Annotated in this window: 396 protein-coding genes, 1 tRNA gene, 1 pseudogene and 4 riboswitches; of the genes and pseudogenes, 107 read left to right on the top strand and 291 right to left on the bottom strand. The window is 44.3% G+C overall.

Annotated elements, in window-relative coordinates; genetic code table 11:
* Positions 1-18 precede the first annotated feature (18 nt).
* The 31 genes from spoIIID to fni form a co-directional block, all read right to left on the bottom strand.
* On the bottom strand, positions 19-306 hold the full coding sequence (gene spoIIID / locus ACQKMP_RS17280; protein ID WP_019915029.1) for a sporulation transcriptional regulator SpoIIID: 288 nt from the start codon (positions 304-306) through the stop codon (positions 19-21).
* A gap of 271 nt (positions 307-577) precedes the next feature.
* The gene (locus ACQKMP_RS17275; RefSeq protein ID WP_042192459.1) at positions 578-1,312 is read right to left on the bottom strand and encodes a M23 family metallopeptidase; all 735 of its coding nucleotides are present in this window, start codon (positions 1,310-1,312) and stop codon (positions 578-580) included.
* A 61-nt stretch (positions 1,313-1,373) separates the two neighbouring features.
* On the bottom strand, positions 1,374-2,507 hold the full coding sequence (gene spoIID / locus ACQKMP_RS17270; RefSeq protein ID WP_427470125.1) for a stage II sporulation protein D: 1,134 nt from the start codon (positions 2,505-2,507) through the stop codon (positions 1,374-1,376).
* A gap of 350 nt (positions 2,508-2,857) precedes the next feature.
* Positions 2,858-4,234: a UDP-N-acetylglucosamine 1-carboxyvinyltransferase gene (murA, locus tag ACQKMP_RS17265; protein ID WP_042192464.1), complete on the bottom strand. Its 1,377-nt coding sequence runs from the start codon at positions 4,232-4,234 to the stop codon at positions 2,858-2,860.
* 201 nt (positions 4,235-4,435) lie between these two features.
* Positions 4,436-4,693 carry a DUF1146 family protein gene (locus ACQKMP_RS17260; protein ID WP_042131364.1) on the bottom strand — a complete coding sequence of 86 codons (258 nt, stop codon included), beginning with the start codon at positions 4,691-4,693 and terminating at the stop codon, positions 4,436-4,438.
* 196 nt (positions 4,694-4,889) lie between these two features.
* Positions 4,890-5,306: a F0F1 ATP synthase subunit epsilon gene (locus ACQKMP_RS17255; protein WP_042131365.1), complete on the bottom strand. Its 417-nt coding sequence runs from the start codon at positions 5,304-5,306 to the stop codon at positions 4,890-4,892.
* Between the two features lie 103 nt (positions 5,307-5,409).
* The gene (gene atpD, locus ACQKMP_RS17250; protein ID WP_042192466.1) at positions 5,410-6,810 is read right to left on the bottom strand and encodes a F0F1 ATP synthase subunit beta; all 1,401 of its coding nucleotides are present in this window, start codon (positions 6,808-6,810) and stop codon (positions 5,410-5,412) included.
* Between the two features lie 261 nt (positions 6,811-7,071).
* The gene (gene atpG, locus ACQKMP_RS17245) at positions 7,072-7,941 is read right to left on the bottom strand and encodes an ATP synthase F1 subunit gamma (protein WP_042131368.1); all 870 of its coding nucleotides are present in this window, start codon (positions 7,939-7,941) and stop codon (positions 7,072-7,074) included.
* Positions 7,942-8,088: 147 nt separating this feature from the next.
* Positions 8,089-9,600, bottom strand: coding sequence for a F0F1 ATP synthase subunit alpha (gene atpA, locus ACQKMP_RS17240; RefSeq protein ID WP_427470121.1), 1,512 nt, complete (start codon positions 9,598-9,600; stop codon positions 8,089-8,091).
* Between the two features lie 11 nt (positions 9,601-9,611).
* A complete protein-coding gene (locus ACQKMP_RS17235) occupies positions 9,612-10,163 on the bottom strand; it encodes a F0F1 ATP synthase subunit delta (protein WP_042192468.1) in 552 nt (183 codons plus the stop codon).
* Entirely contained in the window at positions 10,160-10,648 is a 489-nt protein-coding gene (gene atpF, locus ACQKMP_RS17230; RefSeq protein ID WP_042131371.1) for a F0F1 ATP synthase subunit B, read from the bottom strand. The genes ACQKMP_RS17235 and atpF overlap by 4 nt, the downstream gene beginning before the upstream one ends.
* 97 nt (positions 10,649-10,745) lie before the next feature.
* A complete protein-coding gene (gene atpE, locus ACQKMP_RS17225; RefSeq protein WP_039877624.1) occupies positions 10,746-10,958 on the bottom strand; it encodes a F0F1 ATP synthase subunit C in 213 nt (70 codons plus the stop codon).
* Positions 10,959-11,062: 104 nt separating this feature from the next.
* The gene (atpB, locus tag ACQKMP_RS17220; protein ID WP_042192471.1) at positions 11,063-11,830 is read right to left on the bottom strand and encodes a F0F1 ATP synthase subunit A; all 768 of its coding nucleotides are present in this window, start codon (positions 11,828-11,830) and stop codon (positions 11,063-11,065) included.
* Between the two features lie 29 nt (positions 11,831-11,859).
* Positions 11,860-12,237 (bottom strand): ATP synthase subunit I, encoded by a 378-nt coding sequence (locus ACQKMP_RS17215; protein ID WP_042192473.1) that lies wholly within the window; start codon positions 12,235-12,237, stop codon positions 11,860-11,862.
* Positions 12,230-12,463 carry an AtpZ/AtpI family protein gene (locus ACQKMP_RS17210; RefSeq protein ID WP_042192476.1) on the bottom strand — a complete coding sequence of 78 codons (234 nt, stop codon included), beginning with the start codon at positions 12,461-12,463 and terminating at the stop codon, positions 12,230-12,232. Before ACQKMP_RS17210 ends, ACQKMP_RS17215 begins: the two co-directional genes overlap by 8 nt.
* Positions 12,464-12,640: 177 nt before the next feature.
* On the bottom strand, positions 12,641-13,801 hold the full coding sequence (gene wecB, locus ACQKMP_RS17205; RefSeq protein ID WP_042192480.1) for a non-hydrolyzing UDP-N-acetylglucosamine 2-epimerase: 1,161 nt from the start codon (positions 13,799-13,801) through the stop codon (positions 12,641-12,643).
* A gap of 60 nt (positions 13,802-13,861) precedes the next feature.
* Positions 13,862-14,491 (bottom strand): uracil phosphoribosyltransferase, encoded by a 630-nt coding sequence (upp, locus tag ACQKMP_RS17200; protein ID WP_042131376.1) that lies wholly within the window; start codon positions 14,489-14,491, stop codon positions 13,862-13,864.
* A 421-nt stretch (positions 14,492-14,912) separates the two neighbouring features.
* Positions 14,913-16,160 carry a serine hydroxymethyltransferase gene (gene glyA, locus ACQKMP_RS17195; RefSeq protein WP_042192482.1) on the bottom strand — a complete coding sequence of 416 codons (1,248 nt, stop codon included), beginning with the start codon at positions 16,158-16,160 and terminating at the stop codon, positions 14,913-14,915.
* 113 nt (positions 16,161-16,273) lie between these two features.
* Complete coding sequence (locus tag ACQKMP_RS17190; RefSeq protein ID WP_042192484.1) at positions 16,274-16,858, bottom strand: TIGR01440 family protein; 585 nt, start codon at positions 16,856-16,858, stop codon at positions 16,274-16,276.
* 74 nt (positions 16,859-16,932) lie between these two features.
* Positions 16,933-17,015, bottom strand: a riboswitch (ZMP/ZTP riboswitch).
* A 48-nt stretch (positions 17,016-17,063) separates the two neighbouring features.
* Entirely contained in the window at positions 17,064-17,651 is a 588-nt protein-coding gene (locus tag ACQKMP_RS17185; RefSeq protein WP_042192486.1) for a low molecular weight protein arginine phosphatase, read from the bottom strand.
* 47 nt (positions 17,652-17,698) lie between these two features.
* Positions 17,699-18,271, bottom strand: coding sequence for a manganese efflux pump MntP family protein (locus ACQKMP_RS17180; RefSeq protein ID WP_042192488.1), 573 nt, complete (start codon positions 18,269-18,271; stop codon positions 17,699-17,701).
* Between the two features lie 127 nt (positions 18,272-18,398).
* On the bottom strand, positions 18,399-19,640 hold the full coding sequence (locus ACQKMP_RS17175; protein WP_042194638.1) for an L-threonylcarbamoyladenylate synthase: 1,242 nt from the start codon (positions 19,638-19,640) through the stop codon (positions 18,399-18,401).
* A 207-nt stretch (positions 19,641-19,847) separates the two neighbouring features.
* A complete protein-coding gene (spoIIR, locus tag ACQKMP_RS17170) occupies positions 19,848-20,603 on the bottom strand; it encodes a stage II sporulation protein R (protein ID WP_339243793.1) in 756 nt (251 codons plus the stop codon).
* Positions 20,604-20,686: 83 nt separating this feature from the next.
* Positions 20,687-21,871, bottom strand: a complete 1,185-nt coding sequence (locus ACQKMP_RS17165; RefSeq protein ID WP_042192490.1) for an FtsW/RodA/SpoVE family cell cycle protein — start codon at positions 21,869-21,871, stop codon at positions 20,687-20,689.
* Between the two features lie 199 nt (positions 21,872-22,070).
* Positions 22,071-23,255 carry an FtsW/RodA/SpoVE family cell cycle protein gene (locus ACQKMP_RS17160; RefSeq protein WP_042192492.1) on the bottom strand — a complete coding sequence of 395 codons (1,185 nt, stop codon included), beginning with the start codon at positions 23,253-23,255 and terminating at the stop codon, positions 22,071-22,073.
* Positions 23,256-23,395: 140 nt separating this feature from the next.
* Positions 23,396-24,394: a peptide chain release factor N(5)-glutamine methyltransferase gene (gene prmC / locus ACQKMP_RS17155; protein WP_339243796.1), complete on the bottom strand. Its 999-nt coding sequence runs from the start codon at positions 24,392-24,394 to the stop codon at positions 23,396-23,398.
* Positions 24,387-25,460: a peptide chain release factor 1 gene (prfA, locus tag ACQKMP_RS17150; RefSeq protein ID WP_042192496.1), complete on the bottom strand. Its 1,074-nt coding sequence runs from the start codon at positions 25,458-25,460 to the stop codon at positions 24,387-24,389. The genes prmC and prfA overlap by 8 nt, the downstream gene beginning before the upstream one ends.
* A 234-nt stretch (positions 25,461-25,694) precedes the next feature.
* Complete coding sequence (gene ychF / locus ACQKMP_RS17145; protein WP_042192499.1) at positions 25,695-26,795, bottom strand: redox-regulated ATPase YchF; 1,101 nt, start codon at positions 26,793-26,795, stop codon at positions 25,695-25,697.
* Between the two features lie 143 nt (positions 26,796-26,938).
* Positions 26,939-28,291 carry a S41 family peptidase gene (locus ACQKMP_RS17140; RefSeq protein WP_427470112.1) on the bottom strand — a complete coding sequence of 451 codons (1,353 nt, stop codon included), beginning with the start codon at positions 28,289-28,291 and terminating at the stop codon, positions 26,939-26,941.
* Between the two features lie 168 nt (positions 28,292-28,459).
* Entirely contained in the window at positions 28,460-28,933 is a 474-nt protein-coding gene (locus tag ACQKMP_RS17135) for a GNAT family N-acetyltransferase (protein WP_231573354.1), read from the bottom strand.
* A 39-nt stretch (positions 28,934-28,972) separates the two neighbouring features.
* Positions 28,973-30,112 carry a type 2 isopentenyl-diphosphate Delta-isomerase gene (gene fni, locus ACQKMP_RS17130; protein ID WP_081951229.1) on the bottom strand — a complete coding sequence of 380 codons (1,140 nt, stop codon included), beginning with the start codon at positions 30,110-30,112 and terminating at the stop codon, positions 28,973-28,975.
* 187 nt (positions 30,113-30,299) lie between these two features.
* Between fni and ACQKMP_RS17125 the strand changes: the two genes are divergently transcribed.
* Positions 30,300-31,829 carry a phospholipase D family protein gene (locus tag ACQKMP_RS17125; RefSeq protein ID WP_427470109.1) on the top strand — a complete coding sequence of 510 codons (1,530 nt, stop codon included), beginning with the start codon at positions 30,300-30,302 and terminating at the stop codon, positions 31,827-31,829.
* A gap of 57 nt (positions 31,830-31,886) precedes the next feature.
* Here ACQKMP_RS17125 and cls read toward each other — a convergent pair whose 3' ends face one another.
* Positions 31,887-33,395, bottom strand: coding sequence for a cardiolipin synthase (gene cls / locus ACQKMP_RS17120; protein ID WP_042192502.1), 1,509 nt, complete (start codon positions 33,393-33,395; stop codon positions 31,887-31,889).
* Between the two features lie 227 nt (positions 33,396-33,622).
* On the opposite strand from cls, the gene ACQKMP_RS17115 reads away from it, so the two are divergent.
* Both ACQKMP_RS17115 and ACQKMP_RS17110 read left to right on the top strand, forming a co-directional pair.
* Positions 33,623-34,540 (top strand): TetR/AcrR family transcriptional regulator, encoded by a 918-nt coding sequence (locus ACQKMP_RS17115; RefSeq protein ID WP_341126646.1) that lies wholly within the window; start codon positions 33,623-33,625, stop codon positions 34,538-34,540.
* A gap of 114 nt (positions 34,541-34,654) precedes the next feature.
* Positions 34,655-37,816: an efflux RND transporter permease subunit gene (locus ACQKMP_RS17110; RefSeq protein WP_427470106.1), complete on the top strand. Its 3,162-nt coding sequence runs from the start codon at positions 34,655-34,657 to the stop codon at positions 37,814-37,816.
* 582 nt (positions 37,817-38,398) lie between these two features.
* On the opposite strand, the gene ACQKMP_RS17105 is transcribed toward ACQKMP_RS17110, so the two are convergent.
* Positions 38,399-39,091 (bottom strand): TorD/DmsD family molecular chaperone, encoded by a 693-nt coding sequence (locus ACQKMP_RS17105; protein ID WP_042192508.1) that lies wholly within the window; start codon positions 39,089-39,091, stop codon positions 38,399-38,401.
* A gap of 415 nt (positions 39,092-39,506) precedes the next feature.
* Between ACQKMP_RS17105 and moaA the strand changes: the two genes are divergently transcribed.
* A complete protein-coding gene (moaA, locus tag ACQKMP_RS17100; RefSeq protein ID WP_427470105.1) occupies positions 39,507-40,508 on the top strand; it encodes a GTP 3',8-cyclase MoaA in 1,002 nt (333 codons plus the stop codon).
* A gap of 91 nt (positions 40,509-40,599) precedes the next feature.
* Here moaA and ACQKMP_RS17095 read toward each other — a convergent pair whose 3' ends face one another.
* The 4 genes from ACQKMP_RS17095 to ACQKMP_RS17080 all read right to left on the bottom strand — a co-directional run bounded on the left by ACQKMP_RS17095 (position 40,600) and on the right by ACQKMP_RS17080 (position 47,665).
* Positions 40,600-44,022, bottom strand: a complete 3,423-nt coding sequence (locus ACQKMP_RS17095) for an S-layer homology domain-containing protein (protein ID WP_427470103.1) — start codon at positions 44,020-44,022, stop codon at positions 40,600-40,602.
* Between the two features lie 130 nt (positions 44,023-44,152).
* On the bottom strand, positions 44,153-45,205 hold the full coding sequence (locus ACQKMP_RS17090; protein ID WP_339799212.1) for a HAMP domain-containing sensor histidine kinase: 1,053 nt from the start codon (positions 45,203-45,205) through the stop codon (positions 44,153-44,155).
* Positions 45,202-45,879 carry a response regulator transcription factor gene (locus ACQKMP_RS17085; protein ID WP_042192517.1) on the bottom strand — a complete coding sequence of 226 codons (678 nt, stop codon included), beginning with the start codon at positions 45,877-45,879 and terminating at the stop codon, positions 45,202-45,204. The genes ACQKMP_RS17090 and ACQKMP_RS17085 overlap by 4 nt, the downstream gene beginning before the upstream one ends.
* Positions 45,809-47,665 carry an ABC transporter ATP-binding protein gene (locus ACQKMP_RS17080; protein ID WP_379424739.1) on the bottom strand — a complete coding sequence of 619 codons (1,857 nt, stop codon included), beginning with the start codon at positions 47,663-47,665 and terminating at the stop codon, positions 45,809-45,811. Before ACQKMP_RS17080 ends, ACQKMP_RS17085 begins: the two co-directional genes overlap by 71 nt.
* Positions 47,666-48,034: 369 nt before the next feature.
* Here ACQKMP_RS17080 and ACQKMP_RS17075 point away from each other — a divergent pair, with 369 nt between their 5' ends.
* Positions 48,035-49,267 carry an MFS transporter gene (locus tag ACQKMP_RS17075; RefSeq protein WP_427470100.1) on the top strand — a complete coding sequence of 411 codons (1,233 nt, stop codon included), beginning with the start codon at positions 48,035-48,037 and terminating at the stop codon, positions 49,265-49,267.
* 81 nt (positions 49,268-49,348) lie between these two features.
* Here ACQKMP_RS17075 and ACQKMP_RS17070 read toward each other — a convergent pair whose 3' ends face one another.
* Positions 49,349-51,055 (bottom strand): glutamine--tRNA ligase/YqeY domain fusion protein, encoded by a 1,707-nt coding sequence (locus tag ACQKMP_RS17070; protein WP_427470098.1) that lies wholly within the window; start codon positions 51,053-51,055, stop codon positions 49,349-49,351.
* A 230-nt stretch (positions 51,056-51,285) separates the two neighbouring features.
* On the opposite strand from ACQKMP_RS17070, the gene ACQKMP_RS17065 reads away from it, so the two are divergent.
* Complete coding sequence (locus tag ACQKMP_RS17065; protein ID WP_042192525.1) at positions 51,286-51,834, top strand: GNAT family N-acetyltransferase; 549 nt, start codon at positions 51,286-51,288, stop codon at positions 51,832-51,834.
* A 93-nt stretch (positions 51,835-51,927) separates the two neighbouring features.
* Here the strand turns inward: ACQKMP_RS17065 and ACQKMP_RS17060 are convergent, their stop codons facing one another.
* The 18 genes from ACQKMP_RS17060 to ACQKMP_RS16975 all read right to left on the bottom strand — a co-directional run bounded on the left by ACQKMP_RS17060 (position 51,928) and on the right by ACQKMP_RS16975 (position 73,541).
* Entirely contained in the window at positions 51,928-52,572 is a 645-nt protein-coding gene (locus ACQKMP_RS17060; RefSeq protein ID WP_427470096.1) for an MOSC domain-containing protein, read from the bottom strand.
* Positions 52,553-53,083 carry a GNAT family N-acetyltransferase gene (locus tag ACQKMP_RS17055; protein ID WP_341126640.1) on the bottom strand — a complete coding sequence of 177 codons (531 nt, stop codon included), beginning with the start codon at positions 53,081-53,083 and terminating at the stop codon, positions 52,553-52,555. Before ACQKMP_RS17055 ends, ACQKMP_RS17060 begins: the two co-directional genes overlap by 20 nt.
* Before the next feature lie 77 nt (positions 53,084-53,160).
* A complete protein-coding gene (locus ACQKMP_RS17050) occupies positions 53,161-54,381 on the bottom strand; it encodes an MFS transporter (RefSeq protein WP_427470093.1) in 1,221 nt (406 codons plus the stop codon).
* Between the two features lie 433 nt (positions 54,382-54,814).
* Positions 54,815-55,642 (bottom strand): formate/nitrite transporter family protein, encoded by an 828-nt coding sequence (locus tag ACQKMP_RS17045; RefSeq protein ID WP_042131410.1) that lies wholly within the window; start codon positions 55,640-55,642, stop codon positions 54,815-54,817.
* A 275-nt stretch (positions 55,643-55,917) separates the two neighbouring features.
* Positions 55,918-57,282 (bottom strand): FAD-dependent oxidoreductase, encoded by a 1,365-nt coding sequence (locus ACQKMP_RS17040; protein WP_076297929.1) that lies wholly within the window; start codon positions 57,280-57,282, stop codon positions 55,918-55,920.
* 337 nt (positions 57,283-57,619) lie between these two features.
* The gene (locus tag ACQKMP_RS17035; protein WP_427470091.1) at positions 57,620-59,254 is read right to left on the bottom strand and encodes a formate--tetrahydrofolate ligase; all 1,635 of its coding nucleotides are present in this window, start codon (positions 59,252-59,254) and stop codon (positions 57,620-57,622) included.
* Between the two features lie 251 nt (positions 59,255-59,505).
* Positions 59,506-59,982: a glutathione peroxidase gene (locus tag ACQKMP_RS17030; protein WP_339243824.1), complete on the bottom strand. Its 477-nt coding sequence runs from the start codon at positions 59,980-59,982 to the stop codon at positions 59,506-59,508.
* Positions 59,983-60,130: 148 nt separating this feature from the next.
* Entirely contained in the window at positions 60,131-60,994 is an 864-nt protein-coding gene (locus ACQKMP_RS17025) for a M15 family metallopeptidase (RefSeq protein ID WP_042192542.1), read from the bottom strand.
* Between the two features lie 201 nt (positions 60,995-61,195).
* The gene (locus ACQKMP_RS17020) at positions 61,196-63,001 is read right to left on the bottom strand and encodes a DEAD/DEAH box helicase (RefSeq protein ID WP_076297932.1); all 1,806 of its coding nucleotides are present in this window, start codon (positions 62,999-63,001) and stop codon (positions 61,196-61,198) included.
* 388 nt (positions 63,002-63,389) lie between these two features.
* Positions 63,390-65,057, bottom strand: coding sequence for an ABC1 kinase family protein (locus tag ACQKMP_RS17015; RefSeq protein WP_042192546.1), 1,668 nt, complete (start codon positions 65,055-65,057; stop codon positions 63,390-63,392).
* Positions 65,058-65,405 (bottom strand): phasin family protein, encoded by a 348-nt coding sequence (locus ACQKMP_RS17010; RefSeq protein ID WP_042131416.1) that lies wholly within the window; start codon positions 65,403-65,405, stop codon positions 65,058-65,060.
* Positions 65,406-65,500: 95 nt separating this feature from the next.
* Positions 65,501-66,139 (bottom strand): ThuA domain-containing protein, encoded by a 639-nt coding sequence (locus ACQKMP_RS17005; RefSeq protein ID WP_042192549.1) that lies wholly within the window; start codon positions 66,137-66,139, stop codon positions 65,501-65,503.
* A gap of 206 nt (positions 66,140-66,345) precedes the next feature.
* Positions 66,346-67,158 (bottom strand): uroporphyrinogen-III synthase, encoded by an 813-nt coding sequence (locus tag ACQKMP_RS17000; RefSeq protein ID WP_042192551.1) that lies wholly within the window; start codon positions 67,156-67,158, stop codon positions 66,346-66,348.
* 121 nt (positions 67,159-67,279) lie between these two features.
* A complete protein-coding gene (locus ACQKMP_RS16995; RefSeq protein WP_042192554.1) occupies positions 67,280-69,274 on the bottom strand; it encodes a methyl-accepting chemotaxis protein in 1,995 nt (664 codons plus the stop codon).
* Positions 69,275-69,501: 227 nt separating this feature from the next.
* Positions 69,502-69,897, bottom strand: a complete 396-nt coding sequence (locus ACQKMP_RS16990) for a Fur family transcriptional regulator (protein ID WP_042131422.1) — start codon at positions 69,895-69,897, stop codon at positions 69,502-69,504.
* Positions 69,898-69,988: 91 nt separating this feature from the next.
* Entirely contained in the window at positions 69,989-71,086 is a 1,098-nt protein-coding gene (locus tag ACQKMP_RS16985) for a Ger(x)C family spore germination protein (protein ID WP_427470086.1), read from the bottom strand.
* Entirely contained in the window at positions 71,083-72,183 is a 1,101-nt protein-coding gene (locus ACQKMP_RS16980) for a GerAB/ArcD/ProY family transporter (RefSeq protein ID WP_042194655.1), read from the bottom strand. The genes ACQKMP_RS16985 and ACQKMP_RS16980 overlap by 4 nt, the downstream gene beginning before the upstream one ends.
* The gene (locus tag ACQKMP_RS16975; protein WP_427470084.1) at positions 72,183-73,541 is read right to left on the bottom strand and encodes a spore germination protein; all 1,359 of its coding nucleotides are present in this window, start codon (positions 73,539-73,541) and stop codon (positions 72,183-72,185) included. The genes ACQKMP_RS16980 and ACQKMP_RS16975 overlap by 1 nt, the downstream gene beginning before the upstream one ends.
* 157 nt (positions 73,542-73,698) lie before the next feature.
* On the opposite strand from ACQKMP_RS16975, the gene ACQKMP_RS16970 reads away from it, so the two are divergent.
* From ACQKMP_RS16970 to ACQKMP_RS16960, 3 genes are all read left to right on the top strand, one after another.
* Entirely contained in the window at positions 73,699-75,246 is a 1,548-nt protein-coding gene (locus tag ACQKMP_RS16970; RefSeq protein ID WP_427470082.1) for an FAD-dependent oxidoreductase, read from the top strand.
* Between the two features lie 172 nt (positions 75,247-75,418).
* Positions 75,419-76,138, top strand: coding sequence for a 3-ketoacyl-ACP reductase (locus tag ACQKMP_RS16965; RefSeq protein WP_341059256.1), 720 nt, complete (start codon positions 75,419-75,421; stop codon positions 76,136-76,138).
* A 754-nt stretch (positions 76,139-76,892) separates the two neighbouring features.
* Positions 76,893-77,210, top strand: a complete 318-nt coding sequence (locus tag ACQKMP_RS16960) for an antibiotic biosynthesis monooxygenase (protein ID WP_042192566.1) — start codon at positions 76,893-76,895, stop codon at positions 77,208-77,210.
* A gap of 90 nt (positions 77,211-77,300) precedes the next feature.
* Here ACQKMP_RS16960 and ACQKMP_RS16955 read toward each other — a convergent pair whose 3' ends face one another.
* The 8 genes from ACQKMP_RS16955 to cidR all read right to left on the bottom strand — a co-directional run bounded on the left by ACQKMP_RS16955 (position 77,301) and on the right by cidR (position 87,058).
* A complete protein-coding gene (locus ACQKMP_RS16955) occupies positions 77,301-79,529 on the bottom strand; it encodes an MMPL family transporter (protein ID WP_427470079.1) in 2,229 nt (742 codons plus the stop codon).
* A gap of 211 nt (positions 79,530-79,740) precedes the next feature.
* Positions 79,741-81,630 (bottom strand): ABC transporter ATP-binding protein, encoded by a 1,890-nt coding sequence (locus ACQKMP_RS16950; RefSeq protein ID WP_042192571.1) that lies wholly within the window; start codon positions 81,628-81,630, stop codon positions 79,741-79,743.
* Positions 81,627-83,387: an ABC transporter ATP-binding protein gene (locus tag ACQKMP_RS16945; RefSeq protein ID WP_427470077.1), complete on the bottom strand. Its 1,761-nt coding sequence runs from the start codon at positions 83,385-83,387 to the stop codon at positions 81,627-81,629. The genes ACQKMP_RS16950 and ACQKMP_RS16945 overlap by 4 nt, the downstream gene beginning before the upstream one ends.
* Positions 83,380-83,826 carry a MarR family winged helix-turn-helix transcriptional regulator gene (locus ACQKMP_RS16940; RefSeq protein ID WP_076298122.1) on the bottom strand — a complete coding sequence of 149 codons (447 nt, stop codon included), beginning with the start codon at positions 83,824-83,826 and terminating at the stop codon, positions 83,380-83,382. The genes ACQKMP_RS16945 and ACQKMP_RS16940 overlap by 8 nt, the downstream gene beginning before the upstream one ends.
* A 279-nt stretch (positions 83,827-84,105) precedes the next feature.
* Positions 84,106-84,228 carry a hypothetical protein gene (locus ACQKMP_RS16935; RefSeq protein WP_262495583.1) on the bottom strand — a complete coding sequence of 41 codons (123 nt, stop codon included), beginning with the start codon at positions 84,226-84,228 and terminating at the stop codon, positions 84,106-84,108.
* Positions 84,182-85,582 carry a hypothetical protein gene (locus tag ACQKMP_RS16930; RefSeq protein WP_042192578.1) on the bottom strand — a complete coding sequence of 467 codons (1,401 nt, stop codon included), beginning with the start codon at positions 85,580-85,582 and terminating at the stop codon, positions 84,182-84,184. The genes ACQKMP_RS16935 and ACQKMP_RS16930 overlap by 47 nt, the downstream gene beginning before the upstream one ends.
* Positions 85,583-85,777: 195 nt before the next feature.
* Positions 85,778-86,017, bottom strand: a complete 240-nt coding sequence (locus ACQKMP_RS16925; RefSeq protein WP_042192581.1) for an aspartyl-phosphate phosphatase Spo0E family protein — start codon at positions 86,015-86,017, stop codon at positions 85,778-85,780.
* A 147-nt stretch (positions 86,018-86,164) separates the two neighbouring features.
* Entirely contained in the window at positions 86,165-87,058 is an 894-nt protein-coding gene (cidR, locus tag ACQKMP_RS16920; protein WP_042192583.1) for a cidABC operon transcriptional activator CidR, read from the bottom strand.
* A gap of 112 nt (positions 87,059-87,170) precedes the next feature.
* Between cidR and ACQKMP_RS16915 the strand changes: the two genes are divergently transcribed.
* The gene (locus ACQKMP_RS16915) at positions 87,171-87,545 is read left to right on the top strand and encodes a CidA/LrgA family protein (protein ID WP_042192585.1); all 375 of its coding nucleotides are present in this window, start codon (positions 87,171-87,173) and stop codon (positions 87,543-87,545) included.
* On the top strand, positions 87,539-88,222 hold the full coding sequence (locus tag ACQKMP_RS16910) for a CidB/LrgB family autolysis modulator (protein ID WP_042192587.1): 684 nt from the start codon (positions 87,539-87,541) through the stop codon (positions 88,220-88,222). Before ACQKMP_RS16915 ends, ACQKMP_RS16910 begins: the two co-directional genes overlap by 7 nt.
* 76 nt (positions 88,223-88,298) lie before the next feature.
* Here the strand turns inward: ACQKMP_RS16910 and ACQKMP_RS16905 are convergent, their stop codons facing one another.
* Both ACQKMP_RS16905 and ACQKMP_RS16900 read right to left on the bottom strand, forming a co-directional pair.
* Positions 88,299-89,267 carry a Gfo/Idh/MocA family protein gene (locus tag ACQKMP_RS16905; RefSeq protein WP_427470073.1) on the bottom strand — a complete coding sequence of 323 codons (969 nt, stop codon included), beginning with the start codon at positions 89,265-89,267 and terminating at the stop codon, positions 88,299-88,301.
* 53 nt (positions 89,268-89,320) lie between these two features.
* Entirely contained in the window at positions 89,321-91,627 is a 2,307-nt protein-coding gene (locus ACQKMP_RS16900) for a helicase C-terminal domain-containing protein (protein ID WP_427470071.1), read from the bottom strand.
* 283 nt (positions 91,628-91,910) lie between these two features.
* Here ACQKMP_RS16900 and ACQKMP_RS16895 point away from each other — a divergent pair, with 283 nt between their 5' ends.
* Entirely contained in the window at positions 91,911-93,770 is a 1,860-nt protein-coding gene (locus ACQKMP_RS16895; protein WP_427470069.1) for an LTA synthase family protein, read from the top strand.
* Between the two features lie 88 nt (positions 93,771-93,858).
* Here the strand turns inward: ACQKMP_RS16895 and ACQKMP_RS16890 are convergent, their stop codons facing one another.
* The gene (locus ACQKMP_RS16890) at positions 93,859-94,290 is read right to left on the bottom strand and encodes a MarR family winged helix-turn-helix transcriptional regulator (RefSeq protein WP_052404451.1); all 432 of its coding nucleotides are present in this window, start codon (positions 94,288-94,290) and stop codon (positions 93,859-93,861) included.
* A gap of 248 nt (positions 94,291-94,538) precedes the next feature.
* Here ACQKMP_RS16890 and ACQKMP_RS16885 point away from each other — a divergent pair, with 248 nt between their 5' ends.
* Positions 94,539-96,233, top strand: coding sequence for a methyl-accepting chemotaxis protein (locus ACQKMP_RS16885; protein ID WP_427470067.1), 1,695 nt, complete (start codon positions 94,539-94,541; stop codon positions 96,231-96,233).
* Between the two features lie 95 nt (positions 96,234-96,328).
* Here the strand turns inward: ACQKMP_RS16885 and ACQKMP_RS16880 are convergent, their stop codons facing one another.
* The 4 genes from ACQKMP_RS16880 to ACQKMP_RS16865 form a co-directional block, all read right to left on the bottom strand.
* Positions 96,329-98,344, bottom strand: a complete 2,016-nt coding sequence (locus tag ACQKMP_RS16880) for a bifunctional diguanylate cyclase/phosphodiesterase (RefSeq protein WP_427470065.1) — start codon at positions 98,342-98,344, stop codon at positions 96,329-96,331.
* Positions 98,345-98,572: 228 nt separating this feature from the next.
* Positions 98,573-100,231, bottom strand: a complete 1,659-nt coding sequence (locus ACQKMP_RS16875; RefSeq protein ID WP_427470063.1) for a hypothetical protein — start codon at positions 100,229-100,231, stop codon at positions 98,573-98,575.
* Entirely contained in the window at positions 100,224-101,024 is an 801-nt protein-coding gene (locus ACQKMP_RS16870; RefSeq protein ID WP_076285605.1) for an ABC transporter ATP-binding protein, read from the bottom strand. Before ACQKMP_RS16870 ends, ACQKMP_RS16875 begins: the two co-directional genes overlap by 8 nt.
* A 201-nt stretch (positions 101,025-101,225) precedes the next feature.
* A complete protein-coding gene (locus tag ACQKMP_RS16865) occupies positions 101,226-101,618 on the bottom strand; it encodes a winged helix-turn-helix transcriptional regulator (RefSeq protein ID WP_379424725.1) in 393 nt (130 codons plus the stop codon).
* 114 nt (positions 101,619-101,732) lie between these two features.
* Between ACQKMP_RS16865 and ACQKMP_RS16860 the strand changes: the two genes are divergently transcribed.
* Positions 101,733-102,746 (top strand): zinc-dependent alcohol dehydrogenase family protein, encoded by a 1,014-nt coding sequence (locus tag ACQKMP_RS16860; protein ID WP_379424724.1) that lies wholly within the window; start codon positions 101,733-101,735, stop codon positions 102,744-102,746.
* Positions 102,747-102,806: 60 nt separating this feature from the next.
* Here ACQKMP_RS16860 and ACQKMP_RS16855 read toward each other — a convergent pair whose 3' ends face one another.
* Both ACQKMP_RS16855 and ACQKMP_RS16850 read right to left on the bottom strand, forming a co-directional pair.
* Positions 102,807-106,535, bottom strand: coding sequence for an S-layer homology domain-containing protein (locus tag ACQKMP_RS16855; protein WP_427470060.1), 3,729 nt, complete (start codon positions 106,533-106,535; stop codon positions 102,807-102,809).
* Positions 106,536-106,608: 73 nt separating this feature from the next.
* Positions 106,609-107,391 (bottom strand): hypothetical protein, encoded by a 783-nt coding sequence (locus tag ACQKMP_RS16850; RefSeq protein ID WP_339243867.1) that lies wholly within the window; start codon positions 107,389-107,391, stop codon positions 106,609-106,611.
* A gap of 412 nt (positions 107,392-107,803) precedes the next feature.
* Here ACQKMP_RS16850 and ACQKMP_RS16845 point away from each other — a divergent pair, with 412 nt between their 5' ends.
* Positions 107,804-109,162: a dicarboxylate/amino acid:cation symporter gene (locus tag ACQKMP_RS16845; protein ID WP_042194660.1), complete on the top strand. Its 1,359-nt coding sequence runs from the start codon at positions 107,804-107,806 to the stop codon at positions 109,160-109,162.
* Between the two features lie 90 nt (positions 109,163-109,252).
* Here the strand turns inward: ACQKMP_RS16845 and ACQKMP_RS16840 are convergent, their stop codons facing one another.
* The 4 genes from ACQKMP_RS16840 to ACQKMP_RS16825 form a co-directional block, all read right to left on the bottom strand.
* Entirely contained in the window at positions 109,253-110,248 is a 996-nt protein-coding gene (locus ACQKMP_RS16840) for a Gfo/Idh/MocA family protein (RefSeq protein ID WP_427470058.1), read from the bottom strand.
* A 161-nt stretch (positions 110,249-110,409) separates the two neighbouring features.
* Entirely contained in the window at positions 110,410-111,363 is a 954-nt protein-coding gene (gene menA / locus ACQKMP_RS16835) for a 1,4-dihydroxy-2-naphthoate polyprenyltransferase (protein WP_149645390.1), read from the bottom strand.
* Positions 111,364-111,401: 38 nt separating this feature from the next.
* On the bottom strand, positions 111,402-112,178 hold the full coding sequence (locus ACQKMP_RS16830; protein WP_339267698.1) for a DUF6081 family protein: 777 nt from the start codon (positions 112,176-112,178) through the stop codon (positions 111,402-111,404).
* Between the two features lie 133 nt (positions 112,179-112,311).
* Complete coding sequence (locus ACQKMP_RS16825; RefSeq protein WP_427470055.1) at positions 112,312-113,229, bottom strand: prenyltransferase; 918 nt, start codon at positions 113,227-113,229, stop codon at positions 112,312-112,314.
* 335 nt (positions 113,230-113,564) lie between these two features.
* Here ACQKMP_RS16825 and ACQKMP_RS16820 point away from each other — a divergent pair, with 335 nt between their 5' ends.
* The 3 genes from ACQKMP_RS16820 to ACQKMP_RS16810 all read left to right on the top strand — a co-directional run bounded on the left by ACQKMP_RS16820 (position 113,565) and on the right by ACQKMP_RS16810 (position 115,280).
* Positions 113,565-114,188 (top strand): acetate uptake transporter, encoded by a 624-nt coding sequence (locus ACQKMP_RS16820; protein ID WP_042192624.1) that lies wholly within the window; start codon positions 113,565-113,567, stop codon positions 114,186-114,188.
* Between the two features lie 54 nt (positions 114,189-114,242).
* Entirely contained in the window at positions 114,243-114,560 is a 318-nt protein-coding gene (locus ACQKMP_RS16815; RefSeq protein WP_042192626.1) for a hypothetical protein, read from the top strand.
* A 243-nt stretch (positions 114,561-114,803) separates the two neighbouring features.
* Positions 114,804-115,280: a DsrE/DsrF/DrsH-like family protein gene (locus ACQKMP_RS16810; protein ID WP_042131456.1), complete on the top strand. Its 477-nt coding sequence runs from the start codon at positions 114,804-114,806 to the stop codon at positions 115,278-115,280.
* Between the two features lie 86 nt (positions 115,281-115,366).
* On the opposite strand, the gene ACQKMP_RS16805 is transcribed toward ACQKMP_RS16810, so the two are convergent.
* From ACQKMP_RS16805 to ACQKMP_RS16790, 4 genes are all read right to left on the bottom strand, one after another.
* Positions 115,367-117,643 (bottom strand): glycoside hydrolase family 65 protein, encoded by a 2,277-nt coding sequence (locus ACQKMP_RS16805; RefSeq protein WP_427470053.1) that lies wholly within the window; start codon positions 117,641-117,643, stop codon positions 115,367-115,369.
* Between the two features lie 22 nt (positions 117,644-117,665).
* Entirely contained in the window at positions 117,666-118,514 is an 849-nt protein-coding gene (locus ACQKMP_RS16800; RefSeq protein WP_076284877.1) for a carbohydrate ABC transporter permease, read from the bottom strand.
* Positions 118,514-119,392, bottom strand: a complete 879-nt coding sequence (locus tag ACQKMP_RS16795; RefSeq protein WP_341126622.1) for a carbohydrate ABC transporter permease — start codon at positions 119,390-119,392, stop codon at positions 118,514-118,516. Before ACQKMP_RS16795 ends, ACQKMP_RS16800 begins: the two co-directional genes overlap by 1 nt.
* Positions 119,393-119,475: 83 nt before the next feature.
* Positions 119,476-120,771, bottom strand: coding sequence for an ABC transporter substrate-binding protein (locus tag ACQKMP_RS16790; protein WP_076297952.1), 1,296 nt, complete (start codon positions 120,769-120,771; stop codon positions 119,476-119,478).
* Positions 120,772-120,959: 188 nt separating this feature from the next.
* Here ACQKMP_RS16790 and ACQKMP_RS16785 point away from each other — a divergent pair, with 188 nt between their 5' ends.
* A complete protein-coding gene (locus ACQKMP_RS16785; protein ID WP_042192637.1) occupies positions 120,960-121,682 on the top strand; it encodes a helix-turn-helix transcriptional regulator in 723 nt (240 codons plus the stop codon).
* Between the two features lie 77 nt (positions 121,683-121,759).
* Here the strand turns inward: ACQKMP_RS16785 and ACQKMP_RS16780 are convergent, their stop codons facing one another.
* Positions 121,760-123,997 (bottom strand): stalk domain-containing protein, encoded by a 2,238-nt coding sequence (locus tag ACQKMP_RS16780; protein ID WP_427470049.1) that lies wholly within the window; start codon positions 123,995-123,997, stop codon positions 121,760-121,762.
* A 343-nt stretch (positions 123,998-124,340) separates the two neighbouring features.
* Here ACQKMP_RS16780 and ACQKMP_RS16775 point away from each other — a divergent pair, with 343 nt between their 5' ends.
* On the top strand, positions 124,341-125,852 hold the full coding sequence (locus tag ACQKMP_RS16775) for an aminotransferase class V-fold PLP-dependent enzyme (protein ID WP_339243879.1): 1,512 nt from the start codon (positions 124,341-124,343) through the stop codon (positions 125,850-125,852).
* Between the two features lie 8 nt (positions 125,853-125,860).
* On the opposite strand, the gene ACQKMP_RS16770 is transcribed toward ACQKMP_RS16775, so the two are convergent.
* Together ACQKMP_RS16770 and ACQKMP_RS16765 are read right to left on the bottom strand one after the other, a co-directional pair.
* Complete coding sequence (locus ACQKMP_RS16770) at positions 125,861-126,775, bottom strand: aldo/keto reductase (RefSeq protein WP_427470047.1); 915 nt, start codon at positions 126,773-126,775, stop codon at positions 125,861-125,863.
* A gap of 44 nt (positions 126,776-126,819) precedes the next feature.
* Complete coding sequence (locus ACQKMP_RS16765) at positions 126,820-127,437, bottom strand: TVP38/TMEM64 family protein (protein WP_042192646.1); 618 nt, start codon at positions 127,435-127,437, stop codon at positions 126,820-126,822.
* A 182-nt stretch (positions 127,438-127,619) separates the two neighbouring features.
* Here ACQKMP_RS16765 and ACQKMP_RS16760 point away from each other — a divergent pair, with 182 nt between their 5' ends.
* Positions 127,620-128,132 carry a GNAT family N-acetyltransferase gene (locus tag ACQKMP_RS16760; RefSeq protein ID WP_427470044.1) on the top strand — a complete coding sequence of 171 codons (513 nt, stop codon included), beginning with the start codon at positions 127,620-127,622 and terminating at the stop codon, positions 128,130-128,132.
* A gap of 334 nt (positions 128,133-128,466) precedes the next feature.
* Here ACQKMP_RS16760 and ACQKMP_RS16755 read toward each other — a convergent pair whose 3' ends face one another.
* From ACQKMP_RS16755 to ACQKMP_RS16740, 4 genes are read right to left on the bottom strand one after another with little or no spacing between them, the layout of a single operon-like run.
* Positions 128,467-128,718 carry a hypothetical protein gene (locus tag ACQKMP_RS16755; RefSeq protein ID WP_042192649.1) on the bottom strand — a complete coding sequence of 84 codons (252 nt, stop codon included), beginning with the start codon at positions 128,716-128,718 and terminating at the stop codon, positions 128,467-128,469.
* A complete protein-coding gene (hydA, locus tag ACQKMP_RS16750) occupies positions 128,718-130,145 on the bottom strand; it encodes a dihydropyrimidinase (protein ID WP_427470042.1) in 1,428 nt (475 codons plus the stop codon). Before hydA ends, ACQKMP_RS16755 begins: the two co-directional genes overlap by 1 nt.
* A gap of 2 nt (positions 130,146-130,147) precedes the next feature.
* Positions 130,148-131,437 carry an NAD-dependent dihydropyrimidine dehydrogenase subunit PreA gene (gene preA, locus ACQKMP_RS16745; RefSeq protein WP_427470040.1) on the bottom strand — a complete coding sequence of 430 codons (1,290 nt, stop codon included), beginning with the start codon at positions 131,435-131,437 and terminating at the stop codon, positions 130,148-130,150.
* A gap of 45 nt (positions 131,438-131,482) precedes the next feature.
* Positions 131,483-132,874 carry an NAD(P)-dependent oxidoreductase gene (locus tag ACQKMP_RS16740; protein ID WP_427470038.1) on the bottom strand — a complete coding sequence of 464 codons (1,392 nt, stop codon included), beginning with the start codon at positions 132,872-132,874 and terminating at the stop codon, positions 131,483-131,485.
* A gap of 318 nt (positions 132,875-133,192) precedes the next feature.
* Here ACQKMP_RS16740 and ACQKMP_RS16735 point away from each other — a divergent pair, with 318 nt between their 5' ends.
* Entirely contained in the window at positions 133,193-134,881 is a 1,689-nt protein-coding gene (locus ACQKMP_RS16735; protein WP_427470036.1) for a PucR family transcriptional regulator, read from the top strand.
* Here the strand turns inward: ACQKMP_RS16735 and ACQKMP_RS16730 are convergent.
* The 6 genes from ACQKMP_RS16730 to ACQKMP_RS16705 all read right to left on the bottom strand — a co-directional run bounded on the left by ACQKMP_RS16730 (position 134,856) and on the right by ACQKMP_RS16705 (position 141,571).
* Entirely contained in the window at positions 134,856-136,214 is a 1,359-nt protein-coding gene (locus ACQKMP_RS16730) for an aspartate aminotransferase family protein (protein ID WP_427470034.1), read from the bottom strand. The genes ACQKMP_RS16735 and ACQKMP_RS16730 overlap by 26 nt on opposite strands.
* A gap of 31 nt (positions 136,215-136,245) precedes the next feature.
* The gene (locus ACQKMP_RS16725; RefSeq protein ID WP_379424711.1) at positions 136,246-137,709 is read right to left on the bottom strand and encodes a CoA-acylating methylmalonate-semialdehyde dehydrogenase; all 1,464 of its coding nucleotides are present in this window, start codon (positions 137,707-137,709) and stop codon (positions 136,246-136,248) included.
* A gap of 104 nt (positions 137,710-137,813) precedes the next feature.
* Positions 137,814-138,914: an ABC transporter substrate-binding protein gene (locus ACQKMP_RS16720; protein WP_427470032.1), complete on the bottom strand. Its 1,101-nt coding sequence runs from the start codon at positions 138,912-138,914 to the stop codon at positions 137,814-137,816.
* A gap of 142 nt (positions 138,915-139,056) precedes the next feature.
* Positions 139,057-139,974 carry an ABC transporter permease gene (locus ACQKMP_RS16715; RefSeq protein WP_427470030.1) on the bottom strand — a complete coding sequence of 306 codons (918 nt, stop codon included), beginning with the start codon at positions 139,972-139,974 and terminating at the stop codon, positions 139,057-139,059.
* Positions 139,974-140,786 carry an ABC transporter permease gene (locus ACQKMP_RS16710; protein ID WP_427470028.1) on the bottom strand — a complete coding sequence of 271 codons (813 nt, stop codon included), beginning with the start codon at positions 140,784-140,786 and terminating at the stop codon, positions 139,974-139,976. The genes ACQKMP_RS16715 and ACQKMP_RS16710 overlap by 1 nt, the downstream gene beginning before the upstream one ends.
* Before the next feature lie 2 nt (positions 140,787-140,788).
* A complete protein-coding gene (locus tag ACQKMP_RS16705; protein WP_427470026.1) occupies positions 140,789-141,571 on the bottom strand; it encodes an ABC transporter ATP-binding protein in 783 nt (260 codons plus the stop codon).
* 282 nt (positions 141,572-141,853) lie between these two features.
* Between ACQKMP_RS16705 and ACQKMP_RS16700 the strand changes: the two genes are divergently transcribed.
* Together ACQKMP_RS16700 and ACQKMP_RS16695 are read left to right on the top strand one after the other, a co-directional pair.
* Positions 141,854-143,446, top strand: a complete 1,593-nt coding sequence (locus ACQKMP_RS16700) for a histidine kinase N-terminal 7TM domain-containing diguanylate cyclase (RefSeq protein WP_076297963.1) — start codon at positions 141,854-141,856, stop codon at positions 143,444-143,446.
* Positions 143,447-143,584: 138 nt separating this feature from the next.
* A complete protein-coding gene (locus tag ACQKMP_RS16695; RefSeq protein ID WP_339248695.1) occupies positions 143,585-145,057 on the top strand; it encodes an alpha-amylase in 1,473 nt (490 codons plus the stop codon).
* Between the two features lie 482 nt (positions 145,058-145,539).
* Here ACQKMP_RS16695 and mprF read toward each other — a convergent pair whose 3' ends face one another.
* From mprF to ACQKMP_RS16660, 7 genes are all read right to left on the bottom strand, one after another.
* Entirely contained in the window at positions 145,540-148,191 is a 2,652-nt protein-coding gene (gene mprF / locus ACQKMP_RS16690; RefSeq protein WP_427470024.1) for a bifunctional lysylphosphatidylglycerol flippase/synthetase MprF, read from the bottom strand.
* Positions 148,192-148,473: 282 nt separating this feature from the next.
* Positions 148,474-148,824: a FlxA-like family protein gene (locus ACQKMP_RS16685; protein ID WP_042192675.1), complete on the bottom strand. Its 351-nt coding sequence runs from the start codon at positions 148,822-148,824 to the stop codon at positions 148,474-148,476.
* Between the two features lie 111 nt (positions 148,825-148,935).
* A complete protein-coding gene (locus ACQKMP_RS16680) occupies positions 148,936-150,168 on the bottom strand; it encodes a multidrug effflux MFS transporter (protein ID WP_076284895.1) in 1,233 nt (410 codons plus the stop codon).
* A gap of 154 nt (positions 150,169-150,322) precedes the next feature.
* A complete protein-coding gene (locus ACQKMP_RS16675; protein ID WP_427470021.1) occupies positions 150,323-150,943 on the bottom strand; it encodes an alpha/beta hydrolase in 621 nt (206 codons plus the stop codon).
* Positions 150,940-151,890: a ring-cleaving dioxygenase gene (locus ACQKMP_RS16670; protein ID WP_339243904.1), complete on the bottom strand. Its 951-nt coding sequence runs from the start codon at positions 151,888-151,890 to the stop codon at positions 150,940-150,942. Before ACQKMP_RS16670 ends, ACQKMP_RS16675 begins: the two co-directional genes overlap by 4 nt.
* 17 nt (positions 151,891-151,907) lie before the next feature.
* Positions 151,908-152,309 carry a DoxX family protein gene (locus ACQKMP_RS16665; RefSeq protein ID WP_042192683.1) on the bottom strand — a complete coding sequence of 134 codons (402 nt, stop codon included), beginning with the start codon at positions 152,307-152,309 and terminating at the stop codon, positions 151,908-151,910.
* A 139-nt stretch (positions 152,310-152,448) separates the two neighbouring features.
* Positions 152,449-152,919, bottom strand: a complete 471-nt coding sequence (locus ACQKMP_RS16660) for a MarR family winged helix-turn-helix transcriptional regulator (protein WP_081393105.1) — start codon at positions 152,917-152,919, stop codon at positions 152,449-152,451.
* 290 nt (positions 152,920-153,209) lie between these two features.
* Here ACQKMP_RS16660 and ACQKMP_RS16655 point away from each other — a divergent pair, with 290 nt between their 5' ends.
* From ACQKMP_RS16655 to ACQKMP_RS16645, 3 genes are all read left to right on the top strand, one after another.
* Positions 153,210-153,872, top strand: a complete 663-nt coding sequence (locus ACQKMP_RS16655; protein WP_427470019.1) for a futalosine hydrolase — start codon at positions 153,210-153,212, stop codon at positions 153,870-153,872.
* Positions 153,872-154,723 carry a 1,4-dihydroxy-6-naphthoate synthase gene (locus tag ACQKMP_RS16650; protein WP_042192692.1) on the top strand — a complete coding sequence of 284 codons (852 nt, stop codon included), beginning with the start codon at positions 153,872-153,874 and terminating at the stop codon, positions 154,721-154,723. The genes ACQKMP_RS16655 and ACQKMP_RS16650 overlap by 1 nt, the downstream gene beginning before the upstream one ends.
* A gap of 293 nt (positions 154,724-155,016) precedes the next feature.
* Entirely contained in the window at positions 155,017-155,838 is an 822-nt protein-coding gene (locus ACQKMP_RS16645; protein ID WP_339243907.1) for a class I SAM-dependent methyltransferase, read from the top strand.
* Between the two features lie 69 nt (positions 155,839-155,907).
* Here ACQKMP_RS16645 and ACQKMP_RS16640 read toward each other — a convergent pair whose 3' ends face one another.
* From ACQKMP_RS16640 to ACQKMP_RS16610, 7 genes are all read right to left on the bottom strand, one after another.
* Complete coding sequence (locus ACQKMP_RS16640) at positions 155,908-156,888, bottom strand: alpha/beta hydrolase (protein WP_042192697.1); 981 nt, start codon at positions 156,886-156,888, stop codon at positions 155,908-155,910.
* A gap of 223 nt (positions 156,889-157,111) precedes the next feature.
* Positions 157,112-158,479 carry a sensor histidine kinase gene (locus ACQKMP_RS16635; RefSeq protein ID WP_339243909.1) on the bottom strand — a complete coding sequence of 456 codons (1,368 nt, stop codon included), beginning with the start codon at positions 158,477-158,479 and terminating at the stop codon, positions 157,112-157,114.
* Positions 158,476-159,150, bottom strand: coding sequence for a response regulator transcription factor (locus tag ACQKMP_RS16630; protein ID WP_042192701.1), 675 nt, complete (start codon positions 159,148-159,150; stop codon positions 158,476-158,478). The genes ACQKMP_RS16635 and ACQKMP_RS16630 overlap by 4 nt, the downstream gene beginning before the upstream one ends.
* A gap of 209 nt (positions 159,151-159,359) precedes the next feature.
* Positions 159,360-160,433: an ABC transporter substrate-binding protein gene (locus ACQKMP_RS16625; RefSeq protein ID WP_076284904.1), complete on the bottom strand. Its 1,074-nt coding sequence runs from the start codon at positions 160,431-160,433 to the stop codon at positions 159,360-159,362.
* Positions 160,430-161,263: an ABC transporter permease gene (locus tag ACQKMP_RS16620; RefSeq protein WP_042131492.1), complete on the bottom strand. Its 834-nt coding sequence runs from the start codon at positions 161,261-161,263 to the stop codon at positions 160,430-160,432. Before ACQKMP_RS16620 ends, ACQKMP_RS16625 begins: the two co-directional genes overlap by 4 nt.
* On the bottom strand, positions 161,253-162,065 hold the full coding sequence (locus ACQKMP_RS16615) for an ABC transporter permease (RefSeq protein ID WP_042192705.1): 813 nt from the start codon (positions 162,063-162,065) through the stop codon (positions 161,253-161,255). The genes ACQKMP_RS16620 and ACQKMP_RS16615 overlap by 11 nt, the downstream gene beginning before the upstream one ends.
* Complete coding sequence (locus ACQKMP_RS16610) at positions 162,055-163,164, bottom strand: ABC transporter ATP-binding protein (protein WP_042194671.1); 1,110 nt, start codon at positions 163,162-163,164, stop codon at positions 162,055-162,057. Before ACQKMP_RS16610 ends, ACQKMP_RS16615 begins: the two co-directional genes overlap by 11 nt.
* 308 nt (positions 163,165-163,472) lie before the next feature.
* On the opposite strand from ACQKMP_RS16610, the gene ACQKMP_RS16605 reads away from it, so the two are divergent.
* Positions 163,473-164,570 carry an FUSC family protein gene (locus tag ACQKMP_RS16605; RefSeq protein ID WP_427470015.1) on the top strand — a complete coding sequence of 366 codons (1,098 nt, stop codon included), beginning with the start codon at positions 163,473-163,475 and terminating at the stop codon, positions 164,568-164,570.
* A 114-nt stretch (positions 164,571-164,684) separates the two neighbouring features.
* Here ACQKMP_RS16605 and ACQKMP_RS16600 read toward each other — a convergent pair whose 3' ends face one another.
* Positions 164,685-165,572, bottom strand: coding sequence for a DMT family transporter (locus ACQKMP_RS16600; RefSeq protein WP_427470013.1), 888 nt, complete (start codon positions 165,570-165,572; stop codon positions 164,685-164,687).
* Positions 165,573-165,668: 96 nt separating this feature from the next.
* Between ACQKMP_RS16600 and ACQKMP_RS16595 the strand changes: the two genes are divergently transcribed.
* From ACQKMP_RS16595 to ACQKMP_RS16585, 3 genes are read left to right on the top strand one after another with little or no spacing between them, the layout of a single operon-like run.
* Positions 165,669-166,565, top strand: coding sequence for a LysR family transcriptional regulator (locus ACQKMP_RS16595; RefSeq protein ID WP_427470011.1), 897 nt, complete (start codon positions 165,669-165,671; stop codon positions 166,563-166,565).
* Positions 166,566-166,567: 2 nt separating this feature from the next.
* Complete coding sequence (locus ACQKMP_RS16590) at positions 166,568-167,542, top strand: aldo/keto reductase (protein ID WP_427470009.1); 975 nt, start codon at positions 166,568-166,570, stop codon at positions 167,540-167,542.
* A 31-nt stretch (positions 167,543-167,573) separates the two neighbouring features.
* The gene (locus ACQKMP_RS16585) at positions 167,574-168,965 is read left to right on the top strand and encodes an aldehyde dehydrogenase (protein WP_427470007.1); all 1,392 of its coding nucleotides are present in this window, start codon (positions 167,574-167,576) and stop codon (positions 168,963-168,965) included.
* Positions 168,966-169,026: 61 nt separating this feature from the next.
* Here ACQKMP_RS16585 and pgmB read toward each other — a convergent pair whose 3' ends face one another.
* The 5 genes from pgmB to ACQKMP_RS16560 form a co-directional block, all read right to left on the bottom strand.
* Entirely contained in the window at positions 169,027-172,032 is a 3,006-nt protein-coding gene (gene pgmB, locus ACQKMP_RS16580) for a beta-phosphoglucomutase (RefSeq protein WP_427470005.1), read from the bottom strand.
* Between the two features lie 74 nt (positions 172,033-172,106).
* Positions 172,107-173,198 carry a carbohydrate ABC transporter permease gene (locus tag ACQKMP_RS16575; protein ID WP_094868352.1) on the bottom strand — a complete coding sequence of 364 codons (1,092 nt, stop codon included), beginning with the start codon at positions 173,196-173,198 and terminating at the stop codon, positions 172,107-172,109.
* Positions 173,198-174,286 carry a carbohydrate ABC transporter permease gene (locus ACQKMP_RS16570; RefSeq protein WP_042194677.1) on the bottom strand — a complete coding sequence of 363 codons (1,089 nt, stop codon included), beginning with the start codon at positions 174,284-174,286 and terminating at the stop codon, positions 173,198-173,200. The genes ACQKMP_RS16575 and ACQKMP_RS16570 overlap by 1 nt, the downstream gene beginning before the upstream one ends.
* A gap of 142 nt (positions 174,287-174,428) precedes the next feature.
* Positions 174,429-175,853: an ABC transporter substrate-binding protein gene (locus ACQKMP_RS16565; RefSeq protein ID WP_076285069.1), complete on the bottom strand. Its 1,425-nt coding sequence runs from the start codon at positions 175,851-175,853 to the stop codon at positions 174,429-174,431.
* A 333-nt stretch (positions 175,854-176,186) separates the two neighbouring features.
* Positions 176,187-177,191 carry a LacI family DNA-binding transcriptional regulator gene (locus tag ACQKMP_RS16560; protein ID WP_427470002.1) on the bottom strand — a complete coding sequence of 335 codons (1,005 nt, stop codon included), beginning with the start codon at positions 177,189-177,191 and terminating at the stop codon, positions 176,187-176,189.
* Between the two features lie 256 nt (positions 177,192-177,447).
* Here ACQKMP_RS16560 and ACQKMP_RS16555 point away from each other — a divergent pair, with 256 nt between their 5' ends.
* From ACQKMP_RS16555 to pepT, 4 genes are all read left to right on the top strand, one after another.
* Positions 177,448-178,461, top strand: coding sequence for an LLM class flavin-dependent oxidoreductase (locus tag ACQKMP_RS16555; RefSeq protein WP_339267762.1), 1,014 nt, complete (start codon positions 177,448-177,450; stop codon positions 178,459-178,461).
* Positions 178,462-178,936: 475 nt separating this feature from the next.
* Positions 178,937-179,974 carry a hypothetical protein gene (locus ACQKMP_RS16550; RefSeq protein WP_427470000.1) on the top strand — a complete coding sequence of 346 codons (1,038 nt, stop codon included), beginning with the start codon at positions 178,937-178,939 and terminating at the stop codon, positions 179,972-179,974.
* Positions 179,975-180,005: 31 nt separating this feature from the next.
* Positions 180,006-180,659, top strand: a complete 654-nt coding sequence (locus ACQKMP_RS16545; RefSeq protein WP_427469998.1) for a sortase — start codon at positions 180,006-180,008, stop codon at positions 180,657-180,659.
* Positions 180,660-180,755: 96 nt separating this feature from the next.
* Complete coding sequence (gene pepT / locus ACQKMP_RS16540) at positions 180,756-181,988, top strand: peptidase T (RefSeq protein WP_427469996.1); 1,233 nt, start codon at positions 180,756-180,758, stop codon at positions 181,986-181,988.
* 96 nt (positions 181,989-182,084) lie between these two features.
* Here pepT and ACQKMP_RS16535 read toward each other — a convergent pair whose 3' ends face one another.
* From ACQKMP_RS16535 to hxlA, 3 genes are all read right to left on the bottom strand, one after another.
* Positions 182,085-182,462 carry a winged helix-turn-helix transcriptional regulator gene (locus ACQKMP_RS16535; protein ID WP_036682121.1) on the bottom strand — a complete coding sequence of 126 codons (378 nt, stop codon included), beginning with the start codon at positions 182,460-182,462 and terminating at the stop codon, positions 182,085-182,087.
* A gap of 85 nt (positions 182,463-182,547) precedes the next feature.
* On the bottom strand, positions 182,548-183,105 hold the full coding sequence (gene hxlB / locus ACQKMP_RS16530; protein WP_379424700.1) for a 6-phospho-3-hexuloisomerase: 558 nt from the start codon (positions 183,103-183,105) through the stop codon (positions 182,548-182,550).
* A gap of 7 nt (positions 183,106-183,112) precedes the next feature.
* The gene (hxlA, locus tag ACQKMP_RS16525) at positions 183,113-183,745 is read right to left on the bottom strand and encodes a 3-hexulose-6-phosphate synthase (protein ID WP_339799330.1); all 633 of its coding nucleotides are present in this window, start codon (positions 183,743-183,745) and stop codon (positions 183,113-183,115) included.
* Between the two features lie 263 nt (positions 183,746-184,008).
* Here hxlA and ACQKMP_RS16520 point away from each other — a divergent pair, with 263 nt between their 5' ends.
* The 6 genes from ACQKMP_RS16520 (at position 184,009) to ACQKMP_RS16495 (ending at position 189,618) form a co-directional block, all read left to right on the top strand.
* Positions 184,009-185,400: an MATE family efflux transporter gene (locus ACQKMP_RS16520; protein WP_427469989.1), complete on the top strand. Its 1,392-nt coding sequence runs from the start codon at positions 184,009-184,011 to the stop codon at positions 185,398-185,400.
* 147 nt (positions 185,401-185,547) lie between these two features.
* Positions 185,548-187,224 (top strand): GAF domain-containing sensor histidine kinase, encoded by a 1,677-nt coding sequence (locus tag ACQKMP_RS16515; protein ID WP_427469983.1) that lies wholly within the window; start codon positions 185,548-185,550, stop codon positions 187,222-187,224.
* A gap of 16 nt (positions 187,225-187,240) precedes the next feature.
* Positions 187,241-187,933: a response regulator gene (locus tag ACQKMP_RS16510; protein WP_042192733.1), complete on the top strand. Its 693-nt coding sequence runs from the start codon at positions 187,241-187,243 to the stop codon at positions 187,931-187,933.
* 151 nt (positions 187,934-188,084) lie between these two features.
* Positions 188,085-188,648, top strand: coding sequence for an NADPH-dependent FMN reductase (locus tag ACQKMP_RS16505; RefSeq protein ID WP_042192735.1), 564 nt, complete (start codon positions 188,085-188,087; stop codon positions 188,646-188,648).
* Positions 188,645-189,112, top strand: a complete 468-nt coding sequence (locus ACQKMP_RS16500; RefSeq protein WP_339243924.1) for a VOC family protein — start codon at positions 188,645-188,647, stop codon at positions 189,110-189,112. The genes ACQKMP_RS16505 and ACQKMP_RS16500 overlap by 4 nt, the downstream gene beginning before the upstream one ends.
* A 44-nt stretch (positions 189,113-189,156) precedes the next feature.
* Positions 189,157-189,618 carry a VOC family protein gene (locus ACQKMP_RS16495; protein WP_339243925.1) on the top strand — a complete coding sequence of 154 codons (462 nt, stop codon included), beginning with the start codon at positions 189,157-189,159 and terminating at the stop codon, positions 189,616-189,618.
* Between the two features lie 104 nt (positions 189,619-189,722).
* Here ACQKMP_RS16495 and ACQKMP_RS16490 read toward each other — a convergent pair whose 3' ends face one another.
* The 3 genes from ACQKMP_RS16490 to ACQKMP_RS16480 form a co-directional block, all read right to left on the bottom strand.
* Positions 189,723-189,953, bottom strand: a complete 231-nt coding sequence (locus tag ACQKMP_RS16490) for a cold-shock protein (protein WP_042131520.1) — start codon at positions 189,951-189,953, stop codon at positions 189,723-189,725.
* 118 nt (positions 189,954-190,071) lie between these two features.
* Positions 190,072-190,272, bottom strand: a complete 201-nt coding sequence (locus ACQKMP_RS16485; RefSeq protein WP_019914790.1) for a cold-shock protein — start codon at positions 190,270-190,272, stop codon at positions 190,072-190,074.
* A gap of 257 nt (positions 190,273-190,529) precedes the next feature.
* Complete coding sequence (locus ACQKMP_RS16480; RefSeq protein WP_042192741.1) at positions 190,530-190,808, bottom strand: hypothetical protein; 279 nt, start codon at positions 190,806-190,808, stop codon at positions 190,530-190,532.
* A 239-nt stretch (positions 190,809-191,047) separates the two neighbouring features.
* Between ACQKMP_RS16480 and gdhA the strand changes: the two genes are divergently transcribed.
* Positions 191,048-192,433 (top strand): NADP-specific glutamate dehydrogenase, encoded by a 1,386-nt coding sequence (gene gdhA / locus ACQKMP_RS16475; RefSeq protein WP_042192743.1) that lies wholly within the window; start codon positions 191,048-191,050, stop codon positions 192,431-192,433.
* 86 nt (positions 192,434-192,519) lie between these two features.
* Here gdhA and ACQKMP_RS16470 read toward each other — a convergent pair whose 3' ends face one another.
* Both ACQKMP_RS16470 and ACQKMP_RS16465 read right to left on the bottom strand, forming a co-directional pair.
* Positions 192,520-193,233 (bottom strand): HAD family hydrolase, encoded by a 714-nt coding sequence (locus ACQKMP_RS16470; RefSeq protein WP_427469979.1) that lies wholly within the window; start codon positions 193,231-193,233, stop codon positions 192,520-192,522.
* 33 nt (positions 193,234-193,266) lie between these two features.
* Positions 193,267-195,834: a DUF2339 domain-containing protein gene (locus tag ACQKMP_RS16465; RefSeq protein ID WP_427469977.1), complete on the bottom strand. Its 2,568-nt coding sequence runs from the start codon at positions 195,832-195,834 to the stop codon at positions 193,267-193,269.
* A gap of 158 nt (positions 195,835-195,992) precedes the next feature.
* On the opposite strand from ACQKMP_RS16465, the gene ACQKMP_RS16460 reads away from it, so the two are divergent.
* A complete protein-coding gene (locus tag ACQKMP_RS16460; protein ID WP_427469975.1) occupies positions 195,993-197,033 on the top strand; it encodes a copper amine oxidase N-terminal domain-containing protein in 1,041 nt (346 codons plus the stop codon).
* A 108-nt stretch (positions 197,034-197,141) separates the two neighbouring features.
* Here the strand turns inward: ACQKMP_RS16460 and ACQKMP_RS16455 are convergent, their stop codons facing one another.
* The 19 genes from ACQKMP_RS16455 to ACQKMP_RS16365 all read right to left on the bottom strand — a co-directional run bounded on the left by ACQKMP_RS16455 (position 197,142) and on the right by ACQKMP_RS16365 (position 220,246).
* Complete coding sequence (locus ACQKMP_RS16455; protein WP_427469973.1) at positions 197,142-199,859, bottom strand: CHASE3 domain-containing protein; 2,718 nt, start codon at positions 199,857-199,859, stop codon at positions 197,142-197,144.
* Between the two features lie 252 nt (positions 199,860-200,111).
* Positions 200,112-200,819 carry a DNA alkylation repair protein gene (locus tag ACQKMP_RS16450; protein ID WP_427470279.1) on the bottom strand — a complete coding sequence of 236 codons (708 nt, stop codon included), beginning with the start codon at positions 200,817-200,819 and terminating at the stop codon, positions 200,112-200,114.
* A 17-nt stretch (positions 200,820-200,836) separates the two neighbouring features.
* Entirely contained in the window at positions 200,837-202,411 is a 1,575-nt protein-coding gene (locus tag ACQKMP_RS16445) for a sensor domain-containing diguanylate cyclase (RefSeq protein ID WP_042192755.1), read from the bottom strand.
* A 92-nt stretch (positions 202,412-202,503) separates the two neighbouring features.
* On the bottom strand, positions 202,504-203,025 hold the full coding sequence (locus tag ACQKMP_RS16440) for a YcxB family protein (RefSeq protein WP_042192757.1): 522 nt from the start codon (positions 203,023-203,025) through the stop codon (positions 202,504-202,506).
* A gap of 132 nt (positions 203,026-203,157) precedes the next feature.
* Positions 203,158-203,406, bottom strand: coding sequence for a type B 50S ribosomal protein L31 (locus ACQKMP_RS16435; protein WP_042131530.1), 249 nt, complete (start codon positions 203,404-203,406; stop codon positions 203,158-203,160).
* Positions 203,407-203,613: 207 nt separating this feature from the next.
* Positions 203,614-204,468 carry a diguanylate cyclase domain-containing protein gene (locus tag ACQKMP_RS16430; protein ID WP_042192759.1) on the bottom strand — a complete coding sequence of 285 codons (855 nt, stop codon included), beginning with the start codon at positions 204,466-204,468 and terminating at the stop codon, positions 203,614-203,616.
* Positions 204,458-206,554, bottom strand: a complete 2,097-nt coding sequence (locus ACQKMP_RS16425) for a cellulose biosynthesis cyclic di-GMP-binding regulatory protein BcsB (protein ID WP_339243937.1) — start codon at positions 206,552-206,554, stop codon at positions 204,458-204,460. Before ACQKMP_RS16425 ends, ACQKMP_RS16430 begins: the two co-directional genes overlap by 11 nt.
* A 52-nt stretch (positions 206,555-206,606) precedes the next feature.
* On the bottom strand, positions 206,607-207,857 hold the full coding sequence (locus ACQKMP_RS16420; RefSeq protein ID WP_042192761.1) for a glycosyltransferase family 2 protein: 1,251 nt from the start codon (positions 207,855-207,857) through the stop codon (positions 206,607-206,609).
* A gap of 28 nt (positions 207,858-207,885) precedes the next feature.
* Complete coding sequence (locus tag ACQKMP_RS16415) at positions 207,886-209,442, bottom strand: hypothetical protein (RefSeq protein ID WP_427469969.1); 1,557 nt, start codon at positions 209,440-209,442, stop codon at positions 207,886-207,888.
* Entirely contained in the window at positions 209,439-210,989 is a 1,551-nt protein-coding gene (locus tag ACQKMP_RS16410; RefSeq protein WP_427469967.1) for a hypothetical protein, read from the bottom strand. Before ACQKMP_RS16410 ends, ACQKMP_RS16415 begins: the two co-directional genes overlap by 4 nt.
* Before the next feature lie 31 nt (positions 210,990-211,020).
* The gene (locus ACQKMP_RS16405; protein ID WP_042192765.1) at positions 211,021-212,160 is read right to left on the bottom strand and encodes a glycosyl hydrolase family 8; all 1,140 of its coding nucleotides are present in this window, start codon (positions 212,158-212,160) and stop codon (positions 211,021-211,023) included.
* 173 nt (positions 212,161-212,333) lie between these two features.
* Complete coding sequence (locus tag ACQKMP_RS16400) at positions 212,334-214,382, bottom strand: catalase (protein ID WP_427469965.1); 2,049 nt, start codon at positions 214,380-214,382, stop codon at positions 212,334-212,336.
* A gap of 138 nt (positions 214,383-214,520) precedes the next feature.
* Positions 214,521-215,534, bottom strand: coding sequence for a potassium channel family protein (locus tag ACQKMP_RS16395; protein WP_427469963.1), 1,014 nt, complete (start codon positions 215,532-215,534; stop codon positions 214,521-214,523).
* 138 nt (positions 215,535-215,672) lie between these two features.
* Complete coding sequence (locus ACQKMP_RS16390; protein WP_042192771.1) at positions 215,673-216,065, bottom strand: DUF350 domain-containing protein; 393 nt, start codon at positions 216,063-216,065, stop codon at positions 215,673-215,675.
* The gene (locus tag ACQKMP_RS16385; RefSeq protein WP_179085796.1) at positions 216,062-216,655 is read right to left on the bottom strand and encodes a hypothetical protein; all 594 of its coding nucleotides are present in this window, start codon (positions 216,653-216,655) and stop codon (positions 216,062-216,064) included. The genes ACQKMP_RS16390 and ACQKMP_RS16385 overlap by 4 nt, the downstream gene beginning before the upstream one ends.
* A gap of 39 nt (positions 216,656-216,694) precedes the next feature.
* Positions 216,695-217,897, bottom strand: a complete 1,203-nt coding sequence (locus ACQKMP_RS16380) for a glutathionylspermidine synthase family protein (RefSeq protein WP_427469961.1) — start codon at positions 217,895-217,897, stop codon at positions 216,695-216,697.
* Entirely contained in the window at positions 217,894-218,580 is a 687-nt protein-coding gene (locus ACQKMP_RS16375; RefSeq protein WP_149645450.1) for a hypothetical protein, read from the bottom strand. Before ACQKMP_RS16375 ends, ACQKMP_RS16380 begins: the two co-directional genes overlap by 4 nt.
* Before the next feature lie 27 nt (positions 218,581-218,607).
* On the bottom strand, positions 218,608-218,823 hold the full coding sequence (locus ACQKMP_RS16370; protein ID WP_042192779.1) for a hypothetical protein: 216 nt from the start codon (positions 218,821-218,823) through the stop codon (positions 218,608-218,610).
* Positions 218,824-218,890: 67 nt separating this feature from the next.
* Positions 218,891-220,246, bottom strand: coding sequence for an MFS transporter (locus ACQKMP_RS16365; protein ID WP_427469958.1), 1,356 nt, complete (start codon positions 220,244-220,246; stop codon positions 218,891-218,893).
* A 281-nt stretch (positions 220,247-220,527) separates the two neighbouring features.
* On the opposite strand from ACQKMP_RS16365, the gene ACQKMP_RS16360 reads away from it, so the two are divergent.
* The 3 genes from ACQKMP_RS16360 (at position 220,528) to ACQKMP_RS16350 (ending at position 224,302) form a co-directional block, all read left to right on the top strand.
* The gene (locus ACQKMP_RS16360; protein WP_427469956.1) at positions 220,528-221,694 is read left to right on the top strand and encodes a sugar diacid recognition domain-containing protein; all 1,167 of its coding nucleotides are present in this window, start codon (positions 220,528-220,530) and stop codon (positions 221,692-221,694) included.
* A 161-nt stretch (positions 221,695-221,855) separates the two neighbouring features.
* Complete coding sequence (locus ACQKMP_RS16355) at positions 221,856-223,124, top strand: GntP family permease (RefSeq protein WP_341051195.1); 1,269 nt, start codon at positions 221,856-221,858, stop codon at positions 223,122-223,124.
* A gap of 41 nt (positions 223,125-223,165) precedes the next feature.
* Complete coding sequence (locus ACQKMP_RS16350) at positions 223,166-224,302, top strand: glycerate kinase (protein WP_427469954.1); 1,137 nt, start codon at positions 223,166-223,168, stop codon at positions 224,300-224,302.
* A 213-nt stretch (positions 224,303-224,515) separates the two neighbouring features.
* Here ACQKMP_RS16350 and ACQKMP_RS16345 read toward each other — a convergent pair whose 3' ends face one another.
* The 3 genes from ACQKMP_RS16345 to ACQKMP_RS16335 form a co-directional block, all read right to left on the bottom strand.
* Positions 224,516-225,835 (bottom strand): nucleobase:cation symporter-2 family protein, encoded by a 1,320-nt coding sequence (locus ACQKMP_RS16345; protein ID WP_042192787.1) that lies wholly within the window; start codon positions 225,833-225,835, stop codon positions 224,516-224,518.
* Positions 225,829-226,443, bottom strand: coding sequence for a xanthine phosphoribosyltransferase (locus ACQKMP_RS16340; RefSeq protein ID WP_339799366.1), 615 nt, complete (start codon positions 226,441-226,443; stop codon positions 225,829-225,831). Before ACQKMP_RS16340 ends, ACQKMP_RS16345 begins: the two co-directional genes overlap by 7 nt.
* A gap of 171 nt (positions 226,444-226,614) precedes the next feature.
* Positions 226,615-226,718: riboswitch (purine riboswitch) on the bottom strand.
* Between the two features lie 116 nt (positions 226,719-226,834).
* Positions 226,835-227,782, bottom strand: coding sequence for a sugar-binding transcriptional regulator (locus ACQKMP_RS16335; RefSeq protein ID WP_427469951.1), 948 nt, complete (start codon positions 227,780-227,782; stop codon positions 226,835-226,837).
* Positions 227,783-227,924: 142 nt separating this feature from the next.
* Here ACQKMP_RS16335 and ACQKMP_RS16330 point away from each other — a divergent pair, with 142 nt between their 5' ends.
* The 4 genes from ACQKMP_RS16330 (at position 227,925) to ACQKMP_RS16315 (ending at position 231,748) form a co-directional block, all read left to right on the top strand.
* On the top strand, positions 227,925-228,278 hold the full coding sequence (locus ACQKMP_RS16330; RefSeq protein WP_427470277.1) for a ribose-5-phosphate isomerase A: 354 nt from the start codon (positions 227,925-227,927) through the stop codon (positions 228,276-228,278).
* Positions 228,279-228,432: 154 nt separating this feature from the next.
* Entirely contained in the window at positions 228,433-229,401 is a 969-nt protein-coding gene (locus ACQKMP_RS16325; RefSeq protein ID WP_427469950.1) for a Gfo/Idh/MocA family protein, read from the top strand.
* 238 nt (positions 229,402-229,639) lie between these two features.
* The gene (locus ACQKMP_RS16320) at positions 229,640-230,848 is read left to right on the top strand and encodes an MFS transporter (RefSeq protein WP_427469948.1); all 1,209 of its coding nucleotides are present in this window, start codon (positions 229,640-229,642) and stop codon (positions 230,846-230,848) included.
* A gap of 57 nt (positions 230,849-230,905) precedes the next feature.
* Positions 230,906-231,748: an aldo/keto reductase gene (locus ACQKMP_RS16315; protein WP_339243952.1), complete on the top strand. Its 843-nt coding sequence runs from the start codon at positions 230,906-230,908 to the stop codon at positions 231,746-231,748.
* Positions 231,749-231,824: 76 nt separating this feature from the next.
* On the opposite strand, the gene ACQKMP_RS16310 is transcribed toward ACQKMP_RS16315, so the two are convergent.
* The 4 genes from ACQKMP_RS16310 to rlmN form a co-directional block, all read right to left on the bottom strand.
* A complete protein-coding gene (locus tag ACQKMP_RS16310) occupies positions 231,825-232,754 on the bottom strand; it encodes an AEC family transporter (protein WP_427469946.1) in 930 nt (309 codons plus the stop codon).
* Between the two features lie 151 nt (positions 232,755-232,905).
* A complete protein-coding gene (gene greA / locus ACQKMP_RS16305) occupies positions 232,906-233,385 on the bottom strand; it encodes a transcription elongation factor GreA (protein WP_042131553.1) in 480 nt (159 codons plus the stop codon).
* Between the two features lie 217 nt (positions 233,386-233,602).
* The gene (locus ACQKMP_RS16300) at positions 233,603-233,890 is read right to left on the bottom strand and encodes a DUF6509 family protein (RefSeq protein ID WP_042192802.1); all 288 of its coding nucleotides are present in this window, start codon (positions 233,888-233,890) and stop codon (positions 233,603-233,605) included.
* 77 nt (positions 233,891-233,967) lie between these two features.
* Entirely contained in the window at positions 233,968-235,038 is a 1,071-nt protein-coding gene (gene rlmN / locus ACQKMP_RS16295) for a 23S rRNA (adenine(2503)-C(2))-methyltransferase RlmN (RefSeq protein WP_042192804.1), read from the bottom strand.
* 156 nt (positions 235,039-235,194) lie between these two features.
* On the opposite strand from rlmN, the gene ACQKMP_RS16290 reads away from it, so the two are divergent.
* The gene (locus tag ACQKMP_RS16290) at positions 235,195-236,256 is read left to right on the top strand and encodes an endonuclease/exonuclease/phosphatase family protein (protein WP_427469943.1); all 1,062 of its coding nucleotides are present in this window, start codon (positions 235,195-235,197) and stop codon (positions 236,254-236,256) included.
* Positions 236,257-236,279: 23 nt separating this feature from the next.
* Here ACQKMP_RS16290 and ACQKMP_RS16285 read toward each other — a convergent pair whose 3' ends face one another.
* The 6 genes from ACQKMP_RS16285 to ACQKMP_RS16260 form a co-directional block, all read right to left on the bottom strand.
* Positions 236,280-237,575, bottom strand: a complete 1,296-nt coding sequence (locus ACQKMP_RS16285; RefSeq protein ID WP_427469941.1) for a polysaccharide deacetylase family protein — start codon at positions 237,573-237,575, stop codon at positions 236,280-236,282.
* 5 nt (positions 237,576-237,580) lie between these two features.
* Positions 237,581-238,303, bottom strand: coding sequence for a hypothetical protein (locus tag ACQKMP_RS16280; protein WP_042192810.1), 723 nt, complete (start codon positions 238,301-238,303; stop codon positions 237,581-237,583).
* A gap of 177 nt (positions 238,304-238,480) precedes the next feature.
* A complete protein-coding gene (locus ACQKMP_RS16275; protein WP_427469939.1) occupies positions 238,481-239,143 on the bottom strand; it encodes a glycosyltransferase in 663 nt (220 codons plus the stop codon).
* A 127-nt stretch (positions 239,144-239,270) separates the two neighbouring features.
* Positions 239,271-239,627: a nucleotide excision repair endonuclease gene (locus tag ACQKMP_RS16270; protein WP_042192814.1), complete on the bottom strand. Its 357-nt coding sequence runs from the start codon at positions 239,625-239,627 to the stop codon at positions 239,271-239,273.
* Positions 239,628-239,711: 84 nt separating this feature from the next.
* On the bottom strand, positions 239,712-240,686 hold the full coding sequence (locus ACQKMP_RS16265) for an NAD-dependent epimerase/dehydratase family protein (RefSeq protein WP_427469937.1): 975 nt from the start codon (positions 240,684-240,686) through the stop codon (positions 239,712-239,714).
* Positions 240,687-240,784: 98 nt separating this feature from the next.
* Positions 240,785-241,342: a TetR/AcrR family transcriptional regulator gene (locus ACQKMP_RS16260; RefSeq protein ID WP_339243966.1), complete on the bottom strand. Its 558-nt coding sequence runs from the start codon at positions 241,340-241,342 to the stop codon at positions 240,785-240,787.
* A 310-nt stretch (positions 241,343-241,652) separates the two neighbouring features.
* On the opposite strand from ACQKMP_RS16260, the gene ACQKMP_RS16255 reads away from it, so the two are divergent.
* Positions 241,653-243,143, top strand: a complete 1,491-nt coding sequence (locus ACQKMP_RS16255) for a peptide MFS transporter (RefSeq protein ID WP_427469935.1) — start codon at positions 241,653-241,655, stop codon at positions 243,141-243,143.
* Positions 243,144-243,201: 58 nt separating this feature from the next.
* Here the strand turns inward: ACQKMP_RS16255 and ACQKMP_RS16250 are convergent, their stop codons facing one another.
* The 3 genes from ACQKMP_RS16250 to ACQKMP_RS16240 form a co-directional block, all read right to left on the bottom strand.
* A complete protein-coding gene (locus ACQKMP_RS16250; protein ID WP_427469933.1) occupies positions 243,202-244,617 on the bottom strand; it encodes a hypothetical protein in 1,416 nt (471 codons plus the stop codon).
* A 96-nt stretch (positions 244,618-244,713) separates the two neighbouring features.
* A complete protein-coding gene (locus ACQKMP_RS16245; RefSeq protein ID WP_427470275.1) occupies positions 244,714-245,484 on the bottom strand; it encodes a helix-turn-helix domain-containing protein in 771 nt (256 codons plus the stop codon).
* A gap of 181 nt (positions 245,485-245,665) precedes the next feature.
* A complete protein-coding gene (locus ACQKMP_RS16240) occupies positions 245,666-246,418 on the bottom strand; it encodes an SDR family NAD(P)-dependent oxidoreductase (RefSeq protein WP_042192824.1) in 753 nt (250 codons plus the stop codon).
* 188 nt (positions 246,419-246,606) lie between these two features.
* Between ACQKMP_RS16240 and ACQKMP_RS16235 the strand changes: the two genes are divergently transcribed.
* Entirely contained in the window at positions 246,607-247,248 is a 642-nt protein-coding gene (locus ACQKMP_RS16235) for a TetR/AcrR family transcriptional regulator (protein ID WP_081382675.1), read from the top strand.
* A gap of 58 nt (positions 247,249-247,306) precedes the next feature.
* Here the strand turns inward: ACQKMP_RS16235 and ACQKMP_RS16230 are convergent, their stop codons facing one another.
* The 3 genes from ACQKMP_RS16230 to ACQKMP_RS16220 form a co-directional block, all read right to left on the bottom strand.
* Positions 247,307-248,419 (bottom strand): nitric oxide synthase oxygenase, encoded by a 1,113-nt coding sequence (locus tag ACQKMP_RS16230; RefSeq protein WP_339248702.1) that lies wholly within the window; start codon positions 248,417-248,419, stop codon positions 247,307-247,309.
* A 148-nt stretch (positions 248,420-248,567) separates the two neighbouring features.
* A complete protein-coding gene (locus tag ACQKMP_RS16225; protein WP_076121620.1) occupies positions 248,568-248,846 on the bottom strand; it encodes a hypothetical protein in 279 nt (92 codons plus the stop codon).
* Between the two features lie 77 nt (positions 248,847-248,923).
* A complete protein-coding gene (locus ACQKMP_RS16220) occupies positions 248,924-249,745 on the bottom strand; it encodes a methyl-accepting chemotaxis protein (RefSeq protein ID WP_076284952.1) in 822 nt (273 codons plus the stop codon).
* A gap of 106 nt (positions 249,746-249,851) precedes the next feature.
* Between ACQKMP_RS16220 and ACQKMP_RS16215 the strand changes: the two genes are divergently transcribed.
* The gene (locus ACQKMP_RS16215; RefSeq protein WP_042192831.1) at positions 249,852-250,709 is read left to right on the top strand and encodes a metallophosphoesterase; all 858 of its coding nucleotides are present in this window, start codon (positions 249,852-249,854) and stop codon (positions 250,707-250,709) included.
* Positions 250,710-250,891: 182 nt separating this feature from the next.
* Positions 250,892-251,998, top strand: coding sequence for a PdaC/SigV domain-containing protein (locus ACQKMP_RS16210; protein ID WP_042192833.1), 1,107 nt, complete (start codon positions 250,892-250,894; stop codon positions 251,996-251,998).
* A 61-nt stretch (positions 251,999-252,059) separates the two neighbouring features.
* On the opposite strand, the gene hmpA is transcribed toward ACQKMP_RS16210, so the two are convergent.
* From hmpA to ACQKMP_RS16165, 9 genes are all read right to left on the bottom strand, one after another.
* Positions 252,060-253,265: an NO-inducible flavohemoprotein gene (hmpA, locus tag ACQKMP_RS16205; RefSeq protein ID WP_427469929.1), complete on the bottom strand. Its 1,206-nt coding sequence runs from the start codon at positions 253,263-253,265 to the stop codon at positions 252,060-252,062.
* Between the two features lie 207 nt (positions 253,266-253,472).
* Positions 253,473-254,309: a YitT family protein gene (locus ACQKMP_RS16200; protein ID WP_042192837.1), complete on the bottom strand. Its 837-nt coding sequence runs from the start codon at positions 254,307-254,309 to the stop codon at positions 253,473-253,475.
* Between the two features lie 45 nt (positions 254,310-254,354).
* Positions 254,355-254,846, bottom strand: a complete 492-nt coding sequence (locus ACQKMP_RS16195) for a VanZ family protein (protein WP_052404457.1) — start codon at positions 254,844-254,846, stop codon at positions 254,355-254,357.
* Positions 254,847-254,875: 29 nt separating this feature from the next.
* Complete coding sequence (locus ACQKMP_RS16190; protein WP_427469927.1) at positions 254,876-255,730, bottom strand: M15 family metallopeptidase; 855 nt, start codon at positions 255,728-255,730, stop codon at positions 254,876-254,878.
* 123 nt (positions 255,731-255,853) lie between these two features.
* Positions 255,854-256,549: a response regulator transcription factor gene (locus ACQKMP_RS16185; protein WP_042192843.1), complete on the bottom strand. Its 696-nt coding sequence runs from the start codon at positions 256,547-256,549 to the stop codon at positions 255,854-255,856.
* A 180-nt stretch (positions 256,550-256,729) separates the two neighbouring features.
* Complete coding sequence (locus ACQKMP_RS16180) at positions 256,730-257,410, bottom strand: YdeI/OmpD-associated family protein (RefSeq protein ID WP_427470273.1); 681 nt, start codon at positions 257,408-257,410, stop codon at positions 256,730-256,732.
* A 67-nt stretch (positions 257,411-257,477) separates the two neighbouring features.
* The gene (locus tag ACQKMP_RS16175) at positions 257,478-258,512 is read right to left on the bottom strand and encodes a stalk domain-containing protein (RefSeq protein ID WP_076298025.1); all 1,035 of its coding nucleotides are present in this window, start codon (positions 258,510-258,512) and stop codon (positions 257,478-257,480) included.
* 153 nt (positions 258,513-258,665) lie between these two features.
* Positions 258,666-259,121: a RidA family protein gene (locus ACQKMP_RS16170; RefSeq protein WP_427469924.1), complete on the bottom strand. Its 456-nt coding sequence runs from the start codon at positions 259,119-259,121 to the stop codon at positions 258,666-258,668.
* A 76-nt stretch (positions 259,122-259,197) separates the two neighbouring features.
* On the bottom strand, positions 259,198-260,256 hold the full coding sequence (locus tag ACQKMP_RS16165; protein ID WP_427469922.1) for an LLM class flavin-dependent oxidoreductase: 1,059 nt from the start codon (positions 260,254-260,256) through the stop codon (positions 259,198-259,200).
* Between the two features lie 228 nt (positions 260,257-260,484).
* Here ACQKMP_RS16165 and ACQKMP_RS16160 point away from each other — a divergent pair, with 228 nt between their 5' ends.
* Together ACQKMP_RS16160 and ACQKMP_RS16155 are read left to right on the top strand one after the other, a co-directional pair.
* Entirely contained in the window at positions 260,485-262,206 is a 1,722-nt protein-coding gene (locus ACQKMP_RS16160) for a putative bifunctional diguanylate cyclase/phosphodiesterase (RefSeq protein WP_379424674.1), read from the top strand.
* Between the two features lie 48 nt (positions 262,207-262,254).
* On the top strand, positions 262,255-263,910 hold the full coding sequence (locus ACQKMP_RS16155) for a histidine kinase N-terminal 7TM domain-containing diguanylate cyclase (protein ID WP_339248705.1): 1,656 nt from the start codon (positions 262,255-262,257) through the stop codon (positions 263,908-263,910).
* Between the two features lie 73 nt (positions 263,911-263,983).
* On the opposite strand, the gene ACQKMP_RS16150 is transcribed toward ACQKMP_RS16155, so the two are convergent.
* The gene (locus tag ACQKMP_RS16150) at positions 263,984-264,325 is read right to left on the bottom strand and encodes a zinc ribbon domain-containing protein YjdM (RefSeq protein ID WP_042131582.1); all 342 of its coding nucleotides are present in this window, start codon (positions 264,323-264,325) and stop codon (positions 263,984-263,986) included.
* Between the two features lie 218 nt (positions 264,326-264,543).
* On the opposite strand from ACQKMP_RS16150, the gene ACQKMP_RS16145 reads away from it, so the two are divergent.
* Together ACQKMP_RS16145 and ACQKMP_RS16140 are read left to right on the top strand one after the other, a co-directional pair.
* A complete protein-coding gene (locus tag ACQKMP_RS16145; protein ID WP_052404459.1) occupies positions 264,544-264,882 on the top strand; it encodes a DUF4234 domain-containing protein in 339 nt (112 codons plus the stop codon).
* Positions 264,845-265,273 carry a DUF2752 domain-containing protein gene (locus tag ACQKMP_RS16140; protein WP_427469919.1) on the top strand — a complete coding sequence of 143 codons (429 nt, stop codon included), beginning with the start codon at positions 264,845-264,847 and terminating at the stop codon, positions 265,271-265,273. Before ACQKMP_RS16145 ends, ACQKMP_RS16140 begins: the two co-directional genes overlap by 38 nt.
* Before the next feature lie 12 nt (positions 265,274-265,285).
* On the opposite strand, the gene ACQKMP_RS16135 is transcribed toward ACQKMP_RS16140, so the two are convergent.
* Positions 265,286-265,939, bottom strand: coding sequence for a response regulator (locus ACQKMP_RS16135; RefSeq protein WP_042192856.1), 654 nt, complete (start codon positions 265,937-265,939; stop codon positions 265,286-265,288).
* The gene (locus ACQKMP_RS16130; protein ID WP_427469917.1) at positions 265,936-271,014 is read right to left on the bottom strand and encodes an AAA family ATPase; all 5,079 of its coding nucleotides are present in this window, start codon (positions 271,012-271,014) and stop codon (positions 265,936-265,938) included. The genes ACQKMP_RS16135 and ACQKMP_RS16130 overlap by 4 nt, the downstream gene beginning before the upstream one ends.
* A gap of 203 nt (positions 271,015-271,217) precedes the next feature.
* Here ACQKMP_RS16130 and ACQKMP_RS16125 point away from each other — a divergent pair, with 203 nt between their 5' ends.
* Positions 271,218-273,077 (top strand): patatin-like phospholipase family protein, encoded by a 1,860-nt coding sequence (locus ACQKMP_RS16125; RefSeq protein ID WP_427469915.1) that lies wholly within the window; start codon positions 271,218-271,220, stop codon positions 273,075-273,077.
* Positions 273,078-273,174: 97 nt separating this feature from the next.
* Here ACQKMP_RS16125 and ACQKMP_RS16120 read toward each other — a convergent pair whose 3' ends face one another.
* Positions 273,175-273,810 (bottom strand): response regulator, encoded by a 636-nt coding sequence (locus ACQKMP_RS16120; protein WP_427469913.1) that lies wholly within the window; start codon positions 273,808-273,810, stop codon positions 273,175-273,177.
* Between the two features lie 55 nt (positions 273,811-273,865).
* A complete protein-coding gene (locus ACQKMP_RS16115) occupies positions 273,866-274,414 on the bottom strand; it encodes a LemA family protein (RefSeq protein ID WP_427469911.1) in 549 nt (182 codons plus the stop codon).
* 236 nt (positions 274,415-274,650) lie between these two features.
* Between ACQKMP_RS16115 and ACQKMP_RS16110 the strand changes: the two genes are divergently transcribed.
* Positions 274,651-276,402, top strand: a complete 1,752-nt coding sequence (locus ACQKMP_RS16110; RefSeq protein ID WP_427469909.1) for a sulfatase-like hydrolase/transferase — start codon at positions 274,651-274,653, stop codon at positions 276,400-276,402.
* 60 nt (positions 276,403-276,462) lie between these two features.
* On the opposite strand, the gene ACQKMP_RS16105 is transcribed toward ACQKMP_RS16110, so the two are convergent.
* The 4 genes from ACQKMP_RS16105 to ACQKMP_RS16090 all read right to left on the bottom strand — a co-directional run bounded on the left by ACQKMP_RS16105 (position 276,463) and on the right by ACQKMP_RS16090 (position 285,079).
* On the bottom strand, positions 276,463-282,276 hold the full coding sequence (locus ACQKMP_RS16105) for an NPCBM/NEW2 domain-containing protein (protein ID WP_427469907.1): 5,814 nt from the start codon (positions 282,274-282,276) through the stop codon (positions 276,463-276,465).
* Between the two features lie 154 nt (positions 282,277-282,430).
* A riboswitch (cyclic di-GMP riboswitch) is annotated at positions 282,431-282,517 on the bottom strand.
* Positions 282,518-282,674: 157 nt separating this feature from the next.
* Positions 282,675-283,241 carry a hypothetical protein gene (locus ACQKMP_RS16100; RefSeq protein WP_042194709.1) on the bottom strand — a complete coding sequence of 189 codons (567 nt, stop codon included), beginning with the start codon at positions 283,239-283,241 and terminating at the stop codon, positions 282,675-282,677.
* A gap of 115 nt (positions 283,242-283,356) precedes the next feature.
* Complete coding sequence (locus ACQKMP_RS16095; protein ID WP_042192864.1) at positions 283,357-284,340, bottom strand: EAL domain-containing protein; 984 nt, start codon at positions 284,338-284,340, stop codon at positions 283,357-283,359.
* A gap of 55 nt (positions 284,341-284,395) precedes the next feature.
* On the bottom strand, positions 284,396-285,079 hold the full coding sequence (locus ACQKMP_RS16090; protein WP_042192866.1) for a Crp/Fnr family transcriptional regulator: 684 nt from the start codon (positions 285,077-285,079) through the stop codon (positions 284,396-284,398).
* A gap of 119 nt (positions 285,080-285,198) precedes the next feature.
* Between ACQKMP_RS16090 and ACQKMP_RS16085 the strand changes: the two genes are divergently transcribed.
* A complete protein-coding gene (locus ACQKMP_RS16085) occupies positions 285,199-286,050 on the top strand; it encodes a leucine-rich repeat domain-containing protein (RefSeq protein WP_042192868.1) in 852 nt (283 codons plus the stop codon).
* 15 nt (positions 286,051-286,065) lie between these two features.
* Here the strand turns inward: ACQKMP_RS16085 and ACQKMP_RS16080 are convergent, their stop codons facing one another.
* The 3 genes from ACQKMP_RS16080 to ACQKMP_RS16070 all read right to left on the bottom strand — a co-directional run bounded on the left by ACQKMP_RS16080 (position 286,066) and on the right by ACQKMP_RS16070 (position 288,772).
* A complete protein-coding gene (locus ACQKMP_RS16080; RefSeq protein ID WP_042192870.1) occupies positions 286,066-287,055 on the bottom strand; it encodes a sensor domain-containing diguanylate cyclase in 990 nt (329 codons plus the stop codon).
* 40 nt (positions 287,056-287,095) lie between these two features.
* Positions 287,096-287,890, bottom strand: a complete 795-nt coding sequence (locus ACQKMP_RS16075; RefSeq protein ID WP_042192872.1) for an alpha/beta fold hydrolase — start codon at positions 287,888-287,890, stop codon at positions 287,096-287,098.
* A 120-nt stretch (positions 287,891-288,010) separates the two neighbouring features.
* A complete protein-coding gene (locus tag ACQKMP_RS16070) occupies positions 288,011-288,772 on the bottom strand; it encodes an SDR family oxidoreductase (protein ID WP_042131593.1) in 762 nt (253 codons plus the stop codon).
* 302 nt (positions 288,773-289,074) lie between these two features.
* Here ACQKMP_RS16070 and ACQKMP_RS16065 point away from each other — a divergent pair, with 302 nt between their 5' ends.
* A complete protein-coding gene (locus ACQKMP_RS16065; protein WP_231573363.1) occupies positions 289,075-289,704 on the top strand; it encodes a TetR/AcrR family transcriptional regulator in 630 nt (209 codons plus the stop codon).
* A gap of 64 nt (positions 289,705-289,768) precedes the next feature.
* Here ACQKMP_RS16065 and ACQKMP_RS16060 read toward each other — a convergent pair whose 3' ends face one another.
* From ACQKMP_RS16060 to ACQKMP_RS16050, 3 genes are read right to left on the bottom strand one after another with little or no spacing between them, the layout of a single operon-like run.
* Positions 289,769-291,817: a carbohydrate-binding domain-containing protein gene (locus ACQKMP_RS16060; protein WP_427469902.1), complete on the bottom strand. Its 2,049-nt coding sequence runs from the start codon at positions 291,815-291,817 to the stop codon at positions 289,769-289,771.
* A gap of 24 nt (positions 291,818-291,841) precedes the next feature.
* Entirely contained in the window at positions 291,842-292,522 is a 681-nt protein-coding gene (locus ACQKMP_RS16055; RefSeq protein ID WP_042192877.1) for a DUF4956 domain-containing protein, read from the bottom strand.
* Entirely contained in the window at positions 292,515-293,258 is a 744-nt protein-coding gene (locus ACQKMP_RS16050; RefSeq protein ID WP_042192879.1) for a polyphosphate polymerase domain-containing protein, read from the bottom strand. Before ACQKMP_RS16050 ends, ACQKMP_RS16055 begins: the two co-directional genes overlap by 8 nt.
* Before the next feature lie 372 nt (positions 293,259-293,630).
* Between ACQKMP_RS16050 and ACQKMP_RS16045 the strand changes: the two genes are divergently transcribed.
* A complete protein-coding gene (locus ACQKMP_RS16045; RefSeq protein ID WP_339244023.1) occupies positions 293,631-294,308 on the top strand; it encodes a response regulator transcription factor in 678 nt (225 codons plus the stop codon).
* Positions 294,308-295,582 carry a sensor histidine kinase gene (locus ACQKMP_RS16040; protein ID WP_427469899.1) on the top strand — a complete coding sequence of 425 codons (1,275 nt, stop codon included), beginning with the start codon at positions 294,308-294,310 and terminating at the stop codon, positions 295,580-295,582. Before ACQKMP_RS16045 ends, ACQKMP_RS16040 begins: the two co-directional genes overlap by 1 nt.
* A gap of 72 nt (positions 295,583-295,654) precedes the next feature.
* On the opposite strand, the gene ACQKMP_RS16035 is transcribed toward ACQKMP_RS16040, so the two are convergent.
* Both ACQKMP_RS16035 and ACQKMP_RS16030 read right to left on the bottom strand, forming a co-directional pair.
* A complete protein-coding gene (locus tag ACQKMP_RS16035; protein ID WP_427469897.1) occupies positions 295,655-296,410 on the bottom strand; it encodes a class I SAM-dependent methyltransferase in 756 nt (251 codons plus the stop codon).
* 14 nt (positions 296,411-296,424) lie between these two features.
* A complete protein-coding gene (locus tag ACQKMP_RS16030) occupies positions 296,425-296,967 on the bottom strand; it encodes a hypothetical protein (RefSeq protein WP_042192886.1) in 543 nt (180 codons plus the stop codon).
* A gap of 95 nt (positions 296,968-297,062) precedes the next feature.
* On the opposite strand from ACQKMP_RS16030, the gene ACQKMP_RS16025 reads away from it, so the two are divergent.
* Positions 297,063-297,977: a phosphatidate cytidylyltransferase gene (locus ACQKMP_RS16025; RefSeq protein ID WP_042192888.1), complete on the top strand. Its 915-nt coding sequence runs from the start codon at positions 297,063-297,065 to the stop codon at positions 297,975-297,977.
* A 1-nt stretch (position 297,978) separates the two neighbouring features.
* Here the strand turns inward: ACQKMP_RS16025 and ACQKMP_RS16020 are convergent, their stop codons facing one another.
* The 9 genes from ACQKMP_RS16020 to ACQKMP_RS15980 form a co-directional block, all read right to left on the bottom strand.
* Positions 297,979-299,037, bottom strand: coding sequence for a copper amine oxidase N-terminal domain-containing protein (locus tag ACQKMP_RS16020; protein ID WP_427469895.1), 1,059 nt, complete (start codon positions 299,035-299,037; stop codon positions 297,979-297,981).
* 92 nt (positions 299,038-299,129) lie between these two features.
* Positions 299,130-299,876, bottom strand: a complete 747-nt coding sequence (locus tag ACQKMP_RS16015) for a uracil-DNA glycosylase family protein (RefSeq protein WP_427469893.1) — start codon at positions 299,874-299,876, stop codon at positions 299,130-299,132.
* 20 nt (positions 299,877-299,896) lie between these two features.
* Entirely contained in the window at positions 299,897-301,120 is a 1,224-nt protein-coding gene (locus tag ACQKMP_RS16010; protein ID WP_427469891.1) for an amidohydrolase, read from the bottom strand.
* A 110-nt stretch (positions 301,121-301,230) separates the two neighbouring features.
* On the bottom strand, positions 301,231-302,868 hold the full coding sequence (locus tag ACQKMP_RS16005) for a methyl-accepting chemotaxis protein (RefSeq protein ID WP_427469889.1): 1,638 nt from the start codon (positions 302,866-302,868) through the stop codon (positions 301,231-301,233).
* Between the two features lie 44 nt (positions 302,869-302,912).
* The gene (locus ACQKMP_RS16000) at positions 302,913-303,677 is read right to left on the bottom strand and encodes a polysaccharide deacetylase family protein (RefSeq protein ID WP_427469887.1); all 765 of its coding nucleotides are present in this window, start codon (positions 303,675-303,677) and stop codon (positions 302,913-302,915) included.
* The gene (locus tag ACQKMP_RS15995; protein ID WP_427469885.1) at positions 303,677-304,279 is read right to left on the bottom strand and encodes a YkoP family protein; all 603 of its coding nucleotides are present in this window, start codon (positions 304,277-304,279) and stop codon (positions 303,677-303,679) included. Before ACQKMP_RS15995 ends, ACQKMP_RS16000 begins: the two co-directional genes overlap by 1 nt.
* 26 nt (positions 304,280-304,305) lie before the next feature.
* Positions 304,306-304,902 carry a sensor domain-containing protein gene (locus ACQKMP_RS15990; RefSeq protein WP_427469884.1) on the bottom strand — a complete coding sequence of 199 codons (597 nt, stop codon included), beginning with the start codon at positions 304,900-304,902 and terminating at the stop codon, positions 304,306-304,308.
* 199 nt (positions 304,903-305,101) lie between these two features.
* Positions 305,102-306,889 carry a response regulator gene (locus ACQKMP_RS15985; RefSeq protein ID WP_427469882.1) on the bottom strand — a complete coding sequence of 596 codons (1,788 nt, stop codon included), beginning with the start codon at positions 306,887-306,889 and terminating at the stop codon, positions 305,102-305,104.
* A gap of 187 nt (positions 306,890-307,076) precedes the next feature.
* Positions 307,077-308,255: a PQQ-binding-like beta-propeller repeat protein gene (locus ACQKMP_RS15980; RefSeq protein WP_427469880.1), complete on the bottom strand. Its 1,179-nt coding sequence runs from the start codon at positions 308,253-308,255 to the stop codon at positions 307,077-307,079.
* Between the two features lie 164 nt (positions 308,256-308,419).
* On the opposite strand from ACQKMP_RS15980, the gene ACQKMP_RS15975 reads away from it, so the two are divergent.
* The 4 genes from ACQKMP_RS15975 to ACQKMP_RS15960 all read left to right on the top strand — a co-directional run bounded on the left by ACQKMP_RS15975 (position 308,420) and on the right by ACQKMP_RS15960 (position 311,598).
* Entirely contained in the window at positions 308,420-308,650 is a 231-nt protein-coding gene (locus ACQKMP_RS15975) for a hypothetical protein (protein ID WP_427469878.1), read from the top strand.
* Between the two features lie 82 nt (positions 308,651-308,732).
* Positions 308,733-309,347, top strand: coding sequence for a LysE/ArgO family amino acid transporter (locus ACQKMP_RS15970; RefSeq protein ID WP_339244041.1), 615 nt, complete (start codon positions 308,733-308,735; stop codon positions 309,345-309,347).
* Positions 309,348-309,588: 241 nt separating this feature from the next.
* The gene (guaC, locus tag ACQKMP_RS15965) at positions 309,589-310,572 is read left to right on the top strand and encodes a GMP reductase (protein ID WP_042192907.1); all 984 of its coding nucleotides are present in this window, start codon (positions 309,589-309,591) and stop codon (positions 310,570-310,572) included.
* Positions 310,573-310,707: 135 nt separating this feature from the next.
* Complete coding sequence (locus tag ACQKMP_RS15960; RefSeq protein ID WP_427469876.1) at positions 310,708-311,598, top strand: diacylglycerol/lipid kinase family protein; 891 nt, start codon at positions 310,708-310,710, stop codon at positions 311,596-311,598.
* A gap of 102 nt (positions 311,599-311,700) precedes the next feature.
* On the opposite strand, the gene ACQKMP_RS15955 is transcribed toward ACQKMP_RS15960, so the two are convergent.
* From ACQKMP_RS15955 to ACQKMP_RS15945, 3 genes are all read right to left on the bottom strand, one after another.
* Complete coding sequence (locus ACQKMP_RS15955; RefSeq protein ID WP_427469874.1) at positions 311,701-312,882, bottom strand: multidrug effflux MFS transporter; 1,182 nt, start codon at positions 312,880-312,882, stop codon at positions 311,701-311,703.
* A 239-nt stretch (positions 312,883-313,121) separates the two neighbouring features.
* Positions 313,122-313,658, bottom strand: a complete 537-nt coding sequence (locus tag ACQKMP_RS15950) for a DUF2798 domain-containing protein (RefSeq protein WP_076284984.1) — start codon at positions 313,656-313,658, stop codon at positions 313,122-313,124.
* Positions 313,655-314,221 (bottom strand): TetR/AcrR family transcriptional regulator, encoded by a 567-nt coding sequence (locus tag ACQKMP_RS15945; RefSeq protein WP_076284985.1) that lies wholly within the window; start codon positions 314,219-314,221, stop codon positions 313,655-313,657. Before ACQKMP_RS15945 ends, ACQKMP_RS15950 begins: the two co-directional genes overlap by 4 nt.
* A 413-nt stretch (positions 314,222-314,634) precedes the next feature.
* Between ACQKMP_RS15945 and ACQKMP_RS15940 the strand changes: the two genes are divergently transcribed.
* Complete coding sequence (locus tag ACQKMP_RS15940; RefSeq protein WP_076284986.1) at positions 314,635-315,036, top strand: RidA family protein; 402 nt, start codon at positions 314,635-314,637, stop codon at positions 315,034-315,036.
* A gap of 126 nt (positions 315,037-315,162) precedes the next feature.
* Here ACQKMP_RS15940 and ACQKMP_RS15935 read toward each other — a convergent pair whose 3' ends face one another.
* The gene (locus tag ACQKMP_RS15935; RefSeq protein WP_076284987.1) at positions 315,163-316,575 is read right to left on the bottom strand and encodes an alanine/glycine:cation symporter family protein; all 1,413 of its coding nucleotides are present in this window, start codon (positions 316,573-316,575) and stop codon (positions 315,163-315,165) included.
* A gap of 199 nt (positions 316,576-316,774) precedes the next feature.
* Between ACQKMP_RS15935 and ACQKMP_RS15930 the strand changes: the two genes are divergently transcribed.
* From ACQKMP_RS15930 to ACQKMP_RS15915, 4 genes are all read left to right on the top strand, one after another.
* On the top strand, positions 316,775-318,340 hold the full coding sequence (locus ACQKMP_RS15930) for a catalase (protein WP_427469871.1): 1,566 nt from the start codon (positions 316,775-316,777) through the stop codon (positions 318,338-318,340).
* Between the two features lie 140 nt (positions 318,341-318,480).
* Positions 318,481-319,467, top strand: coding sequence for an SDR family NAD(P)-dependent oxidoreductase (locus tag ACQKMP_RS15925; RefSeq protein ID WP_042192925.1), 987 nt, complete (start codon positions 318,481-318,483; stop codon positions 319,465-319,467).
* The gene (locus ACQKMP_RS15920) at positions 319,464-320,570 is read left to right on the top strand and encodes an undecaprenyldiphospho-muramoylpentapeptide beta-N-acetylglucosaminyltransferase (protein WP_427469869.1); all 1,107 of its coding nucleotides are present in this window, start codon (positions 319,464-319,466) and stop codon (positions 320,568-320,570) included. The genes ACQKMP_RS15925 and ACQKMP_RS15920 overlap by 4 nt, the downstream gene beginning before the upstream one ends.
* A gap of 164 nt (positions 320,571-320,734) precedes the next feature.
* On the top strand, positions 320,735-321,247 hold the full coding sequence (locus ACQKMP_RS15915) for a DinB family protein (protein ID WP_427469868.1): 513 nt from the start codon (positions 320,735-320,737) through the stop codon (positions 321,245-321,247).
* Positions 321,248-321,271: 24 nt separating this feature from the next.
* On the opposite strand, the gene ACQKMP_RS15910 is transcribed toward ACQKMP_RS15915, so the two are convergent.
* Positions 321,272-321,859 carry an NAD(P)H-dependent oxidoreductase gene (locus ACQKMP_RS15910; RefSeq protein WP_042192931.1) on the bottom strand — a complete coding sequence of 196 codons (588 nt, stop codon included), beginning with the start codon at positions 321,857-321,859 and terminating at the stop codon, positions 321,272-321,274.
* A gap of 121 nt (positions 321,860-321,980) precedes the next feature.
* Between ACQKMP_RS15910 and ACQKMP_RS15905 the strand changes: the two genes are divergently transcribed.
* Positions 321,981-322,418, top strand: a complete 438-nt coding sequence (locus ACQKMP_RS15905) for a MarR family winged helix-turn-helix transcriptional regulator (RefSeq protein WP_042192933.1) — start codon at positions 321,981-321,983, stop codon at positions 322,416-322,418.
* Between the two features lie 115 nt (positions 322,419-322,533).
* On the opposite strand, the gene ACQKMP_RS15900 is transcribed toward ACQKMP_RS15905, so the two are convergent.
* The 6 genes from ACQKMP_RS15900 to ACQKMP_RS15875 form a co-directional block, all read right to left on the bottom strand.
* A complete protein-coding gene (locus ACQKMP_RS15900) occupies positions 322,534-323,415 on the bottom strand; it encodes an SMI1/KNR4 family protein (RefSeq protein ID WP_042192935.1) in 882 nt (293 codons plus the stop codon).
* 164 nt (positions 323,416-323,579) lie between these two features.
* Complete coding sequence (hprK, locus tag ACQKMP_RS15895) at positions 323,580-324,491, bottom strand: HPr(Ser) kinase/phosphatase (protein WP_042192937.1); 912 nt, start codon at positions 324,489-324,491, stop codon at positions 323,580-323,582.
* A 149-nt stretch (positions 324,492-324,640) separates the two neighbouring features.
* Positions 324,641-326,005, bottom strand: a complete 1,365-nt coding sequence (locus ACQKMP_RS15890) for an ABC transporter substrate-binding protein (protein ID WP_427469866.1) — start codon at positions 326,003-326,005, stop codon at positions 324,641-324,643.
* A gap of 9 nt (positions 326,006-326,014) precedes the next feature.
* Positions 326,015-327,124 (bottom strand): efflux RND transporter periplasmic adaptor subunit, encoded by a 1,110-nt coding sequence (locus ACQKMP_RS15885; RefSeq protein WP_427469864.1) that lies wholly within the window; start codon positions 327,122-327,124, stop codon positions 326,015-326,017.
* Positions 327,125-327,134: 10 nt separating this feature from the next.
* Positions 327,135-327,992, bottom strand: coding sequence for a carbohydrate ABC transporter permease (locus ACQKMP_RS15880; RefSeq protein WP_042192943.1), 858 nt, complete (start codon positions 327,990-327,992; stop codon positions 327,135-327,137).
* 14 nt (positions 327,993-328,006) lie between these two features.
* Complete coding sequence (locus tag ACQKMP_RS15875; RefSeq protein WP_076284997.1) at positions 328,007-328,903, bottom strand: carbohydrate ABC transporter permease; 897 nt, start codon at positions 328,901-328,903, stop codon at positions 328,007-328,009.
* A gap of 146 nt (positions 328,904-329,049) precedes the next feature.
* On the opposite strand from ACQKMP_RS15875, the gene ACQKMP_RS15870 reads away from it, so the two are divergent.
* The 5 genes from ACQKMP_RS15870 (at position 329,050) to ACQKMP_RS15850 (ending at position 333,489) form a co-directional block, all read left to right on the top strand.
* Positions 329,050-329,760, top strand: a complete 711-nt coding sequence (locus ACQKMP_RS15870) for a response regulator transcription factor (protein ID WP_339244069.1) — start codon at positions 329,050-329,052, stop codon at positions 329,758-329,760.
* A gap of 1 nt (position 329,761) precedes the next feature.
* Positions 329,762-331,150, top strand: coding sequence for a sensor histidine kinase (locus ACQKMP_RS15865; protein WP_427469862.1), 1,389 nt, complete (start codon positions 329,762-329,764; stop codon positions 331,148-331,150).
* 149 nt (positions 331,151-331,299) lie between these two features.
* On the top strand, positions 331,300-331,890 hold the full coding sequence (locus tag ACQKMP_RS15860; protein WP_339244073.1) for an urea carboxylase-associated family protein: 591 nt from the start codon (positions 331,300-331,302) through the stop codon (positions 331,888-331,890).
* 106 nt (positions 331,891-331,996) lie between these two features.
* Positions 331,997-332,623, top strand: a complete 627-nt coding sequence (locus ACQKMP_RS15855; protein ID WP_339244075.1) for a LysE family transporter — start codon at positions 331,997-331,999, stop codon at positions 332,621-332,623.
* A 92-nt stretch (positions 332,624-332,715) separates the two neighbouring features.
* Positions 332,716-333,489, top strand: a complete 774-nt coding sequence (locus tag ACQKMP_RS15850; RefSeq protein WP_427469859.1) for a YqcI/YcgG family protein — start codon at positions 332,716-332,718, stop codon at positions 333,487-333,489.
* A 4-nt stretch (positions 333,490-333,493) separates the two neighbouring features.
* Here the strand turns inward: ACQKMP_RS15850 and ACQKMP_RS15845 are convergent, their stop codons facing one another.
* From ACQKMP_RS15845 to ACQKMP_RS15835, 3 genes are all read right to left on the bottom strand, one after another.
* Positions 333,494-334,804, bottom strand: coding sequence for an amino acid permease (locus ACQKMP_RS15845; protein WP_427469857.1), 1,311 nt, complete (start codon positions 334,802-334,804; stop codon positions 333,494-333,496).
* A gap of 142 nt (positions 334,805-334,946) precedes the next feature.
* Positions 334,947-335,537 carry a spore coat protein gene (locus ACQKMP_RS15840; RefSeq protein WP_339271834.1) on the bottom strand — a complete coding sequence of 197 codons (591 nt, stop codon included), beginning with the start codon at positions 335,535-335,537 and terminating at the stop codon, positions 334,947-334,949.
* 127 nt (positions 335,538-335,664) lie between these two features.
* On the bottom strand, positions 335,665-336,927 hold the full coding sequence (locus ACQKMP_RS15835; RefSeq protein ID WP_339244079.1) for an MFS transporter: 1,263 nt from the start codon (positions 336,925-336,927) through the stop codon (positions 335,665-335,667).
* 136 nt (positions 336,928-337,063) lie between these two features.
* Between ACQKMP_RS15835 and ACQKMP_RS15830 the strand changes: the two genes are divergently transcribed.
* Entirely contained in the window at positions 337,064-337,666 is a 603-nt protein-coding gene (locus ACQKMP_RS15830) for a TetR/AcrR family transcriptional regulator (RefSeq protein WP_427469855.1), read from the top strand.
* A 98-nt stretch (positions 337,667-337,764) separates the two neighbouring features.
* On the opposite strand, the gene ACQKMP_RS15825 is transcribed toward ACQKMP_RS15830, so the two are convergent.
* The 4 genes and pseudogenes from ACQKMP_RS15825 to ACQKMP_RS15810 form a co-directional block, all read right to left on the bottom strand.
* Positions 337,765-338,352, bottom strand: a complete 588-nt coding sequence (locus ACQKMP_RS15825) for a DUF1349 domain-containing protein (RefSeq protein WP_427469854.1) — start codon at positions 338,350-338,352, stop codon at positions 337,765-337,767.
* A gap of 27 nt (positions 338,353-338,379) precedes the next feature.
* Entirely contained in the window at positions 338,380-338,616 is a 237-nt protein-coding gene (locus ACQKMP_RS15820) for a YiaA/YiaB family inner membrane protein (RefSeq protein WP_306035596.1), read from the bottom strand.
* 57 nt (positions 338,617-338,673) lie between these two features.
* Positions 338,674-338,856, bottom strand: a pseudogene (locus tag ACQKMP_RS15815) (YiaA/YiaB family inner membrane protein); the annotation flags it as partial.
* A 191-nt stretch (positions 338,857-339,047) separates the two neighbouring features.
* Positions 339,048-339,332, bottom strand: a complete 285-nt coding sequence (locus ACQKMP_RS15810) for an alpha/beta-type small acid-soluble spore protein (RefSeq protein WP_339267953.1) — start codon at positions 339,330-339,332, stop codon at positions 339,048-339,050.
* 146 nt (positions 339,333-339,478) lie between these two features.
* Here ACQKMP_RS15810 and ACQKMP_RS15805 point away from each other — a divergent pair, with 146 nt between their 5' ends.
* From ACQKMP_RS15805 to ACQKMP_RS15795, 3 genes are all read left to right on the top strand, one after another.
* Positions 339,479-340,744, top strand: a complete 1,266-nt coding sequence (locus ACQKMP_RS15805; protein ID WP_427469851.1) for a MerR family transcriptional regulator — start codon at positions 339,479-339,481, stop codon at positions 340,742-340,744.
* Between the two features lies 1 nt (position 340,745).
* Positions 340,746-341,708, top strand: coding sequence for a GDP-mannose pyrophosphatase NudK (nudK, locus tag ACQKMP_RS15800; protein ID WP_427469849.1), 963 nt, complete (start codon positions 340,746-340,748; stop codon positions 341,706-341,708).
* A gap of 106 nt (positions 341,709-341,814) precedes the next feature.
* A complete protein-coding gene (locus tag ACQKMP_RS15795) occupies positions 341,815-342,534 on the top strand; it encodes a DUF4386 domain-containing protein (protein WP_427469848.1) in 720 nt (239 codons plus the stop codon).
* Between the two features lie 8 nt (positions 342,535-342,542).
* On the opposite strand, the gene ACQKMP_RS15790 is transcribed toward ACQKMP_RS15795, so the two are convergent.
* From ACQKMP_RS15790 to ACQKMP_RS15760, 7 genes are all read right to left on the bottom strand, one after another.
* On the bottom strand, positions 342,543-343,127 hold the full coding sequence (locus tag ACQKMP_RS15790) for a Crp/Fnr family transcriptional regulator (protein WP_339244089.1): 585 nt from the start codon (positions 343,125-343,127) through the stop codon (positions 342,543-342,545).
* Positions 343,128-343,365: 238 nt separating this feature from the next.
* Entirely contained in the window at positions 343,366-344,961 is a 1,596-nt protein-coding gene (locus ACQKMP_RS15785; protein WP_427469845.1) for an ABC transporter substrate-binding protein, read from the bottom strand.
* 53 nt (positions 344,962-345,014) lie between these two features.
* Positions 345,015-345,896 (bottom strand): carbohydrate ABC transporter permease, encoded by an 882-nt coding sequence (locus ACQKMP_RS15780; RefSeq protein ID WP_076285013.1) that lies wholly within the window; start codon positions 345,894-345,896, stop codon positions 345,015-345,017.
* Positions 345,897-345,935: 39 nt separating this feature from the next.
* The gene (locus ACQKMP_RS15775; RefSeq protein ID WP_042192982.1) at positions 345,936-346,856 is read right to left on the bottom strand and encodes an ABC transporter permease; all 921 of its coding nucleotides are present in this window, start codon (positions 346,854-346,856) and stop codon (positions 345,936-345,938) included.
* Between the two features lie 168 nt (positions 346,857-347,024).
* Positions 347,025-348,605 (bottom strand): response regulator, encoded by a 1,581-nt coding sequence (locus ACQKMP_RS15770; protein ID WP_305953466.1) that lies wholly within the window; start codon positions 348,603-348,605, stop codon positions 347,025-347,027.
* Between the two features lie 5 nt (positions 348,606-348,610).
* Positions 348,611-350,347, bottom strand: a complete 1,737-nt coding sequence (locus ACQKMP_RS15765; RefSeq protein WP_427469842.1) for a sensor histidine kinase — start codon at positions 350,345-350,347, stop codon at positions 348,611-348,613.
* A gap of 100 nt (positions 350,348-350,447) precedes the next feature.
* The gene (locus tag ACQKMP_RS15760) at positions 350,448-350,882 is read right to left on the bottom strand and encodes an Lrp/AsnC family transcriptional regulator (RefSeq protein WP_076285015.1); all 435 of its coding nucleotides are present in this window, start codon (positions 350,880-350,882) and stop codon (positions 350,448-350,450) included.
* A 158-nt stretch (positions 350,883-351,040) separates the two neighbouring features.
* Between ACQKMP_RS15760 and ACQKMP_RS15755 the strand changes: the two genes are divergently transcribed.
* Positions 351,041-351,523: a VOC family protein gene (locus tag ACQKMP_RS15755; RefSeq protein WP_339799509.1), complete on the top strand. Its 483-nt coding sequence runs from the start codon at positions 351,041-351,043 to the stop codon at positions 351,521-351,523.
* Here the strand turns inward: ACQKMP_RS15755 and helD are convergent.
* Together helD and ACQKMP_RS15745 are read right to left on the bottom strand one after the other, a co-directional pair.
* Positions 351,487-353,910 (bottom strand): RNA polymerase recycling motor HelD, encoded by a 2,424-nt coding sequence (gene helD, locus ACQKMP_RS15750; protein ID WP_427470270.1) that lies wholly within the window; start codon positions 353,908-353,910, stop codon positions 351,487-351,489. The genes ACQKMP_RS15755 and helD overlap by 37 nt on opposite strands.
* 318 nt (positions 353,911-354,228) lie before the next feature.
* A complete protein-coding gene (locus ACQKMP_RS15745; RefSeq protein ID WP_427470268.1) occupies positions 354,229-358,278 on the bottom strand; it encodes a glycosyl hydrolase 53 family protein in 4,050 nt (1,349 codons plus the stop codon).
* Positions 358,279-358,630: 352 nt separating this feature from the next.
* On the opposite strand from ACQKMP_RS15745, the gene ACQKMP_RS15740 reads away from it, so the two are divergent.
* From ACQKMP_RS15740 to ACQKMP_RS15730, 3 genes are read left to right on the top strand one after another with little or no spacing between them, the layout of a single operon-like run.
* Positions 358,631-359,173, top strand: a complete 543-nt coding sequence (locus tag ACQKMP_RS15740; protein ID WP_231573368.1) for a sigma-70 family RNA polymerase sigma factor — start codon at positions 358,631-358,633, stop codon at positions 359,171-359,173.
* The gene (locus tag ACQKMP_RS15735) at positions 359,166-360,323 is read left to right on the top strand and encodes a DUF4179 domain-containing protein (protein WP_339244093.1); all 1,158 of its coding nucleotides are present in this window, start codon (positions 359,166-359,168) and stop codon (positions 360,321-360,323) included. Before ACQKMP_RS15740 ends, ACQKMP_RS15735 begins: the two co-directional genes overlap by 8 nt.
* Before the next feature lie 20 nt (positions 360,324-360,343).
* Entirely contained in the window at positions 360,344-361,249 is a 906-nt protein-coding gene (locus ACQKMP_RS15730; protein WP_339244095.1) for a DUF5643 domain-containing protein, read from the top strand.
* A gap of 103 nt (positions 361,250-361,352) precedes the next feature.
* Here the strand turns inward: ACQKMP_RS15730 and ACQKMP_RS15725 are convergent, their stop codons facing one another.
* Positions 361,353-361,739, bottom strand: coding sequence for a MerR family transcriptional regulator (locus ACQKMP_RS15725; RefSeq protein WP_042192999.1), 387 nt, complete (start codon positions 361,737-361,739; stop codon positions 361,353-361,355).
* A gap of 137 nt (positions 361,740-361,876) precedes the next feature.
* Between ACQKMP_RS15725 and ACQKMP_RS15720 the strand changes: the two genes are divergently transcribed.
* A complete protein-coding gene (locus tag ACQKMP_RS15720) occupies positions 361,877-362,635 on the top strand; it encodes an SDR family NAD(P)-dependent oxidoreductase (protein ID WP_042193000.1) in 759 nt (252 codons plus the stop codon).
* A 55-nt stretch (positions 362,636-362,690) separates the two neighbouring features.
* Here ACQKMP_RS15720 and ACQKMP_RS15715 read toward each other — a convergent pair whose 3' ends face one another.
* From ACQKMP_RS15715 to ACQKMP_RS15655, 13 genes are all read right to left on the bottom strand, one after another.
* Entirely contained in the window at positions 362,691-363,893 is a 1,203-nt protein-coding gene (locus ACQKMP_RS15715) for a macrolide family glycosyltransferase (RefSeq protein ID WP_339244097.1), read from the bottom strand.
* 165 nt (positions 363,894-364,058) lie between these two features.
* Positions 364,059-366,041 carry a fructose-specific PTS transporter subunit EIIC gene (locus ACQKMP_RS15710; protein ID WP_427469837.1) on the bottom strand — a complete coding sequence of 661 codons (1,983 nt, stop codon included), beginning with the start codon at positions 366,039-366,041 and terminating at the stop codon, positions 364,059-364,061.
* 176 nt (positions 366,042-366,217) lie between these two features.
* Positions 366,218-368,164, bottom strand: a complete 1,947-nt coding sequence (locus ACQKMP_RS15705) for a BglG family transcription antiterminator (protein WP_427469835.1) — start codon at positions 368,162-368,164, stop codon at positions 366,218-366,220.
* A 327-nt stretch (positions 368,165-368,491) separates the two neighbouring features.
* On the bottom strand, positions 368,492-369,115 hold the full coding sequence (locus tag ACQKMP_RS15700; protein WP_379424634.1) for a hypothetical protein: 624 nt from the start codon (positions 369,113-369,115) through the stop codon (positions 368,492-368,494).
* 122 nt (positions 369,116-369,237) lie between these two features.
* Entirely contained in the window at positions 369,238-370,602 is a 1,365-nt protein-coding gene (locus ACQKMP_RS15695; RefSeq protein WP_427469833.1) for an MATE family efflux transporter, read from the bottom strand.
* A gap of 74 nt (positions 370,603-370,676) precedes the next feature.
* Positions 370,677-371,336 (bottom strand): dihydrofolate reductase family protein, encoded by a 660-nt coding sequence (locus tag ACQKMP_RS15690; protein ID WP_042193005.1) that lies wholly within the window; start codon positions 371,334-371,336, stop codon positions 370,677-370,679.
* Positions 371,337-371,357: 21 nt separating this feature from the next.
* Positions 371,358-372,494 carry a sugar ABC transporter substrate-binding protein gene (locus ACQKMP_RS15685; protein WP_427469831.1) on the bottom strand — a complete coding sequence of 379 codons (1,137 nt, stop codon included), beginning with the start codon at positions 372,492-372,494 and terminating at the stop codon, positions 371,358-371,360.
* Between the two features lie 15 nt (positions 372,495-372,509).
* Complete coding sequence (locus ACQKMP_RS15680; RefSeq protein WP_427469829.1) at positions 372,510-374,450, bottom strand: alpha-amylase; 1,941 nt, start codon at positions 374,448-374,450, stop codon at positions 372,510-372,512.
* Between the two features lie 36 nt (positions 374,451-374,486).
* The gene (locus tag ACQKMP_RS15675) at positions 374,487-375,527 is read right to left on the bottom strand and encodes a zinc-dependent alcohol dehydrogenase (RefSeq protein ID WP_405175317.1); all 1,041 of its coding nucleotides are present in this window, start codon (positions 375,525-375,527) and stop codon (positions 374,487-374,489) included.
* Positions 375,528-375,719: 192 nt separating this feature from the next.
* Positions 375,720-376,337 carry a hypothetical protein gene (locus ACQKMP_RS15670; protein ID WP_427469827.1) on the bottom strand — a complete coding sequence of 206 codons (618 nt, stop codon included), beginning with the start codon at positions 376,335-376,337 and terminating at the stop codon, positions 375,720-375,722.
* Positions 376,338-376,411: 74 nt separating this feature from the next.
* Complete coding sequence (locus ACQKMP_RS15665; RefSeq protein ID WP_427469825.1) at positions 376,412-378,751, bottom strand: beta-glucosidase family protein; 2,340 nt, start codon at positions 378,749-378,751, stop codon at positions 376,412-376,414.
* A gap of 24 nt (positions 378,752-378,775) precedes the next feature.
* Positions 378,776-381,538 (bottom strand): glycoside hydrolase family 3 N-terminal domain-containing protein, encoded by a 2,763-nt coding sequence (locus ACQKMP_RS15660; RefSeq protein WP_427469824.1) that lies wholly within the window; start codon positions 381,536-381,538, stop codon positions 378,776-378,778.
* 144 nt (positions 381,539-381,682) lie between these two features.
* Positions 381,683-383,953 carry a helix-turn-helix transcriptional regulator gene (locus ACQKMP_RS15655; protein WP_427469822.1) on the bottom strand — a complete coding sequence of 757 codons (2,271 nt, stop codon included), beginning with the start codon at positions 383,951-383,953 and terminating at the stop codon, positions 381,683-381,685.
* 127 nt (positions 383,954-384,080) lie between these two features.
* On the opposite strand from ACQKMP_RS15655, the gene ACQKMP_RS15650 reads away from it, so the two are divergent.
* Complete coding sequence (locus ACQKMP_RS15650) at positions 384,081-385,232, top strand: metallophosphoesterase (RefSeq protein WP_427469820.1); 1,152 nt, start codon at positions 384,081-384,083, stop codon at positions 385,230-385,232.
* 172 nt (positions 385,233-385,404) lie between these two features.
* Here the strand turns inward: ACQKMP_RS15650 and ACQKMP_RS15645 are convergent, their stop codons facing one another.
* Positions 385,405-385,959 carry a TetR-like C-terminal domain-containing protein gene (locus ACQKMP_RS15645; RefSeq protein WP_339267989.1) on the bottom strand — a complete coding sequence of 185 codons (555 nt, stop codon included), beginning with the start codon at positions 385,957-385,959 and terminating at the stop codon, positions 385,405-385,407.
* Positions 385,960-386,125: 166 nt separating this feature from the next.
* Between ACQKMP_RS15645 and ACQKMP_RS15640 the strand changes: the two genes are divergently transcribed.
* Positions 386,126-387,589 (top strand): DHA2 family efflux MFS transporter permease subunit, encoded by a 1,464-nt coding sequence (locus ACQKMP_RS15640; protein WP_042193013.1) that lies wholly within the window; start codon positions 386,126-386,128, stop codon positions 387,587-387,589.
* Positions 387,590-387,667: 78 nt separating this feature from the next.
* On the opposite strand, the gene ACQKMP_RS15635 is transcribed toward ACQKMP_RS15640, so the two are convergent.
* Both ACQKMP_RS15635 and ACQKMP_RS15630 read right to left on the bottom strand, forming a co-directional pair.
* The gene (locus tag ACQKMP_RS15635) at positions 387,668-388,120 is read right to left on the bottom strand and encodes a helix-turn-helix domain-containing protein (protein ID WP_042193014.1); all 453 of its coding nucleotides are present in this window, start codon (positions 388,118-388,120) and stop codon (positions 387,668-387,670) included.
* 138 nt (positions 388,121-388,258) lie between these two features.
* Positions 388,259-389,617, bottom strand: a complete 1,359-nt coding sequence (locus ACQKMP_RS15630) for an amino acid permease (RefSeq protein ID WP_427469817.1) — start codon at positions 389,615-389,617, stop codon at positions 388,259-388,261.
* A 135-nt stretch (positions 389,618-389,752) separates the two neighbouring features.
* Positions 389,753-389,833, bottom strand: a riboswitch (glycine riboswitch).
* A gap of 197 nt (positions 389,834-390,030) precedes the next feature.
* Here ACQKMP_RS15630 and adhP point away from each other — a divergent pair.
* Entirely contained in the window at positions 390,031-391,047 is a 1,017-nt protein-coding gene (gene adhP / locus ACQKMP_RS15625; RefSeq protein WP_042193016.1) for an alcohol dehydrogenase AdhP, read from the top strand.
* A 229-nt stretch (positions 391,048-391,276) separates the two neighbouring features.
* Here the strand turns inward: adhP and ACQKMP_RS15620 are convergent, their stop codons facing one another.
* Positions 391,277-391,999, bottom strand: coding sequence for a DUF4386 domain-containing protein (locus tag ACQKMP_RS15620; protein ID WP_427469814.1), 723 nt, complete (start codon positions 391,997-391,999; stop codon positions 391,277-391,279).
* Between the two features lie 83 nt (positions 392,000-392,082).
* Between ACQKMP_RS15620 and ACQKMP_RS15615 the strand changes: the two genes are divergently transcribed.
* A complete protein-coding gene (locus ACQKMP_RS15615) occupies positions 392,083-392,952 on the top strand; it encodes a helix-turn-helix transcriptional regulator (protein WP_427469812.1) in 870 nt (289 codons plus the stop codon).
* A 488-nt stretch (positions 392,953-393,440) separates the two neighbouring features.
* On the opposite strand, the gene ACQKMP_RS15610 is transcribed toward ACQKMP_RS15615, so the two are convergent.
* Positions 393,441-394,412, bottom strand: a complete 972-nt coding sequence (locus tag ACQKMP_RS15610) for an aldo/keto reductase (protein ID WP_427469810.1) — start codon at positions 394,410-394,412, stop codon at positions 393,441-393,443.
* A gap of 386 nt (positions 394,413-394,798) precedes the next feature.
* On the opposite strand from ACQKMP_RS15610, the gene ACQKMP_RS15605 reads away from it, so the two are divergent.
* Complete coding sequence (locus ACQKMP_RS15605; RefSeq protein WP_042193018.1) at positions 394,799-395,239, top strand: MarR family winged helix-turn-helix transcriptional regulator; 441 nt, start codon at positions 394,799-394,801, stop codon at positions 395,237-395,239.
* A gap of 578 nt (positions 395,240-395,817) precedes the next feature.
* Here ACQKMP_RS15605 and ACQKMP_RS15600 read toward each other — a convergent pair.
* The 4 genes from ACQKMP_RS15600 to ACQKMP_RS15585 all read right to left on the bottom strand — a co-directional run bounded on the left by ACQKMP_RS15600 (position 395,818) and on the right by ACQKMP_RS15585 (position 399,624).
* Positions 395,818-396,222, bottom strand: a complete 405-nt coding sequence (locus ACQKMP_RS15600; RefSeq protein WP_339244119.1) for a VOC family protein — start codon at positions 396,220-396,222, stop codon at positions 395,818-395,820.
* A gap of 637 nt (positions 396,223-396,859) precedes the next feature.
* Positions 396,860-398,305 carry a stalk domain-containing protein gene (locus ACQKMP_RS15595; RefSeq protein ID WP_427469808.1) on the bottom strand — a complete coding sequence of 482 codons (1,446 nt, stop codon included), beginning with the start codon at positions 398,303-398,305 and terminating at the stop codon, positions 396,860-396,862.
* A 343-nt stretch (positions 398,306-398,648) separates the two neighbouring features.
* Positions 398,649-399,128 (bottom strand): 23S rRNA (pseudouridine(1915)-N(3))-methyltransferase RlmH, encoded by a 480-nt coding sequence (gene rlmH / locus ACQKMP_RS15590; RefSeq protein ID WP_379424620.1) that lies wholly within the window; start codon positions 399,126-399,128, stop codon positions 398,649-398,651.
* A gap of 145 nt (positions 399,129-399,273) precedes the next feature.
* Positions 399,274-399,624: an ArsR/SmtB family transcription factor gene (locus tag ACQKMP_RS15585; RefSeq protein ID WP_427469806.1), complete on the bottom strand. Its 351-nt coding sequence runs from the start codon at positions 399,622-399,624 to the stop codon at positions 399,274-399,276.
* A gap of 139 nt (positions 399,625-399,763) precedes the next feature.
* Here ACQKMP_RS15585 and ACQKMP_RS15580 point away from each other — a divergent pair, with 139 nt between their 5' ends.
* A complete protein-coding gene (locus ACQKMP_RS15580) occupies positions 399,764-401,176 on the top strand; it encodes an MFS transporter (protein WP_042193021.1) in 1,413 nt (470 codons plus the stop codon).
* Between the two features lie 99 nt (positions 401,177-401,275).
* On the opposite strand, the gene ACQKMP_RS15575 is transcribed toward ACQKMP_RS15580, so the two are convergent.
* The 8 genes from ACQKMP_RS15575 to ACQKMP_RS15540 form a co-directional block, all read right to left on the bottom strand.
* Positions 401,276-401,443, bottom strand: a complete 168-nt coding sequence (locus ACQKMP_RS15575; protein ID WP_076120603.1) for a CxxH/CxxC protein — start codon at positions 401,441-401,443, stop codon at positions 401,276-401,278.
* Between the two features lie 231 nt (positions 401,444-401,674).
* Positions 401,675-403,426 carry a thiol reductant ABC exporter subunit CydC gene (gene cydC / locus ACQKMP_RS15570; protein ID WP_379424617.1) on the bottom strand — a complete coding sequence of 584 codons (1,752 nt, stop codon included), beginning with the start codon at positions 403,424-403,426 and terminating at the stop codon, positions 401,675-401,677.
* Entirely contained in the window at positions 403,423-405,189 is a 1,767-nt protein-coding gene (gene cydD, locus ACQKMP_RS15565) for a thiol reductant ABC exporter subunit CydD (RefSeq protein WP_339244132.1), read from the bottom strand. Before cydD ends, cydC begins: the two co-directional genes overlap by 4 nt.
* Positions 405,189-406,205, bottom strand: coding sequence for a cytochrome d ubiquinol oxidase subunit II (gene cydB / locus ACQKMP_RS15560; protein WP_076285053.1), 1,017 nt, complete (start codon positions 406,203-406,205; stop codon positions 405,189-405,191). Before cydB ends, cydD begins: the two co-directional genes overlap by 1 nt.
* The gene (locus tag ACQKMP_RS15555) at positions 406,202-407,596 is read right to left on the bottom strand and encodes a cytochrome ubiquinol oxidase subunit I (RefSeq protein ID WP_339244133.1); all 1,395 of its coding nucleotides are present in this window, start codon (positions 407,594-407,596) and stop codon (positions 406,202-406,204) included. Before ACQKMP_RS15555 ends, cydB begins: the two co-directional genes overlap by 4 nt.
* A 223-nt stretch (positions 407,597-407,819) precedes the next feature.
* Positions 407,820-408,050 carry a cold-shock protein gene (locus ACQKMP_RS15550; RefSeq protein WP_042131698.1) on the bottom strand — a complete coding sequence of 77 codons (231 nt, stop codon included), beginning with the start codon at positions 408,048-408,050 and terminating at the stop codon, positions 407,820-407,822.
* A 92-nt stretch (positions 408,051-408,142) separates the two neighbouring features.
* Positions 408,143-408,343, bottom strand: a complete 201-nt coding sequence (locus ACQKMP_RS15545) for a cold-shock protein (protein ID WP_019914582.1) — start codon at positions 408,341-408,343, stop codon at positions 408,143-408,145.
* 419 nt (positions 408,344-408,762) lie between these two features.
* Entirely contained in the window at positions 408,763-410,007 is a 1,245-nt protein-coding gene (locus ACQKMP_RS15540; protein ID WP_427469801.1) for a S1C family serine protease, read from the bottom strand.
* Positions 410,008-410,381: 374 nt separating this feature from the next.
* On the opposite strand from ACQKMP_RS15540, the gene ACQKMP_RS15535 reads away from it, so the two are divergent.
* Positions 410,382-410,591, top strand: coding sequence for a hypothetical protein (locus tag ACQKMP_RS15535; RefSeq protein ID WP_042193027.1), 210 nt, complete (start codon positions 410,382-410,384; stop codon positions 410,589-410,591).
* On the opposite strand, the gene ACQKMP_RS15530 is transcribed toward ACQKMP_RS15535, so the two are convergent.
* From ACQKMP_RS15530 to rpsF, 21 genes are all read right to left on the bottom strand, one after another.
* A complete protein-coding gene (locus ACQKMP_RS15530; RefSeq protein WP_042193028.1) occupies positions 410,557-411,366 on the bottom strand; it encodes an MBL fold metallo-hydrolase in 810 nt (269 codons plus the stop codon). The genes ACQKMP_RS15535 and ACQKMP_RS15530 overlap by 35 nt on opposite strands.
* Positions 411,367-411,380: 14 nt before the next feature.
* Positions 411,381-412,121, bottom strand: coding sequence for a two-component system regulatory protein YycI (gene yycI / locus ACQKMP_RS15525; protein WP_042193029.1), 741 nt, complete (start codon positions 412,119-412,121; stop codon positions 411,381-411,383).
* A 38-nt stretch (positions 412,122-412,159) separates the two neighbouring features.
* Positions 412,160-413,452 (bottom strand): YycH family regulatory protein, encoded by a 1,293-nt coding sequence (locus ACQKMP_RS15520; RefSeq protein WP_427469798.1) that lies wholly within the window; start codon positions 413,450-413,452, stop codon positions 412,160-412,162.
* Positions 413,449-415,278 carry a cell wall metabolism sensor histidine kinase WalK gene (walK, locus tag ACQKMP_RS15515; RefSeq protein WP_042193031.1) on the bottom strand — a complete coding sequence of 610 codons (1,830 nt, stop codon included), beginning with the start codon at positions 415,276-415,278 and terminating at the stop codon, positions 413,449-413,451. Before walK ends, ACQKMP_RS15520 begins: the two co-directional genes overlap by 4 nt.
* Entirely contained in the window at positions 415,278-416,009 is a 732-nt protein-coding gene (yycF, locus tag ACQKMP_RS15510; RefSeq protein ID WP_042193032.1) for a response regulator YycF, read from the bottom strand. The genes walK and yycF overlap by 1 nt, the downstream gene beginning before the upstream one ends.
* 189 nt (positions 416,010-416,198) lie before the next feature.
* Positions 416,199-417,743: a M23 family metallopeptidase gene (locus tag ACQKMP_RS15505; protein ID WP_339244140.1), complete on the bottom strand. Its 1,545-nt coding sequence runs from the start codon at positions 417,741-417,743 to the stop codon at positions 416,199-416,201.
* A gap of 309 nt (positions 417,744-418,052) precedes the next feature.
* Positions 418,053-418,703, bottom strand: coding sequence for a hypothetical protein (locus tag ACQKMP_RS15500; protein ID WP_339244141.1), 651 nt, complete (start codon positions 418,701-418,703; stop codon positions 418,053-418,055).
* Between the two features lie 162 nt (positions 418,704-418,865).
* Positions 418,866-420,152: an adenylosuccinate synthase gene (locus tag ACQKMP_RS15495; RefSeq protein ID WP_042193035.1), complete on the bottom strand. Its 1,287-nt coding sequence runs from the start codon at positions 420,150-420,152 to the stop codon at positions 418,866-418,868.
* A gap of 210 nt (positions 420,153-420,362) precedes the next feature.
* Positions 420,363-421,730, bottom strand: coding sequence for a replicative DNA helicase (gene dnaB / locus ACQKMP_RS15490; RefSeq protein ID WP_042131710.1), 1,368 nt, complete (start codon positions 421,728-421,730; stop codon positions 420,363-420,365).
* A gap of 1 nt (position 421,731) precedes the next feature.
* Positions 421,732-422,178, bottom strand: a complete 447-nt coding sequence (rplI, locus tag ACQKMP_RS15485; protein WP_042193036.1) for a 50S ribosomal protein L9 — start codon at positions 422,176-422,178, stop codon at positions 421,732-421,734.
* Positions 422,175-424,181, bottom strand: coding sequence for a DHH family phosphoesterase (locus ACQKMP_RS15480; protein WP_427469794.1), 2,007 nt, complete (start codon positions 424,179-424,181; stop codon positions 422,175-422,177). The genes rplI and ACQKMP_RS15480 overlap by 4 nt, the downstream gene beginning before the upstream one ends.
* Positions 424,182-424,192: 11 nt before the next feature.
* A complete protein-coding gene (locus ACQKMP_RS15475; RefSeq protein ID WP_042193038.1) occupies positions 424,193-425,110 on the bottom strand; it encodes a DUF2232 domain-containing protein in 918 nt (305 codons plus the stop codon).
* A 6-nt stretch (positions 425,111-425,116) separates the two neighbouring features.
* A complete protein-coding gene (locus ACQKMP_RS15470) occupies positions 425,117-425,419 on the bottom strand; it encodes a MazG-like family protein (protein WP_170880353.1) in 303 nt (100 codons plus the stop codon).
* A 213-nt stretch (positions 425,420-425,632) separates the two neighbouring features.
* Entirely contained in the window at positions 425,633-426,058 is a 426-nt protein-coding gene (locus tag ACQKMP_RS15465) for a CBS domain-containing protein (protein WP_042193039.1), read from the bottom strand.
* A 193-nt stretch (positions 426,059-426,251) separates the two neighbouring features.
* Positions 426,252-427,292: an LCP family protein gene (locus ACQKMP_RS15460; protein ID WP_179085792.1), complete on the bottom strand. Its 1,041-nt coding sequence runs from the start codon at positions 427,290-427,292 to the stop codon at positions 426,252-426,254.
* A 317-nt stretch (positions 427,293-427,609) separates the two neighbouring features.
* Positions 427,610-428,554, bottom strand: coding sequence for a D-alanyl-D-alanine carboxypeptidase family protein (locus ACQKMP_RS15455; protein WP_427469791.1), 945 nt, complete (start codon positions 428,552-428,554; stop codon positions 427,610-427,612).
* A 74-nt stretch (positions 428,555-428,628) separates the two neighbouring features.
* Positions 428,629-430,359, bottom strand: coding sequence for an oligopeptide ABC transporter substrate-binding protein (opp4A, locus tag ACQKMP_RS15450; protein ID WP_427469789.1), 1,731 nt, complete (start codon positions 430,357-430,359; stop codon positions 428,629-428,631).
* A gap of 191 nt (positions 430,360-430,550) precedes the next feature.
* On the bottom strand, positions 430,551-432,503 hold the full coding sequence (locus ACQKMP_RS15445) for an endonuclease MutS2 (RefSeq protein ID WP_427469787.1): 1,953 nt from the start codon (positions 432,501-432,503) through the stop codon (positions 430,551-430,553).
* A gap of 550 nt (positions 432,504-433,053) precedes the next feature.
* Positions 433,054-433,326 carry a 30S ribosomal protein S18 gene (gene rpsR / locus ACQKMP_RS15440; RefSeq protein ID WP_036651767.1) on the bottom strand — a complete coding sequence of 91 codons (273 nt, stop codon included), beginning with the start codon at positions 433,324-433,326 and terminating at the stop codon, positions 433,054-433,056.
* A gap of 21 nt (positions 433,327-433,347) precedes the next feature.
* The gene (ssb, locus tag ACQKMP_RS15435; RefSeq protein ID WP_036677780.1) at positions 433,348-433,854 is read right to left on the bottom strand and encodes a single-stranded DNA-binding protein; all 507 of its coding nucleotides are present in this window, start codon (positions 433,852-433,854) and stop codon (positions 433,348-433,350) included.
* Between the two features lie 48 nt (positions 433,855-433,902).
* Positions 433,903-434,187 carry a 30S ribosomal protein S6 gene (gene rpsF / locus ACQKMP_RS15430; RefSeq protein WP_036677776.1) on the bottom strand — a complete coding sequence of 95 codons (285 nt, stop codon included), beginning with the start codon at positions 434,185-434,187 and terminating at the stop codon, positions 433,903-433,905.
* 215 nt (positions 434,188-434,402) lie between these two features.
* Between rpsF and ACQKMP_RS15425 the strand changes: the two genes are divergently transcribed.
* Positions 434,403-434,600 (top strand): YjzC family protein, encoded by a 198-nt coding sequence (locus ACQKMP_RS15425; protein ID WP_042131720.1) that lies wholly within the window; start codon positions 434,403-434,405, stop codon positions 434,598-434,600.
* A gap of 382 nt (positions 434,601-434,982) precedes the next feature.
* Here ACQKMP_RS15425 and ACQKMP_RS15420 read toward each other — a convergent pair.
* The 4 genes from ACQKMP_RS15420 to ACQKMP_RS15405 all read right to left on the bottom strand — a co-directional run bounded on the left by ACQKMP_RS15420 (position 434,983) and on the right by ACQKMP_RS15405 (position 436,624).
* Positions 434,983-435,073, bottom strand: a tRNA-Ser gene (locus ACQKMP_RS15420).
* 43 nt (positions 435,074-435,116) lie between these two features.
* Positions 435,117-435,329, bottom strand: a complete 213-nt coding sequence (locus ACQKMP_RS15415; protein ID WP_036677772.1) for a DUF951 domain-containing protein — start codon at positions 435,327-435,329, stop codon at positions 435,117-435,119.
* Positions 435,329-436,357 carry a mechanosensitive ion channel family protein gene (locus tag ACQKMP_RS15410; RefSeq protein ID WP_427469785.1) on the bottom strand — a complete coding sequence of 343 codons (1,029 nt, stop codon included), beginning with the start codon at positions 436,355-436,357 and terminating at the stop codon, positions 435,329-435,331. The genes ACQKMP_RS15415 and ACQKMP_RS15410 overlap by 1 nt, the downstream gene beginning before the upstream one ends.
* A gap of 15 nt (positions 436,358-436,372) precedes the next feature.
* A complete protein-coding gene (locus tag ACQKMP_RS15405) occupies positions 436,373-436,624 on the bottom strand; it encodes a DUF3343 domain-containing protein (RefSeq protein ID WP_042193047.1) in 252 nt (83 codons plus the stop codon).
* A 118-nt stretch (positions 436,625-436,742) separates the two neighbouring features.
* Here ACQKMP_RS15405 and yyaC point away from each other — a divergent pair, with 118 nt between their 5' ends.
* Positions 436,743-437,348 (top strand): spore protease YyaC, encoded by a 606-nt coding sequence (gene yyaC / locus ACQKMP_RS15400; RefSeq protein ID WP_042131724.1) that lies wholly within the window; start codon positions 436,743-436,745, stop codon positions 437,346-437,348.
* On the opposite strand, the gene ACQKMP_RS15395 is transcribed toward yyaC, so the two are convergent.
* From ACQKMP_RS15395 to rpmH, 12 genes are all read right to left on the bottom strand, one after another.
* The gene (locus ACQKMP_RS15395) at positions 437,323-437,823 is read right to left on the bottom strand and encodes a DUF4446 family protein (RefSeq protein WP_042193049.1); all 501 of its coding nucleotides are present in this window, start codon (positions 437,821-437,823) and stop codon (positions 437,323-437,325) included. The two genes, yyaC and ACQKMP_RS15395, sit on opposite strands and share 26 nt — an antisense overlap.
* Before the next feature lie 20 nt (positions 437,824-437,843).
* Positions 437,844-439,004 (bottom strand): aminotransferase class V-fold PLP-dependent enzyme, encoded by a 1,161-nt coding sequence (locus tag ACQKMP_RS15390; protein WP_427469782.1) that lies wholly within the window; start codon positions 439,002-439,004, stop codon positions 437,844-437,846.
* 110 nt (positions 439,005-439,114) lie between these two features.
* Positions 439,115-439,957 carry a ParB/RepB/Spo0J family partition protein gene (locus tag ACQKMP_RS15385; protein ID WP_042193054.1) on the bottom strand — a complete coding sequence of 281 codons (843 nt, stop codon included), beginning with the start codon at positions 439,955-439,957 and terminating at the stop codon, positions 439,115-439,117.
* Complete coding sequence (locus tag ACQKMP_RS15380) at positions 439,950-440,711, bottom strand: ParA family protein (protein ID WP_042131728.1); 762 nt, start codon at positions 440,709-440,711, stop codon at positions 439,950-439,952. Before ACQKMP_RS15380 ends, ACQKMP_RS15385 begins: the two co-directional genes overlap by 8 nt.
* Before the next feature lie 209 nt (positions 440,712-440,920).
* Positions 440,921-441,736 (bottom strand): nucleoid occlusion protein, encoded by an 816-nt coding sequence (noc, locus tag ACQKMP_RS15375; protein WP_076285062.1) that lies wholly within the window; start codon positions 441,734-441,736, stop codon positions 440,921-440,923.
* A gap of 410 nt (positions 441,737-442,146) precedes the next feature.
* The gene (gene rsmG, locus ACQKMP_RS15370; protein WP_339244160.1) at positions 442,147-442,872 is read right to left on the bottom strand and encodes a 16S rRNA (guanine(527)-N(7))-methyltransferase RsmG; all 726 of its coding nucleotides are present in this window, start codon (positions 442,870-442,872) and stop codon (positions 442,147-442,149) included.
* Between the two features lie 3 nt (positions 442,873-442,875).
* The gene (gene mnmG / locus ACQKMP_RS15365) at positions 442,876-444,762 is read right to left on the bottom strand and encodes a tRNA uridine-5-carboxymethylaminomethyl(34) synthesis enzyme MnmG (protein ID WP_339268040.1); all 1,887 of its coding nucleotides are present in this window, start codon (positions 444,760-444,762) and stop codon (positions 442,876-442,878) included.
* A gap of 39 nt (positions 444,763-444,801) precedes the next feature.
* Entirely contained in the window at positions 444,802-446,178 is a 1,377-nt protein-coding gene (gene mnmE, locus ACQKMP_RS15360; RefSeq protein ID WP_042193063.1) for a tRNA uridine-5-carboxymethylaminomethyl(34) synthesis GTPase MnmE, read from the bottom strand.
* A 109-nt stretch (positions 446,179-446,287) separates the two neighbouring features.
* The gene (gene jag, locus ACQKMP_RS15355; protein WP_042193066.1) at positions 446,288-447,022 is read right to left on the bottom strand and encodes an RNA-binding cell elongation regulator Jag/EloR; all 735 of its coding nucleotides are present in this window, start codon (positions 447,020-447,022) and stop codon (positions 446,288-446,290) included.
* On the bottom strand, positions 447,019-447,885 hold the full coding sequence (locus ACQKMP_RS15350; protein ID WP_042193068.1) for a YidC/Oxa1 family membrane protein insertase: 867 nt from the start codon (positions 447,883-447,885) through the stop codon (positions 447,019-447,021). Before ACQKMP_RS15350 ends, jag begins: the two co-directional genes overlap by 4 nt.
* An 86-nt stretch (positions 447,886-447,971) precedes the next feature.
* Complete coding sequence (gene rnpA / locus ACQKMP_RS15345; RefSeq protein ID WP_042193070.1) at positions 447,972-448,322, bottom strand: ribonuclease P protein component; 351 nt, start codon at positions 448,320-448,322, stop codon at positions 447,972-447,974.
* Positions 448,323-448,613: 291 nt separating this feature from the next.
* On the bottom strand, positions 448,614-448,748 hold the full coding sequence (gene rpmH, locus ACQKMP_RS15340; RefSeq protein ID WP_039295761.1) for a 50S ribosomal protein L34: 135 nt from the start codon (positions 448,746-448,748) through the stop codon (positions 448,614-448,616).
* Positions 448,749-449,421: 673 nt separating this feature from the next.
* Here rpmH and dnaA point away from each other — a divergent pair.
* The 6 genes from dnaA (at position 449,422) to gyrB (ending at position 455,749) form a co-directional block, all read left to right on the top strand.
* Entirely contained in the window at positions 449,422-450,768 is a 1,347-nt protein-coding gene (gene dnaA, locus ACQKMP_RS15335; protein WP_042183777.1) for a chromosomal replication initiator protein DnaA, read from the top strand.
* A gap of 197 nt (positions 450,769-450,965) precedes the next feature.
* Positions 450,966-452,108, top strand: a complete 1,143-nt coding sequence (gene dnaN / locus ACQKMP_RS15330) for a DNA polymerase III subunit beta (protein WP_042123045.1) — start codon at positions 450,966-450,968, stop codon at positions 452,106-452,108.
* 48 nt (positions 452,109-452,156) lie between these two features.
* Complete coding sequence (gene yaaA / locus ACQKMP_RS15325; protein WP_042123047.1) at positions 452,157-452,387, top strand: S4 domain-containing protein YaaA; 231 nt, start codon at positions 452,157-452,159, stop codon at positions 452,385-452,387.
* A gap of 20 nt (positions 452,388-452,407) precedes the next feature.
* Positions 452,408-453,526, top strand: coding sequence for a DNA replication/repair protein RecF (recF, locus tag ACQKMP_RS15320; protein WP_042123050.1), 1,119 nt, complete (start codon positions 452,408-452,410; stop codon positions 453,524-453,526).
* 16 nt (positions 453,527-453,542) lie between these two features.
* Positions 453,543-453,791, top strand: coding sequence for an extracellular matrix regulator RemB (gene remB / locus ACQKMP_RS15315; RefSeq protein ID WP_036677731.1), 249 nt, complete (start codon positions 453,543-453,545; stop codon positions 453,789-453,791).
* Between the two features lie 47 nt (positions 453,792-453,838).
* Positions 453,839-455,749 carry a DNA topoisomerase (ATP-hydrolyzing) subunit B gene (gene gyrB / locus ACQKMP_RS15310; protein ID WP_042183779.1) on the top strand — a complete coding sequence of 637 codons (1,911 nt, stop codon included), beginning with the start codon at positions 453,839-453,841 and terminating at the stop codon, positions 455,747-455,749.
* An 87-nt stretch (positions 455,750-455,836) separates the two neighbouring features.
* Here the strand turns inward: gyrB and ACQKMP_RS15305 are convergent, their stop codons facing one another.
* Positions 455,837-456,712, bottom strand: coding sequence for a YheC/YheD family protein (locus ACQKMP_RS15305; protein ID WP_042183781.1), 876 nt, complete (start codon positions 456,710-456,712; stop codon positions 455,837-455,839).
* A gap of 355 nt (positions 456,713-457,067) precedes the next feature.
* Between ACQKMP_RS15305 and gyrA the strand changes: the two genes are divergently transcribed.
* Complete coding sequence (gyrA, locus tag ACQKMP_RS15300; protein WP_427469774.1) at positions 457,068-459,608, top strand: DNA gyrase subunit A; 2,541 nt, start codon at positions 457,068-457,070, stop codon at positions 459,606-459,608.
* Positions 459,609-459,876: 268 nt separating this feature from the next.
* Positions 459,877-460,974, top strand: a complete 1,098-nt coding sequence (locus ACQKMP_RS15295) for an HD-GYP domain-containing protein (RefSeq protein ID WP_042183786.1) — start codon at positions 459,877-459,879, stop codon at positions 460,972-460,974.
* Positions 460,975-461,373: the final 399 nt, after the last annotated feature.

Genomic DNA, 461,373 nt, shown 5'->3' with positions numbered 1-461,373 from the left:
CTTAAATTTCCGAAAATCTTATGGCTTTGATGCTACAGCAACCTCACGTTTTTTCCCCGTCGTTTTTTTATATTTAATTTTTGTGGCTTCTCCCCCCCGAAGATGTCGGATGGATTTGTGATATTCAAGAATGTGCTTCACCTGATCGGCCAGATCAGGGTTGATCTCTGGCAGACGCTCCGTCAAGTCTTTGTGCACCGTGCTTTTTGAAACGCCAAATTCCTTGGCTATGGTCCGGACCGTATGCCTGGTTTCCACGATGCAGCGTCCGATTTTGATCGTACGTTCCTTGATGTAATCGTGCACGCTCCCGCCTCCCAACTGTGGATAGTTTGGTACATTATATGAGGGGCGGGCTTATATATTCGCGCTTTCAAGACATGACAAGCCTGGGAGGGCTCATTTTATTTAATGGACAACCCAAGAAGCCTTGTTATTAGCAAGACGGAACGTCGTTGGTTCATCAAAGACAATAACCGTTTCTCATAGAAAAATAAGGCTCTTTATAAGCATGCTGCTTACGAAAAGCCTTTTTCACATAAAAACAGGGGGCATTAGCCCCCTGCAGTAAATATTCTTATCGCCCTGGCAGTAACTCTGATGGATTAACTACTTTGCCGTCCTTATACACTTCAAAGTGTACATGATTGCCAAGGTCCTTCTCGATTTCACTGCGACCTGCGGTTGCAAGCGTATCTCCTTGCTTCACAACATCGCCTTGTTTCACTTTCGTTTCGCCAAGACTTTGGTAGACGGTCTTCATATTACCTTGATGGGTAATCTCAATGACCTTACCTAACACTGCAACATCGTCCACTCTAGTAACTTCACCGCTAAGCGCTGCTTTGACGTCGAACGTATTGTTGTCTTCACGGGCAAGATCGATACCGACATTAGGAATAAATTTGTCGTTATACTGCACCATTGCGGCAACGTGATTGTCTTCTGTACCATTCTCATCATAATACGGTTTGACCACTTCTACTTCACCTGGATTGGCTACTGGCCAAACCAAGCTTTCCGCTGAAGCAAGAACTTCAAGGGCATCTGGATTACTGTTTGCAGTACCAGCTTCGTTAGTCGAAGCTCCTACTTGCTGTGATGTGGCGGCGGTGTCCAGCGGTTTTTGGCCGGCATCCTGATAGACCCACACCAAAGTTAGTATAATTGCCGCTGCCGCCGTGTAGACTGCTGGGAACACCCAACGTTTAGATAACATCTTGCTCCATGAAGAAGGTTTAGCACCTGAATCTCCCTGCGATTTTTTGAGAGATTCATCATGGTTTGTTTTGTTTTTGTCTTGTTCATTCATATGGTTATCACCTCAGTAACCAGTGTTACCGGGCTTCTATCTTTTATACGTATCTTTCAAGTTATTTTTTCAGAAGAGTTGAGATTTGCGTAAAAGAGATACCACTGTAATAGTGTTTGAGAATTTGAGTAGCCGTTCCGCCTTCCTTCGCCATCCCATTAGCTCCCCACTGACTCATTCCCACACCATGCCCATTTCCGAAGGTAGTTATATAGATTTTATTCCCCTTTCGCCCCCAACTGAATTGGCTGGAACGTAACCCTAGCTTTTCTCGCACTTCTCTTCCAGTAAAAACAGTACCTCCAATAGAGATTTCCTTAACCCGATGTCCGGTGGTGAGAGACAACACTTCTACCGGCAATTCAGAGGAAGTAGAGATATTTTTTGTCATGCCTGATTGGGTAGTATTTTTTGAAGCAGGGATTACTCTGTCGTTTAGCCCAAGTCTAGTAAGTATTTCCGAGATGGTGAATGTAGATGTCACCGCATAGTTTGGGGTGATCTCTTTCTCCCAAGGACTAGTTACACTGCGCAGATAGGGAATCGCTGCATTCCAGTATTCTTCCGAGTTCTCGGTATATCCTCCACTGGAGGCGAAAAAGGAGGCCGTAATCGGCTGTCCTTTATAGGTCATAATGATACCGCGCGTCTCAAGGACCGCGCGCTGAAGCTTTGCGAGGTCGGCGCTTCTTCCGCCGAGCTTCCACTTCCGTTCCAGCGTGTCCTTAGATACGTAAGCCTGATGGCTTACCGTATCTGTTACATCCGCCCCCGGAACGGGCACGCCGCTTCTGTCGCCAGCCAGCAGGCGGCGAAGGATAAAGGTGCGGGCCGCTACGGCCTGCGCTTTGAGCGCTTCAAGCTCAAAGCTGGCCGGCATCTCGGCCGCAAGCACGCCGCTGACGTATTCCTCCAGCGGCAACGTCTCTATTTGTCCGCTACGCGACAAATAGACGGAGACCTTCGGCTGCGGCGCTTCCTGCGCAGCCGCCTCCGGCCCCGCTGGTGCGGCTGGTGAGGCCGTTACCGTCGGCAAGGCCGGAGGCGCCGGTTGTCCCCGGTGCAGCGGTACAACCGCCAGTGGAATCAGCAGCGCCGCCAGGATAGGCGCTGCGAGCCAGGCGGCGGGACCGAGGCGCCTGAGCCGGGGAGCAAGGGAACGCGTGTGCCAGCGCGTTGACTTGTTACGTCGCAAGTAGCGGAAATCTTTCATCTCTATGGCTCCTTCCGTGAGTCGCTGTTGATTCTTATAGATATGAATTTACAGTAACTACTAGAACAATATTTGAGAGAAAGAGAGTAGCTTTCTCGCATCTATCACTATACCCCGTGTTAAAAAATTACAACCGAAAAAATCCTCATTAGATGAGGATTCAAATTTACTTTCTAATAATACAAGCAAAAACGTCTTCGGTGTCCCTATAAGGACGGTAGCGTTTATGCGAGAAATATAAGAATAATTTATAGTGTAAAACATATAAACTCTTATATTTAAAAAAAGAACAGGCCGCATCACTGCAGCCTGTTCTCACCTAATCACTGATATTATACCCAAGTTGCTTGAACCTGAAAGCGAGGTTTAACCTCATCGCTTTTGCTTGATTCGCTCTTGGCTACTTCTGGTTTAAGAGTTTCGTCCTTCACCGTTTGCGCGGCTGTGTCTTCCATGGAGATACGCCATATTTCCGCACCTAGTCCAGACAGCTTCTCAGCCAAATGTACATATCCACGGTCGATATGATGAGTTCCGCTTACCTCAGTAGTGCCTTCAGCAACAAGACCTGCCAAAATAAGCGCAGCTCCCGCACGTAAATCCGTAGCACAAACCTTGGCTCCGACCAATTGCGCATTACCTGTAACGATTGCTGAGCGACCTTCGATCTTAATCTCAGCATTCATGTTGTGGAATTCATCCACATGCATGAACCGGTTCTCGAATACAGTTTCTGTAACGACACTAGTTCCTTCAGAACGCAGCAATAATGCCATCATCTGTGACTGCATATCCGTCGGAAAGCCTGGATACGGCAAAGTCTTCAAATCAACAGCTTTAAGAGGTTTGTCACTAATTACACGAACCCCATTCTCATCAGGAATAATGGTCACACCCATCTCTTCCATCTTAGCAATAACAGGTCCCAAGTGATCAGCGATTGCGCCTTCCACATATACGTCCCCACCTGTGATTGCTGCGGCAGCCATATAGGTACCGGCTTCAATACGGTCAGGAATCACATGATGTTTAACGCCATGCAGACGTTCTACGCCTTCAATACGGATAACACCTGTACCCGCACCGCGAACGATTCCGCCCATACCATTCAAATAATTGGCCAGGTCGACAATTTCAGGCTCCTTAGCCGCATTCTCAATCACGGTCACGCCTTCGGCGAGTGCCGCTGCCATCATTATATTTTCGGTCGCACCCACGCTAGCTACATCCAAATACACTTTGGCTCCGCGCAGCCGACCGTTACTTTTCGCTTCAATGTAGCCCTGGCCGAGACTAATCTCTGCACCAAGCGCTTCAAATCCTTTCAAATGCTGATCAATCGGTCGTGTGCCAATGGCGCAGCCACCAGGCAAAGAAATTCTTGTATGACCAAGCCGTGATAACAGAGGACCCATGACTAAAAAAGATGCCCGCATTTTCCGTACCCATTCATAAGGTGCTTCACAGGAAGTGATGTTTGTAGCATCCACCTGGATAATATCGTTTTGATATGTAACCCCTGCACCCAGAGATTCCAACATTTTTGAAATCGTCATTACATCATCAAGCGGAGGTGCGTCCACAATGACGCTTACTCCTTCTTCTGCCAATAGAGAGGCGGCTATGATCGGTAATACGGAATTTTTTGCGCCGCTAACTTTCACGCTCCCGGTCAATCTGTTGCCACCGCGGACGATAAATTTGCTCATTTTCGGTTTCCCTCCGCGTCCATTATTTCTTAAATTATTTTTTTAGATTAAAAGTAATTGCAAAAAAATTCGCATACTCCATCAATACGCCCATTCAGCCGGGCATGTTCCTTAAAGTTCAGTGTTGACATAATAAAACCTTATTATTCGACACTTTTTGACCATTGCGACCTATGACACTTATAACCAAACTACATATTCCTAAAACATATAGCGGATCATCCCACTCCAGCTAAGGTAATCCAAAAAGAATCCTGCAACTAAACGACCAAGTACAATAGCCAAAAGCAAGTGCAGCAGCCTTCCTTGAGGACTCTTGGGATATCTTATGACCAAATCCAGCTTAAGGTTCTGCAATGCCCACCAAGATAATACAACACTGAGCAAAGAAACAATCATTGAGATCATGCTGCTGGTTCCAGCGGCACTAGACCATCCATTGGACAATATATCCCCCATGCTAACCCTCCGTGTTCGTATTACTCGGAAATCGACTCTTATATCATACTTGCGCAGGGCAAAAGAATCCAGTACTTTTACAAATTTTTAAACAATTCAATGCCAATATCCAAAAAAATGAAGAAATCTTAACCTTTACTACATAGATTACTATAACAAAAAAAGCAGTCAAGCTTAGAGCTTGACCGCTTATATCCTACTGTTGTCCTTTACCAGTGGACACTTTAATCCGTGTAACAGCGCGTTGCAGCGCCAACTCCGCACGGCGGTGATCGATATCATCTTGTTTGCTACGAGTCTGGAGACGGCGCTGAGCGCGTTCTCTAGCAGCCTCGGCGCGTTCAACATCAATATCCGTTGGCAGCTCAGCACTTTCGGCCAGCACTGTTACTTTGTCCTTATGCACTTCAACGAAACCGCCATGAACGGCGATGGAGATCGTAACACCGTCCGATTTGACGGATAACGGAGCAACCTGAAGTGGAGTCACAAGCGGAATGTGTCCCGGCAAAATACCCAACTCGCCTTCGACTCCCCGTACTGTCAAGCTATTCACTTGTTTAGAATAGACGAGATGCTCCGGCGTGACAATTTCCAACAAAAAGGTATTCACTTCCATTCCTCCTTAAAGCTTTACGAAGTAAAGCTCTCATCGAAAGCATACACTTAGCTTTACGAAGTAAAGCCCGCTTCGAAAGCATTCACTAAGCTCAGTGTTACATCGATTTCGCTTTTTCAACCGCTTCTTCGATTGTACCCACAAAAAGGAACGCTGCTTCTGGAAGATCATCATGCTTACCATCCAGGATTTCCTTAAAGCTACGTACAGTTTCTTTGATTGGCACGTATTTACCCTTGAAGCCGGTAAACTGTTCAGCTACGTGGAAAGGCTGTGACAGGAACCGCTCAACTTTACGAGCACGAGCTACGATAACCTTATCATCCTCACTCAATTCATCCATACCCAAGATGGCAATGATGTCTTGAAGTTCGGTATAACGTTGCAGCAATTGTTTAACACCTTGTGCCACATTGTAATGCTCTTCACCAACAATTTCAGGAGCTAGCAGACGCGAGCTGGAAGCCAGTGGATCAACCGCTGGAAAAATCCCCTTCTCGGAAATCTTACGCTCAAGGTTAGTTGTTGCATCCAAGTGAGCAAACGCCGTTGCCGGAGCAGGGTCAGTGTAGTCATCCGCTGGTACGTAGATTGCTTGAATGGAAGTAACGGAGCCTTTTTTGGTAGAAGTGATACGCTCTTGCAACTGACCCATTTCAGTAGCCAGGGTTGGTTGGTAACCTACCGCGGACGGCATACGTCCGAGAAGAGCGGATACTTCGGAACCCGCTTGGGTAAAGCGGAATATATTATCGATAAAGAGCAGCGTATCGCGACCTTCTACATCACGGAAATATTCCGCCATAGTAAGACCGGTCAAAGCTACGCGCAGACGCGCGCCTGGGGGCTCATTCATTTGTCCGAACACCATTGCTGTTTTCTTAATAACGCCGGAGTCCGTCATTTCGTGATAAAGGTCATTACCTTCACGAGTACGTTCACCCACACCCGCGAATACGGAAATACCGCCGTGTTCTTGGGCAATGTTATTAATCAATTCTTGAATCGTTACTGTTTTACCTACACCGGCACCGCCGAACAGACCAACTTTACCGCCTTTAGCGTAAGGTGCAAGCAAGTCGATAACTTTAATACCCGTTTCCAAAATTTCGGCTTGTGTCGACAATTCATCAAATGTCGGAGCCAAACGGTGAATCGGGTTCTTTATTTCAGCAACAACTTCACCAGCGTTATCAATTGGATTTCCAAGTACGTTAAATACCCGGCCTAATGTCGCTTCCCCTACAGGAACCGAAATAGGACCACCTTGGTCAATCGCATCCAGTCCGCGAACCAGACCATCTGTAGAAGACATCGCGATACAACGTACCAAATTGTCTCCCAAGTGATTGGAAACCTCAAGTGTTAGGTTAATCTGGCGACCATTGTCCAAGACGGTTTCAATTTTGATAGCGTTGAATATCTCGGGCAATTGGCCGCGTTCAAATTCAATATCGACAACCGGACCCATAATGCTTACAACGCGTCCTTTGTTCATCTTCATTTCCCTCCTCGAAAGCTGTTACATCAAGAAGAAACGACGCTGTCGTCTTATAAAGATGACAACCGTTTCTCGTAGAAATATAAGCATTTTGTATAGTGTAAAACCTATACTTTCTTATATTTTAAGAAGAACTGCAGTGCCGTTCTTAAGGAGCCATACTCCAGAAGCGGGCGATACTATGTATCGCTCCATGCGGCACTGTTTCTCGTAAAATACAAGGCAAGTCAAGCACGTTGCTTAACTGTTCTTGTATTTTTAAGACTGAGCGTTCGCTCCGGCCACGATCTCGGTAATTTCCTGCGTAATTGCCGCCTGACGGGCACGGTTGTACGTAAGGGTAAGTTCTCCGATCATTTTCGACGCGTTCTTTGTTGCACTGCCCATCGCTGTCATTTTCGCACCCAGCTCACTGGCCTTGCCATCCAGAATTGCGCTATAAATCAAAGTTTCGGCGTATTTCGGAAGTAGTACTTCGAGTACGCCTTCTGGTGAAGGTTCATATTCGTAATTTGCAGTCGCTTCATGATGCTCATGATTTCCTACGCCTTCCATAGGCAACAGTCGATCAACGGTTGGGATCTGGGTAATCGCATTGACGAATTGGTTGTAGCAAACGTACAACTCATCATACGTACCATCTACAAACTGTTGTACTGCCGAATTAGCAATAGACTTAATGTCAGCAAATTTCGGCGCATCCGATAGCTCAGTAACTTCCTGTACAATCGGATATTCACGGCGGCGTAAGAAGTCACGGCCTTTACGACCGATAACGAACAAGGCGTACTCATCTTTGGATTTATGTCGTTCCGCGATGAGCATCGTCACCTTACGTAAAATATTAGCGTTGTATCCTCCCGCAAGCCCTCTATCAGAGGTCACGATAAGATAACCAGTTTTTTTCACAGGGCGACTGACCAGCATGGGATGCTGAACGCCTTCTGTACCGGCAGCAATGCTCGATACAACCTCTTTCAGCTTCTCAGCATAAGGACGGGCGGCAATTGCCTTCTCCTGGGCTTTTCTCAGCTTGGAGGCGGCTACCATTTCCATCGCTTTTGTGATCTGTCTTGTGTTTTGAACACTCTTAATTTGACGTTTAATATCACGCATGCTTCTTGCCATGATTTCACCACCTTAAAGCTTTGACGAAGTCAAAGCTAACTTCGTAAGCATCTTCTTAGCTTTGACGAATTCAAAGCCTACTTTATAAGTAATAGCCTGAGCTTCGGCAGAGCCAAAGCTCACTTAGTAAGATTCGTTTAAGTACGATTAGCTAGTAGCAAAGCCTCTTTTAAATTTATCAATCGCTGATTTAAGAGCGGCTTCGTTATCTGCTGTCAAATCCTTGGTATCTCTGATGGATTGAGCAACTTCAGCAGCACTGCTGTCCATGTAAGCAAGGAATTCCTTTTCAAAACGTTTTACGTCTTTAACAGGAATATCATCCAAGTATCCCTTTACAGCTGTGTACAAGCTAAGCACTTGGTGCTCAACAGACAACGGCTGATTTACACCTTGTTTCAGAACTTCCATCATACGTGCTCCGCGATTCAGACGAGCAAGCGTAGATTTATCAAGATCTGAGCCAAACTGTGAGAAAGCTTGAAGTTCACGATATTGAGCAAGATCCAAACGGAGCGAGCCAGCTACCTTCTTCATCGCTTTAATCTGAGCGGAGCCCCCTACACGGGAAACGGAGATACCGACGTTGATCGCCGGACGTTGACCAGAGTAGAACAGATCGGATTCAAGGAAGATTTGACCATCTGTAATCGAGATTACGTTCGTAGGAATATAAGCCGATACGTCAGATGCTTGTGTTTCGATGAACGGAAGCGCGGTTAATGAACCACCACCAAGCTCATCACTAAGCTTAGCCGCACGTTCCAAAAGACGGGAGTGCAAGTAGAACACGTCACCAGGGAACGCTTCACGACCCGGTGGACGACGAAGCAGCAAGGACAATTCGCGATAAGCCGAAGCTTGTTTTGAAAGGTCATCATAAATGATCAGTACGTGTTCGCCCTTGTACATAAAGTACTCGCCCATTGCGCAACCTGCGTATGGAGCAATATACAACAGCGGGGATGGCTCTGAAGCCGAAGCAGTTACAACGATTGTATATTCCAACGCGCCATGACGGCGGAGAGTTTCTACAACCTGTGCTACTGTGGATTGTTTTTGTCCAATGGCAACATAAATACATTTCATTCCGTTGCCTTTTTGGTTGATAATCGCATCGATTGCGATTGCAGTCTTACCTGTTTGCCGGTCACCAATGATAAGTTCGCGTTGTCCACGACCAATTGGTACCATCGCATCAATCGCTTTAAGGCCAGTTTGCATTGGCTCATGAACCGATTTACGGTCGATAACACCAGGAGCGTTATTCTCAACCGGACGGAACTCCGTCGTTTGGATTGGGCCTTTACCGTCAAGCGGCATACCGAGTGCGTTAACAACACGACCCAGAAGGGCCTCTCCAACTGGAACTTGCATGATTTGTCCAGTACGTTTTACTTGATCGCCTTCACGAATTTCCTTGTACTCACCCAGAATAACAACACCGACGTTGCTTTCTTCCAGATTGAGCGCCATGCCCACTACACCGTTGGAGAACTCTAGCAACTCGCCTGCCATTGCGTTTTCCAGACCGTAGACACGAGCGATACCGTCTCCGACTTGAATGACGGTGCCCACTTCGGCAACTTCGATATCGGCTTTATATTGCTCAATTTGACTTTTGATCAAAGTGCTGATCTCTTCAGGTCTGATGCCCAATATCCTCACCCCTATCTTCTATGCTTATCATTAAAGGATTTCTCGAGACGTTCCAATTTACTAGAAAGACTTCCGTCATACAGCGTATCGCCGATATAAACCTTCAGTCCTCCCAGCAGGCTTGGATCGACCACATTCGTAACCCGAATTTTACGGTTTACGAGCTGGCCGAATTCTGCAGCTACAGCCGCTTGTTCTTCTTCACTTAAAGAATAAACGGAGTATACCTTAGCATCACCAATGCCAAGAGCGTCTCCTTCAATCTTGATATACGTATCCAGCAGTTCGGCAAAAATATCGGTTCTGCCTCGCTCTACTAACAGTTCTACAATGTTCATTACAATAGGAGAGAGCTTATCTTGAAGTGCTGTGCGCAGCACTTTCAGCTTGTCGGACTCCGAGATACGTGGTGCAAGAATAAACCGCTGTACCTCTTGGTCTAAATGTAATACTTCGACCACTGCCTTGAGCTGTTCTTCTACTTCAAGGGTAATCCCCTTCTCTACCGCTGCACTGTACAATGCTTTAGCGTAGCGCTTGGCAACTACCGTATCGCGGCTCATGATCGGCCTCCTACCTCATTGAGGTATTGGTTCACAAGCTGCTCCTGCTCACTGCTAGCACTAACTTCTTTCTTAAGAAGTTTAGAAGCAATACGAACAGATGCCGTTCCAATTTCGCTGCGCAACTCTTCCACTGCTTTATTCTTCTCGTTCTCGATATCGCGCACGGCCTCTTCTTTGACGCGTGCAGCTTCAACTTTAGCTTGCGCCAAAGCTTGTTCTACCTGTTGATTACTAGTAATTTGCGATTGTTGAATAATCTGTTGAGCTTCCTGGCGTGCACTGTTCAGCGCCTGCTTCTGCTCTTCCACATACGCGACCGCTTGCTCTCTAGTCTTCGCAGCTTCATCCATTTGCTGCATTACCAGCTCACGGCGTTTCTCCATAACTGCGAACAGTTTGCTGAACGCATACTTACTGAGCAAGAAATATAGAATCCCAAAGGCTACAATTGAAAATACGATGTTTGTCCAAACAATTTCCACTGAGGTCACTCCCTTCCGTTACCGCGTCATGCGGACGTATACAAAAGTAAGGCGCGGATGGCATCGGCCGTCCCCGCCAAACCGTAAATACGGTTTATTAAGAAAACATGATCAGGAATGCGATAACTGTTGCTGCCAACGGAATAACTTCGACGATACCTACACCGATAAACATTGTTGTTTGAAGCGCGTTACGAGCTTCTGGTTGACGAGCGATGGACTCAACTGTTCTACTAACGATCATACCGTTACCAAGACCTGCGCCAAGTGCACCCAATCCAACCGCTATTGCTGCTGCTAAAAATTCCATTTGTAAATATCCTCCTTTAATTTCGGTTCATAATGTGTTTAATGATATAAGATATCTCCCGCGAAAGAAAATTAGACAATAACCGTTCCCTTCGCAGCAGTTCATTAATGTGCTTCTTCTTCGTGAATCGTCATCTGTGCGATATAAACCATCGTCAGAATCGTAAAGATAAACGCTTGTAGTGCCCCGACGAAAATACTGAAGCCTTGCCATACAGCCAGGAACGGAATACTGAGAATCCCCAGCTTCAAAATGACTGTAATCAGTACTTCTCCGGCAAAAATGTTAGCAAATAGACGAATAGCCAGCGCTACTGGTTTTGCCAGGTTCTCGATAATGTTCAGTGGCAAAAAGATTGGAAACGGCTCAATATAGTGTTTGAAATAATGCTTGCCGTTGAGCTTAATGCCCAGGAAGTTCATCAGTATAAACACAATAATTGCCAATCCTGCAGTGATATTAATGTCAGCAGTCGGCGACTTGTACCATAAGATCTCAACATGATCACCATGCGCCAAGTTCCTGGTTGCTTCAATCACATGGCCAAACACAGTTACAGGTCCATGTGCTTCAGTTACAACTGAGAAAGGCAATCCAAGAAGGTTGGAAACAAAGATAAACAGAATCAACGTTAGCCCCAAAGATATGTAAGGTTTTCCTTTCTTCAGGTCCATGGCACTGCTTATGACACCCTCTACAAATTCAACAACCCATTCCATAAAATTCTGAAGCTTAGATGGATTCTCAACCGAAAGCTTACGAACCGACAGCATCACCAGCACAAATACTACTGTACAACTGATCAGAAGCATCAATACGGCTGATATATCTATCGGTATTCCCCCGACAAAGATTTTCGGCATCTCATGCATAGTATCATCCCCCTTTCTCTTTAATCTGGTTAAAGTTTGTTCTTCACACTCAGATATATCCCCGCAGGAATGGCGAGAAGCTGAGGAATGAATACGCCTGAAACAGTTGCTACCAGGGAGAAATGCTCAATCTTGACCGCGAACATGGTGACCAAAATTGCGAAGCTAATCCGTGTAACAAAACCGAGGCTGAAGGCATTCCCTTCGTTGCTCGCAATCGACTGCGTTACCCGTCGAACCTTGACGGCCAGATAACGAAAGTTTACCAATCCCGCCACCAGACCCAGAGTCATGCCCAGTGTAAAATCCCTGGTCTCATGATGAAGCGCCCAGCCCATTAAGAGTCCTGCCATAAGGACGAGCGTAACTCTAGTGACGGTATTGATCATGGGAGTCATATTATCCATTCTGCTCCCCCAAAAATTTTTTAATTAACAGGACGACGTTCACAATTCCCAGAATCATTCCGGTTATAGTGCCAATAGCGAGCCAATATTTTGGCCCCTCCATCAAGTCTTTCAGCCACCTTGCCGCAAAAAAACCAATAACAATGTAAGCGGCGAGTATAGTGCCTGCACTTCCAATGATAAGCGCGGTCTGTAACAAGCTGTCCCTGCTATTTTGTTCTTTCATGGCTACAATCCCAACTAATTTTACTGAATTTCTGGAGTCTTTGTCAATTCATTGAACATTGCCCAAAAACCCTTGAAAACATGAAAATAATCACAGCAAAATGTTCCAAAACCATATAAACCGTACAGTTTCACTGTATGTTGATTTTAATCAGATCAGATATTACTTTAAATGAAATTATTTATTTTTTGTGAACATTCTGTGAAACTCTTCAGGACGCTCCTTATTTACACCAAAATGGTGCAAAATCGCATTGACAATTCGTTGGGAGGCTTTGCCATCTCCGTACGGGTTGGCGGCCCGACTCATCGACTGATAGAGCTCATTATCAGTCAAAAGAGCATGTGTCCGTGCATACACCTTCTCCTCGTCCGTGCCCACAAGTTCTAGCGTTCCAGCGTCTATCCCTTCAGGACGCTCCGTCGTATCACGAAGCACAAGTACTGGTACTCCGTATGAAGGAGCTTCCTCTTGTAAACCGCCAGAATCGGTCAATATCAAGTGGGTATGCGGATAAAAATTATGCAAATCCACGACATCCAGCGGATCAATCAGCTTAATTCTTGGATGTCCACCCAAAATTTCATGTGCAGGTTCCTTAACGGCAGGACTCGGATGCACAGGATAAACAATGGCTACATCTTCGAATTCATCAGCGATTCTTTTGACAGCCCGGAAGATATTCCGATGCGGTTCACCTTGCGATTCTCTACGGTGAGCAGTCATCAAAATAAGTTTTTTTCCTGAAGCAAAATCCAAAACAGGATGCCGGTAATCAGGCTGTACGGTATATTGAAACACATCGGTTACAGTGTTGCCTGTGATATAAATACTTGATTCTTTTTTGTTCTCATGTCTCAGATTACTAGCTGACCAATCCGTTGGAGCGAAATGCAGGTCTGCTAATACACCTGTAAGCTGACGGTTCATTTCTTCAGGATACGGAGACAATTTGTTCCATGTCCGAAGTCCTGCTTCTACGTGCCCAACCTGAATTTGCTGCAGGAAAGAGGCATAGCTTGCAAGGAACGTCGTTAATGTGTCCCCGTGCACCAATACGAGATCAGGTTTAACCTCTCTGAGTACAGGCTCCAGGCCTTCAAGCACTCGAATAGTAATCTCATTAAGCGTCTGACGGTCCTTCATCACATCCAGATCGTAATCAGGAGTGATATTGAACACTTCCAACACTTGATCGAGCAACTCCCTGTGCTGTGCTGTTACACATACAATTGACTCGATGTGCTCAGGATGCTTCTTCAGTTCAAGAACTAGAGGAGCCATCTTGATCGCCTCGGGGCGCACTCCGAAAATAGTCATCACTTTAATTTTGGACATAACCCCTACCCTCTCATCAAAAAATAAACAAATTTCTTATATCCTATTACGAATTACTATTTACTTAGTTCCGTACAAACGATCTCCAGCATCGCCAAGTCCCGGAACGATATATCCATGCTCATTCAAATGATCGTCAAGCGCAGCCACATAAATATCAACATCTGGGTGAGCCTCTTGAACCGCAGCAACACCTTCTGGAGCTGCAATCAGGTTCATCATTTTAATTTGTGTACAGCCACGCTTCTTCAGCGAGGTAATAGCAGCAATCGCAGATCCCCCCGTAGCTAGCATTGGATCAATTACGATCAGCTCACGTTCCTGTACATCTGTAGGAAGCTTGATGTAATACTCAACCGGTTGAAGCGTGTCCGGATCACGGAATAAGCCAACATGTCCTACTTTAGCAGCTGGAAGAAGCTTCAGAACGCCCTCAAGCATACCCAGACCAGCACGAAGAATAGGGATAAGCCCAAGCATTCTTCCAGAAATCACTTTACTTTCCGTTTCAGTGACCGGTGTTTGTACTGTAATGGTTTCTAGAGGAATATCACGTGTTATCTCATAAGCCATCAATGTGGCAACTTCGTCAACATGCTCTCTGAAATCCTTCGTGTTTGTTCTTACGTCGCGAATAAATGTTAGTTTGTGTTGAATTAAAGGATGATCGCAAATCACCAATTTTCCCATTTCCTGTCCCTCCGGTAATTGTAAGTCGTGTCTATAACCCTAGAAAGCGCTTTTGCTTCTCTATGGCTAAATCCTGTCTATTATAGCATTCCCATCGCCGCATTTCACCTAGAAAGGCACATGTACCCATATTGAACCCCTACCCTTGTGTTTTCCTTAGCTTATAAAGGTAAGGATTGGTAATTCCGTTGCCTTTTCAGGAATAAAACCTAGATTAGGTTGTGCAAATTTGCACTTTTCATACTATTCACATTTTTTTCACTATTGTTTATGAAAGTTCCATGAACTTTCATGATTGATTTCATGTTTTTCCATCAATTCACCCATGTAATATTGTGAACAATAAACAACAAAAAACCTCCACCAAACCCTAAAATCAGGACTCGGTGGAGGTGAATTTATTAATGAATACGAGTAAGAACTAGTACTTCAGTTCTGGATAAAGTGGGTACTGATCCGTCAAATCAGCAACTTGACGAGCTGCCTCAGCTAATTTCACTTCATCCTTCGGATTCTTCAGAACATTAGCTATAATGCGGCCAATAACCACCATAGCTTGCTCGTCCATACCACGGGAAGTAACCGCAGGTGTACCAATACGAATTCCACTTGTTACGAAAGGACTTGTAGGATCAAATGGAATTGCGTTTTTATTCACAGTGATTCCGATGGAATCTAGTACTTTTTCCGCATCTTTTCCGGTAATGTTCAGGTTACGTGTATCAAGCAACATCAAGTGGTTATCTGTACCACCGGATACAATGTTAACCCCTTCGCTAATCAGTGTTTCTGCGAGAACATTTGCATTCTTCACTACATTCTCAGCATAAGTCTTAAAGGATGGCAGCAAAGCTTCGCCGAATGCGACTGCTTTTGAAGCAATGACATGCATCAGCGGTCCACCTTGGGAACCCGGGAATACGGCTTTATCGATAGCAGCTGCCCATGGCTGTCTGCACATAATCATACCTCCGCGGGGACCGCGTAAAGTCTTATGTGTTGTAGTTGTAACGAAATGAGCATGAGGAACCGGGCTCGGGTGAAGACCAGCAGCAACAAGCCCTGCGATATGGGCCATATCTACCATAAACAACGCGCCGACATCATTGGCGATAGCACCAAGTTTTTCGAAATCAATAATGCGCGGATACGCACTTGCACCAGCAACAATCAACTTAGGACGGTGCTTGAAGGCTGCTTTGCGCACTTCGTCATAATCAATTAGGAAAGTATCTTCTTGTACACCATAAGCTACGAAGTTATAGAGTAATCCAGAAGCATTTACTGGACTACCATGCGTTAAATGTCCGCCATGCGCCAAGTTCATGCCAAGAACCGTGTCGCCCGGGTTAAGTGCAGCGAGATATACAGCCATATTCGCTTGTGCTCCAGAGTGAGGCTGTACGTTGACATGTTCCGCACCGAACAATTCTTTTGCACGATCACGAGCCAGATTCTCAACGATATCCACATCTTCACAGCCACCATAATACCGTTTGCCTGGATAGCCTTCTGCATATTTGTTCGTAAGCACTGAGCCCATGGCTTCCATTACGGCTTCGCTAACGATATTCTCTGAGGCAATAAGCTCAATGTTGGCACGCTGACGTTTCAGTTCCAGTTCCATTGCTTCCAGTACTGCCGGGTCACTCTTACGTAATTGTTCCATGTTCTTATTTCCTCCCTAGTGTGTGTAGATATGTTGTATTTAAATAGAAACGATTTGCCCGCCACGAAAAAGCTTTAGGTCTACGTTTCTGCAAAAACATAAATCTAAGTTCATCAATCACAAACCTGTGAACCACTCTGTTCAAGAGTACGGTAAACCGCACGTTCGCCGCCAATAAGCGGAGGTCTGGTCCATGCCGCGTTCACTCTAGCTGCTCCAATGTACCGTAAGGTCGGTCGAAAAGGAACTGCCACGCGGCGCAAATGCATACCTATAAGAGTCTCACCAATGTCTAAGCCAGCATGTGCTTCTATCGTTTCCGCCAGAACAGGATCTTTCATAGAGCGATAGGCAGCCGCAGCCATCGAACCGCCAGCACCCGGTATAGGTACAGCTGAAACTTCACTTAGCCCAAGCGACTCTAGCAATGAGCGTTCCATTACAAGCGCACGATTCAGATGCTCACAGCACTGATAAACGAGATGAAATCCTTTTTCCGCTGCGACCAAACGAGCCCCTTCAAGCAGTTGCTGTGCGACTTCAAGCGCACCACCGGTTCCAATACGGACACCAGCGACCTCACTTGTGCTAACTCCTAGGACAACAATTTTACCAGATCCAAGGTTACCAGCTTCCGCCAACTCCCTTAACACAGTGACAGTAGCTTCAGTTAAAGATAACTCCACAACTTTGTCCATCACCCTACCTCCTCAAGCTTCCAACAAGCTTCATTTAAACAAAAAAGAGCAGTCCGCAGGTAGCTGCGGATTTGCTCTTTTGCCCAGGCGACCGGCCGTTTATTCCGATGCTCCATCGTGGTTTGATCCACATTTGTCGCCAGTTACATCGGAACCGATTAGTTGTACTTTTATCTTAAAGCAAAGCGGACTGAAAATCAACCATTTACAAATGGCGTAAGGATTCCAGTTTATCTAATAAACTAAACAACGAAGTGCGAATCTCAGCAGCAGTAAGCTCATAATCTTCACGCGTACCCCCGAATGGATCAGAAATATCAAAGCTTGGGATACGCTGGCGGATTTCAATCATTCGTTGTAGATCCGTTGCGTTGGGTTCACCACCTAGAGCTATGCTTAACTCAGCATCTGCATAAAGGCTGTCCAATTCTTTAATATCCTCAGTCACAGCTTCTTCATTATGCACGTATTCCTTCAATGTATATGTTTTTGTTACGGCATCCGGAAAATACTGTAACAAATGCTGCTTATGTCCACTGGTTAAGGTAAGCACAAGATCGGCCCAAGCGACGGATTGCCCCGTTAATTGCGACGACTCTAAATGATCATGAATGCCTTCTTCCTGCAAAATAGCTGCAGCATGTCTCGATATAGAAGTACCAGAAATGGCAGATACACCTGCAGACCGCACTTCCAGGTCGATTCCACGTTCCTTCGCAAGCTTTCGCAAAAGCCCCTCAGCCATAGGACTACGGCATGTATTACCGGTGCAGACGAATAAAATATGCAGCATGCTTTTGCACCCCCATGAAATTAAAATATTGTAATGCCGTTATTGTATCAAAAGATGAATAGCAAGCCAAACCCCAATAAAATAGCCCCGCCCAATGCTTCCCCATATTCTCCGAGTCCACGACTGACATGCCGCCCAAGAAGCAAGCCGATAATTGACATCAGACCTCCACAGGCACCAAAAGCTAGTATAGTCAGAAGCACACCATTCACAAACATCCCTAAGGATACCCCAACGGAAAAAGAATCCACACTTACACTGAGTGATAGAAGCAGCATTCCCCATAAGGTTCGGTGATTCATAGCTCGCGTACCTACCACTTCCGGACGAAAGGAGTTATACACCATGTGTCCGCCTAACAGCACAAGTAGCCCTCCTGCGGCATAAGTTGTTACTTGACCTAGCAAATGTCCGACATAACTTCCAGTTAATAAACCTAGAAGAGGCATCAGCATATGAAAAAAAGCAATGAGCACACTCATTTGCAGAATATGCAGCAGACGAATCCCCTTCATCCCGATCCCTACTCCGAGCGAAAAGGCATCCATCCCTAATGCAATCGCCATTATAGCAATAGTAACTGTCTGCCCCCAACCGGCATATACATCTCCTATGCCCATGCTTAACCCCCCAAGTCCGAAATATCTTGTACAACAACGATATGCGGACAAGGGGGTAATCATGACTTCATAAGAGATTTCAGATTCGAAGAACCTGCACTATAGCCGGATAGAAAGGTCGCCGTAGCTATCCGGCGTCAATGACGGAACCACCGGCTGCCTTCATAAGCCGGTTCATAATAGCTACGCCGAGGCCCGTATGCGGACAAGCCTCGGCCAAGATGTAAGTCGCTCCTGCTTCATCGAAGCGCCGCAGTGCGGCATATAGGGAGCGTGCCCCTTCCTCCGGCGAGGATAACGAGCCGAGGGAAAGAACGCAGGCGGCAGGATCGGCGGGATAGAGGGGCTTATGCTCCTCAAAGAGGAGTAAGCCCGTCACTTCGCCGTTCAGCTGTGCCGCCTGAAGTAGACTCGCGGCTTCATCCGCAACACGTTGCGGAGAAGATCCGCTCACCACACCGAGCCAGCCGCGCGGCGCGTAGTGCGTGTATTTCATGCCCGGCGCGCGTGGCGCCGAGCTGTCGGAAACAGCTTCTGCACCGTGGCGCTCCTTCGGTGCAGTGGCTACTGGAGCTTCCGCTGCTGCGGAAGTTCCAAATTCTTTAACCACAGCTGGCTCAGCAGCAATAGCTTCTGCTCCCACTACAGCAGCTAACTGCTCCAAAGTAATCCCACCAGGGCGAAGCACGGCAACCTTTCCATCAGGCTGCACCTGCACCACAGTTGACTCCAGTCCAACTCCGGCGGCGCCGCCATCAAGTACACCGCCAATGTATCCGGCCAAGTCTTCCATCACATGTGAAGCTAAGGTCGGACTCGGACGACCGGAACGGTTAGCACTAGGTGCCGCAACGGGACAGCCCGCTGCACTGATCAGCGCCAAAGCTACCGGATGATCAGGCATACGAACACCTACCGTGTCCAGTCCTGCCGTTACACAGGGTGACAAAACACCCTCACGAACAGGAAGCACAACTGTCAGCGGTCCAGGCCAATAAGCATCCATCAATACCGCAGCCGTAGGATGCACTTCTGTAACCAGCTCGTCTAAAGCACTTGGATCAGCAATATGCACGATTAGGGGATTGTCAGACGGTCGCCCTTTTGCCGCAAAAACAGCCTCAACTGCCGCAGTATTCCTTGCATCCGCACCAAGTCCATAGACCGTTTCGGTTGGAAAAGCGACCGTTCCACCTTCACGAAGCATGGCTGCCGCCTCCACGATGGCTAACTTATTCTCCTCACTTGGCTGAAGCACATCGGAATCCGATTCTGCATCTTCCAGCAAATCCAGTACCCAATATACAGTCTCATTTCTATTTCCACTCCGCCGCTGAACGGCGAATAAAGGGTCGTGTGGTTCATTCATTCTCATCACAGGCTTTCTACAGGATATATATTGAACAATAGCTTTTCTTGCAATCTTAGGATAAATACTCTGGAGGTTCATTAACTCTAATCTTACCAAAAAGCGGCCCCAATGAAGGCGCCGCAGTCGATCTGCTTATGAAATAGTAACATATCTAGATTCAAAACTATAGACCATTTCCACAAAACCAAAGGGCTAACACCAGCATTACGACCATAATCCGCTAATCCAGTTCCAAAGGTTTTGCAGCAGTTCCCAAACGAAGAACCGTACCTCTGGCTCTGCGGAATCCGCTGCCGCAACATCCTTCGCCGAAGAATCTGCTTGTACAGCTGTTCCTACTGCTGGTTGCGCCTTAACTCCGCTATCTGCCCCGGCAGCCGAGACGGTCTTCGCCCCTTTATTAGCAGCAGGCGCTGCTGCATCTCCGGAGCCCGCATCGATAAAGCACAGCGGCGGAAACAGTACACACCACCAGTTCTGACCCTTTCCCTCGCCCAACGTAACCCGCACAGCCTCGTATTCTCCGGCCGGATAGACTGTTCCACCGTATAATTTGGTCGGAAAAGGAACTACACCCAGCTCAACGTTATAAGAATATTGAATGCCACGTTTCTCTAGCTCCGATCCAACCAGTGCATTAAGCTCTGGTAGATGAGTTCTAATTAAAGCGCGTGCCTGCTCTAAACTCTGTGGGTCCTCAAGTGCAGTTACCCACTGGTTCATTTGCTCTACGATTGTATCGCGGATTTGCCGCTTCACTAGTTGATCTTGTGTTCCGTCCGAATTCGCCAGAATACGCAGCCGGATAGAATCCTGTGGAATCGATACTTCGGCTACTGCTGCATCGGTTTTTTGACCTTCCCAGGCCATGATAACGATCATAAAAAAACAAATTAAAATGGCAGTATACTTAAAAGTTACACGTAAGGAATCTCTTTTATCCATATGATTATCGTTCATTTGTCGCAGCCCCTCTCCTCTTAACTCTCATGCTAGTAGTATGTCCAGAGATGAGAGACTGCAAACCTATGAATCTATTAAATCTATAATTTTACAGCAAGCGCCTTAGGCAACTGCAAATCATCCTCAACATCCCGACCATAAAGATGCACACTCATTACAATCCCCATGCAGGCCATATTAATTAAAAGAGATGTGCCTCCATAACTGATGAACGGAAGTGTAATTCCCGTAAGCGGCATTAGGCCGATAAAAGCTCCAATATTCTCTAAGATTTGATATAGCAGCATTGCCGTAATTCCAATAATCAAAAACGGGCCACTACGCTCCCTACTCTCTAGAGCAATCAGTATCATCCGATGAAGAAGAATGAAAAAGAGCAACAGCAGCAGTGCTGAACCCACAAACCCAAACTCCTCCGCAACCTGTACGAATATGGCATCCGAATAGGTATATGGAACACGGTTACTCTGCACAGAGCTTCCTTGCATGTACCCCTCGCCGCTCATCCCTCCGGAGGCAATAGCCACTTTAGCATTTTTCGTGTGATAGCTTGCATCATCTGACGCCAAATCAGGTACGAGCCAAGGATCAAAACGATCCACTAAATGCTTCCTGCCAAGGGTCTCCTCAAAAAAATATACCGCTTCATCATGATAGTGAATATAGCTCAGAATTCCTGCAAGACCCAATCCGCCAACGATTAGTAATCCGATGAGTGCATGTGAAATTTTGATATTCCCGATCCATAGAAGACCGATTAATATTACGATGTAGCTTAGCGCATTTCCGAGATCATTCTGTACAATAACTATGGCAAAAGGGAGCAATGTAAGAAGCGCCAGCGGAACGACTCCCTTCCAGAAGGTTAGCGTGGCTCCTTGTTTACGGACCAGTATGGACGCGAGTAAAAGAATCAATATCAACTTAAAAAGCTCCGCAGGTTGAAAGCTAAGTCCACCTATCTCTAGCCCTAATTGCGCACCGTTCTTTACCTTACCAAAAAAACTAACCGACACTAGCAGACCAATACCCAAGATGTAAATATAAAGAGCATATTTAACAAATATCCTATAGTCCACGAAGGTAAGCACAAAAAACGCTACAAACCCTACAATGTAGTATTTAAGCATTTGTAGATGGAACCCATCTAGTTTCTGCACTAATCTACCATTAGTCACGCTGTATATCGAAAGAATACTAATCACCATCAGCATAACTAGAACAATAAGAATCACGCTATCGATCTTCTTGAGCTTTTTAAGCATACGCAAACCCCTTACTCTATTAAGGTTCCAACCACCCTCACCTGAGGAAAGTCTCTCCTTTCTATTGTAGAGCATTCAAGGCCACAATTCCAAATTTATGTAATACACCCGATATCAGAGATTCAATTCCCAAAATAAAAAACCGCCAGTTCCCATCCTTAAAAGATGAGTTTCTGACGGTTGTCTTTTGATTTAGTGATTAAACCTGTTTGGCGGCTGCATAAGGAGTAGGCTTAGGCAAATCTTCCTCTACATCTTGACCATGCAGACGCACACTCATTACCAGCCCAATGCTGGCCATGTTAATAAGCAGGGAGGTACCTCCGAAGCTGATGAATGGCAATGTGATACCTGTCAAAGGCATCAGACCAATAAACGCGCCGATATTCTCAAAAATCTGATACAGCATCATCGCGACAATGCCGACGATCAGAAACGGACCTGCTCGATCTCTGGCTTCCAGCGCAATCAGAATCATTCGGTGAATAAGGATAAAATACAGTAGCAGCACAAATGCAGAACCTACAAAGCCAAATTCCTCAGCAATCTGCACAAAGATAGAGTCTGAATACGTATAAGGCACCCGATCCGTCTGAACAGAGCTACCGTTCATATAGCCTTCTCCACTCATCCCACCTGAGGCAATCGCGAGCTTGGCGTTTTTGGTATGATAAAGAGCTTTCGCTGTCGCTTTATCCGGAACAAGCCATGGGTCGAAACGTTCAATCCAGTGCGAACGGCCAATATCGTTAAGAAACGTTTTAATTTCGTCATGATAATGGATATAACTCATAATTCCGGCAATCGCAGAGCTTGCTACAATCACCAGCGCGATTAATGCGTGAGTGTACTTAATATTTCCAATCCACAACAGACCTGCAAGAATCACGATGTAAGACAAGGCATTCCCAAGGTCATTCTGTGTAAGGACAATAAGAAACGGAAATAAGGTTAAGAGGCCGAGCGGCACAACATCCCGCCAAAACAAGAGTTTACTCTTATTCTTACGAACAAGCATCGCTGCCAGAAATAGAATCAATATTAGCTTGAATAGCTCGGCAGGCTGAAGGCTCAGTCCTCCAGGGAGGGACAACCAGCCTTGGGCATTATTCTTGGTCTCGCCCAAAAAGCTGACGAGGACCAGGATACCTATCCCAAACAAATAAATATATAACGCGTATTTCACTAAAATTCTGTAATCTAAAAAGGTCATTCCAATAAAAGCAATAAAGCCAATTGCATAATACATCATCATACGGATATGATGTCCGTCCAGCTTTTCTCTTCCATGAGTCACACTATATATGGCGAAGATGCTGACAGTCATGAGCAATAACAGAACGACTACGATAGCACCATCAATTTTTTTAATCTTCTGAAGCACGTTCTGCCTCCCTACTCTAAATCTGGGCTTTCTTTTATGGTTCACCAAGAAGTCCGGTTAAATTCTATTGTAAAGGAAGTCGGGTTGAAAATACAATTTCACTCCCCGATCAACAGGAGTCCCCTGCACAGTATGCAGTATTATCGTGCTATACCTAGCACATGACGTGGAATTCCAGCTAGATCATTAATGGTGATGATCTCTTTCCAATGACCCGCCGCTTCAAGTAGCGAGGCTACCTGCTCGGCTTGTCCGAAGCCGAGTTCAAAGCCGATCAGGCGCGGCGGTGCCGGGAGCAGCGCCAGCTGCTCCATCATGCGGCGGTACGGGTCCAGCCCGTCCGCTCCGCCATCCAGCGCAGTGCGCGGCTCATGGTCGCGCACCTCACGCTGCAGCCCGGCGATATCCTCGCCGGGAATGTACGGCGGGTTGGAGACGAGAATATCCGTCTCCATCCCCGCGAACGGCTCGAGCAGATCGCCGAGCCGAAAGTCCACAGCTGTGCCGGAGCGCATCGCATTGCGCTTCGCCACAGCTAGGGCCGCCGGCGAAATATCGCCGGCGCAGACCCGCCACGCCGGCGCTTCCGCCGCCAGCGTGACAGAAATCGCTCCGCTGCCGGCGCCGATATCGACGGCGGTCAGCGGCCGTACGGCGCGTCCACCTTCCGCGCTGCCCGCACGATCTTGCGCTGCTGCTAACGAAGCAGCGCCTTCTTCCTGCGCCGCTTCACTCGGCGCAACCGTGCCGTCCGGCCAAAGCTCCGCGCCGTACCGTAAAATCGCCTCGACGAGCAGCTCCGTCTCCGGCCGTGGAATAAGCACATCAGGCGTCACTTCAAAAGGACGCCCGTAGAACTCTTGCTCGCCGATGATATACTGCACCGGCTCACCCTTACTCCGGCGGGTAACTCCCGCCTCCCACTGTTCCTTGACCGCAGCCGGAAAAGAATCCGCCAGCGCCATATAATACGCTGCCCCGGATAAGCCAAGCGCATGCTCCAGCAGTAATTGCGCACTACGCTGCGGTTCATTACAACCGCTCTGGCTCAAAAAAGAAGAAGCCTCCACAAAGGCTTCCCGGATGCTTTTCACTTCCGACATGACAAATACGCCATCGTTCAAAGCATTATTATCCATTGTCCATACTATCCATCAAATCAGCTTGTTCAGCAATTGAAAGAGCCGAAATAATTTCAGTGATTTCTCCGTTCATAACCTGCTCCAGACGGTGCAGTGTCAAGCCAATACGATGATCTGTAACCCGGCTCTGCGGGAAGTTATACGTCCGGATACGCTCACTACGATCACCCGTACCTACTTTGCTCTTCCGTTCACCAGCATACTTCGCTTCTTCTTCCTGCCGTTTCATATCAGATATACGGGCACGAAGCACTTGAAGCGCCTTTTCCTTATTGGAGTTCTGTGACTTACCGTCCTGACAGGTAGCAACGATGCCCGTAGGTACATGGGTTACACGTACTGCAGACTTGGTCGTATTTACAGACTGTCCGCCTGCACCACTTGAACAGAAGGTATCCACACGAATATCTTTATCATGGATTTCAATCTCAAATGCTTCAGCTTCCGGCATCACCGATACTGTAGAAGTAGAGGTATGAATACGTCCACCGGATTCAGTCGCTGGGATACGTTGTACGCGATGCGCACCACTTTCGTATTTCAGCTTACTGTATGCACCGCGGCCGTTAATAAGGAAGATTACCTCTTTAAATCCACCAAGATCACTCGCGTTGACATCCATTAGCTCTACGCGCCAGCCTTGTGAATCTGCAAACCGAGTGTACATCCGATAAAGGTCGGAAGCGAACAATGCCGCTTCATCTCCACCCGCTGCACCACGAATTTCGACGATTACGTTCTTATCATCATTCGGGTCTTTAGGCAGTAGCAATACACGGATTTGCTCTTCCAGCTCTACCTGACGTTTGGAAAGGTCGTCAATTTCCATCTTGACCATTTCCTTCATCTCATCATCAAGCTTTTCACCTTGCATCTGCTTAGCAGCTTCAAGCTCTTCCATTACACTCTTATATTCAGTATACGCCTCAAATGCAGGCTGTAGGTCTGATTGTTCTTTGGAATAATCCCTCAGTTTCTTACTGTCGTTTGCAACATCCGGATCACAAAGCAGTTCACTGAGCTTCTCATAGCGGTCCGCCAGGGATTGCAATCGGTCCAACAAGGGAATTCACCTCTCCTAGTTCAATTTCAAATTCGCAAATAAAGCGATTAAAACATATGTCATAAAATTAGATATACGACTTTATATTATACCAAAGATATTGTGAAATGGCTACAGTTCTGTACGCGTAAATCCCTTAATAAATGTCTTATATTTTAAAAAAGGATCATCCCAGCAGTAGATACCCTCTACCGACTGAGATGACCCTCTTATCATTAGTATGCTTCAGTCCTCTTAAACGTTGAAACGGAAATGCATAACGTCGCCGTCCTGCACCAAATACTCTTTACCTTCTAGACGCAGTTGACCACGTTCTTTGGCACCATTCATTGAGCCTGCTGCCAAAAGATCTGCGTAAGCCACTACCTCAGCACGGATAAATCCACGTTCAAAATCTGTGTGAATTACACCAGCAGCGCCGGGTGCTTTAGTTCCTTTACGAATGGTCCACGCACGAACTTCCTGAACGCCTGCCGTGAAATACGTATACAAGCCTAGAAGCTTGTAAGCCGCTTTGATCAAACGGTTCAGGCCAGATTCTTCTAACCCAAGTTCTTCTAGGAACATCGCTTTATCTTCGCCCTCAAGCTCGGCAATTTCAGCTTCTACTTTAGCACTGATCGGAACAACTTCAGCACCTTCAGTTGCTGCAAATTCACGCACTTGCTGCACATAAGGATTATTCTCAGCACTTGCTACTTCTTCTTCACTTACATTCGCTGCATACAGCACTGGCTTCAATGTTAACAAATGAAGATCACGGATAATAAGCTTCTCGTCATCGGACAATTCTATACTACGTGCAGGTTTATCTTCGTAGAGCACTTCTTTGACACGTTCAAGCAGTTCAACTTCTTGAGCGTATTTCTTGTCGCCGCCTTTGATGTTCTTACGGGAACGTTCAATCCGCTTCTCAATGCTCTCAATGTCAGCAAGAATCAGTTCCAAATTAATGGTCTGAATATCGCTGATCGGATTTACTTTTCCATCCACGTGGGTAACGTTCTCATCTTCAAAACAACGAACGACATGAACGATAGCGTCTACTTCGCGAATATGAGCTAGGAACTTGTTGCCTAGTCCCTCACCTTTACTCGCACCGCGCACAAGACCAGCGATATCAACAAATTCAAAAGCAGTAGGTACAGTCTTGTTAGGTTGTACCAGCTCAGTCAGTTTATCAAGACGTTCGTCCGGAACTTCAACGACACCAACGTTAGGGTCAATCGTGCAAAAAGGGTAGTTTGCGGATTCTGCTCCCGCTTGCGTTATTGCATTAAACAATGTGGATTTTCCTACGTTAGGAAGACCGACGATTCCCGCTTTCAAAGCCATTTATATGACAACTCCTATTTTCAGCTAAATTGATCATCCGAATAAGTAATACGATCTAAACCATTATATATTAGAACATATTCTCCAGCAACACCGGATGTCTTACAGTTGTGTCAATCCAGCCTTATCCAAGCGAACCCATTTCAATAGGATTTGGCAAGTTCCAATACTTTTTGCACCGCCGGCTGATCCAATAGGGGCTTAGAAGTATCTGGATCAGCCTCCACATCAGGGACTGTCTTCACTTCCTCGTTGCAGCTTCCATCAGAGTTAAGTCCCATCTCAAAGGAAAATCTGAATACATAACCGCTATTAGGCAATGCAACGACAAGTGGATCCATCCCTAGTCCATCCCCACCTGTTCTGCCACCAACAACCGTCGCAAACCCGGTGCCTTTTGCAAAGGCTGCAAGACCTTCCGCTGATGAATAAACAGAGCTATCAACCAGCAAATAGATCTTTCCTTTAAAACCAACGGATTCTTGAGGGATTACTACATCTGTATTTTTACTATATGTCTTGAACATTTTTAATGCTTCGGATGGTAAATTAGGCAACTGTTCGTCTTTGATGCTGGTAATAGGCTGCTGCCCCCTTGTGATCTGACGTGCCTGCATAAAGGTCTCAGCATAGTTGCCTCTTGTATAAAGTAAGTATGTATTGTATTCGATAGGTTTATTAATTAGCAGAGGAGCAATATGAGCTCTCCAGTAATCGCTGTTTCCTCCGCCATTTCCGCGGATATCTAGAATTAGTGTCTTATAATCTTTAACTTCTATTAAAAAATCATGAATCTCCGAACTATCCATCTCCATGAGACTTCCGGCAAAGCTTCGCATGCCTAGATACGCTATTTGCTCTGGCTCTATAATAACCTTTTTTACATTCCCGGAAGTCTTTCCTGTCTGACTCCCTGCCTCACCACTATTCATATCGTTAACGATGCCATCAGAGCTTTGCTGCTCCGCTAAAGGTTTCTGGTTGTAACGAGCCAACACATTTGGCTGTTGAAACACGTTGATCCAAGGCTCATAACCAAAACCTGCCTGAACATAGGCGTTTAGAAACCATGGATATTCTTCCTTAGATAAAAAATTCGTATGCCCATTATTTAACCTGCTAAGTACGAATTTCATTCGTCTAAAAAACTCATCATCTGTCTTCACTGCTGCAATTTCATTACGGTACGCCTCTTTGTTCGCAAGCCAATCCTCTCCATTTAGACGCTTATTTACCTCTAGGAAAGGGTAGTTCTCCTCAATAATCTTCCACATATAATCAAAATCCTCTAATCTTTGTTCCACTGTCAATGGAGACAACGCCGCTTCTAGCTGTTTTCCCGCTACCTTTGAAGAGGCTACCGGCGCAACCGGACTTGCCTGAACTTGCCCCGACTCAGATTGCTTTTTCCCTGGCAAATCCCCACGGTTGCAACTAACCAGTAACAGTATTGCAGCTACAGATAAAGCCGCTGGTAATACAAACCTTGGTCTCACCTTAATCCCCCTTCCAATATTCCATATAGCTGAATCCATTTTCAGGAATTTATTTAATAATCATATTTTTCTATTCCTCCTATTTCAAATATATTTATCACAATTATTTACATTAGTTTTCTTAGAACAACACAAAAAAGACCTCCTTCGAGGTCTCCACGTTTAGTATTACAAATCTTTAGACATCGTAATGTCAGTTACGGTATATCCCATTTTTTTGTAGAGCTCAAATGCACGATTGTTCTGACCGAAGACATGTAACCCGATTTTGGTGACGTTCATCTCACGAGCTTCTTCATCGAGTGCGACCATAGCCTGCTTGCCATAACCTTTACTCTGATACGGTTCAAAAACATAGAAATCATAAATGAAAGCTTCTCGGCCGCTGCGGCCTTCACTTACATTAAACCAGATGTATCCTACCTGGATATCACTACTTATTTCTACTATAGAATATAAATAAGCGCCATCTGTGCTCAACCCTTTAGGTAAAGACTGTGTTATAGCTTCCTCAGACAGCTTCATCGCGATTTCAGGGTCCCAAGCGCCGGCTTTAATCTTATCTTCAGCGTAATCACGAGTAGCTTGACCTAAGAAAAATTGAAAAGCAGACTCATCCATATGAACCAATTTAATCATCATCTTTTTTCACTTCCTCACTTCTATATTTACCATATACTTTTATTTACGTATTAAACGGGAAGTCCCACGTAAAGTTGCTAAATCGGGAGCTCCGATGCCGAACATTGCTATCTTAAGCTCCAGCTCTACCTGAGCCAGTGCAGCATCTAGCGCCTCTTCAGAATCTACTGCCGGTCCTAAAAGATTGCGTCCAAATCCTGCTAAATCAGCACCGAGGGCCAATGCCTTCGCCGCATCCACACCATGCTTCAAGCCGCCGCTGCCAATCAATGCCCCCTTCGGGGAGACAGCACGTACCTCCGCAATGCAATCTGCGGTTGGAGTACCCCAGTCTGCGAAAGCTTCAGCCGCTGCACGCCGTATAGGGTCTCTACTCCGAAACTTCTCGACCTGACTCCAGGATGTTCCACCTGCACCCGCTACATCAACAAAAGCTACCCCTGCATTATAAAGATGTGCTGCTGTATCACCGTCAATGCCCCAGCCGACTTCTTTTACACCTACAGGAACCTCAAGTGCACGGCATACTTTTGCTATCTGCGATAGTAAGGAAGCAAAGCCAGTATTCCCTTCCGGTTGGAAGACCTCTTGAAGACCATTGAGATGCAGCACAAGAAAATCCGCACCAGCAATATCCACAGCCCGGCGACACTCCTCAATCCCGAAACCATAGGACAGCTGTACGGCGCCAATATTAGCGATAACCGGTATATCAGGTGCTTTGTCCCGTACATAAAAGGTTTCGGTTAGCTCAGAGCGCTCCACCGCCGCTCGCACAGAACCAACCCCCAGCGCCCATCCACGACGCTGTGCTGCCTCTGCTAGTCGGGCATTGATGGCTCCTGTAGCTGCACTGCCGCCTGTCATCGAGCTGATCAGCAGCGGTGTACGCAGTTCACGTTCCAGGAACGTGGTCTGCAATGATATATCATCGAAATTCAGCTCTGGAAGAGCATTATGCCGAAATCGGTAATGTTCAAACCCCGTAGTCACACCGACGCCACCGACTTCTTCATTTAGACAAAGGCGTACATGCTCTATTTTGCGTTCACCTGTCCTTGATGCAGGCAATAAAGAATTCTTGTCCGAAACCTCTACAATTGGTAGGCCATTGCCATGATCCGCGCCAGACTGCCTATTCGCATCATATGGTACGGCCTCTTCTGGCGTATGATTCATGCTCCGTTCCTCCTATTCCTAAACTGTACTTATTATAACATATCCCTCCAGATGAATTTACAATATGAAGTGAGTGAAATACGAGAGATGCTTCATTTCTACCCACTAGGTGTTAATAGGTTGGTACACGCTGGAGCACAATAATTATAAAGGAAGTGCTCTGCAATACTTTCAGGAGGAACTTCCGATGAGATCAGATCGTGAACAACCCGTTCAGCCCCAAGCGATACAAGATAGAACCCATGCTTTTGCTCCAAAGAAACGCGCCTCTTCACGACGCCGCAAACGAGTGATATGGGCTTGCGTCATTCTAATTCTCTGGTTAATCGGCGTCATGATATACCAGACACATAAACCTCTACCCGTTGGGATTTCCTATGAAAGTCCCATATACAAAGTGAATAATGTATCCTTCTGGCATGACCTAACCTATCCAGACGGTACGGACACAGGTAAGCAGGAGAGTGAAATTCTTCCGAGAATGCTACATATCATCGAGGAGTCAAGGGAGTTCTTAGTCATCGACCTGTTCCTGTTCAATGATTATACCCATAAAGATCAGTCATTCCCTCCAGTCAGTCGAATGCTGACAGATAAATTAATCTCACAAAAGCAAACCTATCCCGAAATGGAGATTGTCTTCATCACCGATGAGGTCAATACCAATTACAACTCAGCGCCCAATCATCTTCTGGAAGAAATGAAGGCGGTGGGGATCCGAGTCATCATGACCGATGTTAATGACCTGCGAGATTCTACACCTGCCTATTCAGCCGTCTGGCGCACCTTCATTCAATGGTTCGGACAATCCGGTAAGGGCTTTATCCCCAATCTTATGGCCAGTGGTGGACCGGATATTACCGCTCGATCTTATCTGAAGCTGCTGAATGTGAAGGCGAACCATCGCAAAGTAATTGTCAGTGAGAACACTGCACTAATTTCCTCTGGAAATGTTCACGATGCCAGCGCCTACCACTCCAATATTGCTTTGGAGGTACAAGGTCCAATTATTGCCGATATTCTCCAGACCGAGCAGGCGGCAGCCAATCTTTCAGATGCAGGTCCATTGCTACTTCATAAGCCCAATTTCACCCAAGAAAAGAACCTACCATCAGCGGAAGCTCTAGAAGTTCGCTATTTAACAGAAGGAAAGGTATACAAATATGGGCTGCAAGGCATTAGGTCCGCCCGGAAGGGGGATACCGTATGGATGGGGATGTTTTATCTTGCTGATGATGCCATTCTGGATGCGTTGGTAGAGGCTACATCACGCGGGGCTAAGGTAAACCTAATCCTGGATCCAAATCAGAACGCCTTCGGGCGCGATAAAATCGGGATCCCCAACCGTCCAGTTGCCATGGATCTGAACAAACGCACGAACGGTGAAATCTCTATTCGTTGGTACAATACAACCAAAGAGCAATATCATCCAAAGCTGCTCTTTATCGCCAAACAAACCGGCAGCTCCATCGTTCTTGGCGGTTCCACCAATTTCACCACACGCAATCTGGATGACTACAATCTCGAGAATGATCTGTGGATTTCTATGAAGCGAGATCAGCCGCTGTTCAAAGATATGGAAGCCTACTTTAATCGGCTATGGAATAACGAGGGGCATACGTTCACTTTACCTTTTGAGGCCTATCAGAGCGATGTGACCTGGTTCAAGTACATCCTGTTCCGGCTGCAGACTAACCTGGGCTTTACTACTTTTTAAACAAAAACCACCGCAGAGAAGGCAGCACCCTCCGCGGTGGTTTAATCTGTAATGAGGTTATAACAGTGGGGACATTAATCTGGCAGCTGATTCCAGTATACGTACCACCATGCGTTTATTCATAAAGGTCTCATGCACAATCTGAGTGGTGGACAATAAATCCCGTTCAAAATCAGCAACGATTCGTGTAACACTCTCTGTCTGAAGAAGCAATGCGTTTACCTCAAAGTTAAGATGGAAGCTCCGCATGTCCATGTTTGCCGTTCCAATAGTCGCTATTTCACCATCCACGATTAACAGCTTAGAGTGTATAAAGCCCTTCTCGTATTCATAAATCTTCACTCCAGCCTCCAGCAATGCCGGGAAATAAGAATGCGAAGCCAGAAACGGAATCCATTTATCCGGCTTAGCAGGGAATAACAAGCGAACATCTAGACCAGATATAGCCGCTACACGTATCGCAGTCAGGATATCCTCGTCCGGAATGAAATAAGGGCTGGCAATCCAAACTGATTTCTCAGCTGAGGTGATCATGGAGAAAAATATATTTTTGAGTGCACGGCGTTCATTGTCCGGCCCACTCGCTATGATCTGTACTGCTCCGTCCCCTGTCATAAAGTGTAGCTGTGGTGTTAGATAATCCTGCTCCAGTATTTTTTCACCTGTAGTATGCATCCAATCTTGCAAGAAGATGATTTGCATCGTCCGTACCGCTTCACCTCTAACTAACATATGGGTGTCACGCCAGAATCCATAAGTTTTGCTGCGGCTTAAATATTCATCCCCCACATTCAGTCCACCCATGAACCCGACATCACCGTCGATGACGACGATTTTTCGGTGATTCCGGTAATTAACCCGGCTAGAGAAAAAGGAGGTGGAATTACCGTACGAAGCCACTTGTACTCCAGCATCAACCAACTCTTTCAAAAAAGCTTTAGAAAGCTGAAAACTACCCACAGCATCATACATAAATCGGACAGATACACCCGCACGCGCCTTTGCGATCAGAATCTGTTGAATACGCGTTCCAATGTGATCTGCACGGAAGATGTAATACTCCATATGTATATGGTGCTTCGCTTGTCGCAGCTCTAGCAGTAATGTTCCAAACGTCTCTTCACCATTGGTAAGGATGCGCGTCTCTGAAGCAAAGGAAATAGGAGTACGCGCTAGAGTCTTGGATAATAATAGTAGTTTTTGACGCGAGGGGTCAAAGACCGACCAATCTTGATGCGTACGCAAAGCGTCATTCTCAATCCGCTCATAGGCCATAAGATCTCTTTGTGCTTTTTTATCATATTTACGACGTTTAAATACATTCTGTCCAAATAGAAAATAAAAGACCAAACCGAGCACCGGGATCAACGCAAGCAAAAGAATCCATGACATCGTAGTAGAAGGATTACGATTCTCCATAAAAATAGCTAAGCTAATTGAAACGACTGTCAGTGTGGAGAAAATACTAATAATTGTTCCAGCAGTACTCCCAAAAATACCAAAACCAAAATAATAAAATGCTATGAAAGCCCCAATAATAATTATAGATTGAAGTCCTCTTCTCATATTGTACCTACCTTCTTATTCATAAAAGCAACACCAAAATGACACATTTTATATATTACATGAAGAACCTATATCTTCCTAGACAATTACTGTGTAAAAATCTATTTACAACAAAACTGTAACCCTTCTGTTCTGAAATTTGTAATGACAAGATGGATCGAATATAATTATTTTGACCGATTAGTCAATTATAGAACTGGGTAGTCAGAAAGGAGGTTATCCCCCCAATGAGCGATAAAACTGTGGACAAGCAGGAACAGATTATTAAGATCGCCATGCAATTATTCGCTGTGAAAGGCTCCTCTTCCACGTCCATGCAAGAGATCGCCGAATTATGCGGAATTTCGAAGGGAAGCTTGTATCTAGTATTCAAATCCAAAGAAGAACTGGAACGCAGTATTTTTCTCTATTGTTACCGAATGATTCGTGATCCCTTATTACGTGAAGAACAAGAAACCCAAAGAACACCGCGTGAGAAGCTTAGGAATCAAATAGAAATTCTACTGAGTCATGTGTACGAATTACGTGAGTTCTTACAGCGCCAAATTCAGGAAGTTGCCGGAAAAGGATTTGATACTGAAGTACCGGAATGGCTGCGTAGAAACAACGCTTCCTTCTTGCGCTGGTTTCAGGTGAAGATGGAGACCCTTTATGGAAAAGACATCATTCCCTATACCGGAGATTTATGTATTGTAGGTCATGGACTAATCAAGTCATATATTGCGGTTATTTTTCGTCAGGATACCCACTTGTCCCTTGCCGTTATGGCTGATCATCTAATGAATCTACTAGATATTATTGTAGCTGGTCTTCTTAAAAGTAAGCAGGCTCCTCTCATCAACTCTACCATTCTTGCAAGCTGGATGGAGGAGAATGAGGAGAGTAAGCGCAAGAATCCACTGCAGATCATTAAGGACATGAAGACTGCGGTCAGTAAATTAGATAGTATAGAACCCGAAGAGTCAGCCGATTTGCTGGAATCACTCAACATTCTAGAAGGCGAAGTTCTCTTACCACACCCACGCAAAGCAATCATACAGGGGATGTTGTCCAACCTCCAATCCTGCTCAGAGCTCACTACATCATTGGAAGAATTGAGGAAGCTGGTTACCTCTTTTTCAAATCATTCATGCGTATTTCGTTAATTGCTCTATAAAGAGTTCATGAGAGAGAAGAACATGGATAGCGAGTATTATAAATTTTCAAAATGGCGCCCTATTTCGTAAAGAAAAGGCCCGAGAGGAGCAGAAACAACACTTATGAAAAGCTTAATTAATTTCTCGCTCAGGAACAAATTTGCCATTTGGCTTCTGACGATAATTATTGTATTTGCCGGTTTGTATAGCGGACTGACAATGAAGCAAGAAACCTTACCTAATATTAGTATACCCTATCTTAGCGTAACAACTATTTATCCGGGGGCTGCACCAGAAGGCGTCGTTAATGATGTCAGTAAACCGTTGGAGCAAAAGCTGCGCAATGTGGATGGTGTAAAGACAATCACCTCCACTTCTCTGGAGAATGCCTCCAGTATCCAAATCGAGTTTGATTATGGAACGAATCTGGATAATGCTACAGCAGCTGTTCGCGAAGCGCTGAATGAGGTCTCATTGCCAGACAATGTGCAAAAGCCTTCCATTTCCCGTTTTAGCCTTAGCTCAATGCCTGTCGTCTCCCTTAGTTTATCGAATGGAGATTCAGAAGATCTCGAGGAACTAACCCGTATTGCCGAGAACGATATTCGCCCTGCCCTTGAAGATGTTGAGGGTGCTGCTTCTATTCAAATCTCTGGACAATACGTCAAAGAAGTTTCGCTTAAGTTCAATCAAGAGAAGCTCAAGCAATACGGACTGACCGAAGATACGGTTAAAGGGATCATTCAAGGCTCTTCCCTCCGTGTTCCACTAGGACTGTTCGAGATGGACAAAGCTCAAAAGGCAGTTGTCGTGGATGGCGACATCACCACCGTTGAAGATCTTAAAAATGTGACCATTCCAGTTATGCCAACTGGTGCAGCGAGCGCTGCTGGCGCTGGGGCTCCTGGAGCTTTCGCTGCCGGTGCAGGTGCTGGAAGTGCTGCTGGTGCAGGCGCTGTTGGCGGAGCTGCAAATATGGGATTGCCAACCGTGAAGCTGGGAGAGCTTGCTACAATTGAGGTTGTTGGGAATTCTGAATCGATCTCCCGTACGAATGGTAAAGAATCGATTGGTATCCAGATTGTCAAAGCCAATGATGCCAACACTGTTGATGTCGTAAATGGTGTTAAGGACAAAACTGAAGAATTAAAAGCACAATATAAAGGCATTGACCTTACAGTTCTGCTTGACCAAGGTAAGCCGATTGAGGACTCCGTAAATACAATGTTGTCCAAAGCTGTATTTGGCGCCCTTTTCGCAGTAATTATCATTTTGGTCTTCCTGCGGAATATTCGTTCGACGATCATTTCTATCATCTCTATTCCTTTATCATTGCTGATCGCAGTATTATGTCTGCGTCAAATGGACATTACGCTTAATATGATGACCCTTGGTGCGATGACCGTTGCCATCGGACGGGTAGTCGATGACTCGATTGTCGTCATAGAGAACATATACCGGCGACTCTCGTTATCTGGCGAGAAGCTAAAAGGCCGGGAATTAATCAGTGCAGCCACTCGTGAAATGTTCGTACCAATCATGTCCTCTACGATTGTAACCATCGCGGTATTCTTACCGCTTGCTCTAGTAAGTGGTATGGTTGGAGAGCTGTTCTTGCCTTTCGCTTTAACCATGGTCTTCGCCCTGCTCGCTTCGTTGGTAGTTGCGATTACGCTGGTTCCTGCAATGGCACACTCCCTGTTCCGCAACGGATTGAAAGGTAAGAAGACACATAGTGAGAAACCAGACAGAATGTCTGCTGGTTACCAAAAAATTCTGAACTGGTGTCTTTCCCATAAACTCGTTACGTTCGGAGTAGCGGTTCTGCTCCTTGCGGGCAGCTTGTTCCTGATCAAGCCTATCGGCGTTAGCTTTATGCCTTCCCAAGAGGATAAAACGGTTATGCTAACCTACTCACCGAAGGCTGGACAAAGAACTGAAGAAGTTCAAGAACAAGGCCTGAAAGCTGAGAAATATATTTTAGCGCAACAGCATGTAGATAAAATGCAATATTCCATTGGTGGCGGCGGCCCGATGGGTATGGGCGGATCCAGCAACTCAGGACTCTTTTTCATCGTTTATGATAGTAATACTCCTGATTTCGAAAATGTAAAAGAGAAGTTGATCGAAGGCTTAACCGCAGAAGTCCCAGATGGTGTGTGGGGCGATATGTCCGCGATGATGAGCGGAGGTATGGGTGGAAGCACGTTAACCGTGAATGTATTCGGAGACGAACTAGATCAAATTAAGCCGGTAGCGGATGAGATCGCCAAGATCGTACAGGCTGACACCACTAATTTCAAGGATGGCGAAACAAGTCTCAAAGAAGCTTACGATCAATATACGATTGTAGCGGATCAAGAAAAGCTTAGCTCCCTTGGACTTACAGCGGGACAAATTGCGATGAAGCTTGCTCCTGCAGGTACACGTCCAGTACTCACAGAAGTAGAAATGGATGGCAAGAACTACAAAGTCTATATCGAAACTGATAAAGAAACGTATAAGAGTATTAAAGAAATGGAAGAGGCTACATTGACTTCGCCACTAGGCATTTCCGTGCCAATCGGGCAAGTCGCTAAAATTGAAAACGGCTCTTCCCCTGACTCGATTACTCGGATGGACGGTAAAATGAAGGTGGATGTCACTGCCGAGATTATTTCAAGTGACGTCAATAGTGCTTCAAACCTCGTGAAGGAAAAAATAGATGCTATGGAATTACCTGATGGCGTGACGGTTAGCTTCGGTGGTGTAACCGAGCAGATCAATGACACATTTGGTCAATTAGGTATTGCTATGGCGGCTGCTATTGCCATCGTATACTTCGTGCTTGTGGTTACGTTTGGCGGTGGATTAGCTCCATTTGCTATCCTGTTCTCACTTCCTTTCACCATTATTGGGGTACTCGTAGCCCTTCTGATCGCTGGAGAAACCTTAAACGTCTCCTCCCTCATGGGTGCACTGATGTTGATTGGTATCGTAGTCACGAATGCGATTGTCCTCATCGACCGCGTTATTCATAAGGAAAAAGAAGGAATGACCACACGTCAAGCCTTGCTTGAAGCAGGCGGCACACGTTTACGTCCAATCCTGATGACTGCACTTGCAACGATTGGTGCATTGCTGCCACTGGTTACAGGACTTGAAAACAGTGCAGGGATCATCTCCAAGGGGCTAGGTGTTACCGTTATCGGCGGCTTGATCAGCTCCACACTGCTGACACTTGTAGTAGTGCCAGTCGTGTATGAATTCCTAATGAAATTCCGCAGTAAAAAGGTAATTGACTAGAACACTTGATACGAATCAAGTAAACATGCTAAATGAAGAAGCTGTCTCCAAAGTAGTGAATACTACTTATGGAGCAGCTTCTTTTTTTTGGAATGGGCAAAGTAACCCATTAGACTTTTGTAGGTGGGTGATGAGTGGTTGGACGGGCGGGGGATTGACGATAGGCGGTTGTGCGATGGGTAGTTGTGCGATAGGCGATTTGCGATGGATAGTTGTGCGGTGGATAGTGGGTCTAAAACTAATTAGGGAAAAACTCCCTCTAAATTTTCGATAATCGCTCTAAATTAATGGAATCAGGGAATTTCTCCCTGTAATTTAGCTAATTCACCTGATTTAGCGCCAAATCAGGTGAATTATAGGGAGGTTTTCCCTAATAACAAGGTTTGTGATCAATAAACTCAGAATTTCAGGGAGAAATTCCCTAACTATTCTTCTAGACCATCAATTGGATCGTCATTTGGGACTTCACTCAGATTTTCATTTACTTGCTCCACTTGGACCTCCATTTAAATCACTATTTACACTTCCACAGCAAGAAAAACCCGACCTAATTTATAGGCCGGGCTCTGTATTATAGTGTTGTTATACCATTGCTGTTGCACTGCTCTCCAGCGAAGCTCTCCAGGAACGCAGCATCTGCAGATCAAGGGGTAGAAACTCAGCGAGCATATGGGAAAGCCCCAAATACAACGTACTATTCGTTGCTGCATTTAACTTCTCACAGAACTGTGGAGTCCATTGCAGTAAATGATCTTCCAAAAAGGCTACCTGAATATCAAGTAGATCCATAGCACTTCTAATTGAGAAGCTATTGTACAACATCCGCTCATGCATTACTGCCATAAATTCCAGCTCAATAGCAATATGATCATCAGCTTCACCATTACATTTGTTAAATACAATTCCTGCGGAAGTATACACATCAGCAAGCACGTTGCAGAAATCTTCAGAACGACCCAGAATAGCAGCTTCACGTAATTTAAAAGAGCTTACTGTCTGTTCGTGCATAAGCCGTTTATATTCTTGGGTCTCTTTCTCACATATATGGGGTAGCTTATTCGGTTCCTGACTCAGATAGCGCTTCAGTTCCCGTCCGCCTTCCGTCATCTCTGCAGCAACACTCATCTTGCGATTGCGGCTCCACTGAGCCACAAGTGAGAGTGATGGTTTTCTGCCCAAAAAATCCACTAAAAGCTGATATATTAATCCCCGACTTTCCAACCAATGGCTAAATGCCTCCGGCACGGCGAGCGATGGAACAGTTTGCATAGTCATTTTGCAAATCCTCCTCATTGGGTTTCCCGGTCACACACCGTCACATGATCGACGTGCAATTTCCGGTATCCTTTCTGTTTTCGCAAAAGTGAACGTAAAAGTAATCCGCACCTAGATTATATCGGATATTAAAAACGCTTTCCGTGAGCATTCTATGACTAATCACTTCATTTGTCGTACTTTTGTCACATTTTCGCAAGTCTATTTCGGCTTTGTCATTCTATTTAGTTTGTCCATTATTATGCAATTAAATCACAACCCTCCTTATTCAAATAGGGGGAGTTTAACCCGTTCAATAGTTTGCTCATTGACGTACCCGCGAGTGATCTTTAAAATTCTAAACAAGTATAAACACCTTCGCCTCCTCTTAAGACGGGAAGCATTCAAAACACCAACAAATGAAGGGAGCAACGCTATGGAGCCGCTGATGGACCCTTTTGGACGTTTACATGACTACATCCGCATTTCGGTTACCGACCGCTGCAACCTGCGTTGCATTTATTGTATGCCAGCGGAAGGGATGGAATTCCAGCCGCAGGACGAGATTCTGAGCTATGAGGAAATCACCGCAGTTGTGGAATCGCTAGCACCACTTGGATTACGCAAGGTACGGCTAACAGGTGGAGAACCTCTTGTACGTAAAGACCTGGAGAAGCTAGTAACTATGATATCCGCCATTCCGGGGATCGATGATATTTCACTGACTACGAACGGATTAATGCTTCCAGCTAAAGCAGCACTGCTAAAAGAAGCCGGGTTGTCACGGGTGAATATCAGTCTGGACTCTTTACGGCAAGATCGCTTCTCTATGATTACACGCGGCGGTGAGGTCTCCAAGGTACTAAAGGGGATCGAGGCAGCACAAGCTGCCGGGCTGGAGCCGATCAAGCTTAACGTTGTATTGATGAAAGGGATTAATGATGACGAGATCAAAGACTTCATCTCCCTTACGTTGAACAGTCCACTAAATGTACGTTTTATTGAATATATGCCCATCGGAAGTGCTACTGATTCTTGGCGCCAATCCTATCTGCCGCTGGAAACTGTAATAGAAGCTTGTACTTCAGCTGGTTGGGAAACCGAGGAAGCTGAGATGCCATCTGGTAATGGCCCTTCCCAGAATCGGCGGGTTATTGGAGCGCAAGGAACGTTCGGATTAATCCATCCCGTAAGCGATCACTTTTGCGATAACTGCAATCGACTAAGACTAACAGCAGATGGCCATATCAAAGCTTGTCTGTATTGGGAAGATGAGTACAATGTCCGCCCCCTAATAAGCGATCCCGCAGCAGTGCAGGCCTTATTCCGCAAAGCTCTGGGTAACAAGCCACATAACCACGAAATGGCATTAGCCTTGGAGAAAAAAGCACAAAGCCACACGCCGACGGCTCGGCGTATGTCTCAAATTGGAGGCTAGTCCGTCTCATTAAAAATGCCGCTTTCCCCAAGCCATCTGGGAAAAGCGGCGTTTCATTTAGAGATTAAAGGATAGCCTTCACCATCCACTATTATAGATATAGAGCCTCGAGCAGCTTGTAAAGCGTCGTTGCTGCCTCCGCTCTTGTAGCATTGTTCTCAGGTCTGAATGTGTTATCCTCGAATCCACCCAAAATACCCGCTTCAACACCCGCTTTTACAGATGCCTGTGCCCATTGTGGAATGGAGGTAAGATCCGCGAAGTCCCCCTCTTTATCCGTTTGCTTATGGGCATTAGCCTTCAAAGCATTCGCGAGCATAACTGACATTTCGGCACGGGTAATCTTTTCTGAAGGCTCGAAGAACATTTTGCCGTTCACATCATATCCACGAAGGATTCCGGCATTTACCGCCGCAGCTACATCATCTGCAGCCCAAGCTGGAATTGCACTTTGATCCGCGAATTTCACTGTGCTACCTGTTGATTGCAAACCAAGCGCCCGTACAATCATAGAAGCGAACTGTGTCCGAGTAACATCCTCATTCGGACGGAAGGTATGATCCTCGTACCCTTTCATGACGCCCATACCGATAAGACGGTCTGTAAACGCCGTGGACCAATGTGTATTCAAATCAGTAATCGATGGGGCCTGATAATTAAACACAGCATATTTGGCAAGCTGATTTAAGCTTGCAGTTATAGTTCCACCTGTTTGACTCTGACCACCAACATAAATCCACTTTTTAAGCTGCTCATTGTAATAGTAGATAGCTGCTTTATGCCCCGATGAAATCTTGGTCACATCGTAATTGAGGGACAGTTCCACAGGCTTATTGAGCATGCCTGCCTTGTCACTAGTAAGCTCTACTGCTGCACTCACAGCCTGAAGAGCGCCCATTGCTGGCGTCTCATCAGCAGCAATAACCGAAAAGGCAATTTCGCTGTTACCAGACAACGCTCCAGCCGGAATCGTAAAGCTGCCCACATCTTTAAGTGTGCCCGTTCCTCCCTGCTGTGCTTTTACCTCCAATTCCACACGCGGAGTTGTAGAAGGCTGCTCTGTAGGAGATGGCGTCGCGGTAGGAGCTGGAGTTGCAACTGGTCCGTTGCCTCCTCCGTTATTATTCCCCCCTCCACTGCTAGTGCCCGCAGTTACAACTACTGTGCGTACAATCTCAGTAGCTGCATTGCCAGCCAAATCTGTCGCACTGTACTTCAGTGTATAGGTTCCTGGAGTCTGAACATCCACTGTTCCCGTCACCAGGATAGAGCCTGCAATCCCAATCTTGTCAGTAACGTCTGCGCCCGGGTCCTTGAAGTCATCCCCTTGGGTCAGACTAAGACGGCTATCCCCCTTCAGGGTAATCACAGGTGCTGTACGATCGATATTCACAGCAAGCGGCAATGTTGTCTTATTTTCTAAAGAATCCGTTGCCTTGAATTGCAGTTGATGTTGGCCTTCTTCCGAAATCTCAACCACTTTCCCACTTTCATAGGGCAGGAAATTCCCGTTTACATCAGTCGCTAATTGAATGGATACATCCGCACCAGGAATATATACGCTAGCATACACGCTTACCGAAACACTCTGATTCGTCCAGTCACCACTTAAATAAGCTTGTCCGTTCTCAGTCTTTAATGTGCTATGAAGCGCCAATGGGGTGATACTATCATCTCCGCTTAGCGTTACTTCAAAAGACTTCGTTTCCGTAGCCAATCCCCGCTGAATTGTAGCTGTTAAGGTCAGCTTCGTATCCTTCTTAGGTTGGTGGATGATTTTACCTTCATTCGTCATTAGAACCGGATTGGAGCTTTTCCACACAATACTCGTCCCGTGTTTGCCTTCGGTAGGCAACGTTAGATCAGAAGTTAATGCGCTTGTGTCTCCTAGATCTAATGCAGTCATAGTATCGTTAACTGCCTGCTGATCGCTGTACGACTCCACATCCACAAAAATCGGATTGGAATAAAACCACATATCACTATAATTACGGGCGTTGATTTCTTCGAAACGAGTCAGGTTATCGACGGTATTATTTTTTGGATCAATCTGCGGTTCACCGTTAACCGTTTCTCCCGCAACATCAGTTCCAAGGTTAGTCCCTCTTAACCGGAAATAACGATCCTTGTCCGCTGCCTCTACCTTATACTTAATAACATTGTAGCCTTCGGAATCTGTAGTCCAGTCCTCGCTTGTGAAGCGTTTCAAAACTTTTGTTGTATCGTTAGTCGCTTTGGTGTAATCAGGTGTACCTGGATCAACCTTGCCATGGACTTCACCGGAGATCAAATCTACATGATCTACCTTAACAGCGTCGCCATTATTATTTTGCTGTGGACTTTTGAAACGGATCGTAAGCTCTAGGTCGTCCCCTTGTTTTACGTCCAGTTCTCCACCCATTTCTTCCTCTTGTCCATCTCCAGACACGTTAAACTCTAATGCGTTGATGAGATCCCCAAAAACAGAGAATGATTTCCCTGACCGCATGCCATCTACGACAGCGTTAATATCGGAGCCATCCACCCAGGTATAGTTCTTGGAATACTCACCAGGCCAGTAACCGCTGGAAAATTGATCATTTTTTGTTTTGAAATGAAAATCTGAGTTAGCAAAATTCCAAAATCTGCGGCCCTCACCCAGCAGTGCGTCCCACATTCCTCCAAGCTGTGCAACCTTGACGTCTGTACCTCCGTAAGTCTCAGGCGTCTCTCCCCGGTCACTCGCCATCTGATTGCCCAGCATACCTTCAAAGCCGAAGACAAGATTCGGATTGATATTGTTAAAGTCACGGATATCCTCTATTTTAAGCTCCGAGCTTGTACCATTTTTTCTGGAGGGGTGATTGATCAGTACATAGCTATCTGGATAATGACTACTGAGCCATTTCATAGCTGTGCGAGTATCTTCTTTTGTAGAAAAAGCTCTGGTATCCGCCGCACTCCACTTAGCCACATCTGCCGGATCGAACATACTTACATCACGATTAGTAAATAAATATTCAAATTGATTAATAGCCTTCAAAGCTTCTGCGGACCCTGGATGATCTGTAACAATCCCAACTGCAGCATGATCGTATTGGGGCATATCCCACTCAAAGCCTGAAAAAATGATTTTTCCAGCATATTTGCCTTCTGCCTGTAACTTCTTAATTTTCTCATTCTGATAATCCACAATACCTTGTGACATCGGAATGGAGCCGCCAGGGAGATTCACCCCTTCGTCATCCCGGTCAGATACCCGAAGGTGATCAGCCAGTGCCATCCAGTCAAAACCATTTTGTTCAAATGCAGCATCGAGCACACTTTTCAATGACTCCTGAGCATCGTTCGATTCATACGTATGTGCATGGTATTCACCTGTCATCCATTTCCCTGAATGTTCAGAAGCAGTAGACGTGATATCAGGCGCTGATTCTCCTGAAGCACCATAAACTGTCTGTAATGAAAAGTTGGGTGCTAACAATAATACGGCAAGCGAACTAGTTAGAAAAACGCGAACTTTGCTCTTCTTCAAAATGATTAATCCTCCGATGTCTTTTGGATTTTCGTAGATTCTATATTTAGAATAGTAGAAAATTGTAAAGACATGTCGGATTTTGTTGCATGTTTATGTAAATATTCATATTTACATAAACAATGCCGATTTATTTCTTTGGCATTGGCAAACTCACTACAAAAGCCGTTCCTTCACCCGGTCGGCTGGCCACGGTTACTTTACCGTTATGCAGCTCAACGATCTTCTTAACCAGTGATAGGCCCAGGCCACTACCTCCCCCGCTCGCTGTTCTAGCTTTGTCTGCCTTATAGAAGCGATCAAAGATGCGAGGTAAGTCTTCTTCAGAGATACCAATTCCACTATCTTGAATCTCCACCTCTACCCGCTCATCTATCGTTCGAAGCTTGATATGAATACATCCATTCCGGGGAGTGAATTTAATACTGTTATGAAGAAGATTGGTCCAGACCTGGGTCATTAAATCTTTTACCGCAGTTACATTCACTTCCTCCAATTCAGCCTCTACCTCTATATTTTTCTCCAGCCACTGTGGCTCAGAAGCCAAAATTGTATCTCTAAGCTGCTTATCCAGACGATAAACCTGATTTTCAAACGGAAAATTGCCTGATTCAAGCGCGGACAGCTTCAATAAATTATCACTGAGTCCAGATACGCGGGTACTCTCAGCCACGATAATATTAAGGTAGTGCCTCCTACTCTCCACATTCAGAGTCTCATCCTGCAGCGCAAGAGCAAACCCCCGAATCGAGGTTAGTGGAGATTGAATTTCATGCGATACGTTGGAGATAAAATCCTGGCGCATGGTCTCCATCTGACTCAGCTCACTTGCCATTACATTGATACTCTCAACAATTTCTCCAAATTCACCGTATTCCCTATTATTATCCAATACTACATTAAAATCACCCTTAGCAATTCGTCCTAACCCTTCAATGATTGATCTATAAAAGACACGTTCCCAGCCACGAAATAGCTTGGAGACTACCAATGCCATCATGAACAAGATCACAATACCGACCATCACGCTGATTAATTGGACCAAATAATCCGAGGAGGGGCGCCCAGCCCTGCTATATATCCAGTTCATTAGGAAATAAGCTGCAGTCCAGCTAATCCCAACGCCACCGAAATAAACAAAGGACATCCCAATCCGCTTAATGATCTCCTTAAATCGATTCATGCCTCAGCCTCCAACCGGTAACCTAGACCACGGATCGTACGAATAACGAATCCATAGTCATCCTGATTGAACCGTTCACGCAAACGGTTGATATGCACATCGAGTGTCCGCTCATTCCCTTCAAAATCATAACCCCAAATTTCTTCGATCAGCCTGTCTCTTGTCAATGTTTGCCCCGGATAGCTGCCCAGCTTAAACAACAGCTCAAATTCCTTAAGCGGCAAGGTAATTTCCCCATACTCTGAAGAGACCTCGTAGGTTTTGCGATTCATACGCAATCGGCCTACGGTCACACTTTGCGCGGCAGAAATCTGATATCGTTTAAGCAGCGCCTTTACTCTCGCAATAAGTACAACCGGCTCAAATGGCTTGACCAAATAATCATCACTACCCAACTCAAAGCCTTTTACAATTTGTGAGGTTTCCCCTTTGGCTGTCAGCATTAAAATCGGGAAATCATAGTTCTGGCGCATCCGCCGGCATAGCTCCCAGCCGTCCATGTTGGGCATCATCACATCAATAATAGCTAAATCTATGTTATTACCTTCCAGAATCTGAAGAGCCTCCAGTCCATCGGAAGCTCCATAGATCTCATCCATTCCTTCAGCTCTCAGAAATACTTCTACCAATTCGCGGATGTGCGGATCGTCGTCCACTACTAGTATTTTTGTCATGTATCACTGGAGCCTCCTCTTCAATGTCCTGAACCTCGGGGTTATTCATCTGTAGCTGCTGGGTGGCAAATTCACGATACAGCTCATGGTTTTCCAGTAGTTCCTCATGACTTCCCATTCCGGTAATTTGACCTTTTTCCATAAAAATAATCTGCTCTGCATTTACAACAGTAGCCAAACGGTGCGCAATTACAATCGTAGTTCGACCCTTCATCAGATTGGACAGTGCCTTCTGCACCACGGCTTCTGATTGGCTATCCAAACTGGAAGTGGCTTCATCAAGCATAAGAATCTTCGGGTTCCGCAGCAGTGCTCTAGCAATAGCAATCCGTTGCCGCTGTCCACCAGACAGCTTCACACCTCTTTCGCCGACATCCGTATTATATCCTTCAGGAAGTGCATCAATAAAGCCATCTGCATAAGCCATTGCTGCTGCTGCGTGCATCTCCTCCCTGCTAACGTCACGATCCAATCCATAGGTTAAATTCTCAGCAATCGTACCGGCCAACAGTGGACTTTCCTGTGAGACATACCCTATAAGCTTCCGCCACGAACGCAATGAGAATGTAGACACTGGCTTGTCACCCAGCTTAATCAGACCTGACTGAGGCTCGTAAAAACGTTCTAGCAACGAGAACAACGTGGTCTTACCGCCCCCGCTCGGTCCGACAATAGCCGTCACCTGACCAGGAAGCATCTGGAAGCTCACATCATTCAATACCTTCTCACCATTTTTATAACCAAAGCTTAATCCCTCTACTGAGATCGGACCTTCTGTGCCATTTGCCTCTTCCTGTCCCTCATATACTTCCTCTTCTGCTGCCAAGGTCTCAATAATACGCTCTGAGGCACCCTTAGCTTTCTGAATCTGTGTGAAGAACGTAGTCAGTTGAGTAAGTGGCATAATAATCTGAATAAGATAAAGAATAAAGGCGACCAGTTCTCCAGCCGTCAAGACGCCGGAAGATACCTGCATCCCACCATAACCGATAATGACCACAAGAAGCATCATAAAAACAAAGGAGACGAGTGGACTGATCATCGCGCTAATCTTGCCTTCACGAATACCAAAGGAAAGCAGGTTCATAATTCCAGTCTTGCCTGCCTCGTACTCTTTTTTCTCTGCGCCTGAGGATTTGACCAGACGGATCTCAGATAAAACACCACTAAGTGTAGCAGTAAAAGAAGCTGTCTCATCTTGCATTCCCTTGGAAATTTTGTACATCTGCCGCCCAAGTGGTACTAGTATCAGCGCCGAAAGTGGAAGAACAGTGAATAGAACAAGTGTCATTTTCCAATTTAAAAATAGCAGAACTGAGATCGAACCTACAATGGAGATCACTCCGGTAAATAAGCTGGCTAGATGTTCAGAAATCAGCGTTTTGATGATCCCTGTATCATTCGTCATGCGGCTGACACTTTCTCCCGTTCGGTTGTCATTATAATAAGCCACAGGCAGAACTAGAAATTTACGCCACAGTCGGTCCCGCAGACCTGCAACCATCTTCTGACCTGCATAATTGAGCAGATAGATAGAGATCCCTCCCGCAATGGTCTGCGCAATAAACGCAGCTGCTATACCCGCAATCTGCAGCTTGCTCACGGAGGCCAGAGAGAAGCCATCCACCAAGTTCTTAGTGAACATCGGGATGACCAGACTGACCAATGTCGATATCATGCTTAACGCAATGGCTATAGCCAATAAGCCGTATGAAGGCTTGGTTTCTCTTAGTAGCGTTAAGAACGGCTTCAGCGCCATCTTTCGCTTGGATTCGGATTTCTTCATGACAATGACTCCCCTTTTCTAAATAGCTCTACAAGAAAAGCATAGTAATATCTTTCTCGCCTTACACCCATCCTATCTGCAGATTGTAAACTGAAGTTAAACGCGCCGATCAGACAATACTGCCTTATCATTTCCCATCCTGCGGGAATAGTCATAGGCCAAAATAACGCCCGTTACACTTAGCGTTTGTACCTTCTACGCACGCGTTCACGCATTTTTTGTCGCTTATCGTCTCAAACATAAATAAAACCCAAAATAATGTAAAAAAGTAAAAAAGGGTGTTTGTATCCCTTTTCAACACGTGTTACAGTGATAGAAGGGCCTACTATTGGCCACTCTACTCCATGCAAGATATTTAGTGAGAAAGGAGTGAACCATTTGCGAAAAGGCGTTATTCCATCTTCTATCACGTCTTTAAAATGGTTCAATTTTTTTGTATATGGAACCATGGTCCTCTTCACCAGCTTCTTTCAACTATACCTGCTGGATGTAGGGATGAACAAATTAGAGATTGGTGTCTTATTCTCTATGGGAGCGCTAGTATCCATATTTGCAAATCCATTTTGGGCGTTCTTAACAGACCGTTCTCAGAATATACGGCGTATCGTTTTGCTAATGTTATTCGGAACGCTAGTGTTCTCACAGTTTATGTTTCGAGCAAATACATATGAAACGATCTACAACGCCATTATTTTGTTCTATTTCTTCCAAGGACCACTATTTGCTCAAAGCAACACGATGATTCTCAGCTATATTGACGGAACTAATCAGCGCTTCCGTTCTTTCCGGCTTTGGGGTTCAATAGGGTGGGCAGTGATTGCGATTGTCGCCGGCTTTATCCTGGATTGGGCTGATGTATCCGTCTTGACCTATCTGCTTACAGCGTTACTAGGTGCATCAATCCTATCCGTTCTTGTATTGCCTAAAATTAACCATACCATTATGAGAGCTCCGATGCCGTATAAGGGCTTAAGTAAGTTGATTTTCAATCCTTTTTTCTTGTGCTTTTTATTGTTTGGTATTCTGGTATCCATTCCAAACACTATGAACACCACATTTATATCCTTGTATATTACGGATCTGGGCGGCTCTAAAAAAATGATTGGTCTTGCCGTATTCCTCTCCTCCATTTTGGAGGTAGGCGTATTTGTTCTCTGTGACCGGTTCCTGAAACGTAAAATTTCTGTTCTGCTCGGCTGGCTTGCATTGGTCAGTGGTTTGTTCGTTCTGCGTTGGTGGTTTATGGCTGATGCGACTACTGCCCTTCAAGTGGTGTTCATTCAAATTTTACACTGCATAACGTTCGGCGGCTTTTTCTATGTAGGTACCCAATTGACGATGCTCCTGATTCCACGGCCTTATCGCTCTTCCGGACAAGCGCTCTACACCCTAAGCTGGAGTGGGATATCCGGTTTCATTGGAGGTATTCTCGGAGGTTGGATGTATCAGTATCTGGGTGCACAAAGCATGTATCAGACGGGTGTATTCTTGACGCTTATTGGAACGCTTGGCTTTGGTTTCATGTGGCTCTTTGTTAGCCGTGGTGGGTATCGTCCCCCTTCAGAGGAAGATGAAGAGATCTTCGACATCGAAGCATTATAATTCAACAAAAAGCAGGCTCTAACGTACCTTTTTGGGACGTTTGAGCCTGCTTTTTGTTGTTACCTTGATTAATTTATCTGTTTAGCCTTGTTTAGGAGGCTGAAATGAACTCTTCAGTGAAACGATAAGATTGAATACGAGATGTCCAGGCGCCGAATATTTGCTATCCACATTAAAATAGCCATGACGGAAGAACTGGAATTTATCCTGAGCCACGCTATCCTTAAGCGCAGGTTCAACAAACCCTTGCAGGATTTCTATGGACTTAGGATTAAGCTGATCTAAGAAGCTAGGCTCCGATTTCTCTACCGAGGAATCCAAACCTTCAACCTCCACAGCCTCATCCGCTTCTTCAGCAGAAATCAGAGGCTCGTATAGACGGAATTCCGCAGGAACTGCTTGACTAGCTTCTACCCAGTGCAACGTACCTTTTACCTTGCGGCCTGTAAATCCACTTCCGCTCTTCGTTTCTGGATCATACGTACAATGCAGCTCCACTACCTCGCCATTCTCATCCTTAATAACATCATTACATTTGATGAAATAGGCATGCTTCAGACGTACTTCATTACCAGGGAACAACCGGAAATATTTGTTCGGCGGATTCTCCATAAAGTCATCACGCTCAACATAAATTTCACGCGAGAACGGAATTTGACGTACGCCCATTTCCTCATTCTCTGTATTATTCTCCGCTTCAAGCCATTCTGTTTGACCTTCTGGATAATTGGTGATAACAACCTTAAGCGGTCGTAACACAGCCATAGTACGCGGTACAGTTAGCTTAAGATCCTCACGGATAAAGTGCTCCAGCATTTGCAGGTCCACCAGACCCTGACTCTTAGAGATACCCGCTTCATACACGAATTTACGAATCGCTTCCGGCGTATATCCTCTACGGCGTAGACCAGAGATCGTAGGCATCCGTGGATCATCCCAACCATCCACATGTCCTTCGTCTACAAGCAGCTTCAGCTTACGCTTACTAGTCATCGTTTGAGCCAGATTCAGACGACCAAATTCATATTGATGAGGGACAGCTGGCATCTCACACTCCGCTACAACCCAATCGTAGAATGGACGTTGATCTTCAAATTCGAGCGAGCAAAGGGAGTGAGTAATCCCCTCAATAGCATCTTCTAACGGATGAGCGAAGGTATACATTGGGTAGATACACCATTTATCGCCTGTGTTATGGTGATGTGCATGTGTAATCCGATAAATTACAGGATCACGGAGGTTAATGTTCGGTGACGCCATGTCAATCTTGGCGCGAAGAACCTTCTCACCGTCCTTGAATTCGCCTGCACGCATACGCCGGAACAGATCCAAATTCTCTTCGATACTACGATCACGATGCGGACTGTTCTTTCCTGGTTCCGTCAGCGTTCCACGCAATTGACGAATTTCATCCGCACTGAGGTCATCGACATAGGCTTTGCCCTTTGTAATTAATAATTCGGCACGTTTGTACATTTCCTCAAAATAATCAGATGCAAAACGCAGCTCTTCCCATTCATAACCGAGCCACTTTACATCTTCCTGAATCGAGTTTACATATTCCGTATCCTCTTTAGCCGGATTCGTGTCGTCAAATCTTAGGTTAGTCTTGCCACCGAACTCGTCCGCCAGTGTAAAGTTAATCCAGATCGCCTTGGCATGTCCGATATGTAAATAACCGTTCGGCTCCGGCGGAAAGCGTGTGATAACTTCCTTTACTTTACCGGTACGGAGGTCTTCGGTAATAACATTCTTAATAAAATTGGAGGGGGTGCTACGGTTCTCCACAGCTATCAACCTTTCATTCTGTAGTGTTACACTACTTCTTGTATAAACATGTTTCCTACTAATATACCCGTTAACCGTAGATTGTTCAATAAAAGGGGGCACAAGGCACGGATCATTTTTTAGTGTCTTTAGACCTTTTGACTTCTGTCAGGGCGATAGAGTAGCATGATAATCATAAGAAATAATCCATAATCATACATAAGGCCTTGTGCCAAAAAGGAGGCAACCGCTTGTTTAATTATGTCATCGATGAAGAGCTGATGTTAAAGCCGCTACTGCCAGAGCACGCTCGGCACATGTTCGCGTTAGTAGAGCACTCACGGGAACGACTACGACAATGGCTCCCTTGGGTGGATGCCGTTACGGAACAGGCCCACACTCTAAATTTCATCAAAAATGCGGTTAAACAAAGCACTGACAATGGTGCTTTTACCGCTGGACTATGGGTTCGCGGTGAGCTCGCCGGTGTTATTGGGTATCACCAGATTGACTGGCATAACCGATCTGTTGGGATCGGCTACTGGCTGGGTGAAGGATATGAAGGTAAAGGGTATATGACCAGTGCCTGTCGGGTGCTAGTAGACTATGCACTACTGGAAATGGAGCTGCAGCGTGTAGAAATTCGCTGCGCGACCGGAAATGTTTCCAGCCGGGCGATCCCGGAACGGCTTGGTTTTGTCCTTGAGGGTGTGATTAGACAGTCAGAGAAACTGCCTGACGGCTACGTCAACCATGCCGTATACGGTTTATTGCGTAGTGAATGGCAGCTGCTCGGCTAAGTTAGGCTAAGCAAGCAGCACATATAAGCTCATAAATAGAAATAAGCCTGGAAGGCACACGCCTCCAGGCTTATTTTGGTTTGTAGATAGTGTTTAACTCTCCGGCAGACCCAGCTGTTTTCGAAACTTGTTCCGCACTACGGCGGAGAGAGTTCCTAGCTCCGCAAGAGCTGCCAGTGCAGCTTCCTCTTGCAACCCCACTTGCATTAAATGTAGTACATGTGCCACGGACGCATCGCCAGCTCCACTTTCTTTTTTGACAATCGCATCTCCGGTTGAGATCTTTCCTTCACGAAGCACACGCAAGTAAAATCCGCTATATCTAGTGTCCAGCACTTGAGCCGGGAGATCTGCCGGGCCATGCTTTTGTGAGATTTTGAAGCAAGGATAACGTGGCTGGCTGACCTGCAGCACAGTGGTACCTATTTCGTACACATCGCCAATGCACACATCTGTCTCTAATAAGCCGGTAGTTGTTATATTTTCCCCGAAGGCAGAGTATTCCAGTTTCTTCCCAAGCTGCTGCTCCCAGTAGGGATAATGCTCGATGGGGTAGGCACAAACTGCCTTGTCAGGTCCTCCGTGATGTTTAAGGTCTGCTTGCCCGTCTCCATCAAATCCGCTCATATGTAGCTGAACTGATCCTTCTACAGGCATTTTATAAATCCCAGTCTCCAAAGGTTTCCCCCGATAATCCACTGTTACCGGCCGCCCCACATTAAGCGAGATGATCTCCATATCCTTCTCCTCCTGTCAGCATGCAGCACATAAAGATTTCATCCACATATCGACCGCCAAGATAAAACTCCTCCCGCAGACGTCCCTCTTCCACAAACCCGCATTTACGATAAAAAGAAAGCGCTGATTCATTACAGGATAATACGCGTAGACGCAGCTTGCGAATGGCGTTATCTGCGGCATGTTCCTTAATAGCCTCTATGAGCTGCCGGCCAATACCTAAACGTTGATAATCCGGATGAACAGCAATATTGACCTCGCACACATGCCTGTTACTCTCCATTCGACTAGGGCAGCCAAACCCAACATATCCGCATAGCTTGTCATCCTTTAGTGCTACTAGCTGCGAACCCGGGGGAGCATTCAGTAGATAATCCTCTTGGGAACGCCACATTAATGGCCCCGGGCTAGTGTTCTCCGTCCAGATCATATGATCCAGATGAATCAGTTCCCGCACGTCTTTAATCTCTGAGAACCTTATTATAAACCTATCCTTGTTGCTAAGTTTCATAAAGATGTACACCCCTTGCCTTGCACCTCTATAGAATTCACAGTAGATCATTTGAATCCACTATGCTCAACTCTCAACTATCCCATTGACCGCTCCAATGAATTTCCTCGGCGGTTGATATACGCATGAACGATAAAGAATCCTACGGACAGCAGTGCCATCGCACATGCCAACCATGCGGTAGGCGCTAAGCCTCCACTATCGTATAACCTACCCATTAAGTATGGTCCAATCACCCTACCGACTGCCCCCATGCCTCCACTTAGCCCTAAATAAAAAGGAGCACTGCGACCTGCATGATCCGAAATAAAGGAAGGCATGGCCGGAGATATCAGCATTTCCCCAAGCGTAGCGAGTACCATCCCAAGCACTAGACCTGAATAAGTCGGCATCCATAAAAGAACAGCATACCCAACCAAATAAAATAGAGCACTTACTGTCATTTGCGCCGTTGAGGTAGATGCGAACCAGCGTTTAATTACTGTTACGAGCGGTTGAGCCGCAAAAATGAGAATTCCGTTAAGCGTCCAGAGAAAACCATAAGTCTTCTTAGGCCAGCCCTCAGAAATAATGAACGGAGATACCCCTGTATTCCAGATAGAGTTCCCTAATAGTAGGAACATCGAGGCAATACCCATATAAAGATAGATTCGTGTATGCCCCATTAGCTTCCAGGTAGATTGTTTGTCAGGACCAGCCTTCTGGTGTTCTGCGACCTCCTGTGGAGAATCTCCTCCGACTTTCTTGAGATATACAAAAAAGAATACCGCAAATACCGCTGAAGTTACGCCGTTCATCACAAAGCTGAGCATATAAGAAATATCGGCCAAAAAACCACTTAACGCCGTTCCCAGTGCTACACCAATATTATTAGCGACATAAATAACATTAAACAGCTCTCCGCGCTGCTTCGTAAAACGAAAGCCGATAAATGCCTGAATCGCAGGTAAGGACAGTGAATTAAAGAGCCCTACCAGTCCCATCGCGACCATAAATAACGTCCAGTTGTTACTTGCTGCCGGCAAAGTGAACAGAGCAAGTGCATTCATGCCCAGCGCTCCAACAATCAGCCGGTTAACGCCTACCTTATGATAGAGTGAGCCCCCGAGTAGTTGACCCACAATTCCTCCAACTGATTGAATAAGAATCACTAATCCGGCATCCGACATGCTGCGTCCAAGCTCATCAAAAACATACATTGTAACCAATGGCCACATCAGTGCACTACCCGTTGCATTAATAAGACTAGCAATTAAAAATATCTTAACTTCTTTAGGATAATTCTGTAAAAACTTCATAAGTAGTGTACATCCCCTGTAATATATGTGTCATTATTCCATCCAGTATTATCCCAAAACAGGGTTCAGGGCAAGCAGACGCATTGACGTGCTATCGTGATAAAGTCTCAGTATACTTCACCTCTTATTTAGGACTAACTTCTAACGTAGCTGAGAAAAAAGTAGCACCTTTCACGTCCGCAGTCCTCCCTATTTCTACTATCTATTTATATTTTATAGTTGCCGCTGTCTTCCGTAAAGTAGACTAAACCATAATGAAGTGTTTCGTTATTACAAAGTCGGGGTAATAGAGCCTAGAAACACTCCCCCTTTTAAAATTCGCTGTGCATCCGAATTCGTTCCCCCGAGCTCGGATACATCACGGCGGATTTTATTTGTCTATACAGCAAAAAGCACCCCTCGACTATTCTAAGGAGTGCTCTATAAGATAGGTTTAGGCGTGTTTTTTTACACCGCTGCCAGACATGCTGTCTACGGACTGAATAGATGCAGGCTCTTTGCGCAGGTAAGCCATCCAATAAGCTGCCGCAACAAAGATCGCACCGCCCGTCAAGTTTCCTAGCCATACCGGAACAAAATTGTTGAAGTACTCTCCCCATGAAAAATAACCTTCAAAAATAGCTGCCGGAATTAAGAACATGTTGGCTACAACGTGCTGGAAGCCGATAGCTACAAAAGCCATCGTTGGGAACCAGATACCGAGGATTTTGCCACTGAAGTTATCTGCTCCATAGGAGAGCCATACCGCCAAAGCTACGAGCCAGTTACAACCGATACCGGAAACAAATGCCGGCAAGAAGTCTGCCTCAAGCTTATGTCCTGCCATCTCCACTAATTTTTCTAAATACACACCGTCAGAGGTTAAACCAACCACGTGACCGAAAAAGTAAGCTACAAACAAAGCTCCCGCTAGATTGCTCAGGGTAATCAATACGAGATTCTTAATAACTTCCCAGAAGGATATCTTCTTCGCCATAAAGGCGAGTGGCACAGCCATCATATTGCCTGTCAGCAATTCTCCCCCTGCAAGCAGTACTAGAATCAATCCTACAGGGAAGACAGCTGCCCCAATAAAGTTAGCGATGGATCCCCATTCATGTGGTGCGCCAGCAATGACGCGAATATCCAGTAAAAATCCGAGCGCGATAAACGCTCCTCCCAGAAAGCCCAGAATTAGTACGGTGCTTAAAGGATTGTGCGCCTTTTTTATGCCGTTCTCGACCGTGACTGCGGCAATCTGCTGCGGTTTATTATAAGCCATGATTCCTATCCCCTTCATCTATTTACTTAAAATTTGTTCCTTTACGACCATTGTAGCGTGTCATAAAACACATTAACGTGATAATTATCACTTAACGAAAAACTAAGTGAAACTTTTCACTGACATGTCAAATTTAACGAAGCGCATCCATAATTACATTTGTAAGAACAGGCTCCATATTATTTTAAAGGTAAATAGTACCATCATCAATCACAAAAAACCGGAGCCATATATGGCTCCGGTTTACCCAACTTTATTGTTCACAGGCAATTAAATTATACGGTTACTGCCTCTTTGCTTGGTACTGATGCCGGTAGCGATTCGAGGCCTACTGTATTCAGGAAGTTCCAAGGCTTGTTGTAATGAGGTTGGAAGAAGAAATCGATAAAGGCAAGCTGATCGATTGTCATTTTATTTTGAATACATACAGATACTGTGTTGATCGATTGCGTCAAATCCGTTTTGGACAAGATTTGCGCTCCGAGAATGCGGCGTGTGGCGCGATCAAATACCACTTTTAATTGCACCTGCTCGAAGGTTGGCATAAATTCTGGACGGTAATTGTCAATAATCATGGTAGTTTCTACGTCCATTCCTTCAGCCTTAGCCCCTTCTTCAGTAAGACCGGTAGCAGCGATATTATCTTCATAAATCTTAATGCCCGAAGTCCCTTGAGTACCCATATAAGGAATCGTCTCTTTCACTAAGTTACGTGCGACCAAAGTGCCCATCCGTACGGCATTGGTTGCCAGTGGAATATAAGCGTGCTTACCTGTAGGGTTGTAATGAATCGCGCAGCTGTCACCAGCGGCATACACATCTGGGCAACTAGTCTGCATATAATCATTGACCAGAATTGCGCCATTTGGCAGCATATCCACTTGACCTTTTAACAGCTCAGTATTCGGACGGAAGCCGATGCAGAGAATTACAAGATCCGCCTCATGCTCCCCTTCGCTTGTGATAACCTTGGTAACTTTACCACCTTCACCAGCAAAAGAACTTACCTTCTCATTCAGCGCTAATTTAATACCATGATCCTTAAAGGATTGTTCGATCGGCGCAGTAAACTCTGGGTCCAAATATTTATTCAAAATACGATCTTCACCATCAATCAGCGTAACTTGCTTTCCGTTCATTTGGAAGGCTTCCACCAACTCAACGCCGATATATCCAGCGCCTACGACTGTGATTTTATTCGCTTGTTTAGCTTTTTCTATAATGGTATTGGAATGATCATAGTTCTTGCAAAGCAAGACGCCTTCCAGCTCAATCCCTTCGAGCTTCGGTACAATCGGCCATGATCCCGTAGTCATAATCAGCTTATCGTAGGTATCGTCAAACTCCTGTCCGGTTACCAAATTGCGAACACGCAATGTTTTGGACTTCGTATCCACAACGGTCACTTCATGACGCATGTTGGTCTTTACACCAAGCTCAGCAAGCTTCTCAGGGGAAGAATAGAACAGCCCGTGCGGGTCCTTGACCACTCCACCTACGTATAAAGCAATTCCACAAGATAAGAAAGAAATATTATCATTACGCTCATACACCGTAATCTCGGCTTCCGGGTGAAGCTTGGCAGTATTTACAATTGCGGCAGTTCCGGCATGGGTACATCCAATGACAGCTACTTTCATTATTTTCTTCCTCCTTCAAATGGACAACCTGGTTATATATTCGAATTGCTTGACTGACCAAATTAGATATCTGATCACCGATAAGTTAATTGTGATTTATTTCACTTTATAAACTGATTATATTGTGATATTTATCACATTACAAGTCTTTTCGCCTATATTCTCAGATTGTTCACAATTTTAAGCATTTTCCGTCACTGCTGCCGATTGCGACCTCGTTAGCTTTGCCCTGGGCGTAAGACATTATGTTCTGCCCCCTCAGGATATACTTTCTTATAACGCGCAAAAAAAGGCTTCCCCCTAAACCAACAGGGAAAAGCCTGATCATAAACTGAATCTACACCAAACCGTGAATCACGCCATCCTCATCCATCCATAGTGCCTCAGCAGCTGGCTTAGCCGGTAGACCTGGCATCGTAACGATATTGCCCGTAATCACTACAGCAAACCCTGCACCGAGCGAAAGGGTAATATCACGGATACCTACCGTGAAACCTTCTGGAGCGCCAAGCAATCTAGGCTGATCTGAGAAGGAATAAGGGGTCTTCGCCATACATACTTGAAGATCATTTAACCCAAGACGCTCAATCACCGCTAGGCTGCGTTTGGCCGCAGGGGAAAAGTTAACCTCCGCACCACGGTAAATTTCGCGAACAATCTTGGTGATTTTGGAAGAGATGTCGAGTTCATTCTCATACAAAGGAGCAAAACGTTCAGTGTCGCTATGATCCAGAAGTTTCTTTAATTCCGAAGCCAACTCTTGTCCGCCCGCACTACCTTCTGCCCATACCTTGGATATTGCCGCAGGAACGTTCAATCGGCGACAAGCCTCCACAACGTCATTAATCTCTTCTGGGCTATCGCCTTCAAAATGATTAATGGCAACAAGAACAGGCACCCCAAATTTGCCGAGATTCTCTACATGACGCTCCAAATTAGACAATCCAGAGCGCAGCGCCAACCGGTTCTCCGTTTGGAGCTCATTCTTAGGTACACCACCGTTATATTTCAAGGATTTCACCGTCACGACAAGCACTGCCGCTGAAGGGGTTAGACCCGCTTGCCGGCATTTGATATCCATGAATTTCTCTGCACCAAGATCCGCTCCGAAGCCTGCTTCCGTAACCACAACATCTCCCAGCTTGAGTGCATAACGAGTACCAATAACACTACTGCAGCCATGTGCGATATTCGCAAATGGACCACCGTGTACAATAACAGGAGTGCCCTCCAAGGTCTGCACCAGATTAGGCTTAACTGCTTCCTTCAGCAGCGCTGTCATCGCTTCAACTGCCCCTATTTGCTCGGCCGTTACAGGCTGTCCCTCTTGGTCATACCCAATCAAAATACGGTTCAGACGCTTTTTGAGATCATTCAGATTATCGCATAGGCATAATACAGCCATAATCTCAGAAGCTGTTGTAATCTGAAATCCACTTTCCCGCACGGCTCCATTTCCATCTCCGAGCCCTGTCACTATATTCCGCAGACTGCGATCATTCATATCCATCACGCGTTTCCAAACGATACGCTGCGGATCAAGACCCAGCTCATTACCTTGGAAGATATGATTGTCAATCATCGCAGACAATAAATTATGTGCAGAAGTCACCGCATGAATATCACCCGTAAAGTGCAAATTAATCTCATCTGCCGGAATGATCTGTGACTTGCCGCCGCCCGTGGCACCGCCTTTCATGCCTAAGCATGGTCCGAGGGATGGTTCGCGCAAGGCAGCCACGGTCTTTACTCCTGCTGCGTTCAGTGCCTGTGCCAGCCCAATGGTTGTTAAGGTCTTCCCTTCGCCAGCAGGGGTTGGATTCACCGCAGTGACCAATACCAGCTTGCCATCTGGTTTGTTCTTCATGTCTTCCCATAAGGACGGTGAAAGTTTACTTTTATATTTGCCGTATAGTTCCAGATGCTCTTCGCCAATTCCCGCTTGTGCTGCTACCTCTGTAATTAACTTCATGCTTGTATTGAACCCTCCTGCCGTTATTATCCTGCTGTATTCCACGCTTTATGCATATTTTGCATGGGCATTACATTCTCTTCAAAGAATACATGGTCTCTGTAAAGCGTCAAGTATAATTTATCACAACAAAATTTAAGGCGCCTATTCTATATTCCTATGTATAAAAAGAAAATCCCGTCGAGGCTCGGCCAAAGACCGAGGTCGAAAGGATACTTGTAAAATAACAATTCATCAGTCCCTAGAATGATCTACAGTAAGGACTCAATCTGTTCTGACATCGTTTCTGGCGATTCCTTTGGCTCCACACGAGCTACTACATTACCGCCACGATCAATAAGAAACTTCGTGAAATTCCAGCTGATATCACTGCTGTCGCCAGTACCCGGCTGCTGCTCTTTTAAATAATTGAAAAGAGGGCTGGCATCCGGTCCATTCACATCCACTTTGGCAAACACAGGAAATGTAACGCCATAATTAATCTGACAGAATTCTTCTGCCTCTTCACTTGTACCCGGCTCCTGACCCGCAAATTGGTTGCAGGGGAATCCTAATACTACAAGTCCCTGATCCCCATACTGCTCGTATAGCTTCTGGAGATCCCCATACTGCGGTGTAAGTCCGCATTTACTAGCCGTATTGGCAATCAGCACTACCTTACCTTCATACTCTGTAAATGACACTTCTTTACCCGAAGGCGTAACGCCGGAAAAATTGTAGATCGACATCCTAATTCCCCTTCCTTCCATGTACTTAGACTACACTACGTATCTTACCCGAATTGTAACAGAATGCAACTTATCGACACTTTCTGTAAACACTAAGATAAAAAAAAGCAGCCCTATGTATTTCTTAGGACTGCTCTCTATCACTCTGTTATTTGGATACGGGTACGACATCATAATATTCTTCCAGCGTAATCCCTTTATCCGCAATATAAGTAGCTATATCCTTGCCCACATAACGGATATGCCAAGGCTCATACTTATATCCTGTAATGTCCTGCTTTCCTTCTGGAAAGCGGATGATATAACCATATTCGGTTGCATGCTGCGCTAGCCACTCCGCTTCCTTCGTTCCACCAAAACAGCTCTCCGCAGCACATTTCCCGTCACTTCCTGAGACATCGATAGCAAGCCCTGTCTGATGCTCGCTATAGCCAGGCACGGCACTGTAAGTACGAGCCAGTTCTTCTCCGTCTTTCTCAACATAACGATTGAACAGCCTTGTTTGGGTTTCCTTAGAACGGTAGGCCGAAACGCCAGCCAAGTAAATCCCGTCTTCCTCTGCGCCTGCGAACAGTTTCTCTAATGCTTCGGCAGCTTCCTTACGCATCATACGCTTCTCGATTTTCTCTTTAAATGTAAACCGCACTTCCGGGTAGACTAGATCCGTTGGCTTATAGTTGTCCGGCAGTCCATACTCCTTATTCACCATCACAGCTATGCTGTCAGGCTCTTTAAAAGAATCATCAGTGCTATTTCCCTTGCCGTTACTATCCGGTTCGGACGGATCAGAGGGATCCGTTGTATTAGACGGGTTAGCTACCACTGGGTCTGTTATGCCCTCTTCGGTGCTGTTTCCATCTTCACCAGGCTCAGCTTGAAGATCATCCTGCACATTTATATTGGAACCGCTACTATCTGAAGCAGAAGGAGAAGGCGTCGTATATTTCCCAATCCCCCACCCAACAGCAATAACGACAATTAACAAGATTATTATTTTCAATTTTTTAGACATCTGCAAGATCTTCCTCCTCGAAGTCGAAACACTCTATTTATCTATTAGACAAGCTTTCCTTCAAAAATGTTACACTAAGATCCTTTTTTAGACAAATATCGCTCGGATAATTGTGCCTACAAAATAAAGTTACCATAGGGAGTTAGCTTGTCCGCTAACTTCCCTATGGTAACAAGTTTTAGTTATGAAATTCCACTCACATTATCTGGATGTGCCTCTGCCGCCACTTTTAAAGCCGCCGGAGCTACCACGTCCACCCCGTGAGGAACCCGTATTTCCGCTGTTGCGGCCGCCTTTACCAGCGCCACCCTTGGCACCGCTATAGCCGCCTTTGCTACCTTTACCACCTTTGCCGCCGCCTCTAGACGGGCCCGTACCGTAGCCGCTGCCTAAGCCGCCTCGTGGTGTGCCACCAACGTAAGCGCCGCCGTCTGCACCTCTGGCTACGTTCTCGCTGTAGCCAGTGCTTGGGCCGCCCTTCCGGTTCGCACCGCGCGAACCGGCACTGCTAGGCGCTGCTGCGTTGCCGCTAGCTGGCGCATCGCCTCTGGAGGCGAAGGCGCCATAGCCGCCGCCTACTCGTACTACGCCGGCAGCCTTGCCGCCGCCCTTAGGTGCGGCAGCGTCAAAGCCGCTGCCGCCGCGCTTGCCAGCCGCCGCATCGGAACGACCACCGCGGCGACCTTCTGCAGGCGCACCCCAGCCGCCTGCTTCCTTACCGCGGCCGCGGCCACCTTGCCGCGCTCCGCCTTCGCCGCGCGGAGCACCGCCGCGGCCAGAGCCGCCGGTCTTCGGTCCGCGGCCCGTGCGCGCTGCCTCAGCGCCGCCGCTTTGACGACCGCCGTGGCGTCCGCCGCCTTGTACTGCAACGAATTCGCCAACGCCGAATTCATCTTTGTCGTAACGGCGGCGATCCAGGCGCTGCGAAATGCCGTGCTCAATCAAGTCTAGTCCATCTTGCTCACGTGGAGAAGTGAACGTAATTGCAAGCCCTTTACCTCCGGCACGGCCTGTCCGGCCGATCCGGTGAATATAGCTATCCACATCAAGTGGCATATCGTAGTTAAAGATATGAGTGATACCTTCGACATCCAGCCCCCGAGCCGCTACATCTGTGGCTACAAGAAGCTGCAGCTTCGCATCACGGAATCTCTTCATTACACCTTCACGTTTACCTTGAGACAAATCACCGTGCAGCTCATCACAATCATAACCTGCTGCTTGGAGTGCTTCGTTCAGCTTGGACACCCGACGTTTGGTCCGGCAGAAAATAATAGCCAAGTAAGGACGATCCCGTTCAATCAATGTTTTGAGTGCCTCTTCTTTATTACGATCCGAGACTTCCACGACTTGCTGTTTGATATTATCCAGCGGAATCGGAGAACCACTCTTAATAATGATATCCAGAGGCTCTTTCATGTAATTAGCTGCGAGACGTTTAATCGGATCTGGCATCGTCGCAGAGAACAACATCGTTTGACGGCGATAAGGAACAGCCGTAATAATGGTCTCTACATCCTCCAAGAATCCCATATGCAGCATTTGATCCGCTTCGTCCAGAACGAGCATCTTAACGCCACTAAGATCGAGCGTCTCGCGGCGCATATGATCTAGCAGTCTGCCCGGTGTACCGATAATAAGATGTCTGCCACCTTCCAGCTTACGCAGTTGCTTCTCAACATCCTGACCACCATAAACGGCCAAGATTTTAATATCCGTATGACGCGCCAGCTTACGTGCCTCTTCTGTAATCTGCAAAGCCAACTCACGTGTTGGGGCCATAATCAGCGCCTGCGGATAAGCTCGCTCCGTGTGGATCTTGTCCATAATTGGCAGCAAGAAAGCTAATGTCTTCCCTGTACCTGTCTTCGCTCTTGCAATTACGTCCAGACCCTGCACCAATGGCGGTATTGCTTCCTGTTGCACTGGTGTAGGCTTAACGATGCCTTGACCTTGAAGCAATGTACACAGTAATTCTGAAACACCTAATTCTTTAAATCCCGGCAAATTCTCCACCTCACTATTTTCTCAGATAAATTTGATTACATCTCTTACTTAACTTCCGTCTTCCAAAGCCCTATTCAGGCAGCCCTTACCCGACTGTCCTTTTGGGGGCGTATGCTACAGATTCAGCTATATTCAAACAAAAGCGGAAGAACCCCGTCACCGGCATTCTTCCGTCCCATGTATCCCTTGACCCGTTAAAAGAGTGCGGTCAAAGTTCGGTTTCTGGGCAGCAGCGATCCACCGGACGTTTAGACGGCACTCCATTTGCGTTCCATTCCACTTTATACAATAGAAGTAAAGTTAAGCTTAGAAAGTTATCTTTTATATTGTACTTGATAGAACGGCATTTGTGTGAACCTGCAGAATAATAATTATTCTATCCTGCAGGTTAGAACCTTCCCGATTTAAAAATCGCATAGATCAACCATAGGAACATCAGAAGCGCTATTACGCCGCCAATCTCCACTGTAGGAAAATTCCATAACACTGAAGGCTGACCGCGCATCGCAGTGCCTATAATGAGTCCAACCATGATGATACTGAACGCAAGCATCACAATACTAAATGCTAAGCGGTTCCCAACCCGGTCCAGCTTTCGCTCCAGATGCTCGAGCTCAGGTGCCGCAATCTCTACCTTTAGCTTTCCCTTAGTAATTAGCGCAGATAACTGCCTTGCCTGCCCAGGAAGCTCTAAAAGACTCTCCGTTAAATCGGCTACGCCTCCAAGGAACTTGCGCTGCAATCGGGGACCACTAAATCGCTGCTTCACAAGTTCACGTCCAAAAGGCTCTGCCATCTCTAAAATGCTAATCGTTGGATCCAAATTGCTAATAACACCCTCAAGCGTCAGCATCGTCTTACCAAGCATCGTTAGATCCGGGGGAAGAACTAATCGATGCTTCCGAGCAATGCCAAACAGATCATTTAGCGCTTTGCCTATGCTCATCTTACTGAACGGAACATCATAATACTCTTCGCGAAGTCGATCCATATCATTATGCAACGCTGCTCGATCAGCATCCTCAGGGATGACGCCGAGACGCAAAATTGCCCGGACCATCGCATCCGTATTCTTACGCATTAGTGCGATGACAAGCGCAGACAGCTGCTCTTTCATCTCTTCGTTCAGCCGCCCCATCATGCCAAAATCAATCAAAGCCAGCTTCCCATCAGCCATTCGTATAACATTCCCTGGATGCGGATCCGCATGAAAAAAGCCATGAATGAAGATTTGCCTTAGCATCATTTCCACGAGCTGCTGAGCGATAACCTTAAGTTTAACTCCGTTACTCAATAACTCATCGCGACGACTCAGCGTAATCCCTACCACATATTCCATCGTCAGCACCCGTTCTGACGTATAGTCCCAATGAATATCCGGTATGTATACTCCGTCATAATCCATCTGTTGAGCAATTTTCTCTGCATTGCGTCCTTCTTGGCCGTAATCCAGCTCGCCAAGCAGAGATTTCGAGAATTCCTCTACCATACGGGACAACTGATATTGCCTCGCCCAGCCTAGCTGCTTCTCAGCAAGGGCGCTTAGATCTTTGAGAATTTCCAAATCCCTACTCATCGTTCGCAGTATACCAGGGCGCTGAACTTTAACAGCCACGACCTGCCCACTGTGAAGAACAGCTCTATGCACTTGACCGATCGACGCAGCCGCAAGGGGAGTATCCTCAAAAGAATTAAAGATCTCATCCATCCGTTGATCGAGTTCATGCTCCACAATCGTGCGCACGCGCTCCACAGGGAACGGGGGCACATTATCCTGTAGTTTTACCAATTCTTGAATAATAGAATCAGGCAGCAGATCCGAACGGGTACTGGCGAGTTGTCCAAGCTTAATAAAGGTTGGGCCCAAATCCTCCAATACGAGACGAATCCGCTCCCCGAGTGTAAGACTTGTATGAGCTTCTTGCGTTACAAGACGGCGTGGAAGGGATAATAAATGATAGAGCCCCAGCTCCTCCACCATATAGCCAAAACCATGGTGCATAAGCGCCATGGCAATGGACCGGTATCGTCCGGCATGTCTGATACGTACTGCCATTTAGTCCGTACGCGTTTCCGCCGATGTTCCTTCTAGATGGGAAATGCCCTCCAGCTCGGCCAATCGACGCTCCAATACAGCAATTCGGCCTTCCAGCTCGTCAATATCACTTTGTACAGGAACCTTCATTTCCTTCAACACGCGTTGTACTTGTTCTTGTACAACAGACTTGAGCATACCTCGCTCTTCCTCACCGCGTTCAATCAGACGGTCAACAAGGGCCTTAGACTCCGAAGGAGCAAGCTCCCCACGCTTCACTAGTTCCTCAACAACCTTTTCTACTTTTTCCTTACTAACAATGGTGAGGCCCACTCCTAAAGAGATCGCTTTTTTAAACAAATCACTCATAGTACTTCCTCCCAAAGATTCCGTTTCGTTACAAACGGAGTTGATGATTAAAGTATACCTCACTGTGTGCGTATTTCAAAAAAACGCAAAATCCCTTAGTTACTTACCGGAATACGTGCAGCCCAAGTAGCTGCCTGCAAGATCAGTTTACGTAGTGCTGGATGGCGGAAGGATGGCTCATGATGCCCAGGCATAAGGAACACTACTCGTCCTAAACCATAGCTGTGGCACCATGCAGCTGGAAGCCATTGACCCTCCGATTCATACTGAAGAAGAATAGTCCGATCTGTGAACGGATCAAATTCGAAATGATAAGGCTCTTCATCCAGCTGGAAGTCTTCAACGCCCTCAGTAATGTCATGCTCTAGCACCTTAAAATTCATTGGCTCGTAAGCAGTGTGACCATTAAAGCGTCCACCGATCAGCTGAGCTAGTTCGTTACGCTTCGTCAATGAAGCACCTGTATGAAGAACAATCAGTCCTCCACCACCGCTCACATAGCTGAGTAGGCCAGCGGTTTGCTGAGGAGATACAGTTTCATTCCATAATTCGTTGTAGGCAATGCATAAGTCATAACTTCCCAAATGCTCAATACGCATCATTTTTTTATTTTCTGAACACTGAACGGTTAATAAATCATTTAAGATCTCGCTAATTTGTTGGTCCACTCCTTGAAGTGGATGGAAACGGGGATGGGTATAATCACCAAGTAACAGACATTTTCTTTTGTCCATGGGGATCCTCCTCCTTATTCATTGTTATTATTCATCACATGTTGCCTATATTCTAAGGAAAACTGCTGCGAATGTCCATGCAGATGGCAGGTTTACTACTCGTAAGGCATCCTCTTCCGGGTAAAAAAGCATCCCCACCCATTGAATCCGGCGGGAATGCTTCTGAATAGTAACGTAAATCTTGTAAAGCTTCCGCACACTGTGGTCTAGCGATTCGCCGCCACATATTTGCCCAACTCTACAATCATGCTTCCCATCCGTTCATGCTCAGGCATGATGATACGTTGTAGGCCCTCTTCTTTTAGAGCCTCAGAGGTAATACGCCCTACAGAAACAGCAAGCACTTTATCCTCGAAAGACCTTAGCATCTCCTCCAGCTTGCCCTGTTCCCGAGCAAACTGAGAGAGGAAACGAAATTGTGGCGCACTTGTAAAAGCCACGGCATCAATCTTACCTTCTATGATTTCTGTAAGCAATCTTTCAAGCTCACCCGGTTCTGGTAGAGTATGACGATACGGCAGCACTTGGCGGGTATTCGCCCCAGCCTCCTGCAGCCATGCGAGCATACGAGGAGCTGGATCGCCGTGCAGCTGCAGTACGACCTCCTTGCCCTTCAAATCCAAAGATTGAAGCCCACGAATCAATCCGATCGTACTTCCGTCGTCGTCACGAACCTCCGGCGTAAGTCCTCTTTTTTTCAAAGCATTCACTGTCTTATAACCCCGTGCAGCAATAATAGAACCAGAAAGGACCTCTAAGAAACGCTCAGCGATATTAAGGCGTTCAGCCGTTTGGAAGAGAGCATCCAGTCCCATGCCTGTGGTAACGATCACCAAATAAGGTGGATGGCTGATCCATGAATTCAATCCTTCCTCCAATGCCTCATCATCAAGAAAGACAGTACCTTGAGCAGGTCGACATAACGCCGTCCCCCCCATATTTTGCACCAGCTTGGCCATCTCTTCCGATTTGCGCGGACCCGCCAAGGCGACCGTGAACCCCTTCAGTTGCTCTGCCATGTACTATTATCTCTCCTCTCTCCGTTGCCTAACCCAACATTATTGTTTATCAGTATACTTGCAAAGGGCTGCAAAAGGGAAGATAAAAGCATCGTTTTCCTATATGAAATATATATTATTACTAGGAGGAGTGTATTTTAAAGCTACTCACAAGCTTTTGCAGTTCCTCCGCAAGACGGCTAAGGTCGGTAGACGAAGACGCCATCTCTTCAACAGAAGCGAGCTGCTCTTGCGCTGCCGTCGCGATGGTCTCTGTATTCACAGCCGCTTCTTCAGAGATGCCGCGAATCTCTCCTATAGCCTTCTCCATGTGATCTGATTCCACCAATAAGGTCTGTACAGCCCCACCCATTGCCTCGATCTTCTCTGCGGCACTCTTGACCGCTCTACGTATACGGGAGAAAGAACGTCCGGAAGTATCCACGGCCTCTATCCCTTCGGTTACGCGCTGCTTTGTGTCTTCCATCGTATGAGTCACCAGCGTCATCTCACTATTAATGGCGGTAATCTGCTCTGCAATCAAATGCGCTGATCTCTCTGATTCCTCTGCCAGCTTACGCACTTCAGCAGCAACAACGGCAAATCCACGGCCATGCTCTCCAGCTCTGGCCGCCTCAATAGAAGCATTGAGAGCTAACAGATTGGTCTGACGGGCAATCCCTGTGATGACGCCGACAATGCCCTCAATTTGACCGGTCCTTTCATTTAGCTTGTCGATTACACTGCCAAGCTCTCCCACCGTTCTATCGATACCATTGATCTTATCCACCACGCTGATGACGGAATCATTTCCTTCCGAAGCAGAGAGTGAAGTCTTGTCCATCATCGCAGACACCTGCTCCATATATACGGAAATATGATCCACTTCGCTTGTCGTCGCCGCTGTACTTTCCATTCCTTTGCGTACACCGATCACCTGCCGTTCCGTCCCTGCCGCTACCTCCTGAATCGCTATCGTCATTTGTTCGATTGTTTGGGCATTCTGCTCCGCACTGGCAGTCAGCTCTTCGGCTGAAGAGGAGACATTACTCGTCATCTCCTGCACACCTATGATCATCTCGCGCAGGCTGAGCACCATTAATTGAAAGTTCTCGGCTAGCATGCCAATTTCATCTTTGCGGAAAGCTCCCATGTCTTCGGACAGATCCCCTTTGGCTATCACGGCAGTTGCTTTCCGCAAACGGATCAGAGGCTTCAAGATAGATTGAATATTAAAATAGATTACGATCAGTGCAAGCAGAACGGAAACTACAATTACAAGCAGCGCTGTATTGCGGATTCCACTCGTTACTGAAGTCACTTCATCTATGCTTATCGTGCCTCCGATTCTCCAGCCCGTAAGCTCATTTACCATAAACGTCATCTTTTTATGCGTACCCTTGTAGACATAATCAAAAGTACCTTGATCTTCCTCAAACATTTTCTTTATAAAGTCATCGGATGACTCCAGCCCAATAGCCTCTGTTGGATGAACAAGATATTTCTTGCTGTTATCCAGGATAATAATATATCCTTCCTTGCCCACCTTGGTCGCGGTCAATTCTCCTAATGCAGATAGATTGAGATTCAGGGTTATTACCCCGTCACCGCTCTTCAGGACCGTTGATATCGCGATCGCCGTTTCCTGATTCACAGTTTGAAAGGCCGGAGAAATCACAACACCTTTCCCGTGCTTCAGAGAATTAATATAGGCACTTTCCTGCCTGGGATCATAGCCTTCGGGCAGCTTGGCTTCCGAAGCATGGATCGATTGCCCTCTGCTTGTACTAACATAAATATCTAGCACATCAGGATGTAGCACAGCATATTCCTTTAATCTGTCCTTCATAGAAGCTACCGTCTCTCCATTTGCCTCACTGTTGGTCCCCTCAGCGGTGAACTCAGCAGCAAAATAAGAAATAGCATCTATTTTCGATTGAATATTCGAGTTGATGATTGCATCTACTGCCTCAACACTTTCGGTAGCATTGTTCACCAGTTGATCTTCCACTTCATGGCTAGCAGATTGATAGGTTCGCCAACCGATAATGATACTGGGCAACAGTAGAACTAATAGGTATGTCAGAATTAATTTGGTTCGGATACTCATACCCGCTTTTTTGTTCATAGATGTCATCACACTCTCTCTCTTCGAGTCTTAAAGAAGGACTTATTTACCAGACTTACTATATAATTATATATCCTCCTTTGGAACCGATTTTCCTCCTATCTTTCTTCATTTTTCTCATCATTCTTAAAAATTGTCATATAAACGCAACAAAAAGACCGCCTCAAAGAGAGCGATCTACTCAAATAAGCCTATTTCTTATCATTACCGTAGCAAAAGGCTCCGGTTCTTTCATCCTAGTTCACGTTCTTATTCTTGCAGTTCGGGCAGACGCCTCCGAATACCACATGAGCATGACCAATGGTATAACCTGTATCCTTGGCCACTGTGTTCATCCAGTCTCGTGGAACTTGATTCATTACCTCATCAACCGCACCGCAAACCTCGCAAATGATATGCTGGTGATCATCCATGCGGGCATCATATCTGCTGGCAGCCTCACCAAGCTTAAGCTCACGAATCATTTGTTTATCTGAAAGATAACGAAGAGAGTTATATACAGTACCGTATGCTAAGCTATGACCTTGTTCTACTAGCCGGTTCATTACTTCCGCAGCAGTGGGATGGTCATGTGAATTAAGGACGATATCGTAAACGGCTTGACGTTGGGAAGTCAAATTTAGACTTTTCATTGCTATCATCCTCTAACTTGTTTTTAGATCAAGTATAAATCGTGAATGTAAGAACGTCAATCCCACTTTTATCCACTCATTACTTTCTCAGTTACTTAATCAATCCTGAATATTTGATGTTAACATCAGCTTTGACCTGAAAATCGAGCCCGGCATAGAGCCTCTTCCACACTTCCATTTCGGTATCATTATTAAAATGTCTAGCTCCATAGTGCAGCCCCCACCCAAAAGGATCCAAACCGCTCGTATGAATTTTTTTCAGTAATGCTAAGATATCATCTTCCAATTCTTTCTCGCCAGCTGCCTGAATTTTTTTCAACTTGCTATGTGTCACCAAATCCGGGCTGCTACTCTCTTCGAGGATCCCTTTAATCTTAATATGGTATCGAATAGTAGCTTTTCCGCTCTCCGTATTTAGTATCTTGTAGTCCGAGGATGATCTCTCTGTGTAATACTGATACATGACCCCCTCAATATGGGCTGGCAAATTGGTCCGTAAGTTGGAGCGCGACAGCAGATTGTATAGCCGGGTTTCGTTCGGTGTAAGCACCATCTTGATTTTCTCGCTATCCAGTAGAGCGATTTTATCAATTAAGAACTCGCTCTTCCCTTTGGCCTCGATAATCGGCAAGATCGGATCAATACCCTTCTCATAAATATTTCTCATCAGCTGAAAGGAATACACACTAGCAATAAATGGAGATTCCGTTCCCTGACCACTCATCGCCAGAATAAGAGAATTCGATGGGATACGCTCCGATTCGGGTCGTACCTGCAGCACTTGAAGTGCCTCCGGACGCCCGACTGCAAAATTAACAATAAGCTGGACATCTCTGCGCCGCACGGCCCAATCCATAACATGCTGAATATCTTTACGTGCGATCCCTTCTCCCAAAATAATCGATTTACAATGGGAATAATCAAGCTCCTTCTCCACTTTTGACTTCATTCTGCGGAGCGCTTCCGAAATACTAGGGGACTCTTCGGTTAATATCTGCATCTTCTCATCAATCTTAGTAACTTCCCCCTGTGGGATGGCCAGTTTCAAGCTGATCTTGAAAGTCCCTTCTTCTTCACCAGGGTCAACACCGATCGCCAGTACGAATATCCTTAAATCAATTTCTTTGAAGTCACAGCCGGCAAGGAGTAGCAGTAATACAATTCCTATTGCACTAAGTGCTTTTCTCACAACCTCTGCCTCCTTACTTTGCGATAACAATAAAACAGCAGAGCGATTAAGAACATCTCACCAAACCAGCGGATCTGTAGAAACCAAATACCCAACACGTTGAGCTGATATTGATCCATCCATATTAAGGAGAGGACCAGTCCGCTAAACAAGCACAGGATGAGCCACTCTTTCCACTGCTCTGCCTTCTGCGATTTTTTTTTCGTAGATGAAATAGCACCTTTGAATAACCCTAACCCTACATGCCAATGAACAATTACACTCACCAGAGATAAAGTCATGTAGGCAAAATAAAAAATAAACAACATCCGTTCAATAATAAAGGATTCTATCCGGATACTGTCTGCCGTCGAGAACCACGTATATACATGTCTCTCAATCGCAACAGTACCGAAATAACCGATAGGGACTAAAAAGGTTACGAGAAGTACGAGAAGTCCTTCCACCCCTAAAATCCAGACATGCTTTAGCTTTAACCCATGAAATACCCGATTAAAGATGGCTAGATTAATATAACCACTAAAAGAAAAGGTAGCTGCCGAAAGACTCATCAAATCCGGCTTATGCCAGATGTATGTAGTGATCTGCAGAACAGAATCCCAATTGAAGTCCGGATTGGTCAGCGCCTTTACGATGCCATAGACAATTAACGGTAATGTAACGAAAAGAATGATTTCAAGACCATACAAAAGTGATAGTGAATCAAAGCGACAGCAGATGCAGACCAATATCAGAAAGCCGATCACGACAGTATATGGGCTTGAATTCGGACTGACATACCGCAGTGTAATATCTACAAAGGAAAGCAAGGTAACCCCACCAGCCACACACCATAACCCCGCAAAAAACACTAGTAAGGGTTTGACTAGCAGCTTAGGAAGAAGAGGGGTAAATATTTCCGGAAACCCCTTTCCAGGAAATTTAGCAATCAATACAGTAAATATATAGACAAACAAAGTGCCAAGGACCGTTGCAATCAGTATGGAGAACAAAGCACCGTCAAAGCGTCTGTCTATTAGTTCCCTAGGAACAAAATTAATGATGTTGATCAAGCTGTTCATCAGAAAAAGACAGTAGAAATAACGGCTTTTGGCCATCAATGTTCCCCGCCCTTCTTCTTACCAAGGTTATCAAGAAAAAACAATCTGAAATAAGGTTGTCCAAAGCTACGCTGATTGCATAAATACATCGCGAATCCTACAACACAGACCACTACACCAACCATTCCTAGAACAGCGGCAGCTATAAGAAAAATGTACTTCAGCACGCGTATCGACAAGCTCATCATATTCAGAGGAATCAGAAAATTGGATATCGCAACGGCAGAGACTAATATAATCATAATATTACCTACAAGCCCTGCCGCGGTAGCTGCCTGACCTAAGATTAGACCTCCGACTGTCGTGGCCGTAGGACCAATCGCTTTGGGCAGCCGTAAACTGGCCTCGGTCAGAAATTCCATCATCATAAGCATTAAGAGTACTTCCACAAAAGATGGATAAGGCACGGTCGCGCGACTACCCGAAATGAGTAGTGCAACCTGCACACGAATAATCTCTGGGTTATAAGAGGTAAGTGTTACATAGATCGCAGGCAGCCATAACGTCATGCACACACCGATAATTCGGAGTAGCTTTAAGAAACGGCCCACAATAGGAAATTGGATCTTATCATCCATGGATGTAAAAAAATCATTAAATATGGAGGGCAACACTATCGCATATCCCGTTGTATCCAGGAGTATCGCTACTTTTCCTTCAGACAAATTAAACACAACTCTATCAGGTCTTTCAGTAATAATAGACTTAGGGAGTATTCTCAATTTATCACTGCTTATAAACTTCTCAAGTTCTCCCGTAGCCTGTAAAATATCAACCTTTAGGGTATTCATCTTCTCCCTTAATTCCGCTAATACATTATGATCAACACGACTGATGTCGTATAGGATGGCCACTTTTGTTTTGGAGACATCGCCGATGATCATGGTTTCCATTTTGAGATTAGTGGATTGATAGCGACGGCGAATCATGTTCAGATTAACCGCAATATCCTCCGTTAGTGCATCTGAAGGTCCCTGTGAAATGCTTTCTGCAGACGTTTCACTAACACCACTGCTCTCTGTACTCATCGCGTCAAAAAAACAAATCACATCATTTATGCTAAGAAGAACGTAGCCACTAAGCAAAAGATCGATCGCTATTTCCTGCGTAGTCTCCTCTTCCGTGCCCGGATACGTCGTAATGTAATCAAGATAAGCGTTAGTATCCCCCATCTCATAAAACGGCGTAATCACATGGCGACTGAGCGTCTGCGAATCTGTAACGCTTTTAATATAAAGTAAGTTGATCTGCCCAAAAGGTGCAACGAGCGTTCTATCAATTAAATCGGCAAATCCGTCCAACTCACCCTTGATCCATTCCAGAGAAACATTGTGCTTATCCTGTTGAACTGACATGGATCATCCCTCCTATTTATCCTGCGCTTCCCGGATGCCACCTTATTTTGGCACTATTTCTCTGAATTCATGCACTGCACATATGAATACAGAGTTTCTTTTAACGGGACTGTGGTAATAAATGAAATGAGCATTGTACAGATGGAGGGATAATAAGATGGATCCACACCGTAAAATAACGCAAGGTCTTCCGCAATTTCCAGAATCAATATGGCGTGACACTACAGATTTACCGACCTTTCCAAAGCTGACTGAAGATATTTCTACAGATGTCGCTGTGGTGGGCGGCGGTATTACAGGGATTACAACAGCCTATCTCTTAAGCAAAGCCGGATACAAAGTCGCACTCTTGGAGGCAGGGGAAATCCTCAGCGGTACTACGGGTTTTACAAGCGCCAAGATCTCCACTCAGCACGGATTAATCTATCATCATTTGCTGAAACATTTCGGGGCGGAGAATGCCCGGCGCTATTATCAATCGAACAATGAGGCTATGAATTGGATCTTAAAAACGGCTGAAGAACTTGAAGTGTCTTGTGACATGAAACGTGAAGCGGCCTATTTGTACGCTGATGCTGAAGATCATAAAACGCTTAAACAGTTGGAAGAAGAGTATAAAGCCTATGAACAATTAGGCCTGCCCGGTGAATGGCTGGATAACGTCTCTATCCCTCTGATGGTGAGCGGTGCGATTAAACTGCCAGGACAAGCTCGCTTTCACCCCCTGCAATATCTGAAGGCCTTATTGAAGGTTATCGTGGAAAAAGGTGGCGTGATCTATGAGCATACGATGATGGCGGACAAGGTGGAGAAGAACGATACGCTTACGCTTTTTACGGAAAAGAATGACTTCCGTATCACCTGCCGTTACGCTGTGTCAGCTTCTCATTTCCCCTTCTACGACGGAGGTGCGTTATATTTCTCGCGACTGCATGCTGAACGTTCCTACTGTCTGGCGATCCAGCCCGAAACGGATTTTGAGGGTGGAATGTATTTAAGTGCCAGCGAACCAACCCGTTCTCTGCGTGCAGTGGAGTGGGAAGGCCAGAATCTGATTATCGTCGGGGGTGAGAATCATAAGACGGGCCAAGGCATTTGCACGATAGGTCATTATGAGAATCTGGAGCTGTTCGCAGGCCACTTGCTGGGCATCAAATCGATCCCTTACCGCTGGTCAGCACAGGATTTAATTACGCTGGACAAGGTCCCCTACATCGGCAAGATTTCGAACAGCGAAGAGATTTATATCGCTACCGGATTCGGAAAATGGGGCATGACAAGCGGTACCTTGTCCGCTCAAATTATCTCCGATCAGATTCAGCGTAAGGATAATCCATACACAGAGCTATACGATCCATCCCGCTTCAAAGCTGGCGCCAGCCTAAAAAGCTTCTTCGTTCAAAATGCCAATGTGGCAAAAGAGCTTGTAGCGGGCAAAGTAGAAATCGTCCATAAAAAGACAAGTGATTTGAAGGCAGATGAAGGGGCTGTTGTCTTCCATGACGGTAAACGTGTGGGAGCTTATAAGGATCCGGAAGGGACGCTTCATCTGGTAGACAGAACCTGTACACATATGGGCTGTGAATGCGAATGGAACGATGGCGACCGTTCTTGGGATTGCCCTTGCCACGGCTCCCGTTTCTCCTATGATGGAGAAGTCTTAGAGGGACCTGCATCCGTGCCGCTGACGAAGCTTTACGAATAAATCATTTCATTCGTGGAAACAAATGATGGATTCATGGAAAATAACATCGCTATACATGGAAATTTTCAAATCGTTTCCTTCGGCGATTGTGAATGCTCTATAGCATTCAGGTATAATAGGACATGAACGAAGCATTAGCTTCAAAAATGTTTAAAGGAGCGTGACGTTAGAGATGGATTTAAGAGGAAAGAGTGTTGTGATTACTGGTGCAGGCAAAGGGATCGGCAAAGCCTTAGCCATGGCACTAGCTAAGGAAGGTGCTAATTTGGGCCTGATCTCCAGAACTTCAGGCGATCTCGAAGCGTTAAAATCAGCCTTAACGGAAGTATACGACGTTAAAGTCAGCATTGCCGTTGCGGATATCGCTGTACGCGAAGAAGCTGAACGTGCGGTTGCTTTCTTGCAAAATGAGCTTGGAACATTTGACGCATTAATCAACAATGCCGGAATTGCAAAATTCGGCACTTTGGTAGAAATGGACCCTGCCGATTGGGAAAGTCATATCCAAGTCAATCTTTACGGTACCTATTATGTAACTCGCGCTGCGCTGCCAGCTATGATTGAGAAGAACGGTGGAAACATCATCAATATCTCTTCCACTGCCGGAGAACGCGGCTTTGCTACAGGCTCGGCTTACTGCGCATCTAAGTTCGCACTGATGGGCATGACCGAAGCCCTCGCACAAGAGGTGCGTAAGCACAACATCCGCGTCGTAGCCTTGACTCCAAGCACTGTTAACACCGGATTAGCTTCCAACGCTGGACTTAAAATCGGTGACGAAGACCGCATGATGCAGCCTGAGGATGTAGCTGAATTGGCTTTAACAGCCTTGAAGCTGCCGGATCGTGTCTTCCTAAAAACAGCAGGACTCTGGACCACTAATCCGCAATAAAAGGGAGCAGCTGGTTCTACGCCATGCTCTGATTGCACTTGTTCAGGAGAATGCGGCTGGATGTAGGAGGAAGAAGCTTGGATTGTTTTGTTGCAATTTGTGATCGATAATCCCTCAGGCTCTAACTCCTCTCGATGCTCTGATTGCACTTTGTGCAATAGAATGTCTCTGGTGGCGGCTAAAACTTGGTTTGATTGCACTTTGTGCAATCAAACTGGGGAAAAACACTACTTTAGGCGATTTAACCTTAATTCAATTGTACAGAGTGCAACAGAATACCTTTTGTAGACTAGTTCCTGGCTATTCTGTTGCACATTTTGCAATCAAACTTCACTTTCATCACCAGAGTAAGCAACTGGGGTTTAGGTACTTATTTAATTGTTAGTAATAATAATATTGTGGTGCTTATATTCTTCTTATAGTTGTGATTGGTACTTATAGTTACGATAAGTAATTGTAGTTAAGGGCCGTTACATCGAGCTCTAGTCACTACTAGGCGTTCGAGTAGCAATAGTTGCACTTTGTACATCTATTCAGCGTAATTAGAGGATCCTTCACAATTTAATTGCACTCTGTGCAACTAAAAGCAGGCAATTTTCAACCATTCGCCAAATTCATGGAATTTAGTTGCAGAGAATACACTTATCGCTTCGTTTTTAACGAAACAGAACTTTTAAGTGTATAAAGTGCAATTATATATTCAACCTATTGTTTATGTATGGATATCACACTACTGAACGGAGGTTTACCTAATATGCTAGTAGTAACTAATACAATTAAGGTTAAAGAAGGTCATGGTGAAGCCATTGCTCAACGTTTCGGAGGAAATAATGGTGTACAGGATATGCCAGGATTCGTCCGTATGGAGGTGTGGCAAGGAAGTGCCAAAGAAGGTGTTGAGGAATTAAAGATCTGTACCATGTGGGAGAATGAGGAGGCATTTAAAGGCTGGACCTCCAGTGAATCCTTTCGTCAATCACACCGCGGTGCTGGTGGGAATGAAGCCATTCTTGGTGCTTCGATCGACAAATATAAGCTGATGATCAGCCGAACACCCGGCACCAGCAATTAAGCATTGGGTTTCGACCATGACAATAACAACAGGGATGCCCTAAGCCAATATGGCTTTGAGACATCCCTGTTTATTTTTACAGTGTGTCGCTTATTGCTCATTACTACGAGGCAGAGCTTGCTCCACCTCTTGATGTTTCCCCGGCCAGAATGCCCATCGACCAAAAAGTGTCGTAATAGCGGGCACAAGGAACGGACGTACTACGAAGGTATCAAGTAGAATACCTAGAGCGGTGATGATACCAAATTGCACAAGCACCTGAATCGGTAAGCTAGCTAATACAGCAAAAGTACCTGCCAGAATGAGGCCCGCAGAGGTAATTACCGAGCTGGTCTCATTCACGCCTTCCGCGATGGCCTGCTTAAGCGGCATGCTCTTACGCTTTTTCCAAATATTAGAGATCATAAAGATGTTGTAATCTTCTCCAAGTGCCACCAGGAATACAAAGGAATAGAGCGGGATCGCTCCCTGAATGGCATCTGCGCCCATCACATAATGAATGATAATCCAGCCTAAGCCAAGTGCAGAGAAGAAGGAGAGAATGACCGTTCCGACCAAATAAATAGTCGCCACTATCGAACGCAGATATATCAACAACAGCAAAGTGATCAACCCGATAACAACAGGGATAATCAGATCGGTGTCACGATCTCCGATTTTTTTGGTATCATACTGCGTTGCTGTCTGACCACTTACCCACACATGATCTGAAGGATTCTCTACCCCTACATCAATCAGCGCTTGCTCTGCTGTTGCTAGAAGGGCTGGAATATGCCCCATCGCTTCAAGTGAATAAGGATTGTTCTTAAATTCGATATCATAACCCAGAATATCCTTATTCACAGCGCCCTGCTGCGGATCGGAAACCGTGTCCACATACGTGAGCCCTCCGAGAATGACTTTAAGATCCTCTCCACTCGCTTGCCCCTTAGTATCAATAATCAGTTTAGCGGGTGCTAGTTCTCCCGGAGAAAACTGCTTACCAATGAGGTCGAACCCTTCGCGGGACTCCATATTTTTAGGAAAAGAAGAGAGGATATCATACGTAAACTTGATTCCACTAGAGAATGAAGCCAGAATCCCCAGTCCGATGACAGTCACTCCTACGATAGCCCAAGGTCTGGAAACTACAAATCCGCCAATCCCTTTTTTATGGGAGACTTTGGGTTCTGGAGCTGGTTTTCCTTTAGCCTTAGCCCGTTCAACCTCCATTTGCGGCGTGCGCGGAATGAATGGGAAGAACGAGGTCCGTCCGAAGATCGCCAAAAGTGCAGGTACAAGCGTTAAGCTAGCAATTCCCATAATGAAAATCGACACGCTGAACGGTATTGCAAAACGATGATAAGCTCCATACTTAGCCAGCAATAACGCAAACAGCGCGAGCACGACGGTGAAGCCACTCATAGCGATGGCGCCTGAAGATTCGGTAATGGAGCGAAGAAGCGCACGACTCTTACTCTCTTCTACCTTCAACAACTGCCGGAACCGTGAGATCAGGAACAAACAATAGTCCGTACCCGCACCGAACAACAGAACTGTCATGATGGATACTGCCTGTGAATCCACGGTGATCCAGCCTTCTTGCGCCATTTTCCCAAGAATCGGACTAGTTACACCATAAGCGAATCCAACTGCAATAAGTGGAATAAACGCCAAGATCGGCGAACGATAAATCACTAATAAGAACACCAGCACAAGCATGACCGTAGCAATTAACAAGGAGACGTCAGCGTTCTGAAACAGGCCTGAAGCATCTATAGAGATGCCCACTGGACCCGTAACACGTAAACTCAGGTCTTTTCCATCTACCTTAGCCGCGGAGGGGTCTCCACCCGTCTCTGTGTTTATGATCTTCTTCATTTCTGTCACAGCTTCACCGAGCTGATCACTATCTGCCGTTTTATCAAAAAGCACCGGGGTTACCAGTGTACTAAGATCCTCAGATAATGAGGCTTGCAGTGCCTGCGGCGGCAGCTTCCCTAGTGGGGGAACAAAGTTCTGATGGGGTAACGGTAGCTGCTCCAACTTGTTGTATACAGCAGTGATATGTACTAAATCGTCTTGTGAAAGCCCGCCTTCTCTATGCCATACGAGCAATGCAGGTACTCCGCTTCCACTTGGAAACTCTTGTTCTGCAATTGCTGTTGCCTGTATTGATTGTGCATCATCTGGGAGATTGGGCGCATTATTAGCAACTTGAGAATTCACTGCAGGCCATAATAGGGTAAGTGCACCTACTAGCACTATCCATACGAGAAGAGTAATCCATTTCGTCTTTTTTCCTGCCACCCATTTACCGTAGCCTGACATTCCCTTCATCCTCTCCTTTACCTTCCCGCCTTAAAAATGAGCCGCGGGTCATTTTTAATTCTATCATATATATGCTTTAATTTTTAATCAAACTTTTTTTATTTTTCTGAAAAATCAAAACACCTCATCACATATAAAATACCCCTCTCTTCACATATAAAATCAGCAACATGTGAAAAGAGGGGTTTATGGTTTGCTATACTTTTTCTTTCACTTCAACTTAGCCTGCGTCCAAATCTCCTTCGGAGAACTGACTGTTGTAAAGATCAGCATAGAATCCGCCTTGTGCAAGCAGTTCCTCGTGATTTCCCTTCTCGATTACACTACCTTGATTCATAACAAGGATAAGGTCGGCATCTCGAATCGTCGAAAGACGGTGAGCAATTACGAAGCTGGTTCTGTTTTGCATCAATGCTTTCATTGCTTTCTGAATCAACAATTCTGTCCGTGTATCGACACTGCTCGTTGCTTCATCAAGAATGAGGATCGATGGATCAGCCAGAATCGCACGCGCAATCGTAATCAGCTGCTTCTGTCCTTGAGAAATATTAGAAGCCTCTTCATTTAACACCGTATCATAGCCAAGCGGAAGTGTGCGGATAAAGTGATCGGCATGAGCAGCCTTGGCAGCACGCACCACATCAGCTTCTGAGGCACCTTCACGTCCATAAGCAATGTTATCGCGGATCGTACCATTGAACAGCCAGGTATCCTGAAGCACCATACCAAATTTGCTGCGCAGGTCACTCCGTCTCATATTGGTAATATTGACGCCATCAATGATAATTTCCCCATCATTAAGCTCGTAGAAGCGCATCAACAGGTTAATCAGAGTGGTTTTACCAGCACCAGTAGGACCGACAATCGCTATGGTCTGACCTGGACTAACCTCAATATTCATGTCCTCAATCAGAATCGCATCTTCTTTATATCCGAATTTCACATGGCGGAACTCAACGGAACCTTCCGGAGTACCTTCATCAAGCTTCGCAAGTGTAGTATTAACTTCCTTAACTTCCTCTTCTTCATCCAGAAGTTCAAATACACGTTCTGCGGAAGCAATAGTGGATTGAATAATATTCGCAATATTAGCCGTTTGTGCAATCGGCTGGGTGAACTGACGGGAATACTGAATAAAAGCTTGAATATCCCCAACATCGATCATTTTTTTAGTAACAAAGATACCGCCGACTACACAAATCATTACATAACCCAAGTTACCGATAAACATCATGAGCGGCATAATCATACCGGACATGAATTGGGCACGCCAGCCAGAGTCGTAAAGCTTATCGTTAATTTCATCGAAATCCTTAAGGGACTGCGGTTCACGACCAAAAGCTTTAATAATCCGGTGACCTGTATACATTTCTTCTACATGACCGTTCAACTGACCGAGTGACTTCTGCTGTCCGACAAAATAAGTCTGCGAGCGCTTGGAGATAGCCATAATTACAACGAAGCTGAGTGGCAATGTAACAATTGTAATCAACGTCAGCCATGGGCTGATGGTAAGCATCATTACGATGACACCGATAATGGTGACAATAGAAGTAATCAATTGAGTTAAGCTCTGCTGCAGTGTAGTACTGATGTTATCCACATCATTCGTAGCACGGCTTAGAATTTCCCCATGGGTACGGGAATCAAAATATTTCAAAGGCAAACGTTCCAGCTTGCTGTTGATCTGCTCACGCATGTCGTAGACGACCTTCTGAGCTACGCCAGCCATTACGTACTGCTGAATATAGCTAAATAGAGCACTAAGCAAATACAGTCCCGCAAGTATGATCAGGATATCATTAATGTATCCAAAATCAATGGAAGCTCCCTCAACACCCATTAATTTACCGTAAGCACCTTCGAATAGTTTAGTTGTTGCTTTACCCATAACCTTAGGACTGAAGATACTGAATACAGTACTGGCAATTGCCATTACAAGAACAATAATCAATTGAACCATACGAGGTCTTAAATACTTAATCAGACGACGAAGTGTACCCTTGAAGTCTTTAGCCTTTTCTGCAGGCATCCGCATGCCAGGGCCGCCACCAGGTCCAGGACCTTTATGGGCGCGCGGAGCAGCAGGTTTATTGTTTTGTTCGCTCATGCTATTTCCTCCTCTGACAGCTGCGAGGATACGATCTCGCGGTACACATCACTGCTCGCGAGCAGTTCACGGTGAGTGCCCATTCCGGCGATTTCACCCTCATCAATAACAATAATCCGGTCGGCATCCATAACGGTACTAACCCGTTGAGCTACGATTAGAACAGTGGATTCCGTGGTTTCATCTTTGAGTGCCGCACGAAGCTTAGCATCTGTTTTGAAATCAAGTGCAGAGAAGCTGTCGTCGAACAGATAAACTTGAGGTTTTCTCACAAGCGCACGTGTAATGGACAGCCGCTGTTTCTGACCACCAGAGACATTACTGCCGCCTTGAGCAATTTCCGAATCAAATCCATCTTTCATTGCTGACACGAAATCGTAGGCCTGAGCTACCTTGGCTGCATGAATGATTTCTTCATCGGTAGCATCCTCTTTACCGTAGCGAATGTTTTCGTTAATCGTACCTGAGAACAATACCGCTTTTTGAGGGATGTAACCAATTTTGCTCCGTAGCTCTTCCTGAGTCATCTCACGCACATCTACTCCGTTAACACGTACAGCACCTTCGTTAACATCATAGAACCTTGGAATCAAGCTAAGCAGCGTAGATTTACCTGAACCAGTACCCCCGATAATCGCAGTAACTTCACCTGGGCGAGCACTGAAGCTAATTTTCGAAAGTGCAGGTTGTTCCGCGCCAGGATAAGAAAAGGAGACATTATCGAATTCAACAAAACCACGCATATGATCACGGCCGTCTTTTTTAGTTGCTTGAGCCGTTGTTTGTAATTCACTCTCTGATGGATCTGTGAATTCCGGCCGCATATCAAGCACTTCATTGATACGCAAGGCTGAAGCTGAAGCACGAGGAATCAGCACGAACATCATCGACACCATAATCAGGGAGAACATGATTTGCATCGCATATTGAATAAATGCCATCAGTGAGCCGACTTGCAAATCTCCATCGCCGATTCGAATCCCACCAAAGTAAAGAATTGCGATCATGGAAAAGTTCATAACAATCATCATAAGCGGCATCAAACCGGCCATGATTTTATTTACTTTGATCGCTGTGTCTGTCAGATCACGGTTAGCCTCGGAGAAGCGTTTATTCTCATGATCAATCCGGTTAAATGAACGGATAACACGGATACCCGTCAAATGTTCACGTAGAACCAGATTTAATTTATCCAGCTTGATCTGTATCGCTTTAAACAGTGGTAATCCCTTCATCCCGATAAAGAAAATTGCGCCAACGAGTACCGGAATAACTACTACAAAGATCAATGATAATTTCGCATCTTCAGATACCGCCATGATGATACCACCAATCATCATCATCGGTGCACCGATCATCATACGCAGCATCATAGTAAGTACGGTCTGTACCTGCGTAATATCATTCGTTGTACGGGTAATTAAAGATGCGGTACCGAGCTTATCGAATTCATGCAGTGTAAAATTCTCTACATGATTAAATACACGAGCACGGGTAAGTTTACCGAATCCTGCTGCCACTTTTGCTGATAAATAGCTGGCAATGACTGAACATAAGGCCCCGCCCCCTGCTACTAAAAGCATGAAGCTACCTATTTTCCAAATATAAGTACGGTCTCCCTGAACAATACCTTTGTCGACAATGTCGGACATCAGCGTAGGGAGGTATAAGTCGCCCATGGACTGCAAGAACACAAGAATTAATACAGCACCAATAGCTACTCGAAATGGCTTCAGTTGTTTAAATAATTTAATCAAGCTTCTCATCTCCGTTCATTTGTAGCCTATCCCAATTAGGTGGTGGATTATCCTCAACGAATGCATGTACTTTCAGCAACAGTTCTGTGAGCTGCTTAGTCTCTTTTTCACCTAAGTAACGTACGAGCTCATCCAGCATTGCGTCTCTGTATTGCTCTGCTCTTCGTGTGAGTTTTTTTCCACTCTCCGTCAATTTCACGCGTACGACTCTTCGGTCCGAAGGATCTGCGTGTCTTTCCACCATCTGTTTCGCCTCAAGACTATTAATCAACTGCGTAATAGTTGGAGGTGTGAATCCGAGAAGTCGGCTGATTTCAGATATCTTTAGACCCTCATCATCAGAATGATTCCATTTTTCAATGCATATCATTAAAGTCATCTCACTCGGCTTATGGCCTTCAACACCCTTTTGCCATTGGCCTTTATGCAGCCGTTTCATCGCCGCAAAAAGCTCGTGTGCGACTGAATTTTCAGTATTTTCTGTATTTCCTCCGTTTATCCCAATTTCTTTCACCTCTAATTTAGTTAGGTCAGCTAATTATTAAACACTGTATTATTTAGGCTACCTAATTATATTTTCGGTGCAACGCTTTGTCAAATTTTGAATACGGTATCAATTATTACGAAAAAGAAAACTCCCCAGCACAATGGCAAGGGAGTCCAATTTCGTATATGTATTACTCTGTATTATAAAAATACTGAATAGATTTCTGTATTCTTAGAACCAAGCTCCATGCTCGTACGTTGTAATGCCTCCATTGCTTCCAGAGCCTACAGGTCCGATAATGATGAAGCTAAACAATGCTAACACGCTTACCATCATCAATAGTGATTTTTTCATTTTTTCTCACCCCCTTTACTAATTCTCTATATTTCTCCTGTTGAGCAGTATTAGCATAATCTCTACTCATTTCAAATAAAGTTATACAATTAATAAAGTCTTTTCCATTATTCTGCTTAATAGATAACTCGAGAGATTTCACAAGATAATCCACGCCTGTAACATAACGTTTCCTATTTATTTGATAGATCGCTACTTGATAGTACAAACGGAATACACGGTCCACGTTATTCGGCTCCTGAAACCCTTCAAATCTCAACATTTCTCGTGAGAATCGTGTAAGTATATTATCAGCAGAGAACCCATATCGATTAGCCGCATCCATAATGGTAATAAGTCCTGCCAAGATTTCGCCCGGGTGATCTGCCAAAAAATCCGTATAGTTAGGCAAGACATCCACATTGCCCATCAACATCTCTATCGTGAATCCATTACCAATTGCGAATAACCGGAATTGCTCTACAGCCTGACGACCTTCTTCGTTAATCATTTCAAACCAGCTAAGGTCTGCATAGCCTGCAGTATACTTCTTAGCTTCCTCATATTTACCCTGCTTGGTAAGTGAGATTGCTTTAAGTAGATATCCATGTCCATAATAAACAACAAGCGGACGTTCAGTATGAAGAACTTCCTTTCTTCTATCCTGACTTTTTCGTAATTGGTCACGATAAACAGCATTGGCCAACGTTCTTAGTTCATCAGCGAACGACTCCATTTTAATCCATCGACGAAGATCAAAGCTCAACTGCGTTAGAGTAAGTAGACCATCTAACTGCATATTTTCTGGCAGTCGATTCCTGAAAGGTTCAAATGTAATAACTGCATGCAACTTCTCATCTGAATCGACAATTGATAAGATTGCTCTAAAAATACGATAATGACTGATAGCCAATCTCTCTGAGTAACTGTCGGACTCATTCTCTGCTACAATTTTATAGAAAAACATGGATTCATCTATTTTACCTTTATTAAACAATTTTTCAGCTATCGAATAAACGATATCTAGCGATTTAGGATATTCCAATAACTTGCTTAATGTTTCATCAATACATTGCTGCTTGCCTAGTTCAGCGCAACGTATTAAAAAAGGCTCCACCCTGCGGCGTGAGACCTTCTCCTCATTAAAGCATTCATCAATATATAAAGGATACAACCAACCGTCAGGAAATCCAAAGGCTTTAATGATTGCATCTATTTGTCCCAGGGACATAGGCTTCGGCGGATTCCCGTGCAAAATTGCACTGAGACTTCCACGATTCAGGCCACATATTTTTGAAAATGAGGCGAGATTATGGCCGGAGCGGGACAGATTTTTCTCAATTTCTGAGCGTATAGTTGTTAACTTTCCCTCCACTCGGCACCCCCAAAGTTTGACTTGAAAAGATCCTATTAATTGACATTATAGGTGAAAGTTATGGATTGTACAACTTATAGATTGTACGACAAAAAGAGGAGCGTATTTCTCTCCTCTTTATCGGTTGGATCTTTGTAATAGTGTAATTCTATGGATGTATCGAGTTTAATTTATTGTAATAGCGGCTTTTGAGCTTCAGCAGTAAGCTGTTGCACTTGCCTTGCGACTGCGCAAGTTCTCCATCATCTTATGTTGTGCCAGCAAAATATAACCGTCCAATCGCTCGCTTAGCTCTAGGACAGCATGGTCACTAAGACTCCGTTGCTCCGCGACTTCCAGCAATTCGCATCTAAGGCTCTCTATAGTCACAAACAGCTCATCTTCTCTGTAGTCTCTTCTATAAGCTTTCTCGGAAGAACCTTGATATAGTGTCACAACTCTCTCCTTCTCTCTATCAACATCTCTTCCTATCATAATCCATGATACCAAAAAACATATTTTCAAAAAAAAAGAAAAATTTGCAGAACATCCACAAAAAATAAAATAGCTATTTATTCGGGTTCTATAGGCTTGTGGGGAAGCTCATTTGGGTACTGTTCTCAATAGTCCCTTTGCAAAAGAAATCCATTCACGTGCTGCAAAAGATAAATAACGGTCTCTACGCCATGCCATAGCGATCTGCCAAGGAATCACCGGATCTGTCAAAGGAATGACTACCAATCGCGAGCGATCCATGTCACGGCAAATGGTTTCCGGCAATAATGCGATCCCCATTCCCGCAGCTACCATCTTGCTGATCAAGTCCCATTGTGAACTCTCATATATAACCTTCGGCTGAAATCCAGCTTTTACACATTCCGTAATAATCCGATCGTGCAGCGTGAAATCCTCCCGGAATAACACGAACTCCTCTTCAGCCAGTTCACTTAGTGGAACTAACTCTGCCTCGGCCAGCCGATGCCCCATAGGCAAAATAAGATTCAACTTCTCTTCAACAAAGGTAAAACAATGAAGTTTGGATGTATCTACAGGCAATACGACCATTCCAATGTCCAGCAGTCCCGTTTCTACATCTTCCTCCACTTTTTTGGCCCCATCCTCATGAAGACGAATCGTAACCTGCGGATAACGTTTATGAAATTGACCAATCACCGATGGAAAAAAGCTCGCTCCTACCATTGGAGGCAGGCCGATGCGGATGTGGCCCTGCTCCAGATTCCGTAAGTTATCCAGTTCGGAAGACAAGCTAGCGAAAGACTCCACGATATTTTGCGCTTTGGTGAACAAAATTTCCCCTGCGTCTGTAAGCCTTACACTCTTCCCTTCACGGTAGAACAAGTCTGCCTCCAGTTCGACCTCCATATTCCGAATCATTTTACTGATCGTGGGCTGTGTTATATATAATGATTCAGCAGCTCTGGTAAAGCTTTTCATTCGTGCCGCTTGAACGAAATATTCTAATTGTCGGATATCCATTTATGTGCCCCCTAATCCATAGACAAAAGGAATGTCATTTATTCAATCTATTCATTTTACCTATGAAAACAATTGATGTAAACTTTCATTATTATGAAAGGAGCGAAGCCTTATGAAAAAGATTGTTATAGGCTTGCTGCAGGTGGCGGGACTTATGTTATTCTCTTTACTTATCAATGCTGTGACCCCATTATTGCATATCCCTATTCCCGGAAGCATACTCGGAATGATTATATTGTTTCTCCTGCTTGAGTTCGGTGTCATTCGTCTGAATTGGGTAGAGGTTGGTGCTTCTTGGCTACTCGCTGAGCTCCTACTGTTCTTCATTCCATCTGCTATAGGTGTAATGAAATACGCTAATATTCTGGAAACGGATGGATTACGCATTCTTGCCGTTGTCGTCTTAGGCACATTTGTTGTGATGGCTAGTTCCGGATTACTTACCAGTAGAATTTATAAAGCGAAGGAGCGGAAAGAATCATGTTAAACGCTCTGCTATTTTTTGGCCTCACGGTCGCGGTGTATTTACTCGCGAAACGTATCTATGCTTCTACCGGTAAAGTCTACACCTCTCCATTAATCATCACACCAGTGATTATGATCATCTTTCTGCTTATAACAGGCATTACTTATGACTCATACAATGCGGGAGGAAAATGGCTGACGGATTTGCTGCAACCAGCAACCATGGCCTTTGCCATCCCTTTGCATAAGAACTTCAAGGTACTCAAAAAGCACGCCGCCGAAATTGCGGCAGGCGTGCTATCAGGGACGATAGTTGCGGTGATCTCTTCCATACTTCTCGCCAAATGGCTGCATGTTAGCGGCGATCTGGCAGCTAGTCTGGTCCCGCGTTCGGTAACTACACCGATCGCTATGAGCATCTCGCAAAGTATCGGCGGTGTACCGAGTATTACGGCAGTCTTCGTCATTATTACCGGGATACTTGGTACAATGATGGGACCTACTGTACTTCGCATCTTCCGCATTGAGAATGAAATTGCGCGCGGTGTATCGCTGGGAACCGCTGCACATGGTACAGGAACATCCAAAGCCTTCGAGCTTAGTTCACTGACCGGAACCATCTCCAGTATTGCGATGATTCTGTCCGCGCTGTTATCTATAGGTGTGGCGCCAGCTTTGCTCGCGATATTCCTCCACTAGGCTAACCCAGCTTGGGCCAAGGGCATGTCTCTTTAGTACATCTAAAGTAGCATGTCCTTTTTCTATGAATTGAACCTTAGAACTTAACAGGCAATCCGCTTTGCGCTGAATCGTAGGCCGCACAGGTGACTTTAAGAGTTTTGTACCCATCCTCATAATCGCATAAAATGCGCGAGCGATCCCCCGTCCGTACAGCATGTATGAAGGCTTCACTTTCTACTAAATATGGGTTTCCTGTATTCGCAAATTCGGTGCTATCGCCACTTCGCACTTCCAAGAGACGATCCGGGTTCCAGTCCAAAAGTCCCCGATCATTATAGAAGCTAAGACCTACACTTCCCACCTCATCAGGTAAAACGCATGTATTTGAAATATTAGCAATAATTCCATTTTCAAGCTTCAGGGATACGGTGCCTACATCTGCCACGCTCACACCTTCATGCTGCTCATGCATAATCCGGTTTCCGAACATGCCGTAAACTTCCTTTACTTCTCCGGCTAGATAGCGCACCAAATCAACGATATGTGTAGTCTGCTCTGTGAATTGTCCTCCGGATTGCTTCTGATCACGCCACCAAGCTACGCCTGGCATGCCGCCCATCCATTGCCCCATAATCATACCGACTTTGTCACCACGCAAAGTTTCTTTCAGACGTTTAATGTTCTCCTGATAGCGGAAATGATATCCTACCGAGGTTAACAAATTATGTTCTTTGATATCCTGAAGTAGGCTTGCGGGAATTTCAGTAGTCATACTAAGCGGTTTTTCTATAAAAAAGGGAATATCCCTCTTGATTAATGATCGTTCAATCGCACCATGAGATTGTGGAGGCACACAAATATAAACAGCATCGAGCTTCTCAGCATCCAGCATTTCCGTAATATCACCATATCCAGCAGCATCGTATGGACGTGCCATATCTTCGCCTTTAGCCTTACTGCTTCCGCAGACCGCCTGCAAACGGACATTATCCATCTCTGCTAGTAAATCAGCATGTACCTTAGAGAACCAACCCGTACCCACAATACCCACTTTTAATGACATTCTTTTTCCTCCTGCCGATTGATTATGAATACCTTTTCATAGATTATACCCTCTTATGAGCGGATAAGATAATCTCTCCATTCTTCGGGAAGCAAATGCATGTAAGGACTCTGCAAAAAGCGATCATCCGCAAGCACAATAATGCCTGTATCTGTCTCACTTCGAATCAGTCTGCCTCCAGCTTGCAATACCTTGCACATTCCTGGGTAGACATAAGCATAATCAAAGCCATTTTTACCTCTGGCATTAAAATACTGACGCAGCAGATTACGCTCAAGACCAAGCTGTGGTAGGCCAACTCCAACAACCATTACCCCGTTGAGACGGTCTCCTGGCAGATCTACACCTTCCGAAAAGATCCCTCCGAGTACAGCAAACCCTAACAGCGTCTCGTCATTATCTGGACTAAATGCTGCTAAAAAACTTTCTCTAGCCTGCTCACTCATGCCTGTATCCTGCATCAAAGTCCGTACTTCGGGGTAATTCTCCGTAAAGGCCTGATATACGTTTTGTAAATAGAGATATGAAGGAAAAAACACCAGATAATTGCCCTTCTTTGAAACCATTTGATTCAATGCCTGAGTTAACGGGATTAGGGAAGCTTCCCGGTCATGATAACGTGTGGAGACAGGCAGCACGGTCACTTCCCATTGCTCCTTCTGAAAAGGAGATGAGACCGTTAAACTGTAATCTTCCTCCACCGCACCAATCATATCCCGATAATACGATAATGGAGAAAGCGTAGCAGAGAACAGAATCTGACTTCGAAAGCTCTTGGACATTTGTCGGAGCAAATGCGATGGATCCAAATTAAATAACTTCAAGTACACATCGCCGCGCCGAACCTCAGCATAAGTTATGTAGCGTTCATCATAGGTCTTAAAGGTGCGAAGCATCCCCTGAACTGCAAAATAGGTATCCAGGAGAACATTCTCTCCTTCTCCATTCTGAGGAACAATGCTGGCGCTCGGGTGAATAAGTTCCTGTTCCGCCTCCAAAGAAAATATCTCAAGCAAGGCTGGCAGCTCCTCCGGGAACGAAGCCCACTGCCCTTGCCCCTCTTCATTACAAATTTTGCGAAGGGAGATAAAAAAAGCATTCACCGATTTAGCTGCAGCACTCAAATTACGGTTTAATTCCTTGTACTGACGCTGGATTTCTAGAAAGGGGGCCTTCAGCAAAGAGGCAGAGAACATCTCTCGTCCCCGGTCTACCAGATTATGTGCTTCATCTACCAGAAGCACCGTTTCTCTCTTTCTCTCCTCTGTTAGCCGTTTCAGGCTGATCCGGGGATCATATATATAATTGTAATCGCAGATCACCGCATCACAGGCATAGGCTGCATCCAGCGAGAACTCAAACGGGCACACTTTATGTTTGTGAGCATACAGTGCTAGGGTGTCTCTGCTCACCAGCGTTTCATGCTCTAACAGATCCATTACCGCATCATTAATCCGATCATAATAGCCTTCCGCATAGGGACAGGAATCCTTACCGCAAATCCCTTCATCATGAAAACAGGTCTTCTCTTTAGCAGTAAGTGTGATGACATGCAGCTGGAGTCCCTGCGTCAGCAGTAGCGAGATTGCTTCTTGTGCGGCAAAACGGGTAACCGTCTTAGCCGTTAAATAGAACAATCCTTTAGCTTGTCCTTCGCCCATTGCTTTAAGGACCGGGAACAGCGTTGACATTGTTTTCCCAATACCTGTGGGCGCCTGAGCGAACAGACTGACCTTTTCTACGATGGATTTGTACACCGCTCCGGCAAAATGCCGTTGTCCCTTTCGATAAGAAGGAAACGGGAATTGTAACTCTCGAAGGCTCTGCTCTTTCTTAGCATCATGACGAACCATCATCTCAGCGTACGGAGCATATCTGGCTATGGTATCATTAGCAAATGAGATCAGTTCATCTAAAGACAACGTTCGGTACAAGCTTTTTTGCTCATCAGTAGCCCGGTGGACATAGGTAAGCTTTACTTGAATAGAAGAAAGCTCCTGCTCCAGCGATACCATATATGCGTACATCAGCGCCTGAGCCCAATGAACCTCATGTCCCTCTTCCAGCATGTCCAGCAGTCCGGAGGTTGATTTGATTTCTTCGACCGTTAGGCTCCCATCCTCCGAAACAAGCAGTCCATCACAGCGCCCATCTACAATATAGAGTAAGCTACCATAAGGGATCTCTGTTTTCAGATAGACTTCCTTGCGGTCACCTTCCTTATATTGCTTTTGGATTTTCTGATGAATTCGTGTTCCTTCAACCATAGAGGAAGTACCATGAAATCCAGGCTCAATACTACCGCTGCGAAAAACATACTCGACGAGAGTTCTAACGGATAGGGTTACAGTATAATCCAACTATTCTCACCTCCCTTAATTAGCCATATATCCTTTTTGTTCCCAATGTCTATTTCGGTCCTTTAATCGCTGTATAACCCCATGGGATAGCATAAACATTATCTTTCACCCATGCGTGTTTAACTTTACGCACTCCACAAAGCTTATACTTACGCTTTCGGTTTTTGACTTTCTTCTGCTAGCCCTGCATAATAAATTTTATTACTATGGAGTCATTTTGTCTTGGTGCTGTTTCGTCCTGTTTGAGAAATGGCGTTTTATCATGTAGAAAGAGGGGGAAGCTGTGTCATCCTTTAATATTAAACGTTGGATTATTAAACCTTTTGTGTTTTTCACAATACTTTTTATCCTAAAAGCATTTCTGGCTTGGGGCGTCATTTTTGATGATGTGCTGCCTTGGAAATCATTACTGACAGAAATCCCTTTTGCCTGGGCGCTCTTCTGTATTATTGAGCGGTTCGCCTCCAAACGAAAGCTTGGATATTACATGACAGTCAATTTATTAGTAACAGCCATCTTTTTCGCAGCCATTATGTATTTTAAATATTATGGTGTCATTGTAACTTACCATGCCGCGGAACAGGTGAATCAAGTCACAGCCGTCAGCAACAGCGTATTCTCACTGATGGATCCTTACTACCTGTTAATCTTTACAGATATAATTGTCCTAGGAGGCTATTTCTTCTTTAATAAGAAAGGCCGTGTCTATAAAAAAGAGAATATCAACCGTCGTAACGGAAAAATAAAATATAGTGTTCTATTCGCAGTCTCACTTGGTTTATGCTTGTTCAACATTTTGCCTAATAAGGCTAGTATGAACGAAATTAAGAAAGCTCAGGAGATGGGTATTCTTAACTACGAAGCCTATACGATCTTTGCAAAAGAAGAACCAGAGCTTGTGCAATCAAGTGACATTACACAAGATGCCATCAACAAAGTGAAGGGGATTAATACTGCGGTTAGTTCTCCACTTCATGGCACGGCTAAAGGCAAAAATCTTATTATCATTCAATTGGAATCCTTCCAGAACTTCTTGCTGGGTCTTGAGCTAGACGGGCAAGAGATTACACCGAACCTGAACAAGGTAATGAAGGATAGTCTTTACTTCCCTAATTTCTATCAAATGGTAGGCCAAGGGAATACGTCAGATGCAGAATTCGTAGTGAACACATCCGCCTACATCCCTCCGCGTGGTGCGGCAACGATGTCCTATGTAGATAAGGTGCTACCAAGTCTGCCACGCTTGCTTAAAGACAATGGGTATCAGACCGCAACCTTCCACACCAATGTCGTAGAGTTCTGGAACCGTGGTGAGCTGTATGACTCACTGGGCTTCGATCATTATTATGATCGCTCATTCTTTGGTGAAGATGATGTTTTCTTCTTCGGTGCTTCTGATGATACGCTCTATAGTAAAACTGCTGACAAACTGAAAGAAATGAGCAACGAGGGTCAACCCTTCTACGCTCAGATCATTTCGATGTCAGCGCATCATCCATTCACAATTCCTGAGGAAAAATACCGCATGAAGCTACCAGAGCGTTACGAAGGTACTTTTGTGGGTGACTATATCCGTTCCCAGAACTATGCGGATGATGCCTTCGGACATTTCGTAGAAGAGCTTAAAGCGAATGGCGTATGGGATAACAGCGTGATCATGATTTATGGAGACCATATGGGACTGCCTATTTATTCTCTCGATCATGATGATAAGCAATTAATGACTGAAATTTATGGTCATGAATATTCCTATGCGGATATGTTAAACATTCCTCTGCTCATTCATGCAGGAGACAGCACAGCACCACAGACCTTAGAGCAAGTCGGTGGCGAAGTGGATATTATGCCAACTGCTGCTGGTCTTCTTGGAATTTCATTAGAGAATAACCTAGTTTTCGGTCAAGATCTACTCAGTCAGACTTATAATTTACTGCCAGAAAGATATTATTTACCTTCTGGATCTTTCATTTCCAGCTCAGGACTGCTTATTCCGGGTAACAGCTTTGAAGATAATACCCAATACCCTATTTATAATGGAAAAGCACCGGCTGCTACTGAGGATGAATACAACCGAGCATTGAGACTTCTACAGCTTTCCCATAGTTACATTACGCAGCTGCCAGACAAACCAATTAAACCTTAGAACTTATCATTATTATATTTCAAAGAAGGCCACCTTCTCTCCGGAGAAGGTGGCCTTCTTTCTGTATCTATAAGCTAAAGCTAGAGATTTACCGTTCCTGATCCTCGATCATACGGTAGTACTCCGCAAACTTTTGCAGCTCTTCCGGCTTCAGTATAGATAAATGCTCAGCAAGCAGCTGTTTTGAACGGAAATGTCCTTCTTCAAGTATTTGCTGACCTTCCTCGGTGATGGTCACCACAACCGCTCTCCGGTCCGATCCATCCGTCTCACGCTTAATAAAACCCAGCGCTTCCAGGCGATCGAGCATCACGGTAATGGCACTTGATTTGACCTCCATAGACTCCGCCAGTTGTACCACCCGCGACTTTTTCTCTTTCGCTACTATATTTAACAGACCCATCTGAGGTACGGTAAGTCCGAGTTCTTTATGCAAAGTCCTTTGAGACATGATCTTACGCTGTACTCTCCACATGGATAATCCAAGACGCTCTATTAACGGATCTAATTGATGTGGCATCCTTGTTTCAACTCCCAATCCGTTTTTTAATAACACAAGCGTACCACTAGAACTGGTCAGGATTCAATGCTTTTGTCTACTAAAGATTTCATAATCACGTTTATTTCCATAATTTTTCCATAAATTCACAATATCCGACACAAAAATACTATATTCTATGTAAGGTCATAGGCTTAACGATACGCTATAATCGTAGCAGTGAGAGCGATTGTCTCCGAAAACATATTTTGTCAAGGTTGGTGCAAAGAATGAAATTGGCAACTAAATTAACTTGGATGATGTTCATCGTGTTACTTCTTGTTGGATCATCCATCGGGTTCTTCGGATACCGTACTGCGTATAAGCAAGTAGATGAGGCAGCAGGTATCGAATTGGTAGGATGCGCCAATATTACAACCGGGCTGATTGACCCATCAGATATTACCGCGTTAATTGCAGGAGATCAAAGCAAATTGGAGGCTGTCGAAGACCGGATCGGTTGGATTGTGGCACATAAGGCTATTTTTAAAGAGGCGTTCATTTTATCGCTAGACGGAAAGATCCTCGCCGCAGATTCAAGCTTCAAAGCAAGAGGTTATAAAGCAGGCGACACTTTTTATTTCTCAGATGAAGAGAAAGAAATGATCACTAAATCTAAGCATTCCGCTTACTCCAAGGTTTATACATACGAAGGTACCTCACTTAAGACGGGTTACGGCCCCATCTATCAGGATCATGATCCGTCCAAGCCTATAGTTGCTCTAATGGCTATTAACTTCGATGGCCCATTAATTCAAGAACGGACCCGAGACATCATTGTTCAGCCTTTTATTATCGGGACTTCCATTCTAGTTATTGCTATTGTGGCAGCATATCTCTTAATCCGCCGAATGGTAAGTCCACTAACGAAGCTATCCAGAGGCGTAAATCTTGTTGCACAGGGTGATCTTACTCATGATCCTATTTCATTCAACAGCAAGGATGAGATTGGTACACTAGCTCGAAATTTCAATGGCATGACGCAGAGCTTGCGCATGCTCATTACCGAAGTTAATGAAACCTCCATGCAGGTGGCGTCTTCATCCGAAGAGCTCTCTGCCAGCGCACAGGAAACTAACCGTGCTGGTGAGTACAGTGTCAACGTTTCGATTGAACTTGCCGATGGAGCTAATACACAATTGCAAAATTTGGAGGGTGGATATAAGTCTGTACAAGACTTGTCACACTTCATTACAGAGATTGCAGGAAATGCTGATAATGCAATGAATAATGCTACCAGTAACGCCGAAAAGGCTCGTACAGGTCGAGAAGCAATGGACTCTACTACACAACAGATGAGCATCGTCAGTGACAGCATCACTGATTTAGCTGTCATTATTGAAACCTTGGGTGGCTACTCCAAGGAAATTGAGAATATTGTGGGTTCGATTGCGAGCATCGCAGAAGAAACCAATTTGCTGTCGCTGAACGCAGCCATTGAAGCTGCAAGAGCCGGAGAAGAGGGAAGAGGCTTTGCGGTAGTTGCACAATCCGTACGCAAACTTGCCGAGCGATCCGCCCAATCTGCTGCTCAAATCGGACAACTCGTAAGCATCATCGTAAATCAGATGGACCAAGCAGGAGAAACCATGAAGCGCTCTACAGAAGAGATGGATCAAGGCCGGGAATTAATCGTAACGGCAGGTCAATCCTTCTCCGAGATTGAGATGTCCGTCTCTGGGATGGCTTCACAAAGTCAGCAGATTTCCGGAACAGTCCGCGAGCTAGCCTCCATCTCCGATGGTCTCGTTACTACTCTACAGAATATTGTAGACGTCGCTAATCAGACAGCAAGCGGTGCGGAAACATTATCCGCCTCCTCACAAGAGCAGCTTGCAGCCATGGAAGAAGTGGAGTCAGCTGCAGGTTTCCTGTCCTCGCTAGCCGAGAAGCTACAGATTCTAATTGAACGTTTCAAAGTATAATTCTTCTTATTCATGTAAGTTCTTAAACTTAAAGGGGCTAGCGACCAAGCAGAGAAATTCTGCTTGGTCGCTAGCCCCTCTTCTATGTATTGAGATCACGACGCTGCCGTATTCGCTATAAACCACTCACCCAGCTCATGTACAGGCATCGGCCGACCGTAATAATAACCCTGCATGACTCTACAACCCAGTGATTTCAGCAATTCAATCTGCTCTGGTGTCTCCACACCTTCCGCCACAACTTCCATATTAAGATGAGTCGCCATCGCAATAATATTGCTGATAATAGCTTTCTTGGAGTGCATCTTGCTGTTACGAATAAATACTTGGTCAATCTTGAGTGTGTTCACTGGGATTTCATCCAAATTACCAAGGGAGGAGAAGCCTGTCCCAAAGTCATCCAGCGATACTCTTACCCCAAGCATTCGAAGTCTAGACAGCTGTGCAACCGTCTCTTTCATGTTATGCATCGCAATGGACTCTGTAATCTCCAGTTCGAGAAAGTGTGGCTCTAATTCTGCACATGTGAGTGCTTCCGCTACAACATCGTATAGACTCCCATCCTCAAACATCCGTGCGGACATATTAATTGAGACTGGTACGTTAGCTATCTCTTCCTTATGCCAGAACCTGTTCTGGCTACACACATCATGTAGCATCCAATAGGTAATCGGAACGATCAGTCCGGTCTCTTCTGCAATAGGAATGAATTCCGCTGGCGAAATGATCCCATGCTCTGGGTGTCTCCAGCGCAGCAGCGCTTCAAGACCCACCGTAACATTCATATAAGAATCCCATTTCGGCTGATACACAACCATAAACTCAGAACGAGCCAAAGCTTTTCGAAGATCCTTCTCTAGCGACATCCGCCGCAACTGATGGCGATTTACTTCCTGGTCGAACACACTGCATTTATTCTTACCTGAATCCTTAGAGGTATAAAGAGCCGTATCCGCAGCCTTCATTAGCGCTGAGCGATCAGTCCCATGCATAGGAGTCATGCTGATTCCAACACTTGCGGTAACATATAGCTCATTGCCCTGAATACGATAGAATTCCTTAAGTTCATGCATAATATGCCCTGCTTCTTCCTGCGCACCCTCCAGCGTGCAATCTGGAAGAGCAATCAAGAATTCATCACCGCCTAAACGGAATATTTTTCCTTTATCCCCTACAGAACGAATTAATCTAACAGCGACCTCCTGTAATAACATATCACCTATATCATGTCCCAGCGTATCATTAATCGACTTAAAGCGATCTAGATCTACAATAAAAACAGCACCAGATCTACTTTCAAAAAATTCATCTTTAAAATAGCGTTCTAGTCCATGTCGATTCGGCAGCTCTGTTAGCGGATCTTGATAAGCCATTCGTTCAAGCACATGGCGATCCAGAAATACGGCGCCAGCAGAAACTGCGAGCATAAGTAGCGCTGCCAGCGAAAATGCCATTAACAGTATAACATCATTCTCTACAAAAAAAGGTTTGCTTACAGGTAAGTTGTTATATTCAAAATGACAAGCCTTTACACTTGTGTAATGCAATCCGGTAACTGAAAATCCGATAAACAACGCCGAGTATAGCTTCCATCGCTGAAACCCTGCGTATTCTTTAAACTTGTGGAACATCAATAATCCGATATAAGAGGAAACCAAAACCAGAATTACAGCAACGGCTTGAATCCATATATCATAATGAATCCTCGTCACAATCTTCATAGAAGACATTCCGATATAATGCATAGCCGAAAAGCCGCTTCCCAAGAGAATACCACCTATTACTAAATTCCATATCCTTAACCGAGGAACAGAAGTGATCCGGAATGCCAAATAGCAGAATAACACACCAACTAATAGTGATATTATAGATCTGCCTGGATAATAATTGACCTCCGCCGGAAAGCGATTCGCCATTATCCCAACATAATGTATTGCCCATATACCGCAGCCTAACACACAAGCTCCCGAGATCAACCACAGACGTCGGATTTTGCCAGTAGAACGCGAAACTTGCGAAATCAGATTCAGTGCAGAATAAGTAACTGTCACCGCTAGCACAAATGATAGTAAAACAATCCAAACATTATAGTGGATTCCCATTTTATCCATTAGTTAACCTCTTCACCGGTTTTGAATCCCGTAATCGCTCAGCGTATTTCTCAAGTAAAATTTCAGTACACGAATATCAGATATGGAAGAGTGCGTAAAGATTATAGGTTATCCATAAAAATAAACTTTAGATGTATTCTACTCTGTATTCAGAAGATTGTCTAAGTAAATACTGGAATTTATACCCTTTTTTATTACGCGAAAAATGTCCATACTTGACACAATCACTCAACCCGGAAAACTTGAACCACGACCTGTTGATGATACATTTTTTGGAAAGGTAATTCGCCATATCCATAGATTCAAAACTACCAGAACCAACAGGTAGATATAAACTCCACCCAGAAACAAAGTGAAGACATAATGAATACCTGCCATCCCCATCAGCAAAAATAATAACCCAAAGGAGTTTGCGGTGTAATCCTTCTGTTTAGCTGCCTCATATCGTTCTGAGAAAGGTAGTACCGGAGGATAAGAACGGAAACAAATGACCGCATAGATCAGCATTGCAAACAGCACGACTACCAAGTCTGGCACAATCCGCAGCCCAAACAACCAAAGATACACTATCGCTTCTATAGCGAATAAAGGTAATAGCAGGCGAACTATCGCTGCCTTAAGCATTCCACGATAGATGGGTGCGGTGTTTGGCAGAGGAATCAGCTTATAAATCCAAGAGCCTTTATAACCCGCAGAGTACCTTAGCATTAGAACAACCGTCTGAAGTAACGTCGCACCGAAATAAATCATCAGGTATGTGTTCGAATCCTTGATAGACGATGCATTTCCATCCCAAAAGATGCCAAATATAAAAATGAACGGGAAGACAATGGAATAACCGATTGCCGGATATACCTTTAACTTGAAGTCACGCTCATTCTTCATCATCGACCAGCTAAAACGAAAGAACATGCCCTCTACCGGGTTCTTACAAGTTATTTTCGACAACCAGTCCACCATTCGGGCGTTACTTTTGCCAACGTTCCCTTGCTCTGAAAGCTTCTGTAAGCTCTTTTCGAATAAAGGCATCAGCTTAATATAAGCCACAATCAGCAGAACCGGAATTACTAAAGCTAGCACTGAAAGCACCACGAAGTGTGTATCTCTCGCCCCGCCAATCAACATCTCAAATGGAGCCGCAAACCAAATCGGAGAAATCAAATACTGCCACCATGCCGGCTTAAAAGAGAGGCTCAATTCAGCAATATCGAACAGTCTAACAACGAGCTGATACCCTACTGTAATCCCTATAGTCAAAATGATCTGTACATAATTAATAATATCTTTGAGCTTCTCCCCGTCGAAAAACTTCATGATCAGTAAATAAAGCAGCGCCGTAATGACGAGAATAAAGCAGTCCATCAGAATGATCTCAACAGCATATATTAGAAAAAATAGTACTCCCTGTTTGAACAGGCACAAAATCAGCGAAGGTCCGGTCAAGGTCAGCGTCACTGAAAATAAATAAATGAGAATGTGGATGCTCTTCGCCATGATCAAGGTACGGCGGTTCACTGGCTTTGAAGCCAGTATGTTTTTGTCCCGAAGATCAAGCATCACGGAAGAGAAATCAGAGATCAGTGTGGTCGTAATCATAAACATCACTACACCAAACACTAGACTCATCTGCAGCATATAGTTCCCCGTTAACATCATAAGAGGAATTAACATGACGCCAAAAAGTAAATAAATCCATTGCACCCGCAGCGGCGAGCCCTCTTTCTTCTCCTCCTTCTTCTGCATTCCAGCGAGCACTGTCGGTGTTCTTCTTCCGTCCATCGTCAGTTTGACCTGCAGAATACTCCGCATCACATCATAATCAACTCCGATTCGGCTAAACCCACCTCGCAGCTTATCCAGAAGCTTCAGCACATAGAAATCAGTCATGAGAAGATACCTCTTGCATGACCGCAACAAATTCCCCAGCAATATCACGGTATTTATCAAATCCAGTTAATTGATTAAAAATATCCTCAAGCGACCCTTCGCGGCCCTTCTCTCTTAGCTCAGCAAAGCTCCCATCCGCCACGATATCTCCACCATCGATCAAAACGATCCGGCTACTGATCTTCTCAACTACATCCATGATGTGTGAAGAATAGAAAATGGTCTTGCCCCTTGCCGCCAAAGATGCAAAAATCTCCTTTACCACCATTACACTATTGGCATCCAGACCGCTCAACGGTTCGTCTAGGAACAGAATATCGGGATCATGAAGCATGCTGGAGATCAGCAGTACCTTTTGTTTCATCCCTTTGGAGAAGGTTGCGATCCGCGAATCATAAGCTTTCTCAAGACCTAGCAAGGCCATCAATTTTCCAGCTTTGGAATCCACATCACTACGCTTCATGCCATACAACTCACCTACAAAAGTTAGATACTCCCTAGCGGTGAGGCTATCATATAATTCGGCTACCTCCGGCACATAACCGATTCTTTTTTTGTAAGATACATCTCCATCAGCAATATCCCTACCGAAAATCTCTACTTTGCCGTTGTAGCCTTCTACCAGACCGAGCATAATCTTAACAGTTGTACTCTTTCCTGCCCCGTTAGGCCCGATATAGCCAATAATTTGTCCTCTGTATACCTTAAGGTCAATGCCCTTTAGCACCATTCGGTCCGTGTAGTTCATCCATAAACCAGAAATCGCAATGACTGGATCATCAGCAAGGCCCATATCCTAATCCCCTCTCTAGCGACTAATTGACGATGTTAAAAATTACTATTTCATAAAATTACAATAATTGTATCATTCAACTGAATCCCACTCCATAATTTAACTCACTAATCTTATATCTATGAATGCTAATGCCCTTTTCAGCACAAAAGGGAGAACCATTGGTTCCCCCTTAGAGTGTAGAGATCTATCCCACGCAAATTATTCTGTTTGATCCACTTGATCATATGAAGCTCTGGCCTTTTCAACCCATACATAATTTTGACTCGTCCACTGATTTAACGCTCTCATAGGCTCAAGTAAAGATACCCCTAGGGGTGTTAGAGAATACTCTACGATGGGTGGAACGGAAGGTGTAATCTCACGCTTTACCAACCCATCTCGTTCCAGTTGCCGCAAAGTTTGAGTTAGCATTTTTTTAGAGATGCCTTCGATTCGTCTTCTGATATCACTGTAACGAATGATTCCATCTTCCATGGCATAGATGACCAAAGCTGTCCATTTATTAGAGATAATATCAAGGACCTTACTGTACCCACAAATCGATAACGAGATATCAGGCTCTACGGCATTCGTCGAAAATGGATTGTTCATATAAAGTCCTCCCGTGCACTTTTTGGTTCCCTGGATACTATAAAGTGCCTCCTTACTTAAGTGTAATTTATGGATTATTGTATGTCTATGCACTTCAAGAAGGAGAGATTGCTCATGAAAGTATACGAAATTCAAAGTGAATTTGGGCTCGATCAACTGAAGGTAGCCGAAAATCCAATTCCTAATCCTCGTTCTGGTGAAGTTCGTATAAAAATGCGGGCAGTTTCCCTTAACGCTAGAGATTTAGGTGTCATTGATGGTTTTTATAACCCGATTTTGAACGCTCCTTTAATTCCAGTATCGGACGGTGTTGGTGAAGTTGTCGCTTTAGGTGAGCATACGTCCAGATTCAAGATTGGTGACCGGGTAAGCGGTATTTTTACTCAAAGCTGGATTTCGGGAGAACCTACACAAGAAAATTGGGTGAGCTCACTTGGAAGTCCGCTTAATGGGTTGCTTGCAGAATATGTTGTGCTTCCCGGGGAGGGATTGGTTCGTGTTCCAGATCTATTAACTGATGAAGAAGCGGCAACACTTCCTTGTGCTGGTGTTACAGCCTGGCATGCTATTGTTGAAGAAGGAAAGGTGAAGGCTGGAGAGACTGTAGTGATACAAGGAACGGGTGGAGTTTCACTATTCGCGCTTCAATTTGCCAAGCTTCACGGTGCACAAGTGATCATCACATCAAGCAGCGATGAGAAGCTTAAGCGTGCAAAGGGATTGGGAGCGGATTTCGGTATCAATTATTTAAAGACCCCTGAATGGGATAAGGCTGTTCTTGAGCTGACAGGGGGACGCGGGGCAGACCATATTGTTGATCTCGGTGGATCATCCACATTAAATAAGTCAATCGGGGCGCTGCGGGTGGGTGGAAGGATCAGCCTGGTAGGCGGTCTGTCGGGCTTCCAAGTCGAGGGCTTTGAAATCATCCCTGCAATTCTGAGAAAAGCACGCCTTCAAGCCATCAATGTCGGAAGCCGTGACATGTTTGAGACGATGAACCGTGCGGTTGAACAAAATGGACTTCGCCCTATCATTGACGCTGTATTTCCATTTGAACAATCTGTTGAAGCATTGCAATACTTGGCTAAGGGTACACACTTCGGAAAAATCTGCATTAAGTTTTAACAGTAGAACCCCCCTGTAAAAAAGCAGGGGGGTTCTACTGTTATATTCAGCTACCGCCAATCATTTCGATAATAGATTATAAATGACCTGTGCCGCTTGCGCTCTTGTAGTAACTTCTTTAGGACTCAGCTTGCTATTCGCTCCGGTTACTACACCTCTTTCCACCAGCGCCTGAAGGGCTTCCTGTGCATAGCCAGCAATATCCCATGCATCACCAAAATCAGAAAGAGCTACAGCCTTCTTCTCGGATGGCAGTTCACCTAGCGATACAAGTGAGCGATACAGGAGTGTAAATAGCTCCTGTCTAGTGATCTGAACCTCTGGATGGAATTGATTATCTCCAGAACCTGTGGCTACCCCAAGGCGCTTAGCAGTCGCGAGATAGTTCGTGTAATACGTATTGCCCGCATCCGCAAAATTATCAGTTGCGGTAGCGTCGGGTGTGATGCCATAAGCATTCAAGAGCAAGACTATGAATTGCCCTCTAGTTATTGCAGCATTCGGACTGTAATGCTCTGCATCCGTGCCGGATGTGATACTGCGTGCCGCAAGATAACCTACTGCACTGCTATACCACGAAGTCTCTGAAACATCCGCAAAGCTCACCTTGTTATATCCAATAATATATTGGGAGAAATGTGTGGTAACAAAATCTACGGTTCCCTTGGCAGCGTTATAATTCCCGCGTACATTCTCCAAGCTTCCGTTGGTATTGATATGGTATACGATGACCGCATCTTTCTGTTCTCCTGCTTGCAATGTATACGGCACACTGATATGGATAATGCCCCCACCAAAGGTGGAAATGGTACTCTGACCTGCTTTTACCGACAAATCATAAACCGGTCTGTCCCCGAGAACGGCCTTACCTTCTGCCGTTAACGAAACCTTAGCAATGGTTATGACAATATCCCCTGCATCCGAGGCTGAGCTGATACTTGCCAAAGATTTAGCATCAAGCGTAATCGTACCGACATTCTCATAATGAATGGTAATCTCGGCCTTTGTACCAGAGACCAACTCGTTAATTATGCTTCTCGGTAGCGTAAGCTCGGCTGTTTGGGTTTCAGAAGTAGCTGCTACTTTAATTTCAAGTACGGCTTTCTTCCCATCCGCTTCTGCCTTTTTAGCAAGATTCACAAGCTCGGTAGCCGCTTCCTTCGTGATTGTTGCTGTGGTTACTCCTGTGGTTTTATCCGTTTTGGTTGCTGCTGTTGATGATAAATTCACAGTGTTACCGGTTGTTGTTGTAGCAACCAGTTGAGGGCTTGCTGTTGGTGTTGGTGTGGTCGTGCTCGGCGCAGGATTGCTGCCGCCAGGCCCACTTGTTCCTGGGTCTGAAATAGATACATAAGCAGGGACAATAATATTAGTTACTGGACTCGCCTTATAACCTTCTTTCGCTGCGTATCGAACTTGATACGTACCTGGTATTAGACCTGTAATCTCTTTATCTGGTGCATACACATAATTAGTCACACTGGACAGCTTATATTCTAAGGCTGTTGTGGTTCCTGTAATTTTCCCATCATTGTTCGCAGTAGAGGTAGGTGCTACCCCCTGTAAACCGGATGGCGCTGCTTGCTCTGCAGTGAATACTGGAACAATCACTTCTGCTACTCTGCCTGCATTAAATCCTTCTTTGGCTGCGTATCTTACCTGATACGTCCCCGGTACCAGTCCAACGATCTCTACATCTGTTGCGTAGACATAATCGGTAACTGTTGATAGCTTATACTCCAACGCTTTCGTAGTCCCTGTGATTTTGCCATCATTATTGGCTGCAGTAGTCGGTGCCACCCCTACTAGCCCTACAGGAGCTGCTTGCTCGCCATAGGCCGGAACTTCAACAGTAGCATCTTTACCTACGCTGTATCCTTCTTTTGCCGCAAATCTTACATTATAAAAGCCCGGAGTAAGACCTGTGATGGCTACGCCTGTTACAGGCTTATAATCAGCTTCTCCAATACCCTTATACTCCTGCCCTTCAGCTGAGCCCGTAATTTGCCCATCATCGTTAGCTTCAGAAGTAGGAGCTACCCCTAATAGACCTGTTGGAGCTGCTTGTTGATGGATATAAGCAGGCACCTCCACACTTACATCTTCTCCAGCATTATAAGGAATGATCGTCGGTCCCGCTGCGTTCGTTGGTCCTTGATATCCTGATGTAGCCGCATATCTTACTTTATAAACACCAGGCGCAAGCCCTGTAATTGCGGATCCTGATACTGGCGTATATGCCGTATCTCCAGCCAGCTTATATTCCAAGGCCGAACTTGTGCCCAAGATTTGCCCATCTTTACTGTCTGCTGCGGTTGGTGCTACACCTGTAAGTCCAGCGGGCACAGCTTCCAGTTTAGAGAATAGCTTATCCAGAGCTGTTGTAGTGTTAGTGTATCTGGCTCCGACTGGGTAATTCGCCTGCACGTAATCCGGTTGGATGTTCGTCCAGCTGTACATAAGCTCAATATGCCCTAGAATAGGTGCATTAGTGCCGTCTGTATCTTTGTTACCCTTGTTGTACGTGAACAGATATGGAACCTGAAGTCTATCTCCAATCACGGTGTCTCCAAGCTCATTCACATAACTAATCACAGATGGCTTGGCTGCTGTATTGTTCTCGGTCTTGATATTGGTCAGATAAGTACGAACCAGATCAACATATAAATTCGCATATGGGTGATTGGTTGTTCTAATCTGAAGCTCATTATTATTGTGCGGATTGGCATTGCCCTTGGTGCCGCTGTTATTGCTTGGTTCAGCAACCGTCACCCCAGAGTCGAGCTTCGTATCGAAGAAGTAGACCTTATCGATGTTATGCTTTTTGGCATACTCATTAATATATTTGATAACCGCTTGCGTGTTAGGGCACCATGATCCACCTAACAAAATCGCATAGTTGCCATCACTCGCCAAAATTTGCTTCAGCTGATGATAGGTCACATGTTCATACACGAGCGTACCGTCCGATTCGTTGAAGATCGTAGGTTTGCCCTCATTTTCGCCCTCGTAGTTCTTGTTAAACGCCGCCTTGATATAAGCAGATTCATCGATCGTGTTATATCCAGAAGCGGCACTAAGTACCTCTCTTACTGATGCTTTATACGCATTAACCTTCGCAGCATCAAGTGTTCCGTTCGTCAGGAACTCATTCCACGAGTAGCTTTTATCCAGATAGGATACAACAGGAGCGATATTTCCTTGTGCATCCTTGTGATCCTTGTTGTAGACCAACAGGAATGGAGATTCGATCTTATTAGCAGTTACGACATCCCCGTTTTTATTGGTATAGCTAACATTGCGTTCTGGAACATCCTTCGAGGACAGATCCAAATTCTTTAAATATTTGTTTACCAGGTCAACGTATTTGTAAGCAAATTTATTATTGCTGTCTGCAATCTGGAGCGTGTCACCGTCCAGCTTAGTATCAAAGTTATAAATCGTAGAGATGCCATATTCTTTAGCTACTTCATTGATAAAGCCGATGTCGGCCTGTGTATTCTCGCTCCAAGCGCCGCCAACCAGAACAGCGTAAGTGCCTTCACTCTCAAAAAGATGAACGATATCCTCATAGGTTGCCGTTTTAAATACATGGTCAGGATCATTCAGACGGTCATAGACATGACTGAAATAATCAAAGTGGCTTACACCACTACTTGAGCCAAAAGAAGTTAGCGCCTCTGCGTTATCCGGATTAGCATAAGCTCTTCCTGCCTGAGTAGGCAGAATTAGCAGGGAGGCTGCCAACAGCAGCGTTAGAATTTTTTTAAAGGTTAATGGTCGTATCATTATGTGCACCTCGCCTTAAATAGGTTTATGTGATGTATGGGCTGAAAGGAATCCTGAATGAGCCTGCCGCTCATCAAGGACAAACCTCTTCCTCAGCGGCTGGTGCCGGTGCGGGTGCCTGAACCGTTTCCGCTGGAGCAGCTGCTGGTGCGCTGACCGTGGATGATGCAGGTGCAGAAGACGATGTCTTCGGTTGGGCAGACTCAACGACCGGAGCGGCTGTCGCTTTAACCACCTCAGTTGTGGAGAAAGTAATGGATTTCGATTTCGAAGGTGCTTCCGTTGCCGTTACTACAGGTGCCGCAGTGGCCTTAGGCTGAGCCGATACGACAGGAGCAGATGTCGGTTGAGCTGCTTTGGCAGTTACGATTGCTTTGGGAGCTGCCGTAGGCGCAGCCGTTGGAACCGGTGTAGCTGTTTGAGTTTGCGTTTTGACAGTCGCAGCTACCGTGGTTGTAGTTGTAGCTACCTTAGCGGTCTCCGCGGCTGGAGCTGCGGTCGCCTTAGGCTGAGTTTCACCCACCGCTGGAGCTGCTGAGGCAACAGCCTTCTCCGCAGAATCAACGGTTGCTTCTGGGGCAGCAGTCGCTTTTGCGGAGACAGTCTCCACTGCTGGAGCTGAAGATTCCGGCTGAACCGTTTCTGTAACAGGAGCCGAAGAGGCTTCTGCCTGAACAACGACTACGGCTGCAGAAGTAGCTACAGGTGCCGCTGCTGCTGAAACCGATACTGCTGTATTACTGCTTGCTTCAATGGATGCTGCCTCTGCTGTCTTTTTATTAGCGGATACTGCGGCATATGTCAGTGCGGAAAAGACAACAGTTGCAGCAACCAAAGATATCGTAAGTTTTTTCATAATGTGTACCATCCTTTTCAAATAAAATAAGACCCAACACAGCACGTATTACGTACCTGTTGAATCTCTGGCTGTCCAGTAGATCCATGCTTCTTAACTTCATCGTTGTACCTTTAACCCCTAAATTCTCCTTTCTCTAAAATAAAAAAAAGAGACTCAACGAGACGCAAAACACGCGTCTTTCGTTGAATCTCCGGCTGTCCAGTCGATTCCAATTGGCTTGTGATTAAGTTCCATATTATTCATGACGATGCGCCTTGTCAATCAATTTTTATTTTTCACATGGTTTTTATCGGGATTGATTATTTTTAACATATTATTACATTGACTTTACTATAAATTCTATATAGATTGATCTCAATAGGATTAATCACATTAAAAAACTAGGTTTAAGGGGGTATTAGTAGTGAACATAGATAACAACTTGTTATCCGCCATCGAAACGAACTGGTATGGATTTGTAGCTTCCATATTTGTTTTTGCAATTTTGTTTCTACTGGCACGTAAACGCATTGGATTTGGTACTCGGGTACTCATCGGACTTGGCATCGGACTTATTGCCGGAATATTCTTTCAATACTTCGATTTAGAGACCAAAGCTATCAGTACATTCGGCAGCATTTATGTCAGCTTGATTCGCATGCTCGTCATCCCTTTAGTATTCATACTCGTATTAAACAGTATTTCTTCCTTAACTAATCTGGAGTATCTGCGCAAAATAGGGATCAAAACCTTCGCCTGGTTCCTCGGAACGACGGGTATCGCTTCTATTATCGGCCTATCGGTTGCGTTGCTGTTCAATCCTGGTCAAGGGATACAACAGGATGTTCCTGCAGATTTTGCCGCCCGGGAAATCCCGACCTTCTCACAGGTTATTCTGGATCTTGTGCCGTCTAACCCTGTGAATGAAGCAGCTACGGGTAAGGTTGTGCCTCTGCTCATTTTCGCTATCTTCCTAGCAGTAGCTATAATCAAAATTGGCTCCAAGAAACCGGAAGCCGTGAAACCTGTACGTGATCTTATTGAATCCCTGACACTGATACTGCATCAGGTCGTGAAATTCATTATTCGCTTGACGCCTTACGGTGTCTTCGCACTGATAGCAGGAATTACCGCACGTTATGGCTGGGAAACGTTGCAGGAACTGGGCAGCGTAATCATTACCTCATATGTCGCAATGATTATTCATTTTGTTCTTATCTTTGGCGGGTTGGTTCTATTAGTAGCGAAGGTGAATCCAATTCGTTTCTTCCGCAAAATCTATCCAACCATTACCGTTGCCTTCACGACTAGAAGCAGCTACGCAACACTTCCTGTCAATCTTGAAGTGATTACGAAGCGCCTTCATGTCTCCCCGCGGATCGCGAGCTTTATTGCGCCGTTAGGAGCATCGGTCAACTTTAATGCGTGCGGTGGCATTTGGCCGGCGATTGTGGCTGTGTTCACCGCCCAAGTATTCGGTATTGATCTGAACTGGACTGACTATATTACACTGGTCTTAGTAAGTATCATCTCTTCAATTGGTGTAGCTGGCGTACCTGGACCAGCCGTAATCTCCACTACGGTGGTCTTAACCGCTCTTGGCCTGCCGCTTGAAGGAATCGCTATCGTTGCAGGTGTAGAAGCGCTCATCGATATGGGTCGTACCGCTGTAAATGCAACAGGAACAGCTGTAACCGCGTTGTTGGTCGCGAATTCAGAAGGTGAATTTGACCGCGAAGCCTTTAATAGCAATGATGACGAAGATGATATTCTCTTGAGCACAGTTTAAAATCCGAACATGCAAACAAAAAAACCTCCGGCAGCTGCTTATAGCAGCAAGCCGGAGGTTTTTTAACGTAGATCCATATTAGATTCGCTGTTACACCATGCTAATTCTTTGCCGTTGTTTAGCTGAAGCAAGGCAGGTTTCAACCAGACGCATACTTAGCACCGGATCCTCCGGTGCAATGAGTCTCTTACCTGTGAACACAGCGGCTGCAAAATCATCCACCTGCCGTATGTATGGATTAGCCCCTGTGGCATCGACCCGTCTCACCTCATCACCAGTGTACACAAAGAATTCCGCATCCTCGTCTCTAGCGTTGAAAGGCATAGGCACCTCAATTCGTCCCTCGGTCCCAAGAATCTCTAAGAGCTGGCGGTTATATGCCCACATTCCGCAATCAAAGATCAAGCTTAAACCATCTGGAAACTCTACCAGCCCTGAAGCCATCATATCTACATTATCATGCTCAGGGGAGAACTTCGCATGCACGGTCACAGCTTCCGGCTCCGTCCCAAACAACAGTCGTGCCGCACTTAACGGATAGCAGCCAACATCATAAAGCGAGCCGCCACCCCAAGCCGATTTAAAACGAATATTTGAAGTGTCTGTAGCATCATTGTAAGTAAATGTACCTCGAATCGAGCGTAATTCTCCGATTTCACCGCTAGCGATAATGTCCTGGAGTTCAGCAATCCGTGGATGATGCCGATACATGTATGCTTCTGCTAAGTGGACGCCTGCATCGTTACATGCTTTCACCATCTCTGCAGCCTCTGCACTGTTCAGTGCGATCGGTTTCTCACACAACACATGCTTACCTGCTTCTGCCGCACGGATCACCCATTCTCGATGAAGATGATTAGGGAGCGGAACATACACCGCATCGATTTCTTTATCCGCAAGTAACTCTTCGTAACTGCCATATGCTTTCTCTATTCCGAACTCTGCGGCTACAGCGCTGCTTTTTTCCAAGCCACGACTCGCTACCGCTGTAATCACTCCCGAATCTGAATTCATGATAGCTGGCATCACTGAGCCAGTCGCAATCTGCGCACAGCCTATGATTCCCCACCGAAGTTTTTGTACCATAATGGCTACACCTCTTCCCTTGGATTAGTTACTATACTTTAAGACACCTTATCATAGAATGAAACTCATCACTAATAGAAAAGTACAGTCAGAGCGCAAAAAAGCAGCACCCATAGGAGATTCGACTCCGATAGATACTGCTTTTTAATCCAGTGGAAAAATTACATTATCATGTTTAACAGCACAGCCGCACCAAGCACAGCAATACGGGCCGCATTCATCAACACGAAATTTTTGACGGCAAGAATAAAGGTACTCGCCTTCTCCTGCTTCTGTTTGAACAAATCGATATTTCGGTGCAATGGGATCAGTGTAAGTAGAATCGCCAAGACAAGAATAGGGTTTATCCCCAAGATCAGCAGCACTACAAGATCCAGATAAGAGACATAGTATAGATATTTAAACAGCACAAGCGCATTACGTCGGCCAATGTAGACCGGAAGTGTGTACCTGCGGTTCTCCACATCTTCATCAATATCACAAATATTATTTGCGAGCATAATCCCTGCAATCCCCAAAATGGCAGGAACAGAGAACCAGAACAGGTACAGCACTTCCATAATATTGATATTCAAGCTGACCCAACCGTTCTGAAGCAACAGCGATACCACATGCTCGTCCGTATGAATATAGGCAGAAATAAAAATAATGACAAAGCCCATAAACAAACCCGAGAACAACTCACCTAACGGCATCCGCGAAATCGGGATCGGCCCGAACGAATAAAGGATCCCTATCAAGAACGACAGCCCACCCAGCAAAAAGACCAGTAAACCCGTCTGCGTAACAAGCGCAATCCCGCCCCCTGCAGCCAGAGCTAGCAAAATAACAATCGTCGCCACGACGGTGCTCTCTTTTAGCTTAAAATGCACAATCGCATTATGCGTCTCATAGCCATAGCCGTGAGTTTTGGAAGCTTTTTTGAAATCGTAATAGTTGTTAATAGCCGTCGTTGCCATATCAAAGCTAAGCAGGGAAACGAACATCAGACCAAAACGCAACACATAAAAATCCTCAAACCGATACAGGGCATACAGCGTTCCCATCAGAAAGGGGATCATACTGGCTACTTTTGTCGGCAGCTCCACAAATCTTAGAAAGCTTTTAATATTCACACCATACACCCTTATTTATCAATTGAGCCTGCAAGGTATTACTGTTCAGTCGTTGTAATCTTCACTGGGGACCATTCTGCAATAACTGTTTGTCCATGCACAGACACGCTGCCTTCAGGACTCAGATCCTTCTCTGTCATAATTCCAAGCGCGACTGTAAAGTTGTTGAATTTGATCGGAATATTTTTCTCACGGCGTACTTCTTTGCCATTCAAATAGAATACAGCCTCATCGTTGCCACGGTGGTACGTTATGCGGTAGGTATTAAATTCACGTGGTTTGAAATCCGTATCTTCTTTAAAGATGCAGAAATATTTCGTTCCTTTGCTCTCTGGTACTTGTACCCCCGGGAACGGCAAAATACCATATACACTAGCATATTTATCATTTCCCGCAAAAAAGTCTAGCGCCGCACCTGTCGTAAAATCAAGCAAGTTCAGCGATACATAACCATCGTACAAATCTCCAGGTGCTGTTCCTTGTGTACGGCTACGAATTTGCAGCTCAAAGCTAATCTCTCCGGCCTCAGGAATTACCACTGGCTCCGCGGAGTAATACATATGCTTAGCATTGTCTAGAATTTGTACTTGATGGTTCTCGCGGGACAATTTCGCACGCACATACAGCGTATCATTACGAACGATAACTACTGCTTCCGGTTCACGATAAGCCCAAAAGGATCCATCAGGCAGTGTAAATCCACCTGTCTTCCAGACCTTTCCTTCTTCTAAAATGGAGTGGAAATCTCCAAGCACCATTTGATTGCCTTTAACATTTTGTTCTTCCTTCAACAGTTCCTTGTCCTTCTTTTCCATGAAAGCTCACTCCTTCTGTATGGTAATTATTAGTACAAGCAAAAACGCCTTCAGCATCCCTAATGGACGGTAAGCGTTTATGCGAGAAATATAAGGATAATGTATAGCGTGAAACCTATATATTCTTATATCTTCAGAATAATCCTTGAATTAGTAAGGTTGCTGCCATCACTACTCCGCAACGAACGGAGGCTTTTTGTGAAGCACCCATGAGCGGGATATAGGCTGGTGAAGCATTATGTGGCTTCAGTCCACGATAAATACGAATCGGCCAGAAGGCTGTAACCAATGCCAATAGTGCATAAACTGGAAGTACGCCCATTAGCACACAGATCACCACAGAAGCATAACCGGTGAAGAGAAGCACACGCGAGAAGACAAGTGCCTTCTGTTCACCCCACACTACAACAAGCGTAAGTTTTCCAGCCTGCTCGTCCGCTTTCCAATGTAAGAAATGATGATTAAACAATAGCAATGTAGTCAAGAATCCAACCGGCAATGAAAGGATGACAGGCTTCATGCTAAAATGACCGGTTTGTACGAAAAAGGAACCTAACACAGGCATGATCCCAAAAGCTATAAAGATAGCCATCTCACTGTAACCTTTGCCGCGATAGCCATACCGCAGGGGTGGGGCTACATAGAAATAAGCGATTAAAGCACCTGCAAGTACAAACCAGAGGATATTCCAACCGCTATATATACTTAGGACTCCACCACAGATGAGGGCAATCGCCAACATACTCCAGGTCATCTTTGCATAAAAAGACTCCGAGAGGATTCCACCTGTCAGTAGCCCGGAGTTTGTGCTGATTTCACCAGCGGAATTCTTCGCCTCTGTATCTGTTCCGTTGCGATAATCCCACAGATCATTCACCATATTGGAAAACAGATGCGCTGAAATCGCTCCTATTAAGGTTAGAATAAATAAGACCGGATGGAATGCCCTTTCCCATACATATGCCCCAACTGTACCTAAAACAATCGGGATAAGCATAACTGAAAAACTCCAAAACCGGGTCGCCTTCGTAAATAATGTCCATTTGCTCACTTCAAGCTTACCGCCTTTTCATTATGACTTGATAATAATTATCACTGACTATTATACATCAATTTTCAACAGATTGTGAAGATTATCACTGCATATAATGTCTAATCTTGACATAATACCTCGGTTTGTTTGGCTAAAAGGTTTCTTCGTTGAAGCTAAAAATGTAAATAACCTCTTATTGGACATAAGGCCACCCTTTTACAACAAAAAATGAGCGCTGTTTTATAGGCAAGCACATACCAATATGATATGATAGGCAAGCCTATGAACAGCGCTCCTTGAGTGCTGTTTTTAAGAGCGTACAACTATATATAATAATGGAGGCTTTTACTGTCATGTCAGCGCAATCCCCTAACACCCAATCTGTCAAAATCGTCACCGCAGACCCTAGCGCCATCGGGCTATTCGGACTGGCTATTGTCACATTGGTTGCTTCTTCACAGAAGCTTGAGTTTACAACAGGACTTAGCTACGTCATTCCTTGGGCTATCTTCCTCGGAGCATTTGCTCAACTATTCGCCGCAATTCAAGATGCTAAGCACAACAACACCTTTGGTATGACCGCCTTTGGCGCCTACGCTTTCTTTTGGTTCGGCATGGCTAGCAGCTGGCTGATCAAGCTCGGCGTATTCGGCCCAACGCTTGCAGAGGCTGTAGATCCTAAGCAGCTCGGATTTGTATTTCTGGGTTACTTGATCTTTACAATCTTTATGACCATTGGCGCGGTTGAGGCTAATAGAGTTTTGCTTATCATTTTTGTATTGATAGATTTCCTTTTTATTGGACTAACCTTCGATTCCTTTGGTATCGCTCCAGAATTCTTCCATAAGCTTGCTGCTTGTGCCGAACTTGGAATTGGTATCGTATCCTTATACGGATGTGGCGCTTCTGTGCTAAACGCTCATTTCGGACGCACTTTCTTACCGATCGGAGCTCCGCTAGGTATTTTCAAGAAATAGTAATTCACCTTTTTTGAATCCTAACTTTTGCAAGCCGAAAGGATGCCTGAGACCATGCATGTCCTATCCTCTTCTGAATTAGCCGTAACCGCTATATTTGCGCTTATTCTCGCAGTTATTGCCTATTGGATCATTCGGAATATCCCAAAGATGTCTGGAGATATTGCGGCTTTTCGCAAAAGAACACTGGTCTGGACCCAGGTTTCGCTTGTACTAACGGTACTTCAGCTGAACTTCAAAGCAGGCGACTGGCGATTTTCTATCGTTCTTGGACTCATCGTATTATTTACCGGAAGCATTTGGCTTTCCGCCCGTTACCATGACATCCGCAGCACCTTAGATCCAGAATCCAAAGATTCTGAAGTACATTAGTAGAAGCTAGGTAACAAAATAAAGGTGATGAAGCTCCCGTAAGGGGGCTTTTTTTTGTGAATTCGGAAGGTCCCTTCGCATACTTCTCCCCTCCATAACCATACTAATGACATTCCAGGCTAAAACGCCTTCGGCGTCCTCTTAAGGACGTTTAAGCGTTTATGCGAGAATTATAAGGATAACGTATACCGTGAAACTTATACTTTCTTATAATTCAATATAAGTAACGGGAGGACTATGCAGGTGAGTAAAAAAATAAATCTTCTGATGTTCAGCGGAGAATACGACAAAGCCATGGCGGGATTGATCCTAGCGAATGCTGCGAGAGATATTGATGTAGAGGTTACGATGTTTTTCTCTTTCTGGGGTTTGTTTCTGGTGCGTGATCCGGAGAAGATGACGCTAGAGGATAAAAGTATTTATGAGAAGCTGATGGATGTCATTACGCCAAAAGGCCCTGGGCAGCTGCCACTCTCCCATTTGAATTTCAGCGGGCTGGGCCGGATGATGCTAGAGGAGATGATGGAGGAGCAAGGCGCGCCGAAGCTGATTCATTTTCTTAAAGGAGCTCGTAAAAAAAACATCAAGTTCTATGCCTGCAAGCTCTCTGTCGAGATCATGGGCTTTAAAACAGAAGAACTGCTGCCAGAGGTCGAGATTATCGATGCTGCGGCGTATTTAAAAGATGCTTTGGAGAGTGATGTTCAGCTGTTCATTTAGCGGTTGAAATTAATTAATATAAGAAAACATAAAGCGACATGGGGAATTTCCCATGCCGCTTCGGATTTCGATTGTAAGGATATAAATTATACCGTGATGATTGTCTTGCCCATTGGAATCTTGAAGTGCTTCTCCATTACTTTGATATGAATCAGCTCTTGTGCATCCACGATTAATTGCGTCTTCAAATGGTTCACTTCCACGGTAATCGTCGCTTGACGGTAACGCATCGTGAAAGTGTATCCCTTCCATTGCTTCGGCAATGTCGGGTTCAATGCCAAATGATCATCCTTGATCCTTACACCCGAGAAGCCATAGACGATCGACATCCATGTACCACCCATGTTCGCCATATGCAATCCGTCTTTCGTGTTGCCATGAGTGTTATCCAAATCCATTCGTGCCGTTTCAATGAAATAATCGTACGCCTTGTCCGAGTAACCTAACTTCGAAGCCATGATGCTATAGATCGCGCAGGATAAGGACGAATCATGAGTTGTCAGCTTCTCGTAATAATCGTAGGAGTTCCGCAAGACATCGGTTGAAATGCCATCCTCGAGCAAGAAATGCGCCAGCACCGTATCGGCCTGTTTCAACACCTGATGACGATAGATGTGTAGCGGGTGATAGTGAAGCAACAGTGGGTGTTTTTCTTCCGGTGTGTTCTCGAAATCCCACACCTTCTTCGCTAAGAAAGAATCATCTTGTGCATGAATGTTCAACTTCTCATCGAAAGGCAGATACATCTTCGCAGCCGCTTCTTCAAATGCTGTAATCTCATCTGTTGTTAAGCCAATGCGACTACACAAAGCTTCCCATGCCGCAGGATGAGTTTCTGCCAGCTGCTTATACCACGATGCAGCCCACTCTAGATTATATTTTGCAAGTACATTCGTGTAATAGTTATTGTTTACGATGGCCGTATACTCATCCGGACCTGTTACATCATCAATCTTGAATAGACCTTCATGATAATGACCTAGCTCCATCCAAGTTCTTGCAGTTTCAAATACGACTTCCGCACCGAATTCCGCAATGAAATCTTTATCGCCTGTCGCGAGATAATATTGAACATATGTATAAGCAATATCACCATTAATATGATACTGTGCCGTACCAGCTGGGAAGTACCCCGAGCACTCTTCCCCTGTAATGGTACGCCATGCGTAAGCGGCCCCCTTCTTGTGGCCTAGCTCTAGCGCACGCTTCTTCGCTTCGCCTAGAATCGTATAACGGTAACGAAGCAACTGCTTCGCCAGCTCTGGCTGACAGAGGATGAAGAACGGCAGGATATAGATTTCGGTATCCCAGAAATAATGTCCCTCGTAGCCCTCACCGCTTAAGCCTTTGGCTGCGATGTTACTGTATTTATCTTTGCCCACAGATTGCAGCAACTGATATACGTTATATCGAAGACCTTGCTCAAGTACCTCATCACCTTGGATCTCGATATTTGCAATTTCCCAAAAATGTTGTAAATATACTTCTTGTGCCATGTAAGCCGCTTGAATCCCTTGCGTTAATACCAAAGCCATCAACTCACGTCCGCGAGCAGCTGGATCTTCGTGTCGACGTGTATCTGTAAATACGTTGAATTTTGTGAATTGAACAATATCCTTCCCTGCTGGGAACGCATACCGCACCATTACACTTTTCTCACCCTTGATCAGTTCACCGTTCACCGCAGGCGTTGTCTGATGAACTGTTGTTGCCGCCACTTGTAGCTTCGACGTATTTGTCTCAAGCACGATTTGTAAGGAGGTCTCGTCGAACACCTCGATATTCTTCATATCCAATAGCTTGGCATGACCCGATGCAACACGAGGGTCCTTCGCATTCGTATAGTTACTTACATTGCCATTCACGCCAGAGGTAATCGTCACTTCATCCTGACAATTGATACGAGCTACCTCAATATCTATCGTGAACAATTCGAGTGTTGTCAATGACGCCATGCGTGTGAATGAAATTTCGACCTCTTTACCTTGTGGTGAAATCCAGTGCACGAGCCGTACGTACTTACCTTCGCGCATATCGAGATAACGCCGCCCAGATACGACCGTTCCTGTGAAAAGACTGAACTTCTCCTCCCCGATATGAATGGTCACATCCTGTACATCCATCACATTCACAAGTTTCTGTTGTGTATCGGGAAAGCCATACGCGCTCTCCCCATATAGCATCGGTGTAATATCATAAAATGCATTTATATATGTTCCACGAACCGTTGGCTCGTCACCTTCATAACCTTCTTCAAAATTACCTCGAACACCTACATAACCATTAGCCACATTAAAAATACTCTCACTAACGCCGAGGTCTTGCATATCCCTATGATTCTCAATAATCCAGCCCGACTTCATATGAAGGCCCCCTCATCCAATTTTATTTCACAGCACCTGCCATAACGCCTTTAATAATGTATTTCTGTGCGAACAGATAAAAGATAATAACCGGAATAATCGATACGACAAGTCCTGCCATTGCAAGGTTCCACTGAATTGTAAATTCTCCGAAGAAGAAGAAGGTTGACAATGGAATGGTACGAAGCGCTGGGCTTGTTAAGGTCAAGGATGGAAGTAAATAGTCATTCCAAATCCACAATAGATTCAAGATTCCTACAGTCATCGTAATTGGCGTAAGCATTGGGAATACAACCTTCCAGAATGTCTGCCACGTATTACAGCCCTCTATCATCGCCGCTTCTTCAAGAGCAATCGGTACCCCTTTAATAAAACCATGATAAAGGAAGACCGACATACTTAGCCCAAATCCGATATACATGAAAATTAAGCCATAATGTGTATTAATCATAGAGAAATTAAGTGATGGGATATCCCATTTGTTTAAATATTGCATTAGCGGAATCATCACTGATTGAAACGGGATGAGCATCGTACCTACGAATAAGAGGAGAATGCCATTGGACAATTTATTCTTCATGCGAACAAGCATCCAAGATGTCATCGCTGAGAAGATAATAATAAGCCCAATACTAATGACACTCACTAAGAGCGAGTTTTTAAATGCTGACAAAAAGTTCATTTTGTCCATTGCCGCAGCATAGTACTCGAAGGAAAAGGATTTCGGCAGGCCGAACGTATCGGTGAATATCTCGGCACGTCCTTTGAACGAATTCACAAACATAATATACATAGGCAACAGCATAAGAAGTCCACTAACCCAAGCTATAACTTCAAGCAATATTGAAGTTGATTTATTGCGACGTTTCATTATTGTTCAACCTCCCTTTTCTTCGAGATAACGACCTGCGTAACCGTCACAACTAAGATGACGAGGAAGAAAATAATCGCCTTGGATTGCGCGAGCGCATATTGATTCATACTAAACGCGGTTTTAAAGATATTCATTGCAACAAGCTCGGTTGTACCGTAAGGACCACCGTTCGTTAGTGAGATATTGGTATCATATTGTTTGAATGCGTTCGACAGCGTCAAGAACAAGCTGATCGTGAAGGCTGGCATAATGAGTGGGAACATAATTTTGCGGAATCGCATCCATCCGCCTGCGCCATCCATATCAGCTGCCTCCAGCACCTCATCCGAAACACCTTGAATAGCTGCGATGTAGATGATCATGACGTAGCCGGCCATTTGCCATGTTCCTACGAAGACCAGCGCCCAGAAGGAAGCCGTCGGATCATCCAACCAATTGAAGAAGATCGAGCTATTCCCCATTACTTCTCCAACCTGTACGAAGAATTTCGTGAATACGAACTTCCAGATGAAACCTAGGATCAGACCACCGATCAAGTTCGGCAGGAAGTATATTGAGCGTAAAAGATTACGCGACTTAATTTTGGAAGTCACCAGCATCGCGAGTGAAAGTCCGATAACGTTAACGAGAATAATCATGCATACGGCATATTTAAATGTCAGGCCGAAGGATGTAAGAAAATCTGAATCTTGAAACACCCGTACATAATTACCGAAGCCTACAAAGTTAGAACCTGCAAATTTAAACCCATCCCAATCTGTAAAAGAGTACACAATCCCCATAACGAATGGAATGATGACTACATTTATAAAGATGAATAATGATGGAACAATAAAAGCTGCGGCTATTAAATTTCTTTTTACACTTTTCTTCAATGGTTTCACCTCTTATCCATTTCTACAAAACAGGAAGAGGCCGCTTAACGAATATTCGAGAAGCAGCCTCCATAGCCATACGATTATTTTTTAACCGCAGTCATCCAAACATTCTGAAGTGCTTCTAACAAGCCCTCGCCCGTTAATTTTCCTGCATAGTATTTTTCCATTTGGTTCGCAAACTCTTGATCTGCTCCCGCTGGGAATTGATCGAATACCCATTTCACTGTCTTGCCTTCACTTGCATAACGGTTCACTTCTTGGGATAACGGATCCATTTTGCTAGTATCAAAACCGGAGTACACAGGGATAAAGTTAAACTCATCCGTTACATAGTGCTGACCCGCTGGATCTGTTAGCAACCAATCCAAGAACGCCTTCGCACCCGCTTGTTGATCTTCCGATGCATGCTTGTTCACGCGGAAGAAGTTACTGTTACCTACCGCAATACCTTGATTACCTTCGAACGGTACTGGCAAGAAACCGTATTCAAATTTCACATCATAATCGTTCAAGAGACCTTGTGCCCAGTTTCCTTGGTGAATCATCGCATATTGTCCTGCCGCGAAGCCTGCAACTTGTTCATCATACGTATCTTTACTCAAGTTCGTATGGTCTTTGATCTTGTCCAGATCAGCAACGTACTCTTTCAATTCAGGAATATCTTGAAGCTTCAATTCGCCAGCATTAATCTTAGCAATCGTACCCGATGTATCTTTCATTAATGCAAATGGCCAGTTAAATGGATGCATGAACCGGAAGTAAGACTCTTGTGCATACGCGATTGCCTTCTTCACGCCCTTCACTTGCTCTAGCTTCGTGCTTGCTGCTACAAGGTCATCCCATGTCTTAATATCATCCGCATTCACGCCTGCTTCCTTGAACATATCCTTATTGTAGATAAGTCCGAAGCCTTCAAGCGCAACTGGCAAGCCATATAATTTACCATCATTACGCGCTGCTGTATCTTGTCCTTCAACAATTTTGCTAGCCGCTTTCATATCATCCAAGGGTGCCATATATGGAAGATATTTTTGAAACTCTGAGCCAGATGCTGTTGTGAAAATGGTTGGTGCTTTTTCTGGTGCGGAGCTGAATTGTGTCTGGAGCACCGTCATCAGGTTGTCACCTGCTGCTCCTAATGCTTGTACTTCATATTTATCTTGAGTTTTATTGAATTCTTTCACTGCATCCTCTAGTGCACTTTGGATTTCTACTTTATTCTGAATGATTGTAATAACCGCTTTTTTACCAGTTCCTTTAGACGTTGTGTCTGCGCTATTTGCCTTGTTTGCCCCATCATCACTTTTTGCTCCACAAGCGACTAACGTGGATAACATAGCTACAGATAATAATGCTGCCCCTACTTTTTTCTTCATCTGCAATACCCCTCTTCTGAAGATTTCATAATTTTTATTTGTATTTCTAAAATTGAAAGCCTTTACAAAACTGATATTACACGATAATATAACACTTAATTATAAATTCTTAACATTAGTTTCGATTTATAAATACGGATTATATTGTAAAATCCTCCCTTAAACAGGTAGCCTAAAGGAGATTATCCATGCTAGACATTACTGCCGTCCTCGAACGCAATATGGCGAAGAATCGCTATCAGAACTATATGCACCCTTCCTATGAGCACGAAAAGAAGCTCGTCTATGCAATCCAACGCATTGATCGTGAAGGTGCCGTTAAAATATTGAATGAAATCAACCTGCTGGAACGAGCCAACCTGTCACCGAAGCCTTTGCAGTCGTTGAAATATTCTCTAGTCGCTAGCTGCACCATTTTTACGCGTGCGATCATTGAGGCGGGAGTCGATTCCGAGTCCGCGTTCATTCTCAGTGACCATTACATCAACTTAATTGATGAGAGCGACTCGATCGTGAAGACCGTTGAGATTGAATACCTCATGCTAAATAGCTTTATTAGTGTCATCTCAACCCATCGTTCGTATTCGTATGGTCCCATCATTAATAAGACGATCGCCTATATTAAAAAGCACATTGAAGAGAAGCCTACGCTAGAGCGGGTTGCGGAAATCGTGCAGTTGCATCCGAATTACCTCGCAACGCTATTCAAACAAGAAACAGGGAGCACTGTCCTCAACTTCATCCATAAAGAAAGAATGGATGCGATCAAGAACTTCCTGATCCATACAAATATGGCGCTTCAGGATATTAGTGATATCTTTGGCTTCGCTTCCTCTGCCTACTTCTCTACCTACTGCAAGACGCATCTAGGCATGACCGCAAGGGAGTATCGAAAAGATCACATGAAATGAAAAGCAAAAAGGCGAATTCTCATTCATAGCCGAATGGAATCTCGCCTTTTGGTCCCCCTAATGATTACTTTGCATAACTATCTCTTCGGTGGTTGCGGTGTAATCAGGAAGTTAACCGGCAAATTACTACCAGACGCTGCAGTGAACAATATCTCAACAGAGCCCCCTTCATCACCTGTACGATAAACCACACTATTCAAGTTTGCATTTGTAATACTGCCGGTACTTGGCATTTGAACAATTTGACCATTCACCATAACAGGTCCCATATAATTACCACCACGCGGGTTAAAGGTAATTAATGAATTGGGAGCAACATGTTCAAATTTGATTTTGTATAGTACTCCGAAGTTGCCTGCATTGGATGCCACAGTTCCTGACATAGGGTCGGTGCCCATCAAATTCAAATCACTTGAATTATCACCGATGAGAAGTCTCGCAGGTGTTCTTCCTACTTCATCCGTAACAGTCATGATACGTGTAGAATCAGCATAAGTCCCTCGGTTATGCACGCCATCACGATCCAGTATTGGAAGCGTAGGAAGTGTGGTTAACGGATCTTTATTCGCATCAATCATCATAACATTGTATTCAATAGGATAATCACTATATAAGTCCGCTTGGAGTGAAACGATTTCGCTCGGTTTTATTGCAATATTATTCAGATCAGACAGGATAGAGACGCTTTCACCAGGTTGCAGGACCGTTGTCTTGTAATCTTTTTTCGTTTGCATGGATTCCCAATAACGTTGCACTGAGAGTTTACCCGTAGCTTCCGGAAAGGGATGTGGGCCTCCAACGCCTAAATATTCTGTTGTGATCGTCGTAGGGGATAGATTGTTGTTCTTAGCTATCACATATACCTTCATTTTAGTATTCATATTATTCTTGTGGTGAATCAAAAAGCGGGTTCCACCGAACGATGTTTCACGATAAGTAATCCCTTCCATATTTACGGTTTCTGGACTGTTAGCGCGAATAAGATTATAAGGCTCAGAAGTGAGCGTATAAGCTACCTTCTGCCAGTTTGGAACATTAGATCCGTCAATATCAAATACACTACCCGGAGAAGCGAACAATCTATAGAAATCTTCTTTACTGTACAAGACTTCACCCGTAATATTAATGACTTTTTCAAAAGTGCTGATTGCGCCATGTGAATCTTCTACTTGAATAGAAACTGTTGCAGGACCAGGCGTGAAGAAAGCTTCCGCTTTATTCGTCCAGGTCGTTGTTTTAAGTGTATCTCCGTCTGGGTCGGTGCTCATATCCGTATAAGTGATCATCTCACCCATTTTGTAGGAATTCTTATCGGTCGTAAAATTTGCAACCGGCGGTGTATTCGGTTTTAGAATCGTGATCGTCGTTGAGTAAGGATCACTCCATTGTCCATTAGCATCCCTAACAGAGTAGGATACTACATATTGCCCAGGTGTATCATAGATATCCTGCTTCCCTTCCCACTTCTCTTCAACTATGGCTGAACCAATCGGTGAAGAGCTAGAAGTCAGGAAATTCACTGGATCACCAGCATAAATTATAGCCGGTACTGTAAAAGAAGCTTTAGGCTTCAAATTTAGCGAAAGAATGACTCGTTTTTGCACATTATCCACGGTATACGGAATGCCCAGCGCCCCAGTAATGGACGTCAATGGAATCATAAAGGTTCCTTTGAATTGATATGCTGGACCTTTCATTGTCACATTCTTACCATTTACGGAATAAATCTTACTGTCTGTCTTGAACCGCATAACGTCGCTGCCTTTAGTAACAATAGTCTCTTTCGTCTTATAATCGTAAATGTATTTCACACCTACACGTTCAACCATAGCTCTAATCGAAACGTAGGAAACGCCATTCTTCACTGCCATTGGCTGATTAGCCAAATATTCAATGCCATTCTGATACATTTTGTTACTATTCATCATAAGTACAAGCTGATTGCTAGCCCCTGCATTAACTATATCAGTTGTAATCGGTGGTGTGGTGGTCGCAGGTATAAGTGTAAGACTTGGACTCGGTGTGGGGGATGGTAACGTTGTTAAAGTAGAATCGGTTGTTACCCCTGTAATAGGCGTTACTGTCGCTGTTGGTGTTGGTGTTGCTGTTGCTGTTGCCCCTTCTGCTACCGGACGTGTCAATAATGGCAATGGATCAGTAGCTTCTGGAATTACTTCCGCAACAGATGTAGTAGCCACTCTTACTCCACTGGTGTTACTGGAGGTAATATTTCCAGCTTCAGCAAAAACGGGCACTGCCGCAGCAGTCTGAGATACGGCCAATAGTACAACTAATGATAGTTTTTTTAAATGCATGATTTGACTCCTCTGCTCCATTTATGAATATAAGTGGCCCCTAACTTTACCTTCCTCTTATATAACGAGACAGTGCTTTTACTTCATGGTACATTCATTATTTCAAATCGTATTATTTGACGCAGTAGATCTCAAAAAGTTTCATTATAAGTAAATAAAAAACAATGTTGTATATTAATTACACCATTCACCTCTATCTCCTTTATTTGTTATTCCTATAAACTCCACCTAGGCTTTAACCCAATTCTCCAAGCAAGCATATACTAATGCCATAGAAACTACTGGCACGCCGAAAATAAACTATGACCTTACCACTATCGGCGTACGGGCTGGAGGGAAATCCGTGCTAAACATCATCCACGCCTCTTCTGCAGAGACGCCCGCTTCACTACAAAACCATTTCGAGATTTTTCGTGAGCACACCATTGGAATTCGGCATCAGATCACCACACCCTATGGTAGACAGCCCCTGCTGTATGCCGATTGGACCGCAAGCGGACGCTTATATGAACCGATTGAACGGAAGCTGCAGGAAGCCTTCGGTCCATATGTTAGTAATCCACATACAGACTCCAACACGACCGGTTTAACCATGACACTGGCTTATAATGAAGCGCGACAAATTATTAAAAAGCATGTAAATGCTGGCCCTCAGGACATCCTGCTCTTCTGCGGAAATGGAACAACGGGAGCCGTAAACAAGCTGCAGCGTATCATGGGCTTAAGACTCCCTGAGTGGATTCAGGACTATAGCGCCCATTCGATGGAGGAACGTCCTGTGATCTTCACCAGCCATATGGAGCATCATTCCAATATCCTTCCCTGGCAGGAGGGGATTGGTGATGTTGTGACTGTTCCTCCCGGAGAAAACGGAAATATAGATCTTCAGCAGCTTGAAGCCCAGTTGAAATTGTATCAGCATCGCCGCTGGAAAATCGGTTCATTTACGGCTTGCTCCAATGTGACCGGAATTCAGACTCCCTACCAGAAGCTTGCCGCGATTATGCACCGTCACGGAGGCCTATGTTTTGTAGATTTTGCCGCCAGCGCACCCTATGAGCCTATCGATATGCATCCTGTCTCACCGCTGGAGAAGCTGGATGCAATCTTTTTTTCTCCGCATAAATTTCTGGGTGGACCGGGCACGAATGGCGTTCTAATTTTTGATGAGGCTCTAAGTAATGGACGTATTCCTGACGAACCGGGTGGAGGTACAGTGGCTTGGGTCAATCCTTGGGGAGGACGCCGCTACACCAACGAAATAGAGATGCGGGAAGACGGGGGAACACCGGGGTTTCTGCAAGCTTTTCGGACGGCACTTTGTGTGAAGCTGAAGGAACAGATGAATGGAAACGGTCAATATATGGTGATTAGAGAGCACGAGCTATGCCAGCAATTAATGAACGGACTCCGTAGCATACCCGAATGCTCGCTGCTAGCTGGACATCATACAGAACGTCATGGCATTGTCTCTTTTACACTACGTGATATTCATTATAATCTTGCAGTTCAACTACTGAATGATCGCTTTGGTATACAAGCCCGGGGTGGTTGCTCTTGTGCAGGTCCTTATGGGCATTACTTACTTGAATTAGGGTGGGCGCAATCTGCTCAGATCGCTGAGGCAATTACTATAGGAGACCAGTCGCTTAGACCGGGTTGGATCCGCATCTCTCTACACCCCATTATGACAAATCAGGAGGTAGAGAGAATTGTATCCGCTGTACGAACTATCGTGATCCATTTCCAACTATGGAAACAGGACTATTTTTATGATGCTTCTACAAACAGTTGGACTCATATCTACAATGAGGATCCCGCAGAGGCGAAGGTCAAAGCGCTTTTTTCGGTTTAGTTCCCAGCTTATTGTGTAATGTCCTTCACCATGTCCAGATCGGCAGCACTAGCGTTGGAGATAACTTGTTCTACATTTTTACAACCTGGAATTACACTGGTTACTGCGGGATGCTGAAGGCACCACGCCAAAGCCCACTGCGCCATATCGAGTCCAGAAGGGACTTCATTGGCTGCAATTTCAGCTACAGCGCGCAGCTGTTTTTGCCTTACATCCTCTTTATGGTTAGCACGCACATCACCCTGACCAAATACCGCATCCGGCTTGTACTTGCCGCTTAAATAACCACTCGCTAACGGAACACGCGCCAACACACCTAATTTATGCTCGATGCAGAGTCGAAGAATCTCTTCCTCAGGTTGACGATCCAGCCGATTATATACTACTTGTATGGCCTCTGCTTGCACATCCGCTGCTGCAGAGGTCTGATGTACACCCGAGACTGATGCACTTATCGAGACGCCTAAATGACGGATTTTCCCTGCCTGCTTCTGTCTGTCGAGCATGCTCCACAACTTGTCATTATCGAATTGCTCATCCGTTCCGGAATGGAATTGATAGAGGTCGATGTACTCGGTCTGAAGTGCACGCAGGGAATCATCCAGCTGCTTCAGCACATCCTCAGCACGCCATAACTGTTCCCGCTGCAAATGTCCCTGAAAATGATGACCGAATTTCGTAGCTACAATCCAGTCCTCACGTTTCCGGCGAGCCAGATAACCCCCGATGAACTTCTCTGACAAGTGATCTCCATAACATTCTGCCGTATCAATCAGGTTAATACCGAGCTCTCCAGCCTTATCTAACATGGCATCGACTTCTGCTTGAGTGAAATCCTTGCCCCACTCTCCACCGAACTGCCAAGTACCCAATCCGATCACCGATACATTCATCCCTGTACTGCCAAGTTTACGATATTTCATCATCATTTCCTCCTTTGTTTTATTAAAATAGTCCATTCACAGTACTAAGCGGCCTTGTTTCCATCTTCCACTGTTCTAGCGAACCGCGCCTCGATGGCTTTAACTCCCCATAGTGACAATCCAATAAACACCAAGACATAGATGATCTCCCACGGCTGGCGGATAAATCGTTCCAGATCATTTCCAATATATGAAACTGCAAATACCATGATCGCTTTGCCCACAGTGAGCGCAAGGAGGTATGAACGAAACCTCATACCAGCAAGACCAGCAGCCATATTAATTACAACGAAGGGGCCTACCGGGAATATACTAAGCAGAAATACATAACTGAATCCGCTTTGCCGCACCCATGTCATACTTTTGGCTACCTTTGGCCGTTCTGCCCATTTTCGCAGATACCGATGCGAAGCTACTTTGCGAATAATCCAAAATGTTGTCACACAGCCCGCAACCAAGCCGATCCAAGAATACAAAAAACCTAACCATAAACCATATACAGCCCCGTTTAATCCGACGATCGCAATAGTTGGTAGTGGTGGTATAAATGATTTCAAAAACGTTAACGCAATGCCCGGAAAGGGCCCAAACGAACGATATTGTTCAAGCAGATGCCGCAGATTATCCTCTGTCAGCCAAGACATAATATCAAGAAAGTACATAACCAGCTGATCTCCTCATCCGATTGGAATTCTTAACACCTGGTCTCAATTATACACGAAGTTGCGAGCATTCCTACAGCTGTTCCAATATAAAGAAAACAAGCTAGAACTACATGAATGACATCGAGCAGACCGTCAGTTACCATAGATAGAAAATACATATGAGACAGGGGCGCATGGTTATGATCATCCATTCAGAAGCCTTGGATTTACAACGTACCACCGTGCAGGATTTAGCGTTCGTTCTAGCCATCGAACAAAGTGAACTAAACCGCATCTATATTGGTCAATGGACTAAAGCGGAACACGCTGCAGCCCTCCAAGACCCAGATATTCTACATCTTATAATTTGGGATAGTTCAGGAAAAAGAGTCGGTTATATCATCATTACAGGACTTCAAGACACTCATCTTACCGTTTGTATTAAAAGAATCGTCATCCATTCCAAGGGGTTTGGGTATGGTAAGCTGTCGCTTTGTCTCGTGACCGACTGGATCTTTCGCCACACTGAATCACATCGCCTATGGTTAGATGTTAGAGACCATAACCACAGGGCACGCCATGTCTATGAAAGCTGTGGCTTTACACTGGAAGGTACTCTACGTGACTGTATAAAAGTAGGAGAACACTTTGAATCTCTGCATATCATGTCCATATTACGGCATGAGTATATGGAGCGTGAACAGAAGCTGTAAATCAGATAGAGGACTAGATATAGGGAAAGTCTCCCTATATCTAGGTGTTACAGGAGATAAAAACCAATATAAAGGGAAAAGCTCCCTTTAATTTACCGGAATCGTTCAAAATCAGGGATATCATAGTGATTTATAGGGAGGTATTCCCTTTAATGTCTATTTCATAACCGTAATCGGCTAAATATACGGAGGTTTTCCCTATAATTGTCCTCCCAGAACAATTACGCAAAATAACGTCAGATTTTCAGCACCTGCTTTACAATGACACAACAAAAAGCCGAGCACCAAGCCTCCCGATCTAGAAGCTTACTACTCGGCTTTCAATTCATTCACTTCAAACCTCTGCACTGTAACAACCCGCCTGCTCACCTTCCGCCCTCAGCCCCGAAACCACAAGGGTTGTCACATACTTACGAGCATCTGCTGTCAGCAATAATAACTCCATCGAGCCCTTAGCCGGTTCCCCTCTGACAAACTTTATTCGGGCACCGTCCAAATCCTCTTGGATGCTGGCAATCGTATATCCTTTAAAAAGCAGCCCATCAATCTCCTGCTGTTCTTTGGCATATTCCGCAAAAGCAGACATCAGACAACACCTCCGCTTATTTCCGCCTTGGAAGGAAGAGGAGCCTCCGCTGCAAAACGCTTGCGCTTTAAATATTTTCCCGACCCGGGTTTACCAACAAATTGCTTGTCTCGAATCACAAACTCGCCTCGACTGAGGACGGAAACAGGCTCTCCCTTTACTTCAAAACCCTCAAACGCATTATAATCGACGTTCATATGATGTGTTTCTGCGGAGAGTATTCTTTCTACAGCCGGATCAAAAATAACCAAGTCAGCGTCACTGCCTACCGCGACCGTGCCTTTTTGCGGATACAAGCCAAACAGCTTGGCGCTAGAGGTAGCAATAATGTCTACGAATTTGTTCAATGAGATCCGGCCTTTCTGCACACCTTCCGAATATAGAATCGTAAACCGGTCCTCAATGGTCGGCCCACCGTTCGGGATTTTGGAGAAATCGCCTAGCCCCAGATCCTTTTGTCCTTTGAAATCAAACGAGCACTGGTCAGAGCCAATCGTCTGCAAGCTGCCGCTCCATAGCGCATCCCACAAAACATCCTGATTCCACTGCTCACGCAGGGGCGGAGACCACACGTATTTAGCACCTTCGAAATTAGGCTTTTCCAGCGCCGTCTGATCCAGCACTAAATACTGTGGACAAGTCTCGCCGTAGACGCGCAGTCCCTTTTTACGCGCTTCAGCAATCTTCCAAGCAGCTTCCGCACAGGTCACGTGTACAACATACAGCTGAGAATCTGTCAGTTCGGTTAGATAAGCTGCGCGTCCCGTAGCTTCACCCTCCAGCTCCGGCGGGCGGGTCAGCGCATGAAAGATCGGGTCGGTATTGCCTGCGGCCAAAGCCTGCTCTACAAGATATTCAATGACATCTCCATTCTCCGCATGCACCATAACGAGTGCACCTTCTTTTTTCGCAGCTTGGAGGGTCTTAAAAAGTGTGCCGTCATCCGCCTGAAAAGTATTCTTATAAGCCATAAATACTTTGAGCGAGGTAATGCCTTCATTCTCAATTATCTCCGGAAGCTCACCCAGTACTTTATCGTTTAGTTCTGAGACCATAAGGTGGAAGCTGTAATCAATCACCGCTTTATCCTGCGACTTATGATGCCATGTATCTACGGCTTGCTGTAGCGGTTGTCCTTTGGTGGTTAAGCAAAAATCAATGACTGTGGTCGTTCCGCCATATGCAGCCGCAATGGTTCCCGTCTCGAAATCATCGGCTGTAACCGTGCCGCCAAAAGGCATATCCAGATGCGTATGAGGATCAATGCCTCCAGGAAAAACATAACACCCCGAGGCATCTATAATTTCCGCACCAGGGACATCCAAATGAAGGCCAATCTCCGTAATAACCCCGTTTTCAATCTCCACATCGCCTGTATAAGTATCTGCTGCGGTAACGATGATGCCATTTTTAATAATTTTCTTCATCCTTATACCACCTCCACTTCCGAATAGGAGCCATTCAAGCTACTGATCACCTTCTGCCTTTCATTCCAGGTCAGAGGGGCTGCCCCGGTGTCCACTGGAACCATATCGATCGCGCCGTCTGCTGGACAGACAATTGAACAAAGATTACAACCTACACAATCTTCCTCGCGGACCTGTAGAATAGCTTTCCCATCTGCATTAGTTAACATATCAATACACTGATGTGAAGCATCTTCGCAGGCAATATGGCATTTATTACAGTTAATGCAGTTGTTCTCATTAATACGGGCAACGACCTTATAGTTGAGATCCAGATCACCCCAGTTGGAGTAACGGGATACCGATTTACCGATTAACTCTGTTACGGAAGCCAAACCTTTGTCATCCAAATAGTTGTTCAGGCCATCGATCATTTCCTCCACAATCCGGAAGCCATGATGCATGACCGCTGTACATACTTGAATGCCCGTAGCACCCATCAGCATGAATTCAACAACATCCTGCCAGGTCGAAATCCCTCCAATACCGGAGATAGGAATGCCTACTCCCCGGTCACGGGCACACTCGGCCACCATACTAAGCGCAATTGGTTTCACGGCCGGCCCGCAGTAACCGCCATGCGCACCCTGCCCCCCAACATTCGGAATTGTGTTCCAGCTATGAATATCTACACCAGCAAGACTGTTGATCGTGTTGATCATACTAATCGCGTCCGCTCCACCCTTAACCGCATGGCGGGCAACGACGGTGATATCCGTAATATTAGGCGTCAGCTTCACAATCACCGGGGTCGTTGCAACTTCTTTTACCCAGGTGGTCTGTGCCTGCACCAGATCAGGCTGCTGCCCCGAAGCAGCGCCCATTCCACGCTCAGCCATTCCGTGCGGACAGCCAAAGTTAAGCTCCAGACCGTCTACACCCACATCCTCTACCCGCTTAACAATCTCATGCCATTTATGCTGCGATGGTTCTACCATCAGGGAGGCTATAATCGCATGATTCGGAAATCTTTTCTTCGTTTCATAGATTTCCTTCAGATTAACTTCAAGCGGACGGTCGGTGATCAGTTCAATATTATTAAAGCCCGCAACCCGTTGCCCATTGAAATTTACTGCCGCAAAACGCGATGAGGTATTAATGATCGGATCGCCGAGCGTCTTCCACACCGCCCCGCCCCAACCTGCTTCAAAGGCCCGCTGCACTTGATAACCTGTATTCGTAGGCGGCGCGGAGGCCAGCCAGAACGGATTCGGCGATTGGATTCCTGCGAGATTAATACTTAAATCTGCCATTGTTGTTCCCTCCCTGTCATGAAAAATCCAATTTGATTTCTACGCTCAGCCCGCTGATCTAACAACGACCTCCTGCTGGCCTAAGAATTGTTTAACAATCGCATGGGCTGCATCTTTTCCCTGCTGTGCTGCTGACACAACCATGGCCTCACCCTTACCTGAACCAAAAATAATGTCCCCAGCGGCATAAATCTGCGGATCGGAGGTTTGGCAGGTGACCTCATCCACCTTAACAACCCCACGGTCATGCATAAGACCTAAGGAATCTATTAGATCTAGACGACGCTTTTGACCAATAGCTATTACAACCGCATCTACAGGAATCAAGAACTCAGAACCCTCGATCGGCATAGGTATTGGACGCCCATCTTTGCCCAGCTCCTTCGTCAGCTTCATCTGCATACACTCCAGTGCGGTTACATTCCCAAGCTCATCACCCACGATACGTTTCGGTAAGGTAAGCCAGCTGAACTCCACACCTTCCTGCTTCGCGAATTCATATTCAAAGTCATATGCCGTCATCTCTTCGCGGGTCCGGCGGTAGACCATTTTCACATTGGTGGCTCCCAGCCGCACTGAGCAAGTCGCTGCATCAATAGCCGTATTCCCTGCACCAATGACAGCGACCCGCTGACCCATCAGCTCTAGCAGAGGAATGCCCGTCTTAGTAGATTCTACAAGCGCAATAGCGTCATAAACTCCAGCCATTTTTTCACCTTCAATCCCTATTGGAGGCACATATCCCATACCCGCCGCCAAAACGATAGCATCATAGTTCGACTTCAGCTCATCTACAGAGACATCTACTCCGACTTTTACACCTGTACGTATTTCCACACCCAGCTTCTCTATCTGCTCCACTTCCCAAAGAGATACAGACTGCGGAAGCCGAAACGACACAATCCCATGCGTATCCAGCCCACCCGCTAACGCCTTCGCTTCGTAGATCACAACAGCGAAACCTTCACGGGCGAGTTCCCTAGCCGCAGACAATCCCGCAGGACCTCCACCGATTACGGCTACCTTTTTCCCATTAGGAATGCCAGCCTTAAATAATTGAACTCCGCTGTTCATCGCCCAATCTGTTGCATAACGCTGCAGCAGTCCGATTTGGATCGGCGCCGAGGCATCATTTAACACACAGGCTCCTTCACACAGCTCATCTGTAGGACAAACACGAGCACAGCTGGCACCCACTGGATTGGAATCCATAATCGTCTGTGCCGAGCCTTTCAAATTGTCAGTAGCGATCCGTTTGATAAAGGAGGGAATATTAATGCTGGTCGGACACGCTTTTATACATGGGGCATCGTAGCAATATAGACAGCGATTGGACTCATCCATGGCACCCTTATGGGTCAGAGGCGGCTCAGCCTCGGCGAAATTGCGCCTGAACATATCAGGTGTAAATGCTGTTAACGGAGATGAATGCTCCATCACTAGTCCCTCCTTATGGGTAATTTTTCATATTAGTGTTATATAATATAACATTATTTCAAGTTTTTTCTGAATATTTTGCTTACATCATTGAATTATTGTAGTAATATAAGCATTAACAGAAATTATCTCTCAATATTCTTCCTGATTAGGTTATATATACTAACATTCGTTAATCAAACTATAGTCATTTCGAATTTTCGTTGCATTAGACACTTTGTCTAATTTCAAAACTGTATTTTTTACGTATGAGAATAGGCTGAGAATAACAGGGCATTAGCCGAAGGCCAGAGCACAGAAGATCGAGGGGGAGTAACTATGGACTGGGAGCTTGTATTAACCATTCGTGACGCTTTAAAAAGACCACTATTCGCAGAAGTCGAGGTGATCGGCGGGAAAAGCGGTCTAAGCCGTGCCATTCGCTGGGTGCATGTGCTGGAAAGTGCCAACTTCGAGACTCTGATTCATGGCGAAGAAATGATTTTGACTACGGGGATTGGTGCAAGTGTCGATCTCCCTTCCTCCTTGGAGTTTATGCAGAACCTGATCGACAAAAATGCAGCTTGCCTATGTATTGAGTTAGGTACGTATTTCAGTACCATCCCGCAAGAGATGATCGACTTAGCCGACAGGCATGACTTTCCGCTAATCATCTTCACCCGCACGGTTCGTTTCGTAGATATCACGTTGGATCTTCACTCGATTATCATCAACCGGCATCACCGGATGCTCCAAGAACTTGAAAAAATCTCACGTGAATTCCACCGCCTGACCTTAACTTCACAAGGAACGCTGAAAGTGCTGCAATTATTGTGCAAAAGTACCCGCACACAAATTGTCTATATGCAGCTGCAAGGCAAACCCTTATTTTTTCCGGCACTTCCGCCGGAAGAGCAGGCTCCATTGCTGAATTTTTTCACCGCCTTCGGCGACGAGCTGGAAGGAATTCAACCTGACGCCGCCCCCTATATCCGGGAATATGGACAGAAGACCATCGCGCTCAAGCCTGTAGGTGCGCTGGATCAGACCTGGGCTTACATTCTGATGGTATGCAATCACAAACCACAGGAGTTCGACTGTCTGCTGTTGGATTCCGCCTCTTTGTCCATTGCACAAGAGCTGCTGCGGACGCGGTATATGGAGGAGCGTAAGCTTTTTTCAGAAAATCTATGGGTCGACGAGCTGATCAATGGTCGTATAGAGGATGACAATCGCTTAAAAGGCTTGATCGGTTCCAATTTCAACATGGTCAACGAACTCCCTTACCGTGTATGCCTTATCGAAATCAAGAACCCTAGAGACGTAAAATGGAACAGCTCAGAGAACGAATGGGAATCAATTACCTTCCACCTTTCGCTCATCTTGCGTTCCATTTTCGAAAAATATTCCCTACGTCCGCTGATCACACTCAAGAACAATCGCCTCACCGTCATCGCCCTCGACATTCAATCGAAAATGCCTGGAAAAATGCGGCTTCAGCAAGCACTTGAGGCCCTTCAACATATTCGCTCCGACGAGAAGCTCAAAGATTTGCAGCTGGTCATCGGAGTCAGTAAATCGCATAAGCGCCTAAAACAGGCCTATTCCGGTTATCAAGAAGCTTTGCAAGCTTTGTCTCTATACTCTTGTTATCAGAAGTCACTGCTCTTTTACGATGAGCTTGGCGTATTCCAATTACTACTTAGCCTAAATGATGGGAAAACGTTGCAGAACTTCATTCGCAGTTATCTCGGCCCGCTAATTGACCACGACCAAACCAAAGGCAGCGAGCTGCTGCTTACCCTTCGTGTTTATCTGGATCATGATGGTTCCAAACAAATTGCCGCTCGAAACTTATTCATTGTCAGACAGTCCCTTTATTATCGCCTGGACAAAATAACAGAGCTACTGGGTGAAGACTTCATGCAGCCAGAGAATCGCATCTCCATTCAAGTCGCCCTGCGCGCCTACCAATTTCTATATCCAGACAAAATCACTTTGCCTAGTCCCCGTTCAGCACAGATTTAAAGGTATCGATAATAAATTCTATATCTTCATCCGTGGAGGATAACGGCGGGGCGAGGGTAAGCACATTGTTGAACCCAGCTACGGTATCGCCATTTTTACCGATGATAAGCCCCTTGGACTTACATTCGGCAATAATCCCTTTCACAATATTCAGATCAACCGGCTTCTTACTGACCTTGTCTTCAACCAGCTCAACCCCTGTCACCAAACCAAAGCTGCGGACATCACCCACAAGCTTGTGATCCAGTAACTCGGTGAATGCAGTGTTCAGTCTTTTGCCCAAAAGCTCTGCACGCTCCACCAGCTTCTCCTGCTCGATAATTTCCAGATTGCTTAACGCTAGTGCACACGAAGCCGGATTGCCACCAAAAGTATTCACATGGCGAAAATGCCCATAGTCATCGCTATTGTCCTTAAATACCTCATAGATATCCTTACGAACAGCAGTCGCGGATAAAGGAAGATAAGCGCTAGTCAGTCCCTTAGCCATCGTTACGATGTCAGGCTTCACATTAAAGTTGTGATGACCAAACTTACGTCCAGAACGTCCGAATCCACAAATCACCTCATCCATAATGAGCAACACACCGTGCTTACGGCAGATTTCCTGCACCCGATCCAAATAAACCTGATGCGGTACAATGACCCCACCACCCGTAATTACAGGCTCCATAATCACCGCAGCTACCGTCTCCACGCCTTCCCAGATGATCATATCCTCTATGGACTGTGCACACTGGAGGTTGAATTCTTCTACAGTCTTCCCGGCCGGGCGGCGATAGCTGTCCGGGGGAGCCACATGCAGAAAACCACCCGCCAACGGTTCATATTTATATTTGCGCTGGGCCTGGCCTGTTGCAGATAATGCCCCAAGTGAACTGCCATGGTACCCACGATAACGGGCAATGAATTTATGGCGATAATGCTGGCCGATTTGCTGCTGGTACTGGCGGGCCATTTTGAAAGCAGCCTCATTGGCTTCCGATCCACTATTGGAAAAGAAGATCACGTACTCGTCTCCGAGCCATTCATTCAGCTTCTCCGCCAGCGCAATCGCCGGGAGATGACTTTGTGTCAGAGGAAAATAAGGCAGGGTCAGCAACTGATTGTAAGCAGCTTCCGCCAGCTCCTTGCGCCCGTATCCCACATTTACACACCACAAGCCAGACATCCCATCCAAAAATCGATTGCCCTGTATATCCGTAATCCACGACCCACTCGCCGAGGCGGCAATCATAGGCGGATTCTTTTCACTATAAGGTGTAATGTTGTGCCATAAATATTTCCGATCCTTGTTTACCGCAAGCTCACTATCGTTCCCCAGACTCTGCATAACATTTTCTCCTCTCAGTAGCTCATCTTCTCTAATAACGGGCAGTGATCATCTTTTTACGCGTATAGAACTCCACCCCATCACGCCCATTGGCATGCAGATCTCCATAGAATGATTTCTTATAACCTGAGAAGGGGAAAAAGGCCATGGGCGCAGGCACACCCAGATTCACACCCAACATCCCTGCATCAATCTCTTCCCGGAACTCGCGGATCGCCTTTGCGCTATCTGTATAAATGCACGCCCCATTCGCGAATGGGGACTGATTCGTTACCGCAATCGCTTCACTTAAACTCTTCACACGGATCACAGACAACACCGGTGCAAAAATCTCATCCTTCCAGAGGGTCATTCCCGGCTGTACATGATCAAATATCGTCGGTCCGATAAAATAACCCACACCGCCCACAGCAGCATCTTTCCGCCCATCTCTCACTAACTCGGCTTGTTCAGCTTCACCAGTCTCAATGTAATAAAGAGTCCGATCCTTATTCGACTGGCGAATTACTGGACCCAAAAACACCCCGTCATCAGCACCATTACCAATCTTAAGTTCATCTGCAGCCGCAGCCAGACGACTCACTAGCTCGTCAGCAATATCCTCATGAACCACTACAACCGAGCAAGCCATACACCGCTCACCCGCTGAGCCAAACGCAGCGGCAATTATATTCTTCACCGCATTATCCAGCTCCGCATCAGGTAACACAATCGAGTGATTCTTAGCGCCTGCCAATGCCTGAACCCGCTTCCCCTGCGCCGTCCCCGCCTTATATACATATTCCGCAACCGGCTGCGAACCGACGAACGAAATCGCCTTCACTTCATCATGCTCCAGCAGCCCGTTCACCACCTCATGCGCTCCATGAACCACATTCAGCACACCTGGCGGAAAGCCCGCTTCAGCAAATAATTCAGCTAACCGATTGACCAGCAGAGGCGTACGCTCAGAAGGCTTCAGCACAAAGGTATTCCCGCAAGCAATGGCGAGCGGAAACATCCAGCAAGGAACCATCATCGGAAAATTAAACGGGGCAATCCCCCCGATAACCCCCAATGGATAGCGGTACATCCCGGATTCAATTCCGGTAGCAATATCCGGAAGCTGGCTGCCCATCATCAACGTGGGGATGCCTGCGGCAAATTCCACACACTCAATTCCACGCTGCACCTCACCTTGCGCCTCTTCCAGACTTTTGCCATTCTCCAGCGTAATCAGCAGAGCCAGCTCATGCCAATGCTTTACCAGCAGCTGTTGATATTGAAAAAAGTAGCGGGCGCGACGCGGCACAGCGACCCTTTTCCACGCTTGAAATGCCGCCGCAGCCGCTTCTACCGCCGCACCCAGCTCTTCCTTACTAGAAATGGGCACATAAGCAATCACTTCACCTGTCGCCGGATTATAAACCTCTTCATCTCGCCCGGACGACGATTCTACCCAAGCTCCATTCACATAATTCTTAACTCTTTCAGCCTGCGTTACTAGGAGAGACATAGCTCGCACCTCTTTCTCTGTTTCAGATGCACTGATGGACTGCTGATTATAATAGATGACCGCCAGATCAGGCGGCCATCCACTATAACATTAAGCTCAATTGGTTATTTTGCCGCCATTTCTACGATTTCGTTCGTATAAGCCTCATCTACCTTAACCGGTTCTTTAATGACACCAAATTTAAGCGAAATATCAGCGGTTTGCTGGAACGCCGCCGCATCGGTATATCCCATCTTGGCACTGTCAAAGCCTTCAGGCAGAATCAGCTTGGCAACCTCAGTCATCATTGTCAGCTGATGTTCCTTCGTCGTACTGCCGTCTTCCGCTTGCTTCATCACACTGTCCACGGCAGCTGCAGGATCAGCAATTGCATCTTTCCAGCCCTTCAGGGAGGCACGTACAAACTTTGCTGCAGTCTCTTTATTCTCCGCAAGCCATTCCTTATTCGCGAACAAGTTATCCTCAAGCATTGCAACGCCTTCTGTATTCATGTCGATGACGTTCAGATCCTCAGCCTTAATACCTGACTCCAACACCACTTGGTACTCGTTATAAGTCATCGCTGAGGCCGCATCGATCTGATCGCCCAAGAACTGATCCATCGTGAACCCTTGCTTCGTAAAGCTTAGGTCCTTATTCGGATCGAACTTATATTTATCGAATAACGCTAATAGTTCAAATTCGTTGCCACCCATCCAGTTGCCGACTTTTTTACCCTTAAGATCAGCGGCTGAATTAATGCCAGCAGTTTTTTTGGAGACCAGGACCAATCCGCTCTTTTGATAGATTTGCGCGATCTGCACCAGCGGCATTCCCTCTTCAAGACTCGGCAGCAAGCTGGCTACCCAACCCACACCGATATCTGCGGAGCCACCTGCTACTTGCTGTTCCGGAACAATATCCGGACCTCCCGGCAAAATCTCTACATTCAATCCTTCTTCCTTGTAATATCCTTTATCCTGCGCCACAAAATATCCAGCAAATTGTGCCTGTGGCACCCATTTTAATTGCAGCTTCACTGTAACTGGATCAGCCGCCGGTTCAGCCGTAGCACTTGCCTCAGGAGCTGTAGAAGCTTCAGGGGCAGTCGTAGCTTCGGCTGCCGAGTTATTATTGTTGCCCCCGCAACCCGCCATTAAAGAAACACTTAACATCATCACGATCGCCAACAAACCACCACGAAATTTGCGTTTTTTCCCGTTCATCAATCGAACTCCCCCTATCGTAATTTTGTTTGTAACAAGCAGCACAGTATGGACAATCATCGTGGTGCGTTGTATGCATACAGCCGTGGGCGGTTTCTCTTTTCCCTTCCCACTAGGACCGGATGTAATGATGTTATAGAGCTCATTTACGTTGCGAAGGATGCCACTTGATGAACACTTTCTCAAGCCGCTCAACCACTAGGTAGAAGAGCACGCCGGCAATTGCAGCCAGCACAATACAGGACCAGCCCAGTGGCATTTTGGCAACTTTAATGGAATTGGAGAGCAGGTACCCAAGCCCTTTTGAGGAGAAAAAGAATTCCCCAACAATGGCGCCAATCATACTCGCCGTCGCGTTGATCTTCAGTGCTGTAAATACATAGGGTAAGCTATTACGAATCCGCAGATAACGAAACACTGCCGGTTTACCTGCCGCATAGGAATGCATCAGATCCAGCGCCAATGGATCTATCGCCGCCATGCCTTTATAGGCGTTAATCGCCATCGCCGCCATTGTAGTTGCCATTACTATGGCAATCCGCGAGCCTATCCCATCCCCGAACCACAGATTCATAATGGGCGCGAGGGCGACGATGGGCACAGCATTTAGAGCAGCAACCAAAGTTAAACTTCCACTTCCCCAGCGCGGCCAAGCTGTAGCAGCTAAAGCGATCAGAAATCCGATAGCAGAACCAACCAACATTCCCAGCACAGCCTCAGTAAGGGTGTATCCGGTATAGGATAGCAACATGCTGAAATTATCCCTCATGGTCGTGGCAATTGCTGTGGGCAACGGGAGTTGATACTTTTTCAGATCAAAGATCTTATGAAAGAATTGAAATTCCCATAGTGCAAGAAATAACAGACCTGCCAGTACAGGCAGCAGCACCCCTGTGCTAAATATCCTCTTCAGCATTCGTGAGCCGCCTCGACTCGCCCTACCTTCCGCAGGTTTCGGAACGGCTACAGCATTCTTCTGCGTACCCGTTAATACCGGCTGGGCCACCTCTTTACTAGTAGAGCCTATAAATGAAGCCTCCCGAACGGAGTTGGTTTCCATTAGCGGCTACCTCCTTTCGGTCGAAATTCAGGCTGCCACGGTGCCACCAAACGTTCTATCAGACTGATCAACCAGTAACTTACAATCCCCAACAAAGCGCCGACAATCACCGTAGACCAGAACATGTAGGTATGAGAGCTGCCGTAGTAGAGATTACGCAGCATGATTACGCCAATCCCATGCTGCGCACCCATGAGCTCTACCAGGATAGCACCAGTCACTGCGAGCGGAGCAGCAATCTTAAGCCCTCCGAACAAACCCGGCAGGGCCGCCGGAAATCTGAGTTTCCAATAGACTGCCCACGGCTTCGCAGCGTAAGAATGCATTAATTCCAGCGCGGAAGGATCTACACTTCGCAAGCCACGCAGCATATTGAGAGCCACTGGGAAGAATGTAATATAACCCGAAATAATAATCCGTGAAGTCTGCTCATCTCTCACAATCCCATAAATGATCGGCGCCAGCCCCAGGATCGGAATCATCTGCGAGGCGATAGCGTAGGGGAAAGTTAACTGCTCTATCGTCTTCGACAAGCTCATTAACACCGCCAGTGAAGCACCAGCCGCCGCACCAATCAGGAAGCCAACACCAGCATTGCCAAAGGTGGCAGCCCCCTCCTTCAGAAGCGTGCCACTATACTTCCACAGCGTGGATAGCACCTCATGAACGTAAGGCAACTTGGACTGAGCTAACGGTGTCCCCACTACATGGAGCAGCATCCAGGAGGCTCCTTCCCAAACTAGCAGCAAACCAAATATCCAGACAAACAACGGCAGCAGGCGACCCCGTACAAAGATACTGCCCCCTTTCATCCCTACACCCCTTCAAAGCTGTCGCGAATACTTGCGATCAGCTTGAAAAACTCTGGGCTGTTTCTCATTTCCGCCGTTCGCGGACGTGGCAGAGGAATTTCAACCACAGCGGATAAGCGACCTGGATGTGGGGAAAGAACAAACACCCGGTCAGAGAGGAATATCGACTCAGGAATACTATGTGTTACGAAGACAATCGTGTTCTGCACCTTGCTCCAGACAGATAACAGCTCTTCGTTCAGACGCTCACGTGTAAACTCATCCAGTGCAGAGAACGGTTCATCCATCAGTAGAATTTCCGGCTCCATCGATAGCGCTCTGGCAATCGCTACTCTTTGCTGCATCCCCCCACTAAGCTGCCAAGGGTATTTATCCGCGAAGCTCTGCAAGCCCACTAGATCAAGAAGCTCCAGCGCCCTCTCTTCACGGATCGACTTTTTAACTCCCATCAGTTCCAGCGGCAATGTGATGTTATGCTTCACCTTCCGCCAGTCATACAGCACAGGACTTTGAAAAACAATGCCATATTTCTGCGCCAGCCTTGCCTCTTTAGCACTTTTTCCAGCGACTACAATGTTCCCGCCCGTTGGCGCGATGAGATCGGCCATCAGTCTCAAAAGCGTTGTTTTGCCACATCCTGAAGGTCCGAGCAGTGAGACGAACTCCCCCTTTGCAATATCAAGACTCACTTGATGCAGTGCAAGCACTTCCGCAGCTTCTGCCCTATAGCGCATTTCAACATTTTCCAGCTGAATTTCAGGAATATTTGTCGCGAGTAATGACATCCTCAGCCCCCCCTTATCAAAATAAGCTATGCAATTAATGTTAATTAATCTGACTCACTAGAAAGTGTGTCGAGTTAAAGTCTTCTGTTGTGTAGTATTAACTAACATGTTACACGCTGCTCACTGGACTCTCATTAGACAATTAGTAAAATAGCTCCCGCTAAATCACGTCATTTTGTCTAGGGGACATTTATTCGAGTTTCAAATGAAGTGATTTTTAAATATTTGTAGATTTGTGGTAATATTTATCCATATCTTTCCTCAGTAGGAGACAATAGACCCATGGGATCTGTAATTTCGAATTATATTGTTATTGTGGCTATATCTGGTGTCCTGAGCGTTTTACTAGCCCTTTTCGCCTACTATAAAAAAACGGATTTCTTAGGAATTAGAGCCTTTGTTATAAGCTCCTTCACTTCCGCGATTTATACCTTTGGCTTCGCACTAGAACTGTCAGGCAAAACACTGGAGGAAATGAGTTTTTGGATTAAAGTAGAGTACCTGGGGATGCCTTTTATAGCGCCCGCCAGCCTTATTATGGTGATGCATTTCGTAGGGCTGGAGAGTCTAATTAAAAAGGGCATGCGGGCAGCGCTGTATATAATACCGTTCATCACAACACTGATGGTGTGGACCAATGATTACCACCACCTCTTCTATAAATCCATTTATTTGCGAGACAATACGCCCTCCCCACTCGTTGATGTAGTGATGGGACCTTGGTATATCGTTCACGGCAGCTTTACTTTTGGCTGTCTACTGGCAGCTATCTGCCTTATGTTATGGCAGTGGAACCGGATGAAACGGGTATACCGGAGACAAATCGTTACCATTCTAATTGGACTAAGCCTTCCAACGTTAGGCTCTTTTTTATATTTAATGGGCCTGACTCCCTACGGGATGGATCCCGTTCCCATCATTATGAGTATCACTTCCACCCTATATATCTGGGCTATCCTATCAAGAGGTATGCTAACAGCTGCGCCTATCGCCCGTGAGAATCTGTTCGAAAGCATGCGAGATGGGGTGCTTGTCACCGATCGTTCGGACATGCTCGTCGATTACAATCGCGCAGCCGCGGATATGATAGAAGGACTTAATTCCTCGGCGATTGGTAAACCGCTGGCTCAACTGTTTCTTAATGCCGGCAAAGATGCCTTGTCCTATGTTATGGATACAGAGCCACTGCTACGCGAAGAACGGGAAGTTGCTTGGATCAAAGGAGACGAGATTTGTTACTACCAAATTCGGTCCTCTCCCGTACAGAAACAAGGGGGATACTTAGCAGGACAAATGATCATGCTGATTGACGTAACTGAACGAATACTGCTTCAAGATAAGCTGCGTCAATTGGCTACGATGGATAGTCTGACGGGGATTTATAACCGCACCTATTTTTTGGAGCTGAGCCGAGGGCTTCTTGTTCAGGCCGCGAGCAATCGGAGTTCACTATCGATTATTTTGCTGGATGTAGACTTCTTCAAAAGCATTAATGATCGATTCGGACATCAATATGGAGATCAAGCCCTTCAGCACATTGTCGAGGTATGCAACAGACATATCCGGGAGGGTGACATCTTCGGACGTTATGGCGGTGAGGAATTTGTGATCTGTTTGCCAGATACGTCGCTGAAGCAAGCCGCACAACTCTGTGAAACTATCCGCGCAGATATTGAACAAAGTGTCTTATATACGCTCATCGGGTCCATTAACGTGACTGCCAGCTTCGGAGTAGTAGAAGCCCTAAGTCCTAAAGCCACTCTAGAAGAGCTACTGTCAGAGGCTGACCATGCTCTGTACAGTTCCAAACGAAACGGACGCAATGCTGTCCACCTCTCCCAGAGATCAGAAATCACACTTTTCAAGCCTATATAATTCGCATCTTTGTCCCTCCCAGCGCATTCATTAGCCTGCCTTATTTTTCATAGTCTGTTTTTACGTTTAATAAGAGTTATCTGAAAATCTAATCAGAGTGTAGAAAAAATTCGCTTTATGGATATGGAGGCGCAAGAAATAATGAGGAACCATACAATGATGCAATTTTTTGAATGGCATGTCGCTGCGGATGGGAAACACTGGGATCGCCTAAAAGAAACAGCTTCCGCACTAAAAGCCGTAGGCATTGATTCTGTTTGGGTACCTCCTGTGACAAAGGCCGTCTCCGCCGACGATACAGGCTATGGCGTGTATGATCTATACGATCTGGGCGAATATGACCAAAAAGGTACGGTACGCACCAAATATGGCACCAAACAAGCACTGATTGAAGCCATTTCGGAATGTCAAAAAAACGGCATTGCCGTGTACGTTGATTTGGTCATGAATCACAAGGCAGGAGCGGATGAAAAGGAAGTCTTCCAGGTGATCGAGGTCGACCCTAATGACCGGATGAAAGAAATTTCCAAGCCTTTCGAGATTGAGGGCTGGACGAAATTCACCTTCCCCGGCCGCGGTGATGAACACTCTTCCTTTAAATGGAATCACAATCATTTTAACGGCACTGACTTTGACGCCAAATCGGGGCGAACAGGTGTATTCCGTATCACAGGCGAGAATAAAACATGGAACCAGAATGTTGACGACGAGTTCGGCAACTACGATTATCTAATGTTCGCAAATATTGATTACAGTCATCCAGAAGTCAAAAAGGAAATGATCCAATGGGGAAAATGGCTGGTGGACACGCTCCACTGCAGCGGCTTTCGCTTAGATGCCATCAAGCATATCAACCATGAGTTTGTGAAACAATTCGCGGTAGAAATGTTTAATAAATGTGAGAAGGATTTCTATATCGTGGGTGAGTTCTGGAATTCGGATTTAGAATCCTGCCGACAATTTCTAAATACCGTCGACTATAAGATCGATCTCTTCGATGTCTCCCTTCACTACAAGCTGCATTCAGCTTCCTTGGGGGGTAGAAACTTTGATTTAACCAAAATCCTCGACGACACACTGGTGCAGACCCATCCTACCAATGCTGTAACGTTCGTTGACAATCATGATTCTCAACCCCATGAAGCTCTGGAATCTTGGGTAGATGATTGGTTTAAGCAAAGTGCTTATGCACTTATCCTACTGCGACGCGACGGATATCCTGTGGTCTTTTATGGAGATTATTATGGGATCGAGGGACCTACACCTGTCGCAGGCAAAAAAGAGGCGATTGACCCGCTGCTATATACCCGCTATCACAAAGCCTATGGTGAGCAGAAGGATTATTTCGATCATCCCAACACGATTGGCTGGACACGACTCGGCGTGAAAGACATCGAACGCTCCGGCTGTGCGGTTGTGATTAGTAACGGTGAGAACGGTCAGAAAAGAATGTTCGTAGGGGAACAACGCGCGGGTGAAGCATGGGTAGATTTCACTCATAATCACAAGGCGACTATAACGATTGAAAAAGATGGCTGGGCGACCTTCCCGGTCAACGGTGGCAGCGTATCTGTCTGGGCTCTGCCTGATGAAAAAGCCGACGAAAAATAAAGGTTGTGTTACTCAAAATAGATGAGGCTGCTCTCGAAAGTAGTGAATGCTGCTTACGGGGCAGCTTCATCTATTTTATGAAATAGTCCAAGTAAAGATCTCACTTAACCATTAAACCTTTTCAGATTGGGTAATGATGGCAGACGATGATGAGAATATGCAGCGGGGATGTGCGGTGGACGGAGTGAGTTTAACAGTAATTAGGGAAAAGCTCCCTGAAAATTAGGGTAATGCCTTGATTTCCGACCAAATCAGATGAATTTTAGGGATATTTCCCCTAATTATAAATCTAATGACCAGTAATCTTAGAATTTCAGGGAGAAATTCCCTACTTGTTGTATTGGTGTTTCACTCAAACCATCATTTCAAACTTCAATTAACCTTCAACGAAAAAAAGGGGCGTACCCAAGTAGCTAAAACTACTTTGATACGGTCCCCTTTTCCTTAGCTCCAATGTACGCAGACTTCGCGTTCATCTCCCTCTATTCCTCCGCCTTAGGATGGCGGGATACTAACCTCACCAGATCCAGCGTCAAGATCGGCAACGCTATGGAAGCCGGATAAGCCAAGTAACGTGGTTCCCACTCCGGACTGAACTTTTCTTTATACCGGCGCAATCCGACAAAGCCGTACCAATGCCCCCCTCTTTTAAATACGAGATGAGCCAGCTTCTCCTCTTTCAAGGCACCCACATTCTCACCTACACTGGACAGCGGAGCATTACCTAGATTAAATCGATGATATCCCTTAGATTTCGCCCATTCTAGCAAACGGACAAATAAATAATCCATCGTTCCGTTCGGTACATTCTTTCGATGTCGCATTAAATCAATCGATAGGGTCATGCCCTGATCATACCCGTATGCAATAGATGCAAATGCCAGGATCGTCCCTTTGGCATTCCGAAGCAGCACGATCGGAGCCAGTTGCAGATAGGCTTCATTAAACCAGCCCAACGAATACCCTTTTTCGGTACGTCCGTTCAACCATTCGTCTGAAACAGATCGCAGCTCCCTTAGCAAATCTTCAGCGTGCGGCGTCTCTACAACTTCGAACGCATATCCTTCCCGCTCAAATCGGTTGCATACGCTTCGCAGATCACTGTTCTTCTTGCCACTGAGCGTAAAGGTATCAAGCGTTACCAACGCCTCTTCCCCCAGCTTAAAAAAGCGATATCCCTGCTCATGATAGATCGATAAGAAATCAGGTGTGGCCTGATAAAAAACTACGACCAGACCGTACTTATCTGCAGCTTGTCTAAATTCACTGATTGCCTCATTCATGAGACTTCTCTCTCCCAATGGATCACCAAGGACTACGAGCTTATCCCTAACCCTAGCGAAAGCGAGCAACACCTTGCCTTCTTGCGCCCAGAAGAAGCTTTTATCACCCAAAAACAACATATGAGTTAAGGCATTGCCTTGAACTTCACTTAGGAAGTTTTTCAGCCTTGCCATATCAAAATTTCCGAATAACTCCTCCGGTTTACGATGGGGTCTAAGGGTGATCAGCAAAGTAAGAATGATCCAAGAGAAAGCTAGTCCCCCTACGGCTGTAAAAGCAACATGACTGTGCCGCTGTAGCCACTCTGGCTCTACACCAGGCGGGAGATGCTTTAGAAATCCACGATGGACATGGCTGCCCAATAAATAGTAGCTTAGGGCAATTACTGAAGTAAGCGCAAGCCACCAAATCGTACTCTGTCTGCTTACGGGAGCACTGATCCGGTAGAACCGAGACCTGGAGATCCACAGAATGAGTGCAACGAGGAGCAGAAACAGCGCCTCTTCATAATCAAAGCCTTTAGCCACCGCAAACACAGACCCGGAAAATAATAAAATGCTGGTCCAGATGTACGCGCTACGAACCCGTAATGTAATGCCTCTCGACAACAAAATGAGCATAAAGCCAATAAGTACAGATAAATGATGTGAGAGCTGCATGATCGAGAATGACAATATTTCCTCTGTAATCTTCAGTCTGTACAACAATCCGGGCGTAGCTGTTGATAGTAAGAGAATAAGCCCGCTAGCTAGTACAAGCTTGCCTAGAGCCCACACACCAAGATCGCTCAGAAAGGTATACTGACCCGGCCAACCCCAAATCCTCTGCCAAATGTTAAGAGCCGGTTCGAACCCTGGAGCTGAACGATCTTGTCCCTTTTTTCCCTGCAGACCAAATTCCAGTGCCGCCAGCACCAATCCGATCAGCCATGGAATGAGATAATAGAACAATCTAAAAATAACAAGCACTGCCATGGCCTGATCACTTTTAAATCCAAGCTGCGTAAGACCCAGCAATGCAATAAGATCAAAAGCACCGATACCACCAGGCGCCATACTCAAGATGCCTGCGATGGCAGCAATCGTAAAGATGCCGAATATGACTGGAAAGTGTACCTCGTGCAAAAGATGACTACTGATTGTCCAAAACGTTACGCCAGCAAAACTCCATTCCAGAAAGGAGGCACCCACAGAGGAAACTACTGTAAGCCAGGGTGTTCTGCCTTGTCCCCGATTAATCCACTTTGCATAAAGAGCAGAGCGCTGTACAAACACAAAAAACGGCAAATAAAGCGCCATCCCCCATACCGCAAATACTAACCAATGATGCTCTTCCAGCAATGCCGTTGCCGGGAGTAAACCAAAAATATTTGCCCAAGAAAGTAAAGATAACCCGGTAATCATGAGTGGTGATAAAAATACGATTGCCGGCGTTAGGACGGAAGTTGACACTCCGCTTTTTTTGTACATCAACGTCCTTAAACCCACTCCAGCCAGACCTGCAAAACCAATTAAATTATTAAATGTATTAGCTATCCAAGCATAACGGAAGGTGTCCCACAGCCCTACTTTTAAACGAAAATGTGCTCGTATCAAATAATCATAAGCACTCATTACAGCTACTGCGAGAAGTGCAAATCCGATCATTTGCAAAACGGCAGATGTAGGCACTCTTCTTAGCTCACGCATAATAAGTCCTAAATGAACCTGCTTCAGCTCATGCTGCCCCTCCCAATACACCAGCGCTATGATAGCTACTGGAAAGAGAGCTCTCACCGCCCGAATCCGATAGATGGATAAGAACAGCCTTACAATTTTGAATCTTTCTAATGTTTGTTGTTTTGATTGCATTAGGCCACCTACCCTTACCGCCGACACACGTTGTGCTAGACAATTTTTACAACCATTTCATTATAACAATTATTGGAATAAAAAACCCATGATAATCAACACCTACTACATTAGACTGCCAGCACAGCCCTAATCCCTGCAATAGTTAAAGAATGTTAATGAAATTCTATTTAGCTAAAGAACATTGAGACTGTAGTTTACACATAAAATTGCACAACAAAAAGGACATCCCTCACGGCAAAGGATGTCCTCTCTGTTATGTAGCACGGGTTTAACTAGCGTTTATACTCGAATATCAAATCTGCCTTTACTATCCGTTGTTGCGGTAGCTATCTCTTGCGGACTTGCTGCAGCAAGCGTATTGTTCGCAGGTTTGGCAGGTGCCTCTACAACACTGCTAGCGGAGGAAGCACTGCTCTGAGACTTCTGTGAGATTTGTGCCTCGATAGTCTTAATCTGTTGCTCAATTTGCTTCGTTTTCGTTTCCTTGGTCTTGTCATCGTCTGAGCTGGCATTAATCTTGTCCAGTTCTGCTTCCAGTTTCGCTTTTTGTTTCTCAAGCGTACTGGTATCTGTAGTGCTAGATGTCGAGGTAGTATACGATGTGGAACCTGAGACTGCCGATATACTCATGGTTATCCCTCCCTTCCTTACCTCCAATATAATCCTTTTGCAAGTAAGGAACGTTAAGACCCGCTGAAAGTTTGCTGAAAGTACTACTTGCCAGGTTACAATGATAGACTGCTAGGAGCTTGCTTTTCCTCGTCTAACAAGCAGCACATAAGATAGAATCGAGAGAATTCCTGTACATGCCATCACAATCGCCATCGGAAGTGCAGACTCAACGCCCCCAAGACCCACAAGTGGCGCTACACAGCTACCCAGCAATAGGGGGATTAATCCGATTAATGCCGAGGCACTGCCTGCAGTTTCACCTTGATCTTGCATCGCCAGTGAGAAGCTGGTCGCTCCGACAATCCCTACACTGGAGACAACCGCAAATAGACAGATCAGAATAGGGATCAGTCCTCCTCCTACCAGAACCGTCAGCAGTAGCAAGATGCCCCCCATCGTACATAGCAATAGTCCACTAAGTAACAACTTAGTCTCACTTACCTTTCCAGCAAGTCTACCGGCTATTTGGCCAGTAATAATAATCCCGATCCCATTCACTGCAAAGATCAGACTATAAACTTGCGGGGTAACCGCAAAAATATTTTGTAATACAAAAGAAGAACCTGAGATATACGCGAACATTGATGCCGTAACGAAACCTTGAGACAAGGCATAACCCATAAACTTACGATTGCCCAGCAATACCCGGAAGGTAAGCAGTGTACCCTTCAGTCCACTCTTAGAGCGTCGCTCCTTCGGCAGCGTTTCCGGCAAGCGCAATAGAATAGTTAAACAAAAAATAATTCCGGCAGCAAATAATACGAGGAATATCCCTTGCCATGTAGTCACCCTTAACAGCTGGCCCCCAATAACTGGAGCTAATATCGGTCCGAGACCATTCACAATCATCAATAGTGAGAAGAACTTCGTGAGTTCAGAGCCACTATATAAATCACGAACAGCCGCTCTAGAGACAACCACCCCCACTGAACCAGCAAGACCTTGAATAAACCGCAAAACGATCAGCAGTCCAATCGAAGGACTAAAAGCACATAGCACTGAGGAAACGGCGTAGATGAACATACCTATAAGCAGCGGGCGACGGCGGCCATATACATCACTCAGAGGTCCAGCGACCAACTGACCTGAAGCAAGCCCCAGCAAAAAGAAGGTCAGACTAAGCTGCACTAAAGCAGCGGTCGTACCGAAATCCGCGACAAGCGTAGGCAGTGCCGGCAAATACATATCAATCGACAACGGGCCGATTGTTGTAATGGAGCCGAGAATCACAGCCAGCTGTAATCTCTGCTTCCGTGAGGGTCCATCTGCGGCAAGCTTATTACCATTTTGAATTCCAATCATAATCCTTACTTCAACCTTTCTAAAGCAACCCTTGGGCCTTTTTTTGTATTCTTCATACTAACGTAAAGGAAGTGGATTGATCAATCCTTTTATGGAGGGTTATAGGTGCCTGTATAACAAGAATAACCGCCATTCGGCGGTTATTCTGATTGTTTTATGCATTTGTAGATGTGCTGCGCATTTGCAACCAATCTCTAGCGGCTTCAGCCTCAGCAACACTCAGGCGATGACCTTGGTTGCCCCAGTGTGTTGTAACCTCTGCGCCTGCCTTCTGTAAAATAATGTCCAAATCCTCAGTCTCCGAAGAAGCGATAAGTGGATCATTTGTGCCTGCACCAATGAAGATAGATACTCCTTCCATCGAAGGAAGCGTAATACTTCGAAGCGGTACCATCGGATGCAGTAGAATTGCAGCGCGGAAAACATCCTTATAATGGAACAGCAGGCTACCCGCAATGTTCGCACCATTAGAGTAACCCACGGCTACCAGATTGTTGGCATCGAATCCGTATTGCGCTGCGGCTTCATCCAGAAACTGCTTGATCTCGTGAGTACGGAAGATTAGATCTGCTTCATCGAATACCCCTTCGGCTAACCGTCGGAAGAACCGCGGCATACCATTCTCCAGTACATTCCCTCTGATGCCTAGCACCGATGAATCAGAAGATAACAACCCGGCAAGCGGCAGCAAGTCCTGCTCATTGCCTCCAGTACCGTGAAATAATACAAGCGTGGGTTTCGTTACATCTTTACCTTTATGGAATACATGAATCATCCCTGCTTCACCTCAATTTCTCTTATTTGAAAAGGACTTAAATTTTCTTCGATAGCCGCACGATGCGGTTCATACCAAGATGGCAGCATCAGCTTTTCACCCAGCGCATCCACCGCTTCATCACGAGCAAAGCCCGGAGGGTCCGTAGCAATCTCGAACAGGATTCCACCTCTTTCACGGAAATAAATCGCATTAAAGTATTGGCGGTCTTGAACCGGTGTCGGATGATGCCCATGATTCTGCACTTGAAGCCCCCATTCCTGCTGCTCAGCGTCATCTTGTGCACGCCAAGCGATATGGTGAACGGTGCCTGTACCTCCTGCTCCTTGCGGAACCGGTGTTGTCTTCAGATCAATAATATTACCCAAATCGCCAGTAGTTCTATATCGACTATACCCGTCTCCATCAGCGATATGCTTCATTCCCATTGTATCGACAAGCGTTTCTGCAGTTTGCGACGGATTGTTGCTGTAGAGCACAGCGCCGCCGAACCCTTTGATAGCATGCCCCGTGGGAACTCCCCCGAAAGACCACTTGCTAAGCGGTCCTTCCTCACGTTCCACGAGTTCAATGCGCAAACCGTCATAATCAGCAAAGGAGAGATAAGATTCCGAGATTCTATGCTTAAGAGTAACCGGAATTTGATATGCCGCAAGACGCTGTTCCCAGAATGTCAGAGAGCCCACTGGTACTGCGTAAGTCGTTACGCCAACTTGCCCACTGCCAATTCTGCCTTTACGCCCGGTAGGTGAAGGAAAAAAGGTAATAATCGTTCCCGGAGCACCTACTTCATTCCCAAAATATAAATGATAAACTTCCGGAGCGTCAAAATTAATCGTCTTCTTCACAAGCCGTAGTCCTAGAATACCGGCGTAGAAGTCAACGTTACGCTGAGCATCTCCAACAAAAGCGGTAATATGATGGATTCCTGCAGTTTGAAGTGTCATAATGATAAACCCCCTTCTTAGTTAAAAATCAATGCATCCAGAGAAATCGAACCTGGCCCTGTAAGTGCTATACCTGCAGCGACTACCAGTACCGTAAGCGGAAACTCAATTCCGTTCGAAGTAGACCAGAAGCCATTTGGAGCGTGAACCTTAATGATAGCCCCCAACATAGTGGCAACAATCAACACCGCTGCAACAGGCGTCAGAAGGCCTGCCGCGAACATGAATCCGCCTACCAGCTCCATTAGTCCTGCTAATACCGCCATAGTAACCCCCGGTTTAATGCCGATGGATTCCATCCAGCCACCTGTACCCTTCGGGCCGTAACCACCAAACCATCCAAACAACTTTTGGGCACCATGCCCTATAAACGCAATCCCGATCACTAATCTCATCAATAATATTCCTACACTTATCATTGTTAATCCACTCCAATTTTCTTTGATTTAATTATCTTAACATTAAGATATATGATAAAAATTTTTATCTTTCAGTGGTTAGAAGCAGCGAACTGCTTCCGACCATATAAAATGTCCTTGATGCGATATTTCAGCGCTCCTACACACCTTTGCCTAGCTTCTTCAGTAATTCAATCGCCTGACCCTTCTCATCCTTATCCAGTCCACGCATCAAATCATGAATCGAAGCCACATGACGCGGGAAAATCTTATCGAATAGCTCACGCCCTGCATCCGTAATCTCCGCATAGGTCACGCGTCTGTCCTCACTACACGGCACACGTTTCAGCAGACCTTTCTTCTCCAGCTTGTCGATATTATAGGTGATGCTTCCACTCGTAACGAGAATCTTCTCCCCGATCTGTTGTAGTGGAATACGGGTCCGGTGATACAGCACCTCAAGCACCATGAACTCGGCAGATGCCAGCCCATAACTCTTCATATCCTTCACAGCTTGATCCATCAAGCTTCTGTAAGCCTTAGATAATACAACAAATAACTTTAAAGAAGACGCCTGATCCATCTCCGTAGTATTCTCTGTATTACGAACATTCTCTTCGGTATTACTCATCATTCCCACCTCCAGTTTGACAGCGATGTTGTTCAATATAAAGTAAATGTCTTTACATTAAATATCTTTAAGTTAAGATAACTATACTTCCTCACGCTACCTTTGTCAACCTCGCCACTCCAAAAAGATAACATAAGGTGCTTAACGAGCTGTTAATGTTCTTTCTACGACTTTTTAGGAGCGTGATGAAAATCACTCTAAGTTTGACCTGACCCTTAAAACGGCGTATTCTTGTCTTTACGAATGACTATTTAGTAAGCGATTTCACTTCTCTCAAAGGAGGCAACCTGATGGTGGAGGAACAAGCTGGTGCGCGGCGCATGCTGATCGTAACAGCCGTAGCCGCAGAGCGAGACGCGGTCCTGCGCGGCCTACAAGGCAGCGACAGGTTCCATGTGATTGCTGCCGGCGCAGGTACGGCAGCAGCGGCGGCGGGAACCGCCGCGGCACTCGCAGCCGGATCTTACGGCTGCGTAATCAGCGCCGGGATCGGCGGCGGATTCCCGGGGGTGGCACCTTTAGGCTCGCTGGTCGTTGCCAGCGAGATGATTGCCGCCGACCTCGGGGCCGAGACGCCGGAGGGCTTTCGCAGCGCTGCCGAGCTTGGCTTCGGCAGCGTGTCCGTGCCGGCTGACCACGGCACGGTACAGGCAGTTTCGGCCGCGCTGGCAGCGGCCGGACTGACCGTAAGCACGGGGACCGTGCTTACGGTCTCGACGGCGACCGGCACCGCGGAGACGGCCGCCGCCCTCATCGCACGGCATCCCGGTGCCGTCGCGGAAGCGATGGAAGGCCACGGAGTTGCCGTGGCCGCTGAGGCGCTGGGGCTCCCGGTACTGGAGCTCCGCGCCATCTCGAACCCGGTCGGTCCCCGCGACCGGGCCGCCTGGAAGATCGGCGATGCAATGGAAGCATTAACGGCGGCAGCCGCTATACTATTGGAGGTGCTGTAATGACAACTGAGCTTAATATCGCTTTTTCCCCTTGCCCTAACGATACCTTTGTATTCCATGCCTGGGCACACGGGCTTGTCCCGAATGCACCACAGCTTAATGTAACCTATGCCGACATTGATATTACCAACACGCTTGCTGCTAATGGAGAGGGACCTGAAGTCCTTAAAATCTCCTATGCCGCTCTACCTTGGGTTCTTGAGCGCTACAAATTGCTGCCATGCGGCGGCGCACTGGGTCGTGGCTGCGGGCCGTTGCTTCTTACAGCAAGTGGCCCAACCGCGATTAAACGTCCCGAGAAGCTCGCTGGACGAAGAATTGCCGTACCTAGCGAACGTTCTACAGCTTATCTGCTCTTCAGATTATGGGCAGCACAGCATATAACGGGAGGGATTGGCGAAATCGTCGTCATGCCTTTCGATGAGATCATGCCTGCCGTACGCGATGGACATATCGACGCTGGACTGGTAATTCACGAAGCCCGTTTTACTTACGCATCTTATGGTCTTAATATGCTGACTGACCTGGGCAGCTGGTGGGAAAGCGATACTGGACTGCCGATTCCACTTGGCGCGATCATTGCTCGCCGCGATCTGGATGCCGATGCCATCACTGGCTGGATTCGCAGCTCTCTACAATATGCGTGGGATCATCCTACCGATTCTAGAGACTATGTGCTTAGCCACGCTCAAGAGCTGGCTCCAGAAGTGGCTAAATCACACATTGATCTCTATGTGAACGACTTCTCGATGAATCTAGGCGATGACGGCTACGCTGCAATCACCTCCTTACTAAATCGTGCTGCAGCAGAAGGACTTGTACCTGCCATCGATCCTGCATTACTTCGGTAGCATTTGCTAGACGTTCTTAGCGCACTTTAAAACTAGACATAACCCACAATCCCCGGTACACCATAAGGTGTTCTCCGGGGATTTTTGTTTGAAATATAAGAAAGTATAAGTTTCACACCATACTTTATGTCTTATATTTCTCGCTTAAACACTTGCCGTCCTTATAAGGACGCCGAAGGCATTTATGCTTGTTCTGATTAACATTCCCCGCGATTGCTTCGATCCATTATTTGGCATGGCGAAGCGATGGCTATACAATAGACCTATAAATAGGTTCTAAGAAGGAGGATCACATGATACCTGAAAACAATAGCAAACAAAACATCGATCGATTTCTCGGCTTTCAAGAGGACTATGACCGTTACCGTCCTGAAGCTCCTGGCATGATCATCAAGCTGCTGACCGACTACTTAGGCAGCACACCTTCAGTCGTCGCAGATATAGGCTGCGGCACGGGCTTGTCTACTTTTCTGTGGAAGGATGTCGCGGACAACGTAATTGGTATTGAACCGAATCCAGATATGCTGGGAAAAGCAATCGATAAATTAAGCCGGATAGAGGATCCTCAATCCATCACTTTTGTACAAGGTTATTCTAACCAGCTTCCTCTTGCAGTGGACAGCGTAGACATAGTGACCTGCTCACAGTCATTCCACTGGATGGATCCTGAAAGCACACTTCGAGAAATCTCCCGGGTCTTGAGAACAGGTGGTGTCTTCGCTGCCTACGATTGCGACTGGCCTCTCCCCCTTCAACAGAAGGTAGAAGAACGTTACAACCAACTGATCTCCAAATCCGAGGAACTGCTCGCCTCACTCTTACCTGATGCTGAGAGAGCACATAAATGGGACAAAGAAGGGCATTTGTCACGGATTCAGGCTAGTGGAGCTTTCTCTTTTGCAAGAGAGATCGTATTTCATAATCTTGAGTCCTGCGATACACAGCGCTATGTTGGACTCGCTCTAAGCCAAGGGGGTATAAGAACCGTTCTGAAGCAAGACGCTACCCTACTCAATCAGGACATTGCAGATTTCAGCGCTGCAGTTGAAGACCATTTTCAAGGACGCACCTTAGAGGTACTGATCAGCTACCGAATGAGAATTGGCATCAAATAATTTACGCCCTTAAGCGCAAAGAACGCCCCGATTTTCCTTATAGGAGGAAAGTCGGAGCGTTTTCTTATTTTATTTGACTTCTTCCATGAACAAATTTAGGTTCTCAACGATTTCCTTAGATCTGGAATGGTGTAAATAATGTCCGCCTTCGAATGTCATCACTTTTCCATGCACAGATTCCTTAACTTGCCCTTCATGCAGAGGAATCCAATCTTTCACGGTTGTATTATTCGCTTGTATAAAGAATATAATGGGAAGGTTCTTGTCGAATTTCAACCCTCTGGCTGCGACAAAGTTAGGATATATATGTTCCATTTCATTTAAGGTAGTGGAATTATTCATATTTTTGAGCGATATCAATTTCATTTGTTTTTTGGTCTCATCATCAAATGGCAGTCCATCATAAGGGTCACCGCTTAATTGCAATCCCAATCTAATGATACCTGAATCTTTGAGCAGCTTTAATTTTTTTATCGGGAATTTAACATCCATACCGCCTTGCTCAGGAACACTACTATCAACCCCCACAAATGCACTCACTTCGTTTGGATATTTCTTCGCATATTCCAATCCGTAAATACCTCCAATGGAGTGACCCATTAGAATATATTGGTCAATGTTTAGATTCTGTACGGCTTCATGAACCTCACTTATGATATTCGCTGTAGTTCGTTCCTTATCGGTCTCATCACTTAATCCATACCCAAACGGCTCAACCGCGACCACTTTGTAAAATGGTGATAACTCATCAATCAACGGCTTAAAATCAAGTGCTGGCGCTCCAGTTCCAAAGCCCGGGATAAGTACAATAGTCTGCTTCCCTTGTCCTTGGATCAAAACATTCATACTTTTTCCGTCAACAGGAACTAACTGACCATATTGATGTATTTTTTTCTGATCAGATTTGTTGCTAATCACATTAACTGTATAAACAACAGCTAGAAAAAGCACGATCAAAATCACTATTGCTCCTAATATTTTAAGCAACAAGTTACGTACTTTATGCTTTTTCTTTTCATTCCCCGTTTTTATTACCTCTGTTTGTGTCACCCTCATCTTCTCCTGTCCTAATCTATTTATTATGTCGCCTTAACGTTTCGCTAATGAGATCTTAACCAACGATGATGTACTCCTCATGACCACAATATGAACTAAATATGAATAGGCAAAAAAAAATACTACGGCAGCGCAAGCAAGAAATCTTACCTGTGCTACCGTAGTATGAACAATGAGGCGCGCGTTCAACCCCTCGCAAAATATCCTTGAACGATAATTATTCTGTCGGCACTATAATTGGTAAGGTGACGATGAAGGTCGTTCCTTGGCTAGGTTCGCTTTCCACTCGGATATCCCCTTTATGAAGCGATACGATCTGTTTAACAATGGCTAGTCCCATCCCGCTACCGCCATACTTGCGACTGTGAGAACGATCAGCTTTAAAGAAGCGTTCAAATATGCGTTCTTGGTCCTCGGGAGAAATACCAATGCCAGTGTCGGATATTCGGACGATTACATTGTCCAAATCTTGTTTGATGCTGACGTTAATCACACTGTCATCCTTGGAGAACTTGATGCTATTTCCAAGGAGATTCGTCCACACCTGACTTAACAGATCATGGTCTGCCCATACGATTACTGATTTCAAATCAAGTTCAAAACTAATGTTGCGTGCCGACCATTGGGGCTGTATCGCCACGATTACACGTCTGATCTGTTCGTCAAGACTGAACGTGATAAGCCGCAGTTGTTGGGATTGCGATTCAAGCAAGCTCAGCTTTAACAAACTATCGCTCATCTTGGACATCCGCTCCGCTTCAGCAATAATAATGTCGAGATAACGATTCCGTTCATCCTCTGTGAGGGCTACTTTCTTGAGCGCAATAGCATAACCAGATATCGAGGTAAGCGGAGACTGAACCTCATGCGACACATTCGTTACGAACTCCCTGCGCATTTGCTCAAGGTGCTGCAGATCGTGCATCATTTCCTCGAAGCTATTAGCCAAGGTACCTAGCTCACCCATCTGCTTAATATTCAATTCGACATTAAAATCCCCAGTTGCTATACGCCTAGTTGCCTTTGTAAGCCTTTTGATCGGTCTCACTAAGAACATAGAAGCGACCAGTATCAATACGCTTCCCGTTATTAACGAATACGCCAAAAAATTAAATAGCAGATTCCTCGTAGAAGACAAAGTAGGAGGCACAATCGGCTCCACAAACATCGCCTTCGTTCCCATTTCAGTTTTCAAAGGTAGTCCTAAGAGGTTGGAAGAACCTATACTCGGTTTAACTTGAACAGCTTCACCAGCCAATACTTTCTTCAGTTGCTCCCTAGTCACGGTAACAGGGCTCTCTCCATTAAGCACTCCGTAAGACTCAAACTGACCGTTCTCATCGTAAATTCGAATATGGTAGGAATCAAGCTGCTTCATTCCACTTATAAGAACATCCGCTTCACGTGATGGTAAGGTTTCGTATATCCGGGCGATGTCCTGACCAAAGCGAAGTAAGGGAATTCGCAGGTTTTCGTTTAATTTATCTTGAAATACCCAGGTTGTCACAAATAGAGAAATCAGTGTGCCTCCGATCACGGAGACTAGAAAGGTCAGAACAACACGTGTATATAACGATTTGATCATTCATATACCTCAAGCCGGTAGCCAAGTCCACGGACCGTCTCAATGCGAAAATCAGGTGTAGACGCGAACCGTTCGCGCAGACGTTTGATATGCACATCTATCGTTCGATCGTCTCCAGCGTAATCAATCCCCCAAATCTGATCGATTAACTGCTCGCGCGTATAGACTTGTCCGGGTGTTCCAGCGAGCTTATACAGCAATTCGAACTCCTTGAGTGGCAACGTGAATGACTCTGTTCCTCTCATCACCTTATAGGTTTGCCGATCAAGGACGACGTTGCCGAACTGGATCGTCTGAGTGGAACCAATCTTGTATCGCTTCAATAAGGATCTAACACGAACCGTCAACTCCAGCGGATCGAATGGCTTCGTCAAATAATCGTCTGTCCCCAGTTCGAAGCCCTTCACCTTTTCCCAGGTTTCACCTCTCGCAGTTAGCATAAGTAAGGGAAGATCCGGATTGGCTTTTCGGAGCTCTTTACATAACGTCCACCCATCCATAATCGGCATCATGATATCGAGTACAACAAGATCAACCTGCTTTGAGGCGTAAACGGCTAACGCTTCTTTGCCGTCTGCAGCTTCGGCTGTATCAAATCCGTCGTTACGTAGAAATAAACAGACGAGTTCGCGAATGTTCGCGTCGTCGTCAGCAACTAGTATAGTAGGCATTCGTACCCTCTTTTCCTGTTATCCATCCTAGCCATTATACTACAATATACTTCCAGCCAAGAAGGAACGCCTTCGGCATCATTTAAAGGGTGATGATCGTTTCACGAAAGCGCAAAACTTATACTTTCTTATCTTTCAAAAAAGAGCGTCTAACACGGTAATCCGCATGTAGACGCTCTTGAAGTCGTTTGACTTTACCTCCAAACGACTTACTTTTTATTCATCTTAAACTTCAGGAAGAGCTCATTGTAATGAGCAAGCATCCGTTTTCCAAGATTATCATACACCTCAAGCCGATCCGTAATCTCAGCAGGCGGGTAGAAACGGGTATCCTCGGAAGTTTCCTTCGGAAGTAGCTCCAGCGCAGGGATGTTAGGTGTGGAATAACCTACGTATTCTGCATTCTTAGCCGCTACATCTGGGCGAAGCATGAAGTTAATGAACTTATGAGCTCCATCCACATTATCCGCAGTTCGTGGAATGACCATGTTATCAAACCACTTGTTCGAGCCTTCCTCAGGCACTACATAATCCAGTTTATCATTCTCATCCATGATCTCAGAAGCATCACCGGACCACACAATCCCAACAGCAGCCTCTTCATTGGCAAGCAGCATCTTGATCTCATCTCCGACAATCGCCTTAACGTTAGGAGACAGCCTATTCAGCTTGGTCAGCGCTTCTTGCAGGTGAGCCTCATCCCGGTCATTAACGGAATAGTGCAGGCTGTTCAAAGCCATACCCATCACTTCACGTGCTCCATCCACCAAGAAAATGTTGTTCTTCAGCCTGCTGTCCCAGAGGGAATCCCAGCTGGTGAAATCCATCCCTTTGGTCATCTCCGGATTGAAGATAATTCCGACGGTTCCCCAGAAGTAAGGCACGGAATACTTGTTGCCAGGATCGAAGGAAAGGTCCATAAACCGCGGATCAATATTCTTTAGATTCGGAACCTTGCTATGATCCAGCGGTATGAGCAAATTTTCTTCTTTCATCTTGGCAATGGCGTAATCCGAAGGAATTACGACATCAAAAGTAGTTCCACCCTGCTCCACTTTAGTTAGCATAGCTTCATTAGAGTCAAAAGTTTGGTAAATGACCGTTAATCCGGTCTCTTTTTCAAATTCCTTCAACAGATCAGGATCGACATAGTCGCCCCAGTTATAGATAGTCAGTGTATTCCCACCGGAATAGCCCTCTCTCGAGTTCATCCAGGAGCCCAAGTACATTAGAGCAAATGCCGTGATCATGATCGCCAGAAAAGCATTTACCAGCTGTTTCATCTAGGCACCCCCGCTTCCGCCACTGGCTCCGCCACAGCTTCCGAGGTATTCTGACGGTTCTTCTTAAGGGTCAGGAAGTAATAACCCACAACGAGCAGTATCGTGAACAGGAAGATCAATGTCGATAGCGCATTAATGGATAACGACACCCCTTGCCGAGCTCTGGAATAAATCTCAACCGATAGCGTCGAATAACCATTACCCGTTACGAAGAACGTAACTGCAAAGTCATCCAGTGAATACGTAAGTGCCATGAAGAATCCACTAAAGATCCCCGGTTTGATAATCGGCAGAATAACCTTAGTCAGAACATCCTTGCGGCTTGCGCCGAGGTCACGTGCGGCATCCGTCAGTGAAGGACTCATATCCTGTAAATGCGGTAGAATCATCAACACGGCAATCGGCACACTGAACGCGACATGCGAAAGCAGGACGGACACGAAGCCAAGCTTGATGCCTGCAATGGTGAACAGGATCAGGAACGATGCACCGATAATGACATCCGGACTAACGATCAACACGTTGTTCAGAGATAACAAGGTGTTTTTAGCACGGCGGTTCTGTACACTCTTAATGGCCAATGCACCAATAATAGCGATAAGCGTGGCGATAGCCGAGGACAAAAGCGCGATTACAAGCGTGTTAATCATGATGATAATCAGACGTGTATCCTGAAGGACCTCACGGTAGTAATCCAGCGTAAAGCCCTCGAACTTGTGCATCGTCCCCCCGCTGTTGAACGAATAGTACATCAGATAGAAGATTGGCGCATACAGAACAGCGAACACTAGCACTAGGTACAGATTAGAGAACCCGTTTTTATTTCTCATTCCGCACCCCTTTCCGCGATCCGCCAGTAATAATCATGAACAGCGCCATAATAGCAATCAGAAACACTGCGACCGTGGAGCCCATGCCCCAGTCCTGTGTGACCAGAAAATGCTGCTCAATCGCAGTACCGAGTGTAATGACCCTGTTGCCTGCAATCAGACGAGTAATCATAAACAGGGACAGCGCTGGTATGAATACCGCCATACAACCGGAACGTACACCCGAAATGGTCAATGGAAAAATAACGCGCCGGAACGTCGTCCAGCCTGAAGCACCCAGATCACGTGCCGCATCCAGCAAGGATAAATTAAGATCCTCCAAAGCGCTGTAGATCGGCAAGATCATGAATGGGATAAAGATATACACAGATACAAATACAAAACTGAAGCCCGTAAACAAAATTTGCTGTTCTCCGATTCCAAGCAGATCAAAGAAATTGTTGATTGGTCCGAACGTACCAAATATGCCGATAAAAGCGTAAGTTTTTAGCAGCAAATTAATCCATGTTGGTAAAATAATCAGCAATAACCATAGCTGCTTATGCTTCGTTCTCGTCAACAGATATGCCGCCGGATAGGCGACCAGCAAAGAGAATGCTGTAATCAAAAACGCATACCAGAATGAGGTCAGCGTCATTTTTAAGTACACAGGTGTAAAGAAGTTCACGTAGTTATCTAGCGTAAGATGCCCATCCAGATCAAATAGAGAATAATAGATGACAAGCAGCACTGGTGCGATTACAAACAAGGCGATCCACAGGTAATAAGGGATGAGATAATACGATCTGCCCTTATTCTTCATGACTCTCCACCTCGCCGTAAGCTTCCAGACGTTTGTCGAACTCTTCCTCCGTTTCACCAAAACGCATAACATGAATCGCTTCCGGATCAAAATAAAGGCCAATTTCACTACCTACCGTCGCCTTACGTGTAGAATGCACAAGCCATTCATGTCCGGATTCATCATAACAACTGATTTCATAGTGGACACCCCGGAACAACTGGGAATCCACTCGCACACGTAGCTTACCCTGTTCCAGTGTTGAAATTTCCAAATCCTCGGGGCGTATAACAATCTCCACAGATTCGTTTGGTTTAAGACCAGCATCAAAACATTCAAAGCGGCGCCCGTTAAACTCCACCAGATAGTCTTCAATCATAACACCCGGAACAATGTTGGACTCGCCAATAAAATCAGCCACGAAACGGTTAATTGGCTCATCATAGATATCATTAGGTGTTCCGCTTTGTTCGATTTTTCCTTTGTTCATGACAAAAATCCAGTCGGACATTGCGAGTGCCTCTTCCTGGTCATGTGTAACAAAAATAAAGGTAATGCCAAGTCGTTGCTGCATTTCACGCAGTATGTACTGCATCTCTGTTCGCAGCTTCAGATCGAGCGCAGATAGCGGCTCGTCCAGCAAAAGAACCTGCGGCTCATTCACAATCGCACGAGCAATGGCCACGCGCTGACGTTGACCACCAGACATTTCGTTAATGGCACGCTGCTCGTAACCCACAAGGTTAACGAAACTTAGCGCTTCCTGCACCTTCTTCGTGATGACATCTTTCTTAAGCTTCTTAATGCGCAGTCCGAAAGCCACATTCTCGAATACGTTCAGGTGTGGAAACAATGCGTAATCCTGAAATACCGTATTGACCTGCCGCTCATTGGCTGGAATGTGGTTGATCACTTTACCGTTTAAATAGATAGAACCGCTTGTTGGCTCTGCGAACCCAGCGATCAATCGTAGAATAGTCGTTTTACCACAGCCTGATGGACCAAGTAGTGTATAGAATTTGCCGCGCTCTATCTCAAAGCTGACTCCTTTTAACACCGGATCTTCGTCGTCATATTGCTTGGTAACCTCTTCAAATGAAATAATGGTGCCTTCCTGAATAGCTATAGCTAACAACCTCCCTGCCTAAAGTATCACAATACTATTTTACCCGCATCTCGCGGAGAACAATCGAATGGGCATGCTCAGCGCTAATAAGCGACAATTCCTCCTCTCATTCGACACTCCAATAGATATAGCATATTAGATTGTACCATTATATGCGATAGCTTACATGGATAAGGAATGCGTAAACTTAACAACTTTGTAAAATATCCAGTCCTCCAAGCCTTTTTTAAGGTGTTATAATGAAAACGAACTGAAAGACCAGACAGTTTTTTTCATTTTTTTCCGAAAGAAGATGAATGATAATGAACGAGGGGTTACAAGACCGCCTTGAAAAATATGGTTTCTCACTTTACATGATACGAATTACGCTGGCCGCTTCACTTTCATGGGTCGCCGTACACAGCATATATGGTAGCCAATATTTATACTTTGCACCCCTTGCGGCTATCCTCATCACCCAAGCCAGTGTTAAAGCATCGCTAGAAAAAGGAATCTACCGCCTGATCGGCATTATTCTTGGCGGGATCGTTAGCCTAATTGTTGGCCAGTTTTTTGATGTAGGTGGGCTTTCTATCCTGCTCATTCTACTCATCGGGATTGGCATCGCTACGGCCTGTAAGATGAACATTCAAGCTGTCTCACAGGTGGGTGTTACTTCCGTTCTAGCTCTTACCTTTTACCAGAATGACTACGTGCTTTGGAGAATAGGGGAAACGTTCATTGGTGTGCTGATCGCTCTGGCCATCAATATGATTATCGTGCCGCCGAACAGGTTCGTCAAGGTAAAAGCATTGGCATTCGAAGGAAGTCTTCTACTTGTGGATGCTTTAAAAGATCTCGTAGGCGTAAGACGTGATTCTCCGAAAGACGATTTGCTGGAGGAAGCAGGTAAACTCCTGTCGAATAGCAGCCGGGAACAAAAAGAAATGTTCTATACCCTCACACATTATCAGTGCCGTGGTGAACTGAAGGGACTCATACAGGCTACCTCACATCTAAAAAGCATTCATTCCTACGTCAAAGAAATCGCCGACGATATTCGTCTTCTGCCAGCGCATCACGCCTCTTCGGACTGGATGAAGGATGTGCTGGAATCAACCGCAGATTGCATTGCTCTTTATGGAACCAGAACGTTATCAGACGCGGAATGCCAACGTTCTCTTGCCGATTGCATACAACGCGCTCGAGACCTGCAACTGGCAAGTTTCTCTGAACTACAAGGCAATTGTTCGCTATCAAGCATTCGTGATCTTGGTGCGGTCTTCAGTCACTTAAACCGGGTGTTGGAGGAAGTAGAGCGGGCTAAATCTGCTACTTATGTTGTAGCCACTCGGCCCTCAACGGCTGAAGTCGCACGCGCTTTACGTTTTATTAAAAAGGGACTCTCCCAGAAGCTATAAGCTTCGGGAGTGTCCCTTTTGTTCAAATATAAGGATGCCGAAGGCGTTTATGCTTGCCTATTCATCAATATGCCCTCATACGCCCCTGATTACTACAATCACCACATAAATTAACTAAGCCGACTGCTTCGCGGCACGCCCGATCCTCACGTTCACCAGAACAATGCTACTAACAATAAGCAGTAGGCCAATCACAAGATTCAAAGTAATCTGCTCATTTAAAAAGACTACGCTAGTACCTATCGAGATCAGTGGAATCAAAAAAGTGAATGATCCGACCTTCCCTGCCTCTCCCTCGTTAATCAGCTTGAAATAGATCAACCAGCCTAAAGCAATCACAAAGACTGCAATAAACAGTGTATCGGCTATAAACGTTCCACTCCAGGTGATATCCGACCACTTCTCTGTAGCAGATCCCGAAAGCAGCAAAATGATACCACCGATCGTTATTTGCATAGCGGTCATCCATAGCATATCCACGCGCACAGCATTTCGTTTCATATATACCGTTCCTAATGCCCAGCTCAAAGCACTGGCTAAAGCAAGCACAATTCCCCATATAGAGATGCTTCCGTTAAGTCCTCCAATACTGAGGGAGCCTACTCCGATGAACCCTAGCAACAGACCTGCCATTTTGAGCCCGTACATACTCTCTCCTAACCACAGCCATGAAAAAATGCCCAGCAATACCGGCTGCAGAAATACAATGGACGAGAATAATCCTGCGGGTACATACTGCAAGCCAATCGTCTGAAATCCATAATAAAACACGATACTTAATATAGCCGAAGTCAGATAGATCGGCCATAGCTGCTTGAAGCGAAGCTCCTTCATCTTAGGAAGTGCAATTAGAATCAGAATGAATCCGCCGATGACGGTTCGGATACCTGCAAATAATAAGGGCGGAGCGTAGTCTAAGGCGATTTTGGATATAGGCCAATTTATGCCCCATACAATCACCAAAAATATAAGAAGGATGATGCTTTTCTTCTGCTGATTCATGTATTCACTCCTTGGTGTAGATTCATCACAAATGATACAATAATTAAGAATATAAATGAAATGAATAATACTCATAAGGGGCATATCATATTTGTTATGAACAATAATCAAATTCGTTTGTTCGTCAAAATCGCGGAAAGCGGTAGTTTTACCAAAGCTGGTGTAGAACTGAATATGACCCAACCTGCTGTCAGTCGAGCAATTTCCTCTTTAGAAGCCGAACTGGATGTAAAGCTATTACTCCGAGATCGACGGAACGGTCTAATGCTTACTGACATCGGCAAGCGTATCCTTGTTATTTTTCGTGAAATTCTAATGGGCTTTGATAAGGTCAATCAGGAGATTTCCGCCGAGAGGGGGCTTGAGAAGGGAAGCATTCGAATTGGGGCTTTTCCAGTGGCTTCTGCCTATTTTTTACCGAAGATTATTAGCTCTATCACTGAAAGATATCCGAATATTACGATTAGCCTGCAGGAGGGCTCTATCGCCGAAGTCAGAGAATGGCTGGAATCCAAAGAAATTGATGTTGGCTTATTGCTCGCTCCTTGCGAGGCGTTCGAAACCATCCCACTATATAGAGAAAAGCTGTACGCTGTAATCAGAGATGACCATCCCTTGCATAAACGATCTGTCATAGGTGTGAGAGAATTAGCGGGTGAGCCTATGCTGATCTGTAAAGCTGGTTATGAACCACCGGTGGTAGATTTATTCCGCAGAAGCAGCAGCTATCTGAATGTAAAATATGTGGTTAATAACTATGCAACAGCTCTTAATATGGTTCAAGAGGGGCTGGCTGTAGGTGTGATGTCTGAGCTATCTTTGTTATCTTTACCTCCAAATGTAGTAACCCGTGAACTGCAGCCTGACGCCTACAGAGATATACATATCGCAGTCAGCTCGCTTACCGATACTTCCATAGCTGTAAAGATGTTCATGGAGACAGCTCTGGATCTTTTTACTAAGCCTAAAAAAATGGATGATGAGGAGTGCTGAAGATGAACTTTAAAAGACTTGGAAATAGCGGACTACAAGTATCCGCATTGGGACTGGGCACAAACGCTTTTGGTAAAAGGGCAGATCAAGAGACCTCCATTCAGATCGTACATACTGCGCTGGATCATGGCATTAACTTTATCGATACCGCTAATATTTACGCCGGCTCCGAATCTGAGCGAATCATCGGTTTGGCCTTGGAAAGTAGAAGACATGAGGCCGTTCTCGCCACTAAAGCAGGCTTAGTTAAGCATGACGGACCTAACGGAAGCGGCTCCTCGAGGCACCATTTGATGCAGGAATTAGAAGATAGTCTTCGCCGCCTAAAAACGGACTATGTCGATCTATACCAGATTCACACCTTCGATCCCAATACGCCACTTGAAGAGACGTTACGGACCTTGGACGATATGGTATCTTCGGGCAAAGTACGCTATATCGGGGCTTCCAACTATACAGCATGGCAATTAATGAAGGCGATTGGAATTAGTGAGGCACGGAGCTTCGCCAAATATATTTCAATTCAGTGTAGCTATTCCTTAGCAGATCGGACCCCGGAGAATGAGCTTCTCTCCCTTTGTCTTGATCAAGGTGTAGGGATTATTCCTTATTTTCCACTGGCGGGCGGGATTCTCACAGGCAAATATAATTCAAACGGTTCCGCACCTTCAGGGTCCAGAGCAGATACCGATCCTAATTTCAAAAGATTCCTGAATCATGAACGGATCGAACTGGGGAACAAAGTGGGGCAGATCGCTGAAGAACTGGGAACCTCTTCTACTGCACTTTCCTTAGCTTGGCTCATGAATCGTCCTGCCGTCTCGACAGTTATTGTGGGGGCTACACGCGTGGAGCAGCTGGAACAGAATTTGCATAGCACCTCCATTCAGCTTAACGAAGAAACAGTGAGCAAGCTGGATGAGGCAAGTGATTCCTTCCGCTTTGGCGAGCCTTTCGCTTTTTATCGGCTCCCATAATCTAGCTATTACAATGAAGGAGGGGAGTATTATGACAACACATACAACGGCTAGCATTCAAGCGATGCTTGAAGAGCATAAGGACTTTTTTAATCGTGGCGCAACTAAAGAGGTTGCCTTTCGGCTTAGTCAGATTCAGAAACTTAAAGACAGTATTAAACGATACGAGAGTCGTATTATCACTGCCTTACAACAGGATTTAGGAAAAAGTGAGTTCGAGGCTTATGCCACAGAAATCGGCTTCACCTTGGACAGCCTAGGTTACATGATGAAACATCTCAGACGTTGGGCGAAGCCCGTAAAGGTTAGATCACCACTGCACTTATTTCCTGCGAAGAGTTATATCTTAAGTGAACCTTACGGTACCGCGCTCATTATAGGTCCTTTTAATTATCCATTTCAGTTGCTGATCGAACCGCTTATAGGCGCCATTGCCGCTGGAAACTGCGCTGTCCTCAAGCCATCGGAGAGCACACCAGCCATTACGGCTGTTATAGAGCAGCTCATTCAGGAGACCTTCGAACCCCAGTATATTCGCGTAGTTCAGGGGGAGAAAGAGACCACCAATCTGCTGATCCATGCCAAGTTTGATTATATTTTCTTCACGGGCAGTGTTCCGGTCGGTAAAATCGTGATGGAAGCCGCTGCGAAGAATCTAGTGCCTGTAACCTTGGAGCTTGGCGGGAAAAGTCCGGTCATTGTCGACACATCAGCCAATCTTGATGTTGCAGCGAAGCGAATCGTATGGGGAAAATTATTAAATGCCGGTCAAACCTGTATCGCCCCCGATTATTTGCTCGTTCATAAGGACATTGCTAATGAATTGATCACCAAAATCAAACATCAGATTACTGAATTCTACGGTCAAAATGCGCAGCTGAATACAGATTATGGCCGGATCGTAAATGAGCGCCAGCTGCAAAGACTCGCCAGTCTCATTGAACGGGATCGGGAAAAGGTGGTTTTGGGCGGAACCGTCATTTCAGAAGAACGTTATATTGAACCTACACTAATCTATCCTGCGGCTTGGACTGACGCTTCTATGGAAGATGAGATCTTCGGTCCGATCCTACCCATATTGGAATATCATCAATTGGATGAAGCTATCCGGAGTATTAACGAGCACCCAAAACCACTTGCACTTTATCTATTCACAGAGGATAAAAATGTTGAACAAGAGGTGCTTTCCCGAGTCTCTTTCGGAGGAGGCTGCATCAATGATACGATCTCGCATGTGGCGAACGCTAGCTTGCCGTTTGGTGGGGTAGGCAACTCTGGAATCGGCGGTTATCACGGGAAGCACAGCTTTGAAGTCTTTTCCCACCGCAAAAGCATCGTTAAGAGAGGCACACGAATCGACCTTGGGATTGTGTACCCACCCTATGGGAATAAGATCAAGCTAGTGCGTAAAGTATTGAAGTAGACAAAACAACAAGCCTCCCATGACCGGGAGGCTTGATACTTTTCAGAGGAACCACTTTTCATTATTTGAACAGCTGCACCAATTCCTCTACATGTAACTCCGCGGTAGAAGGAAACCAGAGCTCAGCACTCTCTTTCAAGGATGGACTTCCGGCTCCAACGGACCTCATACCAGCGGCTTTGATGGCAGCTATCCCCTCCGCTGTATCTTCGATAGCTACGCAGCAGTCAGGTGATATGCCCAGCATCTCGGTAACCTGTAAATAAATTTCCGGATCTGGCTTGCCCATACGGATGTTTTTAGGGTCAGCAATCGCCTGAAACAAGCGCCCGATCTTCAATCGTTCAAGAATCAGCATTGCATTCTCATTAACGGAAGCCAGTCCGACAGGGATTCGCTTTTTCTTCAAATCGGTCAGAAGACTATGGATACCCGGGTGCAAATCATCCGGTGTCATTTGTTGAATCAGCTGTTTATACTTTTCGTTCTTTTTGTTGCAGAGCATTCCTTTTACCGGTTGGGGTAAATTCAGACCGCTTCCCTCCAGTAGAATCTCTAAACATTCCATTCGACTATGGCCCTTCAGACGTACATGCTTCTCTCTATCAAAAGAAATCGCCAGCTCATCGGCTAAGGCTTTCCAGGCCAGATAATGATACTCACTAGAATCGGTAATAATCCCGTCCAGCTCGAAAATAACAGCTTCAAGCTGCTTCACATTTGAAAGAGACACCGGCTTCTTTACAGTTAACTGCACAAGGCTCCCTTTATGTAGAATTTCAACCACTTCACCTGTCAGTAGTGTATAGATCACTACCTTACTATCAACATAAATATCCAATAAATGCCCACCGCTTGTTATTTTAAACCGATAGCTGTCCCATTGTGCTGGCAAGGCAGGATTAAAGGATAGCATACCGCCACATAAGCGCATCCCACCAAACCCATTCACAATCGACAGCCAAGATCCTGCCATAGCAGCAGTATGCAGCCCGTCCTTCACATTGCGGTTAATATCATCTAAATCCATCCGTACCGTGCGGTCAAAATAGGCGTACGCCCCCGTTAAATCACCAATCTCAGCAGAAATAATACTGTGAATGCACGGTGACAAAGAAGAATCATGTGTCGTTAGCGGCTCATAGTAATTGTAATTGCGGATCTTGTCCGCCAAGTTGAAATGATCACCTAACAGAAACATGGCCATCACCAGATCTGCCTGTTTGAGCACCTGATGACGGTAAATCACCAACGGATGGTAATGAAGCAGAAGTGGATATTTATCCGGTGGCGTATGTTCAAAGTCCCACTTTTTCTTAGTCAGAAACGTATCATCCTGAGCATAGATGCCAAGCTCCTCATCAAAAGGGACATACATTTTTTCTGCGGCGACCAGCCAATCATCAGGCTCTTCCTCAGTCAGACCAATCTTGCCCTTCAGACGTTCAAAATGCTCCGGATACTGCTTTCCTAACAGTCTGGCTATCTCATATGCATAATAGAGTTGATCCCGCACCATAAGATTAGTGTATGCATTATTGTTAACGATAGCTGTATACTCATCGGGACCCGTTACTGCGTCAATACAGAACGCACCCTCCCTAGCCGGATTAAAATGACCCAGATCCACCCAAAAGCGGGAGGTCTCGAATATCATTTCCGCCCCCTCCAGGACCAGAAACTCATAATCGCCAGTTGCCCGCACATACTGTTTAATGGCATAGGCAATATCCGCGTTAATATGCATTTGTGCTGTTCCTGCCGGAAAATAGGAAGAGTTCTCAGCCCCGTCTATGGTGCGCCAAGGATACAGTGCTCCCTTCTGAGACATCACTGCTGCCCGTTCCCGTGCCTTATCTAACGTAGCATAACGAAACTCAAGTAGCTTCCGGCTAATCTCCGGCTGTGTAAATGTAAAGAAGGGTATCATATACATCTCAGTATCCCAGAAATAGTGACCTTCGTATCCTTCACCCGTCAGGCCCTTGGCCCCGATGTTCGTAACCCCGTCACGTCCTACGGATTGCAGCAATTGAAAAGCATTAAAACGGATACCCTGTTGAAGCGCAAGATCGCCCTGAATCTCCACATCGGTATGTGCCCAGAATTGATCCAGAAAAGCCCGTTGTTCATGAACTAGCGCTTCAAACCCACAGTTCTCCGCCAAGTGTTGCACTTCTAAGCACCTGCCTAACAGCTCGTCTTCTGCATAATCCTTAGAAGTGTGATACGAAATGTACTTGGTCAGGGAGATCCTTTCCCCCATTATCACTGGAACAACCCATTGCATGGACAATCGCTGATCTTCTAGCTGCACGGGCCTTTCATAACCAGCGCTACAATTCAGACTGTGACTTATCCCTGTTAAAAGAGCAAACCCGGTATGCCGCGTTCTCTGCTTCATCCACAAAAAGGACTGCTCGAGCTCATGACCGGTTTCGACTAGCAGCAAATTGGGTTCCTTACTCCCTGATCCCAGCCTGGGGTCATCCGTGACCTCCGGCCTTTGGATCTCACCATCGATCGATGAAGTGAACGTTAGGGTTCCCTCAAAATTCAATGCCTTGACCTCGTAATCTATGGCCGCTAAATGTTTATGCTGCATGGCCACCATCCGACGAATGTTCAGCTGTACCCTGTGTCCGGCAGGAGATTCCCATTCTACCTGCCGATGCAAGATCCCATTTCGCATATCCAGCTTCCGTTCATAACGGTGCACTTGCCCACTGTTCAACTGAAAGGTATGACCCTCAATGCTGAGTTCAATATTCTTGGCGTCCGTCACGTTCAGCATAGCTTGGTTGCGGGAGGGATACCCATAAGCTCCCTCTGGATACACAATAGGCTCGGAATCAAAAAATCCATTCAAGTAGTTCCCTATTACAGATGAGCCCGAGTGGCCATGGTAGCCTTCCTCGAAATTACCGCGCATGCCAATGTATCCATTACCCAGAGCAAATACACTTTCGCTTCTTTGATTGTTCTCTTCATCATAAGTCTCCTCATCAAGACTCCACTCCCGGTAAGGATACACCGCAGCCGGATGTACGTATGGTTTCATCTTCATCTCTCTATGCTCCTCCTGACACAGTTTTGTTCAATTAGCTATACTTTATCCTTATAATTCCTGCAATGTTCAAATCAACCTTTTATTGATCCACCCATAAGCCCTCTGACGAAATACTTTTGCAGCAGGAAAAAAATCGCGAGCGGCATCAGCATGGAGATAAATGCAGCCGAGGTGAGTAAATGCCAGTCGTTGCCTCGTGAGCCTACTAAGTCGGCGATCTTCATCGACATGACCTGCACTGACGGTTGATTGCCGATAAAAATCAGCGAGACTAAATAGTCATTCCACACCCATAGGAATTGAAAGATTCCGATAGAAGCCAGTGCGGGCACAGATAACGGTAGAATCAGCCTACTGAAAATAGTGAAATGGCTCGCCCCATCCATAAAAGCTGACTCAAACAAATCCTTAGGAAGCTGACTGATAAAGTTATACATAAAGTAGGTAACCAGCGGTAATCCAAAGGCCGTATGCGCCAGCCAAATGCCCAAGTAGCTTCCGTTCAGTCCAAGAGCCGTATAATCTTTAAGCACTGGAATAAGTGCCACTTGTATTGGAATAACGAGCATAGCGATAATGATGACAAAGAGTGTTCGGCGCCCAGGAAAACGCAGCCAAGCAAAAGCATAGGCGGCAAAAGAAGCAATCAACACCGGAATAACCGTTGCTGGAACTGCAATCGTCAGTGTATTCCAGAAGGCTTGCGACAATCCGGTGCCTTTTTGCACCGTTTCACTGCCATCAGCTTGCTTGAGCTTGTATTCCTTGCCCGAGAGCACATTATTGTAGTTATCCAATGTGAGATCCGGTGTCATTTTCCAGCCTTGTTCCTGTTGATTTATGGTACGCGCTCTGCGGTTCTCCCACATCAAACGACTGCCATCGGCCTTCACGCCTGCCTTCAGCTGCTCATCTGTATAGGTTTTGCCATTCACCTCGATCGGCTCCCGCAGATCCACATCTTTAGATAGCTGAAGGGTCTCTCCAGCCTTCCACTCCTGATGAGGAAAAGCTTTCCACCATCCAGTCTGCAAAATATCGGCAGCCGGACGGAAGGAGGAAATGAACAGCCCAAGGGTCGGAAGCAACCAAATGAAACAAATCACACCCAGCACGATATTAACAATCGTCTTGCTGCCTTTTCTCTTCTTTTTCCCGGCCATTAGAATCCCCCTTGCTTACGGAACTGACGTAGATTGATTATGATCACAGGCAACACCGCGATCAGCAGAACAATAGCCAGCGTGGAGCCGTAACCGAAATTCCGGTACATAAAGAATTGGCGGTAAAACTGTGTAGCCACTACCTCTGTATCGTATTGACCTCCTGTCATCACCATGACGACGTCAAATATTTTCAATGTAAAGACGATAATGGTCGTTGTCACAGTCAGAATGGTTGCTGAAATGTAGGGGATCATGATTCCAAAGAAGATCTTCACCTCATTAGCACCATCTACTCGTGCAGCTTCCAATATGTCGTCAGGAACTCCCTTAATAGCTGCCGAGAATATCACCATCGCAAATCCGGTCTGCATCCAGATCAGAATGATGATGAGGAAAAAGTTATTCCACGGCTGAAGCATACTCGTCCATGCCTGTGGTTCTCCCCCAAAATAAGTAACGATGGCGTTCAAAAGTCCAATTTGTTCATCGCCGGGTTGATAGTAATATACAAACTTCCAAATAACGCCTGCGGCTACAAAAGAAATAGCCATCGGCATAAAAATGATCGATTTAGCTAGCTTCTCATAGCTGCTTCTGTCGGCAAGAATTGCAATCAAGAGCCCAAAAGCTACACATGCCAGTGTACCAACGAATACCCAAAGTAAGTTGTTACGCAGTGCCGTCGCCATTAGATGGTCGCTAAAGATCGCTGCATAGTTGCTGAGACCCACAAATTTCTCTGAAGAAGCATTGAAAAAGCTTAAATACAGCGTCCGCAGCGCAGGCAGCACCAATAGCCACCCCAATATAATCACTGCCGGACCAATAAAAATATAAGGCAATACCTTTCGGCGTACGTAATCAGGATATTGCTCGACTGCCCAGGTAAGTGTGTAATAGATCAGATAAACACCCAGAACCCCCCATAGAACAGCCAGAACCGCCGTTAGTAGCGGGTTTAGCGTGGAATCCCGAAAGAATAAAAAGATCGAGCCATTAACAACAACATTGGCTATTAATACTAAAAGAGACAGCAATACCGCCCTAAGGCTTACCGTCTGCTTGGCTTTCAATTGTGGCTTCATTTGTGGTTGTGGTTGTGGTTGTGATTGTCCACCCATATTAGCTCCAGCTCCTCCTATACTCGCGCTTTGGAAAACAAAAAGAGGGGCAGAGAACCTTCAAATCTCGCTGCCCCTCTTTTAACTGTGTGCTTTCAATATTAGGTTAGTTGTTCCAGCCAGACTGGATTTGTTCCAACGCCTGATCCAGCGTCGCAGTACCACTTACGTAGTCGGTCATACCCTTCCAGAAGGTACCTGCGCCCACTTTGCCCGGCATCAGGTCAGAGCCATCAAAGCGCAGCGTGGAAGCATCCTGAACCAGCTTTGCCATCCGGCGATCGGATTCTGAGGTATACCAATCCAGGGAAGCATCATTCATTGGAGCAATTACGCCGCCCGATTGCACCCAGCTCTTAATGGATTCTCCTGTAGTAAAGAATTCCATAACTGCACGAACTTCAGGACGATCGTTGAACATCGCGTAAATATCGCCAGCAACTAGCACTGGTTTACCATATTGAGGATCAATAGGCGGCAGGTAGAACCAATCATAATCTACATCAACCTTTGCGGTTTCAGGGAAGAAGCTTGTAATAAAGTTGCCGAGCATATTAAACCATGCTTTAGGAGGATTATTGAACATTGGCGCTGGGGCATCCCCGAACGATGTCGTCACGATGGATTTTGCACCACCATAGACATAATCCTTGTTGAGCCAAATTTTCGACATGGTTTCAACTGCATTCTTCACTTCTGGAGAGGTAAATGGCAGCTCACCTTTTACCCATTTATCGTAGTTCTCAGGTGTAGTTGTGCGCAGCATTATATTTTCTACCCAGTCTGTTGCCGGCCAGCCTGTTGCAGCACCACTCTCGATTCCAATAGCCCAAGCAGGATCACCATCTTTCGCAATTTGTTCCGTCAGAGCCATCATCTCATCCCATGTCTCAGGAACCTTGTAGCCTGCTTCATCAAATTGCTTTTTTGGATACCAGACCAAGCTCTTTACGTTACTGCGGTTCCAGATCCCCGCCATGATCTTGCCGTCTTTCCCGTCCATATTAGACATATCAAGCCAGCTCTTGTTGTAATTAGCCGTCAATTTGGCTTGATCCAGCACGTTAGTTAAATCGATAACCTTGCCAGTCTTAGCAATCGAGGCTAGCAGTCCCGGCTGCGGGAAATCAGCGATATCCGGAGCATTTCCACCGTCTACTCGAATGTTTATCGTAGCTTCGAACTCTTTTGAGCCCTCGTATTGAATATCAATTCCTGTCTTCTCTTCAAACTCTTTAATACTATTTTCAAATTTCACTTGGTCAGCATCTACGAAGGGGCCGAACATCGTTACTTTAGTTCCTTTATAGTCGCCCTTCATGGCTAGCTCTAGCGGAGATCCCGATGGCTCGGTGCTAGGAGCAGTTGTAGCTTTCTCAGTGTTATCTGCTGTTGGGCTGGTAGTCGCTGCAGGTGGATCTGTAGGCGCTGCATTGTTGTTATTGCCTCCGCCGCATGCGCTCAGCATCATAGTGAAGGATAAACACAGTACTAAAGCCAATGACTTTTTACGTCCTGAGGTTTTCTTCATCTTTTGTACATCCCCTTTAATGGTTTTAGAGATTGCTTCTGACTCAATCATCCGGTACCCTGGCATGTATAAGCAGCTTGTAGCAGATCACCTCCTTGCAAAGCTTTTCAGAATCTAAGGATCTATACTAAAAAAGAATCGAATCACAAATTCCAATTAATTGTAGCGCTTACATTTGTTATAGTATCACATAAAGTAAGCGTTTCCAATCTGTATTTGAAATGTTTTTGGTAAAAATTATTTTTATTGTCTAAGCAAATATTCAAATGTTGCTTAAGACGAGCACTGAATTTTGAAAAGCTTTTCAGAGGGTGGTACAAAAGTGAACTACCCCTATTTTTCTCGTGTAGATTCCCGCACAATCAGCTTATGCTCCATCTTCTCATTCAATACCTGCACTTCACCTGTTGTAAGCAATTCATGCAGCTTCTCAGCCGCGCGATACCCTAACTCGTAAATTGGCTGTGCAATCGTAGTTAGCTTCGGGATGAACATACCCGACATCCTTAGATTATCAAACCCAATCACGGATACCTGACCCGGAACAAGAATATTACGATCCTTCAGATAAGAAATCGTCCCCATCGCGAATTCATCAGCCACACAGAAAACAGCAGTTAGTTCAGGGTAATCTGTAAATAGTTCATGCGCAGCTTGATAAGCATGTTCAAACCGGTGACTGGCATATTTACTCTTCACAATATTCTGCTGTAATTCTGACTCTGTTAGTGCTCTTACAAACCCTTCATAGCGTGGTGGTCCTGATACCGAATTATCATGGTTAAAACCAATCATACCAATGTCTTTATGACCTAAATCAATCAGGAACTTTACCGCATCATAGGCAGCCGCTTCATCATCCACCTCCACACTTGGAATGTCGAACTCATCGGAATGTGACGACACTAGCACAAATGGAATTCTACAACCGACCAATTTGTCATGATACTCAGGGTAAAGAAAATCACTGGCGAATACAATTCCATCCACCTGTTTCTCATGGAAGTTATCAATATAGGACAGTAGTCGTTCTTTGTCGCGGTCCGTATTGCAGATCATTAGACTATACCCAAGCTTGATGCAAGCATCCTGCATCCCCCGAATCACCCCTGCGAAATACAGGTTCTCAATATCCGGAATAAGCAGGCCCAGTGTAAAGGACTTCTTGTAAATCAGACCACGTGCAAATGAATTAGGTTGATACCGCAATCGTTCTACAGCCTCCATCACTCGATTCCGTTTGCTCTCCACTACCGAATTCGGTGCATTCATAACACGTGACACTGTGCTAATCGACACCTCGGCCATTCTGGCAACATCTCTTATGGTTGGCTTCATAATGATAACTTCCTTTTTTAGGGAACTTTTCGATGTGATTATAGCAAGCCCGATTGGAAATAACAATATAATTTTTGAAGCGCTTACATTATTTTAAAAAATTCATCTTCTCCTCCTCTTTCTTCACTCGGAAGATAAACAACTTACTTAAAGTGTGTATATAGTTTTATTACATGGTATACTATCCGAGTAGCGATATTCGTAGCTACAAATACTGCTCTATGAGCATAGAGCATTTATTATAGGAGGGATAACATTGAAACAACCTCGTGACATTCGATTCTCCGTACTGGACCTGGCTTCTATTGTGGAAGGAGGGACCGCGGCAGACTCTTTTCATAACTCTCTAGATTTAGCTCGGAACGCTGAGAAGTGGGGCTATCATCGGTATTGGTTCGCTGAACATCATAATATGATCGGAGTTGCCAGCTCTGCTACCTCACTCTTGATCGGACATATTGCTGGTGGCACCCAAAGCATACGTGTTGGCTCTGGTGGCATTATGCTATCCAACCACGCACCACTTGTTATTGCCGAACAGTTCGGGACTCTCGAATCTCTATATCCGGGACGGATCGATCTTGGACTGGGCAGAGCACCCGGATCTGATCAACCAGCTTCCCGTGCGCTGCGTCGCGGGCTCGGAAGCGATGGCAGTGAATTCCCTGAGCAGCTAAGTGAGCTAAGAGCTTACTTCGACCCTGCAGGAGCAGGATCGCGCCCAGCTGGAGTACGCGCGGTTCCTGGGGAAGGCTTAAATGTTCCCATCTGGCTCTTAGGCTCCAGCGGCTTTAGTGCTGAGCTAGCAGCCAAGCTAGGGTTGCCTTTTGCCTTTGCCAGCCATTTTGCACCTGAGTATTTACTTCAGGCGCTGCACATATACCACAGTAATTTCCGTCCATCAGAAGTACTAGACAAACCTTATGTTATGGTCGGACTAGGGGTTACAGCAGCCGATACTGTAGATGAGGCAAGAAAGCTAGCTACCTCGCAGCAGCAGCAGTTCCTCAATATCATCCGCGGGCGTACAGGCAAGTTACAACCACCCGTTGAGAGTATGGATGGGCTATGGACGGTACAAGAAAAAGCAATCATGCTCGATAAGCAGCGCTATTCTTTCTCTGGCGATAAAGCAGCAATTAAAGAACGACTTCAAGACATTCTGAAAGAGACACAAGCAGATGAATTGATTATCTCCGCAGGGATTTATGATCATGAAGCTCGTCTTCGTTCCTATGAAATTGTAGCTGAGGCTATGAAAGAACTGTAAGATTGCAGTCTTAACAAGGCAGGACGTTATCTGAGTATCGGGAATTCTCCCGTTTCAGATATGCGTCTTGCCTTTTTTGTTTTGTTTTCGAAACCGTTCTTAATAAAACACTACCAAGATATTAAAAAACATAAAAATAAAGAGATATAGAGAGAAATCAACAGATAAATAGACCATATACTTATTATTTAAGCAAATATGATCTAATTAGTTGTAATACATCATTTTTCTTTGGATATCATTTTGATTATACTTTATATATTCGCTATAACGAACGATTTGTATTTTGGCTATGCCCTCTTTCTCCGTTCATTCAGAAAGATTCCGCCCACAAATGAAAGAGTGGTGCTTTACAATACCACTTATTTCGACAATGTAGAATGGAATAATCGTTTAAAACGGAGGATTTTGCCGGAAGCCCGCAGATTTTGTTTTTCAACAGCTACAATGGGCTCAGGAGAAAGGAGCAAAGAAAGTGAAGAAGAAATACCATTCAGTCTTCATAGCTGCTTACGTTCTGATTATTCTGGTAGGAGTAATATGGCACGCTGGAGGGGTAAGCGCTCAGGATACCATTAAGCTTACTGTGAATTCTCATACCACGAGCACAGCCACCATGAACAATATGAAGCCCGGTGACGAAATGAGCTCAGAGTACACGATTATTAATGATGGCACAGAAGGCTTTGATTACTTTGTGGACTTTAAATTCATCTCTGGAGACGTAGAGTTGTACAATATTCTCCAAATGACACTCGAAAAAGAGGGAGTAATCATCTATTCGGGAGTGATGAGTGAGGCTGCTGGCAGAGTAACCATCGGTTCACTTGCTGGAGGAGAGAAGAGTGTAATTCAAATGGATGTAACCTTCCCATGGGAAGCCGGCAACGAATATCAAGGGAAGGCCACAACCGTAGCTTTTGAATTCTCCGCTTCCGGAGAACCAGGTCCAACCACCGAGCCTACTTCAACGCCAACAGCGACGGTTTCACCTACACCTGATCCATCACCTACAGCAACTGCAACAGCAACAACTGAACCTACTACAACACCTACTGAAACACCAACAGCTACACCTGAAGCCTCACCGTCACCTACGGTTGCACCAACCACAACACCTACGGATTCACCAACGACTACTGCTTCACCTACAGCTGTCGTAACACCAGGTCAGTCAGTGCCACCAACAGCAACACCATCGCTTTCACCTACGGCTTCACCGCCTGCAGTCGATGAAATAAGCGTTACTGAAGAACCGATTCCAATGGGCGGAAGCAGTAATGAGCCTACACCTGCAGCGTCACCAGGTGCTGGTAGTCAAACCACCAGTGCAACACCTCAGCCAAGCGATGAGGTAGCCTTACCTGACGGCGACATTCCTTTGGGAGCACCAGAGGCAGGCAACGAGCTTCCAAATACCGCCGAGCCTTGGTATAACTTAATTCTGGCCAGCTTAGCTATTGCGGTACTCAGCGTGATCATCATGCGCAGATTGAAATCGAAGAAAGAATAACATTTAGTAATATAAGTCTGGAGGAGAGAGTATGAAGAAGCGTAATGGTGTCTTATTAACCGTGAAGCTAATCTTCATACTCTCTTTAGTTGTGCTGATTTATTCGATCGTCCAAGTCGTCAAAGCACCCATCGAGGCCAAGCAGGCCCTAAATGATTGGGCAAAAAAGAGGGAGGAAGCTATCGCCCGCCCCCTTCCAAATGAAGAGAACCCTCTCCCCAAGGGAATGGTCAGTTCTCCAAAAGAACAACCATCTTCTTCTCCCTCCTATAAAGTGGGTGAAGTGATTGGAGAAATCCGCTTCCCCACCTTAAATAAGAAGGTGGCTATTCTGGAGGGTACGGAAAGCCCTGAATTAAAAAAAGGAGCTGGACACTATATAGGTAGCGCAGCCATCGGCGCCATCGGTAATAGCGTGCTTGCTGGACACCGTGATACCGTATTCCGCAATCTAGGAGAACTTGTCGCAGGAGATCTGATCGAACTGGAAAGCATGGACGGTACGTTCACCTATGAAGTGACAGGCAGCACGATTGTAGACGGGACTGAACGCGGCGCAATAAAACCAAGCGATAAGGCTATTCTTACTTTGATCACCTGTTATCCTTTTTCATACGTGGGGTCAGCACCGGACCGGTATTTACTTTCAGCGAAGCTAGTGAAGCAAGAAATATCGCCTCATTAAAGCTAATCTTAACTCTTAATCTTCCTCCTCAGGGATGAGACCGGATATGGAAAGTGATACTATATAGATACAACAGTAATGAGGAGATGACCCACAGTGAAAAAAGAGGTTATAGAACGGTTTATTTCGTATGCTCAAATGGATACCCAATCGAACGAGGATAATGAAACTTGTCCGTCCACTCCGGGGCAGATGGTGCTGGCCCACAAGCTGGTCGAAGAGCTCAAGGAGATCGGCATGGATGAAGTGCAAGTGGACGAGCATGGATATGTCATGGCTACACTCCCAGCCAATACGGAGAAGGATGTTCCGACCATTGGTTTTTTAGCGCATCTCGATACAGCAACTGATTTCACAGGAACGAATGTAAAGCCACAAATCGTGGAGAACTACGATGGCAAAGATATTCTTCTGAACAAAGAATTAAATGTTGTATTGTCTAAAGCGAGCTTCCCAGAGCTGGCAGAATATAAAGGTCATACATTAATTACAACCGATGGTACCACCCTGCTTGGCTCAGACAATAAAGCCGGTATTGCCGAGATTATGACAGCTATGAATCACCTTCTTCAGCATCCTGAAATCAAGCATGGCAAGATTAGAGTCGCCTTCACACCGGATGAAGAAATTGGCCGCGGACCTCATAAATTTGACGTAGCTGCTTTTAATGCTTCCTATGCTTACACTGTGGACGGAGGCCCACTCGGTGAACTAGAGTATGAAAGCTTTAATGCTGCATCAGCCAAAATCTCGGTTTACGGCGTCAATGTACATCCTGGTACTGCCAAAGGAAAAATGATTCATTCCGCAAAAATCGCTATGGCGCTCCATCTTAGACTCCCTTCTGAGGAAGCTCCAGAATTCACAGACGGTTATGATGGCTTCTACCACCTTAGCTCCATAGAGGGCTCACCGGAATTCAGCAAGCTTCAATATATCATTCGTGACTTCGACCGCGAGAAATTCGAGGCACGTAAAGCCTTTCTTTCTGCCATCGTAGATGAATTCAAGAGCATCCATGGTGAAGAGAACATCGTGCTTGAAATGAAAGACCAATATTACAACATGCGCGAAAAAATCGAACCGGTGCGTCATATTGTCGATATTGCCCATGAGGCGATGGAGAATCTGAACATCACACCGATCATCCGCCCGATTCGCGGGGGAACAGATGGCTCACAGCTTTCCTACATGGGTTTACCTACACCTAATATTTTCACGGGGGGCGAAAATTTCCACGGCAAATTCGAATACGCCTCTGCTGACAACATGGAAAAAGCGGTAAACGTAATCGTCGAGATCGCCAAGCTGTTCGAACAAAAAGCCTAAATCGTAATTCACGTCACTCCATATTGAACACAAAAAAATCCCTGAAAAGGTCGATTCAGACCTCTCAGGGATTATTAATGTTCAAAGTCTATTCGATTAGCATCTTTCTTCCGGCGGCGTGTCTTTCCAGATCACATTTTCCCCGTAATTCTTACCCCAATCATACATCAATCGAAGGACGGGAAGCAGACTCTGTCCATATGAAGTCAGAGAATACTCTACTTTTGGAGGAACCTCGGCATACACTTTCCGAAGAACCAACTGATCTTCTTCAAGCTCTCGAAGCTGATTGGTCAACATTTTTTGCGTGATATGAGGAATTAACTTCTTCAGCTCACTGAACCGCTTTGTCCCTTCAAGCCCAAGATGCCACAGGATTATCAGCTTCCATTTGCCTCCAATCACCGCAAGCGTCAGTTCCTTCTCGCAGTTAATTTCCTTCAAGTTGATGCGATCTTTAATCTCGGTTGCCATAACTAAAGCGCCTCCTCTCTCCTGTTGTCATACTAACACAAAAACGAATAACCTCCTTACTAGGAAGGCATTCGTTTCTGTACTCTCACTCTAAATTAGCATGCTTGCCGAACATCTGCTTAGTCGTCTGCCCCGTCTTCTCCATCATCCGCAGAATCACTGCATCGTAAAAGACTAACATCGTCTGTTCGAATAAAGAAGCCATTGGCTGAATCGTGCTGTAGCCTCCGCTGGTCTGATCTTTTGTAGATCCCGGCAGCTTCACTACATAGCTCGCTAAACGTCCGACGGTCGAGTCTGGCGCAATCGTAACGGCAATAACCTCTGCACCTACTCCTTTGGCCTTCTCTGCCATAGAGATCAGCCCCTTCGTCTCTCCCGAACCGGAACCGAGCACAAGCACATCACCAGGCTCAATACCCGGGGTTACCGTTTCTCCCACGACGTACGCTTCTTTACCGACATGCATGAGTCGCATTGCAAAAGCACGTCCCATCAATCCTGATCTACCAGCCCCGGCCACAAATATCTTATTCGACTGAAGAAGCAGTTCAGCCATTCGTTCAGCCTCTTGCTGATCAAGCTGAGAAATGGAGCGCTGAAGCTCCTCTATAATCTGCTGCGCATATTTCAATGTGTCCATTGTAATCTTAAGCCTGGTTAACTAGACGTTTCATCTCTGCCGCTGCGGCCTTTTGATCAGCCTCACCCGTAATGCCTCCGCCAACGATAACAAGATCAGGATTCGCTGCAATAACTTCCGGAAGCGTACTTAGCTTGATACCCCCAGCGATAGCGGTTTTAGCCTGTTTAACCACACTTTTAATTGCATTCAAATCTGCAAAAGAATTTTTCCCTTCCGCCTGATGGTCATATCCAGAGTGTACGCAGACATAGTCTACGCCAAGTGCGTCTACTTCAGCCGCTCTTGACTTAATATCTTTTACATTGATCAGGTCAACCAGAATCTGTCTATTCGTCTTCTTAGCTTCCTCCACCGCACCCCGAATGGTAGCATCATCAGATACACCAAGCACAGTAACGATATCAGCACCAGCTTCTGCCGCCTTCATCACTTCATATCCACCAGCATCCATGATTTTCAAATCAGCCAATACTGTCAAAGCAGGAAAAGCTTCCTTTATTGCTTTCACCGCATGCAAGCCTTCATTAATAACGATAGGTGTTCCAATTTCAACGATATCTATATATTCAGCAACCTCTGAGACAATCTCTTTCGCTCCCGCAATATCCACTAGATCCAATGCTAATTGCAATTTCATATTTATTTGCACTCCTTGTTAATATATTTTAGTAAGTCATGTACAAATTGTAGATCCTTACATCCTTTAAGGGAAGTAGGCACTTTATTGTGATGTAGTTACCTGGAGGATACTAATGTGCTGCTGCCAGCTTTATCTTTGCAGACATTAACAACCTTTTGTCATATTTTTGTAAAAGTACTGCATTTTCATGAAAGCTGTGCTAACATTACAGTTTGTTTATGGAATAACAGCAATTTAATCATGATGTAAGAAGGTGTACAATGAAGCACAATACTCACCAAGAATTTAACCTTGTAAAACTAACTTGGCCGATATTCCTGGAACTGTTCCTATTTATGCTCATGGGCAGTGTGGATACTTTTATGATCAGCTCCGTATCGGACGATGCCGTATCGGGTGTTGGCGCAGCGAATCAGATTATCGCGATGGCTATTTTAGTTCTCAGTGTAATTGGTAACGGCGCAGCGATTGTGGTCTCCCAATACCTCGGTTCCAAAAAACCTCTGGAAGCCGCTCAAGTGACCGGCAATGCCATTACTCTAAACCTGTTAGTAGGAATTCTCCTAAGTACGTTTTTACTGATATTCGGAGGAACTCTACTAACTGCCCTGAATGTAAAAGGGGACATTCTCGTTTACGCTAAATCCTATATTCATATTGTCGGCGGCGGTATTTTTCTCCAAGCATTAATCAATGCTCTGGCGACCACAATCCGTACGCACGGTTTCACTAAACAGACGATGGTCGTATCCTTGCTGATGAACATCATACACGTGGTGGGTAACTACTTACTCATCTATGGTCATTTTGGACTTCCAGCGTTAGGTGTCGAAGGTGCAGCTATCTCAACGGTTGTCAGTCGGTTTATCTGTCTTATTATTTTCTTCTTACTGCTCTACAGAGTGATGGAGGTACGGGTGAAGTTAACCTACTACATTCATCTTTCCAAAAAATATGTGCAGCAAATTCTCAAAATCGGCATCCCGTCCGCGTTTGAATCGATTATCTATCAATCTTGTCAGCTCGTATTCACGCTGTATATTACCTACCTGGGCGCCGAGGCTATGGCCACTCGTCAATACGCGCTCAACATTTCCAATTATATTTATTTATTCAGTGTAGCCGTCTCCATGGGAACCTCCATTATCGTAGGACATCTGGTGGGAGCTAGGCGCCCCAAGGAGGCCTATACGCGCGTATTCACCAGTGTGAAGTGGGCACTTCTGGTCACAGTAGTAATAGATGTGCTTGTGATCGTCTTCCGGGTACCGCTATTCGGCCTCTTCACAGACAACGAGAACATTATTCTGATGGGGGCTCAGGTTATACTGCTTAGTTTCTTCCTAGAGACCGGGCGCACAACTAATTTGGTCATCATTAACTCACTACGCGCCTCGGGCGATGCGAAGTTCCCAGTATATATGGGACTGATCTCCATGGTCTGCATGAGCTTACCCCTTGGCTATTTTCTGGTATTCCAGCTTAACCTAGGATTAGCTGGTGTGTGGATTGCCACTGCGGCTGATGAGTGGACAAGAGCTATCATTATGTATTTCCGCTGGAAGAGTCGAGCTTGGGAGAAACATGGACTGATTCAGCACGATGATGTAGAACACAGCGTGCCTTCCACTACCCCTGCAGCTGTAAATTAACGAATTTATTTAGGTGGTTCTCTAAGGTCATACCAGATCTTAAGGGTCCACCTTTTTTGTCGCTTCATGATTACATAAATATTAGAATGAATGAAGGATTCTACGTTACAATAGATAGAACGTAATTAATCTAAAGGGGAGAACCTCATGCCGGAAGAAACCGGAATCCACGAGTTATTGACGCTCAAGACGATTGCGGAGACCTTAAACAGTTCCAATGAGCTCAAACCGATGCTCGATACAGTTATGGGTAAGCTGTTAGATCTAACAGGAAATACGGCAGGCTGGATCTTCCTGAGCGAAGAGAATATGGAGTATGAATTCGCCGCAGATCAAGGTTTACCGCCAGCGCTGCAACGGAACAATAAACAGCCGATGCAGTGTGGAAGCTGCTGGTGCTTAGACCGCCTATGGGACGGACGGCTAGAGCATGCCGTTAACATTCTAAACTGCAAGCGGCTGAGTAATGCCAGGCAATATAACTGGGGCGATACGTTGGGGATCACCCACCACGCCACTATCCCATTGCATTCAGGCGAACGCTATTTAGGGCTTATGAATGTAGCTGCACCAGGCAAAGCACATTACCCCGACAGTGAGCTGGCTCTGCTACAATCCGTGGCCCTGCAAATTGGCAGTGCCATTGAACGCATGCAGTTATATAGCACCGAGCAGCGCCGTGCCAATCTGTACGCCAAATTAGGGGAGTTCAGCGCTGCTTTGAATATAACGGCTAGTGAATGCATCTCCCCAAGCATTCTGGTGGAGAAAACCACCGCCCTGATTGGTCAATATTTCGATTGGCCTTTTGCAGCGATCATTGGACAACACGCGGGCAAATTCGAAGTACATGCAGCCGCTCACGCAGCTAATATAACACCTGAATTAGCTCCTTTTGAGCTCTCGGATTCCTTTAAGAATCGTCTAAGGGATATTGCGAAAGGACAGCGCTTCGCAACATTAACCTCTGACGAAGAACAGGAAATTACGAACTCATGCTGTTCCGAACAGCCTGTTACAGAGCGAGTTGTAATGCTTGCCGTCCCCTTTCGGCAGATTACTGCACATGGTTCAGCCATTCTACTCATCACCTCGCCTAAAGCACTCGCCTCCGCAACCGCAGATGGAGAAGTACTCGAAGCGATTGCCGAGCACATTTCAGCTACACTGGAAAGTGTACAGCTCGGAGAGAAGCGCCGCGAAATCGCGCGTCTGGACGAGCGGAATCGACTGGCCCGTGACCTCCACGACTCGGTGAACCAGATTCTGTTCTCCCTCTCGATGACGGCTAAAGGTGTAGAAAGCATGCTGCAGCAAGAGCATACCTCCCATCCGGCAGCTGAGGCTGTCCGCGATATTCAAGAGCTCTCTCAATCTGCACTCAAAGAAATGCGTGCTTTAATTATGCAGCTTCGTCCTGCAGGACTGGAAGCCGGGTTATTGACCGCGCTGCAGACTCATGGTCAGCAACTAGGGCTGTTGATACAGACTCAACGCAGCGGTGTACTCGAACTTCCCCGCAATGTGGAAGAAGGACTGCTGCGCATTGGTCAAGAAGCACTTAATAATGTACGAAAGCACTCCGGTGCTTCTAAAGCTGAAGTATCTCTATTTTTGAACGCTACCGAGGTGATACTGAGCATTGCCGATCAGGGCAAGGGTGGTGCTAAACGGCGCTGTAACACAGACACCAATGAATCCCTCGGCCTGCATATTATGAAGGAAAGAGCCGAGGCGCTCTACGGCCATATTCAGATCCACAGTGAGGAGCACCAAGGCACAACGGTTGAGGTAACCATCCCTTTGCCCCTCCAATCCACATGAAGTCGGGTGATCACAAATGACAATAGGTTTATTACTGGTTGACGATCATGCAATGGTTCGTCGAGGGCTACAAGTGTTTCTCTCGACACAACCGGACATCAAGGTTATCGGAGAAGCGTCGAACGGCCGCGAGGCACTAGAGAGAACGGCTGAGCTCCAGCCGGATATCATATTAATGGATTTGCACATGCCCGTTATGGACGGCATCGAGACGGCTAAACAACTGCGGGTCTCCCATCCACAGGTCAAAATCATTGTGTTGACCTCCTTTTCAGATCAGGACCATGTACTCCCTGCTATCCGCGTAGGGATCAAAGGGTATTTGCTAAAAGACATAGAACCAGAAGCGCTGGTAGTCGCCATCCGCAAGGTACACAGTGGTCAAGTTGAGCTGCATTCCGCAGCTGCCAGTCAACTGATGAATCTAATGGCAGCTTCTACACCAGAACAACTGAATGTTAGCAACTCAGATCTGAATGGATCCAGTACTACATCGGTTACAATCACCGGATCTGAGCTTCTTACTCCACGAGAGCAGGAAGTGTTAGACCTCATTGCACTAGGTATGAGCAACAAAGAGATTGCCAGTAAGCTGGTCATCACCGAGAAGACTGTTAAGACACATGTCAGTCATGTACTGGGAAAGCTGAACTTATCAGATCGGACTCAAGCTGCCATTTTTGCATTGAAAAGCGGCTACAACTCATAGCGCCACAGCCCATCTACAACTATAGTCTTAGACGCTCAGCACAATGGCTGAGCGTTTTTATTATGCAGGTTCATTCCATGTGCTGACGTCAACAAATGTCGATTCAGCTATCATTGGTCTATAGCAATCAACCTTATAGGAGTGGATACAGATGAAAGTCATGATCCTGACAGGCAGCAATCGAAAAGAAGCGACCAGCACGAAGTTGGCAGAGCATGCCGCACATTTTATTAATCAGCAAGGCGAACAAGTCACCCTGTTTAATCTCCATAAACGCCCACTGCCCTTTTATTCACCAGATGAGTCTTACGCGGAGCATGAGCATCTAAGCGCCCTCCATCAAGAGATGCTAACTGCGAACGCAATCATCCTGATTACCCCGGAATACCACGGTTCCATGAGCGGCGTGATGAAAAATGCTCTCGACCATCTAGGCCAGACGCACTTCAACGGCAAAGTGGTATTGTGCGCTAGCTCTGCAGGTGGAGCTGTAGGTGTAAGCTCATTGCTTCAATTGCAGGCGGTTGTACGCAATCTACATGGGATTAATACGCCAGACTGGATCTCCATCGGCGGGATGCAGCGCAAGCGGTTCGAGGTTGAATACGACGGGTACGAGGGCGGTCAAGAAATTGAAGATCGCATTCGCCTAGTCTTAGAATCATTCCTAAATTTAGCTCGCAAAATCAATAGCCCGACAGGTGCCGCCCTATGATCAAAGGACTGTTTGAAACCCATCTGAACGTGACTAACCTTGAACAATCTGCTCATTTCTATGAACATGTTCTGGGACTACCCTTAGCACATTCGGAGAATACTGAAGGTCGCAAGCGGCGATTTTACTGGATTGGAGAAGATCGTAATCAGGCCATGCTGGGGATTTGGGAGAAGGCACCTTCCGAGGTTGTGCGTCAGCACTTTGCTTTTCAAGTAACGCTTGAGGATTTGAAGCAGTCAGTATCCTACCTGAAGGCCAAGGGGATTGAAGCCTCCAACTTCCTCGATGATGATAAGGGACAATTGTATGTATTTGGCTGGATGCCAGCCGTATCCGTGTATTTCAGTGATCCAGATGGTCATTCCTTAGAGTTCCTATCTATACTGCCTGATTCACCCAGACCTGAGCTAGGAATGGTACCCTGGAAAGAATGGGAACTAATACATGAAAGAAATTGGTAGTTATTGATAAAATTCAGGCTAAGCCTGCACGAGGAGACGAGAATATGATAAAAGGACTATACGAAGCACATTTACCAGTAAGTAATCTTGAGGTATCTATCGAATTTTATGAGAAATTGGGATTAAAAATGGCCTGGCGGGATGAGGAAACTGCATTCTTCTGGATGGAGGAAGGTCGGAGTTGGATCGGCATTTGGGAAGGAAAGGAAGTAGCAACGCCATACCACCCATCTTTACGGCATATTGCCTTCCGCGTAACTTATGAGGATCTGAAGCAATCACTGCAATGGCTGGAATCCATTGGGGTAGAGGCTGTTCCGTTCCGTAATCGAACTTCCGTTGAGCCTTTTATTCGAGCTTATCAAGGGAATGCTTCTGTGTACTTCAACGACCCGGACGGCAACAGCCTGGAATTGATGTGCCATGTAGAGGTTCCTGAACATTTGAAGCATCTCTCAGAGAATATCATCTTAACCGAGTGGGAGAAATTGCTCGACCATAAATAAAAATACTCAAACAAAAAACAGCTGCCCACCATCAAGGGTCCAGCTGTTTGAGTATGTTAGCTGCTTCTATTTAACCATCTCTTGCATGGTTTTAGTAAAGGCTGTTACTTAATCGTGATGCCTTTCTTCATAGCCTTCATATCTGAATTCGTGTTCACAAGCATTGGCAGTATCTTCATACTTCTCGTCATGGGAGAGTTACATTGCCAGCAGGTAGGTACGTACTGAAATGCAAAGTTATCGCGCATCCAACCGGTGCAACCTTCCTTGGTACAAGACCAAATGGCTGTGTCTTCCTGCGGAAGATCCTCCAGTGCTTTTTTACGAAAATACATAAGTACCCCTCCTTGGATCGAATCGAGACGATTTCGCCACCCTATTAGGGGCAGATTCATAAGATGAAAAATAAAAAAGCTGCCCTCAACTTGTGTTAAGGGCAGCCTAATTTTCGAATTACAGTTTTACAACGTTTTCGGCTTGTGGTCCACGAGCGCCTTGAGTTACGTTGAACTCAACGCGTTGGCCTTCGTCCAAAGATTTAAATCCGTCGCCTGTGATTGCGGAGAAGTGTACGAATACGTCGCTTCCACCTTCAACCTCGATAAAACCAAATCCTTTGTCTGCATTAAACCATTTAACTGTACCTGTTTGCATGATATTACCTCCAATATTTTATTTAACACATGTCCTTTTATTCCTACGTAGTGTACGAACAAATAAAAATTCACACATTGGAAAAGGACTCATACGCACAAATGATAACCTTTTACAATATGTGAATTAAGGGTTAAATTTATGATTAACTTCATTGTACCACACTAAATCATTGAATGCAATGTAAATGCCTACTTTTTTCATTCCGGCTCAATATCCTCTATATTAAAGGCTTTAGAGCCGGAAATGTGCACGGGTTAATCGATGTATCCTGCCAGCCCTTTATCCATTAAGTAATCCATCTCCGCATCAAGAATCGTCTCCACTGTGATTTCATCCAGCTTCACATCACGCTGGCCAACAACATAATCAACCAGATCATCATTGTCGATGTCTACCTCGCCTTTGGCATTGGCCTTGGCGTTATTGATAAAGGTCTGTTCATGCTTCAATACTAAACGAATTAATTTAGGATCTACTTTGGTTTTGGCAGATAATACGGTTACTAATTCCTGCTCGTTTAATTTGTCACTCATTTTTCAAATTTCATCTCCCTACAATTATTACATCTCCATTGTAGCATATTTCACGCTTTAACGCGTCATTACGCGAAGTATACCGCGGTTTGTTCACACTTTTCTTGCTATCACAGGCTCTGCAACATTCCACTTCAGGTAAGTTATTTAATAAAAACAGTTGTGAGGAACATTGACTTGTGCCAAAATATAAAAAAAGTGTTGGACCAAATTGAATACTAGAAAAGGCGGTTGAATTCATGAGCTCTGTATCTTCCCAGCAATTAGACACAAACAGCAACAAGGCACATCGTTATATCGAAGACGTATACGCACAGGTTGTTGCGCGTAATCCTTTCGAGCCCGAATTCCATCAGGCTGTAAAGGAAATCCTTGAATCTTTGCTTCCAATCCTGGCTGCTGAACCTAAGTATCAGGAAAATGCCATTCTGGAAAGATTGGTTGAGCCAGAACGTTTGATTATGTTCCGTGTTCCTTGGACAGATGATCAAGGCAAGGTCAGAGTTAACCGTGGATATCGTGTACAGTTCAGCAGTGCCATTGGACCTTACAAAGGTGGACTTCGCTTTCACCCTTCCGTTAATGCTAGTATTATCAAATTCCTCGGCTTCGAGCAAATCTTCAAAAACGCTCTTACCGGCCAACACATCGGCGGAGGTAAAGGCGGATCCGACTTTGATCCTAAAGGAAAATCCGAAGGCGAAATCATGCGTTTTGCACAAAGCTTCATGACTGAATTGCAAAATTACATCGGTCCTGACCAAGACGTTCCTGCAGGAGATATCGGTGTAGGTGGTCGTGAGATTGGTTACATGTACGGACAATACAAGCGGATCCGCGGAGGATATCCGGCTGGCGTATTGACTGGTAAAGGTATTGGTTACGGTGGAAGTCAGGCTCGGACAGAAGCTACTGGTTACGGTACAGTTTATTTCGTAAACGAGATGCTGAAAGCAAAAGGCCTTTCCTTTGAAGGAAGTCGCGTTGTTGTTTCCGGTTCTGGTAACGTAGCGATCTATGCGATTGAAAAAGCTGTACAGCTAGGTGCAACAGTCGTAGCTTGTAGTGACTCCGCTGGATATATCTATGACGAAAACGGCATTAACCTCGAAACTGTCCGCCGCCTGAAAGAAGTCGAAAGAAAACGGATTAGTGAATATGTGAATGAACACCCTAACGCTGTGTATACCGAAGATTCCACGCAAATTTGGACTATTCCTTGTGATATCGCCCTTCCGAGTGCTACTCAGAATGAGATTGATGAAGCTATGGCTTTGAAACTGATTGAGAATGGTGTTAAAGCAGTAGGCGAAGGCGCCAACATGCCATCCACCCTTGAAGCTATTCACCAGTTCCAACAAGCTGGCGTGCTATTCGCGCCTGCCAAAGCTGCTAATGCTGGCGGCGTAGCTGTATCTGCGCTTGAAATGGCCCAAAACAGCATGCGTATGTCCTGGAGCTTTGAAGAAGTTGATACGAAGCTGCATGAGATCATGGTTTCCATCTATCAACAGTCTGTAGATGCATCCGAGCAGTATGGACAGTCCGGCAACCTCGTTGCAGGAGCGAACATCGCTGGATTCAAGAAAGTAGCCGATGCTATGTTGGCTGAAGGCGTAATCTAATCAAGCATAAACAAACGGCGTTGTGATCATACGAAGTCCCCGTAACCGGTGAGTAAGAAGCCGGGGACGGGGACTTTTTAATTCAACTATGAGTTCCAACCTGGGATTTGCCGCAAACCACCATCCCATATAGAATACGTACTCTTCACAACCATATCGGACGGTGAAGAAGCCGTGTGAATGTAACAGGAATCAATCCCTGCCTTCAGAGCCCCCTCAATATCCGTACGAGGATCATTTCCAATCATAATGGCTGAGCTCAAATCCGCTCCATACCTTTCAACTAAATAGCGATAAAATAGCGGATCAGGCTTGCTCACCCCTGCTTCCGAAGAGATCGCAATGCCATCAAATAGATGTATGATTCCGAGCATAGTTAACTCTGCCTCAATAAATGTCTTCTGCCCGTTGGAGAGCAAGAATACTTTTCTGCCACGTTCTCTTAACGTTTGTAGAATTTCAGTCACACCCTCATATAGAGAGATATGGACCATCGATAACGTCCGTAGCCACCTCACGGTTTCATATAACCACGCTTGATCCGGTTCTCCACCTAATTGACGGGCCACAGACCGAAACACTTCCTCCATTACGAAATCCGGATACTCGCAGCTCCGTGCGGCTTCACCAAGTTGAAGATCCCGCTCCCGCAAAAACCGTTCTTGCAGTTCACTACCTGATATAGAGAGTCCCTGATATCCGAAATGGAGAGCTAACCTTTCCCATACCTCAGATTGCTCCTCATCTGTCTCAATATCAATCAGTGTACCGTACAGATCGAAAATATAAGTCTGATACATCCCCGTCTTCCTTCCCATGATTCACATTGTAAGTTACCCCTTAGTCACATTCTCCGTCGCAGCCTGCCCCTCCTCCATTTTGTTTGACACCTTTTGATAGAGATAGGAGATCCCGAGCAGGCAAATCCCAAAGCTGGCATAAGCGATAATTTTACTTCCGGTATTCAGTAGTCCCAAATCGTATAGCAGCAGCTTACCTGTCGCCAGAAGCGTTAATCCAAGGCCGAAGCGCCGGATATACACATATCTTTTGCGGAAGCCGTACATGATGAACAGAACTGCTATCAACAGATACACAAGACTAAATATTAATCCCGCATCGCTTAATTGCAGCTGTACCCCTAGAAAAGCGGTGACGATTCCGAGTAGATACACTCCCATGAAGACAGGATAGATTTCCATACTTTTATACTCACGTTTAAGCAAGGTGATCAGCAGATCACGTCCACTAAACCACACGAAAATATTGAAGATAATAAGCACACCCAGTGCGATATAATCAGCCCCGGTATTACGTGCAAGCTCATTCTGCAGGCTTGGCAAGCCTACTGTAATCACCAAACAAATAGCGTAGCCGATCCCAAAGAGAAGTCTCACAAAATACTTAACAATCGTGTCATAAAGCACCTTCACCTTTGGCAATACATAGGCCAGAATAATAGTTAACAGAGCGGACAGCAGCAAATTATAGAAGGTTCTATGCGAGAAATCCTCCGGTACAGCCAGACGATACAGTCTTCTCGATTCATACAAACCATAGATCCAGAAATTCAATAATGCCGCGTATTTAAACCACAGGGCTAAGGTGATTTCGTAAGGCTCACTGCGCTGTAGGACATCCTTTCGATTATGCTGAACAGCGTACCATACGGCAATGATCAGCATGCCTGCAGTAATGAAGACATATTTTAGCGGAAAATAGAAGTCTGCGGAATTCAACCATTCATTGGCTATACTGAGCTGCATTGGTACATTTAATCCGAAGAACACCGCAAGGCAAAGCGTTAAAATCCCCCAGCCTGCCCTTTCCATCCCTTTAAACCGATTCAGATTACCAAACAAGGTAAGCACAACGCCTTCAACCAACCAGCCAATGGACCACCAAGCCGCTCCGAATTGGAACGGAATCATCAGAATACCAAAGGTCAGCGAAGTAGCGTAGAACAGCAGCATGCTTTCTTTTTCTTGTGGCATCAGTTTTTCAAGCCCTCGTCCAAGCCCTAGATACAGCAGACAGAAGAGCAGCGCCAGCGCACCATTGTAATCCTTGAGCCCTGCATCCAGAAATAGAAGATACAAGGTAAGACAGCTAATAAACGTGTTGCATCCCAGTAGAGAGAAATCCCACCAAGACAACTTGGAGCGATACTTGAACGGGTACCATAACGTAATACCCAAATACATCGCAAAAGTCAGCACCGCATAAATCATATTCATTCCGTTGCTATCCGATAACGCTATTAATATCAGCATGGAGGGTGTATTAAATAAGTAGCTGATGTAATTGACCACGTTCCAGCGTTTGCGGAAGGAGATTAGTAGAATGAATAAATTCAGAAGAAATAAGTAGCCCATTGCCACATAAACTGCGTTGCCTGAAAGCCCGAAAGCCCCAAGATAAGAATATAGTGGCAGGTACCCTCCGATTAAGCCCAAAGCACAAATACTTCGTGATTCATACCTTAAAGACAGGAGCACCGCAGTCAAAGTGACGAGCACGGATAAGGACAGCCCTACATAAATACTGATAATATCCAGTAAAAAATAGCTATAGAAAATAGAGCCGTACAGCACTGAAATCCCGCCGCCAAGTAGCCCTAAAGCGAACGTCCCTTTTCCTTTCCGGTATAGCCACTCCCCGCCCCCTAACATCAGTAAACCCAGTAGGAAAAAGGCGCCTCCCTTCATATAACCGGTGAACCAATTGGAATAGGAGTATCTGAATGCCGCTCCCACGGCCAAGATCAGCAACAAGATCCCAAGCTTGTTAATCCAGCCTAGTCCAATTTTCATTTCGATCTGATTTTGTTTTCTTCGACGCTCCAATACTTCTTCACTGATCTCTTCTGAGGCAAAATCATGTAATCCGTTATCCATTCTGGAGTTCAGAGCAATTTCGGATTCCCTCAGTTTTTGTCGCTGCGCTAGTACACGCTCATTTAACTCCGCCGACAACGCTCCAAGTCGACTGGATAACTCCGCTTTATCCTCACCGAGCTGCCTCGCGGCTGTTTGGTACAGCTGCTGAATATGACGCTTTGTGTCCATCTCAAAAGCCGTCAGCCGGTCCGTATGGGCAAGGCTTTTAGAGGCAAAATAAGTCTGCAGCTTCTGTCTCGATAGACTAAGAATGCCAAGCTTCTCATCTAAAATTTGTTCCGTTAGCGTAACTTTTAGCTCTGTATTCTCTTCTTGAAGCTTCCCTACCTGAGTCTTTAACTCCACTAAAGCAAGCTTATGTTTCTCATATTGCTTCTTTAAGTGTTCATTCTCGTTGACCAGATCGTGACTTTCATATTCCGCGATCAGAGCTTCATATTCCTTAATAAGCCCGTCCTGCTGGACCTTCATGAATCTAAGTCGATCTTTGAATGACTCCATAGCGCCTCCTAATGTGAGCGATTGTTAATATTTCCATTTTACTACAAACGGAAGGGTCTCTTACTCTTTTTTATGCAAAAAACTGCAACATATTTGAGGGATGTCCCGTCTAGATAATAACAACACTAACAAATGAACTTAAAAAGGAGCTCACAACTATGAACAACATTTTAAAAACAAGTACAGTTCTTTTAACTTTGTCCCTAGCACTTTCAACAGGAGCAGCCTATGCCGCACCAACAACAACTTCTGCGAAAAATGATGCTGCTCAAACTACCGTTAGCGCTAACCAAAAAACATTTGCGATTGAAATCAACGGTTCCGCTCTGAAAGAAACAGGCTTTCAAACTGCAAATGGCAAAGAGCCTATGGTGCCACTTCGTTCGGTTACTGAAGCACTTGGCTTTGAATTAACTTGGAATGGACAAACTAAATCCGTTGATCTTATCAATGGTGCTGTGTTCACTACAGTGAAAGCCGGAGAAGATCGCTATAGCATTAATAAAATGAATACTACGCTTGGAACTGCACCACAATTGGTTGACTCCATTTTGTACGTTCCAGCTTCCTTTGTAAGTGAAATCATCCACCACAACATGACAGTGAAGGGAGATTCCATCGTGATCACTGCTGCTAATCAGGAAGAGCATATGACCAAGACTGGCGTGATTACAGCTGTCAATAATGAGGGCAAATACCAATCCGTTCAGATCCAGGGTGTAGGCACAGATGGCATCGTACTGAATGTAGGTGAAGATACGACTATCGAAATGGCAGACGGTACTAAGCTTGCTCTAAAAGATCTTCATATCGGTATGACCGTAAAAGCAGAGCATTCCATGATCATGACCATGAGCCTGCCACCGCAAACTCCAACTTACAAGATCACTGTTCTAGATGAGCAGAAACAAAATGATCTTTTGGGTACTGCAGGTATCATTGAAGAAGTTCAAAAAGACGATGAAGGAAACATCAGCATCACCGTTAAAGGCAGCGGCCTGAACGAACAGTCACAACAAGAAGTAGTACTTCGCATTAGCAAAGATACCGCGCTAATTAATACCGATGGCAAAGCTGTAAACAGCAGCGAGCTTGTAAAGGGCGCAAAAGTTATAGGATTCTACAGCCCTATGCTGACTAAGAGCCTGCCACCAATCGGCACAGCTGCTAAAGTCGTAGTAGATTCCGTTCAACAATAACATTATTAACAACCCTAGAGCTGTCCAATCGACAGCTCGTACAAACTAAACAGCGCGCGCCAGTACTCCATTGGCGCGCGCTGTTTGATTTTTCTAGAATCTATCACCTTATGAATCACTATTTAGGATTAATTGCATCAATGCTAATAAACGTTCTAAGTTAATTGGCTTACTAAGATAATCTGTTGCACCCGCTTGTAAGATTTTCGCCTTATCTTCCTTCATCGCCTTCGCGGTCAGCGCTATAATTGGAATTTTATTCCCTGCCGGCATTTCTCTGATTCGAGCGATAGCTTCAAATCCGTTCATTACCGGCATCATAATATCCATAAGAACGAAGTCTATGGATGCAGATTGCTCCAGCGCATGTATGCCTCTCTCTCCATCCGCAGCTGTAGTTACTTGCAGTCCACGCTTCCTTAGCGTGTTAGATAACGCGAACAGATTCCGCTCATCATCATCCACAATTAGAACATGCTTATGATTTAAAGAGGTGAAGTCGCTGCTTATGTTCTCACTGGTTGCTGCGGGAAGAGCAACCGAACTTTCTTCCTCATGATTAAGATCTGCTATCCCAGCGGTTTCTTCAAGGCTAGGGTCCTGAAGCTTCATTGGCAAATACACCGTAAAGACACTACCTATTCCTTCTTGACTCTCCACTGTAATCTTACCGCCGAGCAGTGTTGCCAGTTCTCTGGATATGGATAACCCAAGCCCAGTTCCACCGTATTGACGTTCTGTATTTCCATTCGCCTGTTGAAAAGCTTCGAAAATAATAGCCTGCTTCTCAAAAGGAATCCCAATTCCAGTATCTTTGATGGCGAAAGCAATAAATAACCCTGGTTCCAAATGTGCCAAACTCCGTAGTTCGTCTGTAGTCGCCAAACGTATTTCAAGAGTTACTGAACCATTAGCTGTAAACTTAAACGCATTGGACAGCAGATTTATAATAATTTGCCGTACCCTTTGAGCATCCGAATAAAATAGCGGAGGTAAGTCCTCCCCCAGTTGTATATGCAAAGGAATCTCTTTTTTTCGAGACAGGTGACTGAAGCTCTGAAGCATTGCCTCCGGGATCTCCGTTAGATTTATCGCTTCAACTTCAATATTCAGCTTCCCTGCCTCAACCTTGGACAAATCTAAAATATCGTTAATCAGCGCCAGCAGATCTTGCCCAGAAGAATGAATGGCTTGGGAGAATTCAATATCCTCCTCACTTAAGGACCCTGACTGATTCTCCATGAGAAATTCGGAGAGTAACAATATGCCGTTAAGCGGAGTTCGGAGTTCATGAGACATATTCGCCAAGAACTCCGATTTATACTGCGAGCTTTGCCGCAATAATTCTGCAGATTGAGCAAGCTCTATTCGAGCTTTTTCAGCCTCAAATGACTTTTGTTCAGCTAAGAGATTCTTATCTTCCAGCTTTCTATTCGTCGCATGTAGCGACTCTGTCTGGATTTGCAGCTCCTCAGACTGGGTTTGTAGTTCTTCAGTATACACTTGAAGTTCTTCGTTTAAGCGTTGGGATTGCTCCAAAAGTTGATCAATTCTCATACTGCTGATGGTACTGTTAATTGCAGCACCAAATGCATTTGAAATAGACTCCAAGAATTTAATCTGCGGCTCAGTAAGTGGAGAAAAGGAGGCAATTTCCACCACAGCAACTACCTCACCCGAAAAACAAACTGGAAGTAATATAAGGAATTTCGGTGCGGAAATGCCCAGCCCGGACTGAATGTTGATATACTCATCTGGAAGATCCTGTATGTGAATCAAACGTGCCTCTTTAGCACATTGACCAACCAAACCTTCTGCAATTTGGAATGTCCCATGATCTGTTATGTCGCTGTTTCCAGCAAAAGTAGAAGTTCTATTTAACATGTCTCGATCATGATCTTGCGTCCGTATATATAAGGCACCATATGGATAATCAATAACTTCTGCAGTTTTACCTAAAAAGATATCCCCCAGTTGTGAGACTCGTGTGATGCCCTGATACCTTGACAGCAAATCATTAGCATGATCCTGAATCCATATTCGCTCTTGTTGCGTGTCTATCAGATGATTCGTAGCGACACTGAGATCCCTGATTTCATCATTCGTGGTAATCTCCACTCTTCTCTTCGTATCATCAGCGGAATCTAATCCAGTAATCGTATGAGTAACCTTACGAATCGTACTAACGATGGCATGTGAAATGATCCACGAGGCGATCACTGAGGTAACAGCAATAATCGCCCAAACAATATAAAGGAGCTCCAGCAGCAATTTATTCTGATCTGCCTGTCCAGCTATCAAATCATTAGTATTCTTATTCATCGTCTCGCGGTAAGTACTGATCTGGCTACGAATTCGGTCCATTTGATCTTTGCCATCATCCGAATGGAAATATCGTAAGATTTCAGCTTCCTGTCCCTCTTTTTTCAACTCTATCACATAATCCCCGGACTGCTTGATCCACTGCTGGATATTATTTTCAATGCCCATCAGACGCTGAAGTTGCATGGAATCATTAGCAGTAAGCACGGAGAGCTCATCATAATTCGCCTTCCATTGAGTTTTCCCCAAATTATAGGGCTCCAGATACTTATCATCGCCGGTGATAATATAACCTCGTTGTCCCGTTTCCATATCTAGAATGTTCTTCTCGATCTGATTAGCCAAACTAGTTATCTCTCGATCCTGATGGGAAATAAAGCTACTTTCCCGCTGCAGCGCATTGATTCTATCATGCATAACCATCACGAATCCTAATAGACAGATCACGATAAAAATTGTTATAGATAGTATTTTATACTGCAAAGTAAATCGATGTTTTTTCACAAAGTGCCTCCGTCCTGTCTTCTAAGCCTAACTCCTTACCTAATTCCTTATAATAATGGCTCTTTGTTCCTTCTTCACTGCTCCACTAAGTTTTCTATGTGAATTTTTACTGCTGGTAACTTAAACATTTTTGAGCACCGTTGAAACACCTGTGTATTTGACCATAAAAAAGCTCCAAGTTTACTCACTCCTCAATAGAATATGAGGGGGAAATAGAGTGACTAACTTGAAGGCGATGTTATACTGTCTCCATTAACAAATACAGGTCTTCTTCTTCACACCAAGCTTTCCTGCCTGCTCCACCTTGGCAATATAATCTACAGCCAACGGTACTTTACATGCGGTTTGCCCCATATGAACTTGGACCTTTCCGATGCTTGCAGCAATTTCCGTTGCCTCACCAAGCAACTGGGCTACGCTGCTGCCAGCAATAATTACAAACATATTCATCGTGTAACGGACTCGATTCTGTTCCTGATGAATGGTAGATTGTATTTGCTGTAGTAACATTCTGATCTCAGCGATGTCTAGCAGATCATCCGGCGTAACTGAAATGTAATTCCCATAAGTACTCCACCCACAGGTGGCTACCATTTCATCCGATGAAGAAATCCATTCTCTTGCAAGTTCTAGTGCATAAGGGCTCTCTGCAGCGACAGACGCTACCGTATATTCCGCTAAAGCATAACAGTAAGCCTCTGACACCCAGCCCTGAAGCTCTTCTTTCGTAAGACTCTTAGGATCAACCGTGAGTCCTGCCAAATACATCGCATCATAATTACCTGTCTGATACAAAGCCCGAACTAGACTCTGGTCCTTCTTCACATTCTTAACCAGCTTCTTCAAATCGCCTACCTTTACTCCGAATAAAGGCTCCTTAGCACCATGTCGTACGAAAGTACGCTTCGTTTGCTCTGTCCCCATTTCCTCAAGCTTACTCATCACTTCATTAATTGTCAGATTCATTAGAACACCTCTTATCCCTTCATCGCTTCTCTTAAAATGGGTTCACGACCCAGTGTTACTCTATTCTTGCCCGAATTCTTGGAACGATATAACGCTTCATCCGCTTCCCGATACAAATCTTCGAAAGTCACCTCTCTGCGCTCTGTAAAAGAAATTCCGATGCTAGCGGTAAGCTGAATGCTATCGTGTTCGTTCAAAATTATTTTATAATCACTCATCGTAGTGCGAAAATCCTCTGCTTCCATCAAGGCTGCACGTTTATCCTCAGCAAAAAAGCATACAGCAAACTCCTCGCCCCCGACTCTTCCGGCAATGCCTTTGTTTTGGTACACCTGAAGTATTTTATTCGAGAAATCAACTAATGCCTGATCTCCTGCTAAATGACCATAGGTATCATTAATTAACTTAAAATCATCGATATCAAATAACAACAGCGCCAGTCCTAGCCCGTCCGGAATCGTTTGATTTTGCACCATTTGCATAAAGTGCCTGCGATTATAAAGTCCTGTCAAATCATCTACCGTTGCTTGATAGACCAATTCACGTTCATACTGCTTCTTTTCACTATGGTCACTAAAAACAATTAGCATCCCCTTGTTCTCTGTTGCCTGATGTTCAGTCGCTATCAAGGAAACCCCATAACAAACCTCTCTTATTCCAGTACATACAATCTCAAACTGTCCTTCGGTCCTTTGACTATAATGAGCGCCAATGTCCTTGTGATGCCTCATAAAAAGATCAATATTTTTCCCCATCCAGGTCTCATTCGATATCCCGGTAATCTCAAACAAAATGGAGGTTGCAGCCTCATTTATACCAATGATACTATCATTCCGGTCTGTCAAAACTACGCCGTCTTTCATATGCTCCAGGATTTTAATTTTAGTTAAAGGATAGATCGTAGATTTGGAGTCAATGAATAAACACAAATAAGCCGCTATAATTGCGGGTAGATAAGTGAAGGCCGTAAAGCCTGTAAGCGTGATCTTCAACAAGGGAAGTAAAAAAACAGAAACGACCGGAACCAGTAGCCCGGCAAATAGTAAGAACGCACGTCGCAAAAAAGCTCTCGGTCTATTCATTAAGGAAACAGCTAGCAAGCAGACCGCATATAGACCAAATAGCTGATCATAAGCAATAAAAGCCATGCTAAGAAGCGTAGGCTTTACAGTAATTCCACTAACACCCGCAACAGTGGCCATGCCCACTTCACTACGCATTAGATGATGATAGGTATCCGTAAAAATAAGCAGTACGTCCAAAGCAATTGGAATCGAGAAAATAGCAAGTTTTACAGGTAGGCGTTCCGCGGAAGGAGACACATATTCTTTAACGACAGCATAAGTAAATAACGCACTTAAAAAAAGCGGAGCCTGCTGCATATTCTTCCACCACAGCTTAACCTGAAAAGAGGATGACATGATCTCTCCCGCCGTTGCAATAAATATGAGGCTGACCAGCAGCATTAAGATCCATAAATAGCGTCTCCCTGCCGACTTTCGATGTCGATAGGAGCTGATGCCCATGTAAAAGCTTAGAACACTGCCCATTAATAAGTAATACGGATATCCTTGAATCCACGGCATGCCATATTTCTCCTATTTTTCAAGTCGCTCCTATCATTATATCCTAATCAATCCTACAAATGAATCAACAAATACCAGCACATCTGTACATCTTACGATTTGAACTTTACTCGATGGGAGAACATATACTTTCTGGCCAAGTCCTTAAATGCATCTTTATCTTGTACCGACTGAAAGTACCGTTTAGGAATAATCAGCGCTCGATTAGAAGACACAAAAAACACGAACAGGTTCATCGTTTCACCTATTTTATGTATCTCTTCCCATTTCACTTGCCCGGAACCTGCCTCAGATACGTACTTTATACCCTCATCTGATACGGAATAGCTCTGAGGTTGCTGGGCTAAACTGTCTGTTGCGAAGGCTTTTTTAGATTTTTTGGTCAAACTTGATTTGGTCATATACCATAAAACAGCGGCAAGAATCACAGCAGTCACAGCAAGGATTGAAATATTTTTAATACTGTAATCCTTAGTAATTAACAGCAAAATCACAAAATAAGCAACCACACTGAAAGAGCTAAGTATAATACGGCTATTCAAGCTGAACCATAGGTTAAACTCCTGAACGTCCTCACTCTTAAGGACGGTATCTACTTTTATTTCATTTTCCACTACTAATCGCTCCCCTGCCACTATCGAAATTTGTCAATTCCATTTCATTCTAACATGTCTGAACACAAAAAAGGGACATCCCTGAAGCGATCGCTTCTAAATGGGTTGTCCCTTTTTAAACCGTATGAATGCTTATTTCTTTTGTGCAAGACGTTGTTTGAACTTGTCAACACGGCCGCCTTGTTCTGTATCTCTTTGTTTACCAGTGTAAAATGGGTGGGATGCGGAACTTGCGTCCACGCGGATAACAGGATAAGTGTTACCATCTTCCCATTCCATAGTTTCATTGGATGATTTTGTAGATGCACTCAAGAATTTGAAGCCTACGCTTGCATCCATGAAAATAACCTTGTTGTACTTTGGATGTATGCCTTCTCTCATTCTGATCGTCCTCCTTCTGAACAAATTAGTGGAGCCTTTATGGTAAATTAACCAAATGATCTGTAGGTTTATCTATAAGTATAACCTAATAAACGTAGGAAAATTCGTAAATCTTACGATTTAGACCACCACTCCATCATACGTGAAATCGACATGTAAAGTCAACTACTATCCGATATTCCTTATATTCCCTTACGTTCAACTGACTTATACATCATACTCCAGTTGTTTTTTAGCCTGAACAATAAAATCTAACGGGTTCTCAATAGTGCTGGATTGATATTCTACAGCACCTATTTTGAGACCGAGGCTAACTTTATACTTTTTGACAAATTCAGTGTCATTAAGCTCTTGAAGCTTCAATTTAATCCGCTCGATCACGATTTTTGCTCCATCGTTGTCGGTGAACAGCAGAAGGCCCCATGTTGCGTCATCTTTGTCCAGCAGATACAGTGCATCATTGGTACGAATGCTGGCCTGACTGAGCTGAGACACGTCATGAATGGCCTCAGCCAGCTTATCTTCGGGAATAATACGTCTAATCTCATTCCAGTATTTCACTTTCACTACAAGCAGTGTGAGTGGAATCTGATATCGAGTAGAAATGCCTGTAAATAAAGCGGCATCCTTCTGAAAAGAAATACTGTTACGCAGATCTGTGTTCTCATCGATGATGGCCATATTGGCAGTCTTATTCTCCAAACGCTGATTCTCAGCCTGCAGCTCACGATTGCTTAGTGTAAATATCCACAGTACCACTGTTAACAATGGGGTCATAATTAGCCAGAAGTAAGTATTCAGTCCAATTGTCTCTCCCAAAGATATCGTCTGATACATCGTGTAGAAGCCATAAGCAAATATAAACACCAGGTTCAAGACCAACCCTGCAGTCACCGTTGTAAAATAAGTAACAATCGCCAGAATAAAAGCCACATTTAAAATAATAATATTCTGGATATAATCATCGGGTGCCCCTGAAATGAAGACAATACAAATAAAAAGAAGCACCAGGAACGATAAGAGAGCGATATCCGAAACTAAACCGCTGCGATTACGTCTCACGCTTATCACCACGTTTCTTCATATGTTTACGAAGCAGCAGGATCAGCGATAGAATCACCAGTGTCAGCACCAGCACAATTACGATAATGAAACTCAGCACGTCCGTTCGTTCCGCTATTTTTTTAACCACGGAATCCTCTGCTGCTCCAGTAATGATCTTGAAACGGTGCGCATTGACATTACCGTCCTTATCAACGATTACCCCATCGCCAAACACCTTCCATTTATCCCGCTCTGTTGCGATCAACTTCGACGCCAAATAGTACTCTTCAGAGTGGGCTCCCGTAACAGCAAGCAACCCCCGTCCCGCTTCAAATGGCGATTCAATCAGCTGCAGTGTACCGATTTGAGCACCGTAATGATCTTCAATACTCATCTTCTCATTGGAGCGAATCGCTGTTCCGTTCCCGTTATATTGAAAATAGAGCTTATCATTATGATCACGGATGATCTTATTATTCTTATACGTACCTATGGCGATAACATTATTATTCTTCAAATGATCAGCGCTAATGTTATCCGTGTAGAACTGAATGTTGCCTATATTTCCGCTAGCGTATTTTCCCAGTAGATTAAATACATTAGCTAAACTCAAATATGAATAATCATCCATTTCTTGTGGTAGAACGACTGCTACTTGATTGTAAAGTCCGTCGCGTATGAACGGATACGGATAGTTATTAAACAAAAGATCCGTACGATCCTTAGTATTAAGACGCATTACAGAATCTTTGCTGATATACGCCCAAGGCATTTGTTGCTTATCTAAAGTACATTCGGCTCCCTTCAGCTCCAAATCAAAGGCTACATTTACCGTGAAATTACCCGAAATATTCAAGCTTTGGGGAACTGGAAGATCCAGCTTATCGCCATTCGCCAGCTCTTTGGTCAGCTTCTTGCTGCCAATGGGTGTGTTGTTGATGCTGACAGTCACTAATGAACGGTCGAAATCTAAATTCTGTGCATAACGGAAATCCAATCTGATTCTGCCTGAATCTGCAATCGAGCGGTTAGAGGGCAATGCAACAAAGTATGTCTGCTCCTGATGACGTGCCCCAGTGAGTTTATCACCCGTTTCTGTAAGCGTAATATTGGAGCTAATCGAAAGGGGGGGTGCAGATACTTCTGTAGCATCATCGACCACCTTTAAATCACTGCTGATTTGACCCAATAACTCTTCATTCGCAACAAAACGGCCTGCTTTAATCAGTAAGTTCTCATCCTTCGAGGTTACGACTAGTGTGGGCTGAGTATCCTTATTCACTAACTGCAGCAGTGCATGTGTACTTAAATCTTCAGAGGTGCTTAACTGAGCCTTAAGCCCAGTTGGTACTCGGTCATACATAGCTACCAGTACAACCGCAGCTTTATTCTTCACCGTATCTGACCGGTAGGGAAGCATTGGAATCGTTCTATTGTCCAATGTATTCCCCTTCACAAGTCCGGAGAGCGCATAAGTAGCCGACTCCAGTTCTGCCCCTGTGCTTTTATCCGGTACGGTCAGAACACTATAATTCTTCGTTAAGGTATCAACGCCAGAGAAGCGCTCGCTAAAGTCACTAATCCCTCCAGTCAAGGGCTTTGGCGTATACATCACGCCAATACTGGATGTATTAAACAGATGCAGCCAATTATCAAAATCATAATCGACAGAACAAGATTGTTCATCTGTATAGTTCGACTGCAAATAGCCCTGAATTCCAAGCGTATTGGTTCCTTTTTTTAGAAACCCTTTAGGTGCCTGAAGGACCAGCTGTTGTTCGCCATTATCTTTTAGAGAGGGTCTAAATGTATAGAATGGGCTGCCATTTAGTGTTAAGGTAACGCTAGAAATCTGCTCCTTGGTAATTTGCGAAATTTGAAAGTGCAGGTTAATTCTGATCTCATCCACATTCCAATAATCCATGACCTCAAAATATTGCTGCTGGGCACTCGAACCTTTTAACGCAGTATCTGTTCCTGTAAAAGAGGTTGTGTAGGTTAATCTAGTATCCTGAGGCGGAGCCTCGGCGGCTGCAACATTCAATTGAATTAGAAAAAGAGAGAGGCAGGTTAACAGTATAACCATTTGTTTTTTCATCATCATGTTCTGTTTCTCCTGTGATCACATATTTCTCACATTACTTCTTTGTTCTTTATTAATAGCGTTCAGTCTTATACCACTTTGCTTCTCTTTTGAAGATGAGGTCTTTGACATAAAGATATAGTCCGTAGGCGGCGACAACCATCCACAGCTGACAATAAGAGACGTACATCAACATTACGATCCATAAATTGGAGAAGCTCATCTCGCCCTTCTCTGTCGTCAACGTTATGAAAGTACCTACAACGAACAGAATGATGGCGAGCAGCCAGAGGAAATTGCTAAGCCCAGCAATGGTAGTATGTACATAGCCCAAAGCATGCAGGATGAGCAGCACATCCGAGGTGATTAACGACATCAGCAATAAGAAGTAAATGGCTAGAAAATAAAGAATATCGAATCGGACTTTTGCGGCGGATTTATCGAACAGCAGGGGGATATTTTTGACAATGACATAAATGTTGCCCTTAGCCCAGCGCGTTCGCTGCTTGAACCAGACTTTTAAAGTCTGTGGCTCTTGCTCCCATGTGACCGATTTCGGCTGGAACTTGATCCGATAACCCATCATATATATTCTGAAGCTGATTTCTGTATCTTCGGCTATCGCTTTAACATCCCAGCCACCGATACTTTCTACGATAGACCTGCGCATAATAAAATTAGTGCCGGGAATGGTGCATAACTTGAACAGCTTCCAGCGTCCCGCTTGCGCCATCCATTGAAAGGACAACGTCTCAATATTAATAAACCGGGTAAGTAGGCTTGCGTTACGGTTACGGGTTCTAAACTTACCGATTACTGCGCCTAGGCTAGAGTCATTCATGATCTCAGCGACCAGATAACGTAAAGCCGTTTTTTCAGGAGTGTTGTCTGCATCATAAATCGCAATTAACTGCCCTTTGCAATGGGTGAAGCCTATATTCAGCGCATTCGATTTCCCCTTGCCACCCGTAATCGCATCCGTATTAATGACGATCAGCTGCCGCCCCGGATTTCGGTTTTGGATACCGGCCAGCAGTTCAGCACTGTTATCAGAGGAATTATCATTAATCACAATAATCTCATATCGATCTTCCGGATAATCAAGCGCTAGCAGAGACTCTACCGTCTTACAGATTACTACCCCCTCATTGTGAGCAGGAACCATAATTGAAACCAAAGGATATTCGCCCTCTATCTCTGGTATGTCCTCATTTTCAGATTTAATGTAATATAAATAGCCTGCGATAATGAGGGTCACATTCACCAGTAATAGAGACCAGATACAGATCACTGCAATTACCATCAGTATGTCTGAAATCGTCATAGGATCCTCCAAATCACGATTAGTTGTCTCATTTCAAATACTTTTTCCTATACAATCGGTATCCGATGATCATTAATCCGCCAAATAGCAACAGAGAAATCATTATTGCAACTATAAAGAACTGATTCTGTATATTAAAAAGCGTCGTAAAGCTCTTCTTCTGCTCTTCTGTATACCGATAATCGCTATTCACTGTTTCTGGCGTATAATTCAGACTCAGGGGTTGTCCATTAATAGAAATCACTCCTTCTGATGAAGTGATCGTATTGACGTCTGTAACAACCTCATGCCTTTCTTGTTTATAATCTGCAAAAGAAACCCAGTATTGTTCCAGCATCTTCAGCATTTCCTCAAGTTCTTCCTTATCCTTAGGCATATCCACAGTGATTACCGTGTCCATCGGCAGTTCTGGCATCACATTATTGGATGTTTGCAGATCCTGCAAAAAATCAATCGGCACACTATATAAAGAGGATGGAAAGGACTTGGAGGTGTCGCTCTGCTCCATATAATCAACGTTTTCATCCGGATACAGTATCACAGAATCGAAAAACCCCATCCCCGCCTCCGAGTATTCCTTGTCATACGCCCAGTGCATTTGTGCTCCGATTCCAAGCGGCCCAATCTTGTTGTGCACCAGCAGATTAATGAACGCGTTCATCTTTACCTGAAGTGAATGATCCATATTACTAGTACTCGTTGAATGCATCGCAATAGGGGCATTGACCAGAATGCTGCCATTATTCGATTGCACTCTTTTGATGGCTACCAAATAACGCTGCATTGCCGGATAATCGGTATTGCTGAACACTGGCCGCACACTTGCGAGAAAAGGAATCCCCACTTGATACAGCCGCTCCGCAGTCTCTGTCAGCAGTCCCAGATCAGAGAAGGGATAGATCTCTTTGATCGCAAGATACACTTTAGGCGTTGCGTTGATATGAAGCCAATCCTTCAGAACATACCCCATCGCCAGTGCACTGACATTCCCTTGTTCAAAATACGGAACATAAGCAGCATCCTCTTTACTCACAGCATAAGGTGCTTGCAGGCTATCATCCTGGAAGATCAGCTTTCCAAGGGACTGGGTTCCCTGACTTCCGGCTATATAGAGCATATCCTGTACCTGAAGTGAAATTCCCGAGAACTGTCCGATCTTGAGATCTGGATTCGCGTCATACATGACATCTATGGTTAACTGAAGTTTCTTTGTCAGCGAGGCTGGAGGACTGTACCCGATGTGCAAATACTGTCCCTGATAATGCTCCCAATCCTCTACATAAAATTTATTAGTAATCAAAATATCCGCTGCATTACGGACCATAATCACTTTAGAGTAATGATTCAGCATCCCTTGTTCATATTGATCCAGACTCCTAAGTGTGACCTTCATGGAATAGGCCGCCAGCAGTCGCTGGAGTTCAGTCACGTTGCCTTCCTTCGTTGTCCCCTTAGCGAGGCTGTCGTAGAGTAGTAGGACCTGCTGTGGCGAAGCAGCAGATTGGACAGGTGTGACGGGAATCAGAAGGGCTGTTAGAGTCAACGTCAGTAGCAATATTCCGTTTAAAACTCCTCTGATGCTCACACACTCACATCCTTTTGAGGCTTTGTATACAGGCTAGAAGGGGTGCTCTTGCTAACCTGCTTAACCCGATTGCTGTTTTTAGAAACTCTACGCCCAATCACACTGGATAGGGTCAGAAAAGTGACTAAATCAAAGGATAATGTAAATAAGAACTCATGCTTGGAAATATCGGCATCGCCTGCCCCGATAATCGATACAAAAATACCTGAAATCCCAATGCCAATCGAAGCGACAATCAATACCATTCGCTGCATACCTCTGAAGTCACGGGACTTAATCGCTTTTACAAAGGAAGGCATATAGAGACCGATGACAAGCACCATCCAGAGGAAGATGAACCCGAATGTTCGCGGGGCCAGCGTTTGTTTCAGTTGGCTGTATCCGGTGAAAAAGTGACTCTGTGCTCGAAACTCCTTACCAACAGAATGCTCGAAATTTCCCATAGCCGCAGGCTTAATCGAGAATGCACTTTGAGCAGCTACATTAAGAATCGAATTAAGCTGGTCAGGGTTCGTTAAATAATATTTAAGGATGGATACAAATCCATAACGACTGTAGAAATTCTCCTCGAGAAGTGGTGAATTCACGTCTATGGTCACGTATTTCTCATAGTGAATGCTGTTCTTCAGAATGGCGAATTGCTCGTCCATCCCTAACGCTTTTAAAGCGGCTTCTGGATCAGGTGATTCCTTCAGCACCCCTCGGGTCATGGCATGGAACTGGTTAATGTTTACGAACTCATTTGAGATATTCAAATACGTGAACACACCTGCAAACAGCATCAGAGCAAGAGACGCCATTGTCAGGATCCGAAATATCTTGTCTCTACGAATCCACAGCAGTGAACATGCCAGAACAGCAATGATCATACCCACTGGCGCATTCTGCTGCTTAGAAGTAGTCAGGATCAGCGTGCTAATTACGAACAAGGCCAGCATCGCGTAGTCATTGAATCTTTTTCGATATAACATCAGCCATGAAGCGAACATGAAGATCATCGTGATCATCACAACACTCTCGCCGTAAAAGGAGTTAAAATAAGCCGTATACCCGGTATCTCCGAATATAAAAATAGCAATACCTGCAATAATGAATCCCTTTTTTCGGGACATCCTCCATGTAATAGCCTCTATTAATAAGTAAATTGCGATTACATAAAGAATCGTATAAATCGCCGCTTGAAAGCGGATGTCGAATACCTCACTACTGAAGAACAACTTGTTAAGTCCTATAGCCAGCTTGATAAATAAGGACTGAGAGGAAAATAACATTGCACCATTCTCATTAAAATATTGAAAGATCCCATATTGCTTCACAAAATAACCAAAGTACTGACTATCATAATCCGGCAGATTGAAATAGAGTCCATTACTATAAATGCTACGGAAAAAGTCACCGTTATCCGCCACTCCGACATACGGAGCTGTGAACAGCGCAATGATGGTTATAAGCAGCACTCCAAATGCAGCAAGAAATGCCGGAGAAACCGATAAATTAGCAAGTGCTATCCCCTGCCTTAGAGGTGTTTTCACCGTGTTGTCCATCATGCAGGTTCACCTTCAATACAATAAGTTTAAGTTAATAGACATAGGCCAGTAATGCCATCAGGTTGTCAAAAGAATAAGCTTGGCCGCTAGCGACATCACCGAATCCTCCGTACAGTGGGCTATCAACATCTGTTACTCTGAACTCGTTCATTCTTTCAATGCTTTTATGGTGGAGAGATTCATCGCCGATTTCTGAGCCGATCATAGCCGTAATGGCATAAATGGCTGTGGAGCGGATATCGTTCAGCGGCTTACCTTCTCTCGAATATTGCCCATACAACGTTCCAGCTTCGACCTGTTGCTTGATAAAATCAATGCTGGTGGCTTTCTGCTGGCCCACCTCAGCTAAGGCTAGAATGGATAAAAGCGACTCTACTGTATTGATGTTTTCCGAACTATATTTTCCGCTCTCATAATTAAACCGTGTCTCATAAAAGGGGAATTCATCCGATAAATATCCGTTTTCCAATATTACGTTCAAATCATTCGTCAGTTTCTTACTAAATTGGCTAGGAATCGACATTTTTCGCAAAGTGCCCAAATTAATATAACACAAAGTGACGAATGTGTTTGTTGAAGAATATTCCATATCGTAGAAATCATAAAGTTTTCCGTCTTTTACATTATAATCATATAATCTTTCGCCATATTTATCCGCTTCAGCTGTATAACGTTTATCGCCGAACTTCTCCCCCGCCTCATAAAGAGCTTGAATCATACGCAAATCATCAACGGCAGCATTCAAGGGGTATAGCTTCTGCTGTTTAGGACTGTAACGGTAGCTGAAACCACTGTTGATATCAAAAGTTTGCTTAGCCAGTTGCCATTGTTCTGCAAATCTCTCTTGTTGGCCGCTACGCACAGCTGCCAGCATCCGGAGAGATGCCGATTCACTCAGAACTTCGTGTCCACTCGCCGCTTCCGCCGACTGATCTGTTTCAATAAAATTAGTATATACACCGTACTCACCTGTGAGTTTCGAGGTAATAAACTGCTCTAAGTTAGTTACTTCCTGCGTCTGGATTACCTTAGTATCATTTTCCGAATCTACTGGAGCTGGAGAATTAGTATGAACACTATTGGACGGATTCGGTACTGCCGTTTTTTCGCATGCCGTTAACCCTATAATGCCTGCAAATATCGCTAGTGCAGCAATAATTATTTTCCTCAAGTGATCACCTCCTTTTAATATTCTCCTATTCTGCTTACTGCCTAGTATTATCTATAACGGTAATATACAACAAAATGTTAAATCAAACTGTGAGTGTTATGTATCTATCCTTGGACAAAAAAGAGATATCCTTACGCCTTTGGCGAGCGGGATATCCCCTCTGTATCAGTTATTTATTCATTCATACGTTCCCAAAAACGATGGGCAGTAATTGCCGCGACAAGGCTGGCAGCGAACACCTCTCCGCCATCTCCAATGATTACACCCGGACTGCTTCTATGCTCGGCCGTTTCAAGTAGTTTAGCATTTTCAGTAGTCACCGCTATGGGCTTAAAGTGAGAATAGGCTTGGTTCAGGAATTGCGCTGTATCTTTATGGAATTTCTTATGTTCCGAATTTCCACCAGCTGCATAAATTGCATCAAAGAGCACCGAATCTGTCGTGGATAAGGTATGAATGACTTCAAGCTCTGTCCCCTTCGAGCCTTTAATAAATCCAAGCTTATCACTGATTATTTCTGGTTGGATCCCGGCTCTCATAAGCGTATCCAGAACAGGCATCACCAAGTCTTCATCAAATCTGTCGCCTATAATCACACCTATTTTACGTGTGTTTGGGTGCTTCTTCGTATTTGCCTGACTTAGTGCCGGGGAGATTTGAGCTACCTCGGAACCCCCTGTTTTCGGTGAAGTCGCTCCAATAGCTTCTGCTACAGGCACAGCAAGCTCTAACGTAACGTTCGCGAGCATATCTACAACCTGCTGCCGGACAGACTTACTCTTTACCTTCCCGAGCTCGAATGAATAGGCTTCAATAATATGCGCTTTTTCTGGAGCACTCATGCTGTTCCAGAACAGCTTGGCTTGTGAAAAATGGTCTTCAAAGCTTTTGCTCCGGCTACGCACCTTACGGCCCTCAACCTTCTCCTGATAATGTACATAACCACCTGCATCCTCTGTTGCAGGTGCAGGCGTATTGTTAGCAAGCGAATTATTGTGATAGCTCACTGAACCCTGATTAATCGTCTGCCGTCCATACCCGTCACGTTGATTGTTGTGGAAAGGACATACCGGTCTATTGATCGGCAACTCATGGAAGTTAGGACCGCCAAGCCGAATTAGCTGAGTATCCGTATATGAGAACAATCTGCCCTGAAGCAGTGGATCATTGGTGAAATCGATGCCTGGAACCACATGTCCAGGGTGGAAAGCTACCTGCTCCGTTTCGGCGAAGACATTATCCACGTTGCGGTTCAAGGTCATTTTCCCAACAATCTGTACAGGTACATCTTCCTCTGGCCAGAGCTTTGTAGGATCCAGCACGTCAAAATCAAACTTAAATTCATCTTCTTCACTTAGAAGCTGAATGCCCAATTCGTATTCCGGAAAGTTGCCGGCTTCAATCGATTCCCATAAATCACGACGATGAAAGTCAGGGTCCGCTCCTGATATTTTCTGAGCTTCGTCCCACACTAAAGAGTGTACACCGAGCACTGGTTTCCAGTGGAATTTAACAAAATGGGCTTTTCCTTGCTCATTAATCAACCTGAAAGTATGCACCCCAAACCCTTCCATCATTCTGAAGCTACGTGGAATAGCGCGGTCCGACATCAGCCACATTGCCATATGGGCCGATTCTTGGTTATTGGCTATGAAATCCCAAAAGGTATCGTGAGCCGATGCGGCCTGAGGCATTTCATTGTGCGGCTCAGGCTTAAGCGCATGTACTAAATCTGGGAACTTGATCGCATCCTGAATAAAAAAGACGGGCATATTATTTCCGACTAAATCGTAATTCCCTTCCTCTGTATAGAATTTGGTAGAGAATCCGCGGGCATCCCGCACCGTCTCGGCTGATCCCCGTGATCCGGCTACCGTCGAGAATCGGACAAATACCGGTGTCTTCACAGAGGGATCTTGAAGGAATTTCGCCTTTGTATATTCTTTCAGTGATTTATATACTTCAAACTCACCATGAGCAGCAAATCCACGTGCATGCACGATTCGCTCAGGGATTCGCTCATGATCGAAATGCGTCATTTTTTCCCGGAAATGAAAATCTTCCAGTAAGGTTGGGCCCCGATCACCCGCTTTTAAGGAGAACTCGTCCTCTGATACTTTTAAACCCTGGTTCGTTGTTAAGGTGTGACCTTCATCCTTACTGCGAAACTGTTCCAGTTGCTCATTCTTGCTTTTTCCGTTCACTTTTTGATGTTCACTCATTAACAATGGCTCCTTCCAAAGGTAAAGTAAATATTATCATGTATCTCTTACCCTTTAGGAAAGTTTGGCAAACAAAAAAAGGCGGAATTCCGCGAAGCCATAGCTCCCGAAAATCCGCCTATTCCATCTAATTCTGACCTAACCCTTGATCCTACGATACGTCGCTTCATCGGAAACAACATACAATCTAGCATCCTTAGGAATAGCCTGATCCAGCTTTCGATTGATACTTAGATCGCTACGATCCGCCAATAAGGTTGCACCTTGCAGAAGCAGGCTCTGAAACGCGTCCCCATAAGTCTTCCACGTAGTATTCACTGGAATCTCATAAATATCATCACCATATTTACGGCTCAGCAGCTGCGTTATCACCTCAGAGTTGCCCTCTTGCAGTGCAGAACGAACAGCCAGTCTGGAGATGGCATCATGCGAAAGAACGAACTCGTTTACTTGGACATGCCTGAAATTCTGAATATTCTTCTCTTGCATTATTTCTACAGTCGTATGTACTTGTGGTGCAATGCGCTCAATGCTAGAGGCAATTAACAAAGATTTGCCGTCGATCAGCGATGCTTCATCAATCCTTGTGTCCCCGAACACAATGGCTGCTCTTGCTTCATGGATGTTAGCCTTAAGAAGAATCTCATCACCGGAGGCATCGCCACTTATAAAGTGAACTTGATCCATATGCTCCAGAGGATGACTTCCTGTCTCATCAATGATGACAATGTGGCATTTCGGCGAATAGCATAGAATCTCCTCTACGGCAGCTTGTGCTTTCTTACTCCAATTAATCAGAATCACATGATCCTTTCCCCGAAAGCTCAACGTTCCCGCTCCTCTCCTTCTCTGCACCTCCGCAATGGAGTCAATAACCTTACCGATAACCAAGCTGAGGAGGCCGATACCAAAGATATATAGAAACATGGTAAACAGCTTTCCAACTACGGTCTCTGCAAAATAATCCCCATACCCTACGGTCGCCATCGTTGTCATGACCCAATAAAATGCATTAAACCAACTGTGAAACGTACCCGGCTCGATCAGGTAAGCAATCGACGCACTAAGAACTATAAAGATCAGAATGATTAGCCCTATCGTCCGTTTACGTAACCGCATCATCTTGGTGGAAATTCTCAGAAACAGATGCATCTGCCCACCCCTTCTTCACATCAAGCAAAACGACTCCGGCGTCCTTTAAGGACAGTAAGCGTTTATGCGAGAAATATAGGCTGCCACTCGACGGATGGATCGGGGCAACCTTTGTCTTTATCCTATTTCAAGTTGAAACTAAACAATCAAACTGCTAATCGCAAATGCAGTCCCAATAAACACCAAGCAAAGCATAGTGCCTACAGCCACATTCCCTTTCTCCAGATGCTCTGAAATCTTAAAGGTTGGGGTTGCCAATTCAAAGATCCAATAAGCCGCTATCAAGCACACATAACCTACCGCAAACCAAATGATCATGTGCAAAATGGAGGTATTCGTATACGCCGCTACGCCAATAATAATAGCCGTTGCCAGAAACTTGCCGCCTAAAGCCAAAGCTACAGCCACATTGCCTTTCTTCAGCTCCTCCATATCTTTAAACGGAGTCATTAAACCAAAGATCACCATGCCTAACACTTGCAAAAGAATAATCACAAACACACTCACTACCAAATTAACCACCATCGTCACTTCGCCCACCCCCGAAATTTCGCATAAGCCGAATCATAGTCGGCAAAATCATGTACTTCCTCAAGGACTACGGAAGCGGTTTTCTTTTTCTCTAATGCGGTATAGCGTTCATCATCAATCGGCTGCTTAATCCGATTTCCTGAAGGGAGCTCAAGCACCGCAAAGTTTCTTGTCTTATCCTTATACTTAGTCTTGTATACTCCTACAAGATCAACATCAGTGGTTACCGATACTTTAAGATTGGTAAGATCCTCTGCTGCCGTTTTTTCATCTGCATAAGACTTAATCGTGCTCCATGAAGACAGGCGAACTTCATTCTTCTGATCAGCATCCGTGATTAACTCGGCGTCCATGAACTGAAGTGTCCAAATTTTATCGCCAGTAGCATAATTCCCATCATTCGGGAGCAGTTCATTATCCGGCAAAACCGTCATGTCACTCCCAATTAAATCCCCTACGGTACTCTCTACCACCCGGTAGTCCCACGGTACCCGTGCTACACTATCTGAAGTTTGAGCTGTTCCTGAATCAAATACACTGCCCTGATTACTGGAACATGCGCTTAGCAACAGTACCGTCAAAAGCATCATACATAAGACTCCGATTCGGGCTTTCTTGCTCTTATCCAATTATCTCACTCCCAACGCAATAAAATGACTGGCATTGCCTGTAATCAATCCGCCCGCTCGGCCGAGCATACCACAAGGCTTCCCGTTAATCACGAACATGCCTGTCAGTAGATGAAATTCACCCTCTGATGTCGTTATCCGTGCTAAATCAGCTCTTTTTTGATACACAGTGGGGAAGAGCTGACTACTGTCATAACCGTCTTCATCTTCAAGCTCTAGCGCACCGCTATCATCAAACATGCGCACCGAACCCCCTTCACGGCCAAAAACAGATTTGGACACAAAGTTCCCTGAGAATACAGGCTTATTATAAGTAGGCAAAATATAGCGCGAGATCGTCTCTCGCTCTTCCTTGTCGAATAGCAGGCCCAGCTCATACATTCCCCACACCGCTGCAACCAGCCCCTTGGATTGGAGCAATATACTGTGAGGACCATTAAAGAGCTGAAGATTCCCTTGCTCTACCGCATAGGCGAGGGCATCACCGCCTTCATCCACAGCCATCCACTCTTTAGGATATAGAGCGAACATCCGCTCGATCACACGGTCCTCCCCATCCTTGAGAATTCCGTTGTCGACCCACAGATCAAGACAATCCACACGCTGGATATCGAGACCACTGTGCTTCACTAATGCTTCTATCGTACCTGAATCTTCAAGATGAGATCCATAAGCCACACAAGCTGCGGTATCCGGACGTTCTACCTGCCAAGCTGCCGCAACTTGTGCCTTCATCCCTTGATTTGGACTCTGCATTCCAGCTTGCTCACAGATCCATGGTGTAGCTATCGAGGCTTCCACATAACCTGTTGGGGTATCCGCATTCAGTTCGAGCAGCTTAATCGTCCCATCATGGGCTATGGCAAAGTCAAATCTGGCATACCGACTAATGAATCCTTCTTCTGGCATAGGACATCCGTCAAGCATCTCCCAAAGTACAGGGGGAATCCCAAGCAGTTCATACAAATCGCGCTTTAGATGAACATAGCGAACCGCTTTATCGAGAATGGCCCAGAGTTTTGATGAGGCTTCTTCAAGCTCCTTATAAGTGTCCCTTTGCATTAGAGCAATTGCATCCAACCAGTACTCTTCATCCTCAAGATCAGCCCAAGTGAACCCGAGTTCATATAACGCTTTGACCCGTGGACCTCTTTCAAGCTCAGACTGATCTAGAATTTCAAATACACTCTGCTGCTCACTCATCCGCCAAAACCACTCTTACTTGAGCCTGATCTCGAAGAGGACTTCGAGCCTGAGCTAGATTTAGAGTTCTTCGAAGAGTTTAATCCGCTGGAAGTGCCACCGATTCCATTTTTTGAGGAAGAACCTCTTCTCGTAATGGAGCCTGTGGAGGAAGTCGATGTTTTGGGCTTTACAACAGAACCGGGAACCTTCTTATTCTGGAATTTCTCACTGCTATAGGTAGGCGGCTTATAAGTTGTTCTCGTGCCTCCATAATAAGTTGGACGGTCCTTAGACCATCCTCTGGAAGAGTAATTGCCACCACTGTTAAACAGCATGTGATATAGCAGCAAGTCATCCCAACCAAAACCTGAATGATATCCACCATAGTTATTCACTACCGTCGTTCCATTATTGGTTACAACACCTTGGCCTTCCTGTTCTACCTCTTGTGCACCTTCCGGATATGGAATATTCCAATCCACATTTTTGTCAAAATAGGCTTTAACCTCTTCGGTAGACCAGGACACTAGCTGTGGTTCATCTCCAGAAGTATTTGCACTAGCCCCTGCGCCGCCAGGAATAAACATAGCATTCGCTAACAAAGCTATGCCTAGCGAAGTAGATAATACTCGAATGGGCTTACCATCAGAAGTGAATAATTTGGATACCGCTAATTCCTTATCCTTTTCATCTTTAGACATCGTAAGGTTCTCCTTCCCTTATCTCAATCATTCGTTGTGCATCGGAACAAGTAAAAGCTCCAGCTTGCCTTCATCTACATTCAGCCGTCCTTCAACCGTTTCATATTCAACACTGCCAACCACAATATAATTGACATGCTCTAGCGCTGCGATCATATTCATGCTCCACGTGCGTTCCTCAATGACTCGCAGCCCGCCTTCCGGCATTTTTTCAAATAAGATTACATTCATCCCATTGTCCATTATTACCATTCCTTCCTTAGTTCTGCTATAGCATCTGATACGTCTTTATTACCTTTTCGTTTCAGTTCTAGGTGTGCATAGACTGCCCAACCTTACTCTTGGCGTTAGAACGTCTATATATAAGAAGAATTCCTAACGAGCATAAGCAAACGAGGAGCAACACGCCGTATACATGCTGATATGCTTTTGCAGGGGAGATATCACGCTGAGCATGCAGCAAAAGCCCGCAGACTGCAACAGATACAGAGCCTCCGAAGAATTGAACCAGCTGTAAAAGCCCCATACCAGAACCAATCCAAGTCCTTGGAAGAACTATAGAAGTTTCATTGTTTAAGGATGCCATCGTAGCTGAGAAAGCGGGAGAGAAGCATAGATAACCTAGCAGCAGTACTACAGGTGATACAGAAAGATTCAGGGCAAACACAGCCATAACGGCTGCAAGTATACAATGTCCAATCACTAAGAAGCGTATATTACCGTACCGATCAATAAAACGTCCCACATAACGGGTCAGAAATGCAGATAATAGCGCTCCCGGTGCGATATACAAACCAATCATCAGCGCTGATTTATCAAACAGATTAGCGAGCGCAAGCGGCATCAGGAACAAGTTCCCTAGGTTCAGCACCAGAATACAAAAGCCTATGGCAACCAGTTTCAAGTAACCCGGCATGGTAAGCAGCTGTGGATTAATGAATGATTCCTTGGCCTTCTTCAGATGTACGGTATGCACGATAATAGACACTACACCCACCGCTAGCCATACAAGCGACTGGGTAGTTACAGCTACCAGCAGACTTGCTGCATTTACCACGGTCAGCGCCGCCCCCAGGATGTCAAAGCTTGCAGGCTGTGGCTGTTCCTTAGGCAATAACCGCAGTAGTACCGGCAGCACAATAAGCACAAGGCAAGTTATGCCGAACAATCCGTTCCAGCCAAAGTACTGGCTGATGACACCTCCGACAATAGGGCCCAAACCAAAGGCCATTGCACTACCCGCCGAGATCATCGCAATAGCAGCGCCGCGTCTTTCAATCGGAACATAGCGACTGGCGAGTACAAGCCCCAATCCAGCCATAGATCCGGCGCCCGCAGATTGTAGGATTCTTGTAATCAATAGCATATTAAAGTCATGTGCGAACAATCCAAACACTGATGCTGTCCCAAGCGTAATTAAGCCAATGGTCAAGAGCTTGCGAATCGGCACCAAGTCGGATAACCGGCTATAAATAACCGTCGACAACGCATATCCAATCGAATAGCTGGAAATGACCCATGAGCCTAGGTCAGCAGAAAGTTGGAGATCCTGAATAATGGTTGGAAGCGATACATTAAACATCGTTGTGTTCATCACTACAATAAAGAGGCACATCGTCCATAATGGCATGACAATTTTATCATTCATTCCTACTTTCTCATTCATTCCTACTCCATCCCTGTCCTAATTTATCTATACATGCTCAACTAATTTTATGCCTATAAAAAGAGGTTGGCAATTAGAAGAGGGAATTACTTGCGCCACATCAATCCACACTCCCGTTCGATTATGATCTCCATTCTCCGCAATATATACTTGTAGTGTTTCAATCAGACCCGGCTTGTGATAATGATAAGATCTTAGAGGTATATTATATCGCGCATGAACTAGGAAAAGAGTGTTCACAAGAGTTCGCATAGAGAATTTCTAAATAGGAGGTAGTAGCCATGAGGGGTTTGACAAAAGAAGTTGCGATGGAAATTGTTCGACGTACGATGCATGTGATTGGGTACAACGTCAATGTTATGGACAAGCGAGGACGAATTATTGGGTCTGGAGATGGTAAGCGGTTAGGGCAATCACATGAGGGTGCATTACTCGCGATAGAGCGTCGTGGCAGATTCGAGATTGATCAGGAGAGCGCCGCTAGATTGCAGGGGGTATTGCCCGGCACGAACCTTGTTATTGAGTTTGAGAATGAGATTGTTGGTGTTATTGGGATTACTGGTGATCCCAAGGAAGTGACGAAGTATGGTGAATTGGTGAAGATGACAGCGGAAATGTATCTTGAGCATATGAAGCTGTTAGAGCAGGCTCAATGGGACAAACGAATGAAGGAGAATTTCCTGCTCGCGGTGATGAATGGCGATGAGGGGAACGTACAAACATTGCGACATCAAGCACAGCAGATTCATTTTCAGGTGGATAAGCCTCATATCGCATGCATCATTGAATTAATTAATCGTAATGAAGAGGATCTAATGGCAACAATGAAGCGGGTAACTGATGTATTAGAAGGACGCCCGGCTGTTCAATTGATTACCATTCGTAATGCCAGACAAGTTGTTCTGGTCAAGGAGCATCTCCATGAGCGGAAGCCGCATACGGATATATGTGAAGGAATTCACCAGATAAGACGTTGGTTAGATGAAAAGGAGATTTCTCCACTACGTATCGCGGTAGGCAAACCTTTTACAGGGATTCAAGGGATGATGAAGTCCATTCAATCCGCAGAAGATACGATGCGTGCAGGCTATGCAATATATCCGGATGAGCCGGTTTATTATGCAACGGATCTGCAACTGGAGACGATGGTCGTTCCGAGTGTACATAATTGGATGTCGGAGGAGTTGCTGCAGCTATGGGCGCATTTTGTGGAGGAGGATCGTAGTGGTGAGCTTCAGCAGACATTAGATCTATTTTACTTCGAAAGTGGGGAGCAACAGCATATCGCTGAACGACTGCGCATTCATCGGAATACGTTACGCTACCGACTCCAGCGTATAACCGAGCTCACAGGGAAGGATCCAAGAAATTATCAGGAGCTGTTCCTACTCATGAGTGCGCGTTGGTTATATTTGTTGGAGCATTCTGCTATGTCTTGTGATGAATAAGAGGATATATGTGCATATGCACAAAAAAAGACATCAATCGATGCGAAATGTTTATTTCTCCGCCTAATGAAACGCTTACAAATATTCGCTAAAGTATAGGTATGAGCTCAAACCACATATCGATATATACAACTCTGTGTAAAACTGGGGAGGAATAACTCATGACAGTGAGTGTAAGCGTTTTAGGTGCTTTAGCTGCATTGGTTGTGGCAATCGTTCTAATATTGAAAAAAGTACCGCCAGCCTACGGCATGATGATCGGTGCGTTAGTAGGTGGTTTAATCGGCGGCGTGAGTATGGTGGATACCATTACGCTGATGATGGATGGTGCCAAAGGGATGATTCCTGCCGTGCTTCGCATCTTGGCAGCAGGTGTGTTAGCAGGTGTATTGATTGAATCAGGCGCGGCGAAAAAGATTGCAGAGACGTTGGTTCAGAAGGCCGGCGAGACACGGGCATTACTCGCATTAGCCTTAGCAACAATGGTTCTTACAGCGGTCGGTGTATTCGTGGATGTAGCTGTTATTACTGTAGCACCCATTGCATTAGCTATTGCACAACGTGCGAATCTATCGAAATTGGCAATCCTGATCGCTATGATCGGCGGCGGTAAAGCCGGTAACATCATGTCACCAAACCCGAATGCGATTGCCGCATCAGATGCATTTCACATTCCATTAACTTCGTTGATGGCAGCAGGTATAATCCCAGCTGTATTCGGGATTATCGTAACGTACTTCATCGCAAAGCGCTTAAACAATAAAGGCAGTAAAGTAGAAGCTTCTGAGGTAACGAATAATCCGAATGAGCAGCTTCCAAGCTTCTTTACAGCCTTTCTAGCTCCACTTGTAGCCATTATCTTGTTGTCCCTTCGTCCAATTGCAGGCATCGTAATCGATCCAGTTATCGCGCTTCCAGTAGGAGGTATCGTAGGCGCCATTGCAATGGGAAGATTTAAGAAGTTAAATGAGTTCGCTGTATTTGGTCTTGGTAAAATGACGGGTGTAGCCGTCATGTTAATCGGGACAGGTACACTAGCTGGTATCATTGCAAATTCGCAATTAAAGGATGTTATTATCGACGGCCTTACTGCATCTGGCCTACCGGCATACTTGCTTGCTCCAATCAGTGGTGCGTTAATGTCTCTTGCAACAGCATCGACAACAGCAGGCACAGCCGTAGCAAGCTCTGTGTTCGGCTCCACCATCATGGGACTTGGCGTAGCTTCGCTTGGAGCAGGGGCAATGATTCACTCTGGTGCGACTGTATTAGACCACATGCCTCACGGCAGCTTCTTCCACGCAACTGGTGGCAGTGTGAACATGCAGATGAAAGAGCGTCTGAAATTGATTCCTTATGAAACCGCAATTGGTCTAACACTAGCGATCGTTTCGACATTAGTATTCGGTGTATTCCAATGGTTCCTATAACAACTGTCGAAGCATAAACAACACAAAAGGATGTGAAGAGCATGAAGTTTGTTTTGGCACCAGATTCATTCAAAGAAAGTATGACAGCAATGGAAGCCTGTGAGGCCATAGAACGAGGACTTCGTTCCTCTTTTCCCGATGCAGAATATATTAAAGTTCCGATGGCAGATGGCGGCGAAGGTACGGTTCAGTCACTCGTCGATGCGACAGGCGGACGAATTGTACATTGTGACGTAACAGGGCCGCTCGGTCACCCTGTGAATGCATTTTATGGCATTATGGGAGATGGAAAGACCGCGATTATTGAGATGGCAGCTGCTTCTGGACTTGGGCTTGTGCCGAAGGAAGAGCGTAATCCGTTGATCACCACGACAAAGGGTACAGGAGAGCTTATCGTTCATGCGCTGAATGCAGGCGTACGTTCTATTATTATGGGTCTTGGTGGCAGTGCAACCAACGATGGCGGTGTAGGCATGGCACAAGCGCTTGGATTCCGCTTCCTGCGAGAAGATGGAACGGAGATTGGATACGGTGGAGGATCCCTAATTGAAGTTACCCGTATTGATAGTGATCATGTAGATCCGAGACTCCACGGTGTACAAGTGGTAGCCGCATGTGACGTAGACAATCCGTTAACTGGTGAGCGCGGGGCATCCGCCATCTTCGGTCCGCAAAAAGGTGCAACACCCGACATGGTGAAGCAATTGGATGCAAATCTTGCACGTTTAGCAAACATCATTGAGCGCGATCTCGGCAAAGAAGTGAATGATACAGCAGGTGCAGGTGCAGCAGGTGGACTAGGTGCTGGCGTGATGGCCTTCCTAGGAGCCAAATTGAAGCGAGGCGTGAACATCGTCGTCGATGCCATGAAGCTTGCGGATAAAGTGAAAGATGCCGATTATGTCATCACAGGCGAAGGGGGTATGGATAGCCAAACCGTCTATGGCAAAACACCGATTGGTGTTGCCAAAGTAGCACAAGCCGCCGGTGTACCTGTTATTGCCTTAGCGGGTTCCCTCGGTACTGGCGTAGAAGCCGTGTACGAGCATGGTATCGATATGTTCTTCTCCATCGTGCCTGGAGTATGTACGTTAGATAAAGCGCTCACCGATGCTTCCTTCAACATGGAGCGCACCGCGCGCAATATAGGTACATTAATCAAACATAGTAAACGTTAATCATAAGAAGAAACGAAGTTGTCGTCCATGAAAGACGTTAATCGTTTCTAGAGAAAATATAAGGATTTTTTAAAGCGTGGAATAATATATTATTATATTTAAAAAAAGATCTGACCCGTGCATGAAGCCGAGTCAGATCTTTTATTTCGTCTTTGCAGGTAGTCTAGGTTTGTACTTCACCTAGTCTGAGCCTTTTCATCAATCCAATAAAGTTTAGGAGACTTGAGATTCCTTAGCAAGAACAGGTACGGTGTTATCCTCTACCTGCACATCATCCTTTGTCTTGGAGAGGACAATGTTCAGCACAATCGCTGTAAGCGAACCGGATACGATACCGTTCTGTAGCAGCATCCGCGCAAATTCAGGCAGCTCTGCGAACATTGCAGGAAGTGTTGCTGAACCTAAGCCAACAGCAATACTGCAAGCAGCAATCAGTAAATTACCATCCTTACGGAGATCCACATCGGATAGAATGGATATCCCGGAAACGGCAACCGATCCGAACATGACAATCATGGCTCCACCAAGTACGGCATTCGGTACAATCGTCGTCAAGGCAGCCAGCTTAGGCAGGAGTCCTAGTACAATCATGATCCCGCCAGCGGCAAAAATAACATTACGGGTCTTAATGCGAGACAGCGAAATCAAACCCACATTTTGAGAAAAAGCAGTGTATGGGAAAGCATTAAAGATTCCGCCCAGCATAATTGCTACTCCCTCGGAACGCAGTCCGTTTACGATCTGCTTCTGTTCAACTTTCTGATCAATTACTTTACCAACTGCAAAATAAACCCCAGTAGACTCCACCATACTAACAATATTAACGATGATCATAGTGAAGATTGCAGTAAGACTGAACTCAGGCCATCCGAAGTAGAACGGTTGTGCGATGCTTACCCAAGAAGCGTCACCTACCGTAGAAAAGTTAACGATACCCATTCCATAAGCAATCGCTGTACCCACCACAAGACCTACCAGAACTGAGATCGAGCGCAGGAATCCAGTTGCGAAACGATTAACTGCTAAAATGACAAGTAATGTAATTAGTGCAAGCAGCAAATTGCGGGGTTGTCCAAAATCAGCGCTGCCTTCTCCGCCAGCAACGTTATTCATGGCTACTGGAATAAGAGATAACCCGATAATGGTCACGACAGAACCCGTTACAATGGTCGGGAAGAACTTCAGCAGCTTCCCATAAAGCGGGGCCGCAAGAACAACGAACAAACCGGAAATAATGATCGCACCGTACGCAGTCGCCAGATTATGTGTCGAGGCAATCGCAATAATCGGGCCAACGGCTGTAAAGGTACATCCAAGAATAACTGGGAGCCTGCTACCAAAATACTTGGTGCCCATTATTTGCAGCAGTGTAGCCAATCCGCAAGTGAACAAATCGGCTGCAATGAGGTAAGCCATTTGAGTCCCATTTAGCTTCAAGGCACCCCCAACAATCAGCGGTACAATTACTGCTCCTGCATACATGGCTAGGACATGCTGAAGACCTAACGTAAATACCTTTTGCTTGCTTAACATCCCGCACTCTCCTTGATTTTCTCTAATGAGCTTTCATTATCAATGAAGTGAATTTCACCTGGTGACATAGATGCAATACGGGCCAAGGCATGGACTTCTATGCCTCTGTTCTCCAGAAGGCTTCGGCCTTCCTGGAAGCTCTTTTCAATGACACAACCGACGCCAAGGAGCTCTGCTCCCGCCTCTTTTACGATATCAACCAATCCCACAAGTGCAGCACCAGTAGCGAGGAAATCATCCACAATAAGCACTTTGTCATTCGCTCCAAGATATTTCTGGGAGACGCTGACCAGGTAATCCTCTTGGCGAGTAAAGGAATGAACAGGTGCTGAGTAGACAGCCTCTGAGAGCGTTACTGCTTTCTTTTTCTTCGCATAAACAAACGGTACACCTAATGCAATCGCAGTAGCCATGGCAAACTGAATCCCACTAGCTTCAATAGTAATTACTTTCGTGATCGGTTGATGACCGAACAACTTTTTGAACTCCTGACCGATTTGCAGCGCTAGCTCCGTATCGACCTGATGATTCAGAAATGAATCTACCTTCAATACCGTATCTGATAAAATAAGACCCTCTTGTCTAATGCGCTCTTGAAGTACTTTCATCGTGAACTAATCTCTCCTCTTCATTAAAAAAACAAAAAAAGGACAAATCCCTTGAGTCGTTTCTCTCAAGTGAATCTGTCCTTCTGGGCTTTTGTCCCTTAGTGGTGTAACACTACATAGTGTCCGCATCGCTCGGTCCAGACCTTTCCTCCAAAGAAGAAAGCGGAACCCTAGATGCGCTATTTCACTCATAGTCGGATAATTACGATGGTTATCCGGTAGAAACTTATGGGCCATATCCCCAAGATTATATGAGTTTTATTAATGTTCGATATGAATACCTTGTATATCTTACACGCTCTGTCTGGTGCTTACAAGCAAAATTTTTAGTGTTTTGCATACCATTTTCAGGTTATTTTCACGAAATTCAATTGTTTACATTTAGTAGGGGTTACTCCAAGATCTTCTGCGCCGTTTCTTCGGTCGTTACGAGCACATTCATATACCCGCCATTTAGAGCGCCCAAGATCCCCGAAACCTTCTCCAGCGATTCCGCTACACCAATAGCGTACCTCGCTCGCCTGATCTGCTCCAGCTCAATGGTCAACGTTCGGTCCGATATTGCTGTGCGTACAGGCAATCCATTGCCGTCATAAAAACGCGAGCAAATATCACCAGCTACTTTCCCGTCCTCCAGCTCATCAATCACAGCATCGCCATAAAATCCACGCCATGCCTCTTCACCTTTAATTTCCGGTGATCCAATGCCGAATATAGCGATATCCAGCCGATCCCATGCCTTGGCAATGGTCTGGTAATACTGCGAACGCATCAGTTGATCTCTGGTTTCCTTTTGCTCTGTGATCGCTGGCACGTCAATCATTAATGAGCGCGCACCCCACTTTAAGGCAGCTTGGTAGCAGATATTATTGACATGATACCCGCTCTCCATCTTTCCGGATGGACCACCCACCGTAGGAACACAGGTTACAAAAGGTCTCTGTCCGAGGGTCAGATTGTCTACAACGGCAGCTAAGCTGCTTCCCCAAGAGAATCCTATCGTATCTTTCGGCTGAATCACTTGCTCCAGCCATCTTGCACAAGCCTGTCCAATGGCTTTACGCTTGATCACCCCGGACTGGGCTGGGTCTACCTCTACAACAATGGCTTCCTTCAGCCTGAACCGTTCTTTCAATTCCTGCTCCAGTGTACAATGATCTCCAATATCGTAATTGATGGTGATTGTAACGATGCCCTCTTCACGGACTCTCTTCAGCATCCTACTTATGGTGGTGCGATATATGCCAAGTTCATTAGAAATTTCACTTTGCGTTAAATTCTGCTCATAGTACATTTGTGCAATCTTAATGAGCAGCTTCTTGTCTTCTTTTCGATCCATGATAGAACTCCTCGCTTTTTTCAAGGATTTGACGAATCCATAACCCCTAGCTATACTGTAGACGATTATTTTGCACATTTTTTATTATATTGCACAAATGTGCAAATTATCAATTTTCTAATGGAGATGACCGGCTTTGAATATGGACTTTAGAAAGAAAATTTGCGCCGCAGAAGCTCTAAAATATATTGAGAACGACACAACCATTGGTCTTGGTGGGGGTAGTACGGTTTCCTATTTAATCGGGAATATTAAAGAAGCAGATCTTCGGGTAAAGGTAGTGACCCCCTCCTTCACTACAGCTTCACTCTGTGTCCAAAATGGATTGCAGGTTGTACCCACTTGGTCCGTTGACCGAATAGCTGTTGCTTTTGACGGCTGTGATGAGGTGGATGAGCAACTGCATGCGCTTAAGAGTGGTGGCGGCATTCATACGAAAGAAAAACTGATTGCTAGTATGGCGGATCATTATATATTGCTGGTAGGTAGAGGATAGCACTGCTCTCCAAACTGAACTCAAAGCCATTAACGGGGTCATTGAGACCTCCCTATTCACGAAAGAAGTTACCTCAGCACTTGTGGCTGGTTCAAATGGAATCAAGGTAATCTCTAAGTAAGCTCAAACAATCAAAACAGGCGAGGTGCTAACCATGAACAATCTGAAGTGGGCAATCATCGGCCCGGGAAGTATCGCTACTGAATTTGCGGCTGCTCTAAATGACATCGGCGGAACTTTATATGCGGTAGGATCACGAACCTTAGAGAAAGCCCAGGCGTTCGCGAGCCAATATGGAGCGGAGAAGGCTTATGGCAATTACAGCGAAATGCTGCAAGATCCAGAAATTGATGTCGTCTACATCTCAACACCACATAGTAACCACTACGAATACATCATAGAAAGCTTGCAGAATAACAAACATGTCCTCTGTGAAAAGGCGATCACCGTAAATAGCAAACAACTGCAGGAAGTCGTCGAGCTCGCTAAACAAAAAAGCTTAGTCGTCGCAGAGGCTATGACCATCTACCATATGCCACTGTACAAAAAGCTACGGAAAATCGTGGATGAAGGTAAGATCGGACGCCTCAAAATGGTGCAGGTCTCCTTTGGCAGCCATAAAGAATATGATGTGAACAACCGTTTCTTCAGCAAAGATTTGGCGGGCGGAGCACTGCTGGATATTGGGACGTATGCCTTGTCCTTCACAAGATTCTTCCTGTCCAAACAGCCGTATGAAATTCTAACGACGGTGAAACGTTTTGAGACAGGCGTCGATGAACAATCCGGAATCATTCTGAACAACGATGCGGATGAAATGGCGGTCATCTCCCTGACCATGCGCTCCAAAATGCCTAAACGCGGCGTCGTTGCTGGAGAACTTGGCTTTATTACTGTAGACAATTTCCCACGGGCCTCTACAGCTACAATTCAATATTTAGATGGCACCCTAGAAACGATCGAAGCCGGCGATACTTCCAAAGCGCTGCAATACGAAATCGAGGATATGCAGCGCTATATCGCGGCAAACGGCAACCAGGAAACCCTCAAGCTCTCCTTAGACGTCATGGACATTATGAGTAATGTTAGAGAACAATGGGGAATCAAATACAGCTTCGAATAACATATTCGAACACAATCGATCAATCATCAAAGCGTTGGCATTCCCTTCAACTGAAGGAGAACCAACGTTTTTTATCGCGGATAATATTCTAGAAATGACTGACAATATCCTTAGGCCATATCTTATAGGTACTTTTTAGTACCTATAGCACTTTAAAGTACGTACTATACTTAAATGACTCATGCCTTCATAATTGCACTTACCGGCCGGTGATTAACAAAGTGTAGGAGTGAACGACATGTTGCTAGATCAAAAAAGAAGTACCCTGGCCCTCTTGGCTTTAGCCATAAGCGCCTTTGCGATCGGAACCACCGAGTTTATCAGTGTAGGGCTGCTGCCTTTAATCGCTGATGACCTGAATATACCGCTGACCACAGCTGGATTAACTGTTACTTTGTACGCTTTAGGGGTAACCTTTGGCGCCCCAATCTTAACGTCGCTGACCACGGCGATATCGCGCAAAACATTATTGCTTATCATTATGATTGTATTTATTATCGGCAATAGCCTTGCCGCGGCTGCGGACAGTATTACAATTCTGCTAATAGCTAGAGTAATATCTGCCCTTTCGCATGGTCTGTTCATGTCGATTGCTTCGACCATTGCCGCCGACCTTGTGCCTGAGAATCGTAAAGCCAGCGCTATTGCGATCATGTTCACAGGGCTAACCGTAGCTACTGTTACCGGTGTGCCACTGGGTACCTTTCTAGGGCAACAGTTAGGCTGGAGAGCTGCATTCATCGCCATTATTGCCATCGGGCTTATAGCGCTTATCGGCAATCTGATCTTGGTCCCTGCCACAGGGCTGCGCAAAGGAACCCGAACACCGCTTCGCGAACAAGTCAAACTCGTGAAGAACGGACGGTTACTGCTTGCCTTCGCAGTCACTGCTTTAGGGTATGGAGGTACCTTTGTAGTCTTTACTTATTTATCTCCACTTCTTCATGAAATCAGCGGTTTCAAAGAGAGTACCGTTGCCATCATCCTTCTTGTTTATGGCATAGCGATCGCCATCGGCAATGTCATTGGAGGAAAATTAGCCAACCGTAACCCTATGAATGCCCTGTTCTACATGTTTGCTATACAAGCTGTTGTACTGTTCGTCTTAACCTTTACCGCACCCTTTAAAGTGGCCGCACTACTTACGATCTTCTTTATGGGATTGTTAGCCTTCATGAACGTACCTGGTCTACAAGTACACGTAGTTACACTTGCAGATCGATATGCTCCGAGTGCGCGAGATGTGGCATCTGCGCTGAATATTGCTGCTTTTAATGCTGGCATTGCCATCGGGGCTTATCTTGGCGGTATCGTCACGGATCATATGGGACTGATTCATACCACTTGGGTGGGTGCTATAATGGTTCTATCCGCTGTATTCCTAACCGCTTGGAGTCGTGCGCTGGAGAAGAAAGATGAGACTCTTCTCCAGTCTGAGGCTGCTTAATCAGCCTTGCCTTAACATACCAATAAACTTTTAAATATCTCAGGAGGTAATTTTATTATGGCTCAACATCTACAGGATACAACTGCATTACACAACGGGGTAAACATGCCTTGGCTTGGACTTGGTGTATTTCAAGTCGAAGAAGGCTCTGAGCTGATCCAAGCGGTTAAATCTGCTATTGCACACGGCTACCGCAGCATCGATACAGCAGCGATCTATCAGAATGAGACTGGCGTAGGTCAAGCGATCAAAGAAGCTTTGCAGGACAACAACCTGTCCAGAGAAGAGCTCTTCGTAACTTCAAAGGTCTGGACTGCAGATATGGGCTACGAAGAAACCATTGCCGCCTACGAAGCTAGCCTAGCTAAGCTTGGACTTGAATACCTTGATCTATATCTTATCCACTGGCCTGTAAAAGGAAAATATAAAGAGACTTGGAGAGCACTTGAAACCTTGTATAAAGAGGGACGCGTAAAAGCAATTGGGGTCAGCAATTTCCAGATCCATCATCTTGAAGATGTGATGAAGGATGCGGAAATTAAGCCGATGGTAAACCAAGTGGAGCTCCATCCTTATTTGAGTCAGCAAGCGCTGCTTAGCTTCTGCCAGGAACAAGGAATTCAACTGGAGGCTTGGTCTCCATTAATGCAAGGGCAATTGTTGGATCAGCCTGTACTGAAACAAATTGCAGCTAAACACAGTAAATCCGTAGCTCAAGTGATTATCCGTTGGGACCTGCAGCGTGGAATTATTACCATTCCAAAGTCTACTAAAGAGCACCGGATCATCGAAAACGTAGATGTGTTTGATTTTCTGTTAACAGAAGAGGATATGAATCTAATCAACGCTCTGAACCAAGATCAACGGGTAGGTCCTGACCCTGATAATTTCGACTTCTAAGAGATTAACCACTAGGTTAAGTAACAGTAAAAAAAGACCCTATCTTTCAGAAATGAAAGAGGGGTCCTTTTTGTCTTTACGCCCCTTGCACTAGCACAATAAGGATCGGCAACACAAGAAAGGAAGCAAGTGTCGTCCATAAAATACATTTGGATACCAGCTCTGGAGAGGCGTCAAATCGTTCCGCTAATACCACCGCGTTGACGGCAACTGGCATGGAGGCCAGAATCAGCAGCACAGAGAATAAAATACCATCAATATGCAGAATAGATAATCCGAGGTATGCCACTAGTGGAGCTAAGATTAATCGAATGATCATCCCTGTCCAAAAAGTAGACTGACCCTTACGTTCAGATGACATGGTTCGTACTTTGACCATCTGTGCACCCAGAATCGCCAGTACGACTGGTGAATAACCTCCGGCAACCATGGAGACCCCTGTAGCAAGCTCAAAAGGTAAATGCAGGTCAAATATTCTAAGAAAAAGTGATAGCATAGCTGCATAGATGGCAGGGAGAGAGAACACGGACTTTACCGCATTTTTCACCGAGAACTGCGATCTAGCCGCAAAATAAACGCCCACAGTATTCACGATAATCATCTGCCCAATCACATACACAGAAGCCTTATCGAGCCCAAGCTGTCCGAAAGCCAGCAACACCAAGGGAAGTCCATAATTCACACTATTCGTAAATGTCGAGACCAGAGTCAATCCCGATATTTCAGAGGGGCCGATCTTCAATAACTTTCCGATGATATTTGCAATCGCCCATAAAAAGCACAGATTTAGCAGCGAAAAAGCGAGCGTCTTGTAAATATCATCCATAGAAATCTCGGCCGTAGCCAGTGTATTAAGAATAATAGCCGGCGTTAAAAAGTATAAATAGAGCGTCAATAACGGCTTGGTATCCAAATTCTTAAACCGTCCAAGCAGTGCACCGACGATCACCGGAATGGATAATGGCACGATGACTTGATACAACGTTGATAACACGCTCTGGATCATGAACAGTACTCCTCTGCTCTAAGTTACTCTAAACTATAAGCGCAACAGAGCAAGACGTCTAAGATATGAAATCAATATACACAATAGCCATTACCTATAATTAAAAAAGGTCTCAACCCCTATAACGGGTTTGAGACCTTTTTATCATGTGTTACATCATTTTGATTTCAAGCAATTCATATTTGATGATACCCATTGGTGCGTTTACACTAACGATATCCCCGACTTTTTTACCCAGCAATTCCTTGCCCAGCGGACTTTCATAGGAAATCTTGTTGTTTAGGACATCTGCTTCAGCAGCCCCTACAATTCTATATTCAATCTTCTCGGAGTATTCGATATCGTTCAGGGTAACGATACAACCCATACTAACCTTTGACAGATCCATCTGACTCTCATCTACGATCTTGGCTTTGGTCAGCATTTTCTCCAAAATCATAATACGAGTCTCCATGAACGATTGGTCGTCCTTGGCCGAATGGTACTCGCTATTTTCCTTCAAGTCTCCATAGCTGATCGCCAATTTGAGCCGTGCTGCCAATTCCTTGCGCCCTGGGCCCTTCAATTCCTTCAGTTCTTCCTCTAATTGAGCCAATCCTTCTTTGGTCAAGAACACTTCTTCATTAGACATGTATACAACTCCTATTTTGGATGCTTTTTAATATTTTAACCTATATTTCACATTCATGCGACAAGCATAAACGCCTTCGGCGTCCTTGTAAGGACGGTAAGCGTTTAAGCGAGAAATATAAAAATTAAAGTATAGGTGCAAAACCTATACTTTCTTATATTTAAATAAAAATCCCTGCCACAATTGAACATTGGGCAAGGATGTCAATGCTGCATCATTATTCTGGCAAATGCTCTTTACAGAAAAGGAGTAATGCTGCTTCCTCGTCCTCTTCCATATCAAAGTCAAGCAACTGACCTGTTGTTGTCTCCTGTAGATCATAACTCACGATGCTAACTTGATCTTCATCCACTTTAATAATCGCTCTAGCGGATACTCCGTTCTCTACATAGAGCTCATCATCTTCTGGAACATCCAGTTGAACCACGAATTCATACCGTTTACCGGTTAGTATACCAAAAGGATCTTTAACATTCTCCACGTTGTAGCTTGTAAATGTCAACATTGCTCAATCAACCTCTTTTCCTAATACCTGCCACGTCATTGTATCACAAAAAGCTGCATGAAGGGGTCGCCCGTCCCTCAAGCCATAGCTTTCGACTTCTTGATCTGCTTGCTTCGCAATTGTCCGCAAGCAGCATCAATATCTACACCATGCTCCAGACGAGTGCTTACGCTGACGCCCTGCTTCTTCAAGGTATCAAAAAAGGCTCGTACGGTCTCCCGCTCGCTTCTTTGATATTGACTGTGCTCATCGACTGGATTATAAGGAATCAAGTTCACATTGACGAGCTGGCGCCGGTCGCCGATTAGCTCGGTCAGCTCAAGCGCATGCTCCTTGCCGTCATTTACATCCTTCATCAGAATGTATTCTAACGTAATTCTGCGATTTGTTTTTTCCAAATAATAATCTATGGACTCCATTAGCTTCTCAATTGGAATGGCCTTGTTAATCTTCATAATCTTCGTCCGCAGCTCATTATTAGGCGCGTGAAGCGATACTGCCAAGTTCACCTGTGTATTCGCATCGGCAAATTCAACGATTTTGTTAGCAAGCCCACTCGTCGATACAGTAATACCTCTTCCTGCGATGGCTAATCCTTTGTGGTCCTTAATAATCGATAAGAAATTGAGCAGGTTCTTGAAGTTGTCGAACGGTTCGCCAATTCCCATGACTACAACGTGACTAACCTTTTGTTCGAGGTTTGCTGCATCCAAATGCTGCTGAACCTTCATAATCTGCTCTACAATTTCACCGCTGGAAAGATCACGACTCTTCGCTAACAGTCCACTAGCGCAAAAGCTGCAGCCGATATTACATCCAACCTGAGTCGTGACACATACGGACAAACCGTATTTCTGTCTCATAAGCACCGTCTCGATCAGGTTGCCATCCTTCAAACGGAACAGGAACTTGATCGTCCCATCCGCAGACTCCTGCTTCACATGTTCTTCCAACGTATGGATCACATAGTGCTGCTCCAATAATTCTACACAATCTTTATTTACATCGAGCATTTCTGAGAATTCTGTAATCCGCTTCCGATAAAGCCAATCCCAGACCTGCGTAGCTCGAAATTTTTTATGTCCACGTTCTAACAGCCATGCCGCCAGTTGATCAAAAGTTAATCCATAAATGGATTCCATATTCATTCGTTATCCTCTTTTCAAAACATTAAAGTTCAGTCCATCACTACTCATTGTCTCAAATTTTTTTTATTTAAACAAGGGGAGTTGTAGCGAAGCGTCGAAGTTTACACCATTAGAAGTCCGTTCCATGAAATTACATCTGAGGAGAGATCGAATCAAATGAGCTCAACCACAATAAAAATCATCGGTTTTGCCCTTCTAGCTGCCGTTCTAATCTTTGGTGGCTTTTTACTGTATATTACCATTACCGATTATAAGCCGAAGGAGACTACTCCACTAACGGTAAACCATAATCAGGAACAAATGATGAAGCAGGGAGAACCTTTTGCAATAACAACCTTTAATATTGGCTATGCTGGGCTGGATAAGGATCAGGATTTCTTTATGGATGGCGGGACCAAATCACGTTCAAGCAGCGAGGAACAAACGAAGACAAATCTTGAGGCAATAGCCTCTCTAATGACCACTTCAGGCTCAGATTTATTTATGTTGCAGGAGGTAGATCTCGATTCTTCTCGTAGCAACCATATAGATGAGGTCTCCTTTTTATCGAATACCTTCTCTGATTACAGCAACGTATTCGCAACGAACTACAAGGTGCCTTGGGTACCGATTCCCGTTCTTGATCCGATGGGCTCAGTAAATAGCGGTTTATTAACCTTATCTAAATTCAGTAGCACAAGTAACGTTAGATATGATCTTCCGGGAAAAGAAAGCTGGCCTCGTCAACTGTTTGAACTTGACCGCGCCTTTTTGGAGAGCAGATTCCCCGTCGATAACGGGAAAGAACTGATCCTGATCAACCTTCATTTATCAGCCTTTGACCAAGGGGGAACGATTCGCAAGCAGCAATTAGAATATCTTTCTACTTATATTCAGAGAGAGAATGATAAAGGCAATTACCTCATCTTAGGCGGAGACTGGAATCATTCTTTACCGGGCACAACCCCTGAGGCCTTTGAGACTACACAAGCTTGGCCAGAATGGCTGCAGCAGTTCCCTGAAGATTTCAAACCGGAGGGCTTTCAATGGGCTGTCGATGCTAAAGTGCCGTCCGTCCGGACACTTGATGTAGCTTATTCAGAAGGTGTGAATTTCCGGGCTGTAATTGATGGCTTCCTAGTTTCACCGAATATCACAATAAGTGGCGTACAGGGCCATGACCTATCTTTTGAACACAGCGATCATAACCCTGTAACAGCTACTCTTATTCTAAGATAAGACCCAATCATGGACCATTGATGTTATTTAAAAATGACGAATTTCATGTTTTTCCCTTTTAGATACTGAATGATGGCAGGCAATGCCTCTACGGTAATTTTCTTTTCGTGAAAAAGATATACAGCACCGGACGGATCAGTATGATGAACAAATTGAATGACGTCTTCTGAGGTCTTGCGTCTCCAATCCTCGGAATCACGATTCCATAACAATACTTTCATCTGCTGTTCTGTCACTTTGGCTGCTAACTTATCATTAATCGCACCATATGGCGGCCGAAAAACAGTAATCGGCGATTGAATGATTTGCTCCAATGCCCGGTTAGCCTTCGCCAAATTATTCTGATTCTGGTTAGCCCCATTGTCGGTCATCTTGCTATGATCCCACGAATGACTTCCAATCGACATCTGATGTTCATTCGCATACTTAACCGCTTCCACATTATGAGCGACCTTATTCCCAACAAATAAAAAGGTGGCTGCCACCTCATGTTCTACTAGAATATCTACGATTTCTTTCGTATACTTCGACGGACCATCATCAAATGACAAGGCCACGTAACCCTTCGGCAGGCTATAGGTGTATTTATTCCCGGTTAATTTAATCTCCTCATACCGCTGTGTTTGTTCTTGAGGAGGCTCTGTAGGTTCTGGTGTAGGTTTAGAAGGTTCTGGCGTAGGCTCAGACTCCTCTTGCTGGCTAGGGCTCGCTTCTATCTTACCAATAGGAGGAATGAATGGTAGAGAGACTATTTTCTCGATCCCCTCAGCGCTGGCGCCTAGTGAGGGACCTTCCAATCCTTCTGCACGATCCATATCTTGACCACCCATTCGAAGAGACAACAATATAACGACTAAACAAGCGAACATGATACTCTGCAGTCTAAGTCTTCCAACCCGTTTTTTGCTCTTCTTTCTTAGCCTGCGTGCTGGAGGTATAGAGGGTGGCGTAGTTTCAACAGTAATCTCTTCCTGTACATGGGGATCGTTCACTTGCTTTAATTGAAGAAGCTGAGACACATAATATTCAGAGCAGGCAAAATACATGGTTTCGCTGAAGGTTTGGTTCATAATAATCAGTGTGCTGTAATAACTGTTGCGAAATGGATCCCACTTCGGATACAATGACAATCTCATTCTTTCCCCGAAAAAGGGAGCCAGCGCGTTTAGTTGTTCATATGTAAATTCGTCTATGTTTAGCATGCGTCTGGCATACCCAATATCACGGGTTAAACCTACTTCAATCTGGTAACCGGCCTGTTCATGCTCAAGCGACAGCAACTCAATCATTAGAACAGTGCTCGGTTCATTCATTGCCATGAATCTTATGTATCTCCGTTTTCGTCATTTCGTCCCGCCAGTGTGCTTCCATTCCCAAAAGGAACGGTCATACGATTGGTAAAATCGCTGATCATACCGGAGAGATATGCTTTTTCTTGGCGGATCGTATCGTATTTCTGTCTTAAATGCGCGTTCTCAGTTTCAATCCGTCCAAGCTTCTCTTCCAGATCATTCATCTTCTTGAGCTTCTCTGCATGAGCTTCGTTATGCTTTTGGATCAGATTTACATACTTTTGATGCTCCAGATCAATCGTACTCTTTAATTCTTCAATCTCTGCAGTGAGGGTAGTCTGAAGCTCCCGATAATCTTCCAGCACTTGATCGACTTTCAGATTCTTCTCAATCAATTTATGCTCAAGCTCTCGAACGTTCTTCTCTCTTTCCTCAATCACTTTATTGAGATTCTTCATGTCCCGGTTCAAACGTTCAACATGGCTGCTGGAATGAGTCAACCGATCCTGAAGTTCATTAATATTCGTCTCAGCATGCTGTCTGGCCTGAATGATCTGCTCCACGGAGAAGATCAAATCGAGTGATTTTTTATCAAGCGGCGCTTTCCCTGTAGTAACCACTCCTGCTAAAGTCTCGCCAGCAATCTGTTCCTCTACTTCCTCGCCCTGCTCTTCTGATAATTGCACCTTTTGAACCATACCCGGTTTGGACTGCTTATCCACTGAATCTTTCTTTTTAAAAAAGGGAGAAATCATTGATCTTATCACCTCAATTATAAAAAAATGTCAAAAAATGTCGAGTGCCCACGAGTCTATTATAGTTTACTTGTCTTGTCTGTAAGTGAGCCTTTATATCTAACTTTTTGAATTGGATCAAAAGACCTAAATTCTTGCCAATAACAAGAAAAAAGCACCCTTGCGGGTGCTCTGGTTTTAATTAAATTTATCGGGGAATTGTTTAACAATACCTTCGGTTAGTATATCTCCAAACATAATCATATGCTCGAGCCCTTTATCGAAAGCGACGATCTCGGCATCCCAATCCTTTTTAGCTCTAGCTGTCACATCATCCGTTATTAGCTCCAAATGTTCATGAAGCATCTCTTTCAATTGTTCATACGAATATTTGGGATTCTGTGCGCTAAGGAACTTAGCAATGTCGTCAGCGTTGTCGTACCACTCTTTATTGTATTTTTCCAAATCCGCCTGATTACCTGCTAGTGCAGCAGCAACTACCTTTCCGGCAATAAGGATATGCTCCCGCAATAATTGAGCTAGCTTATCACCTACTGCCTCACCGTAATACGGCTTATAAACATTCCCTATCTCCTGCTGATTCTGTAGCAACCTTGCCAGTACCTTCTCTTTGTCCTCGGAATTCGCAAAGGCGCTAACTATGTAGTTTTTCGTCCATATCACATGGTCGCTCCATAGTTTCCTGAGATTATCCTTAAGCTCTATTACAGAGGGCGTAAAGCATTGCTTTTGTGAACTCTTTTTCTCTTTGGCTGCAGCATCGGCAGTTACAGGCATTACACTAACAACAAGGAACATACACACAAAAACTAACTTCGCAATCAAAAACTTAGGCTTCAATATGACCTATCTCCTTTTAAGCATCTATTAACAATCTTGTATAGTGTGTACCGATGCTCTTATTTCATTCCTATCTTCTTTTACATAAAAAAAAGCACCGTCATTAGACGGCGCCTCTTCCTTAAACTTATCTGAACATCACTTTATCTACATTGTATTTAGACTTCAATTCATTAATGATATACGTTTCGTAGATCTCTCTATGAACGGGGCTCTCGATTAAACTTACATCAATTCTGGTGACCTCGTCCCGATGCAGCTTAATATCAGATACGGTATCTTCAAAATGTTTTTTGATTCTGGGTCTTAGCTTTCTCGCTTTACCTACAAACAACAACTCATCTTGGTCATTGTAGAACATAAAGATACCGCCGTAATCTCTAGGAATCAGATGGAAATCAGTGAATCCGTAGATATTGCTTAACTGCGGGTTGATTTGTTTAGTAATACTAACATCCACATTGGGCATAGTTATGTTGATCATTTAGCTCACGTCCTCTTTCTATATAGGAGTAAATAGTATCATAAGTTAGCCTTTTATTCTATCTTTCACAATGAGCCTGGCTCTTTATTCTGCCTTGGACTGACGACTCATTAGAACTTGAACAGTCTCTGTTATCCCTTGCTCAAAAGGAGTAGCGGGAATTGGACCCACAACACGCTCGTATTTACCACCGCTTAGGACCACAGGCTCTTTGGTTAAATACAGCATCTCAACAATCTCTTTCATGACTGGAACGAATATACCGAGCAGCGATAGTCCAGTCTTTCCTAATGAGATAACAGGCTTCTTGGAGCCGCTTGCTGCTTGCGCTATTCTAACGATATCTCGTCCTGAGATTGTGCCTGCCCCGGGAATGTTCCAATTCTGACCATAAGCTTCATCTCTACTAGCGAGCTCAATAATCATGATAGCAGCATCCGGCAAATACACATACTCACGGGCAACGGTCATATTTCCGATGAACACTGCAGGTTTACCTGCAGCGATGGACTCCAGAGTCGATCCTAAATAGGAAGCCTCATTGGCAGTAGGTCCATAATAATCCGGTAAACGGACAATGAGCCGCTGTGCTTTACTCCAACGCTGGCTAAAAAACATTTGTTCAAACTCAAGTTTCACTTTACCTTTTTTTGTATGCGGATTCTTCGGATATTCCTCGTCGATTGGCTTGTCATTCTGTCTTCTTCCATAAGGATAAATGCCATCCACTGCGACAACCTTTATCCCCAGCTTATTAGCCGCCTCCATGACCGCCTCTCCCATAGGTAACAGTCGTGTGCTCATTTCATTATACGGAACAGATGCACTATGAAAAATAACATCCACATCCTGTGCAGCTGATAATACGTCCTTCGCATTAAATACGTCCCCTGCTATTAGCTTAAGAGCGGCGGGATTACCCAGCTTCGTTGCAAGCTTCTCCAACTTTGGAATCGATCGCCCAAAGGCCACCGTTTCTATCCCTCTTTTTAATAATTCAGCGATAATTACCGTCCCTGTTCCCCCGGTTGCACCAAGCACAAGCGCTTTTGTTAACATAAATCATTCCTCCTATTATTGTTATTGATTAATCACTAACTAACGATCATAAATCTAAGAGCCTGAGCTCTTAGATGTTAGAATGAATTTCATGTCTACTACTCTTTCCGGTGTTTCGGCTTCAACTCTGGCATTCCAAGAGCCAAAGAAATATTACAGAGCATACCATTGGCCATAAAGGTACTTACCTCTACTTCAGGCTGCTCGATCCCAGCGGCGACAAACTTCTCGTGCACAAGGTTGGTGATCTCAAGCATTCCTTTTTGCATCGTTTCACGGATGACTTCATCGCGAATCCCTAACCCCTGAACTTGCAAAATAATCTCATTCGGATGTGTCTCCATCAACAACTCGTATACTTTAATGCTTTCCTTTAACACTTGATCTGCTGTGCCCTCTACTCCTTGAAACGAACGAATAATCCGTTCAAAAGCCCGCTCTAAGGAAGCAACAAACAATTCTTCTTTATTCTTGAACACCTTAAACACATAGGGCTGAGAAATACCTACCTTTTCCGCAACCTGTGCTGTCGTAGCTCGGTAGTAGCCATTCTCGGCGAATACAACAACCGCTGCCTCCAAGATTTGTTCTCGGCGGTTTACGGAAACCGATTCATCCGCTTTCTTGCGACCGGAACTAGATTCTGTTGTCATCATAATCTCCTTACGCAACCTAATCCATTAGGTTATTGATCAATCACTTTCTTGATTAGAGTATATGCTCATCTCCTAAATAATGCAACTTAAAATCAACTATAATTTTTAACAACTTTCATCCGTACAGAAAATACAGTAAAAGTTATTTCCCTATTTCCACTGGAAATATTACTAAAAAATATGACATTATTCAGAACCTTCTCGTCAAAAGGTTGTGATTTTCCTCATGAGGGTATTATAAATATTAAGGTAATCTAGTGTTGTATTAACTTCATGAAAAGAGCAACTAGCATCTAGGAGGATTTGATTCATGTCAGCAACAGACAGGCAAAAAATTGTAGATAGTGTCCCTCAAACCGGATTTTTCGGCCATCCAAAGGGACTATTCACACTCTTCTTCACTGAATTTTGGGAACGCTTTTCCTATTATGGCATGAGAGCGATCCTTGTTTACTACATGTATTATGAAGTAAGCAAAGGGGGGCTTGGATTTCCAGAAGATATGGCCCTTTCGATTATGTCTATCTACGGATCACTCGTATATATGTCTGGAATTATAGGTGGATGGCTTGCGGATCGGATTTTCGGGACTTCAAAGGCTGTATTTTACGGTGGCGTATTAATTATGTTCGGGCATATTTTACTGGCCATACCGGGCAATGCCACACTATTCTTTGCTTCGATGATTATGATCGTGCTTGGAACCGGACTTCTTAAGCCTAATGTATCAAGTATTGTAGGTGAAATTTACAGCGAACAAGATAACCGCCGCGACGCTGCTTTCAGCATTTTTTATATGGGTATTAATCTCGGCGGATTCATCTCTCCGCTGATTGTAGGCGCTATAGGTATGAATAATTTCCATCTCGGTTTCTCGATTGCCGCGGTGGGCATGTTTATTGGATTAGTTGTTTACATTGTGACTCGCACCAAAAATCTGGGTCTAGCAGGTACAATTGTACGCAACCCGATTCCAGCCGAACAAAAGAAAAAATTGTTTACTTGGATTGGTATTGGACTAGTTGTGCTTGCTGTATTAGTTACGGTCGGCATTTTTACTGGAGCACTTACCTTTGAGACTTTCATTAAGATCGTAGGAGTGCTAGGACTACTTATTCCTACGATGTACTTTATTGTGATGTACCGCAGTCCCAAAACAACAGCCGTAGAGCGATCACGGATTCTCGCGTACATCCCTTTATTTATCGCTTCGATTATGTTCTGGGCGATCCAGGAACAAACTGCAACGGTTCTAGCGAGCTTTGCGGATAAGCGCACCCAGTTGGATTTTGCAGGTATACACATTTCTCCAGCCTGGTTCCAGTCGCTTAACCCACTATTTATTATCGCCCTTGCACCCGCATTTGCATGGATTTGGTTAAAGCTCGGTAACCGTCAACCAACGATTCCTCAAAAATTCTCGCTTGGTTTATTGTTTGCCGGTCTGTCCTTCCTAGTCATCCTGGTGCCGGCTTACTTCGGTGGAGCCAATTCACTGGTGAATCCATTATGGCTGGTTCTCAGTTACTTTATCGTCGTCATTGGGGAGCTATGCTTGTCACCTGTTGGCCTCTCGGCAACGACCAAGCTCGCGCCAGCGGCTTTTACTGCTCAGATGATGAGCATGTGGTTCTTGTCCAATGCTGCCGCGCAAGCTATCAATGCTCAGATTGTAAAGTTCTATACCCCGGATACCGAAATGCTGTACTTCGGAGTCATCGGTGGAGCTGCCATTGTGCTCGCGGTAATTCTCTTCCTGTTCTCTTCTAAGATTCAGAGTTTTATGAAGGGTATACGATAAACATAAAGGGCTGCCGGGAATACTCTCGGCAGCCTGTTTGTTGCATCATTAGCTAGGTCTACACCAGAAACATAGCAACAATTGTTGTAACTATCAGCCCAATCAGCACCGGTTTAACATTGCGTCTAGCGAGCTCAAATGGACTTACGCCGCAGATGGCGGCGGCTGGAATCAATGCCCATGGGATTAACGTCCCTCCACCAACCCAAATGGCAGATACCTGACCGAGTGCAGTTAAAGTAGCCGCATCGGAATGTGTGGCAACAGCGAACAATTTTCCGATGGACCCCGCAAGTGAGATCCCTGAGAACCCCGAACCATCAAGGCCCGTAATGGCTCCTGTTATGGTAGCAGTCACAGCACCTACAGCACCGTTTAGAGGTACATTATGCGCCAGAGCAACGCCTAGATCATTTACAATACCATGAGATGCGGCGGGTAGGACTTTACCGAACAATTCAGCAAAGGCCGAATCCCCCAGATAGAAGAATGCAGCAATCGGAATCACTGGACCGAATACTTTGAAACCAAACGTAAGTCCATCAATCAGATATGAGGTGACCTGCTCCAGTCCTTTATTACGATGTGCGAGCAATGTTACCACAACCAAGATAAATACAGCAGTCCCACCAACTAAGGCAGTTGCATCTCCACCTTGTAAATCGAGCAGAAACATGCCTGCTACATCAGCTAGAAACAGGAGTGGGATAATGATCGCCAGCCATTTCTTCAGTGTGGGAGGAATCACCGCTTGACCCTCGACCGCGTCACTGTCTGCAGCTAGCGCATTCGCGGCATTTTTCCCGGAAATAAGTCCGTCTCTCCAAGTACCGTTCTTCTGATCTCGTCGCATCATCCAATAAGCTGTTACCGTAGTGACTACACCCATCACTATAACAAGCGGAATACTCGCTTCCATGACACTGCTTACCGGAAGTCCTGCCGCATCTGCCGTTAATTTGGGTGCACCTTGAATGATATAATCACCCGACAGCGCAATCCCATGACCGAATAGATTCATTGCCATTGCTGCTCCAAGTGCAGGCAACCCCACGCGAATAGCAACGGGCAGCAGCACCACCCCGACCAGAGCGACTGCGGGCGAAGGCCAGAAGAACCATGATGTCACCATCATAATGAGGCCAATACCCCAAAAGGCTATAAACGGTGTACGTAAAAAACGGGTAAGCGGGGCAACCATCGTCTCGTTAATTCCGGTACGGGTTAATACTCGGCTCATGGCTACAATGATCGAAATAATCATAATCGTACCCATTAGCTCCTTGGTTGCATATACAAAAGAGTTGAATACACCTGTGACCGAACCACTAATCGTTTCTGTCGCGAGCCAGCCTAATACAAAGATGCCTGCAATACAGATCATCGTTGTATCCCGCCGCTTAATCAGAAGTGCCATAATGAACACGATGAATGCCAGATATACATAATGGAGCGCTGTTAATTGGATGCCCATCTCTGAATCACACCCTTCTCCTGCTTACAAGTGCTATATGTTATGCAGGGATGTAGGCTAATGTTCGGTAGAAATGGGCGCTTAAATATTTATGATTTAAATAGAAAGAGACGCTTTTGCTAATCCATCCATCACCTCGTCACTAATAAATGGTGCGATAGACACGAGGGCTTTTATCCCTTCTTGTTCAAAAGCTCTTCTAGCACACTCATCTAGTACCTCGTCACTTATAAAAGGAGCAATAGACAATAATGCGTTAATGCCTTCTCGTTCAAAGGTACTTCTTGCACACTCATCCAGCATCTCATCACTTATAAAAGGAGCAATAGATAATAATGCGTTAATGCCTTCTCGCTCAAAGGTACTTCTTGCACACTCATCCAGCATCTCATCGCTTATAAACGGAGCAATAGACAACAGCGCATGAATTCCTTCTCGCTCAAAGGCAACTTTTGCGCACTCATCTAGTACTTCTTCGCTTATAAATGGAGCGATGGATAGCAGATCTTGTATCGATACTGGATCCTTCACATATTCAAATACCTCGTTCACATGTTCCGTAAGAAGAATGGGCGCAACTTCGGAAATTTCGGCTACTGAAAGCTCATTTTGAGTTAAAAATTGTTCTGTGGTATTTTCGAGTACATTTACTACTATCTGTGTCGATTTGCTCTTTTCAAGGATTGCATCAATGCTCACATTAAAAATTTCGGCCAGCTGGGGAAGCTTAGAAACATCCGGCATAGTCTCTCCTCGTTCCCAATTACTAACCGCCTGATAACTAATGCCTAGTTGATCGGCAAGCCCCATCTGAGTCATCCCTGTCTGCTTTCTTAAATCAGCGATATTCTTACCTACCTTTAACATATCGAACACTGAAATCTCCTCCTCATTTATGATGGTTTCAGTGTATCTATTACTATTAATTTTGTATATCAAGCGTTACTTGAGTGCTTATCGAGACGCCTAGAACGCAAAAAGCCGCCCCACGCATAGATAACATCTACGCATGAGACGGCTTTCTTAGTGTTTCCTATTTAGAAATTTATTATTTAGCCACGACTCCGCCATCAACTGGCAGCTCAACACCCGTAATATAAGAAGCTTCGTCAGAAGCTAGGAACAATACAGCTTCAGCTACTTCAGAAGCACGTCCAACGCGTGGCAATGCAGTCTGGGACATAAAGAAACTATGCATTCTTTCATCATTTACAAATTCAGCACTCATTGGAGTTTCGATAAATCCTGGGTGAACAGAGTTCACGCGAATGTTATCTTTACCAAAGTCTACAGCTGCTGCTTTACTCAGCATACGAACGGCACCTTTAGAAGCTGTATAAGCGCCGGCACCGCTGCTGCCAGTCAAACCTGCGATGGAGGAGATATTGACGATGGAACCACCTTTATTGTTCTTCATTTGAGGAACAACATGTTTCATCCCAAGGAATACGCTGCTTACATTAATGTTCATTACTTTGTTCCATTGATCAACAGTGGATTCAAGCAATTGAACTGGGAACGAGATCCCTGCGTTATTCACCAGGATGTCGATTTTTCCAAATTTGCTAATCACATCTTCTACAACTTTGATCCAGTCTTCTTCGGAAGCTACATTATGTGCATAAGCTGCGGCTTTTCCACCATTGGCTTCGATTTCTTTTACAACTGCTTGTACAGCAGCTTCGTTAATATCAGTTGCTACAACTGTAGCACCTTCTTTGGACAATAAAAGGGCTTCTTCACGACCCATGCCGCTGCCTGCACCTGTAATAATTGCTACTTTATTAGTTAGACGATTCATAATTAAGTCTCCTCTATAATCGTATTGTGATATAATAATTCGAGTGATGATAGTAACACTATCACTGTGATATTAATCATATCATTTTTACGAAATAACTACAACCTCTCCTTGCTTAATCCAATAAACGGTGGATATAATACTAATAATTAAAGAACCTAATTATAAAATGGAAGGGTCTATCCCTCATGAATCCTAAAGCACGCTATGAAAAAGAACGATCTGACGGTAAACAGCAGCGATTATATACGATTCTTGAATCCGCAGAACGAATATTTTCGCAAAAAGGGATTGAAAAGTCGACGATGCAGGATGTCGCAAGCGAAGCAAATATAGGGATTGCGACGCTGTTTCGATATTTTCCCAGAAAAGAAAAGCTCATCGTGGCGGTGGCCACCCGAATGCTAGAGCCAATGCTCGATTACTTTAAGCATGTAGCTGACTTGCCACTTACCTGTCTCGAAAAGATCGAGATGTTATTTGATTTCTTTATTCAGGATCAAAATCATTTAAGCATTATTTTTATGGTCAATTTTGAAAGCTACGCCTCTCACTTAAATGAGCCTGTTGAGGACGTTCTGGATTTCAATGCATTAAACCGTAAGATTTGGCATGAGTACTCCAGGATCATTCAAAATGGGGTAGAAGACGGTTCTATTCGCGCCGATCTCCCTGTGAAAGAGACCTTAATCACGCTGATGAACAGCTTTGCTCTCTTTTCCAGAAAGCTAACGATGAAAGAGAACATCCTCCTGCTAGAATCGGATTTAGACTCCGACAAGCAGCTTGAGCTTCTTAAACAAATCTTTCTAGAGCATTTAAAAGCCTAAAAAGCGCCAGTTTCCTTATGAGGGGAACTTGGCGCTTTTTTGATCATAAATTGGATTGCTAGTGAAAAGGACAGGTGGCCACAGGTGATCGCTGATAAAGGAAACGAGGGCTGTAATCATATTCTTTCAGTTTACTGTCATGCCAAATCGGTGTAGACGACGGAGACATAGGGGGGATCAGCCATGACCAGCGTCCCGAAACCTGACGTCCATGTCCCTGCTCCTGCTCTTGAAATCTCACAAATTGATCGGCTGCTGTATGGTGATCAACGATACTGACCCCAGCTTGCTTAAAGGAATGCAGTACTGCACGATTCAACTCAAGAAGCACCCGATCCTTCCAAAGCGTTGTGTTACTGGAGCGGTCAAGTCCCATCAGATCAGCTACAGCCGGCAAAGTGTTATATCGTCCAGTATCCCCTAAGTTACGTGAGCCAATTTCGGTCTCCATGTACCAGCCGTTAAAAGGAGCCGCGGGGTATACAATCCCGCCAATTTCCAACTGCATGTCCGAAATGATCGGCACAGAATACCAGCGAAGTTGAAGCTCTGCAAAACGTTCAATTTCGGGATGTGTTAACGGCACCTCTTGAATGAGGTGTTGAGGAATAGGAAATACATGGGGGTGCCCATTACCTATGCTGATCACTAGCGGCAATACATCATAATTGCCCCTTGTTCCCTGCCAGCCTAGTTGTTGGCACACTTTCGTAAATTCATCCGATGCCGGATCACCAGCGCGTTCATGTTCAGCATCACCAGGATATCCCGCGTAACGAATCAATTGATGGTTCCAAATCCGGATTCTCCGATCAGGAGCTTCCCCGCTGCGGAAGACCGTGATAAGTGGACGAATACGTCCTCCATTATTCGCCTTTTCCAGATGTCGCAGCAAAGCTTCAGCAATATCCTCCTCGGTCTCTGCCAGACGTTCATCCATCAGCTCAATGGATTGCCAAAAGAGGCGGCCAATGCAGCGGCTATTATTTCGCCAAGCCATTCTCGCCCCATGAGCCAGCTCTTCCCTTGTATGTGTGTAACTCCCGGATTGATTAATTTCTTCTCGTACGGCTTGGATGCGTTGATCCATCTCAGCTTCAGTCTTATCAAGTTCAGCATAACAATGCCGAATGAAAGCCTCCGCCTGCCGGGTTAACTCTTCGATGTGCATGCCATTCATATCCTTTATCCTCCATCTAAGCCATGCTAGAACTCTCGTTCCAGTATACCACCCACACTCCTAAGCTACATCCTTAGGGGAATAGCACATGAGAACAACCCGTGAAGCTTATTCGCTTCACGGGTTGTAGCAGGAACATCTAGCGTTCTGAACGTTTCCCTTGCGTCTTCAATGCAGCAAGCCTGCTCTTATCCTCGGCCAGCAGTTCTTCAGCCAACTCCACACCTTGGGGGCCTAATGAGGCCTGAGCTTGTTCTACCGCCTGTTCGGTATGCGCCAAACGGTTCTCAGCCTGTGCCAAAGTCTGTTCTGTTGGATGACTAAGCGCCTGAGAGACAGAGAAATGAAGCTTGCCTAAAGCATTTTTGGCTTGAGTTACATTGTCGTTCGCTTGCAGACTGGAATCGGGTTGTTTCATAAATGAAATTCGCTCCCTTCTGAAATGCGCCTGTTCTCTTCTAGCATGGTTTAGGATAAGTAACTTTATGCATACACCTACTGGATGATGGATTGCATGAAAGTAGTCATTTCTTTGCTGGCCTTATTCAAGCGCTCAATTACCCCGCTGAATTCGGTGACCAGTTCTGCTTGTGCGTGTGAAGAAGCGGAGATCGCTTCAATTTCTTGCTCCATTTGCTTAATGGACTTTTGAACATCACTCAGTGATTTTTCAATATTATGGGTTGCTTCTTTAGTGTTAACGGACAGTTTGCGCACTTCAGTAGCAACCACCCCAAAACCTGCCCCTTGCTCTCCTACACGCGCGGCTTCGATTGCCGCATTCAGCCCAAGCAGGTTGGTCTGCTCAGAAATCTCACGAATGAAGCCGGCAACCTTATTCACTTCTTGTGATTCCGTTACGGCTCTACGCGTATTATCTAATATTTGCTGCGAAGTAGCTGATAACTCCTGAGATTGGGCAGCTACGCTCTGCACCATCTCCATTAGATGACTGCTTATCTCATTAATCTCATCTGTGAATCCTTCAAGCTTATTCTCGTTCTCTAGTGTATAGGCAATGGCAAAAACCCCGATTACATCATCATCCGTTCCGTAGATAGGTACACATGTTGAGATTACAGGAGCTCCATAAATTTCTGCTGGGATTCGGTTAGAGCTTGCTATACCTTTCAGTCCATTTGAAAGCGACAGATCTTCAGGAGGGATAGGGTTACCCTTAACCAATCCGAGATCAATAACTTTACTTGGTGCGTAATAATGGAAGATCTCCCTGTCCGTGATTCCAATCATAATATCCTGCGAGTGAATCTTTTTGAAATAAGGTGCTGCGAGGACTAAGGCATCGATAATACTCATCTGTTCATCTCCCATTAAGTAAATGTATATGTAAGTTTATCGACACAATGGGTGACATAATGAATATTGTCATATTAAAGTAACAATTCTAACGTAGGATGGATTCATGAATACTAAACCTATTAGCAGACGCCAATTTTTGAAGAAAAGTGCTCAAGTGTCGCTCGGGCTGCTTGGAACCGCTAGTGCGACCGGCATTTATTCACACTGGGTTGAGCCCTACTGGCTTGAAGTTAAACATATAGATATAAAGCTTCCTCTACTCCCTCCAGCATTCGATAGATTTCGTATCGTTCATTTCAGTGATTTACACTTAGGCGTATATACGAAGTCCGAAGCCTTAACAGAGTTAGTACAGCAAATTCAACATGTAAGTCCAGATCTGATCTGCTTCACCGGAGATCTACTAGATCATTCTGTCGATTATATTTCTGAGGCTGTGGACATCTGTTCACAGTTGCGGGCACCGTTTGGACAATATGCTGTGTTAGGTAACCACGATGCTTTTGGTACTAGGAAAGCTGTGACGAAAGGGTTAGCGCAATCTGGCTTCCACGTACTTCATAATGAACATATTGTCTTAAAAAAAGATGCGGAGGCGCTTTATCTAGCTGGAGTGGATGATCCGTGGGTCGGCAAAGCAGATATTCATCAGGCGCTACGCCATATCCCTGATAAGGCATGTACTCTACTCCTTGCACACGAGCCTGATTTTGCCGATGAATACAGTGATCTTCCCATAGATCTGCAATTGTCCGGCCATAGTCACGGAGGACAGGTGCGTCTCCCATTTGTAGGTGCCTTGTATACCCCGCCTCACGGCAGTAAATATTCAAGCGGATTATACCAGCTCCCAGATAGTCGACTCCAGGTCTACACCACACGCGGAATTGGAGTGACTCGTATGCCTATACGTTTTAATTGTCGTCCCGAGCTTACCGAAATTACTTTAAAGTCCTCATGATTGTGTCAAAAATTAATAAATGGTTAAAAAGTATATACCTTTTGCACGTCTATGCAACAACACTGTAACCGTGTTTGTAATCAAATCTATTTGGGGCCTAGGTATAATTGTAGGAGTGATAGATAACATCAAAAATCATAATGAACTACATAAGCCCATCATTGGAGAGGAGAAATTAAATCATGAACAAAACTGTGAAATGGACGTCTGCTGTATTAGCAGCTGGAGTATTACTTGGAGGTACTGGACTCATCGGAGGGAATTCTGTTCTAGCTGCAACTACTGGTACAAAAACAGTCACACAAGCCGTTCAGCAGCCTTCTGTGGTGCTTAAATATAAAGGCCAAGTCTTAACGCAGCAAGGAAAAATCGTAGACGGAAATACGATGATCCCTTTAACTGTATTGCGTGATGCCTTCGGCCTTGCTATTCAATACAATTCAACCACAAAGACTTACAGTGTAAGTAGTGACTCGGTGAAGCTTAACATGGAGGTCTCTGACTATGGCGTCAGTACCGATTTGAACGGATATTACATTTATAGCATGACCGGAAATCATGAAGTGAAGATGATCAACGACCGCTTATATGTTCCTTTCAAACTGTTAAATGATTATTTAGGTGTTCAAGGCGTATATAATCCAGCCCAGAAATCGCTTGAACTTAGCAAAAAGGTGATGAATGACATCAAGATCACCTCTGTTACCTTAGACAAGAGCAATAAGAATGCTAGTATTAAAGTACAATATCCAAAGATCAGCGGTCTGACAGATGAAGTACAAAACACGATTAATGCTGCCTTCAAAAAAGAGGCTGAACTATTCGCATCAGAAAGCGAAAAAGAGGCTAGCCGCAGAGATGGTACAATAGAGAATAAATATGACTACTCTCAAACTTATGTTGTCACCTTTAACCGTGAAGGCGTACTTAGTATTGTAGTCGATCAATATGGTTACAGCGGTGGAGCACACGGCGGTACCATGCGCGAGGGACATACCTTCTCGCTGAAGGATGGTAAGAAGATAGAGCTTAAAGACCTGCTAAAGGCAGAACCAAATTACAAACAAAAACTAGATAAAATGTTGAAGGAAAGCACCAAGGATATTGCTTTTCCGGAGTCAACTGGTGGACTCACAGATAAACCAGCCTTCTACGTCAGTGAAAGTGGCTTAGCTATCTTCTATCAACAATATGAAATCGCACCTTATGCAGCTGGAATTCCTACCTACACCTTTAATTTCAGCTCAATACTGCCTAAAGGCACCGATCCATTTGCTTCTTTCAAATAAACACTAACGCAAAACAAAAAGCGCTTCAGCCAATCGGCTAAGGCGCTTTTTGTTATCTATATTATTCTTCTAAACTGCCGGCAGGTCCAAAAAATTCAAAATGAATTCTGTCATCAGGTACCCGCCATTCCTTGAGCGCCTTATATATGACCTTCATAAATGGGGTCGGCCCACAGAAATAGAATTCAGAGTTCACATCTGCTATTTCTTGAAGCCAAGAAAGATCAATATAACCAGATCTATTGTACTTGTCGCCTTCTCCTGGAGATTCATAACATACATAGGACCGAAGAGAAGAATGAGATTGTGCTAAATCTGCCACCCTATCTTTCATAGCATGCAAACTTCCATTGATGGCTGCGTGAATATAAGTTACCTCGCGTTCTGGCTGTGCAGCAATTATTGTCTCCAGCATACTTACCATTGGGGTTAAGCCCACACCCCCACTGATTAGAACCACCGGAGTGTCACTACGCTGATCCAGTACGAAATCGCCCGCTGGAGAGCCCACTTCTAATATAGAGCCCACTTGGACGAAATCATGCAGATAAGCGGATACGACGCCCGCAGGTCTATCTATCCCTTCACCTTCCCGTTTAACAGTGATACGGTAATACGCCTGTCCCGGAGCACTGGACAAACTGTAGTGGCGAATATGGGAATATTCTTCCCCCTCGGGCTGAATACGAACCGTGATGTACTGACCCGGGAAATAAGAAGAGATCGCCCCTCCATCCTCAGGAGACAGGTAAAAGGAAGTAATAAGCTCACTTTCACTAACCTTCCAAGTGACGACAAAGTTTCTGAATCCACTCCAGCCCCCCGGAGCTTCCGCAGCTTCACGATACTTTTCTGCTTCCACACCAATGAAAGCATCTGCGATTACACCATAGGCTTTGGCCCATGCATCTATAATTTCCGGTGTTGCCGCATCGCCAAGCACTTGTCCAATCGCAGCTAACAACGTCTCACCCACGATCGGATAATGCTCAGGTAATACACCCAGTGCTCGATGCTTCTCTGCAATCTGTTTTACCACCGGTAAGATATTCCCTAGTTGATCAATATTCATAGCCGCTGCTAGGACTGCGTTAGCAAGCGCTGTCTGCTGTCTGCCTTGCCGCTGATTGGCATGATTAAATATATTTAATAGCTCTGGATGGTTTTCAAATAACATGCCATAGAACGTCGTAGTAATGGTTGTTCCATGAACCTGTAATACAGGAACTGTTGATTTTATAATAGCAATCGTTTGTTGATCTAACATATGAATACCCTCTCTCCTGCAATTAGATAATGCCTCTATAAAAAGCATATAGAAGCTGCAAATGAGCGAGTGTGCGCTGAATCACTTTAAAATTTAATAAAATGTGAACAAACGGAAAATGCAATGATATCCATCACATTCGAATGCCCAATCCAAAAAAAAAGCCGCCCAAGCAGCTCAGGTAGCTACCGGACAGCACTTTCACTCTTATTTTGCCAGCTCCACAAAGCCTTCTCCGAACACATCTCTTACATCGTGAATGGCGATAAAAGCCTCTTTATCAATCGATCTTACGATTTTCTTAAGCATGGTTACTTCCTGTTTGCTAATGACAATATAGAGCAGCTCTTTGGGTTCTTTAGTATAATACCCTCGGCCATAAATGACTGTGACCCCTCTATCCATGATTCCATTAACTTGTTCAGCAATTTTGTCCTGCTCCTTGGATACAATCGTAACAGCCTTCTTAGGATTCACTCCCTCAATAATGAAGTCCATCACCTTAGTCGCTACATAGAGCATCACAATCGTAAACATTAGACTTTGAACACCAATGATGAAATACGAAGCAAATACCACAACTAAATCGACTAGGAGAAGAGCGTAGCTAACGTTCCAATCCAAAAATTTATGCAGGATTCTGGCGATAATGGTTGACCCTGCGGTCGTTCCACCCACACGTATGATCATTCCGATACCCACACCAGACAAGATGCCTCCAAATATTGCATTGATGATCAACTCATCGCTGGCGATATGCCAATTCTTCGTAAGAATCAGGAATAACGAGTTAAAAAACACCGCAATAATCGTGTATACTGTCGTCGTTTTGTCCAGAAATTTATAACCCACAATCAATAATAAAGCATTAAGAATTAAGCTAACAATACCTGGTGACCACTGATACAAATAGTATGTAATCATAGTCAGTCCCGTTACCCCGCCTTCACCGAACTCGTTCGGAATCACAAACAAGTTAACGGCCAAGGAAAACAGTAATGCTCCTACAATGATGGAAACAATATCCGAAATACGCTTTTTCATACCATGCCCCTTCTATCCTCTGTCTATATCTACCATCCACAAATACTAACACCGCTTCGATATAGTTGTAAACAATCCAGAAGAAACCAGCATTCTATATATGGCGTAACCGACTACCCCACCGCAAGTGTTTAAGATCAGATCATCCACGTCAAAGGTGCCGATATACAATACTAATTGTGTAACTTCAAAGCTCAGACTCAGCGCAAAAGAGAGCATGAAGACCTTTTGAAATAACCTTACTTTTTGCGACAACAGCATTGGAACAAAGACTCCAAACGGAATAAACGCAAGAAGATTGCCCACTAAATTAAGTGATGAAAAAGGATCTGAAAGTGACAGATGCTCTATCCCCCGCGAGATCTCTTTAAAGGGTACATAGTTGCCCTGTCGCTTAAAAATTCTGTCGGGATGCTCGAGCATACGCCCTGCCTGTTCCCAAAGTGATTGCAAGCTAAAAGGTGCGCCTTTAAATACGATAATTCGGATCAAGAAATACATATAGACAATAAATACGGCTGCCAGCAATAATGTCATAGTAGACTCGCTCTTAGGCTTCGTACTCATCAAAATGTAGTGACAATTACGCCATCCATATTATCGCCCGACGTTTTATATTGCCCTTCCTTTGGAATCTTAATACTTGTATATCCTGATACTGGATAATAGTTCACCGTATATGTTTTGCCGTCTACAACCGTTGAAATTTCACTATTCTCCTTCAAAAGATCTAAATATTGTTCCAGCACAATTCCCTTCTCATAAATGATCGCACTGTGCGGCAAGCCGACATAACGGAAGTGCCAAGGTTCATATTTAATCCCCGTAATCTCCGTTTTGTCTTTCGGATAGCGTAGAATAAAGCCGTATTTCCACGCATTCTTTTCCAACCATTTGCCTTCAGGTGCTTTGCTCATTTCCGATTGAGACGATCCGATGTCCAGCGATAATCCTAAATTATGTTCGCTATATTGCGCTGGAAGAGCATAGTCTGAACCTTTTTCCTCATACAATTGCTCTTGCTCCTCAAAGTCCCTGTATCCACTGCTAATTAAAAAATGATTCACGCCATCCTTCTCAGCGGCCTTGATCATCTTATTGAATTTATGTGCTACACTTTCAGACAACCGAATCGAGGTATCTAGTAATCCATAGCCCTGAACCAGATCCTTCTGATCAAATAAGGTCACAATATCAGACTTCACGCTGTCCTCATGTACCGGATATTGTTTGTTCACCAGCAATAAATCCCCTTGATATACCTGATCTTGCGTAACCACCTTTAAACTATCGCTATCTCTAATCGATCCCTTCTGGATCTTATCATTCTTATCAGCTAAATTACCCGTATCCGGTAAATAACGAGCGGCTGCGTAACCAAGAAATAACACAACGATCACCAAAAAAAACCACTTTTTCATCCGTAATGTCCTCCCATTTCCTTAAGACGTTTATGCTTGATAGGAATAGAATAACGAAGACACTTTAAAGAAAAGCAGGACAATTATAAAGTTTTTCTTAAAATGTATAAGAACTCAGCAGCCTTACCCAGTAAAGGTATATCCTACACCCCAGATTGTCTTAATAAATTTGTTCTTATTGATGTCTTCACCAAGCTTTTTGCGCAAGGTACGGATATGCACCATGACCGTGTTGCCACTCTCATAATAAGCTTCTCCCCATACCTGCTGGAAGATACTCTCCGCGCTAAACACCTGCTTAGGATGGCTCGCCAATAAATGCAGAATATCAAACTCTTTCGGAGTTAGGTCTATTACCTCGCCGTAAAGAGTGACGGTATGTTCATCTGGTGAAATCGTCAACCCACCAACTTCAAGGACCGACTTAAGAACAGCTGCGGGCTGACTGAATTGTATAGAGCGCCGAAGTTGAGAATTAACGCGAGCGACTAACTCCATTGGATTGAACGGTTTGGTCATATAATCATCTGCGCCCATGACAAGTCCCGTGATCTTGTCCAGATCAGAAGTCTTCGCGCTTAAAAAAATAATCGGCAGATGATGCTGCTCCCGAATGTGACGGGTTACCTCATAGCCATCCAGCCCTGGCATCATAATATCCAGAATCGCCAAATCTATCGTTTGGGACTCAATAGCTTGCACCGCTGCCCGCCCATCGGATACTTTAATGATATGATACCCTTCTTTTTGCAAATGCAAAGCCACCAGATCCGCAATCTCCGCCTCATCATCCGCAATTAAAATCGTAATGCGCTTCATCTATATTTCACCCCTGTAGGTTTGTGCTATATGATCTACATCCATTATACCCCAAACTTAAAAACCACTCCTAGGATGAAGTGGTTTTGCTGAAATCTATGATGAATAAATAGAACTGTTGTAATATTTTTTTACCGTCTTTATGTCTTTAAATAATCTTTTTGATGAAGAAAGGTCTAGTTAGAGTTCAGTACTACTGGCTTGCCGATACAGCTCACGGCTCTTATAACCAGCCTGTAGAATCATCTTCATTTCCTCTTTACGCTTAGCTCTTGTTGCCTCTTGTTTGGCACTATAGACATATCGAGCCCAGTCTTTGCGGTATCCCGGGGTAAGCGATTCATAGATCGCAAGCAAATCCGACGTATCTTTCAGATCTTGCTCCACGTTTGGAATGAAAGAAATATAGTCATCCACAGATTGACTAGGGGTATTGGAAAGCTGACCTTTCCCCTTAGCGTCCTCTTTCAACCCCACAACTGTAAAGACATCATCCACACCTACCATGCGTGCAAATTTAATATTGCTTGTCCCGATGTAGCCCTTCTCATCACTGCCCAGACCCTCTAGTAAGTCGTCACGATGAATATAGGTCGGATACACTTTGTTTCCCTTTTTAGGATACGCCACAAAGAGATAGCCATTCTTATGAAGATGCTGTTGCTCAATCACACGGTTCACTAGTTCCTGTAACGACGCCATGTCTAGTACAAAGGCAAATATAAGATCATACGCCCCATTTAGCGAAGTATCATAATCCGTCAATTCCGCTAAATAATCGGAGCCTTCTGGTTTACTCAATATCGCTACTTGGTTGTATTTTTGCAAGTTCAGCTTTTCTACGATGGTTTTAGTCACTATGCTTCATCCCCCAAATGTATTCGGATGCTTCTTCATCGTGATCATTATAGCCTAAACGCTACCCAATCTAAAACATTCTACGGGCCGTCACAAAACGCTTCTTCCACTTCTCACTCAGGGCTTCATAATGGACGCCTTGCTCCTTAGAATACGTATGCAATATCTGATTATTTCCCGCATACATGGCAACATGACCAATGTCGAGACCACGTGCACTAAAGAACAGTAGGTCTCCTTTACGCAGTTCGTTGATCCCAACTTCCTTCCCTTCTTTGGCTTGATTATAAGAGGCGCGTGGCAGATCCACCGACAACACGTTCTCAAATAAATGCCCTACGAAAGAAGAACAGTCAAAGGTAGACGTCTGGTTCGTTGCAGCACCGAATTCATAAGGGGTTCCCAGATACTTTTCTCCGTAAGCAAGCAACGCACTTCCCTGCTTCTCAGCGAGCGACTCACTAGTATAATCGCTATATTTCGGTTTAGCAGATATGTACCCCGTCTTGTTGTCTTGCGTTCGCACTTCTAACCACAAAGCATCCACTTCTCTAACGATATGGACTTTATCGCCTACGGACAACATTTGCTGGACACCTGATTGATCCGATGAATTCGGCGAACTGCGCAGGTTAACCCCATAACGAATCGTTGTATCGTAATTCAGCGCTGAATAGATGCGGACGGTCCGAGTGTTAGCCTCCCACTTCACGGTGCTGCCTAGAGCCTCGCTGACAAAACGCAGCGGCATCATCGTATTACCACCGACAACCTGACCCGGAACGGTTAAGCTTAAGGCTTGTCCATTTTTGTTCGCGGTTAAATCTCCTATTTGATAAGTCAGCACCAGCGTTCCCTTAGTGGCCTTCACTGTTTTGGTATCGTTGTTCCATGAAATCTTTGCTCCCTGTTCTTCAAACAGCTTGCGCATGGGAATAAGAGTTGTACCGTTTATGAGCAAGGGCTGAACCTCTAATACAAGCTGCCGATCATCCAGAAAAACGCCTGTAACCTGATTCTGAGGCATCACCGCCGCATGGGCTGGAGCTGTATAGAGTATAGATGTAAGTAGTACAAGTAGTGTGGCTTTCTTATGAATCCTCATGATGTCGTCACCTCGTTGATTAATATGTTCAATTATTATTACTAAAAAAAGGGTAATTAGTTCTGTTACAATTATTGGGGTTGCTGTCTAGCTACAGGTCAAACCATATAAAAAAGAGGACTGCGGTCACCCTTCGGTGCCACAGCCCTCTTTTTAATCCACTTCAAAAATAGAATCAATAATGATCGGAAGATTATCCCTTACAGAAACAGCGCCCAATACCGAACGAGCATGACTGCCCTTGTCCCCGAATACCTCCAGCATTAAATCCGAACAGCCATTGAGCACTTTATGATGCTCTTCGAATAAGGGATCTGCATTCACAAATCCTTGAATTTTGACCACTCTCTTCACTTTATCCAAGGAGCCTAAAGCAGACTCAAGGACGGCAAGGATCTCTATACCAGTCTGACGTGAAAAATGATAGCCTTCTTCGGTGGTGAAGTCTTGTCCCAGCTTGCCTTTGGGATGCCCGGCAGGTCCTTTTCCCGATACAAAACATAATCCATTAACAATAACGTAGTTAGCATATTTTGCCGCCGGTTCACTAGCACTAGGTAGGACAATACCTAATCCCTCAAGTCTATCCGCTATGATTCGATCCGCCACTTCAGTCCCCTCCTCCAATCAGTACAACCTCAATAAATTGGTAAGATTATACTGATTAATCCAGAAAGGGTCAATCCTATTTTGCTTCGACCTCTGCTTCCCATCTCGATATCTCAGCTCGAACAATTGGCGCTACTTCAGTACCCAATAGCTCAATGGCTCTCATTACATCCTTATGAGGCATCGTACCTAGCGGTACATGCAGCATAAAGCGTGTAATTCCTACGTGTTTGCGTAGGTGAATAATCTTCTCAGCAACAGTGTCTGGATCTCCTACATACAAGGCACCTTCAAATCTACGTGCCGCATCAAAGCTCGCACGACTATAATGACCCCAGCCACGCTCACGACCAATCACATTCATGCTAGCCTGCGTAGAGGGAAAGAACATATCGGCCGCAAGCTGATTATCCTCTGCAATAAAGCCGTGCGAGTGTGAGGCAACCGGAAGCTTCGACACATCATGTCCTGCTTGGGCCGCCGCTTTCTTATAGAGCTTCACCAGTGGAGCAAATTGCAACGGACTTCCGCCAATAATCGCGAGCACAAGTGGTAGCCCGAGCAGGCCAGCGCGAATCACAGATTCCGTATTGCCTCCACTGCCAATCCATACGGGCAAAGGATTCTGAACGGGGCGCGGATAAATCCCCAGATTATTAATGGCTGGTCGGTGATTTCCACTCCAGGTTACTTTTTCGGATGCCGTTATTTTTAACAACAGGTCCAGCTTCTCATCGAATAACTCATCGTAGTCATTTAAATCGTATCCAAAGAGCGGGAAAGATTCGATAAAAGAACCCCGCCCTGCCATGATTTCTGCCCGTCCATTTGAGATTCCGTCAAGTGTTGCAAAATCCTGAAATACACGTACTGGATCAGCAGAGGACAGTACGGTTACCGCACTGGTCAGCCGAATTCGTGTCGTCTGTGAGGCAGCCGCAGCCAGCAAAACTGCTGGAGAAGATGCGGCATAATCCTTTCGATGATGCTCACCCACACCGAATATATCTAAGCCCACCTTATCTGCAAGAACAATCTCCTCTACTACCTCGCGCAATCGCTGTGCATGACTTATTAACTCCCACGATTGAACATCCGGTGTTGTTTCTACGAACGTACTGATACCTATTTCCACTTACGATTCCCCCTTAACTATAATTTTCTCTTCGAGTTGTTTGTTTGATTATAACACAAGTTACGTTCAAGCAGAGCTAGGTATTAATGCCTAGCTCCAGCTTGTCCAAAAACTCATTCTTAAAATTTGCAGAACATCACTGACAAATAGAGGATTTTGATGAAATATGTTGAAATGATCTAAAACAAGTAGCTCTCATGCATCTCATGCTTGATATAGGAGGGACATATGCTTCAAAGAAATAAACACAAAAATTCCATATCCAAACAAACCTTCAATCCTGTTCGGGGCTCCTTAAAAATCGCCGTAATATATTTTATTGTTGGGTGCTTATGGATCCCTTTAACAGATAAGGCCGTTTCCACTTTTACGCGAGATCCGGAGTGGATAAGACTTATTAATATAATTAAAGGCTGGTTCTTTATCCTCATAACAGCTTTGCTTATCTTTGCATTAATTCTAGGTACTCTGAAACGGATTAAAAGGATCGAAAAGAAACTGGATCTTGCCTATAGGGATAGGGTGAGCGCCCACGAAAATCTAGAGGCCGCCTATGAGGAAATCACAGCTACGGAAGAAGAGCTCAGACAGCAATATGATCAGCTCATTGAGAATCAAGAGAAGCTAGCCATGAATGAAGAAAGGATGCATTACCTGGCGTATCATGATCTATTAACCGGCTTGCCCAACAAATTAGCTTTTTATGAGAATGGACCTCACATTTTGGAACTGAATAATATTGCAGCCTTAATGTTCATCGACATTGATTACTTCAAATATGTAAATGATACGATGGGCCATGAATTTGGTGACCGGCTAATTGTTAAGGTTAGTGAGAGATTGGTGTCCCTGGTTGGGAGTAGTGGGGAAGTGTATCGTTTCGCCGGGGATGAGTTCATCGTTCTTTTATATTCTATTGAGAACAGTCAGTGTATAACTAGTGTAGCCTCTCACATTATTGCCGGTTTTAAAGATGCGATTGAGATGGATGACAGTCTGCTACATGTTAGCCTAAGCATCGGAATCAGTGCTCACCCCGAACATGGAAGTAATATTATGGAACTCCTTAAATGCGCAGACATCGCTATGTATAAAGCCAAAGACGCTGGCAAGGGTCAAATTATTGTCTTTGATCAACCGCTCAATGATACCTTTACTGAGCGAATGAACATTGAGAAGCAGTTGTATAATGCTTTAGAAAAAAATGAGCTAGAGGTATTCTATCAACCCCAGATTGATCTGACTCAGAACAGGGTGACGGGACTAGAGGCTCTTATGCGCTGGAACAACCCTATACTAGGCATGGTCCCTCCGGATAAGTTTATCAAAATAGCAGAAGATTCCCACCTCATCATTCCTCTCGGGGCGTGGGTGCTCAGAACAGCCTGTGCCTTTTTAAAAACTCTTCATGAGCAAGGATTATCACATCTGACGATGTCTGTTAATATTTCAATGCTGCAGCTACTGCAAAGCGACTTCAATGAGTTAGTTCTAGACACCTTGCAAGCCTCCGGACTAGATCCTGAATACTTAGAGCTGGAGATTACAGAGAGTGTTCTGGTTGAATCTTACGAATATGTGAGCAGTAAACTGACTGAACTCAGAGCACACAACATCAAAATTGCCTTGGATGACTTTGGTACCGGTTATTCCTCCTTAAGCTATCTTACTCATATGCCGATCTCGACTTTAAAAATAGACAAGTCCTTCATTGATTCCATTCGAACAGGGACACATCAAGCCGTTCTTGTCGAACAAATTATTATGATTGGTAAACGCATGAATATGTGTGTTATTGCAGAAGGTGTGGAGCGAACTGTACAACTCGATTACCTGCAGGAGCAAGGCTGCGATAAAATTCAAGGTTACTTGTTCAGTAAGCCACAGTCCGCACAGAGCGTAAAAGAGCTGCTAACCGAGTGGGAGAAGGTTTCGAGCTTAAATGAATAAAGATGAACCTATTTTTTTATATAAGAAGGTGTTACCGAATTGAATGTCATGACATGGATTGACTTATCATTATTCTTCGTTCTTTTCGTTCTATTCATCTACATATTTGTTACTGTAACAATCACTAACTTACATAAGGTTTACTTGACTTTCCATTTCACGATGATGTTATGGCCCTTCTGTCAATTTGCTCTCAAAACTACAGCGGATCCCGATGTTCAATTGTTTTATGTGAAGCTAGCTTTTATTGACTCGATACTGTTAACGATTGGATGGCTTCTTTTTACGATATTTCTCACTGGAAAATCATATCTCCTCCGAAAAAAGAAAACGCTGATCCTATACATTGTCGCAGCATTGATCTTAATAGGAGTGATCGTCAATCCAAAGCAAAGCTTTGTACTGCCTATGCATGGTGGATATGTTGAAAGATCTTATGGTCCGCTTTTTTGGCTGTTTATCCTCTTCTTGATCTGCACCATTATTATTTCTCTGTATATCATCTATTCAGCGCTTATATCGAACGCCACACAGCGGATCAAAAAGCAGGTTACTCATGTACTCAAAGGTGTGCTGGTGCTGACTGTATTTGTATTACTGGATGTCTTTCTTAATGTGGTACTGTTTAAATCTCAGCCGGTGATTCCGGGGATGACCTCTCTGGGGATACTAATCTCTGCCATCTTTTTCGTCATTGCCATCCATCGTGATAAAATATTTGATCTCGTAACCATCGCTCATCAGGATATCATTGACACACTCACACTAGGTATTCTTGTACTGGATGATAACGAGACTGTGGTAGAGATCAATCGATCGCTTTTGCCAAAAATCAACCTACAGATCGGTGATCGCTTCGACTTATCGGCGCTAACACCCCTGGAGCAGACTGCCAGCGCTTTCCGATTGTTTCAACATACATATCTTAAACAGCCCATGGAGAGAACCGAAGTTGAAGTATTCTACACCTCGCTCCAAGCATACATCAATATTACAGCGGAACCCATTGTCGTAGGCGAGATCATGGTTGGACGGATTCTCACCTTTCAGGATAGAAGCGAGCTGCATCGCCTCATTGCTGAGACTAATCAGCAGAACGAGATCCTGCAAGAGCGTAATCTGGCATTAATTGCAATCCAGAATGAACTTTCTCAGACCAACCAAAAACTCAAGCAAATGGCTATAACCGACAGCTTAACAGGTTGTTATAACCGTCATTACTTAACACAGTACTTAGAACAAGAGATCATAGAAAATATGATATTGAAGCAGCCTTTTGCCATCATTCTACTGGATATCGACTTTTTCAAAACGGTGAATGACAATTACGGCCATTTAGTGGGCGATGTTGTAATTTGCAGCACGGTAGAGGTCATTAAGCAATCGCTAAGGGAGACGGATATTCTGGCACGCTATGGCGGGGAAGAGTTTATCGTCTATTTACCAAATACGAATCACACACAAGCAAACCTCTGGGCAGAACATATAAAATTCATGATAGAGGCCAATAAAGTACATGTGGATGATGTTACTCATTCTGTATCCATCACTGTAAGCATGGGACTACTGTCCATTAATAATTTTGCAGAGCAGTATGCAGAAAGCCCGACCAATCAACTTAATGATTTATTCGAATCTGTGGACAAAGCTTTATATCAAGCCAAAAATGCAGGACGAAACCAAATTGTTGAAATCATAAGATGACACGCTTTTAAATATTACCTAAAAAAAGAAAGAATCAGCTCTACTTCTATCGAAGGTAAGCTGATTCTTTCTTTTATATCTTTTTAACAAATTCGGATTTTAATTTCATAGCTCCAAACCCATCAATTTTGCAATCAATATCATGATCTCCGTCCACTAAACGGATGTTTTTGACTTTGGTACCTATCTTCAGAACAGATGAGCTTCCTTTTACCTTAAGGTCTTTGATTACAGTTACTGAGTCGCCGTCGTTTAATACATTGCCATTGGCATCTTTGATAACCTTTTGATCTTCACTATTCTCAGACTCTGATTCTAATGTCCACTCGTGTGCACATTCCGGGCAGACTAGTAGACTTCCATCTTCATAAGTGTACTCAGAATTACATTTCGGGCAGTTCGGTAAATTAGACATTGTTTCATTTTCTCCAATCGTAGTTCAAATTCTAGCTGTCTTGCGGCTAATCTTTAAAAGTATATTTCATATTCATGAAGGAATCCACTATATCCAGATAGTAAGCTTGTTCCACGTTTCTTAAAAAACAAACTACTAAATATTATCTTGTATATATTTTCACAATTGTCTATGATAATAATGTAAAATTTTCATATAAATACATAGGAGAGTGAACAATGATTAGTCAAAGGAGTGTCGCATTTTCCATTATACTGTCATTAATTACATGTGGAATATACGGAATATTTTGGTTTATTGTTCTAACAAATGACGTAGGAAAGCTAAGTGGAGACTACACATTCACAGGAGGAAAGCATTTTCTTCTAACATTGATTACTTGCGGGATATGGAGCCTGGTTTGGGCCTACCAGATCGGTAAACATGTTGCAGAAGCTCAAAGACAACGCGGCTATCTCGTATCCGATAATTCAGCTCTGTACGTGATCCTCACAATCTTTAGTTTTGGTATTGTCACATATGCTTTGGTGCAATCTGATGTTAACAAATTGGTATAATTTTACGATTCATAGAAGGACACACCCTAAACTATTTTGGAGTGTGTCCTTAAGTCTCCTTGGCTTACTGTATTTCACTGTATGGATGCCTTTAACCAATCTAGGTATACCTTGTCTATTTCATGAATGGACTGGATTTTATTGTCCGGGATGTGGAGTCACAAGAGTTATTCTATCCTTGTTAAAGTTCGACCTCGTTCAGGCGTTTAGATTTAACCCGTTGCTATTTATTCTAGCGCCTCTGTATATGTTGTACTTAATTACTGAAAAGAAACGTATCCAACCACTTAGCCATGGAATTATGTCTGTGATGTTGATCCTAACCGTTACATTTGGGGTACTGAGAAATTTTCCAATGTTTGATTACTTGGCCCCTACAGTAATTCGTTAGCATCAACTATGGTTACATAATAGCTTGAAGGCGCACAATCGCTTGAGCCCGGTCAACCACCTCTAATTTGCTATAAAGATTACTAATATAGTTACGGGCTGTCCCCTCCGCAATATGCAGTGTATCGGCAATTTCGCGATTGTTAAGTCCCCGGATAATGAGCTGCGCCAGCTCCTCTTCCCGTTCTGTCAGACTCATACGATCTACATTGGATCTTTGCCAATGTTCGTACTCCTCCGTCAATCTATTCATCCTGGTCGCCAATTTGGCTGCTACCGGAGCTGGCAGAATAAATTGCCCGGATATCGTATCACGGATCGAAGAAATCATTTTATCAGCATCCATATCCTTCAGCATATAGCCGCTTGCTCCAAATGCCATACCCTCAACAATATAATCGGTCTCTATAAAAGTGGTTAAAATCAGAATGAATATATCCGGACGAATCTGCTTGATCCGTTTTAGTGCACTGATCCCATTCATGATCGGCATTTGGACATCAAGCAGTACCAGATCGGGTTGGAATGCTTCCACCATCTCGCAGGCCTCTTCCCCGTTCTTGGCAGCGCCGACCACCTCCATATCATCCTCCAGATCCAGAATGGTACGAAGTCCTTCACGCGTCAACAATTGATCATCGGCAATTACAATCTTTATCTTACTCATTTTCTATTCCCAACCCTTCGCATTGGCAGATCGATTTCCAGTAGACAGCCCTCATTCATTTCTGAATCGATGGATAAGCTACCTCCCAGTTGCTCCACCCGTTCTTTCATCGTCCTAAGTCCAAACCCCATCACTATATGACTATCTCCTGACCCACGATCTTTGAGCCTAAACTGTAAATTTGCTCCGACAGACTCCAGACTAAAGTGAAACTCCGTACTCTTACCGTGTCTGATTCCGTTCGTTAGGCCCTCCTGCAAAGCATGATAGATGGCTTTTTTATAGGCTGTTGACATGGCCTCCGGCAGATCATAAATAATGGCATGGACGACAACGCCCGCATTACGTTCAGTATCGCGTATCAGTTGCTTCAACATGACCGTGAGGTCCGAATACTTGTCCTCCTTCAGCATATGGACAGAGCCGCGGATTTCATTCAAGCTATGCCGAACAAGATCCTGTGCTTCAACCAGTCGCTGAAAACCACTATCTATATCTTTTTTCTGAAGCAGCCGCTTGCCAGCTTCAATCTGCAGAATCGTCGATGTAAGTGTATGCCCAACAATATCATGAATCTCTTGGGCAATACGATTGCGTTCCTCAAAGACGGTAGCTTCGGCCAAAGCCGCAGATGTTTCTCGCATCGAACGCTCCAGACTACGAGTTCTTTCTACAACTTGGTCCTCTAGATTTTTTTTAAGATATTGGATTCCCGAATACAACTTGGCGTTAGCGATTGAAATTGCGCATTGTGAACCAAGCAGCTTGAGCACATCGAGTCTACTTGGCGTAAATACACCCGGGGATAGGTTATTCTCCAAATAGAGCAAGCAAACCAATTTATTCTGATTCATGATAGGAAGACAAAGAACCGATTTCAGTCTATTCTTCCTAACGTAAACGTTACGCGTAAATATCCCCTCACTGAGCGCATCATGTAATACAACCTGCTCCTGTGTTCTTGCTGCATAGGCTATAATCGCTGCCGGAACAAGATCTGACTCTTCCCCGAGAGGAACAGATTCGATATGCTGAGCTTCTGAGGTACCATAAGCTTCAACCATCCATTTGCCATCATGATCAAAAATAACTGCCCCATATTCGGCCCCAGCATTGTGGAGCATGATCCGCATCAGCGTGGCCAATAATCGACTCATCTCCATCTCGCCCGATAAAGCTTGAGCAGACATAACTACAGAAAGGGAATCGACTCGATCGAGCCCGGGCTCCCGTTTAATATGCAGCAAATGGCTATGCTGCTGCTCAAGGTCAGCCGCTTTAGCCTTTGCGCCCCATTGCAGATAAGCCTCGTAGGCCTCAGTCATATAGATTCTTGCTAGATGTAATTTGCCATGACGAAGTCCATATTTGCCGTAGCATTCCGCCGCCATCGCTAAATCGTGAATATGGCCATTGATACGAGCAGCCTCAATAGACTGCTCATACAAGGCTTCAGCTTGTCGTGGATCCCGCGATAGGCGAGTCAGCTCAGCCTTCATCAACAAATATTTATGCTCATAATTTTCCGGGCAACGCTTAGCAAGCTTTTTCATTTTCTTCAGCCGACTGTGCATTTTTACCCGGTATACACGTTGCTCTTCAGCGTTATATTCCTCATACAACTGAGCCCAGACTAAACATTCATACACGGTCTGCATAGGACTGTCTAAGCCATCTTCACGTGATTTTATAATGGCAGCTGATTTCGCTAATGCCTCACTGGCTTCGCGGTACTCCCCAAATACATAACCTGTCAAATATCGGTGTATCCAGACCATTTCTTGTATAAAATTAAAGGTATCTCCATGAACCGACTGTGCAAAATCAGGTTCGCTAATCTCTGCGATGTTAAATGGATCATCTAGTGAGCGATAACCTGTCAATCGAACTAGAGTAGCTGCAGCTATGATAGCCTGCTTACAGTGAAGACTGTTGTTATGGCGCAGCAAATCACCGGAATGAGCAATTAACCGATCATAGATATCGCCTAACGGATGGCCAAATTGCAAAAGGGAGGCACAGTTGATTAGCACACTCTGGTTGCCTTTCCATAAGTCACCTGATTCCAGTCCCACTTTACCTGCTTTCTCGGTAAACATACGGAGCATAGTTGGATCATAATGCCGCCAGCTATCGTAGCACATTGCGAACGCAGCTAAGGTTGTCATATGCACTTTCGGATAGGGTTCCGATAAGCTGCACGCCAACATGGCCCATTTAAATGTTTCTTCATCATTACGGAAGTAATAGTATTGAAACATTGCATAGCCTATGAATCCAATGGAAGCCTCCGGAGTCATCCCATAATCGAGCGTCAATTCAATCATGGTGAAGGAAGAAGCGAGCCACCCATCTCGGTTGACATAGAAGCAGGCATTGCTCGTATGATCTAAAGTGGTCATTGCGACTCTACGAGCCTCGTCGGTCATCGGCGGTAAAAGATTAAGCGATTCGAGTGAAACCTTCTGTAGTCTGCGCCGCAATCTTAACCATTGAAGCGTCAATTGAACATAGCTAGGATCAAATTGATGGCTCACTTTCAATAGCGATAATGTATGCCGACCTAAGGAGATAACCTCTTCATGATTATCATTACTTGCTTCCAATTGAACCTTCATCGCGTAGATGTAAGCCTTATCCGTATTTGTCGCAGCTTTATGGATTAACAGATGAAATAATTCATTAGCCTTATCAAAATGTGAACATAAGTATTCGAGCTCGGCCCTCTCACGAAATACCCGGAAGGTTAGCCCATAATGCTCCTCCCAGCTCTGCTCCTCTAGTATCGCTGTTGCCTGAAGCATATATTGTAAGGCTGTCTCATGTGCAGTGGTTTGCTTCGCTTTTATCCCTGCCTGTAAGTTCAGCTCTACCAGTTGAAGCCTCTGTTCGGGGCGATCTATCCATGTAAGCGCCTGATTGAAATGATGGACCGCTTCAAATAGAATCGTTCCTTCACTAAGAGAGCTGCGGCCTAGCAATAGCATGCCAATCCTCCAATGTAGCTCTGGGCGCGCCTCTTCGGGAACAAGAGCATAAGCCGCCCGATGAATGCGGTTGTGCTGGAATTTAAAATGCGTATATTCCTCCCCGTTAACAGGTTGTAGCACACGTCCATTTACAGCGACTTCCAACGCTTCGGTCAATGTCTCTACCGGAATCTCCGTAATTTCGGCAAGCGTACCCACATCAAATATGCTGCCCAGTAATGCAGCTCTACTAAGTGCATACACCGTCTGATCAGGAAATTGCTGTAATTTACTTGAAAGATAGGCTGCTGCATTATCAGGAACATTCAATTCAGTAATGCGCTGGAGGTCCCATTTCCAGCTTCGAAGATCCTCGTCAAATTCCACTCGCTGATCATCAATCAAATCCTGAAGGAATTGCTTAATAAATAGTGGATTCCCATCTGTCTTATGCAGAAGTACCCGCGCTAACTCGTCCAAGTCAGCAGCCTCGTAACGCATAACATCCAGAAGCAGTTGTTTTAAATCGGTGAGTTCAAGCGCTTGTAGAGATATTCTACTCATCACTACGTTGCGGTCTATCAAATGCTTTTCCAGCCTACTGAGTGGGTGCAGCCTCGTGATTTCCCGATCACGATAGGAAAGAACGATTAGCAGATGACTCGTGGCCGTGTCCTCTATAAGCGAAGTGAGATATTGCAGCGATGTTTCATCCGCCCATTGCAGATTGTCCAATATCAAGATCAAAGGATGATCTTCATGGGGAAAGAGTTGAATAAATCGGCTCATAATTAATTGAAATCGATGCTGAGCTTCCAGCGGCGGCAACGGAGGCACGGAAGGTTGGGGGCCAATCAAGAGCTCAAGCTTAGGGACAAGTTCGATCAATAATTGCCCGTAACTGTCCACTGCCTGTAAAATACGCAGCTTCCAAACCTCCACCTGCAGCTTCGTTTCCATCAGCAGTTGACTGACCAATTCTTCTATAACTTGATGCCAGATGCCATAAGGGAGTGAGGTATGTAGAGATTCGAATTTGCCTCTGGCGAAAAAACCATCCAAAGAAATCGAATTTCTAAGCGTTTCTTTTAGAAAGGTTGTTTTGCCGATACCACTCTCACCACTAAGCCAGACCGTCTTTACAGCACCTTGTGATGCTCGTTTCAGTGCTTCTCGTAAGCTTAGTTTCTCAAAATGTCTTCCGTAGAATCGTTCCGATACCATCCAGCGTTCCGGAATATCCCAGCTTCCTAATAGGAAGGGCTCGATGTACCCGTATTGTTGTAGGTGGGTTAGACATTCCTCAAGATCCGACTTGATTCCAAAGGCGCTGGCATATCTCGCATCAGGCATCTTCTCCATGCATTTAGCAACAATGTCAGAGATAGATAGAGGGATAGCGGGAAACCTGCGATGTAAAGGCTCAGGTGTATCTGCAAGATGACGGTATACAATATCAACAACATCATGAAGCTCAAAGGGGCGACTGCCTGAAAGACATTCATACATAATGACTCCAAGCGAATAAAAGTCAGAACGATAGTCCGGGTTCAACCCAGTTCGACCCGTTTGCTCTGGCGATATATAAGGAAGCAAGGCATCCGGCCGCCCGCTTAAAGGTGACAATGGACTGGTATCATTTTCAGCGGAGCACATTCGTATATCAATAAATTTCACTTCAAAAGTAATTGGATTGACGATTAGATGAGCGGGGGTCAGTTCATTTAGTGTTATTTTTTCACGATGAATTTGCATAAGGCAATCAGCAACAGCGATGGCGATCCGAAGCAGCACTGGAAGCTCCAGTGAATCAGGTGTACGCAGTATCTGATCCAGCGTACTCCCCTCTATATCTTTTAGGAGAAGGACTGGCCGATCCGGCGTGATTTCCAGGCTATATGCCTCGATTGCTCCACGACCACTAAGTCGCTTAAGCATGTCATACTCATGACGAAAAGCATCAACCATAGTAGATCCTGGGTACTCACCTGTAGTTGTCTTGGCGATAACCCTAAGACCATCTTCTTGACGTAGGAGTCTGTACAGCCTGATATCTGAGGTAGTCTCTATCAGATCTAAAGTTTGGTATCCTTGCAACTCAAACATAAACAGCACTCCCTAGTTACAATTAGGTAGACAGAATAAGCAATCTCGCAAAGCAATTATACTCATTATATCATCTGATCTCGCCATAGAATCCTATGTTGTAATTAACTTTGTCATCTATTTTGTCATATGACATCTATAAAATTCCATTGTGATAATATAGGAAAAAATACTCAATCATCCCCACATAAGGAGGATTCAAATTGCATCTTTCCTACATAGACTACCCTATGCTTGAGCACCTGTCCGATGAAGAATTACAGCAGTTAGCTCCAGAAATGCAAGAAGAGCATTATGAACCCGGCAAGCTTATCATGCAAAAGGGCGAGGTCAGCCAGCGGGTTTATATTTTGGTATCCGGTCAGGTACAAGTATTTATTAGTACGGAAATAAAGGTAGAATTGGCTATACTCTCGAAAGGCCAGTTCTTCGGGGAAATGTCCTGTCTTACCGGAGACCCCATCAGCGCACATGTAGAAGCGATCGATAACGTTCATGTAATATCCGTATCCAGAAATGGCATGCTGCTGTTGATGGACAAAAATCACGAGTTCCGGAGCCAGATCATCGAATCCATGATCAAGAGAATCCAAAATTCCAACGAACGTGTACTGGAAGAGCATTCGAAAAGTCAGATCATCATGAAGCTTCATGAATCCGAGGAACAAGAGCGTTATGGTGAACTGATCGGAGAAAGCGTCGAAATGCGGACACTTCTCAGATCGATTGAACATCTGTCGACGGAGCGGGACCATGTTGTCGTGATAGGTGAATCCGGTACAGGGAAGGTAATTGTAGCAAGAGCACTTCATTACCGAGCAACGAACGGTCAATACCCGCTACTGGTGTTAAATGTAGCAGACATGAGCCTCGTTGATTGGGAGACCAAGGTTATTGCGGCAAAAGGAGGAACCATTGTCATCGAGGAAGCCGAATCCTGTCCTTCTGAGAAGCTACTACAGCTGCTGGAGACAGCTGCACAGGTTCGAATCATCCTGACTAGCACTTGTCCTCTGAAGATTGTTTCCCACTTAACGGTCTTGCCTGTGCCTCCTCTTCGTGAGCGAACTGAAGATATACCGCTGCTTGCGCAATACTTTCTAGAAAAAGAAGGAGCGGGCAATGCGCAAGAAATCCTCTCTCAAGATGCCCTGAGCATGCTGTCCCTGTTCCCTTACCTCGACAATAATGTAGAGGAATTACGAAATATCGTGAGGGAAGCCTATATTCGTAGCGAAGGACGTATGATCTACAGTCACCATCTCCGCTTCGGCCGAGTCCGTAAAGTAGGAGACCGCCCAGTTATTGGTCTGGCGTTAGGAAGCGGCGCAGCCAGAGGCATGGCTCACCTTGGGGTGTTAAACATTCTGGAGCAGGAGGGCATTCCCATAGACATGATCGCAGGAACAAGCGTCGGATCTATGGTCGGAGGTGCCTATGCAGCCGGAATGTCTGTAAAAGAATGTATGAAGGTTCTTTCTACGATCAGTTGGGGACAACTGGTGCGTCCAACCTTCCCTGTGCGGTCCCTTGTTCATAACGCGCCCATCATCAGCTTTATCGAAAAGCATGTCGGTAAGCGTCTAATTGAGGAGCTGCCGATACCCTTTGGCGCGATAGCCTCAGACGTCTCCACCGGTGAGGCTCATATCATGAGGACGGGTTCGCTTGCACATGCCATTGCCGCAAGTACAGCCGTTCCCGTAGCCATGCGACCTGTCAACTATCAAGAAAAGCACTTAGCCGATGGAGCCATTGTTCATCCTGTGCCAGCTGCGCTAGTAAGAAGCATGGGAGCTGATATTGTGATAGCAGTTAACGTTTGCCCTGAATCCTTCACGAAGGGAGCAGCCAGACATCTAATAGATTCCTTAATGAATACGATTGACATCATGAGCGCAAAGCTGATAAAGGAAGAGCTGCAATTAGCGGATGTAATCTTGCGTCCCGATCTTGGCTTCAATCAAATCAGCTTTAAGGATGCGGACGATTACATAGCCGCCGGAGAAGTGGTAACAAGAGAAGCGATTACCCAAATCCGCCAAAAAATAGCCGCTTCCTAAATACATTGCATACAAAAAAGAAAAATTCAGGAGGTGTCCCAAGAGCTATGAACTGCTACTGAGACACCTCCTCGTATTTAATGCTAATGTTATATTTTTACTCATAACACATTTCATATTTCGTTAGCCCTATCGCGTTTGCGTACAATGCTGCCTGTGTCCGATCATTAACCTGCAGCTTCGCTAAAATCTGGCTGACATGCTTCTTCACCGTAAATTCACTGATATATAGACGTGTAGCAATCGTTCTGTTGCAAGCACCTTGTCCAAGTTCAATCAGTACTTCCTTCTCTTTCGGTGTTAATTCATCCATCGGACTGCTGCCGCTAATACGCATCTTTTCTTCCATTAGACCAGGATCATAGTACTTTCTCCCTTTATGCACCAATTGGATAGCAAAGAGTAACTCCTCCGGCAGTGCCTCTTTTAGGACATATCCATCTACTAGTACTTCTTCAGCCCTCAAAAAATCCTCTCTGCTCGCAGAGGAAGTCAACAGAATGAACTTACTAACCATGCCGCGAGCACGTGCTGTCTTAATGATATCCAAGCCCGATTCATCAACAAGCTTAAGATCAATGAGAACAATATCTGGCTTTGTCGCTTCAATCACTTCAAATGCTTCTTGACCATTCGTAGCTTCACCAGCGAATTGCACACCTGGCTGCATTGAAATGACAGATGCCAGCCCTCTTCTAACTAAAGGATGATCATCCACAATAACGATTTTCATAGAAACGCCTCCCTCTAAATCTCATGACAATCTTAATTCTCTATATCAAGTCCACTTAGGATACCGTCCAATTAACGTCTGCCCGTTTGGCCCCTTCCATCTTGAGCAGGAATTCCGACTTAAATCCAATAGCCCCTGCAAATAAAAAATTAGGAAAAGTACTTATCATCGAATTATAGCTTGTCACATTTTCGTTATAGATACGTCTACTAGCAGATAGATTTTCCTCTAAAATATTAATCCTTTGTTGCAATTTGATATACGGATCGCTGGCCTTAAGCTCTGGATAATAGTCTGCCTGAACATTGATCGAATGAAGATACTTTTCCATTTCCACATATCTAGTCAGCTTCTCAACCGGAGAATGATGATCACTTAAACCTGCACCTATTCTATGTACTAACGCCAATGTTTCGTGTTCATGTGCGGCATAAGCAATAACCATCTCCGCAACTTCAGTTAAGGCCTCAAACCGATTTTGCAAATAAACTTCTATAGTAGAAAAAGATTCTTTTACAAAATTACGCATGCTAAACAATCGAATGTAAGCAGCTATTAAATAAGCTCCGATTGTAAAAGCGATGACCAATCCGATTCCTAACATCTACATCACCTCTTGTGTATTTAATTGAATAGGCTGGAAGAGTTGGACCATCTGATTCATTATAATTAAAAGACTTGTCTGGTTATAGTGAGCGTTGTCATCACTTCTGTCATATTACAAAATGGATAATTTTATAATATAAGTATGTAAAAGGAGTTTTATTGGAGTGCTACTGTTTCCACGGTTTCCCACATAATCTAAGGCAACAACCTAATTAACCAAGGATGTGTATGCCCATGAGCAGTGCAGCAGAATCATCACGCTATTTAGAGAGACCCAATTTTCTTGTAATTCTCGTAGATGAGGAGCGATATGCCCCCATATATGAACATCCCGAAATCAGAGAATGGCGACGTCAGAATCTAGTCACACAGCAATTATTAAAATGCCATAGCCTTGAGTTCCACAGACACTACATTGGAACTACCGCTTGCTGCCCCAGCCGGGCAACGCTGTTTACAGGTCATTATCCATCGCTCCATGGTGTCAGTCAGACCGTAGGGATTGCCAAAGAATCCTTTGATTCCAATATGTTTTGGCTGGATAGGAACACTGTACCTACAATGGGTGACTACTTCCGGGAAGCCGGTTACCAGACCCACTATAAAGGGAAGTGGCATATCTCCAATGAGGATATTATCATTCCCGGTACCCACGACAGCTTGCCCAGCTATAATTCGGTGACAGGCGTCCCTGACAGACATCTTGAAGAAGTTTATTTACGAGCGAATCGGTTAGATAACTTTGGGTTCTCTGGTTGGGTGGGGCCTGATCCGATTGGAAAAAATCCGCGAAACTCTGCTTCCTCAGCCGCGATCGGATTAAGTGGACGCGACGAGGTGTACGGTGCAGAAACTGTGGAACTCATCCAAGCGCTGGATCGCCAAAAAAACCAGGATAAAAATACGCCTCCCTGGCTTCTCGTCTCTTCCCTTGTAAATCCACATGATATTGTTCTATACGGAGCCCTCACTGCACATTTACCTAATTTTAGGTTTGAGGTCGAGCCTATGCCTGCAGTTCCTCCCTCTCCGACGCAAAATGAATCATTAGCTACCAAGCCGCGCTGCCAAGCCAGCTACCGGGACCTCTATCCAAAAGCCTTGCAGCCTATTATTGACCAGCCTTTTTATCGCCAACTGTATTATCAACTTCAAAAAAACGCTGACCTTCAAATGCGAAAGATCTTCGAGACTCTAACTCGCTCTTCTTTCTATGACAATACCATCGTCATCTTTACCTCCGATCATGGAGATTTATTAGGGGCTCATGGAGATCTTCATCAAAAATGGTACTCTGCCTACGAAGAATTTCTGCATGTCCCTTTTCTCATCCATAATAGACGCTTATTTCCCAAATCTCAGGACATCCATGCCCTAACAAGTCATGTAGATCTGATTCCAACCATGCTAGGGCTTGCGAATGTAAACATCACAGACCTTCAAAGCCGTATGCACAATAGGTACAGTGATGCCCGCCCTTTTGTAGGCCGCAATCTTGCACCTCAAATCCTTGGACACAGCCCATCTGCAATCGTCGATGCGCCCGTCTATTTCATGACCGACGATGATGTTACACGCGGCCAGCATCAAACCAGTCCCTTGGGAAAACCGTATTCGCCTGTCGTTCAGCCGAACCACATTGAGACGGTTCTAACGTATCTTCAAAGAAATGGTCGGAAAGAGCTGTGGAAGTTCTCGCGTTATTTCGATAATCCTCAATTTTGGAGCCAGCCCGGAGTTCAGGATGTCACACTTCAGCCTGTGGAGGGAAAACCCGGTGAATGGTCCACAAGGGTTAAGACAGAACCCGTACCTGAGGAATATGAGCTGTACAATTTAACAGAAGATCCTTTGGAGGCATATAACCTTGCACACCCCACCCTGACAACACAGCAGAGCAGAAGTATTCAGCAATGGATGAAACGTCTACTTGAAGAGCAACGGAGCCAAAAGCGCTTAACACCAACCCAAACAACTACTATATAAAAACAGGCGAATCATGGTTGGATATACCACAATTCGCCTGTTTTTTTCTGCCTATGGGATTTAATTGTTATCAATAAAAGTAATTAATTGCACGAGATTACCTGCGACTTGGTAAGTTAACCCCAGCATGTAAGTTCCCTTCTCCTCGTACGATAGGTCTATAGTGAACACATCAGGATTAGCTGCCCATTCGTTCATATCAAACATGATTTCTTTAGATGTTCCAGTGTTTCTGACCCCTGCTGAATTAGGGATCACTTTACTGCCATCGAGCCCTTTCACCGGATTGGTCAATTCAACCACAGGTCCCTTTAATCCTCCCACCTCTACCACTTGAGGGTCAGCCAATAAGCTCGTTAGTTTAGTTAACCCTTGTAGTGGGGAGAAATCAGTGATTTCATTTCCAGTAATATCAAGTGTCTCTAGGTTCTTAGCATACTGTAGACCTTCCAAGGATCTAGCTCTTCCGGTCTCGCTCGTTAACGTTGTAAGGTTATACATATCCCCTAGCGTTAGTTCTCCAGTTACGCCTAACGTAGTCTTGATCGAAGCACTTATATATTTGTCCGCAATGGTAATGACTTGCGTAAGGTCTATTTCGGTCAAACCTTCTGTTGCTTGTTGTAACGCTGCTGAGACTGCATCTATTTCACTTTGTGTGACAGAAGGATTAGTCAAAGCCGCTTCTGCACTCGAAAGGCTTGCCGTAAATGACGCAATACTCTCAGCCGTGAAGCCTTCTAGAGAAATTGCTTTTGCCGCCGCAATGGCTTGCTCCAGATCTCCAGTGAATAGGTGATCTCCATTCGCAAAATGTAGTTTGGTTCCTCCCCATGTAGCATGGTCAGATCCGTTGCCATTTCCGCCGTCTGTAACGACTAATTTCAGCTCTTTAGCTCCGTTAATATCCAATTCGATGAACTTCTGCGGATCTCTGGAGCCCATAACCCCACTATCGAATTTCTTCTCTCCATCGACAAACACTTCAAAGCTCACCGAACCGACCGTACCATACATTTGTCGATCTACACCCACATAGGAAGTGAAGTAGTCCGCGTTCTTATCGCTTAGATCGTATACAATCGTCGAGTTAGAGTGTGCTCCAATCCCTCTCTCGTAGGACACTACTTGATTGCTCTTATCTGTTAATCTCAGCGTATTGGCACTAATAGATTTATCCTTCAAAGGCGCAGTATAGCTGTTCTGAGTAGAATTCCAGTCGTAATCCGTCAGATACGTAAAGTCCGTCATGTCTACAACGGCAATGGTTCTAGTCTTCGTGGTCGTATTTCCATCACTATCCGTTACTGTATAAGTAATCGGATACTTTCCAGCTCTGCCCAATTTAACTTGATCTTCACCCGTAACCTTTACTTGAGCCGTCAAGTCACCATCTTCTGAATCCATTGCTGAATAGTCCGCACTTACTGCTATGGCTTGCCCCACTTTGGTGGATACAGATTTAGCTATGGTAAGCTCTGGCGTACTGTTTAGAATCATAAACTTCGCATCAGCGAAATCACCGTGGTCTGAAGCATTTCCGTTGCCGGCATTATCTAGTACCAACTTTAATTCACTTACACCCTTCACAGGGATCCGAGCTAATTTAGCTTCCGTGCCAAATTTCATCAGTCCGCTATTATACACTTCTACCCCATCGGCGAAGATTTTGAAGATCACACTAGAATTATTTTGCTCTGGGATATTTCGGTCAACCCCTACATATGTTTCAAAATATTCGAAATTAGCACCCGCCAGATTATACACGATCTCGGAGTTAGCATGCGTTCCTAAACCCTTAGCGAACTCTTTGGTTACGCCATTTACAAGTAGTTTAATCGGATTGTTAGAACTTGCCTTATCCTTACGAACAACATTATAATCCGTTCTTGCCGACTGCCAAGCTGTATCACTCAAGTATTTACTAGCGCTATACACAACGATTGTTCTGGTCTGCACAGCTGTATTCCCATCCCGGTCTGTAACTGACAGTTCGACGTTGTAAGTGCCTGTTTTGCTTGAAGTAAAACCATTCGGACTCACCTCAACGGCTCCAATCAAGTTACCATCTTCCTTATCAACGGCTGTAACATCAGTCAAAACATCAAAGTCACTGTTCAGCTTAATAAACGTTGTCTCTTCAGGCACTGTGATAGTAGGCTTGCTTGAAGTATTCGTAAACTTCGCATCCGCCCATACCGTATGATCTGAAGCATTGCCGTCTGTAGCATCTGTGGTAACCAGCTTCACTTCGCGCGCACCTGTCACAGGTATTTTCACAAATTCATGCTCTGTCCCTGCTCGGAAAACATCGCTCGCGAATTTCTTCTCTCCATCTACATACACTTCAAAGGTTGCAGAGGATGGCTTTCCTTTCATCGCTTGATCAATTCCGATGTAGCTCACAAAGAAGTCATAACCTTTACTCTCAATATCATAAATAACTTCAGAGTTCGCATGTACACCGATTCCCTTGGTATAGGTCGCAGCTAACCCTTGTCGAACAAGAGTGATGATTCCACCAGAAACGGCTTTGTCTTTCTTTAATTCACCCCAACCAACAACGACTGACTTGGCATTAAGATCCGAAAGATAAGTATAGTCACTCGTTACCGTAACCAGTGTAGTTTTGGTTTCTGTAACCCCTTCGTTCTTCACTTCATATACCACTTCGTAGTCGCCTTTTTGCGTTACATCAACGGTATTTGCTTTCAGGGTGACATTAGCAGTAATATCGTTCCCTTGGTAGTTAGTCGCTTTTACATAGTTCATCGGATCAAAGGTTTGATTAAGCTTTAACGTAATTTGATCTTCAACAGACAGCGCTGGCTTGAAGGCTTTAACCTGTACCGTCTTCAGTGGGTTCAGCTTCTTATCATAACCAACAATCTTGTACGTATAATTGATGCTGTTATCTACATTCGTGTCCACGAACTGGTCAGTCCCTGTAAACCCTACTAACTTATCGTCTCTATACACTTCATATCCTAAGAAATCTTTCTTAAGATCCTTATCCATACTGAAGCTTAATGTGTTTGATTTAGCAGTAGCGTTAGGCGTGATATTAACCTTTATCGCAACATTCTTATCTGCTATTCCTGTTCCCTCATAATGAACCACTGAATTGTTTAAATACCAGAGCTTTTTCGGTGCTGGGTATTTAGCTAACTTCTCTTTCGTTTCAGGATTCACAGTGAAGCCATGTCTGGCAAAATAGCTACTTAGGTCTAACCCCAGCACTTCAGAGGAGAACTCCACCAAATACTGCTGCTTGGAATTGTCGCCGTTCGGAAGGGAGACCTTCCGCTCGCGGTACAGCTTGGTCAGTTCTGTCCAGTAACCCGGATGCGCTAATTCTAACTGCCAATAGGCACCGAGCTGTGCAAATAAGCCCTGCTGATTCATAACCACTTTATTTTCTTCGATTACATATTTATAAATATCACTTTCAAAAGGAATACGAGTATCCATCGAGTCCGCATAGACTGACATCAGCATAGACACCATATTATTGGTTACTTCACCATATTCTCGTTCACCCATCGCCAAGCGATGCCCTATTTCATGATTCAATCCCCAACCTGGATAGACTTTGTTAAAATCACCTAACATCGTCCCTACGGTCCCAATTTGTATCCCTGTATGATCTCCCGCTGCATACATCGCACCATAAGGCTGCATCAATCGGATGTTCTCACGAATTAGCTTCGCATCATGAATCACACTACTGCCATCCAAGCCATAGAAGTCAAAGATCGTCTTCATCCAAGTATCATAGCCGGTTACGGTACCCAGCGGATCATTTTCTTGCGTAATAAACTTGTTATAAGCTTCTGTCGCAGTTCCTGTGAAAATAACATGATCGCTGACCATTTCCACCACATCGATGAGCTCGCGATCTTGAACATTTGGATGCGCTGCCTTATCTTCATCTAATTTTTGTTTATAGGTGGTTAAGAAGGCTTTAAATTGTTCAGGATCTGTAGTCCTGGTCATCATAGGGATCTTGGTAAGCCCCTCGAACCGGATCATAGGTGCTTTACCTTGTTCCTCTGCTGTATATGGATTGACGATATACACTGTACCGCCTTTAGTCACTTCATGTGCATAATAACTATTCGTAGCAAATTCAGGAACGGTTATAATATTCTTACCTGGACGCAATTGCACACCTCTAGCCCAAACATTCCAAGCCGCCTCTTGTTGAGAAAAGACTAAAGAAGGTAGTTTATCGCTCGAAGCTGCGTCCACATAAACGTTGATCGTATCTCCAGGCATTGCAACGAGACCTGTAGGCTGGTTGTTCGTACCGAAACCAATTCTCAGGTTTTCCTGCGCATGCTTTTTCATATCTCCACGTTGTTCCGCCTCAATGATGGTGCCTTCAGTTTGAACTTCACCATTCACTAGCTTCTTAGCTAAATCCAAAGAATCTTTCAGGATTGGATAGAGCGGATGTACTTTTGCCGCTTCTTCTAATTCATTGATTGCGTTGGCGCTATTATAAGCAGGAACAACCGCACTCATCGTGCCATCTGTGAAAATACCATTTACAGCTTCGCTTACTTTATCTTCTGTATAAAATCTAAATTCAGCCGCAAAAGGTCTGTTGATATTGGCTTTTGTGAACTTGAATTTCAATCTTTTAAACTTCGTAGGTTCGAATTTAAACTCCAGAAAATCATTCGTACTAGTCGCGGTTCCGCTAGATACGAGCTGGAAGGTTTCTCCCTTACTTGTTTCTGATGCATAAATTTCAAAAGCCTCTGGGAAGCCTTTGCGGTTATCTCTAGCCAGGAAAGCCAATCTATCTAGTACTTTCGCTTGCGCTAATTCAAACACGACTTCATTCGTGAAGCTGTCATCATTGTTCTTGTTCGTTTCCCAGTGTGTATTCGGCTGGTCATCGAGCATGTATTCCGGTTTCGTACCTGGATAGCTTCCACCGTTCACCGTTACTTTTGATACATTAGAGTTGGGCATTCTATAAGCTTCGCTATAGGCATTTTCGTATGCTGTACCATAGCCTTTTAGCTTCGAAACCTTAGCCGCTGTTGCCTCTATTTGATGATTCTCCAGAAGTACTTTTGCATTCTCTATATCTGCTTGAAACTGCACGTACAGTGGATGTGTCTGTACTTCTTGTTCTAAAGCCGTTAATTTCTCCACCGTATTAAATGCTGCGCTAACTTGACTCAAGGTATCATCTGTAAATAAATTTTTCATTTTAGCGGATACGGTATCTTCTTTGTAAAAAGAAAACTCAGCTGCACTCGCCCAATCTTGGTTAGCTTTTTTGAAGACAAATTTAAGTCTCTTGAAGGCTGTGGGTGCAAACTGAATCTCTACTACGTCACCTGCTCCGCCTTTATATTCTCCAGAGGATACTAGCGTATAATCGCCTGCATCCGTAGTTGAGCCATAAATATCAAATTCCTGAGCAAACCCCTTCCCCTTTGCACTGGATTGTCTTGCAGCGTATACGATTCTATTTAATTCAGTGGACTCATTGAAAACAAAGACAACCTCATTCGTGAACGTTGAACTGTTCGGTTTGCCCGTTTCCCAATACGTACTCATATCGCCATCAATAGCCTTAGCTATAGGTGAACCTGAGTAGTTGCCACCGTTATTGGTAATGGATTTAATATTCGCAGGATTCATTCTAAAAACATCACTATAAGCGCTTAGGATAGCCTTGCCGTAGAGATCAAACGGAATAACTGACGCATTGCTGAATAGGTCAGCCTTGCTTTGTACTACAGTGTTCACTACACTTACCTTGCTTACATCACTTGCTAAAGCATAACCTGCCTCACTCGAAAAACTAGCTAACATGGCTGCTGATGTAGCGATCGCAATCATTTTTTTCATCTTTTCTACCCCCCAGATGTAATATGAATCTCTTCCGTGCCTAAAAATAGGCACAAAAAAAACTACCCCAAAAGAGTAGCTTGATTGCGTATAAAGTCGCATAAAAACTAAGACTTAATTTTTATTAAACTTTAACAAAAAGCGTAATACACTCTTTGGCAGCTGGCTGACAATAGTTATGATAACCTTAGTCCCTATAGCTTTGCGTCCCTACATTTCCATAGGTTTGCCTATGAAGTTTCGAATACATTACAAAGAGTAACATAACGCTACATCTGATCGCATGATTAATTGGTATGAAATCCGAATAGGTAATTGCAATTACTTTTTCTATCGTGATAGATATTCTTTATCGAGTATCCCGGAAGAGAGAGGACACTTTAGGACTGGAGGTCTACTTAACTCCCCGCACCAAACAAACGCCGGAACCAATTCCACACATCGCCCGTGATGGGAATTAACCCGAAGCCATGCTCGCCAACTGCGATTAGACCATATGCCCATTGGCCAATAGCTACTGCTCCCCCAGCAATCCGTCCTATGGCTACCGCCCCAAATGCCGTATCACCTATGGCGACAGCCCCCAACGCTTTTTCGGCTATCGCGATCGCGCCTACAGCCACTCCTGCAATGGCAATCGCCCCAGCTGCGAAGCCAAGCCAGCTAATGGCTATCGCTCCAAGGGCTAACCACATTCCTAGTGATATTGCACCCACGGATAGAACCCCTACGCTTATCGCACCTATGGAAATCAAGCCTACAGCTACATCTCCAATAGCAATTAATCCAACAGCTGTCTTCACTTGTGGCTTGCTTCCGTGACCATACCCCTGACCTGAGTATCGACCCAAATTGCTGCGAATACTTACCACCGGAAATGATGGAGACGGCCATTGATAATCAATTTCTCGTCCACCTAACCCTCTAGAATCCGCCCAGTGTGTGATGTACTTATGCCATTTCATATCCATCCCGTCCCCCTTCTCAATTACCTTAATTATACAACCCCGGGGGTTGGCTGTACTCAGACTCTGACCTGAAATTCATCTCATCCTCTAGACGGAGTTATACTCATTAGTATCACTGTTTGGGAATAGGATCAGGCTTTCCAAATAAATATCCCTGAAACAACTGATAACCACTCTGCTTAAGCCATTCAAAGTCCTCTCTAAACTCCACACCTTCTGCTAAAGGAACGGATTGGATTTCTAAAGCTTTTTCTAAAAATTGTTTAGCTATTTTCTGTTTGTTCAGATCGCTGGACACACCCTGAACATATTTCATATCCAGCTTCATGTAATGGGGTTTAAGCTCCAATAACATCTCGATCGTGCTGAAGCCCTCGCCAACATCATCTAAAGCGTATTCAAATCCCCGATCCTTGTAATATGTCAAAATAGCTTTCAAATGAGCGAGATCATCCACTTTCTCCGTCTCAACAACTTCAAAAACAAAAAGAGAGGGATCGACGCCTAATTGATTGGCCAGTTCAACGGTTGATCTTAAGCAGAACTCTGGAGCGTAGATCGACGTTGGGATAAAATTAATAAACGTTTTTTTATTTAAGGGTGCAGCATATTTTACAGCAGTCATTCTACATAACCGGTCTAAAGCATATAAACGCCCACGATTCCGTGCCGCCGCAAAAATCTCATTAGGATAGATAAGGGACCCATCTTCTTTTTTAAATCTGGATAGGAGCTCGTATGCAAAAATCTCTTCCCGTACGTTCACAATCGGTTGGAAGTGACAAGTAACTAAGCCCTTAGTTATAACCTCATCAATCCACTCCATATCAAGTACAGTAGGTAATTCGGATAGAGGTCTCCATGTTTGGTCATCTATACGGAATTCAAACTGCTCCGACTCCATATGGTCATTACAGAAATCTAGAAAATCCCGCACCCCAGCCTCCTTAATCGTAATCACATTTTCTTCTACCTTATGTATCGAATTACTTCTACTCAAGTGATGAATAACCTCAGGTAAAATCCTTAGATTAAGCTCACCATGAGCCTTGATTTCAAAATTCAGCTCTCTTACTACACAATGATTACATGCCACATTCATAACCCCTTTAATAATCAATTCTCTGAAAAAGATCCCGGAACTGCTCTTCTCAATCGAAATCCGTATACTCTAGTAAATACGTCGGGTCTAACACGGTGATCTGCTGATGTTGAATATCAATAATCTTTTGCTCTTGCAGGTCTTTAAGCACAAGGGTAGCCGTCTCCCTTAGCGTTCCGATCATATCCGCGAACTGCTGATGGGTCAATCGAAGATCAATCCTCTGTTTGCCTTGCTCCTCGACTGCAAATCTTTGGTATAGTCTTCTCAGCGTAAAGATCGCACGCGCTCTCGCATCATGAAATTTCATTTCATGTAATAACCGATTCGATAAAAATAAACGGTCCATTTGCAGCAGCATCAATTGTTCCTTAATCAACGGGTAATCGGCAAGCATCTGCTCAAAAGGCTCACGTTTAATCACAAATAATACAGTATCATTCATAGCCACCGCAGACAGCACTCTTATATTGGAGGGATGGATCACTTCCAGATCGCCAAATAAATCGCCTTTTCCAAAAAGATCTACGGTATGCTCTTTCCCCTTCGTAGTAGCGTACACCCTAATAATTCCCGAATAGATAACATAGGCGTGATCTCCCGGATCTGATTCTGCAAACACCAGAGTCCCTTTGGAATAGGCCCTATAAGTGAACAGTCTTGAGACCGCCTCGATCTCCTCCGAGGGTAAACCCTGAAAAAAGCGAATGCCAGTCCAAAAAGAAGCTTCCATCTCATTATTCCTTTCTAACACATTCCATAGTTTTGTATGCCAACATACTGATAATAAATCATCATCCTGTTATATTCTATCGTAACGATGCCAAAACCAATAACAAAGGAGAACCTTCCATGAGATATAATTTTGACGGAAAAGGACTTACAGAAACGCCAGAGATCGTGTTTGAGAGCAATCCTCTACTAGAACTGAGCATGTACAACAACCATCTTAAAGAAATCCCTGACCATCTCTTCCTCCATGACGAATTAGAGGTACTTAATTATGCGGGTAATGAAATCGAACAGTTATCCGAGAACATCGGTCGCTTAGTTCACCTAAGAATGTTGGATTTAGGCCATAATCGACTGAAGGTATTGCCGGAGACAATTGGCGGACTGCAGGGGTTAGATTCTTTTCTATACCTAAGTAATAATCAGTTCGAACAGCTGCCGGAGCAGCTTTGTAATCTCCAGAAACTCAAGTATCTGAACGTAACAGATAATCATCTCAAGCAATTGCCTACCCGTATAGGCGAAATGAGCAGTCTAATTGAACTGCGGCTTTATTATAATCAGCTAGAACGTCTACCTGATTCGATCACACAAATTAAAGGGTTAAGAGAGATTCATCTTTATGGTAATCAACTGGTCGTATTGCCAGAGCATTTGGGTGCTTTAGAAGAACTGCGGATACTCGATATGAGTGATAATCGAATCACTGAACTGCCCTCATCCATCGGTAAACTAAGCAAGTTAAGAAGACTTAACCTTCGAAAAAATAAACTGAATAAGCTGCCTGAGGAAATAGGTCAATTAAGCAGCCTTGTTGAGCTTGATTTAAGAGATAATAACCTGCAAGAAATCCCGAATTCCCTTTTACAGCTTGAACGATTAGAGAAACTGGATCTAAGATGGAATCACAGCTTGAAGGGAACGGATATTTTAGAGCAATTAGAGCAAAGAGGATGTATCGTATATAAATAACAAAAAAGCCCCCTGTTAAAGAAGCTTTTCATTCAAATCTATGCTATGCGTGACGCGGTTTCTCCCCTGTTCTTTAGAGGCATAGAGCGCTTGATCAGCTTTTTGCAGAAGGGTGGTTTCTGAATCAGCTGGAATAAATGTAGCTATACCAATACTCACCGTAATCCGGCCCATTTCCCAAGTTGAATACGCGATAGATTGCCGTAAATTCTCAGCTATAGTCTTTGACTCCGAGATGTCTGTATTTGGTAAAAGAAGTATGAATTCCTCACCGCCATATCTAACCGCCATATCCTCTTTACGAGATTGCAGTTTCAAGATACTCGCCATTTTCTCCAGTACATAGTCACCTGTCTGATGCCCATAGGTGTCGTTCACTTTTTTAAAATGATCAATATCTATAATACACAGCGAAAATGCTGCTTCAGCTTGGGCATACCCTGCAATCTGCTCTTCCAGCTTCTCTTGAAGAAACCTTCTATTCTTCAGCCCAGTCAGCTTATCTGTATTAGATAATTCTACTAAAACGGCATTCATCTCCAGCAATTCAGCTTGCTTTTGCTCGATTTCCAGGTGAATTTGTTTGAGCTTTGCCAGCGCCTGATCTTTTTCCCAATAAGCCTCTTCTATTTGCTTCTTCGCAGATCGTAACTCTAGCTCATAATCAATACGTTTGCCCATCTGTACCAGAATACAATCAATGACCTCTACACCTTCACACTCAAGGCGTCTGCCATTTAACAAGTAAGGGACGGCTTGTCCCTTGCTGTCCTTCAAATTGATAAATAACTCTTCCACCTGTCCATTCAGATTGATAAAAGGATAGAAGTATGAATGAAAAATAAGCTTGTTTGCCGTAGACATGATAGATTCAAAATGCTTATGCACCAAATCAACCTGCTTATATCCCATACGGTCCAAGAACGTCTGATTTACATCCTTGATTATTCCTTCATGGGTAATAGAAACATAGCCACAAGGCGCATATCTTAATCGGTCATCCATGATCTAAATATCCTTTCAACACAGCATAATCTCATCTAGCTTACGTAAGATATTCATTAATTAAAGTGATGGTCTCCTCAGGATGGCTTATATGCGGGTAATGCCCTTTAGCCTCCATTAACCGGAAGGTGCTATTATTCAAGTGTTTATGTAGATATTCTCCAGCCGCTATAGGTACGATACTGTCATCCGAGCATTGTAGAATAAGTGTAGGGATTGTAGCCTTAGGTAGATCTTCCCTATGATCTGAAAAGAACGTAACTTCTGCAAATTCCCTTGCAATAACAGGATCTGCCGAGATAAAGCTGCGCTCCAGCTCTTTCGTTAACATCGGGTCAGGGTTGTTCATAGCAAGAGGTGCCATAAAGCTAGCCCAGCCAGCAAAATTCATCTCCATCATCTCCAGAAGCTCAGTAATATCGCTCTTCTCGAAGCCTCCGAAATAAGTATCCCCCTCATTTAAATAACATGAAGAAGGACCAATCATAATCATTTTATCAAAATAATCCGGCCGCTCAATCGAAGCAAGCATCCCGATCATAGAGCTAATCGAATGACCTATAAAAATAATATCTTTGAGTTCCAACGTTTCGATGACATCCAATACATCCTGTACATAGCCGTGGAGCGTATGATACTTATCTGTTGTATATGCACTTAAATCTGAGTTACCTGAACCTACATAATCAAATAGAACGATTCGATATTTTTTCTCAAAAGAAGGCGTAATAAACTGCCACATGCTCTGGTCACACCCAAATCCATGTGCAAAAAGGATGGTTCTTTCTCCTTCTCCAATCACTTTCACATGATTCCGCGCCCTAACATCGTTCATTTCATATAACTCCCTCTATAGTTAGCATTCTCTCTATTTTGAAGGGTTAACCTGGAAATATCAAGAGCATAAAAAACTCCGCTAGAGTAATCTCTAGCGGAGTTTTTATGATATCTAATTTTAGAATGCTGAAGTCCATCCCGCATCGGCAGCGAGGACTGCTCCGTTTACAAAACTGGAGTCATCTGAAGCCAGGAATAACGCAACTTGTGCGATTTCTTCAGGTGAACCTACACGAGGAATTACAGCCTGTGTTAGTTGAGTGCGGCTCATGCCGAACTCATTAATATTTTTCATAGAAGCACTAATGTTAGTGGCAGTAGCTCCTGGTGCGATGGCATTACAACGAATGCCTTTGTTGGCATACATAAAAGCTGTATTTTTCGTCAAGCCTACTACTGCATGTTTGGAGGCAGTATAAGTTGCTCCAGCATGAGCACCACTTACGCCACCGGTAGAAGCGGTATTCACAATAACGCCCTTTCCTTTTTCGAGGAAAATAGGTAGCGCTTTACGTGTGGACCGCATTACACTTTTGGTATTGATGTCAAAGATAAGATCCCATCTCTCATCATTAATATCACCAACTGGCTCAAAGCCGTCCATAATACCCGCATTATTCACTAGTATATCTAGCGTTCCATATTCATTTACTGCGGTATCAATCATGTTATTGATATCTTCGACTAGAGCAACATTTACTTTCAACGCCTTAGCTACTCCACCATTACTAACGATTCCTGCTGCGACTTGTTCCGCACCTTCGAGGTTAAGATCGGCTACTATTACTTTAGCACCTTCTTTAGCGTACAACTCTGCGATAGATTTCCCCATACCCGAGGCTGCTCCGGTAACAACTGCAACTCTGTCTTGAAGTTTCATGTTGGAAGTCTCCTTTACGTTTATCTATAATGTAAGTATCAATACAAGCAAAAACGCCTTCGGCGTCCTTAATGGGACGGTAAGCGTATATGCGAGAAATATAAGGATAAAGTATAGCGTGAAACTTATACTTCCTTATATTTTATAAAATCTCTAAATCACTTAAAATTTATTCTACTCAAGTTTAATCTTCTGCAATTTAACTATCAATATACAAATGAGACATCAAATGTTCATAAATATATATAACTTGGAATTGTGTTGAAATAGGAATAGAAAATAGACAGTTAGGTGGTCTTCTGTTGCTTAAAAATCGAAGAACGAGTAAATCGAAGAAAGAACTAAAAAATGCATTGATATTACTCATGGAAAAAAAGAATTTCCGCACCATTACGATAACCGATATTGTGACCCTAGCCGATTTAAACCGTGGAACCTTCTATAAGCATTATCAAACCAAAGAAGAACTTCTGAATGAGCTGATTGATGATGTGCTGGAGGATTTAATTAAGGCTTATAAAGATCCCTATCTCCATACCGATAAATTCATGGTGAGTGAGCTTACTACCTCTAGCATCAAAATTTTTGAGCATGTCGTTTCCTACTCTAATTTTTATACCATCATTGTAAATTCCAATGTTCTGCCTGGGTTTCAAAATAAGATTTGTGACATCTTAAAGGAGCTAACCAAGCAGGACTTAGTCGAGGTTAATAATACTAATAACAATATAAATATCGAATTATTTTCTAGCTATACGGCCTATGCTCTATTTGGATTAATCATGGAATGGGTAAAGGGAGGGTTCAAATATACTGCGAACCATATGGCAGAGCAGTTGATTCAAATTCTGTCTTTTAATTCACACAATGTGATCATAAAGACTTCAAATCAACCCATTAAGCAGAATTTAATCTCTATTAATAGCGACTAATTATCTGTACCACCAAAAAGCCACTCCAATGTGCTGGAGTGGCTTTTAATAGGCAATTTATAGATTATGGTCTTCCTTTTCCACCGCCACCGCCACCGCCGCCACCTGGACCTTGATTGGTGTTCGCGGTGGTTACTCCGGATTCATTCAGCCAAGTTACACTACTTGTGATTTCAAACGCTACTACTTTCGTTCCTCCAGTATATTCGCCATCCGTATACAATCCATTTGCTTCACTGCCAGTCGAGGTACCTCCCGAGTAGAGGGTGTATGATCCACCGTCTTTCAAATCAGGGGAGCTCATCACCAACGACTGATAATCCTTCGATGGAGCAAAGGTTAGGATCGTGTTTCCTTCGCTATCCTCCAGATGGACCAATGTTCCGGCCTTCTGGATCTGAGGAAACGTCATGCTGACTGCATGTTGGCTGGAGGTGTCAGACGTTGCCTGAGCCATACCCGAGCTTCCCGCGGCTATTAGAGTACCGCCACTCTGTTCAAAGCTGCCATCGTAATCGAGAGCACCGTTTCCACCATTAGTAGGTCCATTAACAATTACTGTACCACCTGACATCACGATAGAGCCGTTCGAATCCAATCCGTCACCTGTGGCATCGACTGTTAATGTTCCCCCGCTAAACGTGAGCACATTAGCCGCAGCATCGCTGAATTGATCCTGCTCCTGAGGGCCACCTCCTACAGTCGCTTCATCATTACCTCCTGCAACATTCACTCCATCATCAGAAGCAACCACATGAGCTTCACCACCGGAAATCTCGATGTTTGCTCCTTCAATCCCTTCGTAGCTCTTCGTAATATCAATTTTGCCACCGGATATCGCTACCAAGGCATCCGCATGGATTCCATCGTCGCCAGTTTTGATGTTGAATTCTCCATCGGCTATCGCAACGTTACTGTTGCTGTGCACTGCATCATCAGCAGAATCAATGTTAAATGTTCCGTTGTTTACGCTAATATCTCCTCCAGCCTTCAAGCCTTTAGTACTTGGTATTTCCGATTCTGTTGTTGTTGTCGTTGTTGGTGCTTCCGTTGTTGTTATCTCTGGCTTTGCTTCTGGTTTTGTTGCTGGTGTCGATGTTTCTGATGTTCCCGGTGCTTGGCCACCTGTTCCTTGACCTCGGTCACCTCTCATGCCCATGCCTGCCCCTTGATCACCTGTCTTCACTTCGCCATTCTCGCTGCCTCCGCCTGTAACCACGGTATACGTTCCGCCATCGATTACAAGTGCAGTTTCCGCCTGAATTCCGTCATTGCCAGCCTTAATATCAAATGTTCCTGCTGCTATAGCAAGGAAGCCTTTGTCCGTTTCGGTATCGTTCGTTGATTTCATTCCGTCACCTTCAGCTGTAATGCTGATACTTCCATCCTGCACTGCGACTAGATCTTTACCGACAATCCCGTCATCGGCAGCCTGAATTTCAAGTGTGCCATTCATTATTTTGAGATCGTCCTTGCTTGTAATCCCATCATTATAATTAGCAGAAACGGACAGCTTCCCTGTGCCATTGATTGTTAAGTCTGCTTTACTAAAGATAGCTGCACTAGGCTCATCTGTAGTGTCATCAGCATAGACATAAGTTGCTCCATCTGATACAGAGTTCTCTGTTCCGTCCTCCAAGGTAATGATCACTTTACCTGCTTCTTTAATATCAATTGCAGCACTATCGCTGTTCGTGATGTTCACACCGTTCAGTACCAAATGCACAATACCTTCATCCTGATTATTAACTACAATCTGTCCATCACTCAGCTTACCAGACAGCACATAAGTTCCCGCTGCAGTAATTGTCACTGATCCATCCTTAGACTCAGCCCCGGTGCCGTCAACAAGCGCACTTGTTCCAGCCAAAGCAATTTCCGTCGATTGGTCCGCCGTCCAACTTGTATTAGAATCATCTTCATCGAACGTTACTAAGTCCGACAGCTTTGCACTTGCCAGTTGTACTCCGGTAGCAGCTCCACTCTGGCTCGACGTTAATTCACTCGACATAGCTTCAGACTGTGCTGTCGTATTATTATTGCTGCAAGCCGACATGAGTCCCGCACACAGTAACAAGACCCCTATTTTACTGATTGTTGTATAATTGTTCATATCTCATCCATCCTTTCGGTCATTTTAATAGTCATTTGCAGTGGGATTCATAGTTAACGAGAGATCTAGATTCCCGTTACGAGTGCGAATCGCATCTAGGAATTCCTTCTGGTTCACAGTCTCGCCCAGCGTAACGACATAGACTAGTTCATATAAACTACCAAGCTCAGTCGTTCTAATCTTCTTAAGGTCATACCCCACATTAAATTTGTTGAAAACTTCAGCGAATGCCTCCTCATAGCCCAGACTCTCTGGAATAGTTACCTTGAGTGTCTTTTGCAACGTTGTTTTTACCCCGAAATTAGTCCGATTAAGAATAAACATAAGTGCGCACAAGATAAGAGTGAACAAGACTGCGTATCCGAATGAACCTACCCCGCAGGCCAGTCCTGATGCCATGGTAAACAATACAAATGTGATATCCTTCGGATCACCAGGTGCACTTCTGAACCGAATGATGGAGAATGCTCCGGCAAGACTGAAGGCTCTGGCAACATTACTGCCAATGAGCAGGATGATGATGGCTACAATTACGGGCAGCAGTACCATTGTGAGTGTAAAGCTTTGCGAATAACCACTGGAATTCGTCTTCATATAGGTGTAGCTAATAATCCCGCCAAGGGCGATAGCTATAACAATGGTTAGGATTGCGTTGGTAAACGTTAGCCCTGTACTCGTAGCTACGGTAAATAATGAATCAAGCATAAAGAGCACTCCCCCGTTCTGTTTTACTGTTCTTCAGCATTTTTTTATATTCATTACCGTACTTGGAGAAGCTTGTACGGTACATTTGATGCTCTGAGAGCATTTTTGCTAACCAAACCGGAATCGTATTTTCAGCCTTTACTTCCATAAGCCACTGACCTGGCTCTAGTAATGGTTCGCCATAAACGCCATGCTCCATCTTGAGATCGTACCGCCGACTTCGAATATTCGTATCGAACGTGATTCTTAAATCACGATTTTTTTTACAGAACAATGCTTTGCGGTCATAAGACAGATACACCTTAGGCTGCAACTCATACCGCGTTAAAAAGTATTTAATCTCTTCAATCACCTGTTTGTTCATATAATCCTTAAATTCTGGCTCCCTGCCAGTGGCAACAAAAGCATAAGCCTCGTCCAATTTGAGCGGCGTTCTTCTTTTATTCACCAGCCCGAACACCTTCTTCTTAATTTCCAGATACACCTTTGTATCTTGATTCGGAACACCGTAAGCTCGCAGACGCAGCTTCTCTTTGTACTTCGGCTTCGCAAGACTATTACGAATCAGGGTATTGTGCGCAGTATCATAATATAAGTTGGTGATGGAATAAAACTCATGCTGCTTGTTGAAATCGTCTAGTTCCATGTATTCGAGTAATTGGTTATAAAATTTATAGTAAGCTTCGTTGTCCAGTAAATATTTGTTCTCATAACGGTTGAATACCTCAATCGCCATATGTGATCATCCTTTCTGTTTATCATTGTCTCGTGTGCTTATGAATGTATCTTAGATCCCAAACCTTTAATGAATCTTAAATGGTTTTACAAACTACCCCACTACAGGTGTAAATCGTAACTCCGGCAATGTTGGACCTCCGGCCGCTGTTGTCTGCAGATTTCTTGATTTAAACTGCTATTCGCAGTGGAAATCCGCAGACAAAGGCGAACGCTATCGCTCCCGCAGTTCCAAAATCCCCCTCCGTTACTTGCCACCTGTTCAATTTTTACAATGCAGTTCTATACCAGCCTTCATTAAGGTTCAGTAAAGGTAATACTGATATAATGACCTCAATAACAAATACTCGTTTTATGTAGGGGATGCAAAACCATGAGAATATTAATCGTAGAAGATGAGCTTCATCTCGCTGAAGCCTTAACTCAAATATTAAAAAAACATAATTATTCGGTGGATGCAGTCCATGACGGTAGATCGGGTCTGGATTACGCACTGAGCGGAATTTATGATTTGCTGCTGCTCGACATTATGCTACCTGAGATGGATGGGGTTAGCGTCCTCAAGACGCTGCGCAAGAAAGGGGAATCCACTCCCGTTATCCTGCTTACCGCAAAGGGGGAGATAACAGATATGGTCACTGGACTAGACTATGGGGCTGATGATTATATCGCCAAACCTTTTTCCTCGGAGATCTTACTGGCACGAATAAGGGCTGTACTAAGACGTAAAAACGAGGTTATTCCAGATGATGCTTTAAAGTTCGGGGATATTGAATTGAATACATCGACTCTGAAGCTTACCGTGGGTGGCAAAGAGATCAAGCTGAACCTTAAGGAAAGTGAATTATTGGAGCTTCTGATTCTTAGGAAACAAGCCGTAACCTCCAAGGAACAAATTATTGAGAAGTTATGGGGGTTCGATTCGGAGGCAGAGCACAACAATGTGGAGGTGTACATTTCTTTTTTGAGAAAAAAATTGACCTTCTTAAATTCTACTGTACGCATTAGTACGATTAGAAATGTAGGGTATGTACTAGAGGTGACGGCCTAATGTTCACGAAGCTCAGAAATCGATTTCTTATTGTTAACCTAGTAACTATATCCGTAATAATGCTGGTGGCTTTCATATCGATTTATGTCATTACGTACCAAGATGTCCAAAACAATATTCAGATGGATCTTCACAGAATTATGGAGAACTACAAGTCTCCCGGCGGTGATACAGGACGAATGGGCTCAACTAAGGGAGGTTCCCAGTTACCCCATGCTGATAATAAACGTATGGATAACGGAACTCCACCTCCGGAACGGTCCGTCTCATTTATGCTGAAGATAGATACAGCGTCGAACCTCATCGGGAAAGATTCCAAATTTACGATGGACGATGAATTTTATGATACGGCTCTGCAAGAGGCTCTAAGTGCTGATAAAGATACCGGAAGGTTCACCTTGGACAGCAGCAAATGGATCTTCAACATCCAGCATACGAATGATTGGGCAATGCTTGTATTTCTGGACATCACTGCCCAGCAGAAAATCCTCACCAATCTAATCTATACCTTCTCTGTAGTTGGCTCGGTGATGCTAATTATTTTATACTTCACAAGCCGTTTTTTCGCTAATCGGTCCATCGCACCGGTGAAGGAGGCTTTTGATAAACAGAAGCAGTTTATTGCCGATGCTTCCCATGAATTGAAGACACCGCTGACCATTATTAACACCAATGCGGATGTTCTTCTCTCCAACAGTGATGATACTATTCACAATCAGTCGAAGTGGCTGCACTATATCAAATCGGAAACAGAGAGAATGACCAGTCTGACCAATGATCTGCTATACCTAACCGAGATGGACGACTCCAGATCGACCATGATCTATTCGAAGTTCAATTTGAGCGAAGCGGTTGAGAATATTATTTTAACAATGGAAGCTATTATCTTCGAGAAACGTATCTCGCTTGAATATGACATTGAGCCTAACCTGACTGTGATGGGGAATAGTGAACAGATTAAACAAGTGATTATGATCCTTTTGGACAACGCTGTAAAATATACGAATCCTAAAGGCTCAGTCACTTTATCCCTTAAAAAACAACATAATGATATGGTGTTATCGGTCACCAATACGGGTGAGGGCATTGCACCGGAGCACTTAGCAAGAATCTTTGACCGATTCTACCGTACGAATGCTTCCCGAGCGCGTAAACAAGGGGGTTATGGCCTGGGGCTGGCGATTGCCAAATCCATCGTTGAACAACATAAAGGAAAAATTTACGCCAAAAGCACGGTCGGCGAATCCACCACCTTTTACGTTCATCTTTCGTAACTAAAAGTAAAAAAAGACTCAATCCCTGTTATCACTAGGATTTGAGTCTTTTTAATATGCTGATTTCATTTACTACACTTCGCCCCAATAGACCTCGGTCTCATATTCAAAAAACACTTTATCATCCTGTTTATTTCGTTCAAATAGGTTCCTCAGCTCCGTCATCATATTCTCGTAACGTGGATCTCCGGGGGCCGGAATGTAGGAAGATGATCTCGCCCGTCCGCTTAATCCCTCGAAATCAAACACCTGCTGATTGCTAAAGTGCGCTACTTGCATCTGCCCTGCCTTAAAAAAGGAGCTAAGGATTTCGGGGGTAATATTCTTATGATTAACTTGAGTGTAGTCGGTGCTGAAGGTTTGCACGAGCTGCTCATATTCCTCCAGAAATGGGGTACCGTAAGTACGCCGGGAATTCCATATCAGAACTGCCTTTCCACCCGGTTTAAGAATCCGCTTGAATTCCAATTGCGCTGCATCCCTATCAAACCAGTGAAACGCCTGGGCACACACGATAAAGTCTACAGACTGGTCTGGCAATTCTGTCTTCTCGGCAGAGCCAGGCAATGTACGGAAATGGTTATCCTTTGCGAACTTCTCCTCCGCAGCTGTACGCATTTCCGGATTTGGCTCAACGGCAATCACGCGACACCCGCGCTCCAGAAGCAGTGCTGAGAATATTCCTGTTCCTGCGCCAATATCCGCAATATCACAATTCGATTTTAGCCCTATCGTATTGTATAAATAATCAATGGCTTCTTTAGGATAACTCGGGCGATATTTCACATACGAATCAACCCGGTTTGAGAACCGTTCTTTGTTATTCATCCAAATACACTCCCTTAGCTTTTAGGTTCGTACTCACTTAATTTGCCTTGATAGATCAGCTTCAGCCGATCGCTTTGCCGAAAATCATCCGGCGTTACGAGCGCAGGCAGCTTGTTCCATAGCTTGATGCCGGACCTCTCCAGGATTTCCGCTACAAATTGTGAGCAGAAATAAGAGTTGCTGAATTCAACAGGTTCCTTCAGAGCGATACCAATCACGCCGAGAATATTATAGAGATACTTTTGCCGGCTTCGGATAAAGACTTTGAGTACCCGCTCCATTTTCTCCACTTCACGGGCTGTTACTTGAAGTTCATATAGAACACACGTCGTATTTGGATATTTGCTGAACGTGCCTGTCTTAATATCTTCCTTCACGAATCCTCCGTTTAGAGGGTTGCTCGGGTGCTTTCTGCCAAAGCTATATAACTCGGAAAGCTCCCGATTAAAGGAGATCGAGGCATGATTATAAGGAGCTCTCGTGTAGCCTTGAATAAGCTTCGTAAAGAGCGTTCCGGTATTCGTAAGCAAGATAAAGACCGATGGATCATCTGCCATTTACAATTTTCCCCTTATCAAGATTGAACGTTTCCTTCATAATAACATATGAACCCATTAATGGAATCTACTCTACGACAAGTTGGTGATTAGCTATCGACCGCTCTCTATTAACGGTAATCCTGATTTTTGCGGCCTTATCGGCCATTCACTTGATGTATGTAGTTATAGGCAAATTACAGCCCAGTAAAGATTATACAGGGATCGGCTTCCGCATCAAAACCTGGTGGGGAATGCTTTTTATCTTTTGTTTGGCTACTCTCTTTAATCCAGTCGTCTCACTATTGGCACTCATGGTGCTGACCTTCTTCGCACTCAAAGAATATTTTTCCATGATAAAGTCACGAAAATCCGACCGCAGACTATTTCTGTGGGCGTACTTATCCATTCCTCTACAGTTCTACTGGATTTATATCGAATGGTACGGGATGTTCATTGTGTTTATTCCAGTCTATGTATTCTTACTCCTACCGCTACCTAGGCTCATTAATAAAGGGACAGTTGGCTTCCTGCGTAGTGTTAGTTCAACCCAGTGGGGATTAATGCTGATGGTCTTCGGACTTAGTCACTTAGCTTATTTTCAATTTGCTACACCGGAGTATGGAGCGGGGCTTGTATTATTCCTAGTAGTGCTGACACAGCTGAATGATGTGGTCCACTATCTCGCATCCCTTTATATGGGAAAGCGCAAAGTGGTCCCAACCGCCAACCCGTATTTGACCTGGGAAGGTTTTGCCTGTGCGTTTGTCGTAACAACCGGGGTCTCCTATTTGATCTATCCCTACCTGACGCCGCTCAACCCGATCTTCGGTTTCCTGTCAGGCATGCTAATCAGTTTGAGCGGCTTCTTGGGTAGCTTAACGGTTTCCGTGCTGAAGCGAGATTTGCTCATCGGTGATGGCGATAAATTCGTAGCTTTAAAAGAAAGCTATTTAAGCCGTGTGGATAGCTTGACCTACACCTCGCCGGTCTTTTTCCATGTCATCCGTTATTTCTTCGATTTCATGTAAATTAGTTTTCTACAACGATTTTGATCGCTTGGCCGATAGGTGGCAAGCTTTTGGTCAACATTGGACCGTAGAACGCATACACTTTGTCACCTTTTTTCAGCTCACTTATGGCAATCTTCTGATTGTCTTTCGTGCCGAGAATAGTCGTAGTATCTGAAGTATTTAGAACAATCGTCTCGAAGGAAGAATCACTGAGCTTATCGCCTTTGATTACAACGCGGGTCGTGCCATTATCTGAAGGAGTAGCCTCTTCGATCACGCCAACCGTTCCCAAGGTCTGCTGATCGGGAGCTTGTTCTTTCACAACAATCTTGATCGCGCCCGCCAATGGAGGCATGCTCATAGCCATGACCATACTGTGCTCGACCTCGATGGACATGCCTAGCTGCAGATCAGCAAAGGTTAGCTTCTTATTATCAACAGATACGATCTCCGCTTCATCAGAAATGCCTAGGCGAATGCCATGACCATAGCCGTTGAGGCCGATTTCAGCATTTTTTTCGCCCTTATAAATACTAGTGATTGATCCTTGTTTGATCGTGTCTGAAGCGGTCTCTCCATTGCCTTGTTCCTTGGAATTAATCGATATGGTTCCAGTTGGGCCTGCGACTACTTCAAGCTTCAATACTTTTTCGAAGAATGATAATGGAACGTAGGTTTTGCCATTCTTTAGCTCTGGTACAGCACCCAGCGAAAGAATTGTTGTACCATTACGGTAAGCATCTTTTGCAATTTGAAAGGACATCGACTGGCTATCTTTCTCAAGACCTAGCGATTGAAGGCTTTGAGTCCATGTTAGCTTGTATCCAAGCGCTTCAGCTGCTGTACGGATTGGGATCATAACTTCCTTGCTTGAACCTACGTATAGCGGAACATCGACTGGGGAGTAGCCGTTACCATCAATGACTAGCACATATTTTAGACCACCATAAGAATCCTGCGGTACTGAGGAATTAGTCGCTGGTTTGACTGGAGCTGGCTGGATTGGAGCAGCAGAGATGACGTTCGATGCTATGAGCGTGCCAGCGAGGACCGCTCCGATTACTTTGAATGTTTTCATAGTGAATTATACCTCCTGAGATGAATGAAATTGTGCTACTCTATCATTCTTAACGTGAGGTCCAGGAAAAATGTTGCGATAAGATCAATCACTCAGACGTTCCATAAATGATCTTGGAGCGTCTTTGTCATGTCCTCTTGCTGGCTGGCAAACTGCTTAAATCTATGTCCGTTCGCTCCAGAAGGATGAGGAAATCCCCATAAACAGCGGTGATCATCGAGCTTACCCTCAGATACCATAAGCTGGAGCATTCCCTCCACCGTTTTTCCTAAAGGAATAATTAAAGCTTGGCTCAGGATGCCCAGCTCCTGCTCTAACGACAATAGCGCACATTCTCTAAGGAACGGATCTGAACGTAGCTTAGGATGTGCCCCATTATAATTTTTCTTCTCTACGAACACAGGAAAACGCAATAAAGAGGTGGTATGCAGGTTCGTTTGCTGCTTCTGAAACAATTGGTCACAAGAGGTAAGGTTCAAGTACTGATGAAGCCCAAGTGTATCTAGCATGTGAATTAACGTACTCCTCATGGAGCCTGCGAATCTCGCCGCTTCTTTTGCTTTTCTGCATACCTCTTCATCTGAAAGCCCGGCTTTCAACCCAATGACTGCTTCTTGTATGGCTATTCTCATTTGTGTAAAACCGGGTGTTAGTCCGATAATGATCACCTTTGCAGTAGGATTCAGGTACTCATTGTGCGGTGCATAGTACATTTCAAGCTTGCCGCTACGCTTCATTAGAAGCTTATCTACCTGCAGATCCTCTTTCGTTAGCGCGGTCCCCTTCGGAAGTGAAAGCATCGCTGCTTTATATTGTTGCAAATGGTTAGAGATGAGCATGTCATCCACCTCTCATGTCCCTATAATGATCCACTCACGAGACGCCCTTCGTACCATACGGCTTGACGATCCGCTCTTCGTGCTACAGCTTCGGCCGAGCAGCTGGCATGCAGCAGCACAAAGCTTGCCGTGTCTCCTACTTTTGGCCATACCTGTTCACCTTTTAGATTAAGAGGCGTTATCCCTCCTGTTATGAATCTAAGGGATTGCGATAATGACCGTTCATCACTACACCCATATAACTCTGCGTACCGTCCCGCCTTCTCCAATTGATCTCCATTTCCAAAAGGAGACCAGTGGTCCGTAAGGCTGTCTGTTGCCAGTTTCACTTGTACACCTTGGCTGTGCAGCATTGGTAGTGGCATCATCATTCTGCCAATAGGTACTGTGGATGCAATCCCCATACCAAGTGATGCCATCCGTGCAGCCATTTCTTCTGCTTCCTGCTGCGATGCACCTGCGAACCAGAATGCGTGGCTAACGGTCACTTTGCCCTGCAAGCCAGCTTCTTCTGTGAGATCAGCCAAACGCGACAGCGTCTGCTTTCCTGCTTCTTTTCCATCATGTAAGTGAAGATCAATGCCAGCATTACTCATTACCGCTAGCTCGACCATGGTCTGGAGTGACTTCTCGATATCTCCATCCACTGAGTATGGATCGACACCACCTACATAGGTTGCTCCCTCTGCCAGGGATTGCTTTACTAATTCAACAGAATTAGAGCGAAGCAGACCATGCTGCGGAAAGGCTACAATTTCTGATGAAATTTTGCCGGAGAAGGTATCCAATGCTTGCAGGGTTGCCTCTAAACGCTTCAGACCGCTGACAGGCTCAATATTACAATGACTACGCACATGTGTGGCACCGAAACGCTGTATAAGCGTCAAGATGCTCTCCGCTTGTTGTCTCGCCATAGGCAGCAGCTTAGGCAATAATACCTTCTCTTCCTCAATGCGTTCGAAGACACCGGCAGCAGGCTTTACCGCTTTCCATGGTCCAGCGAAATATGTTTTATCTAAATGGATATGTGCCTCCTCAAAGGAAGGAAGCATCAATAACCCCTTGCAGTCATATTTAGGTAGATGACTCCGAAGCTCTACGTCCGCTCCAACCACTTCTGAAATGTTATCCCCGTCAATTCGGATATGACAAACCTTCGTATCTGTACCAACCACTTGTCCATCCTCAATAACATAACCCTGCTCTAATCTTATATTGGTTAACCAGTAAGAAGCATTCAACATGCTACCCCATCCTTTTCTCAACGATTTAATATAGGTGCGAACCACTTTATCCTAAATGGTACCATAGCCCTTCCTATATAAAAAATGTTTGAAAGGTTTTTAGCATAAGACTATATCGTAAATATCCCAACTTCTAACTTTAAAAATACAGATAACTCGCTGAGTTCTCTAAGTTTGGTCGTCATCTCATCGATAGTCGCAAGTTGCTCCTCCGTGGAAGCCGCTACTTCCTGTGAGGACGATGCCGACTGATCAATGAGTTGCGAAGATTGCACTAGAGCCTTCAATGATTGATGTGACATTGTAGACAAATCACCAAATATGCCTTGAATTCGCAGCGTGCTTTGGGTTGTTAGATCAACCTTCTGAACGATTTCCTCCAGAGATTGTTGCCCTTGTAATACTAAATCATTCTGTTGATTGACCACTTGTTGACTCGATTCCATCGTTTTGACCGCTGCATTCGTATCCGCTTGAATTGCACCAACAAGCTCGGCAATCTGCTCGGCTGCTCTTTCGGAACCTTCAGCAAGCTTACGGATCTCTCCTGCAACTACTGCAAAACCTTTCCCTTGCTCTCCAGCGCGGGCCGCTTCAATGGCTGCATTTAGCGCGAGTAGATTCGTCTGACTAGCCAATTCGGAAATCACGTTAATGATCTCACCGATTTGGCTGGATCGGCTGTTCAGCTGTGCAATGGTTTCTGTTGAACGCTCAATGGAACTAACCATAGTTTCCAAGTGATCTACAGATGCCCGGTTTGCACGCTGGCCAGTTTGCACCGCTTTTATTAAATGATTGGAATCGTGAACTGTCTTTACCGTTTCCTGCATAATTTCCTCAGAGATTTCCCCTGTCCGTTCCATCATCGTGAGTACTTGCCGCACATGTTCTGCTTGCTCCGTCGACCTCACAGCCATATCCGTAATAATCGTGGTAATCTGCTTGGATGTCTCATTTGTCTGCTCTGCTGAAACTTGAAGTATTTCTGCATTTTCATTCAGATGATTGGCCTGTGAAGTAACATTCCCGACGATGGCCCGAATGTTATCCAGAAACTGATTCATGGAATACGCCAACATCCCAATCTCATCATTACGCTTCATGTCCAGCTTCTTAGTCAGATCGCCTCCGTGTTCAACAAGTTCCATTACATGCTCATTGATTCTTCGCAGCGGTCGTACAATAAGTCGGGTTAAGATAATGAAGAGTAAGACAATAAAAATAATCAAAGCGATAACAAAACCGCCAATAATTAAATATTGGTTGTTCATCATTGGCTCCAAGATCTGTTTTACAGGCATCACCAGCACTAGCTTGTAATCTGTATCGCCGATCCTTGTAAAAGCATAAACATTCTTCGAGTCTTCCGTACCACTAGTTCCCGTAGATTGTGCTATGACCTGACCAACCTTTTGCAACTGTATGTCCGGTTCATCAAATATAGCTTTACCTATATCTTGCTTAGGGTTCTGGCTTGCTACATATCGACCAGCTTTATCTATGACAAAATAATAACCTGCATCCTCCTCACTCATTTCAGCCAAGCTCTTCTCGAAATCATTCGACAATCGACTATTCAGTTTAGTAGAAGTAAGCTCCACCTTATAGTTAAGCTTTTGTTCAACTTCATGACTGAGAATTTCATTAAACTTAGAAAATGTATACATACATAGACCTGCAAAAATCAACACCATGTATACTACAGAAACGGTCATAACGATGGTTCGAACGGTTTTCTTCTTCAATGTCTGAATTCCCTTCCAATCTAGTGACATCATGTCATCCATAGCTACAGATTAATCGGACCGTGATGTTTGACGCTGGACCTAGCTTCTCCAATGCGACTAGCTTCCTTGTTCAGTAGCTCATCCACTCGCTGGCTCTTCAGCCCCCTTCTAGGAATCTCCTTTAAGACCTCTTCCAGTCCGGTGATCATGTTCAGCGGTGCTTCTCGATCTGCCCCCGGTGTATCACCATTGTCGTGCAGAACGATGATAGAACCGGGTTTTATCTTTTTCAATAAGTCATGCTTTATTTGGGCTGCGCTAACAGACGCCTTCCAGTCTCCCACCATTACAGACCACAACACTACCCGATAAGAACGTCTAAGAAAGACAAGATCGCCTAAATTAAGGAGCCCCCATGGTGGTCGATACAAGATAGGCCGCTCTCCTGTAATCCGCTCGACAATTTCAGCTGTTCGATCTACTTGCTTCCGTCTATTCGTCCATGGAGAGTAAATCCAGTTAGGCGTATGTGTATAATTATGAATGCCGATCTGATGTCCTTCACGGTGCATTCGCTGGATTAAATCCGGGAATTGCTCAGCCCTTTTGCCTAATACGAAGAAAGTTGCCTTAACGTCATGTTCATGCAGCAAGTCCAATAATTCAGGGGTATAGCATGGATCTGGCCCGTCATCGAAAGTAAAGGCAACTTCCTTCGCGGCATTTCCTCTGGATACAACTCCCCATCCCAATATTCGAGTAATCACAAAGGGAACGATCATATAAAGAATAATCGCATCTATAGCTAAAATAAGGAGCGTCCACATTAGGAAACCGCCTCTTTCCTTCGAGGAGCAAACCGCGCTTTCAAAGACTGCTTACTAATTACGAGCATCTTAGGAGACAACTTCTCCGTGCTGTCCTCAACGCGATGTTTCCCCTCCGGATGCAGCATCCGAAGTAAGAACCGAAGATAGATTCCGAACCATCGCCGCTGCCATTTGGACTTGATAGGATGCTGCTCAAACCCTATTCCATGAATGATCCCCCGGTGAAGTAGCGTAATCCCCGTTAGCGCCTGCACTTTGCTTAGTTCTGGATTGCTATCTAGTTCACGACTAATCTCCTTCATGGCCTCGCGAAGCATACGTGCAGTTCGAATTCCGGCCCGATCAGCGCCCAGGGTACGCGTAAGCTGCACTACCTGACGATTATCCAGATGAAGTTCACCCACCCAATCTCCGGGAAGAATCTGATGTCCATCTTGGCAGACTATACTTTCACCGTGATACTTTAACACGACCAATTTACATATCCCGTATCTCCACACGGACTGACTGCGGAATTTGGTGACAATAGCAAATAGGTTCTCCCACATCATCCAAAGAGATTGCGAGAATAATTTTATAAATGAAACTGAGGCTACCATTAATCTTCCTTCTTTCGTGTAAAAGTTTATCTTCTAGCAAAATCTTTCACTAAACGCCGCGTATACCTGCCGATCATCTTTACTAAACCGTTGCCAAGATATGCACCGATCCATAGAGATACCGCGCCTAACAGCATGAACAGAAGTGAGGTGTTGAGTGTTTTATTTTCAATCCCAAATAACGATATAGAAGAGATATCGATGAAATACAAGATAGGTGACAACAAGAGAATAATAGGGGACAAATAAAAAAGAGTTGCACATATGAGACTGAGCATTCCAATTCCAAGTTGCAGCATCAATCCTATAATTGCTCTCCAGTTATGCTCATCGGACAACTCCGCCTTAACCTTATCCCACATGTTTCCTTCTTCTTGAGATCGAGTTGGAAGCGTCCGAACGGAGATATCCGTATAGACTTTCGTTCGAATTCGCTCATGTTGTAAAAAGATTTCGGTAGAACGCAAAACATAATAAAGGATCGGAATCCCTACTATGGTGAAGGACATCGCGACCCCAAAAGTGATGCCTACCAAATAAAAGCAAAAGTAAAATAGCCCTGTGGCAAAAGTAATTAATAAGAAACAGAAATTCCTCACATGCTTCCGGATCATTTGACTCATATTCTCCTCTTCCTCTCTGCACTAAAAATTTGTTCATCTACGCAGCTCTTATGCTAATGCTCCTGATGTAAAATCGACCAGTGCCATAATGTCATATGACAGTTATTTCATACAAAAAAGCACCTTCCGCCTACTCCCACAAGGGAAAATAGACAACAAGGTGCTCGCTCTACAATTTCAGATCATTCGGTTTTAGTTATTATTCGAAAGTGCCAAAGGCTTTCTCAACAGCCTCTTCACGGTTCCGTACACCCAGCTTAGCATAGATGGTAGAAGCGTAATTTCTCACCGTTCCATCAGACAAATACAATTTAGCTGCAATGGATTTATAACGCATGCCCTTTGACAGGCATTCTAGAATTTCCAGCTCGCGCGGGGTCAGCCCATACTCATTACTCTGCTCAGTCCGCGCTTCAGAAGTTGGATGCATCTCATAATGATCAATTAATACATTCGTAATAGCTGGTGTTATCATCTTCACACCCCGATGTACGAGACGTATCCCTTCGAATAGCTCCTGCGGTTCAGTAGACTTTAACAAGTAGCCATCTGCCCCATTTTGCAGTGCTTCGACTGCCAAATCCGTTTCTTGAAAAGTAGTCAGGATCAGCACTCGTACCCCTGGCCACTTTTGCTTAATAAGCTTCGTTGCTTCCGCACCGTCCATGTCAGGCATATTTAAGTCCATCAGCACCACATGAGGCTGTTCCTGCTCACAGAAGCCTACTGCTTGTTCACCATTCTCAGCTAACCCAATGATCTCAAAATCGGGCTGCTGCTCTAAAATAATTCGCAGACTATCCCGGATATAAGGTTGATCATCGACCAGCAATAAGCGAATCATTTCCTCCTGTATCTCTTCAAGCCTTGGTAAACTACAGGTCACTAAGGTTCCTTCCCCTGGCTTAGAGTAGAGATACACTTGACCTTGCAGGTTAGAAGCACGTTCCTTCATCGCGTTCACACCAAATCCTGCTTTTAAATCTTCAGTGCCTAATCCATTATCCTGCACTTCCAGCCGAATTAACTTCTCTTCGTAATGCAGGGTGATGACAATTTCACTGGCTTGACCATGACGAACAGCGTTGGTTATCGACTCTTGCAAACATCTATATAAGGTCATTTTAGCCTGCTTGGATATTGTATAAGCCTCTCCGAACGTTCTTAGACGAACCTTAACCTTCGAAAAGGTCTGGAAATCATCCACTAATTTCTGCAGGGACTGCATAAGCGTCAATGAATCCTGCGAAGAGCCCACATGGTGCAAATATTTACGCACATCATCCAAGCCATTGCGAGTTAGCTTTAATAAGGAATCTATCTTTTGCTCTCCTTCAGAGGTATTCACCTCCGTACGTAAAGTCTCCAGCCCCATAAGAATTGAAGTATAAGAATGCCCTACCGTATCATGCAAATCTTTGGATAACCGATCTCGTTCCTCCAGAAGAGTCATACGTTCGACTTGTGAAATATACTGCTCCAGGACAGCATTCTGGTTCTTAATAATCCCGTTCTGCTTGTGATTCACCACCAGTAAATGAAAGGCGAAGCCAATCGTATACACCAAGCCAAAGTTCACTATCATCGATATAGCATCCATTTGTTGTGACAATCTAGATAACATTATTGGAATCAAGATCACCGTGATCGGAGCTGACCAACGATAGGACTTCTGTGCACTATTGCTGGCAATCATAAAAGCGATAGGCAGAAAAGTTACATACGATTCAGGAAACAGAGCAGCCAAATATAAGCATAGACCACCTGAAAGGAGGATCTCCGCCATCAGATAATACTTATAATGCAGCTGCAAACAAAACCAAGGCACTGAAAAAGAAATCACACCCCAAACAAACACGATCCAGAAAGGAATCGTAAAATCCTCCGAGAGGTAACACATCGTAACTATAAAAGAAGTAGAAAAACAAATCCGAAACAAGAGGACGAGCCAATCGTACCAGAACCACTGCTTAACCAGATTAAACACTGAATTGCCCCCTATAAACTGTGCTGACTAGACCCTTATTATAGTGTAACCCCCTGAGGCCTTACTAGTTACAAAAGGTCATGAGATGGGATGACATTTATGCTAGGAGTGTAATTACAGAATAGAAAAAAAGATACCATCCCTTTAGGGGCAGCATCCCTTGATCAATCCTAATCGATTTCTGGAATTAAAACTTAATTCGTGAAAATCCATTGTCTGTCATTACATACCCCACGCCATTGCCTACATAGTTGAAATTAAAATCATCCTTCAGCTTAAAAGTATAATCTACTGCGAGCGTTTTAGGATTTAAAACATATGTGGCGGAACCCGGGAAGCCAAGCTCAATATTACCATCCTGTAATCGGTCCAACGATACAAAAAATTCTGTCTCATCTTTAAGAGCTACCGACTTAACCAATCCTTTGACATTATATAGAGACAGCTTGCCATTGGCATAAACCCCATAAACTTCACCAAGTGAGGATACGACAGCATCACCTGCGATATCTCTTCCCCACAGTAGATTACCTTTAGAGTTGAATCCGAATAACCGATTCCCTGTCTTTGGTATATTAGTACGGATTAATACTGTTCCATCGGAAAGCACCTGATTGTAAGACACTTCAGTGTACGAATCGGCTGGCATTTGATATGTAAACACTGAATTTAAGGAAGAATCGAGTGCCTGGATACGTGAGCCTTTCCCACCACCGTAATTCGTTTGAATTAAGACACGATTTCCTTGCGCCAATACCGTTCCTTTATAAGAAATGTTTTTTACTTTGGTACCACTTTTATTAATTAAAGTTAGTGACCCGTTATAATTCCCATTGTTATCAAAATTACCTTGGGATGCAAAGACTAAACTCCCGTTATCAAGTCTATATAAGTATCCCTCTGTCTGAGACAAATTCACTTTCCATTTCCGTTTTCCGTCTGGGCCCACCGCATAGATCTGAGTTGCGTCAGGTGAAAGATTATCTGTAAAGGTTATGTATACCGTTCCATCCGGCGCCACTAAATAATCTTTCGATTCACGAAACATCGCTGTGCCAGGGTCTGCAAAATTAACTGACCACTTTAGCTTCCCTGTCTGTGTATCATAAGATTTCAGCATATCAACCAACCATACCTTAGTTTGGGTAGCATGCTCTTCCTTAGTGTGGAGATACACTGTATTTAATGATGGAACCTCCACGGGACCCCCTTCTATGCTTTCTAATGCTCCCACAACATTCAGCTGACTCCATTGGGGGCTAGGTAATTTCGTTACTGTTCCAGCGGCCTCTACAACATTAAAAGATAGCGTACTGGCGGTAATCAGCAAGAGCGCAAGAAGACCTGTAAATATTCCTTTTTTCAAAAAATATCAACCTTTCTTTCCATAAATAGTATGTATCATGTTACTTTACTACCTTTTTTAAGGGACAACAAGATTATATTAATCATCTTTTTTTATAGAGGCATAAATTGTATGATAGTACATATTATTTAGCCAGAAATTATGGATGAAGGGGTCGATAACCAATGGGCGAGAATATCCAGATACAAAATGTAATGGATCAATTAAACAAATGGCTCATTAAATTACCTCAAGAAATCAGACTTATGTCAGAAACAGAAGTGACAGAGCGCCCCCAGCCGCATAAATGGTCACGAAAAGAAATATTAGGACATCTATGTGACTCCGCGATCAATAATCTTGAACGATTCATCAAAATTCAATATGAGGAGCAGCCATACGTCCTGAATGGTTGATTCAAGACTATCTAGAACATATGGAGCACCATATTCAAAAGCAAATTTTATAACGCATTACTCATCACCGGAGGACACAACTATGTTAGCCGCACTACTTCACGGAATCGCCTTAGCCTTTGGATTAATTCTTCCGCTAGGCGCACAAAATGTTTTTGTATTTAACCAAGGAGCTTCACAGCCACAATTTAAAAAGGCCATCCCAGTTATTATTACGGCTGCTTTGTGTGACACCCTTCTAATTTTATTAGCCGTGTTAGGTGTTTCCGTTCTTGTGTTTGCCATCCCTGTTCTGCAGACCGCTTTATTTGCTGTGGGACTTGTATTCCTTTTGTATATGGGATGGTCCATCTGGAGAAGCACACCTACCTCTTCATCCCAAGACGCAGCACCTCTATCTTCAAAAAAACAGATCTTATTTGCGATGTCCGTTTCTTTATTAAATCCACATGCGATCCTGGATACGATTGGGGTTATCGGCACCAGCTCCCTTAGTTACACTGGCATAGACAAAGTTACATTCGCCGTTTCGACTATCCTTGTTTCTTGGATTTGGTTCTTTGGGCTTGCTGTGGCAGGAAAGACCGTAGGACAAATAGATTCAAGCGGCAAAATCATGCTGATCATTAATAAGATCTCTGCGATTATCATTTGGGTCGTTGCAGCATATATTGCTTACAAGCTTTTTCAGATGTAATAGAACAAAGGCCATCCCTATAGGGATGGCCTTTTGTTAATATCTATACATATTCTTGTTCCTACATTCAGTTCATTTATATGAATCATAAGCCGTACACCAAATCGTCGTATAATTAAGTCCAATTTACACCATAATGTACTAGAATTTTGACTTCTTGTTCGGAATGCTGTACATTACAAAGTGGACGAACAATAATCAAACAAAAATACTATAATGTTCGCATTTAGAGGTGTATATAATGAAAAAAGTATTCGATTATGAAGATATTCAGTTAATTCCTGCAAAGTGTATCGTAAATAGCCGTTCTGAGTGTGATACAACAGTCACCTTAGGTGGTCATACTTTTAAATTACCTGTGGTACCTGCAAATATGCAAACCATCATAGATGAGAAGATCGCCAGCTTCTTAGCCCAAAATGGCTACTTCTACATTATGCATCGTTTTGAACCGGAGAAGCGTACGTCTTTCATCAAGGACATGCACACCCGCGGATTAATCGCATCCATTAGTGTCGGAGTCAAAGAAGAAGAATACGATTTCGTTGAACAATTAGCTAACGAACAGTTGATTCCGGAATTCATTACGATCGATATTGCACATGGTCATTCCGAGGCTGTCATTCGAATGATCAAACATATTAAACAATATCTACCTGCTAGTTTCGTTATTGCTGGAAACGTGGGAACTCCTGAAGGCGTTAGAGAATTAGAGAACGCTGGGGCCGACGCTACTAAAGTGGGAATTGGACCAGGGAAAGTATGTATCACGAAGATTAAGACAGGATTCGGAACAGGTGGCTGGCAATTAGCCGCACTACGCTTGTGTGCCAAGGCTGCAAGTAAGCCTATTATCGCTGACGGAGGCATTCGGACACACGGCGATATCGCCAAATCCATTAGATTTGGTGCTTCCATGGTCATGATCGGTTCCCTATTTGCTGGGCATGAAGAATCTCCTGGTGATACCATCGAGATCGATGGAAAGCTGTATAAAGAGTACTTCGGCTCCGCTTCTGAATACCAAAAAGGTGAAAAGAAGAATGTTGAGGGCAAAAAAATTGTTGTCGAGCACAAAGGCGCTTTAGCAGAAACGTTGAGAGAGATGGAGCAAGATCTTCAGTCCTCGATTTCTTATGCTGGAGGCAATAAATTAGAAGCTATTCGTAAAGTCGACTATGTTATCGTTAAGAATTCCATTTTTAATGGTGACAAGGTCTATTAACAAACATAAAAGAGGTGAGTAAGACGACTTAGGTCGTTCTTGCTCACCTTTTTTTAGGTTGTTATGATTTCTGCTATACCACTTTGGGGTAATCATCTAATAGGCTATTAGATTGAACAAGAGAGGATAATCCCTATGCGGCAAGCTATGATTATTATTAACCCCTCATCTGGTAAAGAAGAAGCTGGCGAATATGTCAGATATGCAGAAAGAGTTCTAGCTGATCAAGGATACTTGGTTACGATTAAGGAGACGGCAAAAGAACTAGATGCAACTCGTTATTGTATCACTGCCTGTGAGGAGTGTTACGATCTAGTCGTCTCCATTGGCGGGGATGGCACGCTTCACGAGACTATTAATGGTCTCATGAATCAGAAACAACACCCAAAGTTAGGTGTAGTCCCTTTAGGAACGGTTAATGATTTTGCCCGCGCGTTACAGATTCCGCTGAATCCCGAAATAGCCATTCAAACCCTTGCTTCTTCTAACGTAAAGACAGTGGATGTTGGTTGCTTGAATGACCGCTTATTTGGCAACGTTGTTGCAGTAGGTTCAATCGCCGGATCTTTATCCTCCGTTTCAATCGAAGAGAAAACTAAGCTCGGCTCATTTGCATATTTGAAAGAAGGCCTAAAACAACTTACAAGCACTTCCCCCCACCCTCTTGTCATTCATTATGACGAGAAGACATGGCAAGGCGATTCCCCGCTTTTTCTCGCCGTGTTAACCAACTCCGTTGGCGGATTCGAGAATCTGATACCTGATGCTGCGGTTGACGATGGTCTGCTTCACTGTTTTATTATTCAAGACCTCAGTATACTCAATACCATTACAGCCAGTATTTCTTTACTACTTGGCAGCCTTAAGGATCATAAAGACGTTGTCTATTTCACGGCCCAAAATGTGACTGCGAGCTCTCCAGAAGCCGTAAAAACCAATGTGGATGGTGAAGAAGGTCCGATTTTACCAATTATGCTAAGTGTTCTCCCTCGTCATATCCAAGTCATTGTACCGGAAGTAGACTAACAAATAAAAAGCAGTCCGGAACTCAAAAAGTTCCAGACTGCCATTCATTTATGGATACCCCGTTCCATATCTCCTTCTAATCAAATAACTAAGAAGTAAATTCTATTCCGCTACAATAAACTTTTTACTTAATAACCACATTCCGCCGCTAATCCCTAAGAAATAGATGGGCATCGTCAGTAATGAACCATTATGCAGGGCGCTCATTCCCCATGTCGCCAAACTAACTAATAAGTAATATCCCAAACTGAAGATCGCACCTGCTGTTCCCACAACATCCTGAAAATTGACAAGCGCAAGACTTAGACAATTAGGTAAAGCGATACCGGCCCCCATTAACATGACAAAAAGGGTTATTAGAATGCATACCATCAACATCATATTCGGCAACGAGACAAGGCTGCTTACGATTGTTAATAGCAAAGCCCCACTGGTCATCACTAGACAGCCGATGTGAATTATTTTTTCTGCAGCATAGAGACTCAATAATCTCTTGGACATCATTGCTCCCACTATCGATGCCAAAGCCACAACAATGCCTAGAAAACCATATACTCCCGGTGAAATGTTAAAGTGTTCAATAAATATAAAGGGTGCTTCCGCATAGTAGCTAAATAAAACTCCATTGATGCCCCCGATCAGTAACCCAAACACTAGTACACGTGGCAATGAGAGCATTCTTTTAACGATAGGTAGAATAGCCACCTTTTTTCTCGCGGAAACATCAGTCGTTTCTGACAGCTTCCAAAAAGCATACACAAATAACAACACACTCATCATCACTAATGTAAAGAAAACCGCTCGAAAACCAAAAGCTTGATCCACCCATCCGCCAATAAGCGGCCCTACTGCTGGAGTAAAAGCAATCACCGCCGAGATTTGGGCAAACATGGAATGCCGCTTATTCCCGGATACACTCTCCCGAAGAATGGTTTGCGTAATGATAGAGCCAGTTGCTGCTCCAAATGCTTGAATGAAACGGCTGACCAGAAGTAGAGTAATGGATTCCGAGTAAAAACACATCAAGCTTCCAACACCATATACAATAAGGCCACCTAGCATGGCAGGTCTCCGTCCGATGAAATCAGAGAGCCAACCCCAACACAAAACACCTAAAGCAAATCCGATAAAATATATACTTAATGTTAACTGTACAGAACTATTAGAGACCCCAAGTGCTACCGCAATATCCGGCAACGATGGAGTGTAGATCGTCTCACTAATTTGCGGAAAAGCCACAAGAACAATCATTAAAAGTAAAGATGGTGCTGCATATTTTTTCATATTAAATTCGCCCTCCTACAAGCTTATATCCTCGAACAACAACAAGAATATGAGCCTAGCTAGGGAAATGGGGGCATCATTATGGCAAGACGACTATAGATCATCATGTTCGATATTACCTTTCATTGTTAAGTTTTCTTTGTTATATAGGAGGGTTTCAATGATTCAACTAAAATATCATTATATACGGTAATAGAAAAGCTCTCAAACGAAATGCATCGCCTGAGAGCATATTTATGTTATGAGTTTTGTTCCGATAATCCATTTACAGTTATACCAGCGGCGCTGGACTTCTTTTTATCCTGAGAAGCATGTAGCTTTACCATCACAAATCGTGCAAAAGGTTGGATCACTATACTTTCAGCGATCAGTACAATTAGGAAATTTCTTGGCCAATTCGCTAAGAAGTGATTGAACGTTTCAGAACTCAACCCGTTTCCGATGATGTCTCCAATAAAGGTCATCACAAATGACATTCCTAGTACGGTGAAAAGAATACGAAACAGAATTTTGGCGTTGAAGCTATCGCTAGGTTGTGTGAATTTAGCTGTCAGCTTTTCTGCGATACGCCCAATAACAACAGGCTCTATAATCATAACAATGACCCAAATGATCGGAAACACCTTAAGGATCGATAAAGCAACTTCCCCATTAAATTCTCCAACCGCTAAAATGATATTTAATGAAGACATAAACAGAACGGTTAGTGTACAAATAATTGCACCGTATAATGCGCCCTCTTTGCCGTTTCTCGGTAATCTTGTTTCTAGATTCATGATGTTCTTCCTTTCAAAATTGTCGGTAATAGTTTCGCAATAGTCTTTAAAGGTGCGGTAGATCGCTGCGTTTGACACAGCATGATCGCACCCTCAATCGAGGTTGTCATCAATAAAGCAATATCAGAAGCTAGTTCATTCGAGAAACCTTCAGTTGCAAGCTTCGTGTAGTAAATAGTCTGAATGTTCTCATAAAGTGAGTTACATGCTTGGCGGACAGGCTCACTGACCGTAGCCATTTCACTGACAATACTGCTAAATGTATAGCCTGTAAGCTTGCCCTCGGTTTCCAAGTTGTGAATTAACTTATTAAGCATGAATTGCGTGGCCTCTTGCGTAGAAGAATGCTTTTTGAAAATGTCCTCCATATCTATTGTGATTGCTTCCTTTAGGCTCTTTAGACAAGCAATTAATAGCTCTTCTTTTCCATTTGGAAAATGATGATAGAGCGCTCCTTTGGTAACATCACAAGCTTTTAAAATTTCACTAACGCCTACACTCTTGTAACCTTTTTGTTGAAAAAGGAGTGTCGCCTTCTCAATCATTAGTGATTTTGTATCCATAATTACGTATTCCCCCTAACATACCAACCGGTCTGTTTGTAATTATAACAACATAATATCCGTTAATGTAAGTGTTTTTTGCTTTTTTTCAAAAAAAGCATTGAAGTTTTCATAAAATACAGCAAAAAAAAGATCCTTGTCATGTTGTGCCGGAGGAGGCAAAGTTGCCGTCCCACATGGATTAATGTTATCATTCTGATGAAGTTATCTTACTTTAAATATGAAGGAGGAATACCTGATGAAAAAGAGATCCCTAAAATATTTATCTTTTGGTATTGGGTATTCTACTGCTGTTTTTTTCTAGAATTAATGATTGATAGGATAAGTCTGTCAAAAATTAAAACTAAAAAACAGTGGAGATATATAACCTAGCTATCGTTATGTATCTTCTATTTAAAGGAGACTTCATAAAAATGAATTTAAATAATAATGTGATCACAAGATATAATCCAGAAAATATTGCGAAACCCGTTGGTAACTACAGTCATGTAACAAAAATAAGCAGAAACGCTGAAATGTATGTATTTTCTGGTCAAATTGGAATCGATCAAAACAGTAATATCCCTACAGATTTTAATCAACAAGTAACAAATACGATGAGTAATATTGTAGAAGTCCTCTCTTCTCAAAAGTTGACTCCCGATAACGTAATCAAAATCAACATTTGGGCCACAGAAGAAATCGATTGGGATCATTTCTATGGAATTTGGAATAAAGTATTCGGGATGACGCCTCCTTCAATGACCATTGCATATGTTAAAGGATTAGGTTTACCTGAATTGAAAATCGAATTAGATGTTTGGGCTGCAGGATAAACTATATTAAGCAGGACTAATTTAAAATACTGTACGCAAAACGAGCCTTAGAAGCAATTCTAAAGGCTCGTTTTTGTAATCTGACAGCAAAAAGAGCTCAGTCTCCTGAGCCCTTCAAATACATTTCTATCTTTTTATATCTGAAGAATTGTCCCAACCTTCAACGTTCTCGAGCCCCGGAATGCTGTCTTTATAGAAAACAGGATCCTTCCCTTCACGTTTCTGCTTTTTATAATCCTTCAAGGCGGCAAAGGCCACTTTAGATAATAGCAGGATGGCAATCAAATTCACGATAACCATGAAGCCCATAAATAAGTCGGCCAAATCCCATACCAATTGAACCTTTGCTACGGAACCAAAAATAATCATCGCCAAAACACTGTATCTATAGAATAGTAATACCTTTTTGTTGGAATTCAAAAATTCTATATTGGTTTCACCGTAATAATAATTTCCAATTAACGTGCTGAAAGCAAACAAAAAAATCATAATCGCTAGTGATCCGGATGCCCACGAACCAATATGCTCGCTTAATGCGGCTTGTGTCAGCTTGATTCCGTCCAGCCCTGGCTGCTTATAGGCATCAGACAACAAGATAATGAACGCCGTACTCGAACAAATAAGTAACGTATCTGTGAGTACGCCTAGCGCTTGCATTAGCCCTTGTTTCACCGGATGACTCGTAGTTGCCGTTGCCGCAGCATTAGGCGCACTACCCATACCCGCTTCGTTAGAGAACAAACCACGCTTCACGCCCTGTAGAATTACTGCACCAAGAGAGCCACCAGCGACTTGTTCAAATCCGAAGGCACTTTTCACAATGAGTGCGAAAACTCCTGGGAGTTCTGTAATATTAATCAGCATAATAATAAGAGCAGCCCCAATGTAGATTCCTGCCATTACCACTACAATATATTCGGACATTCTTGCGATACGCTTAACACCGCCAAAGATAACCAGTGCAAAGGCAGCAGCCATTACAAGCCCAAGAATGGCCCGATTGGTGCCAAATGAATTTTCAAAGGCCACTGTGACCGTATTCGATTGGACCGCGTTAAATACAAGCCCGAAGGATAATGTAATCAGAACCGCGAATATCGCACCCATCCAGCGCTTGTTCAGGCCTTTCTCCATATAATAGGCAGGCCCACCGCGAAATCCGGTCTTATCCTTCACTTTATATACCTGTGCCAAAGTGCTTTCTATAAAACCGGACGCTGATCCAATAATGGCAATCACCCACATCCAGAAAATAGCCCCTGGACCACCTATGGCAATAGCAATTGCGATTCCCGTTATATTACCTGTCCCTACCCTCGCCGCCATACTAATGCAGAAGGCCTGGAAGGATGAAATACTATCTTTTGACCTTTCATTGGATCCTTTAAGAACCCGAAACATTTCTTTGAACATACCAAACTGTACAAATTTCGATCTTACGGTGAAATAAAGTCCACAAGCAATAAGAAGGATCACCAATATTTTCGACCACAAAAAATCATTTGTTACGCTAATCATACTATCTAAAAATTGTTGCATGTAATTCCGCCTCTCCATTCTGTCGATACCAAGTTGCTAAGCTTATAACACATAGTATTTTCAAATATAACAGTCATTATTTCAAATGCCAATAAAAATTGTAACTTTCATAACATCTCTTGTCAGTGGGTTTCGCATACTTTTCAGAATTCTGGTAGAAAATACTATTTATATCTGAAGAGAGGTGGAGCTTTGTCATATGGATAAGGAAAAAGAAGATATGATTTTAACGGATCGACAAGGTCATCCCATTACAGATAATCAAAATATACGAACGGTAGGGAATCGCGGACCGTCGACGCTCGAAAACTACCACTTTATCGAGAAAATATCTCATTTTGATCGAGAGCGTATTCCGGAACGTGTGGTGCATGCTAGGGGTGCAGGAGCCCACGGGTATTTTGAAGCTTATGGAAAAGTAGGCGATGAACCCGTCTCGAAGTATACGCGTGCTAAGCTTTTTCAAGAAGCAGGCAAAAAAACACCTGTATTCGTAAGGTTTTCAACAGTGGTTCATGGCGTGTACTCTCCGGAGACCTTTCGTGATCCACGTGGCTTCGCCACAAAGTTCTATACAGAGGATGGCAACTGGGACTTGGTCGGCAACAATCTGAAGATTTTCTTTATCCGTGATCCGCTGAAATTTCCTGACATGGTTCATGCTTTCAAGCCAGATCCCGTGACCAATCTGCAAAACCCAGAGCGGATGTTTGATTTCGTATCGAACTCTCCTGAAGCTACTCATATGATTACATTCCTGTTCTCTCCTTGGGGGATTCCAGCCAACTATCGGCAGATGCAGGGGTCTGGAGTTAATACCTATAAATGGGTGAATGAAAACGGCGAAGCTGTCTTAATCAAATACCATTGGGAGCCGCTGAAACATGGCATTAAGAATCTAACTCAGCAAGCCGCTGAGGATATACAAGCCAAAAACGTCAGCCATGCTACGCAGGATCTATATGAGGCTATTGCGCGCAAGGATTACCCTGAATGGGAGCTTTGTGTGCAAATCCTGAGTGACGATGAGCATCCTGAGCTCGATTTTGATCCACTCGATCCTACTAAGCTTTGGGATCATGAACGTTTTCCATTTTTACCTGTAGGGAAGATGGTTCTGGATCGAAACCCAGACAATTATTTTGCCGAGGTCGAACAGGTCGCTTTCGGGACTGGAGTTCTAGTAGACGGTCTGGATTTCTCGGATGACAAGCTGCTGCAAGGCCGGACGTTCTCCTATTCGGATACTCAGCGGCACCGGGTGGGCGCCAACTACATTCAATTACCGATCAATGCTCCAAAGACAAGGGTAGCGACGAATCAGCGGGATGGGCAAATGACTTATCATGTGGATAAGGCGCCTGAGCAAAACCCACATGTGAATTACGAACCTTCCTCGCTTGGCGGGTTAAAGGAGGCAGCTCCTTCTGGCGAAGAACATCAACCGATGTATAATGATCGACTAGTTCGCGACAAAATTAGTCGGACAAATGACTTCGGGCAAGCTGGTGATACCTATCGCAAGTTCGAGGATTGGGAACGGGATGAATTGATTCATAACCTGGTCGATGCCCTAAAAATATGTGCGCCTGTGATTCAAACCAATATGATTGAACATTTTACAAAAGCTGATCCAGACTACGGCCGCCGAGTGGCTGAAGGTCTTGCTCAAGCCAAAGCCGACCACAAGCATCTAGGTACTTCAGAGAATCGAGACGGCGCGGAAATTGCGGAGCAATCCGGTAAACAAACCGATGGCTATTAGAAGTTAAATGAAGGGTTAAGGGACCTGTTATAAGGGTTCTTTAACCTTTTTTTGATTTTGAGAGCTTTCGCTTTGCCATATTCACGTAACATATGAACACTATGATTATTGTGTAGCTAAGATCATAGGAGGAACAAACCGTGCAAAATACAACCATATTAATTACCGGTGGAACCGGATCTTGGGGACGACAACTCGTGAAACGGTTATTGGAAAGAGACCCAAAAGAAATCAGAATATTTTCCCGCAATGAGTCACTTCAAGTAGAACTACAACAGGAATATCATCATAATCCCAAACTAACGTTCATCATCGGTGATATACGTGATAAGCAAGAACTGATGCAAGCTTGCCATCAGGTAGATTATATCTATCATTTAGCGGCCTTAAAGCATGTCCCGATCTGCGAACAACAACCAGACAGTGCGATGAAGACTAACGTACTCGGAACTCAGCATGTGATTCAAGCCGCTATTAAACATGGCGTAAAAAAAGTAGTCTATGTTTCAACCGATAAAGCAGCGCAACCATCGAGCACCTACGGAATGACAAAATCACTCGGTGAAAAGCTAATGGTCCATGCCAATCTCAGACAAACCAAAACTCAGTTTGTATGTGTGAGAAGTGGCAATGTACTTGGCTCAACGGGTAGCGTGGTGCCTATTTTTAAACAAAGTATTGTGGATGGAGTAGACATTTCCCTTACAGATGCTAGAATGACTCGTTTTTTCTTAACCATAGATGATGCAATTACCCTACTCCTTAAAGCAACAGAAGAAAGCAGAGGCGGAGAAGTCTTTGTGACCAAAATGCCTGCTTGCAGCATTAAGGATCTTGCCCAAGTCTTAATTGACGACTTATCAACTAGCACGATCCAAATCAAGGAAACGGGGATACGTCCCGGTGAAAGCTTAAGTGAGGCCCTAATTTCGGAATTCGAGAGCGCCTCATCTATACATCTGGATGATCACTATTATGTGATTCTTCCTCCTTTTCCTATAGAAGGTTTACAAGAAGCCTATGCCTCTTGCCCGCCTGTGGACTTCCAGAGCTATGATTCCAATCATGTGTTGATGAGCAAACCTGCGATAAAAGAAATGTTACAACAAGGTGGGTTTCTAGCATGAGTACCTCGATCGTATTTACAGGTGGAGGCTCCGCAGGCCATGTATCAGGGAACCTGGTGTTGATTCCTAACTGTCTAGCTGAGGATTGGGACGTTCATTATATAGGCTCCGAACACGGGATTGAGCGTAAGCTTTTGTCTGACTACAAGGAGGAGGTAACCTATCATCCCATTTCCACAGGGAAATTGAGACGCTACTTCGATTGGAAGAATGTGACCGATATATTCAAAATCATAAATGGCATCTCTCAATCCTACCGTCTCCTACGAACCATCAAGCCTGGTGTGATTTTTTCTAAAGGTGGATTTGTTTCTGTACCGGTCGTGATTGGAGCCAAACTCAACAAGGTGCCCATCATTATTTATGAACCAGACTTAAATCTTGGACTAGCTAATAAAATCTCACTTCCGTTTGCCACTCATCTGTGTACAAATTTTCTGGATACTGTAACCAAATCTGCTTCTCTCAAGGCCGTTCATGTGGGACCGCTCTTGAAGGAGCAATTCAAATTAGCTGATAAACAACGTGGTTTAGCCTTTTGCGGATTCACCTCTGCTAAGCCTGTTCTTCTTATTATGGGAGGAAGCCAAGGGGCACACAGCATTAACCAAATGGTGAACAATGTACTCGCTGAGTTGATAAATAAATTTCAAGTGGTTCATATTTGCGGGGAGGGAAAGTTTAATTATCACCTCTCGATGTCAGGCTACAAATCGTATGAATTCATTACAAGCTGTGAGCTGCCGCATTTATTAGCTATGGCGGATGTTGTCGTATCCCGTGCAGGCTCAAATTCTATGATGGAGCTTCTTTCTATGCAAAAGCCAATGTTATTAATTCCTCACACGAATGGTGGCAGCCGCTCTGGTCAACTTGCCCAAGCACAGTATTTTCAACAAACTGGACTCGCTGAAATGTTACTTGAAGAAGAGATGACTAATCAAACCTTTGTTCATTCGATCATGACGCTATACGAGAACCGCTCTACTTACAAAGTTAAGATGAAGCCTTATGAGAACGGCAGAGGAGCCTATAAGGTAATGAATTTAATCAAACAAGTAAGCGGCGAGGACTTAACAATGATCAAGGCAGGTACGGTTTAGATGGGAATGAAGCTAGCGAATTGGTTGCTCCTCTGCTTTATCGCTGTCGTCTGTATTTTGGTTTATTTTGGACAAAGGGTCCTATAATAAACATCTCTAAATTGTACCGAACATTTTTGGAATGGGTATAATTAACGTATCTATAATCTTAGGGGGAGAAACTCATGGAGAAACATCCGACGATAGAAATGTATGACTACAATGTATGGGCCAATCAAACGATCATCCATCGCTTAAAGGAGTTGCCTAAAGACATTTATCATAAGGATATCCAGAGTGGTTTTTCTTCAGTAGCAAAGGTTGTGACGCATATTTATGTCGTGGAGAATATTTGGTTTGACTTGATTTCAGGGCGAACTAGGAATGAAGCTAAAGCATCAGCTGCCCAATTAGAGCCCTTGTTAGCAATAAAAGATATTGAAGAAATGGATATCCTCTATCGTGAGCTAACCAGCAAAAATAAAATGGTGTTGGCTAGTCAAATAGATAAGGACCCCATCGTTGTGTTAGATCATCCAACTATGGGATCACTTGAGACATCCATTTCCGGTGCTATCTTCCACGTAGTAAACCATGGCAGCTATCACCGTGGGAATATCGGGACTATGCTGCGACAAATGGACCATACCTCAGTGCTGCAGGATTATGTTGCCTATCTTTATAACGAGTCCAAATAATCATCGATCCGTTATCTTTGAGAGTTAATTAGCCACAGCTTTGAAATATTGATAGACCTGATTTAGCTTTTTGTCATGTTTACCTTTTGGACTCTCCATATTCCCAAACTCGAAAAACTTCACTTTTTTCATACCGCAATATTGAAATAATGCTTTTCTCATCAGCACCTTATGGGAATTGTTTAACCAATATAAAGGATAAAGGGTTGGCCCCTTCATGCTGGAAATACAAACCACGGACTTCCCTTTCAGCAGCCCTTCGGGGATAAGGCCGCCCTTTTCTCTATAAGCAAAATTAGAGGCAAACATTTGATCAATATACCCGAGCAGCATGGCTGGAGGCCGGCCCCACCAGATCGGATACACAAACACAATTTTGTCTGCCTGACGAATCTGCTCACGATACTTCTCAAACTTGGGATCGATATGCATGTCTCTTCTACGTTTATTTTCGTTAAAGACCAGCACCGGATCAAATTGCTCTTCATATAGATCAAGCACCTCGATGTTCGTGATCTTTCGATTTTCATTACTTCCTTGAATGACTTTATTGAGAAAAGCATAACTTAAACTTTTATGATTCGGATGAGTATAGATGACTAAAACGTTCATTGGTCCACCTCTTTAATTATCATTTGATAACAAAATCGTATCATAACCTTTATTTAGTTGTCAAATGATAATTGTATTATGATAATTATTTTGTTAAAGTTTACACTAAGAGGTGATCGTTATGGACAAAGAAGCGTTTTTTCATAAATTAGTGACCTTTACGACGGCAGTCCATGAAGTAACATTCGACTTAACCAAAGATGTTAGACCGGAAGGTATTACGCCCGTTCAATATAGTATTCTGGAGTATATTGCGGTCAGCCAGCCTGTTACCCTCAGTCAAATTAGTGATTGTAAGAATATCTCTATGCCGAACACGAGCCGTGAGCTCAAGAAATTAACAGAAAAGAATCTTTGCGAAAAGCTGGATGTCGCAGAAGATCGGCGTAAGCAAATGATTCGGTTGTCTGACGCTGGACAAGCGATGATGAACAAAGCTTTTGAACAGATCGGCGAACGTTTCCTGGACCGGATCAAGGATTCTTCTACTGAAGAACTGGAAGAAATCAACCGAGCACTCGATGTGCTTCAGTCCAAGGTGTTTAATAGCGACAATTGAGCAGACTAAAAAACAGAGCAGCTGCCTCCATTATAGGAGAACCGCTGCTCTGTTTTTTTCGATCGTTTATTTGGCTGATTTATCAGCCCCACATTCAGCTAAATCGCCGAATCCACTATTTCACCAGTCCACCGATAAAGGACTCAAAATTGTCAGCCAAGCGTGTGATCTTGTATTTGTTATCTCGATCTACATGGATAACCTCGGGTTCGCCATCATTTCCAAACTCGCGGTAATCCAGCATGATTACTTCATTCTCAGAAGGACAATCACAAATCACCACACCAACCTCAGGATAACGTCCATTTTCAATCACAGTCCGGCTGCCTGAAGCTCCACACAGCGACTTATTCTTATCTCGTCCAATTCCAAGGATCCCTGAAATCGTAATAAATTCTTCTGTTCCCGGAATTGGGTACCGAGTGTTATGAGGAATTCCCCCATTATGTAGCTTCATCATTTCAACGTAGTATTTTGGCAGCTTAAAAACCAGCTCTTCTTCTACTGAAGCAATCAATGCATCTGTAGGCGATTCAGAGATATATTCTGAGAACGCATACTCGCTGTCATCCCAAAAGTTGGTGGTGTCGATCGCTACTACAGGCTTCTTTGCAGGTTTATTCACAGGCTTTTTCGTAGCTTTCTTAGCCAATTTTCGTTTGATCCATCCCAAAAACTCCAAGGTGTCCTCATCATCAGGCTCTAGCTCGTCTGCAATTGTAAATGCTTTTAAAGCTTCGTCGTACCGCTTCAGATAATAATAGGAAACTCCGATACGGTAATGCCAAAGCGGGTCACCTTCACCCTCTTCTTCAATGCTCAAATACTGCTCTAAAGCTTCTTCATATTGCCCGAGATTATTAAGCGCTCTGCCCAAATGACTAGTTAGTACATAATCTCTTTCCTCTTCAGGAATTTCCGTTATTGCATCCACGATTTCTTGAAATTCATCCTCTTCATGCCAAGTATCCAATTTTCCCAATAGCTCATCACTCATCATTAATACCTCCTAGTAACGATCACTCAAAATACCTATTAGAAATTATACCATTTATAGCCTATGCCCAGCCAATCACGCATCAAAGGCGAAATTTAGTTAAAAAAACAGACCACATAGCTCTTCTGCGGTCTGTTACGTATACACAAATTCATGAGCACCCCTCATTGCTTGTTTTCAATCCTCTGCATAAACTCTTCAACGGCGCTATAGCCAAGCTGCTTCAGATACCAGTTGTTGGCGGCAGCTTCAATTAGGCCGGCTACGTCACGGCCGGGCTGAAGCTGGATTTCAATATGCGGAATTTGGACACCGAGATAGTCTGTGAACTTCGGCTCCAGTTCGAGCTCATTATTCAAGGAATTTTCTCGCCAAGGAGACAACTCGATGTCGAGTACAATTCGCGTCTCATCCTGAAAAGCTCTACGCCCGTACTGGCGTACAACATTGATCAGACCAATACTGCGCAGCGCTAGGAATTCGCGGGTCGTCTCGTTATGTGTGCCGAGAAGCGTCGCCGGTCCCAGCTTCTTCAGCACCACGATATCATCCGCCACAAACCGATGGCCTCTTCTAATAAGCGTATGCGCGGTTTCGCTTTTTCCAATCCCTGACTTGCCCCTGAGTAGGACACCTATACCAGACACGTTTACACATACCCCATGAATTGAAAGCTCTGGCGCCAGCGCCTTCACCAGATAGGTATCAATCTTTGCGATGATCTCTGTCGTCGTCTCCTGCGTCCGAAGCAATGGGATGCCCTCTTCTTCGCAGAATAGAGTTAAATAAGGAATCTCCTGCTGACCTGTCGTCACAATAAAGCATGGTGGATGATACTTGACGATATTACCAATATGTAACTTGCGCTCTTCAACGCTTAGGGTTAACAGATAATTGATTTCCTTGCAGCCCAATACTTGTACCCGCTTCGTTGGGAAAAAATCAAAGTAACCCACGAACTCCAGACCAGGTCTATGCGCCTTTGAACGAGTGATTTCACGATCCATACAGCTAGCACCTGCAAGCACTTCCAGCTTAAACGTCTCTGTAAGGCTTTGAACGGTAGTCGATTTCAATGCTGTTCCCTCCTGTGGCTGCGTATCTCGAATACGCAATACGGTTAACGGGATATATTCAACGACAAATGGGATGATTCCTGCAAAATAAACAAAAGGCGTTCAATCACCGTTAAATGATTGAGCGCCTCTCGATTAGAACGTTCTATTTACTCGTTAATGTAAGTGTTGACTCGATTTTGAATCAGCTTGCTGACGTCTTCAGCGGATTTCTGACCACTCATATATGAATCAAATTCTTCAATTGCAATTGAAACGACCTTATGATCACTAGATAAATTCCTACTTGCTCCATCTAGAAGCTGATGTAATTCTTGGATTTTACTTTCTACAGTCTCAGCATCAAACTTCTGTTCTAGAAGAGGTAGTGTTCCCGCTACTGCCTGCTGCTTAGCATCATTAAGCTGTTTCTCCACAGCTCCCTTATGCATCGCAAACCCTTGTACGACTGATGAAGATTGCATTTCCTCGGAAAGCATGAACTTAATAAAGTTCCAAGCTTCATCTTGAACCTTAGATTTGCTGTTAATACCTAAAGTGAAATATGACTTAAATGAAGTTCCGCTATATTTTCCATTTACTGTTGGCTTTTGATATATTTTAAGCTTTGGATCAAGGACTTGGGACAGGCCTCCTATTGGATCGAAAAGGTTAGCATTGTTGAACAAGGTTTTGGTATAGTCGTACGTAAAATCATTACTAAGTACGCCCTCATCATACATCGATTTGATTTGCTTCATCATATCTCGAAACAGATCGGAATCGAAATTCGCTTGACCTTGATCAATGAGCTTATCATAATTAGCTTCTATATACTCCGCTAACATTTGAATCGGGAATAGATTAACAAATGCGAAATAATCCTCACCAACTTTTCCCTTAAGCTTCTTGGAAATATCTTTAAACTCATCCCATGTCCATGTCTGATCATCGATTTTAATGTTAGCTTGTTCTAACAACTCTGTATTCCCAGTTAGCGCGTCGATGACAAATGAGAATGGCATTGCATACAAACCATTACCATCTTGGGAGCCCTCAAAAATATTCTGATAGTACTGATTTCGATCAAAGTCAGCATCCTTATCCATCAGATCATAGAAATTAGTCAGCATGTTCTTGGCGACATATTTGTCCTGTGGTAGATCGTTCATTACGATCATGTCCGCCCCTTTGCCAGACATCATCTGTGTGCTCACTGTTTGTATATACTTCTCAACATCGCCCTTTGAGAATGCTTCTCCTGATTGACTCATTCCATCTTCATTCGTTTGGGGTCTAGCTAGATACTCTTTGATATCAATTTGTATATCTGGACGAATTTTTTTGTATTGCTTAACCGCCTCCTCTAAATAAGGAGTTACCGCCATAGTCGCAATCTCAATCTTCTTGCCATCCTGACCTGACTGTTCATTAGATGTTCCTTCTGTACCTGATCCCACGCTGCTGCTAGAGCATCCCGATAATACGACTATCATTGCTAATAAGGATAAAACCCATCTTCTTTTCAAATTCATTCATTCCCTTCAATATACTCGGATTCGATTACCTTCCTGAAGTGGTTCACTTGATTCAATAATGATCTCATCATCAGGACTTAAGCCGCTCACAGCTACAATCTCATCCTCGGTTGAATCACCCGTTACAATATAAGCCTTGCGTGCATTAAACGTATTGCCGAGTGAGCTTTTCTTCTCCTCAATTACAAAGACATAGCTCCCTGTTGTATCTTTATGAACCCATTTCTTTGGTAACACATAACCTTTTTCATTTGACTCCTTCTTTATATCCAGACTGACTTGTTCGCCGCCTTTAATACCATCATCGGAGACAGAAACGACAACCTGATAACTCGATTTATCGGATGAATCTTCTTCACTGCTCTCTTGGGATGCAGCTTTAATCTCTTCAATTACACCGTTAACCAGTGTATTGTCTTTCTGCAATCGAACAGAAACCTTAGATCCAATCTCGAATAATGCCGTATTATCCGACTCGACAGCAAATGAAAATTCGAAGCCCTTACCACTATCCATTAAGGTCAGGATTGTCCCCCCTTGTGAAGTATTCATACTATCCTCTGCTGTAATCTTTGTGACTTTTCCATCAAAGGGGGCAGTCAGTGTCTGTTTATCCGCTTTATCTTTGCGCAGCTTATTCATCTTTCTTTGCGCCAGTTCAAGATCCATACTATCCAGTTCAAGAGCTCGCTCTGCCTTGGCAATCACTTGCTCATCACCACCTATCAATGCATTGAGCATATCCTCCTCGAGAATCTCCCGATTTAGCTTTTGTTTCTTAAGCGCCGTTTCCTCTTGATAGATCTGTTCATCCAGATCAGAGCTATCAAATGTAACGAGCTTTTGCCCCTTCTTAACCTCAGCATTCTCTTTTACATGAACCTTCACAATTTTAGAGCCAGTCTCATTCAACAAATCCACCTGCTTCCGAGGTGTTAAGACTCCACTCCCTTTAACCTGATGAACTAATGATTTCGAGGTAAGTTTCTCCGTAACTACTTTGGGCAGCGTCATCGTTTCGAGTGTGCTGCTAAAGAAAGTCAAACCAGCCAATATCGCAAAGAATAATACAAACAAAACAGCCGTTAATCGTTGTCGCTTAGATGTGCTTGTCATCTCATTTCCCCTATCCTTTAATTCCAGAAAGCTCTATGCCCTCAATAAAATACCGTTCCGCCAAAAGAAACAAGAGAATCATAGGCATCATATACAAGACCGCAGCCGCAAAGGATACCCCAAGCGCATCTTCCTGCAGGCGAGATAGAAAAATGGACAAGGGCTGTAAATTGGCATCCTGCAGAAAGATCAGGGGCTGCTCCACCATATTCCAGTAATCTGCAAACAGCAGAACAATTAGCGCTGCCATGCCGGGTTTCACCATAGGCAAGACAATCCTGATAAAGGATCGGAAGTAACCTGCCCCATCCATTTGGGCTGCTTCCATATATGCCGTTGGAATTTGGAGCATAAATTGTCTGAGCAGGAACACACCAAACGCCGCAAATATCCCTGGTAAAATAATGGAGCTTGGACTATTAATCAGCCCTAGCCGATCGGACATGATATAGTTCGGCACAAGCGTGACCTGGAACGGCATGAGCATCGTGATCAAATACACAATAAATAAGGGCTCTCTGCCAGGAAATCGCAGCTTAGCAAATGCAAATGCCGCTAATGTTGCCACCACGACCTGGCCTATAATGATTGGAAACACCATAAATACAGAGTTCCAGAACATACGAAGAAATTGCGAGGTTGAAATAAGCACCTTATAAAATTGCTCCAGCGAAACCCAATCTGGAATCAGCTTCAAATTCACAAAATCGTTCATCTGTGTATTACCTAACATGCCGTAATTCAGCATAATTTCCTTCTCCGTCATCAAGGAGCTTACCATTGTGAGCACAACCGGAAATAGCATTACCAGCGCGATTACGGCTAAGATAATAGTAAGTAGCAGTGTTCTTATCTGTTTCTTGTTCATCTACACCCCTCCCTTTACTCCATAAATGAACGGAACTTATGTTCAACTCGGAAGAGCATCAACACAATGACTAAAATACAGAGCACCATTAAGAAAGCTGCAGCCGACAGCTTCTGAATATCGAGCGATAAGAACATATTGTTCATATAGTGCTGGAGCATATAGATACTGTCATGAGGATAGTCACCCGCAACTAAATAAATTTCCCGAAATACCTTGAATGAGTTCAGAATCGACATCAGCATCACTAAAAATCCTGTCGGTATTAAATAAATCAAGGTGATCTGGTGCTTACGAGCCCAGCTTGCACCTTCCAGGTTTGCTATCTCATAATATTGATCTGGGATATTTTGCAGTCCAGCCAAGAATAGAACCACATTATAGCCAATGTTTTTCCATACATAGATAAAAATAATGACCCCTTGCGCCCACTCTGATTTCATCCAATCGATCCGCTCAATTCCAATCCACTCTAATGCATGATTGAAAAAACCATTCCAGTCGAATAGGATCTGCCATACGAGCACAATTGACGCTACTGGAACAACCAGTGGCAGTACATATGAGGTACGCAGCCAATTCCGAAGATAGACTCGTTTGTTAAGCAGCATGGCAAGAGCAAGTGACAACAGAATAAGGATCGGAACACCAATTATTGTGAACCAGAATGTATTCCCTGCCGCCTTTTGAAAGGACGAGCTAGCTAATAGGCTCTGATAATTGGCAAACGATAACCCTGCCTCACCACTTGGATTCTCAAATGAAAATACAACACTTTGACCAAACGGAATCAAATAAAATAGCGCAAACCCGATCAAACTCGGAGCAAGAAAGCAGAACGCCACAAGAATCTCCTTGCGAGCCAAATATGAAATTCTCACAGCCTCAACCTCCTTTCGAGCTTGTTCCATACAAGCAACATGTTTACCGTACAAATAACTATTCTATAGATCAGCTTCGGTATTAATTTGGAGCAATTGTGGAAAAAGTATGGAAAAGCCCGCTTGAAAGGACAACTTTGTTAGAATAATAGATGTATTGGTCAGGAGGTCTGTTGATGAAGAACTATCAAATCGCAATCGTTGAAGATGATTGCCATATAAGAGATATCGTTGAGAACTATTTACAGAAGGAAGGCTATAGCACCCTATCGTTAGGTTCAGCAGAAGAAGCGCTCATGTTATGGAACACAGAGCGCCCGGATATGTGGATTCTAGACATCATGCTTCCAGGTATGAATGGCTATGAATTCTGCAAACAAATTCGCAAGGAAGCCGAAGTTCCTATTATTATGATCTCTGCTCGTGATGAGGAAGTAGATAAGATACTTGGACTTGAGCTTGGAAGCGATGATTATTTAACTAAGCCTTTCAGCCCACGTGAGCTGGTCGCACGAGTAAATCGTTTATTCCATCGGCTTAACTCCCTTACAGAAAGATCAGAACAGAGTATAGTCTCTTCTAAATCAAACGACCTCATCATCGATGAGCTTCGTCTAGTATTAGATAGTCGTCTGGTTTACTGGAGGTCTAAAGAAATTGAAATGACGGTGAAGGAATTTTCATTGCTTCATACCTTAGCAGCGCAACCGAATCGTGCTTTTTCGCGCAATGAGTTGTTAACATTAGTGTGGGGGGATGACTATTTCGGCAGCGATCGAGCGATTGACGATTTGGTCAAAAGACTTCGTCGTAAAATGGAAGACCTGCCTCTTGAAACCGTTTGGGGCTATGGTTATCGAATGCGCGTGGATGGAGTGAAGACATAACATGAAACTAATCTATAAGCTTCATTTATCATTTGGAATATTACTGGTGTGTGTACTCGTGCTTACAGCTACATTCGTTTATCCTCTACTAATGGACACACTAATCAATAATCAAAGAGAAGAGCTAAGATCACAAGGCAGTGCAATGATGGAGTTGGTCAATTCGTTACCTGTTCAAGACCTAACACCTTCCCAGTCAGCAGCAGCTATCGTACAGCCGGCTCAAGAAATTAATAGATCCGTCGATGCGTTACTCATAGAGCCGAATCGTAATATATTATTTAGTACAATGACTGAAGCGCAGACACAGACATGGCTACCGCTCATTGAACAGCACTCAAGTCACAATCAGCAGGATTTATGGGAAAATGGACAGGAGAAATATATTGTTGAGACCTTAACTTCTAATCCACAGAATCTTGATCCAACTAGTGCTGTAACCGCAGCCACCCTTGTCTTGTCTACACCGCTAAGCAAAGTAAAATCATATCAATCAGAGCTTTTTACAAGAATGATGTTCATTATGGTGATTGGGGGCACTATTGCCTTTGGCCTAAGTTTATTTATTACCAAACGTCTCGTTACTCCTCTAGAGAAATTAAAGCTTGAGCTCAAAAAAGTTGAAAAACGCCAATTCGATGAGGTGCAGCTCATTCAAACTGGCGGGGAAATTGGTGAGGTAGCCCTAAGTGTCCATCATCTCGCAGGAGAACTTAAACAATACCATCATGCTCAAAGACAATTTTTCCAGAATGCTTCTCATGAACTTAAGACCCCACTAATGACGATTCAAGGTTATGCAGAGGGAATACGAGATGGTATTTTCACCGGGGATCGTGCTGACAATGGTCTTGATGTCATCTCAAGTGAATGTGAACGACTTAAGGGAATTGTTACAGAGATGATCTTGTTAGCCAAGCTTGAAAGTGAAGATGGTATTTTTGATCAAGAAGAAGTGTCAGTAGAACAATTAATCGATAAAACCGCCGATCGAATACGTCCATTAGCTATAAATGAGAGAGTTGACATCAAAGTAAAGTACGAAGTGGATAACCCGAGAAAGCTTCATATTCATGGAGATTCGGAAAAACTCTTACAAGCAGTACTAAATATTATGAGCAATGCGATCAGACATGCATCACAAGCCGTGGATATAGAAATTTCGGAGCAGGATGGACAAGTGCAGATCGATGTCATTGATGATGGTCAAGGTATTCCTGATCAATTACTGCCTCAGCTATTTCAGCGTTTTATTAAAGGTAAGAATGGAGAAACGGGACTTGGACTCGCCATTTCACGTGCAATTGTTGAACGGTGCGACGGTACTATATCCGCTCATAACGGAGAGCATGGTGGAGCTATCTTTCGAATGAGTTTTCCTTCAAAATAAATGTCATTCTAATCCTCAAAGACTGTCATCGAATTGAATGCGAACTCTTTCTACGATGCCGCTCAGACAGCTCTATACTTTGCATGACTTTTTTGGCAAAGAGCCATACTAACCCTCACAGACTATGACTATCCCGAAGGAGAGTACTGATGAGCGAACAACAATGGCTGATTCCAGCAACTAAGGGATTGGGCTTCAAGTTGGACAAAGGGCAGATCGTCCGGGTAACCGATGTAGAAGGAGAGCAGGTAGCCGATTTCGCTGCTTATAACGCCGTTCGCCCTAATGAACGGATTGACCCCGGTGTAACGATAGATGCTCTAGGCAAGATGAATGTTCTTCCGGGGGACATCCTCTATTCCAACCAATACAGACCACTGTTTACTATTATTAAGGATACTGTGGGCCGCCATGATTTCATTAACTCTGCCTGTCGTCCCGAGATGTATGAGGTGCTGTATAACAAAAAGAATCACGCCAGCTGCTACAATAACCTGAATGAGGCGCTGGAGGAGTTTGGCCTGCCCGCTCCCGATCAGCATTATCCATTTAATCTTTTTATGAATACTGTCATTGATCCTTCTGGAAAAGTCAGCGTGGAGCGACCGCTTTCTAAAGCTGGGGATTATATTGAGTTGCGGGCTGAGATGGATCTGATCATTGCCATATCGGCTTGTCCCTGCTCCGAAAGTGTCTGCAACGGGTATAAATGTACACCGATTGCCGTGGAGATCCTTTAGAGTATGTCGCAAAGAGGTTCGTGCCAAATGGCTCGTCTTCTAACTTACCTACTTCTTGAATAGAATGACTTGTACAAGTTAACATCTCATTCAAGGAGCGATGACCATGAATAGCTTTTTAACCTATATCGTACTCGGAATATCGTTATCTGCACCGATTGGTCCCATCAATGCAGCCCAGCTCGACCGGGGAGCGCGGATGGGATTTTTCCAATCCTGGATGATCGGACTGGGGGCTATGTGTGCGGATTTAGTGTATATGCTACTCATTTACTTTGGACTAGCCCACTTTCTGAATACCCCGTTTATGAAAACCTTCCTGTGGACATTCGGCAGCTTCGTTCTCCTTTATACCGGAATTGACACCTTAAAAAATTTCAATGCCGTGCCTGGATCCGCCTCACGAGGTGCACAGACCGGCACTAGCGCCTTCCGTTCAGGCTTTTTGATGGCACTAATGAACCCACTCAGCATTCTGTTCTGGTTAGGTATCTACGGCTCCATTCTGGCCAAAAGCATAGAAAATCAACATTTCGATCAGGTGCTGTGGAACAGCATCGGTATTTTTGTCGGCATCCTACTCTGGGATGTGGTGATGGCGATGCTGTCTAGCTTCTTTCATCGGTTCACCGGCCCTTCTATGCTCCGGTTCATTTCCCTTGCCGCGGGGATTTGCCTTCTTGGTTTTGGCATCTACTTCGGTTCTCAGGCATTTATACAGTTGTTTGGCTAATATGTTTAACAAGCAAGGGCTTTTCTAGGCCTTCACCCATCTCCCTCCCTTCGCATAGGATGTTTTGAACCTAACGAGGAGGGTGTTTTTGGATGGCCCATTTGAACACAAAGGTCTGGCTCGATGAGCATCTAGCTGAGCTGACGTACTGGCAGCAGGATGCTTTTCGTCAATTTACATCTATGATTGCAGATCCCGAAGGCAAATATCCCTGTATTCCAGGACGTCAGGGGTTTCTGTCCAATCATTTGCGTTTTGGCTTCGTAGCTGATCCACGAAGTGAAGAGTCTGCAATAGAGGTCGCTCAATTACTTCATCAATATGGGGAATGCTCGAGGGATACCGGCAAATATGCTTCCCTTGTTCTATTTTTTGAAACTCCGGAAGATTTGGCGGAAGGTTTCTCCATTGAGGAATATGAGAATTTGTTCTGGTCCATTCTGGGCCGCGTCAGCGCGGTAGACACGGTGCCTTGGCCGAATGAAATTTCTACAGATCCCTCCCATCCTTCGTGGGAGTTCTGCTTTGATGGGCACCCGTATTTCGCGTTCTGCGCAACCCCGGCACATGAGCTGCGGAGAAGCCGCCATACCCCTTATTTTGTCATTGCTTTTCAGCCGCGTTGGGTGTTCGAGAATATTAATGATTCTACCGCATTTGGCCGCAATATGAAGAAGCAGATCCGCAAGAAGCTTGCTGACTACGACAGTGTTCCCGCACATCCCTCCCTTCAATGGTATGGGCAGGAGAGCAATTTAGAATGGAAGCAATATTTTCTGCGAGATGATGAAAGTGCGCCGTCTAAATGTCCATATACTTATATGAAGAACAAGTTCAAAGCAATAGGAATTAAATTTCACTCTTAAGCGCTTATGAGGTTTGTCCGCGTTTTTTCAAGAGGTGCTCCCTAAACCAGGTAATCAACGCAATGACACAGATGATCAGAAGGCTGGACCAGAAGCCGGGACGGCCCCCTTTTTCAAAAAGTGTACCTGCCACGGCAGTAATGATCAGCGCCATAGCGACCATGGATCTAATCCAACCGCCCATCTTTGGTCTCAATAACTTAAGGAAAGAGGCAAGGATAAATAGCCATGTGTACAAAATAACTAGACCAGCCGCCGTGGTGATATGCTCAAAAATTTGCTTTGGCAGAAACAAGCTCAGTACAATTGTCACGCACAGGCCCAGCATATTAATACCAAGCGCGTAGAGCGGCATCTTTCTTTTTCCTTTGGTCACCGCCAGCCAAGAAGGAGCATCTTTATCCTCGGCCAAGGTTACCAGCATAGTCGAGACCGCATACAATGAAGCCACTAAAATAGAGAACCCGGCCACGATCATTACCCCGTTCAGTACATATACAAGAATAGGTAGTCCCATCGCTTCAAGTGCAGCAATAATTGAGCTTTGATCAGGTCTCACTTTCTCAGGGCTCACGAATAATAATGCAAGTCCTATCGACAGTACATAGAGCAGGGTCACGCCCAGCAGCATAAACCTGCCTGCTTTCGGAGCTTCTTTTGAGTCGCGTAGGTCCATCGCCATAAAGCCCATCACCTCAATACCCCCAAAAGCATAGAACGCATAAAGTAACCCTTTCCAAGCACCCATCCATCCTTTATTCAGCCATGCTGCCGAACTGTGAACCGTATCCCAATTCCCCCTTCCCCTCAAAAGGGCAACCACGGCGACCACGATGAACATCAGTACCGCGGCGATTTTGATCATGGCGAATAGATTTTCCGCTTTGTTAATCCCCTGGCTACCTAGAATAATGACCAGCAGACCCAGTACAGCATAAATTGCGGTAAAAACCCAAAGCGGCCAACTCGGAAACCAGACCCGCGAAAACAGGCCCAAAGCAGTCAAGGTGCTGCCGAGTATTAGAATTTCTGAGCACCAATAGATCCAGCCCATACCAAACCCGGCCCAGCGGCCAAAAGCCTCTTTGGCATAACTACGAAAAGAGCCCTTTTGAGGATTTTGTATAGTCATTTGGGCCAGCGACTCATAGACGAACAGAGTTGCCACAGCCGCCAACACAAAAATAACCAACACCAATAATCCGCTCTTACGGATAGCGATGCTGGAACCAAGAAAGAATCCCGTGCCAATCGTGCAACCTACACCAAATAAAGTAAGCTGCCACCAAGGTAGCTTGCCAGTTGGAGTACCCATATGTATATCCCTCCGTCTGGTGTTACTATGCGTTATCGGGTGTTATTTTATTCTGATATAGGCTTAGGCAGGCAAAAGAAGACCCGACTTCCTGTTCAACAACAAGCGAGTCGGGTCTTCTACAGTTAGAATGGTCAGCGCCCTAGTTATTTACGGGCATCTGAGGAGATCCGGCAGCGGGAACATAGGCATCCAGCATCTGCTGTATTACTGAAACCTGAAGCTGCGGAACCTGATAATAGGCATGTTTGTTCTGATAAAGAAACAACTCATATCCCATTTCAATAAAATGCTGCACCTGTGAAGCCAGCACCCGACGCAACGCTGGGTTCGTCACTTCCGGTGAAGACATGGCCAGCAGTGAGGCATGGGATTTGATTAGACCCAGCATATACCCGCTGACGCCCGCATCTTTCACATCCGCCAGTGACGAGTTAGGCTTCTTGGGCGGGGCCGGTTGGAGGCCGTAAACCGGCTGTGTCATATTCGGGATAAGATAGGTAGCCGTTTCCTGGCTTGGCTTTTGCCCTGTCTTAAAGCATTGGCAGGTCAAGTTGTACTGATCCAGCATGAAATTGTACTGCCGATCCAAGATAGACAATAGCTCTTGATCCTGTACAAAGGTTCTGAACATCATGAACTGGTCCAGTAAATTGATCTGGCAGGACAATACCTCGTGCACATCGAACATTTCGTGGGCGCCGTGGCCTAGCTGCTGTCCACCCATCTTCATGCTTCCTGACTGTAATTGCTGCTGCAAAGTATATTCTCCTTTGTTCTTAGATGAGTACCCTCTATAATATGAAGGATCAGGTAGCCAATTATGCACGCAGTTATATTTTCATCCCTCCATATCTAAGTCAAAGTGCCTCACTTACTGCAACCTTCTTATTTTGAATCCGAAGATTCCTTCTATGTGTCGTGAATAATCCGAAGTACCCTAGCGTTACGAGGATACAGATTATAACATCAACTACAATTAAGTTCTGATAATTCCCAAAATAATCGAAGGATAGGCCTCCGATTAATACACCTACTATACCGCCGCCCTGGTGCATGAGAAGTAGAACACCGGTATGTTTTCCTTTACCCTTTGCAAACTCATTAATGACAAGCATTCCACCTGGTAATGCACTTAAGTAGGTAATTCCGAACGCTATAGCAAAAAGAATAGGTGAACTTCCCAAGTGCATAAAGAGGAAAGCAAAACCTATAATACGAATGCCATACAATAGAGACATCATCATTAATTTATTGTATCGGTCCAGAAAATAGCCGCAAATGAGTGCCCCCGTGATTTCCATAATACCAAGGATGCTCATAGATAAGGCGATCATGCTTGGTGATACATCTGCCAACTGATGTATGGCTACCAAATTCATCTCGACGGATCCCATATTGATACCGCAGGTGAACAGCGCAATCGCGACTACGACAAAGATAGGAAGAGAAATAAATTTTTTGGACGGTGGAGTTACTCTAGGTGATGTATCTTGACCTTCGACTTCTATTGAACGATCCGAAGGAGCTCTCTCCGTATTTTTCTGTTGTGAACTCTTAATTCCTAACCAAATTACGGGAAGTGTTACACAAACACCTAGGATAAAAGAAGCCATAAAAGCGTTTTTCCAAGTCAACCAGTCCATGGATACGAAAATGGGTGTAATAATCGCTAACCCTACAGAAGAGGCACTCGCCAGTAAGGCCATTGCCTTAGCCCGATGATGCCGAAACCATTCAAACATCAATATATAATTTGTCGTCGCCCCAATACCTGCCAAACCAGAGATAACACCGTATCCAATAAAAAAGACAATAGGATGGTGGCCTAACACGACAATACCAGTACCCAAAGTACTCATGATTGCACTTAACATTAGTATCTTCTTTGTGCCATAACGATCCACGAGCCAGCCCCCCAAAGGCGCGCATACGGCTACGATGAATAAATTGGTGGACCATGCCATTGAGATGAATCCCCTGCTAATCTGTAAATCCGTCGATATTTGCACCTGAAAAAAAGACAAGCTGAAGCGAGTCAATGCACCAATAAATCCAATAACCCAGAGAGATCCTAATCCAATCCATGCATACCTGGATTCCTTAAACCATGTCGTTTCCATTATGGTTTCCACCCCTGTCTATTATAAAAGATACCGATTGGTATCTTTTATAATAGCATAGATGCTTTTCTTTGCAACAGAATAATTTCATTTGATATACTATGTGTACATATACAATTAAGGGCGGAGGATGACAATGGAAAAGGGTGAGAAGACTCGCAATTACATCATAGCTAAAGCCGCTGAACTGTTTAACCAGAAAGGATATTCGGGCTCATCCTTATCTGATATAACAGAATTGACAGGCATTAAGAAAGGTGGCATTTATCGTCATTTTTCCAGTAAGAATGAGATTGCATATGAAGCCTTTAGCTATGCGGGTAGTATTGTGGGGGCCCAACTAGCTCATGCCATTAGTCAGCAAGAAACGGCCTCTGGCAAGCTATTAGCTTATTTACATGTGTACGAGAAAGTAGTTGAAGCGCCACCCTTTATTGGGGGGTGCCCGCTCCTCAACACGGCTATTGAAAGCGACGACAGTCATCCAGGCTTACGTGAAAAAGCCCAGCAGGCCCTAATAGGCACACTGGAATCCAAAAAGAAAATCATTTCTGAAGGTGTACAAAGTGGTGAATTCAAAGCAGATCTCGACATTGAGGCACTAGCTACCTTCTCCCTTTCCATCATGGAAGGCGGCATCATGATGAGTAAGCTCGAGGGCAATAATCGGCATATACGGATGAATATCAACAGCTTTGCTGCTTATTTAAAAAAAGAGTGTCTACGCGAACCTAGTTAGTTCATTCAAAACTTTTTTAACATACAAAGATTTTAAAATAAAAAGGAGCTTCGTCACTACTCACGAGGCTCCTTTAGCTTAATCTTATTTCCTTAACTTTATTTATGTTCCAACCACTGACATTCTGTGATTTCTATTTCTGTAAATGTTGCTTTAAATGACGAATCCTCTGGGCTACAAGCATATAAACCAAAGTTGATATGCTCACTCCCTTCAAACAAATGAAAAATACGCATCTGCTTAAAGGTAATCCCATCTAAAGAGTTTTCAACGCAGAAGTCACTCCCACGTCGACTTAATCTGTAATACATTGTTTTTATTGTTGCGTCGAGATCTGTGGTTGCCCAGTCTGAATATCCATGATTCGTAACCACACTACCCAATCTTTGATATTCTTCATTCTCATATTCAATCGATGCCTTGAACCAATTGTCACTGTCCTGATAGACAATTACTCCACACTGGTCAAATCTATGAGCGCTGTCAAAATCAGTTTTCACTTTAAAAGAAAAGTATTTCTCATCCGTCTTCATTAGCAGCGCAGGTGCATTATCGTTCCTGAACCCATAATAGGTGCGTTGCCAAAAATCCGTATTAGGCTCAGTTATAATTTCAATCTTCTCATCTGTAATAGAAAAAGTGTTTACTGGATACTGCCAAAAAAGATTTTCTTTTAAAAAGTTCATCTCACTGCTCCTTATCTAGGTCCCTCTTTACCCTTGAATGTCCCTTCTGGCATCTTGCTCGGCGAGAATCTCTTTGTCCTCCGCGTTATCTCTCGTCACTTTCTGAACGCCAACGGCACTATATGAAATCAACAGAATAACAGCTATATAATACCCCTTTACATTCAATTGAAATGGAGCATTGTACAGACCAATAAAGAACATTACATACCCAATAACCAAGCCTGCAAAAGCCATAATTGTGAAAGCCCCTGTATTTCTCATCCTGTGTTTCGGATTTTCTAGCTTAATTTCTTTATCCTCTGAATTGTCTCTAACGACCTTTTGCACAACGATACAGCTAATCGTAATTAACACCATGCAAAGCAAATAATACCCTTTCACGTTCAATTCCCAATCGTCGTTGTACACCCCCAAACAGAATAGAAAAAGACCTGCAGCCAATGCAAAATACGATACCCCTGTGAAAGCAGCTGTGTTGCGTTTACGATACCTCTGATTCATCCGACGATTCCTCTCCCAATACAGAATTGAATGGTGTTATAGCCTTCTTCACTATACCGTGGAACATCGGTAAAATTCTACCATTAATTAGGTTGTTTTGTGAAACACAAAGAAAACGGTCTCAGTCCCAGGCAATTCAGGACTAAAGCCGCCTCCTATATTTTCTGCAACTTTATGATTTAGAAAAAATGCTACTCCCTTTCCTGATCCACCAATTGCTGCTGTGCGAGACGAACCATCTCGCGGACCATCGATCCACCAATTTTTCCACCAATCTGACCCACTGATTCTGTGCTCAAATGTCCATTCTCACCGTGTTCCAATGGGATACCAAGTTCTTTTGCGACTTCATATTTCACATCATCAGGCCGCTCCGGATCTACATCATAACCCTCGCGACGCATCACCTCGGCCTTAAACGTTTGCATCCCGCGATTGACTCCCGGCACTACATATTTCCTGTTTCTTCTGGACATCCCTTATCCCCTCCTAACATGTTTTAAGTAACATGCCCGGAAAACGAAATCTCCACCCTTGTTGATTTGCTCCGATTATTTCCAAGAGGGCTCTGAAAGGCCATCTGCTGTCAGGGTGCTTGCCCTCTGTTTCTTATACATAAATTTTGCTTGAAGGTGACGTTACGTCACCTGCTATACTAACTGAGAACAACACGCTGGAGCAATCGATTGGATGTGAGGAAAGGATGTACAAAGAGAACTATTTAACGACAGGGCAGCTTGCAAAGCGTACAGGAATAACGGTCAGGACATTGCGATATTACGATCAGATTGGGCTTCTAATTCCAGAAAATCATCACGCGGGATCGATAAGATCTTATAACATGAAAGACCTAGAAAAATTGCAGCAAATTCAAACGTTGAAATACTTAGGGCTATCACTTCAAGAAATAAAAGACATCTTAGATGCAGAGTCGCTATCCATAGGGGAGATCAGACATTCGTTACAAGCACAGCTCGATGTTCTACAGAGAAAAATCACTCATACGGAGCATGTAGTTCATGCAATACGAGATGCTATGCAAATGTCGGTCAATCGGTCTGATTGGAACCACTTAGCAAATGTTATTCAAACCTTGCAGAGTAAGCAAGATTGGGGGGAACAGTATCGGACGGCGAGCCGCTTGCAAACGCGGATACATCTTTATGACAAGTTCAGTACAAATCCGCAAGGCTGGCATAATTGGGTCTTTGAACAACTGGAGGTGCACCCTGGAGCCCACATTCTAGAGTTAGGCGGCGGCGATGGGACCTTTTGGATAAGAAACGCCGAACGAATTCCAAGCAGCTGGCGCATCACACTTACTGATATTTCGAGCGGGATGGTAGAAGAAGCACGTAGCCGCTTAGGAAGTAAAAGTTCACAGTTTAAGCTCTTATCTGTTGACGCGCAACAAATCCCCTTCCACGATGAGCATTTCGATGTGGTTATCGCTAACAACATGCTGTATCACGTGCCGGACATCCCTAAAGCGATCCACGAGATACACCGCGTACTAAAGCGAGGGGGTATAATATGCACCTCTACAATGAGCACTCAACACCTACAAGAGATTGAACAATTGGCGGTCTCGTTCGACCCCGACCTTCATGTATTGGATCAAGCTATTAAACGATTTAATCTGGGTAACGGAGAAGACCTGCTGTCTTCTTGCTTCTCCGATCTTCGGTTACTACGTTACAACGACCGTCTGTTAGTCGACGAAGCTGAACCCCTGATTGAATATATGATATCGACCCCGATGAACGCAAAAGAGCGACTTGTCGGTGCGGCTATAGACGAATTTCGAAAACACGTCAATCGGCTTCTACAGGAGAATGGAGCCCTCGAAATGACTAAAGAAAACGGGATTTTTCTAGGGAGGAAATGAGATGAAGGCACAGCATTACAACCCAAGAGTACGGATCGTAAAAGAGGAACTTCTATCGGATAACTGGTACACCTTAAAGAAGATCACATTCAAGTATGAAAAAGAAAATGGACAATGGGAGACACAATCCCGTGAAGTGTATGACCGAGGCAACGGAGCGACCATTCTACTCTATAATCGACACAAACAAACCATCGTACTTACGAGACAATTCCGAATGCCTACTTATCTAAACGGCAATGTGACTGGAATGCTTATCGAAACCTGCGCGGGGCTACTCGATAAAGAAACACCAGAAGAAAGTATTCTGAGGGAAACGGAGGAAGAGACGGGGTACCGTATCGACCGAGTGCAGAAAGTTGGCGAGGTCTATATGTCACCAGGATCTGTTACCGAAACCCTTCACTTCTTTGTAGCTGAGTATAGTGATGTCATGACAAAAGGTCCGGGCGGGGGACTTGAGGAGGAACAGGAAAATATTGAAGTAGTGGAACTTCCGTTTGCTCAAGCGCTTGACATGGTCCAAAGCGGCGAGATTCGTGATGCTAAGACGGTACTGCTGCTCCAATACGCTCAGATCCAAGGTCTCTTAAAGGTAAAATCGAAACCGCTGCATATCCTTATCGCTGGCCCATATCGTTCTGGAACCAATGATGATCCAGTATTAATCGAGGAAAATGTCAAATACATGAATAAAATTGCTCTTCAAGTTTACGAGGCTGGGCATATGCCAGTGCTGGGGGAGTGGTATGCTTTGCCTCTTATTGCTACAGCCGGTTCCACTAATCTAGGAGACGACGTTTTCAACCGGATTTTCCATCCTTCTTCCATTCGCCTGCTTAATTACTGTGATGCCGTGCTTCGAGTTGGAGGATCATCTCAGGGTGCCGATGAAATGGTACAGGTTGCGCAAGAGAAAGGATTGTTGATTTACGAACGGCTGGATGAACTTCCGTTATTGTGATAATAAGCATTTTTTTCTGTCTGATGATGCACTCTTGATTTAAGTCAATGCCCGCCATACTACTCCTAATTACAATGAAAATAAAAAGTCCTTTAGGAGGCTATCTATGGCTATCTCAGAAAAAGATCTATCGAATCAGCGAAAGTCCGCTTTAACTGCTGGAATCTCACTTATTATCATGACCCTTGCCTCATTTTTTTCGTATGGCTTTGTCCATGGGAATCTTGTTGTTCAGGGCGATGCCAGCGTCACATTCAATAACCTTGTGTCATCCACTAACCTTTTCAAAGGTGAAATTTTGGGTTGGATCATCATTATGATTACTGACATCCTGGTCGCCTGGGCGTTTTATGTGTTTCTAGAACCGATTAACCAAAAGCTATCATTACTCGGCGCCTGGCTTCGTCTAACCTATTCCGCTATATTGGGAGTCTCTATACTTAACTTGATAGTTGTGCTGCTGCTCACGGGAAATACAATCGACTTTTCCTCATTAAAAATCGAACAGACTCAAGCATTTATAATGTTATTTCTGGATGCATTTCAATTGATTTGGTCTATGGGATTGGTCGTTTTTGGCGGGCATCTGTTAATTGTGGGATATGTGGCTTTAAAATTTGGCATCATCCCTAAAGTAATCGGCATCTTATTGCTGCTTGCTTCAATAGGTTATATGATCATTCATCTAAGCAAAATATTTCTCCCACAATACGAAGGGGTCATTACAATATTAAATTATATTTTTACTATTCCTATGATTGTAGGAGAACTAGGCTTTGGGATATGGCTGCTGCTTAGAGGAGGAAAACTCCACAAAACTGTATGACTTTCTTTTTAGTTATTACTGGAATGAACCCGCTTCTTGATTCTACTTAATGACTCTGGTGTCATCCCCAGATAGCTGGCCAATTGATGCTGAGGTACGCGAGTGAGTAAGTGAGGTCTTTTTCGCAACAAAGCTTTGTAACGTTCTTCAGGATTGGAAGCGATAAATGAAGTTAATTCGTCCTGTACCTCACCTAAGTTTTCCTCTACCATTTTGCGGATCATCGTTTCCAATTGCGAGTGTTTGTGAAGCATGTCTTGTTCCGCATTAAGTTCACCAACCACCAATGTGCTATCTTCTAGACAGGTTAAGGTGTACGCAGAGGGCTTACTTTCTTGATGCCGATTAAAAATCGAAGCCGCTTGCTCTTCTGTGTAGAAATTAGATGTGACTTCTTTTCCCGATTCATCTATCGAGTACTGCCTAACACAACCTTTTAGCACGAAAAAACATTTTGTGGGAACATCTCCTTGTCTAAGGAGCACTGTCCCCTTTTTAAATTCCTCTATAAGGATACCCTCAACAATATCCTGCTGATCCTCTTCGTTAAGAGATGTAAATTTACTCATATACTTATACAATATATTTTTCATCTCTCTCTCCAATCTTCCGAAGTTAATGGCCCGCTTATGATGCGCTTGAAGCTATTTATGCTCCCGTGAGGGAGTCTCTTTCCTAATTATACTAGCTCATACTAAAACAAATGCAACCTCTCAACTCTTCATACGCCGCACAGCTGTGTCCACTAGTGAGCCTCATATTCGGAAGATCCCCAAAACAAGGAGGCCCAACAGCCATTTCATGACTGTTGGGCCTCCCTTATCCTGTAACTTACTTGTTCGCTAAGAAAGCATCGATTTGCGCTTGCAGCTCAGCTTGGATTTTATCAATGCCAGCTGATTTCAGCTGTTTGTTCAAATCTGCAAGGCCTTTGTCGATATCTTTAATTACGCCGTACTCAAGCGGAATGGCATAGCGGAGCATTACATTGCCCACATTGGCAATTTCCGTCTTCACTTTGCTATTGTCGAATACAAAGGTTTCAAGGGTATAGTGGTAGACGTTAGCTTCCCAGCCCTTAGCCAGATCGTTAGCTTCTTGAGGGAATGCTTCATTGTCAAGGTTGAGTGGCGAGTTGAAGTTCCAATTAGAGAAGCCGGTAAAGTTCGGATTTTTGTCGAGTGCTTTATATTTGGTGTCGCCAACCGGTTCATAGTGCACGCCACTAATTCCGTACATCATCAGGTCGTGCAGTTCTTTATCGTTTTGCATCAGATCGATCAGCATCAAGGAACGTTCTACATTTTTAGAAGTCGCATGAATCGACGTACCGTTTTGTGTAGAAATCGCCACTGATTTTTTCTTCCCTTGGTTAATATCAGCCAACGCTACTTCATAAGGAGAATTTTCTTGGCGCATTAAAGCCATGAGTGCTCCAAGTGTTCCGTTATTATGCGTAATCGAGGCGGTTTTACCTGCTTTAAAATCCGCCTGATGATCATTTTTACTGTTCAGAACGTTTTTCGACCAAGCATTGTTATCAGCGAGATCTTTGTAATACACGAGTAGATCTTTGAACTCTTGCGTTTCATAGACGTTAAAGACTTTACCTGTTTCATCGGTCAATTTGAAGGCAAATGGAAGATCTAGATCAAACATATTCCATTCGTTTTGCTGCTTCAATAATACACGGTCCAAGTTATGATATTTCCAGTCTCCCGTTTCCGGAGTGAACGGTGTAATTCCTTTTTCCTTTTCTGCTATCGTCTTCAAATAAGTAGCATATGCTTCCGGGCTGTTGATTTCGGGAAGATTGTATTTCTTACGCAAATCTTCACGATAGAGAATCAGCTTTTCAACAGATTCCCCTCTGTTTTGTGGAACCATGTACAGTTTGCCGTTTACTTTTGCCTGATCCCAGCTCACATCTGACATAGCTTCCTTAGTTTTTGGCATATATTTGGTAATTAGCTCATCGGTTAATTCTAGAAATCCGCCTTTCAGTGCCTGATCATTATAACCAGCCCAGTTTGCCGAATAGATGAGATCAAAATCTTCATTTGCCGCCAGCTTCAGTGGATATTTTTGAGCCCAGTCAGACCAGTCCAAGAACTCGCCCTCAAGGGTCGCATTAATTTTTTCTTTCAGTTTCTTATTAATTTCAGCAAAAACACTATCATAGTCTATCGGTTTAGGCCCAACGAAGATCATTTTCAGCTTTACTTCTTTAGAGGTGTCTATGGTATCTGAAGTTTCGGCTGCATTCGTTGCACTCGCTGTTTCTGTAGGCTCACTTGTTACCTCAGCGGCATTATTGGTAGCCTTAGCGGGTGTATTGGCGTTGTTGTTGCCACCACCACATGCGCTCAAAATCATTACGAAGGTTAAAACGAGTGCGAGCATAATGAATCTATTTTTTCTCAGCATTTCAAGCCTTCCCCCTTGTATTAATTATATTGATAAACCGGATTTCCCCGGGTTCATCCTTTTACAGCGCCAATCGTCAAGCCTTGAACGAAATATCTCTGAACGAATGGATAAGCGAGCAGAATCGGACCTGTAGCTACAACCGTCATTGCCATCTTCAAGCTCTCGCTTGGGATCGATGTGGTTACGACTGCTCCTGCACCCATCATGGCTTTTCGCATGCCATCCATATTGCCAAGCATTTTGTACAAATAATATTGAAGCGGCATCAGCTTCTCATCGGAAATAAATAGAAGGGCATTGTACCAGTCGTTCCAATAGGCAAGAGCCAGAAACAAACCAATAGTCGCTAGCGCCGGCTTAGAGAGAGGCAGGATTAGACGAGCGTAGATCTTAAAATCGCCTGCACCGTCAATTTTAGCCGATTCTACGATTGCTTCCGGAATGCTGCCCATAAACGACTTCATAACAATGATGTAGAAGACGTTGAGCATCATCGGAATCACTAAAGCCAGCAATGTATCTTTGATATGGAGGTAATTGACCATAAGCAGATACCAAGGAACCAGACCGCCGTTAAATAAAGTTGTAAAGAAAAAGAAGAATGAAAATTTATTACGCCATTTAAAATCTTTTCTGGATAGCGCATAAGCTGTCATCGAAGTCAGAAACAAACCAAACAGTGTGCCTATTATAGTAACGCCTATGGTCACCATATAGGCTTGAATCATCTGGTCGGGATACTTAAACAAAATGCTGTAGGCTTCTGTTGAGAAGGCCGTAGGTATAAATTGATAGCCATCTGTTAATATTTTTGACTCTTCCGTCAGCGATGAAGATACGACAAGTATAAACGGGAATATACATAAAATTGCGAGAAAGATTAGGGATACATAACCAATACCCGAGAATATTTTACGATCGAGCTGCTTCATATCGTTACCTCCATTATGAAAACTGTACCTCTGATGCGGTTAGAATAAGGCGCGGTCTTTATCGTATTTGCGAACAGCATAGTTCACAGTCATGATCGTTGCAAAGCCAAGAACGGACTGGAAAACGCCAGCCGCAGCCGACATGCCGATATCATTCGAAGTAATCAGCGATCTGAACACGAAAGTATCGATAACGTCCGTCGAAGAGAACAACAAACCGTTATTGCCGATCATGTTATAAAACATCCCGAAATCACCGCGGAAAATATTCCCGACCGCCAGCAGCACCAAAATAATAATCGTCGGGTAAAGATTTGGAATCGTCACTTTCCGGATCCGCTGAAAAATATTGGCGCCATCGATTTCAGCTGCCTCATACTGTTCAGTATCTATGCCCGTAATCGCGGCCAAGTACATTACTGTTCCGTATCCAAGGCCTTTCCAGGCGGAAACGAGAACTAGGATATACGGCCAGTAGGCAGGCGTATTGTAAATATCAATAGGTTCTAGCCCGAGCCCTCTAAGGAGTGCGTTCACAGTACCAATATCATAATTGAGCAGGTTATAGGCAATCGCGCCGACAACTACCCATGAAATAAAGTAGGGAAGAAACAACGCCGATTGCGTAATTTTGCGGAACCATTTGCCACCGACCTCAAACAACATAATGGCTGCAAAAATTTGCAAAGAGTTATTTACAACGATGAATGCAATATTGTACAATGCTGTATTCCGTGTTACCCGCCAGGCATCTCCTGATTCAAAGAAAAAGCGGAAGTTATCGAGCCCGTTCCAGGCACTTCCAAAAATACCGCCCGCGTAATCATAATGCTTGAAGGCAATAATAATGCCCGCCATTGGGACATAGGCAAACAAAAGAAAAAAAGCAACCGCCGGAGCCAGCATCAGCAACAGAACCCTATAGTTTTTTAAATCGCTCCAAAATGTATGCCCTTTCATCTTTGCACCCCTTTCTTCTCTATATCTCTCATTATAAAAGGACGGCGGCGGTGAGATAATTCAGCGAAACAACTAAACATAATACTAATTCAACGATTCATAAACAATTTCGATAAAAAAGAAGCCCTGTTCCATATAGAACATGGGCCTCCTCAATAAGTAATCGATTCAGATTTTATTTTTCTTCCGGTACTCGCCGGGCGACATGCCCATATATTGCTTGAACTGCCTATTGAAATAAATAATATTTTTATATCCGGCTTGTTCCGCAATCTCGTATACTTTCTTCGTAGGATCCTCGAGCAGCTCGCATACCCGCTTCATACGCAATTCACTTAGAAAATCGCTGAAGAGACTATTGGTTTCGACTTTGAACAGATGCCCCAGATAGTTAGGGGTAAAGTCGAAATGTGCGGCGACCTCGTTTAGCGTTATTTTTTGATCTAATCTTTCTTTCACATACTCCGTAATTTCATCAATTAACTTGCGCTTTTGCCTTTGGCGTTTCAAATAAAGCAGCTCCGACAGTTCAAAGAATCTTCTTCTCAGCCACGAAAGGATATCATGCACCGTTTCAAACTGAAACAGCACAAAAGGATGATGAGAATCCCAATTCAAAATCTCGTACAAATGCTCATTCATTTGCTGCAGATCAGCATGAAGCTTAGAGGTAATCCGGATAATGATATCGTAGATGTCGTTTTTCTGGGAGATCGGGCTGTCTCCGGCAAATAGCTGAAGCAAGCAATCATCAATAGTGGTAAGGTCGTAGTCGAGCATAGCTTTAAGCATACGATCCACAATAACCTCTAAGTCCGAAGCCATCTTTTCCTTTGGAGACCATTCCGAGGCATCTTGGATCAACCTATTCTTCCCTACGATCCATTTAATGCTTAGCGCGGCCTGCGCCTGCCGATAGGAATCATGTAGCTTGACCGGGTCGGTTGTGTACATTCCTCTTCCGATCGTAATCGAACAGGAGAACTCCTGATAGAACGCCCGAATCAACTCTTCCAGCAAAGCTGTAAAATATTGTTCCTGAACCGCAGCAAGGATCACAAAGTGATAGTCATAAGTCGTAATCACCATGCCCAAATTTTGATCCTGAGCAAACTTTCGGATAAACTGATTGGCAGTGCTGCTCCATAAACTCCGCTCTTCTTCCGTCCAGGTTTGGATTTTTCGCGCCATGTCGTCGATCTCAATGATGGCAACCGCTGATGCACCTTGTAAGTATGGCGTGAGAACGTTATGAATGTGCGTTTCAACCTGTCCCGGTGCAGCCTCATTAAACCAACGCAGCAGTAGCTCCTGATTAACAAGCGTCAGCGTTTCCGACAAGGAAGTACGCTGCGTCCTCTCTTTCTCAATCTTTGTGCAGAGTTCGGTCAGCGTCTCGTTCAGCTCGTCATCATCCACAGGCTTAAGCAAATAACTGTATGCGTTCAATTGAATCGCTTCCTTGGCATAATTGAAATCCTGGTGTCCGCTAATAAATAGAATATGGACCTCTGGGTTAATCTCCTTCGCTTTCCGTGCAAATTCCACGCCTGACATAATCGGCATACCGATATCAGAGAGAATGATATCAACAGGGTGCTGCTCCATCATTTTCAGAGCGGCAAACCCGCTTGTTGCCGTTCTCACGCTATGTAAAGGCAAATGATCACTGCCGGCTACACGCCGTCTAAGCCATTCCAAATCGATTACTTCATCATCCACCAACAGAACATTGATCTCCATCGCCATACTCCTCACTCCCCCATCACTTCCCTGATCTCTGCATTTTCCACCGGTAAAATAATTTGAACTGTCGTTCCCGCTCCAAAATAGCTACCGATTTGAATGCCGAAATCGCTACCGTATCGCAGTTTAATTCGTTCTTCCACGTTTCTCAGACCGTAGCTGCCTGGTTGATATGCGCTTGATCGCATGTTTTGAAGTGTCTCCGGCCGCATGCCGATCCCGTTATCAATGACCTTGAGTTCGATGCGGTCACCCAGCCGCTTTCCAGTAATACGAATCGCAATAGTCTCCCCGAACCAGGCGTGCTTGAATATATTCTCCACAAACGGTTGTAAAATCAGCTTAATAATAGGCACCTGTAAAATTTCCGGATCGATATCATAATAAACCTCAAAGGCGTCCGCATACTTCACTCTCTGAATTTCCAGATACATCCTCACCTGCTCCAGCTCATTTTCAAGGGAGATATATACATGCCCATCGTTTAATGTGAGTCGATAAAATTTGGAGAGACCTTGTACCATCTGCGTAACCTTCTCCACTTCCCCCAAATTGGCCAAACTGCCGATGGTCGACAGTGTATTGTACAAGAAATGCGGACTGATCTGGGCTTGAAGCACATCCAGCTCCGCTTGCTTTTTCTGAATGCCCTGCACATAAACGTTCCGGATGAGTTCCTGAATGCTGGTCGCCATTTGGTTGAAGCTATTAGCGATATAGACAAATTCATCGTTCCCTGGAAATCCGATTCTTTTATAAAAATTACCCTCCTGAAAAGATCGAACCAAATACACAATCCGCTTGATCTTCTTGCCAGATATACGTGCAACTAGAAAACCGATAATGGCCATCACCAAAAAACTGATGGAACAAACGGTACTAATCACCTTCCGCATTCTACTAGCATCTTTGTTCAAATAAGAGTGAGGTACGCGCGCCTCAATGACATAGCTTGATACCGGAATATCTTCACTAATAATTAAATAATCATCTTGTTTCGTATCTTCAGCAGCAACACCTTGTTCATACAAAGTCATTCCTGTAGCCCTATCCAACAGACGAAGTTCAATCCCCTGTTCAATCGGAAAAGTATCAAAATTACCAAATAGCTCATCAATCCTCGCCGTAACGCGAATATATCCGATAATCGCAGGTGCTGCCTTGGAAGAAACGAGCTTACGGAAATATGAAATATTACCTAGCTCACGGTCGGTATCCGCTTGAAGCCACAAACTATCTTGATTATTCGCAACAATCGACTTAAACCACTCCGTATTCTCAATCACCTGATCAGAAAGAACATAATAATCACTTCGACCGATAGGTGTCGACATATCATCACCAGTAATTTCAAGCATCGTCTCATTGACCGTAAAAAGCGCAAGTCTCAGCTTGTTCCCATACAGTTGCAGAGGGGCCTTCATATAAGGAACGATATCATCTCTCATTTTGAGCATATTTTCCAAAGGATCTCCCCTGAACTGAAGGGCATTCTGAAAATTCGTATTTAGAAACAGCGAGTTGGTCATTCGTTTGATTTCATCTGTCTGGTATTCGATGTTGTTCCTCGTCTGCTTTAATGCGGTCCGGACATTCGTTTCCGCCATTTCAGTCCTGGACTCTACGAGCATTGTATAGGCTATATAGCCAACCAGCACATCTGTCAGCAATACAAGAATGAGATACGGAATCATCATCTTGTATGTGAATGGAATATACTTTTTACTAGACAGTTTCCTCTCCATGCGCATGCTCCCTTATATACGTATCAATACGACTGCTATTTTGACCCATTTTACAATGAAAAGAAAGCGGTTACTATATCTTGTATTTGGAAACTTCGCTTTAGAGTAGCACTCTGTTCTCCAAAATATTTTTCAAGCTGATATGCGATTTGGAAGGTCCGAACTTTATAAGATGATCTTGAAATTCAGCAAGCGCCTCAATCGTTGAGGTCTGTACCTTAATGAGATAATTATATTCTCCACTAATGCGGAACAAATCGGTAACTTCCATAGCATCGTTGCAAAAATCGGTAAGCTCTTGGCAATGTTCTGTTTTGATTAGAATAAAAGTAGTCGTACCCCGGTTCAGATCCCGCAAATTAAAAGCTGTATGATACCCCGATATGATGTTCCTTTCCTCCAACTTAATGATTCTTTCTTTAACGGATGGTTGTGACATCGAAACCTCTTTGCTGATTTGTGAAATGGGCATTCGAGCATTGTACTGCAATAATTGCATAATCTTTTTATCAATATCATCCATAAGATGTTCCATATCAAGCGCCTCCTAGCTCTTTTTAATAAATAAACCCATTCAACTAAAATACCTTATATTCAACAACCATGTCAGGATAAAACACTTATCTTATATATGTATCTCCTATTTTAATCCAACTATAATAAATAGTACATTAGATATAGGAGTGATTAATAATGAGCGTAAAAGGTCTTGCACATATAGCGATTCAAGCCAAAGATTATAAAGCAACAATTTCATTTTACATTGACGCCTTAGGATTTAAGTTAGGTCATCATTGGAGTCTGCCCTCCTTTCAAATCAAAGAAGCTTCAATGCTTATTTCACCTGATCAAAGAACTTGCATAGAGATTTTTGATAACGATGCAGTCATTGCCGCCCAAGGGAAAAAAGCCTTGTCTGAAGAGGATATAGCTCACGGAGCACTCTTACATTTCGCCTTCTATGTGGATAATGTAGATGAAATGTACCAAAAAGCCCTTGCTCATGGAGCAAAGGCTTTTATAGAACCAGATTCGCTTTCTCTTGGTGAACCGCCTCTTCTGATCAAGAACGCGATCGTTCACAGCCCCAATGGGGAAGTTATCGAATTTCTTGAAGAGGTTGATTTTGATATGTCTAATTACACTACTTCATATAAAGATGCATCCAAGGCTTGAATAAAGCCCGACCAATCGCCTGTCGTGTATAGCAGAAGCCGATGCATCGCGCGCGTACAAGCTGTATAAAAGAGTTTACGTTCGCTCTCCCGATGATAAGTCTGTGTAGAAGCATCGTAGATTAGCACGGCGTCGAATTCTACGCCCTTAGCAAGATACGCAGGAATAATTAGCGTTCCCTTCTCAAAGGTGAGCGTCTCCTTCGTAACAAGCCGCAGATTCTCGCCCCCCTGTGCGAGTAATGCTTCATAGGCTTCGCGGCTTTCCGCAGCAGTCTTAGTAATAACGGCGATGGAGTCGAGACCTTCGGCCATAAGCGCCGCAAGCTCCTCTTTTATCCGTACCGCCCGCTCCACCTTATTGCTAGCCTTCAATAGGTGCGGCTTCTTGCCGCCCCTGTCAAAAGGCACGATCTCTTCATTAGGTAGCAGCGCCTTCGTAAACTCCACAATCTCGCGAGTCGAACGATAGCTTCGGATTAAACGAAATAGATTCGTTTCCTCTTCACCATAAAGCCGGATCAAAGGAGAATCTACCTCTTGCAGATTCGTCGCTTGCGGGAATATCGCTTGACTGAAATCGCCGAGTACTGTCATGCTGGCGCGGGGAAACAATTGCTTGAGGAACGCGAATTGGAACGGCGAATAATCCTGTCCTTCATCAATAAATAAATGTCGCACCATTGTATTCGTACGAGAACCCTCGATAAGCTCTTTTAAATATAAGAATGGGGTCTCATCTTCATAAAACAGTTCGATAAGGCTCAACTTTTCCTTCGTCTGCTTACAAATTTCTGACCATTGGTCAGGCACTTCGGTCTCACCCGTCATTTTCTGATAAGTGGCTTCATCCCTAAATAACTGCTCGTATAATCCAATCGTATCTATGAATTTCAACCGTTTGGCATCCCGTCTTAGCGGTTTGAAGTGCTCCTTCACGATCATACGACGCAGTAACTCATCTTCCTGTGAGCTAAAGTCAAAGACATTCTCTTCCCCGTCCTTCTGAGTACGAAAATCGCCATAGATTTCAAGATACTGCTCTGTAAAATCGAAGACAGCTTCCTCTCGCCGGTACTTCTTAAGCACCTCACTGTAAGCTTCGGCATATTGATCGTTGTCGAGGTAATCGACTTCATCTTGAACCCAGGGCGCTTCCATTTCCTGACGCTCTAGCTTAGTCAGCTCACGCAGCAGCCATTCACGTAGTAAAGCAACGCGATTAGCCAATCGTATAGAGCTGTCGTAGCTGTAAAATTGCGACTTCATTTGCTCCGCAGTAATCAACTCGCGGTCCCGGAAACGGATACTGTGGAACAGCATACCTTCTTTGCCTAACCATAACGCGTAGCTTTGAAGAGCATGCAGGAAAGCCTCAGAAGCCTTATATTGCATCCCCGTTAACCGTGCTTCATACCCCTGCGAGGATTGTGACGTCAGTACATATTCAATCTGCTCGAAGGGGTCCTCCAAATTCATCGTGGATCCGAGCCAATAGGCAAGGTACTCCTGAAAGGTCGTTTGCTGCATATTCTCTTCGCCGAGCTCAGGGAGCACCGTCGATACATAACTGTTAAACATCGGATTTGGCGAAAAAAGAACGATCTGATCTGCCTTGAGCCTATCGCGGTGTTTGTATAATAAATACGCTACCCGTTGCAGCGCTGCAGACGTTTTTCCGCTGCCAGCCGCTCCTTGCACAATAAGCATACGGCTTTTGTCATTGCGGATGATGGCGTTCTGTTCCTTCTGGATGGTCGCCACAATGCTCTTCATTTGTGAATCTGCGCCTTTGCCAAGCACCTGCTGAAGCAATTCGTCCCCGATCGTTAAGCTCGTATCGAACACGTTCTGGAGCTGACCGTAACGGATCTGATATTGCCGCTTCAGCATCATCTCACCTGTAATCTGTCCTCCCGGCGTTTCGTAAGTAGATGGCCCTGGGGAATGATCATAATACATGCTTGCAATAGGCGTTCGCCAGTCATACACCAGAAAGTCCACACCGTCTGCATCAACGAAAGAAGCCACTCCGATATAAATTTTCTCACTCAAGCCCAAACCATCTTCTTGAAAATCCATTCGCCCAAAATAGGGAGATGGCAGTAGCCGTTTCATATTCTTAAAACGCTGCACCCGCTGCCGGTGGCTGCGCTCCCGCTCCGACAACAACGCTTCTTGCTGCTTTATACTGTAGAAGGTCTCTTCGAAATCTTCGTCTGTGCTCGTATTGACCGTGACTTCTTCCCAAAACCGCTTGCGAATGTCCACCACTTGATCACGTAGCCCAGTCACTTCTGGCTCTAGTTCTGCGATTCTTGATTGCAGCTTTTCCGTAACCAAATCAAGCCGATCTTGTTCTTGCTGCCAATCCATTACATTTACCATCTTCACGAACACGCTCCTTTTCATTCTTGTTATAAAGAAGCAAAAATTAAAATTTGACAAACTGTTAATCCACATGGTATTATAATAGTGTAGATAAGATGTTAGACTTATGTGTAAATTCGTGAAATCAACAGTGATTATTTTATAATATCACGATCTTTCTTTGCATGCAAATTATTTATATAAGTAAGAAGAACCAGCAGACTCTGCTGGTTCTTCTTTTTTTTGAATGCCAAGCTTGGGCACATATAGAGAATAGACAAAAAGACCGTCCTAAGGACGGTCTTTTTTCTTACTACAGTAAGTTTACTATTTAGTTTACAGCAGATTCATAATGATGGTTACTGCCTCTGCTCTTGTTGCCGTCTCATTTGGTGCAAATACATTGCCGTTACGCCCGCTCACAATGCCTGATTTCTTCACGGCTGCAACCGCATCCTTTGCCCATGCAGGAATTTGGCTATCATCAGCAAAGCCTGTTGATGCCGCCGTTGTTAAATCTCCCCCTGCTGCTCTAGAGATCATAACTGCTAGCTCCGAACGTGTTATGCTCGCTGCCGGACGGAAGGTAACATCCTCATAGCCGCGTATAATCTTCGCCTCTAAAGCTTGTGCAATGGACTTCTCAGCCCAAGCAGGGATTGTATCTGTGAAGCCCAATTCCACACCGTTTCCTGTTGGCTTCAGCGCATTCATCAGCATCACCGCAAATTCAGCGCGTGTCACCGCACCATTCGGTTTGAACGTTCCGTCGGTATAACCCTTGACGATCCCTTCGCTCACCGCTTTCTTAATATTAGCCTGTGCCCAATGTCCCGAGATATCGCTAAATTGAGCCTCTGTTGTCGGTTCAGTAGATGCATTGGTTACCGGTAATCCAGTCGCTTGATCCACTACGAGTACAGCAAACTTCGTAAAGTGATCCACATCTGCAGCAATGCGATTTCCATCTATTTTGCCGCCATTAACTTTCACCCAGCTCTTCTTCACTTCATCATAATAAAAGATCGCTACAGTCTGGCCGCTCTTCACTTGTCCTGAATCGAACACAAAGGTTAGCGTGACCGGTTTACTAAAGTTCTCCGCGAAGTTTTTTAGAATCTCATAGATCGGGCTTACGAGAATCTCATGATTGCTGAGAAGACTCTCTGTTTGGAGTACTTTCTCAATTGTTAATGTCAGTTGCTTGCCTGAAGCATTAGCCGGAATAGAAATCACAAGCCCATTATCCAGTCTGACTTCACCGGATTGACCTGCAGGAAGCGTCAGTTTCCCATTGGAGGAGATAACCGGAAGTACGACATTAGAGGTACTACCACCATCATTACCACCGTTTCCATTACCATCAGAACCGTTATCTTGCGCAGCTCTCGTTATTGTTGCTGTGTATCTCGTACCTGTGCCATCTTGGGCAATTACGAATAACTCCAATCGGTTACTACCTACTTCAAGGGGAAGCTCTACGCTTGTTGCCCCACTTGCCAAACTTATCGGACCGGCCACAAGTGTATTGGCACTATTGTATATACTCACTGTCAAGGTACCATAGACAGCATCGCTGGCCGTTGCCGTCACTGTGAAGTTAGATAAAGAATACGGTACACTCGCTGTATAGTCGTATACACTTCCGCTCACTGTTTGATCCAATGTTATGCCGCTCAAATCCAAGCTATTCAAGCTTGCACTAGAGCTTAATGTTGTAAACGTAATCTCTTGTCCGTAGCTTACTCCGGTTGCATTCACTGCGTAGGCACGTACATGATAGGTAGATCCAGATTGAAGTCCTGCAAGACTTACTGAAAAGGCTCCTCTTCCACCTGATTCAGCTATAACTTTACCATCCTCAATGGTCGGATTGGCACTAGTAGAATATACGATTCCTCGCTCTGTAACCTTAGCGCCACCGTCCGAAGTGATATTTCCTCCAACCGTAGCTGTCATAGAAGTGATATTTTGTACTTCTGCATCCGTATCAACAATAGCAGGTTCCTCAATACCTTTGACAAAGCTTAGATAGAAATCATCAATCGATCCCCATGCGCCGCCGTCTGCTTTGATGTTAGCTCCGATTGTAAGGGTTCCATCGGTAACGAGAATATACTGGATCTCAGGATTATTCCACTGTGCCCATCCTTTCACACCGGTGTTTACTTTTATTTCCTTACCATCCGTTACAGCAAATAGATTCATATTGGGGTTGGCAGCATCTCCCCCTTGAATAAACATCGAAAGATTATAATATCCCGGCTTCAGACCATAAATAGTCTGCTCTACTCTAAAATCCACTGCTTTCGCAGAGTAGAAATGTAGTGAATAGTTGCCTGTTTTGGCATCTGTAACTTTATTTTGGTAGTCTGTATGTGGAGCATTAACGTCAGCATAGGTGATTTTCCACATGCTTCTATCGCTATTTTCAAAGCCTGCGTTGATGATAAAGTTCTCTTTTTTAATAACTAGAAGAGCCTTTACCACCTGACCGCCTTCCGTCGTTCCACCAATCACATAGCTGCCCGCACCCTTGCTAATGGCTTGCTCAAGCGCAACTTGATCCCAAACCACTGACATCTTGCCGGAACTTCCATCATTGTAAGTAACACTTACGTCTGTTGGCAGATGGATTGGTTCCCCAGCAATCGCCGTTATCGAAACATCCTTAATTTCATCTACAGCAATAGGGGCCACTGCGCCTGTATTTACATATTTGAACACATTCAGCGAGGCAAGCGGATGTCCGTTAAAATCAAACAAAGCCTGGTTATCAACGGCACTTCCGCCATACCATTCCCCTGCATCATCAGGGTCATATTCCTTCGCGTAGCTGGATGCCCAACCGGAACCGTACTGTTCCCATATCAACTTATTCTGCTCCAGATTGTCTTTCGGACCTACCGGAAGCCAAGCAGGCTCCCAATAAAACACGCCAATTCCCGCTTTACCCACATTCGCAACCGCTTCGATCACGTCTCTAACTGAGTTAGCCTGACCTTGAACGCTGATAGGATAGTTTAAAGTTTGACCTGAGCTTTGCGGCGCTGTATTTCCGTGTCCATCCCCGTCTTCTGCGGTATATGCGTAAGAGGTTTCAGCTACCATTACTTTTTTACCATAAGTATCAGCTACTTGCTTCAACACGGATGTCAAATTGCTTAATGTACCATGCCAGAATGGATAATAAGAACTTGCAAACACATCATAGTCCACATTGTTATCTTGCAAATTCTTCGCTATAGTGGCATATCTGCCTGCCGACTCCGGATTTGTAAAATGCAGAGCAACCAGAATATTAGGATCGATCTCCCGAATGGCTTTGCTTCCCTCACTGAACAATTGGCTCATCTTCGTCCAATTAGATTCACCAACGAATTGTCCATTCGTTTCATTGCCTACCTGAACCATGCCAATATCAATACCTGCATCAAGCAGGGCTTGCAGGCTTACTTTGGTATATTCGTAAAGTGCGGTCTTCTTATCTTCGAAACTCAGATTGGCCCATGCCTTAGGCGTATGCTGCTTGGCCGGATCGGCCCAAAAGTCGGAATAATGAAAATCCACTAGCAGCTTCATGCCGTTTGCGGTCGCCCTTTTCCCAATTTCAATCGCGGTGGCCAGATCATTATTGCCACCACCATAACCTTTTCCAGCTGTATCAAAAGGATCATTCCATATCCGTACCCGAACGTAATTAACCCCGGCTTCATGTACGGTTGTAAAAATATCCTGCACTTCTCCGTTTTCATTGTAAAACTCGACTCCGCTATTCTCTAAAGAAATAATACTGGAGATATCCACGCCTTTAATAAAATCAGGCTGGAGTCCTTCCACCTTCTTTACAAAAATATCCGCCGGCACCGGCTGGGTCGTATCCGTACTCAACTGTTTCAACTCAAAGCTGTCCAGAAATCCATATGCGCTTGGAGCGCCGCTTATGTTCGCACCAACCTCAAGACTCGGGGTATCCTGCTTCAAGATAAATTTCAGGGTGAGCGTTCCCCAAGCATTATAGCCAGTGGTAGCAACAGCGGATGCCTTCTCGTCACCCGCAAACAATTCAACATTCCCCGTCTCATTGTCAGTACCGCCCATCGACTTGACTGAGAGCTCATAACTTCCCGCAGGGAGGTTCGTTATAGTCTGCTTAAGCGAGATGGTCTGGTTTCCAGTAGCGACTTTGTTAATCCAATATTTGAAAGCATGAGCTCCTTCATCTGGATTTAGCCAAGTATCATCGGCATATGCAAAATGCTTAATTTCTACTTGATTCCAATCTGACGTATCGACACTCCATGATCCATCTTCCCAGAAATTGTCCTCAAAACCGCCATTTACTATTAAAGAACTGTTCGAATCTGCAGCCAAAGCACTCCTCATGTTGAATGAGAATGAACTTAACAGCAATAACACTGCTAAAAATGCAGAGATACCCTTTTGATTAACTCTCACGTTCTGATCACCTTCCATTCTAAATTTTCAGATGCATATGTGTGCGTCCTAAGCTATGTAAGCACTTACAAATCAATATACCAATAGTTAAAATATTTAGTAACGGATGAAAAGATAACATTTTGTATGCTTAAGCAAGCTTTATAGGCTTTAATCTTCGTTTTCCATTATTCTGGAATAGATGATATTAAATAGATTTCAGATTTTTTTATCCAAATATAACTTTTTGTATGCCTTCTCCATCTAATCATACAGAGGGCCCTCAAGGAGGAACAATCATTTGCTGGAAAACGAACTGGATATCAAAAAAGCGCAGAAAGGCGACCACGAGGCGTTTACCCGTCTTTTCAGGCAACTGGAATCCCAGTTGTACAGATTAGCCAAAACCATTCTGCTAAAAGATGAAGATTGCGCGGATGCTCTTCAGGAGACGACACTGAAGGTGTATAAAGGGTTGGCCAACCTTAAGCAGCCTAAGTTTTTTAAAACCTGGGTTATACGCATCCTGATTAATGAATGCAATCAGTTACTTCGTATGCGAGAGCGAACTATAGCTGTGGCGGAAATTCCCGAAGAACCGGTCGATTCCTATGTGCATTTTGAAGATTCAGGCAACGTAGACCTGCAAAGCTTCATTAATCAGTTGGACGAATCCCTGCGGCTTGCTATCGTGCTTTTTTATTATGACGATTTATCCATTAAGCAGATTGCAGATGTGCTCGACATCTCCGAAGGAGCGGTCAGGGCACGACTTCATCGCGCACGGAGATTGTTGTCCAAACAGATACATCCTGTGCGGGAGGAGGGTCTTGCTAATGAATAATAACAATTTAGAAAAGCAGATCAGGGAGCTAGGAAAGGCTAATATACAGGAGCTTCCACCTTTACTGCGGTCGCGGCAGGATTCGATTTATGCATCACTCGCCACAATTGTCCAGGATCCTGTGGAAAAGGAAAAGAAAAAAAGGATATATCCAAAAATCGCAGCTGCTGTATCTGCAGCGATAGTGCTAAGTGTTATGCTAACGGCCGTCTATCCGCCAACGTTGGCCAATGCGCTCAAGCAGCTTCCATGGATAGGCGGAATTTTTGAACGGGCAGATGATATAGGATTGCAAGCTGCTCAGCGTCTGGGTCTGATTACCCGACCGAATAGCAGTGATACGCATGATGGAATCACCTTGTCTTCCGAAGAGGCTGTATTTGATGGCAACCGATTGGCATTCTCAGTGAAGCGCGAGGGAGAAGGGCTGGACGGGAAGCTCACCGGCGTGACGATTGGAGCGGATGGGAAGCCTTTTCTAGGCAAAGGTTCAATAATGTCCGCAGAAGTTTTGATCGATGGGGTTTCAATGGAGGAATTCTCAGATGGTCATTGGGAAGCTGTTCCTTTTCTAACCTGGATGGAAGGCAAGGAGCAGAGTACAGCTATTTTTCAACTGGTGGATTCTTCGAATTTGGGGATCACCAAGCCTTTCCCTGATCAATTTGAACTGACTGTAACCCTTCTCTTAAACGGTATAGATACACCATACATTCTGGAGATTCCTGCACGTAAGGTTACAGAAAATAGTATTGTCGTACCTGATATGCGCGCACAAGCAGAGGGATGGAGTCTGACGCTGCAAAAGCTGGAATATAGCCCATTAACCACGCGTCTGTTACTCAACATTGAACAAGAGACTGACGGGGATTACGCAGATTTTAATACATTGGGCTTTGAAGTGACGGATGAACAGGGACTGGTTTTGGAAAATATATCGCAAAAAGCACTCCTTTCATCCAATAGATCACAGGATCTGAATCTGCTTGTAGAGCCGTTCGAGAAACATCCCAATATGCTCACAATCCGTGGCTATCTTTATGAGTTCGAGGATCCAAAAAGTAAGAGTGGCGCATTCAAAACAGACAGCTCCGGAAATCCTGTGAAGCATTATATCGATGGCCTGGAAATAAACGTGCTAGTTAAATAAACACTAAGGAGAATGATATCATGAAGAAAATGACAACGAAATTGTCTGTAATTTTAAGTGCTGCTGTATGCCTTGGAGCGTTGGGAATGCCGGCTTTAACCCAAGCAGCCAGTGTTCAAACCGCCGCTGAAGCTTCCCTGAATACAACAAAAGCCGCCGATTCACACGATCAGCTTACTTTAAAGGGCAGTGCACAGTTTGACGGTAATTATATTAAGATCGATCTGAGCCGTGAGGGATCCCTGTTCTCAGGAATGCTCGCAGGGGTAACCTTGAACGATAAAGGTGAGCCTTACCTTGCAGAAGGAACCATTATGGCAGTAGACGCCAAGCTCACTAATTCAGGTGGAATTGATTTTAAATCACCACGCTGGATCAGTGATGGTGACGCCAACAAGGCGGTTGTTGTATTGCAGACCGGATGGCTAACTGAGCAGCAAAAGGCAAGCCTGGCTTCCTCTGAATTGAGCATCCATGTGAAGCTTAACGGAATCGAAGATCCGTATGTACTAAAGTTTTCTCTTAAGCAAGCAGGAGTAGCGCGTAACATTCAGCTACCAGCTTTAAAGAAAGACAACCAATTTGAAATCAAAACTAATCGTGTTGCTGTGGGAGAGACTTCTGTGCGCATTGCTTTAGCAGTTAAAGGGGTTGCTACCCAAGCACAGGCTTTAGGATATGATATTTATGATAATCTGGGAAATGAATTAGAATATATTGCACGGGAATCTGTTGCAACAACCCAGAATACTGTTTCTGAAGATTTATTGTTCGAGGCGCTTCGCCCGGCCGCAGAATATCTCATTATCAGACCTTATCAAGCAGTGTTTGAAAAAGGCACTGCAGGGGCTTATAAAGTAGATGCCAAAGGTAATGTAGTTAAAAATTACAACAAGCAACTAGAGATCAAAATTCCTCTGAAATAATAAACGCTGCAACAGATCCATATGTATGAGGAAAAGGGGATTACCTGTTGGCCGTAAGGCCTGAGGTAATCCCCTTTTTCATGGATAAAGCGTAATTTTACAACTAATCATCCATAGACAAATCCAGTGTATTCCCTTTACTAATGAAGACCTTGTAATTAGCAATTTTGTCGTTCAGCATCCTCTCTGTCTCTGTTAAATGTCTGATTTGATCCTGAACTGAGCTTCTATGATCTTCCAGAAGATTCAAGCGGGCTTGGCTTGTATGTTCTCCTTCTAAATATAACTGGGCATATTGCCGGATTTGTGAGATGGGCATTTGGGTTTGTTTCAACCTCAGTACAAATCGCAGCCAAGCAAGATGAGTATCATCATATACCCTTTCTCCATTCGCATTGCGTATCGGAGCAACGATCCCTTCTTTTTCATAATATCTCAGTGTATATGTGGTTATCTCCAATAACTTGGATACCTCGCTAATCGTGTACATGCATATCCTCTAATCTATTTTATTTTGAAAGTCACCCTGATTATAAAAAACATTTGCCTTAGAGTAAACTCTAACCTATATAATCAAATCGCTGTAAGATCGAATTACATTCTCGTAGAAAAATAGGAGGAAATCACATGAAATATACTGTAATTACCGGGGCTAGTTCAGGGATAGGTTATGAAACTGCCCTAGCTTTTGCTTCTCGTGGAAAAAACTTAATCCTTGTGGCCCGCAGAAAGGAACAGCTAGAGGAATTACAGTCTAAAATCGCTCGTATTCATCCTAATGTAGAGGTTGTCATTCAAAAGATTGACTTATCCGTTATCGAGAATGCTTATACGTTGTATGAAAGCCTGCGAGGATATGCCATCGAAACCTGGATCAACAATGCCGGATTTGGAAACTTTGCTTCAGTGGCCGAGCAAGATTTAAATAAAATAACTACAATGCTACATCTGAACATAGAAGCGTTGACTATACTCTCCTCTTTATTCGTTCGAGACTACTCCACTATTGATGGCACGCAATTAATTAACGTTTCATCTGGTGGCGGTTATACGATTGTAGGCAATGCTATAACGTACTGTGCAACGAAGTTTTATGTAAGTGCATTTACTGAAGGACTATCCCATGAGTTGAAGAGTCAAGGTGCACCTATGCAGGCTAAAGTGTTGGCACCTGCCGCAACAGAAACAGAATTCGCGAAACGTGCTTTCGATGTCACGAATTTCGAATATCACGGCGCTGTGCGGAAATTCCATACCGCAAAGGAAATGGCTGGCTTCATGCTTGATCTGTATGACAGCAATCATGTGGTGGGACTTGTGAATGGTTTAACGTACGAGTTTGAGTTGAGAGATGCTATTTTTAATTATGTGGAGAGTACGCGATAGGCTTGTCTCGAAAGTTAAACAAATATGGCCATCCTTCAACGGATGGCCATGCACACTAACCAAGATATTGACACTTCCATTCGAAAATCTCATCAACAGCTTGATGAGGTCCACCGGATGTCCGAAAGGAATCTTTAGTCGTTGCAACAGCTTTTTGGAATGACGGAAGGGTGAGCACAAGCTCTACAGCTTCACGCAGTTCGGTTGCAGTTAATCCTTGCATTTGTAATTTAATGCCCGCTCCAATATTGACGACTTGCTCCGCAATGATCGGCTGATCCGCACTTTGTGGGATTACAATTAGCGGAACCCCATAGTAGAGACCCTCATGCGCACTATTCATTCCACCATGTGTAATGAATATTTTTGTGTACTGTAATATATCCGTCTGTGGAACATAGTTTTTAACTATAAAGTTGGGAGGAATTTCTCCCAAATCATAGATTTGCACTTTGTTCCCAATGGACATAACAATCGTATGCTCCGTATTCCCGAATGCCTCAAAACAAAGCTTATAGAAATCACTTGCTTGGTTGAAGACCGTACCCATTGAAATGTAAATTAGGTCCTTCCCCTTGATTGCAGAAAAATCAAAATGATCTGGCGTTAATCGTGAAGAGATGGAAGGACCCACGAATTTATACGATAGGTCGAAGGTTTCTCCATAAGGTTGAAACTCCCTTGTCGTATACACGATTGTAAGTGGTGCAGGATTACAGAACACTTCGTAAGGAGAGTGAATTTGCACACCATATTGTTCCTTTATTTTTACGCTCAGACTTTGAAATCTATCGTCTACAGCTTTTACTATTTCTGCAGGGGCTTCTGTGTAGAATCGTTCCATGACTTGATCAAATGATTCCTTTGTCTGTGCAAAAGAAGTACAAGAGTTGATTGCAGGAAGATTAAGAATTTGAGCCAGTAAACGTCCACAACCAAACATCGAATCATGGATGATGTAATCGAAATGCTCCCCCTTAATCTGTTCAAGAACGCTTGGTATAACGATATCCGCCGTAAGTAAAAGCCCATTGATTCTTTCAAGCAGATAATCTCTCCCACCTGAAATAAAGGCTTTTATAAATTGTTGAGCGTCCAATGTCCGTACTATAGCACCTGTCTCCTCCATACGCTCCCGAAAAGCTTCTATAGTGAAGTACACTACCTCTTCTCCACGAGAAATAAGCTCCTGTACAACGCCAATCGTTGGATTGATATGTCCCTCTGATCCAGCATTAATAAATAAGACACGTGCCATTCCTATCCCTCCTCAGTTTTACTATTCTCTAAATTGTACAGGAGTAAGGGGCGGTGCACCATACCAGCTCTTCTTCAAAACAAAATCATTAATCATAAAAGAGGCTCTCCGCTGCAACAGCGAGAAAGCCTCTTTTGTTATTTACTTTAAGCTCAGCGTATTGGATCAATACACCTGACCAAGCAACTGGTATGCTTCTTCCTTGGATTTAACCGCCAAGAGATCTCCCCTGAAATCATCATCCATCAGCTTACGAGATAAGATTTGCAGTACTTTAAGATGGGCGTTTCCCTTACTGCTGCGTGGCACCGCTATCATAAAGATCAGTTTAGCTTCGCTTCCGTCTAGGCTGTTCCAATCTACTCCGTTCTGCTTGATACCAAATACAATGCTTGGCTTCAGTACGGCGTCCGATTTACCATGGGGAATGGCTATATTCAGACCGATGCCTGTCGAGCTTTCTTCTTCCCGGGCCAATATAGTCTCTTTGAATTCACCGGCAGAGCTTACCGCTCCGGCCCTCTCCAGCGCTCCAATCATTTCGTTAATAATAGCGTCCTTAGTATCTCCATTCAGATCCAGATTAATCAAATCCGGTGTAAGAATATCGGTTAATTTCTCAATGTGAATGGCTGGCGCTTCCGTCGCGGTCCGGTCATTTGCCTGTTCCAATGCCGACACGACTGTGGTAGTTTTCTCAGCTACTATGACAGAATATTCAAGATCCGCTTCTCCCAAGACAGCCTGGGTTTCAGCTGTAACATCCTTTTTCAGCAGCCTGATCATGACAACTGTTACCGCCGAACCGACAATGACGGCGACAAAAAACATCAACACATTGTCTACTGCACCAAGCACGGCTACAATCGGTCCACCATGAGCTACTCTGTCCCCAACATGGCCAAGCATCGCTATCACCGAACCGACCATCGACCCTACCATGATACTCGGAATGACACGCAGAGGATCTTGTGCGGCAAACGGAATTGCACCTTCGGTGATACCAAACAGTCCCATTGTAAATGACGCTTTGCCGGCCTCTCGTTCTGCCGGTTCAAATTTACGTTTGCTAATCATCGTTGCAAGTCCCATACCAATTGGAGGGATACAAATAGCAGCGGCGATTGGGCCCATAATTTCATAGTTACCTTCTCCGATCATGGCCGAGCCGAATAGGAATGCAACCTTGTTTACTGGACCGCCCATATCGAAAGAAATCATCGCACCCAGAATCAGGGCTAGCAAAATCGAGCTTGTACCCTGCATACCTGCGAGCCACCCCGTCAGGGATTCAAACAGCTGTGCGATTGGAGAACCAATCAGGAATACAAAAATCAAACCGACAATCAGGGAGGTTAATATTGGAATAATGATGATTGGCATGATAGGTTTTAGTGCCTTAGGAACTTTCATTTTCTTGATTCCAAGCGCTACATAACCCGCTAGGAAACCGGCGATAATTCCGCCGATGAATCCAGCTCCCGCCTCACTTCCGTAAAAACTTCCGTTTGCGGCGATGAATCCTCCTACCATACCCGGAACAAGACCTGGTCTATCCGCAATACTCATCGCAATAAAACCGGCTAATATGGGCACCATGAAGGTAAATGCGGCCGATCCGATGTCCAATATCGTCTTCCAGAATGAATCATCCGGTATGACTAGTCCTCCCGGAGTTTTCACGCCACCAAGGGTCAGCGCAATTGCGACCAGTAAGCCGCCGACAACGATAAACGGCACCATATAGGACACACCATTCATCAAATGGCGGTAAATCGGATTTTGCTTCGACTTTTTCTCCTGCTTGATATCTTCAGCAGACCGTAATTGTGCTCGGTAGACCTTCACATCATCGCTCATCACCCGTCTGATCAGCTCTTCCGGATGGCGGATGCCTTCCTGTACGCCAACTACAAGCAGCTTCTTGCCGACAAACCGATCCTTTACGACCGTTTTGTCTGCCGCGATAATTATGCCATCCGCTTCACGGATATCCTGCTCGGTTAACTGATTCTCCACTCCAATAGAACCCTGAGTTTCAACCTTCATCTTGATGCCTAGTTTAGCTGCCGCCTTTTGAAGATTTTCGGCGGCCATATACGTATGTGCTATTCCGTTAGGACATGAGGTAATTGCCAATATTTTCATAGCCATTCTCCTTCACTATAAATGTTTCCGCTTACATTCATAGTATAAACGCCAACCATCTCCTTCTCAGATTGAAATTTTACCGCAACTTCCGGAAAAACTAAATTTATTCTTGTCAAAAAAATAAAGCGATATTAAAAGGTCATGCTTTTTCGTGTGTATAGCCTAATTTTAATTTACCCTTTCAGTCTGCTCAGAAATTTCATCACATCAGTTTCCTTGGACAAAGCACTGACAAAAGCCGGACGCTCACTGATCAGCGACAATTCCTTAAATAGCTGCCTCGCTTCTTCCCGTTCTTCACTTTTTAACGCTAGCATAAACACGAGCTCCACTTTTTCAGTTCCCCAGAGGAGTGGCTGCTTTAAGGTGGCGATTGCAATTACCGATTGTTTGATCAATTGAGGGCTACCATGCGGAATGGCAATCCCTCCCCCTATAGTCGTAGACGACATTTTTTCTCTCCCCAGAGTGCTTTCCGAATAACCTGCCTCCGCATATCCCTTGTCCACCAATACTTGCCCCAGCTTAGCTATAATCTGGTCTGGCTGCTGCACATCCTGCTGGAGAAAGACTAGAAATGGTGTTGTGTACTTCAAAAAAATGGATTCTTGTCTGTTGTTTGGCTCATCAAGCTGTTTAATTTCATGTTCCAGCTTTCGCTCGTCTCTAGCCTCCAGCAAGGGGGAGACATGGATATGAGGGATCTTCAGCCCCGAAAGAGCGACGGTAGAAATGACAAGATCAACTTTATGGGTAGCTAAATAGTCATGCACTTCCGCTTTGGCCATCGATGCTTCCACATGCACAGATGGAAATTTACGTTCAATTTTCGTTCGGAGCAGTTGGGACATACCAATACCCATGTGACATATGATAATCACCTTTTTTGGATTACTCTGGCCTTTATTAAGCCTTTCAACAGATGCCTGGAAATGCAGCGTCAGATAGGCTGCTTCTTCCTCGGGAATAGATAAATGAAGCGATTCACCCATCTCTTCCAGCGCAACAATGACCCGGTCGAACATATAGGGATACATTTTTTTGATCTCGGCCAGCATCGGATTGGACACGGCCAGCCCGTAATCAAGACGGTTCAGGGTAGTATATAAATGAACTTTCAGACCATTCATCAATACTTGATCTTGGGAAAACTGAATCATGTTAAGCACCGACATCCGGCGCGTCAGCTGCTCGACAATCCCCTGTAAGAGAGGCTGTCTGTCCGCCAAATCGTCCCCACTAGAACCCTCACTCTCCTGACAATAGCGGAATTTCCCACCAAGTAGGCGCAATGTTAAATAAGCTGCTTCTTTACTGGGGAAAGACACGGCAAACAGCCGTTTCAAACGCAGCAAAAACTCCTCGGCCCATATAAATTCCGCTTTTTTCTGCAAAAAAGCAATTTCTTGATCGGAGAGAGAGATTGGTTGTTTAAGTTTGGTTCGTTTGACCATCAGCAAAATATGTAGCATTAGACTTTCAAAGGCTTCATCTGTGTAATAAAGCGAATGCCGTTTTTGCAGCGCCCTTAATTCATTGTATACGCCAGCAATCTCGTGTTGCTCAAATTGCTTCATCATCATCTGTCCCGTCAACTCCGAGCTGTCTATCAACTGGTCCAAGCGCACCAAAGCCGTCCTTTTATTTTTTTCGGAGCCTTCAATTGCAAGGCCAACTCTCTGCTTGGAGATTAAGGCTAAATTAAAGGGTTGTAACCACACCTCAATTTTCTCTACATCTTTACGAATAACAGCTTTGTTCACAAAATACTGCGACGCTAAGTCCTGAATGGCTACGGGCTTGGCATCCATCAGCAGCCGATAAGCGAGATGCAGAACTCTTTCCTCGTCGGATTCATGTCTAGCCGAACTTTCTCCTGCATAAAGACGGTGGAATAAATCAGCCTGATCGGCTTCGTCAATCTCCAGATAAATGCCCCGCCCCGGCCTTTTCACCAAGCTTGTATTTGAGTACCTTTCTATATATTCTTCTATAATTTTCAGATCGCTCCGAATGGTTTTCTCTGAGCAGTTGATCTCATCAGCTAGATTCTGCACTAACAATAATCGGTTCGATTCTGTTAACAAAATGCGAAAAATCTCTTTTTGCCTATTATTCATCAGATCTCCCTGCTTCCATCATATTTTAGTGAGATACAAGAGCAGGGTCTCTCCCTATTATTTAATGATTAGTTTATTAACCTGAACTGAAGCGTTCCATAATCAGACTCAGCCTCTTCAAGCTTTTTCTTTACTGGAATAAACAGCATAATTATAGAGCTTACTACAAAAAAAATAAAAAAAGAAGCGGGTCCCTCGTAGTTGACGGGATTAAGCAGTAGTTTTCCGGTGTTCGATCGTATTTCTCCTGTACGTCATATGAAGGTAACTATGCCTTTATGAGCTTAACGGGCTATCAGCGAAAAAACAGATCATTGAACCTTAGAATCAACGTGGATCCACTCTACTTGTTCTGCGTACTTTATCGTACAAATAAAAGGATGCGATGCCAGCGCTCAATGTTCCGCAGATCATATCCAGCATCGTGTCGTTCAAACTGCCATTTTGCGAATGAAGCTCAAAGAGATGATCCACCGTAAACTCATAAATCTCCCATATTCCAGCCATTGCAACAGCAAATAGAAACGCGAACCAAATGATGATGTTGGAAGGTAGACCGCCCAGCCCTTTACGCTTAGCCATCTTGATCAAGATGAATCGTCCTACGAAGAATAAAATAACTCCAGACAGCAGATGCTCAATCTTGTCTAAATAAGGGATAACACCATACATATTGAACAAATTGGCGAGCATCATCGTAATCGCGATAAAGACCAGCACCGAGAATCGTAGTGCAGGAGGCAGTTCACTTTTGGTCCATGTGATTAAGCCCCTAAAGAGTATCAGGACGACAATGATAAGACCCGCTTGAAATGTTTTATCATAATTCCCAATCAGGGCAAAATAAACAATTGATACTCCGCAAATGAGGTAGAGAATCATTTCAAAAAAATAATTGAACCTAAGGTTTCTAGAAGTCTCTTGCATAGCAGTTCCTTTCTGACTAGACATTTTTAATTAATTATCACCCGTTCAAAGCCACCCCATACGACAATCATATCATTAGTTATAAAAAGACTCCCGTGACTTTCCCTTAGGCGGGAATACACGGGAGCCTTGAGCGACTGAGAACCTTACATCGCCTTTTCAGCCAAATCGTTAACTAAATTTCTCATCCACTTCCGGGAGTAAATCCGGGCGTAACCGAAGCCAAAACGGACAACCTCCTCAAGTGATATGACGAGATATACAAGGTAGACAGGCTGCTTCCAGACGTATGACAGCAATAGCCCGGAGGGGACACCTATCAGCCATGTCGCGGTCGATTCCATACTGAACACGAACTTGCTGTCTCCCCCACTGTTTAGAATGCCGCCTGCTATAATCATATTGGAAACTTTGGCCCAAAGAAATCCAGCGAATACGATAACGATATATATGCTCATCTGTTTAGCATCCTCGGAGATATTGAACGCGGAGACATACAGCTTCGAGCCTGCCGCAATGATAACCCCGACAATTAGAGAGATGATAATGCCAAGACGAATGAACTTTTTCGCATGATCGAGTGCGATATCCGTTTCGTTCCCGCCCAAACGGTTGCCGACCAAAACCCCAGCTGCACTAGCCAGACCGGACAATAAGCCGATGCAAAGCCCTTGCAATGGGAAGGTAATGGTCATCGCCGTCATCTCCATCGTCCCCATGCGGCTATAGATGATCGCATATGCCGTTTCACCCAATACCCAGATCAATTCAGTCAGCAGCAGTGGATACGTCGTTCCAAAAAACTTGCGGATGAGCGGTTTAGGAATGATGAACAAGTTCTTTAACCCAACAGCGCCCGGTAAACGATACCGGTACACGGCACCAATGATCAACAAACATTCTATTACCCTGGAAATAAGGGTAGCAATAGCCGCACCCTTCAGACCAAGCGCTGGAGCGCCGAAGTTCCCGTAAATAAGTACGTAATTCAGTATAATATTCAACACAACAGCAATTAAGCTTACATACATCGGCCATTTGGCATGGCCCGTACTACGCAAAATCGCGGAATACATCATCGTGAGCATGACAGGTACAAAGCCGATCGACATGATCTGCAGAAAAATATACCCATTATCTATTACATTCGCATCTGTCGTGAACATGCTCAGGAAAAGCGGCGAATCGATGAAGACAGCCGCAGAAAATAAGAACGAGAACGCGAAGCCGACGATTAGTCCAAGGCCCAGCACCTGGGAGACGCTTTTAGAATCTTTGTTCCCCCAAAACTGGGCTGCATAAATAGACACACCCGTCGATAGACCAGCCAAGACAACCGCGATGATCCCATATATTTTGGTGGACATTCCCACCGAGGCAATCGCCACATCTCCAAGCTGCCCGACCATCAACTGATCCGTCAAATTGAGCAATGCCATCAGTAAGCTTTGAAGCGTAACAGGTACAGCGATTTTATACACACTTTTGTAGAAGTTCTCTTTCTCTGACATGGATCATTCACAACCCCCATTTTCTCGATTTTACCGCGTCCATAGCCATTCGCAGTCTATGACTTCGTGTGAGGTTATATCACTTTTTTGTAGCGCATGAGCGTATAATTATCTTTTGGCTGAATTTCTACAACCTTGAACTTTTTCGCAAAGCACAATTGCTGATACCCGTCTCCATCCACTAAAGTAATGTTCGTGGAACCGCCTATGATGATCGGAAGCTGCATCAGAATAATTTCATCGACGATGTCCTGATCGAAGATATGCCAGTTCAAAAAGCCGCCGCCCTCGACCATCAAGCTGGTAATCCCGAAGTTGTCTTCCAACTGACGTTCAAGCTCCACGAAATCGACTTTATCCTCACCGCAGATGAGGCACTCCTTCCCTCTTTCCCGGATCTGCTTGATTTTATATTCATCCCGTCCTTTCTCGGTTGTGACAATAATCGTCCTCCCCTCATCCGAGAGCACATTGCTATCCAGCGGAATATCCAAGGTGGTCGTCGGAATGATCCGGATTGGATTTTTGTTCTCCTCATACCGATTAGTAAGAAAGGGATTGTCCGTCAGGATTGTATTTTTTCCGACCATAATGCCCTGCACATTCCCCCGGAATAGATGAATGAATTCCATATCCTCACTGGAAAACAAAGAAAAAAGCTCCTTACTCGAATTACCAGCTCCCATAGTGAGCTTACCGTCAATCGAAATTTGGCTGAATATCGTTGTTTTCATTTGTCTTCTCCCCGTCTCTTTTTAGCTTTTATATGCGCCCCAGAATGCTTGGATGGTCTGTTCAATTTTTTTCAATGCTTGTTCAGAATTGCTTAAGGGCAGCTCGGTTAGACCCGCATTTAGCGCCTCCCATACATGAATCATGAAGGGGTAAGTCGGCATCGGCCGTGCGTGCTCCAACAGCGATATAATCATCTTTTTGTTAAGCGTAGCAGAGGCAGCTAGACGGTTCAGCACCTCTTCCTGAGCTGGAATCCGCTGTACACCCAGCGTCCACATGGTTTGGCACTCATCACTCAGCATAAAATGCGTGAACGACAAGATATCTTCCCGTTCCTCCGACGTTAACGAATGATTCGGGTAAATCAGGCCGATAGAAGAAGACATGGATAGCGATTGCTGGCCTTCTATGACCGGAAGCTGGCAGACCGCAAGCCTGTTGTTCATCTGCTTGTCCAGATGGTTATAAATCCACTCTCCACAAATAATGGCGCCAATCTTACCGTCAATAAACTGCTCTAGCAGTCCTGTGGAACCGTCGAGACTGACGAGCACGCCTTGATCCATCTTGTCATAGATGAACTCAAGTGCTCGCTTCATTTCAGGGGTTACGATATTTGGCTTTCCATCCTGAACAGGCCAACCACCGAAAGCTGTAAGAAACGGAATAAACCAATAACCCTGCTGTAAATCTGCTCCAAACGGTATGATGCCTTGAGCGGACAACCTCTCTGCTGCCTCTTCGAACACTTCCCATGTCGTCGGCGCACTGGCGTAAATCTCCGGATTGTAATACACAACCAGATGATTGCCCCGTAATACCGGAATACCATACTGAACACCATCCAGTTGCATCGTTGAAAGTGCCCCTTCAGTCAATGCATCATCAAATAGCCAGCCCGGTACCTCAGAGTAAAGACCATTCTCAACATAGGAGGACATATCCGCAGGAACCATCGCCAGATGCGGACCTTGATGGGTGTCCTTAATTTGGTTCAGGCGCGCAGTCAACTCCGTAATGTTCATCACTTGTGGCGTAATTTGTACGCCGAAGCGCTCTGTATACAGCTTGCAAATTCCCTCCAACACCTCAATCGAGGTATCTCCCGGACCGTCAAACTCATGCCATAACACGATTTCTTTGTTCTTCTTTTCCATCGCTACCTCTCTCCCTTAACTAACTTGTCTATGATTGTTTACGAGCACTAAAGCCTGATTAGGTGCAAGCAGTAAGCTGTCTAACTTCTGACCTACGATGCTCGCCGTTAAGGAACTATCCAGCGTCACGGTCATTGGGCACCGCCCAGGTACCGCAGCCTTCAAATCAACTTGGCAGGAGGTATCAGCGCTCAAGTTAAAGCAGCAGAGCAGCGTCTGTTCGCCATGCATATACCCGTACAGAACTGTACCTTCCGGTGATTGAGCCACGAAAAAGTTTTCTGGCTTCACTAGCTGAGGCCAATCTTTCTTGAATTCACTCAGCTCCGTCAGCAGCGGCAGCATCGGTGCAGGATTAGTCCAATTGATTTGCATGACGTTAAAAAAAGCGCGGGAAATCTCCTCTCCGTTCGTGTTGTCGCCAAGACCACAGTTGAGGGGCTGCTCCTCATTCATTTCATATCCAGTCGTCACGTATGGAATTGCATTCGGAAGAAATTGATTAAATACCGCAATCATCCGAGCCACCTCAACTCCGCCACGGCTCGTGATCCGAGGCGTATCTGCTGTTTCTGCACAGGCGAACACATGAATGTTTAACTCAGGCAGCTCCTCTAAGAATGAAACGAGATTGTCCTTATTGATTTGCGTCATGACATTCCATCCGCTGCCAAGCATAATGTTGTAGCCGGTGCTCGCCGCCTTCTTGTGATTACGATTGAACAAATCTTCGCTGATCAAGATTGCATTCGGATTCAACTCTTTAATCGTGTCAAAAATACTAGTCAACAGCGGAATAGGAAGTACATGTCCGATATCGATGCGGAAGCCATCAATCCCATACTTTTCGAGATTAAACCGTACGGCCTCCTCCAGCACATCCCACAGCTCCAGATTCGGCTCCTCACCCGGGTAGTCATTGCATTTAATCGTATCAAAAAGAACATATGGTGCCTGATCCGAACTTATAAGATGTCTCACTTGCGGAGAAAAGTCCTTGTAGAGGCGCAAGAACGTAATGTCTGTCCAAATCGGCTGTACATCGTTAATCCAATCCGAATGTGCGGGAGCAGTCGTTATCCCCATCTCTTGCTCCACCAAAGTTAATAGCTCATCTCCAGTTTTAGCAGCCTTCTCTTTTAACTGCTGCCAAAGGATTGGATGAAGTTCATTGGGCGGCGGCGAGAACTTCCGCAGAAATGCTGCGGTTTCCTGGCTGTGGTAGACCGTCTCCAATTTGTCAGGCGTACACTCCTCAAAGAATCCAAGCTCAGGAATCGATGGCGGTGCAAAGCCTTCTAATTCCTGCATTTTGATCCAATACATCCATTCGGGATGTTCGGTAATGAACAAACTGTTTTTCGCCGTTACACGGGGAATGAAATCAACAACAGTCTTAATATCAAGCAAATGACAAGCTTCTACCAAAGCGCTGAGCTCATCGTGGATCGTAAACTCCTCCATACCATCCAGCAGGCTGTCGTGTAGGTTCTGATCCAAGTGGAATAACGATTGCACAGCGTAAGGTGACCCGATATCTCCTTTCAGATTCAACTTGCTGTACTGGTTCACTGGAAGCATATACAGAATATTGATGCCCATTTTCTTTAACAGCGGCAGAAGAATAAAGAATCTTAAAAAAGTACCGGATTCAATTGTTCCATCATGGTTGTAATCCCAAGCCGTCGAATAACGAATTAATGAAGAATAGATCGCGCTGTCGTCTAAATTCGTGCGTTCCTTGAGCGAATATCTCCACGAAAGCTTGTCTACATACTTCAAATGCTCTGTCAAAAAATCATACGGATGTACACAAATTTCACCGTCTTTTTCGAAAAGAACACACTCATATTTGCACTCATTCCACACAGCAGGAATCCAAATTGGCGCGACGTCTTTATCTTTGTGTGTAGACAAGTAATCCTGAACAAGTCTAAATTTGCTTTCTTTGCTCATTAACAGATCCACCTCTCATTGATTGCAGTTCTACGTTTAGGGAACAAAAACCGTCTTTACGGTGTCACTCCCAACCACCTTCAAAGAGTTCAATTCATAGCCGATCAACTCGTTTATTGCTGCCTCGTGCTGATTGAGCTTAACTTTTCTGGTCACCAATTTCTCCAGTTCAGGTGTCTCAGCGGCAAACCGCAAAGCTTCCTCGAACATGTAGCGGTATTCGCCTGCTGCGATAATTTTGATTGCATGCTGTACGAATCTGGTAGGGGAAAAGGTGTACCGATACTTCGCATTAATTCCAAAAGGAACGATGCGCCCTCCACGCTCAATCCATTCCTCCGCTACTTCGAGCTGAGTGCCCACCGTATCGATAATCACATCAAACTTATGTCCCGCGCAGATTTCATCTACGGTAGCTTGATTTAATTGGGATGGTGTTAGAGCAAAATCCGAGATTTCTCTGGCAAATGCCAACCGATAGGGATTAATTTCCGTCGCTACCGTGAGCGCAGCTTTTGATTTACTCACCATTTGACTTAACAGCCCCATTGGACCCGATCCAAGAATGAGCACCTTATCGTCAGCCGTGACATTAGCTTCTTTGAAATTGTGCAGCACACAGGCAAGCGGCTCGATTAATACCCCCGTCTCCCAGCTCATATGATCAGGTAAAAGGTGTGCAAACGTTTGTACAGTTGAGAAAAAAAAAGTGAATGTCCCATTTCGATTCAAACCAGCAATAGGCATCCCATTTCCATCGGAGCCTATACATAAGTGCGGCTGTTCTTTCAAGCAAAAATAACATTCATTGCAGCTTTGATTCGGATCGATAACTACTCGGTCCCCCACCTTAACACGGTCAACATTACTGCCAATTTCAATTACGGTCCCCACAGCCTCATGACCACGAATGATTCCTGGAACTCCTTCCTCTTTACCGGTTATGACCGCTAGATCTGTTCCACAAATGCCTGTCATCTCAATCCGAATCTTAACTTCATCCGGGGTTACAATCTGTGGCTCTTCCCATTCGCAGAGCTCTAGCTTATCATTGGATGTCCACACCAGCGCTTCCATACGCATTCTTCCTTTCACTTTTCCTATTATCCATTTTCCACCAGAATATATCATACCTCCCATGTAAAAGTAAGGTGAATATTGTCGTAAAATGTTATTGTTTACATTTTTATAAAACTCTCAGATGAATAAACGCTTTAAATAAAAAAAACACCTCCCCCGTAAATCAGGAAAGGTGTACCTTTGCTAAGCCTATTTTGCAGGCTCCTGTTTAAAAATGATTTTAAAGATAGGATAAAATATCAAGAATGAAATTGTACTATTGATAATCATTGTAATAATATCCGCTGTTGTCTCCCCCATTGAACCCATTCCCCATGTGTTAATTAATAAGTTATAGATAGGAGCCTTGTAAAATCCTTGCGCCGCGGCAGCACCAACGGTTATAAGAATATACGCTAATACATACCAGAAAGCAGCCTTCCAAACGTTACTGTTTGATTTAAATGTAATGCTTCTCTGTGCGAAAAAGTTAATGATCTGTGCAATGCCGAGCGTGATTTGAACGGCAAGAAAATAGCCAAGTCCTCCTCCACCTCCTGATGTAAGAGAACCAGCCGCATAATCGAATATATAATAAGCACTTCCATCAAAGTTATGTCCCAACTGAAAAACTTGAAAGCTTGTAGATAGTAATGATGTCTGTGCAAATATGAGTTTAAATAAAGGCATTAGAACAAATTGTAATACCGTCATTCCAGCACTCAGTATAAAAAACACTATGAATTGTGCAATATTCGGATGTTGTCCCTTGAATTTATTCCAAACACCCTTCATTCCTGTGTTTTTCTCGATATTTACTTCGCTCATACTCTTCTATTTCTCCTTTGAAGCCTAGAAAAAGGAGATACCGTGGTATCCCCTTTTCCTCGCTTGCTATTTTCCTATCGGTTTATCCATTTCAACACCTTCAAGATTTGCTTTCGACTAATTTTCCCGCCAGTAAAACGGTCGATTTGACGAAAAGGCATATTCAGAACAAAGTAGACATTATTCGCTAGCAGAGGTTTATTGACTACTTCAAAAAACTTGTTAAAGAAAAGGACAATATGATAGATTGTTTTTCCAAGTGCGTTCTTATATTTGGCTTGAGCAATGGTGTCGTTTAACCCCAAGTCCTGCTTTGGATCCCAATAAGGAGAAGGAGGTTCATAACCCAAGAGCCCCTTATATTCCGCTGCCGTTACTTCATGAACATGTCCGCTAAAATAATGCGGGAATTGCTCCTTTGTATGTTCACAAGAAACGGAATCGCCCGTAAGCATAACACGTTCCTGCAAAAGAATAGACTGGATCGAACTTCCGATTTGAATGTCGTAAGCGCCAGGCTCGACCGCCCAATCGTGAATCGTCGGATTATAATACGAAAAATCACGTTCCTCCAGAATCATTGTGACACGTTTGCTTTCGCCCGGCTCTAAGCTCACCTTTTCAAAACCTTTTAATTCTCGTTTGGCTCTAAATATCGATGAATCTTGTTTCTGGATGTAGAGCTGCGCAACCTCTTCCCCTGCGACTGCCCCTGTATTGGTGATGGTAAATGAAACCTGATGCTGGTTAACCGTTAAATCCGTATATGCAAAGGTCGTATAGGACAGCCCATAACCAAACGGAAATAACACAGGTTTATTCACGGTATCAAAATAACGGTAACCGATAAAAATGCCTTCGATATGCTCTGCGGTTGCCTCCTTACCTGGATAATAAGGAGCAGAAGAGACATCACTATACTTGATCGGGAATGTCTCGCTGAGCTTACCACTTGGGTTGTACTCTCCAAGTAAAACACTCTTTAACGCTTCAGCACTTCCTTGTCCAGATAAATAGGTATGAACGATAGCTTTGACATTCTTTATAAACGGCATTTCAATGGCACCACCGCCAGCGAGAATCACCACAATATTGGAATTGACTTCTGTTAATGAACGAAGCAGTTCGAGCTGGTTATCACGTAAGCTAAGGTTTACGCGGTCAACACCTTCGGCTTCGCTGCCTTCGTCCAGCCCCAAGAACAGCAAAATGGTATCTGCTTTCTGAGCTAACATAACAGCTTCCTTTAGTAGACGGTCATTTTTCCCACCCATTCGCTTGAAGCCTTTCTCATATCCCACAATCGATAAGCCAGATTGACCGAGCACATCGCAGGCATTGGATAGCTTGGCAGGATTAATAAGCGAGCTTCCAGCACCCTGGTAGCGAGGATTACTGGCGAAATCACCAATAATCGCAACTTTATTGCCGTGTTTAAGCGGTAATATCTTATCGTCATTTTTTAATAACACAATCGAACGTTTGGCAGCTTCTATCGCTTTATTGTGGTGCTCCTCATAATCGATACGCGATGTATCTTGATCATGCAGCTGGGTAGTAAAGACTAACTCAAGCAGACGATCGACAGCGTCATTCAGCACTTCTTCGTCTAGCTCATTGTTTTTAATGGCTTGCACGATTTCTTGATCCGTAATTCCATTGGTTGAAGGCATCTCCAATTGATTGCCTGCTTTCAATCCTGCAGCACGGTCATTATTCCCGCCCCAATCCGTAACGACTACGCCATTAAAATCCCATTCACCGTACAGAATATCCTGTAACAAATCGTTATTTTCATTGGCGAACGTGCCGTTGACTTTGTTGTAAGAGGTCATGATGGTTTTCGGTTGACCCTTCTCAACTACACGTCTAAATCCTTCTAAATACAATTCTCTTAACGAGCGTTCATCCACGACTTCGTCAATCGTCATTCGCATATGTTCTTGGCTATTGACCGCAAAGTGTTTAGGACATGCAGAAATGCCGTTCACCTGAATGCCTTTGACCATCTCACTCGCTAATTCTCCCGTTAAATAAGGGTCCTCGGAAAAATACTCAAAATTTCGTCCGCATAACGGATTCCGCTTGATGTTCAATCCAGGACCAAGCAACACACTCACTTTTTCGCTAGCTGCTTCTTTTCCAATCGTTTGACCAACCTCATAGATCAATTGTCTGTCCCAGCTATTAGCCAAGGTTGCCGCCGTCGGAAAACAAGTGGCAGGCAGACTTTTATTTAAGCCTAAGTGGTCTGCCTTTCCGCCTTGCTTCCTCAAACCATGCGGTCCATCTGTCAGCATAATGCTGGGAATCTTCACCCGGTCGATTGCTTTTGTATTCCAAAAGTTTGCGCCAGACATTAAAGATGCCTTTTCTTCTACGGTCATACTTTCGATTAATGCTCTATACTTCAATCTCTTCACCCCGCATGCTTACGCCTATTTTTCGAATAAGTAGGTTTGCAGGATCGTGTACAACACATGCTGAACACTTGTGCGAACCCCGTTTGTGATTCCTGCAGGATCCTTCTTGTATGCTTGTTTTAATAATTTCTCGTTTTTACTTGGTGTCATAATATCAAGCATGAGGTCATTGCCAGCTACAACCGCATCCGGCGCTTTCATAAACCCAAAGACTGCATCGCTGGAAACAAATCCATCAAAGCCCCATTCCTTACGCAGAACATCATTTAACAAGACGGAATTCGCTCCTGCCCACTTTGTCCCGATGATCGAAAAGCTGGACATTGCGCCTAGAGGGCTGCTTTCTTTAACCGTAATCTCAAACGGCTTCAAGTAGATTTCGCGAATCGCTTGCTCGTTGGCCCAGATCAGATTTCCTGAACGAGCATTGGTTTCTTGATCGTTCAGCGCGAAGTGCTTCATAAAGGCAATAATGCCTTGGTCTTCTGCGCCGTTTATCATAGATGCCGCCATTTTTCCTGAAAGCACAGGATCTTCTGAGAAGTATTCAAAGTTACGGCCGCCTTGTGCTGTACGGTGAATATTCATCCCCGGTGCATACCAGCCTTGAATGCCATACGCACGCGCTTCTTTACCGACCGCTTCTCCCATTTGATAGGCTAGATCATTGTTCCATGTTGCTGCAATGACGATTTCAGACGGATATGACGCGGCTTCGATTGGCTTAAAGAAGTAACTAAATCCAGCCGGTCCGTCCATCAACAACGTTTTAGGAACACCCAAACGCTCTACTGCCATCGTTCTATAAGCGCCGTTTGCTACATAATCAATCATTTCGTCCAATGTAAACTGATCCATGAATTCATTCCATTTCGGATCATCAAAGGCTAAACCTTTCAAATCCTCCAGTACTAAGCCATTATTAGCGCCAACCGTTGGCATTTCCATCGTTGAAGCTTCCGGCTCTTTTGAGAATGCGTCGACCACATTTTGCGGTGCTTTATGACTAATATTTTCAACCGAAGGATAAGTCTTCTCCCAATCGTTCCGGGACAAATACGTAACTTCACCTTTTGCTAATTCAAAGCGATTCTCGTAAGGCGTTCCGGTATCCTTATCTTGTTTGAAAACCTTCTTGTCAGCCAACTCAAGGTCATAGCTTGCCACGATATCATGGACATTGCGAGCCACTTTAATTGAATAGGTGCCCTGGTCTAGTACATACGCTTCTTCTACGTTCATATCATAAGAAGCCATCTCTTCGGTAGCGAACGAAAGGGTAAGCACCTCGGATTGACCTGCTTCCAGCAGAGACGTCTTTGCATAAGTGGCCAGTTCGATCGCCGATTTTTCAATGCCGCCTGCAATATACGGAGCTGAATAATAAACTTGAACAACATCTTTCCCGGCTCTGTCGCCAACATTTTTCACTTCGACTTGTAGTTCAATCTTGTCTTCCGACAATGACTGATTCAGAACCTTCCACTCGAAATCCGTGTAGCTTAATCCATGTCCGTAAGAATATAACACGGTATCTCGATAGCCTGCTTCATCATTTAAAAAGAAGGTTTCATAGAAACGGTATCCTACATAAATACCTTCTTGATAATTGAGGAATGAATACTTCAAATTATCGTATTTATAGTCTCCAAAGTTCTCACTTGCTGGAGCCGATGAATTGTCATACACGTACGTATCCGTGATACGGCCTGATGGATTAATATTTCCTGCAAGAATATTTCCTAATGCGTTGGCACCATAAGGCCCAGGTGTTCCTATCCACAAGACAGATTTAATAGATTTAAATTCATTTACGAAACCAAGCTCTAAGGCATTCCCCGCATTTACAACGATAGTGACATTTTCAAAGGACTGTGCAACCTTTTCAATCAAAGCGCGTTTATTAGCTGTCAATTTCAACTGCTCAGCGGTCGCATCACTAGCTTCTGTACTCTCACTAGCAATGACAATAATTGCATTTCCCGAATAGGATTTCGCTTGTGCTATGGCTTCGTCCGATAAATAATCGATTTTAGGTTCATCGCTAGAGTTTCCACCTAACATGCCTTTTACAACTTGAATGACTCCGGTACTCGCCTTGCTGCCCACTCCTGCTTTTGCACCAACCTCTTGATACAAGTCATGAAGCTCGGTATTGTATGAAATACCTGCATTTTCTAGACCTTTAAATAAATTAACCGCACGGGAAGTATCCCCCGCACCCGATCCTCCACCGCCATAACGTAGCTCTAATGCAGCTAATCCGAAGACGTTAACCTTTTTATCTTTCAAAGGCAGCTGTTTATCATCATTCTTCAATAGAACAATGCCTTCATTCGCAATTTCTTCAGCTATTTTCCCGCCCTGTTCACGTGCTGCAAGCGCCTCAGGGGAATCGGTTACGGCTGTAATGTGTTTTCCTGTCAGCGCATCGATGATGCTAGAAGCGGTTGCACCGAATTGTACGAACAACAATATGACAACAAGCGCTACGATCGACCAGCCGGTGAAACGTCTTGGTCTATTTTTAATTTTCTTGTAGCGTTTAGCTTCTTTTTTCATCGCTCTACGATCTTTGCGACTTAGAGCTTTCAACTCCATTTTTGTTTGTTGCTTTTGCTCTTTTCTTAATTGTTTGTCCTGTTCAATCGCTGCTGTTCGTTCTGCTTCCGGTAGCGCTTTAATTTCTTGCTTTCGCGCTCGCAGCTTAGCTTTATCTTCCTTCACCTTTTGCACGATTTCACTTTTTTTAACGCGTTTAGTATTAAAATTGTCCACCACGGCGACCCCCTCCGGTATCGTCTTTCTTTTTCACAATCATAATATAGCGCTTACATTTTAACTATCAGGATCTTGTCGAAAAAAAAGCTAAATATTGCGTTCATTCGATTTATCAAGAAATCGAGTGAGCAATATTTAGCATTAATCGTTGGTTTTTTCTAAGTCGATCATAACAATCCCAAATAGCGGAACTTCGAACTCAAGTGTATGATTTCCCTTTATTTTCAGTTGTTCTACGCTTCTCGAAGGTCGATTAATTGCATTCCAATACGCAATATCTTCGAAAGACAACTTTTTGCATTTCCTTAAATCAGCAAGGTCTAATCGCTGATCTACTTGCTCAGTAGTTAATCGTTGCTTGATCAATCGGTATGTCCCTTCAAGGTTTGTAAGTTCCATCTTTATAAAAACATAGGGACTTTTTGCCTTATGCCAAGCTAATTCTAGTTTTTCCTTATTTTCATTGATAAACAGATGTTGCTCTTCTTCTGGATAAACAGTTAAAATGCGGTAATTATCTTGCTGTTTTGTCACGATACATGAGTTGTTTTTGAACACAATCTCATCAAACAAGCGACTCACAAACTCTGTCGCATACCAATTGTCCTTGTAACGACCATCCGGTGTAAGTAATGAAAGCTTACTTGCCAGCTCATCTGGAAAATACTCAAACAGCTTCGCTGAATCGAGTGATAATGGAGGGAAATAGTGACCTGCAATTTCGTTTTGATTCATTAGGTTTATATATTGCCAAATGCTTGCATTTGCTTGCGCTAGATCCGAATAGGCGTGTAGATAATCATCCTGATCGTAAATCAGCATTCGATCCAAAATACGGTTCTGATCTTGTATGTTTGTATTCTCACCAATGACCCGAATGTAGTCTTCATCAAATAGATAATTAAGCGCAGTTTCAAGTGGAATCTTGCGCATACGGGTCCAGTCATCAATGCAATAAACGGCATTATGGCAGATTATATCAAGCAACACCGCATCTTCTGGCGGGATGGGAAAATGAATGACCACGTTCTTATAGTTTTTAAAAATTGAAATGGCATTCACTAGTGACAGACGCAATTGCCTGCTATTTTTCATTTCATAGAAGCAGCGGAACTCGTACATCCAATCCTGACTTGTCATATAATTTTGCTGCAGATGGAGATTCAATTCAGTCATTACCGTTTGAAACCATTCATTGTTATGAAATCCCCGCTCCTCCCAATCATCCAAATCTATAGATTGAAATTGAAGGTAGGGAATCATGCCAACAGACACGATCTGCTGCAATATTCGATCCAACTCACTAAATGAACAGACCAGCTTCCCTTCGCTCAACCGTATATCCACTTTTTTAAAAATACGATTGACCGCTACCCACTTCACCCCTAGACGCTGACGCACTTCGAGCAAACGGCTATCCATAAGTTTACCTTTTATTTTAAGAACATGATTCACCTTTGAGTACTGGCCGATCGTTTTATGCAAATCTAATTGAACCTCGATGCGATTGGGGGCAATAGATGGGCCAGCCGGTAATTCACCTAACGGCACATACGGCGATAGTAAGGCTAATACATCTTGGGACAGCTCCGCGTCGACACGATTCTGCTCCGCTCTTATTTGACGCTGTTCACGAAATTCAGCAGGTGAAAGCTCATACCTTATTTTAAATGCCTCGTTAAATGAGCGTACATTGGGAAAGCCGTTAGCTAAAGCAATCGTGACAATCTTCTCGTTCGTATTTTCCAGCATACGTAAGCTATGAAACAATCGCACTTCTTTGATGTAATTTCCGATTGAAATCCCTAGCTGATTTTTAAAGGAATGTGCCAGGTAGTATTTGCTACTATAAGACTTTTCAGCAATCTCATCCAGGCTGAGTTTGTCCGCATAATTAACATTGATATATGATACAATTTCTTTTACCTTATCCGAAGCAGTATGCACTTGCTTCTTTTCATCTTCTGGCCCAAGATATCGGTACAGCAATCCGATTAAACGTTTCGAATACCCTTCGATGATATAATCAGAACCGGCTCCCGGATATATCCTTTCGACGTACAAGTACGCCATACAATTCTTCACAAGCTCATATCCATCTTTTTTGTACACCATCGATAGTGGAATGTTAAGCTTAAATGCCGGAAACTCCTCTTGATACTCATTGGTTAGAAACTTTACCGAGAGCGTCGCATTCTCTTCACTGCCAATTACACGGACAATATCACCTTTATTAAAAACGAAAATATCGCCTGTCCGAATCAAAATATCCGAACCATTTCGCATAATTTCCAAATAACCAGAAAGAACAAACCATGCCGTTAACTCCGTCATAAGTAGAAAATCCACTTCCTCAATCGTTTCGATTGCGGCTAGTACGATTTGATCTGATCCATTTTTCTTCTTATTCAAAATCAACAATCTCCTCTTCCAACATGAAAAAATATGTTACTGTTACTGAGTACCTGACCATTTGCTCATAATTATTGATTATAAACGATTGCTCTCTGAAATCTAAAAAAATAGGACGGTGCATCATATGGTATTCGCATTTCTGTTTATATTCGATATGTACGCGGCAAGTAACTATTACATCGCAAGAAAAATTTTCAAATGGTTACAACATGTATTTTCAAATATTAATGGGATTATATACGGAGTCATCTACAGCTTGTGTGCGGTAACAATCATTATTAATTTACTATTGTCCTCTTCAGCTATGACGACCGATTCAAGTATTGTTAATTTTATTGGTCAATTCGGGGACTATTGGATGGGGATCTACTTCTATTTGTTCTTGCTGTTACTCCTTTCCGATGTAATCTTACTTATTAGTAAATGGATCAAAATCATCCCCTCCCCTGCGCCAAAACGTGTTATTTTTCATACAAGGTCAGTAGTATTAATTCTAGTCATAGGGTTGGTGTCCTATGGGATTTATAATGCGAATCAGATAAAAGAAGTTACTTATCCGATCCAAATACATAAAAGCACGTCGTTAGATCATTTAAATATTGTTCTGATCAGCGACTTACATTTAGGCTACGTAAATGATGTAAAGTTTATTGAAGACGTTGTTGATCGTATTAATAACATGCAGCCAGATATTGTGTTGATGTCAGGAGATATATTTAATGGTAACTACTATGCGCTCTCTAATCCTTCCAAAGGAATAGAGTTATTAAATACTATTCAGTCCACCTATGGGGTTTATGCTTGTTTAGGTAACCATGATGCAGGACGATCATACGATGAGATTGTGAACTTTATAGATAAGAGTAATATTAAACTTCTAAATGATGAGCATGTCGTTATTGATAATCAATTCGTTGTAGTTGGCAGGAGAGATTCATCACCGATTGGTGATCAAGGAAATGCTAGAGCAGTTACTTCTGAAGTGATGGGTAACATTGATACAACTATGCCCGTTATCGTAATGGATCATCAACCAACGAATATGATTGAATACGGAGATGACGTCGATTTGATACTTAGCGGACATACGCATCAAGGACAAGTATTTCCTGCAAATCTAATCACCAATGCTATGTTCACAGTAGATTACGGGCACTATCAGAAAAATCAGAACAGCCCTAACGTCATCGTCACATCTGGTGCAGGGACTTGGGGACCGCCATTACGCATTGGAACGAACAGTGAGATAGCACTAATTAAAGTTGATTTTAAATAGAATGATTTATAAAAAAAAGCGGTCAGCCTTTGGACGAGAATTACCGCCCTAGACTGCCGCTTTTTATAGTTTTACCTAAGGTTGGTGCGGAGAATATCCGTTATCTTGAAATTTGTCTCTCTACATCATACAACGGTTTTTACCCATATCCTCCTGTAGCATAGTCTAGCGATTATAAATACCTTCTTTTATACATCAAGGTAATTTGGCCTGCTATGTATTCCGCACTATATTGGCTGCCATCCTTAATCCACCACATAATAATCCCTAATAGTGATGCTGCAATAATATCAAGGGAGACAACCTCCTTAGTGGAATCTATATTTCTCACGTTTCTTCGCTTTTCGATCGTATTTTTTAATAGGTTGGTTAATTGGTTTTTGAAACCTTTGTGCTCTACCAATACAGCAAAGATTTGCCGGTATTCATAAAAATAACTTAAAAATGTGACCAACTGCTCCTGCTCGATACTGCTCTTCACTTGTAATAACGGTTCAACCTTCATGGACAGGTCATCAAAGATTTCATGTACGATCTGGCGCAATAAATCGTTAATATCCTCATAATGCAAATAAAACGTTGCACGATTCAGCTCAGCACGGTTGGCGATTTTTTGGACAGTCAATTGAGAAATCTCCACATTCTCGGCCAATAATGAAAAAACAGCATTTTTCAGCATCTTTTTTGAGCGAATGGCTCGTGGATCAACTCTTTTATGTTCGGACATTTCATCCCTCTATTATCGTTTATATAGTATTTCATCAACTAATTTACCCATTCTGTCGATTAGTCGACATTTTCAATAAAATTGCAAATAGGAATACCGTTTAAATGCTGATATGATTTATTTTATCGACACTATGTCGAAAAAGCAATGAAGAGAGGCCTGCACCATGCAAGAAGATATTAAGAAAATAAATAAAGGAATCCTACTAACCATTCTAATTTTTGGTTGTTTCTTATCTACACTCAATCAGACGCTTTTAAATGTCGCCTTAAGTAGTCTGATGGATGTATTTGATGTCACGGCAACAACTGTACAATGGATTTCAACAGGTTTTATGCTGGTCAACGGGATTTTGATTCCGATTACAGCCTATTTAATGAAACGTTTTACAACACGTCAATTATTTCTAAGTGCCATGTCATTTTTATTAATTGGCTCAATCATTTGTGCAGCAGCGCCGAGCTTTAGTCTACTCTTAGTCGGACGGATGATCCAAGCTGCAGGTGCCGGTATTATAATGCCGCTCATGATGAGCGTTGTGCTCGCTATTTTCCCTGTTGAAAAACGCGGCAGTGCTATGGGACTGCTTGGACTGGCGATGATATTTGCTCCTGCTATTGGGCCGACGCTTGCGGGATTTATTGTTGAATATCACTCTTGGCGCTGGTTATTTATCGGCCTCATTCCACTCGTCATCATTGTTATAGCGTTGGCATTCAAGTATTTAGTGAATGTATCCGAGACGTCTAAGTCTAAGCTTGATGTAGTAAGTGTTCTTTTATCGACCGTTGGATTTGGCTTAATTTTATACGGCTTCAGTAGTGCAGGCAGTAAAGGCTGGGACGATGTAATAGTAATTCTGACCTTAGGGATCGGGATCGCTGTTACGGCCGTATTCTGTCTTCGACAAATCAAGTCTGATGATCCACTGCTGAACCTGTCTGTCTTCAAAAATAAAGTTTTTACGATGACTTCTCTGATTAACGTATTAATCACGATGATGATGTACGCAGATATGATTTTATTGCCTATTTATCTGCAGAATGGCCGTGGTTTTACAGCATTTGATGCAGGACTACTATTGCTGCCAGGGGCGCTCGTAAATGCGTTCATGTCACCCGTCACCGGTAAATTATACGACCGTTTTGGTGCTAAACCACTGTTCATTATTGGTTTACTGTTTATTATTCCATCTATGTGGGCGGTAACTGATCTATCTGAATCTACAACGTATATGTATCTAATGATTCGTACCATTGGCCTGCGAATTGGATTAAGCTTCATCACTATGCCACTCAATACGGCTGGACTAAATGCACTGCCCAAACAACTCGGCACGCATGGTACAGCTGTGAACAATACCGTTCGCCAAATTGCCGGAGCCATCGGTACTGCTGTCGTAATTACGATTTATACAGTACAGGCAACAAGTCATGCGGCCACAGTGATGCAGAGCAACCCCTCTACTACTCCTGAGATCCTTAAATCCCTTGCATCCATTCTTGGGGCAAGTGATGCCTATTACTTTATGATGATTTTATCCGTCGCCGCGTTTGTTATAACATTATTTATGCCGATGAAGAGCAAGATCATGGTTGAAAAGAAAGCAAACCTAGTTAACAAGGAATAACCTTATAACGTGGAATGTAAAAAGGACAGCGATCAGCTGTCCTTTTACATTATTAATAGCTATTCCCGGCTCACCGGCTTACTCTTGTTTATATTTTTCTTTCAGTATGCTGGAGCCAATTCCCCCGATAACCATTAAAATCAAAGAACCGAAGTTCCAAAAGAATGACCCGCCATTCAAGGTAATCTCTAGTGCCATTACTTTGTTCAGAAAGAGAACACAGAGTTTAATCACTAATAGCACAATGCCTGCTATTACGAAGACATCAAATACAAACTTTAATTTCGGGTGAGCCAATTTCTTGCCTTCTTCTATCACCTTTTTGGTCAACTCCTCGTCACTCCTTAGTAACTCATCGATAGTTACCCCAAAAAGATCGCTTATTTTAATAATGATTTCAATGCTTGGGTAGTTTAGACCATTCTCCCATTTCGAAACCGACTGTCGGCTTACAAACAGCTTCTCGGCCAGTTCTTCTTGTGACCAACTTTTTTTATTTCTTTCCGCTTTTAACTTCTCCCCAAAGATCATAGCAGCAACTACCTTTCTGCAATTCATAAGCCTATATTGGATTAATCGTATGCAGAAGTAAAGAACGCTTTAGTTGCAGCCCCGCAACCCCAAGTTGCAGTTAACACTAGGCTTACCGCTAGTTGATGTTGACCTCACTCAAGCTTGATTACTTCTCCCCTTTTTACTTCTAATCGAATACAAGATAAATAATAAAATAAACCATAACGGAGTACACAATAAAGCCGGGCGTGTTTCTCCAGCGAACAGCATGATGATCAGTATTCCAGCGAACAAGGTTAAGACAATATAATTGATAGCCGGTGTGAACGGTGCTTTGAATTTGGATTTCGCCTGTAAGTCTGGCCGGGTTCTCTTATACTTAATATGACAGATAAGAACAATGCCCCACACCCATATAAAACAAATGGCGCTAATCGTTGTCACGATTCCAAAAGCCTGCTCCGGAATAAGTTTACTCAAAAGAGCACCCACAGATATAACAATTGTAGAAATGAATAACGAGTTACCTGGTACATGGTTTTTATTCAGTTTGCCCAAACGAGGTGACGCCTGGTTATTTCTACTCAAATTATAGAGAATTCGGCTGGTCGAGAACATCCCACTATTACAAGCGGAAGCGGCTGAAGTTAATACGACAAAATTAATAATCCCTGCGGCAATTGGAATCCCTACTAAAGTAAAGGTTTTTACAAAAGGACTCTCTGCCGGACTGAGCTCCGTCCAAGGGTTAATGCATAGCAGGACGAAAAGCGCACCAACATAGAAGAATAGAATCCGTAAAGGAATTTTATTAATCGCCGATGGGATATTTTTCTCCGGATCCGCTGTTTCCGCTGCCGACACCCCGACCAATTCCACACCCACGTAAGCAAATACAACCATTTGAAAAGAAAATAAGAAGCCTGATATGCCGTTCGGAAAAAAGCCCCCATGCTCCCATAGGTTTCGTATCGTCACCGATCCTGCATCCGTCTTAAACCCAATGATCAGTAAAATGACCCCAAGACCAATCAAGGCAAGAATCGTAATTACCTTAATTAAAGCAAACCAAAACTCGAGTTCCCCAAAGCTCTTTACAGTTAATAGATTAAGTCCTAATAACACGACTAGACAGGCGATGGCAGGAACCCACTGCGGGATATCAAACCAGTACTGTACATATACGCCAACAGCAATGACATCAGCCATAGCCGTCATGATCCAGCAAAACCAATAGGTCCAACCGGTAATGAATGCAAACCGTGATCCAAGGTAGTCTTCAGCAATATCCGTAAACGATTGATAGCCCACTTTAGATAATAGGAGTTCTCCCAGTGCTCTCATCACAAAAAACACAGCAATACCTACGATTAAATACGTGATCATAATGGATGGGCCTGCCTTCTCTATCGCCTTGCCTGATCCCAAGAATAATCCTGTACCAATGGTGCCGCCAATAGCAATAAGCTGAACATGCCGATTAGCCAGCTCTCTCTTTAATTCTGGTTGTGCCATACCTAGTTCCCCCTTGTGAGTACAATAAATTGGAATAAAAAAAAGAGAGATTGGATGTCATCCAATCTCCCAGATCGTAAGAATATCAAATAATATTCGCCCTGCTGATAGCGATCAGCATGACAAATACATATTCAGTACTCTTCTGTCCTTTTGCCTGAGATTGTGAACCCTTCGGCGCCGCGGAATCTCCGCAGTCTCTCCAGAAGCTGCTCCAGCTAAAGTGTAATCCTTAGCCATCATAGCTCGTGAATTATGAAGTTGATAAAGCGGTAACGCAGTAAAGCTGTTCTGATATTCTAACATATTACTTGTGATGTGAGTGTTAATCAGTGATAAAAGTCTCAAGAATTTAAAGTTAGCCTCATGAACATACTACTTTTTGAAAAGCAAAAAACTAAAGGAGTATGCTGATGAAAGCCGCTGTAGTAAAGAAATTCAAAGAAAAGTTAGAACTACAAGACGTACCTAAACCAAAACCCGGACACAAAGAAATCCTTGTCCATATTCAGGCGTGCGGAGTGTGTCATACTGATTTGCATGCTGCTCATGGCGATTGGCCCGTCAAACCGAAACTCCCTCTTATTCCCGGACATGAAGGCGTTGGGATTATTGAAGAAATAGGTGAAGGAGTTACACACTTAAAGATAGGAGACCGAGTAGGAATTCCGTGGTTGTACTCAGCCTGCGGTCATTGTGAGTATTGTCTTACAGGAAGAGAGACTCTTTGTCTGGATCAGCAAAATTCCGGATATTCCGTAGATGGTGGATATGCAGAATATTGTGTGGCAGCTGCCGATTATGTAGTGAAGGTTCCTGATAATTTAAGCTTCATCGAAGCTGCACCTTTATTTTGTGCTGGCGTTACGACCTATAAAGCTTTGAAAGTATCGGGTGTAAAGCCAGGTGAGTGGGTAGCCATTTTCGGCGTCGGAGGATTGGGTCATCTTGGCGTACAATATGCAAAAGTGATGGGAATGAACGTAGTGGCCATCGACACGTCGGATGAAAAGATGGAGCTTGCCAAACAACTTGGTGCAGACAAAACCGTAAACGCATTAAAAGAAGATGCCGCAGAGTGGATTCAAAAAGAAATCGGTGGAGTGCATGGTGTCGTTTGTACGGCGGTTGCGAAAAAAGCATTCGACCAAGCCTACCGGGCCATTCGTCGCGGCGGAACCTGCGTCATGGTTGGACTGCCTCCTGAATCCATGGATGTCCCGATCTTTGATACGGTATTAAACGGTACAAAGGTAGTCGGTTCGATTGTCGGCACTCGCAAAGATTTACAAGAAACATTACAATTCGCTGCAGAAGGAAAAATAAAAACCATTATTGAGACACGTAAACTAGAAGATATTAATGAGATCTACGATCTTATGTTAGAAGGCAAAATCAATGGTCGAATCGTCCTTGATATGACGAAATGACCAATAATAAAAAGTATGCTACCGTAATATGATACGGTTCCCCTTAACGGTTATATCGGCGAAAATAGAAAGGAGCATGATGCGACATGCTCCTTTTGCATGCATAGAAGACACAACGTCCCCACTGAATTTGCTCCCTGCTTTTTTTAACGCCTATAATAATAGGATTCCCTTAGATTTTGCGTTGAATCATCATCGCCTCGTATTCTCCTGATCAAAAAACTTTTGATTATTTTACTTTAGACGAAGAAGCTATTTTTACTCTCAATTTTGCAAGGTTCTCCCCATCAAATCCCTTCACAATTAACCAGACTGCCAAGCTCATCTCGTAAACGCCCACAGGCAGCGCCATCAATCCTTTTATCGCCGAATAGGGCTCGATAATTCCAAACATTTGCAGCAAACCAGCTATTAATACCATAACCGCTGTAACCATTCCGAAAATAGCTAGCGGTTTAGGGACATAGCCTGTTCGATATAGCATATAACTATACAGACTAGTGTTTATGCCCAACATGAAATTTGGACCCAACATAGCCGTCCAGCGATAAATCGCCTGCAACACCAGACCTATGGGCTCAAAATTGATTTTACTTGCCAAATTATTTGTATCATAATACGAACTAAGTTGTAACAAACCCAATATACTTACGAGACCAATCGCAATAAAAACAGCCTCCATAAATCGGAAACAAAGATACCCTAATGCAAGATGCTCATTCCAATGCCGAACATAGGGAAACAGCATGACTGCTGTACCAACAGCCGTTACTATAAGCGAGAGGTCATTTAATACACCGATTAAAACCTTCGTTTCCAATCCATTTGCCACGGCCATCTGCCATTGTTCTGACAAAACTGGCCCATACAAAACAACCGCTATAATTGACGTCACTGCAGCAAAGATATAAAAAATCCCCAGTATCCTAGCATTCCTTCGGTCTCTCATCATCTTTTTTGCCTCCTAAGACAATAAATTCATTTCTGATGGACGTGTGGTACACTTCCTGCAAATATTTGATATAAGGAGCTATTATGGACCATAACGAAGTCATCGAACGTGCTTTGATCCATATTGAGGGTCATTTACAACAGTCCTTAACCGTAGAATCCGTTGCCAATACCTTCAACATGTCTAAATACTATTTTCATCGGCTATTTTCCGCTATGATGGACTGTTCGTTAAACCAATACATCCTATTCAGAAGATTAAATGCATCTTTAACTTTAATTCAAAACAAAAACAGGTCTCTAACCGATATTGCTTACCAGCTCAACTTCGGTACGCAAGCCTCATTCACTCGTGCTTTCAAACGACATTACGGATTAGCTCCGAGTTCTTTAAAAACAGGAATTGCAACGATTGCTCCGGTCCCCATACCTACAGTGGTGAAAAGATCCATAAAAAACATTAACGGTGATATCGTCACGGATTTCACCCTGGCTGAGTTCAAGGAGACCCGAATCAGTGGAATCGCCTTTGAAGTGAATTTAGCCAATGATGATTACAAGAAGAAGATTCGCGCACATTCAGAAATGCTGTTGAGTCATATTGATGAAACCATAAATGGCCCCTATTATGTCATTTATTCAAACTGTCAACCCGATTCAACTCTGTTTAAGGTTCTATTTGGGATCCCTAGCAGCATTGAAATTGATAAACCTTATTATTTTACGGTAGATGTGCCGCAGATTTTTTGTGCCAGGTTCAACTATTGTGGTGAACTACTTGACATTGGGAATGTATTGAAAAGCGACTATGCCAGATTTCTAAAGATCTCCAAGCAGGAACCGGCAGAAACTGATATTGAACTCATACAAGCTTTTGATGACGTCCACCATCTGAATTCGGCCTACCACATCTATGCACCTATTAAAAAAATCCCTACCGATACTAATTTGTAATATCGCGTCTCGCCTGTCATTCTGTCTGCTCCTTTCTTTTCTCGATTTTGATTATTCCTTCTCTGCAATTAAAATAACATAACGAGTTTCGCTCGACTTTCCACATCTTGCTGTAATTAGGGACAAAAAAAAGCATCTCTCTCGAGATGCACAATGTTCGACTATAAGGTTGTTTAATTGAATAAATATGACAATTAATTGAGAATAATACATTGAACTCCTTGTTAACTGGCAGGAGAAATCAACGCATCAGCGATTTAATGATACGGTTCTCCTTCACGCCATAACTTCAAAAATTTCGCCGCTACTTATGATACGGTTCACCGCGATGGCTGAAGCGGCATGTTTTTGAAACTGCCGTAGAATTCTTAAGTGTTACAAACACCTTTTGTGGCTCCTCTTTCATGGAGTTTCCATGCATCAACTCTTCATGGATCGTTTCCATGAAGAGTTCAATACATAGGATTCGTTGTATAGATGTGTCCAATTTATACTAATGAATGTGGTACATAAAGTTCTTCTAAACTGGTAATTTCTTCAGGTGTCAATTTAACCGACAACGCCGAAACGGCATCTTCGAGATGGCTGGTCTTGGTCGAACCGATAATTGGGGCGGTGATCTCTTCTTTTTGCAGCAACCATGCAAGAGCAACTTGTGCGCGTGGAATTCCTTGGTTAGCAGCGACTTCCGCAACTCTCTCTGCTACTTTACGATCAGCTTCTTCCGTTTTAATAAACAACTCTTTAGCTATCTGGTCATTCTCGGATCGTGAGGTCTGTTCATTCCAATCCCTAGTTAACCGGCCTGCAGCCAAAGGCAGGTAAGGAGTGACGCCAACTCCCTCGTCTCTGCAAAGGGGGAGCATTTCTCTTTCTTCTTCCCGGTAGAGCAGGTTTAATCTATTCTCCATAGAGACGAACCGTGTCCAACCGTTGCGATCTGCAACATGCTGAGCTTTCGCAAACTGCCATGCCAGCATGGAAGATGCTCCGAGGTATCTGACCTTGCCCGCCTTAACTAAATCGTGAAGAGCCTCCATCGTCTCTTCAATCGGCGTATTTGGATCCCACCGATGGATCTGGTACACATCGACGTAGTCTGTTCCGAGTCGTCTTAGACTGTTATCAATTTCGGTCATGATGGCCCTGCGGGAAAGTCCCATAGCATTCGGACCTTTGCGCATCGGAACAAATACCTTTGTAGCTATGACGACTTCGTCACGATGAGCGAAGTCCTTTAAGGCACGCCCGAGGATTTCTTCGCTTGTTCCGTCGGAATACATGTTGGCAGTACTGAAAAAGTTGATGCCCAATTCGAGTGCCCTCTTAATAATCAGTCTGCTTTGCTCCTCATCCAGAGACCATGGAGTATTGCCGCGTTCAGGTACGCCGAAACTCATGGTTCCAAGGCTTAACTTCGAAACCTCTAACCCGCTGCGTCCAAGCTTCACATATTCCATTTAATAACACACTCCTTATATATTTGTAGGGGAAGGCGTTACGCCTTTAGGTTTCGTGGATCTCTCGGTGATACGTCGCTCGTGATTACATTACCAAGGTAGCTGACGTCTCTCGTTTGAAAATGTGCCCGTCGGACCGTCCTCGTCGAGGAGCGCAAGGCGCACGGGATGTTTGAAGGCCGTTTCCTTTGTTGACCCCAGTGACCAAGGCGACGGGTTTATGCATTTCCCCTCTCCTTCCTTGCATCATCTGCAGACCCATTAAATACCTTTTCCAGTTGATGTATCAACCTTAAGATAATACCACTCCCTTAAGTTGACATATCAACCTATGAATACATAGTAACACCTTGTGGTTGATGCGTCAACCATGATATTATATTCGTATGGATATAAACGAACTTAACGAAGATGAAATGCGGATATGGAATATGTGGAAAGGCTCCTTTAAACGAATCTTCGGTCGCGTTGTAAAAGAAATGTCTGAACACACAGGACTCTCAGAGGGTGATTTTGGAGTATTAGACCGGCTAGTCCAATTTGGCAATGGTAAGCTTCGCCAACAGGAATTAGCTGACTCGATGGACTGGGATAAGAGCCGACTATCACATCATCTAACGCGGATGGAAAAACGAGGTCTAGTTCTGAGGAAACCTCTAGACACAGATCGCGGTGTTCAAGTCATCATTACTTCCGCCGGAAGGTCAGCCTTAGACGAAGCCCTTCCCATAGTCTCAAAGGCAATACGCAAGCATTTTCTAGATCTATTAACCGATCAAGACATTGAGTCGATTACTACACTGGCGGAAAGAACAACAACATCCTGATTGCTGTTTTTGATGTAAGGAACCGGCCCCTTCCGCCAAAATAGCGGAGGGGGCATTTTCTTTCTTATCGGGCAGAGGGAAGATTCTCCGCAGGCACCCTTGTCATATGTTCCCCTTCCCGATCCGCCACGTGCTTGAACCCCGTTCTGACTATAATCCAAGTTTTTATCACTAAGACCCACCAACCCAAAATGAAAGAAACTTGCCCCTACTTATGATACGGTTCACCGTAACATCTACTTAACCTCACACAATTACAAGGTAATTTCTCAACCCATTATGCTTTTATTAATAAATGAAACTCACATCCTTCAATATTCTCTTTCAGAACTATTCGAAATTCAATACAATAAAAGCGCAATCAAGAAATTTATTAGAAATGAAGTCAGAAAGTTTGTCCATATGCAAAATTCTGCTGAAGCCAACTAATCGCCAAACAAGAAATCAACGCCCCAGCATTATTTCACTGGAGCGTTGATTTAACCAAAAATAGTATGCATTAAAATTTGGCCCTACTTATGATACGGTTCCCTGCGCTGTCTGTAACGGCAAGTTTGAAGTCCATCCTTTACTGCCCGTCAATGTCTACTTCTAAACCGTTTAATCGCATCCTCGGTCACCGGCTCGAAGAGGTTAAGAAGATTGCCATCGGGATCGCGGAACAGCATAGAACGGTTCCCCCACGGCATCATGGTCGGTTCCTTTACCCAATCATCAACAAATGGCTTCAAGCGCATATATTCAGCTTCAATATCGTCGATGCGGAACTCAATAATGACAGTGCGATTATTGGCCCCCACTGCGGAACCGGCGCCGAATAGCTGCGTCGTCTGGGAGTGGCCGATTGCAAGGGTGCATGATGGCAGAACGAGTTCGGCAAATACGGGCGCAGGTCGCTCTGCCGAAACCCCCATGACTTTCTCATAGAACTCGACGAGACGATCCACGTCGTCAGTAATGATACGTACAGAAGCGAAATTCACAAGATATCATCCTTCCTAATAATAGGTCTGGCTGTGTCCCACAGCCGTTGTAAAACATACTTTTTACTATCTATCTCCTTTACATTTACATGTCCAATTATAAAAAAACGCTACTGACAACGTTATGTCAGTAGCGTTTTAGAATTCTTTGGGCTTCCTCACGAATCCAATTTCGGAATGATTCGGGTTCCAACACGATAACGCCCGCTCCCCAGCCAAGCACATTAAAAACAAGCAAGGTTGGAATGCAACTGTTGTGATGCAAAAAGAAGTCGCTTTTATGACAGTGTAGAAATTAATACAGAACCTACAAACCGCGTGGCATCAAACGCTGTAAATCTACACACATCTTCAGGAATTTTCTATGGTTCCTATAAAGGATATAATGTTAGAAAGTAACGAGACTATGTCAAGAAGAATGGTAAGAAATTGTTGGAACGATATCAACAGTTCTACTCTGAACCAGTCACCCCTAAAGATCAATAATTTGTTGTAGACATTTGCTTAACTATCCTCGTTAAAGAGTCCTATTCAAAAATAGAGCCAGACATTCTCCCAAAGAGGATGGCCCGACTCTATATCTGTTAAGATGTGTTTCTATTACCAAAGTTTCAACTTCACCTCATGCAACCTTGTATTAGGATAGCCGATGAATCGACCATACTATATTCGTACTGAAACCAAGGGTTAGACCGTCAGCTTCGTAATATAATCCAACTTCATCACCTGCTTGCAGCTCTACATCACCGGATAGCGTCACCGTCGCACTACTTAGTACGGTCCTTATAGTTAAAATTAACGCCATATTGACGTCCAAGATAGGCATATAACCTTTTATTAAATCAGTGCTGCCATTCTTCTTTACGGTAAAAAATGGATCAATGCCACTTCCTAAGCTTATACTAACTGGAACGTTAGTCTTATAGTTAACAGTTGCATGTATAGCATACTTGCCAGTGGCCGGTGCCGTAAATATCCCTGTAGCAGGATTAAATGCAGGGTTTGCGTAATAAGGGGACGCCTCACTCCAATTCGTAAATATCGTGCCACTAGCGATTGAGTATGTCGTACCCGTAACAGAAAATCCTTCCGAGGTAAAAGAAGTCCCCGCTGGCCCCGGATCTCCTTGTGCTCCCGCCGGTCCTGCTGGGCCTTGCGCTCCCGCTGGCCCCGGATCTCCTTGTGGTCCCGCCGGTCCTGATGGGCCTTGTGCTCCCGCTGGCCCTGGATCTCCTTGTGCTCCCGCCGGTCCTGCTGGGCCTTGTGCTCCCGCTGGCCCCGGATCTCCTTGTGCTCCCGCCGGTCCTGATGGGCCTTGTGCTCCCGCTGGCCCCAGATCTCCTTGTGCTCCCGCCGGTCCTGATGGGCCTTGTGCTCCCGCTGGCCCTGGATCTCCTTGTGATCCCGCCGGTCCTGATGGGCCTTGTGCTCCCGCTGGCCCCGGATCTCCTTGTGCTCCCGCCGGTCCTGCTGGGCCTTGTGCTCCCGCTGACCCTGAACCTCCTTGTGATCCCGCCGGTCCTGATGGGCCTTGTGCTCCCGCTGGCCCAGTCGCTCCGGTATCGCCTTTATCACCCTTGACTCCACTGCCTTTAGAATTCTGCGATTCTTGGTCACCCGATGGCTGAGTACTGATGGTGATGGTTTTCATGGTGGAATTCCATACTACTTTTGCACCGAATAATTCGGCAATAAAACGTACCGGTACCATAACCCGGTTCTGAATGATCTTAGCAGGTTGATCGAGCGTGACCTTCTCCTCTACATCACCGACTTTAATGCTGGCGGTCGGGTCGCCTATAATCAGCGTACCCGATGCATCTCCTTTAAAAACCGCTATTGTTTGTGTAGAACTGTTCCAGTTAAGAGACACGCCGAGCGAGTCTTCAAGGACCCTCAAAGGCATAAGCGCGGTTCCTTTATGGACAACGGGTTCGACGTCACTCGGGATTACGCTATCATTAACGATAATAGTAATCTCGGCCACTTGGCCGACCGGAGCCGCCTGAGCAACAGGAACCACAAACAACGTCATTACAAGCACAAGTACAATAGATAATTGCAGTCTTTTTATTTTTATCACTTTGCTTTCCCCCATATTTAGTCAATTCGAAGTAGATACCAGCACCTAAATAATTACGAACAGCATTCAATGGTTCGGCGGTTTCAATCTGATAGGGATCACCTTCAAGTCCCGTTCCTCCAGCAAAGCTCACTGCCTCATATGCCTTACCTTCATCTGTCGCGAACAATCCGGGTATACCACTTAGCACCACTAGCTAGATCTATTATAATGGAACTAATTGTATTTAATAGTGACCGCTGTCATCAGTATTGTCACATGACAAATTAATTTAGTAGTCATTTACCGAAGCCGACAACGGAGATTGTGCGAAGATTCATACTCAAAAGCATAATATTTCGCCCTACTTATGATAAGGTTCCCCCCGATTTATCTTCACCGCGCGATAAATCTGCTCCACCAGCACCAGGCGCATGAGCTGATGGGGCAGCGTCATGCGCCCGAAGCTCATGCGCTGCTGCGCGCGGCGCATGACCTCGTCGGAGAGCCCGTGGCTCCCTCCGATGACGAACACGACATGGCTCGTCCCATAGGTGCCGAGCCGGTCAATTTCTGCGGCAAGCTCTTCCGAGCTCCACAGCTTGCCGTCAATCGCGAGCGCAATGACATGCGCCTCGCTCTTTATGTGCGCGAGGATGCGTTCCCCCTCGCGTGCCTTAACAATACCGACCTCTGCTTCGCTTAGAGAGTCGGGTGCTTTTTCATCTGCCACCTCAATCACCTGAAATTTCAGGTACGGTGTCAGCCGTTTAGCATACTCCGCGATGCCACTGATCAAATACTTTTCCTTCAATTTTCCTACGCCAATAATTTGAATAAGCATAAATGCCTCCTATTATAGTCCTCTATAGAAATAGCAAAAGGACGCGCTCTAGGCGTCCCTTATAGTTTTAGAGAGTACCTTCTCTCGCCCAATCCTTATATCTCTTGTATTTCATGTATTTCCTGTCCTCATAGGGCTCAATCCGTTACTTCCCTTCCTCCCGCTCCTCCATTACAAAATCCGGCTTTTCCCCAGCTTCATAAGCACTCAATATAGAATCCAGCAATCCTGGGAAACGTGCGCTCAGATCCTCTGTCCGTAGCGACAGTATGCGCTGGGTTCCTTGCACCCGCGTAAACACAACCCCTGACTCGCGTAGCGTACGGGCATGGTGAGACATGGTGGATTTGGCGATCGGAACGTTGAAGCCGTTGCAAGCCTGTTCTCCATTTCTATGAATATCCGATACGATATGGAGGCGAATTGGATCGCTGAGCGCATACAATACGGAAGCAAGCTGAATGTCCTTGCGATCCGGATGAAATAGTATTTTCATGGATGATTATCCCCTTTGTCCTACTTTTAATGCGAAAAAATATTAGTGTTCCTAATTGCATTTTATATCAACGCATGCTATATTTCAATTGTTCGTAAGTAATCGAACTATTAAACAATAAAAAAGGAGTGCTTCGCACATGACTTCTGTAAATAACCTTTCCGCGAATGCGGATCATGAAGCCTCCGTTCCGGAAGCGACTCTTCCACGGGAAGGCCTGCTGACTCTGCTGTTCAGTATCGCTGTGGTTCTCGTCATCATGAATACAGCCATGTTCAATCTGGCACTGCCTGATGTAACCGAAGCCTTCGGCATTACAGCTGCATCTGCTTCTTGGATAGTTACCGGGTATTCCATTATGTTTTCGATTGCCTCAATCACGTACAGCCGGCTCTCTGATTTTCTGCCGATCCGCCGCCTGCTGGTGATAGGCTTGTTGACGCTAGGCTTTGCGGCTGTGGCCGGCTTCTTCAGCACCAACTTTATCTTTCTGCTTATCGTGCGCATTCTACAGGCGTCGGGCGCGGGCGCAGTAATGTCCTTATCTCTTGTTCTGTTTACCCGCTATGTCCCGCAAGCCCGTCGCGGTAAAGCGATGGCGACGATTATGTCAGCCGTTTCACTCGGCCTAGGCCTTGGTCCGGTCGCGGGCGGAGCCATCGTCGAATATCTCGGCTGGATCTGGTTGTTCGCTGTAACGGCAGCTATTTTGCTTCTCGTGCCGTTGTTCCTTATCCTGTTGCCTAAAGAGGTGCCCACCCGAGGCTCCTTTGATGTGCTTGGTGGGCTGCTCTTGGGCGTCGGCACCACCGGTCTACTGCTGTTCCTGACTAGTGGGCTGTGGGTGGCCTTGGTCGCCGGACTTGTCGCCATCGCTTTATTTGTTGGCCGCATCCGCAGCACGCCCGACCCATTTGTAATGCCCGCGCTTTTCCGTAACCGCTCATATCTCGTACTGGCGGTGGTCGGTATCGCCTCCTATCTGTGCAGCTTCGCCACATTGTTCCTGCTGCCACAGATTTTGACTCATCGCTTTGGCTTCAGTGCAAGTCATGCCGGGCTTGTGATCTTTCCGGGCTCGCTGCTCGCAATCTTCGTTTCCCGTTCCGTCGGACGAATCATCGACCGTTATGGCAATGCGGGGATATTGCGTTTCGCTCCACTGCTTGTGTTAACTGCTACTGTCCTGTTCGCATTCTTCGCTGGGCGGTCCTGGATTGCCGTTATGCTGATCTATATGATTATGAGTCTTGCCTTCACGACATTGTCCAGTAGTGTATCCAATGAAATCTCACGGATTCTGCCTTCCTCACAAATCGGCTCGGGGATGGGACTGTTCCAGCTACTGCAATTCTTTAGTGGTGCCTTCAGCGTAGCTATGGCCGCAAGTGCATTGGAATGGCAGCGTGGGCTGCCGCTCCGGGCCGCTTACTCAAACATCTACTGGGGACTCTCTATTGCAGCAATGCTTGCCATCATCTCAGCCATTGTCTACCGCAAGAACAACCGAGGTAGCTCCCTGACCAATATGGCAGATGCAGCAGATGCATAAGATTAATCCTCCAATGCACCTATAATTATTCCACGCAAAAACACCTTGCGGCCCATTTCCGGGACTGCAAGGTGTTTTTTTATAAGTCTTAAAGGTCCTTTAGACCACCAAATATTCAGCGTTCTTCTCACATTGGGTGCACTTTGCCGGCGGGTCCCAGTCAGAGAATTCCGTTTCCTTCAAATCCACTACATCTGGTGCATCTTCATACTCGTCCACAAACAAATCAATAGCTAATTCTACATGTTCTTTACATACTACATACATTCAACCAAGCATCCCTTTCTGTGCCGCTACGGCCTAATACTCCTTCTATTGTTCTACCATACTTCCCACGAAAATGGAACTCCTATCTATCCATTCCAGCGATCTGTTCATCCATTGTCTATATTCTTGCCCTTCACCAAAAAAAGATTCCTCCCACCCCGAAGGGCAAAAGGAATCTCATCACTTCTCTCTCTCTCTATTATCTATAAATATTATTTTAAACTCTCCATCCTACCCTAGAAACTCCACCGGGCGATCCAGCTCATACAATCTGCGGTAACGTGGTTCTTTTTTCATCAGCTCCGCATGGGTTCCACGCATTTCTACCGAGCCATTTTCCATAAAAATCACTTCATCCATCTGCTCCGCACCGACCAAATGATGCGTTACCCAAATTAGTGACTTATCCTTCATGGCTTCAAACATTGTCTTCAAAAGATCACGTTCCGTCCGCGGGTCCAACCCTACAGTCGGTTCGTCGAGTATGACAACAGGGGTATTTTGCAGCAAAATACGAGCTAACGCTATCCGCTGACGCTCTCCACCGGAGAAACGTTGCCCCGCTTCACGAACAAAGGTATCATATCCATCTGGCAACGAGGAGATCAACGTATCCATTTTGGCTAAGGCGCCAGCTTCTTTAATGGCTTGTTCGGAAGCCTTCGGATCACCCATACGAATATTGTTAGCTACTGTAGTATCGAATAAATGTGGACTCTGATTAAGCACCGCTATAATAGAAGGAATATGCTCGCCATAGGCATCTGCAGCGATTCCATTAATCGTAACCGAGCCCTCAGAAGGTTCAATAACACCTTGAATAGCCTTTAATAACGTCGATTTACCCGCACCACTTCGGCCGATGATCGCAATCTTTTTACCTTGTGGAATATCGAGGCTGAGATCGCGAACCGACCAGTTATCCGCTGATCCATAGTGGTAACCTACATTTTCGAGCTTGATGTGAGCACTCTTTATGGCCTTAGGTAGAGCATCGACTACTGATACTTTTTCAGATACGATGTTCTGCTCAGTTCCATTTACACCAGACAATCGCTCCAAGGAGTTACGGTACTGCGGGATTTTCTCCACCGCTTCGGACACTGGCAGAAAAGCATCTGCTACAGGAAAAACAACCAATACAAAAGCCGCGATCAAAGTACCTGCAATAGCACCATCTGCAAACTCTCCAGCGGCCCAATACAGCATAGAAAGCACGCCAATCCCAATTACCGCTTGCCCAATGAACGTACGAATACGTGCCCAGCTGCGCAGCGCTGCATCGGTTTTGGCTACTTTTCTCTCATCTGCTTCATAAGTGTCTACGAACTGGCTTTGTCGTCCACTAATGACCCAGTCACCCATACCAAGTACGGCGTCAGTCAGCTTTTGATAGAGACGATTACGCTCTACTTTCACTTCACGTTGGCGCTTCTGTGTGAACAATAGAGATAAGAACGGCAACACCACTACTAACACCAATATATACAGAGCCATCAATAGCGCAAAGGCGATATCAAAAGTACCCAGTGCAATCACAGCTGCTCCATAAATCAGCAAAGCAATGATGCTTGGAAATACGGTGCGCAGATATACATTTTGCAAATATTCAATGTCATCCGCAAGCATCCCGAGAATATCCCCAGTGCGGAAGCGTGACGACAGGAACAAAGCCTGTGGCTCCAAAATATTGTACAGACGCACACGCATCTTAGATAGAATTCGCAAAATCGTGTCATGCCCAACTAAACGTTCTACATAATGAATGACAGCCCGACTCGTTCCGAACGTACGCACACCTACAATTGGTACATAGATCATTAGAATATTTTCGACGGGTGTAGACGCTTTTGAGATCAGAAATCCTGAAGTATACATTAATGATGAGGCTGTAAAAATCGTCAACGCCCCAAGCACGATAATAAGCACAAAACGCCAAAAATACGACGATACATACGGAGCAAACCATCCTTCACGTTTCAATGGATTCCCTCCAATTGCGACCCGATCAACTCATAATACGCACCCTTGCGGGCAAGCAACTCCTGATGGGTACCGATTTCTGCCACTTTTCCTTGTTTCATTACTACAATAATGTCCATATCAAGCATCCAGTGCAGGCGATGTGTAGCCAGAAAGACCAGCTTTCCTTCAAAAAGAGGCACCATCGTCTCCTTCAGCTCATATTCCGTCTCAATATCCAGATGTGCCGTTGGCTCATCCAATAACATAATCGGACGACTGCTGAGTAAAGCTCGAGCCAGCGCAACCCGCTGCTCCTGCCCGCCACTGAACGAACGACCTCCGCCGCCGATCATCTCATCCAAGCCATTCGGAAGGGTTGCCGCCAGCTCTGATAATCCAGTAGCTTTCACAGCTGCAGCCACAGCTTCCATAGAAGCCTCAGGGTAATAGAAGCGAATATTATCAGCCAATGTACCACTAAAAATATAAGGGCGCTGCGGGATATACGAGGTCTGCTTTCGCCAAGCCTCATCCGTTAATGCGCTAACCGTTGTACCGTTTACTGTGATACTTCCTGAAGTAGGGTGTAAGAAACCACCCAAGATATCGACTAGTGTAGATTTACCGGCCCCACTCTCTCCGATAATCCCAATTTTGCTTGCTCCTTTAAATTGCAGGTTCACCGCTTCCAGCGAAGAAAGACCAGCTTCCTCGTATTTCACACTGACATCATTTAATGTAAGTACGCTATTTTTATGCCAAGTGAATATCTCTTCTGGTGTTTTCGATGCTGATTTCAATGCTTGGTCACCATTAGAACCTACTACTTCAGCTTTCACTTCATCCTGATCTATAATGCTCTTCATTGCCTCAGCGGCTTCCTTACCATCGAGAGTAGCATGGAAATCCGAACCTACCAATCGTACAGGCAAAAAATATTCCGGTGCCAAGATCAGAATGGTTAAACCCGTAACAAGGGTCATCTGATCGTTGACCAGCCGTAGGCCAAGACTTACCGCTACGGAAGCAACGGATAACATCGTAAAGAAGTCCAGCGCGAACGAAGACAAAAAGGCTACTCGCAGTGTACGCATCGTCGCCGAGCGATACCGATCGCTGACGGTGGCAATACTCGTGCTATGACTACGACTGCGGCCCAGAAATTTCAGCGTTTCTAGCCCACGGAGGGAGTCTACGAAATGATTAGATAAGGTGCGATAAGATTTCAGCTGACGGTCCATCTGCTTGCGAGCCGTCATCCCGATCAAGATCATAAAAACAATAATAATCGGCATGGTGATCGTTAGAATTATCCCACTCGCGGTATCCATCTTGTAGATATAAATAAGCACCAAAATCGGTGTTATCGACATCCCTACCATTCTAGGGATAATCGCTTCTAAATATGTGCGGAACTTTGTTACGCCTTCCAGCACAAGTGTGACAAGATCCCCGGTTCCACGCCCGCCCACCATTCTGGGTCCAAGCTGGAAGAGCTTATCCATCATTTCCCTCCGCATGTTGCTGCCCGTTGCTTCCGCAAAGCGGTAAGAGATACGGCTCATCAGCATGGCGCAAGCATGGCGCACTAGAAATGCAAGAAGGAACAATAGCGAAGTAGCCCATTGTTCCTTCAGAGGTTCTCCTGCAAATAGCGCAGAGATGACTTCTGCCAGCCATTTGGCCAGCAGAAGTATGGACATGCTTTGCACCAGGGTAAGGAGGCCAACAATCAGAAATACCGGCTTAACTCCTTTATACCCAAGCAAATTTTTATCCATTAGTATTCAAGATGCTCCTTCTCGTGAACGCGTTTATGAAAGACAAAGTAACTCCAAATTTGATATCCCAATACGAATGGAAGGATGGTCAGTGCCACAATCGTCATTACCTTTAAAGAGTAATGTCCCGAAGCCGCATTGGTAATTGTCAAATTAAAGGCTTGATCGATTGAACTAATCATAACACGTGGGAACAATCCTACAAAGATAGAAGTTACGGACAATGCTATTACCGCTCCTGTCATTCCAAAAGCATAGCCATCCTTCTTCTTCGTCATGAAATAACCCGATAATATGAACGCGATAATTCCCAGCGCTACTATAATCATAAGAACTAAACCACGTTGTTCGAAAATATCAGTCATATAATAAGTCATTACCACGAAAGCAAGCAATAAAGCCCCAAGTGGCAAAAGCAATCTTTGCGCCATTTTTCGAGCGCGAGCCTGTAGATCTCCCACTGTACGCAACGTTGTGAACATGAGACCATGTACCAAACAAAGAAGGACAACAGTCACACCAGCTACTACGGTATACACATTTACGATATCTGTAAAACTTGCGTACATTTGCATATCCCCATCAATCGGCAAACCTTTGATGAAGCTGGCGAACACCACAGCTAGGAGGAACGGTGGGAGGAAGCTGCCGAAAAAGATACACACATCCCAAGTTTTTTTCCAAGCTACGGAATCCCGTTTACCTCTAAATTCAAAAGCAACACCACGTGCAATCAAAGCTAATAAAGCAAAGACAAAGGGAATGTAAAATCCACTAAATAATGTTGCATACCACTCAGGGAAAGCCGCAAACATTGCACCCGCAGCAGTAATTAACCATACCTCGTTTCCATCCCAGAAGGGTCCGATCGAGTTAATCAGAATCCGGCGCTCAGTGTCATTCTTAGCGAGAATTTGTGTTTCCATCCCTACGCCGAAATCGAAACCCTCCAGGAAGAAGAACCCTATAAACAGAACTGCAATGAGCACAAACCACAATTCATTAAGAGACATCATTGGGCGCCCTCCTCGTTATATGGATCATGCGAATCCCCGTGATCGTTATCCATCGCATAAGGACCTTTTTTAATCACTTTCATAAACAAACCAATTAGAACTAATCCGAGAATGGCGTAAATCGCTGTAAAAGAAATAACAGAGAATAGAACCTGACCACTTGTAATGTTAGGCGACACACTGTCTTCCGTTGTCATCAATCCGAATACCGTCCATGGCTGACGCCCGAATTCGGTCATGACCCAACCTGCTGTATTCGCGATTGGAGGAAGCAGTATTCCCCATAACATAAACCGCATAAACCAAGTGTTTGGACGGTCCATCTTTTTGCGCCACATTAAATACATTGCGTACATACCCATTACGATCATTAACGTTCCTGCTAGAACCATGATCCGGAAACTCCAGAATGTCGTACGTACTGGCGGGATATAGTCACCGGGGCCATAAGTTTGCTCATACTCAGCTTGCAGCTCAAGCATACCTTTAACTTCACCGGAAAATTTACTGTATGAAAGGAAGCTTAGCATATACGGAATTTGAAATTCTCCAGTACTTTCCTGCTTGTCAGGATCAATGTTAGCCCATACGGTCCAAGGTGCTGGGTCACCACTCTTACCCCACAGTCCTTCAGAAGCCGCCATCTTCATAGGTTGAGTCTCAACCAAATACTGTGCTTGCGCATGGCCTGCCACGGCTACACCAATAGAAGAAATGATACCTACGATTGCTGCAATTTGAAAAGATTTCTTAAAGAAAGATACATCTTGTTTCTTCAATATCTTATACGCACTAATACCCGTTACGAGGAAGGCGCCTGTTGCATACGCAGCAAGAACCGTGTGCGGGAATTCAACCAGCAATTGTCCGTTCGTAATGAGCGCGAAGAAATCATTCATTTCTGCCCGTCCATTATTTATCGCAAAGCCCACAGGATGCTGCATAAAGGAGTTCGCTGCTAGAATCCAGAAAGCGGATAACATCGTACCGAATGCTACCAGCCAGATGGATAACAAGTGCACTCTTTTGGACACTTTGTCCCAGCCGAATATCCAGATCCCAATAAAAGTAGACTCCAGAAAAAAGGCTGCCAATGCTTCAACTGCAAGCGGAGCCCCGAAGACATCACCCACAAAACGTGAATAATCAGACCAGTTCATCCCGAACTGAAATTCCTGCAAAATACCTGTAACTACCCCTACTGCAAAGTTGATGAGAAACAGCTTTCCCCAGAACTGTGCCATTCTTTTGTACTCTTCATTGCCTTTTCTAACGTACATGGTCTCCATGATCGCAATCAAGAGCGCTAGTCCGATTGATACCGGTACAAAGAAATAGTGGAATATTGTCGTCGACGCAAATTGTATACGCGACAGCATTACTGTATCCATATTTTTCCCTTCCTTCTCCCCTTTTCGTTAACTATATTGTGTCAAAAATTTAGACGCGCTTTTGTGATAAATGTCACACAAAGGGGTGCTTTTAACGGTGAAATTCAAATGATTTGTGACAAAAATCACAATTTACCTTAAAAAAAGCAAAAAAAATAAGACGGTTTGACCGTCTTGAAGTTGTTCACTGTTCTATAACAAGCTTGACTCATAAAGGCATTGGTTAGGTAATGGAAATACCCTTCTTCAGCGATTTGAGATCGCCATTCGAATTAAGCAATTGTGGTAGCATCTTCGTGCTGCGAACCATTGGAGAGTCACATAGACGGCAAGAAGGCGCATGTTCAAATGCGAAATTATCCCTCATCCATCCGTTGCATCCATCATTGGTACACGCCCAAATCGCGGTATTTTCTTCCGGTATTTCTTCCAAAGGTTTCTTCCGGTAGTTCATTGCCGTTCCTCCCATCCTGTAAGTCAATAGTGACTAACTAGATATAAAAAGACCGTCCCAACTTTCACAAGCTGGGACGGTTTCTTCTATTATTACAGTTTTACAACGTTTTCGGCTTGTGGTCCACGGTTGCCTTGAACAACGTTGAATTCAACGCGTTGGCCTTCGTCCAAAGTTTTGAAGCCGTCGCCAGTGATTGCGCTGAAGTGAACGAATACGTCGCTTCCGCCTTCAACTTCGATAAATCCGAATCCTTTTTCTGCGTTGAACCATTTAACTGTACCTGTTTGCATGTGTGTTACCTCCACAAATTTAAATTAATATGTTCTTTTTATCTTCAAACAAAGAAAAAATTCACACATTGAAAAAGGTTGTATTACCGAATATAACAGCCCTTTTCAATGCGAAAATTAGGGACTAAATGTATGATTGATATCATATTACCACACCTGATTAGCAAAGGCAAGCTGGCATCCGTATATATCCGTTTCTACCCTAATAAGTATTACCTTCCAATGTAAGGGTTGCCAGTCAGCCCAAAATTGATTAAATCAGCTTATAATTGCCATATTTATCAAAACTTTAGAAGAAATAGATCCCCGATAGCGATACAGAGTATCGCTATTTCAGGAAGCTCTACCTTCTCAACCGAAGGGGTAGTCCGCTCTACTTGTCATTACTGCTATATCATTATATGCCGACTTCCAGCATATTATTCCTCTGGTTTTTCAAGAAGTTTTACTGTGGTCTGATTGACTTTCCCATTTCGATAATAGGTAATCTTCAGATCCTCACCAATCTTCGTCTGATTATATAAATACTTGCGAAGGGAAAGCGTGGATGTAATAGGTTCATCATTAAATTTCGTAATTACATCATTAAACTGTATTCCCGCTTCTTGTGCAGGTCCAACAGCATCCAGAACGACAACCCCATCCTTAACATTGTTCGGTAGGTTCAGTTCCTTGCGTTGGTCCTCTGCGAGAGGAATGTAAGGATTGTTTAAATCTACCGAATATACGCCTAAGTAGGAACGGGCAATCCGCCCTTTCTCAGCCAGTTCATTAGCGGTATCTATCACATGGTTAGCTGGAATAGCAAAACCCAGCCCTTCTACACCTGCATCGGAGATTTTCATCGTGTTAATACCGATGACTTTACCATCCAAATCCACAAGCGCCCCGCCGCTATTGCCTTCATTAATTGCTGCATCGGTCTGAATGACCTCTTGCTCCCAATCATATACGCCGTCCTGATTCAAGGATACGGGAACCTTCCGTTCAGTATAGCTGACAATACCTGAAGTCAATGTGTCACCAAGTCCCAACGGGTTTCCGATGGCAATGACCGTTTCACCTAAACGAAGCTTCGAGGAATCCCCGAGCTCTGCGATTGTATTGATACCCTTGGCATCAATAGAAAGCACCGCAATGTCACTCACTTTATCCGTTCCAACGAGTGTAGCTTTACGTGTCTCGCCATCTACTGTTACGACTTCAAGATTGCTAGAGTCTTCGATGACATGGTTATTAGTAATGATAAATGCTTTATTATCTACCTTTTTATAAATCACTCCAGAGCCTAATGCTGACTCATCCAGAATGTTCAATTCTTTATTATCTTCTTTATGATTGATAATACTTACTACTGCAGGACGAACCGTAGCAGCGGCTTGAATGATACGGTCAAACGGATCTCTGCTTGGGGCAACCTCCCCAGTTGTTACTACCGACTTCGGGGCACTTTCGTGACTCATTTGTCCAGTAAGCATACTGAATAAAAACACTGCCACCACAGCACTGATTAAGGAGCAGACGGCGGATATTTGCCAAGTGGATAAGCCCTTGCGCGATCTTCGCACAGAATGCTTGCGGTTAGCAAATGATCCCTTTGATGCTTCATCCCCTCTGGACCGTGATACTTTAGTTGAATAGAAATCGTCATCAAACAATCCCACCGAAAATCTCCCCCTTCTATTGCCAACCGTTCACAGTATCTAAAACCTGAACCTCTAGCAATCACGTTCCAAGCATATACCTCTGCATCCTTTAGACTCCAACAATCACTAAAAAGTTTCACTTTATCCATTAACCACACAATAGTTTCAGTTAATCGAAAGAATTTTAGAATCTTTCAATATATCTTCTCTACTAGGAATATTTTGCAACTTAAAAGACTACACTAATAGAAAGGTTCCATAAATTTAGAGTTTGCTTATCACGTCTATAATTGTATCACAGGCAACCCTCAATTCGTGATTTTCCTGAGGTAAAAAGCCTGCGAATTTTTTACAACTCCAGTTCTGTTTTTACTACATAAGGAGGTATAATTATGAATTCTTTTTCCACAAGTATGGATCTGGTGGAGTTTATCGGTAAGCTTGGCGATTTGAAGGATGAACACTACCATATGACCCTTGCCTTCAGTGCTATGATCGAATTGATGATCGATAAAGGCCTGATCTCCCGCCAAGAATTAGAACGAAAGACTGCTGAGCTTGATCAGCTTATGACAACTGGCTCAACTTATCCCATGGCGTAGGTTGGTCATAATACGTATCGCAAAGCTTAAACTCACTATCTTTAAAGAAACAGCCCCGATCCTCCATTGCGCAACGTACCGACATTTTAGCCAAATCCATCATATTATGATCCCGGCTTAAATGCGCTAAATAGGTACGTTTAGTCCGTCCTGTGAGAATTTCACTTAGTGCTGCTCCGGCTGCTTCATTAGAAAGGTGACCCATGTCGCCAAGTATGCGTCGTTTCGTATTCCACGGATAACGTCCCATCCTCAGCATTTCAATATCATGATTCGCCTCCAGCACCAATACGTCGGCCTCTGAAATTGCATCTCTTACCTTGTCGCTAACATACCCCAGGTCTGTAGCTACACACAGTTTTTCTTTTCCATCATAAAAATTGTAACCCACCGGCTCCGCCGCATCATGAGAAATTGCAAACGATTCTACACGCAGACTACCAAAATCCCTATGCTGTCCCGACTCCATAATGATTCGGTTATAGTCGGGTATTTTTCCAATGCCTTTTTCAATGGCTCCCCAGGTATTGGTGTTCGCATAAATCGGAAGATCGTATTTACGGGCCATTGCCCCGAGTCCTTTAATATGATCGGAATGCTCGTGTGTGACTAGAATCCCGTCTATATCATTACCCGTTAGCTCGCGCATGGCCAACAGCTCATCGATCCGCTTGGCACTTAGTCCCGCGTCAATCATAAGTGTTGTCTCCCCGTTCCGAACCACCGTTACATTTCCGGTAGAACCACTGGACAGTACTGTAAATGAAATCCCCATTTTCCTTACTCCTTCTAATCTGTTGTCTTCGGACTAATGATGTCCGCACTTATAGCATCCACATAATAGGCATTGCCGTTCTCCAGCATGAACCGCCACATTGGCGACGCTACCTGACTTTCGGAGTTGAACAACTCACCATAATAACCAAGCTCGATCTCCTTTACTACGGAGTCTGCCGGAAAATATTTTTCAATCAAACTGCTAAGCGCTTGCGATGCCGGCAGTACCTTCTGTTCCTTATCGCTACTGCTTGCCCCTATCTCAATCTTAGGTGAGCGGAAAGCTACAATCTTCTGATCACTATTAATCAACTCTAACCTAACTCGGAATAGCGACCACTGATTCTGAACTAGCGGGTGAAGCACGAACTTCCCAACTTCACTTTCTTGAGAATCAAAACGATAATTTGCGATATCCGGTATTTGACTCTCAAGCGCCTTGCTAAGGTCAGTGAAGGAAGAATAGATCAGCTTGCTGTCTATAGGAACATCTAATTTAATGGGTGGTTCATTCTGCTCTTCAGCAGAATATCGATAAGTTATATTAGGAAGCTGCGGGGTAGAAGCCGGAATGGGACACAACACACGAATCCCTTTCTGCTCCATGACCGCCTGGGTTTCTTCGGACAGGGAAGTGAAATCGAGATTGGCACTAACCTGATCGCGCAAATCAATCCACAGCTGATAACATAGCAGCAGATTTAGACCTAAAAAGGCGCAAATTAGTACATTTTTGGCTCTTCCCCAATCCATACCCTTACCTCCTAAATGTCATATGAACAACTTGTACATTAATTTAATGTAAGAACGCTGCCGTCAATAAGCGTAACCTTCCAGACTGGAAGTAGTTGCAGCTTCTCTTCTTTCACTACAGGTACATACGCAGGCGTTAAATCCTTCATTGCCGAAGTTTTGCTAACCGCAGACAATTGATTCTCTAGCTCCACGCCTCCAGATAGCTCTACGATTTTCTTTTCTGCCTTACTCTCATCAATATAGATTAACGAGCGTTCATAAGAGGATACGGTGCCTTGCTGCAATTCCAGATTAATTACACCATACTGCAGCTGCGAGTTACTCATGATCGGATAGGAGCCATATGGATAGGAACCATAATATTGTTGAAAAGAGACCTTTCTCTCCTGTCTCCCCTCCTCGGTGGCTTCAAGACGATAGGTTCCATTCCATCCACCATGTTGGTTCACAAATTCTACAGCTTCAAGCGCATCCTTGGCAGGTGTACTGTCTCCGGCTGGAAGTGCGGCAGGATCGCTATAGCTCATCCAATTGCGTTCCTTATCGACCTGAAGACTCCGTTTGCTGTCCGTATAAATCTCCGAGCCATTTTTCTCGCGAATATATCTAGTGCTTCCAACATCGAAGAAAAGATTGTTCTGCATTTGTTCTATGGTATACATACCTGAAGGCATCTCAACCTGAACCAGAGAAATCTTGCTGTCTGGCACATAATAATCACCATCTACGGACTTGTAAGGCGTCCAGTTCTTGCCGAAATCCACATGCTGCTGCACGTCTTGCACAGTTAAATCCGCTTTTGCCGCTTCATATATAATGTCGCCTCTCGTACTGAAGAAAATGGCGTGCGCTTTGGAGTCATTCTTAATGTTATAGATCCAAATGCGATCAATGCTTTCTCCTTCAAATAGGGAGTCAGGTGACAGCTGCATAACCCGCTGAAGTAAAGTTACCGGAATGCCGGATCCGAACGAAAGCTCAATCCCCGGATTCTCATTTCGAATCTTATCCCAATCATAATCCTGTACCGAGTGCCGCTGGAAGCTTTCAAATCCACGCCCTTTTAACCTATTCATAATCAAGCTATAGAACGTTGAGTCTGGATAAAAAAGCGTATGTTTGTTATCGCCCATATGGATGATCATTTTATCAGGGTACAGCAGGTTCTCAACCTTTTCCTCCGGTCCCATATTGTCTGTCTTCACATATAGATTCTCGGAAAGTACCGCTGAGTCTGCACCAGGCAAGCGATAAATCAAATAGTAACTCTCAACAAGACTTCCCAGCACGAGCAAGGCTAGAATCCATGACTTCAATCTCTCCTTCATGCCTCACTCCCCCTTTGCGCATTCAGAGGTAGCGTAAAGGTTACCTTAGAGCCTTCATTAAGCTCGGATTGCAGGGAAATAGAGCCTCCATGGGCTTTCACAATTTCCCGGGCAATGGAAAGGCCAAGTCCGGTGCCTCCCATATTCCGTGAACGCGCCTTATCCACCCGATAAAAACGTTCAAAGATCCGCTCGATGTCTTTCTTCGGAATACCAATCCCGGAATCACGTACAGAAATGGAGAGCATTCCATCCTCACTTTTCAAGGCTTCCAATTCAATCGTACCGCCTTCTGGCGTATATTTTAATGCATTGGAGACCAAATTCCCCAAGACCTGATCGATTTGATCACGATCGAGCCATGCTGTGCTGACATCCCTACGGACCCTTGTACTAATGTCGATCCGCTTCTGCCGAATCTGAAAAGAAAAGCGGTCTGCTACATCCTCTAGCATTTCAGTAATATCCGTCTGCTGAATTCTGAGAAGTGCCTCCTTGGAATCCAGACGCGACAGATGCAGTAGATCTGTAACCAGACGAATCATACGCTCGGTTTCGTTACGAATAACCCCAACAAAACGAACCGCTAACTGCGGATCCTCAAGCGCTCCATCATCGAGTGCCTCCACATAGCTCTTAATTGTTGTAAGTGGTGTTCTTAGCTCATGCGAAACGTTCGCGACGAATTCTCGGCGTGATTCCTCCAGGTTCTCTTGCTCAGTTACATCCTGCAGTACAGCAATCGTACCGGCAATACCGCCTTCACGGCGATGAATCGGAGTAAACGTAACTCTCACGATATTAGAATCTTCTCCACCCATATGTGTCAGATGAAGCATTGCAGACTGGGCATTTCCTTTAGCCAAGGAACCACTCTGCTCATAATCAAGACCTAGCAATTTATCCAGTGGGGCACCTTCCGGCAACGGACCTTCTGTTCCCAGCATAAGTGCTGCTCGAAGGTTCATAAGAATGACTACACCATTCTCATCCGTGGCTACCACACCGTCACTCATATTCGTCAGAATAGAGGTAAGCTTCTCTTTCTCTTCCTCATTCTGAGAGAGCGCCTCACGCAATCTGCCGGTCATATAATTGAATGCCTGACTGAGTTGTCCAATTTCATCGTTGCCAAGTACGGGCATTTTTCGATTGAACCGACCTTCAGCAACAGCTGTTGCATGCCTAGTCATTTCTTTAATCGGCTGCGTAATGGTGTGTGCAAGAATAACACATAGGACAACTGTCAGTCCCAAGGCTAACAGCAAACCAGAGATGAATACACTGTTGATCCTGCCCATGGTCGCATATAAATCTTTCATGTCAGCAGCAATATAGATTGCACCTACTACCTTGTCACCGGAAAGTACCGGCTTGGCCACAACCTTTTTCCGCACATTATCATCAGCAATAATATATTCTTCATTATCACTGATCCCCTGCAAGGCGCGATTGACTACGGTCTGAGTGTTGCGCTGTCCGACATAGTCATTCTGTGAGGGCACGGAGGTGGTGATGATTTTGCCGCTGGCATCAAGCACCTGAATCTCGGCCCCGTTAATGTAAAGATTATTAACCATACCACGCAGACTTTCTACAGCCGTTTCCTCGTCAACGGTACCAGCCTCACTACCGAATTTATCAGCAGTCAGGATGGACAGCATCTCCGCACGTGCTTTAAGATCCTTCGTGAAGTTATCCGTTAACGAGTTCTTCATCGAGCTGACAAAATAGACTCCAATTAACTGCATAGCTATCAGAATCAGCAGCACATAAATAATAATAAGCTTGGCCTGAATTGTCCGGAAAAAGGACCACCACTTCATCACAGTCCTCCGCTTTTAGGGCTATGCATCAAATAGCCAAGTCCGCGCCGAGTATAAATATATTCCGGCTTGCTGGGATTCTCCTCAATTTTCTCTCTTAGACGACGGATCGTCACGTCTACGGTCCGCACATCGCCGAAATACTCGAATCCCCACACAGCCTGCAGTAAATGCTCCCGGGTCATCACCTTACCCGCATGTTTAATCATATAGTAGAGCAGCTCATATTCACGATGGGTCAAATCAAGCGGCTCCCCACCCTTATAAACCAGATACATATCTGTATCAATAAATAGATCAAAATGGTATATACCCTGTCTGGTCTCTGCAGGTTCATTCGCCATTCCCGGCGGTGACGGTTTGTGCTGTCTCCGCATTTGGGCCTTCACTCTGGCGAGTAGCTCACGTGTACTAAAAGGTTTGGTCACATAGTCATCCGCACCAAGCTCTAGACCAAGCACCTTATCAATCTCTCCGTCTTTGGCAGTAAGCATAATGATAGGAATGTCCAAATGTGCAGAACGAACCTCACGACAAACATCCATCCCGTCCTTACCAGGCAGCATAAGATCAAGCAGCATAAGATCAGGCTTTTTGGACAATGCCAATTCTACTGCACTGTTACCATCAAAAGCACAAATAACCTCGTAGCCTTCTTTTTCTAGATTAAACTTCAATATATCAGCAATAGGCTGTTCATCGTCTACTACCAGAATCGTTCCCATCTGCATGTCTCAGCTTCACCTTCCTATCCCTACTTAAAGATCATTCCTTTATTTTAACATACCTGTCTTACCGTCACATCCTACGAAATAAGGAATCGGCTTCCCCAGCAAAAAGAAACAGCTATATCGTCATTCCTATATTAAAAAAAATAAAACCGCTCGAGTTTAATCGAGCAGTTGAGGTTAAACTATGAATTATCGCAAATACTTCATTGGATTTACCGCAGTGCCATTCTTCCGAATCTCAAAATGCAGATGTGTTCCCGTCGAGCGTCCAGTATTGCCCATTACGCCAATTTTGGCGCCTTGCTCCAAACGCTGTCCCGTAGAAACGGAGATGCTGTTTAAGTGGCCATAATAGGTTTCGTATCCGTTACGGTGATCCACAATAACCACATTTCCATATCCACTCTTCACACCAGCAAAGATTACAGTTCCGGCATCAGAGGCTTTAATGCTCCGGTTGCCAGATACCATATCTAGACCCTTATGAGCACGGCTCCAGCGCTCACCGAAACTACTAGTAAGGGTTGCTCCGCTTACTGGCCAACTGAACATGCCTGTTCCTTCACCAACTACCTTCGTACCCCGATAAACCACTTCAGGGAGAGAAGATTTAATAACGGTCTGACCCAACCACTCTTCTTGTACGACCATTCCGTTTTTCTTTGTTAACCGATACTGCATTTCTTTAAGGCCCGTTTGTCCTGGACGAACGACCTTACTTTTGCCTGCTGGTAACTGGTCACTTTTCCGCACGATCACTTCAGGCTCAGTAACCACCTGCTCTGACACTTGCTCTACAGTAACAACTGTAACATCTGGCTGTGGTACCTTCAGCTTCAGTGTATCTCCAATCTTCAACGTTAGCTCTTTCACATCCGGGTTGTTACTATAGATCTCTTTTTGCGTAATTTCAAACCGTTTGGCAATCCCCGAAATCGTATCGCCCTCTTGAACGGTATAAAGAAGTGGTGCTTCTTTACCCTCGGTAAGAGTTTTGACCGCTTCCTCGACATCCAATACTTTGTTAGGATCTGTCTTCACTGGAACAATAGCAACTTCTTCACTAATTTTGACTGACTCCACTTGGTTAGGAGCTTTTGCTTTCGCAGCACTTGAACTTGAGGCTGCTGTTCTTGTGAGCTTACTAGCCGTTGCTACTTTAGTTTGCGGAACATAATGATTCTTTACCCCTTCAAGCACCGCATTTGCGGTCTCTTGATCCTTAACAATGCCAACCACCTTGCCATCTACCAATAATTGTACACCTACGGCATAGGCCTTCAGCATTCCATCTAGTTTATTAAGCGTTGCTTCACTATCAACTTCCGGCTTGTACGCTTTCTCCTGTTTAATTGTAATGCCTTCTGTCTGAAGCACCATCGTTGAATCTGGATACTTGTCCTGATATTCCTGTTGCTTCTTATCATACAGCTGATTAAGCTGTGCCTGATCGTTAAGCTTCCCGATCTCCTTACCCTTCACCAACACTTGATAGTAGGTTTCGGTATTGGCTGCTACATACTTTTTCTCTGCACCGATCAATACAGTGGTTAGAAGTACTAGGCCAACAGCTCCCAAAATCCAAGAACGCCGGAATCTACGAGTCCCTTTTTCTTGATGAAAGTGTGTGGAGTCGTGATCGAAATTGTGGCTCTGCTGAACATCTGCTCCGGATTCTGCTGTGTCACTATTCCGCAGTTTCCCCATCCGGCGCATGAACTTAAATCCCTTCATGAAACTCTCCCTTTCAGTCCGCTCTGTCATCTGATATGAACGGCCAAGCTAGTTGTACGATCTCGATTATATAGATTACGACCATGAATGTTTCTGCTTATCCTAGTTCTAAATTCCTGCTTCTAATGGACCCTCAAAAAGGTTACAATTGGTTACAAAAAATTAACCCTTTGAACATCCTTGTCTAATGTACCATAGCTGAGCGAAAAATTTCAACTTTGTACACATAAAAAAACCCACGAAATACGCGGGTTTTTTGCGCAAATATGAAAATTTAGCCTTTTTCTTGTGTCTAGAAATTGACAATTACTATGGCTGCTGTAGAGTTTCTGTAGTTGGTGTAAGCATTTTCATTATACTCTCGTATTCATCGCGATCAACATATTTGGCAATGACTTGTTGCAGCTCCTTAACCTCATCCTCCGTTAGACCATCCTCCATCGCCGTGGAGATTTTCTGCATCTCATCCTGCGGTAGTTTGGACATCAAGATATTGAATATATTTACCTTCTCCGCCGAAGGGAGATTATCTTTTAAGTCACCTATTGCCTCAGGTGTCATTACCAATTTCTGGTCCTCTGAAATTCCACTCTGGCTTTCGTTAGTAGAAGACTCATTTGAGGCTTGGCCCATAACCGGTAAAGCATCCTCGGGTGCTTTTTCCTCCACCGGCTCCCCTTTTTCAGGTGTATCCTTACTGTTATCTTTATCCTTGTTTACCGCGCTGCCTGTTGTCGTCGCTTCTTTATTCGCTTTATTGGAGTCCGATTGGCTATCCATGCCAATAATGCTCTTGACCATCCCACCTAAACCTGGGCCTGGACTATCCACTTTAATATCGAAGCTCGCCAGCACCGACTGAATATAAGCATTTACAACCACGCCCGTAGTTAGAATAGAAAGTGTACTTGCGAGTACTACAATTAGACATACTCCCAGTGCACGCTTCACGATCTTCATTTCTTCTCTCCTCTCACCTATGTTCAAGTCTATCTGGTATATTTTTTCCATGTTTTTCTATACTCCCAGTATTGACTAGAACCGGCTTCGGGAAACATACGCATAAAAGTAAACATAAAAAAGAGACCTCTCGCGAGGTCCCTTATATATGACTAAATTTATTTAGATATAAATTGGCATTACTTGATTCGTCTGCTCACGGTTACGGCCTACTGAGAAGATGGCGATCGGAATCCCTGTAAGCTCAGATACACGTTCAACATATCTGCGTGTATTTGCTGGCAGATCGTCCAATGTTTTTGCAGAAGTAATATCTTCGCTCCAACCTGGAAGCTCCTCATATACCGCTTCACACTCTGCAAGCATCTTAAGGCTAGCTGGGTAATGCGTGATTACTTCACCACGGTATTTGTAGCCTGTGCAGATCTTCACAGTCTCAAGTCCACTCAGCACATCCAGCGAGTTAAGAGACAAGCCAGTGATTCCACTTACACGACGAGCGTGACTTACAACAACACTGTCAAACCAACCTACACGGCGAGCACGTCCTGTAACTGTGCCATATTCATGACCTGTTTCACGGATATAATCACCAGTTGCATCATTCAGTTCTGTAGGGAACGGGCCATCTCCAACACGAGTAGTGTAGGCTTTAGCAACCCCGATAACCTGTTTAATCTTAGAAGGTCCAACACCAGAACCTATGCATACGCCACCTGCAGAAGGGTTAGAAGAAGTAACAAACGGATACGTACCTTGATCGATATCAAGCATTACCCCTTGTGCGCCCTCAAACAATACTTTGCGGTCTGCATCAATAGCTTCATTAAGAATGACCGACGTATCTGTCACATAATTACGTAGCACTTCCGCATATTCCAGGTACTGAGTCAGAATCTCTTCAACGTCAAGAGCTTCCGCGCCATATACTTGAGTAATCACTTGGTTCTTCTCTTCCATCAAGTGACGAAGTCTCAATTCGAATTCCTCAGCGTCCATCAGGTCAGCAATACGGATACCGTTACGTGCAGCCTTATCCATGTAACATGGACCAATGCCTTTGCGTGTTGTACCAATCTTGTTCGGACCCTTGCGGTCTTCTTCCAGAGCATCCAGTACCATGTGATAAGGCATAATAACATGAGCCCGGTCGCTGATCACTAAGTTTTTAGTGTCAAAGCCGTTCTCGTGAATATAATTAATTTCTTGGATCAAGGCAGCTGGATTAATAACCATCCCGTTACCAATTACACAAGTCTTTTCTTTATAAAATACACCAGAAGGGATTAAGCTGAGCTTAAACTTCTCACCGTCAATCAGAATCGTGTGACCGGCATTATTGCCCCCTTGATAACGGGCAACCACATCTGCACTTTCCGCTAGAAAGTCAGTGATTTTCCCTTTACCTTCGTCTCCCCATTGTGTTCCCACGACGACTACCGTTGACATGTTCATTCCTCCGTAGGTGCTAGCAAGCACCATTATTTTTCATAAATATGGGCCCTGTACGTCATTCTTATGTACGTAGCCCTCCGGACTCCAAGCGGATTTACCCACTAAAGGACAATACTCAGTGTAACAGCCGTTTTTTTCAAAGTCAAATAAAACGAACGATTACACAAAGAAATGTGCAATCGTTCGGATATCATACATGACAGGTTACCCAGCAAATGGTTCTGCATGTGCTCGCTCGTAGTTAACGAACTTGTTGAAGTTTTTGAGGAAGACAAGCTCTACTGTCCCAACGGGACCATTACGCTGTTTAGCTATAATAATTTCAATAATATTTTTCTTCTCAGTGTCCTGATTGTAATAGTCGTCACGATACAAGAACGCAACAATGTCGGCATCCTGCTCGATAGAACCGGATTCACGCAAGTCACTCATCATCGGTCGTTTATCCTGACGTTGTTCCACACCCCGGCTAAGCTGCGACAGGGCGATAACCGGCACGTCCAATTCACGAGCGATCTGCTTCAATGTACGGGATATATCCGATACTTCCTGTTGACGGTTTTCCCCGCCTTTACCGCGGCCCTGAATGAGCTGCAAGTAGTCAATGACGATCATCCCCAGGCCCTTTTCCTTCTTGAGCCTCCGGCATTTCGCACGAATATCCGTTACAGTAATCCCTGCTGTATCATCGATATAAATCTCCGCCTCCGATAGGGACTGAATGCCCATAGTCAGCTTCGACCAATCATCATCACTCTTAAAGTCACCGGTACGCATAGTATTCGCATCCAGATTAGCTTCGGCACAAATCATCCGCTGTACTAGCTGCGGCGCAGACATTTCCAGACTAAATATGGCAACCGTCTCTTTGGCACGTACGGCCACATTCTGAGCAATATTTAGCGCGAATGCTGTCTTACCTACAGAAGGACGGGCTGCAACAATAATCAAATCATTGCGCTGGAATCCATTAGTCATATGGTCTAAATCCACAAATCCCGTTGGAATACCTGACATGCCACCCTTATCTTTATTCTGATGGAGGAGTTCAACCTTATCAAATACTTCCATCAAAACATCGCGGATTGCGATAAATCCACTGCCGCTGCGCCGGTTAGAGATTTCAAGAATTCGCCGTTCTGCATCACTCAGCATATCGGCTACATCTTCACCGCCGGTGTAACCCTCGCTTACGATTTGCGTCGCTGTACGAATCAAACGCCGTAACATAGCCTTTTCTTCAATAATCTGCGCGTAGTATTCTACGTTAGCCGCAGTAGGCACAGCATGCGCCAGCTTAGCTAGGTAGCTTACACCACCAATATCTTCGAGTTCTCCCTTGTCCTGCAGTCTAGAAGTAAGCGTAACAAGATCAATCGGCTGGCTCTCTTCTCCGAGCTGCACCATCGCCTCAAAAATCATTTGATGCGCTTTATCGTAGAAGTCTTCGGTATTCACCCGTTCCATTGCAGTAATGAGCGCTTCATCCTGCAACAGAACAGCACCAATTACCGCTTGCTCCGCCTCAAGATTCTGCGGGGGAACCCGATCGAAAAAGAGATCTCCACCCATGTTACTCCTCCGTTACCTGAACCTTAAGGGTAGCCTTTACTTCAGTGTGTAGTTTTATACTTACTTGAAACACTCCCAAATGACGAATCGGCTCTCCTAGCTCAATCTTGCGCTTATCGATGGAAATGCTTTGAGTGGAAGCTAGCGTTTCAGCAATTTGTTTGCTCGTGATTGCGCCGAATAGACGGCCGCCTTCACCTGCTTTTGCTTTCATAGTCAGGGTAAGCTCATCTATCTTCTTGCCCAGTTGCTGAGCTTCTTCTTTTTCGTTATCTTTACGGCGTTGTTCAGCAGCTGCTTGATTCTCAAGCGTCTTCACATTGCCTTCCGTTGCCGGACGAACTAATCCACGTGGTAATAGGAAGTTCGAAGCATAACCTTCGGATACCTCTTTAACCTGACCTTTTTTACCTTGACCCTTAACATCTTTTATGAAAATGACCTTCATTCGAATAAACCCTCTTTCGATTCGATTTCAGCCAGCACTTGCAGCAGTCTGGCTTCTGCTTCTTTACATGTTCCTTCTAGCTGTACCGCGGCGTTCGATAGATGCCCACCGCCACCCATTTTTTCCATCACGACCTGTACATTCATACGCCCAAGTGATCGAGCACTAATGCTTATCAGGCCGTCTGGTCGCTCACTAATGACAAATGAAGCGACTACGTTCGTCATACCAAGTAATGTATCCGCAGTCTGAGCGATAAGTAGCTGTGGAATCTTCATACCTGGTGCCGTAACGACCAATGCGATTTGATCATAAATCATACGCGCATGTTTGATAATTTCGGCTTTTGAAATATACTCCTGTAAATCCTCCTTCAGCATACGCTGAATAAGAACGGTATCCGCACCATTTCGGCGCAGAAACCCTGCAGCTTCAAATGTACGTGAGCCTGTATGCAGTGCAAAGTGCTTCGTATCTACAGTAATTCCCGCTAAGAGCATTGTAGCATCCAATGGACTAATCTTTACCTTCTCATGGATATATTGAAGCAACTCTGTCACCAGCTCACAGGTTGATGAAGCATAAGGCTCTAAATAGACAAGTACAGCATCGTTGATGAACTCTTCGCCTCTACGGTGATGATCCACCACCACAATTCTACTCGCATATTGCACAAGCCGCGGTTCCATTGTCATAGATGCCTTATGGGTATCTACAACAATAAGCAGTGTATGCTCCGTCATCACTTGTAAAGACTGCTCCGTTGTGATGAACGACTTAAACAATTCATCATCTTTCCTAATCTGCTCCATCATGTTCGTTATGGAAGGATTAGGAGTTTCCATCACAATGCTAGCCTCTACATTATACATCTGTGCGGCTCTCAGAAGGCCAATCGCAGCACCAACAGCATCGATATCTGGTGTCCGGTGGCCGAGGATCAGCACACGGTCGCTCTCCTGCATTAAATCACGCAGCGCATGCGCAATGACTCTTGCCCGCACTCGTGTACGCTTCTCCGCAGCATTACTCTTTCCACCGTAGAAAGACAACCTCTGGCCTGCTTTTACAGCAGCCTGATCTCCACCTCGGCCGAGCGCCATATCCAAACTGGATTGTGCTAAGGCACCTAGCTCGCTTGCAGAGTCCGCTCCAAATGCCATACCAATACTCAGTGTCATGGGTACTTTAAGGTCGGCCGTCATTTCCCTAATCTCATCGAGAATAACGAATCGACTTTCTTCCAGTGCTTGCAGACTACGATGATTAAGTAGCATTAGATAACGCTCAGACGACAGACGACGCAGATAAACATCAAACTGTTTACTCCATTCGGTGATCTCACTCGCTACCTTAGCGATCAGAGAAGTACGCTGTTGATCATCCATTCCTTGAGCAGATTCATCTAGATTATCCATCATCACTATGCCAATCGCCAGCTTCTCATCCTCATAACGTTCACGTAGCACCACAAGCTCAGTGATATCATACATGTAAAGAATACGTTCACTTGGAATAATGACAGCTTGATAAAATCGTTCATCCACAGTGAGTTCAAGGCGAGTGTCATGCAATACGCCATCTTTGTGAACATCCCTTTTTCCCGAGACATTCGTCGTAAAAAAAGACTGCATATCCGGCAGTAATTCCAGTAGCGGTTCCCCAACTAAAGACTTGCGCGCAAAAATATCACCAGCATAGCGGTTATTCCATTCTACTGTTCGATCTTCGCTAAACAGAATGATTCCGAGGGGCAGCATACTCACTGCTTCTCCCTCCACTCGCTTAATACGAAAAGTTAATCCGTTAATATATTCCACCAGATTACGGCGGAACGAAATTTCCGTCTTCAGCATATAGAAGCATAATGTACCTGCCAGAAACAGGCTAACGACCCCAAGAGCCCAGTTATAAACACTAACAATTATAATAAGGGCCAACAGCAGCATGAACGCCCATACGGTATGATAGCCGTGCCAGCGTCTTTGCAGAAATTTAGGCATGAACTCTCACCCTATCGTTTCGATTTCGTCACATACTCCCGCAGTGGGAAAGCAAGATCAATAATACCGATAATGCGTAGCGGCGGCAGCAAAATGACCGGTATTGCTAGCAGAATGGCAACCATCTTGTTCCATTTGCGTTCATGCGCCAGGAAGAAGAAAAATCCAATCGCCTGAATCATAAAGCCAATTCGTAGCAACGGCAGTAGATTGGCAGAAATCATGAGGATGTAATTATTCTCTGATCCTGAGAAGAAGAGCTGAAGAACCACACCAATCAAATAATACCAAATAAACGATCTCGAAAGTCTCCATTCACGAGCAGGCTTCATCTTAGGCACTGCATAATTCATACTGTTCAGAATCGGACGAACAATAGAATGCGTAATGACAGCTATCATAAAAGAGCTTACGATTAGAGTCATTGGGATCATTTGAACCGTCATATGACTTAGCTTGTTTACATCCTCAGTCGTAAATCCAAGATCAGTAAACAGTGGATTAGCAGTACCAAGATCAGACAGAGGCGAGTTAACCATCTGCAGCACATCGTTCACATAGTTAGACAAATCAAAGTTAAATAACGCCGTACCGAGTAATAAGAGTAACAGGAATTCTCCAAGAATCGTAACCGTACCTGCAATCACGGTAGATACTGCTGAAGCATGTCTTTTATACCAACGTCCCATTACCAGAGCAGGTATTAAGAAATACGCCGCGATCAGCACATAAATAGGTGTAATCAGACCAACAATCAGCAACACCGGCAATACGTGTATAACGAATTGTTTGGTGTTCAGCGTAGTGAATAACACTACTGCCGGAACAATCATAAATAGGGTAGTGATGATGAGCAGTGGAGTCGTTAAACTAAGCAGCAAAAGTAAATATACTACGCTCCAAGCCACAGATGACCAGCGAAATTTCAACAGTATTCACCTCTTACGCATATGTTCTTCTAAAGCAGATATATCTTGATACCATTCTTCCAGTTGATGCCCTTCCTGCTTATGCTTTCTGAGCTTCTCGAGTAGCAAGTCATCTAATTGACGATAGGGAATCCCTAGTCTGCGGCCCAAAATATAAGAGCTCATAATCAAACTAGCAAGGCTGTCGCCCACACGGGTAGTACTGCCTTCCCATAACGCTTTAAATAACCGTGAAACTTGGTCAATCACTTCTGTTTTTAACCATTCAATTACCTTGGCGCGTTTAGCGACATCCAGATCCTTCGGCACATTGGACACGTCTCTCTACCTCCGGCAAAAAGCTTTATTCTCCATTATAGCATAAAAAATTCCGTGTCACACAAGGGCGCCCCACGCACCTTAAGTATGCTTCAACAAGGGATGAACTAGTACTTCTTACATTTTTAAAAAAGACCTGCTTTCCGTTATCGCCGGAAATACAGGCCTTGTTCCGATTGCTTCTATTACCGCGAATAAATTGGGCTATAATGACTCTTGAGATTGTTTTGATACAAATTTCTCACAATATTCTATGACTTGACTCCGGCGAACGATGCCAATAAACCGGTTCATATCATCGACTACAGGAACAAAGTTCTGTACCTTAGCCAAATTAATCAGATCTTCCATATCCGCATCAATCGAGACAGGTCTGTTATTCATCCTCAACGGCAAATCTTTAAGCAAGAATTTTGAAGCGTTCTCGAAAGTAACCTTGCCCTCGGATTCCTTCATATACCAGAGCAGATCACCCTCTGTAACCGTACCAGCGTATTCTCCATTTCGGTTCAAAATAGGGACAGCAGTATAACGGTGATACTCCATCCTCTCCAACGTTTGGCGTAGCGTTGAATCGATCGTTACGCAAGCGACTTCCTGTTTCGGAAGTAAAAAAAATGCAATATTCATCTCTTGATCCTCCTCAAAGAGTTCCGAAGGAATTACGGTTCTTTAACTTCCTTTTACTACCATGCAAAATTATTAATACGTGGCAGCTTAATAATCGTTCCAATACATTATAGCATGAAGACAGTAAGCAGCAGCCATAAGAATGTGAATGGCTGCTGCAATTAATTATATGAGTTTGAACTCCACTTTAGAATTATTGCGTAACTGCTGTTGATTTAGGCTCCAGTGCATTACTTGCTTTTCCCGGCTCAATTAGTTGATCTACAGGTGTTGCTGCACTCATCCAGTTGTCGATCATCGCCTTAGCTTCACTCAAATCCTCTTCATCAACGATATCATAGTAAACACCATCCATACGTTTACCTTCACCCATAACTGTGAAGCTTGAGATATCCATGCCTTTTCCGCCCATGAATTTTTTGGCTAGACTAATGATCATCGAAGGCTCTATATCGGTTTTGAAATTATCTCCCATAATATCCAGCAACTTCGGAATGTTGCCAATTTGACTGATCGATAACATTTTATTCGCTACAACATCAATAAAAACCTGTTGGCGTTTGGTACGGTTAAAGTCACTATCCTCACGATAACGCGTATAGTTTAGTGCTTCTTGTCCGTTATAAAGCGACTTTCCAGCTTCAATTGTAAACTTTTCATGATCCTTACCCTTGTTCACAATGTCTTTCTTAATCGGCAGCGGAACGCCTCCAATAGCATCTACAGCATCCTTGAGTCCTTGGAAATTTATTGTCGCATAATATTGAATATCATGACCAAGCAGAGCTTCTAGAGAATCCTTGGCCATCTGTTGCCCCCCAAAAGCATAGGCATGTGTAATCTTATCCTTTTTATTATCCTTATGACCTATAATTTCCGTATACGTATCACGCGGAATAGAAATGAGCAGGATCTTATAGTCCTCAGGCCGAACAACAGCGTACATCATGGTATCTGAACGTGCCGTTTCATTATCACGTTGATCGGTACCTAAGAGCATAATTGAGAACGGATCGCTCTTGTACACAACCGGTTCTGGCTTAACCTTATTATCATCCTTAAGCGGCTGGTAAGATTCTTCCTTTAGCTTAGTTTCAACCCGATCAGACAAAAAGAGGTCGAAGGCTAATACAGCCAGGGAATTACGAAACAGAAAGCCTCCCGCTATAATAACAACAAGAACAATGAGGGCGATATATCTTTTCTTTATTTTTTTCATCTTTGATTCCTTCATTTTTGATTCCTTCTTTATTGTAGAATAATTGCTTGCCATATATATAATGCTTCCTGAATCTTTATCAGGCAGTCATGACTTTATTTCTCACGGCGATCAACTGACCCTTATTCCATTATCTTATTGTCCCCCCTTTCAAGAAATTCAGGTCATTCAAAATTATAGAAAAAAAAAGTTTTTTGCGGTTCTAAAATAATGTGGACTAAAACAATATTTCTATTGTAATCACTAAATGGATAAAAAGAAACCACAAATAACGACATGAATAGGGAAAAAGCACCAAACCAAGTAATAAATACTGGTATGGCGCTCCGACTTTAGTTCCTAATTCTGAGCGGATTCATCATATGTTTAACCCGATCTCCGGATTGTAAACCACGGGAAAATCCGTAATCAAATAATTTTGCTGCCCCTTCAAATCGGCTCTCATAAGTCTTTGCCCCCATAACGACTGCAATAAGCCTATGCCCATCCCGCTGAGCCGAGCCTGCAATACAGTATCCTGCCCGGTTATTATGTCCAGTCTTTAAACCATCTGTACCCTCATAAGCGTAAATGCCACCCATAGCTGGCAACATGAAATTGCTATTACTTACATATAGCCCCTTATTCTTCAAATGCATTTGTGTACGGCTGGAAATATTGAGAATATCCGGATGATGATAGATTAGTGCGGCAGCCAATTTAGCGGTATCACGAGCTGTCATCATAGTCTCACCGCTGATATGCATATTTGGATCAGTGAAACCAAGATCCTTACCTGATAGGCCCGTTGCATTAGTAAATATTGTACGAGAAGATAAGCCTAGACTATGTGCCTTGTCGTTCATCATGAGCACAAAAGAGGCTTCTGAACCAGCCATATACTCAGCCAATGCAACAGTAGCATCGTTGGCAGAATAAATAGTGACTCCTTCGAATAATTCTCTTATAGTATAGAATTCTCCCCGCTTCAATGAGAGACTTGTGCCGCCCATTTTACTTGCATAGGCACTAATTGGGACTCTATCCTCCCATCTAATCATTCCAGAGGAGATTTGATCCAGCACAATCATTTCTGTCATTAATTTAGATACACTGGCCGGTGGCATGGGTACATCACCATTAATATCCACCCATATATCTCCGGTATCCATATCTAGAAGCACTGCTGATTCCGCGTCAATATTCGGTTTAAAACCAAGCCCAGTTGGCCTCCATACCGCAATTAAGACAACGACTAATACAGCTGCGATTGCCCCCACTACTATCCGTCTCTTCATCGTCGTCATCCTCCATACTATATATGACGAATGAAACTACAATTTGATTTCACTTTTCACAAAAAATTATTATTTTATTTTTCGTCCTCTTCCTTAATCCACCATTTATAAGGGTCAATAATCGTACTCATTGAATTCACGCGAACGCCCTGTAGGCGCTTATTTACTGGAACTATCGCTTTTCGTTCGGCAAAAAAGATCATAGGCACCTCTTCATTAACCAGCTTCTGCCACTCATAGTATATTTCTTTACGATAATCCATATCGTATGCCTTCATACTTACGCCTTCACGAATCAGCTCTTCATTCCGCTCGGAAGACCAACGGGGATAGTTCCATAGATCATTTTCTCTCCATAGACCTGTTGGATCGGGATCACTCGCTAACCCCCATACTCCGTAAAATAGTTCGATAGACGGATCATCGGTTTCCACTGCATCGTAGAAAGCATGGAATTCCTTTAAGGCTCCACCGTTCAGCTGTACATCGAGTCCAACATCACGCCAATTTCTTAAAATGGCATTAGTACGTAGCTCTGCTGTTTGACTGCCTAGCATAGAATCAAAATGGATCATCAGCTTCTGGCCCTTTGGGTCTTCCCGTAATCCATCACCGTCTAGATCCAAGAACCCAGCAGCATCCAGCAGTTCCTTGGCCTTTGTAGGATTATATAGATAAGCATTAATCTCAGTATCAGGGATCTTCGCCCAGCTAGTGCTAGATATTGGAGTCTCTACAGCCTCAGCTAGACCGTGGGAATATGCTTTGATGATCCCTTCACGATCTAAAGCATAATACATAGCTTGCCGTAATCTTTTGTCTTCAAATTTAGGGTTATCCATTACGATGGTCTCGGTTTCCGTATCCCAATGCCCGAATTTAAAACCTATATATTCATAGCCTAGCTCAGCAGTTTGCAGGATGTTAATATTCTCCAGTTTTTTTAGATCATCATAAGCATCCCGAGGGGCTGACTCTATGTCAATCTCTCCTGTTTGAAAGCGTTCAGCCACTTCCTTATCGTCAAATGCCTTATACACTATCCCATCCAATAGCGCTTTGCCCTTGTAATATTGATCAAAACGTTTCATTTCTACCCTCTGGCCAGGCTGAATATGTTCAACCTCAAAAGGGCCAATACCTATAGGAGATTTTCGCATCTGGTCACTTTCAGGCATATCTTTAACAGCAATTCCAGTATAGTATTTTTTATTCATCGGATAGGGCCACAGACTATCGATGGTGTTTACCCGTGCAGCAGTTACAGTTATTTTCAAAGTATAAGGATCTATAACCTTCAATCCGGATATGCCCTTCGCTTCTCCCTCATGATAGGCCTCTGCACCCTGAATCATTTCAACACTATAATAATGCGAGCCCGTATAATCTGGACTAGCAATAGTTTCAATTGCGAATTTCCAATCCTCTACCGTTAATTCATCACCGTTATGCCAACGGATTCCCGGTTTAATTTTAAAGGTAAATACTTTATGATCATCAGATTCCTGCCAAGAGGCGATATTAGGAACCGTCACTAGTTCATCATTTATCTGAAACATCGGCTCAGTAATAAATTCCAGCACATGAAAATCATCTTCACCTTCATAAAAAGCAGGCTCAAACAAACCCGTAAATGGTGAGGAGAATCCGTAGGTAACTACTCCACCAGCTTGTGGCTTATCGTCTACTATATTATGGCGCGAAGATAATGGATTACTGCTAGAAGTTGTTCTACTACATGCTGACAATAGAGTTGCCATCACGAGCAGCGTTAACAACAACCTGCATATTTTCTTATTATTCATGTGTTTCTTCCCTTCTCTAGTTGAACGTATATCTACATTTAAGTTATGGAACATAAATATTTTTACTGTAACAAAGTTTTATGGTGGTTACAATAACTTCTAAGCCCTAGGCCTTTACTCCTGCTTGAAATTCACTTATTTCGTTATATCTATAAAAAAAGACCTGTCTCGTGGACAGATCTTCATTGAATCTATTCTTCATTTCTGTGCGTAATCGTTAAACCCTCAACATGTTTACGCTGCATCAGCTTGCGCTTTTTACGTGTATCCTTACTCTCAAAAATAATATCAAAGTCATATTCCTCCGGGTATAGCTCTTCTTTTGAAAGATAGGGCTTCAACCGCTTATGGTTAATTTTCATTTTTTGTTTCTGGATCATCACCCCAACCATTCCTAAATGATCTCTCTTCTCATAAACGATCCCTGTCCGGCCGAGTGACGTTACCACAACTGCATCTCCAATTTCAAATTGAATCAGCTTCTCCTTGCTGCGGTCAGATGGAGCAGCCTTTTCTTCTGCGTTGCCATATTCCTCTACTGGAAGTGCAGCATATTCCTGTTCTCCATCTTTGCTGAAAAAACTTCCCCATGCCTCTCCGCTGCCTTTCTGTAGCCTTTGTTGCTGCGCCTCTACGATTTCCCATGATCTCTTAATAACGTTATCCTCTATCCCCAGCTTTTTAGCGATCTGCAGAGCGTAACTTTCCCCCGCTTCTCCAATCGTCAATCGATACAACGGCTGTAGCGTTTCTTTATCAAATTCCATTCGCGCATTTTGAAAGCCCGTCGTTGCGGCTGCAAAGGCTTTTAGCTCATTAAAATGTGTAGTAACAATAATATTCGCCCCTTTACGGCTCAGCTCCTCCAGAATCGCGATAGAGAGCGCAATGCCCTCCCCGGGATCCGTACCAGCCGCCAGCTCGTCAATGAGCAGCAGCACCCCTTTAGATGCATCTCTCAGCATTCCCTCAATACTCTTCATTTGCGCCGAGAATGTGCTGAGGGATTGTGCCAGACTTTGTCCGTCGCCAATTACACTGATTACATCCGTAAAAATAGTGAATTCGCTGCCCTCCTCGACCGGAATCAACAGCCCTGATTGAGCCATGATCGTCAGCAGCCCTAGTGTCTTAAGGACCACAGTTTTACCACCTGTATTTGGGCCTGTAATGATGAGGGATTTATACCCCTTACCTACCTCCAGATTGATCGGAATCATCCCCTTCAGCATGGGATGCCTGCCTCCATTCATCTTTAGAAAGCCTTTCGCATTCAGCGTAACAGTAGATGCCCCCAGTGTTCGTGCATATTTAGCTTTAGCAAAAATAAAATCATACGTGCCCGTAGCCTCAATATTAAGGTGCAGGGCAGCCTGCTCCTGTTCTACCAAGCTAGTCAGCATGCTGAGGATTACGGCTTCTTCTCGCGCCTCTTCACCCAAAAGTAAATCAAGCTCAATTTGGAGAGCAGCGATCTCGTCTGGTTCAATAAACACCGTCTGTCCACTTGTGGATTGATCAAGCACCGATCCTTTTATTTGTTTATGATATTCCCGTTTTACGGGGATAACGTAACGTCCACCTCGCTGACTATAAATATTCTCCTGCAAAATCGATTGATGGCGTGACATAATTCCGTCGATTTTTTTATGAAGACGTTCTTTAGCCACAACAATCCGTTTACGAACTCGCTCTAATCCCTTACTTGCTCCATCATCAATCGCACCAAAACGGATACATCGATCAATAGCCTCCCTCACGTGATTTAACTCCATCAACGAGGATGCATATGCAGCAATCCGTGGAGCGCTCTGTTCTTTAGAGGCCATATATTTTCGCAGTTGACTACAGCTCTTAAGAAATGTAGCAACCGCAGTGAAATCTTGCTCACTGTACAAATATCCAGTCCCCATTAATGACATGATCCACTCAATGCCTTCTAATGAAGGAATGGGTACACTCGACCCTCGTTCCAGCAGTTCTTTAGCTTCAGAAGTTTCCTCCATTGCTCTTTGAATCGTCGGCAAATAGGTCATTGGCATAAGCTCTTCTACAGCTTTTTTTCCTACATAAGATACTGCGTGGCGCCCAAGCTCTGTTTTAATGATTTCGTATTCCAGCGTGTTTAGACTTTGTAAATTCACAGCAAATCCTCCTTCAAATCTCTATTGGTTTGGACTTAATTCTCCATAACGCAAAGAAGGGCAAAGAATGCCACTATGGCAGTCCTTGCCCTTCTTTTTATACTGATGCCCTCTATTGTCCTAAGGCCCCGAAATGAGAACAGGTGCCGAAAAACAAAAAAACCGTGCAATAAGAGCACGGTTAATTACAAAGAGAACAACAGCCGTAAAGAGGCCATTTGACGCTTCGTGTGTTCTTAACTAAATCATCCACCCGTAAGGAACAACAGACTGCTGCGTAATACGAACTCAAATAGAGCACGTAATCGGCTCATGACGAGCCTGCTAAAGCCTTCCTAATCAAGTGTTATGAAATTGCTAGTTAAGAACGGTCACCGACATCAAAATTTCCCCTTTAGTTATAGGATAGCTGTAATTTAACATAATAAAGTGCCAACGTCAAACGATTCAACGCCCAAATAATTCGATTTCATGCTTACCCTACTATTAATGCTTCCTTTTCTTCATACAAAAAAAGCAGCCGGTTTCCCGACTGCTTTTATAAAACGTCCTATTCCGTTGTGTAAGGAAGCAACGCGATTTGACGCGAGCGTTTTACAGCAATGGTAAGAGCGCGTTGGTATTTTGCACTTGTACCTGTTACACGACGTGGCAAAATCTTTCCACGTTCGCTGATGAACTTCTTAAGAAGTTCGGTATCTTTATAATCAATGTGAGTAATCTTGTTCACAGTGAAAAAGCAAACTTTTTTACGCTTGTTGCGTCCACCACGACGTGCCGGTCTTTTGTCGTTGTCGGCGCCTTCTCTTGGTTTAAAAGCCATATTCTTTTCAGTCCTTCCTAATTAAAATGGCAAATCATCATCCGATATATCAATCGGTTTACCATCGCCCGAAAAAGGATCTTGAGTATTGTTGTTACGCGAGAAATTATTGTTGTTATTTCCGCGTCCAGCGTTACCACCGCCACCATATGCTGGCTCTTCAGGCATACTACTTGCACCACTTGAAGTATTTCCACCTTCACGGCTCTGTGAAGATTCCAGGAAACGAACATTATCAGCAATAACTTCAGTTACGTATACACGTTTGCCTTCGTTATTCTCATAATTCCGCACTTGGATGCGTCCTTCCACTGCTGTCAGACGACCTTTGCGCAAGTAATTGGCACAGGTTTCTGCTAGCTGTCTCCAGGTTACAACCGGGATGAAGTCTGCCTCACGTTCACCGTTCTGGCCCGTAAAGTTACGATCTACGGCTAGCGTAAATTGCGTTACGGCAACACCAGCGGGAGTATAACGAAGTTCCGGGTCACGGGTCAACCGTCCGATCAAAATGATACGGTTCAACAATTCTGGTCCCCTCCTTTAGAGCGATTCATTACAAAGCTTGTCAAGATCTTAAGCAACGTCGTTCGTAATGAGATAACGAATAACTTCGTCAGAAATCTTCATAAGACGTTCTAATTCAGTAACTACTGCAGGTTCTGCATTGAAGTTAACCAAAACATAAACGCCATCACGGAATTTCTTGATCTCATACGCAAGACGGCGTTTACCTTGCACTTCGTGCTTTGTAATTTCCCCGCCATTGGAGATGATGCCTTGGAATTTATCGACTGCTGCTTGAACGGCTTCTTGTTCAATGTCAGGACGAATAATGTACATCACTTCATATTTGCGCATAATTTTCACCTCCTTATGGTCTGAGGCCCCTAATCACGTCAGGAGCAAGGAACGAGCACAAACATAGACTCGCACCTGATTAATATACCAAAATGAACAGCAGAGTGCAAGCAATATTAATACAGGACAACTCCTCCCCCTCTTTTTACATGAAAATATCACTACCTGCGCACAATAATTACGAATTCATCTACACTAAAAAAGGAGGAATAATGATGGGTGAGAAAACGGAATATGAAGAAGGCGACAAGGCCCCCAATCCAGGTATGTACACAGAGGTAGGCGAAGCGCGAAGCTTCCATACTGAGATTTCGAATCCACAGCACATTAAAATGGAAAAAGGGGACACCTTCCCTGAGACCACCAACAAAAATCGAAAGTGGAAAAAGGTTGAAAAAGCACGGGTCCACTAATTCAAAAATATTTTAAAAATAAATGTGTATAAAAAGCCCGACATTACACATACTATACTCAGGCAGTACAAAAGAGAGGTGTGGTTCCGTTGGCCGTCGTAGACGAACACAATCACAGGAGATCTGATTCAGCATCTATTGTAAGCTGGGAAGAGTAGTGGGTTATTGCCTTAAAAAAGCATTAGCCTCAGCAACGCCTAAATCACTTTAGTCGCTATAAACAGAGAAATTCCAAACATCATTGATGTACTGCCTCCTGAAGAAGGACCCGAAAGGGCCCTTCTTTTTGCGTTATATATTATCCTGTATATCGGCAATTATAGACACAAAAAAACCTCCGTTACAGGAACGAAGGATTCATTAAATGTTATATATGCTGAAGTGGCGGAGAGGGTGGGATTCGAACCCACGCACGCTTTGACACGCCTAACTGATTTCGAGTCAGCCCCCTTGGGCCTCTTGGGTACCTCTCCGCAGCAAAAATAATTGTATCATGCAGACATGCCATTTGCAAGCTTAATTATTGTCTGTATTTCCCTCCGCAGAGCGCAGTACCTTCTTCATATTCTTCTCGAATTTAGCACGGGGAATCAGAACACTATGCTGACAGCCTGTACATTTAATTCGGATATCCATCCCCATGCGAATGATTTCCATCTCATTAGATCCACAAGGATGCTGCTTCTTCATTTGCACTATATCCCCAAGCTGAAAAACTTTACGTTCCACTATTCTTCCCCCTCTTCTCCTTCTTGTGTAGCTGCGATTTGCCGTCTTGATCCAGTGTTTGCCGACCCTTTAACTTCTAGTGCATGTTCTGTTTTCGCAAGATCTATTTCAGCCTTCGCCTCTGCCTCTGCTTTCTTACGTGCTTCTTCTTCAGCTTGAGCTAGTTCCAGCATGCTCTGTTTCTCTAATGCCTGCTTTATGTCGTTCTGAATTTGTCTTTCCGCTGCATCTCTTGCATTAGGAGCACAGCTGGCAGCTATACGAATCACATATTCCGAGGTACTCATGGACTGTATTCCGAGCACATTAGGGTAAGCAAGCACATGGGAGTTACGTTCTTCTATTCCTTTTAGCGCCTCGCCAATTAATCCTAACGTGGCTTCCAAGCTTCGCTCCATTTTAACAGGAACATCAACTACAGCCAATGCATTGGAAAGAGAATAGTTCGTTACATTCGTAATTAGTCCATTAGGGATAATAAATACTTCTCCGGTTGCACTTAACAGTCTTGTTGTTCGCAATCCGATTAATTCTACAGTCCCTTTATAAGTACCTGTCTGAATTACATCACCAACTGCAAATTGGTCCTCCAAAATAATAAAGAACCCTGTAATAACATCCTTCACCAGACTTTGTGCTCCAAAACCTACTGCCAGACCAAGTACACCCGCTCCGGCCAACAAGGGTGCTAAATCGAAGTGGAACTCTGAAAGAACGAGCATGATCATCACAAAATTACAGATAACCGTTACTACATTTTTCATCAATTCCCCTACCGTAGTAAACCTTCGTGTGTTAGACAGAATTCTGCCACCGGTTTTACGTTCAAGCGAACGATCAATAATATTAGAAACAATCTTAATAATGACCCTAGTTAAGAGAAAAATAATAAGAATTCGTAGTCCTGAGAATAAAACATTTGCCCACATATCAGCATCGGTAAACCAATTCCATACCTTATCTTTAAAACGCAAGGCATCTTTTACAGCATCACCGGGAGTAGTAGCCTCTAATATCCACCTATTCATATTGTATAGTCCTCCCTACCTCTCAATCAGTATGTAGTTCTCGTTGTGTTTTCCGTAGATACCGCGTATTTCGATATTCTGTTCCGTTACTATCCTTTGTACCTCTTCCAGTGCACTTTGATAAAACTGTATCGATATCGCGCATCCTGCCGTGATCTCTTTCGGGGTTGGAAATATATCAATTTCAATTTCCGCATACTCAAGTAGCATTTCAGCACGAAGCGCCTGCTGGGTAGAGTCAAACGCGATCAACATCTCTTCCTGCATATACGTTACGCCTCCCATAGGTTTATCGTCCTATCTCTTGCCGCTGTAGTATAAAACCCCTCTTCTATCCATATACTAGATACCATCAAATAGAATCAGCTTCAGAAAGGAAGATGGTATGAATTTTTCATCCAAAGCTACATCAGCGCAAGAAACGTCCTGTTTAAAAATATCACATACCGATCCCGATATCTATTCTGCTATTACTCACCGGCTACTGTTTCACTTTGCACGTACACGCCCGGAAACACAGATTGTCGTCATTTGTGTAGGTACGGACCGATCCACAGGAGACTCTCTTGGCCCTCTTGTTGGCACTGCATTGTCGCGTTTTCATAGTCCGTTGTTTCATTTATATGGAACTCTTGAGGAGCCTGTCCATGCCGTTAACCTTGAGGAAACCCTATCCCTAATCAACGAAAGATATAGTAACCCCTTTATCATCGGTATAGATGCTTGTTTAGGTCACTCTACTAGTGTGGGATGCATCCAAGTCGTTGAAGGGCCTTTGAGACCAGGTGCTGGCGTAAATAAACAATTGCCGCCGGTAGGTGATATCCATTTGACAGGAATCGTTAATGTCGGCGGCTTTATGGAGTATTTTGTATTACAGAACACGCGATTAAGTTTAGTTATGCGATTATCTGATATTATAGCTACGAGTCTATATTCTGCCTTAAAGCAATGGAATCTTCATGCTAGGTCCGCTGCAACGCGAGAGTAACTACTTCTTTTTCTTCAGGTGATAAGACATATTGTGATTCGCCATTCTGCATAGGTTTAGAGTAAATGTAAGAATTCTCACGATTATGAAGACTGGTTAATACAATACCACTACTGTTGTCATCCAGTATAGCGACTGAGAAACTCAGATCATTGCCACGTTCACCAAAGGCATTATAACGCTTCAGCGCAATATTGGACTTCATGCCACGCATTCTAGTTTGAGTTGCTTCTAATACGGTTTTTTGCTCACGTTGTTCTTCTTCCAGCATGTCGCTTTGGTTCTTCAGATCAATTAGAAGGCCTTCCAGATCCTCCACACCGCTCCCAGCCATCATGGCCTCATATTTACGCCGCATAGCACGCAGCTTAGCCCCCTGGGCGATCACAGTGATTATCAGCACTAACATAATTACTGTAAAACCAAACACAAACCACTGCAACTGCTCACTAATTAATTGATTTAATTCAGACATGAATGGACCATCCTTTTTATTCATCTGCTGCGGGCATTGCCATATAACTCATCCATAGCAGCCAGCATTCTGCTTATATTATGCTCTGTCGTATCTACACCTACACTCGCCCGAACAGCACCACTCTCTATCGTGTCAACCGCCTTATGTGCTAAAGGGGTACAATGCATGCCCGCTCTAACCGCTATTTTATAATCACGATCTAGGCGATGAGCGATATTTGCTGACTCTTCTCCATCCACTACAAACGATACAATACCGGTTCTTGGCGCCCCTAGTGAGGGCCCTAATAGTCTAATGTTCGGGATATGGGACAACCCCTCCATCAGTCTTTGAGTTAACGCCCACTCTCTCTCATGAATAACGCTCGTCCCTAAAGATTGTACCTTTTGAACACCTGCTAGTAAACCGGCAATCCCTACCGTATTTTGCGTCCCCGCTTCATACCGATCTGGACGAACAGAGGGCTGTTCACTATTTTCAGATTGACTACCTGTCCCTCCATGCATTAAGGGTTCAAGATCCAAATCAGGTGATATATAAAGTCCGCCAGTTCCTTGTGGTCCAAGCAGCCCTTTATGCCCCGGAAATGCCAATAAGTCTATATTCATTTTTTCAACATCAATATCAAGTGAGCCTGCACTTTGAGCTGCATCCACTAGAAACACAGCACCATGCGATTTAACAATATCACCAATATCACCGATAGGGAGTATACTCCCTAGTAAATTAGAGCTGTGATTGCAGATCACCATTTTGGTATTCGGCTGGAAAGCATTTTTGAGTTCTTTTAAATCCAATTGCCCTTCACGATCCACTTTTAGATAATCAACTTTTATCCCTAGTGTCTTACGCAAGTATTCCAACGGCCGTCTCACAGAATTGTGTTCTGTCATCGTTGAAATCACGTGATCTCCCGCTTTAAGCGTCCCTCTGATCGCCATATTCAAACTCATCGTAGTATTATGGGTAAAAGCTATATCTTGCGCATTAGATACACCGAACAATCCCGCCAGCACACTCCGTGTCCTTACTAACACTCGACCGCTTCCTATCGCTAGCGAGTAATTACCTCTACCAGCATTTGCTCCTGACTGCAGAGCATTCATCATCGCAGCTGCAACCTCTGGTGGTTTAGGCCAGGAAGTAGCTGCATGATCCAGATATACGAAGTCTTCCATAACCTCGCTCCTCGTCTATTACCCTTTTTTAATCAACTTATTCAAAAAAACATACCCCTAATTATCCGATTAAGGATATCTCAGGATATGTTCTTGGCATAGATACCCATTTAGTTACCCAATAATTCCAACAATCTTTCTAAATCCTGAGCACTGTAGTAATTCAGTTCAATCTTCCCTTTTTCCTTACCCTGTTTAATTTTCACCGTTGTTTTAAAACGTTCACGCAATACTTCCTCTACATTATCAATATAGGGATCACGTTTAACAACTTTGACTTTAACTCCATTAGTAGGTTTTCGGTCCAAGTTCTTCACTGTTTCTTCTAACTCTCTTACACTCCACTGTTGTTCCACGCATTGTTCGGCCAGTTGTTTAATTACTTCTGGATCCTTTAAAGCAACAATTGCCCGCGCATGCCCCATTGACATTGTTCCACGTGAAACATATTCTTTTACTTCTTCAGGTAAAGAAAGCAATCTCAGGAAGTTGGCGATATGAGATCTGGACTTTCCTACCTTAAGCGAGAGTTCTTCCTGCGTGAGTGAAAACTGATCCATTAAGCCTTGGTAAGCCACTGCAATTTCCATTGCATTTAGGTTCTCACGTTGCAAGTTCTCGATTAATGCAATCTCCATGACTTGCTGATCACTAAGATTTCTAACGACTGCTGGAATTGTAGCTTTGCCACAATACTGCGAGGCACGGAATCTGCGTTCGCCGGCAATGATCTCATACCCCTTCAATACGCTACGAACAATGATCGGCTGAATCACGCCATGTTGTCTGATAGATTCTGCCAGTTCTTGAATGGCCTCTTCATTAAAATCTTTACGTGGTTGATATGGATTAGCACGTAGTTGAGCTAAGGGAATCTCAACTACCTTATCATCTTCATTAATAGATAAAGATGGAATCAGCGCATCCAGACCTTTTCCTAAACGTTTACTCATAAGAAATCACTTCCTTTGCCAACTCTAAATACACTTCCGCTCCTTTAGAGCGAGGATCATAAGTGATAATGGATTGTCCATGTGAAGGCGCTTCACTTAACCGGACATTCCGAGGAATAATCGTTCTATATACTTTCTCTTGGAAATACTTCTTAACCTCTTCTATCACCTGGATTCCCAGATTGGTCCGGGCATCAAGCATAGTCAATAATACTCCCTCTATCTTCAGATGCGGGTTGAGATTCTTTTGCACCAGACGAACGGTGTTTAAGAGCTGACTCAAACCCTCAAGTGCATAATATTCACACTGGATCGGGATGATTACCGAATCCGCTGCCGTAAGAGAATTGATTGTTAAAATGCCAAGTGAAGGAGGACAATCGATGATAATATAATCATAATTGTTTTTAACCGCATTCAGCGCCTTTTTTAGCTTTAGCTCTCTGGAAATCGTCGATACTAACTCGATTTCCGCACCCGCTAATTGAATGGTCGCCGGAATGATATGCAGTCCTTCATTTTGAGTTTCCAGTATGGTTTCTAGAGGATTTACCTCATTTATAAGAATGTCATATATACAATTCGCCACGTCCGCCTTGTTGACGCCAACGCCGCTAGTAGTGTTACCTTGAGGATCGATATCAACTAGAAGCACTCTTTTTCCTAATGTAGCCATACCGGCACCTAGGTTCACGGAGGTTGTTGTTTTACCGACACCGCCTTTTTGATTTGCTATGGCAATAATCTTGGACACTTATTTCACCTCGAATAGTTAGGAAGAATCTTCTCGTAGATCGCAAGTACAAATGTTCCTGACGCTGAGATAGCGTCACACTTTATGAAGAATATAGACAACTATTATATACTGGAACTTTAAATTACAGGCCTGGCCAACACATCCCGGTTCTAGCCACACCAAAGGCGGCCAATCACCTCAAGGCCGCCTTTAGCTTTTGAAACAATTTATCTTTTGGGGATTTGGATTACAATCTCGTAATGGTCACCACGGTCATTTTCTGACGTTTTGATTTCCATCCCTGAGCCTGACACCATATCAATAGATTGACGAATTGTATTAAGAGCTAGACGAACATCCTTGGTATAGGAGACCCGCTTTGATTTTTTAGTTTGTGAGACTTGTTTGTAGAAAGCAATACGAGCTTCTGTTTGTTTAACATTTAAGCCTTTTGAAATGATTTCTGCCAACACTTTCAGTTGCATCTCCACACTATCGAGTGATAATAATGAACGTGCATGTCTTTCAGAAATCTGACGCTCCATTAACGCCGTCTTAACCTCTTCAGGTAAATTAAGTAAGCGAATTTTATTAGCTATGGTAGACTGACTTTTACCTAGTCGTTGTGCTAAGCTTTCTTGCGTCAATTGATGAAGATCAATTAACTTTTGATAAGCAACAGCTTCTTCAATAGAGGTCAAGCCCTCACGCTGTAAGTTTTCTATAAGCGCAATAGATGCGGCTTGTGAATCATTGAATTCACGAACAATGGCTGGAATCGTCTCTAAACCAAGCTTTTTGACCGCACGCCAGCGTCGTTCACCTGCGATGATCTCGTACACGGAATCTCGCATGCGTACAACTATGGGTTGAATGACCCCATGAGTTTTAATCGTCTGGCACAACTCATCGATCTTGTCGTCATCGAATATCGTCCGTGGTTGGTAAGGACTGCTAATGACCTCATGAACTGGTATTTGTTTAATTTCTTCTCCGCTGCTCCGCTCGGTAAATCCAAATAGCTTGGTAAATTGTTCTTTCATTCCGTTCATAACCACCTAATTTCGTTATAGTACGATCTTCTTGACCTTCTTCTCGGAAAGCGTATCGTACAGCAATAAAAAACATTCTGATATTATGAAATGGCCTGCAGCTATCAGGCATCATAATCTCTCCTTCTTTCGAACAAGAGTACAGAGAAGGAGTTATATACAAAATTAAAAGTCTACTATGCTATTCTATCACTTTTCTCTACATAATCATATTCTCCGTAAAGACCTATTTTTCCTGCATTTTCATAATGATAGCCGCTTAATAAACATATCATTTTAGTTTATCTTTTAATTAACGTTCATTTAAGATCGTTATCGCAATTCCACTCAAAAAAGGTCATCCTCTAAAAAGAAGATGACCTTAAATATATTTGCTAATCTATAATGTTTCACGTGAAACATTATTTGATAAGTGGTGTTTTGGCAGGAATTCCCGCTTTTCGTGGGTACTTAGCAGGAGTTGCACCTGTCTTACGAATAATGACAATATGTCGCGCCGACTCTTCCACAGGCAAGCTGAACGACTCTACTTTACCAAGTTGAGCACGAAGCTCTTTTAAGCTGTACTTCGCCTCACTTAATTCTTCTGATGGATCGCTTCCCTTCATGGCAGCGAAAACTCCATCCTTACGTGTGAAAGGAAGACAAAACTCATTCAACAAGGATAATCTTGCCACCGCACGCGCAGTCACCAAATCATAGGCGTCACGATACTTGAATTGCCGGGCAATATCCTCCGCACGCCCATGAATCAATTGCACATCAGTTAATTTCAACGTAGTACAGACATGCTGCAGAAAAGAGATTCTTTTACTTAATGAATCAATGATCGTAAGTTTCAAATGTGGAAAACAAATCTTAAGCGGAATGCCTGGAAACCCGGCTCCCGAACCGATATCTGCCAAATTGTTTATCTCATTGATATTAAGGAAAAAGGCTAGAGAGATCGAATCATAAAAATGTTTCGTGTAAACCTGCTCACGCTCTGTTATTCCAGTGAGATTCATTTTTTCATTCCAGGATACGAGTTCCTTATAGTAAAGATCGAATTGCTCCAATTGTTCTGCTGTAAGTGTAATGCCTCTTTCTTGTAAAAGCTGTGTGAATTGAACTTCCGTATTATCCATAGATTATCCTTTCGCCGCGGTTACCCGGTTGTAATGCTCGAGATATACGAGGAGAATAGAAATGTCCGCAGGTGTGACTCCCGCAATCCGAGAGGCCTGCCCGATAGAGATTGGACGGATCTTAGTCAGCTTCTGCCGCGCTTCCATCGCTAATCCATGGATTTCATTATAATTAATGTCATCTGGAATTTTCTTCTTCTCCATCTTTTGCAAGCGCTCCACATGTTGAAGCTGTTTTTCAATATATCCGGCATATTTAATTTGGATTTCAACTTGTTCCTTCATTTCTGCATCGAGCAGCTCCGGTGATGGAGAGACTTGATCTACGAAGCTATATACAAGCTCTGGACGACGCATCAGAACAAGCAAATTGCTGCCGTCTACAATAGGTGCCGATTCATATTGTGCTAGTACATGATTTACCTCAACAGGTTTAACCTTTGTCTCTTGCAGACGAACAATTTCACGCTCCACCCGTTCTTTTTTATCCGTGAAGTTATCAAATCGTTCCTTTGTGATCAAACCAATATCGTAACCAATAGGTGTAAGTCTTAGATCTGCATTGTCATGGCGAAGCAACAACCGATATTCTGCACGTGAAGTAAGCAGACGGTAAGGTTCATTAGTGCCTTTAGTCACCAGATCATCAATGAGCACACCAATGTATCCCTGTGAACGATCTAAGATTACGGGTTCTTTGTCTTGCACTTTGCGCGCTGCATTAATTCCAGCCATTACACCTTGTCCAGCGGCTTCTTCATAACCGGAAGTACCATTGATTTGTCCAGCTGTGAAAAGACCTGGTAGACGTTTAGTTTCAAGAGATGGCCATAGCTGTGTAGGAACCATTGCATCATATTCAATAGCATATCCGTTACGCATCATTTCTACCTTTTCCATACCAGGGATGGAACGCAGAATCGCCAGCTGTACATCCTCAGGAAGACTAGTCGACAGACCTTGTACATAGTATTCCGATGTATTTTTTCCTTCTGGCTCTAAAAAGATCTGATGCTTAGATTTATCACTAAATCTTACTACTTTATCTTCAATAGATGGACAATAACGTGGACCTGTTCCTTCAATAATACCCGTAAACATCGGCGCACGATGAAGGTTGTCATTAATAATCTGATGAGTAACCTCAGAGGTATAAGTTAACCAACAAGGAAGCTGTTCATTGTTGGATGATTTCGTTTCAAACGAAAAGAATTTAGGCTCATCGTCGCCGGGTTGAATTTCTGTCTTCGAGAAATCGATCGTATCGCGATGTACACGTGGTGGTGTACCTGTCTTAAAACGCACCAATTCAAAACCAAGCTCCCGCAAATTCTCAGACAGCTTCACTGATGGCTGCTGATTATTAGGTCCACTCTCATATGTCAGTTCACCCATGATCACTTTACCACGCAGGTAAGTACCTGTAGTCAGGATAACTGTCTTACTATGGTATTCTGTTCCTGTCTTCGTAACTACACCTGCACAACGTCCATCCTCAACGATTAAACGCTCAACCATCCCTTGACGAAGCGTCAAATTAGGCGTTTTCTCCATCGTTTCCTTCATTGTATGTTGGTACAAGAACTTATCAGCTTGTGCACGCAATGCATGTACCGCAGGTCCCTTCCCTGTGTTAAGCATACGAAGCTGAATAAAAGTCTTATCTATATTACGGCCCATTTCTCCGCCTAGCGCATCAATCTCACGCACCACATGTCCTTTGGCAGGTCCGCCTATGGACGGATTGCAGGGCATGAATGCAACCATATCCAGGTTAATTGTGATCATCAACGTGCTGCAGCCCATTCGTGCTGACGCTAGAGCTGCTTCGCAACCGGCATGACCGGCGCCAATGACGATTACGTCATAGTTGCCTCCATCATAACTCATGTCCTGTTTCCCCCTAAATGTTATATTAAAATGTAAAACCTATTTTCCTAAACAAAATTGTGAGAATATTTGATCTAACAACGAATCCGCTGCCGTATCGCCAATAATTTCACCGAGTTGTTCCCATGCTAGCCGTACATCAATTTGAATCATATCAATTGGAATATACTGTTCCGCCGCATCGTATGCATCCTGTAGTGATTTATAGGCTTTTTTAAGCAGTGCAATATGTCTCACATTACTTACATATGTCAAGTCACCCGATTCCAGCTTTCCACCAAAAAAGAGTGTCGAAATGGCATCTTCAAGTTTGTCTAGACCTTCCTCTTCCAGAACAGACATCGGTACGATGTTGGACTCCTCAAAGAACGAGAGCAACTTATCCTTATCCAGTTTGGGCGGTAAGTCCATTTTATTCATGATGACTAGGCATTGTCTACCGTGGATTTGTTCCATCAATGCCAATTCGTCCTCATGCAGCTCTTCGTTAGCATTTAGCACAAGTAGAATCAGATCCGCATCACTAACTGCCGCCTTGGAACGTTCTACGCCAATCTTCTCCACTACGTCCATCGTTTCACGAATTCCCGCCGTATCAAGCAGCTTAAGCGGAATGTTGTTTATCGTTATATATTCTTCGATGACATCACGTGTTGTTCCAGGAATATCTGTTACAATCGCTTTGTTATCACGTGCTAACGCGTTTAATAAAGAAGATTTACCAACATTGGGACGACCAACTATAGCTGTCGTTATCCCCTCACGAAGAATTTTTCCTTCATTAGAAGTCTTAAGAAGCTTTGTGATTCCTTCCATCACTTCACTGCTTTTATCTTTAATAAATTCAGCTGTCATGGATTCTACATCATGCTCTGGATAATCTATATTCACTTCGATATGGGCCAGCATCTCAATAAGTGTATGGCGCAAAGCATGAATTCGATCCGACAAGGATCCACTAACCTGCTTTAAAGCCACAGAAAACGCACGATCCGACTTCGAACGAATGAGATCAATAACCGCCTCAGCCTGTGATAAATCAATACGTCCACCCAAGAAAGCACGCTTGGTGAACTCACCCGGCTCGGCTAACCTTATCTCCTGCTGAAGAAGTAAATCCATCACCCTTCTTACAGAAATTACACCCCCATGAGCACTGATCTCTACTACATCCTCGGTCGTAAAAGAACGTGGGCCCTTCATTACGGTTACAAGTACTTCTTCCATCTTCTCTCCGTTATCCGGACTAACGATATGCCCATAATGAACGGTATGCGATTCCGCTTCAGTTAACGGAACTCGGCTACGAAACAAAGGCGCCACTTGGGAAATAGCCTGAGGGCCACTTACCCGAATAATAGCAATTCCTCCCTCGCCTAATGCCGTCGATACGGCAGCAATGGTGTCACTAAGCATGCTGTTTTTCACCCCAAAACCTATATTTTTTTGATCATAAACGGTCTTATATTGTTAAAAAAGCAATGACCCCTTACATTGGTCAAGGAGTCATTGCATCATATAGTCTTTACTTCAAAGTTATAACGACGCGGCGATTTGGCTCTTCGCCCTTACTAAGGGTATTCACTTGCCGATGATCCTGTAATCTGGAGTGAATAATTTTCCGTTCCTGAGGTGACATCGGTTCCAGTACTACCTCTTTACGAGTCCGAATGACACGACTGGCTAAACGATCAGCCAGCTCTTCGAGAGTTTTTTTACGCCGCTCACGGAAGTTCTCCGCATCTAGCACAAGCCGTATAAAACTGTCGGAGTAACGATTAGCTACGATATTAGCCAAATACTGCAGAGCATCGAGAGTTTGTCCTCTTCTACCAATCAAAAGTCCCAAATCTGGACCTGATATCTGCAGAATCGTGGATTCCTTAGTGTGGACGATTTCGACTTCCACTTCGAGCCCCATGCTCTTAGCGACATCCACAATGAAATGAACGGCTTCTTGGTAAGCTTCCTCCACCGGTTGTCCGGAATCTTGGCGTGGCACACCGCCGTTAGCCTCCTGTTTGCTCTCTCTTGTTGACTGCTGAGGCAGTGACGGAGCACTCGCCGCTGATGCCGGTGCGGCTTCGGCTATCAAGGTTAACTCAACCTTGGCACCTTTCGCACCGATCAATCCCAGGAATCCTCTTGATGGCTGCTCAAGTACGTTGACCGTTACCCGGTCCTTTTGAACTCCAAGCTGGGTTAGTCCCCGTTCTACAGCTTCTTCAATGGTTTTCCCTGTTGCGACGACTTTGCTCATTTTGACTTTTTGGCTCCCTTCGATGCTTTACTGCCGCCTTTGCTCTTCACAGCAGTTGAGTCATCTGTACTTTTCACAGCACTTGCGATTGCCAATTTATGTTTATCGTTGTTGCGATATAAGAAATAGTTCTGAACAATAGTGTAAATGTTACTGTAAACCCAGTATAGCGGCAATGCTGCTGGGAAGTTGTAGGACATAACGAAAATCAGAACTGGATAGATCATCATCATGAACTGCATTGGCCCTTGTTGTTGCATCGGGTTCATTTTAGTCATCATTCTAGTTTGTATAAATGTTGTTAATGCTGCAAGCACTGGTAAGATAAACAGATGATCCGGCTTACCTAGCTCCAGCCATAAGAAGGAGTGCTCCCGTAGATGTGGATTATAGTAGATCGAGTTGTAGAGAGCGATAAAGATAGGCATTTGTACGATCAGCGGTAAACAACCCGCCATTGGATTAACCTTATTCTCTTGGAACAAACGCATCGTTTCTTGCTGCACCTTTTCAGGTGTGTCTTTATATTTTTTCTGGATCTTTTGGAGTTCCGGTTGAATGGCTTGCATTGCCCGCGAGCTCTTCACCTGTTTAATCGTAAGCGGAAGAATCAACGTGCGGACAATAATAACCATCACAAGTACGGCTAAACCATATTCTCCGTTAAACCAATCAGCAAACTTGTCCAAGGCAATGGCGAAATAATACACTACATTACTTTGCCAGAAGCCTCCATTCTTTAAATCCTCCGTAGTGTGCGTAACAGCAGCTGACGGAGCGCATCCCGACAGAACAGCTAACGACAACACCATCACTGTGATGAGGAGAAACCATTTTCCCCGTCTAGTCTTCATTAGAGACACTTCAAAACCCCTCTCTTGAACATTCCATTCCACCGTAAATCATACCATAATTATGAATACAAATAAACAAGCCTCTTATGCGTCCTTTATTTGCGGGAAGCCTTGAGTAGCTTGGCTTTGCGCAGTACATGCAGCACGCTTTTTTCGAGCTCTGCGTATTCCATGGAAAGCGCTCCTTTTCTTACGATAAACACCATATCGAGTCCACCTGCAATTTCAGGTTCATGATGACGGACGATTTCCTTCACCAATCTTCTCATTCGGTTACGGACAACCGCGTTTCCAACCTTCTTACTGACCGATACCCCAACTCTAAATCGCTCTACCTCTTTTTTGCTAAACCAATACACTACAAATTGATGATTCGCAAATGACTTCCCATGGCGATATACACGACTGAAGTCGGCACGGTTTCGTAATCGTAACTTTTTGTGCACGGGAATCTCCTTCATAAATCCGGTTAAAAGTATCCTTCCGAATTTTTTTCTTCTAATAGTATAGTCATTTGGATGTCGCCATAAACGACCGCGACTACAACGCCGAAATTTCCCTTCTATATTATAGAAAGAAAAATATTCTCAACTTCTCACAAAATAATTCTGTATATACGTTAAATAGCCCCGCAAAGTGTAGCTAGCGCATTAAGCGAGATCCTAGTCGTTTGCAGAGCAAATAATAATAAAAAGCAGTAAAAAAAGACCACCGGAGTGGTCCCTTAGTGGCCTAACTTACGCACTCAAAACTTTTCTGCCTTTCAAGCGGCGAGCTGCCAGCACTTTACGGCCGTTTTTCGTGCTCATTCTTTTACGGAAACCGTGAACCTTCTTGCGTTTGCTCACATTTGGTCTAAATGTCGGTCTCATAATTGCACCTCCCTTACAGGAACTTAATTACTGTCATATAAGCAGAAACGGTCTAAGCCGTCCTTATAGTAGGGACAGTATCTACATGAATCATCATTTAATTATCGAGACATATCCTTACAGAAAACACCTTTATATATTTAAACATATTTTATGCGCAAAAGTCAACCTACTGCTGGCTCCAGACCCTCCCTCTAATTCAAGCCGCTTATCCACAACTCCCATTAGAAAAAAAGTAATCCACAAGATATGACAGTTATCCACCTGTGATCAAAAAATAAAGTCGACTACTCACAGATGAGCACAACCTGTGTATAAAATTATCGAAGCTTTGGCGTAAAGTGTCGAACCGTAAACAAATTATCAACAATATGTAGTGGTGTTCCTAATAATTGTACACAAGTGCTTGAATTTGTGGATAAAATAGCCCTGCTCATTGAAAAATAAGGGGCGTTTTGCTATGATGGTATTACTTTTGAATGTGAATAGATTTGTTTGTTCTCTTAATTATCAACAAGCTGTGGATAAAGTTGTGAACAAATCAAATTTATCCATATTTTTTTGTCTCTTCATATTGCCTACTGGGGATAAATATCAGCACCAACCTATTTTCTTCGACATTTCCACTTCATGGCTGATGCCACATTTGGAAGATTTAAAGGAGTGACAGTCTGTGGACAGCCATACTTCCGAATTATGGCAGCAAATTTTATCGATTATTCAAACCAAATTAAGCAAGCCGAGCTTTGATACCTGGTTTAAGGCTACTAAAGCGATAACCTTCAACTCCCAGGTTCTCATTATCTCGGCACCTACAACGTTCGCAGTAGAATGGCTGGAAAGTCGCTACACCAAACTAGTAGGAGCAACGGTCTACGAAGTCACTGGGAAACAAGTGGATGTAAAATTCGTGATTGAAGAAAGCAAGCCGCCTGAGCTTGTGGTTCAACAATCCGCTCCCACTCCCGTAGTATCACGAGAAGAAGCGCAAACGCATCTACTCAATCCCAAGTACACTTTTGACACTTTTGTAATCGGCTCCGGTAACCGTTTTGCGCATGCGGCCTCACTGGCAGTAGCCGAAGCGCCGGCCAAAGCATACAATCCCTTGTTTTTATATGGTGGTGTAGGTCTGGGCAAAACCCATTTAATGCATGCCATTGGGCACTATGTTCTAGAACATAACCCGAATAACAAGGTTATTTACATCTCATCAGAGAAATTCACGAATGAATTTATCAATTCAATCCGTGATAACCGCGGTGAAAGCTTCCGCAATAAGTATCGTAACGTTGACATTTTGCTTATTGACGATATTCAATTCCTCGCTGGAAAAGAGTCCACGCAGGAGGAGTTTTTTCATACGTTCAATGCGCTCCACGAAGAACGCAAGCAAATTATCATCTCCAGCGACCGACCGCCAAAGGAAATTCCCACACTGGAAGAACGGCTACGTTCCCGGTTCGAGTGGGGCTTGATTACGGATATTCAACCACCCGATCTAGAAACCCGAATTGCGATTTTGCGCAAAAAGGCGAAGGCAGAGAACCTTGATATCCCTAATGAGGCCATGATGTATATTGCTAACCAGATTGACACCAATATTCGTGAGCTGGAGGGTGCATTAATCCGGGTTGTTGCTTACTCTTCGCTAACTAACCAGGATGTAACCACTCATTTGGCAGCTGAAGCACTCAAGGATATTATTCCTTCCAGCCGGCCTAAGATGATTACCATCGCTGATATTCAGCAAAAAGTCGGTGAATACTACAATTTACGCCTTGAAGACTTCAAAGCGCGAAAACGTACGAAAGCCGTAGCTTTTCCACGTCAAATCGCAATGTATCTCTCCCGTGAACTAACCGATTATTCGCTCCCTAAGATTGGTGAGGCATTCGGAGGACGTGACCATACGACCGTAATTCATGCGCATGACAAAATTACACAGTCATTAAAGGTCGATCAGGAGTTGTACAAAGTGGTAAATAATCTTGCGGAGAAAATTAAAAATCCTTCCTAAGAGGAACAAAGAGCCTATACACAATCTATACACATGTGGGTAGGCTTAATTTTATGCTATTTGATAGGGTTATCCACATATTAGACGCCCCTACTACTAATACTATTAAATAACTATAATAATTCATCATGTAAAGACGCGTAATAAAGAGATACCAATACAACGAAATTCCCAATTTTTCAGCTAGGAGTGAAATCATGAAAATAAGCATTCTTAAAAATGAACTCAACGAATCCATTCAACACGTATCCAAAGCTATATCCAGTAGAACAACAATCCCTATTCTGACCGGTATTAAGCTGGAAGTTAGCCATCAAGGCGTGACATTAACTGCAAGCGACACCGATATTTCGATTCAATCGTTTATACCAGCAGAGAATGACAGCCATACGATCGTGAAGATAGATCAGCCAGGAAGTGTTGTTCTTCCCGCTAAATTTTTCGTCGAAATTATTAAGAAGCTGCCCTCCAAAGAGATTCACATGGAAGTTAAAGAAGGATTCCAAACGTATATTTCTTCTGGATCCACTGAGATTCAGATCGTAGGTTTAGACCCTGAAGAATTCCCGGTGCTACCGAGTATTGAGGAGAACGATACGATCTCCCTGCCAGGTGATTTGCTGAAAAATATGATTAAACAAACCGCTTTTTCTATTTCTACCCAAGAGACAACTCCGATTTTAACAGGTATACTGTGGAATCTGGCTGATAATGAGTTTAAGTTTACAGCGACAGACCGTCACCGCTTAGCTACAAGAGCAGCAAGATTAGAAGGTACGGAGAATGTCCAATTTGCAAATATCGTAATCGCCGGTAAAACTCTTAATGAGCTAAGCAAGATTATTCCTGATCAAAATATGCTCGTTGATATTGTGGTTGCGGACAATCAAGTTCTCTTTAAAATCGACAAAGTACTGTTCTATTCACGGATCCTTGATGGAATTTATCCGGATACTTCTAGAATTATTCCAACAACCTACAAAACAGAACTAACTTTGGACACAAAAAAATTAAGCGAATCGATTGATCGTGCTTATTTGCTGTCCCGTGAAGAAAAAACCAATATTGTGCGCATGCAGACGCTTGAGCAAGGCGGTATTGAAATTTCATCTAGCTCTTCTGAGCTTGGTAAAGTTCGCGAAGAACTTGAAGTCATTGATTTCAAAGGTGAACCGCTCAAAATATCTTTCAACTCCAAATATATGCTCGATGTCTTAAAAGTTATTGAGAGTGAGCAGCTTGTAATAGCATTTACAGGAATGATGAGTCCGATCATTTTGAAGCCACTCGATCAAACCAATAGCTTGTATATTATTTTGCCTTACCGTACAACAAATTAATGCCAACATTCATGAACATGTGGATAAGTGGCTGAAAGGATAAAAACCATGAAAAAAATACTTATCCACAGTGGATATATTAAGCTGGATCAATTCCTGAAACTTTCTGATTGTGTATCCACAGGTGGAATGGCTAAAGCTTTGCTGCAAGAAGGACATGTACTTGTTAACGGAGAAGTAGAGGAACGGCGCGGAAGAAAACTTTATCCGGGTGATCAAATTGAAGTGCAGGATAACGGCACATTTCAGGTTGAAGGCGGAGGAGTCAAAGAGGAGTAGGCTAGGGGAGGAACCATTTCGTGTTTGTTAAAAATATCGGTCTGCAGCATTATCGGAATTACGGGCTGCTGCGTCTGGAGAGCTTGGGCGATGTGAATCTGATTCTGGGTCAGAACGCCCAAGGCAAAACAAACCTCATGGAGGCATTGTTCGTCCTGGCGATGACCAAAAGCCACCGCACCTCGAAGGATCGCGAACTTATCTCATTTGATGCCCCTGGAGACGCTGCTCAGATCATTGCCGAGGTAGAACGTAAGTACGGCGATCTCAAGCTAGAGCTCACCCTATCTGCCAAAGGTAAAAAAGCTAAGATTAACGGTTTAGAACAGCGACGTCTTAGTGAGTTTGTGGGATCACTCAATGTGGTCATGTTTGCACCGGAAGATTTAGAGATAGTCAAAGGCACACCTGGCATCAGACGGCGTTTTCTCGATATGGAGATTGGCCAAGTCCAGCCCAGTTATCTATTTCACCTCCAGCAGTATCAAAAAATTCTCTTACAAAGAGGCAATTTGCTGAAGCAGTTGTGGGGGAAAGAGGCAGCGGGAAAAGACCTTTTGGAAATTTGGGATGCTCAACTTGTGGAGCATGGTGTTAAAATCGTCAAAAAAAGGAAACAATTCATAAAGAAGCTGCAAATATGGGCTGAAAGCATACACCGGGGGATTACGAACGGCGGAGAAGAACTGAAATTGCTCTATGTCCCCTCTTTCGGCGATCGGGATGAGGAAGATGAAGCTGTCTTATTAGACAATTTTATGTTAAAGTTATCACAAACGAGAGAACAAGAAATCAGGCGCGGCATGACGCTGACGGGTCCCCATCGGGATGACCTGTCCTTTTTTATCAACGGAAGGGAAGCCCAGGTCTACGGTTCTCAGGGACAGCAGCGTACAACGGCTTTATCGCTCAAGCTGGCGGAAATCGAGCTGATCCATGAAGAAATCGGAGAATATCCTGTGCTGCTTCTTGATGATGTTTTATCCGAACTTGATCCTTACCGACAGACCCAGCTTATTGAAACCTTTCAAAGCAAGGTACAGACATTCATTACCGCTACCGGGATTGAGGGTCTGAATGCCGATAAATTAAAGGGCGCCAGCCTATATCATGTTCATGATGGAAAAGTGGAGTTATAAAGAGCGGAGGAAGATCATGTATATTCATTTGGGCGGGGAGAAGATTATTCGCTCTTCGGAGTTAATTGCAATATTTGATATTTCGATTGAGAAATCTTCCAAGGTGTCTAAGCAATTCGTCATTCACTCTGAGCAGGACAAGAAGCTTGAGCGGATTGGTGAAGAGGAAGCAAAATCTATTGTCGTAACTAAAAATATCGTGTATTACTCCCCCATTTCCTCCTCCACTCTCAAAAAAAGAGCCAAAATTTTGCTCGAAATATAACTTGCGTTTAGTAACAAAGAGATAATCTGAAAGAAGTAGGTGAAGGCATGTCAATGAATCAACCGACATATGATGAGAGCCAGATTCAGGTACTGGAAGGGCTAGAAGCTGTCCGGAAACGTCCGGGCATGTATATTGGTTCCACTAGTTCTAAAGGTCTCCATCACTTGGTGTGGGAGGTCGTAGATAATAGTATCGATGAAGCCCTAGCAGGTTATTGTGACCGGATTCAAGTGATTATTCATGAGGATAACGGGATTACTGTTATCGATAATGGACGTGGCATACCTGTAGGTGAAAATGAAAAACTTAAAAAGTCGACGCTTGAAGTTGTAATGACAGTACTGCATGCAGGCGGTAAATTCGGCGGCGGCGGATATAAAGTATCAGGCGGCTTACACGGTGTGGGTATCTCCGTAGTAAATGCCTTGTCTGAGAAGGTTGTTGTTAATGTTAAGCGTGATGGGCATATTTATCAGCAGGAATACAGACGTGGTGCACCACAGTATGAGATCAAAGTTGTTGGAGATACGGAAGAGACAGGTACGACTACAACTTTTCATCCGGACCCTGAAATCTTTACTGAAACCACGGTCTTTGAATATGCGACACTGCTTACTCGTATTCGGGAGCTAGCTTTTCTTAACAAAGGAATTGAGCTTTCACTGCATGATGAGCGGACCGATGTCACCAACGTGTTCAAATATGAGGGTGGTATCGTTGAATATGTGAAATATCTGAATGAGAAAAAAGAAGCGCTGCACGAGGAACCAATCTACGTGGAAGGCTCACGGGATATGATTCAGGTTGAAGTAGCTCTCCAATATAATGATTCGTATACAGAGAACATCTACTCTTTTGCGAATAATATTAATACCCATGAGGGCGGAACGCATGAATCCGGCTTCAAAAGTGCTCTAACACGTATTATCAACGATTACGCCCGTAAAGCGGGTGTGCTGAAGGATGGTAATTCAAATCTGACTGGCGACGACGTGCGTGAAGGATTGACAGCCATTATTTCTGTCAAAATTCCAGAGCCTCAGTTCGAAGGTCAAACGAAGACTAAGCTCGGAAATAGTGAAGTCCGTGGAATAGTAGAATCACTGTTCGGAGAGAAATTGCAGGAATTCCTGGAAGAGAATCCGGCAGTATCACGCCGTGTCCTTGAGAAGTCGCTTTCAGCTTCACGTGCACGAGAAGCCGCTCGTAAGGCTCGTGAGTTAACCCGCCGTAAGAGTGCGCTTGAAGTCAGTGCACTACCTGGTAAACTTGCGGACTGTTCATCCAAGGATGCGTCTATCAGCGAACTGTATATCGTCGAAGGTGACTCTGCGGGTGGATCGGCCAAGCAGGGCCGGGATCGTCATTTCCAAGCGATTCTACCGCTGCGTGGTAAGATTCTAAACGTAGAAAAGGCACGCTTAGACCGTATTTTATCCAACGCCGAGATCCGGGCTATTATTACTGCTCTTGGTACAGGAATCAGTGATGATTTTGACCTATCGAAGGCTCGTTACCATAAAGTCGTTATTATGACGGATGCCGACGTCGATGGAGCTCATATTAGAACTCTGTTGTTAACATTCTTCTACCGTTACATGCGGAAGCTAGTAGATGCAGGTTATATCTATATCGCACAACCGCCATTGTTTAAGATAGAACGCAACAAAGTGATCCGTTATGCAGGTAGCGAGAAGGAACGCGATGAGATTATCGCCTCTTTTGGTGAGAATGTTAAGGTCAATGTTCAGCGCTACAAAGGTTTGGGTGAAATGAATGCTACCCAGCTGTGGGACACGACGATGGATCCTGAGGCTCGTATGATGCTACAAGTAACGATTGAAGATGCGATGCTCGCTGATAGTATCTTTGATACGCTGATGGGCGATAATGTTGAACCAAGACGTGACTTTATCCATGAGCATGCGAAGAGCGTCAGATACCTTGATGTGTAACAATTACATTCAAGCATAAAAACCTCCGGCTTCTGTTCCTAACGGAATGAGAATGCTGGAGGTTTTTTTGGTTTCAGAGCTGATTTTTTAGGCTTTAGTATAATGCCTATTGCGGGTAGTATATGGGGATTTTCTAGCTTTTACACGTCCGTATGCTACAGCATAGCGGTGTATTCTACGATAGATAGATTTATCAGGAAATAACTTGAATACAACAATGGATGGAAGCGTGTTGACCTCAAGCAGCCACATATCCATATGTTGATCCATGGCAATATCCAGACCAATTTCTTTAATTCCTGGATAGGTGGTTTCCAATTGGCCTGCAATTTGTACCCCTAAAGATTTTAATTGATTAATCGTGGAGAGTGTTTCAGAAGGGTTCATATGATTTTTTAATAATGTATTTACTGACAGAATACTGCCTCCACTATGATAATTGGTGACGATTTTCTGAGGGGCAGCTACCCTTCCGAGCATTCCTGTTGTTTCCCATGCACCTGATGGAGTCTTTTGGGCAAGAACTCGAAGGTCGAAGGGACGATCTTGGTGACGCAGGAGATCAATTCCTTTTTGGACGAGGTAGGTACGGTTCTGAATTCGTTTCTGTAAGGCCTCATGCAGCTCTTCGGGGGAGAAGAAAACTTCTGCCGTCTTTGCATATCTTAAAATATATAGGACCTGTGCTTCTTGCTGTTCTCTCTCCTCGTTATTGGCGGTGACAGTCATTTCAGTCTTCTGCTGGCTAGGGCTTAACATCACCGTACGCTGCTCAGCTCTCATTACACCAATACCAAAGCTTCCGCGATCAGGTTTTATATAGACCATGGCATATAACGCAAGCATTTCTTTAAGAACATTTAAATCATATTTACGAGTATCAGGCACATATAGAGATAGAGATTGATTTTGAAGGATAACTTTTGTTTTAGCCCATTTACTTGGGACTCGTTGAATCTTCATTATCTTCCTCCTTAACAATTTTGTGCAGCATTTGCTCTTTTGAATTCCCTTGTACAAAACTTGCTGTGGAAGCATAATCTTTGGCAGCTGAAAATCAGGACAAGCTACCTAAACAATGGTATAATATAAGGATATGGGGTTATGCCTTATCGAACGATACTAGGATAATAAAACCGTGTTTCTTGTCTTTACAGTCTATGTACTAAAGACATTTGCGGAAAGGGCGAATACCCTAATCAGCGCAAAAGAAATCAATATTAGAAGATAAAAGGCTATCATGTTTAATTGTGCTACTTTTGTGAAAGTAATATAATTAAGGGTAGCGGTTTTTTAACTGAAGGAGGTCCAGCAACTCATGGCTGAACAAAATAACCCACAAGTCAAAGATCGGGACATTGGCGTGGAAATGCGTGAATCCTTTATGGATTACGCAATGAGCATCATTGTTAGCCGGGCTTTGCCAGATGTGCGGGACGGACTCAAGCCGGTTCACCGACGCATTTTGTTTGCGATGTCGGAACTTGGAATGTCTGCGGATAAGCCTCATAAGAAATCGGCAAGAATCGTCGGTGAGGTTATCGGTAAGTACCACCCTCACGGTGACTCAGCCGTCTATAAAACAATGGTACGGATGGCTCAGGATTTCTCTATGCGCTATATGCTTGTGGACGGTCACGGGAACTTTGGTTCGATTGATGGTGATATGGCTGCAGCGATGCGTTATACAGAAGCCCGTCTTTCCAAGATTGCAGGCGAAATGCTTCGAGATTTGAACAAAGAAACAGTTGATTTCGCACCCAACTATGATGGTGAAGAGAATGAGCCAGTTGTATTACCAGCTCGCTATCCGAACCTGCTCGTTAATGGGGTATCTGGTATAGCTGTAGGTATGGCTACTAATATTCCACCGCATAACCTAGGTGAAGTTATCGATGGTGTGCAGGCGATGATTAAGAATCCTGATATCACACCTATGGAATTGATGGAGTATATCCAAGGCCCAGATTTCCCAACGGCTGGATATATTTTGGGTCGTGAGGGTATTCGTCAGGCTTATCGTACGGGGCGTGGTTCAGTGACCATGCGTGCAAAGGCAACGATTGAAGAGAATAACGGTAAGGCTCGCATCATTGTACATGAGCTGCCGTATCAGGTGAATAAGGCGAGACTGGTTGAGAAAATCGCAGAATTAGTACGTGAGAAACGGATCGAGGGTATAACGGATCTTCGAGATGAGTCTGACCGTAACGGTATGCGTGTAGTTGTCGAGATGAGACGTGATGTGAATCCAAATGTTGTGTTGAACAATCTATATAAACATACTTCTATGCAATCTACATTTGGTATCAACATGCTGGCCATCGTAAACAACGAGCCGAAAATTCTTAATCTGCGTGATGTGCTCTATCATTATTTGCAGCACCAGATTGAAGTTATTCGTCGTCGTACAATATTTGATCTTAAAAAAGCCGAAGCACGCGCTCATATTTTAGAAGGTCTGCGTATTGCGCTGGATCATCTGGATGAAGTGATTGCGTTAATTCGTGCTTCTCGGACAACGGACATAGCCCGTGAGGGATTAATGAGCACCTTTAGCCTTAGTGTAGAGCAGGCTCAAGCGATCCTCGATATGCGGATGCAGCGTCTGACCGGTCTGGAAAGAGAAAAGATCGAGAATGAATATAACGAATTGCTAGCTAAAATTGCAGAGTACCGTGAAATTTTGGCGAATGAGCATCTTGTACTGGAAATCATCAGTAACGAGCTGCAGGATATTCGTGATAGATATTCTGATGAACGCCGGACAGAGATTACCGTTGGTGAAGAAAGTATCCTGGATGAAGACCTTATTCCGCGTGAAGAGGTTGTTATCACTATTACACATACGGGATACATCAAACGTCTACCTGTCAGCACCTACCGCAGTCAGAAGCGTGGAGGGCGCGGAGTCATGGGGATGGACACCAAGGATCAGGACTTTGTGGAGCATCTCTTCGTGAGTAACTCTCATAACTATCTGATGTTCTTTACCGATAAGGGTAAGGTATACCGGATTAAAGCTTATGAGATCCCAGAGCTGGGACGTACAGCACGTGGGACACCAATCATCAACCTGATTCAAATTGAACAAGGTGAGAAGATTAGTGCCGTAATCCAAGTGGAAGAAACCGATAGTGACAAGTACTTGTTCTTTGCTACCCGCGAAGGTATCGTGAAGAAGACGCCGCTTGAGGATTACAATAACATCCGCAAAGGCGGACTTATCGCTATTAACCTTCGTGAAGAGGATTCTCTAATTGAGGTTAAGCTGACAGATGGACAGCAAAATCTTATTATCGGTACAGCTCGCGGAATGTCGATTACGTTCTCAGAGAATGATGTTCGTTCTATGGGTCGTAGCGCGACAGGCGTGAAGGGCATTACGCTTGATAGTAATGACCATGTCATCGGTATGGATTGTGTCGATAAGGAGCTTGAGGTTCTGATTGTTACTAGCAAGGGTTATGGTAAACGGACACCAGCCGGTGACTATCGTTCCCAGACTCGTGGTGGTAAAGGAATCAAGACCATTAATCTCACGGAGAAGAATGGCCCTGTAGTTGGTCTAAAAGTGGTTAAGAACGATGAAGACTTAATGATCATTACTACAAGCGGTACCTTGATTCGTACCAGCATGGATGGAATCTCTACTATGGGTCGTTATGCGCAAGGGGTTAAGCTAATTAACATCCGCGAGGATGATGCAGTGGCTACTCTGTGCAGAGCAGATAAGAACGAAGAAGACGAATTGTCTGAAGATATGGAAGGCCTCGAGGAACAAGTAACAGTAGATGAATCTGGTGATATTGATCAACCGGAAACAATCGCTGAGGATCAAGAAGATAATTTAGAGTAGGTTTTATTCAATAAAGAGCAAGGGCTTCTATTACAGAGACCCTTGCTCTTTTTGCTGTGATTAATTAATAGCCAGTTATTTAATGAAATTTAATGAGGATTTTTATAAGAATAGTTTTCATTTCACTAGTCGCTTCCTTTTATCCGTACTATAATTAGCCGATAGAGTATAAATCAGTATATAAAGTACTATTTTCTCAGAAATTATCTGTCATATTAGATTTCGGTAATCCTGAGCTTATTGTTATAGAAATTAAGGGGCTGAGTATATGCCAAGTGTATTGGCTGGAGAAGTTAAAGCGGGCTCAAAGATAACCAAAGATGTAATTACACCTTTGGGGGGAATTTTGTTCACCAAGGGAAAGATACTACTCCCCCGTGATCTAGAAATTTTAGAAGCTTTTTTGGTTGGGCAAGTGGAGATCGAAGGTGTTCAGGGAGAGGCCAACTCTGATGCTGTCAAAAAAAACGCCAAGCAGACAGCACTTAAAGCTGGAGCGATTATAAATGAATCGATGCTGATCAAGAACAATTCCCCACTACATGATGAATATGAAAAAATGATCGCACTTATTAGGAACAGCTATCGTTCGGTAACGGCAGCCTCACTTCCTATTTTTGAGTTGCGGAGTCAATTAGAGTTACTAATTAGTCATTTGAAGGATTATCATGTGTTGAAGTTTTCTCCACGTACGCTAAAAGACGAGGATTACAACTATCACAATGCCGTACTGTCCGCGTTAACATCATATAAGATCGCTCAGTGGTGCGGGTATCCGCAAAAGGATTGGATGCAGATCGCTTTTGCCGGATTGCTACATGACATCGGAAACGCAAAAGTAGATAGTTCTCTTTTACATAAGCCGGAGTCACTTAATAGTGCTGAAATAGAAGAGGTTCGCAGACATACTACATATGGCTATCAATTGTTGCGTAATGTTACAGCGATTAATGAAGGGGTAAGACTAACAGCATTGCAGCATCATGAGAAGGTTGACGGGTCTGGATACCCACTTAAGCTAGAAGGTAGCCAGATTCACTTTTACGCTAAAGTAGTTGCGGTAGCAGATATATTCCATGCTATGACCCTAGAAAGGGCCTATAGAAAAGCACAGTCTCCTTATCTAGTGTTAGAGCAGATAATGACAGAAAGCTTCGGTAAGCTCGACCCAGTCGTTGTACAGACCTTTATACAGAAGAGTACCGATTTGTTTAATGGAACCAGAATACGTCTGAGCGATGGACGTCATGGAGAGATCATATTTACTGACCGTGCTAATCCAACACGTCCTATGATTAAGGTAGAGGGTACGATTGTGAACCTAATGTTGGAGCGAGAATTGTATATTCAGGAGATCATTGCTTAGAGAAGAAAGTATTAAGAGACTGTATAAATGAGACTGTGCTAAAAGGTATATACCAATATATAAAGGGAGATTAATAGCACAGTCTCTTATTTATAGATTATATTAAAAAAAGTGTTGCAATGAATCTCTATACATGATATATTCTATTTCTGGCCGAGAAACACACATGCCGAGCTCGAAAAAGAAGTTAAAAAAAGAGCTTGACATTAAACGGCCGAACATGATATAGTATAAGAGTTGCTGCTGAGACATTAAACGGCGCCAACGAGAACTTGATCTTTGAAAACTGAACAACGAGTGAGTAGGAAATCACGAAAGTGAAATCCAAAATTAGAGAATTAATTTTCTCGTCAGATGTTTCAAAATGAGCATATCGCTCTTTTCAATACTAATTGGAGA

This window comes from Paenibacillus sp. NPDC101420 (genome assembly GCF_050277435.1).
GTDB lineage: Bacteria > Bacillota > Bacilli > Paenibacillales > Paenibacillaceae > Paenibacillus_AQ.
The sequence above is the reverse complement of the archived record's forward strand: the minus strand, read 5'-3'. Positions and strand labels throughout refer to the sequence as shown.

What these genes read in the sequence shown, in the direction of transcription:
- ACQKMP_RS17275 (WP_042192459.1), bottom strand. Translation starts at nt 1,312, where the DNA reads ATGAATGAACAAGACAAAAACAAAACAAACCATGATGAATCTCTCAAA.
- murA (WP_042192464.1), bottom strand. Translation starts at nt 4,234, where the DNA reads ATGAGCAAATTTATCGTCCGCGGTGGCAACAGATTGACCGGGAGCGTG.
- ACQKMP_RS17260 (WP_042131364.1), bottom strand. Translation starts at nt 4,693, where the DNA reads ATGGGGGATATATTGTCCAATGGATGGTCTAGTGCCGCTGGAACCAGC.
- atpD (WP_042192466.1), bottom strand. Translation starts at nt 6,810, where the DNA reads ATGAACAAAGGACGCGTTGTAAGCATTATGGGTCCGGTTGTCGATATT.
- atpG (WP_042131368.1), bottom strand. Translation starts at nt 7,941, where the DNA reads ATGGCAAGAAGCATGCGTGATATTAAACGTCAAATTAAGAGTGTTCAA.
- ACQKMP_RS17235 (WP_042192468.1), bottom strand. Translation starts at nt 10,163, where the DNA reads ATGAGCCGCGATACGGTAGTTGCCAAGCGCTACGCTAAAGCATTGTAC.
- atpE (WP_039877624.1), bottom strand. Translation starts at nt 10,958, where the DNA reads ATGGAATTTTTAGCAGCAGCAATAGCGGTTGGATTGGGTGCACTTGGC.
- atpB (WP_042192471.1), bottom strand. Translation starts at nt 11,830, where the DNA reads ATGCATGAGATGCCGAAAATCTTTGTCGGGGGAATACCGATAGATATA.
- ACQKMP_RS17215 (WP_042192473.1), bottom strand. Translation starts at nt 12,237, where the DNA reads ATGGATAATATGACTCCCATGATCAATACCGTCACTAGAGTTACGCTC.
- ACQKMP_RS17210 (WP_042192476.1), bottom strand. Translation starts at nt 12,463, where the DNA reads ATGAAAGAACAAAATAGCAGGGACAGCTTGTTACAGACCGCGCTTATC.
- wecB (WP_042192480.1), bottom strand. Translation starts at nt 13,801, where the DNA reads ATGTCCAAAATTAAAGTGATGACTATTTTCGGAGTGCGCCCCGAGGCG.
- upp (WP_042131376.1), bottom strand. Translation starts at nt 14,491, where the DNA reads ATGGGAAAATTGGTGATTTGCGATCATCCTTTAATTCAACACAAACTA.
- glyA (WP_042192482.1), bottom strand. Translation starts at nt 16,160, where the DNA reads ATGGAACAATTACGTAAGAGTGACCCGGCAGTACTGGAAGCAATGGAA.
- ACQKMP_RS17190 (WP_042192484.1), bottom strand. Translation starts at nt 16,858, where the DNA reads ATGGACAAAGTTGTGGAGTTATCTTTAACTGAAGCTACTGTCACTGTG.
- ACQKMP_RS17185 (WP_042192486.1), bottom strand. Translation starts at nt 17,651, where the DNA reads ATGCTGCATATTTTATTCGTCTGCACCGGTAATACATGCCGTAGTCCT.
- ACQKMP_RS17180 (WP_042192488.1), bottom strand. Translation starts at nt 18,271, where the DNA reads ATGGGCATAGGAGATGTATATGCCGGTTGGGGGCAGACAGTTACTATT.
- ACQKMP_RS17175 (WP_042194638.1), bottom strand. Translation starts at nt 19,640, where the DNA reads ATGAATGAACCACACGACCCTTTATTCGCCGTTCAGCGGCGGAGTGGA.
- spoIIR (WP_339243793.1), bottom strand. Translation starts at nt 20,603, where the DNA reads ATGAACGATAATCATATGGATAAAAGAGATTCCTTACGTGTAACTTTT.
- ACQKMP_RS17165 (WP_042192490.1), bottom strand. Translation starts at nt 21,871, where the DNA reads ATGCTTAAAAAGCTCAAGAAGATCGATAGCGTGATTCTTATTGTTCTA.
- prmC (WP_339243796.1), bottom strand. Translation starts at nt 24,394, where the DNA reads ATGGATAATAATGCTTTGAACGATGGCGTATTTGTCATGTCGGAAGTG.
- ychF (WP_042192499.1), bottom strand. Translation starts at nt 26,795, where the DNA reads ATGGCTTTGAAAGCGGGAATCGTCGGTCTTCCTAACGTAGGAAAATCC.
- ACQKMP_RS17135 (WP_231573354.1), bottom strand. Translation starts at nt 28,933, where the DNA reads ATGATGATTAAATTGGTTCATATGGATGAGTCTGCTTTTCAATTTTTC.
- fni (WP_081951229.1), bottom strand. Translation starts at nt 30,112, where the DNA reads ATGAATCATACGCCAGAAGAGGCCGTACCATATGATGCGAATAGGCAG.
- ACQKMP_RS17125 (WP_427470109.1), top strand. Translation starts at nt 30,300, where the DNA reads ATGAGATCAGATCGTGAACAACCCGTTCAGCCCCAAGCGATACAAGAT.
- cls (WP_042192502.1), bottom strand. Translation starts at nt 33,395, where the DNA reads ATGAGAAGAGGACTTCAATCTATAATTATTATTGGGGCTTTCATAGCA.
- ACQKMP_RS17115 (WP_341126646.1), top strand. Translation starts at nt 33,623, where the DNA reads ATGAGCGATAAAACTGTGGACAAGCAGGAACAGATTATTAAGATCGCC.
- ACQKMP_RS17110 (WP_427470106.1), top strand. Translation starts at nt 34,655, where the DNA reads ATGAAAAGCTTAATTAATTTCTCGCTCAGGAACAAATTTGCCATTTGG.
- ACQKMP_RS17105 (WP_042192508.1), bottom strand. Translation starts at nt 39,091, where the DNA reads ATGACTATGCAAACTGTTCCATCGCTCGCCGTGCCGGAGGCATTTAGC.
- moaA (WP_427470105.1), top strand. Translation starts at nt 39,507, where the DNA reads ATGGAGCCGCTGATGGACCCTTTTGGACGTTTACATGACTACATCCGC.
- ACQKMP_RS17090 (WP_339799212.1), bottom strand. Translation starts at nt 45,205, where the DNA reads ATGAATCGATTTAAGGAGATCATTAAGCGGATTGGGATGTCCTTTGTT.
- ACQKMP_RS17085 (WP_042192517.1), bottom strand. Translation starts at nt 45,879, where the DNA reads ATGACAAAAATACTAGTAGTGGACGACGATCCGCACATCCGCGAATTG.
- ACQKMP_RS17080 (WP_379424739.1), bottom strand. Translation starts at nt 47,665, where the DNA reads ATGAAGAAATCCGAATCCAAGCGAAAGATGGCGCTGAAGCCGTTCTTA.
- ACQKMP_RS17060 (WP_427470096.1), bottom strand. Translation starts at nt 52,572, where the DNA reads ATGGAGATCATCTCGCTTAATGTGGGGCGGCCGGTAACAGTGGATTAT.
- ACQKMP_RS17055 (WP_341126640.1), bottom strand. Translation starts at nt 53,083, where the DNA reads ATGAAACTTAGCAACAAGGATAGGTTTATAATAAGGTTCTCAGAGATT.
- ACQKMP_RS17050 (WP_427470093.1), bottom strand. Translation starts at nt 54,381, where the DNA reads ATGAAGTTTTTACAGAATTATCCTAAAGAAGTTAAGATATTTTTAATT.
- ACQKMP_RS17045 (WP_042131410.1), bottom strand. Translation starts at nt 55,642, where the DNA reads ATGGCTTATAATAAACCGCAGCAGATTGCCGCAGTCACGGTCGAGAAC.
- ACQKMP_RS17040 (WP_076297929.1), bottom strand. Translation starts at nt 57,282, where the DNA reads ATGAAAGTAGCTGTCATTGGATGTACCCATGCCGGAACTGCCGCAATT.
- ACQKMP_RS17035 (WP_427470091.1), bottom strand. Translation starts at nt 59,254, where the DNA reads ATGAAGTTAATTACAGAGGTAGCAGCACAAGCGGGAATTGGCGAAGAG.
- ACQKMP_RS17030 (WP_339243824.1), bottom strand. Translation starts at nt 59,982, where the DNA reads ATGTCGATCTACAATTTTTCCGGCGTTACGCCTTCGGGTAAAGAAGTG.
- ACQKMP_RS17025 (WP_042192542.1), bottom strand. Translation starts at nt 60,994, where the DNA reads ATGTCTAAAAAATTGAAAATAATAATCTTGTTAATTGTCGTTATTGCT.
- ACQKMP_RS17015 (WP_042192546.1), bottom strand. Translation starts at nt 65,057, where the DNA reads ATGGCAGTACGTATCAGACATGCCGGACGATACCGGTCCATTGCCATG.
- ACQKMP_RS17010 (WP_042131416.1), bottom strand. Translation starts at nt 65,405, where the DNA reads ATGAGTGATTTGTTTAAAAAAGCGATCTCTTTAGGAGTGGGCCTCACC.
- ACQKMP_RS17005 (WP_042192549.1), bottom strand. Translation starts at nt 66,139, where the DNA reads ATGGACAAAAGAAAATGTCTGTTACTTGGTGATTATACCCATCCCCGT.
- ACQKMP_RS17000 (WP_042192551.1), bottom strand. Translation starts at nt 67,158, where the DNA reads ATGGCAGAGCAACTGAAGGGGTTCACGGTCGCCTTGGCGGGTCCGCGC.
- ACQKMP_RS16995 (WP_042192554.1), bottom strand. Translation starts at nt 69,274, where the DNA reads ATGACATCTATGAACAAAAAAGCGGGTATGAGTATCCGAACCAAATTA.
- ACQKMP_RS16990 (WP_042131422.1), bottom strand. Translation starts at nt 69,897, where the DNA reads ATGAAAAGTCTAAATTTGACTTCCCAACGTCAAGCCGTTTACGATATC.
- ACQKMP_RS16980 (WP_042194655.1), bottom strand. Translation starts at nt 72,183, where the DNA reads ATGGCCAAAAGCCGTTATTTCTACTGTCTTTTTCTGATGAACAGCTTG.
- ACQKMP_RS16975 (WP_427470084.1), bottom strand. Translation starts at nt 73,541, where the DNA reads ATGTCAGTTCAACAGGATAAGCACAATGTTTCTCTGGAATGGATCAAG.
- ACQKMP_RS16970 (WP_427470082.1), top strand. Translation starts at nt 73,699, where the DNA reads ATGGATCCACACCGTAAAATAACGCAAGGTCTTCCGCAATTTCCAGAA.
- ACQKMP_RS16965 (WP_341059256.1), top strand. Translation starts at nt 75,419, where the DNA reads ATGGATTTAAGAGGAAAGAGTGTTGTGATTACTGGTGCAGGCAAAGGG.
- ACQKMP_RS16960 (WP_042192566.1), top strand. Translation starts at nt 76,893, where the DNA reads ATGCTAGTAGTAACTAATACAATTAAGGTTAAAGAAGGTCATGGTGAA.
- ACQKMP_RS16955 (WP_427470079.1), bottom strand. Translation starts at nt 79,529, where the DNA reads ATGAAGGGAATGTCAGGCTACGGTAAATGGGTGGCAGGAAAAAAGACG.
- ACQKMP_RS16950 (WP_042192571.1), bottom strand. Translation starts at nt 81,630, where the DNA reads ATGAGCGAACAAAACAATAAACCTGCTGCTCCGCGCGCCCATAAAGGT.
- ACQKMP_RS16940 (WP_076298122.1), bottom strand. Translation starts at nt 83,826, where the DNA reads ATGAAACGGCTGCATAAAGGCCAATGGCAAAAGGGTGTTGAAGGCCAT.
- ACQKMP_RS16935 (WP_262495583.1), bottom strand. Translation starts at nt 84,228, where the DNA reads ATGAAAAAATCACTATTGATGATGGTAAGCGTGTTAGCATTGTTTAGC.
- cidR (WP_042192583.1), bottom strand. Translation starts at nt 87,058, where the DNA reads ATGGATATCCGACAATTAGAATATTTCGTTCAAGCGGCACGAATGAAA.
- ACQKMP_RS16915 (WP_042192585.1), top strand. Translation starts at nt 87,171, where the DNA reads ATGAAAAAGATTGTTATAGGCTTGCTGCAGGTGGCGGGACTTATGTTA.
- ACQKMP_RS16910 (WP_042192587.1), top strand. Translation starts at nt 87,539, where the DNA reads ATGTTAAACGCTCTGCTATTTTTTGGCCTCACGGTCGCGGTGTATTTA.
- ACQKMP_RS16905 (WP_427470073.1), bottom strand. Translation starts at nt 89,267, where the DNA reads ATGTCATTAAAAGTGGGTATTGTGGGTACGGGTTGGTTCTCTAAGGTA.
- ACQKMP_RS16890 (WP_052404451.1), bottom strand. Translation starts at nt 94,290, where the DNA reads ATGCCACATCAATTAGATCCGTTAATAGAGCGTCTTGGATTATCCATG.
- ACQKMP_RS16885 (WP_427470067.1), top strand. Translation starts at nt 94,539, where the DNA reads ATGAAATTGGCAACTAAATTAACTTGGATGATGTTCATCGTGTTACTT.
- ACQKMP_RS16880 (WP_427470065.1), bottom strand. Translation starts at nt 98,344, where the DNA reads ATGGATAAAATGGGAATCCACTATAATGTTTGGATTGTTTTACTATCA.
- ACQKMP_RS16875 (WP_427470063.1), bottom strand. Translation starts at nt 100,231, where the DNA reads ATGACTGATTTCTATGTGCTGAAGCTTCTGGATAAGCTGCGAGGTGGG.
- ACQKMP_RS16870 (WP_076285605.1), bottom strand. Translation starts at nt 101,024, where the DNA reads ATGGGCCTTGCTGATGATCCAGTCATTGCGATTTCTGGTTTATGGATG.
- ACQKMP_RS16865 (WP_379424725.1), bottom strand. Translation starts at nt 101,618, where the DNA reads ATGAACAATCCATTTTCGACGAATGCCGTAGAGCCTGATATCTCGTTA.
- ACQKMP_RS16860 (WP_379424724.1), top strand. Translation starts at nt 101,733, where the DNA reads ATGAAAGTATACGAAATTCAAAGTGAATTTGGGCTCGATCAACTGAAG.
- ACQKMP_RS16855 (WP_427470060.1), bottom strand. Translation starts at nt 106,535, where the DNA reads ATGATACGACCATTAACCTTTAAAAAAATTCTAACGCTGCTGTTGGCA.
- ACQKMP_RS16850 (WP_339243867.1), bottom strand. Translation starts at nt 107,391, where the DNA reads ATGAAAAAACTTACGATATCTTTGGTTGCTGCAACTGTTGTCTTTTCC.
- ACQKMP_RS16840 (WP_427470058.1), bottom strand. Translation starts at nt 110,248, where the DNA reads ATGGTACAAAAACTTCGGTGGGGAATCATAGGCTGTGCGCAGATTGCG.
- ACQKMP_RS16830 (WP_339267698.1), bottom strand. Translation starts at nt 112,178, where the DNA reads ATGGAAAAGAAGGACAAGGAACTGTTGAAGGAAGAACAAAATGTTAAA.
- ACQKMP_RS16820 (WP_042192624.1), top strand. Translation starts at nt 113,565, where the DNA reads ATGTCAGCGCAATCCCCTAACACCCAATCTGTCAAAATCGTCACCGCA.
- ACQKMP_RS16815 (WP_042192626.1), top strand. Translation starts at nt 114,243, where the DNA reads ATGCATGTCCTATCCTCTTCTGAATTAGCCGTAACCGCTATATTTGCG.
- ACQKMP_RS16805 (WP_427470053.1), bottom strand. Translation starts at nt 117,643, where the DNA reads ATGAAGTCGGGCTGGATTATTGAGAATCATAGGGATATGCAAGACCTC.
- ACQKMP_RS16800 (WP_076284877.1), bottom strand. Translation starts at nt 118,514, where the DNA reads ATGAAACGTCGCAATAAATCAACTTCAATATTGCTTGAAGTTATAGCT.
- ACQKMP_RS16790 (WP_076297952.1), bottom strand. Translation starts at nt 120,771, where the DNA reads ATGAAGAAAAAAGTAGGGGCAGCATTATTATCTGTAGCTATGTTATCC.
- ACQKMP_RS16785 (WP_042192637.1), top strand. Translation starts at nt 120,960, where the DNA reads ATGCTAGACATTACTGCCGTCCTCGAACGCAATATGGCGAAGAATCGC.
- ACQKMP_RS16780 (WP_427470049.1), bottom strand. Translation starts at nt 123,997, where the DNA reads ATGCATTTAAAAAAACTATCATTAGTTGTACTATTGGCCGTATCTCAG.
- ACQKMP_RS16770 (WP_427470047.1), bottom strand. Translation starts at nt 126,775, where the DNA reads ATGAAATATCGTAAACTTGGCAGTACAGGGATGAATGTATCGGTGATC.
- ACQKMP_RS16765 (WP_042192646.1), bottom strand. Translation starts at nt 127,437, where the DNA reads ATGTACTTTCTTGATATTATGTCTTGGCTGACAGAGGATAATCTGCGG.
- ACQKMP_RS16760 (WP_427470044.1), top strand. Translation starts at nt 127,620, where the DNA reads ATGATCATCCATTCAGAAGCCTTGGATTTACAACGTACCACCGTGCAG.
- ACQKMP_RS16755 (WP_042192649.1), bottom strand. Translation starts at nt 128,718, where the DNA reads ATGTCTGCTTTTGCGGAATATGCCAAAGAACAGCAGGAGATTGATGGG.
- hydA (WP_427470042.1), bottom strand. Translation starts at nt 130,145, where the DNA reads ATGAAGAAAATTATTAAAAATGGCATCATCGTTACCGCAGCAGATACT.
- preA (WP_427470040.1), bottom strand. Translation starts at nt 131,437, where the DNA reads ATGGCAGATTTAAGTATTAATCTCGCAGGAATCCAATCGCCGAATCCG.
- ACQKMP_RS16740 (WP_427470038.1), bottom strand. Translation starts at nt 132,874, where the DNA reads ATGGAGCATTCATCTCCGTTAACAGCATTTACACCTGATATGTTCAGG.
- ACQKMP_RS16735 (WP_427470036.1), top strand. Translation starts at nt 133,193, where the DNA reads ATGGACTGGGAGCTTGTATTAACCATTCGTGACGCTTTAAAAAGACCA.
- ACQKMP_RS16730 (WP_427470034.1), bottom strand. Translation starts at nt 136,214, where the DNA reads ATGCAGAGTCTGGGGAACGATAGTGAGCTTGCGGTAAACAAGGATCGG.
- ACQKMP_RS16725 (WP_379424711.1), bottom strand. Translation starts at nt 137,709, where the DNA reads ATGTCTCTCCTAGTAACGCAGGCTGAAAGAGTTAAGAATTATGTGAAT.
- ACQKMP_RS16720 (WP_427470032.1), bottom strand. Translation starts at nt 138,914, where the DNA reads ATGAACGGGAAAAAACGCAAATTTCGTGGTGGTTTGTTGGCGATCGTG.
- ACQKMP_RS16715 (WP_427470030.1), bottom strand. Translation starts at nt 139,974, where the DNA reads ATGGAAACCAACTCCGTTCGGGAGGCTTCATTTATAGGCTCTACTAGT.
- ACQKMP_RS16710 (WP_427470028.1), bottom strand. Translation starts at nt 140,786, where the DNA reads ATGAAAGGGGGCAGTATCTTTGTACGGGGTCGCCTGCTGCCGTTGTTT.
- ACQKMP_RS16705 (WP_427470026.1), bottom strand. Translation starts at nt 141,571, where the DNA reads ATGTCATTACTCGCGACAAATATTCCTGAAATTCAGCTGGAAAATGTT.
- ACQKMP_RS16700 (WP_076297963.1), top strand. Translation starts at nt 141,854, where the DNA reads ATGGGATCTGTAATTTCGAATTATATTGTTATTGTGGCTATATCTGGT.
- mprF (WP_427470024.1), bottom strand. Translation starts at nt 148,191, where the DNA reads ATGCAATCAAAACAACAAACATTAGAAAGATTCAAAATTGTAAGGCTG.
- ACQKMP_RS16685 (WP_042192675.1), bottom strand. Translation starts at nt 148,824, where the DNA reads ATGAGTATATCGGCAGTCTCAGGTTCCACATCGTATACTACCTCGACA.
- ACQKMP_RS16680 (WP_076284895.1), bottom strand. Translation starts at nt 150,168, where the DNA reads ATGATTGGAATTCAAAATGGTAATAAGCTTGCCGCAGATGGACCCTCA.
- ACQKMP_RS16675 (WP_427470021.1), bottom strand. Translation starts at nt 150,943, where the DNA reads ATGATTCATGTATTCCATAAAGGTAAAGATGTAACGAAACCCACGCTT.
- ACQKMP_RS16670 (WP_339243904.1), bottom strand. Translation starts at nt 151,890, where the DNA reads ATGACACTTCAAACTGCAGGAATCCATCATATTACCGCTTTTGTTGGA.
- ACQKMP_RS16665 (WP_042192683.1), bottom strand. Translation starts at nt 152,309, where the DNA reads ATGATAAGTGTAGGAATATTATTGATGAGATTAGTGATCGGGATTGCG.
- ACQKMP_RS16660 (WP_081393105.1), bottom strand. Translation starts at nt 152,919, where the DNA reads ATGAGTAATACCGAAGAGAATGTTCGTAATACAGAGAATACTACGGAG.
- ACQKMP_RS16655 (WP_427470019.1), top strand. Translation starts at nt 153,210, where the DNA reads ATGGTGGAGGAACAAGCTGGTGCGCGGCGCATGCTGATCGTAACAGCC.
- ACQKMP_RS16650 (WP_042192692.1), top strand. Translation starts at nt 153,872, where the DNA reads ATGACAACTGAGCTTAATATCGCTTTTTCCCCTTGCCCTAACGATACC.
- ACQKMP_RS16645 (WP_339243907.1), top strand. Translation starts at nt 155,017, where the DNA reads ATGATACCTGAAAACAATAGCAAACAAAACATCGATCGATTTCTCGGC.
- ACQKMP_RS16635 (WP_339243909.1), bottom strand. Translation starts at nt 158,479, where the DNA reads ATGATCAAATCGTTATATACACGTGTTGTTCTGACCTTTCTAGTCTCC.
- ACQKMP_RS16630 (WP_042192701.1), bottom strand. Translation starts at nt 159,150, where the DNA reads ATGCCTACTATACTAGTTGCTGACGACGACGCGAACATTCGCGAACTC.
- ACQKMP_RS16625 (WP_076284904.1), bottom strand. Translation starts at nt 160,433, where the DNA reads ATGAAACAGCTGGTAAATGCTTTTCTGGCGATCATGATCACGGCATTT.
- ACQKMP_RS16620 (WP_042131492.1), bottom strand. Translation starts at nt 161,263, where the DNA reads ATGAGAAATAAAAACGGGTTCTCTAATCTGTACCTAGTGCTAGTGTTC.
- ACQKMP_RS16615 (WP_042192705.1), bottom strand. Translation starts at nt 162,065, where the DNA reads ATGAAGAATAAGGGCAGATCGTATTATCTCATCCCTTATTACCTGTGG.
- ACQKMP_RS16605 (WP_427470015.1), top strand. Translation starts at nt 163,473, where the DNA reads ATGAACGAGGGGTTACAAGACCGCCTTGAAAAATATGGTTTCTCACTT.
- ACQKMP_RS16600 (WP_427470013.1), bottom strand. Translation starts at nt 165,572, where the DNA reads ATGAATCAGCAGAAGAAAAGCATCATCCTTCTTATATTTTTGGTGATT.
- ACQKMP_RS16595 (WP_427470011.1), top strand. Translation starts at nt 165,669, where the DNA reads ATGAACAATAATCAAATTCGTTTGTTCGTCAAAATCGCGGAAAGCGGT.
- ACQKMP_RS16590 (WP_427470009.1), top strand. Translation starts at nt 166,568, where the DNA reads ATGAACTTTAAAAGACTTGGAAATAGCGGACTACAAGTATCCGCATTG.
- ACQKMP_RS16585 (WP_427470007.1), top strand. Translation starts at nt 167,574, where the DNA reads ATGACAACACATACAACGGCTAGCATTCAAGCGATGCTTGAAGAGCAT.
- pgmB (WP_427470005.1), bottom strand. Translation starts at nt 172,032, where the DNA reads ATGAAGATGAAACCATACGTACATCCGGCTGCGGTGTATCCTTACCGG.
- ACQKMP_RS16575 (WP_094868352.1), bottom strand. Translation starts at nt 173,198, where the DNA reads ATGGCCGGGAAAAAGAAGAGAAAAGGCAGCAAGACGATTGTTAATATC.
- ACQKMP_RS16570 (WP_042194677.1), bottom strand. Translation starts at nt 174,286, where the DNA reads ATGAAGCCACAATTGAAAGCCAAGCAGACGGTAAGCCTTAGGGCGGTA.
- ACQKMP_RS16565 (WP_076285069.1), bottom strand. Translation starts at nt 175,853, where the DNA reads ATGAAGAAAACCTCAGGACGTAAAAAGTCATTGGCTTTAGTACTGTGT.
- ACQKMP_RS16560 (WP_427470002.1), bottom strand. Translation starts at nt 177,191, where the DNA reads ATGAAGCCAACCATAAGAGATGTTGCCAGAATGGCCGAGGTGTCGATT.
- ACQKMP_RS16545 (WP_427469998.1), top strand. Translation starts at nt 180,006, where the DNA reads ATGAAGAAGCGTAATGGTGTCTTATTAACCGTGAAGCTAATCTTCATA.
- ACQKMP_RS16535 (WP_036682121.1), bottom strand. Translation starts at nt 182,462, where the DNA reads ATGGCAACCGAGATTAAAGATCGCATCAACTTGAAGGAAATTAACTGC.
- hxlB (WP_379424700.1), bottom strand. Translation starts at nt 183,105, where the DNA reads ATGGACACATTGAAATATGCGCAGCAGATTATAGAGGAGCTTCAGCGC.
- hxlA (WP_339799330.1), bottom strand. Translation starts at nt 183,745, where the DNA reads ATGAAATTGCAATTAGCATTGGATCTAGTGGATATTGCGGGAGCGAAA.
- ACQKMP_RS16520 (WP_427469989.1), top strand. Translation starts at nt 184,009, where the DNA reads ATGAAGCACAATACTCACCAAGAATTTAACCTTGTAAAACTAACTTGG.
- ACQKMP_RS16515 (WP_427469983.1), top strand. Translation starts at nt 185,548, where the DNA reads ATGCCGGAAGAAACCGGAATCCACGAGTTATTGACGCTCAAGACGATT.
- ACQKMP_RS16510 (WP_042192733.1), top strand. Translation starts at nt 187,241, where the DNA reads ATGACAATAGGTTTATTACTGGTTGACGATCATGCAATGGTTCGTCGA.
- ACQKMP_RS16505 (WP_042192735.1), top strand. Translation starts at nt 188,085, where the DNA reads ATGAAAGTCATGATCCTGACAGGCAGCAATCGAAAAGAAGCGACCAGC.
- ACQKMP_RS16500 (WP_339243924.1), top strand. Translation starts at nt 188,645, where the DNA reads ATGATCAAAGGACTGTTTGAAACCCATCTGAACGTGACTAACCTTGAA.
- ACQKMP_RS16495 (WP_339243925.1), top strand. Translation starts at nt 189,157, where the DNA reads ATGATAAAAGGACTATACGAAGCACATTTACCAGTAAGTAATCTTGAG.
- ACQKMP_RS16490 (WP_042131520.1), bottom strand. Translation starts at nt 189,953, where the DNA reads ATGTATTTTCGTAAAAAAGCACTGGAGGATCTTCCGCAGGAAGACACA.
- ACQKMP_RS16485 (WP_019914790.1), bottom strand. Translation starts at nt 190,272, where the DNA reads ATGCAAACAGGTACAGTTAAATGGTTTAATGCAGACAAAGGATTTGGT.
- ACQKMP_RS16480 (WP_042192741.1), bottom strand. Translation starts at nt 190,808, where the DNA reads ATGAGTGACAAATTAAACGAGCAGGAATTAGTAACCGTATTATCTGCC.
- gdhA (WP_042192743.1), top strand. Translation starts at nt 191,048, where the DNA reads ATGAGCTCTGTATCTTCCCAGCAATTAGACACAAACAGCAACAAGGCA.
- ACQKMP_RS16470 (WP_427469979.1), bottom strand. Translation starts at nt 193,233, where the DNA reads ATGTATCAGACTTATATTTTCGATCTGTACGGTACACTGATTGATATT.
- ACQKMP_RS16465 (WP_427469977.1), bottom strand. Translation starts at nt 195,834, where the DNA reads ATGGAGTCATTCAAAGATCGACTTAGATTCATGAAGGTCCAGCAGGAC.
- ACQKMP_RS16460 (WP_427469975.1), top strand. Translation starts at nt 195,993, where the DNA reads ATGAACAACATTTTAAAAACAAGTACAGTTCTTTTAACTTTGTCCCTA.
- ACQKMP_RS16445 (WP_042192755.1), bottom strand. Translation starts at nt 202,411, where the DNA reads ATGCCGTGGATTCAAGGATATCCGTATTACTTATTAATGGGCAGTGTT.
- ACQKMP_RS16435 (WP_042131530.1), bottom strand. Translation starts at nt 203,406, where the DNA reads ATGAGAGAAGGCATACATCCAAAGTACAACAAGGTTATTTTCATGGAT.
- ACQKMP_RS16425 (WP_339243937.1), bottom strand. Translation starts at nt 206,554, where the DNA reads ATGATGATGAAAAAACAAATGGTTATACTGTTAACCTGCCTCTCTCTT.
- ACQKMP_RS16420 (WP_042192761.1), bottom strand. Translation starts at nt 207,857, where the DNA reads ATGACGATTTCAGACATACTGATGGTAATTGCAGTGATCTGTATCTGG.
- ACQKMP_RS16410 (WP_427469967.1), bottom strand. Translation starts at nt 210,989, where the DNA reads ATGATGGACAACACGGTGAAAACACCTCTAAGGCAGGGGATAGCACTT.
- ACQKMP_RS16400 (WP_427469965.1), bottom strand. Translation starts at nt 214,382, where the DNA reads ATGAGTGAACATCAAAAAGTGAACGGAAAAAGCAAGAATGAGCAACTG.
- ACQKMP_RS16395 (WP_427469963.1), bottom strand. Translation starts at nt 215,534, where the DNA reads ATGCATCTGTTTCTGAGAATTTCCACCAAGATGATGCGGTTACGTAAA.
- ACQKMP_RS16385 (WP_179085796.1), bottom strand. Translation starts at nt 216,655, where the DNA reads ATGATGCTTTTGACGGTACTGTTGCTAAGCGCATGTTCCAGTAATCAG.
- ACQKMP_RS16380 (WP_427469961.1), bottom strand. Translation starts at nt 217,897, where the DNA reads ATGAGTGAGCAGCAGAGTGTATTTGAAATTCTAGATCAGTCTGAGCTT.
- ACQKMP_RS16375 (WP_149645450.1), bottom strand. Translation starts at nt 218,580, where the DNA reads ATGTCTAAAGATGAAAAGGATAAGGAATTAGCGGTATCCAAATTATTC.
- ACQKMP_RS16370 (WP_042192779.1), bottom strand. Translation starts at nt 218,823, where the DNA reads ATGGACAATGGGATGAATGTAATCTTATTTGAAAAAATGCCGGAAGGC.
- ACQKMP_RS16365 (WP_427469958.1), bottom strand. Translation starts at nt 220,246, where the DNA reads ATGAATGAGAAAGTAGGAATGAATGATAAAATTGTCATGCCATTATGG.
- ACQKMP_RS16360 (WP_427469956.1), top strand. Translation starts at nt 220,528, where the DNA reads ATGAGGGGTTTGACAAAAGAAGTTGCGATGGAAATTGTTCGACGTACG.
- ACQKMP_RS16355 (WP_341051195.1), top strand. Translation starts at nt 221,856, where the DNA reads ATGACAGTGAGTGTAAGCGTTTTAGGTGCTTTAGCTGCATTGGTTGTG.
- ACQKMP_RS16350 (WP_427469954.1), top strand. Translation starts at nt 223,166, where the DNA reads ATGAAGTTTGTTTTGGCACCAGATTCATTCAAAGAAAGTATGACAGCA.
- ACQKMP_RS16345 (WP_042192787.1), bottom strand. Translation starts at nt 225,835, where the DNA reads ATGTTAAGCAAGCAAAAGGTATTTACGTTAGGTCTTCAGCATGTCCTA.
- ACQKMP_RS16340 (WP_339799366.1), bottom strand. Translation starts at nt 226,443, where the DNA reads ATGAAAGTACTTCAAGAGCGCATTAGACAAGAGGGTCTTATTTTATCA.
- ACQKMP_RS16335 (WP_427469951.1), bottom strand. Translation starts at nt 227,782, where the DNA reads ATGGATCGAAAAGAAGACAAGAAGCTGCTCATTAAGATTGCACAAATG.
- ACQKMP_RS16330 (WP_427470277.1), top strand. Translation starts at nt 227,925, where the DNA reads ATGGACTTTAGAAAGAAAATTTGCGCCGCAGAAGCTCTAAAATATATT.
- ACQKMP_RS16325 (WP_427469950.1), top strand. Translation starts at nt 228,433, where the DNA reads ATGAACAATCTGAAGTGGGCAATCATCGGCCCGGGAAGTATCGCTACT.
- ACQKMP_RS16320 (WP_427469948.1), top strand. Translation starts at nt 229,640, where the DNA reads ATGTTGCTAGATCAAAAAAGAAGTACCCTGGCCCTCTTGGCTTTAGCC.
- ACQKMP_RS16315 (WP_339243952.1), top strand. Translation starts at nt 230,906, where the DNA reads ATGGCTCAACATCTACAGGATACAACTGCATTACACAACGGGGTAAAC.
- ACQKMP_RS16310 (WP_427469946.1), bottom strand. Translation starts at nt 232,754, where the DNA reads ATGATCCAGAGCGTGTTATCAACGTTGTATCAAGTCATCGTGCCATTA.
- greA (WP_042131553.1), bottom strand. Translation starts at nt 233,385, where the DNA reads ATGTCTAATGAAGAAGTGTTCTTGACCAAAGAAGGATTGGCTCAATTA.
- ACQKMP_RS16300 (WP_042192802.1), bottom strand. Translation starts at nt 233,890, where the DNA reads ATGTTGACATTTACAAGCTACAACGTGGAGAATGTTAAAGATCCTTTT.
- rlmN (WP_042192804.1), bottom strand. Translation starts at nt 235,038, where the DNA reads ATGAATATGGAATCCATTTATGGATTAACTTTTGATCAACTGGCGGCA.
- ACQKMP_RS16290 (WP_427469943.1), top strand. Translation starts at nt 235,195, where the DNA reads ATGAGCTCAACCACAATAAAAATCATCGGTTTTGCCCTTCTAGCTGCC.
- ACQKMP_RS16285 (WP_427469941.1), bottom strand. Translation starts at nt 237,575, where the DNA reads ATGGCAATGAATGAACCGAGCACTGTTCTAATGATTGAGTTGCTGTCG.
- ACQKMP_RS16280 (WP_042192810.1), bottom strand. Translation starts at nt 238,303, where the DNA reads ATGATTTCTCCCTTTTTTAAAAAGAAAGATTCAGTGGATAAGCAGTCC.
- ACQKMP_RS16270 (WP_042192814.1), bottom strand. Translation starts at nt 239,627, where the DNA reads ATGATCAACATAACTATGCCCAATGTGGATGTTAGTATTACTAAACAA.
- ACQKMP_RS16265 (WP_427469937.1), bottom strand. Translation starts at nt 240,686, where the DNA reads ATGTTAACAAAAGCGCTTGTGCTTGGTGCAACCGGGGGAACAGGGACG.
- ACQKMP_RS16260 (WP_339243966.1), bottom strand. Translation starts at nt 241,342, where the DNA reads ATGATGACAACAGAATCTAGTTCCGGTCGCAAGAAAGCGGATGAATCG.
- ACQKMP_RS16255 (WP_427469935.1), top strand. Translation starts at nt 241,653, where the DNA reads ATGTCAGCAACAGACAGGCAAAAAATTGTAGATAGTGTCCCTCAAACC.
- ACQKMP_RS16250 (WP_427469933.1), bottom strand. Translation starts at nt 244,617, where the DNA reads ATGGGCATCCAATTAACAGCGCTCCATTATGTATATCTGGCATTCATC.
- ACQKMP_RS16245 (WP_427470275.1), bottom strand. Translation starts at nt 245,484, where the DNA reads ATGTTAAAGGTAGGTAAGAATATCGCTGATTTAAGAAAGCAGACAGGG.
- ACQKMP_RS16240 (WP_042192824.1), bottom strand. Translation starts at nt 246,418, where the DNA reads ATGAATCGTCTAACTAATAAAGTAGCAATTATTACAGGTGCAGGCAGC.
- ACQKMP_RS16235 (WP_081382675.1), top strand. Translation starts at nt 246,607, where the DNA reads ATGAATCCTAAAGCACGCTATGAAAAAGAACGATCTGACGGTAAACAG.
- ACQKMP_RS16230 (WP_339248702.1), bottom strand. Translation starts at nt 248,419, where the DNA reads ATGCACATCGAAGAGTTAACCCGGCAGGCGGAGGCTTTCATTCGGCAT.
- ACQKMP_RS16225 (WP_076121620.1), bottom strand. Translation starts at nt 248,846, where the DNA reads ATGAAACAACCCGATTCCAGTCTGCAAGCGAACGACAATGTAACTCAA.
- ACQKMP_RS16220 (WP_076284952.1), bottom strand. Translation starts at nt 249,745, where the DNA reads ATGAGTATTATCGATGCCTTAGTCCTCGCAGCACCTTATTTCAAAAAG.
- ACQKMP_RS16215 (WP_042192831.1), top strand. Translation starts at nt 249,852, where the DNA reads ATGAATACTAAACCTATTAGCAGACGCCAATTTTTGAAGAAAAGTGCT.
- ACQKMP_RS16210 (WP_042192833.1), top strand. Translation starts at nt 250,892, where the DNA reads ATGAACAAAACTGTGAAATGGACGTCTGCTGTATTAGCAGCTGGAGTA.
- hmpA (WP_427469929.1), bottom strand. Translation starts at nt 253,265, where the DNA reads ATGTTAGATCAACAAACGATTGCTATTATAAAATCAACAGTTCCTGTA.
- ACQKMP_RS16200 (WP_042192837.1), bottom strand. Translation starts at nt 254,309, where the DNA reads ATGAAAAAGCGTATTTCGGATATTGTTTCCATCATTGTAGGAGCATTA.
- ACQKMP_RS16195 (WP_052404457.1), bottom strand. Translation starts at nt 254,846, where the DNA reads ATGACATTATTGCTGGCAGCCGTATTTATTGTCTATATGTATTTCTTG.
- ACQKMP_RS16190 (WP_427469927.1), bottom strand. Translation starts at nt 255,730, where the DNA reads ATGAAAAAGTGGTTTTTTTTGGTGATCGTTGTGTTATTTCTTGGTTAC.
- ACQKMP_RS16185 (WP_042192843.1), bottom strand. Translation starts at nt 256,549, where the DNA reads ATGAAGCGCATTACGATTTTAATTGCGGATGATGAGGCGGAGATTGCG.
- ACQKMP_RS16175 (WP_076298025.1), bottom strand. Translation starts at nt 258,512, where the DNA reads ATGAGGATTCATAAGAAAGCCACACTACTTGTACTACTTACATCTATA.
- ACQKMP_RS16160 (WP_379424674.1), top strand. Translation starts at nt 260,485, where the DNA reads ATGCTTCAAAGAAATAAACACAAAAATTCCATATCCAAACAAACCTTC.
- ACQKMP_RS16155 (WP_339248705.1), top strand. Translation starts at nt 262,255, where the DNA reads ATGACATGGATTGACTTATCATTATTCTTCGTTCTTTTCGTTCTATTC.
- ACQKMP_RS16150 (WP_042131582.1), bottom strand. Translation starts at nt 264,325, where the DNA reads ATGTCTAATTTACCGAACTGCCCGAAATGTAATTCTGAGTACACTTAT.
- ACQKMP_RS16145 (WP_052404459.1), top strand. Translation starts at nt 264,544, where the DNA reads ATGATTAGTCAAAGGAGTGTCGCATTTTCCATTATACTGTCATTAATT.
- ACQKMP_RS16140 (WP_427469919.1), top strand. Translation starts at nt 264,845, where the DNA reads ATGCTTTGGTGCAATCTGATGTTAACAAATTGGTATAATTTTACGATT.
- ACQKMP_RS16135 (WP_042192856.1), bottom strand. Translation starts at nt 265,939, where the DNA reads ATGAGTAAGATAAAGATTGTAATTGCCGATGATCAATTGTTGACGCGT.
- ACQKMP_RS16130 (WP_427469917.1), bottom strand. Translation starts at nt 271,014, where the DNA reads ATGTTTGAGTTGCAAGGATACCAAACTTTAGATCTGATAGAGACTACC.
- ACQKMP_RS16120 (WP_427469913.1), bottom strand. Translation starts at nt 273,810, where the DNA reads ATGAAAATCGTTATTGTGGATGATCATCCTTTAGTTAGAAGAGGGCTG.
- ACQKMP_RS16115 (WP_427469911.1), bottom strand. Translation starts at nt 274,414, where the DNA reads ATGTTAGGAATCGGATTGGTCATCGCTTTTACAATCGGAGCTTATTTA.
- ACQKMP_RS16110 (WP_427469909.1), top strand. Translation starts at nt 274,651, where the DNA reads ATGAGCAGTGCAGCAGAATCATCACGCTATTTAGAGAGACCCAATTTT.
- ACQKMP_RS16105 (WP_427469907.1), bottom strand. Translation starts at nt 282,276, where the DNA reads ATGAAAAAAATGATTGCGATCGCTACATCAGCAGCCATGTTAGCTAGT.
- ACQKMP_RS16100 (WP_042194709.1), bottom strand. Translation starts at nt 283,241, where the DNA reads ATGAAATGGCATAAGTACATCACACACTGGGCGGATTCTAGAGGGTTA.
- ACQKMP_RS16090 (WP_042192866.1), bottom strand. Translation starts at nt 285,079, where the DNA reads ATGGAAGCTTCTTTTTGGACTGGCATTCGCTTTTTTCAGGGTTTACCC.
- ACQKMP_RS16085 (WP_042192868.1), top strand. Translation starts at nt 285,199, where the DNA reads ATGAGATATAATTTTGACGGAAAAGGACTTACAGAAACGCCAGAGATC.
- ACQKMP_RS16080 (WP_042192870.1), bottom strand. Translation starts at nt 287,055, where the DNA reads ATGGATGACCGATTAAGATATGCGCCTTGTGGCTATGTTTCTATTACC.
- ACQKMP_RS16075 (WP_042192872.1), bottom strand. Translation starts at nt 287,890, where the DNA reads ATGAACGATGTTAGGGCGCGGAATCATGTGAAAGTGATTGGAGAAGGA.
- ACQKMP_RS16070 (WP_042131593.1), bottom strand. Translation starts at nt 288,772, where the DNA reads ATGAAACTTCAAGACAGAGTTGCAGTTGTTACCGGAGCAGCCTCGGGT.
- ACQKMP_RS16060 (WP_427469902.1), bottom strand. Translation starts at nt 291,817, where the DNA reads ATGAACAATTATACAACAATCAGTAAAATAGGGGTCTTGTTACTGTGT.
- ACQKMP_RS16055 (WP_042192877.1), bottom strand. Translation starts at nt 292,522, where the DNA reads ATGCTTGATTCATTATTTACCGTAGCTACGAGTACAGGGCTAACGTTT.
- ACQKMP_RS16050 (WP_042192879.1), bottom strand. Translation starts at nt 293,258, where the DNA reads ATGGCGATTGAGGTATTCAACCGTTATGAGAACAAATATTTACTGGAC.
- ACQKMP_RS16045 (WP_339244023.1), top strand. Translation starts at nt 293,631, where the DNA reads ATGAGAATATTAATCGTAGAAGATGAGCTTCATCTCGCTGAAGCCTTA.
- ACQKMP_RS16040 (WP_427469899.1), top strand. Translation starts at nt 294,308, where the DNA reads ATGTTCACGAAGCTCAGAAATCGATTTCTTATTGTTAACCTAGTAACT.
- ACQKMP_RS16035 (WP_427469897.1), bottom strand. Translation starts at nt 296,410, where the DNA reads ATGAATAACAAAGAACGGTTCTCAAACCGGGTTGATTCGTATGTGAAA.
- ACQKMP_RS16030 (WP_042192886.1), bottom strand. Translation starts at nt 296,967, where the DNA reads ATGGCAGATGATCCATCGGTCTTTATCTTGCTTACGAATACCGGAACG.
- ACQKMP_RS16020 (WP_427469895.1), bottom strand. Translation starts at nt 299,037, where the DNA reads ATGAAAACATTCAAAGTAATCGGAGCGGTCCTCGCTGGCACGCTCATA.
- ACQKMP_RS16015 (WP_427469893.1), bottom strand. Translation starts at nt 299,876, where the DNA reads ATGCTCATCTCTAACCATTTGCAACAATATAAAGCAGCGATGCTTTCA.
- ACQKMP_RS16010 (WP_427469891.1), bottom strand. Translation starts at nt 301,120, where the DNA reads ATGTTGAATGCTTCTTACTGGTTAACCAATATAAGATTAGAGCAGGGT.
- ACQKMP_RS16000 (WP_427469887.1), bottom strand. Translation starts at nt 303,677, where the DNA reads ATGTGGACGCTCCTTATTTTAGCTATAGATGCGATTATTCTTTATATG.
- ACQKMP_RS15995 (WP_427469885.1), bottom strand. Translation starts at nt 304,279, where the DNA reads ATGGTAGCCTCAGTTTCATTTATAAAATTATTCTCGCAATCTCTTTGG.
- ACQKMP_RS15990 (WP_427469884.1), bottom strand. Translation starts at nt 304,902, where the DNA reads ATGAGTCAAATGATCCGGAAGCATGTGAGGAATTTCTGTTTCTTATTA.
- ACQKMP_RS15975 (WP_427469878.1), top strand. Translation starts at nt 308,420, where the DNA reads ATGGGCGAGAATATCCAGATACAAAATGTAATGGATCAATTAAACAAA.
- ACQKMP_RS15970 (WP_339244041.1), top strand. Translation starts at nt 308,733, where the DNA reads ATGTTAGCCGCACTACTTCACGGAATCGCCTTAGCCTTTGGATTAATT.
- guaC (WP_042192907.1), top strand. Translation starts at nt 309,589, where the DNA reads ATGAAAAAAGTATTCGATTATGAAGATATTCAGTTAATTCCTGCAAAG.
- ACQKMP_RS15960 (WP_427469876.1), top strand. Translation starts at nt 310,708, where the DNA reads ATGCGGCAAGCTATGATTATTATTAACCCCTCATCTGGTAAAGAAGAA.
- ACQKMP_RS15955 (WP_427469874.1), bottom strand. Translation starts at nt 312,882, where the DNA reads ATGAAAAAATATGCAGCACCATCTTTACTTTTAATGATTGTTCTTGTG.
- ACQKMP_RS15950 (WP_076284984.1), bottom strand. Translation starts at nt 313,658, where the DNA reads ATGAATCTAGAAACAAGATTACCGAGAAACGGCAAAGAGGGCGCATTA.
- ACQKMP_RS15945 (WP_076284985.1), bottom strand. Translation starts at nt 314,221, where the DNA reads ATGGATACAAAATCACTAATGATTGAGAAGGCGACACTCCTTTTTCAA.
- ACQKMP_RS15940 (WP_076284986.1), top strand. Translation starts at nt 314,635, where the DNA reads ATGAATTTAAATAATAATGTGATCACAAGATATAATCCAGAAAATATT.
- ACQKMP_RS15935 (WP_076284987.1), bottom strand. Translation starts at nt 316,575, where the DNA reads ATGCAACAATTTTTAGATAGTATGATTAGCGTAACAAATGATTTTTTG.
- ACQKMP_RS15930 (WP_427469871.1), top strand. Translation starts at nt 316,775, where the DNA reads ATGGATAAGGAAAAAGAAGATATGATTTTAACGGATCGACAAGGTCAT.
- ACQKMP_RS15920 (WP_427469869.1), top strand. Translation starts at nt 319,464, where the DNA reads ATGAGTACCTCGATCGTATTTACAGGTGGAGGCTCCGCAGGCCATGTA.
- ACQKMP_RS15915 (WP_427469868.1), top strand. Translation starts at nt 320,735, where the DNA reads ATGGAGAAACATCCGACGATAGAAATGTATGACTACAATGTATGGGCC.
- ACQKMP_RS15910 (WP_042192931.1), bottom strand. Translation starts at nt 321,859, where the DNA reads ATGAACGTTTTAGTCATCTATACTCATCCGAATCATAAAAGTTTAAGT.
- ACQKMP_RS15905 (WP_042192933.1), top strand. Translation starts at nt 321,981, where the DNA reads ATGGACAAAGAAGCGTTTTTTCATAAATTAGTGACCTTTACGACGGCA.
- ACQKMP_RS15900 (WP_042192935.1), bottom strand. Translation starts at nt 323,415, where the DNA reads ATGAGTGATGAGCTATTGGGAAAATTGGATACTTGGCATGAAGAGGAT.
- ACQKMP_RS15890 (WP_427469866.1), bottom strand. Translation starts at nt 326,005, where the DNA reads ATGAATTTGAAAAGAAGATGGGTTTTATCCTTATTAGCAATGATAGTC.
- ACQKMP_RS15885 (WP_427469864.1), bottom strand. Translation starts at nt 327,124, where the DNA reads ATGACAAGCACATCTAAGCGACAACGATTAACGGCTGTTTTGTTTGTA.
- ACQKMP_RS15880 (WP_042192943.1), bottom strand. Translation starts at nt 327,992, where the DNA reads ATGAACAAGAAACAGATAAGAACACTGCTACTTACTATTATCTTAGCC.
- ACQKMP_RS15875 (WP_076284997.1), bottom strand. Translation starts at nt 328,903, where the DNA reads ATGGAACAAGCTCGAAAGGAGGTTGAGGCTGTGAGAATTTCATATTTG.
- ACQKMP_RS15870 (WP_339244069.1), top strand. Translation starts at nt 329,050, where the DNA reads ATGAAGAACTATCAAATCGCAATCGTTGAAGATGATTGCCATATAAGA.
- ACQKMP_RS15865 (WP_427469862.1), top strand. Translation starts at nt 329,762, where the DNA reads ATGAAACTAATCTATAAGCTTCATTTATCATTTGGAATATTACTGGTG.
- ACQKMP_RS15860 (WP_339244073.1), top strand. Translation starts at nt 331,300, where the DNA reads ATGAGCGAACAACAATGGCTGATTCCAGCAACTAAGGGATTGGGCTTC.
- ACQKMP_RS15855 (WP_339244075.1), top strand. Translation starts at nt 331,997, where the DNA reads ATGAATAGCTTTTTAACCTATATCGTACTCGGAATATCGTTATCTGCA.
- ACQKMP_RS15850 (WP_427469859.1), top strand. Translation starts at nt 332,716, where the DNA reads ATGGCCCATTTGAACACAAAGGTCTGGCTCGATGAGCATCTAGCTGAG.
- ACQKMP_RS15845 (WP_427469857.1), bottom strand. Translation starts at nt 334,804, where the DNA reads ATGGGTACTCCAACTGGCAAGCTACCTTGGTGGCAGCTTACTTTATTT.
- ACQKMP_RS15840 (WP_339271834.1), bottom strand. Translation starts at nt 335,537, where the DNA reads ATGAAGATGGGTGGACAGCAGCTAGGCCACGGCGCCCACGAAATGTTC.
- ACQKMP_RS15835 (WP_339244079.1), bottom strand. Translation starts at nt 336,927, where the DNA reads ATGGAAACGACATGGTTTAAGGAATCCAGGTATGCATGGATTGGATTA.
- ACQKMP_RS15830 (WP_427469855.1), top strand. Translation starts at nt 337,064, where the DNA reads ATGGAAAAGGGTGAGAAGACTCGCAATTACATCATAGCTAAAGCCGCT.
- ACQKMP_RS15825 (WP_427469854.1), bottom strand. Translation starts at nt 338,352, where the DNA reads ATGAACTTTTTAAAAGAAAATCTTTTTTGGCAGTATCCAGTAAACACT.
- ACQKMP_RS15820 (WP_306035596.1), bottom strand. Translation starts at nt 338,616, where the DNA reads ATGAGAAATACAGGGGCTTTCACAATTATGGCTTTTGCAGGCTTGGTT.
- ACQKMP_RS15810 (WP_339267953.1), bottom strand. Translation starts at nt 339,332, where the DNA reads ATGTCCAGAAGAAACAGGAAATATGTAGTGCCGGGAGTCAATCGCGGG.
- nudK (WP_427469849.1), top strand. Translation starts at nt 340,746, where the DNA reads ATGAAGGCACAGCATTACAACCCAAGAGTACGGATCGTAAAAGAGGAA.
- ACQKMP_RS15795 (WP_427469848.1), top strand. Translation starts at nt 341,815, where the DNA reads ATGGCTATCTCAGAAAAAGATCTATCGAATCAGCGAAAGTCCGCTTTA.
- ACQKMP_RS15790 (WP_339244089.1), bottom strand. Translation starts at nt 343,127, where the DNA reads ATGAAAAATATATTGTATAAGTATATGAGTAAATTTACATCTCTTAAC.
- ACQKMP_RS15785 (WP_427469845.1), bottom strand. Translation starts at nt 344,961, where the DNA reads ATGCTGAGAAAAAATAGATTCATTATGCTCGCACTCGTTTTAACCTTC.
- ACQKMP_RS15780 (WP_076285013.1), bottom strand. Translation starts at nt 345,896, where the DNA reads ATGAAGCAGCTCGATCGTAAAATATTCTCGGGTATTGGTTATGTATCC.
- ACQKMP_RS15775 (WP_042192982.1), bottom strand. Translation starts at nt 346,856, where the DNA reads ATGAAAGGGCATACATTTTGGAGCGATTTAAAAAACTATAGGGTTCTG.
- ACQKMP_RS15770 (WP_305953466.1), bottom strand. Translation starts at nt 348,605, where the DNA reads ATGGCGATGGAGATCAATGTTCTGTTGGTGGATGATGAAGTAATCGAT.
- ACQKMP_RS15765 (WP_427469842.1), bottom strand. Translation starts at nt 350,347, where the DNA reads ATGGAGAGGAAACTGTCTAGTAAAAAGTATATTCCATTCACATACAAG.
- ACQKMP_RS15760 (WP_076285015.1), bottom strand. Translation starts at nt 350,882, where the DNA reads ATGGAACATCTTATGGATGATATTGATAAAAAGATTATGCAATTATTG.
- ACQKMP_RS15755 (WP_339799509.1), top strand. Translation starts at nt 351,041, where the DNA reads ATGAGCGTAAAAGGTCTTGCACATATAGCGATTCAAGCCAAAGATTAT.
- helD (WP_427470270.1), bottom strand. Translation starts at nt 353,910, where the DNA reads ATGGTAAATGTAATGGATTGGCAGCAAGAACAAGATCGGCTTGATTTG.
- ACQKMP_RS15745 (WP_427470268.1), bottom strand. Translation starts at nt 358,278, where the DNA reads ATGAGGAGTGCTTTGGCTGCAGATTCGAACAGTTCTTTAATAGTAAAT.
- ACQKMP_RS15735 (WP_339244093.1), top strand. Translation starts at nt 359,166, where the DNA reads ATGAATAATAACAATTTAGAAAAGCAGATCAGGGAGCTAGGAAAGGCT.
- ACQKMP_RS15730 (WP_339244095.1), top strand. Translation starts at nt 360,344, where the DNA reads ATGAAGAAAATGACAACGAAATTGTCTGTAATTTTAAGTGCTGCTGTA.
- ACQKMP_RS15725 (WP_042192999.1), bottom strand. Translation starts at nt 361,739, where the DNA reads ATGTACACGATTAGCGAGGTATCCAAGTTATTGGAGATAACCACATAT.
- ACQKMP_RS15720 (WP_042193000.1), top strand. Translation starts at nt 361,877, where the DNA reads ATGAAATATACTGTAATTACCGGGGCTAGTTCAGGGATAGGTTATGAA.
- ACQKMP_RS15715 (WP_339244097.1), bottom strand. Translation starts at nt 363,893, where the DNA reads ATGGCACGTGTCTTATTTATTAATGCTGGATCAGAGGGACATATCAAT.
- ACQKMP_RS15710 (WP_427469837.1), bottom strand. Translation starts at nt 366,041, where the DNA reads ATGAAAATATTGGCAATTACCTCATGTCCTAACGGAATAGCACATACG.
- ACQKMP_RS15705 (WP_427469835.1), bottom strand. Translation starts at nt 368,164, where the DNA reads ATGAATAATAGGCAAAAAGAGATTTTTCGCATTTTGTTAACAGAATCG.
- ACQKMP_RS15700 (WP_379424634.1), bottom strand. Translation starts at nt 369,115, where the DNA reads ATGTCTAGTCAGAAAGGAACTGCTATGCAAGAGACTTCTAGAAACCTT.
- ACQKMP_RS15695 (WP_427469833.1), bottom strand. Translation starts at nt 370,602, where the DNA reads ATGTCAGAGAAAGAGAACTTCTACAAAAGTGTGTATAAAATCGCTGTA.
- ACQKMP_RS15690 (WP_042193005.1), bottom strand. Translation starts at nt 371,336, where the DNA reads ATGAAAACAACGATATTCAGCCAAATTTCGATTGACGGTAAGCTCACT.
- ACQKMP_RS15685 (WP_427469831.1), bottom strand. Translation starts at nt 372,494, where the DNA reads ATGGAAAAGAAGAACAAAGAAATCGTGTTATGGCATGAGTTTGACGGT.
- ACQKMP_RS15680 (WP_427469829.1), bottom strand. Translation starts at nt 374,450, where the DNA reads ATGAGCAAAGAAAGCAAATTTAGACTTGTTCAGGATTACTTGTCTACA.
- ACQKMP_RS15675 (WP_405175317.1), bottom strand. Translation starts at nt 375,527, where the DNA reads ATGGAAGCGCTGGTGTGGACATCCAATGATAAGCTAGAGCTCTGCGAA.
- ACQKMP_RS15670 (WP_427469827.1), bottom strand. Translation starts at nt 376,337, where the DNA reads ATGAGCGAAGTAAATATCGAGAAAAACACAGGAATGAAGGGTGTTTGG.
- ACQKMP_RS15650 (WP_427469820.1), top strand. Translation starts at nt 384,081, where the DNA reads ATGGTATTCGCATTTCTGTTTATATTCGATATGTACGCGGCAAGTAAC.
- ACQKMP_RS15645 (WP_339267989.1), bottom strand. Translation starts at nt 385,959, where the DNA reads ATGTCCGAACATAAAAGAGTTGATCCACGAGCCATTCGCTCAAAAAAG.
- ACQKMP_RS15640 (WP_042193013.1), top strand. Translation starts at nt 386,126, where the DNA reads ATGCAAGAAGATATTAAGAAAATAAATAAAGGAATCCTACTAACCATT.
- ACQKMP_RS15635 (WP_042193014.1), bottom strand. Translation starts at nt 388,120, where the DNA reads ATGATCTTTGGGGAGAAGTTAAAAGCGGAAAGAAATAAAAAAAGTTGG.
- ACQKMP_RS15630 (WP_427469817.1), bottom strand. Translation starts at nt 389,617, where the DNA reads ATGGCACAACCAGAATTAAAGAGAGAGCTGGCTAATCGGCATGTTCAG.
- adhP (WP_042193016.1), top strand. Translation starts at nt 390,031, where the DNA reads ATGAAAGCCGCTGTAGTAAAGAAATTCAAAGAAAAGTTAGAACTACAA.
- ACQKMP_RS15620 (WP_427469814.1), bottom strand. Translation starts at nt 391,999, where the DNA reads ATGATGAGAGACCGAAGGAATGCTAGGATACTGGGGATTTTTTATATC.
- ACQKMP_RS15615 (WP_427469812.1), top strand. Translation starts at nt 392,083, where the DNA reads ATGGACCATAACGAAGTCATCGAACGTGCTTTGATCCATATTGAGGGT.
- ACQKMP_RS15610 (WP_427469810.1), bottom strand. Translation starts at nt 394,412, where the DNA reads ATGGAATATGTGAAGCTTGGACGCAGCGGGTTAGAGGTTTCGAAGTTA.
- ACQKMP_RS15605 (WP_042193018.1), top strand. Translation starts at nt 394,799, where the DNA reads ATGGATATAAACGAACTTAACGAAGATGAAATGCGGATATGGAATATG.
- rlmH (WP_379424620.1), bottom strand. Translation starts at nt 399,128, where the DNA reads ATGCTTATTCAAATTATTGGCGTAGGAAAATTGAAGGAAAAGTATTTG.
- ACQKMP_RS15585 (WP_427469806.1), bottom strand. Translation starts at nt 399,624, where the DNA reads ATGAAAATACTATTTCATCCGGATCGCAAGGACATTCAGCTTGCTTCC.
- ACQKMP_RS15580 (WP_042193021.1), top strand. Translation starts at nt 399,764, where the DNA reads ATGACTTCTGTAAATAACCTTTCCGCGAATGCGGATCATGAAGCCTCC.
- ACQKMP_RS15575 (WP_076120603.1), bottom strand. Translation starts at nt 401,443, where the DNA reads ATGTATGTAGTATGTAAAGAACATGTAGAATTAGCTATTGATTTGTTT.
- cydD (WP_339244132.1), bottom strand. Translation starts at nt 405,189, where the DNA reads ATGGATAAAAATTTGCTTGGGTATAAAGGAGTTAAGCCGGTATTTCTG.
- cydB (WP_076285053.1), bottom strand. Translation starts at nt 406,205, where the DNA reads ATGATGTCTCTTAATGAATTGTGGTTTGTGCTCATTGCAGTTCTGTTT.
- ACQKMP_RS15555 (WP_339244133.1), bottom strand. Translation starts at nt 407,596, where the DNA reads ATGGATACAGTAATGCTGTCGCGTATACAATTTGCGTCGACGACAATA.
- ACQKMP_RS15550 (WP_042131698.1), bottom strand. Translation starts at nt 408,050, where the DNA reads ATGAACTACCGGAAGAAACCTTTGGAAGAAATACCGGAAGAAAATACC.
- ACQKMP_RS15545 (WP_019914582.1), bottom strand. Translation starts at nt 408,343, where the DNA reads ATGCAAACAGGTACAGTTAAATGGTTCAACGCAGAAAAAGGATTCGGA.
- ACQKMP_RS15535 (WP_042193027.1), top strand. Translation starts at nt 410,382, where the DNA reads ATGAATTCTTTTTCCACAAGTATGGATCTGGTGGAGTTTATCGGTAAG.
- ACQKMP_RS15530 (WP_042193028.1), bottom strand. Translation starts at nt 411,366, where the DNA reads ATGGGGATTTCATTTACAGTACTGTCCAGTGGTTCTACCGGAAATGTA.
- yycI (WP_042193029.1), bottom strand. Translation starts at nt 412,121, where the DNA reads ATGGATTGGGGAAGAGCCAAAAATGTACTAATTTGCGCCTTTTTAGGT.
- ACQKMP_RS15520 (WP_427469798.1), bottom strand. Translation starts at nt 413,452, where the DNA reads ATGAAGGAGAGATTGAAGTCATGGATTCTAGCCTTGCTCGTGCTGGGA.
- walK (WP_042193031.1), bottom strand. Translation starts at nt 415,278, where the DNA reads ATGAAGTGGTGGTCCTTTTTCCGGACAATTCAGGCCAAGCTTATTATT.
- yycF (WP_042193032.1), bottom strand. Translation starts at nt 416,009, where the DNA reads ATGCAGATGGGAACGATTCTGGTAGTAGACGATGAACAGCCTATTGCT.
- ACQKMP_RS15505 (WP_339244140.1), bottom strand. Translation starts at nt 417,743, where the DNA reads ATGAAGGGATTTAAGTTCATGCGCCGGATGGGGAAACTGCGGAATAGT.
- ACQKMP_RS15500 (WP_339244141.1), bottom strand. Translation starts at nt 418,703, where the DNA reads ATGAAGATCGTGAAGCGTGCACTGGGAGTATGTCTAATTGTAGTACTC.
- ACQKMP_RS15495 (WP_042193035.1), bottom strand. Translation starts at nt 420,152, where the DNA reads ATGTCAACGGTAGTCGTCGTGGGAACACAATGGGGAGACGAAGGTAAA.
- dnaB (WP_042131710.1), bottom strand. Translation starts at nt 421,730, where the DNA reads ATGGGTGGAGATCTCTTTTTCGATCGGGTTCCCCCGCAGAATCTTGAG.
- rplI (WP_042193036.1), bottom strand. Translation starts at nt 422,178, where the DNA reads ATGAAGGTCATTTTCATAAAAGATGTTAAGGGTCAAGGTAAAAAAGGT.
- ACQKMP_RS15480 (WP_427469794.1), bottom strand. Translation starts at nt 424,181, where the DNA reads ATGCCTAAATTTCTGCAAAGACGCTGGCACGGCTATCATACCGTATGG.
- ACQKMP_RS15465 (WP_042193039.1), bottom strand. Translation starts at nt 426,058, where the DNA reads ATGAATATTGCATTTTTTTTACTTCCGAAACAGGAAGTCGCTTGCGTA.
- ACQKMP_RS15460 (WP_179085792.1), bottom strand. Translation starts at nt 427,292, where the DNA reads ATGAAGGAATCAAAGATGAAAAAAATAAAGAAAAGATATATCGCCCTC.
- ACQKMP_RS15455 (WP_427469791.1), bottom strand. Translation starts at nt 428,554, where the DNA reads ATGAAGAGACGGATAGTAGTGGGGGCAATCGCAGCTGTATTAGTCGTT.
- opp4A (WP_427469789.1), bottom strand. Translation starts at nt 430,359, where the DNA reads ATGAATAATAAGAAAATATGCAGGTTGTTGTTAACGCTGCTCGTGATG.
- rpsR (WP_036651767.1), bottom strand. Translation starts at nt 433,326, where the DNA reads ATGGCTTTTAAACCAAGAGAAGGCGCCGACAACGACAAAAGACCGGCA.
- rpsF (WP_036677776.1), bottom strand. Translation starts at nt 434,187, where the DNA reads ATGCGCAAATATGAAGTGATGTACATTATTCGTCCTGACATTGAACAA.
- ACQKMP_RS15425 (WP_042131720.1), top strand. Translation starts at nt 434,403, where the DNA reads ATGGGTGAGAAAACGGAATATGAAGAAGGCGACAAGGCCCCCAATCCA.
- ACQKMP_RS15410 (WP_427469785.1), bottom strand. Translation starts at nt 436,357, where the DNA reads ATGAATAGGTGGATATTAGAGGCTACTACTCCCGGTGATGCTGTAAAA.
- ACQKMP_RS15405 (WP_042193047.1), bottom strand. Translation starts at nt 436,624, where the DNA reads ATGCAGGAAGAGATGTTGATCGCGTTTGACTCTACCCAGCAGGCGCTT.
- yyaC (WP_042131724.1), top strand. Translation starts at nt 436,743, where the DNA reads ATGAATTTTTCATCCAAAGCTACATCAGCGCAAGAAACGTCCTGTTTA.
- ACQKMP_RS15395 (WP_042193049.1), bottom strand. Translation starts at nt 437,823, where the DNA reads ATGTCTGAATTAAATCAATTAATTAGTGAGCAGTTGCAGTGGTTTGTG.
- ACQKMP_RS15390 (WP_427469782.1), bottom strand. Translation starts at nt 439,004, where the DNA reads ATGGAAGACTTCGTATATCTGGATCATGCAGCTACTTCCTGGCCTAAA.
- ACQKMP_RS15385 (WP_042193054.1), bottom strand. Translation starts at nt 439,957, where the DNA reads ATGAGTAAACGTTTAGGAAAAGGTCTGGATGCGCTGATTCCATCTTTA.
- noc (WP_076285062.1), bottom strand. Translation starts at nt 441,736, where the DNA reads ATGAAAGAACAATTTACCAAGCTATTTGGATTTACCGAGCGGAGCAGC.
- rsmG (WP_339244160.1), bottom strand. Translation starts at nt 442,872, where the DNA reads ATGGATAATACGGAAGTTCAATTCACACAGCTTTTACAAGAAAGAGGC.
- mnmG (WP_339268040.1), bottom strand. Translation starts at nt 444,762, where the DNA reads ATGAGTTATGATGGAGGCAACTATGACGTAATCGTCATTGGCGCCGGT.
- mnmE (WP_042193063.1), bottom strand. Translation starts at nt 446,178, where the DNA reads ATGCTTAGTGACACCATTGCTGCCGTATCGACGGCATTAGGCGAGGGA.
- jag (WP_042193066.1), bottom strand. Translation starts at nt 447,022, where the DNA reads ATGAGCAAAGTCGTCGCAACAGGGAAAACCATTGAAGAAGCTGTAGAA.
- rpmH (WP_039295761.1), bottom strand. Translation starts at nt 448,748, where the DNA reads ATGAGACCGACATTTAGACCAAATGTGAGCAAACGCAAGAAGGTTCAC.
- dnaN (WP_042123045.1), top strand. Translation starts at nt 450,966, where the DNA reads ATGAAAATAAGCATTCTTAAAAATGAACTCAACGAATCCATTCAACAC.
- yaaA (WP_042123047.1), top strand. Translation starts at nt 452,157, where the DNA reads ATGAAAAAAATACTTATCCACAGTGGATATATTAAGCTGGATCAATTC.
- remB (WP_036677731.1), top strand. Translation starts at nt 453,543, where the DNA reads ATGTATATTCATTTGGGCGGGGAGAAGATTATTCGCTCTTCGGAGTTA.
- gyrB (WP_042183779.1), top strand. Translation starts at nt 453,839, where the DNA reads ATGTCAATGAATCAACCGACATATGATGAGAGCCAGATTCAGGTACTG.
- ACQKMP_RS15305 (WP_042183781.1), bottom strand. Translation starts at nt 456,712, where the DNA reads ATGAAGATTCAACGAGTCCCAAGTAAATGGGCTAAAACAAAAGTTATC.
- gyrA (WP_427469774.1), top strand. Translation starts at nt 457,068, where the DNA reads ATGGCTGAACAAAATAACCCACAAGTCAAAGATCGGGACATTGGCGTG.
- ACQKMP_RS15295 (WP_042183786.1), top strand. Translation starts at nt 459,877, where the DNA reads ATGCCAAGTGTATTGGCTGGAGAAGTTAAAGCGGGCTCAAAGATAACC.